Source organism: Acidovorax sp. ST3, assembly GCF_003231145.1.
In the GTDB taxonomy this organism is placed as follows: Bacteria; Pseudomonadota; Gammaproteobacteria; order Burkholderiales; family Burkholderiaceae_C; genus Acidovorax.
In genome coordinates this window covers 1-456396 of the sequence record NZ_QKVP01000002.1, presented here as the reverse complement: position 1 = coordinate 456396, position 456396 = coordinate 1, and the positions used below count along the sequence as shown (strand labels likewise).

General features: G+C 64.7%; 399 protein-coding genes and 2 tRNA genes. 236 read left to right on the top strand and 165 right to left on the bottom strand.

What is annotated here, in order from left to right; translation table 11 throughout:
• Positions 1-154: 154 nt before the first annotated feature.
• Positions 155-1054 carry a DMT family transporter gene (locus DNK89_RS06985; protein WP_110959483.1) on the top strand — a complete coding sequence of 300 codons (900 nt, stop codon included), beginning with the start codon at positions 155-157 and terminating at the stop codon, positions 1052-1054.
• Between the two features lie 56 nt (positions 1055-1110).
• On the opposite strand, the gene DNK89_RS06980 is transcribed toward DNK89_RS06985, so the two are convergent.
• Positions 1111-2151: a M48 family metalloprotease gene (locus DNK89_RS06980; RefSeq protein WP_110959482.1), complete on the bottom strand. Its 1041-nt coding sequence runs from the start codon at positions 2149-2151 to the stop codon at positions 1111-1113.
• 12 nt (positions 2152-2163) lie between these two features.
• Positions 2164-2739 carry an SH3 domain-containing protein gene (locus DNK89_RS06975; RefSeq protein ID WP_255575862.1) on the bottom strand — a complete coding sequence of 192 codons (576 nt, stop codon included), beginning with the start codon at positions 2737-2739 and terminating at the stop codon, positions 2164-2166.
• A 114-nt stretch (positions 2740-2853) separates the two neighbouring features.
• Here DNK89_RS06975 and DNK89_RS06970 point away from each other — a divergent pair, with 114 nt between their 5' ends.
• The 3 genes from DNK89_RS06970 (at position 2854) to DNK89_RS06960 (ending at position 7616) form a co-directional block, all read left to right on the top strand.
• Positions 2854-3684 (top strand): SDR family oxidoreductase, encoded by an 831-nt coding sequence (locus DNK89_RS06970; protein WP_110959480.1) that lies wholly within the window; start codon positions 2854-2856, stop codon positions 3682-3684.
• A 150-nt stretch (positions 3685-3834) separates the two neighbouring features.
• Entirely contained in the window at positions 3835-4950 is a 1116-nt protein-coding gene (locus tag DNK89_RS06965) for a TRAP transporter substrate-binding protein (protein WP_238990715.1), read from the top strand.
• Positions 4947-7616, top strand: a complete 2670-nt coding sequence (locus tag DNK89_RS06960) for an EAL domain-containing protein (RefSeq protein ID WP_110959478.1) — start codon at positions 4947-4949, stop codon at positions 7614-7616. Before DNK89_RS06965 ends, DNK89_RS06960 begins: the two co-directional genes overlap by 4 nt.
• 103 nt (positions 7617-7719) lie before the next feature.
• Here the strand turns inward: DNK89_RS06960 and DNK89_RS06955 are convergent, their stop codons facing one another.
• A complete protein-coding gene (locus DNK89_RS06955) occupies positions 7720-8619 on the bottom strand; it encodes a DMT family transporter (protein ID WP_110959477.1) in 900 nt (299 codons plus the stop codon).
• Between the two features lie 159 nt (positions 8620-8778).
• Between DNK89_RS06955 and DNK89_RS06950 the strand changes: the two genes are divergently transcribed.
• Entirely contained in the window at positions 8779-9762 is a 984-nt protein-coding gene (locus DNK89_RS06950) for a quinone oxidoreductase (protein ID WP_110959476.1), read from the top strand.
• Positions 9759-10592, top strand: coding sequence for a DUF4743 domain-containing protein (locus tag DNK89_RS06945; protein ID WP_110959475.1), 834 nt, complete (start codon positions 9759-9761; stop codon positions 10590-10592). Before DNK89_RS06950 ends, DNK89_RS06945 begins: the two co-directional genes overlap by 4 nt.
• Here DNK89_RS06945 and DNK89_RS06940 read toward each other — a convergent pair.
• Positions 10546-11640 carry an SDR family oxidoreductase gene (locus tag DNK89_RS06940; protein WP_110959474.1) on the bottom strand — a complete coding sequence of 365 codons (1095 nt, stop codon included), beginning with the start codon at positions 11638-11640 and terminating at the stop codon, positions 10546-10548. The genes DNK89_RS06945 and DNK89_RS06940 overlap by 47 nt on opposite strands.
• A 97-nt stretch (positions 11641-11737) precedes the next feature.
• On the opposite strand from DNK89_RS06940, the gene DNK89_RS06935 reads away from it, so the two are divergent.
• Positions 11738-12670, top strand: a complete 933-nt coding sequence (locus DNK89_RS06935; RefSeq protein ID WP_110959473.1) for a LysR family transcriptional regulator — start codon at positions 11738-11740, stop codon at positions 12668-12670.
• An 81-nt stretch (positions 12671-12751) separates the two neighbouring features.
• Here DNK89_RS06935 and DNK89_RS06930 read toward each other — a convergent pair whose 3' ends face one another.
• Positions 12752-13675, bottom strand: a complete 924-nt coding sequence (locus tag DNK89_RS06930; protein WP_110959472.1) for a LysR family transcriptional regulator — start codon at positions 13673-13675, stop codon at positions 12752-12754.
• Between the two features lie 129 nt (positions 13676-13804).
• Between DNK89_RS06930 and DNK89_RS06925 the strand changes: the two genes are divergently transcribed.
• Entirely contained in the window at positions 13805-14785 is a 981-nt protein-coding gene (locus DNK89_RS06925) for a bile acid:sodium symporter family protein (protein WP_110959471.1), read from the top strand.
• Positions 14786-14854: 69 nt separating this feature from the next.
• Here the strand turns inward: DNK89_RS06925 and DNK89_RS06920 are convergent, their stop codons facing one another.
• From DNK89_RS06920 to DNK89_RS06905, 4 genes are all read right to left on the bottom strand, one after another.
• On the bottom strand, positions 14855-16510 hold the full coding sequence (locus DNK89_RS06920) for a Na/Pi cotransporter family protein (RefSeq protein WP_015013072.1): 1656 nt from the start codon (positions 16508-16510) through the stop codon (positions 14855-14857).
• Between the two features lie 229 nt (positions 16511-16739).
• Positions 16740-17243: a signal peptidase II gene (lspA, locus tag DNK89_RS06915; RefSeq protein WP_110959470.1), complete on the bottom strand. Its 504-nt coding sequence runs from the start codon at positions 17241-17243 to the stop codon at positions 16740-16742.
• Positions 17243-20128 carry an isoleucine--tRNA ligase gene (gene ileS, locus DNK89_RS06910; protein WP_110959469.1) on the bottom strand — a complete coding sequence of 962 codons (2886 nt, stop codon included), beginning with the start codon at positions 20126-20128 and terminating at the stop codon, positions 17243-17245. The genes lspA and ileS overlap by 1 nt, the downstream gene beginning before the upstream one ends.
• 113 nt (positions 20129-20241) lie before the next feature.
• Positions 20242-21291, bottom strand: coding sequence for a bifunctional riboflavin kinase/FAD synthetase (locus tag DNK89_RS06905; protein WP_110959468.1), 1050 nt, complete (start codon positions 21289-21291; stop codon positions 20242-20244).
• A 255-nt stretch (positions 21292-21546) separates the two neighbouring features.
• On the opposite strand from DNK89_RS06905, the gene DNK89_RS06900 reads away from it, so the two are divergent.
• The gene (locus tag DNK89_RS06900) at positions 21547-22104 is read left to right on the top strand and encodes an HNH endonuclease (RefSeq protein ID WP_015013076.1); all 558 of its coding nucleotides are present in this window, start codon (positions 21547-21549) and stop codon (positions 22102-22104) included.
• Between the two features lie 154 nt (positions 22105-22258).
• Here the strand turns inward: DNK89_RS06900 and DNK89_RS06895 are convergent, their stop codons facing one another.
• The 4 genes from DNK89_RS06895 to DNK89_RS06880 all read right to left on the bottom strand — a co-directional run bounded on the left by DNK89_RS06895 (position 22259) and on the right by DNK89_RS06880 (position 26810).
• Positions 22259-23653, bottom strand: coding sequence for an alpha/beta fold hydrolase (locus DNK89_RS06895; RefSeq protein ID WP_110959467.1), 1395 nt, complete (start codon positions 23651-23653; stop codon positions 22259-22261).
• Positions 23654-23741: 88 nt separating this feature from the next.
• Positions 23742-24857 (bottom strand): acyl-CoA dehydrogenase family protein, encoded by a 1116-nt coding sequence (locus tag DNK89_RS06890; protein WP_110959466.1) that lies wholly within the window; start codon positions 24855-24857, stop codon positions 23742-23744.
• Between the two features lie 24 nt (positions 24858-24881).
• On the bottom strand, positions 24882-26063 hold the full coding sequence (locus tag DNK89_RS06885; protein ID WP_015013079.1) for an acyl-CoA dehydrogenase family protein: 1182 nt from the start codon (positions 26061-26063) through the stop codon (positions 24882-24884).
• 45 nt (positions 26064-26108) lie between these two features.
• Positions 26109-26810 carry a YceH family protein gene (locus DNK89_RS06880; RefSeq protein ID WP_110959465.1) on the bottom strand — a complete coding sequence of 234 codons (702 nt, stop codon included), beginning with the start codon at positions 26808-26810 and terminating at the stop codon, positions 26109-26111.
• Positions 26811-26834: 24 nt separating this feature from the next.
• On the opposite strand from DNK89_RS06880, the gene purN reads away from it, so the two are divergent.
• Positions 26835-27416, top strand: a complete 582-nt coding sequence (gene purN / locus DNK89_RS06875) for a phosphoribosylglycinamide formyltransferase (RefSeq protein ID WP_110959464.1) — start codon at positions 26835-26837, stop codon at positions 27414-27416.
• A 90-nt stretch (positions 27417-27506) separates the two neighbouring features.
• Here the strand turns inward: purN and DNK89_RS06870 are convergent, their stop codons facing one another.
• A complete protein-coding gene (locus DNK89_RS06870; RefSeq protein WP_060984761.1) occupies positions 27507-27761 on the bottom strand; it encodes a DUF1653 domain-containing protein in 255 nt (84 codons plus the stop codon).
• A gap of 66 nt (positions 27762-27827) precedes the next feature.
• Here DNK89_RS06870 and DNK89_RS06865 point away from each other — a divergent pair, with 66 nt between their 5' ends.
• From DNK89_RS06865 to DNK89_RS06855, 3 genes are all read left to right on the top strand, one after another.
• A complete protein-coding gene (locus DNK89_RS06865; protein ID WP_110959463.1) occupies positions 27828-29681 on the top strand; it encodes a M48 family metalloprotease in 1854 nt (617 codons plus the stop codon).
• A 103-nt stretch (positions 29682-29784) separates the two neighbouring features.
• Positions 29785-31059, top strand: coding sequence for an RsmB/NOP family class I SAM-dependent RNA methyltransferase (locus tag DNK89_RS06860; RefSeq protein ID WP_110959462.1), 1275 nt, complete (start codon positions 29785-29787; stop codon positions 31057-31059).
• Positions 31060-31190: 131 nt separating this feature from the next.
• Positions 31191-32405 (top strand): fatty acid desaturase, encoded by a 1215-nt coding sequence (locus DNK89_RS06855; RefSeq protein ID WP_110959461.1) that lies wholly within the window; start codon positions 31191-31193, stop codon positions 32403-32405.
• 234 nt (positions 32406-32639) lie between these two features.
• Here the strand turns inward: DNK89_RS06855 and rpmG are convergent, their stop codons facing one another.
• The 3 genes from rpmG to trxB all read right to left on the bottom strand — a co-directional run bounded on the left by rpmG (position 32640) and on the right by trxB (position 34278).
• Positions 32640-32810: a 50S ribosomal protein L33 gene (rpmG, locus tag DNK89_RS06850; RefSeq protein ID WP_005797189.1), complete on the bottom strand. Its 171-nt coding sequence runs from the start codon at positions 32808-32810 to the stop codon at positions 32640-32642.
• A gap of 11 nt (positions 32811-32821) precedes the next feature.
• A complete protein-coding gene (gene rpmB / locus DNK89_RS06845) occupies positions 32822-33055 on the bottom strand; it encodes a 50S ribosomal protein L28 (RefSeq protein ID WP_015013086.1) in 234 nt (77 codons plus the stop codon).
• A gap of 269 nt (positions 33056-33324) precedes the next feature.
• On the bottom strand, positions 33325-34278 hold the full coding sequence (trxB, locus tag DNK89_RS06835; RefSeq protein WP_015013087.1) for a thioredoxin-disulfide reductase: 954 nt from the start codon (positions 34276-34278) through the stop codon (positions 33325-33327).
• A gap of 186 nt (positions 34279-34464) precedes the next feature.
• On the opposite strand from trxB, the gene DNK89_RS06830 reads away from it, so the two are divergent.
• The 11 genes from DNK89_RS06830 (at position 34465) to DNK89_RS06780 (ending at position 46034) form a co-directional block, all read left to right on the top strand.
• The gene (locus DNK89_RS06830; RefSeq protein WP_015013088.1) at positions 34465-35142 is read left to right on the top strand and encodes a Crp/Fnr family transcriptional regulator; all 678 of its coding nucleotides are present in this window, start codon (positions 34465-34467) and stop codon (positions 35140-35142) included.
• Positions 35143-35215: 73 nt separating this feature from the next.
• Entirely contained in the window at positions 35216-37552 is a 2337-nt protein-coding gene (locus tag DNK89_RS24955; RefSeq protein WP_060986905.1) for a DNA translocase FtsK, read from the top strand.
• A gap of 44 nt (positions 37553-37596) precedes the next feature.
• Complete coding sequence (lolA, locus tag DNK89_RS06820; protein WP_060986904.1) at positions 37597-38229, top strand: outer membrane lipoprotein chaperone LolA; 633 nt, start codon at positions 37597-37599, stop codon at positions 38227-38229.
• Positions 38230-38323: 94 nt separating this feature from the next.
• Entirely contained in the window at positions 38324-39679 is a 1356-nt protein-coding gene (locus DNK89_RS06815) for a replication-associated recombination protein A (protein ID WP_110959459.1), read from the top strand.
• 360 nt (positions 39680-40039) lie between these two features.
• Entirely contained in the window at positions 40040-40969 is a 930-nt protein-coding gene (locus DNK89_RS06810) for a branched-chain amino acid ABC transporter permease (RefSeq protein WP_015013095.1), read from the top strand.
• A 13-nt stretch (positions 40970-40982) separates the two neighbouring features.
• Positions 40983-42059, top strand: a complete 1077-nt coding sequence (locus DNK89_RS06805) for an ABC transporter ATP-binding protein (RefSeq protein ID WP_015013096.1) — start codon at positions 40983-40985, stop codon at positions 42057-42059.
• A 25-nt stretch (positions 42060-42084) separates the two neighbouring features.
• Positions 42085-42867 (top strand): ABC transporter ATP-binding protein, encoded by a 783-nt coding sequence (locus DNK89_RS06800; protein ID WP_015013097.1) that lies wholly within the window; start codon positions 42085-42087, stop codon positions 42865-42867.
• Between the two features lie 2 nt (positions 42868-42869).
• Entirely contained in the window at positions 42870-43598 is a 729-nt protein-coding gene (locus tag DNK89_RS06795; protein ID WP_015013098.1) for an ABC transporter ATP-binding protein, read from the top strand.
• A gap of 208 nt (positions 43599-43806) precedes the next feature.
• Positions 43807-44169 carry a DMT family protein gene (locus tag DNK89_RS06790; protein WP_015013099.1) on the top strand — a complete coding sequence of 121 codons (363 nt, stop codon included), beginning with the start codon at positions 43807-43809 and terminating at the stop codon, positions 44167-44169.
• 187 nt (positions 44170-44356) lie between these two features.
• Positions 44357-45004: a DUF47 domain-containing protein gene (locus DNK89_RS06785; protein WP_015013100.1), complete on the top strand. Its 648-nt coding sequence runs from the start codon at positions 44357-44359 to the stop codon at positions 45002-45004.
• Positions 45005-45023: 19 nt separating this feature from the next.
• On the top strand, positions 45024-46034 hold the full coding sequence (locus DNK89_RS06780; protein WP_056747483.1) for an inorganic phosphate transporter: 1011 nt from the start codon (positions 45024-45026) through the stop codon (positions 46032-46034).
• 127 nt (positions 46035-46161) lie between these two features.
• On the opposite strand, the gene DNK89_RS06775 is transcribed toward DNK89_RS06780, so the two are convergent.
• Positions 46162-46608 carry a TM2 domain-containing protein gene (locus DNK89_RS06775; RefSeq protein ID WP_110959458.1) on the bottom strand — a complete coding sequence of 149 codons (447 nt, stop codon included), beginning with the start codon at positions 46606-46608 and terminating at the stop codon, positions 46162-46164.
• 14 nt (positions 46609-46622) lie between these two features.
• The gene (locus tag DNK89_RS06770; RefSeq protein ID WP_015013103.1) at positions 46623-47144 is read right to left on the bottom strand and encodes a GNAT family N-acetyltransferase; all 522 of its coding nucleotides are present in this window, start codon (positions 47142-47144) and stop codon (positions 46623-46625) included.
• A 144-nt stretch (positions 47145-47288) separates the two neighbouring features.
• Here DNK89_RS06770 and rpsP point away from each other — a divergent pair, with 144 nt between their 5' ends.
• The 6 genes from rpsP (at position 47289) to DNK89_RS06740 (ending at position 51347) form a co-directional block, all read left to right on the top strand.
• A complete protein-coding gene (gene rpsP / locus DNK89_RS06765; RefSeq protein WP_015013104.1) occupies positions 47289-47540 on the top strand; it encodes a 30S ribosomal protein S16 in 252 nt (83 codons plus the stop codon).
• 74 nt (positions 47541-47614) lie between these two features.
• Positions 47615-48187 (top strand): ribosome maturation factor RimM, encoded by a 573-nt coding sequence (gene rimM / locus DNK89_RS06760; protein WP_015013105.1) that lies wholly within the window; start codon positions 47615-47617, stop codon positions 48185-48187.
• A 29-nt stretch (positions 48188-48216) separates the two neighbouring features.
• Entirely contained in the window at positions 48217-48975 is a 759-nt protein-coding gene (gene trmD, locus DNK89_RS06755; RefSeq protein WP_110959457.1) for a tRNA (guanosine(37)-N1)-methyltransferase TrmD, read from the top strand.
• A 128-nt stretch (positions 48976-49103) separates the two neighbouring features.
• A complete protein-coding gene (gene rplS, locus DNK89_RS06750) occupies positions 49104-49487 on the top strand; it encodes a 50S ribosomal protein L19 (RefSeq protein WP_060986900.1) in 384 nt (127 codons plus the stop codon).
• Between the two features lie 96 nt (positions 49488-49583).
• Entirely contained in the window at positions 49584-50303 is a 720-nt protein-coding gene (locus tag DNK89_RS06745) for a CoA pyrophosphatase (protein ID WP_238990714.1), read from the top strand.
• A 57-nt stretch (positions 50304-50360) separates the two neighbouring features.
• Positions 50361-51347: a CobD/CbiB family protein gene (locus DNK89_RS06740; RefSeq protein ID WP_015013109.1), complete on the top strand. Its 987-nt coding sequence runs from the start codon at positions 50361-50363 to the stop codon at positions 51345-51347.
• Positions 51348-51396: 49 nt separating this feature from the next.
• On the opposite strand, the gene rsgA is transcribed toward DNK89_RS06740, so the two are convergent.
• Genes rsgA through DNK89_RS06725 form a run of 3 tightly spaced genes read right to left on the bottom strand, consistent with a single transcriptional unit; the run spans position 51397 to position 53996 of the window.
• On the bottom strand, positions 51397-52341 hold the full coding sequence (gene rsgA / locus DNK89_RS06735; protein ID WP_110959456.1) for a ribosome small subunit-dependent GTPase A: 945 nt from the start codon (positions 52339-52341) through the stop codon (positions 51397-51399).
• Between the two features lie 12 nt (positions 52342-52353).
• The gene (locus DNK89_RS06730) at positions 52354-52692 is read right to left on the bottom strand and encodes a 4a-hydroxytetrahydrobiopterin dehydratase (protein WP_060986897.1); all 339 of its coding nucleotides are present in this window, start codon (positions 52690-52692) and stop codon (positions 52354-52356) included.
• A complete protein-coding gene (locus DNK89_RS06725; protein WP_110959831.1) occupies positions 52689-53996 on the bottom strand; it encodes a M48 family metallopeptidase in 1308 nt (435 codons plus the stop codon). The genes DNK89_RS06730 and DNK89_RS06725 overlap by 4 nt, the downstream gene beginning before the upstream one ends.
• A 37-nt stretch (positions 53997-54033) precedes the next feature.
• Between DNK89_RS06725 and orn the strand changes: the two genes are divergently transcribed.
• The 3 genes from orn to DNK89_RS06710 all read left to right on the top strand — a co-directional run bounded on the left by orn (position 54034) and on the right by DNK89_RS06710 (position 58510).
• The gene (gene orn, locus DNK89_RS06720; RefSeq protein WP_043566178.1) at positions 54034-54627 is read left to right on the top strand and encodes an oligoribonuclease; all 594 of its coding nucleotides are present in this window, start codon (positions 54034-54036) and stop codon (positions 54625-54627) included.
• Between the two features lie 388 nt (positions 54628-55015).
• Positions 55016-56887 (top strand): DEAD/DEAH box helicase, encoded by a 1872-nt coding sequence (locus tag DNK89_RS06715; protein WP_110959455.1) that lies wholly within the window; start codon positions 55016-55018, stop codon positions 56885-56887.
• A 150-nt stretch (positions 56888-57037) separates the two neighbouring features.
• On the top strand, positions 57038-58510 hold the full coding sequence (locus DNK89_RS06710; protein ID WP_203422216.1) for a GGDEF domain-containing protein: 1473 nt from the start codon (positions 57038-57040) through the stop codon (positions 58508-58510).
• Positions 58511-58522: 12 nt separating this feature from the next.
• Here DNK89_RS06710 and DNK89_RS06705 read toward each other — a convergent pair whose 3' ends face one another.
• From DNK89_RS06705 to DNK89_RS06660, 11 genes are all read right to left on the bottom strand, one after another.
• Positions 58523-59755: a multidrug effflux MFS transporter gene (locus DNK89_RS06705; protein WP_110959453.1), complete on the bottom strand. Its 1233-nt coding sequence runs from the start codon at positions 59753-59755 to the stop codon at positions 58523-58525.
• 171 nt (positions 59756-59926) lie between these two features.
• Entirely contained in the window at positions 59927-61504 is a 1578-nt protein-coding gene (gene bcsG, locus DNK89_RS06700; protein WP_110959452.1) for a cellulose biosynthesis protein BcsG, read from the bottom strand.
• Positions 61501-63696: a UDP-forming cellulose synthase catalytic subunit gene (gene bcsA / locus DNK89_RS06695; RefSeq protein ID WP_370220871.1), complete on the bottom strand. Its 2196-nt coding sequence runs from the start codon at positions 63694-63696 to the stop codon at positions 61501-61503. Before bcsA ends, bcsG begins: the two co-directional genes overlap by 4 nt.
• Positions 63697-64007: 311 nt before the next feature.
• Positions 64008-64799 carry a cellulose biosynthesis protein BcsQ gene (gene bcsQ, locus DNK89_RS06690; protein ID WP_110959450.1) on the bottom strand — a complete coding sequence of 264 codons (792 nt, stop codon included), beginning with the start codon at positions 64797-64799 and terminating at the stop codon, positions 64008-64010.
• Between the two features lie 13 nt (positions 64800-64812).
• Positions 64813-64998 carry a hypothetical protein gene (locus tag DNK89_RS24180; protein ID WP_153064247.1) on the bottom strand — a complete coding sequence of 62 codons (186 nt, stop codon included), beginning with the start codon at positions 64996-64998 and terminating at the stop codon, positions 64813-64815.
• Entirely contained in the window at positions 64995-66815 is a 1821-nt protein-coding gene (locus tag DNK89_RS06685; protein ID WP_110959449.1) for a BcsE family c-di-GMP-binding protein, read from the bottom strand. The genes DNK89_RS24180 and DNK89_RS06685 overlap by 4 nt, the downstream gene beginning before the upstream one ends.
• A gap of 1 nt (position 66816) precedes the next feature.
• Entirely contained in the window at positions 66817-70734 is a 3918-nt protein-coding gene (locus DNK89_RS06680) for a cellulose synthase subunit BcsC-related outer membrane protein (protein ID WP_110959448.1), read from the bottom strand.
• Positions 70731-71885, bottom strand: a complete 1155-nt coding sequence (gene bcsZ / locus DNK89_RS06675) for a cellulose synthase complex periplasmic endoglucanase BcsZ (protein WP_110959447.1) — start codon at positions 71883-71885, stop codon at positions 70731-70733. Before bcsZ ends, DNK89_RS06680 begins: the two co-directional genes overlap by 4 nt.
• On the bottom strand, positions 71878-74256 hold the full coding sequence (bcsB, locus tag DNK89_RS06670; RefSeq protein ID WP_238990713.1) for a cellulose biosynthesis cyclic di-GMP-binding regulatory protein BcsB: 2379 nt from the start codon (positions 74254-74256) through the stop codon (positions 71878-71880). Before bcsB ends, bcsZ begins: the two co-directional genes overlap by 8 nt.
• Before the next feature lie 495 nt (positions 74257-74751).
• A tRNA-Lys gene (locus DNK89_RS06665) sits at positions 74752-74827 on the bottom strand.
• A gap of 83 nt (positions 74828-74910) precedes the next feature.
• Positions 74911-75795, bottom strand: coding sequence for an NAD(P)-dependent oxidoreductase (locus DNK89_RS06660; protein WP_110959829.1), 885 nt, complete (start codon positions 75793-75795; stop codon positions 74911-74913).
• 210 nt (positions 75796-76005) lie between these two features.
• Between DNK89_RS06660 and DNK89_RS06655 the strand changes: the two genes are divergently transcribed.
• Positions 76006-76887, top strand: coding sequence for an alpha/beta hydrolase (locus tag DNK89_RS06655; protein WP_110959446.1), 882 nt, complete (start codon positions 76006-76008; stop codon positions 76885-76887).
• Positions 76888-76933: 46 nt separating this feature from the next.
• Here the strand turns inward: DNK89_RS06655 and DNK89_RS06650 are convergent, their stop codons facing one another.
• Positions 76934-77911 (bottom strand): GMP reductase, encoded by a 978-nt coding sequence (locus DNK89_RS06650; protein WP_015013119.1) that lies wholly within the window; start codon positions 77909-77911, stop codon positions 76934-76936.
• Between the two features lie 204 nt (positions 77912-78115).
• Positions 78116-78841: a hypothetical protein gene (locus tag DNK89_RS06645; RefSeq protein ID WP_110959445.1), complete on the bottom strand. Its 726-nt coding sequence runs from the start codon at positions 78839-78841 to the stop codon at positions 78116-78118.
• Between the two features lie 43 nt (positions 78842-78884).
• On the opposite strand from DNK89_RS06645, the gene DNK89_RS06640 reads away from it, so the two are divergent.
• A complete protein-coding gene (locus tag DNK89_RS06640) occupies positions 78885-81359 on the top strand; it encodes a UvrD-helicase domain-containing protein (protein ID WP_110959828.1) in 2475 nt (824 codons plus the stop codon).
• Between the two features lie 166 nt (positions 81360-81525).
• On the opposite strand, the gene DNK89_RS06635 is transcribed toward DNK89_RS06640, so the two are convergent.
• From DNK89_RS06635 to DNK89_RS06615, 5 genes are all read right to left on the bottom strand, one after another.
• Entirely contained in the window at positions 81526-83478 is a 1953-nt protein-coding gene (locus DNK89_RS06635) for a PhoX family phosphatase (RefSeq protein WP_110959444.1), read from the bottom strand.
• A gap of 260 nt (positions 83479-83738) precedes the next feature.
• The gene (locus DNK89_RS06630; RefSeq protein ID WP_110959443.1) at positions 83739-84530 is read right to left on the bottom strand and encodes a FecR domain-containing protein; all 792 of its coding nucleotides are present in this window, start codon (positions 84528-84530) and stop codon (positions 83739-83741) included.
• Positions 84478-85332, bottom strand: coding sequence for a BPSS1780 family membrane protein (locus DNK89_RS06625; protein WP_110959442.1), 855 nt, complete (start codon positions 85330-85332; stop codon positions 84478-84480). Before DNK89_RS06625 ends, DNK89_RS06630 begins: the two co-directional genes overlap by 53 nt.
• A gap of 167 nt (positions 85333-85499) precedes the next feature.
• On the bottom strand, positions 85500-86453 hold the full coding sequence (locus DNK89_RS06620; RefSeq protein ID WP_110959441.1) for a homoserine kinase: 954 nt from the start codon (positions 86451-86453) through the stop codon (positions 85500-85502).
• A gap of 107 nt (positions 86454-86560) precedes the next feature.
• Positions 86561-86923: a hypothetical protein gene (locus DNK89_RS06615; RefSeq protein ID WP_110959440.1), complete on the bottom strand. Its 363-nt coding sequence runs from the start codon at positions 86921-86923 to the stop codon at positions 86561-86563.
• Positions 86924-86987: 64 nt separating this feature from the next.
• Between DNK89_RS06615 and polA the strand changes: the two genes are divergently transcribed.
• From polA to DNK89_RS06590, 5 genes are all read left to right on the top strand, one after another.
• Positions 86988-89786: a DNA polymerase I gene (polA, locus tag DNK89_RS06610; RefSeq protein WP_110959439.1), complete on the top strand. Its 2799-nt coding sequence runs from the start codon at positions 86988-86990 to the stop codon at positions 89784-89786.
• A 52-nt stretch (positions 89787-89838) separates the two neighbouring features.
• Positions 89839-90315, top strand: a complete 477-nt coding sequence (locus DNK89_RS06605) for a polymorphic toxin-type HINT domain-containing protein (protein ID WP_161958924.1) — start codon at positions 89839-89841, stop codon at positions 90313-90315.
• Positions 90316-90481: 166 nt separating this feature from the next.
• Positions 90482-91387, top strand: coding sequence for a glutathione-dependent disulfide-bond oxidoreductase (yghU, locus tag DNK89_RS06600; protein ID WP_110959437.1), 906 nt, complete (start codon positions 90482-90484; stop codon positions 91385-91387).
• 22 nt (positions 91388-91409) lie between these two features.
• The gene (locus DNK89_RS06595) at positions 91410-92042 is read left to right on the top strand and encodes a glutathione S-transferase family protein (RefSeq protein WP_110959436.1); all 633 of its coding nucleotides are present in this window, start codon (positions 91410-91412) and stop codon (positions 92040-92042) included.
• Between the two features lie 97 nt (positions 92043-92139).
• Positions 92140-93069 carry a LysR family transcriptional regulator gene (locus DNK89_RS06590; protein ID WP_110959435.1) on the top strand — a complete coding sequence of 310 codons (930 nt, stop codon included), beginning with the start codon at positions 92140-92142 and terminating at the stop codon, positions 93067-93069.
• 55 nt (positions 93070-93124) lie between these two features.
• Here the strand turns inward: DNK89_RS06590 and DNK89_RS06585 are convergent, their stop codons facing one another.
• Entirely contained in the window at positions 93125-94339 is a 1215-nt protein-coding gene (locus DNK89_RS06585) for a D-amino acid dehydrogenase (protein ID WP_203422215.1), read from the bottom strand.
• 359 nt (positions 94340-94698) lie between these two features.
• On the opposite strand from DNK89_RS06585, the gene DNK89_RS06580 reads away from it, so the two are divergent.
• The 3 genes from DNK89_RS06580 to DNK89_RS06570 all read left to right on the top strand — a co-directional run bounded on the left by DNK89_RS06580 (position 94699) and on the right by DNK89_RS06570 (position 97521).
• Entirely contained in the window at positions 94699-95589 is an 891-nt protein-coding gene (locus DNK89_RS06580; RefSeq protein WP_110959433.1) for an amino acid ABC transporter substrate-binding protein, read from the top strand.
• An 11-nt stretch (positions 95590-95600) separates the two neighbouring features.
• A complete protein-coding gene (locus tag DNK89_RS06575) occupies positions 95601-96413 on the top strand; it encodes an aspartate/glutamate racemase family protein (protein WP_110959827.1) in 813 nt (270 codons plus the stop codon).
• Between the two features lie 115 nt (positions 96414-96528).
• Complete coding sequence (locus tag DNK89_RS06570; protein WP_110959432.1) at positions 96529-97521, top strand: amino acid ABC transporter substrate-binding protein; 993 nt, start codon at positions 96529-96531, stop codon at positions 97519-97521.
• Positions 97522-97542: 21 nt separating this feature from the next.
• Here DNK89_RS06570 and DNK89_RS06565 read toward each other — a convergent pair whose 3' ends face one another.
• Positions 97543-98433: an NAD-dependent epimerase/dehydratase family protein gene (locus DNK89_RS06565; protein ID WP_110959431.1), complete on the bottom strand. Its 891-nt coding sequence runs from the start codon at positions 98431-98433 to the stop codon at positions 97543-97545.
• Between the two features lie 94 nt (positions 98434-98527).
• Positions 98528-100918: a GGDEF domain-containing protein gene (locus DNK89_RS06560; protein ID WP_110959430.1), complete on the bottom strand. Its 2391-nt coding sequence runs from the start codon at positions 100916-100918 to the stop codon at positions 98528-98530.
• 259 nt (positions 100919-101177) lie between these two features.
• On the opposite strand from DNK89_RS06560, the gene DNK89_RS06555 reads away from it, so the two are divergent.
• From DNK89_RS06555 to arsA, 3 genes are all read left to right on the top strand, one after another.
• On the top strand, positions 101178-102074 hold the full coding sequence (locus DNK89_RS06555) for a dienelactone hydrolase family protein (protein WP_015013138.1): 897 nt from the start codon (positions 101178-101180) through the stop codon (positions 102072-102074).
• A gap of 132 nt (positions 102075-102206) precedes the next feature.
• Positions 102207-103049 (top strand): ZIP family metal transporter, encoded by an 843-nt coding sequence (locus DNK89_RS06550; RefSeq protein ID WP_110959429.1) that lies wholly within the window; start codon positions 102207-102209, stop codon positions 103047-103049.
• 66 nt (positions 103050-103115) lie between these two features.
• Positions 103116-104948: an arsenical pump-driving ATPase gene (gene arsA / locus DNK89_RS06545; RefSeq protein WP_110959428.1), complete on the top strand. Its 1833-nt coding sequence runs from the start codon at positions 103116-103118 to the stop codon at positions 104946-104948.
• Positions 104949-105048: 100 nt separating this feature from the next.
• On the opposite strand, the gene DNK89_RS06540 is transcribed toward arsA, so the two are convergent.
• The gene (locus tag DNK89_RS06540) at positions 105049-105798 is read right to left on the bottom strand and encodes a LytTR family DNA-binding domain-containing protein (RefSeq protein ID WP_015013141.1); all 750 of its coding nucleotides are present in this window, start codon (positions 105796-105798) and stop codon (positions 105049-105051) included.
• The gene (locus DNK89_RS06535) at positions 105779-107035 is read right to left on the bottom strand and encodes a sensor histidine kinase (RefSeq protein WP_110959427.1); all 1257 of its coding nucleotides are present in this window, start codon (positions 107033-107035) and stop codon (positions 105779-105781) included. The genes DNK89_RS06540 and DNK89_RS06535 overlap by 20 nt, the downstream gene beginning before the upstream one ends.
• A gap of 52 nt (positions 107036-107087) precedes the next feature.
• On the opposite strand from DNK89_RS06535, the gene argH reads away from it, so the two are divergent.
• From argH to DNK89_RS06520, 3 genes are all read left to right on the top strand, one after another.
• Positions 107088-108557, top strand: a complete 1470-nt coding sequence (argH, locus tag DNK89_RS06530) for an argininosuccinate lyase (protein WP_015013143.1) — start codon at positions 107088-107090, stop codon at positions 108555-108557.
• Positions 108558-108598: 41 nt separating this feature from the next.
• Positions 108599-109588, top strand: coding sequence for a Bug family tripartite tricarboxylate transporter substrate binding protein (locus tag DNK89_RS06525; protein ID WP_110959426.1), 990 nt, complete (start codon positions 108599-108601; stop codon positions 109586-109588).
• Between the two features lie 200 nt (positions 109589-109788).
• A complete protein-coding gene (locus DNK89_RS06520) occupies positions 109789-111246 on the top strand; it encodes a diguanylate cyclase domain-containing protein (protein WP_110959425.1) in 1458 nt (485 codons plus the stop codon).
• 119 nt (positions 111247-111365) lie between these two features.
• Here DNK89_RS06520 and DNK89_RS06515 read toward each other — a convergent pair whose 3' ends face one another.
• Together DNK89_RS06515 and DNK89_RS06510 are read right to left on the bottom strand one after the other, a co-directional pair.
• Positions 111366-111974: a hypothetical protein gene (locus DNK89_RS06515; protein ID WP_015013146.1), complete on the bottom strand. Its 609-nt coding sequence runs from the start codon at positions 111972-111974 to the stop codon at positions 111366-111368.
• Positions 111975-112019: 45 nt separating this feature from the next.
• Complete coding sequence (locus DNK89_RS06510; RefSeq protein ID WP_110959424.1) at positions 112020-114137, bottom strand: catalase; 2118 nt, start codon at positions 114135-114137, stop codon at positions 112020-112022.
• A 221-nt stretch (positions 114138-114358) separates the two neighbouring features.
• Between DNK89_RS06510 and DNK89_RS06505 the strand changes: the two genes are divergently transcribed.
• The 6 genes from DNK89_RS06505 to DNK89_RS06480 all read left to right on the top strand — a co-directional run bounded on the left by DNK89_RS06505 (position 114359) and on the right by DNK89_RS06480 (position 127817).
• Complete coding sequence (locus DNK89_RS06505) at positions 114359-120343, top strand: MG2 domain-containing protein (RefSeq protein ID WP_110959423.1); 5985 nt, start codon at positions 114359-114361, stop codon at positions 120341-120343.
• Between the two features lie 79 nt (positions 120344-120422).
• On the top strand, positions 120423-120791 hold the full coding sequence (locus DNK89_RS06500; protein ID WP_015013149.1) for a hypothetical protein: 369 nt from the start codon (positions 120423-120425) through the stop codon (positions 120789-120791).
• Positions 120792-120846: 55 nt separating this feature from the next.
• Positions 120847-121716 carry a methylglyoxal synthase gene (locus tag DNK89_RS06495; RefSeq protein WP_110959422.1) on the top strand — a complete coding sequence of 290 codons (870 nt, stop codon included), beginning with the start codon at positions 120847-120849 and terminating at the stop codon, positions 121714-121716.
• 57 nt (positions 121717-121773) lie between these two features.
• Positions 121774-124149 (top strand): penicillin-binding protein 1C, encoded by a 2376-nt coding sequence (gene pbpC / locus DNK89_RS06490; protein WP_370220869.1) that lies wholly within the window; start codon positions 121774-121776, stop codon positions 124147-124149.
• An 84-nt stretch (positions 124150-124233) separates the two neighbouring features.
• Positions 124234-126522, top strand: coding sequence for a diguanylate cyclase domain-containing protein (locus DNK89_RS06485; RefSeq protein WP_110959421.1), 2289 nt, complete (start codon positions 124234-124236; stop codon positions 126520-126522).
• A gap of 128 nt (positions 126523-126650) precedes the next feature.
• The gene (locus DNK89_RS06480; protein ID WP_060986680.1) at positions 126651-127817 is read left to right on the top strand and encodes an alpha-hydroxy acid oxidase; all 1167 of its coding nucleotides are present in this window, start codon (positions 126651-126653) and stop codon (positions 127815-127817) included.
• A gap of 15 nt (positions 127818-127832) precedes the next feature.
• Here the strand turns inward: DNK89_RS06480 and DNK89_RS06475 are convergent, their stop codons facing one another.
• Positions 127833-128204, bottom strand: a complete 372-nt coding sequence (locus DNK89_RS06475; protein ID WP_238990712.1) for a cytochrome c family protein — start codon at positions 128202-128204, stop codon at positions 127833-127835.
• Positions 128205-128467: 263 nt separating this feature from the next.
• On the opposite strand from DNK89_RS06475, the gene DNK89_RS06470 reads away from it, so the two are divergent.
• The 9 genes from DNK89_RS06470 (at position 128468) to DNK89_RS06430 (ending at position 136732) form a co-directional block, all read left to right on the top strand.
• Complete coding sequence (locus tag DNK89_RS06470; protein ID WP_110959824.1) at positions 128468-129043, top strand: RNA polymerase sigma factor; 576 nt, start codon at positions 128468-128470, stop codon at positions 129041-129043.
• 10 nt (positions 129044-129053) lie between these two features.
• A complete protein-coding gene (locus tag DNK89_RS06465; protein WP_110959420.1) occupies positions 129054-129857 on the top strand; it encodes an anti-sigma factor domain-containing protein in 804 nt (267 codons plus the stop codon).
• A 150-nt stretch (positions 129858-130007) separates the two neighbouring features.
• The gene (locus DNK89_RS06460) at positions 130008-131561 is read left to right on the top strand and encodes a DUF4331 domain-containing protein (protein ID WP_110959419.1); all 1554 of its coding nucleotides are present in this window, start codon (positions 130008-130010) and stop codon (positions 131559-131561) included.
• A 17-nt stretch (positions 131562-131578) separates the two neighbouring features.
• The gene (locus DNK89_RS06455) at positions 131579-131830 is read left to right on the top strand and encodes a hypothetical protein (RefSeq protein WP_110959418.1); all 252 of its coding nucleotides are present in this window, start codon (positions 131579-131581) and stop codon (positions 131828-131830) included.
• Between the two features lie 96 nt (positions 131831-131926).
• On the top strand, positions 131927-133069 hold the full coding sequence (locus tag DNK89_RS24365; RefSeq protein ID WP_161958923.1) for a hypothetical protein: 1143 nt from the start codon (positions 131927-131929) through the stop codon (positions 133067-133069).
• 8 nt (positions 133070-133077) lie between these two features.
• Positions 133078-134397: a HupE/UreJ family protein gene (locus DNK89_RS06445; protein ID WP_161958922.1), complete on the top strand. Its 1320-nt coding sequence runs from the start codon at positions 133078-133080 to the stop codon at positions 134395-134397.
• A gap of 146 nt (positions 134398-134543) precedes the next feature.
• On the top strand, positions 134544-135476 hold the full coding sequence (locus tag DNK89_RS06440) for a DUF3034 family protein (RefSeq protein ID WP_110959415.1): 933 nt from the start codon (positions 134544-134546) through the stop codon (positions 135474-135476).
• 10 nt (positions 135477-135486) lie between these two features.
• Positions 135487-135963 (top strand): group 1 truncated hemoglobin, encoded by a 477-nt coding sequence (locus tag DNK89_RS06435; RefSeq protein WP_110959414.1) that lies wholly within the window; start codon positions 135487-135489, stop codon positions 135961-135963.
• A 79-nt stretch (positions 135964-136042) separates the two neighbouring features.
• Positions 136043-136732 carry a plastocyanin gene (locus DNK89_RS06430; protein WP_110959413.1) on the top strand — a complete coding sequence of 230 codons (690 nt, stop codon included), beginning with the start codon at positions 136043-136045 and terminating at the stop codon, positions 136730-136732.
• Positions 136733-136885: 153 nt separating this feature from the next.
• Here DNK89_RS06430 and DNK89_RS06425 read toward each other — a convergent pair whose 3' ends face one another.
• The 8 genes from DNK89_RS06425 to DNK89_RS06390 all read right to left on the bottom strand — a co-directional run bounded on the left by DNK89_RS06425 (position 136886) and on the right by DNK89_RS06390 (position 144850).
• Positions 136886-137869, bottom strand: a complete 984-nt coding sequence (locus DNK89_RS06425) for a c-type cytochrome (protein WP_110959412.1) — start codon at positions 137867-137869, stop codon at positions 136886-136888.
• Positions 137870-138084: 215 nt separating this feature from the next.
• The gene (locus tag DNK89_RS06420; protein ID WP_110959411.1) at positions 138085-139155 is read right to left on the bottom strand and encodes an ABC transporter substrate-binding protein; all 1071 of its coding nucleotides are present in this window, start codon (positions 139153-139155) and stop codon (positions 138085-138087) included.
• Between the two features lie 50 nt (positions 139156-139205).
• Positions 139206-140366 (bottom strand): FAD-binding oxidoreductase, encoded by a 1161-nt coding sequence (locus tag DNK89_RS06415; protein ID WP_110959410.1) that lies wholly within the window; start codon positions 140364-140366, stop codon positions 139206-139208.
• Positions 140363-141763, bottom strand: coding sequence for an NAD(P)/FAD-dependent oxidoreductase (locus DNK89_RS06410; RefSeq protein ID WP_110959409.1), 1401 nt, complete (start codon positions 141761-141763; stop codon positions 140363-140365). Before DNK89_RS06410 ends, DNK89_RS06415 begins: the two co-directional genes overlap by 4 nt.
• Entirely contained in the window at positions 141760-142056 is a 297-nt protein-coding gene (locus DNK89_RS06405; protein WP_238990711.1) for a (2Fe-2S)-binding protein, read from the bottom strand. Before DNK89_RS06405 ends, DNK89_RS06410 begins: the two co-directional genes overlap by 4 nt.
• Before the next feature lie 15 nt (positions 142057-142071).
• Positions 142072-142866, bottom strand: a complete 795-nt coding sequence (locus DNK89_RS06400) for an ABC transporter permease (protein ID WP_110959407.1) — start codon at positions 142864-142866, stop codon at positions 142072-142074.
• 5 nt (positions 142867-142871) lie between these two features.
• Positions 142872-143744, bottom strand: coding sequence for an ABC transporter permease (locus DNK89_RS06395; protein WP_110959406.1), 873 nt, complete (start codon positions 143742-143744; stop codon positions 142872-142874).
• Entirely contained in the window at positions 143741-144850 is a 1110-nt protein-coding gene (locus tag DNK89_RS06390) for an ABC transporter ATP-binding protein (protein WP_110959405.1), read from the bottom strand. Before DNK89_RS06390 ends, DNK89_RS06395 begins: the two co-directional genes overlap by 4 nt.
• A gap of 285 nt (positions 144851-145135) precedes the next feature.
• On the opposite strand from DNK89_RS06390, the gene DNK89_RS06385 reads away from it, so the two are divergent.
• Positions 145136-145990: an IclR family transcriptional regulator gene (locus DNK89_RS06385; RefSeq protein WP_110959404.1), complete on the top strand. Its 855-nt coding sequence runs from the start codon at positions 145136-145138 to the stop codon at positions 145988-145990.
• Between the two features lie 17 nt (positions 145991-146007).
• Here the strand turns inward: DNK89_RS06385 and DNK89_RS06380 are convergent, their stop codons facing one another.
• A complete protein-coding gene (locus DNK89_RS06380) occupies positions 146008-146697 on the bottom strand; it encodes a DUF4336 domain-containing protein (RefSeq protein WP_110959823.1) in 690 nt (229 codons plus the stop codon).
• Positions 146698-147017: 320 nt separating this feature from the next.
• Here DNK89_RS06380 and DNK89_RS06375 point away from each other — a divergent pair, with 320 nt between their 5' ends.
• Positions 147018-147437 carry an ankyrin repeat domain-containing protein gene (locus DNK89_RS06375; RefSeq protein WP_110959403.1) on the top strand — a complete coding sequence of 140 codons (420 nt, stop codon included), beginning with the start codon at positions 147018-147020 and terminating at the stop codon, positions 147435-147437.
• A gap of 108 nt (positions 147438-147545) precedes the next feature.
• On the opposite strand, the gene DNK89_RS06370 is transcribed toward DNK89_RS06375, so the two are convergent.
• On the bottom strand, positions 147546-148457 hold the full coding sequence (locus DNK89_RS06370) for a LysR family transcriptional regulator (RefSeq protein WP_203422214.1): 912 nt from the start codon (positions 148455-148457) through the stop codon (positions 147546-147548).
• A gap of 256 nt (positions 148458-148713) precedes the next feature.
• Between DNK89_RS06370 and DNK89_RS06365 the strand changes: the two genes are divergently transcribed.
• From DNK89_RS06365 to DNK89_RS06345, 5 genes are all read left to right on the top strand, one after another.
• On the top strand, positions 148714-150261 hold the full coding sequence (locus DNK89_RS06365; RefSeq protein WP_110959402.1) for an aldehyde dehydrogenase family protein: 1548 nt from the start codon (positions 148714-148716) through the stop codon (positions 150259-150261).
• A 23-nt stretch (positions 150262-150284) separates the two neighbouring features.
• Entirely contained in the window at positions 150285-151481 is a 1197-nt protein-coding gene (locus DNK89_RS06360) for an FAD-binding oxidoreductase (RefSeq protein ID WP_110959401.1), read from the top strand.
• A gap of 76 nt (positions 151482-151557) precedes the next feature.
• Positions 151558-152475, top strand: coding sequence for an amino acid ABC transporter substrate-binding protein (locus DNK89_RS06355; protein WP_110959400.1), 918 nt, complete (start codon positions 151558-151560; stop codon positions 152473-152475).
• Positions 152472-153698 carry a pyridoxal phosphate-dependent aminotransferase gene (locus DNK89_RS06350; RefSeq protein WP_110959399.1) on the top strand — a complete coding sequence of 409 codons (1227 nt, stop codon included), beginning with the start codon at positions 152472-152474 and terminating at the stop codon, positions 153696-153698. Before DNK89_RS06355 ends, DNK89_RS06350 begins: the two co-directional genes overlap by 4 nt.
• Before the next feature lie 27 nt (positions 153699-153725).
• Positions 153726-155411 (top strand): thiamine pyrophosphate-binding protein, encoded by a 1686-nt coding sequence (locus DNK89_RS06345; protein ID WP_110959398.1) that lies wholly within the window; start codon positions 153726-153728, stop codon positions 155409-155411.
• Positions 155412-155450: 39 nt separating this feature from the next.
• On the opposite strand, the gene DNK89_RS06340 is transcribed toward DNK89_RS06345, so the two are convergent.
• Positions 155451-156332, bottom strand: a complete 882-nt coding sequence (locus DNK89_RS06340) for a LysR family transcriptional regulator (protein WP_110959397.1) — start codon at positions 156330-156332, stop codon at positions 155451-155453.
• Between the two features lie 135 nt (positions 156333-156467).
• Between DNK89_RS06340 and DNK89_RS06335 the strand changes: the two genes are divergently transcribed.
• The 4 genes from DNK89_RS06335 (at position 156468) to DNK89_RS06320 (ending at position 160869) form a co-directional block, all read left to right on the top strand.
• Entirely contained in the window at positions 156468-157415 is a 948-nt protein-coding gene (locus tag DNK89_RS06335) for a DMT family transporter (RefSeq protein WP_110959396.1), read from the top strand.
• A gap of 135 nt (positions 157416-157550) precedes the next feature.
• Positions 157551-158768, top strand: a complete 1218-nt coding sequence (locus DNK89_RS06330) for a DNA polymerase IV (protein WP_203422229.1) — start codon at positions 157551-157553, stop codon at positions 158766-158768.
• A gap of 181 nt (positions 158769-158949) precedes the next feature.
• On the top strand, positions 158950-160509 hold the full coding sequence (locus DNK89_RS06325) for a PAS domain-containing methyl-accepting chemotaxis protein (protein ID WP_110959395.1): 1560 nt from the start codon (positions 158950-158952) through the stop codon (positions 160507-160509).
• A gap of 93 nt (positions 160510-160602) precedes the next feature.
• Positions 160603-160869, top strand: coding sequence for a hypothetical protein (locus DNK89_RS06320; RefSeq protein ID WP_056061307.1), 267 nt, complete (start codon positions 160603-160605; stop codon positions 160867-160869).
• A 32-nt stretch (positions 160870-160901) separates the two neighbouring features.
• Here DNK89_RS06320 and queF read toward each other — a convergent pair whose 3' ends face one another.
• From queF to DNK89_RS06300, 4 genes are all read right to left on the bottom strand, one after another.
• Positions 160902-161747 (bottom strand): NADPH-dependent 7-cyano-7-deazaguanine reductase QueF, encoded by an 846-nt coding sequence (gene queF, locus DNK89_RS06315; protein WP_110959394.1) that lies wholly within the window; start codon positions 161745-161747, stop codon positions 160902-160904.
• Positions 161748-161844: 97 nt separating this feature from the next.
• The gene (locus DNK89_RS06310; protein WP_110959393.1) at positions 161845-162756 is read right to left on the bottom strand and encodes a 2OG-Fe(II) oxygenase; all 912 of its coding nucleotides are present in this window, start codon (positions 162754-162756) and stop codon (positions 161845-161847) included.
• A 37-nt stretch (positions 162757-162793) separates the two neighbouring features.
• Positions 162794-163579, bottom strand: coding sequence for a peroxide stress protein YaaA (gene yaaA / locus DNK89_RS06305; protein WP_110959392.1), 786 nt, complete (start codon positions 163577-163579; stop codon positions 162794-162796).
• A 241-nt stretch (positions 163580-163820) separates the two neighbouring features.
• On the bottom strand, positions 163821-166955 hold the full coding sequence (locus DNK89_RS06300) for an Rne/Rng family ribonuclease (protein ID WP_110959391.1): 3135 nt from the start codon (positions 166953-166955) through the stop codon (positions 163821-163823).
• 599 nt (positions 166956-167554) lie between these two features.
• Between DNK89_RS06300 and DNK89_RS06295 the strand changes: the two genes are divergently transcribed.
• The 4 genes from DNK89_RS06295 to DNK89_RS06280 all read left to right on the top strand — a co-directional run bounded on the left by DNK89_RS06295 (position 167555) and on the right by DNK89_RS06280 (position 170803).
• Positions 167555-168556, top strand: a complete 1002-nt coding sequence (locus DNK89_RS06295; RefSeq protein WP_110959390.1) for an RluA family pseudouridine synthase — start codon at positions 167555-167557, stop codon at positions 168554-168556.
• Positions 168557-168585: 29 nt separating this feature from the next.
• Positions 168586-169260 (top strand): HAD family hydrolase, encoded by a 675-nt coding sequence (locus tag DNK89_RS06290; RefSeq protein WP_110959389.1) that lies wholly within the window; start codon positions 168586-168588, stop codon positions 169258-169260.
• A 26-nt stretch (positions 169261-169286) separates the two neighbouring features.
• Entirely contained in the window at positions 169287-169664 is a 378-nt protein-coding gene (locus DNK89_RS06285) for a Rieske 2Fe-2S domain-containing protein (protein WP_110959388.1), read from the top strand.
• Between the two features lie 92 nt (positions 169665-169756).
• On the top strand, positions 169757-170803 hold the full coding sequence (locus DNK89_RS06280; protein ID WP_110959387.1) for a S49 family peptidase: 1047 nt from the start codon (positions 169757-169759) through the stop codon (positions 170801-170803).
• Positions 170804-171070: 267 nt separating this feature from the next.
• On the opposite strand, the gene DNK89_RS06275 is transcribed toward DNK89_RS06280, so the two are convergent.
• Both DNK89_RS06275 and DNK89_RS06270 read right to left on the bottom strand, forming a co-directional pair.
• A complete protein-coding gene (locus DNK89_RS06275) occupies positions 171071-171847 on the bottom strand; it encodes an SAM-dependent methyltransferase (RefSeq protein WP_110959820.1) in 777 nt (258 codons plus the stop codon).
• On the bottom strand, positions 171844-172443 hold the full coding sequence (locus DNK89_RS06270) for a Maf family nucleotide pyrophosphatase (protein WP_110959386.1): 600 nt from the start codon (positions 172441-172443) through the stop codon (positions 171844-171846). Before DNK89_RS06270 ends, DNK89_RS06275 begins: the two co-directional genes overlap by 4 nt.
• 25 nt (positions 172444-172468) lie before the next feature.
• Between DNK89_RS06270 and DNK89_RS06265 the strand changes: the two genes are divergently transcribed.
• From DNK89_RS06265 to nagZ, 21 genes are all read left to right on the top strand, one after another.
• Positions 172469-173017: a DUF177 domain-containing protein gene (locus tag DNK89_RS06265; RefSeq protein ID WP_043565232.1), complete on the top strand. Its 549-nt coding sequence runs from the start codon at positions 172469-172471 to the stop codon at positions 173015-173017.
• 111 nt (positions 173018-173128) lie between these two features.
• The gene (gene rpmF / locus DNK89_RS06260) at positions 173129-173311 is read left to right on the top strand and encodes a 50S ribosomal protein L32 (protein WP_005794249.1); all 183 of its coding nucleotides are present in this window, start codon (positions 173129-173131) and stop codon (positions 173309-173311) included.
• Positions 173312-173418: 107 nt separating this feature from the next.
• Positions 173419-174471, top strand: coding sequence for a phosphate acyltransferase PlsX (gene plsX, locus DNK89_RS06255; RefSeq protein ID WP_110959385.1), 1053 nt, complete (start codon positions 173419-173421; stop codon positions 174469-174471).
• Positions 174471-175448, top strand: a complete 978-nt coding sequence (locus DNK89_RS06250) for a beta-ketoacyl-ACP synthase III (protein WP_110959384.1) — start codon at positions 174471-174473, stop codon at positions 175446-175448. The genes plsX and DNK89_RS06250 overlap by 1 nt, the downstream gene beginning before the upstream one ends.
• A gap of 59 nt (positions 175449-175507) precedes the next feature.
• Positions 175508-176458 carry an ACP S-malonyltransferase gene (gene fabD, locus DNK89_RS06245; protein WP_110959383.1) on the top strand — a complete coding sequence of 317 codons (951 nt, stop codon included), beginning with the start codon at positions 175508-175510 and terminating at the stop codon, positions 176456-176458.
• Positions 176455-177204 (top strand): 3-oxoacyl-ACP reductase FabG, encoded by a 750-nt coding sequence (fabG, locus tag DNK89_RS06240; protein WP_015013189.1) that lies wholly within the window; start codon positions 176455-176457, stop codon positions 177202-177204. The genes fabD and fabG overlap by 4 nt, the downstream gene beginning before the upstream one ends.
• A 103-nt stretch (positions 177205-177307) precedes the next feature.
• Positions 177308-177547: an acyl carrier protein gene (gene acpP / locus DNK89_RS06235; RefSeq protein WP_003058049.1), complete on the top strand. Its 240-nt coding sequence runs from the start codon at positions 177308-177310 to the stop codon at positions 177545-177547.
• A 48-nt stretch (positions 177548-177595) separates the two neighbouring features.
• Positions 177596-178840, top strand: a complete 1245-nt coding sequence (fabF, locus tag DNK89_RS06230; protein WP_110959382.1) for a beta-ketoacyl-ACP synthase II — start codon at positions 177596-177598, stop codon at positions 178838-178840.
• Positions 178841-179487: 647 nt separating this feature from the next.
• Positions 179488-180114: an RNA polymerase sigma factor RpoE gene (gene rpoE / locus DNK89_RS06220; protein ID WP_110959380.1), complete on the top strand. Its 627-nt coding sequence runs from the start codon at positions 179488-179490 to the stop codon at positions 180112-180114.
• A 9-nt stretch (positions 180115-180123) separates the two neighbouring features.
• The gene (locus DNK89_RS06215; RefSeq protein WP_110959379.1) at positions 180124-180783 is read left to right on the top strand and encodes a sigma-E factor negative regulatory protein; all 660 of its coding nucleotides are present in this window, start codon (positions 180124-180126) and stop codon (positions 180781-180783) included.
• A 36-nt stretch (positions 180784-180819) separates the two neighbouring features.
• On the top strand, positions 180820-181872 hold the full coding sequence (locus DNK89_RS06210) for a MucB/RseB C-terminal domain-containing protein (protein WP_110959378.1): 1053 nt from the start codon (positions 180820-180822) through the stop codon (positions 181870-181872).
• A gap of 165 nt (positions 181873-182037) precedes the next feature.
• Complete coding sequence (locus tag DNK89_RS06205) at positions 182038-183507, top strand: DegQ family serine endoprotease (RefSeq protein WP_110959377.1); 1470 nt, start codon at positions 182038-182040, stop codon at positions 183505-183507.
• 510 nt (positions 183508-184017) lie between these two features.
• The gene (gene lepA / locus DNK89_RS06200) at positions 184018-185826 is read left to right on the top strand and encodes a translation elongation factor 4 (protein WP_110959376.1); all 1809 of its coding nucleotides are present in this window, start codon (positions 184018-184020) and stop codon (positions 185824-185826) included.
• Positions 185826-186800 (top strand): signal peptidase I, encoded by a 975-nt coding sequence (gene lepB / locus DNK89_RS06195; RefSeq protein WP_110959375.1) that lies wholly within the window; start codon positions 185826-185828, stop codon positions 186798-186800. The genes lepA and lepB overlap by 1 nt, the downstream gene beginning before the upstream one ends.
• A 37-nt stretch (positions 186801-186837) precedes the next feature.
• Positions 186838-187200: a DUF4845 domain-containing protein gene (locus DNK89_RS06190; RefSeq protein ID WP_110959374.1), complete on the top strand. Its 363-nt coding sequence runs from the start codon at positions 186838-186840 to the stop codon at positions 187198-187200.
• Positions 187201-187884 carry a ribonuclease III gene (gene rnc / locus DNK89_RS06185; RefSeq protein WP_110959373.1) on the top strand — a complete coding sequence of 228 codons (684 nt, stop codon included), beginning with the start codon at positions 187201-187203 and terminating at the stop codon, positions 187882-187884.
• The gene (gene era / locus DNK89_RS06180; RefSeq protein WP_110959372.1) at positions 187881-188885 is read left to right on the top strand and encodes a GTPase Era; all 1005 of its coding nucleotides are present in this window, start codon (positions 187881-187883) and stop codon (positions 188883-188885) included. The genes rnc and era overlap by 4 nt, the downstream gene beginning before the upstream one ends.
• Positions 188886-188977: 92 nt before the next feature.
• The gene (gene recO / locus DNK89_RS06175; protein ID WP_110959371.1) at positions 188978-189742 is read left to right on the top strand and encodes a DNA repair protein RecO; all 765 of its coding nucleotides are present in this window, start codon (positions 188978-188980) and stop codon (positions 189740-189742) included.
• Positions 189739-190521: a pyridoxine 5'-phosphate synthase gene (locus tag DNK89_RS06170; RefSeq protein ID WP_110959370.1), complete on the top strand. Its 783-nt coding sequence runs from the start codon at positions 189739-189741 to the stop codon at positions 190519-190521. The genes recO and DNK89_RS06170 overlap by 4 nt, the downstream gene beginning before the upstream one ends.
• Before the next feature lie 58 nt (positions 190522-190579).
• Positions 190580-190987, top strand: coding sequence for a holo-ACP synthase (gene acpS, locus DNK89_RS06165; RefSeq protein WP_110959369.1), 408 nt, complete (start codon positions 190580-190582; stop codon positions 190985-190987).
• Positions 190988-191050: 63 nt separating this feature from the next.
• Positions 191051-192142, top strand: coding sequence for a beta-N-acetylhexosaminidase (gene nagZ, locus DNK89_RS06160; RefSeq protein WP_110959368.1), 1092 nt, complete (start codon positions 191051-191053; stop codon positions 192140-192142).
• A gap of 60 nt (positions 192143-192202) precedes the next feature.
• Here the strand turns inward: nagZ and DNK89_RS06155 are convergent, their stop codons facing one another.
• The 3 genes from DNK89_RS06155 to lysS all read right to left on the bottom strand — a co-directional run bounded on the left by DNK89_RS06155 (position 192203) and on the right by lysS (position 195576).
• Complete coding sequence (locus DNK89_RS06155) at positions 192203-192871, bottom strand: mechanosensitive ion channel family protein (protein WP_110959819.1); 669 nt, start codon at positions 192869-192871, stop codon at positions 192203-192205.
• Between the two features lie 62 nt (positions 192872-192933).
• Positions 192934-193968, bottom strand: a complete 1035-nt coding sequence (locus DNK89_RS06150) for a diguanylate cyclase domain-containing protein (RefSeq protein WP_015013206.1) — start codon at positions 193966-193968, stop codon at positions 192934-192936.
• Between the two features lie 63 nt (positions 193969-194031).
• Positions 194032-195576: a lysine--tRNA ligase gene (lysS, locus tag DNK89_RS06145; protein ID WP_110959367.1), complete on the bottom strand. Its 1545-nt coding sequence runs from the start codon at positions 195574-195576 to the stop codon at positions 194032-194034.
• A gap of 120 nt (positions 195577-195696) precedes the next feature.
• Between lysS and DNK89_RS06140 the strand changes: the two genes are divergently transcribed.
• From DNK89_RS06140 to DNK89_RS06070, 15 genes are all read left to right on the top strand, one after another.
• Complete coding sequence (locus DNK89_RS06140) at positions 195697-197223, top strand: lipid II flippase MurJ (RefSeq protein ID WP_110959366.1); 1527 nt, start codon at positions 195697-195699, stop codon at positions 197221-197223.
• A 13-nt stretch (positions 197224-197236) separates the two neighbouring features.
• Entirely contained in the window at positions 197237-198070 is an 834-nt protein-coding gene (locus tag DNK89_RS06135) for an aldolase/citrate lyase family protein (protein ID WP_110959365.1), read from the top strand.
• An 8-nt stretch (positions 198071-198078) separates the two neighbouring features.
• A complete protein-coding gene (locus tag DNK89_RS06130; RefSeq protein ID WP_110959364.1) occupies positions 198079-198621 on the top strand; it encodes a sugar transferase in 543 nt (180 codons plus the stop codon).
• A 3-nt stretch (positions 198622-198624) separates the two neighbouring features.
• Positions 198625-200415: an asparagine synthase (glutamine-hydrolyzing) gene (asnB, locus tag DNK89_RS06125; protein ID WP_110959363.1), complete on the top strand. Its 1791-nt coding sequence runs from the start codon at positions 198625-198627 to the stop codon at positions 200413-200415.
• On the top strand, positions 200412-201650 hold the full coding sequence (locus DNK89_RS06120) for a UDP-glycosyltransferase (protein ID WP_110959362.1): 1239 nt from the start codon (positions 200412-200414) through the stop codon (positions 201648-201650). Before asnB ends, DNK89_RS06120 begins: the two co-directional genes overlap by 4 nt.
• A gap of 28 nt (positions 201651-201678) precedes the next feature.
• Positions 201679-202683 carry a UDP-N-acetylglucosamine 4,6-dehydratase (inverting) gene (pseB, locus tag DNK89_RS06115; protein WP_110959361.1) on the top strand — a complete coding sequence of 335 codons (1005 nt, stop codon included), beginning with the start codon at positions 201679-201681 and terminating at the stop codon, positions 202681-202683.
• 2 nt (positions 202684-202685) lie between these two features.
• A complete protein-coding gene (pseC, locus tag DNK89_RS06110) occupies positions 202686-203846 on the top strand; it encodes a UDP-4-amino-4,6-dideoxy-N-acetyl-beta-L-altrosamine transaminase (protein ID WP_110959360.1) in 1161 nt (386 codons plus the stop codon).
• Positions 203843-204706 carry an aldo/keto reductase gene (locus DNK89_RS06105; protein WP_110959359.1) on the top strand — a complete coding sequence of 288 codons (864 nt, stop codon included), beginning with the start codon at positions 203843-203845 and terminating at the stop codon, positions 204704-204706. Before pseC ends, DNK89_RS06105 begins: the two co-directional genes overlap by 4 nt.
• Complete coding sequence (locus DNK89_RS06100; protein WP_255575854.1) at positions 204703-206736, top strand: aminotransferase class III-fold pyridoxal phosphate-dependent enzyme; 2034 nt, start codon at positions 204703-204705, stop codon at positions 206734-206736. The genes DNK89_RS06105 and DNK89_RS06100 overlap by 4 nt, the downstream gene beginning before the upstream one ends.
• A 30-nt stretch (positions 206737-206766) precedes the next feature.
• The gene (locus DNK89_RS06095; RefSeq protein ID WP_110959357.1) at positions 206767-207459 is read left to right on the top strand and encodes a class I SAM-dependent methyltransferase; all 693 of its coding nucleotides are present in this window, start codon (positions 206767-206769) and stop codon (positions 207457-207459) included.
• Positions 207460-207522: 63 nt separating this feature from the next.
• Positions 207523-209058, top strand: a complete 1536-nt coding sequence (gene pseG, locus DNK89_RS06090; RefSeq protein ID WP_153064246.1) for a UDP-2,4-diacetamido-2,4,6-trideoxy-beta-L-altropyranose hydrolase — start codon at positions 207523-207525, stop codon at positions 209056-209058.
• The gene (locus tag DNK89_RS06085; RefSeq protein WP_203422213.1) at positions 209055-209759 is read left to right on the top strand and encodes a hypothetical protein; all 705 of its coding nucleotides are present in this window, start codon (positions 209055-209057) and stop codon (positions 209757-209759) included. The genes pseG and DNK89_RS06085 overlap by 4 nt, the downstream gene beginning before the upstream one ends.
• Positions 209756-210451, top strand: coding sequence for a PIG-L deacetylase family protein (locus DNK89_RS06080; protein ID WP_203422212.1), 696 nt, complete (start codon positions 209756-209758; stop codon positions 210449-210451). The genes DNK89_RS06085 and DNK89_RS06080 overlap by 4 nt, the downstream gene beginning before the upstream one ends.
• 37 nt (positions 210452-210488) lie before the next feature.
• Positions 210489-211547, top strand: a complete 1059-nt coding sequence (gene pseI / locus DNK89_RS06075; RefSeq protein ID WP_110959354.1) for a pseudaminic acid synthase — start codon at positions 210489-210491, stop codon at positions 211545-211547.
• A complete protein-coding gene (locus tag DNK89_RS06070; RefSeq protein ID WP_110959817.1) occupies positions 211544-213352 on the top strand; it encodes a nucleoside-diphosphate sugar epimerase/dehydratase in 1809 nt (602 codons plus the stop codon). The genes pseI and DNK89_RS06070 overlap by 4 nt, the downstream gene beginning before the upstream one ends.
• Before the next feature lie 33 nt (positions 213353-213385).
• Here DNK89_RS06070 and DNK89_RS06065 read toward each other — a convergent pair whose 3' ends face one another.
• Positions 213386-214021: an LON peptidase substrate-binding domain-containing protein gene (locus DNK89_RS06065; protein ID WP_110959816.1), complete on the bottom strand. Its 636-nt coding sequence runs from the start codon at positions 214019-214021 to the stop codon at positions 213386-213388.
• Between the two features lie 79 nt (positions 214022-214100).
• Between DNK89_RS06065 and DNK89_RS06060 the strand changes: the two genes are divergently transcribed.
• Complete coding sequence (locus tag DNK89_RS06060; protein WP_015013228.1) at positions 214101-214652, top strand: YggT family protein; 552 nt, start codon at positions 214101-214103, stop codon at positions 214650-214652.
• 114 nt (positions 214653-214766) lie between these two features.
• On the opposite strand, the gene accD is transcribed toward DNK89_RS06060, so the two are convergent.
• From accD to DNK89_RS05995, 13 genes are all read right to left on the bottom strand, one after another.
• Positions 214767-215639, bottom strand: a complete 873-nt coding sequence (gene accD / locus DNK89_RS06055; protein ID WP_015013229.1) for an acetyl-CoA carboxylase, carboxyltransferase subunit beta — start codon at positions 215637-215639, stop codon at positions 214767-214769.
• A gap of 115 nt (positions 215640-215754) precedes the next feature.
• Positions 215755-216564, bottom strand: a complete 810-nt coding sequence (trpA, locus tag DNK89_RS06050) for a tryptophan synthase subunit alpha (RefSeq protein ID WP_015013230.1) — start codon at positions 216562-216564, stop codon at positions 215755-215757.
• The gene (gene trpB, locus DNK89_RS06045; protein WP_110959353.1) at positions 216565-217848 is read right to left on the bottom strand and encodes a tryptophan synthase subunit beta; all 1284 of its coding nucleotides are present in this window, start codon (positions 217846-217848) and stop codon (positions 216565-216567) included.
• Positions 217826-218626 (bottom strand): phosphoribosylanthranilate isomerase, encoded by an 801-nt coding sequence (locus DNK89_RS06040; protein WP_110959352.1) that lies wholly within the window; start codon positions 218624-218626, stop codon positions 217826-217828. The genes trpB and DNK89_RS06040 overlap by 23 nt, the downstream gene beginning before the upstream one ends.
• On the bottom strand, positions 218623-219444 hold the full coding sequence (truA, locus tag DNK89_RS06035) for a tRNA pseudouridine(38-40) synthase TruA (protein ID WP_110959351.1): 822 nt from the start codon (positions 219442-219444) through the stop codon (positions 218623-218625). Before truA ends, DNK89_RS06040 begins: the two co-directional genes overlap by 4 nt.
• Positions 219445-219497: 53 nt before the next feature.
• On the bottom strand, positions 219498-222113 hold the full coding sequence (locus DNK89_RS06030) for a FimV/HubP family polar landmark protein (RefSeq protein WP_203422211.1): 2616 nt from the start codon (positions 222111-222113) through the stop codon (positions 219498-219500).
• 287 nt (positions 222114-222400) lie between these two features.
• The gene (gene asd / locus DNK89_RS06025) at positions 222401-223531 is read right to left on the bottom strand and encodes an aspartate-semialdehyde dehydrogenase (protein ID WP_110959350.1); all 1131 of its coding nucleotides are present in this window, start codon (positions 223529-223531) and stop codon (positions 222401-222403) included.
• Positions 223532-223932: 401 nt separating this feature from the next.
• The gene (gene leuB / locus DNK89_RS06020; RefSeq protein ID WP_110959349.1) at positions 223933-225006 is read right to left on the bottom strand and encodes a 3-isopropylmalate dehydrogenase; all 1074 of its coding nucleotides are present in this window, start codon (positions 225004-225006) and stop codon (positions 223933-223935) included.
• A 76-nt stretch (positions 225007-225082) separates the two neighbouring features.
• Positions 225083-225733, bottom strand: a complete 651-nt coding sequence (gene leuD / locus DNK89_RS06015) for a 3-isopropylmalate dehydratase small subunit (protein WP_015013237.1) — start codon at positions 225731-225733, stop codon at positions 225083-225085.
• Between the two features lie 11 nt (positions 225734-225744).
• Positions 225745-225870, bottom strand: a complete 126-nt coding sequence (locus DNK89_RS06010; protein WP_015013238.1) for an entericidin A/B family lipoprotein — start codon at positions 225868-225870, stop codon at positions 225745-225747.
• Positions 225871-225882: 12 nt separating this feature from the next.
• Complete coding sequence (gene leuC / locus DNK89_RS06005) at positions 225883-227304, bottom strand: 3-isopropylmalate dehydratase large subunit (protein WP_015013239.1); 1422 nt, start codon at positions 227302-227304, stop codon at positions 225883-225885.
• Between the two features lie 28 nt (positions 227305-227332).
• On the bottom strand, positions 227333-228310 hold the full coding sequence (locus tag DNK89_RS06000; protein ID WP_110959348.1) for a LysR family transcriptional regulator: 978 nt from the start codon (positions 228308-228310) through the stop codon (positions 227333-227335).
• Positions 228311-228446: 136 nt separating this feature from the next.
• On the bottom strand, positions 228447-229811 hold the full coding sequence (locus tag DNK89_RS05995) for an MBL fold metallo-hydrolase RNA specificity domain-containing protein (RefSeq protein WP_110959347.1): 1365 nt from the start codon (positions 229809-229811) through the stop codon (positions 228447-228449).
• Positions 229812-230172: 361 nt separating this feature from the next.
• Between DNK89_RS05995 and DNK89_RS05990 the strand changes: the two genes are divergently transcribed.
• The gene (locus DNK89_RS05990; protein WP_238990709.1) at positions 230173-230991 is read left to right on the top strand and encodes a lytic transglycosylase domain-containing protein; all 819 of its coding nucleotides are present in this window, start codon (positions 230173-230175) and stop codon (positions 230989-230991) included.
• 35 nt (positions 230992-231026) lie between these two features.
• Here DNK89_RS05990 and dnaJ read toward each other — a convergent pair whose 3' ends face one another.
• The 3 genes from dnaJ to grpE form a co-directional block, all read right to left on the bottom strand.
• Positions 231027-232169, bottom strand: a complete 1143-nt coding sequence (dnaJ, locus tag DNK89_RS05985) for a molecular chaperone DnaJ (RefSeq protein WP_015013242.1) — start codon at positions 232167-232169, stop codon at positions 231027-231029.
• Positions 232170-232252: 83 nt separating this feature from the next.
• Positions 232253-234202 carry a molecular chaperone DnaK gene (gene dnaK, locus DNK89_RS05980; RefSeq protein ID WP_110959345.1) on the bottom strand — a complete coding sequence of 650 codons (1950 nt, stop codon included), beginning with the start codon at positions 234200-234202 and terminating at the stop codon, positions 232253-232255.
• A 93-nt stretch (positions 234203-234295) separates the two neighbouring features.
• Entirely contained in the window at positions 234296-234847 is a 552-nt protein-coding gene (gene grpE / locus DNK89_RS05975; RefSeq protein WP_015013244.1) for a nucleotide exchange factor GrpE, read from the bottom strand.
• 308 nt (positions 234848-235155) lie between these two features.
• On the opposite strand from grpE, the gene rpsF reads away from it, so the two are divergent.
• The 5 genes from rpsF to dnaB all read left to right on the top strand — a co-directional run bounded on the left by rpsF (position 235156) and on the right by dnaB (position 238186).
• The gene (gene rpsF / locus DNK89_RS05970) at positions 235156-235533 is read left to right on the top strand and encodes a 30S ribosomal protein S6 (RefSeq protein ID WP_015013245.1); all 378 of its coding nucleotides are present in this window, start codon (positions 235156-235158) and stop codon (positions 235531-235533) included.
• Between the two features lie 18 nt (positions 235534-235551).
• Positions 235552-235842 carry a primosomal replication protein N gene (gene priB / locus DNK89_RS05965; RefSeq protein ID WP_110959344.1) on the top strand — a complete coding sequence of 97 codons (291 nt, stop codon included), beginning with the start codon at positions 235552-235554 and terminating at the stop codon, positions 235840-235842.
• A 17-nt stretch (positions 235843-235859) separates the two neighbouring features.
• The gene (rpsR, locus tag DNK89_RS05960; protein WP_005795932.1) at positions 235860-236141 is read left to right on the top strand and encodes a 30S ribosomal protein S18; all 282 of its coding nucleotides are present in this window, start codon (positions 235860-235862) and stop codon (positions 236139-236141) included.
• A gap of 12 nt (positions 236142-236153) precedes the next feature.
• Entirely contained in the window at positions 236154-236606 is a 453-nt protein-coding gene (gene rplI, locus DNK89_RS05955) for a 50S ribosomal protein L9 (RefSeq protein WP_015013247.1), read from the top strand.
• 167 nt (positions 236607-236773) lie between these two features.
• Positions 236774-238186 carry a replicative DNA helicase gene (dnaB, locus tag DNK89_RS05950; RefSeq protein ID WP_043565250.1) on the top strand — a complete coding sequence of 471 codons (1413 nt, stop codon included), beginning with the start codon at positions 236774-236776 and terminating at the stop codon, positions 238184-238186.
• Positions 238187-238306: 120 nt separating this feature from the next.
• Here the strand turns inward: dnaB and DNK89_RS05945 are convergent, their stop codons facing one another.
• From DNK89_RS05945 to DNK89_RS05930, 4 genes are all read right to left on the bottom strand, one after another.
• Complete coding sequence (locus DNK89_RS05945; RefSeq protein ID WP_110959343.1) at positions 238307-238696, bottom strand: hypothetical protein; 390 nt, start codon at positions 238694-238696, stop codon at positions 238307-238309.
• A gap of 1 nt (position 238697) precedes the next feature.
• Positions 238698-240458, bottom strand: coding sequence for a PhoH family protein (locus tag DNK89_RS05940; RefSeq protein WP_110959342.1), 1761 nt, complete (start codon positions 240456-240458; stop codon positions 238698-238700).
• A gap of 238 nt (positions 240459-240696) precedes the next feature.
• Entirely contained in the window at positions 240697-241182 is a 486-nt protein-coding gene (locus DNK89_RS05935; RefSeq protein WP_015013251.1) for a peroxiredoxin, read from the bottom strand.
• Positions 241183-241408: 226 nt separating this feature from the next.
• Positions 241409-241780: an Mth938-like domain-containing protein gene (locus DNK89_RS05930; RefSeq protein ID WP_110959341.1), complete on the bottom strand. Its 372-nt coding sequence runs from the start codon at positions 241778-241780 to the stop codon at positions 241409-241411.
• 148 nt (positions 241781-241928) lie between these two features.
• Here DNK89_RS05930 and DNK89_RS05925 point away from each other — a divergent pair, with 148 nt between their 5' ends.
• The 8 genes from DNK89_RS05925 to moaD all read left to right on the top strand — a co-directional run bounded on the left by DNK89_RS05925 (position 241929) and on the right by moaD (position 249683).
• Positions 241929-243176 carry a pyridoxal phosphate-dependent aminotransferase gene (locus tag DNK89_RS05925; RefSeq protein WP_110959340.1) on the top strand — a complete coding sequence of 416 codons (1248 nt, stop codon included), beginning with the start codon at positions 241929-241931 and terminating at the stop codon, positions 243174-243176.
• Between the two features lie 37 nt (positions 243177-243213).
• On the top strand, positions 243214-244242 hold the full coding sequence (locus DNK89_RS05920) for a DUF1176 domain-containing protein (protein WP_110959339.1): 1029 nt from the start codon (positions 243214-243216) through the stop codon (positions 244240-244242).
• Positions 244243-244314: 72 nt separating this feature from the next.
• Entirely contained in the window at positions 244315-245649 is a 1335-nt protein-coding gene (locus DNK89_RS05915; protein WP_060987058.1) for a homoserine dehydrogenase, read from the top strand.
• Between the two features lie 35 nt (positions 245650-245684).
• Positions 245685-245999 carry a response regulator gene (locus tag DNK89_RS05910; protein WP_110959338.1) on the top strand — a complete coding sequence of 105 codons (315 nt, stop codon included), beginning with the start codon at positions 245685-245687 and terminating at the stop codon, positions 245997-245999.
• Positions 246000-246038: 39 nt separating this feature from the next.
• Positions 246039-247469, top strand: coding sequence for a threonine synthase (gene thrC, locus DNK89_RS05905; RefSeq protein WP_015013257.1), 1431 nt, complete (start codon positions 246039-246041; stop codon positions 247467-247469).
• A gap of 158 nt (positions 247470-247627) precedes the next feature.
• Positions 247628-248197, top strand: a complete 570-nt coding sequence (gene mobB / locus DNK89_RS05900; RefSeq protein WP_110959337.1) for a molybdopterin-guanine dinucleotide biosynthesis protein B — start codon at positions 247628-247630, stop codon at positions 248195-248197.
• Positions 248182-249435, top strand: coding sequence for a gephyrin-like molybdotransferase Glp (gene glp, locus DNK89_RS05895; protein ID WP_110959336.1), 1254 nt, complete (start codon positions 248182-248184; stop codon positions 249433-249435). Before mobB ends, glp begins: the two co-directional genes overlap by 16 nt.
• Positions 249432-249683, top strand: coding sequence for a molybdopterin converting factor subunit 1 (gene moaD, locus DNK89_RS05890; RefSeq protein WP_110959335.1), 252 nt, complete (start codon positions 249432-249434; stop codon positions 249681-249683). Before glp ends, moaD begins: the two co-directional genes overlap by 4 nt.
• Here moaD and dapA (DNK89_RS05885) read toward each other — a convergent pair.
• The 3 genes from dapA (DNK89_RS05885) to DNK89_RS05875 all read right to left on the bottom strand — a co-directional run bounded on the left by dapA (DNK89_RS05885) (position 249670) and on the right by DNK89_RS05875 (position 251446).
• Positions 249670-250557 (bottom strand): 4-hydroxy-tetrahydrodipicolinate synthase, encoded by an 888-nt coding sequence (gene dapA / locus DNK89_RS05885; protein WP_110959334.1) that lies wholly within the window; start codon positions 250555-250557, stop codon positions 249670-249672. The two genes, moaD and dapA (DNK89_RS05885), sit on opposite strands and share 14 nt — an antisense overlap.
• A gap of 270 nt (positions 250558-250827) precedes the next feature.
• A complete protein-coding gene (locus tag DNK89_RS05880; protein ID WP_110959333.1) occupies positions 250828-251187 on the bottom strand; it encodes a hypothetical protein in 360 nt (119 codons plus the stop codon).
• 4 nt (positions 251188-251191) lie between these two features.
• The gene (locus DNK89_RS05875) at positions 251192-251446 is read right to left on the bottom strand and encodes a hypothetical protein (protein ID WP_015013263.1); all 255 of its coding nucleotides are present in this window, start codon (positions 251444-251446) and stop codon (positions 251192-251194) included.
• A gap of 87 nt (positions 251447-251533) precedes the next feature.
• Between DNK89_RS05875 and DNK89_RS05870 the strand changes: the two genes are divergently transcribed.
• Together DNK89_RS05870 and DNK89_RS05865 are read left to right on the top strand one after the other, a co-directional pair.
• Entirely contained in the window at positions 251534-251764 is a 231-nt protein-coding gene (locus DNK89_RS05870; RefSeq protein WP_015013264.1) for a hypothetical protein, read from the top strand.
• A 48-nt stretch (positions 251765-251812) separates the two neighbouring features.
• Positions 251813-252289 carry a molybdenum cofactor biosynthesis protein MoaE gene (locus DNK89_RS05865; protein WP_110959332.1) on the top strand — a complete coding sequence of 159 codons (477 nt, stop codon included), beginning with the start codon at positions 251813-251815 and terminating at the stop codon, positions 252287-252289.
• A gap of 91 nt (positions 252290-252380) precedes the next feature.
• On the opposite strand, the gene DNK89_RS24495 is transcribed toward DNK89_RS05865, so the two are convergent.
• The gene (locus tag DNK89_RS24495) at positions 252381-252683 is read right to left on the bottom strand and encodes a hypothetical protein (protein ID WP_153064245.1); all 303 of its coding nucleotides are present in this window, start codon (positions 252681-252683) and stop codon (positions 252381-252383) included.
• A gap of 356 nt (positions 252684-253039) precedes the next feature.
• Here DNK89_RS24495 and rpsO point away from each other — a divergent pair, with 356 nt between their 5' ends.
• The 22 genes from rpsO (at position 253040) to DNK89_RS05750 (ending at position 273754) form a co-directional block, all read left to right on the top strand.
• Positions 253040-253306, top strand: a complete 267-nt coding sequence (rpsO, locus tag DNK89_RS05855; protein ID WP_110959330.1) for a 30S ribosomal protein S15 — start codon at positions 253040-253042, stop codon at positions 253304-253306.
• A gap of 207 nt (positions 253307-253513) precedes the next feature.
• The gene (gene pnp, locus DNK89_RS05850; RefSeq protein WP_110959329.1) at positions 253514-255757 is read left to right on the top strand and encodes a polyribonucleotide nucleotidyltransferase; all 2244 of its coding nucleotides are present in this window, start codon (positions 253514-253516) and stop codon (positions 255755-255757) included.
• 95 nt (positions 255758-255852) lie between these two features.
• A complete protein-coding gene (locus DNK89_RS05845) occupies positions 255853-256839 on the top strand; it encodes an NAD(P)H-quinone oxidoreductase (RefSeq protein ID WP_110959328.1) in 987 nt (328 codons plus the stop codon).
• A 2-nt stretch (positions 256840-256841) separates the two neighbouring features.
• The gene (gene tpiA / locus DNK89_RS05840) at positions 256842-257591 is read left to right on the top strand and encodes a triose-phosphate isomerase (protein ID WP_110959327.1); all 750 of its coding nucleotides are present in this window, start codon (positions 256842-256844) and stop codon (positions 257589-257591) included.
• 42 nt (positions 257592-257633) lie between these two features.
• On the top strand, positions 257634-257999 hold the full coding sequence (secG, locus tag DNK89_RS05835) for a preprotein translocase subunit SecG (protein WP_110959326.1): 366 nt from the start codon (positions 257634-257636) through the stop codon (positions 257997-257999).
• A gap of 115 nt (positions 258000-258114) precedes the next feature.
• Positions 258115-258199, top strand: a tRNA-Leu gene (locus DNK89_RS05830).
• A 73-nt stretch (positions 258200-258272) separates the two neighbouring features.
• Positions 258273-258632, top strand: a complete 360-nt coding sequence (locus DNK89_RS05825) for an NADH-quinone oxidoreductase subunit A (protein ID WP_056061547.1) — start codon at positions 258273-258275, stop codon at positions 258630-258632.
• A gap of 24 nt (positions 258633-258656) precedes the next feature.
• The gene (locus DNK89_RS05820) at positions 258657-259136 is read left to right on the top strand and encodes an NADH-quinone oxidoreductase subunit B family protein (protein WP_007849129.1); all 480 of its coding nucleotides are present in this window, start codon (positions 258657-258659) and stop codon (positions 259134-259136) included.
• 10 nt (positions 259137-259146) lie between these two features.
• Positions 259147-259755: an NADH-quinone oxidoreductase subunit C gene (locus DNK89_RS05815; protein WP_060987079.1), complete on the top strand. Its 609-nt coding sequence runs from the start codon at positions 259147-259149 to the stop codon at positions 259753-259755.
• Between the two features lie 27 nt (positions 259756-259782).
• Positions 259783-261036, top strand: coding sequence for an NADH-quinone oxidoreductase subunit D (locus DNK89_RS05810; protein ID WP_110959325.1), 1254 nt, complete (start codon positions 259783-259785; stop codon positions 261034-261036).
• The gene (gene nuoE, locus DNK89_RS05805; RefSeq protein ID WP_056061558.1) at positions 261033-261521 is read left to right on the top strand and encodes an NADH-quinone oxidoreductase subunit NuoE; all 489 of its coding nucleotides are present in this window, start codon (positions 261033-261035) and stop codon (positions 261519-261521) included. Before DNK89_RS05810 ends, nuoE begins: the two co-directional genes overlap by 4 nt.
• The gene (gene nuoF, locus DNK89_RS05800) at positions 261521-262876 is read left to right on the top strand and encodes an NADH-quinone oxidoreductase subunit NuoF (RefSeq protein ID WP_110959324.1); all 1356 of its coding nucleotides are present in this window, start codon (positions 261521-261523) and stop codon (positions 262874-262876) included. The genes nuoE and nuoF overlap by 1 nt, the downstream gene beginning before the upstream one ends.
• 14 nt (positions 262877-262890) lie before the next feature.
• Complete coding sequence (gene nuoG / locus DNK89_RS05795; RefSeq protein WP_110959323.1) at positions 262891-265023, top strand: NADH-quinone oxidoreductase subunit NuoG; 2133 nt, start codon at positions 262891-262893, stop codon at positions 265021-265023.
• Entirely contained in the window at positions 265020-266102 is a 1083-nt protein-coding gene (nuoH, locus tag DNK89_RS05790; protein WP_015013277.1) for an NADH-quinone oxidoreductase subunit NuoH, read from the top strand. The genes nuoG and nuoH overlap by 4 nt, the downstream gene beginning before the upstream one ends.
• Before the next feature lie 12 nt (positions 266103-266114).
• Positions 266115-266627, top strand: a complete 513-nt coding sequence (nuoI, locus tag DNK89_RS05785; RefSeq protein ID WP_010463942.1) for an NADH-quinone oxidoreductase subunit NuoI — start codon at positions 266115-266117, stop codon at positions 266625-266627.
• A 50-nt stretch (positions 266628-266677) separates the two neighbouring features.
• On the top strand, positions 266678-267346 hold the full coding sequence (locus DNK89_RS05780; RefSeq protein ID WP_110959322.1) for an NADH-quinone oxidoreductase subunit J: 669 nt from the start codon (positions 266678-266680) through the stop codon (positions 267344-267346).
• The gene (gene nuoK / locus DNK89_RS05775; RefSeq protein ID WP_005793248.1) at positions 267343-267651 is read left to right on the top strand and encodes an NADH-quinone oxidoreductase subunit NuoK; all 309 of its coding nucleotides are present in this window, start codon (positions 267343-267345) and stop codon (positions 267649-267651) included. Before DNK89_RS05780 ends, nuoK begins: the two co-directional genes overlap by 4 nt.
• Before the next feature lie 31 nt (positions 267652-267682).
• Complete coding sequence (gene nuoL, locus DNK89_RS05770; protein WP_015013279.1) at positions 267683-269716, top strand: NADH-quinone oxidoreductase subunit L; 2034 nt, start codon at positions 267683-267685, stop codon at positions 269714-269716.
• A 13-nt stretch (positions 269717-269729) separates the two neighbouring features.
• On the top strand, positions 269730-271205 hold the full coding sequence (locus DNK89_RS05765; RefSeq protein WP_015013280.1) for an NADH-quinone oxidoreductase subunit M: 1476 nt from the start codon (positions 269730-269732) through the stop codon (positions 271203-271205).
• 29 nt (positions 271206-271234) lie between these two features.
• The gene (gene nuoN, locus DNK89_RS05760; protein WP_015013281.1) at positions 271235-272728 is read left to right on the top strand and encodes an NADH-quinone oxidoreductase subunit NuoN; all 1494 of its coding nucleotides are present in this window, start codon (positions 271235-271237) and stop codon (positions 272726-272728) included.
• A gap of 73 nt (positions 272729-272801) precedes the next feature.
• Positions 272802-273107: a DUF2818 family protein gene (locus tag DNK89_RS05755; RefSeq protein ID WP_015013282.1), complete on the top strand. Its 306-nt coding sequence runs from the start codon at positions 272802-272804 to the stop codon at positions 273105-273107.
• Positions 273108-273265: 158 nt separating this feature from the next.
• Entirely contained in the window at positions 273266-273754 is a 489-nt protein-coding gene (locus tag DNK89_RS05750; RefSeq protein WP_015013283.1) for a DUF1178 family protein, read from the top strand.
• A gap of 49 nt (positions 273755-273803) precedes the next feature.
• On the opposite strand, the gene DNK89_RS05745 is transcribed toward DNK89_RS05750, so the two are convergent.
• Positions 273804-275639, bottom strand: a complete 1836-nt coding sequence (locus DNK89_RS05745) for an ABC transporter transmembrane domain-containing protein (protein ID WP_110959321.1) — start codon at positions 275637-275639, stop codon at positions 273804-273806.
• Positions 275640-276017: 378 nt separating this feature from the next.
• On the opposite strand from DNK89_RS05745, the gene DNK89_RS05740 reads away from it, so the two are divergent.
• From DNK89_RS05740 to DNK89_RS05720, 5 genes are all read left to right on the top strand, one after another.
• Entirely contained in the window at positions 276018-276788 is a 771-nt protein-coding gene (locus tag DNK89_RS05740; protein ID WP_015013285.1) for an ABC transporter ATP-binding protein, read from the top strand.
• Positions 276788-277501: an ABC transporter ATP-binding protein gene (locus tag DNK89_RS05735; protein ID WP_110959320.1), complete on the top strand. Its 714-nt coding sequence runs from the start codon at positions 276788-276790 to the stop codon at positions 277499-277501. The genes DNK89_RS05740 and DNK89_RS05735 overlap by 1 nt, the downstream gene beginning before the upstream one ends.
• 59 nt (positions 277502-277560) lie before the next feature.
• A complete protein-coding gene (locus tag DNK89_RS05730) occupies positions 277561-278757 on the top strand; it encodes an ABC transporter substrate-binding protein (protein ID WP_110959319.1) in 1197 nt (398 codons plus the stop codon).
• A 98-nt stretch (positions 278758-278855) separates the two neighbouring features.
• Complete coding sequence (locus DNK89_RS05725) at positions 278856-279740, top strand: branched-chain amino acid ABC transporter permease (protein WP_015013288.1); 885 nt, start codon at positions 278856-278858, stop codon at positions 279738-279740.
• Between the two features lie 12 nt (positions 279741-279752).
• Entirely contained in the window at positions 279753-280754 is a 1002-nt protein-coding gene (locus DNK89_RS05720; RefSeq protein WP_015013289.1) for a branched-chain amino acid ABC transporter permease, read from the top strand.
• Positions 280755-280810: 56 nt separating this feature from the next.
• Here the strand turns inward: DNK89_RS05720 and DNK89_RS05715 are convergent, their stop codons facing one another.
• From DNK89_RS05715 to DNK89_RS05700, 4 genes are all read right to left on the bottom strand, one after another.
• Positions 280811-281959, bottom strand: a complete 1149-nt coding sequence (locus DNK89_RS05715) for a lipocalin-like domain-containing protein (protein ID WP_370220865.1) — start codon at positions 281957-281959, stop codon at positions 280811-280813.
• Positions 281960-281979: 20 nt separating this feature from the next.
• Entirely contained in the window at positions 281980-283035 is a 1056-nt protein-coding gene (locus DNK89_RS05710) for a PLP-dependent cysteine synthase family protein (protein WP_110959318.1), read from the bottom strand.
• Between the two features lie 96 nt (positions 283036-283131).
• Positions 283132-284208 carry a hypothetical protein gene (locus DNK89_RS05705; RefSeq protein ID WP_110959317.1) on the bottom strand — a complete coding sequence of 359 codons (1077 nt, stop codon included), beginning with the start codon at positions 284206-284208 and terminating at the stop codon, positions 283132-283134.
• A 98-nt stretch (positions 284209-284306) separates the two neighbouring features.
• The gene (locus tag DNK89_RS05700; RefSeq protein ID WP_110959813.1) at positions 284307-286994 is read right to left on the bottom strand and encodes an FtsX-like permease family protein; all 2688 of its coding nucleotides are present in this window, start codon (positions 286992-286994) and stop codon (positions 284307-284309) included.
• Positions 286995-287164: 170 nt separating this feature from the next.
• On the opposite strand from DNK89_RS05700, the gene DNK89_RS05695 reads away from it, so the two are divergent.
• The gene (locus DNK89_RS05695) at positions 287165-287593 is read left to right on the top strand and encodes an Hsp20/alpha crystallin family protein (protein ID WP_110959316.1); all 429 of its coding nucleotides are present in this window, start codon (positions 287165-287167) and stop codon (positions 287591-287593) included.
• A gap of 151 nt (positions 287594-287744) precedes the next feature.
• Here the strand turns inward: DNK89_RS05695 and DNK89_RS05690 are convergent, their stop codons facing one another.
• The 3 genes from DNK89_RS05690 to DNK89_RS05680 are packed head-to-tail and all read right to left on the bottom strand — an operon-like array spanning position 287745 to position 290621.
• A complete protein-coding gene (locus tag DNK89_RS05690) occupies positions 287745-288395 on the bottom strand; it encodes an ABC transporter ATP-binding protein (protein ID WP_110959315.1) in 651 nt (216 codons plus the stop codon).
• Positions 288392-289393 (bottom strand): tRNA (adenosine(37)-N6)-dimethylallyltransferase MiaA, encoded by a 1002-nt coding sequence (gene miaA, locus DNK89_RS05685; RefSeq protein WP_110959314.1) that lies wholly within the window; start codon positions 289391-289393, stop codon positions 288392-288394. Before miaA ends, DNK89_RS05690 begins: the two co-directional genes overlap by 4 nt.
• Positions 289380-290621 (bottom strand): multidrug effflux MFS transporter, encoded by a 1242-nt coding sequence (locus DNK89_RS05680; protein ID WP_110959313.1) that lies wholly within the window; start codon positions 290619-290621, stop codon positions 289380-289382. The genes miaA and DNK89_RS05680 overlap by 14 nt, the downstream gene beginning before the upstream one ends.
• Positions 290622-290856: 235 nt before the next feature.
• Here DNK89_RS05680 and DNK89_RS05675 point away from each other — a divergent pair, with 235 nt between their 5' ends.
• Positions 290857-292239: a serine hydrolase gene (locus tag DNK89_RS05675; protein WP_110959312.1), complete on the top strand. Its 1383-nt coding sequence runs from the start codon at positions 290857-290859 to the stop codon at positions 292237-292239.
• A 51-nt stretch (positions 292240-292290) separates the two neighbouring features.
• On the opposite strand, the gene DNK89_RS05670 is transcribed toward DNK89_RS05675, so the two are convergent.
• From DNK89_RS05670 to gdhA, 4 genes are all read right to left on the bottom strand, one after another.
• Positions 292291-293124, bottom strand: coding sequence for an alpha/beta hydrolase (locus DNK89_RS05670; RefSeq protein WP_110959311.1), 834 nt, complete (start codon positions 293122-293124; stop codon positions 292291-292293).
• A gap of 69 nt (positions 293125-293193) precedes the next feature.
• Positions 293194-295593: a GspE/PulE family protein gene (locus DNK89_RS05665; RefSeq protein ID WP_153064244.1), complete on the bottom strand. Its 2400-nt coding sequence runs from the start codon at positions 295591-295593 to the stop codon at positions 293194-293196.
• 14 nt (positions 295594-295607) lie between these two features.
• Entirely contained in the window at positions 295608-296741 is a 1134-nt protein-coding gene (locus tag DNK89_RS05660) for a PilT/PilU family type 4a pilus ATPase (RefSeq protein WP_110959309.1), read from the bottom strand.
• A gap of 131 nt (positions 296742-296872) precedes the next feature.
• Complete coding sequence (gene gdhA / locus DNK89_RS05655) at positions 296873-298216, bottom strand: NADP-specific glutamate dehydrogenase (RefSeq protein WP_110959308.1); 1344 nt, start codon at positions 298214-298216, stop codon at positions 296873-296875.
• Positions 298217-298490: 274 nt separating this feature from the next.
• Here gdhA and DNK89_RS05650 point away from each other — a divergent pair, with 274 nt between their 5' ends.
• Positions 298491-299654, top strand: coding sequence for a glycerophosphodiester phosphodiesterase (locus tag DNK89_RS05650; protein ID WP_110959307.1), 1164 nt, complete (start codon positions 298491-298493; stop codon positions 299652-299654).
• A 93-nt stretch (positions 299655-299747) separates the two neighbouring features.
• On the opposite strand, the gene DNK89_RS05645 is transcribed toward DNK89_RS05650, so the two are convergent.
• Together DNK89_RS05645 and mutL are read right to left on the bottom strand one after the other, a co-directional pair.
• Positions 299748-300431: a hypothetical protein gene (locus DNK89_RS05645; RefSeq protein ID WP_110959306.1), complete on the bottom strand. Its 684-nt coding sequence runs from the start codon at positions 300429-300431 to the stop codon at positions 299748-299750.
• A 66-nt stretch (positions 300432-300497) separates the two neighbouring features.
• On the bottom strand, positions 300498-302594 hold the full coding sequence (gene mutL / locus DNK89_RS05640) for a DNA mismatch repair endonuclease MutL (protein WP_110959305.1): 2097 nt from the start codon (positions 302592-302594) through the stop codon (positions 300498-300500).
• Between the two features lie 107 nt (positions 302595-302701).
• Here mutL and DNK89_RS05635 point away from each other — a divergent pair, with 107 nt between their 5' ends.
• On the top strand, positions 302702-303349 hold the full coding sequence (locus tag DNK89_RS05635) for a DedA family protein (RefSeq protein ID WP_110959304.1): 648 nt from the start codon (positions 302702-302704) through the stop codon (positions 303347-303349).
• Between the two features lie 120 nt (positions 303350-303469).
• Here the strand turns inward: DNK89_RS05635 and DNK89_RS05630 are convergent, their stop codons facing one another.
• Positions 303470-303709, bottom strand: coding sequence for a glycine zipper 2TM domain-containing protein (locus DNK89_RS05630; protein ID WP_015013308.1), 240 nt, complete (start codon positions 303707-303709; stop codon positions 303470-303472).
• A 232-nt stretch (positions 303710-303941) separates the two neighbouring features.
• Here DNK89_RS05630 and DNK89_RS05625 point away from each other — a divergent pair, with 232 nt between their 5' ends.
• Positions 303942-305522, top strand: coding sequence for a methyl-accepting chemotaxis protein (locus tag DNK89_RS05625; protein WP_110959303.1), 1581 nt, complete (start codon positions 303942-303944; stop codon positions 305520-305522).
• Positions 305523-305542: 20 nt separating this feature from the next.
• Here the strand turns inward: DNK89_RS05625 and DNK89_RS05620 are convergent, their stop codons facing one another.
• The 3 genes from DNK89_RS05620 to tsaE all read right to left on the bottom strand — a co-directional run bounded on the left by DNK89_RS05620 (position 305543) and on the right by tsaE (position 308020).
• Positions 305543-305884, bottom strand: a complete 342-nt coding sequence (locus DNK89_RS05620) for a cupin domain-containing protein (RefSeq protein ID WP_110959302.1) — start codon at positions 305882-305884, stop codon at positions 305543-305545.
• Positions 305885-306004: 120 nt separating this feature from the next.
• On the bottom strand, positions 306005-307471 hold the full coding sequence (locus tag DNK89_RS05615; protein ID WP_203422210.1) for an N-acetylmuramoyl-L-alanine amidase: 1467 nt from the start codon (positions 307469-307471) through the stop codon (positions 306005-306007).
• Positions 307472-307477: 6 nt separating this feature from the next.
• A complete protein-coding gene (gene tsaE / locus DNK89_RS05610; RefSeq protein WP_110959301.1) occupies positions 307478-308020 on the bottom strand; it encodes a tRNA (adenosine(37)-N6)-threonylcarbamoyltransferase complex ATPase subunit type 1 TsaE in 543 nt (180 codons plus the stop codon).
• Positions 308021-308032: 12 nt separating this feature from the next.
• Between tsaE and queG the strand changes: the two genes are divergently transcribed.
• A complete protein-coding gene (queG, locus tag DNK89_RS05605) occupies positions 308033-309082 on the top strand; it encodes a tRNA epoxyqueuosine(34) reductase QueG (protein ID WP_110959300.1) in 1050 nt (349 codons plus the stop codon).
• 90 nt (positions 309083-309172) lie between these two features.
• Here the strand turns inward: queG and DNK89_RS05600 are convergent, their stop codons facing one another.
• On the bottom strand, positions 309173-309820 hold the full coding sequence (locus DNK89_RS05600; RefSeq protein WP_110959299.1) for a GDSL-type esterase/lipase family protein: 648 nt from the start codon (positions 309818-309820) through the stop codon (positions 309173-309175).
• The gene (locus tag DNK89_RS05595; RefSeq protein WP_110959298.1) at positions 309817-310722 is read right to left on the bottom strand and encodes an AEC family transporter; all 906 of its coding nucleotides are present in this window, start codon (positions 310720-310722) and stop codon (positions 309817-309819) included. Before DNK89_RS05595 ends, DNK89_RS05600 begins: the two co-directional genes overlap by 4 nt.
• Before the next feature lie 186 nt (positions 310723-310908).
• Between DNK89_RS05595 and DNK89_RS05590 the strand changes: the two genes are divergently transcribed.
• The 3 genes from DNK89_RS05590 (at position 310909) to DNK89_RS05580 (ending at position 313884) form a co-directional block, all read left to right on the top strand.
• Positions 310909-311874: a tripartite tricarboxylate transporter substrate binding protein BugE gene (locus DNK89_RS05590; protein ID WP_056640033.1), complete on the top strand. Its 966-nt coding sequence runs from the start codon at positions 310909-310911 to the stop codon at positions 311872-311874.
• Positions 311875-311963: 89 nt separating this feature from the next.
• Positions 311964-312863 carry a site-specific tyrosine recombinase XerD gene (gene xerD, locus DNK89_RS05585; RefSeq protein ID WP_110959811.1) on the top strand — a complete coding sequence of 300 codons (900 nt, stop codon included), beginning with the start codon at positions 311964-311966 and terminating at the stop codon, positions 312861-312863.
• A 58-nt stretch (positions 312864-312921) separates the two neighbouring features.
• A complete protein-coding gene (locus tag DNK89_RS05580; protein WP_110959297.1) occupies positions 312922-313884 on the top strand; it encodes a tripartite tricarboxylate transporter substrate binding protein in 963 nt (320 codons plus the stop codon).
• An 84-nt stretch (positions 313885-313968) separates the two neighbouring features.
• Here the strand turns inward: DNK89_RS05580 and DNK89_RS05575 are convergent, their stop codons facing one another.
• The 3 genes from DNK89_RS05575 to DNK89_RS05565 all read right to left on the bottom strand — a co-directional run bounded on the left by DNK89_RS05575 (position 313969) and on the right by DNK89_RS05565 (position 317541).
• Positions 313969-315249, bottom strand: coding sequence for an EAL and HDOD domain-containing protein (locus DNK89_RS05575; protein ID WP_110959296.1), 1281 nt, complete (start codon positions 315247-315249; stop codon positions 313969-313971).
• Positions 315250-315350: 101 nt separating this feature from the next.
• The gene (locus DNK89_RS05570) at positions 315351-316616 is read right to left on the bottom strand and encodes an EAL and HDOD domain-containing protein (protein ID WP_110959295.1); all 1266 of its coding nucleotides are present in this window, start codon (positions 316614-316616) and stop codon (positions 315351-315353) included.
• Between the two features lie 121 nt (positions 316617-316737).
• Positions 316738-317541 (bottom strand): ferritin-like domain-containing protein, encoded by an 804-nt coding sequence (locus DNK89_RS05565; protein ID WP_110959294.1) that lies wholly within the window; start codon positions 317539-317541, stop codon positions 316738-316740.
• Between the two features lie 113 nt (positions 317542-317654).
• Here DNK89_RS05565 and DNK89_RS05560 point away from each other — a divergent pair, with 113 nt between their 5' ends.
• The 3 genes from DNK89_RS05560 to DNK89_RS05550 all read left to right on the top strand — a co-directional run bounded on the left by DNK89_RS05560 (position 317655) and on the right by DNK89_RS05550 (position 319910).
• Entirely contained in the window at positions 317655-318179 is a 525-nt protein-coding gene (locus DNK89_RS05560; protein ID WP_110959293.1) for a gamma carbonic anhydrase family protein, read from the top strand.
• A 47-nt stretch (positions 318180-318226) separates the two neighbouring features.
• Entirely contained in the window at positions 318227-319219 is a 993-nt protein-coding gene (locus DNK89_RS05555) for an Hsp33 family molecular chaperone HslO (protein ID WP_110959292.1), read from the top strand.
• 220 nt (positions 319220-319439) lie between these two features.
• On the top strand, positions 319440-319910 hold the full coding sequence (locus tag DNK89_RS05550) for a CZB domain-containing protein (protein WP_110959291.1): 471 nt from the start codon (positions 319440-319442) through the stop codon (positions 319908-319910).
• On the opposite strand, the gene DNK89_RS05545 is transcribed toward DNK89_RS05550, so the two are convergent.
• The 6 genes from DNK89_RS05545 to DNK89_RS05520 form a co-directional block, all read right to left on the bottom strand.
• Positions 319891-320409: a hypothetical protein gene (locus tag DNK89_RS05545; protein ID WP_153064243.1), complete on the bottom strand. Its 519-nt coding sequence runs from the start codon at positions 320407-320409 to the stop codon at positions 319891-319893. The genes DNK89_RS05550 and DNK89_RS05545 overlap by 20 nt on opposite strands.
• A 125-nt stretch (positions 320410-320534) precedes the next feature.
• On the bottom strand, positions 320535-320813 hold the full coding sequence (locus DNK89_RS05540) for a septum formation initiator family protein (protein ID WP_015013327.1): 279 nt from the start codon (positions 320811-320813) through the stop codon (positions 320535-320537).
• A gap of 110 nt (positions 320814-320923) precedes the next feature.
• Complete coding sequence (gene eno, locus DNK89_RS05535) at positions 320924-322210, bottom strand: phosphopyruvate hydratase (protein WP_110959289.1); 1287 nt, start codon at positions 322208-322210, stop codon at positions 320924-320926.
• A 102-nt stretch (positions 322211-322312) separates the two neighbouring features.
• On the bottom strand, positions 322313-322603 hold the full coding sequence (locus DNK89_RS05530; protein ID WP_056640013.1) for a DUF1330 domain-containing protein: 291 nt from the start codon (positions 322601-322603) through the stop codon (positions 322313-322315).
• 3 nt (positions 322604-322606) lie between these two features.
• Positions 322607-323464, bottom strand: coding sequence for a 3-deoxy-8-phosphooctulonate synthase (gene kdsA / locus DNK89_RS05525; RefSeq protein ID WP_110959288.1), 858 nt, complete (start codon positions 323462-323464; stop codon positions 322607-322609).
• Between the two features lie 12 nt (positions 323465-323476).
• Entirely contained in the window at positions 323477-325135 is a 1659-nt protein-coding gene (locus tag DNK89_RS05520) for a CTP synthase (RefSeq protein ID WP_110959287.1), read from the bottom strand.
• Between the two features lie 250 nt (positions 325136-325385).
• Here DNK89_RS05520 and coaBC point away from each other — a divergent pair, with 250 nt between their 5' ends.
• The 4 genes from coaBC (at position 325386) to DNK89_RS05500 (ending at position 328291) form a co-directional block, all read left to right on the top strand.
• Positions 325386-326609, top strand: coding sequence for a bifunctional phosphopantothenoylcysteine decarboxylase/phosphopantothenate--cysteine ligase CoaBC (gene coaBC / locus DNK89_RS05515; RefSeq protein WP_110959286.1), 1224 nt, complete (start codon positions 325386-325388; stop codon positions 326607-326609).
• A gap of 24 nt (positions 326610-326633) precedes the next feature.
• Positions 326634-327131, top strand: coding sequence for a hypothetical protein (locus DNK89_RS24705; RefSeq protein ID WP_238990708.1), 498 nt, complete (start codon positions 326634-326636; stop codon positions 327129-327131).
• The gene (gene dut / locus DNK89_RS05505) at positions 327128-327574 is read left to right on the top strand and encodes a dUTP diphosphatase (RefSeq protein ID WP_110959285.1); all 447 of its coding nucleotides are present in this window, start codon (positions 327128-327130) and stop codon (positions 327572-327574) included. The genes DNK89_RS24705 and dut overlap by 4 nt, the downstream gene beginning before the upstream one ends.
• A 216-nt stretch (positions 327575-327790) precedes the next feature.
• Positions 327791-328291 carry a glycine zipper 2TM domain-containing protein gene (locus tag DNK89_RS05500; RefSeq protein WP_015013335.1) on the top strand — a complete coding sequence of 167 codons (501 nt, stop codon included), beginning with the start codon at positions 327791-327793 and terminating at the stop codon, positions 328289-328291.
• 81 nt (positions 328292-328372) lie between these two features.
• Here the strand turns inward: DNK89_RS05500 and DNK89_RS05495 are convergent, their stop codons facing one another.
• Positions 328373-328897 (bottom strand): peptidylprolyl isomerase, encoded by a 525-nt coding sequence (locus DNK89_RS05495; protein WP_015013336.1) that lies wholly within the window; start codon positions 328895-328897, stop codon positions 328373-328375.
• A gap of 54 nt (positions 328898-328951) precedes the next feature.
• Here DNK89_RS05495 and DNK89_RS05490 point away from each other — a divergent pair, with 54 nt between their 5' ends.
• From DNK89_RS05490 to DNK89_RS05480, 3 genes are all read left to right on the top strand, one after another.
• Complete coding sequence (locus DNK89_RS05490; protein WP_110959284.1) at positions 328952-330082, top strand: cupin domain-containing protein; 1131 nt, start codon at positions 328952-328954, stop codon at positions 330080-330082.
• A gap of 14 nt (positions 330083-330096) precedes the next feature.
• The gene (locus DNK89_RS05485) at positions 330097-330618 is read left to right on the top strand and encodes a hypothetical protein (protein ID WP_110959283.1); all 522 of its coding nucleotides are present in this window, start codon (positions 330097-330099) and stop codon (positions 330616-330618) included.
• A 251-nt stretch (positions 330619-330869) separates the two neighbouring features.
• A complete protein-coding gene (locus DNK89_RS05480; RefSeq protein WP_110959282.1) occupies positions 330870-331157 on the top strand; it encodes a hypothetical protein in 288 nt (95 codons plus the stop codon).
• A 100-nt stretch (positions 331158-331257) separates the two neighbouring features.
• On the opposite strand, the gene DNK89_RS05475 is transcribed toward DNK89_RS05480, so the two are convergent.
• The 6 genes from DNK89_RS05475 to DNK89_RS05455 all read right to left on the bottom strand — a co-directional run bounded on the left by DNK89_RS05475 (position 331258) and on the right by DNK89_RS05455 (position 336285).
• Entirely contained in the window at positions 331258-332064 is an 807-nt protein-coding gene (locus DNK89_RS05475) for an MBL fold metallo-hydrolase (protein WP_110959281.1), read from the bottom strand.
• A gap of 110 nt (positions 332065-332174) precedes the next feature.
• Positions 332175-333272, bottom strand: coding sequence for an outer membrane protein assembly factor BamC (gene bamC, locus DNK89_RS05470; protein ID WP_110959280.1), 1098 nt, complete (start codon positions 333270-333272; stop codon positions 332175-332177).
• Positions 333273-333319: 47 nt separating this feature from the next.
• The gene (gene dapA, locus DNK89_RS05465; protein ID WP_110959279.1) at positions 333320-334216 is read right to left on the bottom strand and encodes a 4-hydroxy-tetrahydrodipicolinate synthase; all 897 of its coding nucleotides are present in this window, start codon (positions 334214-334216) and stop codon (positions 333320-333322) included.
• A gap of 30 nt (positions 334217-334246) precedes the next feature.
• Positions 334247-334801: a bifunctional 2-polyprenyl-6-hydroxyphenol methylase/3-demethylubiquinol 3-O-methyltransferase UbiG gene (locus tag DNK89_RS05460; protein ID WP_110959278.1), complete on the bottom strand. Its 555-nt coding sequence runs from the start codon at positions 334799-334801 to the stop codon at positions 334247-334249.
• Positions 334802-334891: 90 nt separating this feature from the next.
• Positions 334892-335047, bottom strand: coding sequence for a hypothetical protein (locus DNK89_RS24545; RefSeq protein WP_203422208.1), 156 nt, complete (start codon positions 335045-335047; stop codon positions 334892-334894).
• Between the two features lie 20 nt (positions 335048-335067).
• On the bottom strand, positions 335068-336285 hold the full coding sequence (locus tag DNK89_RS05455; protein ID WP_110959277.1) for an MFS transporter: 1218 nt from the start codon (positions 336283-336285) through the stop codon (positions 335068-335070).
• A 130-nt stretch (positions 336286-336415) separates the two neighbouring features.
• On the opposite strand from DNK89_RS05455, the gene DNK89_RS05450 reads away from it, so the two are divergent.
• The 4 genes from DNK89_RS05450 to DNK89_RS05435 all read left to right on the top strand — a co-directional run bounded on the left by DNK89_RS05450 (position 336416) and on the right by DNK89_RS05435 (position 343751).
• Complete coding sequence (locus DNK89_RS05450; RefSeq protein WP_110959276.1) at positions 336416-338398, top strand: DNA topoisomerase IV subunit B; 1983 nt, start codon at positions 336416-336418, stop codon at positions 338396-338398.
• A 33-nt stretch (positions 338399-338431) separates the two neighbouring features.
• Entirely contained in the window at positions 338432-339286 is an 855-nt protein-coding gene (locus DNK89_RS05445; protein WP_110959275.1) for a lytic transglycosylase domain-containing protein, read from the top strand.
• 10 nt (positions 339287-339296) lie between these two features.
• Positions 339297-341654, top strand: a complete 2358-nt coding sequence (parC, locus tag DNK89_RS05440; protein ID WP_110959274.1) for a DNA topoisomerase IV subunit A — start codon at positions 339297-339299, stop codon at positions 341652-341654.
• A gap of 294 nt (positions 341655-341948) precedes the next feature.
• A complete protein-coding gene (locus tag DNK89_RS05435; protein ID WP_110959273.1) occupies positions 341949-343751 on the top strand; it encodes a methyl-accepting chemotaxis protein in 1803 nt (600 codons plus the stop codon).
• Positions 343752-343903: 152 nt separating this feature from the next.
• Here the strand turns inward: DNK89_RS05435 and DNK89_RS05430 are convergent, their stop codons facing one another.
• Positions 343904-344362 (bottom strand): RidA family protein, encoded by a 459-nt coding sequence (locus DNK89_RS05430; RefSeq protein WP_110959272.1) that lies wholly within the window; start codon positions 344360-344362, stop codon positions 343904-343906.
• Between the two features lie 136 nt (positions 344363-344498).
• Between DNK89_RS05430 and DNK89_RS05425 the strand changes: the two genes are divergently transcribed.
• The 3 genes from DNK89_RS05425 (at position 344499) to DNK89_RS05415 (ending at position 349627) form a co-directional block, all read left to right on the top strand.
• Positions 344499-347066: a DNA internalization-related competence protein ComEC/Rec2 gene (locus DNK89_RS05425; RefSeq protein ID WP_110959271.1), complete on the top strand. Its 2568-nt coding sequence runs from the start codon at positions 344499-344501 to the stop codon at positions 347064-347066.
• Between the two features lie 85 nt (positions 347067-347151).
• Positions 347152-348666 carry a circularly permuted type 2 ATP-grasp protein gene (locus DNK89_RS05420; protein ID WP_110959270.1) on the top strand — a complete coding sequence of 505 codons (1515 nt, stop codon included), beginning with the start codon at positions 347152-347154 and terminating at the stop codon, positions 348664-348666.
• 1 nt (position 348667) lies between these two features.
• Complete coding sequence (locus DNK89_RS05415; protein ID WP_110959269.1) at positions 348668-349627, top strand: alpha-E domain-containing protein; 960 nt, start codon at positions 348668-348670, stop codon at positions 349625-349627.
• Positions 349628-349661: 34 nt separating this feature from the next.
• Here DNK89_RS05415 and DNK89_RS05410 read toward each other — a convergent pair whose 3' ends face one another.
• Together DNK89_RS05410 and DNK89_RS05405 are read right to left on the bottom strand one after the other, a co-directional pair.
• Positions 349662-349943: a VF530 family DNA-binding protein gene (locus tag DNK89_RS05410; protein ID WP_110959809.1), complete on the bottom strand. Its 282-nt coding sequence runs from the start codon at positions 349941-349943 to the stop codon at positions 349662-349664.
• A 159-nt stretch (positions 349944-350102) separates the two neighbouring features.
• Entirely contained in the window at positions 350103-351020 is a 918-nt protein-coding gene (locus tag DNK89_RS05405; RefSeq protein WP_110959268.1) for a LysR family transcriptional regulator, read from the bottom strand.
• 192 nt (positions 351021-351212) lie between these two features.
• On the opposite strand from DNK89_RS05405, the gene DNK89_RS05400 reads away from it, so the two are divergent.
• The 4 genes from DNK89_RS05400 to DNK89_RS05385 all read left to right on the top strand — a co-directional run bounded on the left by DNK89_RS05400 (position 351213) and on the right by DNK89_RS05385 (position 358693).
• Complete coding sequence (locus tag DNK89_RS05400; protein WP_203422207.1) at positions 351213-352094, top strand: alpha/beta hydrolase; 882 nt, start codon at positions 351213-351215, stop codon at positions 352092-352094.
• A 471-nt stretch (positions 352095-352565) separates the two neighbouring features.
• A complete protein-coding gene (locus DNK89_RS05395; RefSeq protein WP_110959267.1) occupies positions 352566-353828 on the top strand; it encodes an efflux RND transporter periplasmic adaptor subunit in 1263 nt (420 codons plus the stop codon).
• Between the two features lie 34 nt (positions 353829-353862).
• A complete protein-coding gene (locus DNK89_RS05390; RefSeq protein WP_110959266.1) occupies positions 353863-357096 on the top strand; it encodes an efflux RND transporter permease subunit in 3234 nt (1077 codons plus the stop codon).
• 100 nt (positions 357097-357196) lie between these two features.
• Positions 357197-358693, top strand: a complete 1497-nt coding sequence (locus DNK89_RS05385; protein ID WP_110959265.1) for an efflux transporter outer membrane subunit — start codon at positions 357197-357199, stop codon at positions 358691-358693.
• A gap of 893 nt (positions 358694-359586) precedes the next feature.
• Here the strand turns inward: DNK89_RS05385 and DNK89_RS05380 are convergent.
• Complete coding sequence (locus tag DNK89_RS05380) at positions 359587-360759, bottom strand: pyridoxal phosphate-dependent aminotransferase (RefSeq protein WP_110959264.1); 1173 nt, start codon at positions 360757-360759, stop codon at positions 359587-359589.
• Between the two features lie 88 nt (positions 360760-360847).
• Between DNK89_RS05380 and DNK89_RS05375 the strand changes: the two genes are divergently transcribed.
• Positions 360848-362284 (top strand): NAD-dependent succinate-semialdehyde dehydrogenase, encoded by a 1437-nt coding sequence (locus DNK89_RS05375; protein ID WP_110959263.1) that lies wholly within the window; start codon positions 360848-360850, stop codon positions 362282-362284.
• A 186-nt stretch (positions 362285-362470) separates the two neighbouring features.
• Positions 362471-363244: a hypothetical protein gene (locus DNK89_RS05370; RefSeq protein ID WP_110959262.1), complete on the top strand. Its 774-nt coding sequence runs from the start codon at positions 362471-362473 to the stop codon at positions 363242-363244.
• Between the two features lie 25 nt (positions 363245-363269).
• Here the strand turns inward: DNK89_RS05370 and DNK89_RS05365 are convergent, their stop codons facing one another.
• The 6 genes from DNK89_RS05365 to DNK89_RS05340 all read right to left on the bottom strand — a co-directional run bounded on the left by DNK89_RS05365 (position 363270) and on the right by DNK89_RS05340 (position 370416).
• Positions 363270-363992, bottom strand: a complete 723-nt coding sequence (locus tag DNK89_RS05365) for a formylglycine-generating enzyme family protein (RefSeq protein ID WP_015013362.1) — start codon at positions 363990-363992, stop codon at positions 363270-363272.
• A gap of 287 nt (positions 363993-364279) precedes the next feature.
• Entirely contained in the window at positions 364280-365248 is a 969-nt protein-coding gene (locus DNK89_RS05360) for a porin (protein ID WP_015013363.1), read from the bottom strand.
• Positions 365249-365703: 455 nt separating this feature from the next.
• The gene (locus DNK89_RS05355) at positions 365704-367893 is read right to left on the bottom strand and encodes a TonB-dependent siderophore receptor (protein ID WP_110959261.1); all 2190 of its coding nucleotides are present in this window, start codon (positions 367891-367893) and stop codon (positions 365704-365706) included.
• A gap of 87 nt (positions 367894-367980) precedes the next feature.
• The gene (locus DNK89_RS05350; protein ID WP_110959260.1) at positions 367981-368736 is read right to left on the bottom strand and encodes a TonB-dependent receptor; all 756 of its coding nucleotides are present in this window, start codon (positions 368734-368736) and stop codon (positions 367981-367983) included.
• A 256-nt stretch (positions 368737-368992) separates the two neighbouring features.
• The gene (locus DNK89_RS05345; RefSeq protein WP_110959259.1) at positions 368993-369217 is read right to left on the bottom strand and encodes a hypothetical protein; all 225 of its coding nucleotides are present in this window, start codon (positions 369215-369217) and stop codon (positions 368993-368995) included.
• Positions 369214-370416, bottom strand: coding sequence for a PepSY domain-containing protein (locus DNK89_RS05340; protein ID WP_110959258.1), 1203 nt, complete (start codon positions 370414-370416; stop codon positions 369214-369216). Before DNK89_RS05340 ends, DNK89_RS05345 begins: the two co-directional genes overlap by 4 nt.
• Before the next feature lie 433 nt (positions 370417-370849).
• On the opposite strand from DNK89_RS05340, the gene DNK89_RS05335 reads away from it, so the two are divergent.
• Positions 370850-371653 (top strand): hypothetical protein, encoded by an 804-nt coding sequence (locus tag DNK89_RS05335; protein WP_153064242.1) that lies wholly within the window; start codon positions 370850-370852, stop codon positions 371651-371653.
• Positions 371654-371821: 168 nt separating this feature from the next.
• Here the strand turns inward: DNK89_RS05335 and DNK89_RS05330 are convergent, their stop codons facing one another.
• The 5 genes from DNK89_RS05330 to bfr form a co-directional block, all read right to left on the bottom strand.
• Positions 371822-374008 (bottom strand): TonB-dependent siderophore receptor, encoded by a 2187-nt coding sequence (locus tag DNK89_RS05330; RefSeq protein WP_110959256.1) that lies wholly within the window; start codon positions 374006-374008, stop codon positions 371822-371824.
• 176 nt (positions 374009-374184) lie between these two features.
• Positions 374185-374517, bottom strand: coding sequence for a DUF3325 domain-containing protein (locus DNK89_RS05325; protein WP_110959255.1), 333 nt, complete (start codon positions 374515-374517; stop codon positions 374185-374187).
• Positions 374518-374522: 5 nt separating this feature from the next.
• Positions 374523-376355 (bottom strand): PepSY-associated TM helix domain-containing protein, encoded by a 1833-nt coding sequence (locus DNK89_RS05320; RefSeq protein WP_110959254.1) that lies wholly within the window; start codon positions 376353-376355, stop codon positions 374523-374525.
• Positions 376352-376660 carry a DUF3649 domain-containing protein gene (locus DNK89_RS05315; protein WP_110959253.1) on the bottom strand — a complete coding sequence of 103 codons (309 nt, stop codon included), beginning with the start codon at positions 376658-376660 and terminating at the stop codon, positions 376352-376354. The genes DNK89_RS05320 and DNK89_RS05315 overlap by 4 nt, the downstream gene beginning before the upstream one ends.
• 443 nt (positions 376661-377103) lie before the next feature.
• Complete coding sequence (bfr, locus tag DNK89_RS05310) at positions 377104-377580, bottom strand: bacterioferritin (protein ID WP_015013372.1); 477 nt, start codon at positions 377578-377580, stop codon at positions 377104-377106.
• Positions 377581-377864: 284 nt separating this feature from the next.
• Here bfr and ahpC point away from each other — a divergent pair, with 284 nt between their 5' ends.
• From ahpC to DNK89_RS05270, 7 genes are all read left to right on the top strand, one after another.
• A complete protein-coding gene (ahpC, locus tag DNK89_RS05305) occupies positions 377865-378440 on the top strand; it encodes an alkyl hydroperoxide reductase subunit C (RefSeq protein WP_056061816.1) in 576 nt (191 codons plus the stop codon).
• A gap of 421 nt (positions 378441-378861) precedes the next feature.
• Positions 378862-380475, top strand: coding sequence for an alkyl hydroperoxide reductase subunit F (gene ahpF / locus DNK89_RS05300; protein ID WP_110959252.1), 1614 nt, complete (start codon positions 378862-378864; stop codon positions 380473-380475).
• 681 nt (positions 380476-381156) lie between these two features.
• Positions 381157-382434, top strand: a complete 1278-nt coding sequence (locus DNK89_RS05290; RefSeq protein ID WP_110959250.1) for a TolC family protein — start codon at positions 381157-381159, stop codon at positions 382432-382434.
• Positions 382435-382469: 35 nt separating this feature from the next.
• Positions 382470-383042, top strand: a complete 573-nt coding sequence (locus DNK89_RS05285; RefSeq protein WP_110959249.1) for a hypothetical protein — start codon at positions 382470-382472, stop codon at positions 383040-383042.
• Positions 383039-384160 (top strand): efflux RND transporter periplasmic adaptor subunit, encoded by a 1122-nt coding sequence (locus DNK89_RS05280; RefSeq protein ID WP_110959248.1) that lies wholly within the window; start codon positions 383039-383041, stop codon positions 384158-384160. The genes DNK89_RS05285 and DNK89_RS05280 overlap by 4 nt, the downstream gene beginning before the upstream one ends.
• A 12-nt stretch (positions 384161-384172) precedes the next feature.
• The gene (locus DNK89_RS05275; RefSeq protein ID WP_110959247.1) at positions 384173-387292 is read left to right on the top strand and encodes an efflux RND transporter permease subunit; all 3120 of its coding nucleotides are present in this window, start codon (positions 384173-384175) and stop codon (positions 387290-387292) included.
• Positions 387293-387352: 60 nt separating this feature from the next.
• Entirely contained in the window at positions 387353-387751 is a 399-nt protein-coding gene (locus tag DNK89_RS05270) for a hypothetical protein (RefSeq protein ID WP_110959246.1), read from the top strand.
• A gap of 234 nt (positions 387752-387985) precedes the next feature.
• Here the strand turns inward: DNK89_RS05270 and DNK89_RS05265 are convergent, their stop codons facing one another.
• Positions 387986-388807: a pyruvate, water dikinase regulatory protein gene (locus tag DNK89_RS05265; protein ID WP_110959245.1), complete on the bottom strand. Its 822-nt coding sequence runs from the start codon at positions 388805-388807 to the stop codon at positions 387986-387988.
• 264 nt (positions 388808-389071) lie between these two features.
• Between DNK89_RS05265 and ppsA the strand changes: the two genes are divergently transcribed.
• From ppsA to DNK89_RS05245, 4 genes are all read left to right on the top strand, one after another.
• Complete coding sequence (gene ppsA, locus DNK89_RS05260; RefSeq protein WP_110959244.1) at positions 389072-391462, top strand: phosphoenolpyruvate synthase; 2391 nt, start codon at positions 389072-389074, stop codon at positions 391460-391462.
• Between the two features lie 76 nt (positions 391463-391538).
• The gene (locus DNK89_RS05255; RefSeq protein WP_060986362.1) at positions 391539-391883 is read left to right on the top strand and encodes a DUF4212 domain-containing protein; all 345 of its coding nucleotides are present in this window, start codon (positions 391539-391541) and stop codon (positions 391881-391883) included.
• The gene (locus DNK89_RS05250) at positions 391876-393972 is read left to right on the top strand and encodes a VC_2705 family sodium/solute symporter (protein ID WP_110959243.1); all 2097 of its coding nucleotides are present in this window, start codon (positions 391876-391878) and stop codon (positions 393970-393972) included. The genes DNK89_RS05255 and DNK89_RS05250 overlap by 8 nt, the downstream gene beginning before the upstream one ends.
• A gap of 124 nt (positions 393973-394096) precedes the next feature.
• Positions 394097-394612, top strand: coding sequence for a hypothetical protein (locus tag DNK89_RS05245; RefSeq protein WP_110959242.1), 516 nt, complete (start codon positions 394097-394099; stop codon positions 394610-394612).
• 143 nt (positions 394613-394755) lie between these two features.
• On the opposite strand, the gene DNK89_RS05240 is transcribed toward DNK89_RS05245, so the two are convergent.
• The 3 genes from DNK89_RS05240 to DNK89_RS05230 all read right to left on the bottom strand — a co-directional run bounded on the left by DNK89_RS05240 (position 394756) and on the right by DNK89_RS05230 (position 396687).
• On the bottom strand, positions 394756-395115 hold the full coding sequence (locus DNK89_RS05240) for an FKBP-type peptidyl-prolyl cis-trans isomerase (RefSeq protein ID WP_056061897.1): 360 nt from the start codon (positions 395113-395115) through the stop codon (positions 394756-394758).
• A 155-nt stretch (positions 395116-395270) separates the two neighbouring features.
• On the bottom strand, positions 395271-395579 hold the full coding sequence (locus DNK89_RS05235; protein WP_015013381.1) for a helix-turn-helix domain-containing protein: 309 nt from the start codon (positions 395577-395579) through the stop codon (positions 395271-395273).
• A 205-nt stretch (positions 395580-395784) separates the two neighbouring features.
• Positions 395785-396687, bottom strand: a complete 903-nt coding sequence (locus DNK89_RS05230; RefSeq protein ID WP_110959241.1) for a LysR family transcriptional regulator — start codon at positions 396685-396687, stop codon at positions 395785-395787.
• 119 nt (positions 396688-396806) lie between these two features.
• On the opposite strand from DNK89_RS05230, the gene DNK89_RS05225 reads away from it, so the two are divergent.
• The 3 genes from DNK89_RS05225 (at position 396807) to DNK89_RS05215 (ending at position 400138) form a co-directional block, all read left to right on the top strand.
• Entirely contained in the window at positions 396807-397784 is a 978-nt protein-coding gene (locus DNK89_RS05225; protein WP_203422206.1) for a hydroxymethylglutaryl-CoA lyase, read from the top strand.
• 23 nt (positions 397785-397807) lie between these two features.
• On the top strand, positions 397808-399022 hold the full coding sequence (locus DNK89_RS05220) for a CaiB/BaiF CoA-transferase family protein (RefSeq protein WP_060983772.1): 1215 nt from the start codon (positions 397808-397810) through the stop codon (positions 399020-399022).
• Between the two features lie 78 nt (positions 399023-399100).
• Positions 399101-400138 (top strand): tripartite tricarboxylate transporter substrate binding protein, encoded by a 1038-nt coding sequence (locus DNK89_RS05215; RefSeq protein WP_238990707.1) that lies wholly within the window; start codon positions 399101-399103, stop codon positions 400136-400138.
• Positions 400139-400341: 203 nt separating this feature from the next.
• Here the strand turns inward: DNK89_RS05215 and DNK89_RS05210 are convergent, their stop codons facing one another.
• The 4 genes from DNK89_RS05210 to dnaG all read right to left on the bottom strand — a co-directional run bounded on the left by DNK89_RS05210 (position 400342) and on the right by dnaG (position 408060).
• Positions 400342-401916 carry a methyl-accepting chemotaxis protein gene (locus DNK89_RS05210; protein WP_110959240.1) on the bottom strand — a complete coding sequence of 525 codons (1575 nt, stop codon included), beginning with the start codon at positions 401914-401916 and terminating at the stop codon, positions 400342-400344.
• Between the two features lie 49 nt (positions 401917-401965).
• Positions 401966-402994: a tripartite tricarboxylate transporter substrate binding protein gene (locus DNK89_RS05205; protein ID WP_110959239.1), complete on the bottom strand. Its 1029-nt coding sequence runs from the start codon at positions 402992-402994 to the stop codon at positions 401966-401968.
• 348 nt (positions 402995-403342) lie between these two features.
• Positions 403343-405721: an RNA polymerase sigma factor RpoD gene (gene rpoD / locus DNK89_RS05200; RefSeq protein ID WP_015013388.1), complete on the bottom strand. Its 2379-nt coding sequence runs from the start codon at positions 405719-405721 to the stop codon at positions 403343-403345.
• 266 nt (positions 405722-405987) lie between these two features.
• Positions 405988-408060, bottom strand: a complete 2073-nt coding sequence (gene dnaG, locus DNK89_RS05195; protein WP_110959238.1) for a DNA primase — start codon at positions 408058-408060, stop codon at positions 405988-405990.
• A 58-nt stretch (positions 408061-408118) separates the two neighbouring features.
• Here dnaG and DNK89_RS05190 point away from each other — a divergent pair, with 58 nt between their 5' ends.
• The 3 genes from DNK89_RS05190 to DNK89_RS05180 all read left to right on the top strand — a co-directional run bounded on the left by DNK89_RS05190 (position 408119) and on the right by DNK89_RS05180 (position 412645).
• On the top strand, positions 408119-409225 hold the full coding sequence (locus DNK89_RS05190; protein WP_238990706.1) for a PotD/PotF family extracellular solute-binding protein: 1107 nt from the start codon (positions 408119-408121) through the stop codon (positions 409223-409225).
• A 3-nt stretch (positions 409226-409228) separates the two neighbouring features.
• Complete coding sequence (locus DNK89_RS05185; RefSeq protein ID WP_238990705.1) at positions 409229-410896, top strand: GGDEF domain-containing protein; 1668 nt, start codon at positions 409229-409231, stop codon at positions 410894-410896.
• 102 nt (positions 410897-410998) lie between these two features.
• Positions 410999-412645, top strand: coding sequence for an acyl-CoA synthetase (locus tag DNK89_RS05180; protein ID WP_110959237.1), 1647 nt, complete (start codon positions 410999-411001; stop codon positions 412643-412645).
• Positions 412646-412809: 164 nt separating this feature from the next.
• Here the strand turns inward: DNK89_RS05180 and DNK89_RS05175 are convergent, their stop codons facing one another.
• On the bottom strand, positions 412810-413703 hold the full coding sequence (locus DNK89_RS05175) for an AraC family transcriptional regulator (RefSeq protein ID WP_110959236.1): 894 nt from the start codon (positions 413701-413703) through the stop codon (positions 412810-412812).
• A gap of 151 nt (positions 413704-413854) precedes the next feature.
• On the opposite strand from DNK89_RS05175, the gene DNK89_RS05170 reads away from it, so the two are divergent.
• From DNK89_RS05170 to DNK89_RS05155, 4 genes are all read left to right on the top strand, one after another.
• Entirely contained in the window at positions 413855-414400 is a 546-nt protein-coding gene (locus DNK89_RS05170; RefSeq protein WP_110959803.1) for a carboxymuconolactone decarboxylase family protein, read from the top strand.
• A 220-nt stretch (positions 414401-414620) separates the two neighbouring features.
• Positions 414621-415250: a pyridoxamine 5'-phosphate oxidase family protein gene (locus DNK89_RS05165; RefSeq protein WP_110959235.1), complete on the top strand. Its 630-nt coding sequence runs from the start codon at positions 414621-414623 to the stop codon at positions 415248-415250.
• Positions 415251-415434: 184 nt separating this feature from the next.
• Positions 415435-416190 (top strand): sulfite exporter TauE/SafE family protein, encoded by a 756-nt coding sequence (locus tag DNK89_RS05160; protein ID WP_110959234.1) that lies wholly within the window; start codon positions 415435-415437, stop codon positions 416188-416190.
• A gap of 86 nt (positions 416191-416276) precedes the next feature.
• On the top strand, positions 416277-418226 hold the full coding sequence (locus tag DNK89_RS05155) for a diguanylate cyclase domain-containing protein (protein ID WP_110959233.1): 1950 nt from the start codon (positions 416277-416279) through the stop codon (positions 418224-418226).
• Positions 418227-418325: 99 nt separating this feature from the next.
• On the opposite strand, the gene DNK89_RS05150 is transcribed toward DNK89_RS05155, so the two are convergent.
• The 11 genes from DNK89_RS05150 to DNK89_RS05105 form a co-directional block, all read right to left on the bottom strand.
• Entirely contained in the window at positions 418326-420299 is a 1974-nt protein-coding gene (locus DNK89_RS05150; protein WP_110959232.1) for an alkyl/aryl-sulfatase, read from the bottom strand.
• A gap of 139 nt (positions 420300-420438) precedes the next feature.
• Positions 420439-421431, bottom strand: a complete 993-nt coding sequence (locus tag DNK89_RS05145) for a tripartite tricarboxylate transporter substrate binding protein (protein ID WP_110959231.1) — start codon at positions 421429-421431, stop codon at positions 420439-420441.
• A 62-nt stretch (positions 421432-421493) separates the two neighbouring features.
• Entirely contained in the window at positions 421494-422720 is a 1227-nt protein-coding gene (locus tag DNK89_RS05140; protein WP_110959230.1) for an acyl-CoA dehydrogenase family protein, read from the bottom strand.
• Positions 422721-422904: 184 nt separating this feature from the next.
• Positions 422905-424515: an AMP-binding protein gene (locus tag DNK89_RS05135; protein WP_110959229.1), complete on the bottom strand. Its 1611-nt coding sequence runs from the start codon at positions 424513-424515 to the stop codon at positions 422905-422907.
• Positions 424516-424674: 159 nt separating this feature from the next.
• Complete coding sequence (locus DNK89_RS05130) at positions 424675-425289, bottom strand: hypothetical protein (RefSeq protein WP_238990704.1); 615 nt, start codon at positions 425287-425289, stop codon at positions 424675-424677.
• Positions 425252-425413, bottom strand: a complete 162-nt coding sequence (locus DNK89_RS24540; protein ID WP_203422205.1) for a hypothetical protein — start codon at positions 425411-425413, stop codon at positions 425252-425254. Before DNK89_RS24540 ends, DNK89_RS05130 begins: the two co-directional genes overlap by 38 nt.
• A complete protein-coding gene (locus tag DNK89_RS05125) occupies positions 425410-426417 on the bottom strand; it encodes a LysR substrate-binding domain-containing protein (RefSeq protein WP_110959228.1) in 1008 nt (335 codons plus the stop codon). Before DNK89_RS05125 ends, DNK89_RS24540 begins: the two co-directional genes overlap by 4 nt.
• 102 nt (positions 426418-426519) lie before the next feature.
• Complete coding sequence (locus DNK89_RS05120) at positions 426520-428367, bottom strand: gamma-glutamyltransferase family protein (RefSeq protein WP_203422204.1); 1848 nt, start codon at positions 428365-428367, stop codon at positions 426520-426522.
• Between the two features lie 264 nt (positions 428368-428631).
• On the bottom strand, positions 428632-430215 hold the full coding sequence (locus tag DNK89_RS05115) for an alkaline phosphatase (protein ID WP_110959227.1): 1584 nt from the start codon (positions 430213-430215) through the stop codon (positions 428632-428634).
• A 45-nt stretch (positions 430216-430260) separates the two neighbouring features.
• Positions 430261-431796, bottom strand: coding sequence for a diguanylate cyclase (locus DNK89_RS05110; protein WP_110959226.1), 1536 nt, complete (start codon positions 431794-431796; stop codon positions 430261-430263).
• Positions 431797-431956: 160 nt separating this feature from the next.
• The gene (locus DNK89_RS05105; protein ID WP_015013403.1) at positions 431957-432931 is read right to left on the bottom strand and encodes an NADPH:quinone oxidoreductase family protein; all 975 of its coding nucleotides are present in this window, start codon (positions 432929-432931) and stop codon (positions 431957-431959) included.
• A 184-nt stretch (positions 432932-433115) separates the two neighbouring features.
• On the opposite strand from DNK89_RS05105, the gene surE reads away from it, so the two are divergent.
• The 23 genes from surE to DNK89_RS04990 all read left to right on the top strand — a co-directional run bounded on the left by surE (position 433116) and on the right by DNK89_RS04990 (position 455956).
• Positions 433116-433904 (top strand): 5'/3'-nucleotidase SurE, encoded by a 789-nt coding sequence (gene surE / locus DNK89_RS05100; protein ID WP_110959225.1) that lies wholly within the window; start codon positions 433116-433118, stop codon positions 433902-433904.
• Entirely contained in the window at positions 433904-434686 is a 783-nt protein-coding gene (locus DNK89_RS05095; RefSeq protein ID WP_110959224.1) for a protein-L-isoaspartate(D-aspartate) O-methyltransferase, read from the top strand. The genes surE and DNK89_RS05095 overlap by 1 nt, the downstream gene beginning before the upstream one ends.
• 12 nt (positions 434687-434698) lie before the next feature.
• Entirely contained in the window at positions 434699-435628 is a 930-nt protein-coding gene (locus DNK89_RS05090) for a peptidoglycan DD-metalloendopeptidase family protein (RefSeq protein WP_110959223.1), read from the top strand.
• Between the two features lie 5 nt (positions 435629-435633).
• Positions 435634-436674 (top strand): RluA family pseudouridine synthase, encoded by a 1041-nt coding sequence (locus DNK89_RS05085; protein ID WP_110959222.1) that lies wholly within the window; start codon positions 435634-435636, stop codon positions 436672-436674.
• 147 nt (positions 436675-436821) lie between these two features.
• Positions 436822-437571: an SMC-Scp complex subunit ScpB gene (scpB, locus tag DNK89_RS05080; RefSeq protein WP_110959221.1), complete on the top strand. Its 750-nt coding sequence runs from the start codon at positions 436822-436824 to the stop codon at positions 437569-437571.
• Positions 437571-439133, top strand: coding sequence for a pseudouridine synthase (locus DNK89_RS05075; RefSeq protein WP_110959220.1), 1563 nt, complete (start codon positions 437571-437573; stop codon positions 439131-439133). Before scpB ends, DNK89_RS05075 begins: the two co-directional genes overlap by 1 nt.
• An 83-nt stretch (positions 439134-439216) precedes the next feature.
• Positions 439217-439642 carry a nucleoside-diphosphate kinase gene (gene ndk / locus DNK89_RS05070; RefSeq protein WP_015013410.1) on the top strand — a complete coding sequence of 142 codons (426 nt, stop codon included), beginning with the start codon at positions 439217-439219 and terminating at the stop codon, positions 439640-439642.
• Between the two features lie 90 nt (positions 439643-439732).
• Positions 439733-440845 carry a 23S rRNA (adenine(2503)-C(2))-methyltransferase RlmN gene (gene rlmN / locus DNK89_RS05065; RefSeq protein WP_110959219.1) on the top strand — a complete coding sequence of 371 codons (1113 nt, stop codon included), beginning with the start codon at positions 439733-439735 and terminating at the stop codon, positions 440843-440845.
• Positions 440846-440879: 34 nt separating this feature from the next.
• Positions 440880-441713, top strand: coding sequence for a type IV pilus biogenesis/stability protein PilW (gene pilW, locus DNK89_RS05060; RefSeq protein WP_110959218.1), 834 nt, complete (start codon positions 440880-440882; stop codon positions 441711-441713).
• A gap of 31 nt (positions 441714-441744) precedes the next feature.
• The gene (locus DNK89_RS05055) at positions 441745-442647 is read left to right on the top strand and encodes a RodZ domain-containing protein (protein ID WP_238990703.1); all 903 of its coding nucleotides are present in this window, start codon (positions 441745-441747) and stop codon (positions 442645-442647) included.
• A complete protein-coding gene (ispG, locus tag DNK89_RS05050) occupies positions 442647-443927 on the top strand; it encodes a flavodoxin-dependent (E)-4-hydroxy-3-methylbut-2-enyl-diphosphate synthase (protein WP_060986458.1) in 1281 nt (426 codons plus the stop codon). Before DNK89_RS05055 ends, ispG begins: the two co-directional genes overlap by 1 nt.
• Before the next feature lie 154 nt (positions 443928-444081).
• A complete protein-coding gene (gene hisS, locus DNK89_RS05045) occupies positions 444082-445344 on the top strand; it encodes a histidine--tRNA ligase (protein WP_238990729.1) in 1263 nt (420 codons plus the stop codon).
• A gap of 14 nt (positions 445345-445358) precedes the next feature.
• A complete protein-coding gene (locus tag DNK89_RS05040; RefSeq protein WP_110959215.1) occupies positions 445359-446051 on the top strand; it encodes a tetratricopeptide repeat protein in 693 nt (230 codons plus the stop codon).
• Between the two features lie 2 nt (positions 446052-446053).
• A complete protein-coding gene (gene bamB / locus DNK89_RS05035; RefSeq protein WP_110959214.1) occupies positions 446054-447217 on the top strand; it encodes an outer membrane protein assembly factor BamB in 1164 nt (387 codons plus the stop codon).
• Between the two features lie 13 nt (positions 447218-447230).
• Positions 447231-448574: a ribosome biogenesis GTPase Der gene (gene der / locus DNK89_RS05030; protein WP_110959213.1), complete on the top strand. Its 1344-nt coding sequence runs from the start codon at positions 447231-447233 to the stop codon at positions 448572-448574.
• A 105-nt stretch (positions 448575-448679) separates the two neighbouring features.
• A complete protein-coding gene (gene hfq, locus DNK89_RS05025) occupies positions 448680-448934 on the top strand; it encodes an RNA chaperone Hfq (RefSeq protein WP_015013419.1) in 255 nt (84 codons plus the stop codon).
• A gap of 93 nt (positions 448935-449027) precedes the next feature.
• Positions 449028-450179: a GTPase HflX gene (hflX, locus tag DNK89_RS05020; protein ID WP_110959212.1), complete on the top strand. Its 1152-nt coding sequence runs from the start codon at positions 449028-449030 to the stop codon at positions 450177-450179.
• Positions 450180-450232: 53 nt separating this feature from the next.
• Positions 450233-451606, top strand: coding sequence for an FtsH protease activity modulator HflK (gene hflK / locus DNK89_RS05015; RefSeq protein ID WP_110959211.1), 1374 nt, complete (start codon positions 450233-450235; stop codon positions 451604-451606).
• Positions 451607-451615: 9 nt separating this feature from the next.
• On the top strand, positions 451616-452524 hold the full coding sequence (gene hflC, locus DNK89_RS05010) for a protease modulator HflC (protein WP_060986464.1): 909 nt from the start codon (positions 451616-451618) through the stop codon (positions 452522-452524).
• 26 nt (positions 452525-452550) lie between these two features.
• Positions 452551-452733 carry a DUF2065 family protein gene (locus tag DNK89_RS05005; protein ID WP_110959210.1) on the top strand — a complete coding sequence of 61 codons (183 nt, stop codon included), beginning with the start codon at positions 452551-452553 and terminating at the stop codon, positions 452731-452733.
• Positions 452734-452823: 90 nt separating this feature from the next.
• Entirely contained in the window at positions 452824-453972 is a 1149-nt protein-coding gene (locus tag DNK89_RS05000; protein WP_110959209.1) for an ATP phosphoribosyltransferase regulatory subunit, read from the top strand.
• Between the two features lie 27 nt (positions 453973-453999).
• The gene (locus DNK89_RS04995) at positions 454000-455376 is read left to right on the top strand and encodes an adenylosuccinate synthase (RefSeq protein WP_110959208.1); all 1377 of its coding nucleotides are present in this window, start codon (positions 454000-454002) and stop codon (positions 455374-455376) included.
• A 55-nt stretch (positions 455377-455431) separates the two neighbouring features.
• Positions 455432-455956, top strand: coding sequence for a phosphoribosyltransferase (locus DNK89_RS04990; RefSeq protein WP_110959207.1), 525 nt, complete (start codon positions 455432-455434; stop codon positions 455954-455956).
• Positions 455957-456122: 166 nt separating this feature from the next.
• On the opposite strand, the gene DNK89_RS24535 is transcribed toward DNK89_RS04990, so the two are convergent.
• Positions 456123-456396, bottom strand: a 274-nt coding sequence (locus DNK89_RS24535) for a hypothetical protein (RefSeq protein WP_203422203.1), incomplete at its 5' end; no start/stop codon positions are given.

Genomic DNA, 456396 nt, shown 5'->3' with positions numbered 1-456396 from the left:
ACTCGTTGAACCCGTGCGCCATCGCTGATCAAGGGGGCGCCCGCACAGAGGTTCGATGGCCTGCTGCCGCCGCATCGTGTCACACTGGGCGCCACTTTCTGACGCCTTTTGGTCGGCAGACCATCCAACGGGCGATTCGCACCCCTGCATATCCGTGACCACTGAAAAGAAGAGCATTGCGACCGGCCTGGTGCTGGCATTCCTGGGTTCCATCGCGTTCAGCGGCAAGGCCATCATCGTCAAGCTGGCCTACCGCCATGGGGTGGATGCGGTCACGCTCATCATGTACCGCATGCTGTTTGCACTGCCCATCTTTGCCGTGATGGCGTGGTGGGCGAGTCGGGGCAAGCCACCGCTTACCCGCAAGGACTGGCTGGGCGTGCTGGGCCTCGGGGTCACGGGCTACTACCTGGCAAGTTTTCTTGACTTTGCCGGGCTGGCCTACATCAGTGCCAGCCTGGAGCGGCTGATCCTGTACCTCAACCCCACCCTGGTCGTGCTACTGGGCTGGGCGCTGTATGGGCGCGGCATCCGCTGGGCCCAGGCCGCCGGCATGCTGGTGAGCTACAGCGGCGTGGTGCTGGTCTTCGGGCACGAGGCCAACCTGCAGGGCGCCAATGCTGCCTGGGGCACGTTGCTGGTGTTCCTGAGCGCAGTCAGTTACGCCATCTACCTGGTCTACAGCGGCGAGATGGTGCAGCGCCTCGGTTCGCTGCGACTGGTGGGGCTGGCGACCACGGTGGCGTGCCTGTGCTGTCTGCTGCAGTTTGTGGTGCTGCGCCCGTTGAGTGCTGCGGTGGTAGCCCCGGAGGTGATCTGGTTGTCGGTGCTCAACGCAACCCTGTGCACGGCCGCGCCCGTGCTGATGGTGATGATGGCCATAGAGCGCATTGGCGCGGGCATGGCCGCGCAGACGGGCATGGTGGGCCCGTTGTCCACCATCCTCATGGGCGTGTGGATTCTGGGGGAACCCTTCACAGCGTGGGTGGCAGCGGGGACGGTGCTGGTGATGACGGGCATTTTCATTTTCACCCGCATGGCGCGCAGGCCCTGACAGACCCCATCTGGCAGCCCTCTCGGGCCCTAGTACAGGGGCGGCCTTGCTTGTCTTTACGACGTCTTCTTCTTGGGGGCTGCCTTGCGGGCGGGTGCCTCGGCAGGTGCTGCGGGTGATGGCACCGCTGCGGCGGCGGGTGCAGCCTTGGGGCTCATGCGCTGGGCCACCGTCACGGGGGCCGAGCCGGTGAAACCATCGAGATTCTTGCCCATGGCCAGCTCCAGCTGCTCCAGGCGCGCCTGTGCTGGTGGGTGCGTGGCCAGTGCCAGCGTGAAGGCCGGGTTGTCTGGCGTTGCGGTGCGCAGCTGCTGCAGCACCGACACCAGTCCGTAGGGGTCGAAACCTGCACGGGTGGCCAGGGCCACGCCGGTGCGGTCTGCATCGTACTCGTCGGTCTGGTCCAAGCCGCGCGCATACAGATTGCGTCCCAGGGCCAGGAACTGCGAGGCCACCACGCTGCCCACGGCGTTGGTCTTGATCTGGGAGGCCACCAACTGCGTCAGCATGCCGGACTGGGCCGTCTTGCGGATCGCCAGCAGGTGGTGCTTGGCGGTGACATGGGTGATTTCGTGGGCCAGGATGCCCGCGAGTTCGGCCTCGTCGGCACAACGGTCAATCAGCCCCTTGGTCACAAACACATAACCCCCCGGGGCTGCAAAGGCGTTGTAGCCGGGGTCGTCCAGCACGACAAAAGTCCAGGGCAGGTTGGGGCGGGGGGATTGCAGGCTGATCCAGCGTCCCAACTGGTTCACGTAACGTTGCAGCGCCATGTCGGGATGCAAGGGCTTGCTGCCCAGCAGCACGGCCGACAGCTGCCGGCCGATCTCGATCTCGCGGGGCTCGTCAATGCTCTCGACCGAACGGGTGAGCATGCTGATGAGGTCATCCCCCTGGCCCGCGGGCGCGCCCCCGCCGGTGATGGCGCCCAGGAGGCCGCCACCCGTGTTGCTGGTAGTGCTGCCACCGCCACCGAGGGCGTTGAGCAGGTTCATGACTCCCTGGCTCTGCCCCTGGCTGGGCAGCAGGGTCAGGGCCAGGGCGGTGCAGGCCGTCGCGATCAGCCGGATGCGGGGAAGGGAATGGGGCAGGCGCATGGCAGCTCTCGCTCAGTTGGGGCTGAAATTGGGGTCGGACGGATTGTTGGACGAGCCTGTCGCTCCCGATCCGCCGCTGGAGGAGGGCCGGGGTGGTTCGGCCAATGGCGCTACATTGCGCGGCTGCAGCGACGCATTGCTGGCGAACTGGCGGGCCTGGTCGGCATTCACGCGCAGTCCCTCGGCCTGGGTCACCGCCGCAGGGTTGGGTTGCGCCTTGGCGATGTCTTCAGCGCCCAGGCCCCGGATACCCACGGTGGATGTGGCGGTCGTGGTACTGCCGCTGTTGTTGCCAAACAGGCTTCCCAAACCGCGAATTCCGCTGGTGGCGGCATTTCCACTGGTGGGCGCTGTTCCGGACTGGGGGCCCAGGTCAAACATGTGAACCCAGCCTGTGGCGCCTTGGGGGGTACTGACCTTGGTCCAGGGGCCCTTGCGCTCGCTGGTTCGCGTGACCACCGCATTGGCTTCCAGGGGTGCCACGCTGGCACCGCTTTCTGCGGGACTGTCCCTCAGCTGGGTCGCGCGTTTGACGACGGCTGCCTCCTGCGCGTGTGCTGGGGCAGCCAACAAGGGCAGTACGGCCATCGCGGCCGATGCCAGCCAAGAGGCCAGGGCTCTGCAGTGCAGCCGAATCATTTTGTATCTCTCCACTTATGATTTGTTGTGGCTGCGGCTCGCAGCGTGAAACCGGAGATTGTTATGGATTTGGGTATTGCAGGCAAATGGGCGCTGGTGTGTGGCGCGAGCAAGGGGTTGGGTTATGGCTGCGCGCAGGCTTTAGTGCGTGAGGGGGTGAATGTGGTCATCAACGCCCGCAATGCAGAGGCGCTGAACCAGGCTGCTACCCGTTTGATAGCTGAAGGCGCAGCTGCAACGGGCGTCAGCAGCCAGAAGGGCGCAAGCCCGCAGGTGCTGGCCGTGGCGGCCGACATCACCACCCCTGAGGGGCGTGCGGCAGTGTTCTCGGTGGCCGGAGGACCTGGTCGTGACTTCGACATCGTGATCACCAACGCAGGGGGGCCGCCCACCGGCGATTTCCGCGACTGGAACCGCGATGCCTGGATCAAGGCCGTGGACGCCAACATGCTCACCCCCATCGAACTGATTCAGGCCACCGTGGATGGCATGGCTGCGCGTGGGTTTGGCCGCATCGTCAACATCACCTCCAGCGCCGTGAAGGCACCCATCGACATCCTGGGCCTCTCCAACGGCGCACGCAGTGGTCTCACGGGGTTTGTGGCGGGCGTGTCGCGCAGCAAGGTCGCAGCGAGCGGGGTGACCATCAACAATCTGTTGCCCGGCAAGTTCGATACCGACCGCTTGGCCGCCACCGTCAACGCGGCTGCCAGCAAGGCGGGCAAGAGCGTTCAGGAAGTGCGCTCTGCCCAGCAGGCACAGATTCCGGCCGGGCGCTACGGCACGGCGGAAGAGTTCGGTGCCATCTGCGCCTTCCTGTGCAGTGTGCAAGCGGGCTACATGACGGGGCAGAACGTGCTGGCCGACGGCGGGGCCTATCCCGGCACGTTCTGAGGTGGTTCGGGCCCGGCGTGGTCTGCGGGCTGACCCGCCGCAGAGGTTCTGCAGAACGGGAGGCAGTCGTGGTGTTTTGCCGACAGCTTTACCGGAGCGCTGAATAATTGGTGGAATACTGCGGGCCAGCGCCCGCTATCGCCCGACGCCATGCATCTTGCCCACACATCCATCCTGCCGCGCCTGAAACGCCACTGCACCGTGCTGTGCCTGGCGCTGGGTGTGGCGGGGGCTGTGCAGGCTGCGGGCGCCGCCAGCACGCCCGGTGCAAACAGCGCTGCGACGGCACCCTATCGGCTGCGCATCGTGGGCGGGCTGGCGGGCATCAGCCAGTACACCCGGCAGGAAGAGCCTTTCTGGACCAAAGAGCTGTCACGCCTGAGCGCCGGACGTTTCCAGGCCGAGATCGTGCCCTTTGACCGTGCCGGTGTGCCCGGGGCCGAGATGCTGCGGCTGTTGCAGCTGGGGGTGGTCCCATTCGGCACCACCCTGATGAGCTCCTTCACGGCGCAATACCCCGAATACACCGCGCCCGACCTGGCGGGGCTGAACCCCGACATTGCCACGCTCAAGACAACGCTGGCGGCTTTCCGTCCTTACCTCGAAAAGGCGCTGCGCGAACAGCATGGTGTCGAGGCGCTCGCCATCTACGTGTATCCGGCGCAGGTGGTGTTCTGCAAAAAGCCGCTGCGTACCTTGTCTGAGCTGACCGGCCGCCGTGTGCGTGTGTCGTCGGCCAGCCAGGCTGATTTTGTGGGGGCCTTGGGCGGGGTGCCGGTGCTGACCAGTTTTTCGCAGATCGTGCCCAGCCTGACGGCCGGCAATACCGAATGCGCCATCACCGGCACCATGTCCGGCAACATCCTGGGCCTGCCCTCCATCACCACCCATGTGCACACCCTGCCGGTCACCTGGGGGCTGGCGGTGTTTGGGGCCAACCAGGCCGCCTGGGCGGCCTTGCCGGCCGATTTGCGCACCTTGCTCCAACGGGAGCTGCCCCGCCTGGAGGCCGCCATCTGGGCTGAGTCCGAGCGCGAAACTGCGGATGGACTGGCCTGCAACCGGGGGGCACCCACCTGCAGCGCTGGCACCAAGGGCAGCATGGTGGTGGTGCCGGTATCGCCCCAGGATGAGCGCAGCCGCCAGGAGATCCTCGAATCCACCGTTTTGCCGCGCTGGGTGCAGCGTTGCGGCGCCCGCTGTGCGCAGGTCTGGAACCAGACCATCGGGCCGGCGCGTGGCCTGCAGGCAGCGCCTGCGAAATGACAGAGTCCGCAGCCCCCTCCCGCATCAGGGCCTACGTCTGGGCGGGCGCCGCAGTGTTTGTGGCGGCCGTGGTGGCGGTGGCTGGCACCCTGGCGTGGAACGCCCGCCAGGCCGCGCTGGCCGACAGCGAGGCCCAGGCCACGCGTTTTGTGGCCGGCGCAGAGGCCGCACTCAACCGCTCCCTGCTCGCCGTGGACGTGCTGCTGGCCAGCATGGACGAATTGCTGGGCCTGTCCAACGCCATGCCCAAGTGGCTGGACCCCGACACGGCCAGCCAGCGGCTGCGCGGATCGGCGCGGCAGAACCTCATGGTGCGGTACGTGGCGGTGCTCGACGGCAGCGGCAAGGCGTTGGCGTCGTCCGACCCTGCGGGTGCCAGCCTGTCGGTGCAACTGCCGGCTGGTTTTCTGGAGAGCGTGCTGGAGCAACCGGTATCCACCCTGATGGTCAGCGCGCCGGTGGTGAGCTTTGCCAGTTCCGAGAAGGTGCTGTACTTCGCACGCCATCTCCGCATGGCCGACAGCTCTCGGGTGGTGGCTGTGGCCGAACTGCCGGTGTCGGCCCTGAGCTCAGTGCTGGTGCAGGGCGTGGACATCAGTGGCTTGCAGGTCACGCTGGAGCGGGCCACCGGGCAGCTGCTGCTGAGCGTACCCAACCGCGAAGACGTGACCGCACCCACCCTCGCGCCCCCCATTGGCGATCTGGCCGATCAGGGCCTGGCTTGGCAAGCCCCGGCGCGACTGACGGGCGAGCCCTCGCTGGTGGTGTTCCGGCCCATCCTTTACCAGGACCTGCGCATTGCGGCCAGCATTCCGCTGGACGCGGCGCTTGCCGGCTGGCGCGAACAGCGCGATGCCATTGCGCTGACCACCGCGCTGTTCATTGCCATGATCTTTGCGGCCGGGGTGCTGGCGTTGCGGTATGTGGACCGCATGTCCCAGGCCCGCCTGACCATCGCGCAGTCCAAGGCCACACTGGACCAGGCGCTGGAGTCCATGGTCAGCGGATTTTTGCTGCTGGACAGCCAGCAGCGCGTGGTGCAGTGGAACCGCCAGCTCGAAACCATCCTCCCGTGGCTGCAGGGCGTGATCACGCCCCTCATGCCGTTCCGCGCGGTGCTGGAGGCCACGGTGGAACACCATGTGCCCCGCCTGTCTGACGAGGAGCGCAAGCGGTGGGTGAGCCAGCGCCTGGAGCGGCAAAAGCACCAGCCCGAGCCACGCGAGCAGTCGTACGCCAACGGCAGCACCATCCAGATCACCGAACGCGCCACGCCCGATGGGGGCCTCGTCATCAGCTATCACGACGTGACCGCGCTGCGCAAGGCCAGCACCGAGATCGAGAGCCTGGCCTTCTACGACCCGCTGACCAACCTCCCCAACCGCCGGCTGCTGATGGACCGCATGCAGCAGGCCATTGCTGCCAGCGTGCGCAGCGGCCAGTACGGCGCCCTGCTGTTCCTGGACTTGGACCATTTCAAGACCCTGAACGACACGCGGGGCCATGAGGTGGGCGACATGCTGCTGCGCCAGGTGGCCCAGCGCCTGAAGACTTGCGTGCGACGCGAGGACACGGTCGCACGGCTTGGGGGCGACGAATTTGTGGTCATGCTCAGCGACCTGTCGGTCCACCGCGACGAGGCCGCCGCCCAGGCGCGCCGTGTGGGCGAGAAGATCTTGCGCAAGCTCAACGTACCGTACACGCTGGGCGGCAACGCGCACCACAGCACGCCCAGCATTGGCGCCACGCTGATGGGCGGTACCCTGCAATCGTCGGTGGACCTCCTCAAGGAGGCCGACATTGCGATGTACCAGGTCAAATCGCAAGGGCGCAACGCCCTGTGCTTTTTTGACCCGCAGATGCAGATCGTCATCAGCATGCGCGCGCAGCTGGAGGCCGACCTGCAGATGGCCCTGACGGCGCGGCAGTTTGTGCTGCACTACCAGCCGCAGTTCCACCTGGACGGCCGCATGGTGGGGGCCGAGGCCCTGATCCGCTGGCAGCACCCGGAGCGAGGGCTGGTGGCCCCGGGCGAATTCATTGGTGTGGCCGAAGATAGCGAACTCATCGTGCCCATGGGGCACTGGGTGCTGCGCACGGCCTGCGAGCAGCTGGCGGCCTGGCAGGGGGACGAGCGGTACCGTCACCTGCAGGTGTCGGTCAACGTGAGCGCGCGGCAGTTCCGGCAGCGCGACTTTGTGGCCCGCGTGGTGGAGGTGCTGCGCGAGACAGGCGCCCGGCCGCACCTGCTCAAACTCGAACTCACCGAATCGCTGGTGCTGGACAACGTGGACGACACCATTGCCAAGATCGGCATGCTCAAGACCAAGGGCGTGCGCTTTTCTGTGGATGACTTTGGCACCGGCTATTCATCGCTGGCGTACCTCACGCGGCTGCCGCTGGACCAGCTCAAGATCGACCAGTCTTTTGTCCGCAACCTGGGGGTGCGGCACACCGACGATGTGATCGTGCAGACCATCCTGGGCATGGCAAGCAACCTGGAGCTGGACGTGATCGCCGAAGGGGTGGAAACCGAGGCTCAGAAGGACTTCCTGGCCCGGCACGGGTGTGTGTACTTCCAGGGCTATCTGTTGGGGCGGCCTACCCCGGTGGCCGACCTGGAGGCGTTGATCGAGTCCGCCGCCACGGTCACTGCTCCGGGTTGATCGGCTCAGTCTCAGGGAACTAGCGCTTTTTGCTACTTTTTGTGTAGCGCTTCAGGCAATCAATACGTGAGCTGCCGGCAGTTTGGATCGAAAATTGCGTCCTTCAGCGCCGTGACGACACCACGATGCCGCCCACAATCAGCGCAAACGCCACGCCGTGAAAGGCCTTGGGCGTGTCGCCCAGAAACGCCGCCGACAGCACCCCGGCAAACAGGGGCGTGAGGTTGATGAAAAACCCGGCGGCTGCAGGCCCGGCGCGTTGCACGCCCACCCCCCAGCAGCGGTAGGCCAGCACCGCAGGCCCCACAGCTATGAAGGCCAGGGCGGCAATCAGCGGCCAGCCCCATTCGATATGCGTGCGCCCGCTGGCCCATTCGGCCCCCGCAAAGCTGCCCGACCAGGCCAGCCCAAACACCATCTGTGCCATCAAGAACGCGGCCCAGTCGCCCCGGATGCTGGTGGGCTCGCTGGTGCGTGACAGCAGCCAGCTGTAGAACGCCCACGAGATGGTTGCCAGCAGCATGAACAAATCGCCCGGCACCAGGCGGAAGGCCAGCAGCTGCGACCACTCGCCCCGGCTCAGCACCAGCAGCACACCACACACCGACAGCAGCGCGCCCAGCACCTGGCGCCGCGTGACGGCCGCGCCGAAGAACAGCGCGCCCACAGCCAGCATCCACACCGGCATGCTCGACCCCACCAGCGTCACATTGATGGGCGTGGAGGTCTGCAGCGCCATGTACTGCAGCGCGTTGTAGGCCCCGATGCCCAGCAGGCCCAGCAGCGCGTAGCGGCGCCAGTGCGGCCACAGCGGGCTGTCGGCGCGCAGCACGCCGTGGGCCAGGGGCAGCAGGATGGCAAAGGCCAGCACCCAGCGGATGAAGTTCAGGGTGATGGGGGGAATCAGTTCGTGGACCAGCCGCCCTACCACCGCGTTGCCGGCCCACAGCAGGGGCGGGATCACCAGCAGCACGGCCGTGCCGGGTGTGATTTTTTGAGTCATGGGGCTGCACTGTAACGGTGCAAGCAGGGCCCTGCTGCGGCGGGGCCTCATGTCCCCAAGGCAAATTGGTGCGGGCCATGCCCCCGGCACGGTCGTGAGATTCATGGCAGGATGGCCGCCGTTGTCAGCACCCCACCCCTTTTGAGGAGATTGATTGCCATGAGCCTTGCCGTACAGATCCGCCAGCACGGTGGTCCCGAAGAACTCCACATCGTTGACGTTCCCGTGGGCGAGCCCGGCCCCGGCGAAATCCGAATCCGCCACCACGCCATCGGCCTGAACTTCATCGACGTCTACCACCGCACGGGCCTGTACCCGCTGAACATGCCCGCCACCATCGGCATGGAAGGTGCCGGTGTGATTGAGGCCGTGGGCGAGGGCGTCACGCACCTGAAGGTGGGCGACCGCGCCGCTTACGCCAGCAACCCCCCCGGCGCCTACTGCGAAGTGCGCGTGATGCCCGCCAAATGCGTGTGCAAGCTGCCCGACGCGATCAGCTTCGAGACCGGCGCGGCCATGATGCTCAAGGGCCTCACGGCGCAATACCTGCTCAAGAAAACCCGGCCTGTGGAAGGCCTGCAGCCCGGCGACCATGTGCTGTTCCATGCTGCCGCAGGTGGCGTGGGGCTGATCGCATGCCAGTGGGCCAAGGCGCTCGGCCTGCAGCTCATCGGCACGGCGGGGTCCGATGCCAAGTGCCAGCTGGCGCTGGCCAACGGCGCGGCGCACGCCATCAACTACAGCACCGAGGACTTTGCGGCGCGCGTCAAGGAGATCACCGGCGGCAAGGGCGTGAAGGTGGTGTACGACTCGGTGGGCAAGGACACCTGGGACAAGTCGCTCGAATGCCTGCGCCCCTTCGGCTTGATGGCCAGCTTCGGCAACGCGTCCGGCCCGGTGGCACCGTTTGCGCCGGGCAGCCTGGGCGCCAAAGGCTCGCTGTACGTCACGCGCCAGACGCTGTTCACCCACATCGCCTCGCGCGAGGCCACGCAAGCCATGGCGGACGACCTGTTTGCCGTGGTTGCCAGTGGGCAGGTCAAGATCCACATCGACCAGCGCTACCCGCTGGCCGACGTGCAGCAGGCCCACCGTGACCTGGAAGCACGCAAGACCACCGGCTGTACCATCCTCACGCTGTGAGCGCGGCTGCACAGGCGCCCACGTTCGATCAGTGGCTGGCAGGGGCACGCCAGGCGGCGCAGCAGCCCCCGGCCCTGCCGCGCCAGCCGCTGGTGGTGGCGGGGCAGGTAGTGGGCTCGGTGGCGCCGGGTTTTTTCAGTCAAATCAGCCTGCAGCGCTTGATGGATAAGCGCTACCAGCTATCAGAAGCAGAGCATTCTCAGGGCCTTGCTTGGCATTTGCAGGCACCGCCCACCGACACCACCGATGCCCTCAACACCCTGGCCGCCGCGCTGCGCGATGCGGGCCAGTGTGGCCCGTGGCGCGACGAGCAGCTGGCAGTGACCAACCTGGCCGGCGAGGTCATCGGCACCGTGGAGCGCGGGGCGGTGCGCGTGCTGGGCGTGGCCACCCGTGCCGTGCATCTGGTGGGCCTGGCGCCCGACGGGCGCATGTGGGTGCAAAAGCGCTCCCTGACCAAACCCAACAACCCCGGGCTGTGGGACACGCTGATGGGCGGCATGGTCTCGGCGGCCGACTCGCTGCCGCAGGCCCTGGCCCGCGAAACTTGGGAAGAGGCCGGTTTGCGGGTCGAGGCATTGGCCGACGTGGCGCACGGGGGGCAGGTGCTGTTCAGCCGCCCCAGTCGCGAGGGCGGGGGCGCGGGCTTCATGGTCGAACGTATCGATTGGTTCCGCGCGCAGGTGCCCCAGGGCATGGAGCCCGACAACCAGGACGGTGAGGTCGAGCGTTTTGACCTGCTGCCTCTGGAGGTGGTCCGCGAGCGGGTCGCCCAAGGGGCGTTCACGCTGGAAGCCGGGCTGGTGATTGCGGGGTTTCTGGGGGTGTAGTTGCCCGTGCAGCGTGAGGGCTGCCGCTGTGGCTGGCGCTGGAGGGCAGGCAGCCCAGGCCCTGCAAGGCGGCCTGCACTGCGTCGTCCAGCGGGGTGTGGGGCTCCTCGCCCAGCACCGTCCGCAGCCGGTCGTTGGCCATGCGCACGGGCTGCTGCCACAGGTAGCGCATCTCGCGCATCTCCCGCAAGGTGGTTACGAACGGCGAGGCCAGCGTGACCAGCCACCAGGGAAACGCCTGCACGCGCGGCGCTTGGCCGCCCTGCGCCACCACTGCACGGCCAATGGCGGCCGCCATCTGCGTGCCGTCGGCATCCCAATGCCCGGCCAGGTGAAAGTGGGCAAACGCGGGCAGCTCGGCGCGCCGCTCCAGCAGCAGCACCATGGCGCGCGCCACGTCGGGCAGGTACGACCACTGGTGCCCGATGCCGGGTGCGCCTGGCTGCTTCACCGTGGTCACCGGTCGTCCTGGCTGGACCAGGCCCTGCGCAAACCAGCTGTTGCCCGCCTGCGGCCCGAAGAAGTCGCCCGCGCGCACGATGATCACGCGGCATGTCTCCTCCAGCGGGTGCGGCACGGTGGCTTGCTGCAGGCGACGCTCCAGCTCCACCCGCAGGGCGCCTTTGCGTGTGCGGGGGTGCTGAGGGGCGTCTTCGTGCAGCACCGGGAAGGCGTCCGGCCCGTAGTTGTAGACGGTGCCCGGCAGCACCACCGTGGCCCCGTGTGCGCGGGCCGCTGCAATCGTGTTGTCGATCATCGGCAGCACCAGCTCGTTCCAGCGTCGGTAGCCGGGCGGGTTGACCGCGTGCACGATCACCTGGCAGCCCGTGGAAGCAGCCATCACATCGGCGCGGATCATCGCGTCGCCCCGAACCCAGGTGAACCCGTCGCGCTGCTCTCTGGCCTGCGCTGCATTGCGGTGCATTGCCACCACCTCCCACCCCCGGTCACGCAGCTGGCGCGCCACCTCGCCGCCAATGCCGCCGGTGGCGCCCAGAACCAGTACCTTGGGGCGGCTGCCGATGGGGTTGTTGGGGTTGTTGCTCATCGCGATGCTCCTTCAAAAACTATGGATGGAGGCAGTGTCTGCGCCCCAGCAATTCAATGGAATTGCTGAAAATGAGTGGGTGGCTATACATTTATGTATGGATCAACCGAATCGCCATGACATTGGCTGGGAGCTGTACCGCTCGTACCTCGGCGTGCTGCGGGAGGGCTCCCTGTCGGGCGCCGCGCGGGCGCTGGGCGTGACACAGCCCACCGTGGGCCGCCACATTGCTGCGCTGGAGCAGGCCCTGGGGCTGGTGCTTTTCACCCGGTCGCAGCAGGGCCTGTTGCCCACCGAGGCCGCGCTGGCCCTGCGCAGCTACGCGGAAGCCATGGGCCACTCTGCGGCAGCCCTGGTGCGCGCGGCGGACAGCCAGGGCGACGGCGTGCGCGGCACGGTGCGCGTGAGCGCCAGCGAGGTGATGGGGGTCGAGGTGCTGCCGCCCCTCCTGGCACAGTTGCAGGCCGAGCACCCCGCATTGACGGTGGAGCTGATGCTGAGCAACCGCGTGCACGACCTGCTGCAGCGCGAGGCCGACATCGCCATCCGCATGACCGAACCCCGGCAGGACGCGCTCATCGCCCGCCGCGTGGGCACCATCCCGCTGGGGCTTTACGCCCATCCGAGCTACATCGCCGCCCATGGCACGCCCGCCACCCTGGCGGAGCTGGCGCACCACCGCCTGATTGGCTTCGATGCCGAAACCCCGTTTCTGCGCGCGGCGCAAAAGGCCCTGCCCGCGTGGCGGCGAGACCGGTTTGCCGTGCGCAGCGACAGCGACGTGGCGCAGCTCGCCTTCATCCGCGCTGGCGCCGGCATAGGCATCTGCCAGGACGCATTGGCCCGCCGCAGCGCCCCCGCGCTGGTGCGGGTGCTGCCGCAGCAGCTCCAATACGGGCTGGAGACCTGGGTGGTGATGCACGAGGACCTGCGCACCAGCCCGCGCTGCAAGCACACGTTCGATGCGCTGGTGGTGGGGCTGGAGCGGTACCTTGTCGAAGGACTGGGCAGCGACGCATCGGCCGATTAGTCCGCTGAATCGGAATGGGGGGGAAGGCTGCGATCTATTGGGCAGCTGAAGATGCCCATGGAGGTACGTTAGGGGCTTCTTTCAACGGCCTTTGCTGCCAAGAGCCGGCACGCCATTGCGCTGCACAGCCACCGCCTTCACCAGATCCCACGCCGCTTGCGCCACAGGCGAGAGCGCGCGGTGCTTCCGGTGCACCAGCATGATCTCCCGGTCCACGCGCGGCACCAGGGGGCGTACCGCCAGCCGTGCCAGGCCTTCGGGCGGCAGGGCCAAGGTGGGGATCACCGAGATGCCCAGGCCTGCGTCCAGCATGCGAAAGATGGTGGTGGGGTGGCCAACCTCCTGGGCCACCGTGCAGGCCACACCATGCTCGGCCAGGGCGCGGTCGATCAGGCGGCGGCTACCGGAGTCGTGGTCCAGCAGCACCAGTGCTTCGCCCTGCAGGTCGGTCCAGCGCACCTGGCGTTTGTCCGCCAGCCGGTGGCTGGGTGGGCAGGCCAGGCAGAAGGGTTCGGTCAGGATGGTCTCGCAGTGAAGCGCTTCGCGCTCGCTGGGGTCGATGACCACGCCAAAGTCCACCTCGCCCGAAAGCACGCTGGCCAGCACCGCGCTCTGGATGCGGTCCAGCAGCACCAGCTCCAGCCCGGGCAGGGTGCGCTGGCATTCGGCGATGCAGTCGGGCATGAGGTTGGCCGACAGCGTGGGGCTGCTCGCCACGCGCACGCGTCCGCGTCGCTCGGTGGCCATTTCCCGCACGTCCAGCAGCGTGTTCTCCAGCTCTTCCAGCACGCGGGGTAAGCGGGCCGACAGGCGCTGGCCCGCGTCCGTCAGCGTCACCTCGCGCGTGGTGCGGTTGAGCAGCTTCAGACCCAGCTGGGCTTCCAGCTCGGTGATGCAGCGGCTCACGGCCGGTTGGGTGAGGCCCACCGCATCGCCGGTGCGGCTGAAGTTGCGGGTGGCGGCCACCGACTGAAACACGTGCAGCTGGCGCAGGGTGATATTCATGCGCTCGAATCATAAATCCATCAGAGAAATCCATTTCTCTTTGGAATCGGGCTGCGGTCCAATGCGTGTCTTCGGGGTTTGTGTGCCCCACGTTTCTGCATTTTTTGCGCTGCCGCTGCGCTGTCACCCATGGCCCGTTCCCGCTTCCTTCCTGACAACTTCACCCTGGCCTTGCTGGGCACCGTCACCCTTGCCAGCGTGTTGCCCGCGTCGGGCGTAGCGGCCCAGGCGCTGGAGGGCATCACCGTGGCGGCCGTGGCGCTGCTGTTCTTCTTGCACGGGGCCAAGCTCTCGCGCGATGCCATCGTGGCGGGGCTCTCGCACTGGCGGCTGCACCTAGTGGTGGTGGGCACCACGTTTGTGCTGTTCCCGCTGCTGGGCTGGGCGCTGCGGCCCGTGCTGCTGCCGCTGGTCACGCCTGGGCTTTACACCGGCATCCTGTACCTGTGCGTGCTGCCCGCCACGGTGCAGTCGGCCATCGCGTTCACGGCCATGGCGCGCGGCAACATGCCGGCGGCCATCTGCAGCGCGTCGGCATCGACCCTGCTGGGCATCGTGATCACGCCGCTGCTGGTGGGGCTGCTGCTGCCCGAGGCACAGCAGCAGGCGGGCGCCGCCCAGCACGACACGCTGGCCAACATCGGCCGCATCACCTTGCAGTTGCTGGTGCCCTTTGTGGCGGGCCACCTGCTGCGTCCGTGGATTGGCGGTTTTGTGCAGCGCCGGGCGGCAGCGCTCAAGCTGGTGGACCAGGGCTCCATCCTGCTGGTGGTGTTCACCGCCTTCAGCGCAGCGGTGGTCGAGGGGCTGTGGCGGCAGTTGCCTGCGTCTGCGTTGCTGGGCCTGGTGGTGGCGTGCGCCGTGCTGCTGACACTGGCGCTGGTGACCACTACCTGGGTCGCGCGGCGCATGGGGTTCTCCAAGGAGGACGAAATCACGCTGGTGTTCTGCGGCTCCAAGAAGAGCCTGGCCAGCGGCGTGCCCATGGCCAAGGTGCTGTTTGCATCGCATGCGGTGGGCGCCATCGTGTTGCCCATCATGGTGTTCCACCAGATGCAGCTGATGGTGTGTGCGGTGCTGGCGCAGCGCTATGCGCGGCGCAGTGCGTAGGCAACCAGGCTGCTATCTTTTGTATAGCTGCAGGCGCATGAAGAACATGCGCCTGCGGCCCAAAAGGCTTCAACTCTGCTCGTTGAGCGTGCGCAGGCGGCTGGGCGCCAGGGCACCGGCCGATTCCAGGATGGGGTAGGCCACCGAGCACAGCAGCGAGTTGATGCGCTTGAGTTCGCTGATCAGGTCGATGTGCAGTGAGCTGGTCTCGATGCTCTGCACCGTGTTGTCGGACAGGCGTGCGAGGTGGGTGGCCGAATAGGCGTGTTCCAGGTCGCGGAACCGGGCTTTTTCTTCCAGCAGCTTTTGTGCGTCGCGCACGCTGCCGTTCAAGAACACGCTCATTGCCAGCCGCAGGTTGTCGATCAGGCGGGCGTGCAGCTCATTGATCTCTTCCATGCCCGCCTCGGAGAACTGACGGCCCTTCTTGATCTTCTTGTCCTCGATGTCGATCAGCACGCGCTCGATGATGTCGCCGATCTGCTCCATGTTGATGGTGAAGCTGATGATGTCGGCCCAGCGGCGGCCCTCGCGCTCGTCCAGGGCCTCGCGCGAGATCTTGGTCATGTAGTACTTGATGGCCGAGTACAGGCCGTCCACCTCGTCATCGAGCTTGCGCAGGTCTTCTGCCAATTGCAGGTCGTCCGTGCGGATCACTTTGTGCAGGCCCAGCAGCATCGATTCGACCACGTCGGCCTGGTGCAGGGCTTCGCGTGCCGCGCACGAGATGGCGAGGGACGGCGTGGCCAGGGCGGAGGGGTCCAGATGCTGGGGGCGGGTGCCTGCAGCAGCCTGTGCCTTTTCCACCGGCAGCAGGCGCTGCACGGCCCGCGCCACCGTACCTGTCAGGCCAATGCAGACGATGCCCACCACGATGTTGAAGGCCAGGTGGAACAGCACCACCAGGGCGGCGGTTTCGGGCACGTAGGGCCGCACATGCTGCAGCCACAGGCCGGTGAGCGGCGTCATGATGAGCACGCCGATGATCTTGAAGAACAGGTTGCCCAGGGGCACCTGGCGTGTCTGCACGTTGGACTTCATGGTGGTCAACACGGCGAGCACGCCGCTGCCCAGGTTGGCGCCCAGCACCAGTCCCAGCGCCACATCGGCCGGAATACCGCCCGAGCCTGCCAGCGCCGCCGTGAGCAGCACGGTGGCAAGGCTGGAATACGCCACGATGGCCAGAATGGCACCGGTAAAGATCTCCAGCAGCAAATCGCTGGTGAGCGCTCCCAGCAGCGTGCGCACGGTGGGCGACTGGGTGAGCACCGTGGTCGATTCGGTGATGAGGCGCAGCGCCAGTAGCATCAGCCCCAGGCCGATCAACACGCGGCCCACGCGGCCCACGGCGGTGTCCTTGCGCGAGATGAACAGCACCACGCCCACAAAGATGAACAGGGGCGACAGCCAAGAAAGGTCCATGGAGAACACCACGGCCATCACGCTGGTGCCCACGTCGGCGCCCAGCATCACGGCCAGCGCCGCAGGCAAGCCCACCAGGCCCTGGCCCACAAAGGACGACACGATGAGTGCGGTGGCGGTGCTGGACTGCACCACGGCCGTCACGCCAATGCCGGACAGCACGGCAGTAAACCGGCTGCTGACGCTGTGCGCAATCAGCTGGCGCAGGTTGGCGCCGAACACGCGCAGGATGCCGGTGCGCACCAGATGGGTGCCCCAGATCAGCAGCGCCACGGCTGCCAGGAGATTGAGGAGATGCTTCATGAAAACCGTTGTTTCTTCTTCTTGTGATGGGCGCAAACCCTGCAATGACCAGACCCAGAGGCCAATGCAAGAAGCGCGCGCACCGGTCTGTCATAAAACTGACACATAAGCATACTCCTGATTCCATAGCGCCGGAGCAGATGCCCATGTCGGCGCTGGGTGCGTTGCTCCGCACAAACAGCACGGCCCGCATGCAGCGGGCCGTTCAGGGGGTAAAGCCAGTGGGGCCTCAGCGCTCGCGCCGTACCCGCAGCAGCTCGTCCAGGATCAGGCAGGCCGCACCCACGGTAATGGCCGAGTCGGCCAGATTGAACGACGGGAAGTACCAGCCCGCATAGTGGAACTGCAAGAAGTCCACCACATAGCCGTGCATGAGCCGGTCCACCACGTTGCCCACTGCGCCACCCAGAATGCTGGACAGCGCAAAGCTGAACAGCTTCTGGCCCGGGTGCGCGCGCAGCTGCCACACGATGAAGATCGTGGCCGCCACGCCGATACCGGTGAACAGCCAGCGCTGCCAGCCGCCCGCGTCCGACAAGAACGAGAACGCTGCGCCGGTGTTGTGCGCGCGCACGATGTTGAAGAAGCTGGTGATGAACGTGGAGTCGCCCAGCTGGTAGTGGTTGAGGATCAGCGTCTTGGTGATCTGGTCGGCGCCCATCAGCAACACCGCCCATGCCAGCCAGGGCCACATGCCCACGCCGGTACGACCGGCTTGTGTAGAGCGCGCCATCACGCGTGTGCCCGGCTTTCGCCGTCGCCATACAGGTTGCTGGTGCAGCGGCCGCAGATGGTGGGATGGGCGGCGTCGCTGCCCACATCACTGCGGTAGTGCCAGCAGCGTTCGCATTTGGTATCAGAACTGGGCTTGACGCTGATCTGTAAAGCGCTACCAGCTACCAAATCGATAGCGGATGTGATGAACACGAATTTCAGGTCATCGCCCAGGCTGGCCAGCAGCGCATGGTCCTCGGGCGCAGCCGTCAGCGTGACCGTCGCCTGCAGCGAGGAGCCCACCTGGCCCGCAGCGCGCAGGGCCTCGATCTCCTTGTTCACCGCATCGCGAATCTCGCGGATGCGCGACCACTTGGCCAGCAGGCCCTCGTCGGCACCGGCACCCACGCCCGCCACGTTGCCGTAGGTCTCCAGGAAGATGGAGTCGGAGCTGCCGAACACCTTCCAGGCCTCTTCCGCCGTGAACGAGAGGAATGGCGCCATCCAGCGCAGCATGGCGTGCGTGATGTTGTAGAGCGCTGTCTGCGCACTGCGGCGCGCCAGGCTCTTGGGCGCCGTGGTGTACAGGCGGTCCTTGAGCACGTCCAGGTAGAAGCCGCCCAGGTCTTCAGAGCAGTACAGCTGCAGCTTGGCCACTACCGGGTGGAACTCGTAAACCTTGTAGTGGGCCAGCACCTCGGCCTGGAACTCGGACGCGCGGGTGAGTGCGTAGCGGTCGATCTCCAGCATCTGCTCGAACGGCACGGCGTCCTTGGCCGGGTCAAAGTCGCTCACGTTGGCCAACAAAAAGCGCAGCGTGTTGCGAATGCGGCGGTAGGCATCCACCACACGCGCCAGGATCTTCTCGTCGCCCGCAATGTCGCCGGAGTAGTCGCTCGCGGCCACCCACAGGCGGATGATTTCAGCGCCCAGCTTCTTGTTGATCTCTTGCGGGTCGATGCCGTTGCCCAGCGACTTGCTCATCTTGCGGCCCTGGCTGTCCACGGTAAAGCCGTGGGTCAGCAGGCCGCGGTACGGCGCACGGCCTTCCAGCGCCGAGGCCAGCAGCAGCGAGCTGTGGAACCAGCCGCGATGCTGGTCATGGCCTTCGAGGTACAGGTCGGCCTCGGGGCCCGTGTCGTGGTGCACCTCGGGGTGCGTGCCGCGCAGCACGTGGCTGAAGGTGGAGCCGGAGTCGAACCACACTTCCAGGATGTCGGTGCTCTTGGTGTAATGCGGCGCGTCTTCAGCGCCCAGGATTTCTTCGGTCGTCACACGGCTCCAGGCCTCGATGCCACCCTTTTCGACGATGTCGGCCGCCTGGTCCATGATTTCCATGGTGCGCGGGTGCAGTTCGCCCGAATCCTTGTGCAGGAAGAACGGGATGGGCACGCCCCAGCTGCGCTGGCGCGAGATGCACCAGTCGGGCCGGCCGGCGATCATGTCGTGCAGGCGGGCTTTGCCGTTCTCGGGGTAGAAGCTGGTGTGCTCGATCGCATCGAGCGCGATCTGGCGCAGCGTCTTGGCGGGCTTCATGCCTGCTTTAGTGAACACGCCTTCGCCTTCGTCCATGCGGATGAACCACTGGGCAGCCGCGCGGTAGATCACGGGCGTCTTGTGGCGCCAGCAGTGCGGGTAGCTGTGCGTGATGTCCTTGGTGGTCATCAGGCGGCCCGCGTTGCGCAGGGCCTCGATGATGACGGGCACTGCCTTCCAGATGTGCTGGCCGCCAAACAGCGGGAAGTCGGCCGCGTAGGTGCCGTTACCCTGCACGGGGTTCAGGATCTCGTCGAGCGCCATGCCATGCGCGCGGCAGGAGTTGAAGTCTTCCAGGCCATAGGCGGGCGACGAGTGCACGATACCCGTGCCGTCATCGGCCGTGGCGTAGTCGGCCAGGTACACGGGCGACAGGCGGCGGTAGCCGAAGCTGCCGTCTTCGCTGGCCACGTCGTACAGGGGGTGTTCAAACTCCAGCCCGCCCAGGTTCTTGCCCAGGGTGGTGGCCAGCACGCTGCCGGTGACGCCGTAGCGCTCTAGGCACGAGGCCACCAGCGGCTCGGCCACGAGCAGGATGCGTTCACCCGCGTCCACCAGCGCGTAGGTGATTTCGGGGTTCAGGTTCAGCGCCTGGTTGGCGGGGATGGTCCAGGCGGTGGTGGTCCAGATGACCACGAAGGCGTCCTTGGTCAGTGCAGGCAGACCAAAGGCGGCCGCCAGCTTGGCCGGGTCGTGCGACTTGAAGGCCACATCCAGCGTGGTGCTCTTCTTGTCCTGGTACTCGATCTCGAACTCGGCCAGCGAACTGCCGCAGTCAAAGCACCAGTACACGGGCTTGAGGCCCCGGTATACAAAGCCGCGCTCCATCACGCGCTTGAACGCGCGGATTTCACCCGCCTCGTTGGCGGGATTCATGGTCTTGTAGGGGTTGTCCCATTCGCCCAGCACGCCCAGGCGCTTGAAGTCCACCATCTGCTGCGCGATCTGCTCCGTGGCAAACGCGCGGCTCTTGGCCTGCATGTCGTCGCGGCTCAGGTTGCGGCCGTGTTTCTTCTCGATGGCGTTTTCGATCGGCAGGCCGTGGCAGTCCCAGCCTGGCACGTACAGCGCGTCAAAGCCTTCGAGCTGGCGCGCCTTGGTGATCATGTCCTTGAGGATCTTGTTCACCGCATGGCCCATGTGGATCTGGCCGTTGGCGTAAGGCGGGCCATCGTGCAGGATGAACTTGGGCGCGCCCCGGCGGGCGTCGCGCAGGCGCTTGTAGATGCCCTTGTCTTCCCAGTCCTTCACCCAACCCGGCTCGCGCTTGGGCAGGTCGCCGCGCATGGGGAAGGGGGTGTCGGGCAGGTTCAGGGTGCCGCGGTAATCCGGAGCAGTGGAGGTGGGCGTGCTGGCGTTGTCGGACATGAGGGAGCCTTAAAACGGGGCATTCCGGGGCAGGCCCGGAGCAATGCGGGGAAACAGGGAGCGAAACGCGAGAGGTGTCGGGCCTGCAGGGCAGGCGCTGCGCAGGCAGCCCCCTAAATTCGGTCGCGCGTGGTCTGACGCCGGGTCTCGGTGTGATTGGGGGCGTGGGCCGATGCAAAGTAGGCGCGCGCATCCGCACAGTCTTTGGCAATGCCCGCTGTCAGGGCGTCCAGACCGTCGTACTTCAGCTCGTCGTGCAGTTTGTGCAGCAGTTCCACGCGCACGATTTTACCGTACGCCCCTTCGGCACCCAGTTCGGCGGGCCAGTGCAGGCAATGGGTTTCGAGCAGCACGCGGCCGCCGTTCACGTCATTGGGGTCCAGCGAGGGGCGCACACCCAGGTTGGCCACACCCGGCAAGGGCTCGCCCGCGAGACCATGCACCAGCACGGCAAAGATGCCGCTGGCGGCGGGTTTCCAGTGCGCAAACCGCAGGTTGAGGGTGCGAAAGCCGTCGCCCGCGCCTTCCGCCGTGGCGCCCAGCTCGCGCCCCAGCTTGCGGCCATGCACCACATGGCCGCTGATGGTGTAGGGCCGCCCCAGCAAGCGCGCTGCTGCCTCCATGTCGCCTGCGGCTAGCGCCTGGCGCACGGCGGAGCTGGACACGCGCAGCCCATGCACCTCGTAGCTGTTCATGCGAGCCACGTCAAAACCTTGGGCTTGCCCGGCGGTGTCCAGCATGGCGTAGTCGCCCGCGCGCTGGCGGCCGAAGCGGAAATCGTCACCCACCAACACATAGCGTGCACCCAGACCGCGCACCAGCACTTCATCGATGAAAGCGTCGGGCGACTGGGCGGCCAGCCGCGCGTCAAACGGCAGCACCACAGTCTGCTGCACTCCGCAGCGGGCCAGCTCGGTGAGCTTGTCGCGCAAGGTGCCTATGCGGGCTGGGGCCAGCTCCGGCTTGTGGTGGGCCCCGGCAAAGTAGTCGCGCGGGTGGGGCTCGAAGGTGAGCACGCAGCTTTCCACGCCCCGGTGGGCCGCCTCGCTGTTCAGCAGGGCCAGCATGGCCTGATGCCCCCGGTGCACGCCATCGAAGTTGCCGATGGTCAGTGCACAGGCATCGGCAATACCCGGGTGGTGGAATCCGCGAAAGATCTTCATCGGTTTGTTATCTTTTTGATAGCGCCATGCGCAGGTCCATCAAGCGCAGGACGCCAATTTGTCACAAAAAGAGTATATTGTGACCCACGGCTGGCCCCGCGCAGGGCTGCCCGCGAGACATCTGCGTTCAGAATCCTTTCGGACTTGCGCAAATCGGGATGCAACAACCGCCTTTACGTTGGGGCGAGCCACTTGCCAGAGTCCTGTATTGCGGAAGTCATGTCCTTGTGTACTTTGTGTTCCAGGAGGCGTGTTTTGAAGGTCTTGAAGCTCTCAGCCCAAGGGCTGCCCCAATCGTGGATTTCACTCGAACAGGCGGTGATTCATTACGCCGCCGGGGAAGTGCGCTGGGAGTCCGGCGGCCAGATTGCCCGGTTCCGGGGCGGGTACAACGCCATATCGGGTGAGCAATCGGTGATCGCCATCAACAGCATCATCGGCACCAAGGGCGTGCCCAGCATCAACCCGTTCGAGCTCAAGCCCAGCCTGACCAACAGCAAGCTCTTTGCCCGCGACCGCAATGTGTGCGCCTACTGCGGTGGGCGTTTTCACGAAGAGGACCTCACGCGCGAGCACATCGTGCCGTTCGCGCGCAACGGCCAGGACCACTGGATGAACGTGGTCACGGCCTGCCGCCCCTGCAACCACCGCAAGGGGCCGCGCACCCCGGAGCAGGCGCACATGCCGCTGCTGTACGCGCCCTATGTGCCCAGCCTGTGGGAGGACTTCATCCTGCGCAATCGGCGCATCCTGGCCGATCAGATGGAATTCCTCATGGCCCATGTCCCCAAGTCTTCACGGCTGTTGGCTTAGTTGGGGGAGTGGCCAATACGACCCTTCTGGCGTCGTTGCTCCGTCTTGCCGTACTAGGCGTACTGTCTGCGACGGAGCGCCTAGCAATAAGGGCCGTCTTGACCCCTCTTGGGGGGGCTGAGAAGAATGTGGATACTGCCCAGCGCCCTGTCCTTCAATACGTCAATTCCAAAAACACCAGGTGGCCGCTGGCCGCAGGCCAAGTCTGGCCCACCAAGCGCTCGCCATTGAACTCTGCCGCAATAGCGCGCACGCCGCCCGCAGGCTTGACCTTGGCAGATGCAACACCGGCCCCAGCGGGCACCCCGGCCGGCACTGCGCCGTCCAGCAGCATCTTGTCGCGCGCCGGATCCAGGTAGCCGCGCGGGCGGGTCATGGTCACGACGCTGTCGGCGCCCTTGTCCGCATCGGCCATGCGCTCTGCGCGCAGGTGGATGAGGTCGCTGCTGCGCGGGAAACCGCTGCGGTAGATGTGGGTGGTCGCATAGCCCGGTGCGGTGATCACGAACTCGATGGGTGCGCCGGGTGCAACCGCCAGCGGACCCCATTGACCATCAGCCCCCACCGTTTTGCGCAGCAAAGGGTTGCCTTTGCGGGCGCCGGTGGCAGGGTCGGTGGCGTACACCTCCAGCTGTGCGCCCGCCAGCGGCAGGTTGTTGCTGAAGTTGCCGGTTTTGGGGTCGGCGGAATCCACGCCCAGGCCCGTGATCTTGCCGTTCAGCACCACAGATTTTTCTGCAGCGATCTCGGTGCGTGTTGGTGCCTTGCCGGTGATGAAGCGGTAGGTGGCTTCAAACGCTGCGGGGGAGTACGACGTCTCGCGGTGGTCGATGCGCGGAATCACCACGTTGGTGGCGCCCTTGAGTTCGGGGCCTGCGGCGGTCACGTTGGTGGCCGTACCTTTCTGGCCGATCCACAGGCCGTCGGGCTGGGCGAACTTGTCGTTGTTGTCCGAGCGGATGGTCATCCATTTCACCGGGCCGCTCACTTCGTCGCCCGCTGCGTTCTTGGGGGCGTTCAGTGCTTTGAGGAAGGGACCGGTGCCGGAAAATTCGTTGCCTTCACGGAACCCCGGGATCGCCCACACGCCGTGGTTGGGGGTGCCGCCCAGGATGGCGTGGCTCACGGTCTTGTCGCCGCCGCCGTTGTAGATGTAGTTGCGGATGGCGTTGCCGCCGCGTGAGTTGCCCACCAACACGACCTGGCGGGCGCCCGTGGTCTTGAGCACCTTGTCCACTTCGGCCTTCAGGTAGGCCATGTGCTCTGCGGCCGATGTGCGGCCTGCCTGGGGCTTGGCGTCCTCATCGCGCGACAGCGGGTAGGGCACGTCGATGGCGTGCAGGCGCTCGCGGGGCCAGCCGTTCGATTCGAACCGCCACACGGTGGTTTGCCACAGCGCAGCGGTGTCGCCGTTGCCGTGCACAAAGACGATGGGCGGTGCCTCGGCCGGGCTGGGGCTTTGGGTGGCGCAGCCAGCCAGGGCGAGGGTGGTCGCCGCAGCGGTGGCCAGCAGGAGAGATCGGCGTTGCAGCCAGAGTATGTTGTTCATGAAGCTGTCTCCAGAAAGAAAAAATGCCCGTGGACCAGTGAATCCACGAGCATCGTTGATGGCTGTGACGCGCCTGCGTCAGTGACCGTCAGGCAAACACGCCTGCGGTGTCTTGCATGCGGGCGGACACTTCACCCAGGTGGTGCAGCGTGTCGCCAAAGGTCACTTCCAGCTGCGTGAGCTTCTTGAAGTAGTGGCTCACGATGTATTCGTCCGTCACGCCGATACCACCGTGCAGCTGCACAGCCTGCTGGCCCACAAAGCGCATCGACTGGCCCAGCTGCACCTTGGCGCGGGCCATGGCGGCGCGGCGTTCTTCGGCAGGGGCGCCGAGCTTGAGGCTTGCGTAGTAGCTCATCGAGCGGGCCAGCTCCAGCTGCATCTTCATGTCGGCCACGCGGTGGCGCAGCGCCTGGAAGCTGGAGATGAACACGCCGAACTGCTTGCGCTGGTTCATGTATTCGACGGTGATGGCCACGGTCTTGTCCATCACGCCCACGGCTTCGGCGCAGGCGGCGGCGATGCCGGTGTCCACGGCCAGTTCCAGCGCAGCTAGGCCGTCGGTGGTGATGAGCGTGGCGGGGGCGTTGGCCAGGTGCACCTCGGCGGCGCGGCTGCCGTCTTGCGTGACGTAACCCTGCGTGGTCACGCCGCTCGCAGTGCGTTCGACCAGGAAGAGGGCGATCTTTCCGTCCAACTGCGCAGGCACGATGAAGGCGTCCGCCTTGTCACCCGCAGGCACTACGCTTTTGATAGCTGTTACCGCATATCCTGATTGCGCTTTAGCTGCTTTTGCTTCGCAAACATCCAGGCGGTAGCGCGCCTTGCGCTCCTGTTGGGCCAGCACCACCAGGGCTTCGCCACTGGCCACGCGGGGCAGCCAGGGTCCTTGCACTTCGGCGGGTGCGTAGTGCGACAGCACGCTGCTGGCGATGAAGGCCTGGGCGATGGGCTCCAGCACAATGCCACGGCCCAGTTCCTCGGCCACTACCATCGCGTCGATGGCTCCCTGGCCCATGCCGTCGTGCGCTTCGGGCACGGTGAGGGCCGTGAGGCCCAGCTCGGCCAGTTCGTTCCAGGCGGTGCGGTCAAAACCGCCGACGGCCACGGCAGCGCGGCGGCGCTCGAACGTGTAGCCCTTATCCACCCACTTGCGCACGGCGTCGCGCAGTTGTTCCTGGTCGTCAGAAAAATCGAAATCCATGTTCTTGTCTCCTGGAACTTGGGATCAGCCGAGGACGGTCTGAGCCACGATGTTGCGCTGCACTTCGTTGGAACCACCGTAAATGGTGGTCTTGCGCAGGTTGAAGTAGGTGGATGCCAGCGGTGCGTTGGCGGTGACGCCGCCGGGGAAGTTGCCCTGCCAGCCGGCTTCCATGGCCTCTTCGATGAAGGGCATGGCAAAGGGGCCTGCGGCCAGCATCATCAGCTCGGCATAGCGCTGCTGGATCTCGCTGCCCTTGATCTTGAGCAGGCCCGCGATGTCCAGCGAGTTCTTGCCCGACTTCTCGGCCGACAGTACGCGCAGCACCAGCATTTCCAGCGCCACGATGTCGACTTCGAGCAGGGCGATCTGGTCGCGGAAGCGCAGGTCGTCCCACACGCCTTCGGTCTTGGCGATGCGCTTGAGGCGCTCCAGCTCGCGCTTGCTGCGGTTCACGTCGGCGATGTTGGTGCGCTCGTGGCTCAGCAGGTGCTTGGCGTAGGTCCAGCCCTTGTTCTCTTCACCGATCAGGTTCTCGGCGGGCACTTCGACGTTGTCGAAGAACACTTCGTTCACTTCGCACTCGCCATCGAGCAGCTTGATGGGGCGCACGGTCACGCCCTTGGACTTCATGTCCACCAGCAGGAAGGATATGCCGGTCTGGGGCTTGCCCTCGGTGCTGGTGCGCACAAGGTTGAACATCCAGTCGCCGTGCTGGCCCAGGGTGGTCCAGGTCTTCTGGCCGTTGACGATGTACTTGTCGCCCACGCGCTCGGCGCGGGTCTTGACGCTGGCTAGGTCCGAGCCCGAACCGGGTTCGCTGTAACCCTGACTCCACCAGACTTCGCCGCTGGCGATGCCGGGCAAGAAGCGCTTTTGCTGCTCGGCATTGCCAAACGCCATGATCACCGGGGCCACCATCACCGGGCCGAACGGCACGATGCGTGGCGCGCCCGCCAGGGCGCATTCCTCTTCAAACAGGTGCTTTTGCACGGCTGTCCAGCCGGGGCCGCCGAACTCCTTGGGCCAGCCAAAGCCCAGCCAGCCCTTTTTTCCCAGGATCTTGGCCCAGCCCTGCATGTCTTCGCGGGTCAGGCGCAGGGCGTTGTGCACCTTGTGCGAAATTTCCTTGGGCAGGTTGGCGTGAACCCAGGCGCGAATCTCTTCGCGAAACGCCTGTTCTTCGGGGGTAAATGCGAGATCCATCGGTTTGTCTCCAAGTGATCCGCATTTGTAGCACGGTCGTTCGTTTTATTCCTGTCCGGGTGGCGACATTGGACTGAACTCAGGGGAAATGCCCAGCTTGGCGCACAGCCGCTGCACGGTGTTGCGCAGGCTTGCCACCTCAGCCTCCAGGGCGTCCACGCGGGTCTGCAGTGCGGTCGAAGGGCTGGCGCCCGCGCCGCCTGAGGGGGCCGGGCTGGCGGAGGTATCCACCGGCCCGCACAGCAGGTGCGCCCAGCGCTGCTCGCGGGCGCCGGGCGCGCGGGGCAGCTGCACGACCAGCGGGCCGCCTTTTTCGGCGCTGCGCTCCTGCAGCTCGTCCAGAAACGCCTCGACCGAGGAGATGTCCGCAAACCGGTACCAGCGCTCGGCGTTGATGCGCAACTCGCCGGCGGTCTGCGGGCCGCGCAGCATGAGCAGGCCCAGCAGCACGGCTGATTGCTCGGGCACACCCACGCCGCGTTGAAAGTTGTGCTCCCAGCGCGTGGTGCGGTTGCCGCTGCTCTCAAACGCCAGCGTCAGCAGCTTGAGCGAATCCAGCGCCTCCTGCGCCTCGGCGTCGCTCAGGGTCATCACCGGGTCACGGCTGGTTTTCTGGTTGCAGCCGGTGACCAGGCCGTTGAGCGACATGGGGTAGCTGTCGGGCACGGTGCGCGCCTTCTCCATCAGGGTGGCCAGCACGCGGGCTTCGTTGGGGGTGAGGGGGCGGGTTGCAGGATCAAAAGGCATGGCTGGGATAATCCGGGGCAATTTATGAAGAACATCGTCATTCTGATCTCTGGCGGCGGCTCCAACATGTCCACCATCGTCCGGACTGCTCAGCAGGAGCACTGGGAGCAGCGCTACGGCGCCCGCGTGGCGGCCGTCATCAGCAACAAACCGGATGCTGCGGGGCTCGTGTTTGCGCGGGAGCAGGGCATCGCGACGGAGGTACTGGACCACAAGGCCTTTGCCAGCCGCGAGGCGTTCGATGCCGAGCTGGCCGCAACCATCGACCGACACCAGCCAGCGCTGGTGGTGCTGGCAGGGTTCATGCGCATCCTGACGCCCGCATTTGTGGCGCACTACGCGGGGCGGCTCATCAACATCCACCCCTCGCTGCTGCCCGCCTTTACCGGGCTGCACACGCACCAGCGCGCCATCGATGCAGGCTGCAAATTTGCCGGGGTGACCGTTCACCAGGTGACGGCAGAGCTGGATGTGGGGCCCATCCTGGACCAGGCCGTGGTGCCAGTGCTGCCGGGTGACACCGCCGAGACGCTGGCTGCCCGGGTGCTGACCCAGGAGCATGTGATCTACCCGCGCGCCGTACGGGCGCTGATTCAGACGCTGTAGCTAACACCCGGCTGCAGCGATCTAGTTGCTATTGAAAATATAGCGTAAAGCGCTTTTCGGACGGGCGCTGAAACCGCTTTAGGGTGCCAACTATACGGGCGCCGTCCCCTCTGCGCATTTCTGGAAGCGGGGCTGCAGCACCCCGTCGATCAGTACCAACTCCTCAAACATGGCGGCGGGCCGCACCCACAAGCCACGCTGGCCGTACAGCGCGCGGTACAGCGTCATGGGTTCCAGCGTTTCGCTGTGGCGCACGGTGTCGATCACTTCATAGAGCATGCCCTTGTAGTGGCGGTACAGGCCGGGTGGCGTGCGGATGAGTTCGGGCAGGTCGTCGTCGGTCATGGTGCTGCGGTGGCGTGAGTGGTTAGGATGGCGGCTGAAAAAAATCAACCAGAGTGAGGGAAGTCCGTGGACCAGGCAGATTTTGTGCACATGGTGCGCATGAGCGAGCATGCCAGCGCCGACAACAGCCGTGCGTACCGCCGCAGTGTGGCTGCGTTTGCGGCGTTGGGTTATGCCTGGGTGCTGGGGTGTCTGGCGCTCGCTGTGGGTATTTTGTTGTGGGTGGTGCCCCAGTTGCTCCATGGGCGCTTTCGGTTGGCGATGGTTTGGGCCTTGCTGGGGGCCGGAGGTCTGCTGTGGGTCAGCCTGCGTGCGCTGTGGGTGCGGTTTGATGCGCCGGAGGGGGTGGAAATTACTGCGCTGGACGCGCCCGACCTGTTTGAAGCGCTGGCGCGCATCCGCCGCAAGATCAAGGGCCCGCCCATTCACAAGGTCACGTTGACCGACGAGTTCAATGCCAGCATCCAGCAGTTGCCGCGTTACGGCCTGCTGGGTGGGGCGGTCAACCACCTGAGCATTGGCTTGCCCCTGCTGATGGCGCTGGACCGGCCACGTTTTCTGGCGGTGCTGGCGCACGAGTACGGCCATCTGCGGGGTGACCACGGCCGCTTTGCTGCATGGATCTACCGCACCCGCCTGTCGTGGATGCGCCTGAACCACAGCCTGGCCGACGATGAGGGGCCGGTGGCTGCTGCCACGCAGCTGTTCATGCGCTGGTACTTTCCGCGGTTTTCAGCGAAGACCTTTGCACTGGCCCGCCAGGACGAATACGAGGCCGACCGCATCGCTGGCAAGCTACTGGGCCGCGAAGTGACCGCTGCGGCCTTGGCCGAGATCGAGATCCGGGGTGCCTGGCTGCAGGCGGAGTTCTGGGGCAACCACTGGTGTGCAGCGGCGGGCAACCCGTTGCCGGTGGGTCCCTACCGCAGCATGCGCCGCGCCTTGGCCAAAGCCCCTGATGCCGCCTTTGCCAATGACGCCCTGCGCCAGGCGCTCAAGCGTCTGAGCAATCTGGACGACACCCACCCCAGCCTGCGCGACCGCATCGAGGCACTGGACGCCACGCCCACCCTGCCGGAATGGTCGCGCGGCAACGCGCTGGCCCTGCTGGGTCCGGATGCCAAACGCTGGGTGGCGCATTTCGACAAGCAATGGTGCCGCGACAACGCCAGCGAATGGAAGCAGCACCACGCCTGGCTGGGGCGCGTGCGCGCACGCGCCGATGCCCTGGGTGCATCGACGGCACAGAGCAGCGCCGCCGACCTGGTGGAACTGGCCCGCCTGAAGCGCCATCTGGACCCGCATGCCGATGTCCGTTCCCTGTACGAGCTGGCCCTGCAGCGCAGCCCCGAATACCCTGCCGCGCTGCGCGGGCTGGTGCCCTGCCTGGCAGAGGAGGATCGGGAGGGCAAGCTGCAGCTGCTGCACCGCCTGTGGGAAACAGGCAGCAGCGACCGCTACTGGGCTGCACGCACGGCATTGGCCGAACTGGAGACCCCACGCCTGGGGCTGGACCACGATGCGGCCGCTTTCAAGCAATGGCGCAAGCGGCTGGAGCGCGCGCAAGAATCCGAAGAGCGGGCCTGGGAAGAGCTGTCGGGCACCTCGTTCTTCAGCCAGATCGTGCGGCATGACCTCAGCTCGTTCGAGCTGGCGGAGCTGCAGTCCGAGCTGGCCCGCTGCGCACCGCTGGCGCGCTGCTGGCTGGTGCGCAAGAACCTGCGCGAATACCCCCAGCGCAGGGCCTACCTGGTGTTTGTCGAGTTGCCGGGCATGGACGATGAAAGCCGCTACCACCTGTGCCGCGCGCTGGAGCGCAACCTGAGCCTGCCGGGCCCCGCGCTGGTGCTGTGGGCGGGTGAGTCGCCGACACTGCAGCAGATCGAGCGCTCGGCGTTCGAGCCGATCTATAGCAGCTGACGACCTGGCCGCGCGTGGAGCGGCTTGCTCGTGGACTTGCGGCTGTCGCTCTGGGCGGGTAGGGGGATACCGATAGCGCGGCGGGGAATGGGACAATCGCAGGATGCATCCCAAAGTTTTTCTCGACGCCTGCGCCGAACTGGTCAGGCTCACCCTCACGTTTGAACACCCCGCCGACGCGGTGGTGTCACGATTCTTCCGCGACAACCGGGGCCTGGGGCCGCGCGAGCGCGCTACGCTGGCGGAAACGGTCTACACCGTGCTGCGCAAAAAGCTGCTGTTTGACCACATGGCCCCCTCGGGCTCGGGGCCCAAGGAGCGCCGGCTGGCCATCCTTGGGTTTCATGGTCCGCGTGATTTCCTCAAGAGCGCCCTGACCGAGCAGGAAAAAAAATGGCTCGACCAGTGCGATGCGGTCACGGTGGACGACCTGATGGAGCGCCATCGCCACAACCTGCCCGAATGGCTGGTTAAACCCCTCAAGGACCAATTGGGCGACGGCTTCTGGCCGCTGGTGGAAAGCCTGGCGCAGAGCGCACCGCTGGATCTGCGTGTCAACGCACTCAAGGACAAGCGCGCCGACGTGCAAAAGGAGCTGGCCAAAGCGGGCATCAAGGCGCATCCCACGCCGTATTCACCCTGGGGCCTGCGCATTGATGACAAGCCTGCGCTGACCAAGCTGGACGCCTTCACACGCGGCGCCATCGAGGTGCAAGATGAAGGCTCGCAGCTACTGGCTCTGCTGCTGGATGCCAAGCGCGGGGAGATGGTGGTGGATTTTTGTGCCGGGGCCGGGGGCAAAACCCTGGCCATTGGCGCCAGCATGCGCAATACCGGGCGGTTGTATGCGTTTGACGTGTCGGGCCACCGGCTGGATGCGCTGAAACCCCGCCTGGCCCGCAGCGGCCTGTCGAACGTGCACCCCGCCGCCATCGCCCATGAGCGCGATGACCGTGTCAAACGCCTGGCCGGCAAGATCGACCGCGTGCTGGTGGACGCGCCCTGTTCGGGGCTGGGCACCTTGCGACGCAACCCGGACCTCAAATGGCGCCAGTCGCCCAAGGCCGTCGAAGAACTGGTGGCCAAGCAGACGTCCATCCTGGACAGCGCGGCCCGCCTGCTCAAGCCGGGCGGCCGCTTGGTGTACGCCACTTGCAGCATCCTGCCGCAAGAAAACGAGGCCATTGCCGAGGCGTTCAGTGCCGCCCATCCGGACTTCCAGTTGTTGGACGCCAGCGAGCTGCTGGAGCAACTCAAGGTCGAAGGCGCCAAGGGTTTGTGCAGTGGCGGTGCATCGGGCAGTAGTTATTTGCGCCTGTGGCCCCATCTGCACCAGACTGACGGATTCTTTGCGGCCATCTGGGCCAAGAAGGACTGAAATGCTGGGTGTAGGGCTCTAAACCAGCGTAAACACGCTGGATTTCCCTGACCCTTTCAGAGGCAGGCCCTCTAAAATGAAATAGCTGCTTCGTTGGTGAGCAGGTTCTCTGTAGTAAGGTTTTTGTGAATATGCTGTTACCCGACTGGGCTGTACTGAACGCCGCCATTGACTGGCTTGGAAATGGGTTGTGGAACCTGGCCTGGTGGCAGATCGTGTTGTACACCCTCGCCACGACCCACATCACCATCGCAGCGGTCACGATCTTTCTGCACCGCGCCCAGGCCCACCGCGCGCTGGACCTGCATGCCATTCCTTCGCATTTCTTCCGCTTCTGGCTGTGGATTGGGACCGGCATGGTCACCAAGGAATGGGTGGCCATCCACCGCAAGCACCACGCCAAATGCGAAACCGTGGACGACCCGCACAGCCCCCAGACCCGTGGGCTGGACACCGTGATGTGGCGCGGCGCCGAGCTGTACCGCGCCGAGTCCAAGAACATGGAAACGATCAAGAAGTTCGGTCACGGCACGCCCGATGACTGGATGGAGCGCAATGTTTACACCCGCTACGGCTGGCAAGGCGTGGGCCTGATGCTCATTCTGGACCTGGCCCTGTTCGGCGCCCTGGGCGCGGCAGTGTGGGCGGTGCAGATGCTCTGGATTCCGTTCTGGGCCGCCGGTGTGGTCAATGGCGTGGGTCACTACTGGGGCTACCGCAACTTTGAGGCGCAGGACGCCAGCACCAATTTGTCCCCCTGGGGCATCATCATCGGTGGCGAGGAGCTGCACAACAACCACCACACATACCCCACGTCGGCCAAGTTCTCGGTCAAGCCCTATGAGTTCGACATTGGCTGGGTGTACATCAGCCTCATGAAGAAAATCGGCTGGGCCACGGTGAAGAAGGTGCCGCCCAAGCTGCAACTGGGCGATGTGAAGCCCGTGGCCGACGAAAAGACGCTGGAAGCCTTGATCGCCAACCGCTACGAAGTGATGGCTGGCTATGCGCGCGGCGTGCGGCAGGCTTGCAGGGACGAGATTGCCGCGCTGCAGGCGCGTCAGGCCGATGTGTCGGTGCTCAAGGCGGCCAAGCGCTGGCTGCACCGCGATGCCGAGAAGGTGCCAGCGGGCGCCTTGCCGCAGCTGGCGCAGGCCCGTGCGGCATCTCCGACGCTCGACAAGATGGTGACCATGCGCGAAGAGCTGCGTCAGCTGTGGTTGAACACCTCCCACTCCCGCGAGCAGCTGACTGCTGACCTGCAAGCCTGGTGCCGCCGAGCGGAAGAAAGCGGTGTGGCGGCCCTGCGCGAGTTCTCCATCCGCCTGCGCGCTGCGCGTGCCTGACCAGATGTTCTCAGGACGTTGAGGGGCTGGCTACAGGTCCGGGCACCTCAGACGCACCTCCCATCAAACCGCTGTAAGGCCTTGTGCCTGCAGCGGTTTTTTGTTGGCTTCAGCGGAGAAGGAAGGGGCGCGGCGGGGATGCCGCCAGGCTGTACGCAAACACCTGCATGCCCATGAAAAAAGCCGCCGGGCTGGACGCCGGGCGGCTTTTGGGAACACCAGAAAGAGGCTGAATTACTTCAGCTTCATTTCCTTGTATTCCACGTGCTTGCGAGCCTTGGGATCAAACTTCATGATCGCCATCTTCTCGGGCATGGTCTTCTTGTTCTTGGTGGTGGTGTAGAAGTGGCCGGTACCCGCAGTGGATTCCAGCTTGATCTTGTCGCGTCCGCCTTTGCTTGCCATGGTGCTACTCCTTAAGCCTGGCCACGGGCACGCAGGTCTGCGAGCACCGAGTCGATACCGTTCTTGTCGATCAAACGCAGGGCTGCGCTCGAAACACGCAGGCGCACCCAACGGTTTTCGCTCTCAACCCAGAAACGGCGGTATTGCAGGTTCGGCAGGAACCGGCGCTTGGTTTTGTTGTTGGCGTGGGAAACGTTGTTCCCAGTCATGGGCTTCTTGCCCGTTACGTCGCAGACGCGTGCCATGAGGACACTCCGATACTGTATTAACGGCCGTTCGCTGAGCCCTGGGCGGTGGATTTGCCCAGGTTGGCTTGCGGCCTCACCTCGCCAGAAAGGGTGGCGGTAACCCGATTCGCCGGTTTCGGATGACCGCAAAAAACGGGCCGAATTCAGCAAAGCCACAAATTATAGCCTGCAGCCCGATTTTTGTCGACGGGCCGCCCCAAGACAAAAAAGCCCCCTTGGGGGGCAGCGACCCGCGCAGCGGCGGAGCGTGGGGGTCTTGCTCGTCATCAAGCTTCTTGTTCAAGGAAGCGCTGCGCGTCCAGCGCGGCCATGCAGCCCGTGCCCGCGCTGGTGATGGCCTGGCGGTACACGTGGTCCTGCACGTCGCCGGCGGCAAACACGCCGGGCACGCTGGTCTGCGTGGCAAAACCCTTGAGCCCGCCCTGGGTGATGATGTAGCCGTTTTCCATCTCCAGCTGGCCCTGGAAGATTTCGGTGTTGGGCGCATGGCCGATGGCGATGAAGCAGCCCTGCAGCTTGATGTCTTGCGTGCTGCCGTCCTGGGTGCTCTTGATGCGGATGCCTGTCACGCCCGTGTTGTCGCCCAGCACCTCGTCCAGGGTGTGGAACAGCTTGAGCTCGATCTTGCCCGCGGCGACCTTCTCGTGGAGCTTGTCCACCAGGATGGGCTCGGCCTTGAACTTGTCGCGGCGGTGCACCAGGGTGACCTTACGGGCGATGTTGGACAGGTACAGCGCTTCCTCCACGGCGGTATTGCCGCCACCCACCACGCACACGTCCTGGTCGCGGTAGAAGAAACCGTCGCAGGTGGCGCAGCCGGACACGCCCTTGCCCATGAAGGCCTCTTCCGACGGCAGGCCCAGGTATTTGGCCGATGCGCCGGTGGCCAGGATGAGTGCATCACAGGTGTAGGTGCCGCTGTCGCCCGTCAGGGTGAAGGGGCGCTTGCTGAAATCGACCTTGTTGATGTGGTCGAAGATGATCTGGGTCTTGAAGCGCTCCGCGTGCTCCAGAAAGCGCTGCATCAGGTCCGGCCCCTGCACGCCGTGCACGTCGGCGGGCCAGTTGTCCACCTCGGTCGTGGTCATCAGCTGGCCACCCTGGGCCATGCCGGTGATCAGCACCGGGTTCAGGTTGGCGCGCGCTGCATAAACGGCTGCGGTGTAGCCCGCAGGGCCAGAGCCCAGGATCAGAACTTTCGCGTGTTGGGTGGTGGACATGGTAAAAGCCTGTGTTTTGCGCCCGCTACATGGGGCGCTGTTGGGAAAGCTGGGGGTCGAGCCGCCGAGTATCAACCGGCGTCCGCTCGCACGAGTGGCCCCGTTTTCAATCACCGCGATTGTAAGAACCCATTGATAACCCGTTGCGGCTCCGGTTGGGTCGCACCCCTGAAAGGAGATGTTTGCATGTCCACGATGTTGTCCAACCTCGACCTGCTGCGCCGGGTGCCCTTGTTTTCGCTGCTGACGGTGGCGCAGGCGGAGGTGATCAGCGGCGCGGTGATCAAGCGCCGCTTCAAGCGGGGCGAAGCGCTGGTGGAGCAGGGGCAAAAGTCCAATGCCTTGTTCATCCTGCTCACCGGCCGCGCCCGGGTCATGACCTCGGACAGCCGGGGGCGCGAGGTGATTCTGGCCACGCTGGCCCAGGGCGACTACCTGGGCGAGATGAGCATCATCGACAACGAACCCCATTCGGCCACCGTGCGTGCCGAAGTGCAGACCGACGTGCTGATGCTGGGGCGTGCAGAGTTTGCGCGCTGCCTGACGGAAAACGCCTCCATGTCGCTGGTGGTGATGCGCGGGCTGGTCAAGCGCTTGCGCCATGCCGATCGCAAGATTGAGTCACTCGCGTTACTGGATGTGTACGGCCGGGTCGCCCACGCCTTGCTGGACTTTGCGGTCGCCGATGCGCAAGGGCAGTTGCTGATCAAGGAAAAAATCTCGCGCCAGGACCTGGCCAAGATGGTGGGCGCGTCCCGCGAGATGGTGAGCCGGGTGATGAAAGACCTGGAGGAGCGTGGCTTCATTGAAGCGTTGCCCAATGGGGCCACCTTGCTCAAGGACCGGCTGAACGCCTTGGGCTGAAAGTGGGGTGGCAGACCCTGCGCCGGGTGCTGCGCCCGGCGCAATGCATGCGGTAAGCTCACCCCGCACGTTTATGACCTATTCCCTCAATACCCTGAATGCATCGGCGGCAGCCAAGTCGCCGCCCCGCACGGGCGCTGCCCGTTTTGGCCACGAAATCGCCCTGGTGGTGGGCTTGCTGGCCCTGGTTTTCTGGCTGCTGGCGCTCGTCAGCTATTCGGCGCAGGATGCGGCCTGGTCCACCTCCGGCGCCCGCGATGTGCGCTCTGTGGCCAACTGGGCGGGACGTTTTGGTGCCTGGCTGGCCGATGGCAGCTACTTTGCGCTGGGCTTTTCGGTGTGGTGGTGCGTGGCGGCCGGTGTGCGCGCCTGGCTGTCGTCACTGGCGCGCTGGATGCGCGGGGGCGAAGTGGTGGCAGGCGCCGCCAGCCCTTTGGTGCGCCGGGCCACGTTCTGGGGGGGGCTGGTGGTGCTGATGTGCTCCAGCACGGCGCTGGAGTGGTCGCGGCTGTACCGGTTTGAAACCTTCCTGCCTGGTCACGCTGGGGGCGTGCTGGGTTATGTAGTGGGGCCAGCCAGTGTGAAGTGGCTGGGTTTCACAGGCTCTGGGTTGCTGGCCATTGTGCTGGCGGTGGCGGGCGCAGCGCTGGTGTTCCGCTTCTCGTGGGGCCATGTGGCAGAGTTTCTGGGTGGGCGCATTGATGCACTGGTGCAGTCTCGCCTGGCCAAACGCGAGGTGGCCAAGGACGTCGCCGTGGGCCGCAAGGCCGCCCGCGAGCGCGAGGTGGTGGTGCTCGAAGAGCGCACCGAAAGCGAAGTGCACCACCCTGAACCCGTGCAGATCATCGAGCCGGTGCTGGTCGATGTGCCGCAAAGCACCCGCGTGGTGAAGGAGCGCCAGAAGCCCCTGTTCACCGATATGCCCGACAGCAAGCTCCCGTTGGTGGATTTGCTCGACAGCCCACAGCAGCGCCAGGAGACCGTGGCGCCCGAGACGCTGGAGATGACCAGCCGCCTCATCGAGAAAAAGCTCAAGGACTTTGGCGTGGAAGTGCGCGTGGTGGCCGCCATGCCCGGCCCGGTGATCACGCGCTACGAGATCGAGCCCGCCACGGGCGTCAAGGGTTCGCAGATCGTAGGCCTGGCCAAGGACCTGGCTCGCTCGCTCAGCCTGGTGTCTATCCGTGTGATCGAGACCATTCCGGGCAAGAACTACATGGCGCTGGAGCTGCCCAACGCCAAGCGCCAGTCCATCCGCCTGTCTGAGATCCTGGGTTCGCAGGTCTACCACGAGGCCAAGAGCATGCTCACCATGGGCCTGGGCAAGGACATCGTGGGCAACCCGGTGGTGGCTGATCTGGCCAAGATGCCGCACGTGCTGGTGGCCGGTACCACGGGCTCGGGCAAATCGGTGGGGATCAACGCCATGATCCTCTCGCTGCTGTACAAGGCCGAGGCGCGCGACGTGCGCCTGTTGATGATCGACCCCAAGATGCTGGAAATGTCGGTCTACGAAGGCATTCCGCACCTGCTGGCGCCCGTGGTCACTGACATGAAGCAGGCGGCGCACGGCCTGAACTGGTGTGTGGCCGAGATGGAGCGCCGCTACAAGCTCATGTCCAAGCTGGGTGTGCGCAATCTGGCGGGCTACAACACCAAGATTGACGAGGCCAAGGCGCGCGAGGAGTTCATCTACAACCCTTTCAGCCTCACGCCCGAAGAGCCCGAGCCGCTGCAGCGCCTGCCACACATTGTGGTCATCATCGACGAGCTGGCCGACCTGATGATGGTGGTGGGCAAGAAGATCGAAGAACTCATCGCCCGCTTGGCGCAGAAGGCGCGTGCCGCGGGCATCCACCTGATCCTGGCCACCCAGCGCCCCAGCGTGGACGTGATCACCGGCCTGATCAAGGCCAACATTCCCACCCGCATTGCGTTCTCGGTGGGGTCCAAAATTGACAGCCGCACCATCCTCGACCAGATGGGCGCCGAGGCTCTGCTGGGCATGGGCGACATGCTCTACATGGCCAGCGGCACGGGCCTGCCGATCCGCGTGCATGGCGCTTTTGTGTCAGACGAAGAAGTACACCGTGTCGTCAGTTACCTCAAGGAACAAGGGGAGCCGGACTACATAGAAGGCGTGCTCGAAGGCGGAACTGTGGATGGCGAGGGCGATCTGTCAGGGGAAGGCGGCGGTGGTGAAGGCGGCGAAAAGGACCCCATGTACGACCAGGCCGTCGAAGTGGTGCTCAAGGACCGTAAGGCGAGCATCTCGTACGTGCAGCGCAAGCTGCGCATTGGTTACAACCGCTCGGCGCGGCTGCTGGAAGACATGGAAAAAGCCGGTCTGGTCAGTGCCCTCACGGCCAGCGGCCAGCGTGAAGTGCTGGTGCCCAACCGCAGCGAGTGACCGGCTGGACCGCAAGGCCGGTCACCACCCCACAGGAGTTCGTGTTGAAAAAGATCGCTACTGCAATTTTGATAGCTGCTGCGGCAAGCGTGGCTAGCGCTGACGGGCTGAAAAGCCTGGAATCCTTCATGAAGGGCACGCAGACGGGCAAGGCCGACTTCACGCAGACCGTGACCTCGCCGCCCAAGGACGGCCAGGCTGCGCGCACCAAGACGTCGAGTGGCAGCTTCGAGTTTCAGCGCCCCGGGCGCTTCAAGTTCGTCTACAAGAAGCCTTTTGAGCAGACCATCGTGGCCGACGGGCAGACGTTGTGGCTGTATGACGTGGACCTGAACCAGGTCACGCAGCGCTCACAGTCGCAAGCGCTGGGCAGCACCCCTGCCGCGCTGTTGGCATCGGCGCCCGACCTGTCGGCGCTGAAGGCCGATTTCACGCTGGAGGCCGCCCCCGACGCCGATGGTTTGCAGTGGGTGCTGGCCAGCCCCAAGACCAAGGACGGTCAGCTCAAGAGCGTGCGCGTGGGCTTTGCGGGCGAGCAACTGGCGGCGCTCGACATTCTGGACAGCTTTGGCCAGCGCTCGCTGATCCGCTTCAACGGCATGCAGGCCAATGCAGCCTTGCCCGCCAGCACCTTCCAGTTCAAGCCTCCGGCAGGGGCTGATGTGGTGAAGCAATAGATTGCTCCTAAAAATGTAGCTGCCGGCGCATGATTTGTAGGCGCTAGAGGCCTATCTGGCTTGAAAATCAGCCTACTGTAGACAGGACACGACCATGGCAGCACGCAGTGCCTCCGCCCCTTCTTCGGCGCACCCATCCAGCCACCAGCCCCTGGCCGAGCGCCTGCGGCCCCGCACGCTGGGTGAGGTGATCGGCCAGCAGCATGTGCTGGGCCCGGGCATGCCGCTGCGGCTGGCGTTTGAGTCGGGCCGTCCGCACAGCTGCATCCTGTGGGGCCCGCCGGGCGTGGGCAAGACCACCATTGCGCGGCTCATGGCCGACGCGTTTGATGCGCAGTTCATCAGCATCAGCGCCGTGCTGGGCGGGGTCAAGGACATCCGCGAGGCGGTAGAGCAGGCCCAGGCCGCGCGCGACGGGCTCATGCAGCAGCGCACCATTGTGTTTGTCGATGAAGTGCACCGCTTCAACAAAAGCCAACAGGACGCCTTCCTGCCGCATGTAGAAAGCGGCCTGTTTACCTTCATCGGTGCCACCACCGAGAACCCTTCGTTTGAGGTCAACTCCGCGTTGCTGTCGCGCGCGGCAGTCTATGTGCTGCAGCCCTTGTCCGAAGAGGATTTGAAGCGAATTGTGGCCCTGGCGCAGGCAGAACAAGCGCTGCCAGCTATTGAAAGCGTAGCAATCGACCGCCTGGTGGCCTACGCCGATGGCGACGCGCGCCGCTTGCTCAACACGCTGGAGACGCTGGCCATGGCGGCCGCGCAGGAGAAGCTCACCGAGATCACCGACGCGTGGCTGCTCAAGGTGCTGGGCGAGCGCATGCGCCGCTACGACAAGGGCGGCGAGCAGTTCTACGACACCATCAGCGCGCTGCACAAGTCGGTGCGCGGCTCCGACCCCGATGCCGCGCTGTACTGGCTGGTGCGCATGCTGGACGGCGGCGCCGACCCGCGCTACATGGCGCGCCGCCTGGTGCGCATGGCGGCCGAAGACATTGGCCTGGCCGACCCACGCGCGCTGCGCCTGGCGCTGGACGCGAGCGAGGTGTACGAACGCCTGGGCAGCCCCGAGGGCGAGCTGGCGCTGGCCGAATGCGTGGTCTATCTGGCCGTCGCCCCCAAGTCCAACGCCGTTTACAAGGCCTACAACGCGGCCCGTGCCTGGGTCAAGCAGGACGGCACACGCCCGGTGCCCATGCACCTGCGCAATGCGCCCACCCAATTGATGAAAGAGCTGGACTACGGCAAGGGCTACCGCTACGCCCATGACGAAGAGGGCGGCTTTGCAGCAGGCGAAAACTACCTGCCCGAAGGCATGGCCGAGCCCGGCTTTTACCAGCCCGTGGAGCGGGGGCTGGAGATCAAGATCGCCCAGAAGATGCGGGATTTGCGCGAGCGCAATGTCGCCGCCGCCCACCCGGACGTGCAGGCGCCAGACACCGGCGTCTGATCGCGGGGCCGGCCTCTAGACCGCCAGGGAGTGGGGCGGTCCCTTTTCAGCCGAAGCTGCATCCTTAAAAACCGCGTTATGCCGATTCGGCATGATCAAGGTAATAAGTTTGCACATCAATTATCTTGCGTGCATCAAAAATGCTTATGCAGTGCGTGGCGCGCTGATGTGACCAAAACCCGAGGGAAAACCCCGCCCGGCTTGGATTGGGGCGGTTGTGACTACTCGCTACAATCCCGTCCACAAACCCGCACAGCTGCATTCCTGGCGGGTTTTTTGCTAGATGGCAGTCGGGCCCACAAGGCTGTACCGATTCCGGTGCCAAAGCGGTGGGTACGTCACAAACGAAGGACTTCTCTTATGGACATTTTGCTGCAACAGATCATCAACGGTCTGGTACTCGGCAGCATGTACGCCTTGATAGCCTTGGGCTACACGATGGTGTACGGCATTATTCAACTCATCAATTTCGCCCACGGCGAGGTGCTCATGATCGGCGCCCTCACCAGCTGGAGCTGTATTGGAATGATGCAGGCCGCCATGCCGGGCGCGCCGGGCTGGACCATCCTGCTGCTGGCCACCATCATCGCGTGCGTGGTGGCTGCCACCCTCAACTACACCATCGAGAAGATTGCGTACAAGCCGCTGCGCAACAGCCCGCGCCTCGCACCCCTGATCACTGCCATCGGCATGTCGATCCTGCTGCAGACGCTGGCGATGATCATCTGGAAGCCCAACTACAAGCCGTATCCCACGCTGCTGCCCAGCACGCCGTTCCAGGTGGGTGGCGCCTTCATCACCCCCACGCAGATCCTGATCCTGGGTGTGACGGCGGTGGCCCTGGCTTCGCTGGTCTATCTGGTCAACCACACCAACCTGGGTCGCGCCATGCGCGCCACGGCGGAGAACCCCCGCGTGGCATCCCTGATGGGCGTGAAGCCGGACATGGTGATCTCGGCCACCTTCATCATCGGCGCCGTGCTGGCGGCCATCGCCGGCATGATGTACGCGTCCAACTACGGCACGGCACAACACACCATGGGCTTCCTGCCCGGTCTCAAGGCCTTCACGGCGGCGGTGTTTGGCGGTATCGGCAACCTGGCCGGTGCGGTGGTGGGCGGCATTCTGCTGGGCCTCATCGAAGCCATCGGCTCGGGCTACATCGGCACGCTCACGGGCGGTTTGCTGGGCAGCCACTACACCGACATCTTTGCGTTCATCGTGCTCATCATCATCCTGACGCTGCGCCCCTCGGGCCTGCTGGGTGAGCGTGTGGCCGATCGCGCCTGAGGAGCCTCACACCATGAAGAACACCAAAACCAACTGGATCATCGGCGCCGTGGCGCTGCTGGTGCTGCCGCTGATCCTGCAATCCTTCGGCAACGCCTGGGTGCGCATTGCGGACCTGGCCCTGCTGTATGTGCTGCTGGCCCTGGGCCTGAACATCGTGGTGGGCTATGCTGGCCTGCTGGACCTGGGCTACGTGGCGTTCTACGCCGTGGGTGCCTACCTGTTTGCCTTGATGGCGTCGCCGCACCTTGCGGACAACTTTGCGGCGTTTGCTGCCATGTTCCCCAACGGGTTGCACACCTCGCTGTGGATCGTGATACCGGTAGCGGCGTTGTTAGCGGCGTTCTTTGGGGCCATGCTGGGGGCGCCCACGCTCAAGCTGCGCGGTGACTACCTGGCCATCGTGACGCTGGGCTTTGGCGAAATCATCCGCATCTTCCTGAACAACCTGGACCACCCCGTCAACCTGACCAACGGCCCCAAGGGCCTGGGTCAGATCGACTCGGTCAAGATCTTCGGTCTGGACCTGGGCAAGCGCCTGGAGCTGTTCGGCTTCGACATCAACTCCGTCACGCTGTACTACTACCTTTTCCTGGTGCTGGTGGTGGTTTCCATCGTCATCTGCTACCGCCTGCAGGACTCGCGCATTGGCCGCGCCTGGATGGCCATCCGTGAAGACGAAATCGCCGCCAAGGCCATGGGCATCAACACCCGCAACATGAAGCTGCTGGCCTTCGGTATGGGCGCTTCGTTCGGCGGCGTGTCGGGTGCGATGTTCGGTGCGTTCCAGGGCTTCGTGTCGCCCGAGTCCTTCAGCCTGATGGAGTCGGTCATGATCGTCGCCATGGTGGTGCTGGGCGGTATCGGCCACATCCCCGGCGTGATCCTGGGTGCCGTGCTGCTGTCGGCCCTGCCCGAAGTGCTGCGCTACGTGGCCGGCCCGCTGCAGGCCATGACGGACGGACGCCTGGACTCCGCCATCCTGCGCCAGTTGCTGATTGCCCTGGCGATGATCATCATCATGCTGATGCGCCCCCGTGGCCTGTGGCCGTCGCCTGAGCACGGCAAGAGCCTGACGCAGAAGACCTGAAGAAGAACACCACCGAAAGTTAGCAATGACAGAGAAATCCAATGAAGTGGTGCTGAAGGTCGCCGGTATCTCCAAGCGCTTCGGCGGCCTGCAGGCCCTGTCCGACGTGGGCATCACCATCCAGCGCGGCCAGGTGTATGGCCTGATCGGCCCCAACGGCGCGGGCAAGACCACGTTCTTCAACGTGATCACTGGCCTGTACACCCCCGACGCCGGGACGTTCGAGCTGGCCGGCAAGCCCTACGAGCCCACGGCCGTGCACGAAGTGGCCAAGGCCGGTATCGCCCGCACCTTCCAGAACATTCGCCTGTTTGCCGAAATGACGGCGCTCGAGAACGTGATGGTAGGCCGCCACATCCGTACCAAGTCCGGCCTGCTGGGCGCGGTGCTGCGCACCAAGGGCTTCAAGGAAGAAGAAGCCGCGATTGCCAAGCGTGCCCAGGAACTGCTGGATTACGTGGGCATCGGCAAGTTTGCCGACTACAAGGCGCGTACCCTGAGCTACGGCGACCAGCGCCGCCTGGAAATTGCACGCGCGCTGGCCACCGACCCGCAGCTCATCGCGCTGGACGAACCCGCCGCCGGCATGAACGCCACCGAGAAGGTGCAGCTGCGCGAGCTGATCGACCGCATCCGCAACGACAACCGCACCATCCTGCTCATCGAGCACGACGTGAAGCTGGTGATGGGCCTGTGCGACCGTGTGACGGTGCTCGACTACGGCAAGCAGATTGCCGAGGGCAACCCTGCCGAAGTGCAGAAGAACGAAAAAGTGATTGAGGCCTATCTGGGCACCGGAGGACATTGAGAATGGCCGAAAAATCCAACAAGGTACTGCTGCAGGTCAAGGGCCTGAAGGTCGCCTACGGCGGTATCCAGGCCGTGAAGGGCGTGGACTTTGAAGTGCGCGAAGGCGAGCTGGTCTCGCTGATCGGCTCCAACGGCGCCGGCAAGACCACCACCATGAAGGCCATCACCGGCACGCTGGCGATGAACGATGGCGACATCGAGTACCTGGGCGAAAGCATCAAGGGCAAGGGCGCCTGGGACCTGGTGAAAAAGGGCCTGGTCATGGTGCCGGAAGGCCGCGGCGTGTTCGCGCGCATGACCATCACCGAAAACCTGCAGATGGGCGCCTACACACGCTCCGACAAAGCGGGCATCCTGGCCGACATCGAGAAGATGTTCACCATCTTCCCGCGCCTGCGCGAGCGCAAGGACCAGCTGGCCGGCACCATGTCGGGCGGCGAACAGCAGATGCTGGCCATGGGCCGTGCGCTGATGAGCCAGCCCAAGGTGTTGCTGCTGGACGAGCCCTCGATGGGCCTGTCGCCCATCATGGTGGACAAGATCTTCGAGGTGGTGCGCGATGTGTACGCCCTGGGCGTGACCATCGTGCTGGTGGAGCAGAACGCCAGCCGCGCGCTGGCGATTGCCGACCGTGGCTACGTGATGGAGTCGGGCCTGATCACCATGACCGGCCCCGGCCAGCAACTGCTGAACGACCCCAAGGTGCGCGCCGCCTACTTGGGCGAATAAGCCGCTGCAGCACGCGCACCGCCCTGTCGGTGCCGCTGTCTCCGAAAGGCACTCCAGTGGAGTGCCTTTTTTGCGCCTGCTGCCGGGTGCAGTTGAGCGAATGTTGCTATTAAATGAATAGCTGTCAAGGCATGTAACACCGGCGCGATCGGCTGATTTTGTTCATAATCGATCGATCTGTTCACTCTCTCAGCCCTGACGCCTCACCATGAACGCGCTCCAGTCCCTGCCCATCTCGCTGCAAACGGTGCTGCTGCTCACTGCCAGCAACATCTTCATGACCTTTGCCTGGTATGGGCACCTCAAGAATCTGGCCTCCTCGCCGTGGTACGTTGCGGCCCTCGTCAGTTGGGGCATCGCGCTGTTCGAGTACCTGTTGCAGGTGCCAGCCAACCGCATCGGCTTCACCCAGTTCAACGTGGGGCAGCTCAAGATCATGCAGGAGGTCATCACGCTGGGCGTTTTTGTGCCGTTCGCCGTGTTCTACATGGGTCAACCCCTGAAATGGGACTACCTCTGGGCGGGGCTGTGTCTGGTGGGCGCGGTGTATTTCATCTTCCGGGGCGCCTGACTGCGGACGGCCGGGGCGGGCGTCGCCCCGCCGCCCGTGGCCGTGCGCGCAGGGCGGCATGACCGCATGAGGCAGCGGCATCAACCCCCTGCAGGGCGCACGGTTAAACTCGCCGGGTCACGAAAGCGTCATGGTTTTGTCATGGCGCAGCCTTTTCTCACCATTCGTTCCCGATCCAGGAGTCTCCATGCTGTTTGCCAAGCTGTTGCCACGCGAAGGCAATTTTTTCGAAATGTTCAACCAGCATGCGGACCGCATCGTCGAGGCGGCCCGGGCCTTCTCGCAACTGGTGGCCAACTACAGCGACCCGCACCTGCGCGACAAATACAACCAGGACGTGGACAACGCCGAGCGTGCTGCCGACCGCGTGACGCACGAGGTGAACAAGGCCATCCACAAGACCTTCATCACCCCCATCGACCGTGAGCAGATCCACACGCTGATCAACACCATGGACGACGTGGCCGACCTGATCCAGGACTCGGCCGAGACCATGGCGCTGTACGACGTGCGCCACATGACGGAAGAAATCACCCGCCTCACGGACCTGAGCCTCAAGTGCTGCGAGCGCCTGCGCGATGCCGTCAAGCTGCTGGAGAAGATCGCCGACCCGGCCGTGGCCGAGGCTGCGCTCAAGACCTGCGAGGAGATCGACAAGCTCGAATCCGACGCGGACCGCGTGATGCGCAGCGCCATGAGCAAGCTGTTCCGCGAGGAGCCCGATGTGCGCGAGGTGATCAAGCTCAAGGCCATCTACGAGCTGCTGGAGACCATCACCGACAAGTGCGAGGACGTGGCCAACTGCATCGAGGGCATCGTCCTCGAAAACTCCTGAACCCCGCAGGCTGACCAGTATGGAAACCGTACAGACGGCCCTCTGGGTTGTGGTTCTGCTTGTGGCCCTGGCGATCCTGTTCGACTTCATGAACGGGTTCCACGACGCGGCTAATTCGATCGCTACGGTGGTCTCCACCGGCGTGCTCAAACCGGCGCAGGCGGTGCTGTTTGCCGCCTTCTTCAACTTTGTGGCGATCTTCGTCTTTCACCTCAGCGTGGCGGCGACGGTGGGCAAGGGCATTGTGCAGCCGGGCATTGTGGATACGCACGTGGTGTTTGGCGCCCTGGTGGGCGCGATCACCTGGAACGTGATCACCTGGTACTACGGCATTCCCAGCAGCTCCTCGCACGCCCTCATCGGTGGCATCGTGGGTGCGGTAATTGCCAAAGCTGGTGCGGGGGCGCTGATCTCGGCAGGCATCCTCAAGACCGTGGCGTTCATCTTCGTGTCGCCACTGCTGGGTTTTGCGCTGGGTTCGCTCATGATGGTGGCGGTGGCCTGGATCTTCCGGCGCACGCGCCCCAGCAAGGTGGACAAATGGTTCCGCCGGCTGCAGCTGGTGTCTGCCGGCGCCTACAGCTTGGGGCACGGCGGCAATGATGCGCAAAAGACCATCGGCATCATCTGGCTGCTGCTGATTGCCACGGGGTACTCGTCGGCGTCTGATGCCTCGCCCCCCACCTGGGCCATCATCAGCTGCTACGTGGCCATTGGCCTCGGGACCATGTTTGGCGGCTGGCGCATTGTGAAGACCATGGGCCAGAAGATCACCAAGCTCAAGCCGGTGGGCGGCTTCTGTGCCGAAACGGGCGGGGCGCTGACCTTGTTCCTGGCCACCACGCTGGGCATTCCGGTCTCCACCACGCACACCATCACGGGCGCCATCGTCGGTGTCGGCTCCACCCAGCGTGCCAGCGCCGTGCGCTGGGGCGTGGCGGGCAACATCATCTGGGCGTGGATATTGACCATTCCCGCCAGTGCGTTTGTGGCCGCCGTCGCCTACTGGATCAGCCTGCAGCTGTTCTGATGGGCGATATGCCCAGGTGCTTCTGATTGCTATTAAATAGATAGCTTTCAGGGCAAGCAGCACTAGCGCAAAAGCCCCATTGAATGCGAATTCAATGGGGCTTTTTGTTTGGGTGCCTGTCGGCAGATCACTGAGAGATCTTGCGCGCTTCCTCGATCTGGTATTCAAAGTACCGCTGAAAACTGAACGCCAGGCTGGCCATCAGCACCGTGGTGCCAATCAGCAGCGACACCACGATGGCGCCCACGGTGATCCATTGCGTCCTGCCCGGCGCGGCGTCGGGTACGGCACTGGGGTTGTAGCGCGCATTCCAGGCCTCGGGGGTCATCAGTGCGTACAGGATGGCACGGAGCGCGCAGGCGGCAATCGTGAAGCCCAGCAGCGGAATCAGTACCCAACTGGAGTGGTCATCCTGGCCGAGTTGCTGCACGCGCTGGATGCCATAGATGCCCAGCGCCGTGGGAATGGGCAGCAGCCAGCCGAGCATGTCGGACAGGCCATGCAGATAGAAGCGGTGCAGGCCCAGCGGCCCGCCCACAAAGGCGAGCCAGGCCGCCACGGTCTTGTTTTTCATGGGAGCGGCGTGCGTTATTCGGGGGAGGTGGTGTCGCCCGCGCCCAGGGTCTTTTCCATGAGCACGATGTCGCGCCAGGCGCCAAACTTCCAGCCCACCGAGCGCATGATGCCCACATCGGTAAAGCCCAGTGCCCGGTGCACGCCGATGGAGCCCGCGTTGGCCGAGTCGCCAATCACCGCCAGCAGCTTGCGCACGCCCACGGCCTCGGCCTGCACGGCCAGCTCGGCCAGCAGCTTGCGGCCCAGGCCCATGCCACGGGCGCTGTCGGCCACGTAGATCGAGTCCTCGGCCGAGAAACGGTAGGCCGGACGGGGCTTGAACCAGTTGGCATAGGCAAAGCCCAGCACCTGTCCATCCTGCTCGGCCACCAGCCAGGGCAGCCCGCGCGCCAGCACGTCAGCGCGGCGGCCTGCCATGTCGGCTTCGGAGGGGGGATCGATCTCGAACGTGCCCGTGCCGTGGAGCACATGGTGTTGATAAATGGCGGTAATGGCGGGGATATCGCTGTCGGTGCTGGGGCGGATGGTGGACATTGGAACAAATAGATATAATCGCGGGCTTTGCAGCGTGTCGCTGGCCGGGTGGCCATGTCGCGTGTCTCAAGCGTTGCGAATATGGTTGCGAACACTGTGGCTTACGGCAAATGTTGCCGGAGTTCACCACCCGAAGGATAAATCATGGTCGTCATTCGACTCTCCCGCGGCGGCTCCAAGGGCCGTCCTTTCTTCAACATCGTCGTTGCTGACAAGCGCGTGCGCCGTGACGGCCGCTTCATCGAGCGCATCGGCTTCTACAACCCCACCGCCAAGGAATCCGAAGAAGGCCTGCGCATCGTGCAAGACCGTCTGGCTTACTGGGTGGGCGTGGGCGCCCAGTCCTCCCCCACGGTGGACCGCCTGATCAAGCAAGCCGCCAAGAAGGCTGCTTAAAGCTCCCCGAAAAGGGCGGGTTCCGTCGGCTGGTCTGGCGGAACCCGCCCTTTTCTCATTCTGGATTCACTGCCATGGCCACCACACCGCTGACCCTCGAACCCGCAGAACTGCCTGCTGACGCCGTTGAAGTAGGGCGCATTGCAGATGCCTGGGGCGTCAAGGGCTGGTTCAAGGTGCTGCCGCACAGCAGCAATCCCGAGGCACTTTTTTCGTCCAAACGCTGGTACCTGCAGCCGTCCGAGCGTGGGGCCAAGACCTTCAACGGTACCGTGCTGCTGCCCATCCGCCAGGCCAAGGACCATTCGGACTCCGTGGTGGCCTGGGCGCAGGGCATTGACGACCGCAACGGCGCAGAGGCGTTGCGGGGCGCACGGATTTTTGTGCCGCGTTCCAGTTTTCCATCCACTTCGGATGACGAGTATTACTGGGTCGATCTGATCGGCCTGTCGGTATTCAACCGCGAAGGCGTGGCGCTGGGCCAGGTGCGCGAGCTGATGTCCACCGGACCCCAGACCGTGCTGGTACTGGCTTACGAGCAGGATGGCAAGGCGCAGGAGCGCATGATCCCGTTTGTCTCGGCCTTTGTGGACAAGGTGGACCTGGCCGAGAAGCGCATCACCGTCGACTGGCAGCCCGACTACTGACAGGTGCTCCCCGAGCCGCGCCGCGCACCATGCGCTTTGACATCATCACCCTTTTCCCTGAGCTGTTTGCCCCCTTTCTGGCAAGCGGCGTGACCCGACGCGCCTATGCCAGCGGCCAGGTCGATGTGCGTCTGTGGAACCCCCGGGACTACGCCGACGGCAACTACCGCCGGGTGGATGACCGACCGTTTGGCGGCGGCCCGGGCATGGTGATGATGGCCGAACCCCTGGCGCGCTGCCTCGCGGCCATCCGGGCAGAGCGGGGTGAGCCCGAGGAGGCTCAGGCGCCGCTGGTGCTTTTCTCTCCCATCGGCGAGTCGTTGAACCACGCCGCTGTGGAGCGCTGGTCTGCCAGCGAGGGGGCGGTGTTGCTGTGTGGCCGCTACGAAGGCATTGACCAGCGGTTCATCGATGCGCATGTGACTGTGCAGATGAGCCTGGGCGACTTCGTGCTCTCGGGGGGCGAGATTGCCGCCATGGCCTTGCTGGACGCCGTGGCGCGCTTGCAGCCTGGCGTGCTCAATGACGAGGGCAGCCACCAGCTCGACAGTTTCAATCCCGCGCTGGACGGCTTGCTGGACTGCCCACACTACACGCGGCCGGAAGAGTGGGCAGGGCAGCAGGTGCCTCCCGCCCTTCTGTCGGGACACCACGCGCAGATCGAGCGCTGGCGGCGCGACCAGCGCTTGGCCATCACGGCCCGCCACCGGCCCGATCTCATCGACGCCGCGCGCCAGGCAGGGCGTTTGGCACCCGCCGATGAGGCGGTATTGGCCAAGCTCGGCTGAATTGCTATAATCAAAGGCTTTTCGATCCTCTGGCCGGCCGTTTTGTCCGGGAGTTCTCCCGCAAAACACTGAGACGTCAATCCCGACGCAGCCATTTTTGGCGCGGACAAGATCACTAGGAAACTCACATGAACCTGATCCAGACCCTGGAAGCGGAAGAAATCGCCCGCTTGAACAAGTCCATCCCCGAATTCGCCCCTGGTGACACCGTCATCGTGAGCGTGAACGTGGTGGAAGGTAACCGCAAGCGCGTGCAGGCTTACGAAGGTGTGGTGATTGCCAAGCGCAATCGCGGCCTGAACAGCGGCTTCACCGTGCGCAAGATCTCCAGCGGTGAAGGCGTGGAACGTACGTTCCAGACCTACAGCCCGCTGATCGCCAGCATTGAAGTCAAGCGCCGTGGTGACGTGCGCCGTGCCAAGCTGTACTACCTGCGTGATCGCAGCGGTAAGTCGGCACGTATCAAGGAAAAGCTGCCTTCGCGCGTCAAGGCTGCTGCCACCGCCGCTTAATCCAAGCAAGGCGAGGGCCTGTCCTGACAAGCCGCTACAGCGTCAGCCTGTAGCGGCTTTTTGTTTTTTGTCTGTCGACAACCTGTTCCGCTAGTTGTGAACCCTCCTTCTCCTCCCGCCGTCTCATCGGTCATCGCGCCTCTGTCGAGCCTGCCCGACTTTGACCCCCGCATGGTGCCGGTGGTCGGGGTGGATGCGCACCTGCCTGCCGTGCCCCTGGCGGCGCAGACGCCCGATGCACTGCGTGCGCGTTTTGCGCAGCCGCCCCAGTGGGAGCCGGAGGTGGTGCTGGAAAAGAAGTTCATGAATCGCGAGCCAGCCCATGCGTCCGTGTTGCTGGCCATCGTGTTGCGCGAGCAACCCATGGTGCTGCTGACGGAGCGCACTGCACATCTGTCCACCCATTCCGGGCAGGTCGCCTTTCCGGGGGGGCGCGCCGATCCGGAAGACGCCAGCCCGGCCGACACCGCCTTGCGCGAAGCACAGGAAGAGGTGGGGCTCGACCGTGCGTTTGTCGAGGTGCTGGGAACCTTGCCCACCTATGTGACCGGCTCATCGTTCATCATCACCCCCGTGGTCGCTCTGGTGCAGCCGGATTGCGTGCTGCAGCCCAACCCGTATGAAGTGGCCGACCTGTTCGAGGTGCCCCTGGCCTTCTTGCTGGACCCGGCCCATCACCGTCGCCACGTGTTTGATCGCGATGGCGTGCACCGCGAGTGGTTCTCCATGCCCTACGAGCAGGGTGGCAAAACCCATTTCATCTGGGGTGCCACGGCGGGCATGCTGCGTAATTTCTACCGCTTCATGCAGGCCTGAAGCTGCCGTGCGCGCAATGGGGTGCACCAGGGCGAAGCGCCAGTATCATTGCCCTCCATGAGTTTCTTCGCCATCCTGTTCGCTCTGCTGATCGAGCAGGCACGTCCCCTGGCCCGCAGCAATCCCATCCATGCGGGGCTGCGTGCGTGGGCGCTGTCCGTGAGCCGCAATTTCGACGCGGGCAAATCGCACCACGGCTGGGTGGCGTGGAGCCTCGCAGTGCTTGTTCCTGCACTGGTCACGCTGGCCATCCACTGGCTGCTGTTGTGGGGGCTGGGCTGGCCGTTTGCAGTGCTCTGGAGTGTGGCGGTGCTGTATGTCACGCTGGGCTTTCGGCAGTTCAGCCACCACTTCACTGGCATCCGCGATGCGCTGGAGGAGGGGGACGAAGATGCGGCCCGCGAGCGCCTCGCGCACTGGCAGCAGGTCGATGTGGGCGCGCTGCCGCGCAGCGAGATCGTGCGCCATGTGATTGAGTATTCGGTGCTGGCCGCCCACCGGCACGTGTTTGGCGTGCTGGCCTGGTTCTCGGTGCTGGCCGCGCTGGGGCTGGGGCCAACGGGAGCGGTGCTGTATCGCCTGGCTGAATTTGTCTCCCGCTACTGGCACTACAAGCAGCGTACCGGTGCACTGCCAGCCAGCGAATCCCTGCAGCAGGCCTCGGCACAGGCCTGGACCGCCATCGATTGGTTGCCAGCGCGGCTCACGGCGCTGAGTTTTGCGGTGGTGGGCAGCTTTGAAGAAGCGATTGAAGGTTGGCGTTTTCACGCACAGCGGTTTCCGAACGACAACGATGGTGTGGTGCTTGCTGCGACAGCGGGGGCCATCAATGTGCGCCTGGGCGGTGAGGCGCTGAAGGCGCGCACCGAGCTGCATGCTCCGCAGGGCCTGGAGATCGATGCCGACATGGGCGACAGCGACTCCACCCCTGGCCGCGAGCCCGAAGTGGGCCACCTGCGCAGTGTGGTCGGCCTGGTGTGGCGCTCGGTGGTTGTCTGGATGCTGTTGCTGGCATTGCTCACGCTGGCGCGTTTGCTGGGCTAGCGGGTTCAGGCCTGGGAGCGCTGCGTTGAGTAGCGCTTCGGGGGTGGCATCAATAGCGGGTGTGGCTCAGCTCTTCAAATAGATCGCTATATATTTTGTAGCGAGAAGGGCTTATTCTACCAGCGCTTGGGCCATTTTTTACGGCATCCAGCACGCCGCAGCCCGGCTCGTGCAGGTGGGTGCAGTTGTAGAACTTGCAGGCCGTCGCGTGTTCGGCGATGTCGGGCATACAGGCGGCCAGCTGCATGGGGGCGATATGGTGGAGCCCGAATTCCTGGAACCCCGGCGAGTCGATCAGTGCCGTGGTGCGTGCCGCATCCATCCAGTACCAGTGGGTGCTGGTGGTGGTGTGTTTGCCCGAGTTCAGCGCCTGCGAGATTTCGCCGGTCAGCACAGAAGCGCCGGGCACCAGCAGGTTGATCAGCGTGCTCTTTCCGGATCCCGACGGGCCCAGCACCAGCGTGGTCTTGCCTTGCAGGTGTTCCATCAGCAGTGCGCGGTCCACGTCGCTGGACAGCGCCAGAGACAGCGGCAGCACCCCGTAGTGTTTGCCTGCGCCCATGTGCCGGTAGGGCAGCAGGCGCTCCCATGCGCGGGCAAAGGGTTCGACCAGATCACTCTTGTTGAGGGCGATGATGGGTTTGATGCCTTCGGCTTCGGCCGCAATCAGTGCGCGTGCCAACTGGCTTTCCGAGAACACCGGCTCTGCTGCAATCAGGATGAGCACCTGGTCCAGGTTGGCGGCAAACGACTTGGTGCGGATCTCGTCCTGGCGGTAAAAGAGGTTGCGCCGCTCCTTGACCTTTTCGATGGTGCCTTCTTCGCCTTGGCCAGGCGGCGGTGCCTGCCACAGCACATGGTCGCCCACCACCGCCTGATTCTTTTTGCCGCGGGGGTGGCAGATGCGGCGCGCGCCGTCCGGGGTCTCGACCATGCAGTGGCGCCCATGGCTGGCCACCACGGTACCTTCCATGAGGGCGCTGCGCTCAGCCATGGTGGGCCTGTGTCACAGCGCGACCAGCGCGTCGAACTGTGTGGCGCACTCGAAGTCGGTGCTGGAGATGCCGTGCACGTCGTGCGTGTTCAGCCGTACCACGCAGCGGTTGTAATGCACCGACAGGTCGGGGTGGTGGTCTTGCGCGTTGGCAATGAACGCCAGCGCGTTCACGAACGAGATGGTCTCGTAGTAATTGGCAAAGTGGTAGGTCTTTTCGATGGCGACGTTGGCGCCGTCGCCGCTGAGGCTCCAGCCTTCCAGCTTGGCCAGGTTTGCTACGACTTCTGTAGCTGTCAGGGCACGGCGGGTCAGCGTAGACCAGTCTTTTTTCTTCAACATCGTAGTCATGGATGAGCAGGGGTTTGCATGCGCGCCAGCCGTTCGGTGGCCGGTGGATGCGAGTAATAAAACTTCACGTACACCGGATCGGGTGTGAGCGTGGAGGCGTTGTCTTCGTACAGCTTGAGCAGGGCCGACGACAGATCGGCGCCGCTGGCTTGGGCCACGGCATACGCATCCGCCTGGAACTCGTGGCGGCGCGATTGCTGTGAGAACAGCGGCGAGATGAAAAATGTGAAGACCGGGACGACCAGCATGAACAGCAGCAACGCCAGCGCGTCATTGGGGGCTGCTGCCGCGGCCGGGTCTAGCGAGATATTGGGGCGCACGCCCAGCCCGGTGTAGAACCAGACCTGGGTGGAGAGCCAGCCCAGCAGTGCAAAGCCGGCCAGACTCAGCGCAAACATCATCGCGACGCGCTGGACGATGTGGCGGTGCTTGAAGTGGCCCAGCTCATGGGCCAGGACGGCTTCGACCTCGCCGGGGGCCAGCTGGCGCAGCAGGGTGTCATAGAACACCACGCGCTTGGCGGCACCAAAGCCCGTGAAGTAGGCGTTGGCGTGGGCGCTGCGGCGGCTGCCGTCCATCACAAACAGGCCCTTGGCCGAGAAGCCGCAGCGCTGCATGAGTGCCGTCACGCGGGCTTTGAGCGATTCATCTTCGAGTGGCTGGAACTTGTTGAACAGCGGTGCGATGAAGGTGGGGTAGATCACCATCAGCAGCAGGTTGAAACCCATCCAGAAGCACCAGGCCCACAGCCACCACAGCGGGCCTGCAGCGCCCATCAGCCAGAGGATCAGTGCGGCAATCGGCAGCCCGATGATGGCGCCCACCAGCAGGCCCTTGAGGGCATCCGCCAGCCACAGGCGCCAAGTCATTTTGTTGAAGCCAAACCGTTCTTCCACCACGAAGGTCTGGTACAGCGACAGGGGCAGGTCGATCAGTCCGCTGATGGCAGCAAAGGCCACCAGCAATGCCATCTGTTGCCACATGCCGCCACCCAGCGCGCCAAGCAGCGCCTGGTTCAGTGCATCCAGGCCGCCCAGCAAGGTCCAGCCCAGCAGCACTGCCGCGCCCAGCGCCATCTCCAGCATGCCCAGGCGGGCTTTGGTGATGGTGTAGTCAGCCGCCTTCTGGTGTGCGGCCAGCGCGATGCGTTCGGCAAACGGGGCGGGAACTGCAGTGCGGTGGCGGGTGACATGCCGGACCTGGCGTGTCGCCAGCCAGAACTTGAGGGCCAGGCCCAGCAGCAGCGCGGCGGCAAAGGCCAGGGTGAGCAGCAAAGAGGGAGAAATGTCGTCAGAGGTTGGCATGTGCGGCGAGTTTAGGCCATCGGCGACAATGCGCGCCATGTCAGAAGCCAACAACCCCACCCCTGCCACGCTTGCCAAATCCGACCAGAACCTGGTCTGGCTGGACTGTGAAATGACCGGCCTGGAGCCCGACACCGACCGCCTGCTGGAGATTGCTGTGGTCGTGACCGGCCCGAGCCTCGAACCCCGCGTTGAAGGCCCCGTGTTTGCCATTCACCAGTCGGACGAATTGCTGAACAAGATGGATGCCTGGAACAAGGGAACGCACGGCCGCAGTGGCCTGATCGACAAGGTGAAGGCGTCCACGGTGACGGAGGAGGAAGCGGAGCAGAAGATCCTCGCCTTCCTGGCCCAGTACGTGCCCAAGGGCACTGCGCCCATGTGCGGCAACAGCATTGGCCAGGACCGGCGTTTCCTGGTGCGCTACATGCCCAAGCTCGAAAAGTTCTTTCACTACCGCAACGTGGATGTGAGCACGCTCAAGGAACTGGCCAAGCGCTGGAAGCCCGAGGCCTACACCAGCTTCAAGAAGGCGCAAAAACACACGGCGCTGGCGGATGTGCATGAGTCCATCGACGAACTTGCACACTACCGCCAGCACCTGTTGGCGGTGGAGGTGAAAGCGCCTTGAGTTGCCAACCCTCCTCCGGTGCGAGGAGGCGCAAGAATCCCTCGAGGCGCCGATCTCAACGGGCTTGCTTCGCTTGGGGCGAGGATCGAATTCTTCGTATTCGGAAGCCTCCTCTAGCGAGGCACAGGGACGGGGGTTGCGGGGAAACCCTTAACCGTGCGATAATCTATAGCTGCGCAGGAAATCCTCGCAGTTTGTGCATCTCCCCTCACACACCGGGCTTGCCAGCCGACTGTCTTCGACAGTGCAGGACTAGCGAACAACGCCCACCCGCACCGGCCTCTACCGAGAGAGCCAACGCAGGTTTCGTTTGATGGTTGATGTTTTTTAACCATTGACGAAGCCCCTCGCAGGCGCTGCCTGCGATCGTCTTCGTGAGAGAAAAATCATGACCGACACCTCTTTGGTGCAGGGCGAATTCGCGCCTGCCGATACTTCCTTTGCTGCCGACGTTTCCGTGCAGTCTTCCCCTCTGGACGCCGTGATCGCATCTGCCATTGAGGCCGATGCCGCTGTGACCGCCGAACCCAACGGTTTTGTGGAGCTGGGCCTGGCGCCTGAACTCGTTCAGGCGGTGGCTGACCTGGGCTACACGCAGCCCACGGGCGTTCAGCTCAAGGCCATTCCCCTGGCCATGGGAAGCGGCAACGACTCCACCAAGTTCATCGACCTGATGGTTTCCAGCCAGACCGGCTCGGGCAAGACAGCTGCATTCCTGTTGCCCGTGCTGCACACCCTGATCAAGCAGCAGGCCGCCGCCGAAGCCGAAGAACGCGCCGCTTTCGAGCGCGCTGTTGCAGAGGCTGCCGCACGTGGCGAACCTGCCCCCAAGCGCGCCAAGCGCAAGGACCCCACCAGCTCGCGCAACTTCAAGGCAGCGACCCCTGGCGCGCTGATTCTGTGCCCCACGCGTGAACTGGCGCAGCAAGTTGCGCACGACGCGATCGACCTGGTCAAGCATTGCCGCGGCCTGCGCGTGGCCAACGTCGTTGGTGGCATGCCTTACCAACTGCAGATTGCCAAGTTGCAGAACGCCAACCTCGTGGTGGCAACCCCTGGCCGCCTGCTGGACCTGCAGCGCTCGATGCAGATCAAGCTCGACAAGGTGCAGTTCCTGGTGGTGGACGAAGCCGACCGCATGCTCGATCTGGGCTTCTCGGACGACTTGGCAGAACTGAACCAGCTGACCAGCCAGCGTAAGCAGACCATGATGTTCAGCGCGACTTTTGCCCCGCGCATTCAGCAACTGGCCATGCGTGTGATGCACGACGGTGGTTCGTCGGTGCAAAAGGTGACCATCGATTCTCCGCAAGAGAAGCACGCCAACATCAAGCAGGTGCTGTACTGGGCTGACAACGCCCAGCACAAGCGCAAGATGCTCGACCACTGGTTGCGTGACACCACGATCAATCAGGCTATCGTCTTTGCCAGCACCCAAGTGGAGTGCGATGGTCTGGCCAACGACCTGCAGCAAGACGGTTTCTCCGCCGTGGCGCTGCATGGCGCCCTGAGCCAGGGCCTGCGCAACCGCCGCCTGATGGCGCTGCGCGCGGGTCAGGTGCAGATCCTGGTGGCGACCGATGTGGCTGCCCGTGGCATCGACGTGCCCACCATTACCCACGTGTTCAACTTCGGCCTGCCCATGAAGGCTGAGGATTACACCCACCGCATCGGCCGTACTGGCCGTGCGGGCCGCGATGGCTTGGCCGTCACGTTTGCCGAGTTCCGCGATCGCCGCAAGATCTACGACATTGAGTCGTACAGCCGCCAGCAGTTCAAGGCCGAAGTGATTCCGGGCATGGAGCCTTCTCAGCGCGCCCCGCAGGCGCCTCGCGGTGGGGACTTTGGTGGTGGCCGTGGCCGCTCGTATGACAACCGCGACAACCCATCGCGTGGCCGTTTCGGTGGTCCCGCACGCGGTGGCAACGACCGTGGTGGTTTCGGTGGTGGCTTTGGCGGCGGTTTTGCCGGCCGTGACAATCGCGGCACACCTGCCCGTGGTGAAGGCAGCGGTTTTGCAGGCCGCGACGATCGCGGCGGTGATCGTGGTTTTGCCCCACGCCGTGACAGCGAGGGTTATGGTCGCAAGCCTGGTTTTGGCGACACAGGCCGTGGTGGCTTTGCTCCCCGTAGCGATGCGGGTGCACCGCGCGGTGATTTCGCACCCCGCAAGCCCGCGTTTGCCAAGCCTGCGGGTGGTGGCGGCAAGCCTTTCGTGGCCCACGACGCCCGCAAGCGTCCAGCTCGCCCGGCTCGCTGAGCGTTGAGGGTTATTGGCGCTAGTTAGCTAGTGCCGCTCCTGTTGCAAAGGCTGGTACCGCAAGGTGCCGGCCTTTTTTCATGGTGGCGGCCCGGTGTGTCGCAGAGGCGGCGGGCGGCTCGTCAATAATGGCCTCCGGAGGAATCTGCTGTGTCGTCTTCTTTATCTTCGGGTGCGGACTTTGAGCACATGTTCGGGCTGGCGCCGGTGTCACTCTGGCTGGAGGACTACAGCGCGCTCAAGCAGCTTTTTGATCAGTGGCGTGCCGAAGGCGTGACCGACATCCGCCAGTTCCTGGCCCAGGACCCGGCCCGCCTGAGGGCTTGCAGTGCCGCCCTCAAAGTGCTCAAGGTGAATCAGCGCACGCTGGATCTGTTTGCCGCCGAGAGCCAGCAGGTCCTGGAAGCCAACCTGGACAAGGTGTTTCGGGACGACATGCACGACGCGGTGGCGCATGAGCTGTCGCAGTTGTGGGATGGGCAACTGGAGTTTTCCAACCAGACCGTGAACTACGCGCTCGACGGTCGACGGCTGGATGTGCAGATCCGTGCGCGCATCCTGCCCGGCTACGAGGACAACTGGAGTCGTGTGTTGGTGTCACTGGAGGATGTGACGGCCACCGTGCGCGCAGGGGCGGAGCTGCGCCGCAGCGAGCGCTACGCTCGCGACCTGTTCGAACATTCGCCCGTGTCCTTGTGGGTGGAGGACTTCAGCGCGGTCAAGAGCCTGCTTGATGGTGTGCGTGCGCAGGGCATCGACGATTTCAAGACATTCATTCGGGTGCATCCCGAGTTCGTGACACGCTGCATGCACGAAATCCGGGTGATTGACGTGAACCAGCAGACCCTGCGCATGTTCGGCGCAGAGAGCAAGGAGATGCTGCTGAACAACATTGGCAGGGTGTTTCGCGGGGAGATGCACGAGTCCTTTGCGGAGCAGTTGCTGGACCTGTGGGAGGGCAAGACCTTCCAGCAGCGCGAAGTGGTCAACTACGCACTGTCTGGCGATGCGGTGCATATCCACATGCAATTCTCGGTGCTGGCCGATCACATGAGCGACTGGGGGCTGGTGCTCCTGTCGCTGGTGGACATCACGGCGCGCAAGAAGGCTGAGGCCTATCTGGAGTACCTGGGCAAGCACGATGTACTCACGCAGTTGCGCAACCGCGCCTTTTACGCCGAGGAACTCAACCGCCTGACCCGCAAGGGCCCTTGGCCTTTGTCCATCATCGCCATCGACCTCAATGGGCTTAAGGTGGTGAACGACGAGCAGGGCCATGCGGCGGGAGACTCCATGCTGCGCCGCGTTGGCGAGGTCTTGGCCAAGGCTGTGGATGCACCGGCCTGTGCAGCACGCATTGGCGGCGACGAGTTCACGGTGTTGTTGCCCGGTACGGATGAGCGCGGAGCCATGGCCCTGCAGGAACGCATCTTGTCGATGCTCGAACTCAACAACCAGTTCTACCCTGGCCAGCACCTCAGCCTGGCCATGGGAATCGCCTGTTGCCAGTCGGGCGATGCGGTGGAGGCTGCAATCCACCGTGCAGACCAGGCGATGTACGCGGAAAAGAACCGCTACTACCAGCAAAAGAACGTGGACCGGCGGCAGTCTGGCAGTCCTTGATCCGCAGCTGGATCAGAGGTGGACCGGGGTGCGGCCGATCTCGGGCCAGCGATGGTGCAGAAAGATCCACGACAGCATGCCAATGCACAACATCAGCAGCGATGACAGTGCCAGCAAAACCGTGGAATGCATCACCAGCGGCGCAATGAGGCCCGCCACCAGCCCATTGGCCGTTGAACCGACAAACGCCTGCATGGACGAGGCCATGCCTCGCCGCTCGGGGTAGAGGTCCAGCACCAGCAGCGTCACCACGGGCACCATCAGCGCCCAGCCAAAAGAAAAGATCGCAATGGGTGCGAGTGCCCACCAGGCGTGGGCGGTGAACAGGAGATTGGCGCCCAGGTTCAACACGGCCACCGAAAACATGATGACGAACCCGTGGCGGATCTGGCGCTTGGGCGGAATGCGTCCCGCCAGCCTTCCGCTGAGCCATGCACCGCCCATGATCCCTGAAATGGTGAGCACAAAAAACCAGAAAAACTGTGTCGGTGCCAGCGACAGGTGCTCCCCCAGAAACGCGGGGGCCGACAGCACGTACAGGAACATGCCATTGAAGGGAACGCCGCTGGCCAGTGCCAGCAGCACGAAGCGTGCACTGGTGCCCAGCTGCATGTAGCCCCGCATCAGGTGGCGCACATGAAAGGGCTGGCGCTGCTCCACATGGAGGGTCTCTGGCAGCAGCCGGAAGTTGGCAATCCACAGGGCAATGCCTACCAGAGTCAGGAACCAGAAAATGCTGTGCCAACTCGCATGGACAAACAGCCAACCACCAATGATGGGAGCAATCGCCGGAGCCACCCCAAAGTAGATGGTCACCTGGCTCATGACCTTCTGGGCCTGTGCCGGGGGAAACATGTCGCGGATCACCGCACGCGAGACCACGATGCCTGCTCCCGTGGACAAACCTTGCAGCGCGCGGAAAAAGACCAGTTGCCCAATCGTTTGTGACAGGGCGCATCCGGCGGAGGCGAGCGTGAACACGGCAATGCCCCACAAGATCACGGGCCTGCGCCCGAAGCTGTCCGCCAGCGCGCCATGGAACAGGCTCATGAATGCAAAGCCGAAAAGGTAGGCCGACAGCGTCTGCTGCATCTCCACCGGCGTGGCTCCCAGCGCCGCGGCGATGCCTGAGAACGCGGGGATGTAGGTGTCGATGGAGAAAGGCCCGAGCATGCCCAGCACAGCCAGCAGGATCGCGAGCGCCCAGCGGGGTGCTTTCCAGAGCAGATGGGCTTGAGGATTCATGGATGGAGACCGATGGAGTTGCAGACGCGCGGAAGGACATCACACCGCCGTGCCATTGCGGGATGGCGCGGAGGGCGGATGGATTATGCGGGACGCACTTGGGCGTCTGTGAAAGAGGGGCACCGTCGCGCAACCCCCTGGTCACGCCCCTTCGGCTTCAAGCCAACGCCTTCAGTAGTTGTAGGGAACCCATTCGCCGTTCCCCGAGCGCATCAGGTACTTGCCTTCCATGTCGCGCATCACGATCACATCGGCGTTCTCTGAAACAAACGGGGTAGTGACCGGTGTCGCGAGCCGCTCTGCCAGAGGGCGTGCGGAGTTGGCGTAAGGGTTGTCGCGAATCAGATCGCCCAGCAAGGTGTACAAGCCCAGATAGCTCATCGGCTGGTTCACGACAAGGGGACCGGGAGGAGGGGATGCGTCTGATACCTTCATGCCCACCAGCTTCACCGCAGCCGGGACAAGGGTGATGCGGGGGCCGGGAATCTCCCGCATGCCCGACATCTGGATCTTGTCTCCGCGCAGCGACGCCCCATGCTCGGGAACCAGCATCACGACAACGGGGCGTCCAGATGACTCCAGCTCAGAGATGAACTTGTCGAAGTCGGCGAGCAGTTGCACCAGGCGGGGCTTGAACGTCTCCAGGCTGTTGCGTGAAGCCATGCCCGGTACGCGATTGCCATCGTGCAGCGAGATGGTGTTGTAGTACAGCGCTACCGGTCCGGTACTGCGGTCAGTGCTGCGCTTCTTCCACCACTGCGCCAGCAGGGCATGGTCGTTGTAGATGGGCGAGCCATCAAAATTCTGCATGTGGACGGGTGCCCCCTGGTTGGATTGCAGCTTGCCCCCAAGACCTCCGCGTTGCTCCAGCGCATGCGCAAACTCTTCATACACCCCGTCGTGGTTGAGCAGCGCGGCGGTCTGGTAGCCCACTTTCTCCAGGTTGGGGAACACATAACACTGCGGATCGATGCCCTCGTACAGCTTGGTGTGCGGTGTTTGTCCGCAGGTGCCGTGCAATACCCGCAGCGAGGCCGGCCCGCTGTAGCTGGCGGCACTGTTGAAGTTCGTGAACAGCACATCAAAGCGCTTGAGGAACGGGTTGTCGCGCTGTCCTACAAAGTCCATGTCGTCCCATGAGAGGGAACAGACGTGCAGCAAGATGATGTCGAACGCGGGTGGTCCGTTGGGCGCGGTGAACTGAACGCGCCGCTGGCTTTCGCTGGCATAAAAGCGTTGCAGCAGGGCGTCTGGTGACGTGTCCTGACTGTCGTTGGGCGCAGCAGCCGAATTCGATCCATTGGCTGCAGCCATGGTGGTTTGGGATGTGGCTGCCTGCTCCTGCAAGGCCGCGACCACCGGCACGCTCAACAACGCCAGCAATGCAAAGGTTCCTGCACGCACCCTCCGGGCCAGTGCCGAATAAAGCACGATACCGGCCAATCCCACCAGCAGCATTTCAGGGTTGAACACCCGCTGGGCGAGTTCCAGCCAGTAGTCTGCGCTGAAACCGCTCAGCGCTTTGAGCTGTGACAGCACGCGCGCCGGGCTGGGGAGGTATGAGTCGGCATACAGCAATGCGATGGCTGCCGGTATGGCGATGGCCGTGCGTGCACGTCGCCACCCGTTGTGCGCAATGGGGGGCAGCATGGACGCCCACAACAGCAGGTTCAGCCACCAGTTCAGGCCGATGTAGCCACCAAAGTACAAACCTACTTTGGCAAGGAAAATCAGGTGCCAGAAGCTCATGCCGACAGCCTTTCTTGCCCGCGCTGCTTGCGAAGGGGCCATCGGCTGCGTGCCGATTCCACCAGCGAAGCCCAGAACTTACGGTAGCCCAGAACACCCAGCTGCGCGATTTCCTGCAGGCCATGCAAAGGCCGGTCGGTATCGTGGCTGTCGTTCCATTGCGTCCAGGTGTCGGGGCGGGCAAAGGTGCACTGCACCAGGTCGATTTGTTGTTCGCGCGTCATGGGGTCAAACTGAAAACCGGTGGCGCTCTGGCCCCTGTGCAGCATCACCGTGGCGGGAAAGACGCATTCCGAATCGTTGCGCCACAGTCCTACCTGCACCTTGTCTCCTACGGCCAGCGGTATGCCTTCAGGCAACTGCAGGCCCACACCGGTCATGGAAAAGTCGATACAAACGGCCCGTAGCACTGTCCCATCGTCCAGGTATAAGGTCGCAGGCAATCGCGTGGCCACGCGGTGCATGCGCCGCACCTGGCGGGCCTCGGACGCCACACCCAATGCAGCACCTAGCATGAGGATGCTGTAGACCGTCCACAGCAGGTTGAGGAGCACGGTGGCGGTTTCCTCGGTGTTCCAGAAGAACAGGCGCAACAGGCCCATGCCAAAGGCCGCAAAGTTAAGCAGAACCAGGATGGTGTAAGGGCGGGAGATCACCCAGTCGAAATACGGCTCATCCACCAGCCCGCCCTTGGCTGTCACGTTGAACTTACCCAAGCGCGGGTTGATCAACGCCACCGTGGTGGGCAGGGCCACATACCAGGCCAACACCGTCTCGTAGACCTCCGCCCAGAAGGTGTGCCGGTGCTCGCCTTGCACATGCGCATTGGCAATGTTGGACTGCAGGATGTACGGCAGCACGTACAGCGCAATCATGATGGCGCCCGCATTGATGATGTGCCATTCAAAGAACAGGAAGGCCATGGGCGCGGTGAGGAACACCAGCCGTGGCAGCCCGAAGAAGAAGTGCACCATGGCATTGGCATAGCAGATGCGCTGCCACAGCGTGAGGCCCTTGCCCAGGAAGGGGTTGTCCACGCGGAAGATTTGCGCCATGCCGCGCGCCCAGCGGATGCGTTGGCCCACGTGTGCCGACAGGCTTTCCGTGGCCAGACCGGCGGCCTGCGTCTCGTTGATGTAAGCCGTGGTGTAACCGCGCCGGTGCAGCTTGAGGGCGGTGTGCGCATCCTCGGTCACTGTTTCCACGGCGATGCCGCCCACTTCCAGCAAAGGTCCGCGCCGAATCACCGCGCAGGAGCCGCAGAAGAACGTGGCGTTCCAGAAGTCATTGCCATCCTGGATCAGTCCGTAGAACAACGCACCCTCGTTGGGTACACGGCGGAAGGTGCCCAGGTTGCGCTCAAACGGGTCGGGCGAGAAGAAGTGGTGCGGCGTTTGCAGCATGGCGCACTTCGGGTCGCGCTGGAACCAGCCCACGGCCGTGGTCAGAAAAGAGCGTGTGGGGATGTGGTCGCAATCGAAAATGGCGATCAGCTCACCATCGGTTTTGCCCAGTGCATGATTCAGGTTACCGGCCTTGGCGTGATTGTTGTCGGGCCGCACGATATAGCCAACGCCCATGGATTCGGCGAATGCAAGGAATTCCTCGCGCCGTCCGTCGTCCAGGATGAAGACCTTGACCTTGTCTTGGGGCCAGTCCAGCGCCATCGAGGCGAGCACCGTGGTGCGCACGACGCTCAACGGCTCGTTGTAGGTGGGGATATACACATCCACGGTGGGCCAAGACGCGGGCGTACCTTGCAGTTCCGCCGGACGGCGGTGCAGGGGCCAGGCCGTCTGTATGAAGCCCAGTACCACCACCAGCCAGGTGTAGGCCTCTGCCGCCAGCAGGCCATAGCCCAGGAAGGACTCGATGACCGAGTCGAATTCAATCGACGAAGTCAGGCGCCACCAGGCGTAGCGCCCCATGGCCAGCAGGCTGATGGCTGCAAGCGCCAGCGATGGATAGCGGCCTGGCAGGCGCCGGAGCACCAGGGAAAGCCCCCAGCAGAGCAGCATGAACAACAGTTGCCCAAACCAGTTGAATGGGGTGGTCATAACGACCAGACCGGTAACCGCCCCAATCGCCAGGATCACCCAGCGCAGACCCGGAATCTCCAAGGCCGGTGTGAGCCACTGGTCTGCCAGCCGCATGCCCTTGCCCACGTTGACGTGGGTGGCCAGGCGGTCCATGGCCCGCAGGAAAAGCCGGATCGGCCAGAAAAGCAGATTCAGTGCGAGTGCCACCCCCCTCCAGAGCCAGCGCATCGCCCAGCCGAGGCCTGCCCATAGACCCCGCACTGGACGCAGCAACCAAGGGCGTAAAGCGCGCTGCGGCGAGGGCGGCAGCACAAAGCAGCGCCACAGCCACATCCACCAGGGAGCACCAGGCTCAATCTCCAACCAGACTCGGAGCCATCCCAGCACTTGGTGGGCAGGTGCTTGTACACCCGTTCGCTCAGGGGACGGCGTGGGCGTCGTGATGCTGCAAGGGGGTTGATCCGTCATGGTGCCGCCACTTCCGTCGCGGGCGAAGGCTGCGCCTGCACGGGAGACACTGCCGACAGCCAATGGAAAATGCCCTGGAGATCGTGTGCCGACTGTGCATGGGGGGCCACGCTGTTCACGGACTGCGATGCCGCCAGCGCACGCGAGAGGTTCTCGTCTTCGTGCACCGTGTACGGTAGTAACTGGCTTCCCCACTGCTGGCGCAGAGTGGTGAGTGCTTCCCGGTGTGAGGCGCGGCGCGGGTCGAAACGTGTGACTGCGATGCCCTGCGCGTTGGGTGCTGCCGGCGATGCCTGCAGCATGGCGCGCACGGTGTCCATGCTGGCACATCCGCGTGCAGACGCTTCCATGGCCACCAACACTGCATCCGCGCAGCGCAGCGCTGCCTGGGCCAGTGGCGAAGGCCATTGCGGTGTATCCAGCAGCACCGTGCAATCCTCCGGGATATCGAGCAGTGCCAACTGGTCTTGCAGCCACTGCGGGTTGGCCGCCAGCAGTTGGTGGAGTGTGGTGATGGTGTCCGGCGCCGCCGGGCCAAAGGGGAGAACGCCGACGCCGTCGGTGTTGTCAAAGCTGCCATCCGCCCACCATGAGCCCGTGGCCGCAAGTGCTGCCCACCCCTGGCTGGCGGGATGTGGCATCCCCAGGTGCATGCCCAGCAGATTCTGAGAACAGAGTTCTATGGCCAAGGTGGACTGACCTTGCCGGGCACCCAACGATGCCAGGTGTGCAACCAGGGTGGTACGCCCGGACCCGCCGAGGTGCGAAACGACAGCAATCACGCGCATGCAAACTCTTTGTTCATGGGGTCTTGTTCACCCCGTCTTGCGGAGGAACAGGGGATTCTTTGGGCAGAAGGCCAGGGCGGTAGGGCTGCACACAGCGCAGCGGCTGGCGTGCTTGCAGCACTTGGCGCAGCAGCCTGGCACAGGGCCAGGCCAGCAAGGCGCCCAGCAGCACGTAAACGAGCATCCACGCATTGCTCATGCTGAAGCCCTCCCGAGTGCACGTGGCACGGCGCGCCGTCCGATGGGGTGCGGTCGCACTTGCGGGCTCGCCGCAACTCGCGGCTGGGCGCTGGGTTGCGGGTCTTCCATAGGGTTGTGCTGGGGCAATGCCGGCGTTGCCTTCGGCGCCTGCGCCTTGGGTGTAGCGGAACTGTTCACAAGGACGGCCGCCGGTGGAGCGCTTGCGTCGGCCAACAGGGCGCTGTAGTCAGGCACCCCTTTGCGCAGGGTCTCCTGCAATTGGTCGGTCATGGCGCGTATGCCGGACTCGGAGCAGTCTGTGGCCTGTGAGGTGAACAACTGGGTCAGTGGCAGCGCAAACACACGCTGCAGGGCCAGCTCCACATCGGGCTCCCGGCAGGCAAAAAGGAACACGTAGATTGCTTCGTGGTCGGCAGTGAACAGATCTCCATCGCGGGAGGTGTGGCAGGCACGCAAGGCGTCGATGTGCGGCATCTGGTCCAGCATGTTCAGCCGCACCATGCTGTGCGACAGACCGATGCCATGGGTGCGGTCCAGCATCCCCCGTACCAGCGTACAAAACCGTGCCGGGGCCTGGTAACCCCGCTCGCGCGGCGGCATGAAGCTGTCGAGCGCCTGCGCGTAGTCGGGGTGTACTTTGCGGGTGTGGCTCTGGGCATTCATGTCCTGCAGCAGTTGCAGCAGGCGCGAGAACCCCACCTCTTTGTAGACCACCACGCTGGCGCCCAGTTGGAGCAGGGCCTGTTCGCTGTGGGTGCGCAACTTGCCCAGGTTCTCGCGCACCACGATCTTGAGCGTGGGGGGGCGCGTGAGACGCAAGTGGTGTACCAGGCGTGCGCGGGACTCGAAATCGCTCGCAGAGCCCGCATCGATCAGCACCGTGGATGCCACGCAGGTGGCGGCAGCCACTTCGATGTCCTCCAGCCCGTCGAAGATACGCCAGTGGCCGGGGATACCGCGCTGCCCCTCCACCGATGCCCGAGTGGCCAGCACACTCCATTGGTCGGCCGCAGTGACCAGTTCGGGTGTGGCACCCTGGGTGCGCGTGCCATCGGCAGCCAGCCGGTGGGTGCTCGCGTCCTGCACCAGGCCAAAACCGGTCTGAAAGAGCGCCCCGGTGTCCGAACTCCAGCGGTCCAGGCTCAGGCGCCAGCGGTCTGCGTCGGCATGCAACGTGGCAATGTGCATGGACATCTGACACAGGTTGCGTAGCGTTGGTAAAAGGGCGGTGGCATCCAGTGGTGGGGTGAATCCGAGCACCACAGGGCGAGGCCGTTGGCGGCACAGTGTGCTGAGCTGGTCACTGACCCGGGCGAGTTGCGCCATGTTGAGCCCAGACAGCAGGTTTTGTGCGTCGTACAGATAGAGCGCGTGCTGTGGTGGCAGGCCGGTGCGTTCAAGCTCCTGAAGCAACGCACTGAGGCCATTGCGCTGGACTTGCGCGTGCAATCCCGGTGAAAGTGTCCACAGCCTCAGCCGACCCGTCTGGTAGGCGGCTTGTACTGCCGGGCGCTCCAGCAATTCATCCAACCACTGCGTGCCGGATGCGACCAGCCCCAAAGGGCCTGCTGCCAGGGCGTCTTCAATGAGTGCTGGGAACCATGCCGTAGCGCTGCGGCTGTCGGCGGCAATGAGGGATACGGGCACATGGGCTGGCAGTTGGCCGATGCCGTCAGGCAGCCCTGCAATGCCGATGTTGGTCGGTCGCAGCGCGTTGCCGGCTACACCCTTGGAAGGCCAAAGGCGTGGGGCGAGCGAACGCAGCACACCGCTGGCGGGTGGGCTCTTGCGTGGGGATGAAGCGGCAGAGGACATGTCAGAAGCTGGAATAGGTCTGCACCGGACGGGGGCGGTTGTCCAGCGGAGCGTTCCCGGGCTCAAAGCGGTAGCGGCCGTACACCATGAAATTGGTGGGCGCGTAGTAGGCCGAACGATCCAGCTCCAACTGTGCACCCAGTGCGAGGTGGGGGGTGACCTGGTACTCCAGTGCGCCCCTGAATGAGCGACCGAAACCCGAGCCCGAACTGCCCGCATACACCGGAACGCCACCATCGGCCGCCAGCCGGGCACGCGCCAGGGACTGCAGGAGTGCGCTCTGCGGAAAATAGTCGCTGTCGCCACTGCTACTGCGCGAGACGGACACAGACCCGCGCGCGAGCCACGTGAGTGCGCCACGGCGTCCGCTCCACTCCAGTGGCAGGGCGACTGACACGTAGTTGCGCGGGCTGTAGTAGCCCCCGTGCCCGAAGCTGTACTCGGACAGGTCTTTGCCATAGCGCCAGGCCGACACGGCAACCCCGAGGTTGACCACCCCGTCCGCGTGACGCCATACGTCGCGGTCCAGGGCCCATCGCAGTTGCATGCGGGTGTTGGTCGCTACGTTCTTGCCGGTGAGCGCGGCCAGGCTCAGGCTCAGCGAAGTGCTGTAGGGCCCCATGTCGGTAGAGACGCGGCCTGCAGCGCCCGTGGCCACCACGCCGCCCCATACCTGCCCTGTGATGGGGTCGCGCGCCCCTGCGTATGACAGCAGGCTGCCGGTGATGGGGCGCCGATACGCTTCGAGCTTGTAGCTGTAGCGGCCGATATCGCCAGTCTTGGACAGGCCTCCTACGACATTTGTCACCGGAAAACCCACCCCGGTGGTTCCGATATCCCACTGGATGTCGTCGCCAACGTAGCCGAAACCCAGGTTGGTGCCCTGGCCGCGTTGGCGTCGCTCGGTGGCAAAGGGCGACCCGGGCGGTAGCGCCGCCACCTGCCCGTAGGTGAGCAGGTCCGGACCGTCAGCGGGAAGATCGCCCGCATCCAGCTGCACCCGATCCACATGCAGGAAGTAGTGCCCGTCATAGCCACGCGGCATCCACGCCACTACCGGTCGCTCCCAGCCGTGCAGGCTGGAGATGCCGTCGGTGGAGCGCTTGCTCAGTGCCTGATGTCCCGCTTCGATCCGCGGCTGACGCCGTGCCTCGATGGCGTCGATCTCGCCCTGAATCTTGGCAACCACGGCCGGGTCGGCGGGGAGGGACAGTGTGTAACTCTGCTGGAGAGCCAATGGGCGGTCGGAATCAACCGGCACCGGGGTCTGGCTGTCTGGGGCCGTTGCAGTCGGAGGGGTGTCCTTTCCGCGCGTCTCCAGCATGAGCGCACTGCGGAAGAACACCATGGCCTGCACGTAGTTGCGGTTGGCCCGCTCCAGGCGCGCTGCATGCAGCAGCACGTCACTGTCTTGCGGAAAACGGTCCAGTAAACGGGTCGCCAATGCCCGCGCTTCGTCCATGCGGCCAATGCGTTGCCAGATGCGCAGCAGTGCCAGTTGCTGTCCCACATCGCTCGGAGGTATACGGTCCTTCAGCCAGTCGGCCTCATTGGCCGCAGCCCGCCGGTCTCCGGTGTCGTGCAGTCGTGACAGGGTGTCCGCCAGCGCCATGCGAACAGACAGATCATCCGGTTGTGCGGATGCCAGAGGCTTGAGCAACTGGGCGGCATCGGCATATTCGGCCGCAGCCATGAACAACCGGGCCTGGGCCAGGCTGCGTTGGCGTGGTGTGGAGAGTGTGTCCAGCAGCGGTGTCGCCTGGCGTGCCAGGCGCGAGGCTTCGTTGGTACGTCCGGCCTGCCGCTGCTTCTCGACAAGCCGCTCCTGGTGCGCTGCATACAGCGCTACCAGCCGGTCTTCCTGCTCCGCGCTCCAGCCCTTGGCTTGCAGCATACGAGGCAATTGCTCGGCCAGGCCGGCATCGTCCTCCGCCCGGTTGAGCAGCTGTGCGTAGTCCAGCTGCGTGTCTGGCGCCAGCGTGGGAACACGCGCTGCCAGGCGATGAAAGACTGCCACGCCCCGCGCCGGCTGCGCACGGCGAAACCAGGCATTGGCAACGCTGTAGAGCAGGTCTGCCTCATTGCCTGCTGTCCGTTCCGCTTGCTGTAGCAATGCCTCGACTTCAGCTGCCGGCAGGGGCTTCAGGGCCTGCGTGACGAGCGACTTGACCTGGGAGCGCCGCATCAGCGCGCGCATGGCGTCTGTCTGATCGGTGGAGGGTATCTGCTGCATGTCTGCAAGGGCAGCGGTGTCATCGTCCAAGGCCGAACGTATCAGGGCGCGGGCATACAACATCTCGGCACTGACAGTGCCGGACGGAATACGTGCCACGCCCTCATCCATGGCGTGCAGTGCTTCCTGGGGGCGGCCCAGGCGCAAGTAAACACGTGCGAGGCGGTGCCGTAACCACGCATCGTCAGGGGTCAGTACCACGGCCGACTCCAGCGCACGCAGTGCGGGGCCCAGGCGCTGGGCCTGCAGGTCGTCCTCTGCCTGGGCCACCAGCACATCCGCCTGGGCACTGGCGAGTTTTTCGGCGAGTGTGGTGTCACGTGCAGCGGCCTCTGCCAGCAGGGACTGCGCTTTGGTCACCCGCCCGGTGCGGGCATAGAGACTTGCCAGGCCTTTGATGGCGGAAGTGCTGTTGGGCTCCTGTTGGAGGGCCTGTTGGTAGAAATTCTCTGCCAGCGCATGGTCACCCTGCAGGTCACGAATGCTCGCCAGGGTGGTCAATGCGTCAGCACTTTGGGGCTGCATCTGCAGTGCGCGTTCGGCCAAGCTGGCAGCGGTGACGAGTTCGTTCTGCTCGACAGCTCGGTCGGCCTGTCGCAGCAGTCCCCAGAATCTGGCGGTGGTCTGCAAGTCCTTCCAGCGGCCCTGGCGTGTGAGCGCATAGGCTTGGCTGAAGAGGTCCTGCGCCTGGGCGTGCTGGCCCTGGCGCAGGCGGATCAACCCCAAGTTCCCCAGGCTCTCTCCGTCCTGTGGGCGTAAAGCCAGCGTCGCCTGGATCTGCTCTTCCGCCAACTCCATATCGCCCTGGTCCAGTGCCGTGCGCGCTGCCTGCCGGGCGATGTTGGCCGGGTCGCGGGCCGCCCGCTCTGCGCGTTCGACCGCCTGTTGCATGGCGGCCAGTCGTTCCACCATGGCGCTGTCAGCCGGGTAGCGCTGCAGAAAGGCGCGCACGCGGGGCAGGTTGGCGGGTGTGTTGGCCAGCCGGTCCAGGGCGCGGCGCCAAAGGTCTTGCAGTTGCTGGGCATTGGTATCGGGCTGCTTTGCCAGGGCCTCGATCTCCTGCACCACGGCCGTTGGGTTGCTACCCTGGTACATGCGCAGCTCCAGCTGTGCCAGCCGGTAGCGGGACTCCCCGGTCTGCTGGTACAGCTTGGCCAGCTGGCGCTGGGATTCGGTGCTCTGCCTGGCGGTGGAGCCCATGATTTGGTGGTACTCCAACGCCAGTCCGCCGAGCGTGGGCGGGCCTTGCGGGAAAAGCTCGCGCGCCAGGTCGGCGGCCTCGGCCTTGCGGCCTGCGCGTGCCATCAGGCGCATCTGGGCGAGTTTTTCGCGGTCGGGGCCATACACGCGCACCAGGGTTTCCAGTTCCTGGGTCAGCACATGGTTGGGGTGGCGGGCACGCAAGGTGGCCAGAGCGCGCTGGGCCTCGTCGGTTTTCTTTTCGCGCAGAGCCAGGTCGCCCAGCGTTGCCAGCCCCTCAGGAGAGTTCGGGTCCATGGCCAGCAGTTTGTCCACCAGCTGGCGGGCCATGTCCGGCCGGTTCTTGCTGGCCCACAGGCGGGCGCCGCTGAGCAGCTCCGCTTCGATAGCGGGTGGGGTGCTGGCATGCACGCCGTGCTGCCCAGGCAGGCAGGCGGCGGCAAGCAGGGTCAGTGAGGGTAGCCAGCGGCGCGTACGGCGTTTCACGGTTTCCACCGCACAGTGAGTTGGCCGTTGGCGGTGAAGCGATAGTGCCCCTCCATCGCGCCGAGCCCAAACAGGCCGAGGACCTGCTCGTAGTAGGCTGTGGGACGCAAGGGGCGGGCCTCCAGGCGCATGCGCTGCGATTGCAGGGCTCGATCATCCCCCACCGCCCGCAAAAACGGCAGGACTGCCGCCGAGAACCCGGACGGAGCGGGCCCCGAAGCCTGCGCCGTCAGGATATCGATGGACTCCGGCGGGTATCCCTGCTCGCGCACAAAGCGGGCCATGGGCTGTAGGGTCTCCAGCAGGGCCTTGCGCCCAGGGGCGTTGGCGTGCAGTGTGCCCGCCCACAGATAGACGCGGATGGCGTTGTAGCTGCCCTGGCCTTTTTCCTTGCCCTTTTCGTCCACCAGAAAGCCCTGCTTGGCGTCGTACACGGTCCAGTCCGGCGTGAAGCCCTTGGGCGACGCGCCCTGGATGACCTTGAGCGAACTGTCCACCAGTTGCTTCCATTCGGGTTGCGGGTCCACTTCTGCCAGCCAGTGCATCAGGTACATGGGCATGTAGCTGGGGTTCAGGCGCCAGCGCCCGTTCCCCTGCGTAAAGCCTTGGGGGGCTGGCAGAAGGGTCAGTCCCAGGCCGGGCAGTTGCGCGGTTTCTTCACGCAGGATGCGGGCTGCCAGCAAGGCCGAGAGTGCCCGGTAGCTGCGCACATTCCACAGGCGGCCAGCTTCGCCCAGTGCGTAGGCAATCCAGAGGTCGGCATCAGAAGCGGCGTTGCTGTCGATGACCCCCCAGGAGCCATCGGGACGTTTGCCCCACAGCCAGGCCGGGAGGCGGGCGGTCATATCGCCTTCGCACAGGTTGTTTTCCGTCCAGCGCAGCAGCTTGTCGAAGGCGGTGCGGTCGTTGGCCACCAGGGCAAAAAACAAGGCATAAGCCTGTCCCTCGGAGTAGGTCTGTCCTCCCCCCGCATCGTCCGAGATGACGCGGCCGCCTTCGTTGATGAACTGGGCCTTGAAGGCCTCCCAGGCGGGCCATCCGGGGCGTTCTGCTGCGGATTGGGGTTGCGCGGGAAGGCTTGGCAGCCAGGACAGCAGCGCGGCACCGCCGCCAGCCTGCAGGGCCGTGCGCCGACGGAGGGAATCAGTCATGCTGGGAGGCCAGTCGGCGGCGCGCCATGGTGCGCAAGGCGCCATAAACGATGAAGGTCAGCAGAAGGCCGGTCGCGATGCCCGCCAGCGCCAGCAGCAGGGGGTGGCTGTGCAGATGGAACCACAGGCGCTGCCACCACGGCAGGTCGCCCACGTAGTACACCGGCTTGATGCGGAAGCTTTCGATGGCGTCGCCGCGCAGCAGGCCCAGATCGCCGCGCAGGCTCTTGATCTTGCCCGCGTCGTTCAGGCTCTGGCTCAGCAGTCCCATGGCTTCCTTGTCCGTGGCAGTGAGGGCCACCACACTGCGCCCGCTGTGCAAAGGCGATTCAAAGCCGGTGACGGCGGCCAGCGGCCCTGTGCCTTGCAACACGGCTTGCCCGCCGGACGCGGAGAGGCGGTGTTCGGACTCCAGGTTGAACAGTTCAATGAATGATCCCAGGGCCCGCTCCAGGGGCTGGACGGACCGTGCCCCGGCGGCCAGCAGCGCTGGCAGATGGTTCTTCCATTGCTCCAGCAAACCATCGGCGTCAGCCTGCGACACGATCAGGATGTCTGTGTCGCCAGCCTTGTTGGCATCTGCGGCGCGCAGCAGCTGAAAGCGGGTACCGGGATAGCCGGTCGATGCACTCATGCGGCCCACGGAGGTCAGGAAGACCTCGATGTCTGCGGTGCTGGGCTGGTTGGGAAGGATGATGGAGGTCTGGGCCAGGTCCGGCACCCGGGTGAACGGGAAACCGCTGTTGGCATAGGCCGCCAGATTGGGCATGGCCAGGTAGTGGCGAAAACCCGTGAGGTCGATGGTGGACTGTGGATCGATGGCCGCAAACAGTTCGGTCGGTGGCGCGGACTTGCAGCGGCCCAGGTCGTTGGGCGGGATCTGGAACGCGAACTGCAGCTGGTTGTCGCCACCGATCATGAAAGCCGGAATCTTCAGGTCCGAACGGTTCTGGGCGTTCCCGTCGTCGAACAAGGGCAGCATCACCGTGTTCTTGCCGCTGGTGCGGTCGTCTCGCGACTGCAGCGGATAGGACTGGATGAACTGGTTGTTGATGGAGATGTTCAGGCTGCCATGGTCCGAGACGCTGCTGGGGGTGTAGCGGTAGGCGAGGTCCAGCGGCACGCCCTTGGCGTTCCAGGTGAACAGGTCTGGGGCCATGCGGGTGTAGATGTTCACCGTGTCATTGAGCACCGTGCCGCGCAGTTGAAGATCCGAAGGACTGCCCACCAGCTCGGCCAGCTTCACGGGCCGCTGGGTGGTGATCCAGCGGGGGGCGTCATAGGGCTTGGTCAGTGCGGGATAGTCCAGCGACTTCACGGCAATGGTCTGCCCGGACAAAACCGCTTTCCCCAGGGCCAGGGCGTCGGCCGCCATCTGCAGCTGGGCGTCGTCCTTGCCCAGCACCAGCAGCAATTTGGCACCTGGCACTTCGGGGTGGTTGACTACCGAAATCGTGGGTTCGGTCACGGGTGCCATGTCCTGCAGGAAGGCGGGACGTTGGCTGTTGGTTGCCAGCACCACGGCGTGCGAGCGGGGGAGCTGGTTTTCCAGCACCGGGAACTGGTTGCCTCGGTAGCCTGCGAGCATACCGATCCAGCTGGCGATGGAGCCAGACGCCTTGAGCGTGCCGGTGCTGGGTTGGTTGCCGAACACAAACGGCAGCTTGACGGGGCGGTTGTCCCGGGGGTCGAAGAACGGTGCCGGCAGCAGCGCGAGGTCGTTGCGCAGAGGGATCTGCCGCAGCGAAAGCTCCAGTTGGCTGTCGTTGCTGATGGTGGCCCACAGGCTGGAATGGGTGGGCGTTTCACATTCCATCGTGTAGTGGCCGATGAACTGAAAGCGGAACCGGTTGTAGTCCGTGAAATAGCGGGGGTCGATGTTCAACTCGACCGTCTGTGGTGTGCCCAGACGCTCCTTGTCCAGCACCACTGTCTGCAAGGTTTCGTCGTTGAGCATCAGCTTGAGATGCGACAGCGAAGGAATCAGCGCGGGTGACAGCGTGAAGGTCAGGCGCAGCTTGGCAGCTTCGACGATTTCGTCGCGCCGTACACCCACCCCCACGCTGGCTTCGCTCTCCACGCCGCGCAAGGCGATGGGGCGCCCCACGCCCAGCTCCTTGAGGCTGACCTTCCACTGCCGCGCAGGCAACGCCGCGTTGGGGGCAGCCGGGCTTGCCCCGCTCGTGTTGTCAGTAGCCTGCGCTGCGCGGTCTGCCTCGCGTTCCTGGCGGGCCATCGCCTTCTCCTTGGTCGCGGCGTTGCGGGCCTTGCTGGTCTGGGCCTTGGCTTCAGGGGTGGGGGCGGAGATCAGCCCGGCAGTAATCAGCGCAATAAAGAGGGGGAGTGCGCGGGTAACGGAGGTGGATTTCACAGTGTTCTTTTTGCTGGCTCGTACTTGGTAAAGGGGACGCGTTGGACCCATGCTGGGGCGGTGTCACTTGTATGACAAAGTGTATCGAGGAGGCAGTGCATGGCGGCTTCGCAAGACAGTTGTTTGCAATTGCGGGGCCAATAGCGTTGCTGCTTCACAGCAGCAAATACGCGAAGAAGGGTTGCCTGGATTCATGGTTCGAAAAAACGGTGCGCGACTGCTGCACTGTTCGGGGCCCGTGACATGGTGTTGTATGTCCATGGCCAGCGAACAGCAAGAAGCTCACGCGGTGGTTCTTGCAAAGACACATCCGTTGCCGCCCGTGGAGGGCGGACACCGGGGCCGTAGGCCCCAGGCGGCCAGACGATGATGCTGCCGGCGGATGACTCCTGACCCTGGAGGGCCGGGCTGCCGCCGGCGGGGAAGCAATCGGTCTGAAAACAAAAAAGCCTGCTACTTATGGGTAGCAGGCTTTTTGTGCCTTGCGGCTTGATTTGGTGGGTCCTGAGTGACTCGAACACTCGACCTACGGATTAAGAGTCCGCTGCTCTACCAACTGAGCTAAGAACCCAAATCTTTAAAATTTGTCTGCATCGCTGCAGAGCCTCGAATTATGCACTAGTTTTTGCGACCTTTGCAACTCGTGCCCAAAAATTATTGCATCGCATTGCGGCTGGCCAGTTCCACAAAGAGGCCGCTGTGGTCCAGCTCGCCCAGGCCGTGGTCCACGCCCTCGGCATACAGCGCCTCAAATAGGGCCGTGATGGGGGCATCGAAGCCGGTCTCTCGGGCAGTGGCCAACGCATTGCGCATGTCCTTCAACTGAACGGCCATGCGGCCCCTGGGGGCAAAGTCGCGTTCCACCATGCGCTGGCCATGCAGCTGCAGGATGCGGCTGTCGGCAAAACCACCGCTGATGGCTTCGCGGACCTTGGCCATGTCGGCGCCTCCCTTGGCGGCAAACAGCAGGGCTTCGGCCACGGCGCCGATGGTGATGCCCACAATCATCTGGTTGGCCAGCTTGGCCAGCTGACCCGCACCGTGCGGCCCAACATGGGTGGAGCGGCCCAGGCAGGCGAATACGGGCTGGGCGCGCGCAAAGTCCTCGGGGCGGCCCCCGGCCATGATGGCCAAGGTGCCGGCCTCGGCGCCGACGGTGCCTCCGGATACCGGTGCGTCCAGATGGGCCACGCCCAGCTCGCCCAGGCGGGCCGCATGGTCGCGCGCCTCGCTGGGCTGGATGGAGGCCATGTCGATGAAAAGAGCGCCCGGGCGCATGGCCTGGGCTGTGCCTTGCTCAAACAGGACCTTGCCAACGACCGGGCCGTTTTCGAGCAAGCTGATGGCCACGTCGGCGTCCTTGACGGCATCGGCAGGGCTGCTGTGCACGGTGACACCCCATTGCGTCAGCGGTTCTGCCTTGGCGCCGGTGCGGTTCCATGCATGTACCTGGTGGCCTGCTTCGCTGAGGCGTCGGGCCATGGGCAACCCCATCATGCCAATGCCAAGAACGGCGATACGAAGCGGAGTGGTAGTCATGGCGTTGTTCTTCTTGGGAAAGGAGTTCAAGAGCGTCTCTGTTGCCATCATGTGCCTTTTTGGCGCTGCAGCCTGTCACGGAGCTTGCAGCGCACAGCGATTGGCCAGATGATTCTGCAGCGCCAGCGCCGTTCCTGCGTCTGCCGAGCCTGTGGGCCGGGCCGCGGGATGGCACCGAAGGCCGCCCACACAAACCGGAGACTCTTGCCCATGACCTTGCCCCTGTACGACCCTGCCTGGCTGGAGCGCATGTACAACAACCGCGCCCTGGTCCCCGACCACATGGACTACTTTGAGCGCTGGGCCCGGGACTCCGCCCAGGTGCGCGCCAACATTCCCTGTGCGCTTGATGTCGCGTATGGAACCGGTGTGGGTGAGAACCTGGACGTGTTCCCCTCCGCCCGCACCACCGGTGGACCGGTGCCGGTGCTGGTGTTCATTCACGGAGGCTACTGGCGGTCGCTCGACAAATCCGACCACTCGTTCATCGCGCCGCCCTTCACCCAGGCCGGGTTTTGTGTGGTGGTGGTGAACTACGCGCTGTGCCCGGGCACCCCCGATGCGCCGGTGAACATTCCCCACATTGCGCGGCAGATGGAAAAGGCGCTGGGCTGGGTGTGGCGCCAGATCGCCGCCCATGGTGGCGACCCTCGGCGGATCACCGTGGCGGGGCACTCGGCGGGCGGGCAACTGGCGGCCCTGCTGCTCACCAGCGTGTGGCCCCTGATCGGCAAGGGCTTGCCCGATGGCCTGGTGCGCAATGCGCTGTCGATCTCGGGGGTGCACGACCTGGAGCCCATCATGCACACGCCCATGTACCAGTCGGTGTTGCACCTGACTGAGCAGCAGGTGCTGCAGTGCAGCCCCGCACGTTTGCTGGAGCCGCCCACGGGCACGTTGTATTGCGCCGTGGGGGGCGATGAAAGCCCCGAATTCCTGCGCCAGAACCAGCTCATGCAGGACGCCTGGGGCAGCCATTTTGTGCCCCGCAGTGTGGCCTTGCCGGGGTTGAACCACTTCAGCATCGTCGATGCCCTGGCCAAACCGGGGCATGACCTGCACCACATGGCGCAGAACCTGCTGCGGGCCTGAGAAAAGGTTCTCACAACCGGGCGTCGGATCGCGCCCTGTGGGTGGGTTACATCAGCAGGTGCTCGCCTGCGTTGTCGCCGCCCAGGATCACGTAGTTGACCTTGCGCACATCCATCAGCTTGGTGCCACCCGCATAGCTGATGGAGCTTTGCACGTCCTGTTCCATCTCGATGAGTGTTTCGGCCAGTTTGCCCTTGATGGGCTCCAGGATGCGCTTGCCTTCGACGTGCTTGTATTCGCCCTTGTTGAAATCGCTGGCCGAGCCGTAGTACTCCTTGAACAGCGCGCCGTCCACTTCCACCGTTTTGCCCGGTGATTCCTCATGGCCGGCAAACAGCGAGCCAATCATCACCATGCTGGCGCCAAAGCGGATGCTCTTGGCAATGTCGCCATGGCTGCGGATGCCGCCGTCGGCAATGATGGGCTTGGTGGCCACGCGGGCACACCACTTCAGCGCGCTCAGCTGCCAGCCGCCCGTGCCAAAACCTGTCTTGAGCTTGGTGATGCACACCTTGCCCGGGCCCACGCCGACCTTGGTGGCGTCGGCGCCCCAGTTTTCCAGGTCGATGATGGCTTCGGGTGTGGCCACATTGCCGGCAATCACAAACGACTGCGGCAGGTGTTTTTTCAGGTAGCCGATCATGTTCTTCACGCTGTCGGCATGGCCGTGGGCGATGTCGATGGTGATGTACTCGGGCGTGATGCCCTGTGCCACCAGCTGGTCCACCGTGGCGTAGTCGGGTTGCTTCACGCCCAGCGAGATCGACGCATAGCAGCCCTTGGCATGCATGTCTTTGACGAACTGGACGTTGTCCAGGTCAAAGCGGTGCATGACGTAGAAATAGCCGTTCTGTGCCATCCAGGTGCAGATGGTTTCGTCCACCACGGTCTTCATGTTGGCCGGCACCACCGGCAGGCGGAAGCGGCGGCCGCCCAGCTCCACGCTGGCGTCGCATTCCGAGCGGCTTTCCACGCGGCACTTGCGGGGCAGCAGCAGGATGTTGTCGTAGTCGAAGATTTCCATGAGATTCCAAGCTCCATAAAGGGACGCCGCCAAACTATTTCGACGGCGGTGGGCGCTTGGCTGTCAGACCGGCTTTGCGGGAGTGAACGTGACAGTCACTCCGAACCCTGCTGAGCGCAGGCACAAAAAACCGGGCGTCAAGAAACTTGGGCCCGGTGATTGATTCTACCCGCCTGACAAATGGCCGTCATAACGGCCCCGGTATTACCTGCATACGGATTGCGCAGCCGCCACGATCTGGCCCGACGCATCCTGTACCCAGCCGACCAGGTGCAGCCGTTCGGCCCGCGCGCCTTCGGGAATGCGCATGGACCGGGTCTCCATCCAGGCCCACGGTTTGCCTGGGGTGCGAGCTTGCCGCTGGGCGGGGAGCCACTCGCCCTCGAACGCGTTGCGCACGACATGGCGGGGCACCACCGTGCCGTCCGTGCCGGCGGCGATGGCTTCCACCAGCAGCAGGTGAAAGGCAAAGGGGGCTGCGGCCACCTTGCGCTGTGGCTTCGCAGCGGAAGGCGCGAAGTTGATGCCCACACCCACATAGTCGTTGAACGCCACCCCGTGGGCCACGCGCAGCCGCCCATGTGCGTCCGCATCGACCGGGCTGACGTGTACGTCGGTGAGGGAGGGGGGCTTGCGCCCCAGGGCTTGCAGGCGGGACAGGGCGTCGGTGGTGGCCGCCGCCGACAAGGGGGCATCGTCGCCCGCCGCGCTTGGCGCGATCCAGTCCAGCACCACGGCGCCTGCCTTGGCCGATGGCGCCGGGGTGGCTGCATCACCCCAGCAGGCCTCGCAGTCGGCACTGATGAAGCGCTCGAAGAGCGCCACGGGCTTGGGCGCGCCGTCGCTGCTGCAATGGGTCTGGGCCAGCGCCTGCGGGGCATGCGCCAGTGCCAGCGACAGGCTGGCCAAGGTGAGGGCAATGTTTTTCATGGTGCGGGGCAGCGTGGGGCGGGGTGCTTTCTACAATGGCCGGATGTTCCCACAAGACCCGTTTTCGGGTGCGCCAGACGCCCTGGTGCCCCCACACTCCGGTGCGCCGTCGGCCGCATCCCCCCTTCTCGCCCATCTGAACGACGAGCAACTGGCTGCGGTGACCTTGCCCGCCGGCCATGCGCTCATCCTGGCGGGGGCCGGGTCGGGCAAGACCCGTGTGCTGACCACCCGCATCGCTTGGCTGCTGCAAAACGGCTATGCCACGCCCGGCGGCATTCTGGCCGTCACGTTTACCAACAAGGCCGCCAAGGAGATGGTGGCTCGCCTGTCTGCCATGTTGCCGGTGAACGTGCGTGGCATGTGGATTGGCACCTTCCACGGCCTGTGCAACCGGCTGCTGCGCGCGCATCACAAGGCAGCGGGGCTGCCGCAGTCGTTCCAGATCCTGGATACGCAAGACCAGCTCTCGGCCATCAAGCGCCTGTGCAAGCAGCACAACGTGGACGAGGAGCGCTTTCCTCCCAAGCAGCTGTCGTACTTCATCGCCAGCTGCAAGGAAGAGGGCATGCGTCCCGGCGACGTGCCCACGCACGACAGCGACGCCCGCAAGAAGGTCGAGGTCTACCAGCTGTACGAAGAGCAATGCCAGCGCGAAGGCGTGGTGGACTTCGGCGAGCTGATGCTGCGGTCTTACGAGCTGCTGCGCGACAACGACCCGATCCGCGAGCACTACCAGCGCCGGTTCCAGCACATACTGGTCGATGAGTTCCAGGACACCAACAAGCTGCAGTACGCCTGGCTCAAGCAACTGGCGGGCAACGACGTGGGCGGGCGCTATGAAGCGCGCGGTAGCGTGATAGCCGTGGGCGACGACGACCAGAGCATCTACGCCTTCCGTGGCGCCCGCGTGGGCAACATGACCGACTTTGTGCGCGAGTTTGATGTGCAACGCCAGATCAAGCTGGAGCAGAACTACCGCAGCTACAGCAACATCCTCGACTCGGCCAACCACCTCATCAGCCACAACAGCCGCCGCCTGGGCAAGAACCTGCGCACCACGCAGGGCGCGGGCGAGCCGGTGCGGGTGTACGAGGCCAGCTCTGACCTGGCCGAGGCGCAATGGATGGTCGATGAAATCAAGCAGCTGGTGCGCAACGACGGCTTTGAGCGCAAGGAGATTGCCGTGCTCTACCGCAGCAACGCGCAAAGCCGGGTCATCGAATCGGCCCTGTTCAATGCCAGCGTGCCCTACCGCGTGTACGGCGGTCTGCGCTTTTTTGAGCGTGCCGAAATCAAGCACGCGCTGGCGTATTTGCGCCTCTTGGAGAACCCGCACGACGACACCAGCTTCACGCGTGTCGTCAACTTCCCGCCGCGTGGCATTGGCGCGCGCAGCATCGAGGTGCTGCAAGATGCCGCCCGCGCCGCAGGCTGCTCGCTGCACGACGCGGTGAGCGCTGTGCCCGGCAAGGCGGGCGCCAACCTGGGCGCGTTTGTCGCCATGGTCGATGTGCTGCGCGAGCAGACGCAGGGCCTGAACCTGCGCGGCATCATCGAGCAGATGCTCGAATCCACGGGGCTGGTCGAGCATTTCCGCACCGAAAAGGAAGGCGCCGACCGCATCGAGAACCTGGAAGAACTGGTCAACGCCGCCGAGAGCTTTGTCACGCAAGAGGGCTTTGGCCGCGACGCGGTGGCGCTGCCGCTGGATGAGCACGGCACGCCGCTGACCCAAAGCGTGCAAAGCCCTGTGAGCCAAGGGCTGGACCCCAACGCGCCGTTGCTCGACGAGCCTTTGAAACCCGCCGTGCCCGGCATCGTGGACGCCGACACCGGCGAAACCCTCTCGCCCCTGGCCGCCTTCCTGACCCACGCCGCGCTGGAGGCGGGCGACAACCAGGCCCAGGCTGGGCAAGACGCGGTGCAGCTCATGACCGTGCACGCCAGCAAGGGGCTGGAGTTTGACTGCGTGTTCATCGGCGGCATGGAAGAGGGCCTGTTCCCCCACGAGAACTCGGCCAGCGACCGCGACGGCCTGGAGGAGGAGCGCCGCCTGATGTACGTGGCCATTACCCGCGCCCGCAAGCGGCTGTACCTCAGCCACTCGCAGACGCGCATGCTGCACGGGCAGACGCGCTACAACATCAAGAGCCGGTTTTTTGACGAGCTGCCCGAAGCGGCCCTCAAGTGGATCACGCCCAAGCAGCAGGGCTTTGGCTCGTATGCGCCCAGTTTTGCTACTAATTCAGGAGCTGGTGGCGCATATGGATCTAGCGCTAGAGGCCAATTTGGCTTCAAGTCTGAGACATTTGCCAGCCCCCCAGTGCCTGCGCAGAAGGCTGCGCCATCGCACGGCCTGCGCGTGGGCATTGCCGTGTTTCACACCAAGTTTGGCGAGGGCAAGGTGCTGGCCATTGAAGGCACCGGCGACGACGCGCGTGCGCAGGTCAACTTTCCGCGCCACGGCACCAAGTGGCTGGCGCTGTCGGTGGCCAAGCTGACGGTGGTCGAGTAGCAGGTTTTGAGCAAAATCGCCTGGCAGCGCTAGTACCTTATGCCTGGATAGCTATCGTATATATAGCAATTCAGAGCCGCCAATGACAACGGGGCCCTCGGGCCCCGTTGGTTTTTGAAGCGGGCCGCAACGGGTGCAGCCCTGTTGGCCCTCAGCTCAGGCTGGTTCAGGCCTGGTTCAGGCTGGGCTGCTTGGCCGCCGCCGTCAGGTAGCCCACGGCCGCGCCGTTCTTGTTTTTGTAGTTGGCCTTGATCATCGGGTCCAACGTGTCCTTGACCACGCTGTGGATGCTGCCCCAGTCACCGGGGTGCTGGAAGTTGCTCATGATGTATGTCCAGCCATTGATCTCGTCCACGGCGTGCAGGCCGGTGGACTCGCCGCCTGCTGGGATCGACATCACGCGCGACAGCTGCTTGGTGTCCACGTTGTAGGCCCACAGGAAGTTGTTGACGTGCTGGCTGCTGTCCTCGCCGATGAACAGCGTGCGCATCTTTTCGGAGAACTTGAGGTTGTCCGGGTTGGCGATGTTGTTGGGGTTGGCGGTGTTGCCCAGGGCGTCGGCGGTGATGTCTTCACCGGCCAGCAGCACCTTAGTGTCCACGGGCATCCATTCGCTGTTGATGTTGCCGCCAGCGGTGTCTTTCTGACCGCCACGCAGGTTCAGGGCGAAAACGCCACCAGCCACCAGTTGCTTGGGTACCGAGATGCCGTTGCCCGGCACGTTGGCGGCGTTGCCTGCCACCATGGACGACTGGATGTTCTGCAGTGCAGAGTAGGCAATCTTGTCCTTGGCGTTGACCGTGGTGCCTTCCATCTTGGTGAAGCCCAGGCTGGCGCCCAGGTAGGCGGCGTAGCGGTGGGTTTCCAGGAAGGCGGCGGCCTTTTCCATGCCGGGGTTCAGCTTGATCCACTCGGTCTTGCCGTTGGCCACGATCTTGGTGTAGCTGGCGTCGGCCGGGTCGGTGGTCTTCACGGTCATGATGTCCGTGGGCTTGAGCGTGTTGGCCAGGTTCTCGATCTCGGCGCTGGTGGCCGAGCCCATCTTGATCCAGGTGAGGGGCGCTGCCGTGCCGACCTTGGGGTCGATGGAGAAGCCGCTGCCCACCTTGGCCACGTACAGCGTGCCGGACGACAGGTCTTTTTCCTTGTCGGCCACGAACACGAAGTAGCCGCTATTGGTGGCGTCGTCGCCCATCAGCGCCGTGCGGTTGTCAGGCATCACCTGCACCAGCTCGTGCGAGATGCGGCCCATGCAGAAATGCTTCTTGATGCTGGCGGTGCCGTCGGGGTTCACCGTCACTTCGGGCATGTGGCCGTAGTGGTAGGGGTTGGCCTTGGTTTCGTCGCCATACAGGTTCTTGCTGTAGGCCTTGAACATGGCGTTGCTGGCAATGCTGAACGCATCGGGCTCGTACTCTTCGCTCGACAGGTGGGTGCCCCAGGGCGACAGGCTGGCGCCGCAGGTGATCCACAGGCCGTGCACCTTGGAGGTGTCCACGTTGTGGTACTTCACCAGGCTCAGCTTGCCGGCGGTCTGGTCCTGGTCCAACGTCAGCACGGCGATGGGCGAGGGCAGCTTGCCGTACATGTCGGTCTTGCCGTCTTGCGCCCAGGTGGTGTATTCAAACTGCACCACGGCAAACACGGCCTTGCCCTTGAGGCCGGTCACGGTGGGGTTGGCCACGGTCAGCAGCGAGGTGCCGTCGGGCGAGTCCGAGAAGTACTGGCGCTCCTTGCCAGCCACCGTAGCGTCGATGATGGGCTTGTTGTTGATGTCGTAGTAGCCACCCGACAGGATGGTGCCACCCTTGCCGTCGGACACCATGTCGCCCGTCACGAAGAACGGCTGGTAAGCCAGCTGGTACGAGCGCACCGAGTCGTCGCTGAGCTTGATGTTGAGCGTGGAGCCCACGGTGGTGGTGGCCATGGCAGCGGCGTTGGCCAGGGTGGGGGCTGCCATCGACGTGAAGCTGGCCGACACAAAGCTGGGCGAGGCGGAGTCGCTGCCACCGCAGGCGGTCAGCAGGGCGGCCGAGGCGCTGGCGCTGAGTGGCAGCATGGGAACGCCGGCCAGCAGTTGCAGGGCCTTGCGGCGGGTGGGCATCGTCGGTTGGGTCATTTTCGGGGTGTTTCCAAGTGGGTATGCGAACGGGCATGCCACGCCCTGATCCGACCAGGAGCCTTGTTGGAAAGGCGTGTGGAACGGGTGGCATGGAGTCCAGCCCGCGATCCTAGGAACGCCCCGTGACAGTGGTTTGACGTTTGTGTGACGGTTTGACGCAGTGCTCGGCGCACTGCGTAACGGCACCCCCAGGCACGCCGCGCAGCCATTGCGGCGAGCGCTGCGGCTCAGCGCGGCAAAGTACCGCTGAGCAGCGTTCAGTCCCGGGAGCCGGGCGGGCCGTAGGAGTTGCCAGTTCCGTAGTTGTTGGCCGGTGCGGCCGCGCCACCGCTGCCATCCTTGATGCCCTTGCGGCCTGACACCTGCCACGCGGTGCGCTGGTTGACCAGCCCCGCCAAGAACTCCATCTCTTCGTCCGTGTGATTGATGGCACCGGCCGGAGTCAGCAGCCGGCCATTGCGGGGTGCGGGCTCGGCCCAGAACGACTGGTGGTAGATGGACTGGCTCACCAGGCGCTCGCCGCCTGCCGTCAGCTCCACCGTGCCATAACAGTTGCAAAGGTAGCCGCGCTGGTCCTGGTCGGCAAACACCTCGGCGTACACGCCGGTGCCGCGGATGCCTGCGGTAGCCGTGGGCAGCGCAATCTGCCGGTCGGGGCCGCGCCCCCATACCGTCGCCACTGCACCGCTGAGCAGGCGCAGCAGCTTGACGGCGGTGGGTGTGTCGCTCTCCATCGCCATGCGCGAGTTCTGCCGCACCATGAAGGCGCTGTCGCCCACCGAGAACACCAGGCTGGCGCCCGGCCCGGTCTCGATGCGGTCGTTGGCGGTGATGGTGTGCTGCGCCGTCAGGGGCTCGCCATTGCGCAGCACCTCGCCGCGCACTTCCACGATATTGCTGCGCGCCTGCGCATGGGCGGCAGCCCAGCCACCGCCTGCCACCCACAGCGCGGCGGCCTGCACCACGCTGCGGCGCTGGAACCAGACCAGCTCGTCGTCAGAGCGGCCCTGCAGGTGGTGCGTCAGGGGGGCTGGGGGGCGGGGTGTCATGGGGCGCCTCTTCTTGCTGGGGGGTGTAGGGGGGCTCGAAGCAGTCGCGGAAGGTGAAGACCACCGAGGTGAAGAACATGGCCGCCATCATCATGGCAGCGCCCACCATGATGCCACCGGCCATCGATCCCGCAAGCCCCGCCACGGCCAGCAGGGCCGACACGATGCTGACCACCAGCCCGCTCAGCAGAAACACACCCAGCCAGCCCAGCCCGTAGACCAGGAACGCACTAAAGTTGCGCACGCAGGCCACGATGGAGAAGAACAGCGCCTTGACCGGCGGCACGCCATGCCAGTGCACGAGGCCCGGTGCATGCCAGAACAGCAGCGACAGGGGCAGGTACAGCAGCATCGACAGCCACATGGCGCGCTGGAAGTCCGGGTTCTCGGCAATCTCCCGGGTCATGGGCGCGCCACCCAGGTAAACCTGCGCAAACTGGCCGCCGTCCAGCAGGGCCGACAGGCCCATGATGCCGAGAAAAGCCACCGCATACAGCACACCCAGTGTGAGCATGTCGCGCAGCCGCTCGCGCCCGGTGCGAAAGGCCACCAGCAGCACCGTGGGCATCGGAAACCGCCCTTGCGATGCCTGTGCCGCGGCCACCATCATGGCCAGCGTGGCCGACGGCAGCAGTGCCAGCGCAATGGCCGGACCCACCAGCGGGATCATGGTGGCCAGCGACATGGCCGCCATGGTCATGAAGAACAGCGCAGCCAGCGCCATGGGCTGCCGCCAGAACGCCCGAACGCCGAGCTTGACCCAGGCCATGCCGGTGCGTGCGGGAACGATATGGAGTTTCATGAATACGTTGGAAAGGAGGAGAGGCCCGCACCGCCGACTGCGCCCCAACGCCCATGGGGCGCGCCGAGCGGCATCGGATGTCGAGGGGGCGAATAAGGTCGAATTTACCCCACTGCCCCAAACCAGTGGCGGGGTCAGGGGTTAGAGGCTGCCCGCCTGTGGTGGGATCAGCCCGCGCGTACGGGCAGGGCCAGGCGCCCGCGCAGCACGCGCTCGAAGTGCGTGGGGTCGTGGGGTTTGAGCATCGAGGCCTCGCGCGGCAGGTAGAAGTCCCACAGGCGCGAGATCCAGAACCGCAGCGCCCCTGCGCGCAACATGGCGGGCAGCAACTCGCGCTCGGCGGCTGTCAGCGGGCGCACGGCCTGGTACGCGTCGAGCATGCGCGTGGCGCGCTCGGCGTCGTGCGTGCCGGTGGACAGGTCGATGCACCAGTCGTTCAGGCACACGGCCAGGTCAAACAGCCAGGTGTCCACCCCTGCAAAGTAGAAGTCGAAGAAGCCTGTCAGCTCTTCACCCTCGAACATCACGTTGTCGCGGAACAGGTCGGCATGCACGGGCCCGCGCGGCAGGGCGGCATAGGCGGAGCTGGCGGCCACATGGTTCTGGTAGGCCAGCTCGGACCGCAGCAGTGCAGCCTGCGCAGCGTCAATGTGGGGCAGCACCACCGGCACCGTCTCGTTCCACCAGGGCAGCCCACGCAGGTTGGGCTGGTGGCGGTCAAAGTCGCGGCCCGCCAGGTGCATGCGGGCCAGCATGGTGCCCACGGCAGCGCAGTGCACGCCCTGTGGGGCCAGCTGGCTCTTGCCGCGCAGCTTGTTGACCACGGCGGCGGGCTTGCCGCACACGGTGTGCAGGATGTCGCCGTTCTTGTCGGCACGCGGGTCGGGCACGGGCACGCCGCCGTGCGCCAGATGCTTCATCAGGTACAGGTAGAACGGCAACTGCTCGGCCGTGAGGCGCTCGAACAGCGTCAGCACGAACTCGCCCTGGTCGCTGGTCAGAAAGTAGTTGGTGTTCTCGATGCCGCCCTCAATGCCGCGCAGCTCCACCAGCTCGCCCAGTTGCAAACGGCGCAGCAACTCGCGCGCCTCGGGATTGGAGACTTCGGTAAAAACGGCCATCGCTCAGGGGGTCGAAGAAATGAGAAAGAGGAAGGGGCGGGACAACGGGCGGCAAGCAGGGGCTCAACCGGTGGCAGCGCAGTGCCTGCGCGCCACCCAGCAGCCCCTCAGAACTTGAACACGTTCCAGACGCGGGGCGCCGTGGTGGTCTCGGCGCCATTGTTGCCGCCAGAGCGGCTGCGTGCGCCGTCAGGCGACTGCACTTCGTAGGCGGGCAGGTTGCCGGTTTTGGGCTGCACCGAGATGTTCTGGGTTTGCCCGCCCACCCGCAGTTCATCCACACGGCTGCCTGCGTCTTCGATCTGGATGCGCTCCGTGCGCTGGTTGGTGCGGCCGGATAGGGGCTCGGGGTCGGGCAGCGCCTCGCGCTGGGCGCCCGCAGCGGCGGGTGCAGGGGATGGAGACGGGGTTTGGGCCAGGGCATTGCCGCAGGCCATGCCCAGCAGCAGGAGAAGGTGAACAGCGCGCATCGGGCGATTGTAGAGCGCCGCCCGGCAGGCATTGTCATGGGGCGTGGACGTGCACAATTGCCGGATGAGCAACAAAAAGACCCTGGTGCTGGTGGACGGCTCCAGCTACCTGTACCGCGCCTTCCACGCCATGCCCGACCTGCGGGCCGTGCCGGGCGACCCCGCCAGCCCTGCCACAGGCGCCATTCGCGGCATGATCAACATGATGCAGGCCCTGCGCAAAGAGGTGACTGCCGACTACGCCGTGTGCGTGTTCGACGCCAGCGGCCCAACCTTCCGCGACGCGCTGTACACCGAATACAAGGCCACGCGCTCACCCATGCCCGACGACCTGCGCAGCCAGATCGAGCCCATCCACGAGGTGGTGGACCTGCTGGGCTGGAAGGTGGTGGCTGTGCCCGGCGTGGAGGCCGACGACGTGATCGCCACTCTGGCCCACGTGGCAGCCGCGCAGGGCATGGAGGTCATCGTGTCCAGCGGCGACAAGGATTTGAGTCAACTGGTCAACGAGCACATCACCATCATCGACACCATGAGCGGCAAGCGCCGCGATGTGGCGGGCGTGACGGCCGAGTTTGGCGTGCCACCCGCGCTGATGGTGGACTACCAGGCCCTGGTGGGCGACACCGTGGACAACGTGCCCGGCGTGACCAAGGTGGGCCCCAAGACCGCCGCCAAGTGGCTGGAAGAATATGGCTCGCTCGACAACCTGATCGCCAACGCCGACGCCATCAAGGGCGTGGCAGGCAACAACCTGCGCGAGGCCATTGCCAGCGGCCAGCTGGCCTTGAGCCGCCAGCTCGTCACCATGAAGACCGACTGCGCGCTGGCCGACTACATCCCCGGCCTGCCCGCGTTTGACGACATCACGCTGGACGCACCGGACACCGCTGGCCTGCTGCCCTTTTACGAACAATACGGCTTCAAGGGCCTGGCCGCCGCCATCAAGGGTGCATCGGCTCCAGCGGCTACAGCCCCCACCGTCGCCATGCCCGGCCAAAGCGGTGACCTGTTTGCCGATCACTCCGCCAGCACCGTGGCCGAAGAAGCCCAGCACCGCACGGTGGTGTACGACACCATCCTCAACTGGGCCGACCTTGACCAGTGGCTGGAGCGCCTGCACAAAGCCCCGCTCACGGCCATCGACACCGAAACCGATTCGCTCGACGAAATGCGCGCGCAAATCGTCGGCATCTCTTTCAGCGTGCAGCCCGGCGAAGCCGCCTACATCCCCCTGCGGCATGAAGGCCCCGATGCGCCCGCGCAGTTGCCGCTGGATGAAGTGCTCGCCCGCCTCAAACCCTGGCTGGAAGACCCCAAACACCCCAAGCTGGGCCAGCACATCAAGTACGACCGCCATGTGTTTGCCAACCACGGCATTGAGGTGCAGGGCTACGCGCACGACACCATGCTGCAAAGCTACGTGCTCGAAGTGCACAAGCCCCACAACCTGACCAGCCTGGCCGAGCGCCACACCGGCCGCAAAGGCATCACCTACGAAGACCTGTGCGGCAAGGGCGCGCACCAGATTCCGTTTGCGCAAGTGCCGGTGGACAAGGCCGCTGCCTATTCGTGCGAAGACTCCGACCAGACCCTGGACGTGCACAACGCCCTGTGGCCCCTGCTGCAGGCGGATGACAAACTGCGCTTCATCTACGAGCTGGAGATCGCGAGCAGCGAGGCCCTGTACCGCATCGAACGCAACGGCGTGCTCATCGACGCGCCCACACTGGCCAACCAGAGCCACGAGCTGGGCCAGCGCATCTTGCAGCTTGAAACCGAGGCGTATGAGATCGCAGGCCAGCCCTTCAACCTGAGCAGCCCCAAGCAGCTGGGCGAAATCTTCTTCGACAAGCTGGGCATGCCCGTGGTCAAGAAAACCGCCACCGGCGCGCGCAGCACCGACGAAGAGGTGCTCGAAAAACTGGCCGAAGACTACCCCCTGCCCGCCAAGCTGCTGGAGCACCGCAGCCTCGTCAAGCTCAAAGGCACCTACACCGACAAGCTCGCCCAGCTGGCCCTGCCACGCACCGGCCGTGTGCACACGCACTACGCGCAGGCCGTGGCCGTCACAGGCCGCTTGTCCAGCAACGACCCCAACCTGCAGAACATCCCCATCCGCACGCCCGAAGGCCGCCGCGTGCGCGAGGCTTTCGTAGCCCCCGCAGGCCGGGTGATTGCGAGTGCCGACTATTCGCAGATCGAGCTGCGCATCATGGCCCACCTGAGTGGCGACCACTCGCTGCTGCACGCCTTCCACGCCGGGCTGGACGTGCACCGCGCCACCGCTGCCGAAGTTTTTGGGGTGGAGGTCGATCAGGTCACCAGCGAGCAACGCCGCTACGCCAAGGTCATCAACTTTGGCCTTATCTACGGCATGAGCAGCTTTGGCCTGGCCAAGAATTTAGGCATTGAGACCAAAGCTGCGGCCGCCTACATCGACAAATACTTCCAGCGCTACCCCGGCGTGAAGCAGTACATGGACGACACCAAGGCCGCCGCCAAATCCATGGGCTACGTCGAAACCGTGTTTGGCCGCCGCCTGTACCTGCCGGAAATCAACTCCCCCAACGGCCCCCGCCGCGCCGGGGCCGAGCGCGCTGCCATCAACGCCCCTATGCAAGGTACGGCGGCCGATCTGATCAAGCTGGCCATGGTGGCGGTTCAGAAGGAGCTGGACGCCCACAAGCCGGACATCCAAATGATCATGCAGGTGCACGACGAACTGGTGTTCGAGCTGCCTGAGGGCGAGGTGGACTGGCTCAAGACCCACATCCCGCGCCTGATGGCGGACGTGGCGGCGCTGAAGGTGCCGCTACTGGCGGAGGTGGGAGTGGGGGCTAATTGGGATAAGGCGCATTGAGCCCACCCCTGCTCAAGCTCTGCAAGTTAATTTAATGAGAGTGAGACCTGATATGAGCGACCCTGATTTTGGATTTGCCGCTGGAACCTTGGTCCGTACGAAGGAAGGCTCCAAACCGATCGAAGATGTGAAAGTGGGTGAGTGGGTTCTGACATTTCCCGATATGCAGACACCCCCAAGCCACAAAAGGGAGGAAAGCGAGTACATCTTCGCAAAGGTAGCGGAAGTCTGGCGTATTCCGGAAAGTTCTCTATCGAGGTTGCTGATTGATCACTTGGCCAATAACCAGCGTGATGAAATTTTTGCGACGCCCAACCAACCCATCTATTTGGCGAACCATGGTTGGGCAAAGTTACAAAGCCTGAGGGCTACAAGCACGTTGGAGAACTATTACTTCGGGAATTTGCTGGTGGCCAGGAACTACGCCGACGCGAAGCCTGGGGTTGCCTATAACCTGTCGCTGGACAAGCATCACACGTTTTACGTCGGTGTTCATGGCGTTTGGGCGCACTCGTGCAGCATCGACTGACCCGCTTTCCCTTGTTGATTGAGAGGTTTCCCCTCTCAAGCCAGACTTAGGCAGCGTAGTCGGCGGACTGCCCGCCATTGCAGGAGCCCCGGCGCGACTTCTTTTGCTCTCGCCGTCCGGCAACCGCAAGTCAATCGCCCCTTCTAACTTCATTTGGGAGTCCTTGATGTCTGAACCTACCTCCTACACCCCCCCCGCCATCTGGCAATGGAACAAAGCAAACGGCGGTCAGTTCGCCAGCATCAACCGGCCCATTGCCGGTGCTACGCATGACAAGGAACTGCCCGTAGGTCGCCACCCGCTGCAGCTCTATTCGTTGGGTACGCCCAATGGCGTAAAAGTCACTGTCATGCTGGAAGAGCTGCTGGCGCTGGGCCACAGCGGGGCGGAGTACGACGCGTGGCTGATTCGTATCAACGAGGGGGAGCAGTTTGGCAGTGGGTTCGTGTCTGTGAACCCCAACTCCAAAATCCCCGCGCTGCTGGACCGCACCGACCCCGCCAACCCGGTGCGCGTGTTCGAGTCCGGCGCCATCCTGATGTACCTGGCCGAGAAGTTCGGTAGCGCCTTCTTGCCCAAGGAGGGCGCGGCGCGGGCGGAGTGCCTGTCGTGGTTGTTCTGGCAGATGGGCAGTGCGCCGTTTGTGGGCGGCGGGTTTGGGCATTTTTATGCCTACGCGCCGGTCAAGATCGAGTACGCGATTGACCGCTATGCCATGGAGGCCAAGCGCCAGTTGGATGTGCTGAACCAGCGCCTGGCCGTGACCGAGTACGTGGCGGGCGATGAGTACACGGTGGCAGACATTGCGATCTGGCCCTGGTATGGCTTGCTGGTGAAAGGGCAGGCCTACAACGCCGGCGAGTTTTTGCAGGTGCATGAATACACGCATGTAGTGCGCTGGGCCGAACAGGTGGCCAAGCGCCCTGCAGTGCAGCGGGGGCGCAAGGTGAACCGCGTGCAGGGCGACCCGGCCAGCCAGTTGCGCGAGCGGCATGACGCGAGCGACTTTGACACGAAGACGCAGGACAAGATCGAGGCTGCGGCAGCAGCAGATTCTTCACCCGCACGCTGATTGTTTTTTTCAAGGCGTCTCCATGATCACCCTATACGACTGCTCCACCGCCCCCAGCCCGCGCCGTGTGCGCATCCTGCTGGCAGAAAAGGGCGTGGCCCACGACACCGTGCAGGTGGATTTGCGCAATGGCGAGCAACTGGGCGATGCCTACCGCCAGATCAACCCACAGTGCACGGTGCCTGCGCTGCGCGCGGAAGACGGTTTGCTGTTGACCGACAACGCGGCGATCACGGCGTATGTGGAGGCGCGCTACCCGCAGCCCGCACTGCTGGGCGAGACGCCTGCAGAAAAGGCCGAGATTGCGAGCTGGAACTGGCGCATGGAGTTCGAGGGCCTGCAGGCCATTGCCGAGGCGCTGCGCAACAGCGCGCCCGCCATGGCCAACCGGGCATTGCCCGGCGCGGTGGATTACCCGCAAATCCCGGCCCTGGCTGAGCGTGGACTGATGCGTGTGGGGCAGTTCTTTCAGCTGCTCAACGAGCGCCTCGCGGACCGCGAATTCATTGCCACCGACCGCTTCAGCGTGGCCGACATCACGGCGGTGGTGGCGGTGGACTTTGCGCGGGTGGTCAAGCACAAGCCGGGCGAGCAGCACCCGCACTTGCTGCGCTGGCGTGCGGCCATGGCGCTGCGGCCGTCGATGTCGCTTTAGCTGCAAGCGCGTGCGAGGCGCGCGGTTTGAGTGCGCGATTTCGCAATGGGTACATGCAAGGATTGCGCTTGCGGCCCATTCCTTGCATCGTCAGCATATGCGCCTTCGCCACATAGAAGTCTTCAACGCCGTCATGCTCACCGGCAGCGTGAGCGCGGCGGCCCGCCTCATCAACGTCACGCAGCCTGCGGTCAGCCGCATCCTGGCGCATGCCGAATTGCAGCTGGGCTTTCCGCTGTTTCACCGGCTCAAGGGCAAGCTGGTGCCCACCACCGAGGCGCAGACGTTGTACCCGCACATCGAGCGCCTGTTCACCCAGTTGGATGATGTGCAGCGCCTGGCCAACAGCCTCAAAAGCGATCGGCGCGAAGGGGAGCTACACATCCTGAGCGTGCTGGCGTTGAGCTACGAGGTGCTGCCGCGCGCATTGCGGTTCTTCAGGCAAAAGCACCCGGATGTGCAGGTCACCATCGATGCGCTGCACTCGCCCCAGATCGTCTCGGCCCTGGTGCTGCAGGAGGCAGATGTGGGTTTTGTGTTCAGTGCCATCGCCCACCCCGCGCTCACGCAGGAGCATCTGGCCGATGGGCGCATGGTGTGTGTGGCGCCCAAGGGCATGCTGGGTGCTGAGCTGGTGATGGCCGGGGTGGTGCATCTGGCCGACCTGGCAGACACGCCCGTGGTGCGGCTGGATGTGCGCGACCCCATCGGTACGGTGGTCAACCACGCGTGCCGCGAGGCGGGTGTGGGCCTGCAGACAGCGTTCACGGTGCAGACCTACCATGCGGCGCTGGCACTGGCACACCATGGTCACGCGGTGGCGCTGGTGGATGCCTGCACGGCGGCATCGGCCGACCGCAGCAAGGTGGATGTGCTGGCGCTCGCGCCGCGCATTGCCGTACCCATCAAGTCGCTGCGCACCGTGAACCGGCCCAGCTCACTGCTGGCCAGTGCCATGACGCAATGCATGCGCCAGGCGGTGGCTGAGACGCTGGAAGCGGTGGGTCTGCAGCCCGAGGTGGAATGAACGGGCCGCCTGCCTAGGCGGGTGGTGCCTTGTGCGGCTGCAGAACGTGGGAGAGTCAGGTGGGTACCAGCAGCTCGGCCACCTGTGCGGCCGTGCCAAACGCCAGTGTGAACCCCAAAGACCCATGGCCCGTGTTCAGCAAAAGGTTGTCGGGCCCGTCCGCCCTCCGGCCCACCACCGGCAGCCCGGTGGGCGTGGCCGGGCGCATGCCGGTCCAGGCATGCAGCTCCCCGCCTTGATTGCAGTGAGGGAAGACGGCGCGTGTGGCGTCGCGCAGGCTCTGGATGCGCGCGGCAGGTATGCGGGCATCGTGCCCAACCAGTTCTGCCATGCCCGCCACCCGCAGGCGCTGGCCGATGCGCGCAAACACCACCTTGCGTGCAGCGTCGGTCACATTGACGCGAGGCGCTGCCGATGGTGCGGGGCTGGTATCGAGTGTGATGCTGTAGCCCTTGAGGGGGTACACGGGCAGGCGAAAGCCTAGCGTCTGCGCCACCTCCTGGCTGCGGCTGCCCAGGGCCAGCACAAACTGCTGCGCCTCGATGGCGCCTGCACTGGTCTGCACCGCAGCAATGCGGGTGCCCTGGCGTACAAAGCCCTGGACCGTGGCACCCAGTACAAAGCGCGCCCCTCGTGCGGCCAGCACGGCCTGCAAGCCTTGGCAGACCTGGAGGCAGTCGGCCGCGCATTCGCTGGGGGTGTAGATGGCTCCGGCAATGCGCGGCTGGTAGTGCTGCAGTGCGGGCTCGATCTCCACGCAGCGCTGGGCTGACACCGCCTGTTGTTCGCAGCCCCACTGGCGCTGCAGGTCCATCTGGCGTTGCGCAGCGGCCAGGCCGGTGGGGGTGTCGTACAGCACCAGCTTGCCGGTGCGGGAGAAGTCGCAGTCCAGAGCTTCTGCCCGCAGCATGGCCTCGAAGTGGTGGCGGCTCAGGGCGGCCAGCGCCAGCAGCTGCGCGGTGCTGCGTTCAGAGGTGGGTCGGTTGCAGGCGCGCAGAAACTCCAGCCCCCAGCGCCATTGGTGGGTGTCCCACTGCAGGCGCAGCTTGAGCGGTGAGCTGGGCGAAAGTAGCAGCCGGGGCAGCTGCCGCCAGATGCTGGCGTCTGCCAGGGGCTGCACATAGCTATAGCTCAGCTGCGCGCCATTGCCACCGCTGGCGCCCGTGCCGGGCTGCGCCTGGTCGATGACGGTGACCTGCAGGCCGCGCTGTTGAAGTTCATACGCCGTGGCCAGGCCGACGATGCCTGCGCCCAATACACATACCTGCATCGGAGAGAGTGAAACGGTTGGAGGAGATGCCAACGAATGTAGGGGGCGATGCACCTGCTGAACAATGCCAAAGCAGTGCCTTGCCATGCCGGGAAGTTATGCGCATGTCCGCGCCGGGCGCATTCAGTCAGGCACGTGGAGGAGGCGCTTGGGCTGCCGACGCCATGGTTCAAAAATGAGGGCGCGGCGGTCCACGATGGTGCATGGATGTGCACCGAAACAGAGCCATAACTTTTCATCATGGTGGGCCCGTGCAAATGAATTGTTCAAGACTGCCGCAAATTTTTACAGTGCCCCTGCGTCCTGTTTTCTCGTCTGTCCGACTGTCTGTTCACCTGATTTTTTGCAAAGGGATTCCCATGAAGCTCTCCGCTGTCACCGCTGCTGTCCTCGTGGTCGCCGGTGTGCTGGCCAGTACCGTGGCCAGTGCCGACACCCTCAAGAAGATTGCCGACACCGGCAAGATCACACTGGCCTACCGCGAGTCGTCCGTGCCCTTCAGCTACCTGGCGGGCCCGGGCAACCCGGTGGGCATGTCGGTGGACATCTCCAACGCTGTCGTCGATGCGGTGAAGAAGCGCCTGAACAACCCCGCCATCAAGGTGGAGCTGCAGGCCGTGACTTCGCAAAACCGCATTCCGCTGCTGACCAACGGCACCGTGGACCTGGAGTGCGGATCGACCACCAACAACACAGCCCGCGGCAAGGATGTGCAATTTGCCATCAACTATTTCTACACCGGCACCCGGCTGCTGACCAAGAAGGCTTCGGGCGTCAAGAACTACGCCGACCTCGCCAAGAAAAAAGTGGCCAGCACCTCGGGCACCACCAACGCGCAGGTGATCCGCAAGTACAACCGCGACAACAACCTGGACATGGACATCGTGCTGGGCAAGGACCACGAGGACTCGCTGCTGCTGGTGGACACCGGCCGTGCAGAGGCCTTTGCCATGGACGACATCCTGCTGTTTGGATTGATGGGCAACACGCGCAACCCGGCCGACTGGGTGGTGGTGGGCGACTCGCTGCAGGTGGAGCCCTATGCGTGCATGCTGCGCAAGGACGACCCGCAGTTCCAGGCGCTGGTCAACGGCGTGATCGGCGGGATGATGAAGTCGGGCGAGTTCGACAAGCTCTACACCAAGTGGTTCATGTCGCCCGTGCCCCCGCGCGGCCAGAACCTCAACCTGCCCATGAGCAAGGAACTGCGCGACAACCTGGTGGCCCAGAGCGACAAGCCTGCGCTGTGATGAGCGTGAGCATGTTGCTGTCCACCCCACACCTCCAGACCCCGCAGGTGGTGGGCATTCTGGGCGGCATGGGGCCTGCTGCAGGTGCTGACTTTGTGCGCCTGTTCGTGCAGGCCTGCACCGACCGCATGGCGGCGCTGGGCATCCCCGTGCACGATCAGGCTTACCCTGAGCATTGGCTGGCACAGGTGCCCATCCCCGACCGCACTGCCGCCCTGCACGACACGCGGCCCGGTGCCCACCAGCCTGCGGACCCGATGCTGCAGGCCACGGGCCGTTTGGCGGCGCTGGGCGCGCGCGTGGTGGCCATTGCCTGCAACACGGCCCATGCCTGGCATGGCCTGCTGCAGCAGCGCTTTCCGCAGTTGGTGGTGCTGCATGGGGTGCAGGAAGTGGCGGCCGACCTGGCGCTGCGCAAGGTGCACGGCGTGGGCCTGCTCGCCACGCAAGGCGCGTACGAGGCGGGCTTGTACCAGCGCGAACTGGAGCACCGCGACATCGACTGCTTTGTGCCCGAACCGCGCGAACGTGACCAGCTGATGCAGGGCATCTATGACGGCGTGAAGGCCGGCAACTACGCACTGGCCCGCCAGCGGTTTGAGGCGGTGTCGCTGGTGTTGCAACAGCGCTATGGGATCTCCACGCTCATCATGGGTTGCACCGAGATTCCGCTGGCACTGTCGGAGCATTCCCGGCTCGAGGGGCTGACGCTGGTCAACCCGTCTCTGGTGCTGGCGGCCGCCTTGGCGCGGCATGCGTACGGGTCCATGGGCGCGGGAGTCTCCCCCACCGCTGCGTCCTCCACCCCACGGGCGTTGGTGTAGCGGCTTCGCGCCGTTGCGCTGCAGACCGGTAGCGCCGCCGCGCCTGCCGGGCCTGATGCAAAGGGCAAAGGCCACTTCGACGGCGGCAGTTATCCAGATTGATGAGAGGTAAGCCATGGGCTTTGGAGCAACCCTACCGAGACGGGGACTGGTGTGTGCCCTGATCGCCTGTGCCATGGGGCCCATGGCGGGCGCCATGGCGCAGAGCAGTGGTGCGGCAGCTAGCCCATCGTTACTGCCCAAGGCAGGCGCGTCTGCCACCGTCGCTGTGCTCTCTGCCCTGCCGCCGGGCCGTACGCTGCAGCGGATCCAGGCCTCCGGGGTGGTGGTCATCGGCCACCGCGAGTCCTCTTTGCCCATGTCTTACGTGGCCAACGGGGTGCCCATGGGCTACAGCGTGGATGTGTGCCTGCAGATTGCGCAGGCCATCGGGCGCCATCTGCAGCGGCGGGATTTGCGGGTGGACTACCGGCAGGTCACGTCGGGCAACCGCTTTGAGGCCATCGAGCGCGGCGAGGTGGCCCTGGAATGCGGCTCCACCACCAACACGGCCGCGCGCAGGCAGCGGGTGGCTTTCACCATTGCGCACTTCATTGCGTCATCACGCATCGTGGTGCAGAGCCAGCGCCCCTTCGAGCGTATCGAAGACCTCGACGTCAAGACCGTGGCTTCGACGGTGGGCACCACCAACATCGATTCGCTGGCGCGCGAGGCTGCCAACAAATCAGTGCGCCTGCGGATCGAGCCCGCCCGTGACCATGCCGAGGGCTTTGGCTGGGTGGTGGATGGCAGGGTGGACGGCTTTGCGATGGACGATGTGCTGCTCTATGGCCTGCGTGCCAGCCATGCCCGCCCGCAGGATCTGAAGGTGATTGGCAAGCCCATGACCATCGAGCCCTATGCGGTGGCGTTCGAGCGCAACGACCCTGCGCTCAAGGCCGTGGTCGATGCGGAGCTGCGGCGGCTCATCCAGACGCGGGAGCTGCACCGCCTGTACGACAAGTGGTTCACCCAGCCCATTCCGCCCCACGGCATCAATCTGGGCATGCGCATGTCGCACCTGCTGGTGGATTCGCTGCGGTATCCGTCGGACTTCGTGCCCCAGTGACGAGGGCACAGACGGTGCGCGTCAGCGCCAGGCGGTCGCCACCAGCTGGCTGTAATGCACTGCCTTGCGGCCCAGCAGCTGCTCGAACACCGCAGGGTTGCCCACGTTGTCGCTGCCCAGCATGGTGAGGGTTTCGGTGCACCAGGGCACGCTGGGCACTGCGTCGCCGAGGCGAGCGCTCAGCTGGGTGAGCGGGTCGGGCAGGCGCAGCACATGGGCTTTGCCATGGCCCAGTTGCTGGCGCAGGCTGGCAATGAAGTCGCCCATGGTCAGGGCCTCCGGCCCAGCGCACTCGACAATGCCCTGCGTGGAGATGGCGGGCCCCAGCAGTGCAACGATGGCGGCGGCCAGATCGTGCACCGACACGGGCTGCACCCGCGCTGTGAGCATGGGGCCGGGGAACAGCGCCACTGGCAGGCGCGCCAGGTTCATGAACAGCGCACTGCTATCGCCGCCTTTGCCAAACACCACACTGGGGCGCAGGATGGCGGGGTGCAATGCACCTTGTTTGGCCAGCGCCAGTAGGTGCGTGTCTGCCGCGCGCTTGGTGGTGGCATAGCGGGTGGCACTGCCCTCAATGCCCAGGGCCGAGACATGCACCACGCGCCGCACACCCGCCTGGGCGCAGGCATCAAACAGCGCGACGGGCGTGTGCTGGTGCACGGCGTCGATGGGGCGCGCACGGCTGTCGCGCAGCACCCCCACGGCGTTGACCACGGCATCGATGCCCGCCAGGCGCGGCAGCCAGGCCTGGGCCGAGGTGTCGCGCGCAAAGTCCATGGGCACCTGCAAGGCGCCGGGTGACCGGTGCCGGGGTGATACGCCGCCGTGCACCTGGTGTCCTGCGCGGGTGAGTGCGGCAGCCACGGTGCGGCCCACAAAACCGGTGGAGCCGGTGAGCAAAATGTTCATCAGCGTTGTCCTGCAAAGAAGGTGAAGCGTGCAAAAAAACGAAGGCCCGGCGCGGACCTGCTCAGGCCGTCGCTACCCCCCGCAGGCAACACGGTCACTGCGGAGGCGTGAAGACCTCGAAGCGGTTGCGCCCCCCGTACTTGGCGCGGTACAGGGCTGCGTCGGCCGCGTGCACGAGTGTGTCAGAACTGGTGCCGGGGCGTGGCACCAGGCTAGCAATGCCCATGCTCGCCGTGATGTAGGGCGCCGTGGGAGAGCGGGGGTGGGCCAGGGCCGCCTCGCGCAGGCTGGCCATGCAGCGCTCAGCCACCGTCACTGCCTCGGGCAGGGGCACATCGGGCAGCAGCAGCACAAACTCCTCGCCGCCGTAGCGCGCGGCCACCTCGTCGGCCCGGCGGATGGTGCCCTGCAGCAGCTGCGCCACGCGGCGCAGGCATTCGTCACCGGCCAGATGGCCGTAGTGGTCGTTGTAGAGCTTGAAGTGGTCGATGTCGATCAGGATCACGGCCAGCGGCAGCTGGTGCCGCCCGCAGCGCATCCATTCGGTGGCCAGCCGCTCGTCAAAGCGCCGGCGGTTGCCAATGCCCGTCACGCCGTCGGTGGTGGACAGCAGGGCCAGCTTGGCGTTGGCGGCGGCCAGTTCCTGTTCCTTGCGCACCAGCTGGGTGACGTCGGTGCGCACACCGGCGATGCCGCCCTGGGGGGTGCGCCGCTCGTCGGCCTGCAGCCAGCGGCCCTCGGGCAGGCGCTGCAGCACGGCATGGTTGGCCGCACGGTGGTCGGCCATGCGCTGGGCGAGCCAGGCTTCTTCGTTGCCAACGGCATCAGGGTACTGGCCGCGCTCCGCGCCGTAGCGCGCGATCTGCTCAAACGTGCTGCCGGGCACGATCATGGGGGCCGATATGGGGTACAGGCGCCGGTACTGGGCGTTGCACACCACCAGCTTGTCTTCTGCATCGAACAGGGCAAACCCCTCGGGCAGCGACTCCACGGCGTCCTGCAGCAGCTGACGCGCCTGCTGAGCTGCCTGTTGGGCGGCCTCCAGGGCCTGGCGTTGCTCGATGAGGTTGGTGATGTCCAGCCGCACGGCCACCACGTAGTTCTCGGGGGTGCGGGTTTCGTAGATGTTGATCCAGCGGCCGTCGCTCAGGCGCTGCACCAGGGTGGACGTGCTGCTGCCATGCTCCGACAGGCGCTCTGCGATCCAGGCCTCTTCGCGTCCCTTGGCCGAAGGGATCAGGCCCCGCGAGACCGAATAGCGCAGGATGTCCACAAACCCCTTGCCCAGGTGCTCGGCATAGTCGATGTAGGGGTACATGCGGGACAGCTGTTGGTTGTAGAGCACCAGCCGGTCCTGCTCGTCGAAGATCTCGATGCCCACGGGCAGTGCCTCCACCGCGCGCTCCAGCAGCTGGCGCATGCGTTGGCTTTCCTGGCGGGCGGTCTCGACCTTCTGGCGCTGTTCGATCAGGTCGCTGATGTCCAGGCGCACGCACACCGTCATGCCGGACGGGGTGCGGCATTCGTGCATGTGCATCCACGTGCCGTTGGGGTAGTGGCGCACCTCGGGGCCGGGCCGATGGCCCCGGATGGCCAGCTCGTGGGCCAGCCACAGTTCTTCCTGGCCCTTGGCTTCCTCGGGGATGCCGTAGCGCAGACCTTCGCGCAGCAGTTCTTCGTAGGTCTTGCCCAGGGACTCCGCCACGGGCAGGTGCGGACGCAGGCGGGCCATCTGGTCATTGCAAAGCACCAGCCGGTCTTGTTCGTCGTAGATGTCCAGCCCGGCGGGCATGGCATTGACGGCTTCGCGCAGACTGCGCTCGGCACGTTCGGCGTCGTGCAGGGCCTGCTTGAGTGCGCGCTCTTTGTGCACCGCGTCCGTGATGTCGGCGCGCAGCACCACCATGCCGCCCCCCTCTTGCAGGCGCTCGGTGATGAGCATCCAGCGGTCGCCCTCGACCTCCTGCACCTCGGGCTGGCCGGGGGCGCGGTGGCGGGCCATGCGGTCGGCCAGCCAGGCGTTGGTGTCCTGCCGTGCGGCCACGATATGGCCGGACTCGGCCGCCCGGCGCAGCACATCTTCAAAGCGGGTGCCGTACTCCACGGCCATGGTGGTGCCGGGGCAGACTTCCCGGTACCGGGGATTGCACAGCACCAGGCGGTCGTCGGCGTCGTAGATGGCCAGGCCGTCGGGCAGGATGTCGAGCGTGGCGCAGAGCTGGTTGGTGGCCCGCTGCGCGGCGTCCTGGGCGGCCCTGGCGGTGGCATGCATCGCCACCAGCCGCAGGCTGAGCCACCAGCACAGCACGGCGCTGGCCACCAGCCCCAGCCCGGCGCCCACGCTGGCCAGGCGCATGGCGGGGTCCATGCTCTGGCGGGCCAGGGCCCAGGTCAGCAGCCCCAGGCCCCCGGCGCCACAAATCCCGGCCACCAGCCGGACCAGCAGCTGTCCGCGCAGGGGGAGGGGGGTGGGGTGAGGGGGCATGCGCTGGGGCCGTTGCGATGGTCTGCGGAAAGTGGTCGGGCGGGTCGGAGGGAGAAAAAATCAACAATAAAGGGGCGGGCGAGCAGACGTCCTGGTGGAGGCAGTCCGTGGACGCAGGCCCCTGACGACGGTGCTCGCAGAAAGTCTAGCAGCGCTCCCCGTTTTCCGGTATCCGAAAATGCGGAGGCGGTGCAAACCCCATAGACTCCGGGGCTGGCACTTTTCACCCCTTGCCCATCCCTTCTTTTGGAGAAAACCGATGTTCAATGACGACCTCCATGCCGACGCCCAGGCGCTGTTGCCCGGCCGCACCACCGAAGCGGGCGCCACGCGCCGCACTGCGCTGCAGGCGGCGCTGGGCCTGGGTTATGCGGCCGCAGCGGCGCCCATCATGGCGCAGACGGCCATTGCCACGCCGGCAGACGGCCTGACGGTGGGGGAGGTGAGCTTCACGGTCAACGGTTTCAAGGTGCCCGCCTACCGCGCGGCGCCCGCAGGCAAGACCGGCCTGCCCGTGGTGCTGGTGATCCAGGAGATTTTTGGTGTGCACGAGTACATCGCCGACACTTGCCGCCGTTTTGCCAAGGCGGGTTACCTGGCCATTGCGCCCCAGCTGTACGCGCGCCAGGGCGACGCCTCTGCCTACACCGACATCGCCAAGCTGATGGCCGAAGTGGTGTCCAAGGTGCCCGATGCCCAGGTGATGGCCGACCTGGATGGCGCCGTGGCCTGGGCCACCGCCAACGGGGGCGATGGCGCCCGGGTGGGGATCACCGGCTTTTGCTGGGGCGGCCGCATCACCTGGCTGTATGCCGCCCACGGCCCCGTCAAGGCTGGCGTGGCGTGGTACGGACGGCTGGTGGGCCAGGCCAGCGAACTCACCCCCAAGCACCCTGTAGACCTGGCGCCTATTCTCAAGGCGCCGGTGCTCGGCCTGTATGGTGAAAAAGACACCGGCATCCCCCTTGACACGGTTGATAAGATGAAAGCGGCCTTGTCCAGCGGCTCGCCGCAGGCCAAGGCATCGGAATTTGTGGTGTACCCCGATGCACCGCATGCCTTCCATGCCGACTACCGCGCCAGCTACCGCAAGGAAGCGGCCGAAGACGGTTGGAAGCGTGCGCTGGCCTGGTTCAAGACGCACGGTGTGGTTTGATGCACAAACCCCCGGCCCACCAGGCCACCCGCAGCCGCCCCATACCCGGGGCGGCTTTTTTCATCTTGCATCGGGCGTGCAGAATTTGAAAAAACATAAGCTCCAAGGCTTACAAATAAAGCGCAACAAGCTATGACTTTGGTAGCAATCATTCTGGCCACACTGGCCGCTGGTATCGGCAGCGTGTGGCTGGCCGCCTTGCTCATGCGGCTGGGCCTGGGCGGGCGGGGCGACAGCGTGGGCCCGCAGCACCTGCTCAGCCTTGCGGCGGGTGCCTTGCTGGCCACGGCCTTCATGCACCTGTTGCCCGAGGCGTTCGAGAGCCAGGCGGGCGCCCATGACCTGTTTGCCACCCTGCTGGTGGGTGTGGTGTTCTTCTTCCTGCTCGACAAGGCCGAACTGTGGCACCACGGGCACGAGCACAGCCATGCAGAAACCGCAGCGCACGGCCACGCCCCGCACAACCACGGTCACGCGCATGACCACAGCCATGGCCATGCCCACCACCATCACCACGGCCCCCGTTCGGGCGGCTGGGCGGTGCTGACGGGCGACAGCGTGCATTGTTTTGGCGACGGCATCCTGATCGCGTCCGCCTTCATGGCCGACATCCGCCTGGGCGTGATCGCCGCCGTGTCCGTGCTGGCGCACGAGGTGCCGCACCACATGGGCGACCTGGTGGTGCTGCGCCAGACCAGTCCCAACCGCCGCATGGCACTGGTGAAGGTGTCGCTGGCGGGGGCCGTGACGGCGCTGGGCGGGGTGGTGGGCTACTTCCTGGTCGGGCAGTTGCAAGACTTTTTGCCGTACTTCCTGGCCGTGGCGTCGAGCAGTTTTGTGTACGTGGCGCTGGCCGACCTGATCCCCCAACTGCAAAAACGCCTGACCGCGCGCGAAACCGTGTTGCAGATTGCCTGGCTGATTGCCGGCATGGCCGTGGTCACGCTGGTGAGCGGGGCGGCACACGCGCATTGATGCGCAGGGAGGGGGCGCCTTGACTTTGCTCAAGGCTGTACCCGGCGGTTGTGCCATGCTGGACGCATGACCGCTCCACACGCCAGCACCATCTCCCTGGGCCTGCTCGCCCAGCCCACGCGTTTTCTGTTCTTCACGGGCAAGGGCGGGGTGGGCAAGACCTCGCTGTCCACCGCAACGGCCATTTCCCTGGCGGATGCCGGGCGGCAGGTGCTGCTGGTCAGCACCGACGCAGCCTCCAATCTGGATGAAATGCTGGGCGTGCCGCTGTCCAACCAGCCGGTAGCCGTGCCCGGCGTGCCGGGGCTGCACATGCTCAACATTGACCCCGACACGGCGGCCGAAGCCTACCGCCAGCGCGTGCTGGCGCAGCTGGAGGCCACGGCCACCAGCGACGAGCGCGCCACCGTGCGCGAGCAACTTTCCGGCGCCTGCACTACCGAGATCGCAGCGTTCGACGAATTTGCAGCCTTGCTGGCCAGCGAGGGCGATGCGGTGGGCCACCGGTTCGACCATGTGGTGTTTGACACCGCACCCACCGGCCACACCCTGCGTCTGCTGAGCCTGCCCAAGGCCTGGACCGGATTTTTGGCGGGCAACGACCGGGGGGCGTCGTGCCTGGGCCCGCACTCGGGCCTCAAGATGCAGGAGGCGCGCTTCAACGCGGCCCTGACCGCGCTGAGCGACCCGGCGCTGACCACCGTGGTGCTGGTCACCCGCCCCGACCCCCGCCCCATGCAGGAGGCCGCGCGCACCGCGCTGGAGCTGCGCGCCCTGGGCCTGGCCCACCAGCGCCTGGCCATCAACGGCGTGTTCCATGCCAGTCAGCCGGGACAGGACGCGGTGGCCGACGCCATCGAGGCCCTGGGCCGTCAGGCCCTGGACCAGATGCCAGACGCCCTGGCGCAACTGCCGCGCGACGAGGTGCCGCTGCGCGCCTTTGACACGGTGGGCCTGCCCGCGCTGCGGGCCTTGCTGGGCGGTGGCGACGTGCCTTCCAGTCCGCACAGCGCCACCGCAGCAGCGCCCTTGCAGGCCGAGCCGCTCGCAGCCCTGGCCGACGCGCTGGCCGCCAAGGGCCACGGCCTGATCATGGTGATGGGCAAGGGCGGCGTGGGCAAAACCACCATTGCTGCCGCACTGGCCGTGGGGCTGGTGCAGCGTGGGCACAGCGTGCACCTCACCACTACCGACCCGGCCGCCCATGTGCAAAGTCAGCTCGATGGCAGCCTGCCGGGGCTGAAGGTGGGGCGCATCGACCCCCATGCTGAAACCCAGGCCTACATCGACAAGATCATGGCCACGCGGGGCAAGGCGCTGGACGACGCGGGCCGCGCCCTGCTGCTGGAAGACCTGCAGTCACCCTGCACCGAAGAGGTGGCCGTGTTCCACGCCTTCAGCCGCGTGGTGAACGAGGCCCGCAGCGCCTTTGTGGTGCTGGACACGGCGCCCACTGGCCACAGCCTGCTGCTGATGGACGCCACCGGCGCCTACCACCGGCAGATGACGCAGCAGTACGAAGGCAGTGCGAACGCCAAACACATCATCACGCCGCTGATGCGCCTGCAGGACGCCGACATGACCCACGTGGTCATCGTCACGCTGCCCGAGGTCACCCCCGTGAGCCAGGCCGCTGCGCTGCAAGACGACCTGCGCCGCGCCCGCATCGAGCCCTGGGCCTGGGTCATCAACAAAAGCGTGGCGGCCACGGGCACCAGCGACCCGCTGCTGCAGGCCCGGCTGGCGGGCGAGCAGCAGCAGGCCGCGCGCATTGCCAGCGGCCTGGCGCAGCGTACCTACGTGCTGCCCTGGCTGGCGACCCCGCCGGTGGGGGTGGATGCGTTAGGGCGGCTGGTGGCTGCGCCTTCTGCCGTTGCAGGGAATTTGCTATCTCATTGATAGCTGCTTGGGTATATGGAACTAGAGCTAGCGGCCAAAATGGCTCAACAATATCCGTAGGGGTGTTCCAAGGCCCCCATAGGCCTGTGCAGCCCCGCGGCTAGCGCGCCAGTTCCTCGCGCACGGCCGCCACCTGCCGCCGCGACACCGCCAGCAGTTCGGTTGATCCCTGCAGCCGCACGGCCCAGCCTTCGCCCTCTTCGGGGTCGTAGTGCTTTTCCAGCGCGCGCACGGCACGGCGTGCGACGAGTGCGTTGCGGTGGATGCGCAGAAAGCGCGGCGCAAACTTGGTTTCCAGCTCGCTCAGCGAGCCGTCCATGATGTAGCTGCGGGTGGTGGTGCGCACGGTCACGTACTTCTGCTCGGCCTTGAAGTACAGCACCTCGGCCAGGGGCAGGCGTTCGGTGCGGCCCCGGTCCTGGATCAGCAAGGTTTCGCCCTCGGGCAGGCTGGGCACGGCGCTGGGCCCTGCCGGGCGACTGGTGCGTTGCACCTTCGCCAGGGCCTGCTGCAGCCGCTCGCGGCGCACGGGTTTGGTGAGGTAGTCCACGGCGTCCAGCTCGAACGCGCTCACCGCGTGGTCCGCATGGGCCGTCACAAACACCACAGCCGGCGGCTGGGGAAGGGCCTGCAGCGCATGCGCCAGCGCCAGGCCGTCCTGCCCCGGCATGTGGATGTCCAGCAGCACCAGGTCATATGCACGCCCCCCGGTGGGGCCCAGCAGCGCCATGGTCTCGGCGGCGTTGGAGGCCTCGGCCACCGTGCAGCGCTGGATGTCCGAGCAGTCGGACAGCAGGGTGCGCAAGCGGCTGCGCGCCAGGGCTTCGTCGTCAACGATCAGGATGTTCATGGGGTTTGGAGGGGGTAGGTTCGGTGGGCGCGACCACGCCACGGCGGGAGCTGCCGCGTGGGTCGCCACGCCCGCGTGGGGCCTTGCGCTGGCGGGAGGTGGGCTGGGGCGCGGGGTCGGCAGCGGGCAGGGTGATGCGTACCTGGTACAGCCCGTCCTGCACGCCGGCGGTGAACTCGCCCTGCACGTCGTGCAGCAAGGCCAGCCGCGCGCGCACATTGGCCAGCGCGATGCCGTGGCCCCGGGTGCTGGGCTCATCGTGCCTGCCGGGTTTGCCTTCCTTGGGGGGCAGGGTGTTGGTGATGCGCACCACCACGCGGTTGCCGCGCAGCTCGGTCAACACGCGCAGCTTGCCGCCCCGGGCGCTGGGCTCCACGCCGTGCTTGACGGCGTTTTCTACCAGCGGCTGCAGCAGCAGCGGGGGCAGGCGCGCGCTGTCGGTGCGCGGGTCCAGGTTCCACTGCACCTGCAGGCGGTTGCCAAAACGCACCTGCTCAATGCCCAGGTAGCGCCGCGCAAGGGTGATCTCCTCGGCCAGCGTGGTGGATTCGCCCTGCTCGATGAGGGCCACGCGGAACAGGTCCGACAGGTCTTCGAGCAGCGACTCGGCCTTGGCTGGCTCCTCACGCACCAGCGCAATGGCGCTGTTGAGGGTGTTGAACAAAAAATGCGGGCGGATGCGCGACTGCAGCTCCGTCAGGCGCGCCGTGGTGGCGGCCGGGGTGCGGCCCCGGGCACGCAGCACCAGCGCGGCCACCAGCATGGCTGCCAGCAATGCGCCGGTGGCAGCGCTAGCCAGCCAGGGCGGCGATGCCGACAGGCCCACCAGCGCCAGCATGGCGCAGGCATAGGCACCCGCCACGGCGCCCAGCAGCACCCCGGCGGCATATTGCTGCGCGGTGGACAGCCGCTGCAGCACCGTCTTGAGGCTGCACGCCGTGACCAGCCACACCAGCGTGGCCGGCAGCGCGCCGCCGGTCAGCAGCGCCAGGCTGGCCAGCCATGCGGACGGGCTGCTGGCGCCGTACATGGCGCCCACGCCCACCACCACCTCCACAAACAGCACGGCCCGCAGCACCACACCGACCTGGCAGGCATCGAACACCAGGGCCCGCCCGCGTGGCGGCTGCCCGCCCGGGCCGGCGCCTGCAGCCGCCCGCACGCTGCGCACGGGCCTGTGTGGCAGGGCGGAATCCGGCGGCGGGGGCTGGGTCGATAAAATTTGGGTGTTTTGCATTGCGGCATCCGGGCAGTCCGGGTGTCTGAACCACCGGATTATTGCCCTCCTTATGTCCAAAGCCCAAGCCACCAGCGCCGACTCTGCGCCGTCCCACAACCAGCTCGACACCAAGGCACAGGCCTGGTCGGCGCTGTTTTCCGAGCCCATGAGCGACCTGGTCAAGCGCTACACCTCCAGCGTGTTCTTCGACAAGCGCCTGTGGCAGGCCGACATTGCAGGCAGCCTGGCGCACGCCGAAATGCTGGCCGCGCAAGGCATCATCAGCCCCGAAGACCATGCCTCCATCCAGCGTGGCATGGCGCAGATCAAAGAGGAGATCGAGTCCGGCGCCTTTGAGTGGAAGCTGGACCTGGAAGACGTGCACCTGAACATTGAAGCCCGCCTCACCCAGCTGGTGGGCGACGCGGGCAAGCGCCTGCACACCGGCCGCAGCCGCAACGACCAGGTGGCCACCGACGTGCGCCTGTGGCTGCGCGGCGAGATCGATCTGATCGGCGACCTGCTGAAAGAGCTGCAGGTGTCGCTGGTGGATGTGGCCGAGCAGAATGTCGAGGTGATCCTGCCCGGCTTCACCCACCTGCAGGTGGCCCAGCCTGTGAGCTTTGGCCACCACATGCTGGCCTATGTGGAAATGTTCAAGCGCGACGCCGAGCGCATGGCCGACGTGCGCCGCCGCACCAATGTGCTGCCGCTGGGCAGCGCGGCGCTGGCCGGCACCACCTACCCGCTGGACCGCGAGCGCGTCGCCAAAACCCTCGGGATGGACGGCGTTTGCCAGAACAGCCTGGACGCCGTGAGCGACCGCGACTTCGCCATCGAATTCACCGCCGCCGCCAGCCTGTGCATGGTGCACGTAAGCCGCCTGTCCGAAGAGCTCATCATCTGGATGAGCCAGAACTTCGGCTTCATCAAGATCGCCGATCGTTTTACGACTGGCTCGTCCATCATGCCGCAGAAGAAAAACCCCGACGTGCCTGAACTCGCACGCGGCAAGACTGGCCGCGTGGTGGGCCACCTCATGGGCTTGATCACCCTGATGAAGGGCCAGCCCCTGGCCTACAACAAGGACAACCAGGAAGACAAAGAACCGCTGTTCGACACCGTGGACACGCTCAAGGACACGCTGCGTATCTTCGCCGAGATGGTCGGCGGCCAGTTGAACCCCGCCACGGGCAAGAAAGAGGGCGGCATCACCGTCAACGCCCAGGCCATGGAGCAGGCCGCGCTCAAGGGCTACGCCACCGCCACCGACCTGGCCGACTACCTGGTCAAAAAGGGCTTGCCCTTCCGCGACGCGCACGAAACCGTGGCCCATGCCGTCAAGGCTGCGACCTCGCACGCGTGTGACCTGTCAGAGCTGCCCCTGAACGTGCTGCAGGGCTTCCACCCCGCCATCGAGAAGGATGTGTACGAGTGCCTGAGCCTGCGCGGCTCGCTCAACGCCCGCAACACGCTGGGCGGCACCGCACCCGCGCAAGTGCGTGCCCAGCTGGCCCGCCACCGCGCCCGCCTGGCTTGATCTTTGCACGGTCGCTTGACCTTCTACCCTGGAGCTTTTTCATGACAACTTCTCGCCGTAGCCTGCTGTCTCGCCTTGTGCGCACCAGTGCTTTTGTGGGGGCCGCACTGGCCGTGGGCCTGGCGTCTGCCCAGCAGGCCAAGCCCATTCGCCTGCTCGTGGGCTTTCCGCCCGGCGGTGGCACGGACGCCATTGCGCGCACTCTTTCCGAGAAGCTCAAGGACGAGCTGGGCCAGCCCGTGGTGGTGGAAAACCGCCCCGGCGCGGGCGGCCAGATTGCCGCGCAGACCCTCAAGGCCTCGGCGCCCGATGGCACCACGCTGTTCCTAACGCATGACCACACCATTTCCATCCTGCCCCAGGTGGTGAAGAACCCCGGCTACGAACCCGCGCGCGACTTTGTGGCGGTGGGCGGTTTTGCCACGTTTGTGAACGCGTTTGCGGTGTCAGGCGGCACGCCGGCCAAGTCCTTCACCGAGTACGTGGGCTGGGTCAAGGCCTCGGGCGGCGGCAAGGGGGCCGTGGGCATTCCGGCCCCGGCGTCCACGCCGGAGTTCCTGGTCAAGCTGATCGGGCAGAAGTACCAGCTGGACTTGGTGTCCGCACCCTACCGGGGCAGCGCCCCCATGATGGCCGACATGCTGGGCAACCAGATCAGCGCGGGCGTGGCCTCGGTGCAGGACTTCATGGAAAACCACAAGGCTGGCAAGGTGCGTGTGGTGGGCGTGCTGGGCACCAAGCGCCAGGCCTCCATGCCCGACGTGCCCACGTTCGACGAGATGGGTCTCAAAGGCTTTGAAGACCTGCCGTACTACGGCATCTACGCCCCCACCGGCACGCCGCAAAAGTTCATCACCGACTTTTCGAACGCGCTGGCCAAGGTCGTGGCCCAGCCCGATGTGCGAGAACACCTCACGGCAATGGGCCTCACGGTGGGCTACATGTCGCCCCAGCAGCTGGCCACGCGCGAAAAGGCCTACACCGAAGCCTGGACGCGCATCATCAAGACCAGCGGGTTTGTAGCGCAGTAAGGGCTGTCCAGCGGGCGGCGGGTCATACACCTGACCCCGCCCCGATTCGCAGCGCCGGCGGTGCGGCCCCTGAGGGGCCGATGTGAAGTCCTTGCACTGACCGGACTGGATGCCATCCCAGCGGCCTGCGTCTGCGCATTCGGTGCTGGCTGGGCTGCGCAGACCATGGCACCATCCGGCACCCACCCCGGACCTTCTTCATGCCCACCAGCCGCCTTCCTTCGAACTGGATCCATCACCGGTACCTGCCCCTCGCGGTGGGTGTGTGCAGCAGCACACTGGCCGCCTTGCTGGCCTGGGTGGTCATCGACATCTCCCACACCAAGGCGCGTGCCGAGATTGCTGCGCAGGCGCAAAGCCATCTGCTGCAGATCCGCGACCGCCTGGACCGGCAATTGCAAAGCACGCTGTCGGTGCCTGAAACGGTGTCGGCCTTCATTGCTGCACAAGGCAGCATGTCGCCCGACATCTTTGCCACCGTGGTGGGCCGTCTGCTGGAGCACCAGCGCAATATCCGCAACCTGGCCCTGGCGCCCGACAACGTCATCAGCGACGTGTACCCGCGCGTGGGCAACGAGCGGGCGATTGGCCTGCGGTACCTGGACAACCCGCAGCAGCGTGGCGCGGTGGAGCGCGCCATCCAGACCCGCCGCACGGTCGTTGCGGGCCCCATTCCTCTGGTGCAAGGGGGGCTGGGCATCATCAGCCGCACGCCGGTGTTTCTGGCGCATCCGCCGGGGCGCGCACCGGTGGGCGGGCCCCGTTACTGGGGCATCGTGTCGCTCACCGTCAATGCCGACACCCTGTTCGCCGATGTGGGCCTGAACTCTGATCAGATGGGCTTTCAGGTGGCGGCACGTGGCCTGGACGCGATGGGCGCGCAGGGCGCGGTGTTCATCGGCCGCCCCCAGTTGTTCGACGAGGAGCCCGCCACGCTCGATGTGCCTTTGCCGGGTGGCGGCAGCTGGATTCTGGGCGCGGTCCCTACCGGCGGCTGGGGAGCGGCAGGCCGCGCACCCGTGCTGGTGGTGATGCTGGCCTATGCGTTTGCGCTGGTGCTGGGGCTGTTGAGCGCGCGGCTGGTGCGCGCCCACCAGCAGGTATTGGCCCTGGCCAGCCATGACCGCCTGACAGGCTTGCCCAACCGGCGCCTGTTTGAAGACCGCTTGTCGCAGGCGGTGCTGACGGCCTACCGCGACCACCGTGCTGGCGCGTTGCTGCTGGTGGATCTGGATGGCTTCAAGGCCGTGAACGACAGTCTGGGGCATGGCAGTGGCGACCAGGTGCTGGTGCGTGTGGCGCAGCGTCTGGCCGGACTGGCGCGCGCCAATGACACCGCCGCCCGCCTGGGTGGCGACGAATTTGCCCTGGTGCTGAACGCCGTGGCGTCCCCCGAGGCCGCCATGGAAATGGCCCAGAAGGTGCTGGCAGCGCTGGTGGCACCCATCGGACTGGACAGTGGCCAACACGTGCTGACCGGTGCGAGCATTGGGGTGGCGTTGTTCCAGGGCCCTGCGGTGGAGTCGATGCCGGCGCTCATGGACCGGGCGGACCGGGCGCTGTACACCAGCAAGCGCAGCGGCAAAGGGCTGGCGATACTGGCCGAAGCCCCGGGAGTTGCCGAGCCGCCGCCGGAGACCTCCACGCCATCGGCGTGAGAGGCGGGTTTTGCCGATATCCAACAAAAATAGCTGCAGGCGCTAGTACATCAAGCGCTTGCAGCTATATTTTTAGGAGTCCAGCCTGTCGCAAGGTTGCCGTTCAGTCCGCAACCTGGTCACAGCATGGCCGTGCGCTGCTGCTCGGCGCGCGATGCGCCGATGGCGGTCTCCACGTTCTTGACCTCTTCGGGCGGGGGCAGCACGGCGGGCATGCCCAGGGCCTGAATGGCCAGTTCGCGGCACCAGCCCTTGGTGTGGTACAGGTGGTGGTCCTCGTCTTTTTCCACCGCCTTGTGGGCCACCTTGAGGGTGTGGCCCACATCGCCCGTGGCCACCTTGGCCACCTGGCCCAGCAGCTCCCAGTTGGCGTGGTCCTTGGTTTCGGCGTGCACCACACATTCGCAGGCCACCAGCTGTGCGGCCTCTGGCGTGCCCGACTTTTTGGCCAGCTGCATCGCCTGGACCAGGGAGGTGCCAATGTGCTTGACCACAGCCCGCGTGGGCGACTGCGCATCGGGGTCCAGGCCCAGCGCATCGCAGATGCCGCGCACCACGTTCTGGTGCGCCAGCGTTTCTTCCAGGTAGCCTTCCCATTCCTTCTTCAGGTCGGGGTTGATGGCGCAGGTGATGGCGGTGCGGTACACCTGTTCGCCGCCGAGTTCGGTCTCCATCATCTGCAGGACGAGGTCGTCGAGTTGATGGCTGTCGTAGTGGCTTTTGGGCATGGTGACTCCTTGGGTGGTGGGTGAACAAAAAAGAGGGCGATGCGGTCAGGCCAGGGTGCGGACTTGGGGCTCGCGGTCCCACTGGCGGGTCTGGGCGGCGGCGATGAAGCCCTGCACATCGGCCGGGTCCACCACGCCCGCATCGGGCTCGATGCCACCGGCCTGCAGGATGGCCCGGGTGCCCTTGCAGGCGGCAATGGCCTTGAGGTGGCCGAACGCGTCGCGGAACCAGTCCACGGCCGCCGCCTCCTTGGCCAGCTGTGCGCCCATGTCGGGCGACAGGATGGAGGCCACGGCGTCAAACACCGCCGACGGGGTGCCCGCCAGCTGGCCGTCGGCGGGCAGCAGCGTGCCGTCTTTCAGTACCGCGCCGCCCACCTTGGGCGCGACGATCTTCACGGTGGCGCCCACCTTCTCCAGCGCCTTGCGCAGGTTGGCCACCGAGGTGCCGTTGGAGCCGTCGGCCACCAGAATGCCGATGCACCGGCCCTGCAGCGTGGGCTTCATGCGGTCGATGATGCGCAGCGCGGGCGACAGGGGCAGGTCCTGCACCGGCTCGGTGGTGGCGGGGGCGGGCGGCAGGGTTTGCAGACCCAGGCCGTCGGCCACCCGCTGGGCCAGGTCAGCATCCACATGCAGCAGATGGCCCACCACCGCTTCGCGCACATGGGGTGTGCCCACCTTGGACAGCTCGAACACCAGCGCCGACGCCATGTGCGCCTGCTCCAGCGGGCTCTGGCTGCGGTAGAACATGCGCGCCTGGCTGTAGTGGTCGGCAAAGCTCTCGGGGCGTACGCGGCCCTTCACCCCGTCGTCGACCTGGGCCACATGGCGAAAGCCTTGCGCCAGCGACGCGCGGGGCGTGTCGCCTTGCAGGCTGCTGGGCTCGTAGTTGACGCGGCCCTTGGGCACCTGCATCTGCATGTGGCCGTCGCGCTGCAGGTTGTGGAACGGGCACTTGGGCGCGTTGATGGGGATCTGCGCAAAGTTGGGACCGCCCAGGCGCGACAGCTGCGTATCCAGGTACGAGAACAGGCGGCCCTGCAGCAGCGGGTCGTTGCTGAAGTCGATGCCCGGCGGCACATTGGCGGGGCAGAACGCCACCTGCTCGGTCTCAGCAAAAAAGTTGTCGGGCCAGCGGTTGAGCACCATGCGGCCGACGGGCTGCAGCGGCACCAGTTCTTCGGGGATGAGCTTGGTCGGGTCCAGGTGGTCAAAGGGAAAGCGCTGGGCGTCCTCCTCGGTGAACAGCTGCACCGACAGCTCCCACTCGGGGAAGTCGCCCGCCTCGATGGACTCGAACAGGTCGCGCCGATGGAAGTCGTTGTCGGCCGATTGCAGCTTGACCGCCTCGTCCCACACGGTGGACTGGATGCCCAGCTTGGGCCGCCAGTGGAACTTCACAAACGTGCTCTCGCCCGCTGCATTCAGCAGGCGGAAGCTGTGCACGCCAAAGCCTTCCATCATGCGCAGGCTGCGCGGGATGGTGCGGTCGCTCATGGTCCACATGATCATATGCATGCTTTCGGGCATCAGCGAGACAAAGTCCCAGAAGGTGTCGTGCGCGCTGGCAGCCTGCGGAAAGCCCCGGTCGGGCTCCATCTTCACGGCGTGCACCAGGTCCGGGAACTTCATCGCGTCCTGAATGAAGAACACGGGGATGTTGTTGCCCACCAGGTCCCAGTTGCCTTCGGGCGTGTAGAACTTGACGGCAAAGCCGCGCACGTCGCGCGGTGTGTCCACCGAGCCCGCGCCACCGGCCACGGTGGAAAAACGGGTGAACACGGGGGTCTGCACCCCTAGCTCGGTCAGCACCTTGGCGGTGGTGTACTTTTTGAGCGAGTGCGTGAGTTCAAAGAAGCCATGGGCTGCCGTGCCCCGGGCGTGCACGATGCGCTCGGGAATGCGTTCATGGTCAAAGTGGGTGATCTTCTCGCGCAGGATGAAGTCTTCCAGCAGCGCCGGGCCGCGCGGCCCTGCGCGCAGCGAGTTCTGGTTGTCGGCGACCGGAATGCCCTGCTGCGTGGTCAGTACCGGGTGCTTGCCGCCAGCCTGTTGCTGCAGTTCGCCCGCATTGCCGCGAAAGTTGTCGGACTGGGTGGAAGAGGGCAGGGCAGACGGCGATTTGTGGTCCGCGCTGCGCGAGGTAGGGGGTCGTGCCATGGGCGCTCCTGAGGGTGCGTGGGGTAAAACGAAGCCGTCATCTTTGGGCGCTGAGCAGGGACGGCGGGTAGGACATGGCCCCATCGGCACGTCGTCATGCACAGGAGATACCCATGGGCCCGCTCGATACGTAAGTGCTTGCAACACACACCCGCGCGACATGGCACTTTGTTACGCTTGCCGGTTCCTTCGGAGGGGATAGCGTGAACGCAAAAAAATGGATGTTGGCGGCCAGCCTGTCTCTGGTGGCCTGGGGGGCGCAGGCCCTGCAGATCACCAGCTTCTCGCCCCAGGGCGAGGTGGCGCGCGTGCGCCAGGTGGTGGCCAAGTTCGATAGCGCTGCGGTCAATTTCGGCGACCCCAAGGCGCCCGCGCCGCTGAGCCTGAGCTGCAGCGACGCCAGCGTCACCAAGGGCACGGGCCGCTGGACCGGCGAGCGCGAGTGGGTGTTTGACTTCGAGCGCGACCTGCCGCCGGGCGTGCGATGCACCGCCAGCGTCAAGCCAGGCTTCAAATCGGCCGCTGGCGCAGAGCTGACGGGCGCCAAGAGCTATCAGTTCAATAGCGGCGGGCCGTTTGTGCAGAACCTTCGCCCCAGCACCTACGAGCAGATCGACGAGGAGCAGTTCTTTGTGCTGTTCCTCAACGGCGCTGCCACCACGGCCAGCGTGCAGGCCAACGTGTGGTGCACGGCCGAAGGCGTGGGCGAGCGCATCCCCGTGCGCCTGATCGAAGGAGCCCAGCGCGCCGAGATCCTCAAGGGCCTGGGTCTGGAGAAAGACGCCGCACGCGACCCCTTGTCGTTTGCCACACTGGCCTGCAACCGCCGGTTCACCTCGGGCTCGCGCATGCAGATCGTGTTCGGCAAGGGCGTGGCAACGCCCAGCGGCGTGGCCAATACGGTGGAAAAGCGCTTCGACTTCAAGGTGCGCGAGCCGTTCTCGGCCGAGTTCAACTGCGAGCGTGAAAACGCCCAGGCGGCTTGCCTGCCCATCCGGCCGATGATGCTGTCGTTCAATGCGCCTGTGCCGCGCAAGCTGGCCGCAGCCATTCGCCTCCAGTCCGCCAAGGAAACCCTCAAGCCCCAGATCGACGGCGGCGCAGAAGGCGCCCAGGCCGATGCCCTGGTCAACAGCCTGCAGTTCAACGCGCCGCTGGCCGAGAACACGGCCTTCACCATCGAGCTGCCCAAGGACTTCAAGGACGCCTCGGGCCGCCCGTTGCGCAATGCGGACAACTTCCCGCTCAAGGTGTCTACCGGTGGCATGCCGCCGCTGGCCAAGTTTGCGGCGGCGCCGTTTGGCATCGTGGAGCGTTTTGCCGAAGGCCCCGCATCGGACAACCCGCCTGCGCTGCTGCCCGTGACGCTGCGCAACGTGGAGGCTGCCCTGCGCGTGCAGGGCCTGCAAGCAGGTGTTGCGACAGCCACCGCACCGGCGGGCAAGGTGAGCACGCTCAAGCCCCGCACCGACGCGGACATCATTGCCTGGTTCCGCAAGGTGCAGCGCTATGACAGTTACGTGGTCAACCGCAAGCAGGCGCGCCAGGACGTGACCGGCCCCCTGCCCAAGGTGCTGGATGACGACAAGGAATACGTGCAGTCGCGCATGCTGTCGCTGCTGGCCGGCAAGGGCGGCGTCAAGACGCTGGACCTGCCCAAGCCATCGAGCAACGACCCGCGCCCGTTCGAGGTGGTGGGCATTCCGCTCACACCCGGCTTCCATGTGGTGGAGATCGCGTCGCAAAAGCTCGGCGCCTCGCTGCTGGACGACCGCCATGGCGAAGGCCGTACGATGTATGTGCGCACCTCGGCGCTGGTGACCAACCTGGGGGTGCATTTCAAGCTCGGCCGCGAAAACGCCATGGCCTGGGTCACCACGCTGGACAAGGGCCAGCCCGTGCAGGGCGCCACAGTGCGCGTGTCGGACTGCCGGGGCAACGAACTGGCGCAGGCCGTGACCGACGCACAGGGTATTGCCCGTGTGGAGGGCCTCTCGTCCGAACCGCCCGGCTGCAATTCCAATTCTGAGGACGAGGTCGGCCAGTCGTACTTTGTGAGCGCCCGCCTCAAGGGGGTGGATGGCGTGGAAGACATGGCCTTCACCTGGAGCGACTGGCAGCGCGGCATCGAGCCCTGGCGCTTCAATGTGCCCACCAGCCGGTCTCCATCTCCGGACGAGCGCGCCCACACGATCTTTGACCGCACGCTGTTCCGCGCAGGCGAAACCGTGTCGATGAAACACCTGCTGCGTGCCGAAACACGCCAGGGCTTTGCCCTGCCGGGGTCGCGTCCTGACACCCTCGTTATCACCCACCTGGGCAGCGGGCAGCAGTTCACCCAGCCCCTGGTGTGGCGTGGCACGGCCACGGGGGGGCTCAGCGCGCAAAGCACCTTTGCCATTCCGCCCGCCGCCAAGCTGGGCGTGTACCAGGTCGAGTTCGCGGGCAATGGCACGATGAACGGCAACATCGCGTCGGGCTCGTTCCGGGTGGAGGAGTTCCGCCTGCCTGTGCTGGAGGGGCGCATTGCCCCGGTCGATAAAAAGGCGCTGGTGCGCGTACGCTCGGTGCCCACCGATGTGCAGATCAACTACGTGGCCGGTGGCGGCGCGGCCAACCTTCCGGTGCGCGTGTCGGCCCTGGTGCGCGGCAAGTCCCTGGAGTTCAGCGACTACGACACCTTCCGCTTCAGCCCGCCGCGCAAGCGCGAGCAGAGCAATGCCAACAGCGACGACGAAGAAACCTCCGCCAGCCAGGACGCGCGCGTGATTGCCGACAAGCTGCCCCTCACGCTGGACAAGAACGGTGCGGGCAAGGTCACCATCGACAACGTGCCCCAGGCGCGCCAGCCGCAGGAGCTGCTGCTGGAGGCCACCTATGCCGACCCCAATGGCGAGGTGCAGACCCTGCGCAGCACGCAGACGCTGTGGCCTGCCGGTGTGGTCGCGGGCATCAAGACCGAGGGATGGGTGTCTGCGCGCCAGAAGATTCGCTTCCAGGCGCTGGCGCTGCAGCACAACGGCAAGCCGGCGGCCGACACCTCGCTGCAGGTGCAGGCGGTGGCACGCATCACCACCACCACGCGCAAACGCATGGTGGGCGGCTTCTACAGCTACGACAACCAGACCGAAACCAAGGACCTGGGCACGCTGTGCACCGGCAAGAGCGACGCGCGCGGCCTGCTGCTGTGCGAGGCCAAGCTCGACGAGGCGGGCGAGGTGGAGCTGGTGGCCACGGCCACCGACAAGGACGGCAACACCAGCGTGGCCGCGTCGTCGGTATGGGTGACGCGCCAGGGCGAGCTGTGGTTTGGCGGCGAAGACCACGACCGCATCGACCTGCTGGCCGAGAAGAAGAGCTACCAGCCCGGCGAGACCGCCAAGTTCCAGGTGCGCATGCCGTTCCGCTTTGCCACGGCCCTGGTGGCCGTGGAGCGCGAGGGCATCATCGACACGCAGGTGGTGCAGCTCAACGGCCAGGACCCCACGGTAAGCCTGAAGGTGCAGCCCGACTGGGGCCCCAACGTGTACGTGAGCGTGCTGGCCCTGCGCGGCCGCCTGCGCGAGGTGCCGTGGTACAGCTTCTTCACCTGGGGCTTCAAGGCGCCGCGCGAGTGGTGGAACTCGTTCTGGTACGAAGGCAAGGAATACCAGGCACCCACGGCGCTGGTGGACTTGTCCAAGCCCGCCTACCGCCTGGGCGTGGCCGAAATCCGCGTGGGCACGCAGGCCCACCAGATCGATGTGAAGGTGCAGGCCGACAAGGAGAGCTATGCCGTGCGCGGCAAGGCACAGGTCACCATCACCGCCACGCTGCCGGGCGGCAAGCCCGCCGCCAATGCCGAAGTGGCCCTGGCCGCTGTGGACCAGGCCCTGCTGGAGCTGATGCCCAACAACAGCTGGAACCTGCTCGAAGCCATGCTGCAGCGCCGCAGCTGGGGCGTGGAGACATCGACCGCGCAGATGGAAATCATCGGCCGGCGCCACTACGGCAAGAAGGCTGTGCCCGCTGGCGGCGGTGGGGGCAAGTCGCCCACGCGCGAGCTGCTGGACACCCTGCTGCTGTGGGAGCCCGCGCTCAAACTCGACGCCAACGGCCAGGCCAAGGTGACCGTGCCGCTCAACGACGCACTGACCACCTTCAAGATCGTGGCAGTGGCCGATTCCTCCACGGGGCTGTTTGGCACCGGCAGCACCAGCATCCGCGCCACGCAGGACCTGCAGATCATCAGCGGCCTGCCGCCGCTGGTGCGTGAGGACGACCAGTTCCGCGCGCAGATCACGCTGCGCAACACCACCAAGGCCGCCATGAAGGTCGAGGTGGCGCCGCGCGCCACGCTGCTGGAGCTGAAGCCGCAGACCATCGACATCCCGGCCGGAGAGGCACGTGAGGTGGCCTGGGACGTGACCGCCCCCGCGCAGCTGGCGCAAACGCGCGCCGAGGCCATCCTGTGGGAGATCGAAGCCAAGGACCAGGTCAGCGGCGCCCGCGACGCCCTCAAGGCCCGCCAGCGCATCGTGCAGGCGGTGCCGCTCACGGTGCAGCAGGCCACGCTGGTGCAGGTGGACGGTAGCTACAACCTCGACGTGAACCCCCCTGCCGACGCATTGCCCGGCCGGGGAGGCCTCAAGATGTCGCTGCAGCCCAAGCTGGCCGAAGGCCTGCCCGGCGTGCGCGACTGGTGGGCCCGCTACCCGTTTGCCTGCCTGGAGCAAAAGACCAGCAAGGCCGTGGGCCTGCGCGACGGCGCGCTGTGGCAGACCGTGGTGGCGCAGTTGCCCACGTACCTCGACAGCGATGGCCTGGCCAATTACTTCCCGCCGCGCGACGGCGATGCCAACCGGGGCAGCGACACCCTCACGGCCTATGTGCTGGCCGCCACGCACGAGGCCGCCAGCATCAACCCCGCGTTTGCCCTGCCCGACGAAGCCCGCGCGCCCATGGAGCGTGGCCTGATCGCGTTTGTGGAAGGCCGCATCCAGCGCAACTTCTGGAGCCCGCGCAAGGACCTGGACATGCGCAAGGTGGCCGCGCTCGAAGCGCTGTCGCGCTACGGCAAGGCCCAGGGCCGCATGGTGAGCAGCATCACCATCGCGCCCAACCAGTGGCCTACCCACACGGTGATCGACTGGGTGAATGTGCTCAAGCGCGTGGCCGATGTGCCCGAGCGCGACAAGCGCCTGGCCGAGGCGATGCAGATCCTGCGCGGCCGCCTGTCGTTCCAGGGCACCAAGCTCATCTTCAGCAACGAGCAGGACGACTACTGGTGGTGGCTGATGCAGAACGGCGACGTGAACACCGCCCGCCTGATGCTGGCCGTGATGGACGACCCGGCCTGGAAGGACGACATGGGCCGTCTGGCCAACGGCTTCATCAGCCGCCAGCAGGCGGGCGCCTGGCACACCACCACGGCCAACCTGTGGGGCGGCCTGGCGCTGGAAAAATTCAGCGCCAAGTTCGAGGCCACACCGGTGTCTGGCACCACCAAGGCCAGCATGGGGGGCAACACCGCCAGCGTGGACTGGAGCAAGGTCGATCGCGTGAAGGCATCTGACGCCACTGGCGCTCCCAACCAGATCACTTGGTTTGGCGCGCCCGCATCGCCCGGCAACCTGAAGAACAACGGTATGTTCCTGCCATGGTCTAGTGCAGCAGGCAAGGCGGGCGGCAAGGAGCAGCTGGCCGTTACGCACCAAGGCCCGGGCAAGCCCTGGCTCACGCTGCAGTCGGTGGCGGCCATTGATCTTAAAGCGCCGTTCGCGGGAGGCTATGCGATCAAGAAGACCATCACCCCGGTGGAGCAGGCCAACAAGTCGCTGCCCGCCGGCCAGTACACACGCGGCGACGTGCTGCGCGTGACGCTGGAGGTCAACGCCACAGCCGACATGACCTGGGTGGCCATCACCGACCCCATCCCCGGCGGCGCCACCATTTTGGGCAGCGGCCTGGGCCGCGACTCCGAGATCGCCACGCAGGGCGAAAAGAAGACCGGCGCGGGCTGGCCCGCGTTCGAGGAGCGCAGCTTCGAGTCCTTCCGCAGCTACTACGAGTACCTGCCCAAGGGCACCGTCAAGATGGAGTACACCGTGCGCCTGAACAACGCGGGCGACTTTGCGCTGCCGCCGAGCCGCGTCGAGGCCATGTATGCGCCCGAGATGTTTGGTGAACTGCCCAACGCACGGGTGAAGGTGCAGGTGGCCAAATAAGCTGCGACGCTCCAACGCCACTCTGTCATAACGCCGCCATGCAACGCCTTGCCCATCGTCCACCCCAGGCCTTCATGCCATGAGCCTCAGCGTCTTTCTGGAGCTGCGGTTCTGGCTGCTGGTGGGGTTCTCGCTGGTGCTGCCGGTGGGCATCTATGCGCTGCTGCTGGTCACCCGGTCGATCTCGCGCTGGGCGGTGCTGGGGTTTGGGGTGGCGCTGGTGCTCATTGCGGGCGTGGATGTGTACCTGTTGCAGTCCATCGCCGCGCAGGCCAAGAGCACGCCGTCGCTGGCCGACGATGCGTGGTTCAGTTCCGAGCTGACGATTGCGCTGTACCTGCTGCCAGTGGTGTTCGGCGGCATCGGCGTCAATCTGATCTCGCACGTGCTGCTGCGCCACCTGACCGAGGCCGAGGGGCGGTTTGACCGTGAGCACTCCGATCGCTGAGCCGTGAGGGGCTTACGATGCTCCGATCCCTTCGTTTTCAGAAAGTCAACCCGCCATGATCCTGGGTCTCGCTGCCAACCGCCTGCACCACCACACCGAAGACGCGGCGCTCTTTTCCCTGTTGCGCGCCTGCGAGGCGGGCATCCGGGAACTGCAGCTGGGGCTGCACGCCGTGGGTCGCACGCACGATGCCATCGTCGCTGCGGGCATGCTGCAGGGGTACCGCCCGCTGGTGCGCTATCCCTACGGGCGCGACGGTGGGCTGATGAAAGTGGTGGCAGAGGTGGTGGGCATGGGGGAAGGGCGCACGCTCGATGGCGCGATTTACCTTACCGACCCCGTGGACCCTTCTTCCATCTTCCCCGAGGCGCTGGCCCTCAAGCGGCAGTGCGTGATCCATGGCAAGCCGTTTCTCTCCACCGTGGCCAGCGCACGCGACTGGATCGAAATGGAGCGCATCCACGCCGGGCTGGCGCCCGACCCACAGGCCGACCGGTTTCATGACCATGGCAACCAGACGCTGGCGCTGATTGCGCACGACGCGTGCAAACAGGCCATGCTCGACTTCGCGGATCGCAACTTTGATGTGCTGTCGCAGTTTCGCCACCGGGTGGCCACCGGCACCACGGGCCAGCGACTGAACGCCCTGGCGTGGAGCAAAGGCTGGCCCGAGGGACAGCCCTGGGTGCAGCGCTTTAACAGCGGGCCGCTGGGTGGCGACGCGCAGATTGCCGACCTGGTGCTGGAGCGCCGTTGCCACCGGGCTGTTTTCTTTGAGGACCCGCATGTGGCGCGCCAGCACGAGGCCGACATCCAGCTGCTGGAGCGTGCCGTGACCACCGCCACGCACGATGCGGTGTGTGTCACCGTGCCGGCCGTGGCGCAGCGCTGGTGCGACGCCGTGCGCCTGCGCGCGGCGCGCTGATGGCGCTTTTTTTATCTCTGCGCGTTTGTGTTCCTTCCGTTCGCTTCCTTCTTCACCTTGCGCCTGCGAACGCAGGCCGCTGCGCTGGTGCTGGCGGCCTGCGCCTCGGGCGCCTGGGCCATCCCCACGTTTGACGAGGTGCGCGCGGACTTCAAGCCCTCGGACACCCTGATCCTCTCGCGCGAAGGCGAGGTGCTGCAGCGCTTGCGCACCGACGCCACCGTGCGGCGTGGCCAGTGGGTGCCACTGGCCGATGTGTCGCCCGCGCTGCGCCAGGCGCTGGTGCTGAGCGAGGACAAGCGCTTTTTTGAACACAGCGGCGTGGACTGGCGTGCTGCGTCGGCCGCCGCCTGGGGCAACCTGTGGAACCAGCGCACACGCGGGGCCAGCACCATCACCATGCAGCTCGCAGGCCTGCTCGACGGTGACTGGCGCCAGGGCCCGGGCGGGCGCACGGTGGCGCAAAAGCTGGGCCAGACCGTGGCCGCCCAGGTGCTGGACCGGCGCTGGCGCAAGGACCAGATCTTGGAGGCGTACCTCAACCTCGTACCGTTCCGCAGCGAGCTGGTGGGCATCGACGCCCTGAGCCGCACCCTGTTTGACAAGGCGGCCCACGGTCTGGACGACCGCGAAGCCGCAGTGGCAGCGGCCCTGGTGCGCGCGCCCAACGCACGGCCCGCACTGGTTGCGCAGCGGGCCTGCGGCGTGCTGCGCGACATGCAGCAGCGCCCCTCCACCCCCACCTTGCCTGCTGCACCAGCGGCGCGCGTGGACTGCGATGCGCTGGACCTGTTCACCACGGCCGCATTGCAACGCCGCGCGTTCGATGCGAGCGAGGGTGTGGCGCCACACTTTGCGCGTTACCTGCTGCGCCAGCGGGACAAGGACAGCGCCGTGCCCGAGCGGGTGACCAGCACCCTGCGCGCACCGTTGCAGCGTTTTGCCATGCAGAGCCTGCAGCAGCACCTGCGCGAGCTGCGCGGGCGCCATGTGGAAGACGGCGCGGTGCTGGTGCTGGACAACGCCACGGGCGCGGTGCTGGCCTGGGTCGGTTCGTCCGGCCAGCTCAGCCAGGCCAGCGAGGTCGATGGCGTGTTGGCGCTGCGCCAGCCAGGCTCCACGCTCAAGCCTTTTCTGTATGCCCAGGCGATTGCAGAGCGGCGGCTCACAGCGGCCTCGCTGGTGGAGGACTCGCCCGCGCAGATCACCACGGCGGGGGGGCTCTACATCCCGCAGAACTATGACCGCCAGTTCAAGGGCTGGGTGTCGGTGCGTACGGCGCTGGCGGCGTCGCTCAACGTGCCGGCGGTGCGCACGTTGGTCATGGTCACGCCCGACGCGTTCCACCGGCAGCTTGGTGCCATGGGTTTGCCACTGCGCGAAAGTGGCGACTACTTTGGCTATAGCCTGGCACTGGGCAGCCCCGAGGTGCCGTTGCTGCACCTGACCAATGCCTTCCGCACGCTCGCCAACGGCGGGCGGGCGAGTCCTGTTGCAGGCACCTTCGCCAACGCCGGTCGGGCCAGTCCTGTTGCAACCACGCTCACCAACGGCGGGCGACAGGGCAGCGTAGCCCCGGCCGATGCCAAGCCCCGCTTCACGCCCGCCATTGATCCACGCGCCGCGTTCATCGTGGGTGACATCCTGTCCGACGGCAATGCGCGCGCACGCACCTTCGGCACCGACAGTGTGCTGGCCACCCGCTTCTGGACGGCGGTTAAAACCGGCACCAGCAAGGACATGCGCGACAACTGGGCGGTGGGTTGGTCGGAGCGCTACACCGTGGGCGTGTGGGTGGGCAATGCCAGCGGAGCAGCCATGCACGAGGTCAGCGGCACCAGCGGCGCGGCACCTATCTGGGCGGCGGTGATGGGGTTTCTGCACGCCCGCGAGCCCAGTCGCGCGCCCAAGGCCCCTCAGGGACTGGTGCGCACGGCCGTGCGGTTCGGCCCGGGGCCGTCTTCGGGCGCGGGGGCGCCCCAGCCGCTGGAGGCCGCACGCGACGAGTGGTTTGTTCCCGGCACGCAGCAGCCGTTGTTTGCTATCGATTCGATAGCTGGAGAGGCATATGGCACTGGCGCATCTGGCCAAAAATCCTCCAAAAATACCGCCCGTACCCCTGCAGAGCCTGCATCGGCTTCTGCCGCCGCCCCGGCGCGCATCACTGCCCCTGCATCCGGCACGGTGATCGCGCTGGACCCGGACATTCCGCCCGCGCGCCAGCGCCTGCAGTTCACCGCCACGCGCGATGCAGTGCAGTGGTGGATGGACGGCAAACCGCTGGGCCGTGGGGCCCGGGTGCCCTGGCTGCCCTGGCCGGGCCGGCATGTGGTGCAGATCACCGACGCCCAAGGCACGGTACTGGACGAGGTGTGGCTGGAGGTGCGCGGTGCCGGTGTGGTGGCCGCACCCACCCGGGCAGGTGCGCATTGACGCCGCCAATCCCGAGGAATACGGTGTGCCTTGGTGCTAAGTCTCAGCTAAGGCGGCTGTTTAAAATAGTTACAAACTATCCCTATGCCATCGCTCCGCCAGTTTTTCTCTCACCGCCTGATCTGGCTGGCCTTGCTGGTGGCTCTGGGCATTGGTGCGTTGTTTGCGCGCACCATCTGGACTATTCGCAATGACGAGTGGAGCTACGCAGAGCAGACCAACGCCAACCTGGCCCGCACCCTGGAGCAAGGCTTAGCATGGTCGCTCGATTCGTTTGACAAATCTCTGGAAGGCGTGGCCCGCGAGGTGGCACGCCCCGAGGTCTGGGCCTTACCCCCCGACATGCGCGCGCGGGTGGTGTTCGACAACTCGCTGCGCGCGCGTGGCGCGGGCGATGTGCTGGTGCTGGACGCGCAGGGCAACGTCATCCTGGACTCAGGCTCCCTGGTGCCCCGCAAGGCCCATTTTGCTGACCGTGACTACTTTCTGGCGTTCCGCGAGCAAGGCCAGCAGGGGCTGTTCTTCGGCAAGCCCGTGCCTTCGCGGGTGACGGGCCTCAACATCCTGCCCATCTCGCGCGGCTACTACAACGCAGACGGCAGTTTTGCCGGTGTGGTGGTCGGCGCCATCCGCCTGAGCTATTTCAATGAACTGTTTGGCTCGCTGAACCTGGGGCCCAACAGCGGCATCAACATGTTCCGGCGAGACGGAGTAGTGATCTCCCGGTTTCCCTATGGCGATGCTGACGTGGGCAAGACCATTGCGGGCACTCCCAACCTGCTGCGCTTTCAGGCGGAGGGCTCGGGGTCGTTTGTGGGCACGGCCGCGCTTGATGGCGTGGAGCGGCTGTACTCCTTCCGGCCCGTGGGCAACTATCCGCTGATCCTGAACGTCGCCCAGTCCACCGACACCATCCTGGCCAAGTGGCGAAGCAGCGCTTGGGTGCTCGGCGGCTTTGCCGTGCTGCTGATGCTGGGCTGCCTGGGGCTGGCCCTGCTTTTTGTGCGTGAGCTGGTGTTGCGCCAGCAGGTGTCGGCGCGCCTGACCGAGGCCGAGCACGACCTGCGCACCACCCTCGACAACGTGCCCTCGATGATTGCCTACTGGGATGCCGGTATGCACAACCGCTTTGCCAACCGCGCAGCGCTGGAGGAGTTTGGCACCTACCCGGCACCGGTGCGGGGCCGCCACATCAGCGAGCTGCTGAGCGAGGCCCGCTATGCGGCCAGCAAGCCCTACTACGACCTGGCGCTGTCGGGTGCGCCGCAACGGTTTGAACGCACGGACGAGGGCCCCCAGGGCCTGCCGCGCCACAGCATCGTGTCTTACCTGCCGGACACCGACGCGCGCGGCGTGGTCACCGGGCTCTTTGTGCAAGTGACGGACATCACTGAGCGCAAGCGCATGGAGAACGAGCTGTTCGACGAGAAAGAGCGCGTACGCCTCACGCTGCAATCCATCGGTGATGCCGTGGTCTGCTCGGACGCCAGGGGCATGGTGACCTACCTCAACCCCGTGGCCGAACGCCTCACTGGCTGGCAGGCGTTTGATGCGGCCGGGCACAACGTGGACGAGGTGGTGAGCCTGCGCAGCCCCGACAACGACGAGCCCTTGCCCAACACGCTGCGCACCGCGATACACCAGGGTGCTGCCACAGACCCCGTGCGGGGCGTGCTGGTGCACCGCACCAGCGGCCAGCGCTTCCAGGTGGAAGAGACGGCCAGCGCCATCACGGACCGCCATGGTGCGGTGACCGGTGCGGTGGCCGTGCTGCGCGACGTGACCGAGGCTGTGGCCATGGCCGAGCGCATGGCCCACCTGGCCCAGTACGACGCGCTGACCGACCTGCCCAACCGTGTGCTGCTGCAGGACCGTGCCCAGCTGGCGATGGCGCAGGCGCGGCGCGAAGGCAAGTCGCTGGCGGTGATGTACCTGGACCTGGACGGTTTCAAGGAGGTCAACGACCGCCTGGGCCATGACGTGGGCGACATCCTGCTGGTGCAGTTTGCCCAGCGCCTGCAGGCGGCCGTGCGCGCGTCCGACACCGTGTGCCGGCAAGGGGGCGACGAGTTTGTGGTGTTGTTGCCGGGGCTGGACGGGGTGGAGCCCGCCTGCCTGGTGGCGCGCAAGATTCTGGCGGCCTGCGACGCTGCGTTTGAGCTGGCCGGGCAGCCGGTGCGGGTGGGTGTGAGCGGCGGCATTGCACTGTTCCCGCAGCATGGCAGTACGTTCGACGAGCTGTCGCGCCATGCCGACGGAGCCATGTACGCGGCCAAGCGTGGTGGCCGCATGCGCTTCATGCTGTACCGGGGGCCCGACGCCGAGCCCGAGGTGGTGTTGCCAGAGCCGGATCTGGCAGCCACGGCCCAGTAGCGGGCGCGCAAGGCGGGGCGACTTGGCACCCCGCTGGAAATTTGTTGCAAGCCGTCGAAAAAATTTTGATGGCTGCCTGCCGCACCACCGCCTACCATTTGGCGCATTTCCCATACCGGAGAGCCTGCGTGCCCAACCTGTCCAAAATCACTTGCATCGAAGACCTGCGTGTCATTGCCCAGCGCCGCGTGCCGCGCATGTTCTATGACTACGCCGATTCGGGCTCGTACACCGAGGGCACCTACCGCGCCAACGAAAGCGACTTCCAGCGCATCAAGCTGCGCCAGCGCGTGGCCGTGAACATGGAAGGCCGCACCACCCGCACCACCATGGTGGGTCAGGATGTGGCCATGCCCGTGGCCATTGCGCCCACGGGCCTCACCGGCATGCAGCATGCCGACGGCGAGATTCTGGGCGCCAAGGCGGCCAAGGCGTTTGGCATTCCGTTCACGCTCTCGACCATGAGCATCTGCTCCATCGAGGACATTGCCGAACACACGGGCCGCCACCCGTTCTGGTTCCAGGTCTATGTGATGCGCGACCGCGACTTCATCAACCGCCTGATCGACCGCGCCAAGGCGGCCAACTGCTCGGCGCTGCAACTCACGCTGGACCTGCAGATCCTGGGCCAGCGCCACAAGGACATCAAGAACGGCCTCTCGGCCCCCCCCAAGCCCACCATCGCCAACCTCATCAACCTGGCCACCAAACCGCGCTGGTGCCTGGGCATGCTGGGCACCAAACGCCGCAGCTTCGGCAACATCGTGGGCCACGCCAAAGGGGTGGGCGATTTGTCGTCGCTGTCTTCGTGGACGGCCGAGCAGTTCGACCCGCAGCTCAACTGGGGCGATGTGGAGTGGATCAAAAAGCGCTGGGGCGGCAAGCTGATCCTGAAGGGCATCATGGACGCCGAGGACGCGCGCCTGGCCGTGAACAGCGGCGCCGATGCGCTCATTGTCAGCAACCACGGCGGTCGCCAGCTCGATGGCGCGCCGTCCTCCATCGCGGCGCTACCCGGCATTGCCGCTGCGGCCGGCAAGGACATCGAAGTGTGGATGGACGGCGGCATCCGCAGCGGGCAGGACGTGCTCAAGGCCCGTGCCTTGGGTGCGCAGGGCACGCTGATCGGCCGCAGCTTTTTGTATGGCCTGGGTGCCTACGGCGAGGCGGGCGTCACGCGGGCCCTGCAGATCATCCAGAAAGAGCTGGACATCACCATGGCGTTCTGCGGCCACACCAACATCAACAACGTGGATTCTTCGATCCTGCTGCCTGGCACGTATCCCACGGCCTGAGCGGTTGAATGCGCTCTATCTTGCTGCTGGTGCGGCTGTCGGCAGGCGTTTGAGCGTGGCCAGATAGGCCACCACGTCCTCGCGGTCCTGTGCATCGTCAAGGTGGTAGTCCATGCCCTGGCCGGGTATCAGCGCCTCGGGGTCCGTCAGCCAGGCCTTGAGCGTGGCCCGCGTCCACAGGATCTTGCTGGCGCGCAAGGCCGGCGAGTAGTCAAAGTCCTTCAGGGCGCCAGCGCGGCGCCCCACCACGCCCCGGTGTGCCGGGCCGTCTCCGTGCTGGTCCGGGCTGTGGCAACTGCTGCAATGCGCTGCGTACAGCGCAGCACCACGCTCCACCGACTGGGCCATGGCAGCGCCGTGGCCCGCCCAGAACAGGGCGGCTGCCATGGCAACACAATGAACAGGGGACCGTGGACAGGGCAGGGGCATGGCGGTAGCGAAAAGGTGAGTCAGCGTGGGGGCGAGAGCCGTCTGGGCCCTTGCAATACGGCTGATTTCGCCCCGTGGATTCAGCCGCTTCGCGGTTTCCTCTGATGGGCATCGTTCCCGGTGTGTGCCCTGTCCACATCCAAAACGCCGGCTGTGGCGTATTCACCTACAGCAAAGCCCCACAGGCCCAGCCCACCCAACCAATCCCAGAGAATGGGCGCATGAGCACCCTCCACCCAGACAGCGAACTGATGGACCTCCTAGACCGTATTGCCGCGCAGGACGACGTCGCGCTGAAAAGACTGTACGAGCGCACCTCGTCGCAGCTTTTTGGCCTGGCCCTGCGCATCGTCCGCAACCGCGATGCGGCGGAGGATGTGTTGCAGGAGGCGTTTTTGACCATCTGGCGCGGTGCCGGCAGCTACCGCGCATCGCTGAGCCCGCCGATGGCCTGGATGGGGCTCATCGTACGCAGCCGGGCGCTGGACGCCCTGCGCAAGCGCACCACCGACCGGGCCGACCTGATGAACGAGCTGGATGACGCCATGGCGCAGACGCTGGAGGGCGATGCCCCCAACCCCATGGACGCTGCCGATGCCAGCGAGCAGGCGTTTGCGCTGCACCACTGCCTGGGCAAGCTGGACCACAAACAGCGCGAGGTGGTGAGCCTGGCCTACCTGCGCGACCAGAGCCACGGCGAGCTGGCCGAGCAGCTCAAGCTGCCGCTGGGCACCGTCAAGACCTGGATTCGCCGGGGGCTGGAGCAACTGCGTGCCTGCATGGCGCGCTACGCCTGAGGTCGTCGCCATGAACATCACCCAACACCCTGATTTGCTCGACCGCCTCGCCGCCAGCTACGCACTGGGCACGCTGCGCGGTGGCGCCCGCCGCCGTTTTGAAGCCCTGGCGCGCGAACACGCCACTGTGCGCGCTGCCGCGCTGGTATGGCAGACCCGCTGGTCGGGCCTGACCGAGCTGCAACCGCAGGTGGCGCCGTCGCCCGCCGTCTGGACGCGCATCGACAACCTGGTGCGGGCTGGCCAGCTGGAGCAGGCCATGCGGGCCGCCCGGCAGGCCGCCCCCGCACACACACCCGCGCCAGCCTCCGGCGGCTGGTGGCGCAACCTGCTGGTGTGGCGCGGTGCGGCAGCTGCGGGCGCCATCGCCACGCTGGCGGCTGTGGTGGTGGGCGTGCAGGTCAATGGAGGCCTGCGTGCCACCACGGGCGCGCAGATCGCCGCACTGCAGCAACAACTGCAGGCCACGCCCCAGATCCAGTACGTGGCGGTGTTGGCCGATGACAAGGCCGACGCGTCGATGCTGGTGACGTTCGACCCCAAGAACAACCAGCTCGTGCTGCAGCGCGTGGGAGGTTTCCAGGAGGGGACGGACAAGTCCTTGCAACTGTGGGCGCTGCCGCCCGCTGGTGGCCCGCGCTCATTGGGCGTGCTGGGGCAGGACAAGCTGCTCAAGCTGGTGGCCCAGGAGGGCGATGTGAAAGAAGTCCCCACCCTGGCCATCAGTCTGGAGCCCAAGGGGGGGGTGCCCAGCGCCACAGGCCCGACTGGGCCGGTGCTGTTCAAGGGCGCTCTGATCCGCAAGGCCACCTGACACACGGGTTTCAGGCAGTTGCGTACAGGTCTGGAAGAACCGGTGGCGAAAGAAAAGAATAGTTGCCACTGTTGAATCCACGGGTTTCTCTTCGTCGTATTCAAGGGTGGGGTGCTTGGCACCCCACCATCCACCTACGAGGAGATCCCCATGCCATTGAAAAAAATCAGTCTGGCCGTGCTGGCTGTTCTGGCTGCCAGCGCAGCCGGCGTCAGTCTGGCGTCCAGCCACCGCGAGGCGCCGTTCATCACGACCCAGCCCAAGGTTGACGGCAGCGACTTCTACCTGTTCAACAGCTACGAACCGGGTCGAGCGGGTTTTGTCACCATGATCGCCAACTACCTGCCGCTGCAGGATGCCTATGGCGGCCCCAACTACTTCAGCCTGGACTCGAATGCGCTGTACGAGATCCATATCGACAACAACGGCGACGCAGCGGAGGACATCACCTTTCAGTTCCGCTTCAAGAACACGCTGAACAATGGTGGCAACGGCATCACGCTCGATATCGGCCCTGACGGTGCCCGCAAGAAGGTGGCCATTCCGCTGCGCAACGCCGGTGGCATCAGCGGCGCAGCGGGCGACCCGCTGGCCTACCGCGAAGAGTACGAGATGTTCATCGTGCGCGGTGACCGCCGTACCGGCAAGCGCGAGCAGATCACCATGGCCGGTGGGGGCACCACCTTTACCAAGCCCATCGACTACATCGGTGAAAAATCGCTGGGCAATGCGGCCGCCTACGACGCCTACGCCGGCAAGTATGTGTATGGCATCAACATCCCCGGCTGCTCCACCCCCGGCAAGGTGTTTGTGGGCCAGCGGCAGGACCCGTTCCCGGTGTCGTTGGGCACCATCTTTGATCTGGTGAATGCACCTGCCGCCGTCATCACCAGCGAGTCGAATGCTGCGGCCTTCGGCGCGGGCCAGATTGCCAACAAGAACGTGACGTCGCTCGCGGTGGAAGTGCCCACCAATTGCCTCACGGCGGCATCGGGCGAGAAGGTCATTGGCGGCTGGACCACTGCCAGCCTGCGCCAGGCCCGCTTGCTCAATGGCAAGCCAGACTCGGGCCTGCAGGCCAGCGAGAAGGCCGGTGGCGCATGGACGCAGGTCTCGCGCCTGGGCATGCCGCTGGTCAACGAGGTGGTGATTGGCCTCAAGGACAAGGACAAGTTCAACGCATCCAAGCCCAAGGATGATGCGGCCAACTTTGCGGACTACGTGACGCACCCCACGCTGCCCGCGCTGGTCGAGACGCTGTTTGGCGCCAAGGCCCCCACGAATTTCCCGCGCACCGACCTGATGACGGCCTTCCTCACGGGGCTGCCCACCGTCAATCGCCCCGGCAACGTCACCGGCCTGGGTGCTGGAGGCCCCCTGGCCGAAATGCTGCGCTTGAACACGGGCATTGCCGCCACGGCTGCGGCTGCGCAGAACTCGCTGGGGGTGGTGGCAGGGGATGCGGCCGGCTTCCCGAACGGCCGCCGCTTGGGCGACGACGTGGTGGACGTATCGCTGCGCGTGGCCATGGGTGCGCTGTGCACGGTGACGGGTGCCACGGACACGCTCAAGGTGGGCTGCAAGCCGGGTGATGCCCCGGCAGGAGGGGTAGCGTTTGTGGACGGCTCGCGCACCAAGGCGACGGACTACCGTACGGCGTTTCCGTATGTGAATCCACCGCTGCCTGGTGCCAAGAACTTCTGATCCGAAGGAGCCACACCATGCAAAAGAACCTTCGGATTCAGCACCTGGCCCTTACTTCGGTGGCGGCATTGGCTATCACCGGTTGCGGCGGGGGCGGTAGCGGCGACAACACGGCAGACCCTGGCAATGGGGGCCCGGTGATGGTGAATGCGTTCGCGTATGTGCAGCCCATTGTGGCCAGCGGCGCGTCGGACACCGCCGAGCCTCAAGCGGTGGACCAGCTGGTGCTGTCCAGCACCGAGACTGAAGAGCCCGATTCGCGGCTCTGACCCTTGCGCGATGTCTTGGCTGCGCCCCGAAGGGGTGTGGCCAGGGCGTGCGTGGGTGATTGTGTCTCTTTCGATATCCGCTGTTGTCACGAGCCCATGAAGAAACCTAATCACTGTGTGTGCGTGGCCTTGTGCCTGGTGCTATGGGCGGGCACGGCCCTGGCGGCCTTGCCGCAGGACTTGCCACCTGGCCTCGATGCCGATGTGGTCGAGCGTCTGCCCGAGCGTGTGAGCGCAGCCCCCGCCACGCCCCAGGCCGCTGCCGCCACGGCCCGGCGCTGGATCACGCTGTCACGCGAGACGGCGGACCCGCGTTACCTGGGCCGGGCACAGGCGGCCCTGGCACGCTGGTGGGGCCAGGCAGACGCCCCGGCCGATCTGCTGGTGTTGCAGGCCACCGTAGAGCAAGGGCGCCATGAATTTTCAGCCGCGCGCGCCACGCTGGAGCGCGCCTTGCAAACCAACCCCGCACAGGTGCAAGGCTGGCTCACGCTGGCCACGCTGGAGCGTGTGGCCGCGCGCTATGAGGCCGCCGAGGCCGCCTGCCGCAACGTAGCCCGCCACGGTGCTGCGCTGTACGCCACCGCCTGCCTGCTCGAAACCCGTTCACTGCAAGGCCAGCACGATGCCGCACGCAATGGCTTCACCGCCCTGCGACAGCAGGTGGCGGGGAATGCCGCCCAGCGGGCCTGGATCGGGTCGCTGCTGGCCGAGAGCGAAGAGCGCGCAGGGCGCGATGACGCTGCCGACGCGGCCTACCGCCGCAGCCTGGCCGATGCCCCCGACGGCTACACCGCGCTGGCCTATGCCGACCAGCTGTTGCGCCGCAATCGTGCGAGCGCCGCGCTGGAGGTGCTCCGGCACCAGCCCGACAGCGACTCCGTGCTGCTGCGGCGCGCGCAGGCCCTGCGGCTGATGGGGGACGCCGCGTGGCAGCCCCTGGTGCGCGACCTGGAAGCCCGTTTTGCCGCTATCGCGGCGCGCGGAGAGGGGCTGGACGCCCACGCCCGGGAGCGTGCCTTGATGGCGCTGTGGTTGCAGGGGCAGCCCGCCGCCGCATGGAAGGCGGCCGGCACCAACCTTGCCCTCCAAAAAGAGCCGCTCGACTGGTGGCTTGCACTGCAGACCTCTGAGCAGTCGGGCGATGCTGCTGCCCACCAGGCCGTGCGGCAGGCCCTGCAGCAAGCAGGACTGCACGACCTGCGCCTGGCGCGCTGGCAGACCCGGGGAGCCCAATGATGCGCTGCATGCACTGGTTAACAGGCCTCCTGCGCCCACACGGGCGTTCCCTGCGGGCCATGGTGGCTGTCGCGTTGGCTGCCGCAGCACTTGCGCCCAGCGCCTGGGCCCACAAGGCCAGCGACGCCTATCTGCGGGTGACGGATGCGCTGGCACCCCAGGGCACTGCAGGGGCGGGCGCATCGATAGGCCTTGTGCTGTCGGTGGCCTTGAAGGATGTGGATGCCGCGCTGGAGCAGCTCGATGCCGATGGCGACCGCCAGCTCACATGGGGCGAGGTGCGACAGTCCGTGCCCGCCATCGTCCAGTGGGTGGGCCAGGGCATGTTGTGGCAGTGCGACGGCACGGCGACGGTGCCTGCCTGGCGCTTTGAAGCGTTGGAGCAGCGCACCGATGGGCGTTACGCGCGGCTGGCTGCCACGCTGCCCTGTGCGCCAGCCCAGGCGGTCACCCTGCGCTACGGCCTGCTGCAGGGCATCGACCCCACACACCGCCTGCTGGTGGGCGGCGCGTTGAGCGGCCAGACGCTGGCAGCCGTGCTGGCCCCTGACGGGCGCTCCGGCACCGACCTGCGCTCTGCGGGCAGCCGCGCAGGACAAGCGGGGGCAGACGGTGCGGAAGGGGCTCAAGGTGCGGACGCAACAGAGCCCGGCGCCCCACGCGGCGGGTTGGCCACGCTGCTGCACTTTGTGACCGAGGGGGTGCACCACATCCTGTCTGGCTACGACCACCTGGCCTTTTTGCTGGCACTGTTGCTGCCCATCTCCCTGGCGCGGCCACAGCCCCGCCACCGCGATCTGCCATTGCACACGGAGTCCGGCACAACACCGATCGCTGAAACCCTGGCCTCCGGCACCAGGGGCCGCTTCGCCGGGATCAAGGCGCTCCTGCTCACGGTGACCTGTTTCACCGTGGGCCATTCCATCACGCTGGCACTGGCAGGCCTGGGCTGGGTCACCGTGTCGGGCAACTGGGTGGAGCCCGCCATTGCTATCAGCATCGGCGTCTCGGCGTTGATGAACCTGTTTCCCGTCCAAGGCCTGCGCAGTAGCTGGCTTGCTCTGGGCTTTGGTCTGGTGCACGGGCTGGGTTTTTCCGGGGTGCTGGTCGAAGCGGGCGTGGCGGGCGCTTCGCTGTTGTGGGCCCTGGCGGGGTTCAACCTGGGGGTCGAAGTGGGCCAACTGATGGTGGTCGCCCTGTGGTGCGCGGTCTCGGTGGCATTGGCGCGCAGGGCGTGGTACCGCTCGGTGGTGGTGCGTGGGGGCTCCGTCGCGTTGCTGGTGCTGTCGCTGTACTGGACCGTGCAGCGCCTTGCCTTCGCTGGCTGACGAGAACGGGGGCCAGTCCGTCGTGGGGGCCAGACCCTGATCAGGCGCTAAAGACCCTTTGCGGTACTCTGGATTCACATCTGGACGCCGCCCGTGTGCGTAATGACGCTGTCGTAGCAATTATTTACAAACACGAGGAGCGCCCCATGAAGAGTCCCCTTTCCATCGCCGTGCTGGCTGGCGTTGCACTGACCTGCAGTGCGGTCCAGGCCGATACCGGCAAGCTGCTGCTCACCGGTGGTGTCAGCACCATCGCCGGATCGGCGGGCGGCGGGCTGACCCCCTGGGCAGTGATTGGCAGCAACGCCACCGAGGGCGAAGTGGGTGTCAGCGCCTATGCCACCCGCGCGGCCACGCAGGACTACAGCCTGAACGGCTATGGCGTGGCCCTGGGCCTGCACGACCGCCTGGAGCTGTCGCTGGCGCGGCAGGACTTTGATGCCTCGCCCGCCATCGCGCTCAACGGCATTGCGCCGTTTGGCGTGACGCCGGGCCAGCACATCAAGATGGACGTGCTGGGCATCAAGCTCAAGGTGGCGGGCGATGCTGTGCTCAACAGCGACAGCTGGATGCCGCAGATTGCGGTGGGGCTGGAACACAAGCAGGTGCACCCGGGCTCCATCGGCTCGGTGCTGGACTTTCTGGGCACCAAAACCAGCGGCACCGATGTGTACGTGAGCGCCACCAAGCTGCTGCTGGCGCAAAGCGTGCTGGTCAACGGCACGCTGCGCTACACCAACGCCAACCAGAACGGCCTGCTGGGCTTTGGCTCGGCTGCGCCCGGCAAGAACAGCCGCAGCCTGCAGCCCGAGTTCTCGGTGGCGTACCTGATCAACAAGAACCTGGCGGTGGGTGCCGAATACCGCTTCAAGCCCAACAATCTGCAGGCCCTGGGTGCGGCGGCCGGCCTGGGCGCCGCCCTGCGCGAGGACGACTGGAAAGACATCTTCGTGGCCTGGGCGCCCAGCAAGAACGTGTCGCTCACGCTCGCCTATGTGGACCTGGGCCGCATCGTCCCCGGCATCACCAACAACCGCCGCCAGACCGGCTATTACCTGTCGGCCCAAGTCGCCTTCTGAGGACATTGTCATGACGCACTCCAAAACCCTCATCGCCCTGGCCGTCTCCCTCGGCGGCTTGCTTGCTGCCCCGGCCTTTGCGCAGACCGCCGCGGCTCCGGTAGCCACGACTGCTGCCCCAGCAGCCCCTGCAGGCCTGTACCAGGCCCTGGGCGAAAAGCCCGGCATCACCCGCCTGGTGGACGATTTTGTGAACCGCGTGGTCAAGGACCCGCGCATTGGCGACCACTTCAAGGACACCAAACCGGCCGCGCTCAAGGAGAGCCTGACCGACCAGTTCTGCCAGTTGAGCGGCGGCCCTTGCAAATATGAAGGCGCTGACATGAAATCGGCCCATGCCGACATGGACATCAACAAGGCCCATTTCAACGCCCTGGTGGAGGTGCTGCAAAGCGCCATGGACGCCCAGGGCATACCGTTCGCTCAACAGAACCGCCTGCTGGCGTTGTTGGCGCCCATGCACCGCGATGTGATCACCAAACATTAAGATGATGAAAAATGCTATTCTTTTAATAGCTGCCAGCGCAATATTCACTAGCGCTTGGGCCGGAAATGTCCAAATCCAGGTGCTGGACCGCGACGGCAAGCCCGTGCCCGACGCCGTGGTGGTGGTGTACCCCAGCGCCACCACTGGCGCGGCCCCCAGCCTGCTGCAGCCCAGTCCCACCATCGAGCAGGAGCGCATGCGGTTTGTGCCTGCCGTCACGGTGGTCATGCCGGGCTCCACCGTGCGGTTCACTAACCAGGACCGCTGGGATCACCATGTACGCGGCAACCCCACGGGGGCGTCCGCCGCGGCAGCACCGGCTGCGGCCAGTTCCAACTTCGAGCTGCGCCTGGCGGGCAAGGCCGATGGCAAGCCTGCCAACTTTGCCGATGTGAAGCTGGATACGTCCGGCGTGGTGCTGCTGGGCTGCCATCTGCATGGCTCCATGCGCGGCCATGTGTTTGTGACCGATTCGGCCTGGACGCTCAAGACCGACAGCGACGGCATCGCCCGTTTTGCCAGCGTGCCCGATGGTGCCGCGCAAGTGCGCGTGTGGCATGCCGAACAACTGGTGGACCTGCCGCGCAAGGCGCTGAATGTGGTGCCCGGCCCGGTGCTGGATACCGTGCAGCTCAGCGTGGTGCCCCGCGTGCGGCGTGCGCCCCCGGCTGTGCCCGGAGGCCCCGGCAATACCCCGGGCGGACCCATGGGGTCTTACAGCCTGGCTCCTGTTTCGGCTCACCCAGCCCATCAGCACCCCGGCAGCTGACCCGCCACACCAGCGGGTGGTCCACCGGGGGCGGGTCAGCAGGGCAGTCATTTATGAATGGGCGGAGTGCTTCGCCCTTTCTTTGTCTGAGCCTTTGGACAGGTTCTTATTCTTATGGGCCGCCCTGCTGCAGGGCTCCCTGAGGTTCCAAGATCAGCCAGGCAGCTTGAGTCCGCCCGGCCCGGAGGGCACAGTGTTGGCGCTGCTCTTCTGGCTGCCGACCGTGGTGCTGCCCACCTCCTGCTTCACGCTGCCCGGAGGCGCGTTCAGGTACAGGTACAGCGCCTGCGCATCCACGTCGCTCAACTGACCCAGCGACTCGAAGGGCATGACCTGGATGGGCGTGCCGTCCGGGCGCTTGCCGGTGCGCAGCATGGACACAAAACTGGCAGCGTTGGGATAGCGGGCCAGGGCGGTGCCCGCGCTGTGTGTGCCGGGACGGATGTCCGCAGCTGCAGGCCAGTCGGGTGGGGCACCCGGGATCTTGCCGCCCGACAGGTCGGCACCATGGCAGCCGATGCACATGTTGGCCACGTACTGGCCGTTGGCCAGCGTCACACCAGCAGCGGTGGGGCGCGAGGGTGCCAACTGGTGGTCGATGCGCGAGGCCGCGTCAGGAATCGCACCCAGCCCATACAACACCCAGGCAGGGTGCGGAAGATCGATCACGGCCTGCGCGCCTTCCTTGGGCGGGAACTGGCGTACGTAGGAGACCAGGGCGTTCAGGTCTTCGTTGGTGAAGCGGTTGTAGTCCTCGCTGGGCATGACCAGCACTGGGCGGCCGTTGGGCTTGACGCCATGGCGGATCACGCTGTTCCAGTCCTCGGGCTGGTAGCGTGCCACCACGCCAGCGGGCGTGATGTTGGGCCCCACGATGCGCGTGCCCTTGCCATCGTTGACGAACTCGCGGCCCGTGCCCTGTGCGCCGTGGCAGTCAGTGCATCCGCGTGATGCATACAGATAGCGCCCGCGCTCGATGGTCTGCGCATCGGTGGTGTAGGCCACGGGGCGGGGTTTGATGTCGATGTAGCGGTTGCGCTTTTGCTCGGCCAGGTACAGGCCGCTGGCGGCGGTGGCGACAACGATCACGCCCAGCAGCAGCGCGCTGCCCGCGGTCCATTTGATCCAGCGTTTCATGGTGGTATCCCTCTTCTTCGAATGTGGGCGGACTGGCTGAAAGGATCAGCGTGTCCAGGCGCCGGATTCTGAAGTCGAAGAAGCGGTTTGTGGCACCCCACCACCGCAGGGTATGGCGGGGCCGGTGACATTTGTCACAAACGGCCCGCCGGTGTGAGCAGGTGTAGCCCGCTCACACGTTCGCCACGTTCTTTCAACGCTCTTTCAACGTCCTGTCAGCGCTCGATGGTTTTGTTCCAGCGTGCATTCCACGCGGGGCGGTTCGCGTTCACGCTGTCCCAGTCCAGGGTCACGGCGTTTTTCATCCACTGGCTGATCTGTGCCACTTGCGCCGCGCCTTCACCCACGGCTGGGGCCTTGGGGTTGGTAGGGATCTGCGCGCCAAACTGCAGCACGTTGGCCTGGGCCAGCGGGCTCAGCAGAAACTCGGCCAGCTTTTGGGCCAGCTCGGGCTCGCTGTTCTTGGCAATCACGCACTGGCCGGTCATCAGCACCACCGAGCCCTCCTTGGGTTGCGCGTATTCCACCGGAATGCCCTTGGCCTTCAGGGCCGCCACACTGGTCGGCGTGAGCGGGAAGATCGCGGCTTCACCCGTCTGCACCATCTCTGAAATCTTGGCCGAGCTGGGGATGTACTCCAGCACGTTCGGGCCGATGGTCTTGGCCCAGTTGGTAAAGCCTGGCTCCACGTTCTTGTCGTTGCCGCCCTGGATGCGGTTGAACATCAAGAAGCCGTGCAGCCCGAACGACGACGACGGCATGGACTGGAACACCACCTTGCCCTTGTACTTGGGGTCGGCAAAGTCCATCCACGACGTGGGCGCGGCCCAGCCCTTTTCGGCAAACATCTTGGTGTTGTAGGCAATGCCCGTCATGCCCAGGCTCACGCCGCTGGCCAGGTCGTCCTTGAAGCGGGCGGCGGGGTACAGGTCGTTCAGGTTCTGGTTGGGCTTTTGCTTTTCGCACAGGCCCATGCCCATGGCGCGCACCATGATGCCGTCGTCCAGAAACATCACATGCATCTGCGGCTTGTCCTTGTTGGCCTGCGCCTTGGCCAGGATGTCCGAGGACGTGCCGGGCACCACCACCACCTTCACGCCGTGCAGCTTTTCAAATGCCGGGAACACGTACTGCGTGTACGCCTTCTCCATGGTGCCGCCGTTCATGCCGATGTACAGCGTCTTGGTCTGCGCGGTGGCGGTGCCTGCGGCGGCCATGGTGGCCAGTGCGGCGGCCGCCACAAGGGCGCGGCGGGTGCGGCTGGCAAAGCGGGGGGAGAAGGTCATGGTGGTTTCCTTTCTGGTGGGGGAGTGGGGACAGGTCGGTGGCAAACGGGTCACTGGGCAGCCGCAGTGCTGGCCACTTCAGCCACTGCTTTGGGAACAAATCGTTCAATTGCAAACGCATCAATCGGCGTGGTGCTGCGGCCATCGCGCGCCAGCTCGGCCAGCACCTCGCCCACGCCGGGGCCGATCTGAAAGCCCGCACCGGCAAAGCCAAAGCCGTGGATCAGGCCGGGCGTGGTACTGCTTGGGCCCAGCACGGGCTGGCGGTCGGGCAGGTAGCCCTCGGTGCCGCTCCAGGTGCGGATGAAGTGCGCGTTTTTCAGCGCGGGCAGCAGCTCCACGGCCTGCACGGCCAGCGTGGCGATGGCGCTGCGCTCTGAGCGGGCGCGGTCGGCATCCAGTGCCACGCCCGATCCGCCGCCCAGCACCAGGTTGCCGCGGGCCACCTGGCGGCAGTAGATGCCGCCGCCTTCCACGCCCAGGCTCCAGTGCATGAAAAAGGGCAGGGGCTCGGTCACGGCCATGGCCGGGTGGCCTGAGTGGATGGGCACGGCCTCGCCAAACTGCGCGGCCAGCGCACCGGCCCAGGCGCCTGCGCAATTGATGAGCACGGGCGCACGCACGGCCAGGGCGGTGCCAGAGCGCACGGTGAAGAGCTTGCCGTCGTGCTCCACCGAGGTCATCGGTGTGCGTTCCAAAATCTGCGCACCCGCACGCCGCGCAGCCAGGGCAAAGGCGGGTGACACCAGACGCGGGTTGGCCTGACCGTCATCGGGGCACAGCGAGCCGCCCACGGCGCGCCCGCCCAGCCACGGGCAGCGCTCGCGCAGCGTGGTGCCAGAGATGAGCTGTATGCCCAGATCAAAGTCGCGGCTCAGGTCGGCGTAGGCCTCCAGCGCGGCCATGTCGGCCTCGCTGCGGCCAATCTTGAAGTGCCCGCTGCGTTGGTACTCGCCATCGGTGCCAATCAGCGCGCGCAGGTCGGCCCACACTTGGTGGGCGCGCTGCGCCAGCGGCAGTTGGCTCACGGGGCGGCCCTGGCGGCGCACACCACCGTAGTTCACGCCGCTGGAGCGGGAGCCGCACAGGTCGCGCTCCAGCAGCACCACGCTCACGCCCTTGCGGCGCAGCGCCAGCGCGGTGGATGCGCCCATGATGCCGCCGCCCACGATGGCGACGTCGGTGTCGATGGTTCGGGTGGTTGTGCTCATTCGGTGGCCTCCGCCCGGGTCTGCAGGTGGATGGGAATGGGCTTGATCGGTGCCTGCCCGCGCAGCCGTCCCACCGCATCAATCGGCTTGCCGGTGGCCTGGGCCAGGATTTCTGCCGCCGCCACACCGCACATGCGCCCCTGGCAGCGGCCCATGCCTACGCGGGTCAGGGCCTTCAGGCGGTTCATCTCGTCGGCGCCCGCATCGCGTGCACAGGCGCGCAGCTCGCCGGCCGTGATGTTCTCGCAGCGGCACACCACCAGCGCATCGGGTGCGTGGGCCGCCCAGTCGGCGGGGAAGGGGAAGGCGCGCTCCAGCCCTTGGCGGAACGGCATCAGATTCGTGAGCTTGCGTTCCAGCTCCGCGGCGCGTGCTGCATCCACCTTCACGCCATGGTCGGCCAGCAGCGCCAGTGCAGCGCGCTCGCCCGCCCATTCCGCCGCATCCGCACCCGTGATGCCCGCGCCATCGCCCGCCAAGTACACGCCTGCCACGCTGGTGCGGCCTGCGCTGTCGCGCTCGGGCAGGTGGGCGCGGTGCATCGGGGCCCAGGCAAAGCGGCAACCCAGCAGGTCGGCCAGTTGGGTCTCGGACCGCAGGGCGTAGCCAAAGCCCACGGCATCGCAGGGCACGGTGTGCTCGGTGTTCCCATCGCTCCACACCACGGCGTTCACCCGCATATCGCCCTCTATGCTGCCTTCCACGCGCACCGGCCGCACGCCGGTGTGCACGGCCACGCCCTGCGCACGCAGCCAAGCCACGTAGTACAGGCCCTTGCCCAGCACGGCGGGCTGGGTGAGCATGCCGGGCAGGGCGGCCAGCTGGTCGGCAAAGCGGGCGGTGTCCAGGACTGCCGCTACCTTGGTGCCCGCCTTGGCATATTGGTACGCCACCAGGTACAGCAGTGGCCCGGTGCCCATCAGCACCACGTTGCTGCCGATGGTGCAGCCCTGGAACTTGAGCGCCACCTGTGCGCCACCCAGCGTGTACACGCCGGGCAGCATCCATCCGGGCATTGGCAATATGCGGTCGGTGGCGCCGCTAGCGACGATGAGCTGCTGGTAGGGCACCGTGCGCGTGGTCTGCGTGGGGCCGTGCAGCACATCGAGCAGGCCGCCCTGGGCGTTCCACACCAGGCTGTTGGGTTGGTAGTCGATCTGCGCCTGCAGGCTGTCGAAAGTGCTGTGCAACGCGGTGGCGCGTGATGCCTCGGTGCCGTACAGCGTTTGTGCGCTGCGGGCAAAGTGGGCAGGCGGACGACGGTAGATCTGGCCGCCGCTGCGCGCGGCCTCGTCGATCACCACGGGCCGCACGCCATGCGCCACCAGGGTTTGCGCGGCGCGGATGCCCGCAGGGCCTGCGCCCACGATCACGGGTTGCAAGGTGGGGGCGGTCATGCGGGTGCTCCGGTGGTCAGCTGCATGCCTGCCTGGATGAAGGTGGCGCAAGACCGCAGCCGTTCGCCCGTGGCGGTTTGCACCCAGCAGTCCTGGCACGCACCCATCAGGCAAAAGCCTGCGCGGGGTTCGTGGCTGAACTCATTGCGGCGCAGCTGGGCACGGTGGGTGAGGATGGCCGTGAGCACCGTGTCGCCTTCGAGTGCGGCGGCGGGTTCGCCATCGAGCGTGAACGGCACAGGGGCGCGGTCTTTTTCGGCCACGCGGTGGAGTAGGGCTGTGTTCACAGTCATGGAATTCGTGCCCATTTATTTGCGCCCTACGAGCACACGGTCCAGACCGTACACGCGGTCAAGAATCACCATCGCGCAAGCCGTCAGACCCACCATCAGCGCCGACACCGCCGCCATCAGCGGGTCAATCGATTCGGTGGCGTACATGTACATGCGCACTGGCAGCGTCACCGTGCTGGGCGAGGTGACAAAGATCGACATGGTCACTTCGTCAAAGCTGTTGATGAAGGCCAGCATCCATCCACCGGTGACGCCCGGCAGGATCATCGGCAGCGTGATGCGCGTGAATACGGTGGCCTGGCTGGCGCCCAGCGACAGGGCGGCATGCTCGGCACTGCGGTCGAAACCCACGAGGGCAGCCACCACCAGCCGCAGCGTGTAGGGCGTGACGATGAGCGCATGCGCAAACACCAGCCAACCAAAGCTGCCTGTGCCGCCGATCAGCGCAAACAGGCGCAGCAGGGCTACACCCAGCACCAGGTGCGGAATGATCAGTGGCGACAGGAACAAGCCATTCAAAAAGCCCCGCCCGGGGAAGTCGTAGCGTGTGATGGCAATGCCCGCAGGCACGGCCAGCACCGTGGCCAGCGTGGCAGAGGCCAGCGCCAGCCACAGGCTGTTCCAGAACGACTGCATAAAGTCCGGGTGCTCGAACACCGCCTTGAACCAGCGCAGCGAAAGCTCGGTGGTGGGCAGCGTCAGCGTGTTGTGCGGCGTGAACGCCACGATGCACACCACCAGCAAGGGGGCGAGCATGAAGGTGATGACCAGCGCGTTGAACGCGAGGGCGAGAGGGCCGTTCTTTTGCATCGTGCTCACCCGAGAGATTTCTTGTAGCGGCCTTCAACCAGCCGGTTGTAGCTCAGCATGACCACGAGGTTGGCCACCAGCAGCGTCAGCGCAATCGCGGCGCCCAGGGGCCAGTTCAGCTCGTGTAGGTACTCGTCGTACACCACCGTGGCCACCATCTTCAGCCGCCGCCCACCCAGCAGGCCGGGAATGGCGAACGAGCTGGCCGCCAGGCCAAACACGATCAGGCTGCCTGACAAGATGCCTGGCAGCACCTGCGGCAACACAATGCGCCGCAGTGTGGTGAAGGGCGTGGCTTGCAGCGACAGGGCGGCGTTTTCCACACCGGGGTCCAGCTTCTGCAGCGAAGTCCACACGGGGATCACCATGAAAGGCAGCATCACATGCACCAGGGCGATGACCACCGCGATCTCGGTGTAGAGCATCTTCACCGGGCCGATGCCGATGAGCTGCAGCGCGCCATTCACCAGCCCCTCGGGGCCCAGCAACATGCTCCAGCCAAAGGCGCGCACCACCACCGACACCAGCAGCGGCGCCAGCACCACCAGCAGCAAGATGGAGCGCCACGGGTTGCCCATGCGGCTCAGGATGTAGGCCTCGGGCGCTCCAACGACCACGCAGATCAGCGTGACCAGGCCCGCGATCCAGAACGTGCGCCAAAAAATGGAGTAGTAGTACGAATCGGTGAACACATGGGCGTAGTGCTCCAGCGTGAACTCGCCCGCCTTCACCCCCGTGGTCGGGTCGAACGCGTTGAACGACAGCACGGCGGTGAGTGCCAACGGCACCAGCAACAACACCGTGAACAACAGCAGCGCCGGGCCGGACAGCCACCAGGGCGCGGCCTTTTTGTGCAGCAAGGTGGTGGCCAGGCTCATGGCGCCACCTCGGCGGCAGCGTCTTCGGCTTCCAGCTCAGCCAGTGCGGTTTCATCGGCGGGCAGCAGTCGCATGCAGTGGTCGGGCCAGTCCACGCCTGTGCGCTCGCCCTCGGACAGCGCGGCGCGGCCGTCATTGGGTGCCAGCACCATCAGATCGCCCACGGGGGTACCCACGCGGTACAGCCACTGGCTGCCCAAGAAGAAACGCTCGCAAACCTGCCCCTCCATTCGGCCCTGCACGGCCGGCACCAGTTGTACTTTTTCAGGCCGCACGCTCAGCAGCACGGCCGCGCCGGGGCGGTAGCGGGCACCGTCCACCTCCATCGTCAGGGCGCCCACCTTCACCTGCGTGCGCGTGCCGCTCGCGTGCGCGACCTGTCCCGGCAGCAGGTTGGCCTTGCCCACAAAGGTGGAGATGAAGCGTGTGCGCGGGTGCTCGTATACGCGGTGCGGGTGGTCGATTTGTGTGGCGCGGCCTGCTTCCATCACCACCACGCGGTCGCTGATGGACATGGCCTCGCTCTGGTCGTGCGTGACCATGATGGTGGTTGTGCCCACCTTGCGCTGGATTTGCCGAAGCTCAAACTGCATCTCCTCGCGCAGCTTGGCGTCGAGGTTGGACAGGGGCTCGTCCAGCAGCAGCACGGGCGGCTCGATCACCAGCGCACGGGCCAGGGCCACGCGCTGGCGCTGGCCGCCCGACAGCTCGCGGGGGTAGCGCGTGGCGTGCTTTTCCAGGTGCACCAGGGCCAGCGCTTGGGCCACGCGCTCGGCGCGCTCGGCCTTGGGCACCTTGCGCATCTCCAGCCCAAAGCTCACGTTGGCCGCCACCGTCATGTGGGGGAAGAGCGCATAGCTCTGGAACACGATGCCCAGCCCGCGCGTGTTGGCCTTGGCGTGGGTGATGTCCTTGCCGTCCAGCTCAATGCGCCCGCTGGTCACGGCCTCGAACCCCGCCACCATCTGCAGCGTTGTCGTCTTGCCGCAGCCCGAGGGGCCCAGCAGCGACACAAATTCACCCTTTTGCACCGTGAGGTTCATGGCCTGCACCGCGCAGGTGCTGCCATAGAACTTGGTCACATCCGTGAGCTTGAGAAACGACATGGCGAAAGCCTTTCCGGTGGTGGCGCCGCACGGGTTGCCTGAGGGCGGTGCGTGCCACCTGCTGTGGAGTTGCAGGGATGGGCTGCGGGCCTTTGGGGTGTTTGCACCGGGGTGGTGCAAGCGTCACACAAAGAATGGAACAGCCGCTTGATTCGGTGGAATCTATTGCAATAAACAAACCAGAATGCTTCGGGTATTCCATTAATCAGAATTTTTATTGAATTTATTCCGTTGAATGAAATATGATGCCTTCAGTTTGTTCAACGAATTCCACAGGAGCGAGGTATGGAAGCCGCATCCACCGCCACCGGCGGCGTACCGCGGGTGTTTGCCGTCATCCGGGCCCTGTCGGCCGTGCAGGCCGAGGGCGGGCGAGTCACCCAATTGGCGCGTGCCGTGGGCCTCACGCAGGCCACCACGCACCGTTTGCTGCAATCGCTGGTGGCAGAGGGCATGGTCGAGCAGGACGAGCGCAGCAAGCTCTACCGCCTGAGCATGGATTTCTTCGCCTTGGCGGCGAAGGCTGGCAACCCCGGCGACCTGCGCAGCCTGTGCCGCCCCGCGCTGCTGCGCCTGTGCGCCAGCCTGGGTGACAGCATCTTTTTATTGGTGCGCAGCGGGTTTGACGCCGTGTGCCTGGACCGCAGCGAGGGCCCGTTCCCCATCCGCTCGTTCACCGGCGACATCGGCGGCCGCGTGGCCCTGGGTGTGGGGCAGGGCGCGCTGGCCATCCTGGCGTTTTTGCCCGAGGCTGAGCGTGAAGAGGTCATCCGCTTCAACCTGTCGCGCGTGCGGGAGTACGGCGTGTTTGACGAGGTCTACCTGCGCACCGAAATCGAGCGCGTGCGCCAGCTGGGCTATGCGGGGCGCAATACCGGCTTGCTCGAAGGCATGGCCGGCGTGGCCGTGCCTATCCTGGACCGCGAGGGGCGCGCAGTGGCAGCGCTGAGCGTGGGCACCATTTCTGCGCGGCTCAATGACGACCGGCTGCCCACGGTGGTGGAGCTGCTCAAGCGCGAAGCCTTGGCGGTGGGGCCCAAGATCAATCCGTTTGATGTGACGCTGCGGCGGCCAGCACAAAGCCTGTCGAGCGTGCGCCCCGATCAGGCCATTCAGCCTGCGGGACAGGAGCAGAAATAGGCGGCTGTTGGGTGTGGTCAGCAGAGCACAGCGAATGCTGTTGTGACCTGTGCGTGGGCGTGGTCGTCCAGCACCTGGTTGTGGGCCGTCACGACCCGCTCAAAGGGCCAGCGCAGCACGCGCTCTGCACTGCGGGCTGCGGCACCACGGTCACGCACCAGCGCGCGCACCGTGAGCGGAACCGCCAGTTGGCGCCGCACCCCGGTCAGCGTGGCATAGGCGCGCGTGGACCAAGGCAGGTCCCCCGCCATCCACTGCAGAAGGTCTGTCACGATGAGCGTGGCCGAAGGGCGGTGGAACCATACCGACTCATTGCCTGCAGGAATGCCTTCAAAAGCCAGGTGCTCCAGGTCTGGAAGCCATTCGTGCACATCGCCTGAGGGCAGATCGTTCAGCCTGGCTGCCAGGTCTGGCCGCTTCTGAGCCAGGCCCTTGGGGCCATACACCCTGGCGTTCGGGAAGGTCTGGGCGCAAGGCGCCAGAAACAGGTGGTGCATCTTGTTCGGTGCCACGATGAAAGCCACCGTGCCAAGTGCCTGCAGCTGCTCCAGCAGGGCACTCCCTGGGGGCATTGGAATCGGTGAGTGGACGAGAAGCTGCTCTCCTGGCAGCCGCACCACAGTCATGCGGGTGGTGATGGGAAGTCCGTTGGCCTTGAAGGCGTGGGTGGCGTGCCAGAGATGGGTGTCGAGGGATTCAAGTTGCATGGCGCCGGAGGATGCCCTGGCGCTGGGGGCAGCGTCTTGAACGAATTCGACATGGAACAGAATCTTGCCGCGTGGTTGGACGCTTTGGAGCACATCAATTTCCAAAGCAGATAAGGGCCACGTACCTGCTTCTTCGAACGCTATAGTTCGCTGGGTTGAAATTCCGGGGTGCCATGGGATCTTGGCCTTCGCCATTCGCGCAACGCTTCACATCTGCAAACCCAGGTCGTCAGTCATTTCCAGGGGGTATCGATGTCCAGCGTCTTCAGAACGGCACCTTTCATCCTCGATGGTTCTGCAATGCAAGTGACGGAGAGGCAATGACGCGCAAAAGTCCGAAGAAGAACGAACGCTCTGGCGTGGATCGCATGGGGCGAACCGAACTTCACTACGCGGCTCTGGAGGCTGACCTGTTGAAGGTGAAAGAACTTCTGTTGGCCAGCGCGGACCCCAATGCGTCGGATGACAATGGCTTGACCCCCTTGCACTTCGCTGCGCAGTCCAACAGCTGCGCCGTCACAGAGGCCTTGATACTGGCGGGAGCGAGCGTGGACTCTGTTGATGCCAATGGAAATACACCTCTTTCAGATGCTGTTTTCCATGCAGACGGCAGCGGCGATTTGATCAAGTTGTTGCTTCGCTCTGGGGCTGACAGAAACAAGGAGAACAACTACGGTATCTCTCCTTTGGAGCTGGCGAAGTCGATTGACAATTTTGACCTGGTGCAGTTTTTTCACTAGCGTTCAGGCATCGTCAGGCACTTGGGTCAACCTGGGGCCGCGCATGCTGCCTGCCTACTTCCTCAAGCGCCTGAGCACGGGTGCCCTTCTGCGTCAGCGGTGAGCGTTTCACCCCTGCCTCTGCCCTGCGCACTCCCCTACCAGCCAGTCCCTGAACGCCTTCACCAGCGGCGTCTGTGCCCGCGCCTCGGGGTACACCAGGTAGTACGCATCGGTGCTCGTCAGCACCTGGTCTGACAGCTCCACCAGGCTGCCTGCCGCCAGCTCCTGCTCGATCAAGAAGCGCGGCAGCAGCGCCGCGCCCAGGTGCGATACGGCGGCTTGCGCAATCATGGCGAAGTGCTCCGACTGGGGGCCGCGCAGGGCCAGGGCGGTGGGGGCGCCAACCAGCTCAAACCATTCGGCCCATTGGGTGGGGCGGGTGCTTTGCTGCAGCAGCACCACACGCGTCAGGTCCTGTGGGGTGCGGATGTGGTGGCGGTCGCGGTAGGTGGGGCTGCACACGGGCACGGTTTCTTCGTGCATCAGGTATTCGCACACGGCGCCCGCCCAGTGCGGCGTGCCGAAGTGAATGGCAGCGTCGAACGGCGTGCCCGCAAAGTCAAACGGCTCGGTGCGGGCCGAGAAGTTGACCATAGCCTCGGGGTGCAGCGCCATGAAGCCGCCCAGGCGCGGGATGAGCCAGCGCGTGCCCAGCGTGGGCAATACGGCCAGGTTGAGCAGGCCGTCGGTGCTGGAGAACGCCATGGCTTTTTGTGTGCTGGCCGACAGCTGCTGCAGCACGTTTTGCACATCGGCCGCATAGACGCGGCCCGCGTCGGTGAGCACCACACGCTGGCGCACGCGGTGGAAGAGGGCGGTGCCGATCTGTTCTTCCAGCTGGCGGATCTGGCGCGACACCGCGCTTTGGGTGAGGTGCAGCTCCTCGGCCGCACGCGACACGCTTTGGTGGCGTGCTGCCGCCTCAAAGGCCAGCAGGTCGGCGGTGGAGGGCAGGAAGGCGCGGCGCAGCAGGGTCATGGTGGCAAATGGGGGCAATCATGCGCAGGGGGAATGAGCGGCTCTGTCTCGTTGTGCATGGTTTTGGGGCGTAGCGCTACTACATCAAGCGTCGGCCGCTCTGCAATTTTCAGGCACTTCATGCTGATTTGTGATCAAGTAGTTCCATTTTTTTGCTATCCAGCACGGCGCGATTGGCGGATATTGGCGCATTCATTGCGTGTGTTCTTCCACGCTGTTGCCATCTCTCTGTCTCCATTCACCTTTGCGAGCCGCCATGTCTGCCACCCCTGCCGCCACCCCTGTTGTCACACCGCTCTTGTCTGAAGTCGATCAACTGCTGCAACGCCTGGGCGTGCCCCGCGCTGCCTACACCGGCGGCACGCTGGCGGCGCGTTCGCCCATCACGGGCGAGGTGCTGGCCCAGGTGCCACAGCAAAGCGCGGCCGACGCCACGGCCGCCATCGGCCGCGCGCATGCGGCCTTTTTGGCGTGGCGCAATGTGCCCGCACCGCGCCGGGGCGAGCTGGTGCGCCTGCTGGGCGAAGAGCTGCGCGCCGCCAAGGCCGACCTGGGCCTGCTGGTGACCATCGAGGCGGGCAAGATCCCGTCCGAAGGCCTGGGCGAGGTGCAGGAGATGATCGACATCTGCGACTTTGCCGTGGGCCTGTCGCGCCAGCTGTACGGCCTGACGATTGCCACCGAGCGCCCCGGCCACCGCATGATGGAAACCTGGCACCCGCTGGGCGTGTGTGGCGTGATCTCGGCCTTCAACTTCCCCGTGGCTGTGTGGTCGTGGAACGCCGCGCTGGCGCTGGTGTGCGGTGACTCGGTGGTGTGGAAGCCTTCGGAAAAGACCCCGCTCACTGCCCTGGCCACGCACGCGATTGCCCAGCGTGCCATTGCACGCTTTGGCGCCGATGCCCCCGAAGGCCTCCTGGAGTTGATCGTGGGCCAGCGCGACATCGGCGAGGTGCTGGTGGATGACGCCCGCGTGCCCGTGCTGTCGGCCACAGGCTCCACCGCCATGGGCCGCGCCGTGGGCCCGCGCCTGGCAGCGCGGTTTGCGCGCGGCATTCTGGAACTGGGCGGCAACAACGCGGCCATCGTGGCGCCCACGGCCGACCTGAACCTGGCCCTGCGTGGCATTGCGTTTGCCGCCATGGGCACGGCGGGCCAGCGCTGCACCACGCTGCGCCGCCTGTTCGTGCACGAAAGCATTTACGACCAGCTGGTGCCCCAGCTGGCCAAGGTGTACGCCAATGTGCAGGTGGGCGACCCGCGCACCGCTGGCACGCTGGTGGGCCCGCTGATCGACCGCATGGCCTTTGACGGCATGCAAAAGGCACTGGAGCAAAGCCGCGCGCTGGGCGCCACGGTGCACGGCGGTGGCCGTGTGGAAGGCGTGGGCGGTGCGGACGCGTACTACGTGCGCCCTGCGCTGGTGGAGCTGCAAAAGCACGAAGGCCCCGCGCTGCACGAAACCTTTGCGCCCATCCTGTACGTGGTGCGTTACAGCAGCATCGACGACGCCATTGCCATGAACAACGCCGTGGGCGCGGGCCTGTCGTCGTCCATCTTCACGCTCAATGTGCGCGAGGCGGAACAGTTCATGTCGGCCGCCGGTTCGGACTGTGGCATCGCCAATGTCAACATCGGCCCCAGCGGCGCCGAGATTGGCGGCGCGTTTGGCGGCGAGAAGGAAACCGGCGGTGGCCGCGAGGCGGGCTCGGACAGCTGGAAGGCCTACATGCGCCGGGCGACGAACACCATCAACTACTCCACCGCTTTGCCGCTGGCGCAGGGCGTGACGTTTGACCTGTAAGCCACGCGCTGCTGGCACCGTTCATGTTGACCGCTAAGGCCTCACACCCCATCGTCATCATTGGCGGTGGCGTCATTGGCAGCGCGATTGCGTACTTCCTCACCTTGCAGCAACCGGGCTGCGAGGTGGTGGTGGTCGAGCGCGACCCGACCTACGCGCGTGCATCGTCCGCGCTGTCGGCCAGCTCGATCCGCCAGCAGTTTTCTACCGACATCAACATCCAGATCTCGGCGTTTGGCATCGGCTTCTTGCGCAACGTCGGCACGCTGTTGGCGTGCCATGGCGATGTGCCCGACATTGGTCTGCACGAAGGCGGCTATCTGTACCTGGCCACGAAGGCAGGCGAGGCCACGCTGCGCGAAAACCATGCACTGCAGAAGCAGCATGGCGCCGATGTCGCGCTGCTGAGTCCGCAGCAACTGGCCGAGCGCTTTCCGTGGCTGGCGTTGCAGGATGTGGTGTTGGGCTCGCTGGGCCTGTCGGGCGAAGGTTGGTTTGATGGCTACCTGCTGCTGACGGCGCTGCGCAAAAAGGCGCAGAGCCAGGGCGTGCGCTATGTGGCCGATGAGGCCGTGGGCCTGGATATGGAGGCCAGCGACGGCGTGCAGCATGTGAACGCAGTGCGCCTACAAAGCGGTGGCGTGCAGCGGTGTCGCTACGCCGTGAATGCCGGTGGCCCGTGGGCGGCTGCCATTGCGGGCTGGGCGGGCATTGATTTGCCCGTGGTGGGCAAGCGCCGCACGGTGTTCAACCTGACCAGCCCCGCCGCACTGCCGGGCTGCCCGCTGCTCATCGACACCAGCGGCATCTGGCTACGGCCTGAGGGCAAAGGCTTCATCTGCGGCTTTGCGCCCGACGCGGACAACGACGCCGACTTTGCCCCGCTGGAGCCCGAGTACGCGGCGTTCGAGGATCACATCTGGCCCACGTTGGCCGAGCGCATCCCCGGCTTTGAAGCACTGCGCATGCAGGGCGCCTGGGCGGGCTACTACGAGATGAACACCTTCGATCACAACGCCATCGTGGGCCTGCACCCGGCGTGCGACAACCTGGTGTTTGCCAACGGCTTTTCGGGCCACGGCCTGCAGCAGTGCCCTGCCGTGGGCCGGGGCGTGGCCGAGCTGTTGCTCACGGGCAGCTACCAAAGCCTGGACCTGTCGCCGCTGTCCATCGAACGCATTGCGCGCAATGCGCCGCTGCTCGAAAAGAACGTGATCTGAGCGTCATCCCAGCCGCCCGATTTCTCTCTCACTAATTCCTCAACCTGCCAACCACAAAACACACGGAGACAACGACATGGCAATTTTCCGCAAGACCTTCACTGCGCTCGCCGCAGGCCTGGCTCTGGCCTGTGTGGCCACGGCCCCCGCGTTGGCGCAGACGGTCACCCAGCCCACGCTGGAGAAGATCAAGGCCAGCGGCAAGGTGGTGCTGGGCGTGCGCGAAACCTCGCCGCCCATGGCCTACGCGCTGGGCGCGAATGAAAAATACGTGGGCTACCACGTCGAGCTGTGCGAACGCGTGCTGAAAGAAATCGCGCCCGACGCCAAGCTCGAATACATGGCGGTGACGGCGCAGAACACGCTGCCCCTGGTGCAAAACGGCACGCTCGACATTGGCTGCGGTCCCACCACCAACAACACCGCGCGCCAGCAGCAAGTGGCCTTTGCGGTGACCACCTATGTGAGCGAAGTGCGCATGGCGGTGCGCAAGGATTCGGACCTGAAGTCCATCAGCCAGCTCGCAGGCCGCACCATTGCGGCATCCACCGGCACCACCGCCGTGCAGCTGCTGCGCAAGCAAGAGCGCGCGCTGGGTGGCGCCCCCATCAAGACCGTGCTGGGCAAGGACCACCACGAGAGCTTCTTGCTGCTGGAGACCGGCCGCGCCGATGCCTTTGTGCTCGACGACAACCTGCTGGCCGGGATGATTGCCAACTCCAAAGACCCCTCGGCCTACCGCATCGTGGGCGAGCCGCTGGGCGCCGAGCCCATTGCGCTGCTGTTCCGCAAGGACGACCCGACCTTCAAGGTCGCCGTGGATGGCGTGCTCACCAAGCTGATGGCCAGCGGTGAGATGGAAAAGATCTACACCAAGTGGTTTGTGAACCCCATTCCGCCCAAGAACATGAGCCTGAACCTGCCGCTGGGCACCACGCTGCGCCAGCTGTTTGCCACCCCCAACGACAAGCCCCTGGAGACTTACCAGCAATGAACGCTCCCATCCCCGCCACGGCCTTCCGCGCGGCCGACCGCCTGGGCGCCATCGGCGTCTCCGAAATCGTGCGCCTGACGCAAGAGGCCAACCAGCTCAAGCGCCAGGGCCAGCCCGTGATCGTGCTGGGCCTGGGCGAGCCCGATTTCGACACGCCCGCCCACATCCTGGAGGCCGCGCAAAAAGCCATGGCGCGGGGGGAGACGCATTACACGGTGCTGGATGGCACGGCCGAACTCAAGGCCGCCATCCAGCACAAGTTCAAGCATGACAACGGGCTGGACTTTGCGCTCAACGAAATCACCGCCGGTGCAGGCGCCAAACAGATCCTCTACAACGCGCTGATGGCGTCGGTGAACCCGGGTGACGAGGTGATCCTGCCCGCGCCGTACTGGACGTCGTACGCCGACATGGTGCTGATTGCGGGCGGTGTACCGGTGGTCGTGCCCTGCACCGAAGCCAACGGTTTTCGCATCACGCCCGAGCAGCTGGAGGCGGCCATCACGCCGCGCACGCGCTGGGTGTTCATCAACTCGCCCTCCAACCCCAGCGGCGCGGCCTACAGCGCCGAGCAGTTGCGGCCGGTGCTGGAAGTGGTGGAGCGCCACCCGCAGGTGTGGCTGCTGGCGGACGACATCTACGAACACATCCTGTATGAAGGCCGCGCGTTTGCCACGCCCGCCGTTGTGCTGCCCTCGCTGCGCGAGCGCACGCTGACGGTGAACGGTGTCTCCAAGTCGTATGCCATGACGGGCTGGCGCCTGGGCTACGGCGCAGGTCCCAAGGCGCTGATTGCGGCGATGGCTGTGGTGCAGAGCCAGGCCACGTCGTGCCCGTCGTCCATCAGCCAGGCGGCGGCTGTGGCGGCGCTCACGGGGCCGCAAGACGTGGTGCGCGAGCGCTGCCAAGCGTTCCAGGACCGGCGCGATCTGGTCGTGGCCGCACTCAATGCCTCGCCCGGCCTGCGTTGCCGTGTGCCCGAGGGCGCGTTCTACACCTTTGCCAGCTGCGAAGGCGTGCTGGGGCGCACCACGCCCGGAGGCATGTTGCTGCGCACCGATGCCGACTTTTGCGCCTACCTGCTGCGCGAGCACCATGTCGCGGTGGTGCCCGGTGGGGTGCTGGGGCTGGCGCCATACTTTCGCATCTCTTACGCCGCCTCTACCGCTGATTTGCAAGAAGCCTGCGCTCGCATCCAGCGCGCCTGCCAGGCCCTGTTCTGATTTTTTTCTGATCTAGTCACTGAAGACATGAATACCTCGTCCCCCACCCCCCGCACCGGCGGCCAGATCCTGGTGCAGCAGCTCATCACCCATGGTGTGAAGCAGCTCTTTTGCGTGCCCGGCGAAAGCTATCTGGCCGTGCTCGATGCGCTGCATGACGCTGATATTGGCGTGACCGTGTGCCGCCAGGAGGGCGGTGCGGCCATGATGGCCGAGGCGCAGGGCAAGCTCACGGGCCAGCCCGGCATCTGTTTTGTGACACGTGGGCCGGGTGCTACCAATGCCTCGGCCGGCGTGCACATTGCGCACCAGGATTCCACGCCCATGATCCTGTTTGTGGGCCAGGTGGCCCGCAACGCCATGGGGCGTGAGGCGTTTCAGGAGCTGGACTACAGCGCCGTGTTTGGCACCATGGCCAAGTGGGTGGTGCAGATTGATGACCCGGCCCGTGTGCCCGAGCTGATTTCGCGCGCCTTCCACGTTGCCACCTCAGGCCGCCCCGGCCCCGTGGTGGTGGCGCTGCCCGAAGACATGCTGACCGAAGCCGCCACGGTGGCCGATGCGCTGCCCTACCAGGTGACGGAGACCCACCCCGGCGCCGCGCAGATGGCCGAGCTGGCCCAGCGCCTGCAAGCCTCCCAAAGCCCCGTGGCCATCCTGGGCGGCAGCCGCTGGTCTGAGCAGGCGGTGCGGGAGTTCACGGCCTTTGCCGAAGCGTGGTCCATCCCTGTGTACTGCTCGTTCCGCCGCCAGATGCTGTTCCCGGCCACGCACGCCTGCTACGGCGGCGACCTGGGCCTGGGCGTCAACCCCAAGCTGCTGGCGCGCATCAAGGCGTCGGACCTGGTGCTGGTGGTGGGCGGTCGCTTGTCGGAGGTGCCATCGCAAGGCTACGAGTTGTTCAACATCCCAACGCCCGCGCAGCCCCTGGTGCATGTGCATGCCGATGCGGACGAACTGGGCAAGCTGTATCGCCCCACCCAGGCCATCCACGCCACGCCACAGGCTTTCACAGCTGCGTTGAATTCTGTGCGACCCACGGCGGCAGTGCCCTGGAAGGCGCACGCTGAAGCGGCCCATGCCGAGTACCTGGCTTGGAGCGACACGGCGCCCATCCGCATCCCTGGCAACCTGCAAATGGGCCAGGTGATGCAGCACCTCAAGGAAGTGCTGCCCGCCGACACCATCTTCTGCAACGGTGCAGGCAACTTTGCCACGTGGATTCACCGCTTCTGGCCCTTCACCACCTACGCGAGCCAACTCGCGCCCACCAGCGGGTCGATGGGCTACGGTCTGCCCGCAGGCGTGGGCGGCAAGCGCCTTTGGCCGCAGCGCGAGGTGGTGATCTTTGCGGGCGACGGCGACTTTTTGATGCACGGCCAGGAGTTTGCGACCGCCGTGCAATACGGCCTGCCCATCATCGTGGTGCTGCTGGACAACGCCATGTACGGCACCATCCGCATGCACCAGGAGCGCGAGTATCCTGGCCGCATCAGCGCCACGCAGCTCAAGAACCCTGACTTCAAGGCCTACGCCCAGGCCTTTGGCGGCCATGGTGAACGCGTGGAGCGCACCGAAGACTTCGCCCCCGCGCTGGCCCGGGCCCGCGCCAGTGGCATGCCCAGCGTGCTGCACTGCCTGATCGACCCCGAGGCGATCACGCCCACCGGCACGCTGCAGGGCATTCGCAGTGCAGCACTCTCCAAGAAGTAGGCTCCCGTTTCGTACTTAGGCCCTTAGGCCCTTAGGCGTTCAGCTGGTTACGCGGGCGCCGCCTGATTGCCTCAGGGTCTGCACCAGCAGGCTCTGCAGGCTGTCCACCGCTTTGGAGCCGCGCGATGCGCGGCTGCGGTACACGGCCACTTCCATAGGCCCCAGCGGCCCCAGGCCGTGTTCGGTGCCGAGCACCTGCAGCTGCGGCGGCACGCTGCAGTGGGTGAGGGCGGCCACGGCCAGGCCGCTTTCCACCGCTGCAATTTGCCCGGCCAGGCTGGAGCTGTGATAGACCACCTTGTAGCGGCGCCCCTGCTGCGCCAGCGCGTGGATGGCGCCGCGCCGCGCCAGGCTGGCCGATTCGTACACCGCAATCGGCAGCGGGTCACGCCTCCACAACTCGAACTGCGCCGACCCCACCCACACCATGGGCTCATGGAACAGCAGCGTGCCCCGGCGTGCGTGGTCGCGCGAGATCAGGGCCAGGTCCAGGTCGCCATTGGCCACACGCGGGATGAGTGCGGTGGACTGCTCGCAGTCCAGCTCAATCTCCACCGCACTGTGACGGGGCGCAAAGCGCTTGAGCACAGGCGTGAGGTAGCGCGCTGCGTAGTCATCCGGCACCCCCAGCCGCACCCGGCCTGTGAGGGTGTCGCCGTTCAGTGCGTCGTGCGCTTCTGCGTGCAGTTCCAGAATGCGGCGCGCATAGCCCAGCAGGGTTTCACCCTCGGGCGTGAGGTGCTGCTTGCGGGCATCGCGCTCCAGCAGTCGGTGGCCTACGGCGTCTTCCAGCTTCTTGAGCTGCATGCTGACCGCCGACTGCGACCGGTGCACCTCGGCCGCCGCGCCGGAGAGCGAGCCTGCATCCACCGCCGCCACCAGGCATTGAAGCCAGTCGAGTTGCAAGTCGCGGTAGCTCATGGATTGCCCCTGTGGTGATGTATTCGAAAATCGAATGATTGATGCGTAAATTATGCGCTTTCGATTGCAGCGGCTGGCGGCCACACTGCGGGCATGCAGCAGTCGTCCTCTACCGTTTCAGGCACATCCGTCCCCGTGGTTCCCGCGTCCGCCTTCCCTGCGGGCAGCGAGCGTGGGCTGTCGTCTGCCCACCGGCTGGATGGCTGGATCGCTTTTTTGCTGGGCAACGCGCTGCTGGGCTCCATCGGCGTGTTCGTGCACGAGGCGCAGGCGGCGCCGTTGACGGTGACCTGGTTCCGCTGCGCTTTTGGTCTCGTGGGGCTCACGTTATGGATGGCCTGGCGCCACCGGTCATGGTCGGGACTGTGGCGGGGGCTCTGGGTGGGCTGGGCGGCTTTGCCGTGGGTGTTGCTGCTCAGCGGGCTGATGCTGGCGAGCTGGTGGCTGTTTTTCACGGCGATCCAGCAGGTGCCCACCGGGGTGGCGGTGGTGCTGTTCCATGTGCAGCCCCTGTGGGTGTTGCTGCTGGGGGCCTGGTGGCTCAAAGAAGCCGTGCCCCGGCAGCGCGTGGTGTCCGTGCTGGTCGCGATGGTGGGGCTGGTGCTGGCCACGGGCGTGGCCGGGGGGCTGACCTCCTCCGGCGCCGGGCATGCGTCTGGCTACTGGGTGGGCGTGGGGCTCTGCCTGGTCGGTGCGCTGTGCACAGCCACCGTCACCGTGGTTGCCAAGCGCCTGGGGGCGCTGCCGGTGGGCGCGCTGGCGTGGTGGCAATGCGCGCTGGGTGCCGCCGTGCTGTGGGTGGCCCCCGTGGGCCAAGGCTGGCCCGCCTGGGGCGCCCCATGGGCATGGTTGGCCGGGCTGGGGCTGATCCACACGGGCCTGGCATACACCCTGATGTACGCAGGCATGGCCCGGCTGGCCACGGCCCGGGTGGCGGTGCTGCAGTTTGCCTACCCGACGGTCGCCATCGTGGTGGACTGGGTGTACTTTCAGCACACCTTGGACGCTTGGCAGATGGCAGGTGTGGTGCTATTGCTGGGGGCCATCGCGGCAGGGGAGCGTAGCGCGCGGCGCAATCGCTAATGCACCGCCTGCGCAGGGATGGCGCCGCCCCGCACAATATCGGGTGTGACCGCCACCGAGTTCGATTCTTCTGAGACCCACCCCCCCGCGCAGGCTGCCTCTTCCGGCAAGCGGCGCCGCATCGCGCACCTGGACATGGACGCTTTTTTTGCGTCCGTCGAGCTGCTGCGCTACCCGCAGCTCAAAGGCCTGCCCGTGGTGATAGGGGGCGGGCGGCGCAAGGTGGACGAGCTGCTGCTGCGCGGCCCGGACGGCACCGCAGAGCGCGAGCGGCGCTTCATCCCGGTGGAGGACTTTCCGCTGCTCAAGGACTATGTGGGCCGGGGCGTGATCACCACAGCCACCTACCCGGCGCGGCAGTTTGGCGTGGGCTCGGCCATGGGCATGATGAAAGCGGCCAAGCTGTGCCCGCAGGCCATCGTTCTGCCGGTGGATTTTGATGAGGTGCGACGCTTTTCGCGCCTGTTCAAAAGCACCATCACCGAGATCGCGCCGGTGATGCAGGACCGGGGCGTGGACGAGGTCTACATCGACTTCACCGACGTGCCGGGAGGCCAGCGCGAAGGCGGGCGGGTGCTTGCGCGGCTCATCCAGAAAAGCATCTTTGAACGGACCGGGCTGACCTGCTCGATTGGCGTGGCGCCCAACCGGCTGTTGGCCAAGATGGCCAGCGAGTTCAACAAGCCCAACGGCATCTCCATCGTTTACGAGGAAGACCTGCAGAGCAAGATCTGGCCCCTGAACGTGCGCAAGATCAACGGCATTGGCCCCAAGGCTGGCGAGAAGCTGGCGCGCCTAGGCATCGAGACCATCGGGCAGCTGGCCGCGCAGGATGAGCAATGGCTGATGGGCCATTTTGGCAAGTCCACTGGCGCATGGATGCACCGCGTGGCCTGGGGCCGCGACGACAGCCCGGTGGTGACCGAGAGCGAGCCCGTGAGCATGAGCCGCGAGACCACCTTTGACCGCGACCTGCATGCGGTGCGCGACCGGGCCGAGCTGGGCGCGATCTTTACCGACCTGTGCATGCGCGTGGCCGAGGACCTGCAGCGCAAGGGCTATGTGGCGCGCACCATCGGCATCAAGCTGCGCTACGACGACTTCAAGATTGCGACGCGCGACCACACCGCCCACAGCTACACGGCCGACGGGGCCACCATCCGGCAGCTGGCCGGGCAGTGCCTCAAGCGCGTGCCGCTGGACAAGCGCCTGCGGCTGCTGGGCGTACGTGCCAGCACGCTGGTGCGGCGCGGCGAGGAGCCTGAGCCCGATCCGCAGACCCGTGCGGCAGCCGCGAGCAGCCGGCGCAGGCCGCAGGCGGGTGTGGACAGGGACACGGGGCAGCTCTTTTAATGCCACAGGAGGGGGCTGGGCGCGCCTTGGGAGGGTTGTGCAAGCTACCCCTCATTCGGCACCTTTTTGGTGCAAATCGGAGGAGTGAGCAGTTAGACTTGATTCGTATCAAGCGGTTACACGAACGTCTAACAAAACACCGCGCTGCCTGCCCCTGCCGCAGGCCTTCCAGGAGCCTCGAATGCGCATCAACCTGCCAGTGACCCAGCAGAATTTTGACTACCCCGGTGATGAGCTGCTGGTGTCCAGCACCAACACCAAGGGCGAGATCACGCACTGCAACCCGGCGTTTGTGCGCGTCAGTGGCTACAGCTACGACGAACTCATCGGCCAGCCGCACAACATCATTCGCCACCCGGACATGCCGCCCGAGGCCTACAAGGACATGTGGCGCACCATTGGCCGGGGCGAGCCCTGGACGGGGCTGGTGAAAAACCGGCGCAAGAACGGCGACCACTACTGGGTGCGCGCCAATGTCACTCCCATCATGGAAGGCGGCAAGCCACGCGCCTACATGTCGGTGCGCACCAAGCCCAGCGCGGCAGAAATTTCTGCCGCTGAAGCCCTGTATGCCCAGATGCGCAGCGAGGCGGCATCGGGCGCGAGCAGCTTTTACCTGAACTCGGGCAACGTGCGCTATCGCGGGGTGCGCGGCTGGCAGCAGCGCCTGGCGCAGATGGCCTTGCTGCCCCGCATGGCGCTGTTGCTGGCGGTGATGGTGCTGCTGGCCTTGTTGCCCGACGTGATGGGCCTGCAAGGCACCACCGCCTGGGTGGCCCGCCTGGCGCTGCTGGTGCTGGGGGCGGGGTGGACGCTGTGGCGCTTTCAGGCCACCGTGCTGCAAGGGGTGCACGACGCCACCCGCTTCGCATCCGACATCTCGGCCTGCAACCTCGCCACGTCGGTGGGCACGGACTACCCCCAACCCCTGGGCGCGCTGATGCAGCGTTTGCAGCAGACCCAGGTCAATCTGCGCGCCGTGGTGGGCGACGTGCGCACCGAGGTGCGCAACTTCATCGAATCGGCCGACGAAATCGCGCGCGGCGGCATGGACCTGTCGGCCCGTACCGAGTCGCAGGCCAGCAGCCTGGAAGAAACCGCCGCGGCCATGGAACAACTGGCCAGTACGGTGCTGCAGACGTCGGAGACAGCCGCCAAGGTGTCGCACGAGAGCGCACAGAGCAGCGACATCGCCACGCGCGGTGGCCAAGCGGTGCAGGAGGTGGGCGCGGCCATGCAGCAGATGAAGCTGTCGTCCACCAAGATCAGCGAGATCGTGGGCGTGATCGAGGGCATTGCCTTCCAGACCAATCTGCTGGCGCTCAACGCCGCGGTGGAAGCCGCGCGGGCTGGCGAGCAGGGCCGGGGCTTTGCGGTGGTGGCTGGCGAGGTGCGGGCACTGGCGCAACGCAGTGCCAGCTCGGCCAAGGAGATCAGCGGCCTGATCGGCGTCACGGTGAACCAGATCGCCAGCGGCGCGCAGCAGATGGACCATGCCGGCACCACCATCGAAGGCGTGGTCCATGCGGTGGAACGCGTGAGCACGCTGGTCCAGCAGATCAGCAGCGCCACCAAGGAGCAGTCGCAGGGCATTGCCCAGGTCAACGAGGCCGTGACCCAGCTTGACACCGTGACGCAGCAGAACGCCGCGCTGGTGGAGGAATCTGCCGCCGCCGCCCAGGGTCTCAAGGAGAGTGCGGTGTCGCTGGGCCGCTCGGTGGACGTGTTCCGGCTGGGGTGAGCGGCACCGCAAGGAGCCGCCCGCAGCCATTCGTACCTTGACGAATTCTTACTCGTAACTTACAGTGATTTTCCCGTTTTCCGGGAGATCACCATGACCCTCGACGAGCTGCAGCGCATCAAGCAGTGGCATGTGGCACACAAGGCCGACCACCCGCTCGAATACCACCTGTGGGACCTGGTGCTGACGGTCTGGATGCTGGGCTGGGTGGGCTGGTTTCCCATCTGCGCTTTTGGCGAGCCCTGCGCCGCGCCGGTCTGCCTGATCGGCATTTTTGTCCCCAGCCTGTACGTTGCCTGGCGCACCCGCGCGCACCTGCGCCACACCCTGCGGTGCGACTGGATTGACGCGCGCAACTGATGAAGGCGGTCGGTTGACGGGGATGGTCAGGCCTACTGCCGCGCCGTTCGCACGTTGCGCGGCAGGGCTTGCGGGTGACTGGTGCGCAGGGGGTTGATGTCCAGCCCGCCCCGGCGCGTGTAGCGCGCGTACACCGTGAGCTTGATGGGTTTGCAGCGCGTCCACACGTCCATGAAGATGCGCTCCACGCACTGCTCGTGGAATTCGTTGTGGTTGCGAAAGCTCACTAGGTACTGCAGCAGGCCTTCCTGGTTGATCTGCGGGCCGCTGTAGCTGATCTGCACGCTGCCCCAGTCGGGCTGGCCGGTCACCAGGCAGTTGCTCTTCAGCAGGTTGCTGGTGAGGGTCTCGGTCACGGGCGCTTCGTTGAATGTGGCCGTCAGCAGGTCGGGCGCGGGTTGGTAGCGCGTGCATTCCACGTCCAGCCGGTCCAGGCTCAGGCCGTCCAGCTCGTGCACGGGCTCCTGGTCAAACAGCTCGGGTGCGATGAGCTTCACGCCCACGGTGGCGGGGTGCTCGGCGCCGCGCCACACGGCCTCGCTGATGTCGGCGCGGATGCGGGCCTGCACCTCGGCCGCATCGGCAAAACGTGTGTTGTTGAAGCTGTTGAGGTACAGCTTGAACGACTTGCTCTCAACGATGTTGGGCGTCTCGCACGGCACGGTGATGTGCGCCAAAGCCACCTGCGGTTTGCCACGCTGGTTCAGCCACGACAGCTCGAACGCCGTCCACAGGTCGGCCCCGAAGAAGGGTGCCGCGCCGGTGATGCCGATCTCGGCCCGCTTGCCCGCGCGCGGGATGGGGAACAGCAGCGACGCGTCGTACTGGTCGATATAGGCCGAGGCCTTGCCAAGCTGGGACTGTTCTGGCGTGTTCATGGCCTGGTCTTTCGGGTGTATGGGTTCCAAGGGGGACGTGTTTTGCTACTGTTTTTGTAGCTTCTGGCGCATATTCGACTAGCGCATACCGGCGTTTTTACTGAAATTCCCGCTCGCGCAGCCATTTGGTGGCGATCCATTTGTCCCCTGCGATCACGGGGGCGCCGCCATGCAGGGTGCGGGTGGACGGGTGCGGGCGCTCGTAGCTGAAGAACACCGCGTTGCCACGCTGCGGCGCGACCTCCAGGTGCACGTCGGGGAAGGTGGTGCCGCCGCCCTTTTCGGGCGTGTTGAGGTACATCACCAGCGTGCCCACACGCTGGCCGCCGCGCTTGATGATGCTGGGCGTGCCGGGCTCGGCGGGGTCGAAGTAGTCGTAGTGGGGTTTGTATTCGGCGCCGGGGCGGTAATGCAGCACCTGCAGGCCTTCGCCGTTTTCGATGGGCCACTGGAGCAGGCGCGCGATGCGCTCTTCGATGCGCTGGATCAACGGGCTTTGGCCGCGCTGGAAGAACATGCCGTCGCTGGTGCGGTCGGCGTTGATCTCTTCGCCGCCGGTCTTTGTGGCCACGGTGAGCGAGCGTGCCATGCGGGGCTCTGCGGCGGCGATCAGGGCATCACACTCCTCCGGCGACAGCAGGTTGCCAAACACCACGATGCGCGGCTGCGCCATGGCCAGCAGCACATTCACGGTGCGGTCTCCGCAGTCCACCTGGGCGGGGGATTCATCCAGCCGGGGCTCGGGCACCGGCACGGCCGAGGGCAGGCCCTGCTGCACGGCCAGGTCGTTCAGGTGCTCCTGCAGCGTGATCTCCAGCGCGTCGGCGGCCACGTCCTCGTCCCAGCCTGCGTCGCGCATGGATTGCAGCACCACAGGCGCGGCGTAGCCCGCCTGCGCCTGCTCAATGATCCAGCGGCGCAGCTCGGGCGTGATGGCCTGCCGCGCTGCGCTGGGGCGCTGGGTGCTGGTGGTCGTGCCGTCCGGGTGCTGGTCAGAACGCAATGTCATGGCGGTCCTTCAACAAGAAAGAGCAGGGGAGGAGTGTTTATAAGGCCGGCGGGGCCTTGCGCCGGAAGACCAGGCGCTCGGGCGTGGAGGAGGCCGGGGCAAAGGCATAGCCGTCCAGATCAAATCCTTCGAGCTGGTGGGGTGTGGCAAGGCGGTGGGTGATGGCATAGCGCGCCATCAGGCCGCGTGCGCGCTTGGCAAAGAAGCTAATGATCTTGTAGTTGCCGCCCTTCCAGTCCTCGAACACGCATTCGATCACGCGCGCCTTGAGCACCTTGCGGTCCACGGCCTTGAAGTATTCCTGCGACGCCAGGTTGACCACCACCGGCGTGGTGTCGGCGCGCAGCCGGGTGTTGAGGTGCTCGGCAATCTGGCGGCCCCAGAACTGGTAGAGGTTGCTGCCCGCGTCGGTGGCCAGGCGTGTGCCCATCTCCAGGCGGTAAGGCTGCATGCGGTCCAGCGGCCGCAGCACGCCATACAGGCCACTGAGAATGGCGACATGGTTCTGGGCCCAGTCCAGGTCGTCAGCGCTCAGGCTGCGGGCCTGCAGCCCCTCGTACACGTCACCATTGAAGGCCAGCACCGCCTGGCGCGAGTTGTGGGCTGTGAAGCGGGGGCGCCAGGCCTGGTATCGCGCCACGTTCAGGGCCGCGAGCGTGTCGCTCAACTCCATCAGCGACGCAATCTGCTGCGGCGACTGCTCGCGCAGCACGTCGATGAGGGCCGTAGACTGCGGCACAAACTGTGGCGTGGTGTGGGGCAGGCCTTCGGGAACGGGCGTGTCGTAGTCGAGCGATTTGGCGGGAGACAGCAGGAACAGCATGGGGCGAGGGGTCCGTGGAGCTCGGTTGTGTGGCGTGGGGCGTGGCCTGGACGGTGCGGGCAGTGGGCTGCACTGCGGCACCAGCGACCCGAAATGGTACCTGCTGACAGGCTGCCTCCGGCCGCTTGCGGGTATTGGCGCCAAGGGCCGTGCACACTCAGCGGCCCCAAAAAAAAGAAGGCGGCCTGAGCCGCCTTCTGGGTGATGGCTACAGCCCTGGGGCGGCAGCCATTGCAGCGTGTCAGGCTGCGGGGGGCTGCTCAAATGGCAGCGCCATGGCAGACAGGTCGCGGCGGGTTTCTACCAGCACCAGCGGGCCTTCGTCCAGCACCACTGCTGGGGGGCGCTCGCGGGGCACGCGGATGGGCTTGGGCTCGGCAGCGATGGCGGCCTGCACGGCCGCAATCTTGTCCGCGTCCGAGTTCACCCACTGCAGGCCCGATGCGGCAGCCACTTGTTGCAGTTCATCGATGGGCAGCGTGAACGCTTGGACGCGCGGCAGGCCCTTGGCAGGCGCTGCTGCAGGCGCCGGTGCGGCAGCGGCCGGAGCGGGTGCCGCGACCGGAGCCGGTGCGGCCATGGGGGTGGCAGCGGGTGCTGCAACAGGCGCTGGAACAGCCACAGGTTCGGTAGCCGCTGCGACTGGCGCTGCGGCCACAGGGGCTGTCACCGGTGCCACAGGCTCTGCGGCGGGCGTATTGTTGCTGAAGTAGCTGCGGCGTGGCGCTTCATCCTGTGCCGAGGCGGGCTCGGCCAGGGTGGGGTCGAAGTCCAGCATGGCGGGTGCAGCGGCTTCGGCGTTGCCATTGGCGTCGCGTGGGCCACGCTCGCCACGCTCGCCACGTTCGCCACGTTCGCGGCGGTCACGGCCGTAGCGGTCGCGGGAGCGGCGCTCGCGGCGTTGCTCTTCGCTGGCGCCATTGCCATTGCCGTTGGCGGGTGCGTCATTGCCACTCAGGTCCAGGTCTGGCAACGAGGCCAGGGGCGCGGTGTCGGCAAAGTCGCCAGCAGCGGCTGGGGCTGCTGCCTCCTGGGCCTCACCCGCGCGGGGAGCGCGTTCACCACGCTCGCCACGGTTGCCACCGCGATCACCGCGATCACCGCGTTCGCGGCGCGGGCCGCGTTCGCCACGGGGTTGCTGGGCGGGTTGGCCTTCTGCACCACCGGTGTTGCCAGCGTTGGGGCCTTCCACCTGAGCGGTTGCGGCGTTGGTGTTGTCACCGTTCGTGCCAGCGTTCAGGTTGCGCGGCTCGCTGTCGCGGCGGCCACGGCCTCCTTCACGGCCTTCGCCGCGTCCGTTGCGGCCACCGTCACGGCCTTCGCCCTCGGTGCGGCGCTCTGCGTCGCGGGGTGCGCGGCCTTCGGCCGAGCGTTCACCACGGCGGCCACGGCTTTCGCCGGTGCTGCCTTCGCGGTTGCCGTCACGTGGGGCGCCTTCGCGCTGACCGTCGCGGTTGCCGTCGCGGCCACCACGGCGGCCACGGCTTTCACCGTTGCGGCCTTCGCGGCGGGGTTCGCCACGGCCAGTGGTTTCAGCCGCGGCCGGTGCGGCGGCTGGCGCAGCCGTTGCCACTGGGGCGGGTGCTGCGGGGGCGCTGCCAAAGCCGAACAGGCTCTTGAGCCAGGCGAAGAAGCCTTGCTCCTGCGGCGCGGGGGCAACAGGCGCCGGAGCTGCCACGGGGGCAGGTGCAGGGGCTGCATGGGCTGCGGGGCGCTGGCCGCCACGGGGTGGGCGCGCCGCGCCTTCGGGGCGGGGCTCGGCCACGGGGGCGGGGGCATCAGGCAGCACGCCCTTGATCACCGGGGTCTGCTTGTTGGTGGGCTCCTGCGAGCGGCGTGTGACAGACGTTGGGTCTTCCACTTCTTCGGCGAGCTTGTAGCTGGCTTCGATGTGGTCCAAGCGTGGGTCGTCGTGCTTCAGGCGTTCCAGGCGGTAGTTGGGGGTTTCCAACGTCTTGTTGGGCACCATCAGCACGGCCACGCGCTGCTTGAGTTCGATCTTGGCGATCTCGGTGCGCTTTTCGTTCAGCAGGAACGAGGCCACTTCCACCGGCACCTGGCAGTGCACGGCGGCGGTGTTGTCCTTCATCGATTCTTCTTGAATGATGCGCAGGATCTGCAGCGCCGACGATTCGGTGTCGCGGATATGGCCCGAGCCGCCGCAGCGGGGGCAGGGGATGGACGAGCCTTCTGACAGCGCGGGCTTCAGGCGCTGGCGGCTCATTTCCATGAGGCCGAACTTGCTGATGGTGCCGAACTGCACGCGGGCGCGGTCCTGGCGCAGCGCATCGCGCAGGCGGTTCTCGACCTCACGGCGGTTCTTCGACTCTTCCATGTCGATGAAGTCGATCACGATCAAGCCGCCCAGGTCGCGCAGGCGCATCTGGCGGGCCACTTCGTCGGCGGCTTCCAGGTTGGTGCGGGTGGCGGTTTCCTCGATGTCGCCGCCCTTGATGGCACGGGCCGAGTTCACGTCCACGGACACCAATGCTTCGGTGTGGTCGATCACGATGGCGCCGCCCGAGGGCAGGCTCACGGTGCGGGCGTAGGCCGACTCGATCTGGTGCTCGATCTGGAAGCGGCTGAACAAGGCGGCGTCGTCGCGGTAGCGCTTCACGCGAGCGGCATGCTCGGGCATGACGTGCGCCATGAACTGCTGCGCCTGTTCGTAGATGTCGTCGGTATCGATGAGGATGTCACCGATGTCGTTGTTGAAGTAGTCGCGGATGGCGCGGATGACGAGCGACGATTCCTGGTAGATCAGGAAGGCGCCCTTGCCGCCCTTGGCGGCGCCGTCGATGGCGTTCCAGAGCTTGAGCAGGTAGTTCAGGTCCCACTGCAGTTCGGGCGCGGTGCGGCCGATGCCAGCGGTGCGCGCGATGATCGACATGCCGTTGGGGTACTCCAGCTGGTCCATCGCCTCCTTGAGTTCGGCACGGTCCTCGCCCTCGATGCGGCGCGACACGCCACCACCCCGGGGGTTGTTGGGCATCAGCACCACGTAGCGGCCGGCCAGGCTGATGAAGGTGGTCAGGGCTGCGCCCTTGTTGCCGCGCTCTTCCTTTTCGACCTGGACCAGCAGCTCCTGGCCTTCCTTGATGACTTCGTTGATGCGCGCCTGGCTGGGCGACACGCCGGGGGCGAAGTACTGACGCGAGATTTCCTTGAACGGCAGGAAGCCGTGGCGGTCTTCGCCGTAATCGACAAAGCAGGCTTCCAGCGAGGGCTCGACGCGCGTGACGACGGCCTTGTAGATGTTGCCCTTGCGCTGCTCGCGCCCTTCAATCTCGATTTCGTAGTCGAGGAGCTTTTGTCCGTCGACGATGGCCAGGCGCCGTTCTTCGGGCTGCGTGGCGTTGATGAGCATCCGCTTCATGATGCGATTCCTTCAGTGTGTTGCGGACAGCAGCGGTGCAGACATCCCTCTCAGCGGGGAAAGCTGCGCGGGCTGCCGCCCACAGTTCCAAACCATTAACAACAAGCTCTACAGGAGCTGTGAATGCCTGGACTGACGCATCGAAACGAAGGGAATTGCCGGGAATGCCAATGATCTGCCGCGCTCTAGCGCAGCATCGTGAGGCAGGGGCGCGTGGATGGGGGCGAGTGGTAGGAGCGCAGTTTTGCTAGCAAAAAAGTAGCTGATTGCGCTTGCTGGCTGGGCGCTAGAGCCGAATAGGAGCGTGCAGCCGGGGGCATCAGCCACCGCCACAAGGTCACCATCCAGCTCATCAACAACCACATGCTCGCTTTGATCCGCTGGCAGGCTGCGCCCGGGTAGGGAACATCTGCCAGCTTGGGGGATTCCGTATCAGTGTTTCAATCTGTCAGCCCGCCGCACGGCATGCGGGCCACCACAGGCATCTGGCCTGCAATCTGCGCGCACGACGCCCGCTGGCATCGACCTGCCTGCGTGAGGGGCAAGGGCTGTGTGGACTAAACTCCAGACAAATCAACCACTTACATAACAACGCGCAGGTGAAACACATTATAGGGGCCAAACCGCCCGCAGCTTCTGCGGGGCTTCCCGCAGCCCGCCTGGTGGAAGTGGATGCTGACTCCGCCGGCCAGCGGCTCGATAACTTTTTGATACGCCACCTGAAAGGTGTGCCAAAAACGCACGTCTATCGCATCATCCGCAGCGGCGAGGTGCGCATCAACAAAGGCCGCGTGAGCGCCGACACCCGCGTCGAGGCGGGTGACATCGTGCGCCTGCCACCTGTCCGGATTTCAGACAAGGTCGCCGAAAAGGCCGAGCGCCCGGCGCCCGCACGCGAATTTCCCATCCTGCTGGAAGACGAGCACCTGATCGCCATCGACAAACCGGCCGGTGTGGCGGTGCACGGCGGCAGCGGTGTGAGCTTCGGCGTGATCGAGCAACTGCGCCAGGCGCGCCCGGCCTCCAAATTCCTGGAGCTGGTGCACCGGCTGGACCGCGAAACCTCGGGCATCCTGCTCGTGGCCAAGAAGCGGTCAGCACTCACTCACCTGCAGGACCAGTTCCGGGAGCGCGAGACGGGCAAAACCTATCTGGCGCTGGTCACGGGCATCTGGCCGGCCAACAAGAAGGTCATCGACCTGCCGCTGCACAAATATTTGCAGGCCGACGGCGAACGCCGCGTGCGCGTGACCTCGGCCGACGACCCGGACGGCATGCGCTCCATCACCCTGGTCAAGGTGCGCAGCACGGCAGCCGCCCGGCCGGAGCAGGGCTTGCCCGCGATGTCGCTGCTGGAGGTGACCATCAAGACCGGCCGCACCCACCAGATCCGCGTGCACCTGGCCAGCCAGGGGCACGCCATTGTGGGCGACGACAAATACGGCGATTTCGACCTCAACAAACGCCTGCAGAAGCAGGGGATGAAGCGCATGTTTCTGCACGCTTGGCGGTTACAGTTCAACCACCCCGCCTCGGGCGAGCGTGTGCAGCTGAACGCCGAGCTGCCCCCCGAGCTGGCCGATTTTGTGCCCACCGCCTGACGATCCTGCGCGAAAAACCCCCTGCTTCCATGTCCGCCAAAAACCTCCGTCCGCGCCGTTTCGACCTCATCGCCTTTGACTGGGACGGCACGCTGTTCGACTCCACCGCCATCATCGTGCGCTGCATTCAGGCGGCGGTGCGCGATGTGGGCGGCACCGTGCCCACCGACAAGGAGGCCGCCTACGTGATTGGCATGGGCCTGATGCAGGCGCTGGCCCATGCCGCGCCCGATGTGCCGCCCGCTAAGTACATTGAGCTGGGCAACCGCTACCGCTTTCACTACCTCCAGCACCAGGACGACCTGAGCCTGTTCGACGGCGTGCTGCCTCTGCTGAACGATCTGCGCGAGCGCGGCCACCTGCTGGCTGTGGCCACTGGCAAAAGCCGGCGCGGGCTGGACGAGGCGCTGCACACGGTTCAACTCAAGGGCGTGTTCGATGGCTCTCGCACCGCCGACCAGACCGCTGGCAAGCCCCACCCGCTGATGCTGCAGGAGCTGATGGCCGAATTTGACGTGGCGCCCGAGCGCCTTTTGATGATCGGCGACACCACGCACGACCTGCAGATGGCAGTCAACGCCGGCTGTGCGAGTGTGGGGGTGAGCTATGGCGCCCATGAGCCTCACGCCTTCCATGCGCTCAAGCCGCTGGCGGTGGTCCATTCGGTGCGTGAGCTGCACGACTGGCTGCTGAACAACGCCTGACGCTGGGCCGTGAAGTGGAGCAAGCCATGAACACGTCGCCCGAGCAGTCCTTCGCTTTGTGCAACAGCGCCGACCTCGTCGATGGGGGGCGGGCCGTGCCGTTTGATGTCGTGTACGCGGGCCAGACCTGCAGGGCCTTTGCAATCCGCTACCAGGGCCTGCCGCACGCCTACCTCAACCGCTGCACCCATGTGGCAATGGAGATGGACTACCAACCTGACCGCTTTTTTGACGACACGGGCCACTGGCTGTTGTGCGCGACCCACGGCGCGGCTTATTTGCCCCACACCGGCCAGTGCGCGGGCGGACCCTGCCGGGGTGGACTGGTGAAAATTGCCCTGTCGGAGAGGGATGGCGTGGTGCGCTGGCATACTGCCTACAACCTGCAGCCCGTAGAGTTCTAGAAAATCCAGATGAATTACCCTGATGTGCTGTCGCCTGGTCCCATCCGGCGCGGCGCGCGGGCTGCAGCGGTGCAGTTCCCAGGACGCATGACATGACAGACCCCCAACAGCCCGGTTCGTCGGGCTTTGACCCCAAAACCAATTCCGCGCCCGATCTGTGGGCGCAAGCAGCTACAAATTCAGGAGCACCTGTGAGCGACTCATCGCGTGAACCCGGCTGGGAACGTGCCACGCTGGAAAAGCTGGCCTTTGCCGCCCTCAATGAGCAACGCAGCGCCCGCCGCTGGAAGATCTTTTTCCGCCTGGCCTGGCTGGCCCTGTTCGCGGCGATTGCGTTTGCCGCGCTGCGCCAGGCGTCGCCCAGCACCAGCACCAGCACGCCGCACACGGCGGTGGTGGATATCAAGGGTGAAATCGCCAGCGGCGCCGAGGCCAGTGCCGAGTTTGTGGTGGCCGCCATGCGCAGCGCGCTGGAAGACGAGGGCTCGCAGGCCTTGGTGCTGCTGATCAACTCGCCGGGCGGCAGCCCCGTGCAGGCCGGGATCATCAACGACGAGATCGTGCGCCTGAAGGCCAAGCACAAGAAACCGATCTACGCCGTGGTGGAAGAAACCTGCGCCTCGGCCGCCTACTACATCGCTGCCGCTGCCGACGACATCTACGTGGACAAGGCCAGCATCGTGGGCAGCATCGGCGTGCTGATGGATGGCTTCGGCTTCACTGGCACCATGGAAAAGCTGGGCGTGGAACGCCGCCTGCTCACCGCCGGTGAAAACAAAGGCTTTCTCGACCCCTTCAGCCCGCAGACCGAAAAGCAGCGCGCCTACGCGCAGACCATGCTCGACCAGATCCACCAGCAATTCATTGCCGTGGTGAAGGCTGGCCGGGGCGACCGCCTCAAGACCACGCCCGACACCTTCAGCGGCTTGTTCTGGACAGGCCAGCAGGCCGTGGAAATGGGCCTGGCCGACAAGCTGGGCAACCTGGACTATGTGGCGCGCGAAGTGGTCAAGGCCGAAGACATCGTCGACTACACCCGCCGTGACAACGTGGCCGAGCGCCTGGCCAAGCGCTTTGGCGCTGCCGTGGGCATGGGCGCGGTCAAATCGCTGGCTGTATCGGGGCCGCAGCTGCGCTGACATTCGCCTGGAAGTCAGCCGGGGAGCTTGATCATCCACAAGCCCTTGAATTGACTGGAGATGTGTATTCAAAGCCCCGGCAGAGGTTTCTGTCGGGGCTTTTTTTGTAGGCCCAGGTTGTGTGCTGTACCTCGGAGCCTGTGCGAGGCCGTTGTGCAGCGTTTTGAGGTGTTTTCGGGCGAATGCGCTAGTGCAATATGCCTGAAATGCTCCTGAATATGTAGCATTTTAGGCGCTACGCGTGTCCTGTGCCGCCTCCTGCCTGTTTCAGCGTCCCAGCGCAAACACTACGGGCGTGCGGTTGTCCGGTGGCGCGGGCTGCTGCTTCCACTGGCGCACCAGCTGGCTTTGCACCCGCGCATCGGGCAGGGTCAGGCCGCTGGCCAGCGCCAGCCGGGTGTGCGGCTGCAGCGTCTGCACCAGGGCCTGCCACAGGGCAGGGTTGCGGTACGGGGTCTCGATGAACAGCTGGGTCTGGCCTGTGCGCAGCGCCAAGCCCTCCAGCTCCTTGATGCGCTGTGTGCGCTCTTGCCCGTCTTGCGGCAGGTAGCCGACAAAGGCGAAGTTTTGCCCGTTGAGGCCGCTGGCCGCAAGCGCCAGCAGCAGCGACACCGGCCCGACCAGTGGCACCACGCGCAGGCCCAGGTCGTGCGCAGCCCGCACCACCGATGAGCCGGGGTCGGCCACGGCGGGCATGCCCGCTTCGCTGACGAGGCCGATATCGTGCCCGTTCAGTGCTGCAGCCAGCAGCGGGCGGGCATCGAACGGGGCCGAGCCCTTGTCGCCGTGGTCGCCTTTCTTGTGTACTTCGCGCGGCAACTCGGTGATCTGCTGTTGCTGCAGAGACAGGGCCAGGGGGTACAGCGCGTCAATCCGCTTGAGGTACGCCCGTGTGCTTTTGGCGTTCTCGCACACCCAGTGGGTCAGGCGGGCAGCTGTTTGCAGGGTGGCAGAGGGCAGGGCGTCCTGCAGCGGGGCCTGGGTGTCGCAGCCAAAGTCCAGGGGGGCAGGCACAAGATACAGCGTGCCGAATTTGACGCTCATGGCAGCACCAGCCCTGCTGCGCGCAGCATGCGGCATGTGCGGATCAGTGGCAGCCCGATAAGCGCCGTGGGGTCATCGCTGTGGATGGCGTCCAGCAGTGCTATGCCCAGGCCTTCGCTCTTGGCGCTGCCTGCGCAGTCGTAGGGTTGTTCGGCGCGCAGGTAGCGTTCGATTTCCTCGTCAGACAGGTCGCGGAACTTCACCTCCACGGGGGCGAGGTCCACCTGCTCAAAGCCGGTGGCGGCGCACACCACGGCCAGCGCGGTCTGGAACACCACCGTCTGGCCGCGCATCTGACGCAACTGCTGCACGGCGCGCTCGTGCTGGCCCGGTTTGCCCAACGGCTCCCCGGCCAGGTCGGCCACCTGGTCGGACCCGATCACCACCGCTTCGGGGTGCTGCCGTGCCACGGCTTGTGCTTTGGCCAGCGCCAGGCGCAAGGCCAGGGCGCGGGGCGCTTCGCCGGGCAGGGGGGTCTCATCGACATGGGGTGCGGTCACTTCGAAAGGCAGGTTCAGCCGTTCCAGCAATTCGCGCCGGTAGCGCGAGGTCGAGCCCAATACCAGAGGGCGTTGCGAGGAGGGGGATTGATGCATGCGCCGATTCTCTTACACTGCCGCCATGACCAAGGAATTCTCCGCACAGCGCCTCGACGTGAAAGCCTTTGCACAGGCGGGCGGTCGGCTGGCGGGCCACGACTCGCTGTTGAAGTACGAACGCCTGGCGCAAGAGGCCAAAGGCCTGCACCCGGACCTGTTGGTGGACTGGGAGGCGACCGGTGAAATACGCACTGCGCTGGGCGGAATGGGGCAGGTCTGGTTGCACATCAAGGTACGCGCCAGCTTCCCTATGGAGTGCCAGCGCTGCCTGACGCCGGTGGATGTCCCGCTGGAGGTGGATCGGGAGTTTCGCTTCGTGGCCGATGAAGCCACGGCCGAGGCCCTGGACGATGAGAGCGAAGAAGACCTGCTGGCCCTGAGTCGCGAGTTTGATTTGCACGAACTCATCGAAGACGAATTGCTGATGGCCTTGCCCGTGGTGCCCAAACATGACGAGTGCCCGACCTCGGTGCCTCTGGCGTCTTCCGACGACGATTTTGAAGAAGCCAATGCCGAAAAACCCAACCCGTTCGCTGCCTTGGCCGCTTTGCGCAAGGACGCCAAAGACTGATTGGCGGGTCCAAAAAGCATTTGGGTTATAATCGTGGGCTTCACGCGAACCCCATCGTGTCTTTTTGGGCTGATCGCGTTTTTACCAACCTATTCCAGATCAGGAGCCATCATGGCCGTTCAGCAAAACAAAAAGTCCCCTTCCAAGCGCGGTATGCACCGCTCGCACAATGCCCTGAATGTGCCAGGCATTGCCGTGGAACCCACTACCGGTGAAACGCACCTGCGTCACCACATCAGCCCCAACGGTTTCTACCGTGGCCGTCAGGTGCTGAAGAACAAGTCTGAAGCCTGACCTTCACTCCATCCAAAGGCCCGTTGCTACACACCCTGTAGCGCGGGCCTTTGTTTTGACCGTCGTATTCATTTCTCGGCCCCTTGGGCCGACCGGACAAGTCGCCCATGATCACACTGGCTGTTGACTGCATGGGGGGCGACCACGGCCCCCGCGTCACGCTCGCGGCGTGCCGCCAGTTTCTCGACCACCACCCGGATGCCCGCCTGCTGCTAGTTGGCCTGGCGGACAGCCTGCAATCGTTTTCCCACGACCGAGCCACCATCGTTCCCGCTACCGAAGTGGTGGCCATGGACGATCCGGTGGAGGTGGCTTTGCGCAAGAAGAAGGACTCTTCGATGCGGGTTGCCATCCTGCAGGTCAAGGACGGCGCTGCATCGGCGGCGGTGTCTGCCGGTAATACCGGGGCCCTGATGGCCATTGCCCGGTACCTTCTCAAGACGCTGGACGGTATCGACCGGCCCGCTATCGCCACCCAGATGCCCAACGCCACGGGAGGCGCCACCACGGTGCTGGACCTGGGTGCCAATGTGGATTGCTCGGCAGAGCATCTGCTTCAGTTTGCCGTGATGGGCTCTGCTCTGGTGTCGGTTCTTCAAGAGGGTGGTGAGCCCACGGTGGGCCTGCTGAACATTGGTGAAGAAGTCATCAAGGGCAGTGAAGTAATCAAAAAAGCTGGTGAATTGCTGCGATCTGCGGCCAATTCCGGCGACTTGAACTTCTATGGCAATGTTGAGGGTAACGATATCTTCAAGGGTACGGTGGATATCGTGGTCTGTGACGGTTTCGTGGGCAATGTGGCCCTCAAGGCCAGCGAAGGTGTGGCCTCGATGATCATCGGGGCGCTCAAAACCGAGTTTTCGCGCAACATTTTTACCAAAATGGCTGCCATCGTCGCTTATCCGATCCTAAAAGCGTTGATGAAGCGCATGGATTACCGTCGTTACAACGGTGCGGCGCTGCTGGGCCTGCGCGGGCTGGTGTTCAAGAGCCACGGATCGGCAGACGCCATGGCTTTCGAGCAGGCGTTGAACCGGGCGTATGATGCAGCCCGCAACAACCTGCTCGACCGTGTCCGGACCCGGATTGCGCACGCGGCGCCCCTGCTGGCGCCTGCAGATGCCCAGCCCCAGCCTGGCGTTGCGGCGACCGCACAATAATGAGACGTTATTCCCGCATTACCGGCACCGGCAGCTATCTGCCCCCACGCCGGTTGACCAACGCCGATCTGGTCGCAGAACTGGGCCAGCGCGGCATCGAAACCTCGGATGAATGGATTGTGGAGCGCACCGGCATTCGGGCGCGCCACTTTGCCGCGCCGGATGTCACCGCCAGCGACCTCGGTCTGGAGGCTGCGCGCAACGCCTTGCAGGCCGCCAATCTGCAGCCCACTGACATTGATCTGATCATCGTGGCCACGTCCACGCCAGACATGGTGTTCCCGTCGGTCGCCTGTATTTTGCAGAACAAGCTGGGCGCCAATGGTTGCCCTGCTTTCGATGTGCAGGCGGTCTGCAGCGGGTTTGTTTATGCCCTGTCGGTTGCGGACTCCATGATCCAGACCGGTGCGGCCAACCGCGCCCTGGTGATTGGCGCCGAAGTTTTCAGCCGCATTCTGGACTTCAACGACCGCACTACCTGTGTGTTGTTCGGGGATGGCGCGGGCGCTGTGGTGCTGGAGGCCTCTGACACACCGGGCATCCTGTCGAGCGACTTGCACGCCGACGGCAAGCATGTGGATATTTTGTGTGTGCCCGGCAATGTGTCTGGCGGCAAGGTGCTTGGCGACCCGGTCCTCAAGATGGACGGGCAGGCGGTCTTCAAGCTGGCAGTCGGTGTGCTGGAGAAAGCGGCCCACGCGGCCTTGGCCAAGGCCGGGCTGACTGAGGCCGATATCGACTGGCTGATCCCGCACCAGGCCAACATCCGCATCATGCAGGGCACTGCCCGCAAACTGAAGATGTCCATGGACAAGGTGGTGGTCACGGTGGACCAGCACGGCAATACCTCGGCGGCGTCCATTCCTCTGGCTCTGGACCACGCGGTGCGTGCCGGTCAGGTCAAGAAAGGCGAAACCCTGCTGCTCGAAGGCGTGGGTGGCGGCTTCACCTGGGGTGCAGTACTCCTGAAGTTGTAGCTGCTAGCGCAATAGGTACTAGCGCTACCGGCCAGTTTCATCATATTTCTGGATTTTTCATGAAGTCTTTTGCATTTGTCTTTCCAGGGCAAGGCTCGCAATCGGTGGGTATGCTGGATGGTTGGGGTGACCACCCGGTGGTGGCTCAGACCCTGAAGGAAGCCTCGGATGCCCTGGGCGAAGATGTTGGCCTGCTGATCAAGGAAGGCCCCAAGGAAGCGTTGGCTCTCACCACCAACACCCAGCCGGTGATGCTGGTCGCGGGTGTGGCGGCATGGCGGGTGTGGCGTGCAGAAGGTGGCGCAGCCCCAGTGGCTGTGGCCGGGCATTCGCTGGGTGAATACTCCGCCCTGGTGGCGGCTGGTGTGCTGACGCTGGCGCAGGCGGCTCCGCTCGTGCGGTTGCGCGCAGCGGCCATGCAAGAGGCGGTGCCCGTCGGCACCGGTGCCATGGCCGCCATCCTGGGCATGGAGGCTTCCAAGGTCATCGCCGGTTGCGCCGAGGCATTGGCCTCGTTCGGCCCGGGCACGGCCGAAGTGGTGGAGGCTGTCAATTTCAACGACCCGATCCAGACCGTGATCGCTGGTACCAAGGCGGCGGTGGACAGGGCCTGCGAAGTGCTTAAGGCGGCGGGCGCCAAGCGTGCATTGCCCCTGCCGGTGTCGGCGCCTTTCCACTCCAGCCTGATGAAGCCGGCCGCTGAAAAGCTGCGTGTGGCGCTGGCAGACGTTGCCTTGGCTGCCCCCCAGATTCCGGTGGTCAATAACGTGGACGTGGCGGTGCAGCAGGACGCTGACGCCATTCGCGAAGCGCTCTATCGCCAGGCCTTCGGCCCCGTGCGCTGGGTGGAATGCGTGCAGGCGCTCAAGGCGCGCGGTGTGACGCACATCATTGAATGTGGCCCCGGCAAGGTGCTGGCAGGCCTCACCAAACGCATCGACCCCGAACTGGTCGGTGCCGCATTGTTTGACTCGGCCACGCTGGCCGAAACCCGGGAGTTGTTGGAATGACGGAATCGACCCAGACAGCGGCGCAAGTGGCGCTGGTGACCGGCGCATCGCGCGGCATTGGCGCGGCCATTGCCTTGGAATTGGCGGTGCGCGGCTACCAGGTGGTGGGCACGGCCACCACGGATGAAGGCGCTGCGCGCATCAGCCAGGCGCTGTCGGCTTACCCTGGCTGCCGGGGTGCCAACCTGAACGTGAACGATGTGGCTGCGGTCGAGGCCTTGATGGATGGCATCGTCAAGCAGCAGGGTGGTCTGCATGTGCTGGTGAACAACGCCGGTATCACGCGCGACACCCTGGCCATGCGCATGAAGGACGATGACTGGGATGCGGTGCTGGACACCAATCTCAAGGCCGTATTCCGCACAAGCCGTGCCGCTATTCGCCCGATGATGAAGCAGCGCTTTGGGCGCATCATCAGCATCACCAGCGTGGTGGGTGCGTCGGGCAATCCGGGGCAGGCCAACTATGCTGCGGCCAAGGCGGGTGTGGCGGGTATGACGCGTGCACTGGCCCGTGAGCTGGGCAGCCGCAACATCACCGTGAACTGCGTGGCACCCGGTTTCATCGAGACTGACATGACCTCCGTGCTGCCCGAAGACCAGCAAAAAGCGCTCAATGCTCAGATCCCGCTGGGTCACATGGGCAAGCCTGCGGACATCGCACACGCGGTGGCCTATCTGGCTTCGCGGGAGGCTGGCTACGTGACGGGGCAGGAGTTGCACGTCAATGGCGGCATGTACATGTAATTAAGACAAGTTAACGCCGGTTCATCCGGACGGCGGGTCGTTTAGGGGCTTCTCCTTAAGCGGCTAGAATCGCGGATTCATTCACAACCCCCAGAGGGAAACCATGAGCGATATCGAAGCACGCGTCAAAAAAATCATTGCCGAACAACTCGGTGTGGAAGAGTCCCAAGTCACCAATGAAAAGGCCTTCGTGGCAGACCTCGGTGCCGACTCGCTCGACACGGTGGAACTGGTGATGGCTCTGGAAGACGAATTCGGCATCGAGATCCCGGACGAAGACGCCGAGAAGATCACCACGGTGCAAAACGCCATCGACTACGCCAACACCCACCAGAAGGCCTGAGCGGCGCCCTGCGCCTGACTCAAGCGATCAGCAGAAGGTTTTATACGCATGAGCCGTCGTCGCGTTGTCGTGACCGGCCTGGGTTGCGTCAGCCCCGTGGGTAACACGGTGGCCGATTCCTGGGCCAACCTCCTTGCCGGCCAATCCGGCATTGACCTCATCACCAAGTTCGACGCGTCGAACTTCGCCTGCAAGATTGCGGGAGAGGTCAAAGGTCTTGACCTGGAGTCGTACATCAGCGCCAAGGACGCGCGCGCGATGGACACCTTCATCCACTACGGCATTGCTGCTGCGGCGCAGGCCGTGCAGGACGCAGGGCTTCCCACAGGGGAAGCGCTCAGTGAGGAGTTCGCCACACGCATTGCCTGCGTGATCGGCTCCGGCATTGGCGGCCTACCGCTGATCGAAGACACCCACGCCGAACTGGTCAGCCGTGGACCCCGGCGTATTACCCCATTTTTTGTCCCTGCGTCCATCATCAACATGGTGGCAGGGCACGTGTCCATGCGTTTTGGCTTCAAGGGCCCCAACCTTGCCGTGGTGACTGCCTGCACAACGGGCTTGCACTGCATTGGCGAGGCGGGACGCATGATCGAATACGGCGATGCCGACGTGGTTGTGGCCGGCGGGACCGAATCCACGGTTTCCCCGCTGGGCATTGGCGGGTTTGCCGCCATGCGCGCACTGTCCACCCGCAACGACGATCCCAAGACGGCATCCCGCCCATGGGACAAGGATCGCGACGGTTTTGTGCTTGGCGAGGGCGCTGGCGTGATGGTGTTGGAAGAGTACGAGCACGCCAAGGCCCGAGGTGCCAAGATTTACGCCGAACTCAGCGGCTTTGGCATGAGCGCAGATGCCGGGCACATGACTGCTCCCAACATGGACGGGCCTCGGCGCGCCATGCTCAGTGCGCTGCGCAATGCCGGGGTCAATGTGGATCAGGTGGACTATCTCAATGCCCACGGCACGTCCACCCCCTTGGGCGACATCAACGAAACCAACGCGATCAAGGCGGCCTTGGGCGACCATGCCTACAAGACCGTGGTGAGCTCCACCAAATCCATGACGGGCCACTTGCTTGGTGGTGCGGGCGGTATTGAGAGCGTGTTCACCGTGCTCGCCCTGCACGAACAAAAAGTGCCGCCCACCATCAACCTGTTCAACCAGGACCCGGAATGCGATCTGGACTACTGTGCCAACACGGCGCGGGACATGAAGATCGACGTGGCCGTGAAGAACAACTTCGGTTTTGGTGGTACCAACGGAACGCTGGTGTTCAAACGCGTCTGATTGGGCGCAGACATCACGGATTCGGTTGCAACAAGCATTGCCCGTCCGCTTGCGACCGTCCTCCCAAAGGAGCGTGGCGTCGTTTATGGCGCTGGCAGGCATTTGGTCTGTGGGCCTGAGCAGGTAGTCTTGTGACACTGCCCTCAAGGCGTACTCCTTCCGTTCAATATCCGCTGCGGCGCAGCAGGGTGCTGGGTGCAGTGCTATTGGCTCTTTTGTTCACCGGGGCCGGGGTCGTGGCTGCTTGGGTGAGCTCTGGGGTGCGTGATGCAGTTGTATCGGCTGCTGTGGCCCTCGGACTCTGGCTGTCGGCAGCAGCAGGTGCAGCTCATTTTTGGCGGAGCCAACCGCGCGGAGTGCTGCAATTCGATGGTCAAGCCTGGACGCTGGGCCAAACGGCAAAGTCCTGTAGCGGGCCACTGGCGCTTTCCGTGGCTCCCGAGGTCTTGCTGGATCTGCAGGCGCACCTGTGGGTGCGCGTCGCGCCTATAGGGCATTCATCCCAGTGGTTATGGCTGGAGCGCTCCAGCCAGCCTGAACGCTGGATGGACTTGCGCCGTGCGGTATATTCGCGCGCCAGATCGGGCGTTGACAACGCTGACGAAACCGCCCGGCAAGCTGTTGCAGGGCGTGAATCCTGAGTATCCATGACTGTAATTCCGCCTTCCCCCTCCGAAGACAGCGATCTCCAACTGGTGGAGCGCACGGTAGCGGGCGACCAGCGCGCCTATGAATTGCTGGTCATCAAGTACCAGCGTCGCATCGAGCGACTTATCGGACGTATGGTGCGCGACGCGGACTTGGTCCAGGACATTGCCCAGGAAACCTTCATTCGCGCCTATCGGGCGCTACACCAGTTCCGTGGCGACGCCCAGTTCTACACCTGGCTGTACCGGATTGCCGTCAACACTGCCAAAAAGGCGCTGATGGACATGAAGCGCAACCCGGTCATTTCTGAAAATGCCTTCCGGGGTTCCGAGGATGACGATGAAACTTCCCGCCTTGGACACGAACTAACCAGCGACGAAACCCCCGAAACTGTCCTTGCGGCCCAAGAAATAGCGCAGGTCGTGAACGCAGCCATGGAGGCCTTGCCTGACGATCTGCGCCAAGCGGTCACGCTGCGAGAGATTGAGGGGCTCAGTTACGAAGAAATTGCAACCGCAATGGGATGTCCCATAGGTACGGTGCGGTCTCGAATTTTTCGGGCGCGCGAAGCCATTTCGGCCAAAGTGCGTCCCTTGCTCGAAAACCAGTCGGGCAAACGGTGGTGAGGTGATCGAATGAACAAGGCAGAAACAGGTATCCATACCCCGGCAGAACTTGACTTGCGCGAAGTGCGAGGCGAGCAGTTGTCGGCGCTGGCAGACGGTCAGCTCCATGGTGACGAGTTCGCCGCTGCGTTGGCCTGGGCGGCGGAAGATGAAGGACGAGACACCTGGGGGGTGTATCACCTTGTGGGCGATGTGTTGCGCTCCTCTGACTTGGCCCGGCCTGTTAATCCGGCATTTCTATCCCGTTTGCGCGACGAGCTTGCCAAGGAAGCGCCGCCACAGCGCCCTCAGGCTCCGGTTGAACTGGACCCACTCGACCATGTAGCAGTTCACTTGCCGGAGGCGGCCAATGCTTCGGTGTTCCGTTGGAAGATGGTGGCGGGCTTTGCGTCGCTGGCCGCCGTGGCTGCCATCGGCTGGGCCTCGTTCTCCCAACTCCAGGGGGCCGGCGGGCCGGGGGCGCAACTGGCCGCATCCTCCCCCGAGCGCGCGACGGCGCAAGGCGCGCCTGTGGTTGCCGTTGCAGACGCAGACGGTCAGCAAGTGATGATCCGGGACCCCCGTTTGGACGAGTTGCTGGCCGCCCACAAGCAGTTCGGCAGTACATCGGCCCTGCAGATGCCGGCGGGCTTTTTGCGCAACGCGACGTTTGAGACCCCTGGCCGCTGAACCGTGGATGGTAATTTCTGGCGCTGAGATCGTGTGATGAGCCCCTCTGGAGTAGTGAAAATCTTTGGAATTTCTCGGGTTCGATGGTTTGGCTCGCTGATCGCTGCGGCACTTTGCGGACTGAGGGTGCTTACTGCGGCGGCGGCTCCCGCCGAATCAGCTGTCAGTGCACCGGCTGAGCGCGATATGGCGCAGTGGATTGAGCGCATGCACAGCGCGCCCTGCAGCCGCGCTTATGCCGGTACGTTCGTGGTGTTGTCAGCCAACGGCGCCATGTCCAGCTCACGCATCTGGCATGCATGCGACGGCCAGCAGCAGCTGGAGCGGGTGGAGTCGCTCAGTGGTACGCCGCGCACGGTTTATCGTCGCAATGATGAAGTTCGCACCTTTTTGCCCCAGGTGCGCGTCGTTCGGTCAGACCGTCGTGATACGTCCGGGCTCTTTCCGCGCGTACCTGTCGTCAGCGGAACGTCGATTGCCCAGTTTTACACACCCCGCCTGCTGGGCCAGGAGCGGGTGGCGGGCTTCATGTCGGATGTGGTTTCGTTTCAGCCCGCGGACACTCTGCGCTTTGGTTATCGGCTCTGGAGCGAGCGGGAGACCGGGCTGGTGGTGAAGCTGCAGACGCTGGCGGCGGACGGTCGGGTGCTGGAGCAGGCGGCTTTTTCCGAACTGGACCTCAACGCGCCGGTGAAGGTGGAGCAGCTGTCGCGTCTGATGGATGCGACCTCGGGGTACAAGGTGGTCGCACCTTCCGTCGTCAAGACCACGGCCAAGGCCGAAGGTTGGACCTTGCGCCAGTCGGTGGCGGGTTTTGTGCCTGTCAGTTGCCATCGCAGGGCGGTATCCGACGCGCCAGACGCCCTCAATGTATTGCAGTGCCTTTACTCCGATGGGTTGGCTTCGGTCTCGCTTTTCGTTGAGCCGTTTGACCCCCAGCGCCATCCTGCGCAGCCCCAGGTTTCCAGCATGGGAGCTACCCAGTTGCTGGCCCAACGCGGGCCGTCAGACATGTGGCTGACTGCGGTGGGCGAGGTGCCACTTCAGACGCTGCGCCTCTTTGTCGGCCAACTGGAGCGCCTGCGCTGACAGGTGCAGCGGGACCGAAGCGGTGTGCCCATCGCTCGCGGACCTGTAGATCGTCGTGGGGTCATGGTGGGGGGCCACGCGTCCCGGGAACCATTTGGCGTCACACTCTTCACAGTCACACACAATTCGTGAACAGCATTCGCCAAGAATCAAGAAAGGTCGAAGATGCCGAAGTTTGATGGAAGTATGTTGCGTTCGGTGGCAGTGGCATGCCTGATGGGTGGTTTAGCCACTATGTCGTTAGCGCCCCATGCGGCGTTGGCACAGCCTGCGCCACTGGTTCGAGGCTTGCCTGATTTCACCGATCTGGTGGATCAGGTGGGGCCTTCGGTGGTCAACATCCGCACTGTCGAGAAAGTGTCCAGTCGCTCCAATGCCAACGGCATGGACGAAGAGATGCTCGAATTCTTCCGCCGGTTTGGTGTTCCAATCCCCAACGTCCCGCGGCAGCAGCGGCCCCAGCGCCCCCAGCAGGAGGAAGAGGCTCAGCCACGCGGTGTGGGGTCGGGTTTTATCTTGACCTCCGACGGGTTCGTGATGACCAACGCGCACGTGGTCGATGGTGCCGATGAAGTCATCGTGACCTTGACCGACAAGCGCGAGTTCAAGGCGCGTATCGTGGGCGCCGACAAACGCACCGATGTAGCGGTGGTGAAGATCGAGGCGTCCGGACTGCCTGCGGTCAAGGTGGGCGACGTGAGCCGGCTCCGCGTGGGTGAATGGGTGATGGCGATTGGCTCACCCTTTGGGCTGGAGAACACGGTGACGGCAGGCATCGTCAGCGCCAAGCAGCGGGACACGGGCGACTACCTCCCCTTCATTCAGACAGATGTGGCCATCAACCCCGGAAACTCTGGCGGACCGCTGATCAACATGCGGGGGGAGGTGGTCGGCATCAACAGCCAGATCTATTCCCGCTCGGGGGGGTTCATGGGGATCTCGTTCGCTATTCCCATGGATGAAGCCATCCGCGTGAGTGACCAACTGCGCGCGTCGGGCCGTGTGACGCGTGGCCGCATCGGCGTGCAGATCGGGCCAGTCACCAAGGACGTCGCCGAATCGATTGGTCTGGGCAAGGCGCAAGGAGCCTTGGTAACGGGGGTGGAGGCTGGATCGCCTGCCGACAAGGCCGGCGTGGAGGCCGGCGACATCATCACGCGGTTTGATGGCAAGCCGATTGAGAAAGTGGCAGACCTGCCGCGCTTGGTTGGTAACACCAAGCCGGGTAACCGCAGCTCCGTCACGGTGTTCCGTCGCGGTGCCTCGCGTGATCTGGCGATCACCATTGCGGAGATCGAGCCAGACAAGCCAGCGACCAAAGTGGCTGAGCGCGAAGAGAAGCCCAAGGCCTCAGCCGCTGCGCAGCAGATGGGTTTGTCTGTGACCGACCTGACGGATGCCCAGAAGAAAGAGCTCAAGCTCAAGGGCGGTGTGGTGGTGGCTGCCGCTACGGATGCTGCCGCACGCGCGGGCCTGCGCGAAGGGGACATTATTTTGTCGGTGGCCAACACGGAAGTCTCGGGCGTGAAGGAGTTCGAGTCTGTGTTGTCCAAGGCCGACAAGAGCAAGCCTATCAATGTGCTCTATCGCCGCGGCGAGTGGGCGCAGTACGCGCTGATTCGTCCTAGCAAGTGAGCGGGGCAGAGGCCTGAGGGAATAGCTCCGCCCGGGGCGATTCCCTACTCAGAATGGGGGACTTTGCTGTGATCGCTGAATTTTTGACAGATCGATCACGGGCGCCGCTATGAGTCAAGATGTTAGCTTTTGCTAACTTTTTATAGGGCCATCAACCACTTTCGATAGAATAGAGCCTTGCGTTCAACGCTTATCTGCATATCGACCGGCTCTGTGTTCACGATGTGGGATATTTTTGTGCAATGCACAGTTGATCCACAGCTCGCCCACAAGTTGTTCAGCGTTGTTTGTGTGTGGACTGTGCATAAACTGTGTATAAAATCCCTGTTGCACCATGGCAACTTCCCTCAGATACCGGAGGATGGGCTTTTTCGGTTGGCCTTTTTGCCTACAATGAAGCTCCAACTATCGCAGTTGCCAATGATTGTTGGTTCAGGGCGCGTCGCCACTCGACGCGCCCTTTTTTCTTGTGCGCGCTGTTTTAATTCAATCACTTGACGCTTTCCGTTGATGAATCACATCAGAAATTTTTCCATCATTGCGCATATCGACCATGGCAAGTCGACGCTGGCCGACCGCTTGATCCAGCGGTGTGGAGGTCTTGCAGACCGTGAGATGGAGGCCCAGGTCCTGGACTCGATGGACATCGAAAAAGAGCGTGGGATAACCATCAAGGCGCAGACCGCTGCGCTGCATTACAAGGCGCGCGATGGGCAGGTCTACAACCTCAATCTGATCGACACACCGGGCCATGTGGACTTCTCGTACGAGGTCAGCCGTTCGTTGTCTGCGTGCGAGGGCGCACTGCTGGTCGTGGATGCATCGCAAGGGGTGGAGGCACAGACGGTGGCCAACTGCTACACAGCGCTGGATCTCGGTGTCGAAGTGCTGCCCGTGCTCAACAAGATGGACCTGCCACAGGCCGACCCCGACAACGCAAAGGCCGAGATTGAGGATGTCATCGGCATCGATGCCACGGATGCCATCCCATGCTCGGCCAAGACGGGCATGGGCATCGATGAAATCCTGGAGCTGATCGTCGCGAAGGTGCCAGCACCTCGTGGCAATCCCGATGCCCCATTGCGTGCGATGATCATTGACAGCTGGTTCGACCCATACGTCGGCGTGGTGATGCTGGTGCGCGTGGTGGATGGTCGCCTGCTCAAAGGCGAGCGCATCAAGATGATGGCATCGGGTGCGGCCTACAACGCTGACAACCTGGGTGTGTTCACGCCCGCCAACTCACCGCGCGACGCCCTCAATGCGGGCGAGGTGGGCTACATCATCGCGGGCATCAAGGAGCTGAAGGCCGCCAAGGTGGGCGATACCATCACGCTGGAAAAAAAGCTACCCAACAACCTGGGCCCGGCCGATCAGGCACTCCCCGGCTTCAAGGAAATCCAGCCCCAGGTGTTCGCCGGTCTCTACCCGACCGAAGCCAGCGAATACGACCAGCTGCGCGACGCGCTGGAAAAGCTCCAGCTCAATGACGCCTCGCTGCACTTTGAGCCCGAGGTGTCGCAAGCGTTGGGTTTCGGCTTCCGCTGCGGCTTCCTGGGCCTCTTGCACATGGAGATCGTTCAGGAACGTCTGGAGCGCGAGTTCGACCAGGACCTGATCACCACCGCGCCCAGCGTGGTGTACGAGGTGGTCAAGGGTGACGGCGAAGTCATCATGGTGGAGAACCCCTCCAAGATGCCGGAGCAGGGTCGTATCCAGGAGATCCGCGAGCCCATCGTCACGGTGCATCTGTACATGCCGCAGGAATACGTGGGCCCTGTGATGACGCTGGCCAACCAGAAGCGTGGCGTGCAACTCAACATGGCCTACCACGGCCGGCAGGTCATGCTGACCTACGAGCTGCCGCTGGGCGAGATCGTGCTGGACTTCTTCGACAAGCTCAAGTCCGTGTCGCGCGGCTACGCCTCCATGGACTACGAGTTCAAGGAGTACCGCGCCTCCGACGTGGTGAAGGTGGACATCCTGCTCAATGGTGAAAAGGTCGACGCGCTGTCCATCATCGTCCACCGCAGCCAGTCGGCCTACCGTGGCCGCGCGGTGGCGGCCAAGATGCGCGAGATCATCAGCCGCCAGATGTTCGATGTGGCGATTCAGGCCGCCATCGGCGCCAACATTATCGCCCGCGAGACCATCAAGGCGTTGCGCAAGAACGTGCTGGCCAAGTGCTATGGGGGCGACATTACCCGCAAGCGCAAGCTGCTGGAGAAGCAGAAAGCAGGCAAGAAGCGCATGAAACAGATTGGATCGGTCGAGGTGCCCCAGGAGGCATTTTTGGCCATTTTGCAGGTGGAAGACTGATGCAGTTCATGCAAATTTTGACGTCGCTGGTGCTGGCGGCCTTTGTGGGTTACATCGGTGCCTGGTACACCGGGGCGATCGAGGGCAACTTTGCGCTGCTCCTGTTCCTTGCGACGGTCGTCACCGGTGTTTACTGGCTGGCGGAGCGCATTTATTTCCTGCCTCGGCGGCGGCGTGCAGCCCAGGCCATTGAGGATGCGGCCGCCGAGCGGCGCGCTGAACTGGATCGCATGGGGATCCAGAAGGTGGACGTGGATGTGCAGGAAGCCAAGGGGCGCATCCTCATGCAGCCCTGGTGGCTGGATTGGACGGCGGGCTTGTTCCCCGTGATTGCGGCCGTTTTCTTTTTGCGTTCGTTTCTGTTCGAGCCCTTCAAGATCCCGTCGGGCTCCATGATCCCGACGCTGCTGGTCGGTGATCTGATTCTGGTGAACAAATTCACATACGGTATCCGGCTGCCCGTCATTAACACACGGCTGACGGAAGGCACCCGGCCCGTGCGCGGTGATGTGCTGGTATTTCGCTATCCACCACAGCCCAGCATGGACTACATCAAGCGGGTGGTGGGTGTGCCGGGCGACGAGGTGGCTTACATCAACAAGCGCCTCACCATCAATGGCAAAGCGGTGGATACAAAAGCCTTGCCCGACTTCTTTGAAGAAGACTCCATGCGGTACTTCAAGCAGTTCGAAGAGCAACTGGGTGATCAGCCGCACCGGTTGTTGAACAACCCCGATGTGCCCGCTTTTGTACAAGGCGCCAGCAATTTTGCCTATCGTGAAAACTGCCGCTACAGTGTGGAAGGTGTCACTTGCAAGGTGCCGGAGGGGCACTACTTCATGATGGGTGACAACCGCGACAACTCATTGGATTCCCGTTACTGGGGGTTCGTGCCCGAGGGCAACATTGTGGGTAAGGCCTTTTTTGTCTGGATGAATTTCGGTAATCTCAAGCGCATCGGCTCGTTCCATTGAGGACGAGGGATTGCCAACAACATTGAGGGGATCATTGATGAAGACACATCGCACTGCAAGCCGATCGAGTCAGCGTGGACTGTCATTTTTTGGATTGGTTTTTATTGGTGTCATTGCTGTAGCGGTCTTCGCTATTGGGGGGCAATCGGTGCCAATCTTTTTGGAATACACCTCTGCGAAGAAGGCCATTGAGAAGGCCAAGGTGGAGACTACGGTGCCCGGTGTGCGCGCTGCATTTGACCGCGCGGCAGCGATTGACGACATCACATCCATCAAAGGCTCTGACCTCGAAGTAACGAAGCGCGGTGACAAGGTCGTGGTTTCGTTCAAATACTCGCGCGAGATTCCCCTGGCGGGGCCAGCCTATCTGGTCTACCGCTTTGATGCGCAGACCAACTAGGTGCAGGCCGGTCTTATAGCGCTGCAGGGGCGCCTGCAGCATGTTTTTTCTGATCCCTCGCTGCTCCAGCGTGCCACCACGCACCGCAGTTTCTCGGCCGACCACAACGAGCGGCTGGAATTTTTGGGCGATTCCGTCTTGAACTTGGCAGTGGCCAGTCTGCTGTATCAGCGACTGTCAGCTTTGCCGGAGGGTGATCTCTCGCGCGTTCGGGCCAATTTGGTCAAGCAAGACACGCTTCACCAACTGGCTGTGCGGCTCAAAGTGTCCGAGGTGTTGCGTCTGGGCGAGGGCGAGGCCAAGTCGGGCGGGCAGCAGCGGCCCTCCATCCTTGCGGACGCATTGGAAGCCTTGATCGGTGCGGTGTATCTGGACGCTGGCTATGCCAGCGCAGAAGCCCTGGTGCACCGCCTTTTCCAGGGCGTAGAGATCAATCCGCAGATGCAGGCAGCGTCCAAGGACGCGAAAACCGCGTTGCAGGAGTGGCTCCAGGGCCGCAAAATGAAGCTGCCGCAGTACAAGGTGGTGGCGACGGTGGGAGCGGCCCACCGCCAGACCTTCGACGTCGAGTGCGACATTCCCGAACTGGGCCTGACCGAGCGTGGCATCGGCGGGTCCCGCAGGGCGGGCGAACAAGCCGCTGCTGCGGCCATGCTGGCCACATTGAAAGCAAAGAATTTATGAATGACGCTACCAAAGATGTAGCTACTGACGACGGTGCTGAGGGCGCCCCGGTGCAAAACGATCTGGACGCCATGCTGGCTGCTGCGGGCGCGCCTGCTGCAGTGCCTGGCCAGCGCTGCGGCGTGATCGCCATTGTGGGCAAGCCCAACGTGGGCAAGTCCACCCTGCTCAACGCCCTCGTGGGGCAGAAGATCAGCATCACCTCGCGCAAGGCGCAGACCACTCGCCACCGCATCACGGGCATTCGTACGCTGGAGCAGACGCAGTTCATTTTTGTGGACACCCCGGGCTTCCAGACCCGGCACGCCACCGCCCTCAACAAGTCGCTCAACAAGACCGTGATGGGCGCGATTGGGGACGTGGACCTGATCCTCTTCGTGGTCGAGGCTGGCAATTTCACCCTGGCCGACGCCAAGGTGCTGTCGCTGTTCAAGCCCGGCATTCCCACGCTGCTGGTGGCCAACAAGCTGGACATGGTGCATCGCCGTGCCGAGCTGGCGCCTTGGCTCAAGAGCATGCAGGAGCGCCATCCGTTCGCCGAATTTGTGCCGATGTCGGCCAAGAACAAGGGTGACATCGAGCGCTTGTTTGGCATCTGCGCCAAATACCTGCCCGAGCAGCCTTGGTGGTACGGCGAGGATGAGCTGACCGACCGCAGCGAGAAGTTTCTGGCCTCCGAAACCGTGCGCGAAAAGCTGTTCCGCTTTACGGGCGATGAGCTGCCCTACACCTCGACCGTGGTCATCGACAAATTTGACGAGGAAAAGAGCAAGCAGCACAAGCGCTTGGTCAAGATCGCCGCCACCATCGTGGTGGAGCGCGAGAACCACAAGATGATGGTCATCGGCGACAAGGGCGAGCGCCTCAAGCGCATTGGCACCGAGGCCCGCCAAGAGCTGGAAAAGCTCATGGACGCCAAGGTGTTCCTGGAGCTGTGGGTCAAGGTCCGCTCCGGCTGGGCCGATGACGAAGCCCGGGTGCGCTCCTTCGGCTACGAGTGAATCCCGAACGCTAACGCTCCCTTCCTGCTGCTCGCGCACACCGCAGCAGGCGTCACAGGCGATCCTTTCCCTCCCTCCATCCCCGCAGCACCGTGGCCGTAGCCAAGCGCGTTTCCGATGAGCCTGCGTTCGTGCTGCACAGCTACGACTGGAGCGAGTCCAGCCTGATCCTGGAGGTCTTCTGCCGCCAGCAAGGGCGAACTGCTCTGGTGGCCAAAGGGGCCAAGAAGCCCAGCTCCAACTTCCGCCCGGTGCTGCTGCCGCTGCAGCCCTTGCTGGTGACCTACACGCTCACAGGGGATGGTCATGCGGATATTCACACGCTCAAGGGCGCGGAATGGGTAGGCGGGCATGTGATGCCCACGGGGGATGCTCTGCTGTCGGGCATGTACCTCAACGAACTGCTGCTGCGCCTGCTGGCGCGTGCAGACCCGCACCCAGCCTTGTTTGATGCCTATGCAGGCGTGGTCCGCGTGCTGGCCAGCGAACATGGCGATGCGCTGGAGGCGGTGCTGCGCAGTTTCGAGCTGCTGCTTCTGCGCGAGATTGGCCTCTTGCCCGGCCTGGATGTGCAGACCATGACCTTCGACCCCCTGGAACCCAACGCCCGCTACACGCTGGTGCCCGAGGGTGGCCTGCGCGCTGCGTCCGCCGCCGACCGTGCAGGCCTGACCGGCAGCCAATGGCAGGCCCTGCAGCGTGGCCTGGATGATGTGGCCAGCTATACCGCCACCTTGCGGGCGTGTGCCCCCGTGGCAACCGAACTCAAGCCGCAGCTGCGTGCCCTGCTGCAATACCATTGCGGGAGCCCGACGCTGCGCACCCGCCAGCTCATGATCGATTTGCAGGCCCTATGAACCCATCCTCATGTTCCCCCCGGCGCACCGCCTTGTCCGTCAACGTCAACAAGGTGGCCCTGCTGCGCAACACGCGCCATCTGGGCATTCCCAGCGTCACTCGCGCGGCCGAGCTGTGCCTGAAGGCAGGGGCCCAGGGCATCACCGTGCACCCACGGCCCGACGAACGCCATATCCGCAGCCAGGACGTGTTTGAGCTGGCAACGCTGATGAAGGCCTGGCCCGACCGCGAGTACAACATCGAGGGCAACCCTTCGCAGAACCTGATGGACTTCATCCGGCAGGTGCGCCCCCACCAGGCCACCTTTGTCCCCGACAGCGAGGACCAGTTCACCAGCGACCACGGCTGGAGCTTTCCGCAAGATGCCGAGCGTCTGGCGCCTCTGGTGGCCGAATGCAAGGCGCTGGGCGTGCGCGTGAGTCTCTTCATGGACCCGGTGCCCGAGCAGATGGCCGCCGCGAAGGCGGTAGGCGCTGACCGGGTGGAGCTGTACACCGAGCCCTATGCAGCCGCCTGGGGCTCGCCGCAGCATGCAGTGGAGCTGAAACGCTACGCTGCAGCCGCCCAGGCGGCGCTGGATGCAGGCTTGGGCGTGAATGCGGGCCATGACCTCAATCGGGACAACCTGGCGACCTTTGTGCGCGAAGTGCCGGGCGTGCTCGAAGTCTCCATTGGCCATGCGCTGATCGCCGATGCGCTGGAGCTGGGCTATACGGCCACCGTACAGGCCTACCTGGACTGCGTTGCCCAGGGGGTTGTGGGTGCTGGAAACTCCTGATTTGATAGCTGTAGAGGCATATTGCACTAGCGCTTGCAGCCATTTTGATTGAAATTTCATGATTTACGGCATCGGTACCGACATCTGCGACGTGCGCCGCATCGCGGCCAGCTTGGCCCGCCATGGCGACCGGTTTGCAGAAAAGGTGTTGGCCGAGGGCGAACTGGCTACTTGGCGTGAACGCAGCGCGCGCTGGCCCGACCGGGGCTTGCGCTACCTGGCCACCCGGTTCTCCGCCAAGGAGGCTTTCAGCAAGGCGATTGGCCTGGGCATGCGCATGCCCATGACCTGGCGCCATTGCGAGGTCGCCAAGCTACGCAGCGGCCAGCCCGTCATCGTGCTGCACGGTGCGCTCAAGGAGTGGTTTGAGGCCCAGGGCCTGCAGGCGCACCTGAGCGTGACTGACGAGACCGACTACGCCGCCAGCTTCTGTGTGGTGGAGAAAATTCAAACCCAATCACCTTGAAGCGCTGGATTGATATGCGCTGATAGCTATCCATTGAGTAGCAATTGCCCTTTGAAACCTTCCATGACTGAACACGCACCTCTGATCCTCGACGTCGCTGGTACCACCCTCAGCGCAGATGACCGCCGTCGCCTGGCGCACCCGCTCACGGGTGGCGTCATCCTGTTTGCCCGCAACTGGGAAAACCGCGCGCAGCTGCTGCAGCTCACCAGCAGCATCAAGGCCGTGCGCGACGACCTGCTGATCTGTGTGGACCACGAAGGCGGCCGCGTGCAGCGCTTTCGCACCGATGGCTTCACCCACCTGCCGCCCATGCGCGCGCTGGGCGAGATGTGGATGGACGATGGCAAGGGCGCCAAGGCCGTGACTGGCAGCGGCGCCCTGCGCGCCACCAACGCAGCCACGGCGGCGGGCTATGTGTTGGGGGCGGAGCTGCGCGCCTGCGGCGTGGACTTCAGCTTCACACCGGTGCTGGACCTGGACTGGGGCGAAAGTGGCGTGATCGGCGACCGCTCCTTCCACCGCGACCCTCGCGTAGTGGCGCTGCTCGCCAAGAGCCTCATGCACGGTCTGCTGCAGGCCGGCATGGCCAACTGCGGCAAACACTTTCCGGGCCACGGTTTCGTCAAGGCCGATTCACACACCGAAGTGCCGGTGGACAAACGCAGCTTGAAGGCCATCCTGGCCGACGACGCGGCGCCGTACCCCTGGCTCAGCAGCACGCTCACCAGCGTGATGCCGGCCCACGTGATCTATCCCAAGGTCGACAGCCGCCCCGCCGGTTTTTCGCAGCGCTGGCTGCAAGACATCCTGCGCCGCCAGATGTGCTTTGACGGCGCCATCTTCAGCGACGACCTCAGCATGGAAGGGGCCCGCCGACTGGACGGCCAGGTGGTCAGCTACACCGATGCCGCGGTGGCGGCGCTGGAGGCAGGTTGTGACCTGGTGCTGTTGTGCAACCAGAGCGTGGGCGATGGCAAGGCGGTGGACGAGCTCATCAATGGCCTGGAAAAGGCCCAGCAGCAAGGCCGCTGGCAGCCCAGTGTGGACAGCGAATCCCGCCGCTTGGCGCTGCTGCCCGAAACCCTGCCGCAGGCCTGGGATGAACTGATGTACCAGCCCGCTTACCTGCAGGCGCTGGACCTGTTGCCCTGACCTGGTTGGTAATGAGGCGTTGGGTGCGGCGCCGTCCCGCGCGGCGCTGCCCCTTCACCGCTAGGGCGTGTTGAAAGGCCCTGGCGTCACCGGCGTCGGTGCGGCCGAGGAGGCGTTGGCTACCGCATCCGCGGCGGTAGCCGGTGGCGTGGGTGGGGCAGGGGGCGGTGGCACCCCCTGAAACCGGCGCACCACGCGCTGGAACACCAGCGCATTCGGAATCTGCAACCAAGCCACGTGGCCGGATGTTGCGCCGTGGTCTTCCAGTGTGGTGTAGAGCAGGTTGATGTCCACCACCCGTCCCTTGGCGCCCGGCTTTTCTGCAGTGTCCAGCACCTCGATGTAGTCGCCAATCTTGAAGGGCCGCACCGTGAAGATCAGCAGCGCGCAAAACAGGTTGGACAGCACGCTCCAGGCCGCGAAGAACGCCACCGCCCCCACCGTGGCAAACCCGGTGAATGCAGTCCAGAGCACCGTGGCGGACACCCCCATGCGCTCCAGCACCAGCAGCAGCGCGCTGGCAATGATGATCCACCGGATGAGGCCGTTGATGGGCACCACCAGTTCATTGGGCAGCTGGTAGTGCGCACTGGCGCGGCGTACCAGGCGGCGCAGCGTGCGCTGCAGCAACCAGGCTGCGAACAGGATCAGCAGGATTTGCGAACCGGGGATGATGACTTCGAGCCAGTCCTGCATCCACTCAGGCAGTCGGGTTTTCAGAACTTGCATGCGGGAGACGGCGGTACGGGCGTTGCGTTCGGTCGCGTCAAACGAGAAAAAGTGGAAGAAACTCAATGGCGTAATTGCTCCAGGGTGTCCATCTGCATTTCAAAACTGAAGAAGCGGTTGCGGCCCTGCGCCTTGGCGGCATACAGCGCCTGGTCTGCCCGCATGATCATGCTCTCGGCGTTGGTGCTGTCGTCGGGCACGCAGGTGGTGATGCCGCCTGACAGGGTCAGCGTGTCGCCCAGCGGGGAGCCCGCGTGTGCAATGGCGCGCACCTTGAGCAACTGCCCCAGCGCGCGCGCAAACGTCATCGCGCCGGAGCGGGGCGTGTTGGGCAGGATGAGGGCGAATTCCTCGCCGCCATAGCGCGAGGCCACGTCCCGGGGGCGCACGCAGACTTCGCGCAGCAGGCGGCCCACTTCCTTCAGGCAGGCGTCGCCTTGCACGTGGCCGCTGGCATCGTTGAACAGCTTGAAGTGGTCCAGATCGCAGAGCATCAGCGTGAGCGGCGTTCCGTCGCGTCGTGCGGCCAGGATCTCGTTGTGCAGGATGCGGTCAAACCCGCGGCGGTTGACGAGGCCGGTGAGGGCATCGATTTCCACCATCTCATTGAGCCGCTGGTTGGCAGCATGCAGCTCGGCAGACATCGACACCAGCCGTCGGCGCATGTCCAGCAGGCGCCGCATGGCACGCAGCTTGGCCATCAGCACGATGGGTTTGACGGGTTTGACGAGGTAGTCGTCGCCGCCCACCTCGATGCCGCGCCACACGTCCAGTTCGTTGTCCAGGCCCGACAGAAAGATGATGGGTGTCCAGTCGCCGGCCTCGCTCTCGCGCATCTGCTGCGCCACCCAGTAGCCGTCCTGGCCTGGCAGCTTGATGTCCAGCAGCACCAAGTCGGGTCGATGCGTTTTGAACAGATGCAGCGCGGCCTGGCCTTCAGGCGCTTCGAAGATGTCGGACACACCCGCCCGCCGCAGTTCGGCCACCAGCGCCGCGCGCACGGAGCCCTGGTCCTCGACCACCAGCACCGAAAAAGCATTGCCCGAGGGCAGGGGCTCGTTGGCAGGGTAGGGGGCGTTGCTGGAGCTGAAGGGCACGGTATGTCTCCTTGGTGCCGGGGGCGAGGACGGTCAAGACCGCCCCCAGGGCAAATCCAGGCCTCAGGACTCGCGGCGCAGCGCAGGGAACAGGATCACGTCGCGAATGCTGGGGCTGTCTGTCAGCAGCATCATGAGGCGGTCAATGCCGATGCCGCAACCCCCCGTCGGTGGCATGCCGTATTCCAGTGCGCGCACGAAGTCGTGGTCGTAGAACATGGCCTCGTCGTCGCCGCTGTCCTTGGCCGCCACCTGGGCGTGGAAGCGCGCGGCCTGGTCTTCGGCGTCGTTCAGCTCGCTGAAGCCGTTACCGAACTCGCGGCCCGTGATGTACAGCTCAAAGCGCTCGGTCACCTCGGGGCGGTTGTCGTTCGCACGCGCCAGCGGCGAGATCTCGGTCGGGTGCTCCATGATGAAGGTGGGCTGCCACAGCTTGTCTTCCACCGTTTCTTCAAAGTACAGCACTTGCAGGCTGGCCAGAGTTCGGGTGGAGAGCTTGTCCTTCTCTTCCGTCATTCCCAGCTTCTTGAGCGCGCTGATGAGCCATGCTGCATCGTCCACATGGGCGCCGGCTTCGGTGTACTGGAAGATGGCTTCGCGGATGGTCAGGCGGGCAAACGGCTGGGACAGGTCCACAGCGCGGCCCTGGTACGTCATCTGCAGAGAGCCAGTGGCCTTGAGCGCCACTTCACGGATCAGCGTTTCGGTGAAGTCCATCAGGTCCAGGTAGTTCCAGTACGCCGCGTAGAACTCCATCATGGTGAACTCGGGGTTGTGGCGCACCGAGATACCTTCGTTGCGGTAGCTGCGGTTGATCTCGAACACCCGTTCGAAGCCGCCCACGATCAGACGCTTGAGGTACAGCTCGGGCGCAATGCGCAGGTACATCTCCTGCTCCAGCGCGTTGTGGTGCGTGACAAACGGCTTGGCATTGGCGCCGCCCGGAATGGGGTGCAGCATGGGCGTCTCGACTTCGAGGAAGCCATGGCTCACCATGAACTCGCGCAAGCCGCTCACAGCCTTGCTCCGGGCCACGAAGCGCTTGCGAGCCTGCTCGTCGGTGATCAGGTCCACATAGCGCTGGCGGTATTTCTGCTCCTGGTCGGCCATGCCGTGGAACTTGTCCGGCAGCGGTCGCAGGCTCTTGGTCAGCAGGCGCAGGCTGGTCACCTTGACCGACAGCTCGCCGGTCTTTGTCTTCATCAGCGTGCCCTCGGCGCCCAGTATGTCGCCCAGGTCCCAGTGCTTGAACGCAGCGTACAGATCTTCGCCCACGGCGTCGCGGGTCACATACAGCTGGATGCGGCCACCTACCTCGCCCAGCGAGCCGTCCTGGATCGTGGCAAAGCTGGCCTTGCCCATCACGCGCTTGAGCATCATGCGGCCAGCCACGGAGACGCTGACGGGTGCTGCCTCCAACGTTTCGTTTGCAGTCTCGCCATGCTCCAGGTGCAACTGCGCCGCTTTGTGGGCAGGCTTGAAGTTGTTGGGGAAGGCCACGCCGCCACCATTGGCTTGCACTTCGCGCAAGGCGCGGAGCTTTTCGCGGCGCTCGGCGATGAGCTGGTTGTCGTCCTGGGAGGGGAGTGTTGTGTTGTTGTCAGACATGGAGGGCCGCCCGCAGATGGAGGCGTTCAGAGGCGTTGTTTCGGACCAAAACCCGTGATTTTAGTTTTTTGGCCGCGCCGTGTGGAGTTTGCGCCCGTCAGACCCCGGATAATTTGCTGCATGTTCCTTAAAGCTGGCCTGCTTTCGCTGTTGCTGCTGCTCGCCAGCCGTGTGTTGGGTGTGGTACGCGAAACCGCACTGGCTGCCGCTTTTGGCAACTCCGGCATGGCTGATGTGGTCATCGTCATGGTGACCCTGCCAGATTGGCTTGCTGGTGTGCTGGTCAGTGGCGCTTTGGCCTATGTTTTGTTGCCGCATTGGGCTAGAGAGTCGCCAGCGCAGCAGAATGCTACTCAAAAGCGTTTGGCTAAATATCTGCTGTGGGGAAGCACTCTGGTAGCAAGCGTGATGGTGGCGTCGCCCGGTTTCTTGGGGGCTCTGCTGGTACCGGGGGGATCTCCTTCTCTCCAGGGCTCACTCAATCAGGCTGTGGTTTGGAGCGCCATTGCTTTGCCAGCCGCGGTTTTGGCGGGCCTTTGGGCAACGCGGCTCCAGCATGAGCGGGATTTTCTGGGTTTGTACAGCGCAAACTTGGTAGTGAATGGCGTGCTGATCGCGGCGTTGTACTTCTGGAGTGTGCGTGGATCAGTGACGGGCTATGGGGCGGTGCCCACCTTGGGCATTTTTCTGTTGGTCGCTGTTTTTTTGAGGCTGTTGTGGCAGGGGTGGCGTACGAGGCCGCTCTACCAACGCAGCGGACTCGCGGTTTCCTCTCCTGCAGTGTCTGACCCACTGCCCGGCTGGCGCATTTGGATGTGGGCGATTTTGGGTGCTGGTCTACCGCAGACGCTTCCCTTTTTGGCCCGGACATTTGCCTCTGGCGCGGGGGAGGGAGCTCTGGCTACCTTCAACTACGCGTGGAAACTGGTGGAGTTGCCATTGGTTCTGGCTATCCAATTGGTCGCGTCGCTGGCTTTTCCTGCTATCGCCCATGCTCATGGAAGGCGCGCGGGCACGAATAACTCGCAAGGGGCGGCGATGACTGCGGCCGTTGGTGGTGCCCTGGTTCTGGCTTGGACGCTGGCCTGTGCTGCCGCGGCTGCGTTGTTGGTTGGAGCGCCCGCTATTGCCAGTTTGCTTTTCGGCTGGGGGCGGATGCAAGCCTCTGCGTTGGGGCAAATTGCAGCCTGGGGTAGTGTGGGTGCTTGGGGTTTGCTTCCGCAGGCTCTATTGGCGGTGGCGCTGACAGTTCTGGCCACCTTAGGGCGCATGCGTTTTGCTGTCTTCGCCTATGCGTTTGCCCTCGCTGTAGTACTCGTTGTTGGGGTCATGGGAAACAGAAATGGACATCAGCTGATGTGGGCATTGAATGCAGGTTTTCTTGTTGCCGCGTGCGTGGCATGGGGTGCATTGGGCATCTCCGCCATACGACGTTGGGTGCCGCTGAAGACGTTGTTGGCGCCATTTGTCGTGTTGGTGGCCTTGGCTTCCATGTCCCGATGGCTTGATCTTGGTGGTGCCTTGCCTGCAGAGGTTTCCATGTCTAAACAGATCCAAGCGCTTTTCGCATGTGTGGTGGCTGCTCTTATTGTTATAGCGTCTGCGTGGTTCGCAGGTCCCGGATTGCGTCAAGCCCTAAGGTCATAATCGGGTTGCAACCATGATGGATTTCCTGCAGATCACTAACGACCCCGATATGGCACGCCGTTGCGATGCGTTGCCCGGCATGCGCTTGTTCGTCGATCTGGAGGTGCATGGCAAAGCCGCACGCCAAGCTGGGCGGAACACTTTCATCAGCACACACCAGCCCCAGGATGTGGGCCGTGTCAAGGCCGAGTTGCGGCGGTCGCAGCTCATGGTCCGGGTGAATCCACTGCACGAAGGTACGGCGGCAGAATTGGACACCGTGCTGAAGCAAGGTGCCGACTCTGTGATGCTGCCTATGTTTCAGACTCCCGGGGAGTTGCGTGCCTTTAGCCACATGGTGGCAGGTCGGGTGCCGGTGGTTGCGTTGCTAGAGACGGCTGGCGCGCTGCATTCCCTGGATGCATGGGTCGATACACCTGGCCTGTCTGAAGTGTTTGTGGGACTGAATGATTTGCATCTGTCGTTAGGCTGTGCATTCATGTTTGAGCCCTTGGCGTCGGGGCTGGTGGACAGAGTGTCAGCGAGGGTTCATTCTCAGGGCTTGCGCTTTGGTTTTGGCGGAATCGCTAGGTTGAATGAAGGGCTGGTGCCTGGGCGCGATGTGCTGGCTGAGCATGTGCGTCTTGGGTCGGCGGCAGTGATCTTGTCACGCACGTTCAACCACCCCAGCGAGCAAAACGCTGCAGCGCATGGCTTTGATGATGAGGTCGCGGCATTGAGGCAGGCGGAGGGGGATCTTTCTAAGCGTACGTCCCAGCAGGTGGAATCTGACCGATCGCGCATCAGAGGTCTGATCGAATCGGTTGCGGCTTCCATGGTACGCCGCTCCGCGGAAGGCATGGCGTGAAGCGAGGCATGGATATCGTGCTGTCCTTAGCGGCGCTGCTGGTACTTGCGCCAGTGCTCTTAGGCGCGGCTGTCGCGATTGCTTTGGAAACTGGGTTCCCGGTTCTTTTCCGGCAGACTCGTGTAGGTCTGAATGGGCGCGAGTTTTCAATGTATAAGTTCCGCAGCATGGTGAAGAATGCCTCGCAATTGGGCCCCTACTTCACCACTGACAACGACCCGCGTATCACTCGTGTGGGCCGCTTCATTCGTCGCACCAGCATCGACGAGCTGCCTCAAATCGTCAACGTGCTGAAGGGTGATATGAGCTTGGTTGGTCCGCGCCCCGATGTGCCGGTGCAGCGAAGTCTCTATGCAGAAGCCGATTGGGTGCGGCGCTGCAGCGTGCGTCCCGGCATCACGGGGCTTGCTCAAGCTTTGTACCGGTCCGATTCGACCGGAGTCCAACGACTGGAAGCCGACCTTCGCTATGCGCGTGAAGCTTCTCTGTGGTTGGATCTGAAAATCTGCTGGTGGACGCTTCGGCGTTTGGGCGGACAGGGAGCGAACTGAATCATGTGTGGCATCTTCGGCTACTGGGATCGCAAACAACAGCCGTTGGACGATGAAGTGCTTCACCGCATGGCGCAAGCTTTGTTGCATCGCGGGCCGGATGACGAGGGCATCCATCATCAGCCCCACCGCGGTGTGGGCATTGGTAACCGGCGCTTGTCCATCATCGATTTGGGCGGCGGTCACCAGCCCTTTGTCAGCGACGACGGCCTGATTGCTGTGGTACAAAACGGCGAAATTTTCAACCATGTAGAGCTGGCTGCCGAGCTGCGAGCGCAGGGCGTGCGCCTGCGCTCGCAGTCTGACACCGAGGTTATCCTGCGCCTGTACGAGCGCGAAGGTATCGCCTGCTTGCGCCGACTGACCGGGATGTTCGCCATCGCCATCGACGATGCGCGCGAAGATGCGCTGTATCTCGCGCGCGACCGCATCGGCGTCAAGCCCCTGTTTGTGCACGACGACGACCAGCGGCTGCTGTTCGGCTCCGAGCCCAAGGCCCTGTGGCCCGCGCTGGGTGGCCGCAAGCCGGGCATGGACTTGGAAGCAATCCACCACTACCTGACGTTCAACTATATCCCCGCGCCCTGGACGGCTTACGAAGGCGTGCGCCATGTCATGCCCGGCACCTGGCACCAATACACGCGGGGCCGCCATGTGCAGACGCAGCGCTGGTGGAGCCTGGCAGACCAGCGCGAGCAAGACTTTACATTTGGCGATTGGGCCGAAGAGTTCATGACCTTGCTTGACGACGCCACCCGCATCCGGCTGCGCGCCGACGTGCCGTTTGGCGCCTTCCTCTCGGGCGGGGTTGATTCGAGCACCATCGTCGGCATGATGGCGCGCCATGTCGATCAGCCGGTCAAGACCTTCTGCATCGGCTTTGAAGACCCGCGCTACGACGAGTCGGCCTTTGCTCTGCAGGCCGCCCAGCGTTTTGGTTGTGACCATACGACGGAAGTTGCCGAACTGAACATGCTGGCGCGTTGGCCGAAAGTGCTGCACCACCTCGACCAGCCCCACGGTGATGCCTCCTTTATGCCCATGCTGCGCGTGAGCGAGTTGGCGGCAAAACAAGTCAAGGTGGTGTTGACCGGCGACGGCGGCGACGAACTGTTTGCTGGCTACGACAAATACGCCCAGTTCTTCGCCCGACCCGATGCGATGACTTTGCCGCAGGCGGTGTTCGAACGCAGCTACGTCGAAAGCATCTCGCTCTTCAGCCCTGAGGCCAAGGCCGCGCTATACCAGCCCGAAGTGCGCGCGCAGCTTGCCGGCATCGACAGCTTTACCGCCGCGGCCCAACCCTGGTCCGCCGAGGCACGGCATTTCGACCGCATCAACCAGGCGCTGTACCTGGACATGCAACTGCTGCTGAGCGGCAACAATCTCGTCAAGCCCGATCGCATGGGCATGGCCGTGGGCATTGAAGCGCGCACGCCCTTCCTCGACTGGCGCATGATGGAGTTCGCCTTCCGCTCGCGCGGTGCGACCAAGCTATCGGTCCAGGGCGACAAGAAGCACTGGTTCAAGCGCGCGGCCGTTCCGCTGATCGGCGAGGACCTAGCCTACCGAAAGAAGCAGATGTTCACTGTGCCCATCGGCGAATGGTTCAAAGGTGAGCTGCACGGCTGGTTGCGCCAGACGTTGAACGGCAGCGAGGTGATCGCGCAGCTGTTCGAGTCGGCAGTGGTATCCCACATGCTGGACCAGCACCGCGATGGCAGCGGCAACTTCACTCGCGAATTGCGCGCGCTGGCCGCCATAGCGCTGTGGCACCAGGAGGCGTTTGCATGAGCCGGGCACCACGGGTCCTGTTCGTCAGCTACGGCGGTGGCCACATCAGCATGGTCCTGCCGGTAATACGGGAGCTGGAAGCGCTGCTGCCCGGCGTGCAATGCACGCTACTGGCCCTGACCACCGGGCACCTCAAAGCTCAGGCGGCGCGTCCGGACACGCTGGGTTACCGGAACTTCCTGCACCTGGTTGATGCCGACGCGGCTCGCGCCTGGGGCGAACGCCTGAGCGAAGGCAACACCAGCCCTGACGTGCCGCGCGACGAGACCATCGCCTACCTGGGCATCAACTACCTGGACCTGATCGCTCAGCACGGCGAGACGGGCGCTGCGGACCTTTACGGCGAGCAAGGCCGTTACGGCTTCCGGCCCCTGCACTTCATGCGCGCGGTGATGGATGCCCTGCAACCTGACGCAGTGGTCGCCACCAACTCGCCGCGCAGCGAACGCGCCGCGCTCGACGTGGCCGGTGAGCGCGGCCTGCCCAACATCGGCATGGTAGACATGTTCGGCCTGGATAGCGACACCTATGTACTGCACCAGCCCAAACCGGCCTTGACCTGCGTGATTTCTGAAGGCGTGCGTCAGCGGTTGATAGCCCACGGCTTTCCGGCCGAGGGTGTGGCTGTCACTGGCAACCCTGCCTTTGATGGTCTGTCTAGCAGAGTCAACGCAGAGAAGGCACAGACCTTTATTGAATGTCAAGGTTGGCAAGGATTGACCCCGATCCTGTGGACAGGACACCTTGAGCCGACCGACGCATCCGATCCGATGTTCGCAGGACCACGGCTGGGCCTTAAGGTCGAACAGGCGTTGCGCGACCTGATCAGAGTCCGAAACGACTTGGCCCTGATCGTTCGATACCATCCCAACGAGTGGCATCATTTCCAGCGCATTCCCGAACAGCCCCGGGTTCATTTCAGCAAACCCTCCGAAGAGCCGATTCATCCTCTTATATTGGCATCACGCGCCGTGGTCGTGCAGAACTCCACAGTCGGCTTGGAGTCCGCCATCGCAGGTCGATCTGTTGTTTCGCTGGAGTTTGCAGACACGGTCAAAAACTCATTCAGCATGGCAAAAATGGGTGTTTCTGTCCCATGTCACCAGTTACCGGATTTGCTGTCTATCCTGAATCAAGTGCTTTCCTGGCCCGAGGCGCATGCCAAGGAATATGTCAGTGATGGGCGAGCGGCTTTTCGTGTGGCAAACCTTGTTCTGAACTCCTTGTTCGACTGATTCCGTCGTCTCTTAACCCTTCGTGCAAATGCTTTCTCACAAATCCATCCTCATCACCGGTGGCACAGGTTCTTTCGGCAAGGCGTTTGTTCATACTGTTCTTCAGCGCTATCCCGACATTCGTCGTCTGGTTGTGTTCAGCAGAGACGAACTCAAACAATTCGAAATGGCTCAGGCGTTTCCAGACACTCAGTATCCGGCCATTCGGTACTTCATTGGCGACGTGAGAGATGGGGAGCGGCTCCGCCGAGCTATGGAGGGCATTGAGGTGGTGATTCATGCGGCAGCTCTGAAGCAGGTCCCTGCGGCAGAGTACAACCCCTTCGAATGCATCAAAACCAATGTTCTCGGGGCGCAAAACGTGATTGAGGCATGCCTGGACACCGATGTCCGTCGGGTTGTAGCACTGTCAACAGACAAAGCCGCCGCACCGATCAATTTGTATGGAGCAACCAAACTCTGCTCGGACAAACTGTTCACAGCAGCCAACAATATCAAAGGCAATCGTGATCTGCACTTCAGTGTCGTTCGCTACGGCAACGTCATGGGCAGCAGAGGATCCGTCATCCCCTTTTTCTTGGAACGGCGCAAGACCGGTGTTCTGCCAATCACCGATCCCGCCATGACGCGCTTCAACATCAGCCTCCAAGAGGGCGTGGACATGGTGTTGTGGGCGCTGGAGAACGCCTTGGGGGGGGAAATTTTTGTCCCGAAGATTCCCAGCTACCGAGTTGTCGATGTTGCTCGCGCCATTGGACCGGAATGCGAGCTTTCGGTCGTGGGGATTCGACCCGGCGAGAAAATTCACGAAGAGATGATCACTGGTAGCGACAGCTTCAACACAGTAGATCTGGGACGTTACTTTGCCATTCTTCCATCTGCCGGCAACCACTCGGTCGAACAGTACTGTGCGCTCACGGGCGGCCGGCCTGTCGCGCCCGGCTATGCCTACGACAGTGGCAGCAACCCCGATTTCCTGTCGGTTGAGCAACTCAGGCAGCTCATCGCAGATCAGGTGCTTACGACCAACTGACCATGATTCCCTACGGCAAACAGGATATCTCACAAAGTGACATCGACGCGGTTGTCGCGGTGCTGCAATCGGACTTTCTCACCCAGGGCCCCATGGTTCCCCGCTTCGAGCAAGTCGTCGCGGGGTATTGCGGTGTCAGCCATGCAGTGGCGGTCAATAGCGCCACTTCTGCACTGCACATTGCCTGCTTGGCTCTCGGACTAGGCCCAGGAGACTGGCTTTGGACCTCGCCGATCACCTTTGTGGCTTCAGCCAACTGTGGGTTGTATTGCGGGGCCCAAGTCGATTTCGTCGACATCACCCCGGAAACGCTCAACATGTGCCCAGTCGCCCTGGAGCGCAAACTGCTGGAAGCAGAGCGATCCGGACGGTTACCCAAAGTCGTGATCCCTGTTCATCTGCGGGGCCTGTCTTGCGACATGCAAGCGATACACACGCTGGCCCAGAGATTCGGCTTCAAGGTCATTGAAGACGCTTCGCACGCGATTGGCGGAAAGTACCTTGGCGATCCTGTGGGAAATTGCCGCTACAGCGACGTCACGGTGTTTAGCTTCCATCCGGTGAAAATCATCACATCAGCAGAAGGTGGCATGGCGACCACCAACAATCCGGAGTTGGCCCAGCGCATGGCGATTCTGCGCAGTCACGGCATCACGCGTGAGCCTGCGCAGATGACCCAGGCTCCCGACGGCCCTTGGTACTACCAGCAGATTGATCTGGGTTTCAACTATCGGATGACCGAGTTGCAAGCAGCATTGGGCCTGAGTCAGATGGAAAGACTGGACGCCTACGTAGCACGCCGACATGAACGGGCTCGGCGATATGACTCGCTGCTACACAAGCTTCCCATCACAGTGCCGGCGCAATCGACCGACGCTCACTCCGCTCTTCACCTGTATGTCGTACGTCTGGACTTGGACCGGGTGAGCCGGTCTCACGAAGATGTATTCAACAACATGAGGCAGCAAGGCATTGGCGTCAACCTTCACTACATTCCTGTGCATACCCAGCCTTGGTATGCCCGCATGGGGTTTGAACCGGAGCAGTTTCCTGAAGCCATGGCTTATTACCGTCAGGCCATCACTTTGCCGCTTTATCCGGCGCTGACTGACCAAGATCAAATTGCAGTCGTCGCAGCGCTTGAGCAAGCGGTCACCACATGAAAATCGCACTGGGGACGGCCCAGTTCGGATTGAACTATGGCATCGCCAACATGCAGGGCCAACTGACCCGGGATAAAGGTGAACGGGTCATCGCACTCGCGCTCAGTCATGGAATCAACACCTTGGATACCGCCATTGCCTACGGGGAGAGCGAGTGTTTACTCGGTGACATCGGAGTTGGCGAATGGAAAGTGGTGACGAAACTACCCCCCATTCCGGGCGGCTGCACCGATGTTGATGCTTGGGTGCACTCGGAAGTTCAGGGCTCTCTGAGCAGATTGGGCATTGGTCGCCTGCATGGCTTGCTGTTGCATCGCCCGTCACAGTTATTCGAGCAACATGGCCCTCAATTGTTCGCCAGCATGCAGCAACTGGTTGCTGATGGCCTGGTGCAGAAAGTCGGCATCTCGATTTATGACCCAGCGGAACTAGGCCCGATTTTGGGGCGATGGCACTTTGATCTGGTTCAAGCGCCATTCAATGTTTTGGACCGTCGGCTGTTGCAGTCCGGCTGGGCCAGTCGGCTGAAAGATCGTGGCGTGGAGTTACACACCCGCTCTACTTTTTTGCAAGGCCTGTTGCTGATGCCACCTGCCTTGCGCCCCGTCTGGTTCAGACAATGGGATGCCCTATGGTCATTGTGGGACCGTTGGCTGAACGATTGCGGGCTTTCTCCTGTGCAGGCATGCCTTCGCACAGCCCTCGCAGTCCCAGAAATTGACCACATCGTCCTGGGTGTCGACAACGAGGATCATTTGCGTGAGATCCTTGAAGCGGCCAACGGCCCCCCCCCCGGGCCCGCAGCCCCGCACACCGACGATTTGAATTTGCTGAATCCTGCCAACTGGACATTGTCGTGAAACCAAGAGTTGTTGCCATCGTTCAGGCCCGCATGGGCTCTACCCGGTTACCTAACAAAGTCATGAGGACCATGGGCAGCAAGCCCATGATCGAGTTGTTGCTGTCCCGGCTTGCACGTGCACAAGAGATTGATCAAATCGTTCTGGCGACCTCGACGCATCCCGCAAACGAACCCTTAGTCGATTGTGTGCAGCGCCTGGGCTACCCTGTTGTGCGAGGCAGCGAAGACGATGTGTTGGAGCGTTTCGTTCTAGCGGCAAAGGAGCAGGCGGCCGACGTGGTCATTCGCATCACAGGAGACTGTCCTCTGGTCGATCCGGGGCTGGTGGACCTGGCCGTCCAGCACTTCTTCGCCTCAGCGGTGGACTACCTTTCCAACACGACAACGCCAACCTATCCTGACGGCCTGGATATAGAAGTTTTTACTTTTCGATCGCTCAAACAGGCCAGCGACGAAACGCAGAAGCCGTTTGACAGGGAACATGTCACCCCATACCTGCGGACATCGGGCCGTTTTCTGGTCGGCAGCATGCGGCATGACGAAGACCTTTCCCAGCTTCGTTGGACTGTAGACGAGCCTGCTGACTTTGAAGTGGTTGAACAAGTGTTCCGCTACTTCGCTCCACGGCTGGACTTCACCTGGCATGAGGTGTTGGATTTGCAGCGACAGCACCCCGAATGGTTCTCACCAAACCAACATCTGATTCGGAACGAAGGAGCCACCATGAGCACTGGACAAAAACTGTGGAAGCGCGCCAAGCAAGTCATTCCCGGTGGGAATATGTTGCTGTCAAAGCGGGCAGAAATGTTTCTGCCCGAACAATGGCCGGCCTATTTCAGCAAGGCAAAAGGTTGCACGGTTTGGGACATGGATGGTCGAGCCTACACAGACATGTCGATCATGGGCATCGGCACGAACATCCTGGGCTATGGACACCCAGAGGTAGATGCTGCCGTGCAACAGACTGTGGCAGCAGGCAATATGTCAACGTTTAACTGCCCCGAAGAGGTGTACCTGGCGGAAAAGCTGGTTGAACTGCATCCGTGGGCGGATATGGCACGACTGGCTCGCAGCGGAGGAGAGGCCAACGCAGTCGCCATCCGGATCGCCCGTGCAGCCTCCGGCAAGGATAAGGTTGCGGTTTGCGGCTACCACGGCTGGCACGATTGGTATCTCTCAGCCAACCTGGGCGATGACGAAAACCTTGCCGGGCACCTGTTGCCAGGGCTGGAGCCCAATGGCGTTCCACAAAACCTACGGGGCACCGTCTTCCCATTCAACTACAACAATTACGCCGAACTGGTCGCACTGTTGGATGCGCACGCTATTGGCGTGATCAAAATGGAAGTGGTCCGTAACCGGGGTCCAGAAGACAACTTTTTGCAGAAAGTTCGACAGCTGGCCACTGACCGCGGCATTGTGCTGATATTTGATGAGTGCACCTCAGGCTTCAGGCAGACGCTGGGGGGGGTACACAAACTGTACGGCGTGGAGCCAGACATGGCCATGTTTGGCAAAGCGTTAGGCAACGGCTATGCAATTACTGCCATCATTGGTCGCAGGGAAGTCATGGAAGCAGCTCAATCGACCTTCATCAGCAGCACCTTTTGGACAGAACGCATCGGCCCGTCAGCGGCCCTCAAGACGTTGGAAGTCATGGAGCGGATGCAGTCCTGGGAAACAATCACACGTACAGGTCTGAAAATTCGAGAAGGGTGGCAGTCCTTGGCCGACAAACACAGTCTTGAAATTGAGCACTGGGGCCTGCCTGCCTTGACTGGCTTCACATTCCGTAGCCACCAAGCCTTGGCTTATAAGACTCTGATCACCCAAGAGATGCTGTCCAAGGGATACCTTGCGGGCAACAGTGTTTATGTGTGCACAGAGCACACGCCGGAAATCCTGCAGGGGTTTTTCGATGCCCTGGATCCGGTATTCGGATTGATTAAAGCGTGCGAGAACGGACGGGACGTAGTCTCCTTGCTCAAAGGTCCCGTTTGCCATGGCGGCTTCAAGCGCTTGAACTGAGTACGCGCCGCACACAACCCAAGTCTACGAATGAGCTCACAGGACGACATCTTCAAGAATGGCGAAGCTGACCAGTGGTTCGCCAGAAACAGGGGGGCCATGGATCGTCTGTCGGATTCGGATCATGTTCTATCTCACGACATCCAACTGCTCAGCGGTTGGCTCCAACCTGCTCGAAACGATATCCACAATATCCTCGAAATAGGTTGCTGCAATGGCCAAAAGCTGCAGGCGCTTTGCCGGGAGCTGGATGCATCGGGCGCGGGGGTCGACCCTTCCAGTCAGGCGGTCGAGGATGGAAACATGCGCATGCAAGGCGTGCCCGCGCACCTCAGATGTGGCACCGCAGACGCGCTGCCTTTCGACTCTGGCCGTTTTGATCTGGTCTATTTCGGTTTTTGCCTCTATCTGATGGACCGCCGGACCTTACTGCAGGCCTTGTCGGAAGCAGACCGGGTGTTGAGGAGCGGGGGGTTTCTCGCCATCACCGATTTTGATCCTGGCGTCATGCACAAAAGGACATATACCCATCGTGAAGGCATCTTCTCTTACAAGCAGGATTACTCAAAGTTTTTCACAGAGAGCGGTTTGTATTATTTGGTCTCGAAAGCAGCCTTTTCCCACCGACAGGCATTTTTTGATCCGGTTGCAGATGAACGGGTTTCAATGGTGTTGCTTTACAAAGAGATCGACGCCTACCCACTGAGAGCAACAGCATTCTGAACGCAGCGCCCCGGCGATGCGTTGCTGACGGGGCATGCAATCCACTCGCTTTGTCTGACTTGAGTGACATCAAACACCATGGTTATGCGCGTAGCGATTCGTGTCGATGCTTCTGCCGCAATCGGTACTGGTCACATCAAACGCTGCCTGTCACTGGCGCAGGCACTGAGCGAATCCGGTGCTGAGATCCGGTTCGTCTGTCGGCACATCGACACTGTTGCAGCACGGTTGATGAATATGGGCGTGCACGCCGAGCACTGGCTGCCTGCACCCGCAGAGGCGCTCACTCCCCAGCCCGATGCCCCACCACACGCCGCCTGGGCCGGTGTGCCACAAGCACAGGACGCGACCGAGACCACACTAGCCCTGTCGAAATGGTGCCCTGACTGGGTGGTGGTGGACCACTACGCCTTCGACGCCCGTTGGCATCGCGCGGTGCGCGATGCGCTGGGCTGCCGCCTGCTGGTCGTTGATGACACGGCCGACCGCGCGCTCGACGCCGATGCCCTGTTGGACCACAACTGGGCGCCCGATCATCGCGCGAAGTACGCAGGACGGCTGACGCGTGAACCACGGTGGTTTTGCGGACCGCGGTTTGCGCTTCTGTCGGCGGCCTACCGGCACGCGCCCCGCTACTGCTTTCATGATCCGGTACGCAGTGCTGGGGTCTTCATGGGGGGGACCGACCCAGGCGGCATTTCAGGTCGTGCGCTGGCGGCCTGCCGAAGCGCCGGATTCAGCGGACTGGTGGAAGTGGTGTCCACGTCGGCCAACCCGCAACTGCCCGCGTTGCGCGAAGCCTGTGCCCGGGATGGTCGGGCGGCGTTGACACTTGACCACCCCAACCTCGCTACCTTCTTCGCCCGCCACGACCTGCAAATTGGTGCCGGAGGTGGCGCTGCCTGGGAGCGCTGCTGCATCGGCGCTCCAAGTGTGGTGGTGGCATTCGCGGACAATCAGAATGCTGTTGTCAAGGCTCTGGGCTCCTTGGGCGCTGCTGTTGGGTCTAGCCCAGACGCCCTACACCTCTCAAACAGCGTTCGGGCGCTGATTGAAAAACCAGAACTACGCAGAAATATGGCCGCATTGAGTCGTGAACTTGTCGACGGCTATGGGACCCTTCGTGTAGCGATTGCACTGCTTGGCTCGAAAGTGCTGCTGACACCGGCGAAACAATCTGATGCAAAGATAGCTTTTCCTTGGCGCAATTCTGCGATAACCAGGCGCTTCTTTCGTGACCCAAGGACGTTGACCCTGATAGAGCATATGGCTTGGTGGTGCCAGACCCTGTCAAGAGCGGATCGAAACCTCCTGATAGCGCGGCTAGGGCGTGTCAAGGTTGGTGTTTTGCGGTTAGATTGGGACGCAGAACGCCAACAAGCGGAGGTCTCTATCTACCTCGATCCAAATTACGCTGGATTGGGGCTGGGTAAACAAATGCTACGCGAATTAAGCCTTTGGGTACAAGTTTCAGCTTCCAACCCGAAGCGCCTTGTCGCCGAGATCCACCCGGATAACCTTGCCTCTAGGCGTGCCTTTGAGTCCGCTGGGTACCGCCGCTTGGATGATCAACATTGGTGTTTGGAACTCGCTATATGACAACCACCATTCCACGGATCGTTATTGCAGCGGCACATGGACGGTACGACGAACTCGAAAAAGCCTTGTTTGGACTTAACCGGTACGAGGTTTTGCGTGTGCGTAGCCGAGATGAGCTGACGGTTGAGCGTCTCGAAGCATTCGGCGCCGACTATGTCTTTTTCCCGCACTGGTCGTGGAGGATTCCAGCTTCGGTCTTTGAGCGTTTCGAATGCGTAATCTTCCACATGACCGATGTTCCATTTGGGAGAGGTGGATCACCACTGCAGAATCTGGTGGTCCGTGGCATCGAGAGCACCGTACTCACGGCGCTCAGATGTTCGCAAGAGATGGATGCAGGACCTGTCTACCTGAAACTTCCGCTATCAACTTTGGGCACAGCGGAAGAGGTTTTCATCCGAGCGTCTTTCCTCATGCTCCCGATGATGATCCGCATTGTTGACGAGCGCATAGAACCTCACGCGCAATCTGGTGAACCCACATTTTTCCAGAGGCGTACGCCCGAGCAGGGGAATTTGCAGTCGCTGAAATCTCTGACGGACCTTCACGACTTCATACGCATGCTGGATGCCGACGGCTATCCCCATGCTTTTTTGGATGTCGGAGTATTCCGGCTACGCTTCAGGCGGTCGTCCTTAAGCCCGAACTCAGTTAAGGCCGACGTCGTATTCACATACCTGAACCAAGAGGATCAAAATTGAAACAAAAATGTGCCTTGGTTGTTGCCGCCCATCCCGATGACGAAGTATTGGGTTGTGCAGGGACTGTCGCAGAAATGTGTGCCCAAGGCTGGGAAGTCCACCATCTGATACTTGCAGAGGGCGCAGCGAGTAGATTGCTTACGGCGGGCGAGCGGGTCTGTGTAAGTAATGAGATTTCTGCCTTGCAGCAATCGGCAAAGAAAGCCGCCAACGCATTGGGAGTGAGAAGCGTGGAATTTGGTGATTTCCCCGACAACAGGATGGATGGCGTCAATTTATTAGACATCGTCAAGCGCATCGAGTCGACCATTGAGTCCGTGCGCCCAATTCGGGTCTATACCCACCAAGCTTGGGATGTCAACGTTGACCATCGCATAGTTCATGAAGCAGTAGCTGCAGCCACACGTCCCACACCGGGTCATCCTGTAAAGCAATTGCTGTATTTCGAAGTCCCGTCGAGCACCGAATGGCGCACATCGGGAGCCCCAATGGCGTTTTACCCAAACTACTTCGTTGATATCTCAAAGAGACTTGATATCAAGCGCAATGCACTGGAGGCGTATGCCTCAGAAATGCGAACATTTCCACATCCTCGCTCCGTACAGGCGGTGATGCACCTCGCAGCGTGGCGCGGCTCAACGGTTGGCGTAGCTGCCGCAGAAGCATTTCAGGTCGGTCGATGGATCGAATGACCCGTTCAAATTGAACAACAACTTTCTTTCATCGCCGATGAAAATACTTGACCGCACCATCGGACCCGGCCACCGCCCCTACCTGATCGCCGAGATGTCTGGCAACCACAACCAGTCGCTCGAACGCGCGCTGTCTATTGTGGATGCGGCGGCCGCTCACGGCGCGGACGCCATCAAGCTGCAGACCTACACGGCCGATACCATGACGCTGAACCTGCGCATGCCAGGCTTCGTGATCGATGACCCCAAGAGCCTGTGGGCCGGCCGTCAGCTTTACGAGCTCTACCAGGAGGCCCACACTCCGTGGGAATGGCACGCGCCCATCATGGAACGTGCGGCACAGCACGGCATGCACTGCTTCAGCACCCCCTTCGATTTCAGCTCAGTGGACTTTCTTGAATCGCTGAACGTGCCGGCTTACAAGATTGCCTCGTTCGAGAACACCGACCTACCGCTGATCCGCCGTGTGGCAGCCACCGGCAAGCCCCTGATCATGTCCACTGGTATGGCCACGGCGGCCGAAATCGATGAAGCAGTTCGCGCCGCCCGCGAAGCCGGTTGCCGCGACTTGGTGCTGCTCAAGTGCACCAGCACCTACCCGGCCACGGCGGAAAACACCAATATCTCCACCATCCCGCACATGCGCACGCTGTTCGGCTGCGAGGTCGGCTTGTCGGACCACACCATGGGCTGCGGCGTGTCGGTGGCCGCCACCGCGCTGGGCGCGACGGTGATCGAAAAACACTTCACCCTGCGCCGCGTCGATGGCGGGGTGGATTCGAGCTTTTCGATGGAACCGCACGAGCTGCGCCAGCTGCGCGAGGAAACCGAACGCGCCATGCATGCGGTCGGCCAGGTCAGCTACGGCCCGACCGCCGCCGAGATGAAATCACTCGCCTTTCGCCGCTCTCTCTACATCGCGCAAGACCTTAAGGCCGGCGATGTACTTACGAGCGAGAACCTGCGCTGTGTGCGCCCCGGCTTTGGCCTTCCACCCAAACATCTGGACAGCCTGCTGGGCCAGCGCATTGGCCGCGACGTAGTGGCCGGCACGCCTATGGCATGGTCGCTGCTCCGCCCAGTGAGCTCGGCATGATCGGCGCACTCACGCGCTGGCTGCAGCTACCACTGGATCTGTTGTTGGTCGCTACCGCCTGGTGGCTGGCGTTCTGGTTTCGATTCAACCTAGACACGCCCGACGATTTCCAGATCATGATGCTGGAGACCCTCACTGTGCCCATGCTGGCTTATTGCTTGAGCCTGCTCGGCTGGGGTGTATACCGCCATATTTGGCGCTATACCAGCTTGGCCGAGCTGAATCGCCTAGTTTACGGAGTCGTTTTCGCTGGTCTTCTCTCGACTGCAGCGGTGTTGATGCAGCGCGTCGAATCGTTTCCGCGCTCTGTGCTGCTGCTGCATCCCATGCTTGCGCTGCTATTGCTCGGGGCTGCGAGAATGGGGGCCCGACTGTTGTTGACCAGACGAGAACATGCAGCACCCACAGGCAAGCCGTTGTTGCTAGTAGGCTCGGTTCAGGATGCGGCTGCAGCTTTGCCCGCCTTGCGAAGCGCGCGTTTGTGGTCGCCGGTGGGTATCGTCAGCCCCGTTGCCAGTGAAAAAGGCCGCAACCTGCAGGGACTGAGCGTGCTCGGAGGCTTGGCCGAGATTCGCCATATTGCCGAACGCACCAAGGCGGCTGCAGCTCTCGTGGTCTTAGCCGCAGGGTCTGATGCGAGGCGCGAGGCGCTTATGAGGGCTAGCGAAGTGAGCCTTCCCCTTCTCACTATGCCTCGAGCAGACGAATGGCTGCGTTCGGAAGATGGGCAACCGAGACGTGTAGAGCTGGAGGACTTGTTGGGTAGGGTGCCGGTCGCGCTAGACGAAAAGGGGCTATCCGAGCTGATCGCCGGAGAGAGTGTTTTGATTACGGGTGCTGGCGGTTCGATTGGATCGGAGTTATGCCGCCAGATTGCGCGCTTTGGCGTTGCGCGGCTTGTCTGCGTTGACGTGTCTGAATACGCTATTTATCAGCTGGAGCAAGAGTTACGAAAAGCTCATCCCCAGATGCAGGGGCTTTACTACACGGGCAATGTCCGAGAATATGAGCGATTGCTTGCCGTTGCGCAGCACCATCGACCCAAGGTGATATTTCATGCCGCTGCCTATAAGCATGTTCCCTTGATGGAATCTTTAAACGAAGTCGAAGCCCTGCGCACCAATGTGTTGGGAACACTGAATGCCGCCCGTGTCGCTGGCGCCGTCGGAGCTACCCGCTTTGTGCTCATATCCACGGACAAAGCGGTCAATCCGACGAATGTTATGGGTGCAAGCAAACGATTGGCTGAACTGGTCATGCAATCGGTGGCTGCGGAGTACGGCGGCACACGCTTCATGGCTGTACGCTTTGGAAACGTGTTGGGCTCCAGTGGCTCGGTAGTTCCTTTGTTCTCTGCGCAGATTGCGCGTGGCGGCCCGGTGACAGTTACGCATCCAGACATCGTCCGGTACTTTATGACGATTCCTGAAGCATCCCAACTGGTTTTGCAGGCTGGTTTGATGGGGCGTTCGGGACAGATTTTTGTGTTGGATATGGGTGAGCCGGTCAAAATTCTTGATTTGGCGAAGATTTTGATACGGTTATCTGGCAAGAGTGAACAGGAAGTTCCTATAGTTTTCACGGGGCTCAGACCAGGCGAGAAGCTCTACGAAGAACTTCTGGCCAATGGGGAAACCACTCTTCCGACACCCCACCCCAAACTGCACGTGGCAAAAACGAACGCATCAGGTCATCTGAATCCGGACGATGTCCGCAAAGATATCGAGGGTTTAGGGAGTGACCCAGCAGCGTCATCGCTACGCGTTTGGTTACAGAGCTTGGTCCCAGAATATTTAGTACGTTGATTCAGCAGTGGCATTCGTCTCTTGCGTTTCGGGCTATTGCGCTATCCCCGTCCGCTCCAACACATCCCCCACCAACTCCAGACGCACCAGCGGGTTGTCCAGCTCCATCAACCGCTGTTTCAGCTCGAGGGGGACAGGCAGCAATTCGCACCACCGGTTGGCTACCCAGCCGCAATCATCCAGTTGCGCTGGGGTAGGCGTTACCAAGTGGGGCATGCCCGGGTCGCGTACCTGGAGAGTGTTTAAAACCTGCGCCAATGCCGTTGACGCCTTTTTGAGGTCCTCTGGGACCGGTACGGTCAGATCCCGTTCGATATGGCCTACGTCTGCTGTCCACAAACCGTGTGGCAAGTGGCGGCGCTGGGTGATCCGAAAACGCTGGCTACCACGGCATAGCACAGTGATCAGTCCAGGCTGTGGTGTTTCCAGTTGCTCGATGACGGCGAGGGTGCCGATGTCGTTGAAGCGTTCCTCCGGTGCGCCAGCTTGGCGTACTTCCTGTCCCTGGGTGAGAGAGACGACGCCAAATGGTGCGCCTGCTTGGTGGCACTTGCGCACCATGTCCAGGTAGCGCACCTCAAACACCCGCAGCGCCAGCACCCCGTCCGGGAACAGAACGGAGCCCAGGGGGAAAAGCGGCAGGGACGACAAGGTGAGGGGTGGGGTCATGGGCGCGCGGGTGCCTTGGCCCGCTATCATCCCATGACACTGTCGGCTTTTGCTGCGCACCACTGCTTTTGTCTCATCCATGCTCTATCAGATCGCCTCTTTCCTGCTTGATGTTGTTGGCGGCTTGCTGACCGGGGCCTGCCTCTTGCGGCTGTACATGCAGTGGCAGCGGGTGCCGTTTTCCAACCCCGTTGGTGGGTTGGTGTTTGCATTGACCGACTGGCTGATCATGCCGCTGCGCCGGGTGATACCACCGGCGGGGCGTTGGGATGTGTCCAGCCTGGTGGCAGCGATGCTCGTGCAACTGGTGCAGTACGCGTTGTTGACGTTGCTGCTGGGAGCTGGCTCGGCGTGGGCATGGTTGCCCTGGCTGGCCTTGTTCGGTCTGCTGCGCGTGGCGGTCTCGGGGCTGATCGGCCTGCTGATCGTCTATGCGGTCCTGTCCTGGATACAAGGCGGTCGTTCGCCTCTGGCCGATGTGATTGCACGGCTGTGCGAGCCCGTGTTGCGACCATTTCGCCGGGTGATTCCGCTGATGGGCGGCTTTGATCTGTCACCCTTGGTGGCGCTGGTGGTGCTGCAGGTCGCGATGATCGTTTTGGGCCATTTGCAGGCCAGTGTGATGCGTTGAGGCACCAAAACGGCCCGATGCGCGAGGCGCATATGCCTTAATTGCTATTGAAAATATAGCGTTGATGGTGGGAGATAGGCCCGGCCCAGTTCCTTCCCAGGGACTGGGTGTTATTCACATCACCGCGTCGGCGGGCAGTCGTTGCAGCATGGCCAGGCTGCTGGCGACGGTGTTGCGCAGCTCGCGGCGGTCGCAGATGAAGTCCACGGCGCCCTTGGTCTGCAGGAATTCGGCACGCTGAAAGCCCTCAGGCAGGGTCACGCGCACGGTGGATTCGATCACTCGGGGGCCGGCAAAGCCGATCAAGGCCTTGGGCTCGGCAATCACGATGTCGCCCACGAAGGCAAAGCCGGCGCTCACGCCGCCCATGGTCGGGTCGGTCAGCACGCTAATGTAGGGCAGGCCCTTCTTGGCCAAGCGGGTGAGGGCCGCGTTGGTCTTGGCCATCTGCATGAGAGACAGCAGGCCTTCCTGCATGCGCGCACCGCCGGTGGCGGTGAAGCAGATAAAGGGCACCTTCTGCTCGATGGCGGTTTCCACGCCGCGCACAAAGCGCTCGCCCACCACGGACCCCATGGAGCCGCCCATGAAGTCGAACTCGAAGCAGGCGGCGACCACGTTGATGCTCTTGACCGCGCCGCCCATGACGATGAGAGCGTCAGTCTCGCCAGTGTTCTCCAGGGCTTCCTTCAGGCGCTCGGGGTACTTGCGGCTGTCCTTGAACTTGAGGGCATCCACAGGCAGCACTTCCTGGCCGATTTCGTAGCGGCCTTCGGCGTCCAGAAAGGCGTCCAGGCGGGCGCGCGCGCCAATGCGGTGGTGGTGGCTGCAATGGGGGCAGACATTCTGGTTGTGTTCCAGATCCGCCTTGTAGAGCACCGTTTCGCAGCTCGGGCACTTGATCCAGAGGCCTTCGGGCACCTGGCGGCGCTCGGTGGGGTCGGTTTGCTGGATTTTGGCGGGCAGAAGTTTTTCGAGCCAGGACATGGTGTTCTCCTCTTCAGTGGCGCGACTTGCTACAAAGCCCGTAGGCGTTTGCGGGGCAGGCCGGGTGTGAATCTGTCGGCGCACCCCGCAGGATGCGCCGGGCTGCATTATGCGACTAGGCGTCCAGGGCCTTGCGGATGCCGCGCAGGAAGTCGATGGTCAGGGGCACCACCTTGGCGTGCTCCTGGTCTTCAATCAACTGGATGATGCGGCTGCCGATGACCACGGCATCGGCCACCTTGCCGATGGCCTGGGCGGTGGCGGCGTCGCGGATGCCGAAGCCCACACCCACCGGGATGGTCACGTGCTGGCGAATACGGGGCAGCATCTGCTCCACGGCCGCCGTGTCCAGCGCGCCTGAGCCGGTCACGCCCTTGAGCGATACGTAATACACATAGCCGCTGGCCACACGCGCCACCTGGGCCATGCGCTCATTCGTGCTGGTGGGGGCCAGCAGGAAGATCAGGTCCATGCCGTGCGCGCGCAGGCTGGCGGCAAAGGCTTCGCATTCTTCGGGCGGGTAGTCCACGATGAGCACGCCGTCCACGCCCGCAGCGGCAGAGTCGCGCACAAACGCGCCATCACCGTGCTTCTGGTCGTAGCGTTCCACAGGGTTGGCATAGCCCATCAACACCACTGGCGTGGTGCTGTTGCGCTTGCGGAACTCACGCACATGGTCGAGCACCTGCACCATGCCAATGCCCAGGCTGAGGGCTTTTTCACCCGCCTTCTGGATCACCGGGCCATCGGCCATGGGGTCGGAAAAGGGCACGCCCAGCTCGATCACGTCGGCACCGGCCTCGACCATGCCGTGCATGAGCGCGGGGGTGATGTCGGCGAACGGGAAACCGGCGGTCACATAAGGAATCAGCGCCTTGCGGCCCTGGGCTTGCAGGGCAGAAAAGGTGGATGCGATACGGCTCATTTATTTCACCAACTTGATGGGTTGCTCGCCGCCCTTGACGGACTGCCCCTGGCAGCTGGGTCGGCAGTAAAAGTCGGCGCCACTGAGATCGGCCACAGTACCAATGTCCTTGTCGCCCCGGCCCGAGAGGTTGACCAGGATCGACTGGTCTGGGCGCATGGTTTTGGCCAGCTTCATGGCGTAGGCCACGGCGTGACTGGATTCGAGTGCGGGGATGATGCCCTCGGTGCGGCACAGGTAGTGGAAGGCGTCCAGCGCTTCCTGGTCGGTGATGCCGACGTATTCGGCGCGGCCGATTTCCTGCAACCAGGCGTGCTCCGGGCCCACGCCGGGGTAGTCCAGGCCAGCGCTGATGCTATGGGTTTCGGTGATCTGGCCGTTGTCATCCTGCAGGATGAAGGTGCGGTTGCCGTGCAGCACGCCCGCGCTGCCCTTTTGCAGCGATGCCGAGTGTTTGCCCGACTCCAAGCCTTCGCCCGCAGCTTCCACGCCGATGAGGCGCGTTTTCTCGAAAGGGATGTAAGGGTGGAAGATGCCCATGGCATTGCTGCCACCACCGACACAGGCGATCACAGCATCGGGTTGCTGGCCCAGCACCTTTTGCTCGGCCAGCATGGCAGGCATCTGCTCGATGCATTCCTTGCCGATCACGCTCTGGAAGTCGCGCACCATCATGGGGTAGGGGTGCGGGCCTGCCACCGTGCCGATGATGTAGAAGGTGTTGTCCACATTCGCCACCCAGTCGCGCATGGCGTCGTTCAGGGCGTCTTTCAGGGTCTTGCTGCCGGACTCCACGGGCACCACGGTGGCGCCCAGCAGTTTCATGCGGTACACGTTGGGGCTTTGGCGCTTCACGTCTTCGGCACCCATGTACACCACGCATTCCAGGCCGTAGCGGGCGCAGATGGTTGCCGTGGCCACGCCGTGCTGGCCCGCGCCGGTTTCTGCAATCACACGGGGCTTGCCCATGCGCTTGGCCAGCATGGCCTGGCCGATCACATTGTTGATCTTGTGTGCGCCGGTGTGGTTCAGATCTTCGCGCTTGAGGTAAATCTGCGCGCCGCCCATTTCGCGGCTGGTGCGCGCCGCATGGTAGATGGGAGAGGGACGGCCAACGAAGTGCTTGAGTTCGTACTGGAACTCGGCCAGAAACTCCGGGTCGTTCTGGTAGCGGGCGTAAGCCTCGCGCAGTTCCTGGATGGCGTGGGTCAGGGTTTCGCTGACAAAACTGCCCCCATAGGGGCCAAAGTGCCCGGAGGCGTCAGGTTGCTGATAGGAGCTCATGGGGATTCTTTGCAAGTTGTGCATCGGCCGCACGCACGGCGGCTACGAAGCGTTGAATTTTTTCGGCGTCCTTGATGCCCTTGATGGGCTTGCCATCAGGGCCATCGGCTTCAACGCCAGAGCTGACATCCACCGCCAGCGAGAGACCTCGCGGGCGGACTTGCAAAATGCCATCGGTCACGTTTGCAGGCGTGAGTCCACCAGACAAAACGAGGTGAGAGCTGACGCTTGGTGGAAGGAGTGACCAATTGAATGCCTTGCCGCCGCCGCCATAGCCGTCGACATGGGCGTCGAGCAGGATGGCTTGGGCGTGGGAGTAATCGTGGGCGTATTTTACGAGGTCAAACTGCGCCGCTCCATCGCCAAGGGGAATTCGGGCGGCTCGCAGGTAGGGGCGTGCCCCGTGGTGGGTGGCGGCTAGGCAGTCCTGCGGCGTTTCATCACCATGAAATTGCACTGTAGCGCCAGCAATCATTGTGCTGGCTGCTATCACATTAGGAGTGGATTCGTTCACGAACAGCAGCACGGGTGTGACAAACGGCGGCAGGCGCCGGGCCAACTGCGCGGCCCGCTGAGGGGTGACCGCCCGTGGGCTGGGGGCGTAGAGCACAAAGCCCACCGCATCGGCGCCCGCAGCCACGGCTGCATCCACGTCTTCCTCGCGGGTCAACCCACAGATCTTGATGCGGGTGCGTACGTTGGCAGATGCCTGGAAAGGGGCGTGGAGGCGTTGACTGGCAGCTGGGGGGGTTGTGGTCGGTGGGGTGGCCTGGTTCATGGAAGCCAATCATACGCAGCCGTGCGCTGGGGCAGGCCCCAGGCTGCGTCGTAGACGGGCCCTTGAAAGTACAGCCCGTCTGGCGAAAACGTCGGCGCAGCCACCTTGCGGGATCGGGCTGCCAGCACCTCGGCCATCCATTCGGGAGGCTGCGTGCCCTGGCCGATGGCGATCAGGCAGCCCATGATGTTGCGGATCATGTGGTGCAAGAAGGCGTTGGCTTCAAATTCAAAACGCCAGTAACAGGGGCTCCAGCCCAGCTCTGGGTGCGGTGCACTCGCGCCCCGTCGCACGATGTCGATGCGATGCAAGGTTTTGACGGGGGTCTTGGCCTGGCAGGCGGACGCGCGGAACGAGGTGAAGTCATGCTCGCCGATCAGGTAGTCGGCTGCCTGCCGCATGGCGCCATGGTCCAGCGGGTGAAACACCCAGCCCACCCGACCGGCATCTACGCTGGGCCGTACCGGCGACTGCAGCAACACGTAGGCATACCGCCGTGCCACCGCACTGGCTCGTGCATGGAATTGTTCAGGCACAGTCTGAGCCCACTGAACCGCAATGTCAGGCGGCAGGAAGGTGTTGGTGCCCCGCACCCAAGACGCAGCAGGGCGGTTGAGGGGGGTATCAAAGTGCACGACCTGCATCAGCCCGTGCACACCGGCATCCGTGCGGCCTGCGCAGAGCGTACTGACCGGATGTGTAGCAAAGCGGCCCAGGGCCGCTTCGAGTTTGTCCTGCACGGTGTTGCCAGAAAGCTGGCTTTGCCAGCCGTTGTAGGCTTGGCCGTTGTAGCTGACGCCCAGCGCCACCCGGGTCATGGGGGGGGCTGGGGAAGTGCTGGGTGCTAGATCAGCGGATGGGCCGGTCGGCATCAGCCCAGTTCAGCCAGCATGCGCTGCGCACGGGTCTTGAGGGCACCGCTGGACTCTGCCACCACTTCTTCAATCAGCGTGCGCGCACCATCCGTGTCACCGATGGCGTTGAACTCCTCGGCCAGTGCCAGCTTGGTGGCCAGAGGGTCGTCTTGTGCTGCGGCCGATCCGTCGTCGGCAAATTCTGGCGCCGGGGCAGCGGGTGCTTTGGCGGCAGGCGCTGCCATGGGCTTGGAGGGGGCGTTCAGGTCCAGAGACAGGTCGCCCAGGTCAAACTCCATCGGGCCGGAGTCCTGTGGCTCGCCGCTCAGAGGCATAGGACCCGACGGAGCCATGCTCAGGTCGTCACCGCTGGGGAAGTCCAGATTGGCCACGGGCGGGGGCGCCATCATGGGGCTGGGTGCAGTTTCCTGGCTGTTCCACGAGGCGCTAGGTTCTTCGGGGATGCTGGGCAAGTCCAGTTCGGGGCGCAGCGTTTGTGGTTCGCTGGCTTCGCTGCGGTTGTTGGCTGCAGTCGCCGCTGCGGCGGCCGCTGCAAACCCACCGGCTGCTGCTGGCGGCGCATCCGTCAGCGCGTCATCGGGCAGGTCCAGATCCAGATCGAGGTCCAGGTCCGGTGGCAAGGCTGCAGCAGGGCTGCCTGCGCCCGTGAATGTGCTGGGGAAGCCGCCCGGTGGCACCGAGGGTGATTCATCTTCGGCCATGCCGGGGCGGCCGCCGGGTTGGTACAGGCGGTTTTCGGGTTCCAGGTCACGCCCGAGTTCAGCAATCCGGTTCCAGTCAGGCCCTTCGCCTTGGGTCAGCTTGAACACTTCACCCGCGACAGCCTCCAGGGCTTTGCGGTCCTGGCGCTTGGCGTAGATTTCGCCCAGTTTGACGTGCACCGAGACGCGGCCGGGGTTGTGGCGCACGGCCTCTTTCAGGATTTCTTCGGCCTGGAGATCGCGGCCGTAGGCCAGATACACATCGGCTTCTGCCACAGGGTCTACGTCACCGCCTGCATCCAGCTGGCTGGGAGAGTAGGCCATGGACGAGCCCGTGGTCATGTCGCTGTTGGCCGTGTCTACGCGCTGGCCGCCGCTGGCACCAAAGAACGAGTCGGGCTGAATGCGGCTTTCGAGGAAGGAGCTGTCCACCCCGCCGTTCTGGCGACGGCGCTGGACCAGGCGGTAGGCGCCAAACCCGAGCAGACCCGCGACCAGGATGCCGCCGCCGACGGGCAGCAGCGGGTCGTCCATGAGGGTGGACAAGAAGCCGGGCTCTTCCACAGGCGCGGGGGCAGGCTTGGGAGTAGGCGCTGGCTTGGGTGCAGGTGTGGGGGCGGAAGCCTCTGCGGCGGAAGCCGAGGCAGCCGCTTCTGCTGCCACTGGGGTGTCTGCCGGCGTGCTGGCTGCTGCCTCGGGAGCAGAAGCGGGGGCTGCAGGTGCAGCGGGCGCGGTCGGTGTGGCCGGCACGGCTGGGGTCTGCACTGCCACCCCTGCTGGCGCGCTGGCGGCACCTGCGGCGGCCGGCGCGGCACTGCTGCCGGCAGCTGCGGACGCAGCGCTCAGCTTGTTCAGATCGGTAATGTTCTTGGACAACTCCGCCATCCGCGTGGCGGCTTCGCTGGCCTGTTTGTCCTTGGCGACTTGCTCTTCGGCCGCCTTTTGGCCTTTGACGGAGCCTTTGGACAGAGTGAGCTTGTCAGGTGCCGCTGTCGCGGGCTTTTTGTCTTCGACGCGCGTCTGGACGCTGCCGGAGGCAGAGCGCTGGGCCGCTGCCACTTCGGTCGAAGGGGCTGCCCCCGCCAGCTTGCGGCGGAAGTCATTGAAGTCCCGAGCCTGGGCTGCCAAAATCTGTCGTGCTTCAGGGGCGGGGGTGGATTGTGCTACGGCCTGGTCAGGCATCTGCAGCACGGCGCCAGCCCTCAGGCGGTTGACGTTACCTTGAATGAATGCATCCGGGTTGGCGCGCATCATGGCGACCAGCATCTGGTCGAGCGACACGCCAGCAGGCTTGTACGCGTTGGCAAGGCGGCCTGCGGTGTCGCCTGCCTGCACTGTCACACCGTCTGCCGGTGCGGGGCGGGGCGCGGCTGCGCGCGGCGCGGCCGGAGCTGCCGCAGGCTCGCTGGCGCGGGCCGTTGCTGCTGGGCGGGTTGCTGGCACCTGGGGTGCAGCAGGTGCAGAAATCTGGGGTGCCGCTGTGACCGCAGGCGCTGTGCGGCGCATGCTGGGCGGATCGAACAGCATGGTATAGCTGCGAACGATGCGGCCCGATCCCCAGTTGGCATCCAGCACCAAGTCCAGGAAGGGTTCATTCACGGGCCGGTCGCTGGACAAGCGCAACACGGCGGTGCCGTCAGCGCGGCGCTGCAGCTGGATCTGCAGGTTGTTCATGGTCTGCGTGTATTCCATGCCCTGGGCACGGAAGACTTCGGGGGCTGCCGTTGTGGCTCGCAGCGAGTCAGCTTCTGCGGGGGTGATTTGTGGCAGGTCGATTTCAGCGCGCAGGGGTTCGCCCAGGGCAGACTGCACGGTGATGCGGCCCAGTGCCAGCGCAGACGCGTCGCTGGTGTAGAAGCCAGCGCAAGCCACGGCCGCGGCCGCCAGGACAGAAAATTTCCAACGATGCATGTTTGCCAACAACTGATGAGGATTTTGTGCGGCTCGGACGAGCGGTGCTTTTTTTGTCATGGTCTGGTCCCGCCCCGGCGCGTGAAAATATGTAAAAAGCACCATAGCATCAATGTTTTGCACTGACAAGCTGAGGTGGCTCCGAAGCTTTGAGAGGGGTCCCGGCGCCCCAAATTGGGGCGTGCAGTTGTTGCCAATTGCCAACGCCGCGTAACCGAGTGTGTCGAAGGTCCAGGCACAAAAAAGCGCGCGCAATGGGGATTGCGCGCGCTTTTTGCAGCGGGTTATCAGGCGTTGAGCAAGATGCGCAGCATGCGGCGCAGGGGCTCTGCGGCGCCCCACAACAACTGATCGCCAATCGTGAAGGCGCCCACGTATTCAGGGCCCATGGCCAGCTTGCGGATGCGGCCCACGGGGATGGTCATAGTGCCGGTCACTGCCACGGGGGTCAGGTCCTTGATCGTGGCTTCGCGGGTGTTGGGTACCACCTTCACCCATTCGTTGTCGGCGGCGATCATGGCTTCGAGGTCGGCCACGGGCACATCCTTCTTGAGCTTGAAGGTCAGCGCCTGGCTGTGGCAACGCATGGCACCCACACGCACGCAGAAGCCGTCCACGGGAATGGCTGCAGAGCCAAAGCCCTCGCCCAGGCCCAAAATCTTGTTGGTCTCGGCCATGCCCTTCCACTCTTCCTTGGACTGGCCGTTGCCCAGATCCTTGTCGATCCAGGGGATCAGCGAGCCGCCCAGGGGCACGCCGAAGTTGGCGGTTTCGGCGCCGGTCAGGGCGCGCTGCTTGGCAATGACCTTGCGGTCGATTTCCAGGATGGCGCTCTTGGGGTCGTCGAGCAGGGCCTTCACCTCGGCGTTCAGCGTGCCGTATTGCGTGAGCAGTTCGCGCATGTGCTGCGCGCCGCCGCCGGACGCGGCCTGGTAGGTCTGGGTGCTCATCCACTCGACCAGACCGGCCTTGTAAAGTGCACCCACGCCCATCAGCATGCAACTCACGGTGCAGTTGCCGCCCACCCAGTTCTTGCCACCGTTGGCCAGCGCGTCCTTTATGACGGGCATGTTCACGGGGTCGAGGATGATGACCGCGTCCTTTTCCATGCGCAGGGTGGAGGCGGCGTCGATCCAGTGGCCGTTCCAGCCCGCAGCGCGCAGCTTGGGGAAGACTTCGGTGGTGTAGTCGCCGCCTTGCGCGGTGATGATGATGTCGCAGCGCTTGAGGGCGTCGATGTTGAAGGCGTCTTGCAGGGTGGTTTCGTTCTTGGCCTGCGCAGGGGCCTTGCCGCCGGCGTTGGAGGTGGAGAAGAACAATGGCTCAATCAGGTCGAAGTCTTTTTCCTCGACCATGCGGTCCATCAACACCGAGCCGACCATGCCGCGCCAGCCGACCAAACCTACCAACTTGCTCATTTCAACGCCCCTTTCAGATTAAGAAACAGTGCCAGACCAGACTGTTTGCCCCGGCTCGTCTGGCCGGGAGAGGGCGCACGACGGTACCGGAGCTGGATCAGCCCTTAATAATGGTCGTGGTTTTGGTGGTGATTGCGCGCACAGCCACGCCTGCCAGGGCGGCAGTAGCGGTGTTCAGGGCGAACGGGCGGGCGGCAAACATGGGGGTGATTGTAATGGATCGCGGCTTGCACGGGGCTTGCAGCGTTGCGCGAATGCCATGAAGCGCTGTGCAACGCCCCCTAAAGGGCTGGGTGGATCTGCGAGCCGGTGCCTGCCCATGAAAAAGGCGACCACAGAGGGTCGCCTTGGATGGATGCCGCTTGCCGCCGCTACGAGCAGCTCGTGGGGGCTGGCGCGGTTTACGCTTGCAGCGCCTTCACCACGGCGTCGCCCATCTGCGCTGTGCCGACCCTGGTGGTGCCTTCGCTGTAGATGTCGGGGGTGCGCAGGCCTTGGGCCAGCACCTTTTGTACGGCCGCTTCGATGCGCTGGGCGGCGGCTTCCTGGTTCAGGCTGAAGCGCAGCATCATCGCGGCGGAGAGGATGGTGGCCAGCGGGTTGGCCACGCCCTTGCCGGCGATGTCAGGGGCGCTGCCGTGGCTGGGCTCGTACAGGCCCTGGTTGCTGCTGTTCAGGCTGGCCGAGGGCAGCATGCCGATGGAGCCGGTGAGCATGGAGGCTTCGTCGCTCAAGATGTCGCCAAACATGTTGCCGGTCACCACCACGTCGAACGCCTTGGGGGCCTTGACCAGTTGCATGGCCGCGTTGTCCACGTACATGTGCTGCAGTTCGACGTCGGGGTACTGCTGGCCCACTTCGGTCATCACGTCCTTCCAGAACTGGAAGGTTTCCAGCACGTTGGCCTTGTCCACGCTGGTGACCTTCTTGTTGCGCTTGCGGGCGGCCTGGAAGGCGACATGGGCGATGCGCTCGATCTCGGGGCGCGAGTAGCGCATGGTGTCGAACGCTTCTTCGGCGCCAGGGAAGTGGCCATCCACTGCCGTGCGGCGGCCACGGGGTTGACCGAAGTAGATGTCGCCCGTCAGCTCGCGGATGATGAGGATGTCCAGGCCCGCGATCAGCTCGGGCTTGAGGCTCGATGCGCCCACCAGTTGCTCGTAGCAAATCGCGGGACGGAAATTGGCGAACAGGCCCAGGTTCTTGCGCAGGCCCAGGATGGCTTGCTCGGGTCGCAGAGGGCGGTCGAGCTTGTCGTATTTCCAGTCGCCCACGGCGCCGAACAGGATGGCGTCGGCTTCCTTGGCGAGCTTGAGGGTGGATTCGGGTAGCGGGTGGCCGTGGGCCTCGTAGGCGGCGCCGCCGACCAGTGCCGATTCCATCTCGAACTTCAGGTCGAGTGCGTTGAGGACCTTGACGGCCTCGGCCACGATTTCGGTACCGATGCCGTCACCCGGCAGAACTGCGATTTTCATTGGTTTTGCTTTGTTTTTGATAGCTGTCAGCGCATATGGATGTAGCGCTTGCAGCCAATTGGGCTGAATATTGGGGTTACGACACCATGGTGTGTGCCAGCCAGGGCTTGGTGGCCAGGCGCTGGGCTTCAAAGGCCTTGATCTTGTCCGACTGGCGCAGGGTCAGGCCGATGTCGTCAAAACCGTTGAGCAGGCAGTACTTGCGGAAGGCCTGCACCTCGAACGGGATTTCCTCGCCCTGGGGGCGCACGATGACCTGGCGCTCCAGGTCGATGGTGAGCTGGTAGCCCGGGAAGGCCGCCACTTCGTCGAACAGCTGGGCGACGGTGGCCTCAGGCAGCACGATGGGCAGCAGGCCGTTTTTGAAGCAGTTGTTGAAGAAGATGTCGGCAAAGCTGGGCGCGATCACGGCGCGAAAGCCGAACTGGTCCAGCGCCCAGGGCGCGTGTTCGCGGCTGGAGCCGCAGCCAAAGTTCTTGCGCGCGATCAGGATGCTGGCGCCTTTGTAACGTGGCTGGTTCAGCACAAAGTCGGGGTTGGGCTTGCGCTGGCTTTCGGGGATGCCCGGCTCGCCCTTGTCCAGGTAGCGCCATTCGTCAAACAGGTTGGGGCCAAAGCCCGTCTTCTTGATCGACTTGAGGAACTGCTTGGGAATGATGGCGTCGGTATCGACGTTCTCGCGGTCCATGGGAGCCACGAGGCCTTTGTGGAGGGTGAATTTCTGCATGTCAGGGGGCCTTATTTGGCTGCGCGCTCGATGGCCGATCCGGCCTTGCCGATGTCCTGGCCCACACCCTTGACGGTGTTGCAACCGGCCAGCAGGAACGTGAGGGTCAAAGCGATGAGGGTAGCGGTGGTTTTCATGGCAAAGCTCCTTCAGGCAAATTGGCGGATGTCTACGAAATGCCCGTGCACGGCAGCAGCAGCTGCCATGGCGGGGCTCACGAGATGGGTACGGCCCCCAGCGCCCTGGCGGCCTTCAAAGTTGCGGTTGCTGGTCGATGCGCAACGCTCGCCGGGCTCCAGGCGGTCGGCGTTCATGGCCAGGCACATGCTGCAGCCGGGCTCGCGCCATTCAAAGCCTGCGGCCTTGAAAATCTGGTCCAGGCCCTCGCGCTCGGCCTGTTCCTTGACCAGGCCCGAGCCGGGTACCACCATGGCCAGCTTCACATTGCTGGCCACCTTGCGGCCCAGGTTCTTCACCACGGCCGCGGCTTCGCGCATGTCTTCGATGCGGCTGTTGGTGCAGCTGCCGATGAACACCTTGTCGATGGTGATGTCGTTGATCGGTTTGCCGGGCGTGAGGCCCATGTAGGTCAAGGCGCGCTCGATGGCGCCACGTTTGTTGGCGTCCTTTTCCTTGTCAGGGTCCGGCACGCGGGCGTCCACGCCCAGCACCATCTCGGGGCTGGTGCCCCAGGTGACTTGGGGCACGATCTCGGCCGCGTCGAGCTTGACGACGGTGTCGAACTTTGCGTCGGGGTCAGAGTGCAGCGTCTTCCAGTACGCCACGGCCTGGTCCCACTCCACGCCCGTGGGCGACAGGGGGCGGCCCTTGACGTATTCAATGGTCTTGTCATCCACCGCCACCAGGCCGGCGCGGGCACCGGCCTCGATGGCCATGTTGCACACGGTCATGCGGCCTTCCATGCTCATGGCGCGGAAGACAGAGCCTGCAAATTCAATGGTGTAGCCCGTGCCGCCGGCGGTGCCGATCTTGCCGATGATGGCCAGCACCACGTCCTTGGGCGTCACGCCCTTGGCCAGCGTGCCGTCCACCTGCACCAGCATGTTCTTGGCCTTCTTTGCCAGCAGGGTCTGGGTGGCCATCACGTGCTCGACCTCAGAGGTGCCGATGCCGTGCGCCAGTGCGCCAAACGCGCCGTGTGTGCTGGTGTGGCTGTCGCCGCAGACCACGGTCATGCCGGGCAGGGTGGCGCCGTTTTCGGGGCCGATCACGTGCACGATGCCTTGGCGCTTGTGCATGAAGGGGAAGAACGCTGCCGGCGTGATCTGCGCGATGTTGTCGTTCAGCGTGGTGATCTGTTCCTTGCTGATCGGATCGGTGATGCCGTCGTAGCCGTTCTCCCAGCCCGTGGTGGGCGTGTTGTGGTCGGCAGTGGCCACGATGGAGCTCATGCGCCAGACCTTGCGGCCCGCCTCGCGCAGGCCTTCAAACGCCTGGGGGCTGGTCACTTCGTGCACCAGATGGCGGTCGATGTAGAGGATGGAGGTGCCGTCCTCTTCGGTGTGGACAACATGCTCGTCCCAGATCTTGTCGTACAGGGTGCGTCCCATGGCGTGGCTTTCTTTCTGCTTTCGGGCTTCAGGTGGGGGATTGGATTTTAGTGTCGGGGGCTGTTGGCGCCGAGGGTGGCTCCGGCCGCGGTGCCAGGTGTTCCACCAGCAATCGGGCTGTGACGGGCAGGGCGTCAAAGTCGCGGGCCACCACACGCAGTTCGCGGTGCGCCCAGGCATCGGTCAGCGGGATGGCCTGCAGGTTGCCCACGCCGCGCATCAGTGCAAACGCCCGATCGGGCAGCAGGCCCACGCCCAGGCCGTTGTCGATCATGCGGCACATGGCATCGAGCCCCGTGACCTGGATGCGTTGGCGCAGCGGGCGCCCGGCAGCGGCTGCGGCTGCGCGCATGGCCAGGCTGATGCTGCTGTTGGCGTGCAAGCCCACGATGTCCCAGTCCAGGACTTCTTCAAAATTAATAGCATCCAGCGCAGACAATTCATGCGCTCGGGGCACAACCAGCACCAGATTGTCAGCGCGGTAGGGGCGGGATTGCAGCGCCAGGGCACCGCCACTGTTCGCCATGCCGACGTTGCAAATGCCCAGGTCGGCGGCGCCTTCTTGCACCGCGTGCAGCACGTCGCTGGAGAGATGCTCCTGCAGATCGATCTTGATCTGGCTGTGCTCGCGCGCGAAGGCGCCCAGGTCTTCTGGTAGAAACTGGAAGATGGCCGAAATGTTGGCGTGCATGCGGACATGGCCGCGCACGCCGTCGGCGTATTCGCTCAGCTCGCCCTGCATGCGCTCCAGGCCGAACAGCACGGTGCGCGCATGGTGCAGGAGGCTCTCGCCAGCGGGCGTGAGCGTCACGCCCCGGCTGTGGCGGTAGAGCAGGGCCGTGTCCACGGCCGTTTCCAGATCCGACAGGCGCTTGCTCACGGCCGACGCCGCGATGAATTCGCGCTCGGCCGCACGGCCGATACTGCCGAGCTCGCACACAGCCACAAACAATTGCAGCGAGGTGAGGTCAATACGGCGCGCAAAACTGCGCTCGGAGCTTTTCATGGGGTTTTGACTTCTCAAAAAGAGAAGGTTTCATATTTTCTCCCCATTGTTGATAGTTTGTCATCGCGATACGCGATGGCCGCGATGCCGTTCTGCGCTAGAACTGCTCTCCTGGCGCACAGAACGACACCGAGGCTCAGGCCGCGCAGGTGCTGCCGTGTTCGGGCACCGAGGCCCGCCAACGCAGTTCGTGCTCAATGCGCTGGCGCAACCGGTCGGCAGCATCCATTTCGCCATGCACCACATACACCTGGTCGGGCGCGTGGCCCATGCTGCGCAGCCAGGCGATGAGCTGGTTGCCGTCCGCATGGGCCGATGCGGAAGACAGCTTGACCACTTCGGCTCGAACAGCCACGTCCTGGCCGTGGATGCGGATGTTTTTCTCGCCCTCGGCCAGGCGGGCGCCGCGCGTGCCCGGCGCCTGGTGCCCGGTCAGGATGATCATGTTGCGGTGGTCGCCCGCGTGCAGCGCCAAGTGGTGCAGTACGCGGCCCCCGGTGGCCATGCCGCTGGCCGACAGAATGACCATGGGCCCATGCAGCCGGGCCAAGCCTTTGGATTGTTCCGTCGTCTGGACCATGGTGGCGCCATGTTCCAGCGCCTGCACTTCGCGCCCGCTCAGGCGGTGTTCCTGCATGTGGTGCTGGAACAGCCCCGTGGTGCTCACAGCCATGGGGCTGTCCAGGAACACTTTGAGCGATGCGGGTACCACGCCCTGTGCCTTCAGCAACCCGATGGCGTGCAGCACGACCTGTGCGCGGCCCACGGCGAACACGGGCACCACGGCGATACCCCCGCGTGCAGCCAGGCGCTGCAGGGCGGGGCCCAGTTCGTCGAGCAGGCCCTCAGGCGGGTGCTCGCGGTCGCCGTAGGTGGATTCGATGAGCACCGTGTCCGCCTGTGGCGAGGCGTCTGGTGGGTTCATCAGCAAGTCGTCCGGCCGACCCAGGTCGCCGGAGAACAGGATGCGCCTGCCTCCCACCTCCAGCAGCACGCTGGCCGCCCCCAGGATGTGGCCCGCAGGCGAAAAGGTCACGCGCCAGCCGGGCAAGGGCTCGAAGGCTTTGTGGAACGGATGGATCTGGAACTGCTTGAGGCAGTGCAGTGCATCCAGCCGGGTATACAGGGGCAGGGCGGGGCTGTGGCTGCTGAGCTGGTGGCGGTTGAGGAAGGCGGCGTCTTCTTCCTGCAGGTGCCCGCTGTCAGGCAGCAGGATGGTGCACAGGTCGCGCGTGCCCGGCGTGCAATGGATGGCGTGGGTATAGCCGTCGCGCGCCAGCAAGGGCAGGTAGCCGCTGTGGTCCAGGTGGGCGTGGGTCAGCAACACGGCGTCGATCTGGTGTGGCGTGACAGGCAGGGGCTGCCAGTTGCGCAGGCGCAGTTGCTTGTAGCCCTGGAAAAGACCGCAATCGACCAGCAGGCTTTTGCCGTTGTAGTGCACCAGGTACTTGGAACCGGTGACAGTGCCGGAGCCGCCCAGGAAGGTGATGTTGACGTTCATGCCGATGCCTCTTGTTCCTTGTGTAACGGAATGCGGCCCCAGAGCCGCCGTGCGGGCTTTCATGCTACTGCGCAGGTGGTCCGGGGGGCGGCGGCTAGCGGGCGGATTCTTGCCTCAGATCAAGAAAATCCCGCTGGCAATGTTTTTCTGTTGCAGATCCTTTGGCGGTACTACAGTGGGGAGCCCAACTCCTGATGCCCCGTTTGGCGGGACCTTCATCCAAAAAGGTTGAGGTATGGAACCCAGATTTTCCTGTCACGCACATGGCGCCTTGTTGGCAGCGGTTTTGCTGTCCTGTGGAGCGGGCGCGCGAGCGCAGGCCCCGGATGAACCGCCAGAGTGGGCTGATGAGGCGCCCGTTTTGTCGCGCTGGCTGGAAGAGGGCTACGCGGCCGAAGCGCGTCGCCAGCCGCACCGCGCAGCGCAGCGGTACTGCGAAGCGGCGCGCTATGGCAGCGTGGAGGCGCAATACCGATTGGGCCGCCTGCTGATGCAGGGGCGCGATGTAGTGCCTGATCCGGTGGCCGCCGCCACTTTGCTGGCTTTGGCCGCGCAGCGTGGGCACGAAAAGGCGCGCAGCTTGGCCGAAGGCCTTGTGCCAGGCGACCGTCTGCCGGACTGCTTGACCACGGGCGAGGCGCCTCGGCTGGGGGTGCGCGATTCTGCCCAGGAGGTCGTACCCCACGATGTGGTGGACCGCTACGTCAGCAACCTGCCCGACGACAAGCGCCGCCATGCTGAGCTGGTGCAGCGGCTAGCCCCCCGCTTCGAAGTGGACCCGCGACTGGCGCTGGCCATCGTGCGGTCGGAGTCCAACTTCCAGGCCCGGGCGCTGTCGTCCAAGAATGCGCAGGGGCTGATGCAACTGATCCCCGAGACCGCAGAGCGCTTTGGCGTGCGCGACGTGTGGAACCCTGAGCAGAACGTGCGTGGCGGGCTGACCTACCTGCGGTGGCTGCTGGACCGTTTTGGGGGGGATGTGGCGCTGGCCTCGGCCGCCTACAACGCGGGCGAAAAAGCAGTGGAGCGCCATGGCGGCGTGCCGCCCTACGGCGAGACGCGCGAGTACGTGCGCCGCATTCTGGGCTTCTACCGCGCGCCTCTGCACGAGCGGCCTGGCAAGGCCACAGGGTTGGCTCTGCCGCCTGCAACACGCATGAAAAAACCGCCCGGGCCGTGAGGCCGAGGGCGGTTTGAAAGGGGCGCAGCGCGGGATCAGCTGAAGAAGTTCTTCAAGCGATCCGTCCAGCTCTCGCCACTGGGCGAATGGCGTGCGCCGCCCTTCTTGAGGGAGTCTTCCAGCTCGCGCAGCAGCTTGCGCTGGTGCTCGGTAAGCTTCACCGGCGTCTCGACCGCGATGTGGCAGTACAGGTCGCCGGGGTAGCTGGCGCGCACACCCTTGATGCCCTTGCCGCGCAGGCGGAACTGCTTGCCGGCCTGGGTGCCTTCGGGGATGTCGATCGCGGCCTTGCCGGCGAGCGTGGGCACCTCGATCTCGCCGCCGAGCGCCGCCGTAATGAAGCTCACGGGCACCTGGCAGTGCAGGTCGTCACCGTCCCGCTCGAAGATGTCGTGCTTTTTCAGGCGGATCTCGATGTAAAGGTCACCTGGCGGGCCGCCGTTGGTGCCCGGTTCGCCGTTGCCCGTGCTGCGGATGCGCATGCCATCGTCGATACCGGCCGGGATCTTCACTTCCAGCGTTTTTTGCTTCTTGAGCTTGCCCTGGCCGTGGCAGGTCGTGCAGGGCTCAGGAATGATCTTGCCCGTGCCGCGGCAGTGGGGGCAGGTCTGCTGCACGCTGAAGAAGCCCTGGCGCATCTGCACCGTGCCTGCGCCCTGGCAGGTGCCGCAGGTCTTCGCGCTGGTGCCAGGCTTGGCGCCGCTGCCATGGCAGGTGTCGCAGGTGTCCCAGGAGGGGATGCGGATCTGTGCATCCTTGCCGCGCGCGGCTTCTTCCAGTGTGATCTCCATGGCGTAGCTGAGGTCGGAGCCTCGGTACACCTGGCGTCCGCCGGCGCCCCGGCCACGGCCTTGCTGGCCGAACATGTCGCCGAAGATGTCGCCAAACGCCTCGGCAAAACCGCCGAACCCTTCGGCCCCTGCACCGCCGGGGCCGCGCATGTTGGGGTCCACACCGGCGTGGCCGTACTGGTCGTAGGCGGCCCGCTTTTGCGGGTCGGAGAGCATCTCGTAGGCCTCTTTGGCTTCCTTGAATTTCTCTTCGGCAGGCTTGGCGGCATCACCCTGGTTGCGGTCAGGGTGATGCTTCATCGCCAGCTTGCGATAGGCCTTCTTGATTTCTTCGTCCGAGGCGTTTTTCGGAACGCCCAGGATTTCGTAAAAGTCTCGTTTGGACATAGTGATTCAGAACCCAGTTGGAACAGGAACGCCGCGCAGCCCCTCAGAGCAATGCGCGGCGGCTCGGGTCAACGGGGGCTCGTTCAGCCCTTCTTGACTTCCTTCACCTCGGCATCGACGACGTTGTCGTCATCGGCGGGCTTGTTGGCTGCACCAGCCGATGCACCTGCGGCGTCTGCACCACCAGCCGCCTGGGCGGCTTGCGCTGCCTGCGATTCGGCGTACATCTTCTCGCCCAGCTTCTGGCTGGCGGCCATCAGCGCGGTCGTCTTTTCGTCGATAGCAGCCTTGTCTTCACCCTTCAGGGCTTCTTCCAGGGCCTTCACGGCGGCGGTGATGGCGTCCTTTTCGCCGGCTTCGAGCTTGTCGCCATGCTCGGCGAGGCTCTTGTTCACGCTGTGTACGGCAGCTTCACCCTGGTTGCGGGCCTGCACCAGCTCCAGCTTCTTCTTGTCGTCCGCGGCGTTCAGCTCGGCGTCCTTCACCATCTTCTGAATTTCTTCTTCCGACAGGCCCGAGTTGGCCTTGATGGTGATCTTGTTTTCCTTGCCGGTGCCCTTGTCCTTGGCGCCCACGTGCAAGATGCCGTTGGCGTCGATGTCGAACGACACTTCGATCTGTGGAACACCACGGGCTGCCGGTGGAATACCTTCCAGATTGAATTCGCCCAGCAGCTTGTTGCCCGAAGCCATTTCGCGCTCACCCTGGTAGACCTTGATGGTCACGGCAGGCTGGTTGTCGTCGGCCGTCGAGAAGGTCTGTGCGAACTTCGTCGGGATGGTCGTGTTCTTGGTGATCATCTTGGTCATCACACCGCCCAGGGTTTCGATACCCAGCGACAGGGGGGTCACGTCCAGCAGCAGCACGTCCTTGCGGTCGCCCGACAGCACCTGGCCTTGAATGGCGGCGCCCACGGCCACGGCTTCGTCAGGGTTCACGTCCTTGCGGGGGTCCTTGCCGAAGAACTCCTTGACCTTCTCTTGCACCTTGGGCATACGGGTCATGCCGCCGACCAGGATCACGTCATGGATGTCGGACACGGACACGCCAGCGTCCTTGATGGCCATGCGGCAAGGAGCGATGGTGCGCTCGATCAACTCTTCCACCAGGGCTTCCAGCTTGGCGCGGGTCAGCTTGATGTTCAGGTGCTTGGGGCCCGAAGCGTCTGCCGTGATGTAGGGCAGGTTGATGTCGGTGGAGGCTGAGTTGGACAGCTCGATCTTGGCCTTTTCAGCAGCTTCCTTCAGGCGTTGCAGGGCCAGGACGTCCTTGGAGAGGTCCACGCCTTGCTCTTTCTTGAACTCGCTGATGATGTAGTCAATGATGCGTTGGTCGAAGTCTTCGCCGCCCAGGAAGGTGTCGCCGTTGGTCGACAGCACTTCGAACTGCTTTTCGCCGTCCACGTCGGCGATTTCGATGATGGACACGTCGAACGTACCGCCACCCAGGTCATACACAGCAATCTTGCGGTCGCCCTTTTCCTGCTTGTCCAGGCCGAAGGCCAGGGCCGCAGCGGTGGGTTCGTTGATGATGCGCTTGACGTCCAGGCCTGCAATGCGGCCGGCGTCCTTGGTGGCCTGACGCTGAGCGTCGTTGAAGTACGCGGGCACAGTGATCACGGCCTCGGTCACGGGCTCGCCCAGATAGTCCTCGGCGGTCTTCTTCATCTTGCGCAGGATGTCGGCCGACACTTGCTGGGCCGACAGCTTCTTGCCGCGCACTTCCACCCAGGCGTCACCGTTGTCGGCGGCCACGATGGAGTAGGGCATCAGGTCGATGTCCTTTTGCACTTCCTTTTCGGTGAACTTGCGGCCGATCAGGCGCTTGATCGCGAACAGCGTGTTCTTGGGGTTGGTCACGGCCTGGCGCTTGGCGGATGCGCCGACGAGGATCTCGCCGTCTTCCTGGTAAGCCACGATGGACGGCGTGGTGCGCGCACCTTCGCTGTTTTCGATCACGCGGGTGGTGTTGCCCTCCATGATGGAGACGCAGCTGTTGGTGGTGCCCAGGTCAATGCCGATGATTTTTCCCATGATTTTTCTCCGAATGCTTGAATGTGTGGATGGCTAGTAACTTGTGGATAACTTGGTGGGGTTCAAGTCTTCCGGGGCGATTTTTTGCGGCTTTTATTTGGGGGCCGCCACGGTGACCAGGGCGGGGCGCAGCACGCGCTCTGCGATCACATAGCCCTTTTGCAGCACGGCGACCACCGTGTTGGCTTCTTGTTCTGCGGGCACCACGCTGATGGCCTGGTGCTGGTGGGGGTCGAACTTGGCGCCTGCAGCGGGGTTGATGGCCACCACCTTGTTGCGCTCGAGGGCCGAAGTCAGCTGGCGCAGCGTGGCGTCGGCGCCTTCACGCAGCTGCTGGGGGGTGGCTTCCTTGATGGCCAGTGCGGCATCCAGGCTGTCGGCCACGGGCAGCAGGCTCTCGGCAAAACTCTCGATGCCGAATTTGCGGGCCTTGGACACTTCCTCTTCAGCGCGACGGCGGGCGTTCTCCGCCTCGGCCTTGGCACGCAGGAACTGGTCGGCCAGATCGGCGCTCTTGGCCTTCAGCTCGGCCAGCTCGCCCTGCAGGCGAGCCAGCTCATCGGAGGCGTGGGCAGCCATGGCGGCTTCGACTTCTTCGGGGGCGGGGGCGCTCTGGGCGGGGTTGGTTTGGCTGTGGTCTGACATGTCAGTAGGTGAAGAGGTAAAAAAACGGTACGCGCGGCATCTGGGGGCTCGCCGGGCAATATCAAGGTCTGCGCCAGGGATTTGTCGTTGTGACGACCCGGACTGGTGCAAGTGAGTTATGGGGCATGTCGGCCCAACCGCCGTTTTTGCAAGGGCCGGATCTCCCAGGGCTGAACAAATGGGATGTGGGCGATGCGGTGGTGGAGGTGCTGAGTGTACAAGCGCGAGCGGTCGGGTTATAATCGCAGGCTTTCCCTTGCCACACCACTTCTAGACGCGGTGGGTGGTCTCACCCAAAAGGAGTCTGCATGCGTCATTACGAAATCATTTTGTTGATCCATCCGGATCAAAGCGAACAAGTGCCAGCCATGCTGGAGCGCTACAAGGGCATGATCACCGCTGGCGGTGGCAAGGTGCACCGCGTGGAAGACTGGGGCCGCCGTCAACTGGCGTACCTGATCAACAAGCTGGCCAAGGCCCACTACCTGTGCGTAAACATCGAAGCCGACCAGGCTGTGATGGCTGAACTGGAGCACGCCTTCAAGTTCAACGACGCCGTGCTGCGCCACCTGACCGTGCAAAAGAAGAAGGCCGAAACTGGTCCTTCCTCCATGATGAAGACCGTGGAGCGCGAAGAAGCCCGCAAGGCCAGCCAAGCTGAATACGCAGCGGCCGGCGAGCGCTGATCCTCTTCTCTCTTTGGAGTGGAGAACCGCGTCGTCTTGACCGCCTGTATCGCAGAGGCTGAACCCCTGCGATACACGCCTGCCGGATTGCCTGCCATCTCGCTGCGCCTCGAACACGAGTCCCAGCAAACCGAGGCAGGCCACCCCCGCGAAGTCAAGGCTGCCATGAAGGCCACCGCGTTTGGAGCGATGGCCGAGCGACTGGCAAGGCAGAACATCGGAAGTCTCTGGACTTTCTCTGGATTTCTGGCCACGCCGCGCAACGGCAAGAACGCAGTGCTGCACATCCAGGATATTCAACAAAATTAATTTTCAAGGGGTCCGCAATGGCCACGTTCAAGAAGTTCAACAAAGACAAGCGCCCAAAGCGCAACACACAGTCCCTGCTGTTCAAGCGCAAGCGCTTCTGCCGCTTCACGGTGACCGGTGTTGAAGAAATCGACTACAAGGATGTCGACACGCTGCGTGATTTCATCGCCGAAAACGGCAAGATCATCCCCGCACGCCTGACCGGCACGCGCGCCATCTTCCAGCGTCAGCTGAACACTGCCATCAAGCGCGCCCGCTTCCTGGCCCTGGTGCCTTACAGCGACCAGCACAAGATCTAAGGAGCACAACCCATGCAAATCATTCTGCTCGACAAGGTTGTGAACCTCGGCAACCTCGGTGAAATCGTCAAGGTCAAAGACGGCTACGCCCGCAACTTTCTGATCCCCGCTGGCCGCGCCCGCCGCGCCACCGAAGCCGCCAAGGCAGAGTTCGAAGCCAAGCGCGCTGAACTCGAAAAGGCTGCTGCCGCCAAGCTGGCAGAAGCCCAAGCCCAAGGCGAAAAACTGGCCGGTACCACCGTCAAGCTGACCCAAAAGGCTGGCGTGGATGGCCGTCTGTTTGGTTCCGTGACCAACCATGACATCGCCGAAGAGCTGAACAAGCAAGGCTACAAGGTTGCCAAGTCGCAAATCCGCCTGCCCAACGGCCCGATCAAGGTCGTGAGCGACAGCGCTGTGAGCGTGGCTCTGCACACCGACGTGGTGGTGGAAGTCAACGTGTCGGTCTACGGCGAAACCGCCTGATCGTCCGTTCGGACTTTTCGACAAAGCCGCCTTCGGGCGGCTTTTGTTTTTGTGTGACCGTGGTTTGTACACGGTTGCCCACGGGTTACCCCCGTCTTATCCACAGACTTGTGCCATGACGACACGCCGCGTGGGCGATAGCATGCCGGGTTAGCTCCGAGGATTCCATGTCTGCCGTTTTCCCACCCCTTGATGATGGATTCACGCCCGTGCCGGACCGTGAGATTGCCCAGTTGCGTGTGCCGCCGCACTCCATCGAGGCGGAGTCCAGCGTGCTGGGGGGGCTGCTGCTGGACAACAACGCCTGGGACCGTGTGGGCGACTTGCTGGTGGAGAGCCATTTCTATCGCCATGAACACCAGATGATCTACACCGCCATCGGCGCGCTGATCAATGCCAGCAAGCCAGCCGATGTGATCACGGTGTTCGAGCACCTGCAGAACCAGGGCAAGGCACAGGAGATGGGGGGGCTCGCCTACCTCAACAACCTAGCGCAGTACGTGCCCAGCGCCAGCAACATCCGGCGCTATGCAGAGATCGTTCGCGAGCGTGCCATCCTGCGCAAACTGGTCACGGCCAGCGATGAAATCTCCACCAATGCCTTCAACCCGCAAGGCAAGACCGTGGAGCGCATTCTGGACGAGGCCGAGGCCAAGATCTTTGCCATTGGCGAAGAGGGATCGCGGACCAAACAGGGCTTCCAGTCGCTCGACACGCTGGTGATCGACCTGCTCGACAAGGTTCAGGAGATGGCCGACAACCCGGTGGACGTGACCGGCATTCCCACCGGCTTTGCTGACCTGGACCGCATGACCTCGGGGCTACAGGCGGGTGACATGATCGTGCTGGCGGCGCGCCCCTCCATGGGCAAGACCTCGTTTGCGGTGAACATTGCCGAGCATGTGGCGCTGAACGAAGGCCTGCCCGTCGCCATCTTCTCCATGGAAATGGGGGCCGCACAGCTCGCGGTGCGTATCGTGGGCTCCATCGGCCGCGTGAACCAGGGGCATTTGCGTACCGGCCAGCTCACCGACGACGAGTGGCCGCGCCTGACTGAGGCCATCGAGAAGCTGCGTACGGTGTCGCTGCACATCGATGAAACCCCCGGGCTCACGCCCAGCGAGCTGCGCGCCAATGCGCGGCGCCTGGCGCGCCAGTGCGGCAAGCTGGGCTTGATCGTCGTGGACTATTTGCAGCTCATGAGCGGCTCGGGCGCAGGCAGTGCCGACAACCGGGCGACCGAGCTGGGCGAAATCTCCCGGGGCCTCAAGATGCTGGCCAAGGAGCTGCAGTGCCCGGTGATTGCACTGTCGCAGCTCAACCGTTCGGTGGAGCAGCGCACCGACAAGCGCCCCATGATGTCCGACCTGCGCGAATCCGGCGCCATCGAGCAGGACGCGGACATCATCATGTTCATCTACCGCGACGACTACTACAACAAGGACTCCAAGGAGCCCAACGTGGCCGAGGTCATCATCGGCAAACAGCGTAATGGCCCTACGGGTACGGTAAAGCTGTTCTTCCAGAAGAACCAGACGCGCTTTGAGAACCTGGCGATGGGTTCGGGCGACGATTTCTAGCAAAATAGCTGCTAGCGCATGATTCATGTGCGCTAGCAGCTATAGAATTTATAGCAACTGAGGGCGGACGCTATGTAGTCCAGCGTCTGTGGCTCCAGTCGCGCAGTATGCACATTGGCACTACTGCCGCAGCACCCACACCAGCAACCCCGTGCATGCCGCGGCCAGGATGCCTGTGGCTACTGTGAGCCGTTGCTGGCGCTGCCGTAGCACCTCCACCGCTCGCACTACCTGGGCATTCTGTTCGGCCAGCGACTGGATCAGCACGGCCGACTCTTGCTGCTCCAACTCCAACTGCGCCACCCGGTCGCGCAGATGCTGGAGCTGCAAGGCGACCGGCATGGCGGGTTCGCCACCTGCCCCGGCTTCCAGTGCGCCCGCTGCAGCGTCGGCATTCCCTTTCTGTATGGTGCCCAGCAGCTTTTTGGCAGCCTGCAGGATCTGGGGCGTTGCCTCGATGACGTCGCCCCAGGGCACCAGCTTCAGTGCGGCAACCCAGCCTGCAGCCAACTCAGAGCACCTCGCTGGCGAAGTCCGCCAGTCGTGAGCGTTCGCCCCGCGCCAGCGTGATGTGGCCGCTGTGTGGCCAGCCCTTGAAGCGGTCTACCGCGTACGTCAGGCCGGACGAGCCTTCGGTCAGGTACGGCGTGTCGATCTGCGCCAGGTTACCCATGCAGATGATCTTGGTGCCGGGGCCAGCGCGGGTGATGAGCGTCTTCATCTGCTTGGGCGTCAGGTTCTGCGCCTCATCGATGATCACGTACTTGTTCAGGAAGGTGCGTCCGCGCATGAAGTTCATGCTCTTGATCTTGATGCGGCTGCGGATCAGCTCGTTGGTGGCCGCACGGCCCCACTCGCCGGCGTTGCCTCCGTCGCCCTTGGCCAGAAACTCCAGGTTGTCGTCCAGCGCGCCCATCCAGGGGCCCATCTTTTCTTCCTCGGTGCCGGGCAAAAAGCCGATGTCCTCGCCCACGCTCACCGTGGCACGGGTCATGATGATCTCGGTGTAGCGGCGGTCGTCCAGCACCTGTGTCAGCCCGGCGGCCAGGGCCAGCAGGGTCTTGCCGGTGCCAGCGGTACCGGTCAGCGTCACGAAGTCGATCTCGGGGTCCATGAGCAGGTTCATGGCGTAGTTCTGCTCGCGGTTGCGGGTGGTTACGCCCCACACCGCGTTTTTGGCAGAGCCATAGTCCTTGAGCGTTTGTAGCACCGCCGTCTTTTCGCGGATTTCGCTCACACGCGCGAACAGGCTGGGCTCGCCGGGCGCCTCGAAGTACACGAACTGATTGATCATCAGCTGCGGCACGATGGGTCCGCCAATGCGGTAGTAGGTGTGGGCGCCGCTCTGCCAGCTTTCCACGTTCTTGCCGCTCTTGGTCCAGAAGTCCGGTGGCAGGGCCAGCACGCCGGCGTACAGCAGGTCGCCGTCTTCCAGTGTCTTGTCGTTCTGGTAGTCCTCGGCGTTCAGGCCCAGGGCGCGCGCCTTGACGCGCATGTTGATGTCCTTGGACACCAGCACGACCTCGCGCGGGGCATGCAGCTTGCGCAGCGCTTCCACCACGCCCAGGATCTGGTTGTCGGCCTTGCCCGGCGGCAGGCTGGTGGGCAGGCTGTAGTCCAGCGGCACGGTCTGGAAGAACAGGTGGCCGCCTGCGGCACGCTGGCCGGTGGAGTCGAGCTTGAGGCCCTTGGCCATGTCGGCGCCCTGTGCGGCAGCCAGCGCGTCCAGGGTGCGGCTGGCCTGGCGGCCATTACGGGCGACTTCGGTCATGCCCTTCTTGTGGCCGTCCAGTTCTTCCAGCACGATCATCGGCAGGAAGATGTCGTGCTCTTCAAAGCGGAACAGGCTGGTCGGGTCGTGCAGCAGCACATTCGTGTCCAACACGAAGAGCTTGGTCGGCCCTTGTGGCGCAGATTTGCGGGCGCGGGTGGTGGTTGCGGGGGCTGGTGCGGCGCTGGGGGTAGCGGCCGCTGCGGCGCTGGTGCCCCGTGCCTTGCGAGCCCCTGTGCTGCGAGCCACGGGAGCGGTGACGGGTTCGGTTGTGCGGGCGCGGGTCTCGACCTGGACCAGAGGTGCGGTATCGGGCACTGCCAGCGCAGAGGCCACGCTGTCTGCCTTGCGCCCGGTGCGGGCCGGGGTTGCTGCAGTGCGCAGGGGCGCGGCCACCGGTTCGTTGGCGGAGGTGGTCGCTACGCGAGGGCGGGCCGTGACTTCAAAGGCTTCTGGCGCGAGGAGTGCAGCGCGCCGGCTGGGGGCGGGGGGCAGGGGCATGGTGGCAGGGCCTCGGTCGGTAAAGGGGTAACGGATGGGTCAGAAAGCAAAAAGCCGCCTGGAGGCCAAGGCGGCTTTTTGGGTGAGGGCTAGCGGTGCAGTAACCAGGGGCATTGATCCATTATGCCCACTCCATGTGTCTTGCCGAGGCAAATCGGGCGGTGTGTCGCGTGGATGCTCCAATGACCCCCGATGGAATGCAATAGCGCAATCGAACCCTGTGCAATCCGTGCTGGGCTCAGGCGGCCTTCTTCAGGGCCTTGAGGGATTTGACGGTCTTGAGGACTTCGTCCACATGGCCAGGCACCTTGAGGCCGCGCCATTCCTGCACCAGCAGGCCGTCAGGGCCAATCAGGAAGGTGCTGCGCTCAATGCCCTTGACCTTCTTGCCGTACATGATCTTGTTCTTGACCACGCCGAACATGTGGCACATCTTCTCTTCGGTGTCGGCGATCAGCTCGAAGGGCAGTTCCAGCTTTTCCTTGAAGTCGTCGTGCGACTTCATGTTGTCACGCGAGACACCAAACACAGCGGCACCTGCCTTCACGAAATCCTTGTACTTGTCGCGAAACTGCATGGCCTCCGTGGTGCAGCCCGGCGTGTTGTCCTTGGGATAGAAGTAGAGAACCAGAATTTGGCCAAGGTGGGAGGTGTTGGAGACCTTGATACCACCGGTTGCGTTGGCTTCAAATTCGGGGAGGGGTTTGTTGACAACGATCGCCATATCACTTCAATCTCTCAGGATGTAGTCGTTGGTAAGCCGGGGGAGTGGGTGTGTTATTGCTCTTAGTGGTGCCCCCGACCGCAACCCGTAATTTTACCCTGAAATCGGTTCCCGGCCAAATGTAAGACAGTGTGTCCGGCGCGGGTCGGCGGGTACTTCGGTACGCCTGTGCATAGGTTGTCAGCTCGCCCGCTGCAGGCCCTGGGGCCGGCAATCCGCCCTGCGCTCAGACTTCAAGGATCAGCGCGGCGACCACATTGCGTCCTTCGCTCGCCAGGATGTTGTAGGTGCGGCAGGCTGCTTGGGTGTCCATGGTTTCCAGCCCGAGCCGCTGTGCGATCAGGGGGGCGAGCCAGGCGGGCGGTGGAAAGCGGTTGCGCAGGCCGCTGCCAAAAATCACAAGCTCCGTCTCCAGTCCGGCCAGCTGGGCGAAATGCTCCGGGGTCAGGTCCTCAAAGCGGGCGCAGGGCCAGGGCTGGCGCAGGCCCCCAGAGCCGATGATGACGCTGTGGGTGATCTTGTCGGCGTCGATGCCGATCCAGCCGGGGCCGTAGCCGCTGATGGTCTGTGCGTTGGAGCGGTCGGGCTGGAATTTCATGTCGGGAATGGGTGAGCCCGGGGGGCTGCGGGGCTGACAGCGGCGCCTGCCGCCGGGGGATGGCAACGGTTCTGTGGTCAAATTATAGGTTTCGCCTGAGGGCACCGGCCCCGGCGGCCTCCTGACCCCACCGCACTACTGTCAGCGCATGAAAACCGTCCAAAAATCCGCCAAGCTTGCCAATGTTTGCTACGACATCCGGGGCCCGATCATGGACGCGGCCAAGCAGATGGAGGAGGACGGACACAAGATCATCAAGCTCAACATCGGCAATCTGGCCGTGTTTGGCTTTGATGCCCCCGAAGAAATCCAGCAGGACATGATCCGCAACCTGCCCAACTCGGCGGGCTATTCGGACAGCAAGGGCATCTTCGCAGCCCGCAAGGCCGTGATGCATGAGACCCAGAAGCAGGGCATCAAGGGCGTGGCGCTGGACGACATCTACCTGGGCAATGGCGCCAGCGAACTGATCGTGATGGCCACCAATGCGTTGCTGGACACGGGCGACGAATTGCTGCTGCCGTCGCCGGATTACCCGTTGTGGACCGCTGCGGCGAGCCTGTCGGGCGGCACCCCGGTGCACTACCTGTGTGACGAAGCCAATGGATGGATGCCCGACTTGGACGACATCTGCTCCAAGATCACGCCGCGCACCAAAGGCATCGTGGTCATTAACCCCAACAACCCCACGGGGGCCCTGTACTCGGTCGAGCTGCTCAAGGGCATCGTGGGCATCGCCCGCGAACATGGCCTGGTGATCTTTGCGGACGAGGTGTATGACAAGGTGCTGTACGACGGCGCCAAGCACACGGCCATTGGCTCGCTGAGCGAGGATGTGCTCACACTCACCTTCAACTCGCTGTCCAAGAGCTACCGGTCCTGCGGTTACCGCGCTGGCTGGCTGGTGGTGTCGGGCGACAAGAAGCCTGCCAAGGACTACATCGAGGGTCTGAACATGCTCTCCAACATGCGCCTGTGCGCCAACGTGCCCGGCCAGTGGGCCGTGCAGACGGCGCTGGGGGGTTACCAGAGCATCAACGAACTGGTGTGCGAAGGCGGCCGCCTGCGCAAGCAGCGTGACCTGGCGTATGAGCTGATCACGGCCATTCCCGGTGTGACCTGTGTGAAGCCGCAGGCCGCGCTCTACATGTTCCCGCGCCTCGACCCGGCGGTGTATCCCATCGAGGACGACCAGCAGTTCTTCCTGGAGCTGCTGCAGGAAACCAAGGTCATGCTGGTGCAGGGCACGGGGTTCAACTGGCCCGCGCCCGACCATTTCCGCATCGTGTTCCTGCCGCATGAAGACGACTTGCGCGATGCCATTGGCCGCGTGGCGCGCTTCCTGGAGCAATACCGAAAGCGCAAGCAGACCACTGCGGCAGCGGTCGCGGCCTGATCTGTCGCGTTGCACAGACAACTAGGCGATACGCTCCATGCGCAGCCCCTCCGCTCTAGACCTGGCCCGGCATGTTGCCGCGTGCGTGCTGGTGGCGGCGGGCTTGCTCGGTGCCGTGCACGCTGCCGACAAGGGCAAGGAGCCCGTGAGCTTCCAGCACAAGGACTGGGCCTTGCAGTGCGACAACACCCGCACTTGCAGGGCCGTGGGGTACCAGTCGGAGGGTGGAGAGTCAGAGCCGGTCTCCATGCGCCTGACCCGCGTGGCAGGGCCTGACGCACCGGTGCTGGTGGACCTGCAGGTGTCCACCGAGAAGGCCTCTCCAGCGTCGCTGCACCTCAAGGTGGGCGCACTCTCGTTGCCGGGGCTCAAGGGCGACACCCCCAGCGTGCCTGCGGCCCAGGTGCCTCGCCTGCTGCAGGAGCTGCTCAAGAATGAAGAGGCTACGGTGGCCGCTGGCAAGGACCGTTGGGTGCTGTCGCTGGCGGGTGTCACCGCGGTTCTGCTCAAGATGGACGAGGCCCAGGGCCGGGTGGGCACACCGGGCGCCCTGGTACGCAAGGGCACGAAGCCAGAGGCTTCCGTGCTGCCCCCTTTGCCAGCTCCCGTGATCAAGGCGGTGACCCCGCTGCCTGCGCGCAAGGGCGATGCCGCGCTGGCTAAGCCGCTGGTGGCTGCGCTGGACCGCGCAAGTACTGAGGGCCAGTGCAATGGCGACGATGCGTTCAACCCCGCCAACGTGCAGGTCTACCGGCTCACGGATCGCAAGGTGCTGCTGTCCGTGCCCTGCGGCATGGGGGCCTACAACTTCAGCAGCCTGCTATGGGTCGCCAACGACCGCCCGCCCTACAAGCCAGAGCCCTTGCAGGACGTGGACGGCGATTTCGATCCCGCCTCGGGCATGGTGCATTCGGCGATGAAGGGCCGTGGCATTGGCGACTGCTGGTGGGTGCGTGAGTGGCAGTTCGACGGCCAGGGTTTTGTGCTGCGCAGCGAGTCTGGCGATGGCATGTGCCGTGGTTTTGCGGGCGGCGCCTGGCAGCTGCCGACCTATGTCACCCGTTGACGGATCTGCTGCTCGACACCTCGCCCCATACATCCTTCCCGAATCATTGTTTTTCTTTCTCTTCCCATTGCTATGAAACCCATCCAAGTAGGCCTTCTGGGCATCGGTACCGTCGGCAGCGGCGTGTTCAACGTGCTCGCACGCAACCAGGACGAAATCAGCCGCCGTGCTGGCCGTGGCATCGAGATCACCATGGTGGCCGATCTGGACGTGGCGCGCGCCAAGGCCGTGGTGGGTGACGGCATCCAGGTCGTCAACGACGCCCGCGCCATCATCGCCAACCCCGACATCGACATCGTGATCGAACTGATCGGCGGCTACGGCATCGCCCGCGCCCTGGTGCTCGAAGCCATCGCGGCGGGCAAGCATGTGGTCACTGCCAACAAGGCGCTGCTGGCCGTGCACGGCACCGAGATTTTTGCGGCCGCATCGGCCAAGGGCGTGATGGTCGCCTTCGAGGCCGCTGTGGCCGGTGGCATCCCTATCATCAAGGCGCTGCGGGAAGGCCTCACGGCCAACCGCATCCAGTGGATCGCCGGCATCATCAACGGCACCACCAACTTCATCCTGTCCGAGATGCGCAGCAAGGGCCTGGACTTTGATGTGGTGCTCAAGGAAGCCCAACGCCTGGGCTACGCCGAGGCCGACCCGACCTTTGACATCGAAGGCGTGGACGCCGCGCACAAGGCCACTATCATGTCGGCCATCGCCTTCGGCATCCCCGTGCAGTTTGACAAGGCCTACGTGGAAGGTATCACCAAGCTCTCCGCTGCCGACATCAAGTACGCCGAGCAGCTGGGTTATCGCATCAAGCTGCTGGGCATCACCAAGCGGGCCGAAAAGGGCATCGAGCTGCGCGTGCACCCGAGCCTCGTGCCCTCCAAGCGCCTGATCGCCAACGTCGAAGGCGCGATGAACGCCGTGGTGGTGCAAGGCGATGCTGTGGGCACCACCCTGTACTACGGCAAGGGCGCGGGCTCCGAGCCCACCGCCAGCGCCGTGATTGCCGACCTGGTGGACATTGCCCGTCTGCACACGGCCGACCCCGAACACCGCGTGCCCCACCTGGCCTTCCAGGCCAACACGCTACAAGGTGCCATGGACCAACTGCCCGTGCTGCCGATGAGCGAAGTGGTCACCAGCTACTACCTGCGCCTGCGCGTGGCCGATCAGGCCGGTGTACTCGCCAAGGTCACGGGTCTGCTGGCCGAAGCGGGTGTGAGCATCGATGCCGTGCTGCAGCGCGAGGCGGACGAAGTGGGAGGCGAGGGCTCGACCCAGACCGACCTGATCATCCTGACCCACGACACCCGCGAAGGCACGATGGATGCCGTCATTGCACAAATGCAGGCACTGCCTACCGTGCTGGCGCCCATCACGCGCATCCGCAAGGAAGAGCTCAACTGATGATGGACCACGCCGCGCCATGATGCTGCCCCGCCATGCCCACGCTGGTTACCGCCCTCACGCTGTCGGCGCTTCTCAAGATGGCGCATGTCGATCTGCCGCGCTGGCATCTGGCGTTCTGGTTCGGCCTGCTGGTCGCACTGGCCCTGTTCGGGTCCATGCCGCGCACGCAGGCCGTCCTCAACGGGGCGGGCAGCTTTCTGGCCGCGTGGCTCTACTTTGTGCTGCTGGAGCGCACCGACAACCGCCAGGACCGGGCACTGCACTGGCTCATCCTGATCGGCGGGTTCTTCCTGCTGATCGCCTCGCGTCTCTACATTGACATCCGTGTGTACGGCATCAGCTTTTAGCCAGTTCACCCCATTCACCGATACCGACGGGAACCCCTCATGAAGTACCTCAGCACCCGCGGCCATGCAGACCGCAAGCAGTTTTGCGACATCCTCCTCGAAGGCCTGGCGCCCGATGGTGGCCTGTACCTGCCCGAGCATTACCCGCAGGTGGATGACGCCATGCTTACGCGCTTGCGCAAGGCCTACCACGAGCAAGGCTATGCAGAGCTGGCGTTCCAGATCCTGTCGCTCTACATCGACGACATCCCTGCTGCCGACCTGAAGGCCCTGTGCGCCAAGACGTACACCGCCGAAGTGTTCGGCACGGGTGAGATCGTGCCCCTGCGCCACCTGGAAAACAGCCTGTGGCTCGAAGCCCTGTCCAACGGCCCCACACTGGCCTTCAAGGACATGGCCATGCAGTTGCTGGGCAATCTGTTCGAGTACGAGCTGGGCCGCCGTGGCGAGCAGCTCAACATCCTGGGCGCCACCAGCGGCGACACCGGCAGCGCGGCCGAATACGCCATGCGTGGCAAGGCGGGCGTGCGTGTGTTCATGACCAGCCCGCACGGTCGCATGAGCGCCTTCCAGCAGGCGCAAATGTTCAGCCTGCAGGACGAGAACATCCACAACATCGCCATCGAAGGCGTGTTCGACGATTGCCAGGACATCGTCAAGGCCGTCTCCAACGACCACGCCTTCAAGCACAAGTACAAGATCGGCACGGTCAACTCCATCAATTGGGCGCGCCTGCTGGCACAGGTGGTGTACTACTTTGCGGGCTACATCCAGGCTACGGAAACCAACGACCAGAAGGTCAGCTTCACGGTGCCCTCGGGCAACTTCGGCAACGTGTGCGCAGGCCATGTGGCGCGCATGATGGGCCTGCCCATCGCCAAGCTGGTGGTGGCCACCAACGAGAACGATGTGCTCGACGAGTTCTTCCGCACCGGCGTGTACCGCGTGCGTGGCAGCGCGGACACGCACGAAACGTCGAGCCCGTCCATGGACATCAGCAAGGCCAGCAACTTCGAGCGCTTTGTGTTCGACCTGCTGGGCCGCGACGGCGCGCGCACCAAGGCTTTGTTTGGCGATGCCCTGTCCAAGGACGGTCGGTTTGATCTGAGCCAGGACCCGTGTTTTGCCGATGCCGCTGCCAAGTACGGCTTTGAAAGCGGCAAGAGCACCCATGCCGACCGCCTGGCCACCATCCGCGACAACTACCAGCGCCATGGAGTGACCATCGACACCCACACCGCCGACGGGGTGAAGGTGGCCCTGGAGCACCATCAGGACCCGAACGTGCCGATGATCGTGTTGGAGACGGCGCTGCCCATCAAGTTCGCCGAAACCATCGTCGAAGCCCTGGGCCATGCGCCCGAGCGGCCCGCCAAGTTTGCCGGCATCGAAGACCTGCCCAAGCGGGTGCAGGTGATGCCCGCCGATGTGGACTTGGTCAAGGCCTACATCGAGCGCCATTGCGCGTGAGCCGGGCGGGGTGAAGGCTCACCCGGGCGGTCCGGTGGCAGGCGTCGGTAGGCGCTTTGCGCGTCAGGGTGAGCCGGGTTTGTGATCAAAATCGCCCCAAGCGCCAGTCAGATATGCGCTGCAAGCTATAAATAGCATAGCTAATCAAGGAGCAGTGGATGAAGGTTGTCGGTTTTGCCGGGTTCTCCGGCAGTGGCAAGACCACGCTGGTCGAGCAGTTGATCCCCGCACTGCGGCTGCGGGGGCTGCGCGTATCGGTGGTCAAGCATGCCCACCACAGTTTTGATGTGGACCACCCGGGCAAGGACACCTACCGCCACCGTGAGGCGGGGGCTTTCGAGGTGGTCGCGGCATCGGACAAGCGCCTGATGCTGGTGCGTGAGTTCGAGCAGCCCGCCACGCTCAGCGTGCACCACCTGCTGGCCGAGCTGTACCAGGGCGTGGACTGGGTGCTGGTGGAGGGCTTCAAGGACAGCGACCTGCTCAAGATCGAGGTCTGGCGCGCGCCCGAGCCCGGGCAACTGGCCAAACCCGTGCGCTACCCGGAAGATGACTTTGTGGTGGCCGTGGCCACCGATGCGCCCGAGAGCCTGCCGGTGCTCACGCAACTGCCGCTGCTGGACCTCAACGCGCCCGACAAGGTGGTGGACTGGCTTATCCAGTACGAACACCGCTTTGAATACAACTGGGAACTGCACGGGGGGCTGCTGCCATGCGCCCCGCAATGAAGCCCCTCAAGCCGCTGGACGAGGCGCTGGCGGATCTGTTGGCGCAAGCCCAGCCGCTGCCTGGCACCGACACGGTCACCACCTTTGACGCCGACGGCCGCGTGCTGGCGCAGAGCTGCGTGTCGGCCTTGCAAGTGCCCCCGCAGGACAACAGCTCGATGGACGGCTATGCCGTGCGTTGCGCTGATGTGGCGGCGGCCGGTGTGGTGTTGCCCGTGTCGCAGCGCATTCCTGCGGGCAGTGCGGGTGACCCGCTGCTGCCGGGCACGGCGGCGCGCATCTTCACGGGCGCGCCGGTGCCTGCAGGCGCCGATGCCATCCTGATGCAGGAGGACTGCGAGGCCCTTGGGGCGGCCGATGGACTGGGTTCGGTGCGGATCAACGCTGTGCCCCAAGCGGGCCAGTGGATTCGCAGTGCGGGCGAGGACATCACCCGGGGGGCGGCGGTGCTGTCAGCGGGCACGCGCCTCACTCCAGCCGAACTGGGGTTGGCGGCCAGCATTGGCCTGCACCAGCTGCAGGTGGCGCGCCGCCCGCGCGTGGCACTGTTCTCCACGGGCGATGAGCTGGTCATGCCCGGCGAGGTGCCGCCCGAGCAGATGCGCCCCGGCGCTATCTACAACAGCAACCGGTTTTTTCTGCGCGCCATGCTGTTGCGCCTGGGCTGCGAGGTCACCGACTTTGGCATCGTGCCCGACCGGCGCGACGCCACCATCGACGCCCTGCGCCAGGCCAGCAGCGCGCACGACCTGATCCTGACCAGCGGCGGCGTGAGCGTGGGAGAGGAAGACCACATCAAGCCAGCGGTAGAGACTCTGGGCACGCTGGACTTGTGGCAGATCGCCATGAAGCCCGGCAAGCCGTTTGCCTACGGCCAGATCCCGCGAGAAGGCGGTGCCGCCCACTTCATGGGCCTGCCCGGCAACCCGGTGTCGAGCTTTCTCACCTTTGCGCTGCTGGTGCGGCCCTTTGTGCTGCGGCTGCAGGGCGTGCAGGACGTGGCGCCGCAAGCCGTGGCAGTCCGCGCCGATTTCCCTTGGCCCAAGGCCGACAAACGCCGCGAGTTTCTGCGCGTGCGGCTCAACGCGGCGGGCGGGTTGGACCTGTTCAGCAACCAGAGCTCGGGCGTGCTGACCTCGGCGGCTTGGGGCGACGGCGTGGTGGACAACCCGGCGGGCCAGACGATTGCGCCGGGCGACACCTTGCAATTCATCGCGTTTTCGGAGTTGCTGGGATGAAGATCACTGTGCGCTACTTCGCATCGATCCGCGAAGCCATTGGGCAAGGCAGTGAGGCGGTCGAAACCGCCGCCACCACGCTCGGCGCCCTGCGCGACGAACTCATCTCTCGCGGTGGTGCCCACGCCAGCAGCCTGGCGCGGGGCCGCGCCGTGCGCATGGCGCTCAACCAGACCTTGAGCGACGAGTCCGCTACCCTGGCCGATGGGGCCGAGGTGGCGTTTTTCCCCCCGGTTACCGGGGGCTGAGCCCGGGCAGGGCCTGCAGGCGCTGCTCCAGCGCGGCGGAGGCCGCTGTCATTGGAGCGCGCAGCTCATTGCGCATCCAGCCCGCGTGGGCCAGCACGGCCTTCAGCGGCGCCGGGTTGGGTTCTGCAAAGCACACCTCCACCCAGGGCAACAGGGCCTGCCACACCCTGCGGGCCTCCAGCAGATCACCCGCGCGCAGCAACTCCATCAAGGCCACAAAACGCGGTGCCTGCCAGTGCGCGCTGGCGGCGATCGCGCCGTGGCCGCCCAGGGCCAGGGTGGTGAACATCTGCGCATCTTCGCCCGCCAGCACGGCCAGGCGCCCGTCCGCGATCAGTGCCTGGGTCTTGGCAGCATTGCCGCCGCAGTCCTTGATGGCGCAGATGCGCGGGTGTTCGGCCAGTGCCAGCAGGGTGTCGGTGGCCAGCGTGGCGCCTGTGCGGTAGGGTATGTCGTAGATGACCAGCGGCGCGGCGCTGGCGTCGGCAAGGGCGCGGAACCACAGCAGCAACCCGTCTTGCGATGGGCGGATGTAGTGCGGTGCCGGTACCAGCAGGCCTGCCAAGGGGTATTGCGCCAGGGCCTGCACCCATTCCTGCGTCTGGCCCAGGTGGTAGCCCGACAGGCCCATCACCACGGGCAGGCCTTGTGAGGCGTCCAGCACCGTCTCCAGCACGGCCAACTGCTCTGCCTTGTCGAGCGCTGCGGCTTCGCCGGTGGACCCGCAGGCCACAAAACCCGCAATGCCCTGGCCGGCCAGCTTCCTTGTCATACGGGCGAGGGAGGGGTGGTCCATAGCGCCGTCATGGAACGGGGTGACCAGGGGAATCCAGAGACCCTGGAATGGGGTGGGGGAGGCAGAGACTGCAGGCATGCGAAGCGTCCTTTCAAGGTTCGACCAAGGGAAGAACCGTCACAGGTGCGCGAGTCGCCAGGAGCCAAAAAAAGGGAGATTTTTGCCAACAGGTTCCGTCGCTCATCCGGGACGGAACCACACAGCTCCGGTCAGATGAGCTGGGGTTTTTTGGCTTTGACCACGCACTGCAACGCCACCGCGGGTGCGGAGGTCACGGGAAAGAGTGCGTGCGTGGGCATGGGGCGCAGTATAGCCAGGCCTTTGCAAGGGGGCATGGACCCGGACCCATCAGCGTGAGGGCAGTCCCGGCGGCGCGTCGTCCACCGGCGTGGGTGGAGGGGCTTGCAGCAACGGGCATTGCCACACCAGCAGCTCGGCCAGCCGGGTGACGATCCACGTTGCCTCGGGCACCGACACGCCAGATTCCGCCGTGCACAGTCCTGCATGGATGCGCTGCAGGATCTCGGTCTCGGACGGCGCCTGCACGTGGTACAGCGTCTGTGCGTGCTCCACCAGGTGGCCCGCCAGGTCTTCGCACAGCTCGTAGCGGGTGCGCACGGCGTCCGCCTTTTCGGTCAGGCGACCCCGTGCGTCGGTGTACACCGCCATGAAGGACGGGGGCACGAGGATCTGGTTGTCGTCGTCCATGGGCTCAGTCGGGGGTAAAGAGCCGCTCGAACTTGGCCTGGTCGGATGCCAGCTCGAAAGTCACGACCTGGCCCATTTTCATGTCCGACAGGCGGCACGCGCCGAATAGCGTGGTTTTGCCCGCCAGTTCCATCACATCGAGGTCAATGATGGCGTAAGGGTGGGGCACGAAGACCTGGTGCTCGAACACATCGCGGACGGCATTGCGCGGGGATGGATAGAGCTTGTAGAGGTCGGTCTCAATCGTTTGTGTGGCCATGGGCGGGGGAGGGCTAGAAGATCGCGCACCCGATCGCATGCGGGTACAGTGCGGGCGAATCGTACAGACAAATGTTTTTACCAAGTTATGGCACGCAACAAAAGTGAATGGCCCGCCAAGGTACTGGCGCTGGTCCGGGGCGGCAACCTGCCTGCCGCCGTCGCACAGATCAAGGTGGCGCCCAGCGTGGGCGACATCACGCGCCTGCAAGCATTGCTGGCCCAGTTGCCCTCGTCGCCCGCACTGGTGCAGCTGAACAAGGTGGTGGAAGAGGAGCGAGCCCTGCTGGCTGCGCCACGGCTGCATCGCTCGCCTTGATGCGCCTTTCTGGCCGAACTTCCTACGCCCCTGCTGAGAGCTATTGCCATGACCGTACCCCGTGTTTCCATCCAGACTGAGGACTTTGACCTGTCCGTTGAAATCGCCACCCTGCGCCGCGAGAACAAGGGGGTGGGCGCTGTGTGCAGCTTTGTGGGCACCGTGCGTGACCGCAACGATGGCGACCCGGTGTCGTCCATGGAGCTGGAGCACTATTCCGGCATGACCGAAAGATCCATTGAGGCCATGGTGGACGAGGCCTTTCGGCGCTTCGATATTTTTGGTGCCCGCGTGATACATCGCGTCGGTCTGCTGCATCCCCTGGACCAAATCGTGCTGGTCGCGGTGACCAGCGCCCACCGGGGCCAGAGTTTTCAGGCCTGCGAGTTTTTGATGGACTACCTCAAGACCCAGGCCCCTTTCTGGAAAAAGGAACAGACCCCCCAGGGCGCCCGCTGGGTGGATGCGCGGGTGAGTGACGATGCTGCGCTCGCGCGCTGGGGCATCACGGCGGCCAACGCCTGAACCAGCAGCGACCGGTGCGCAGCGCCTGCGCCGTACCAGGGCGTCTCAGCGATGCGGTGGGCCTGTGCCTCTGCTGGCGTGGTGCGTGGAGTCAGGGTTTGCTGGTGTATCCCAGGCAGGCACCTGCATTGGCGCGCCCCTTGCATTCCCGGTACAGCCGGCGGTCACGGTCCGAGCGGCTTTCCTCGGATGAGCTTCGCTCCTGTTTCACCTTGGTGGACTTCTTTTTCTTGCTCACTTCGCCATGAGCGCCTTGAGCCGCGTTCTTGGTCGTGGCGTGGCTGGCCTCGGGATGCAGCCCGAGGCACAGGACCAGCATGCACAAAAGCAGGGGAGCGGTCGCCTTGCGCAGAGCCAAGTGGGCAGAGGGATGGAGAGCCGGGGTGAATGGCATGTTGAATCGTCCGGGAGTGAAGTGTTGAAATGCCGGGGCGTAGCTGATCCACGAGCGATCATAAGGGTGGCTTGGACTGGAATGCGCCGGGGTGGCCCTACGCCACCGACGCCGGAGCTGCGGCGTATCCTTGGCGCTACACAGGCGGTCCAGGGCGGCAACAGGCCTTTGGTTCTGATCGGGTGACATCGACCTGAGCGTGTGCCGAGAGGCCGGCCAGAAGTGAATTCAGGGCCTCGGGTTATAATCCGCAAGTTTTGCATGGTGCAAGACGCACGCTTGCGGCCGTTCCAGCTGCTGGCGCAAGTAAAAACCATGGCTTTCCGCTTGCGGCAAGCCACATTCAAGGAAAAAACATGATTGCATCCTCCGTCAAGGCCGAAGTCGTCAAGGCGAACGCCCGTGCTGCCAACGACACTGGTAGCCCAGAAGTGCAAGTGGCTCTGCTGACCGCTCGCATCAACGAACTGACCCCTCACTTCAAGACACACGCCAAGGACCACCATGGTCGCCGTGGCCTGCTGCGCATGGTGAGCCGTCGTCGCAAGCTGCTGGATTACCTGAAGGCCAAGGACGCTGACCGTTACACCGCGCTGATCGCCAAGTTGGGTCTGCGCAAGTAATTTTCATTGCATGCCAAAACGCCTGGGTTAGTCCGCTAGCTCAGGCGTTTTTTACTTCGGAGCCGCAAAACAGAGCGAAGCTGTGTCATTCCAATGAAGTTGTTGCCGCTGCATTGTGCAGCACTTCCCTGGAATGGCATCGTGTTCTGAATTGCTCTCCAAGCCAATCTGGTAGGGAACTACCAGCTATTAAAACAGGAGCTGAACATGAGCATTTTTAACAAAGTCACCAAGACCTTCCAATGGGGCGACAAGACCGTCATCATGGAAACGGGCGAGATCGCCCGCCAGGCCTCCGGCGCCGTGCTGGTGAACATTGACGACACCGTGGTGCTGGCCACCGTGGTGGCTTCCAAGTCCGCCAAGCCCGGTCAGGATTTTTTCCCGCTGACGGTGGACTACATCGAGAAGACGTATGCCGCTGGCAAGATCCCCGGCAGCTTCTTCAAGCGCGAAGCCAAGCCCAGCGAACACGAAACCCTGACCAGCCGCCTGATCGACCGTCCGATCCGCCCGCTGTTCCCCGAAGGTTTCTTCAATGAAGTGCATGTGGTGGTCCACACGATCTCGTTGAACCCCGAAGTGGACGCTGACATCGCAGCCCTGATCGCTACCAGCGCAGCCCTGGCCATCTCTGGCATTCCGTTCAACGGCCCCATCGGTGCCGCCCGCGTGGGTTACGTCAACGGCGAATACGTGCTGAACCCCGGCCAGACTGCGCGCAAGAACTCGCAGATGGACTTGGTGGTGGCGGGCACCGAAGCCGCTGTGCTGATGGTGGAGTCCGAAGCCCAGCAGCTGTCCGAAGAAATCATGCTGGGCGCTGTGGTGTTCGGTCACGAGCAAGGCAACGTGGCCATCAACGCCATCCACGAACTGGTGCGCGACGCGGGCAAGCCCGTGTGGCAATGGGAAGCGCCTGCCAAGGACGAAGCCCTGATCGCCAAGGTGGTCGCACTGGCCGACGACAAGCTGCGCGCTGCTTACCAGATCCGCAACAAGCAAGCCCGTACCCAGGCCTGCCGTGAAGCCTATGCGGCTGTGATGGCTGGCCTCAAGGCCGACGGCGTGGAGTTCGACTCGGTCAAGGTCGAAGGCATGCTGTTCGACATCGAAGCAGGCATCGTGCGCAGCCAGATCCTGGCTGGTGAACCCCGCATCGACGGCCGCGATACGCGCACCGTGCGCCCTATCGAAATCCGCAACAGCGTGCTGCCCCGCGCCCACGGCTCGGCCCTGTTCACGCGTGGCGAAACCCAGGCGCTGGTCGTGACCACGCTGGGTACCGAGCGTGATGCACAGCGCATTGATGCACTGGCTGGCGAGTACGAAGACCGCTTCATGATGCACTACAACATGCCTCCCTTCGCCACCGGCGAAGTGGGCCGCATGGGCTCGACCAAGCGCCGCGAAATCGGCCACGGCCGTCTGGCCAAGCGTGCTCTGGTGGCTGTGCTGCCGACCAAAGAAGAGTTCCCCTACACCATGCGTGTGGTGTCGGAAATCACCGAGTCCAACGGTTCCTCGTCGATGGCTTCGGTCTGCGGCGGCTGCCTGTCGCTGATGGACGCCGGCGTGCCCATGAAGGCGCACGTGGCGGGTATCGCCATGGGTCTGATCAAGGACGCCAACCGTTTCGCCGTGCTGACCGACATCCTGGGTGACGAAGATCACCTGGGCGACATGGACTTCAAGGTGGCGGGTACCACGGGCGGTATCACGGCCCTGCAGATGGACATCAAGATCCAGGGCATCACCAAGGAAATCATGCAGGTGGCACTGGCCCAGGCCAAGGAAGCGCGCATGCACATCCTGGGCAAGATGCAAGAAGCCATGGGTGAAGCCAAGACCGAAGTGTCGAACTTCGCGCCCAAGCTGTACACCATGAAGATCAACCCCGAGAAGATCCGTGACGTGATCGGTAAGGGCGGTGCTGTGATCCGTGCGTTGACCGAAGAAACCGGCTGCCAGATCAACATCGAGGAAGACGGCACCATCACCATCGCCGCCACTGACGCTGCCAAGGCTGACGAAGCCAAGCGTCGCATCGAGCAGATCACGGCCGAGGTCGAGATCGGCAAGATCTACGAAGGCCCTGTGACCAAGATCCTGGACTTCGGCGCACTGATCAACCTGCTGCCCGGCAAGGACGGTCTGCTGCATATCAGCCAGATCGCCCACGAACGCGTCGAGAAGGTGTCCGACTACCTGACCGAAGGCCAGATCGTGAAGGTCAAGGTCATGGAAACCGACGAGAAGGGCCGCATCAAGCTGTCCATGAAGGTGCTGGCCGACCGTCCCGCGGGCGGCAGCGACCGTCCTGCGCCCGCAGAGCGTGGCGACCGCGAACCCCGCCGCGACCACGGCCGTGACGGTGGACGCCATCCCGCTGAGCAGCAACAGCAGCAGTCCCTGCCAGCAGATGGTGCGTCTGCCCAGGTGAACGGTTAAATTGTTGATATGCTATTGATTTGGTAGCTGCCAGCGCATGTAATTCATGCGCTAGCGGCCCAAATCATTCCAATCCATATCCGGTAAACCCCGTTATGCAAGCTGTCGAGATCACATCCTTTGGTGGGCCTGAGGTGCTGCGTCTGGGTGAGCGTCCTGTGCCCGTGGCGGGTGCGGGCGAGTTGCTGATCCGCGTGGCGGCCAGCGGCATCAACCGCCCCGACGTGTTGCAGCGACTGGGTCACTATGCGCCGCCCCCAGGCACCTCGGACCTTCCGGGGCTGGAGGTCGCGGGGGTGGTTGAGTCGGGCGATGCTTCGGCGATGGCAGAGGCGGGCATTCGTGTGGGTGACCGCGTTTGCGCCTTGGTGGCAGGTGGCGGTTATGCCCAGTGGTGCGTCGCACCGGTGGTGCAGTGCCTGCCGGTGCCTGAGGGTTTCAGTGACGTGGAGGCCTCCTCGCTTCCGGAGACGTTCTTCACGGTGTGGAGCAATGTCTTTGACCGTGCGCGTTTGCAGGCGGGGGAAACCTTGCTGGTGCAGGGCGGCACGAGCGGCATTGGCGTGACCGCCATTCAGCTCGCCCGTGCGTTCGGTGCCACCGTGATCGCCACGGCGGGCAGCGATGACAAGTGTGCGGCTTGCCTTTCACTGGGTGCACACCACGCTATCAACTACAAGTCCCAGGACTTTGTGGCCGAGGCGAAGCGAATCACCGAAGCGCGTGGTGTTGACGTGGTGCTCGATATGGTGGCGGGTGACTATGTTGCCCGCGAAGTCGAATGCCTGGCCGAGGATGGCCGGATCGTCATCATCGCCGTGCAAGGGGGCGTGCAGAGCGGCTTCAATGCGGGACTGGTGCTGCGCAAGCGTCTCACCATCACGGGGTCTACATTGCGTCCGCGTCCCGTGGCGTTCAAGGGTGCAATTGCACGCTCGCTGCGCGAGCATGTCTGGCCCTTGCTGGCAGCGGGCAAGGTCCGTCCGGTCATTCATAGCACGTTTGCCGCAGCAGACGCCGCACAAGCCCATGCGCTGATGGAGTCCAACCAGCACATCGGCAAGATTGTTTTGACGTGGTAATCATGAACAACAAGAAAAAACTCATCGCCGGCAACTGGAAGATGAACGGCGGTCTGGCCGCCAACGAGGCTTTGTTGAAGGCTTTGATTGCGGGCACCGCAGAGGTGGCTTGTGATGTCGCTGTTGCAGTGCCTGCGCCCTATCTGGCGCAGGTGCAGGCATTGACGGCCGGCACTGCCATTGCGGTGGCGGCGCAGGATGTGTCTGCGCACGAGTCGGGCGCCTACACCGGTGAAGTATCCGTGGCCATGCTGAAGGATTTTGGTGTGCGCTATGCGCTGGTGGGGCACTCCGAGCGCCGCCAGCACCATGGCGAAACCGATGCCATCGTGGCGGAGAAAGCCCAGCGCGCACTGGCGGCTGGTGTGACACCGGTCGTCTGCGTGGGCGAAACTCTGCAAGAGCGTGAGGCGGGCATGACTGAAGCGGTGGTCAAGCGCCAACTCGCCGCAGTGATCCATCTGAACGGCCATTGCATCAGCGAGATCGTGGTGGCTTACGAGCCTGTTTGGGCCATCGGTACGGGGCGCACTGCGTCGCCAGAGCAGGCACAAGCCGTGCATGCGGTGCTGCGCACCCAGTTGGCGGCTGCGAGCGAGCATGCGGACCGCATCCGCTTGCTTTACGGCGGCAGCATGAACGCGGCCAACGCGGCCCAACTACTGGCCCAGCCCGATATCGACGGCGGCCTGGTCGGCGGTGCCTCGTTGAAGGCGCCCGACTTTCTACAAATCATTGCGGCGGCCCGTTGAGGCGGTTGCGAGGCAAACAATTCAATCAGGAGTGAACAGAGAATGAACGTGATCGTGAATGTGATTCTGGCGGTGCAGATGTTGGCGGCCTTGGCCATGATTGGCCTGATCCTGATCCAGCATGGCAAGGGGGCTGACATGGGGGCCGCCTTCGGTAGCGGCAGCTCGGGCAGCCTCTTCGGCGCCAGCGGCAGCGCCAACTTCCTGTCCCGCACGACGGCCGTGCTGGCGGCCGTTTTCTTTGTCTCGACACTGGCATTGGCCTATTTTGGCAATGCGCGTCCTGCCAGCTCGGGCAGCGTTCTGGAAACGCCTGCGGCTGCCGTGCCCGCCAGCGCGTCGGCCTCTGAGGCACCTGCGGCACCAACGACTCCCGCCTCTGGCGCGGCGCAGATCCCGACCAAATAATTGAACTGAATTTCGGCCCTCAGGGCCGAAGCAGGGTTTTTCCGGAGTAGAATTCTGGATTGTCTGGAAAGCCAAAAGCCGCAAGGTTCCTCATGCCATCCAGATGCAAAAATCAGCCGTCGTGGTGAAATTGGTAGACACGCTATCTTGAGGGGGTAGTGGCGAAAGCTGTGCGAGTTCGAGTCTCGCCGACGGCACCAAAACAAAGGCCTGCCTGCATGACCCGGCTTGGGTCCTGACGGGCAAGGCCACAGCGGTGAGCACATCCTCAAGATGAACCTCGATCAGTACCTCCCCGTCCTTTTGTTCATCTTGGTCGGCATCGCCGTAGGCGTTGTCCCCCTTGTACTCGGCTACATACTGGGCCCCAACCGCCCAGATGCCGCAAAGAACTCCCCCTACGAATGTGGCTTTGAAGCCTTCGAGGATGCGCGCATGAAATTCGATGTGCGCTACTACCTCGTGGCCATTCTCTTCATTCTGTTCGACCTGGAAATCGCATTCCTTTTCCCTTGGGCGGTCACGCTGCACGAGGTGGGTGTTGCCGGTTTCGTGGCGGTCGTCATTTTCCTGGCCATCCTGGTCGTGGGCTTTGCCTACGAGTGGAAAAAGGGTGCCCTGGATTGGGAATGAGCGGACTTCAACAAGGACAATGCAATGATTGAAGGCGTGATGAAGGAAGGCTTCATCACCACGAGTTACGACTCCGTGGTGAACTGGGCCAAGACCGGTTCCCTGTGGCCGATGACGTTTGGTCTGGCCTGCTGTGCTGTCGAGATGATGCACGCGGCAGCGGCCCGGTATGACATCGGCCGTTTTGGTGCGGAAGTGTTCCGTGCCAGCCCCCGTCAGTCCGATCTGATGATCGTGGCAGGCACGCTGTGCAACAAGATGGCTCCGGCTTTGCGCAAGGTCTACGACCAGATGTCCGAGCCCCGTTGGGTTCTGTCGATGGGTTCGTGTGCCAATGGTGGTGGCTACTACCACTACAGCTACTCGGTGGTGCGTGGTTGTGACCGCATCGTGCCCGTGGATGTCTACGTGCCCGGCTGCCCTCCGACCGCAGAAGCCCTGATTTACGGGATCATTCAGTTGCAGCAGAAGATCCGCCGCACCAACACCATTGCTCGCGTCTGAAGGGTTGATGATGACAGCTGTTGCCATTCGGCCTGAGAAGCTCAAGGACAATATCGCTGCGGCTCTGGGTGCCAAAGTGCGCCAGATTTCGGTGGCCCTGGATGAGGTGACCGTGGTGGTCGCCGCTGCAGACTATCTGGACGCCATGCGCCTGCTGCGCGACTCCGAAGGTTGCCGTTTTGAGCAGCTGATCGATTTGTGTGGTGTGGACTATTCCGCGTACGGGGATGCTGTTCATGAAGGCGCCCGCTACTGTGTGGTGTCGCACCTGTTGTCGGTCAGCCTCAACCAGCGCGTGCGCGTGAAGGTGTTCTGCCAGGACGATGACTTCCCGGTCGTTCCCTCGGTGGCTGAGTTGTGGAACTCCGCCAATTGGTACGAACGCGAAGCGTTTGACCTGTTTGGCATCGTTTTCGACGGCCATAACGACCTGCGCCGCATTCTCACGGACTACGGCTTTATCGGGCACCCCTTCCGCAAGGATTTCCCGTTGTCGGGTCATGTCGAAATGCGCTACGACGCCGACCAGCGCCGCGTGGTGTACGAACCCGTGTCCATCGAGCCGCGCGAAATCACGCCGCGCATCATCCGCGAAGACAAGTACGGAGGCCTGCACTGAGCCGCCCCGCGTCTCATGTGATTCATCATGGCTGAAATCAAGAACTATTCCCTGAACTTTGGTCCGCAGCACCCTGCGGCGCACGGTGTGTTGCGCCTGGTGCTGGAGCTGGATGGCGAGGTCGTGCAACGCGCTGATCCGCACATCGGTCTGCTGCACCGTGCCACCGAAAAGCTGGCCGAGCACAAGACCTACATCCAGTCGCTGCCTTACATGGACCGGCTGGACTACGTGTCGATGATGTGCAACGAGCACGCCTACTGTCTGGCAATTGAAAAATTGCTGGGCCTGGAAGTGCCGGTGCGCGCGCAGTACATCCGCGTGATGTTCTCCGAAATCACGCGCCTGCTGAACCACCTGATGTGGCTCGGTTCGCACGGTAACGACTGTGGCAGCTCCACGATCCTGATCTACACTTTCCGCGAGCGTGAAGACCTGTTCGACATGTACGAAGCGGTTTCTGGTGCGCGCATGCATGCAGCGTATTTCCGCCCCGGCGGCGTATACCGCGATCTGCCCGACAGCATGCCGCAGTACAAGGTCAGCAAGATCAAGAACGCCAAGGCACTGGAGGCTTTGAACCAAAATCGCCAGGGTTCTTTGCTGGACTTCATCGACGATTTCACGCAGCGGTTCCCCGGCTGCGTGGACGAGTACGAAACGCTGCTCACCGACAACCGCATCTGGAAGCAGCGCACCGTAGGCATCGGCGTGGTGCCGCCTGAGCGGGCGTTGAATCTGGGCATGACTGGCCCCATGCTTCGCGGCTCCGGCATTGCCTGGGACCTGCGCAAGACCCAGCCGTACGATGCATACGACCGCGTCGACTTCGACGTGCCAGTGGGCAAGACCGGCGACTGCTACGACCGCTATCTGGTGCGTGTGCAGGAAATGCGCGAGTCCAATCGCATCATCAAGCAATGCGTGGACTGGCTCAAGGCCAATCCCGGCCCGGTGATCACCGACAACCACAAGGTTGCCGCGCCTGCGCGTGAATCCATGAAATCGAACATGGAAGAGCTGATCCACCATTTCAAGCTCTTCACGGAAGGCTTCCACGTCCCCGAAGGCGAGGCTTACGCGGCTGTGGAGCACCCCAAGGGCGAGTTCGGTATCTACCTGGTGAGCGATGGTGCCAACAAGCCTTACCGCCTCAAGATCCGGGCACCGGGTTTTGCGCATCTGGCCACGCTCGACGAAATGTCGCGTGGCCACATGATCGCGGATGCCGTCGCCATCATTGGCACCATGGATATCGTGTTCGGAGAGATTGACCGATGATTACCGAAGCGACCAAGGCGCGGTTTGCGCGCGAAGTGGCCAAGTACCCCGCAGACCAGAAGCAGTCTGCGGTGATGGCGTGCTTGTCCATCGTTCAGCAGGAGCAAGGCTACGTCAGCGCCGAGAGCGAGGCGGTGATCGCTGACTATCTGGGCATGGCACAAATCGCCGTGCACGAAGTCACGACCTTCTACAACATGTACAACCAGCAACCGGTGGGCAAGTACAAGCTCAACGTGTGCACCAATCTGCCTTGCCAGTTGCGCGACGGGCAGAAGGCGCTGCATCACCTGGAAAAGAAGCTGGGTGTGTCGATGGGTGAGACCACGCCTGATGGCCTGTTCACCCTGCAGCAGTGCGAATGCCTGGGTGCTTGCGCCGATGCTCCTGTGATGCTGGTGAACGATCGCACGATGTGCAGCTTCATGGACAACGACAAGCTCGATCAGCTCGTTGACGGCCTGCGCGCCGCGGAGGGCCAGTGATGACCACGGCAGCCCAAATACTCTCCCAGTTCCAGGCCACAGGTGTTCAGACCTGTTTCCACGACCGCCACATCAACCCCCAGATCTATGCGGGCCTGAATGGCAGCAACTGGAGCATCAAGGACTACGAAGCGCGTGGCGGCTATCAGGCGCTGCGTCGCATCCTGGGCAAGGACGGTAACGAGGGCCTGACGCAAGATCAGGTCATTGCCACTGTCAAGGAATCCGGTCTGCGTGGCCGCGGCGGCGCGGGCTTCCCTACGGGCCTGAAGTGGAGCTTCATGCCCCGCTCGTTCCCCGGCCAGAAATATCTGGTGTGCAATTCCGACGAGGGCGAGCCTGGTACCTGCAAGGACCGTGACATCCTGCAGTTCAACCCGCACATCGTCATCGAAGGCATGATCATCGCTGCCTATGCGATGGGCATCTCTGTCGGCTACAACTACATCCACGGCGAGATCTTCCAAACCTACGAACGGTTTGAAGCCGCGCTGGAAGAAGCAAGGGCAGCGGGTTACCTGGGTGACAACATCCTGGGCAGCAGTTTCAGTTTTCAGCTGCATGCGGCCCATGGTTTCGGTGCCTACATTTGCGGTGAAGAAACTGCATTGCTCGAATCGCTGGAAGGCAAAAAAGGGCAACCCCGTTTCAAGCCACCGTTTCCCGCCAGCTTTGGCCTGTATGGCAAGCCCACCACGATCAACAACACGGAAACCTTTGCGGCCGTGCCATGGATCATCCGCAATGGCGGGGCGGCTTACCTGGAGTGCGGCAAGCCCAACAACGGCGGCACCAAGATTTTCTCGGTGTCTGGCGACGTCGAAAAGCCCGGCAACTATGAGGTGCCCCTGGGTACGCCGTTTGCCAAGCTGCTGGAACTGGCCGGTGGTGTGCGCAAAGGTCGTCAGCTCAAGGCGGTGATTCCTGGCGGTTCGTCAGCCCCTGTCCTGCCGGCATCTGTCATCATGGAATGCACGATGGACTATGACTCCATCGCCAAGGCTGGCTCCATGCTGGGCTCGGGTGCCGTGATCGTCATGGACGACTCCCGGAGCATGGTCGAGAGCCTGCTGCGTCTGTCGTATTTCTATTCGCACGAATCCTGCGGCCAATGCACGCCTTGCCGTGAAGGCACTGGCTGGATGTGGCGCGTGATCGATCGCATCCAGCATGGCCAGGGCCGCGAGGGCGACCTGGATCTGCTCAATTCCGTGGCAGACAACATCCAGGGCCGCACCATCTGTGCGCTGGGTGATGCCGCAGCCATGCCTGTGCGCGCCATGATCAAACACTTCCGTCCCGAGTTTGAGGCACTGATCCGGAACAAGGCTCCACAAGCCGCGACTTCCGTCTGATCGCGAGAGAACATATGGTTGAAATTGAACTGGACGGTCAGAAGGTGGAAGTCGCCGAAGGCTGCATGGTGATGCATGCGGCTGAAAAGGCGGGCACTTACATTCCGCATTTCTGCTACCACAAGAAGCTTTCGATCGCCGCCAATTGCCGTATGTGCCTGGTGGACGTGGAAAAAGCGCCCAAGCCCATGCCTGCCTGCGCCACACCGGTCACGCAGGGCATGATCGTGCGCACCAAGAGCGACAAGGCCATCAAGGCCCAGCAGTCGGTCATGGAGTTTTTGCTCATCAACCACCCCCTGGACTGCCCTATCTGCGACCAGGGTGGCGAGTGCCAGCTGCAGGATTTGGCGGTGGGCTACGGTGGTTCTTCCTCGCGTTACGAGGAAGAAAAGCGTGTGGTGTTCCACAAGGACGTCGGGCCGCTGATCTCCATGGAAGAGATGAGCCGCTGTATCCACTGCACCCGCTGCGTGCGCTTCGGCCAGGAAGTGGCGGGCGTGATGGAGCTCGGCATGATCCATCGTGGCGAACATTCTGAAATCACCACGGTCATCGGCGACACGGTGGACTCCGAGTTGTCGGGCAACATGATTGACATCTGTCCCGTGGGTGCATTGACCAGCAAGCCCTTCCGCTACAGCGCCCGCACCTGGGAGCTGTCGCGCCGCCGCTCGGTGAGTCCACATGACTCCACTGGTGCCAACCTGATTGTCCAAGTCAAGAACCACAAGGTCATGCGCGTGGTCCCGTTTGAAAACGAGGCCGTCAACGAATGCTGGATTGCCGACCGTGATCGTTTCTCCTACGAAGCGCTCAACGGTGATGACCGCCTGACCCAGCCCATGCTCAAGCAGGGCGGTGTATGGAAGGAAGTGGACTGGCAGACTGCGTTGGAATACGTGGCCAACGGTCTCAAGAACATCAAGAACGATCACGGCGCCGCCAGCATTGGTGCGCTGGTGAGCCCTCACAGCACGGTGGAAGAGCTGTACCTGGCCAGCGCCCTGGTGCGTGGCCTTGGCAGCGACAACATCGACTATCGCCTGCGCAACGCCGAGTTCGCTGCGCCTGAAGGTATTCGCTGGCTCGGTACGTCCATCGCTTCGTTGTCCACACTGCAGCGCGTGCTGGTGGTGGGCTCCAACCTGCGCAAGGACCATCCGCTGTTTGCGCAGCGCATCCGCCAGGCGGCCCGCCATGGCTGCCAAGTCAATGCCATCGCTTCGGTCACCCATGACTGGGCCATGCCAGTGCAGACATTTGTGGAGCAGGGGGCTGGCCAATGGGTAGAGATGCTCGGAGGCATTGCTTCCGCCATCGCCCAGGAAAAAAGTATTGCTGCTCCGCAAGGTGCCAGTGCAGCCAACGAGGCTGCCCAGGCCATCGCCCGCTCGCTGCTGGGTGGCGAGCGCAAGGCTGTGCTGCTGGGCAATGCGGCGGTGCACCATGCGCAAGCCACCCAATTGTTGGCATGGGCCAACTGGATTGCCGAGAACACCGGCGCGACAGTGGGTTACCTGACAGAAGCCGCCAATACCGTGGGCGCGCAGTTTGCGGGCGCTCACCCTGTCAACGGTGGTCTGAATGCGGCTCAAATGCTCTCCGGTGGTTTGAAGGCTGCGGTGTTGCTGAACACTGAGCCCGTCCATGATTCTGCGGCGGGTGCTCAGGCTGCAACTGCCCTCGCTGGTGCAGAAATGGTGGTCACGTTGAGCCCCTTCAAGGCCAACATGGAGTTCAGTGACGTTTTGTTGCCAATTGCTCCGTTCACCGAGACCTCGGGCAGCTTTGTCAACGCTGAAGGGCGCATACAGAGTTTCCATGCCGTGGTTCGCCCGCTGGGCGATACCCGTCCGGCATGGAAGGTTCTGCGCGTGCTGGCCAATCTGCTGGGCGTTCCAGGTTTCGACTTCGAAACCTCCCAGGACGTGCTGGCCCGTGCCACGAATGCCCCTGCAGGTACCGTCATGCAAGTCCCCGCTGAACAGCTGTCGAATGCTGTGAAGGCGGTGCCCGCTGCGACGGCTACAGCTGGTGAGCCGGTCGTGGCTTCCATCTATCAACTGGACGGCCTGGTGCGCCGTTCCACGTCGCTGCAGCTCACTGCCGACGCACGCATGGCACGTGAAGGAGTGGCCGCATGATCGACGCGATCTACAACGCGGGCCTGAACCTGCTCTCCTTTGGGTGGTGGACCGGCATTGTCTGGCCAGTGCTCTGGATCCTGATCAAGATCGTCTGCATCCTGGCGCCGCTCATGGGTGCCGTGGCTTACCTCACGTTGTGGGAGCGTAAGCTGCTGGGCTTCATGCAGGTGCGCCATGGCCCCAACCGCGTGGGACCCATGGGGTTGCTGCAGCCCATTGCGGATGCGCTGAAGCTGCTGACCAAGGAAATCATCCAGCCCACGGCGGCCAGTAAGGGCCTGTTTGTCCTGGGGCCTGTCATGGCCATCATGCCGGCCTTGGCTGCCTGGGTAGCGATTCCCTTCGGTCCCGATGTGGCCCTGGCTAATGTGAATGCCGGCCTGCTGTTGGTGATGGCTATCACGTCCATCGAAGTCTATGGCGTGATCATTGCCGGCTGGGCCTCCAACTCCAAGTACGCCTTCTTGGGTGCACTGCGGGCCTCGGCCCAGATGGTGAGCTACGAAATCGCAATGGGCTTCTGTTTCCTGGTCGTGATCATGGTCTCGGGCAGCATGAACCTGACGGAAATCGTGCTGGGGCAGGGCAGAGGCATGGCTGCAGACAAGGGCCTGACTTTCCTGTCCTGGAATTGGCTGCCCTTGCTGCCGATCTTCCTCGTGTACCTGATCTCTGGCGTGGCAGAAACCAATCGCCACCCCTTCGACGTGGTGGAAGGCGAGGCAGAGATCGTGGCTGGCCACATGGTCGAGTACTCGGGTATGGGTTTCGCGATCTTCTTCCTGGCCGAATACGCCAGCATGTGGCTCGTGTCCATTCTGGCGGCGTTGATGTTCCTGGGTGGCTGGTTGCCTCCGATTGACAGCGCTCTGTTCAACTGGGTGCCAGGCTGGATCTGGCTGGGTCTCAAGACCTTCCTCGTGGTGTCCATGTTCATCTGGATCCGGGCTACCTTCCCACGGTTCCGGTATGACCAGATCATGCGTCTGGGCTGGAAGATTTTCATTCCGGTCACGCTGGTGTACTTGTTGATTGTTGGCGGGTGGTTGCTCTCGCCTTGGAATATCTGGAAATAAGCGGGGACACAAATGACTGCTGTTGCTGCTGCTGCACCTTTTTCGTTCAAGGATTTCTTCAAGAGCTTCATGCTCGTGGAGTTGCTCAAGGGGATGGCCCTGACTGGCCGCTATGCATTTCGCCGCAAGGTGACCGTGCAGTTCCCTGAAGAGAAGACGCCTTTGTCGCCACGTTTTCGTGGACTGCATGCGCTGCGCCGTTATGACAATGGCGAAGAGCGTTGCATCGCTTGCAAGCTGTGCGAAGCCGTATGCCCAGCGATGGCCATCACCATCGAATCGGATGTGCGTGCTGATGGTTCGCGCCGCACCACGCGCTATGACATCGATCTGACGAAGTGCATTTTCTGCGGCTTCTGCGAAGAGAGCTGCCCGGTCGATTCGATCGTCGAAACACACATCTTTGAGTACCACGGCGAAAAGCGTGGTGACCTGTATTTCACGAAGGACATGCTCTTGGCCGTGGGCGACCGGTACGAAGGTGAAATTGCGGCAGCCAAGGCTGCAGACGCCAAGTACCGCTGAGCGGTGCGGGGTTCAGCCTCTTTGCCAGACTTTCTATAAAGACCCGATTCATGGACGCCAAGACTGGTTTCTTCTATCTCTTCTCGGTGGTGCTGCTGTTCGCGGCCTTCCGGGTGATCACTGCGCGCAACCCCGTGCACGCGGTGCTGTATCTCATCCTTGCGTTTTCGCAGGCGGCGGCTGTCTGGCTGTTGCTCAAGGCCGAGTTCCTGGCGATTGCACTCGTGCTGGTGTACCTGGGAGCGGTCATGGTGCTCTTCTTGTTCGTGGTGATGATGCTGGACATTCACATCGATACCGTGCGCAAGGGGTTCTGGAAACACTTTCCACTGGCGGCTCTCATCGGTGCGGTCATCGCGCTGGAAATGGCGGCGGTGCTGATGGGTGGATTCCGTGGCATGGAAGAGCCCAAGGCCGTAGCTGCGGTGGTCGATGCCGCTGGCCATGTGGTCCCTTACTCCAATACCAAGGCGCTGGGCAAGCTGCTGTACACCCAGTATCTGTACCCCGTTGAGATCGCTGCTGTCATTTTGCTGGTGGCCATGGTTGCGGCCATCGCTTTGACCCTGCGTCAGCGCAAGGACAGCAAGGCCATCAATCCTTCCACGCAGATTCGTGTGCGTGCAGCCGATCGTCTGGCTGTGGTCAAGGTGGCCGCTACTCAAAGGCCTGCGGCGGAAGAGCCTGCTCAAGCTGCTGTCGAGGAGAAAAAAGCATGACATTGACTCTGGGCCACTTTTTGTCGCTGGGCGCCATGCTGTTTGCGCTCGCTGTGATCGGCATCTTCCTGAACCGCAAGAACCTGATCGTGCTGCTGATGGCGATCGAGCTCATGCTGCTGGCCGTGAACATGAACTTCGTGGCGTTCTCCCACTACCTGGGAGACATGCACGGCCAGGTGTTTGTGTTCTTTATCCTGACGGTGGCAGCCGCCGAATCGGCGATCGGCCTGGCCATCCTGGTGCTGCTGTTCCGCAACAAATCCAGTATCAACGCGGAAGACCTCAACACCCTCAAGGGTTGACGGGTCACGAGTATTCCCAAGGTTCTCAAGAATGAGTCAAACCCTCTCTGCTTCAACGCTCCTGGCTGTGCCTTTGGCACCGCTGGCGGGCGCCGTGCTGGCCGGCATCTTCGGTACGACCTTCGGTGGTAACTGGATCGGTCGTCGTCTGAGTCACACCCTGACCATCCTCGGCGTACTGGTTGCGTTCATCCTGTCGGCCATGACGCTCAAGAGCGTTGCGCTCGACGGTGCCCGCTTCAATGAAACCCTGTACACCTGGATGGTGGTGGGCGGCCTGAAGATGGAAGTGGGCTTCCTGATCGACAGCCTCACCGCGATGATGATGGTGGTCGTGACCTTCGTGTCGTTGATGGTTCACATCTACACCATCGGCTACATGGAAGAGGACGAGGGCTACAACCGCTTCTTTGCCTACATCTCTCTGTTCACGTTCTCCATGCTCATGCTGGTCATGAGCAACAACCTGCTGCAGTTGTTCTTCGGCTGGGAGGCCGTGGGCTTGGTGTCCTACCTGCTGATTGGCTTCTGGTTCAACAAGCCTACAGCCATCTTCGCCAACATGAAGGCGTTTCTGGTCAACCGCGTGGGTGACTTCGGCTTCATTCTGGGCATTGGCCTGATTGCTGCCTACACCGGCACGTTGAACTATGGCGAAATCTTCGCCAAGGCCGGTGATCTGGGCGCACTGTCTTTCCCCGGCACCAGCTGGATGCTTGTCACGGTGATCTGCATCTGCCTGTTCATCGGTGCGATGGGCAAGTCGGCCCAGTTTCCGCTGCACGTCTGGCTGCCCGATTCGATGGAGGGCCCGACCCCCATTTCGGCACTGATTCACGCGGCCACCATGGTGACCGCCGGTATCTTCATGGTGTCGCGCATGTCGCCGCTGTTCGAGCTGTCAGACACAGCGTTGAACTTCATCCTGGTGATCGGTGCCATCACCGCATTGTTCATGGGTTTCCTCGGCATCATCCAGAACGACATCAAGCGTGTGGTGGCGTACTCCACGCTGTCCCAACTGGGTTACATGACGGTGGCCTTGGGCGCTTCGGCCTACTCGGTGGCGGTGTTCCACCTGATGACCCACGCGTTCTTCAAGGCGTTGTTGTTCCTCGGGGCTGGCTCGGTCATCATGGGCATGCACCACAACCAGGACATTCGCTGGATGGGCGGCGTACGCAAGTACATGCCCATCACTTGGATCACCTCGCTGCTGGGCTCGCTGGCCCTGATCGGCACCCCGTTGTTCTCGGGTTTCTACTCTAAGGACAGCATCATTGAGGCGGTGCACTTCAGCCATTTGCCAGGTGCGGGCTTCGCACACTTCGCTGTGCTGGCAGGGGTGTTCATTACGGCGTTCTACTCGTTCCGGATGTACTTCCTGGTCTTCCATGGCAAGGAGCGTTACGACCAGAACCCGGATGCCCACCACGACGATCACCATGGCCATGATGACCACCACGGTCATGATGCCAAGCCACACGAGTCGCCTTGGGTAGTGACAGTCCCCTTGGTGCTGCTGGCGATCCCGTCGGTGGTGGTGGGCTTCCTGTTCATCCAGCCGATGCTGTTCGGTGACTTCTTCAAGGATGTCATTTTTGTGGATGCGGCCAAGCACCCGTCCATGGCACATATCGCTGAACATTTCCACAGCGCATGGGAGATGGCTCTGCACGGTTTGAAGACGGCTCCGTTCTGGCTTGCTTTGGCGGGTGTGGCCACCTCGTATTACATGTACATGGTCAACCCCGCAGTGCCTGCGGCACTCAAGCGCTTCTTCGAGTCGATCAAGGTCTACCAGCTGCTGGAAAACAAATACGGCATGGACTGGATCAACGAGAACATCCTGGCCCGTGGTGCCCGTGCACTGGGCGTGGGTCTCTGGAAGGGCGGAGATCAGGCGGTGATCGATGGCGCCTTGGTCAATGGCTCTTGGAAGTTGGTGCGCTGGGTGGCCGGTGCCGTGCGTTGGGTGCAGTCGGGCTTCATCTACCACTATGCGCTGGTCATGATCCTGGGTGTTTTTGTGCTCATGACGTATTTCGTCTGGCTCAACAAGTAGGAGAAGAATAAAAATGGGTCTGTTGAGTCTTGCAATCTGGACACCGATTGCGTTTGGTGCGCTGTTGCTCGCCATCGGGCGCGACGAACATGCGCGGGCAGTGCGGTGGTTGGCGCTGGTGGGAGCCTTGATTGGGTTCCTGGTCACGCTGCCTCTGTACGATGGCTTCAAGCTGGGTACGGCAGCCATGCAGTTCGTGGAGAAGGCCGACTGGATCGAGCGCTTCAACATCCACTACCACCTCGGGGTGGACGGCATCTCCTTCTGGTTCGTGCCGCTGACAGCATTCATCACCGTCATCGTGGTGATTGCTTCCTGGGAGTCCATCACCGAGCGCGTGAACCAGTACATGGGTGCTTTCCTGATCCTCTCGGGGCTCATGATCGGTGTCTTCAGTGCACTCGACGGCATCCTGTTCTACGTGTTCTTCGAAGCGACGCTGATCCCGATGTACCTGATCATCGGTATCTGGGGCGGCCCCAACAAGATCTACGCGGCGTTCAAGTTCTTCCTGTACACGCTGCTCGGCTCGCTGCTGATGCTGATCGCGCTGATCTACCTGTACAACCAGTCGGGTGGCAGCTTTGACATTGCCACCTGGCACCAGTTGCCATTGAGCGGCCGTGCGCAGACCCTGCTGTTCTTTGCCTTCTTTGCCGCCTTCGCTGTGAAGGTGCCCATGTGGCCAGTTCACACCTGGCTGCCCGACGTGCACGTGGAGGCGCCTACCGGTGGCTCCGCAGTGCTGGCCGCCATCATGCTGAAGCTGGGTGCCTACGGTTTCCTGCGGTTTTCTCTGCCGATCGCTCCTGACGCTGCACGCCAGTGGGCATGGCTGATGATTGCCTTGTCGCTGATCGCCGTGATCTACGTGGGTCTGGTGGCCATGGTCCAGAAGGACATGAAGAAGCTGGTGGCCTACTCGTCGGTGGCGCACATGGGCTTTGTGACCCTGGGCTTTTTCATCTTCAATGACCTGGGTGTCTCTGGCGGTATCGTTCAGATGATTGCGCACGGTTTTGTGTCCGGCGCCATGTTCCTGTCCATCGGCGTGCTTTATGACCGCGTTCACTCGCGTGAGATTGCCGCCTATGGTGGCGTGGTCAACACCATGCCCAATTTCACGGCGTTTGCTTTACTGTTTGCCATGGCCAACTGCGGCCTGCCGGGCACGGCCGGTTTTGTGGGCGAATGGATGGTGATCCTGGGTGCTGTCAAGGCCAATTTCTGGATCGGTCTGGCCGCTGCCACGGCACTGATTTTCGGTGCTGCCTACACCCTGTGGATGTTTAAGCGTGTGTACCTGGGCCCCGTGGGCAATGACAACGTCAAGGGCTTGACGGACATCGACAGCCGCGAGTTCCTGGTGCTGGCTGTTCTGGGCATCGCGGTGCTGGCCATGGGCCTCTACCCCCGTCCGTTCACCGATGTGATGGACACCTCGGTGGCAGAACTGCTCAAGCATGTCGCGCAGACCAAGCTGAACTGAACAGACCAGACTGAACTGAGAGATTCGAGATGATTGACAACATCAGCTGGCTAGCGATTTACCCCGAAATTGTGCTGTTGACCATGGCCTGCGTGATTGCGCTGGTCGATCTGGGTGTCCACAGCCCTCGCCGCACCAGCACCTACGTGCTGACCATGCTCACGCTGGCCGTGGTGGCTGCCCTGCAGGGCATGTACGCCAGCAGCGGTAACACCTTCTATGGTTTTGGCAACATGGTGGTGAGCGACGCCATGGGCAACTGGCTCAAGTGCTTTGCCACCGTGGCCATGATGGTCACCCTGGTGTACGGCCGCCCTTACGCTGCGGACCGCGACATGCTGCGTGGGGGTGAACTGTTCACGCTGTCCATGTTCGCCTTGCTCGGCATGTTCATCATGATCTCGGGCAACAACTTCCTGGTGATCTACCTGGGCCTTGAGCTGCTGACACTGTCGAGCTATGCCTTGGTGGCATTGCGCCGTGACAACGCCACGGCCACGGAAGCAGCCATGAAGTATTTTGTGCTGGGCGCCATGGCCAGTGGCTTCCTGCTCTATGGCTTATCCATGGTGTACGGTGCCACGGGCTCGCTGGACATCGGCCAGGTGTTCAAGGCAGTCAACTCCGGTCAGATCAAGCACCAGGTGCTGGTGTTCGGTCTGGTGTTTGTGGTGGCCGGTCTGGCGTTCAAGCTGGGCGTGGTGCCCTTCCACATGTGGATTCCCGATGTGTACCAGGGCGCGCCCACGGCCGTGACGCTGATGATTGGCGGCGCGCCCAAGCTGGCTGCCTTTGCCATCACCATCCGTTTGCTGGTGGATGGCCTGCTGCCCCTGGCCATCGACTGGCAGCAGATGCTGGCTGTGCTGGCGATTGGTTCGTTGCTGGTGGGGAACCTGGCAGCCATTGCGCAGACCAACCTCAAGCGCATGCTGGCGTACTCCACCATCTCCCAGATGGGCTTTGTGCTGCTGGGCCTGATGTCTGGGGTCATCAACGGCAATGTGGACGCCACAGCGGTGGAGAACGCCTACAGTGCCTCGATGTTCTACGTCATCACGTATGTGCTGACCACGCTCGCAGCGTTTGGCGTGATTCTGCTGCTGGCCCGCGAAGGTTTCGAGAGCGAAGAAATCTCCGATTTCGCAGGCCTCAACCAGCGGAGTCCCCTGTACGCTGGTGTGATGGCAGTCTGCCTTTTCTCCATGGCGGGTATTCCTCCCTTGGTGGGCTTCTACGCGAAGTTGGCGGTTCTGCAGGCCCTGGTGGCCTCGGGTCAGACAATTTACATGGCGATGGCCGTGTTCGCCGTGATCATGTCGCTGATCGGTGCCTTCTACTACCTGCGTGTAGTGAAGGTGATGTATTTCGATGCACCGCTCACAGCGACCAATGTGTCTGCCCCGGTGGATGTGCGCGTGGTGCTGACCATCAACGGCGCTCTGGTGCTGGTGCTGGGCTTGCTGCCAGGTGGCTTGATGGCCCTGTGTGCAGACGCCGTGGTGCGCGCACTGGCGACCTGATCGGGAGAGCAGGCGCCCGCACTGCGCGGGCAACTGTTCATCCGTCGAACCTCTCTCCTCGATCAGTTTTTCTGTGTCACTCACCGGATCGGTCTGGCTCGTGATTGTGGCGGCGTTGATCGCCGCCAACCTGCCGTTCATCAACCAGCGGTGGTTGGTGGTGGGGCCTGCAGCGGCTCACGGCAAGCCCTTGGTCGGACGGTTGGCTGAACTGATCCTGTTGTATTTTTTGGTGGGCGGTCTGGCCTTGCTGCTGGAGCGGCGTGCAGGCCAGATTGCACCCCAGGGATGGGAGTTCTACGCCATCACCGGCACCATGTTTCTGACGCTGGCCTTTCCCGGCTTCGTCTACCGGTATCTGCTGCGTCGCCACGGGTGATGGCCCTGGCTGGATCGTGTTGAAGCGTCGGGGCTTCCGCGACCTTTGCTGTACCGGTTTCGCAGATCGCGCGCAGCACTCTTGTATGTAACCCTGCACCTTGGTGTGCCCGGTTTACTCGATCTCTTGATGGTGCGGACCGGCGTACGATGCATCTTATGAAGGTACTGGATCTCCAATGTCAGCACGGCCATGTCTTTGAAGGCTGGTTTGGTTCTGAAGATGACTTTCAGAGCCAAAAGCAGCGCGGCCTGGTGCAGTGCCCTTTGTGCGCGGACATCCGCATTGACAAGCGTCTGAGCGCGCCGCGCCTGAATCTGGGTGCCCGCGAGCCCACTGCGGCCCCAGTGACTCCTTCCGGTGCATCGTCCGTTTCACACGCTGCTTCCGATACACCGGTCGAGGGATCGACGCTCCCACCCGCGCTACAGGCAGCCTGGCTGCAGCTGGCCCGCAAAGTCATTGCGAATACGGAGGATGTAGGCCCCCGTTTTGCCGACGAAGCCCGGCGCATGCACCACGGCGAGATCCAGGAGCGTGCCATCCGTGGTCAGGCCACCGCGCAAGAGGCATTGCAGCTCCTGGACGAGGGCATTGCCGTCATGCCGTTGCCCCTGCCAGCGGCAGCCAAGGAAACCTTGCAGTAGCCCTGTGCGGGTATTCTGGGTGTGGATGCCCTGCCGAGAGGCGCCGCGATCAGCTGGTGAACTGCAGCGCCGCGAGGCGCGCATACACCCCACCTTGCGCCATCAGCGCGCTGTGGGTGCCTTGCTCCACGATCTGACCGTGGTCCAGCACCACGATGCGGTCTGCATTTTGCACGGTGGCCAGGCGATGGGCGATCACCAGAGTGGTTCTTCTGCCCGTGTGGCGCTGCATGGCTGTGTCCAGCGCTGCCTGCACCATGCGCTCGCTCTCTGCGTCCAGCGCGCTGGTGGCCTCGTCCAGCAGTAGCAACGGCGGGTTTTTGAGCATGGCGCGGGCGATGGCGATGCGCTGGCGTTGGCCGCCCGAAAGGCGCACCCCCCGCTCGCCCAGAAACGTGTGATAGCCCTCGGGCAGGGCCATGATGAAGTCATGCGCAAAGGCCGCTTTGGTGGCTGCCATGACCTCTTCGTCCGAAGCATCCGGACGGCCATAGCGGATGTTATCCATGGCCGACGCAGAGAAGATCACGGCATCCTGGGGCACGGTGCCCGTATGGGCGCGCAGCGTGTCCAGCGTCAGGTCCCGGATGTCTACGCCATTCAGCAAGATGCGTCCCGCCGTAGCGCCTGGCTTGCCGGTTTGCCCGTTTCCATCCACGTCGTAAAAGCGCTGCAGCAACTGAAACACCGTGGTTTTTCCGGCGCCGCTGGCACCCACCAGCGCCACCGTCTCGCCGGGCGCCAGGTTCAGTGAGAAGTTTTGCAGCGCTGGCTGGTCCGGGCGCGACGGGTAGTGAAACTGCACGTTGTCAAATTGCACCTCCAGCCCCTGATCCGAAGTGGGCAGCCGTTGGGGTGTTCCGGGGTTCGCCACGGGGGACTGGCTGGACAGCAGCTCCATCAGGCGCTCTGTGGCGCCCGCCGCACGCAGCAGGTCCCCGTAGACCTCGCCCAGCACGGCCACGGCGCTGGCCAGCAGAATGACATACACCACGGTCTGGCCCAGGTGGCCCGCGCTCATCTGTCCGGCCAGCACAGCCTCTGTGCCCCGGTACAGCCCCCACAGAAGCAGCGCTGCGTTCGCAATGATGATGAAAGCCACGAGCAAGGCGCGTGCCTTGGTGCGCTTGACCGCCGTGCGAAATGCGTCTTCGGTGGCCCGCGCAAACCGGGTGGCCTCGCGGGGCTCGGCGGTATAGCTCTGCACCACCGGGATGGCGTTGAGCACTTCGGCAGCGATGGCGCTGGAGTCCGCCACGCGGTCCTGGCTGTCGCGTGACAGCCGGCGTACCTTGCGCCCAATCCACATGGTGGGCAGCACGACCAGCACCACGGCCAGCAAGACCACCGACATCACATAGGGATTCGTCCACACCAGCATGACGAGGGCCCCCAGGCCCAGCACGGCATTGCGCAGCCCCATCGACAGCGACGAGCCGACCACGGTCTGCACCAGCGTGGTGTCTGACGTCAGCCGCGACAGCACCTCGCCGGTCTGGGTGGTCTCAAAGAACTGGGGGCTTTGCTGCAGCACATGGCTGTAGACGGCGTTGCGCAGGTCGGCGGTGACGCGCTCCCCCAGCCAGCTCACCATATAAAAGCGCGCGGCTGAAAACCCACCCAGCGCCACAGCCACGGCAAACAGCTCTTCAAAATGCCCACGAAGGGCCATGGCCTGCGCTCCCCGGTCACCCGTCGCAGAAACTAGGCCGCCATCGATGAGATTGCGCAACGCCATGGGAAACGCCAGGGTGGCCAATGCCGCCAGCACCAGGAACACCAGCGACAGCGCAATGCGCGCACGATACGGGCGCAAAAAGGGCAGCAGTCCCGTGAGCGAGCGGGGGGCGCCACGGGCGGGCGTGGAGGAGGGGAGGGAGGGCATCGTGGCAGTGTAGGCGGCGCAGCCGGGCGCTGCAGAAGGGGCGCGGTCTAGCCCCTCTATGACTGTAGTTGGTGCCCACCGCGGTAAATACCAAGGCCTGTCAGCAAAAAGTCAGTGAGGGGCGCGGCGCTGCACCACCACCAGTTGCGAGCTTCTGAACCTGCCACAGCGCCAGATTGAGCACTGGCGCGCTGCCCAAGCGCGCCACTCCCAAGCGCCATGCGCCCTCAGGGCGGGTACGTAGGCATTTATACATAGGCATTAGTCCCAGTATCTACCGCAGGGTAGGGGGACATACGATGCGTTGCGATCCAACCTCCCCGGAGACCTTGTTGCAAGGCTCCTCATTTCAGCACCTTACGGAGCGGCCAAGGCGCAATGAGCGACGTCATTCTTGAAACCAACAGCCTGACCAAAGAGTTCAAGGGCTTCACCGCCGTCAGTGACGTGAACCTGGCCGTTCGGCGCGGGTCCATCCACGCGCTGATCGGCCCCAACGGTGCAGGCAAGACCACGTGCTTCAACCTGCTCACCAAGTTTCTGGAGCCGACTTCGGGTGTCATCCGCTTCAACGGGCACGACATCACGCGGGAGCAGCCCGCGCAGATCGCACGCCGCGGCGTGATCCGTTCGTTCCAGATTTCGGCGGTGTTCCCGCACCTCACACTCATCGAGAACGTGCGCCTGGGCCTGCAGCGCAAGCTGGGCACGTCGTTCCACTTCTGGCGCAGCGAGCGCACCCTGCGGCAGCTGGACGACCGTGCCATGCAACTGCTGACCGAGGTGGGGCTGGAAGACCTGGCCGATGAAGTGACCGTGAACCTGCCCTACGGCCGCAAGCGCGCGCTGGAGATCGCCACCACGCTGTCCATGGAGCCCGAGCTGATGCTGCTGGACGAGCCCACCCAGGGCATGGGCCACGAAGACGTGGACCGCGTCACGCAGCTCATCAAGAAGGTTTCTGCCGGCCGCACCATCCTGATGGTGGAGCACAACATGAAGGTGGTCTCCACCATTGCCGACCGCATCACGGTGCTGCAGCGCGGCGCCGTGCTGGCCGAAGGGCCCTACGCAGAAGTTTCCAACAACCCCCAAGTCATGGAAGCCTACATGGGCACGACCGACGGCCAACTGCAGGGAGCGCACTGATGGCTGGCGTTCCTGCACTCGAAATCAAGAACCTCGAAGCCTGGTACGGCGAGTCGCATGTGCTGCATGGCGTGGACATCGTCGTCCAGCCGGGCGAGGTGGTCACGCTGCTGGGCCGCAACGGCGCAGGCCGCACCACCACCATGCGCGCCATCATGGGCCTGACCGGCGCACGCAAGGGCTCGGTCAAGATCAACGGCGTGGAAACCGTGAGCATGCCCACGCACCGCATTGCGCACCTGGGCGTGGGCTATTGCCCCGAAGAGCGGGGCATCTTCTCCAGCCTGTCGTGCGAAGAAAACCTGCTGCTGCCCCCCGCGCTCAAGACCAAGACCCCGGGCATGTCGGTGCAAGAGATCTACGCCATGTTCCCCAACCTGGCCGAGCGCAAGAACAGCCAGGGCACGCGCCTCTCGGGGGGCGAGCAGCAGATGTTGGCCGTGGCCCGCATCCTGCGCACTGGCGCCAATCTGCTGCTGCTCGATGAAATCTCCGAAGGCCTAGCGCCCGTCATCGTGCAGGCCCTCGCCCGCATGATCACCATGCTGCGCCAGAAGGGCTACACCGTGGTCATGGTCGAGCAGAACTTCCGCTTTGCCGCGCCCCTGGCCGACCGCTTCTACGTGATGGAGCACGGCCGCATCGTGGAGAAGTTCGGCGCCGCCGAGCTGGAGGCCAAGATGCCCGTGCTCAACGAACTGCTGGGCGTCTGAGCCACGCCCACATCCTTTCCCCACCGTTTTCTTCCACCACACCCACAGGAGACAAATCCATGAAGAAACAACTCAAAGTGCTGGCACTGATGCTGGGCGTCGCAGGTCTGGCCACGTCGGCCGTGCACGCGCAGGACAAGGTCAAGATCGGCTTCATCACCGACATGTCCAGCCTGTACGCCGACGTGGAAGGCAAGAACGGTGCGGTCGCCATCCAGATGGCGATTGACGATTTCGGAGGCAAGGTGCTGGGCCAGCCGATCGAGCTGATCTCTGCGGACCACCAGAACAAGGCCGACATCGCAGCCTCCAAGGCGCGCGAATGGATCGACACCCAGGGTGTGACGATGGTCTTCGGCGGCACCAACTCCGGTACCGCACTGGCCACGGCCAAGGTGGCAGCCGAGAAGAAGCGCGTCTACATCAACAACGGCGCTGCCACCTCGGCCCTGACCAACGAGCAGTGCTCGCCCTACACCGTGCACTATGCGTACGACACCGTGGCACTGGCCAAGGGCACGGGCTCGGCCATTGTGGACGGTGGTGGCAAGAGCTGGTACTTCCTGACGGCAGACTACGCCTTCGGCCATGCGCTCGAAGCCGACACCACCGCCGTGGTCAAGGCCAAGGGCGGCAACGTGGTGGGTGCTGTGCGCCACCCGCTGAACGCTTCCGACTTCTCGTCCTTCCTGCTGCAGGCACAGAACTCCAAGGCGCAAATCCTGGGCCTGGCCAATGCAGGTGGTGACACCATCAACTCCATCAAGGCTGCCAAAGAGTTCGGCATCGGCAAGAGCATGAAGCTCGCCGGCCTGCTGATCTTCATCTCCGACGTGCACAGTCTGGGCCTGCGCAACACCGAAGGCCTGCAGTTCACCACCAGCTGGTACTGGGACCTGAACGACGAGACCCGCAAGTTCTCGGCCCGCTTCTTCGAGAAGACCAAGCGCATGCCGACCGAAATCCAGGCGGCTGACTACTCGGCCACCATGAACTACCTCAAGGCCGTGGAAGCCGCCAAGTCGGTGGACGCCGACAAGGTCATGACCACATGGCGCGGCATGAAGATGAACGACTTCTTCGGCTCGGGCCAGCTGCGCGCCGACGGCCGTTATGTGCACGACATGTACCTGATGGAAGTGAAAAAGCCTGCAGAGTCCACCAAGCCCTGGGACTACTACAAGCTGATCAAGAAGCTGCCTGGTGACTCCGTGTTCACCACCAAGGCCGAGAGCAAGTGCCCGCTCTGGAAGTAAACCCCTGAGAGGGCTCACGCCGGCCTGGCTGTCCCTGCGGGGCGCCGGGCCCGGTGTGGTCCTCTGACCTGAACTCTCTCCACCTGCTGCTGCCTCCCATGGAAATCTTTGGTGTCTCACTGCCCGGCCTGTTGAGCCAGCTCCTTCTGGGGCTGGTCAACGGATCGTTCTACGCAATCCTCAGCCTGGGGCTGGCTGTGATCTTTGGCCTGCTCAACGTCATCAACTTTGCGCACGGCGCACTGTTCATGACCGGGGCGTTGCTGACCTGGATGGCCATGAATTACTTTGGCATCAACTACTGGTTGATGCTGGTGCTGGCACCGCTGGTGGTGGGCCTGTTCGGTGTGCTGATCGAGCGCCTGCTGCTGCGCTGGATCTACAAGCTCGACCATCTGTACGGCCTGCTGCTCACGCTGGGCCTGACCCTGCTGATCGAAGGCGTGTTCCGCTCCATCTATGGCGTGTCGGGCCTGGGCTACGACACCCCCGAACTGCTGGAAGGCGCGACCAACCTCGGCTTCATGATCATGCCCAACTACCGCGCGTGGGTGGTCGTGGCCTCGGTGGTGGTGTGTATCGGCACCTGGTACGTGATCGAAAAAACCAAACTCGGCGCCTATCTGCGGGCCGGTACCGAAAACCCGCGCCTAGTGGAAGCCTTCGGCATCAACGTGCCGGTGATGGTGACACTGACCTACGCCTTTGGTGCTGCCCTGGCCGCCTTCGCGGGGGTGCTGGCTGCTCCCGTGTACCAGGTCACGCCGCTCATGGGGCAGAACCTCATCATCGTGGTGTTTGCCGTGGTGGTGATTGGCGGCATGGGCTCCATCATGGGCTCCATCCTCACCGGGCTGGGCCTGGGGGTCATCGAAGGCTTCACCAAGGTGTTCTACCCCGAGGCGTCTTCCACCGTGGTGTTCGTCATCATGGTCATCGTTCTCCTCATTCGCCCCGCCGGCCTGTTCGGCAAAGAAAAATAAGGGGCTGCCAGCATGAATTCCAAGAACACTGCCACCATTGGTTACGGCCTGCTGTTGCTGGCCCTCATTGCCGCGCCTTTTCTAGGTGCGTATCCAGTCTTTGTGATGAAGCTCATGTGCTTTGCACTGTTTGCTTCAGCGTTCAACCTGCTGCTTGGGTACACCGGTCTGCTGTCTTTCGGCCATGCAGCCTTCCTTGGTGGCGCTGCCTACGTGGCCGGCCACGCCATCAAGGTGTGGGGCCTGACGCCTGAAGTGGGCCTGCTGCTGGGCACCGCCGGGGGCGCGCTGCTGGGCTTGCTGTTTGGCTGGCTGGCCATTCGCCGCCAGGGCATCTACTTCTCCATGATCACGCTGGCGTTGGCGCAGATGCTGTTCTTCGCCTGCCTGCAAGCCCCCTTCACGGGCGGTGAGGACGGCCTGCAAGGCGTGCCGCGCGGCAAGCTGTTTGGCGTGATCGATCTCAAGAGTGACTTGGTCATGTACTACGTGGCGCTGGTCATCGTGGTCGCTGCGTTCCTGCTGATCGTGCGCACCATCCACTCGCCGTTTGGCCAGGTGCTCAAGGGCATCAAGGAGAACGAGCCCCGCGCCATCTCGCTGGGCTACGACACGCACCGCTTCAAGCTGCTCGCTTTTGTGCTGTCGGCCGCCCTCGCAGGTCTCGCCGGCGCGCTCAAAACGCTGGTGCTGGGCTTTGCCACGCTGTCGGACGTGCACTGGACGGCCTCGGGCCAGGTCATCTTGATGACGCTGGTGGGTGGCCTGGGCACGCTGTCGGGCCCGCTCATCGGCTCGGCTGTGGTGGTGCTGCTGGAGAACAAGATTGGCGAGTTTGGCAACCTGCTGGCCGCACTGACCAGCGTGGAATGGTTCAAGACCCTGGGCGAGTCGGTCACCATGGTCACGGGCCTGATCTTCGTGATCTGCGTGCTGGCTTTCCGCCGCGGCATCATGGGCGAGATCATCGCCTGGCTGGCACAACGCCGCGCAGGCAACTCTGCCAAGCATTGACGAAGTGACACCGCCCGATCTGGCGGTATCTTTCTGGCATCAAGCCGCTGCAGCCTTCACAGGCGCAGCGGCTTTGCATATCCGGTCATCTCCAGGTAACCCCTGCCCACGGGCTGGCCTGTGGCACCCATCAGGTCCGACAGCCCTTCCCAGTAGATCGCACCCGTCGATCCGCTACTGTCCAGCTCCTGGCTGTCCAGCAGCGCATTCACTGCAAAGGTGCCTGCGGGCGTTTGCACCTGCCATTGCACCGGGTAGCGCGCGCCACTGCGCGGGCTGGTCCACCACCGCAAGGGGGTGAACGCCACAGACTGCGCCCCAAACACCTGCACCGGCTGCCCGGGGGGGCGCCACGATCCACCCGCCCACAACGCGGTGCCGTCAGCCCGCCGCAGGCGGAAGGCTGTCAACGCGCTGCCGTTGTGCAGGTTCATGCCAATCCAATCCCACCCCTGGGCGTCTGGGTGTAGGAGTGCCTCGCTCCACTCGTGGTCCATCCAGGCGCGGCCGGTGTCGGGCGTCACCGCCATGCGCTTGCTGCCCACCTGCAACGTGCCGCTGACGGCGAGCTGGGGCTGGCTGTAGTAGTAGCTGGCCTGCTCGGCGTCCGGCCCCTTGCGGGACAGCCCTTGCTGCCCCTGCAGCAGCACGGGCTGGGTGCTGTCAAACACCAGGTCCAGCCCAAACTCGCTGCCCACGATGTGGGTGGTGTAGCGGCTGGCCGCAAAGTCCAGCTTTCCGTGTGAGGTGTCGCTGCGTTCCAGCGTCCAGTCCTGCAGACGGATGCGGGTGTCGGCCTCACTGGCCTGCGCCATCCCAAAACCTACACGCGCAATCCGCTGGTCATGCACCAGCCGCTGGCCTCGCACATCGGTGATGGCAGCGTGCGCAAACAGCAGGTGTTTGGCCGCAAAGGCCGACTGCAACTGCTGCGTGCCATCCACCCGCGAGCGGAAGAACGTGATCTGAAAACCCCAGGGTTGCCCCTGCGCCTGCACATGGCCGGTGATGTACCACCACTCGGTGCGCAGCTCCGGGTGACTGCCGTGATCGCGCGGAAAGACCAGCGCGCGTGCCGGCAAGGCATGCGCGGCAGGGGGCAGCCACTCTGCAGCCCCCACGGCCGCCATGCCCCAGGGCATCTGCTGGGCCAGCCACTGCCGGCGCGTGACCATGGGGCCGGGGGGCAAAGCAGAAGAGGGCATGGTGCAGTGCTTGGCTGGCATCAGCCGATCAGGCCATCCACCTTCTGCTGCGCAGCCGAGCAATCGCCAAACGTGCGGTCCACCCATGCCGTGTCGAAATACGTGGGCAGATACCGCTCGCCCGCATCACACAGCAGCGACAGGATGGAGCCGCGCTCGCCCCGCTCACGCATCTCGCTGGCCAGTGTGAGCATGGCCACAAAGTTGGTGCCCGTGGACGGGCCTACGCGCCGCCCCAGCAACTGCGACAGCGCGCGCATGGCGGCAATGGATTCGCAGTCCGCCACATCCACCATGCGGTCCACCAGCGTGCGGATGAAGCTGGGCTCCACACGCGGGCGGCCAATGCCTTCAATGCGCGATCCTGGCGCCGTCAACTGGGCATTGCCTGTGCGGTGGTAGGCGCTGAACACCGACCCCGCCGGGTCAGCCACACACACCTGCGTGGCATGGCGCTGGTAGCGCACATAGCGGCCAATGGTGGCGCTGGTGCCGCCCGTGCCCGCGCCCACCACAATCCAGCGCGGCACAGGGTGCGGTTCGCGCGCCATCTGCGTGAACATGCTCTCGGCAATGTTGTTGTTACCCCGCCAGTCGGTCGCGCGCTCGGCATACGTGAACTGGTCCATGTAGTGGCCGCCCGATTCTTCGGCAATCGCACGGGCTGCGTCGTACACCGCGCCCGCGCTGTCCACAAAGTGGCAACGCCCGCCATGAAACTCGATCTGCGCAATCTTCTCGGGCGACGTGCTGCGCGGCATCACCGCCACAAACGGCAGCCCCAGCAGCCGGGCAAAGTAGGCTTCGCTCACCGCCGTGGAGCCGCTGGACGACTCGACGATGGTCGAGCCTTCATGCACCCAGCCATTGCACAGCGCATACAAAAACAGCGACCGCGCCAGCCGGTGCTTCAGGCTGCCCGTGGGGTGGGTGGATTCGTCCTTGAGGTACAGGTCAATGCCATGCGCGGCAAATGCGGGCAGGCGCAGCGGGATGAGGTGGGTGTCGGCGCTGCGCTGGTAGTCGGCTTCGATGCGGGCTATGGCTTCGTGGAGCCAGGGGGAGGGGAGGGTCATGGGGGCGCTTGTGTGTAGTCACACAATGGTTTCTGCTGCAAGCCAAGAACAGCCGACAGTCAAAAGAGAACATTGACAACCGAGGATGTTTAAAAGCTATGTTCCTCGAATACTCTTGATGAGATTCGCAAGCTGTTCCGCACCATCAAATGTCGAAGGAATACCTTCGTTCTCTGGAACTAGGCTGCTAAAAACGACTGCTTCAAACTTTGCGAGAGTGCTCGGATCATCCTTTTTTATTTTCGCTGAATACTCGGCATAGCTCTGAATAAATTGGCACAACGCTATGCGGAGGTCAAGCTGAAGTACTTGGGCCTTTACGGATCTGAACTGGCCTAAGACTACGCGAAAGAAGTAAACCAGCAAGACTTCGATAGTCAAGATAGTAGGGAGCGTGTAGAGAAGCAGTCCTTTTTTCGATTCGATGATTTCCATGTGCGCAAGTACATATCCAATTTGGGCTGCGGGTGGAACGACCATCACCAAAGCAAGTGCCATCAATGACCAAAATGCGATTCTGCGCTCGGTGACCTTCGCCGTTGCCAACTGGCGGAATCCATCCACAAGTCCAACAAAGTTGTAGGAAGACGTTAGTCCTTTTAAACCCTCGCTGAGGGAGTTAACGTGGGCTCGTCTCTGATCCAGTTCTGAGTCCCAATCTTCCTTGAGCTTAGTCGCCGCTTCCACGGTCTGAGAAAACTTACGGAACTCAGCAATAGCAGGATCATTCAGCAGTTTTTTTGCGATTTGCACCGGCATCGCGTATCTTGCGAAAGTAATTTGGTGCCTATCGTTTCCCTTGAACATCTCAAGGTTCTCGTCGACAAAGTTCCCGATCCGCCGGATTTCGAAGCTAGGTTCGGCCGGCTGCGTGAACTCCAGCTCACACAAGAATCGATAGGCTGCAGTGAAGTCGGAAGTGACCGCTTCTCCTTTCTTGTCATGTGGTAGGTCGGGGAAGTCACGTACGGCGCGCATGAAACTATCGCCGATCCACTCAATGTTGACTGCGCAGTACTCGTCAAACTTTGCGGCGTTGGAGATCATCAATTCAATGATCTGTAGTAGCAACTTGGCAATCTGAGGTGCTTCAGAGAGAGATGCATAGCTTCGCAGCGTTCTGGAATAGTGTCGCAGTGCTTCCAGATTCTCTGGCGTGGAGAAGAAGAGCATTCGAGAGTGTCTCGTCGTAGTGGCTCTGCTGACTATATCGTTCAGATCCGGCAGCTTGAGAGTGCTTGCATATAGGGACGTTTAACGGTTTGGCTTACCTACCAATCCTCCTTAACCGCCATCACTGCATCTCTCCCCGCCGCAGCCCGCCCCGCCAGCCACGCGGTGACCGTACCAGACACGACCACCGCAGCACACAACCCCAGCAACCTCCCCCCCGGCACCGCCAAATCCATCGTCCAGTGAAAACTCTGCGGGTTGACCACGTGCACCAGCACCACGGAAACAGCCAGCCCCAGCAGCACGCCCGCCGCCGCACCCACGGCCGTCCACGCAGCACCTTCGCTGGCCACCACGGTCAGAATCTGCCGCCGCGTGAGGCCCAGGTGGGCGAGCAGGCCGAATTCCTTGCGCCGCGCCAGCACCTGGGCGCTGAAGCTGGCGGCCACGCCAAAGAGGCCGATGCCGATGGCGACGGCTTGCAGCCAGTAGGTGACAGCAAAGCTGCGGTCGAAGATGCGCAGCGAGCGCTCGCGGATGGTGGCGGCGGAGCTGAACTCCACCAGGGCCTCGCCGCTGTCACTAGTTGCTGCTCCCGCTGCAATGGAGGGTTGGCGGCCGGCTTGCGTTGCAGCGAGCGCGCGGATGGACGCCTGCAGGGCCGACACATCGGTGCCATCGCTGGGCCACAGGGCCAGGTCGCTAGTGCGGGTGTCGCCGGTCAGGCGCAGCCACACGGCGCGGTCCATTACCACGGCGCCGGTTTGCCGGGCATAGTCGCGCCAGATGCCTGCTATGTAAAAGATAGCTGCTGGCGCATGATTCTCTAGCGCTTGGGCGCTAAAAGCCTTGGAAAGTGCAGGCCACTCCATGCCGGGGCGCAGGCCGTACAGGTCCACCACGGCCTCGCTGATGTACACGCCGGTGCGGCCGGGGGGCACGGGCAGGGCCTCGCCCACCAGGGGCAGAGTCTGCGCTGGCTCATCGCCCAAGGGGCGACTCAGCACCGTGAGCGAGGGCAGAGTGGGGGACAGCTGCAGCGGGCTGGCGCGCAGGGGCTGCACGCGGTTCAGCCCCGGCAACTGGGCCACCGCTTCTGCAAAGCCCGCAGGTAGCAACGCGGCCTCCCCGCCGCCCGCACCGATGGCCGAGCGCACGTACAGCGGCGATGGCAGCACCGCGTCCAGCCACTGCGTGACCGAGCCGCGAAAGCTGGACACCATCACCGTCAGCGCCACGGCCAAGCTGAGGGATGCGACCACGCCGCCCACCGCGATGGCCGCGCTGCCGCGCATGCGCCGCGCGCGCTCCAGCGCCAGCAGTGGCAGCGCATGGCGTGCGGCCAAGGGCTGCAGCCAGGCCAGCAAGCGGGCCATGCCCCAGGGCAGCAGGGCAATGCCCCCCACCAACAGCAGTGCAATGGCTACGTAAGCGGCCAGTGGAATGCCAAATACGGGTGGAGCGCTAGTGAGCAGTGCCCCGGCAGCTATCAAAACGATACCGACGGTGCCTTTGTCCGCCTGGCTGGCTGCGGCGCCAAGGCCCTTCAGGGTCTGGGCCGGGGGCAGGGTCTGCGCGGCGCGTGCAGGCCACCAGCCACCCGCCAAGGCAGCCGCCACGCCCAGTGCGCCGTACACCAGCGCGGCGGGGGCGCTCCATTGCAGCGCAGGCCGTACGCCCGCAAAGTAGCCGCCGCCCAGGTCGCCGCCCAGCAGTTGCAGCGCCGTGGCTGCCAGCGCGGTGCCCAGGGCCATGCCCAGCACGCTGCCCAGCAGGCCCAAGGCTGCCGACTCCGCCAGCACCAGCGCCAGCCGCTGGCGCGGTGTGGCGCCAAGAACGGCCAGCAACGCAAACTGCGGCCCGCGCTGCGCCACGCTGAGGGCCAGCACCGAGAACACCAGAAACGCCCCGGTGAACAGCGCCACCAGCGCCAGCACCGTCAGGTTGACCCGGTAGGCGCGCGACAGGTTGCTGATGCGCTGGGTGGCATCGCCGGGCTGCGCCAGCACCAGGTTGGCGGGCCAGCCGGGCTGCGCGCGCAGTGCGGCCTCCCACGCGGCGCGGTCGGTGCCGGGCTGCAGTTGCAGGTCGATGCGGGTGAGTGCGCCTGCGCGCCCAAACAGGTCTTGCGCGGCGCCAATGTCCATCACGGCCAGCGGCGCACCGCCGGCGGTCAAGGTGCCTGCCACCTGCACGGTGAGTGCCGGTTGCAAGCCCACCTGCAGCGTGAGGCGGGGCAGGGGCGACGATGCAGAGGGTGCAGCGGCAGGCAGCCCCAGTGCCTGCAGCGCCGCCGTGTTGAGGAACACCGTGGCGGGGGCGAAGAGGGCGAACCGGTCGGCGCTGTCCCAGGGGCGTGGCACCAGCGCCGGGGCCATGGTGGGTAGCAGCAGTGCATCGGCGCCGAGCACGCGGATGGGAGTGGGAGTGCGAGGTGACGGGTCCTGGGCGCCCGCTGCATTCGCGCCCGCTGTGGTGGCTGCCTGCGCCACGGCCGACAGCTCCAGCAGCGGGCTGGCGCGGGCCACCTGTGGGTCGGTGGCCAGGCGTTCGTACAGAGCCTCGGACAGACTGCCCTGCATGGCGCGCAGCTCCAGGTCGGGCTGGCCGTTGACGGCGCGAACGGCCTGCGAGAACTCGTCCAGCGCCGATGCATTGATCACATGCACCGCAAACGCCAGCGCCACACCCAGCATCACAGCCGCCACCGCTGCGGCGCTGCGCCAGGGGTGGTGGCGCAGGTCTTGCCAAGAGAAGGTGCGGAGCAGGGCGAGCATGGGCTGCATTGTGGCCGCAGGGGACTGGTGCAGCAGCGTTTGATGCATATCAACCTTGCGTTTTGCACCCTCTTGAAGTGCTGAAAGGCTGCGCCTATCTTGGCATCAGGGTCTGCCCTCCTGCGCAGGCCCGGTTGTTTGTACCAACGCCTTTCAACCCCTTTTCAGGAGCCAAAACCATGAACTCTCTTGTGACCCGCGGCAGTCTGTTTGACGATTTCTTCAAGGACATTGCCCCCGGCTTTTACGTGCGTCCGCTGCATGGCGACAACCTGCCTTCGCCCAGCCAGATCAAGGTGGATGTGAAGGAAACCGAAAGCGGCTACACGGTGCAGGCCGAAGTGCCCGGCGTGGCCAAGGAGGACATCCATGTCTCGCTCGAAGGTAATGTGGTGAGCCTGCGCGCCGAGGTGCGTCAGCACGATGAAAAGCGCGAAGGCGAAAAGGTGCTGCGCAGCGAGCGCTACTTTGGCGCCGTGGCCCGCAGCTTCCAGCTGCCGGCCGATGTGGACGCCGCGCAGGCCAAGGCCAAGTACGACAACGGCGTGCTGACGCTGACTCTGCCCAAGAAGGTGAACAAGGCAGCGCAGCGGCTGAACATCGAGTGAGCGCGGCTCACACAACCCTTCTGGCGTTGTTGCTGCGTCTTGTCGTACTACACGTACTGCCTGCGACGCAGCGCCTAGCCAGAACCGCTGCGCTGGGTTGTGTGATCCGCTCCACGCGTCCGCAGCCGCTTTGGCTGCAATGGGGCGCTACCTAGGTCGCGATACCGCTGGCAGTGAGCCGCAGCACCCGGTCGGCCCGCGCCGCAGCAGCGTCGGAATGGGTGACCAGCACCAACGATGCGCCGTGCTCGCGTGTCTGCGCCAGCAGCAGGTCCATCACGCGCGTGGCGGTGGTGGGGTCGAGGTTGCCGGTGGGCTCGTCGGCCAGCAGCAGGGCGGGGCGGTGCACCAGCGCGCGGGCGATGGCCACACGCTGCAGCTGCCCGCCGCTGAGCTGCTGAGGCAGCCGTGCGCCCAGACCTTCCAGGCCCACGGCGGCCAGCATGTGCTGCACCCGGGCCGCGTCGGTTTGGCCCAGCAGCATCAGCGGCAGTGCCACATTCTGTGCCACGTCCAGGTGCGGCAGCACGTGGAAGGCCTGGAACACAAAGCCCACCTGCGCGCGGCGCCACAGGGCGCGGGCGGTGTCGTCCAGCTGGCTCAGGTCGGTGGTGCCATGGGTGATGCTGCCGGTGTCCCAGGTATCGAGGCCTGCCAGGCAGTTGAGCAGCGTGGACTTGCCCACGCCCGAGTCGCCCACGATGGCGACAAACTCGCCCGGCGCCACGGCGAACTGCACGTTGGCAAACACCGGCGCGCTGCCGTAGTGCTTGCCCAGGTTCTGCACACGCAGCAGCGTCATGGCGTGCGCTGCTCCAGGCGCTGCAGCACGGCCTGCACCAGGTGGGCCACGGCGTGGGGATGGTCGCACGCGACGACGTGGCGCTGCGGCATGCTGCGCAGCCAGGTGATCTGGCGCTTGGCCAGCTGGCGCGTGGCGGCAATGCCGCGCTCTCGCAGGAAGGCGATGTTCAGCGGCGTGCCAGCGGGGCGGCTGGCCTGGAAGTCGAGTTCTTCCCACACCTGCCGGTAGCCCACGCAGCGCATCGAGGGCAGGTCGGGGTGCAGGTCGCCGCGTGCGCGCAGGGCCGTGACCTCGTCAATGAAGCCACCGGCCAGCATGGCGTCAAAACGCTGCGCGATGCGCTCGTGCAGCCAGGCCCGGTTGTCGGGTTCCAAGGAAAAAAGGGCGCTGGCGCCGGTGTTGTTTGTGTTATCTGCTACTTTTTTGATAGTGTGAAAGCTCGACAGCGGCTGGCCCGAGACATGCCACACCTCCAGCGCGCGCTGGATGCGCTGGCTGTCGCCGGGGGCCAGGCGTGCGGCCGTCACCCGGTCTACGCGCGCCAGCTCGGCATGCAGGGCGGGCCAGCCCTGCTCGGCCGCCTGGGCTTCGATCCTGGCGCGCACGTCGGGGTCGGCGGCAGGCATGTCGTCGATGCCATCAAACAGCGCCTTGAAGTACAGCATGGTGCCACCCACCAGCAGCGGCAATGCGCCACGCGCGCGGATCTCGGCGATGAGCCGGGTGGCGTCTTGCACAAACTCGGCGGCGCTGTAGGCCTGCAGCGGGTCGCGTATGTCGATGAGGTGGTGGGGTACGGCGGCGCGCTCGTCGGGCGAGGGTTTGGCGGTGCCGATGTCCATGCCCCGGTACACCAGGGCCGAGTCCACGCTGATGATCTCGACCGGCCGGCCCTGCTTGCCCAGCACGGCAGCCAGCGCCAGCGCACCGGCCGTCTTGCCCGATGCAGTGGGGCCCGCCAGGGCGATGGTGGGGAGGGTGTCAGGCGTGCTCACGGGGCGCTCCAAACTTCTGCACCAGGGTCCACGAGATCACGGCCAGTGCCACCGACCAGAACCAGATGCCATTGACCAGCGGCCACACCGTGCCATCAAGCCGCATCCCCAGCCAGCCGCCAATGGCAAACGCCGCCAGCATCATCATGAAACCGTTCAATGCCGATGCCACGCCGGCCGCCTTGGGGAAGGGCCCCACCGCGCCGCTTTGCCCGCAGGGCTGGTGAATGCCATGCCCCACCATGAACAGGTAGAACGGCAGCGTCAGCGCCCAGGGCTGGTGCCAGCCCATCCAGGCCACCAGCGCCATCAGCGTGCCGCCCCCGGCGCTCAACGCCCCGGCAATGGCGACGGTGCGCTGCAAGCCAAAGCGTGCCAGCAGCGCGCGGCACACAAAGGTGCCCCCAAAGTAGGCCACGCAGGCCGAGGCCATGACCCAGCCATACATAGTGCGCGTGAGGCCCAGCACATCGATGTAGACGAACGAGGACGACGCCAGAAACGTGAACAGGCCGCCGTAGGTGGCGGTGGTCTGCAGCGAAAACGCCCAGAAGGTGGGGTTGCGCAGCACATGCAGCCAGGTGCCCACCAGTGCGCGGGGCTGCAGGGCCTGCGGGTTGCGGTGGGACAGGGTCTCGGGCAATCGCAAGGCCACCAGCGCCACTGTGACCACTGCGTACACCGTGAGCGCCAGCAACGCTGCGCGCCAGCCCAGCCATTCGCTCAGCAGGCCCCCCATGGGGGCGCAGATGCAGGCCACGATGCCCAGCCCCGTGAGCGCCTTGGACATGGCGCGCGCGCCCTCCAGCGGGGTGTAGAGGTCGCGAACGATGGCACGCGCGCACATCACCACGGCGCCCATGGCTGCCCCCTGAGCGATGCGCCACAGAATCAGCAGACCCATGGTGGGCGCAAAGGCGCTGCCCAGCGAGGCCACGGTGTAGATGGTCAGGCCCGCCAGCAGGATAGGGCGGCGGCCGAAGCGGTCAGACAGCGGGCCCCACACCATTTGCGAGCAACCGAACGCCAGCAACAGCCCGCTGAGCGTGAGCTGCGCGGCCGCCATGGGGGCGCCCAGGCTGCGGGTGAGCGCGGGCAGGGCGGGCAGATACAGGTCGGTGGTGACGGGCTGGATGGAAAGCAGCAGGGCCAGCACCAGAATGGCCAGGCCGGGATGGATCGAGACAGGGGCGGCCGCAGACGCTGCGGTGGCGGAGGGGGCAGACATATCTGTCTGAGCGTACCAGAAGGGGTGGGCGCGCCACTGGCAGGTTGATTGTCGTGGGCCCGTGAGAACTTGCGCAGATTTGTGTATGACAAAGGTCGCACCGGTGACATCCTGGCGAGTGCGGGGCGAAGCACCATGGCGGCGCGGTGGCTGGCGGACCGACTGGCCCTGGACTCTGTTCTGAGGGGTGCCGCGCCAAGATGCCGCACAAACCAACATAACGAGGAGACAAGACATGCACAAGATTCACAGCGCCTCCTTGGCGTACCCCCATTCCTCCATGCGTTCTGCGTCGCCCCGGCGTTCTGGCACAGCCGCTGCAACGCTGTGGCAAACCGCCTGCGCCGTGGCGGTGTTGGGTGTGGCCTTGTCGGCCCCAGCCCAGGCGCAGGCCCCGGCATTGCCTGCGCCCGAGACCGTGACGCTGGACAAGCTGGGCTACATGAGCACCTTCCCGCCCGAGGGGGCGCAGCGGGTGGACCTGAGCAACTCGTACAAATACCCGCAGCTGCGCTGGGCTGTGCAGCACCTGCGCGAGCTGCAGCCCACGCGCAACATCCGCCGGGGCAGTGCTGCGCCCTCGGCCCTGCTGGCCGACCCGCGACCACTGGGCGCTGTGGCATTCGATGACGACAAGGGCCAGCCCATCACGGTGGACCAATGGTTCACCCGCACCTACACCGATGCCCTGGTGGTGATGCACAAGGGCCGCGTGGTGTACGAGCGCTACGACAACCAGATGAAGCCCTACACGCCGCATCTGCTGTTCTCGGTCACCAAATCGTTCACCGGGCTCATGGCGGCGCAGTTGGTGCACGAGGGCAAGATTGACCCCGAGGCGCTGGTGACCAAGTACGTTCCGGAGCTGGCAGAGTCGGCCTGGGGTGACATGAAGGTGCGCGATGTGATGGACATGACGGGCGCCGTGCGCTTCCGCGAGGTCTACACCGACCCGACGACCGAAATCTTTGGCTACAGCTGGTCCAGCGGCCTGCTGCCCCGTCCGCCAGGCTACCAGGGGCCGACCAATGTGTACGACTTCCTCAAGACGCTCAAGAAGGAAGGCGAACACGGCGCCGGTTTTGTGTACCGCACCGTGCATTCAGAGGTGCTGGGCTGGATCGTGTCGCGCGCCACGGGCAAGCACTGGGCGGAGCTGATGACCGACAACATCTGGCAAAAGCTGGGCACTGAGGAAGATGCGCATGTGATGGTGGACAGCGTGGGCACGCCGCTGCAGGGCGCGGGCCTCAACGCCACGGCGCGCGACCTGGCGCGGTTTGGCGAGATGCTGCGCCTGGGCGGCAGCTTCAACGGCCAGAAGATTTTTGACAAGTCCGTGATCGACGACACCGCCAAGGGCGGTGACCGCGAGAAGTTCAAGATGGGTGGCATGGCCTTTCGGCCCGGCTACAGCTACCGCAACCAGTGGTGGGTGCTGCACAACGCCGACGGCGCCTACGAGGCCGCTGGCATCCACGGCCAGTTCATCCATGTGAACCCTGCCGCCGAGATGGTGGTGGTCAAGCTGTCGTCGCACCCTGTGGCGGGGGCCGGCTTTACCCACCCGCTCACCCTGAAGGCCTGGGCGGCGCTGGCGCAGGCGGTGCGCCGGTGACACCGCGCAGTTGGGATGTCGCGGCCGAAAGGTCGAGGCGAGCCGCTGCGTCTACTTCAGGTGAAACAGCGAGGCCACGGCCTCGCGGTACTGCCGTTGTCCCACAGAGTTGGTGTTGTGGTGTGAGCCGCCTTCCACCAGCACAAACTGCTTGGGCTCCCGTGCTGCCTCGTACAGCTGGCGGCCCAGTGCGGGGCGGATCAGGCTGTCGTCGCTGCCATGCACCACCAGCAGCGGCGAGCCGATGTCGGCCACCTTGCGGATGGACTCAAACCGCTGGGTGATGAGGGGCGACACGGGCAGCCAGCCCCACTTGAAGGTGCTGACCACGTCGGGGATGCTGGTGAAAGTGCCTTCGACGATGGTGCCCTTTTCATCCGGCACCTGGCGTGCCAGGTCGATGGCGATGGCGCCGCCCAGCGAGTGGCCGAAGATGTAGCGTGGCTTGTCCGGGTGCTGCTCAGCCAGCCAGTTCCAGGCGGCGCGGGCGTCCTCGGCGGCAGTGGCTTCGGACGGCAGGCCTGCGCTGCTGCGCCCAAAGCCCCGGTAGTCGATGGCCAGCACCGAAAAGCCCAGCTCCTGCATGCGCCGGATGCGGCCCGACGAACCTGCCACGTTCCAGCGCGCGCCGTGCAGATACAGCAGCACGGGTGCGCTGGCCTTCGTGTGGGGCAACCACAGCCCGTGCAGGCGCTCGGCCTTGCCGCTGGCGTCGGAGGTGAATTCGATCCACACGTCCTGCATGCCTTCGGTGGACGGCGCGCCGCCCCAGCTGCGGTCGCTGGGCTGGAAGATCCATTCGCGCTGTTTGGCGTCGAGGGTGGCGCAACCCACGCTCACGGCCACTGCCAGCGCCAGGGATGCAAGGAGAGGGATTCGTTTCATCGTCCGACAGATTCTGGTTCCGATGCAAAAGTTCGGTGAGGACGAATGGTATTGGGAAGCGCCTGTGACTCAGGAGCAGGCTCCGCGCACGCTGCGCTGGTCGGTCACGCCCTCCAGCACCTTGAGCAACCCGTACTGCAGCAGCCGCAGCATGCCCTGCGCGGTGGCGGCCTCAAACAGCTGGTCCACTGGCGCACGGGTCTGGATCAGCTTCTTGATGCTTGGCGAGGCGGCCATGAGCTCGTAGATGCCCACGCGGCCTTTGTAGCCCGTGTGGTCGCAATGGCTGCACCCTTGGGCACGGTACAGCACCCAGTCCGATGCCCCTGCGGGGACAAAGCGGCTGCGCCAGGGCGCCAGCAGGCTCTCGGGCGCCAGGCCGGTGCCGGCCGCGTAGTCCGTAGCGATCTGCTGCAGCTCGTCGGCGTCCGGGGTGTAGGGCTGCTTGCAGTCGGGGCACAGGCGGCGCGCCAGTCGCTGGCTCAGCACCCCCACCAGCGCGTCGGCAAAGTTGAAAGGGTCCAGCCCCATGTCCAGCATGCGGATCACGCTCTCGGGCGCGCTGTTGGTGTGCAGGGTGGACATCACCATGTGGCCGGTCAGCGAGGCCTCGATGGCGATGTGGGCGGTTTCACTGTCGCGCATTTCGCCCACCATGATGACGTCGGGGTCGGCCCGCAAAAAGGCGCGCATGGCGGTGGCAAACGTGAGCCCGATGCGCGGGTGCATCTGGATCTGGCGCAGGCCATGGTGCGTGATCTCGATGGGGTCTTCGGCCGTCCAGATCTTGGTGTCCGGGTGGTTCACCTCGGCCAGCAGCGAGTGCAGGGTGGTGGTCTTGCCCGACCCGGTGGGCCCACACACCAGGATCAGGCCATAGCTGCGGTGCACCATCTGCTGCAGTTGTTCGACCAGGGCGCCATCCATGCCCAGCTTGGCCAGCGGGATGGGTTTGGACGATGCCAGGAGCCGCATCACGATGTCTTCGAGCCCGTTGGTGGTTGGCAGCACGGCCACGCGCAGCTCCAGCTTGGTGTGGCCAAAGCGCGAGAAGTCGATCTTTCCGTCCTGCGGCAGCCGGTGCTCGGAGATGTCCAGGTTGGCCATGATCTTGATGCGCGACAGCAGCGCCGCGCGCAGCACGAACGGGATGCGCATGTATTCGGTCAAATCGCCGTCCACGCGCAGCCGGATCAGCGTGGGCTGCTCCTCGGGGTAGGCCTCGATGTGGATGTCCGACGCGCCCCGTGCCTGGGCGTCCAGGATGGTCTTGTTCACCAGCCGCACCACCAGGCTGTCGTTGTCGGACACCTGCCGCTGCAGGTCTGGGTGGCCCGGCGATGTGTCGCTGGCCGTGAGCCGCTGGGACAGTTGCCGCAGCTCTTCCTCGATCGACAGATCGGTGCGGTCCATGCCCACCTTGGAGTATTCCACCGTGATGCGCGCCGCCAGTTCGTCCGGGTTGGCGATGACGGGCACTACCTGCTTCTGGGCCGAGAACCGCAGCTCGTCCAGGTAGTCGGCATCCACCGGGCTTTCCACCGCCACCACCAGGCTCTTGTCGCTGACCAGCAGGGGCAGCACCTGGTGCTCTACCGCGTATTCCTTGGGCACCAGGCGCAGCACCTCGGGCTGCACCACAAAGCCGTCCAGCGCCACCATCGGAATGCTGAACTGCTGCGCCACCACCTCGGTCAGCTGGGCCCGGCTCAGCGCGCCCATCTCCACCAGGATGTTGCCCAGCAGGTGCTTGTTGCCCCGCTGCATCAGCGTGAGGGCATCCCGCATCTGGTCGTTGCTCACCAGTCCTTGGTTGATGAGGAGGTCACCCAGCCGCACTGGCACAAAACTGCCGATCTGGGTGATCTGGCCGGCCAGCTGCGCCGGGCTGCGAATGGGTTCGCCGTTGGCTGAGGGGCCTTGCCGCCGTCGCTCCTGCTCAGTGAGGGCCAGTTGCACCGTGTCGGCGCTGACCAGGTTCGACTGGATCAGGTGCTGGCCCAGCAGGCCCCCCACCTGGTAGCTGCGCAGTGCCGTGGTGGGGATGAATATTCGCACGCAGTGCACCGCATCGGTGGTCAGATAGAAGAACAGGCCCTGGCGGGTTTTGACAAAGCCCTTGGTCTCGCCGCGCAGGTTTTCACCGTCGATGAATTGCACGGTGAAGGGGCGCGATGTGGTGTTGACTTCGTGTCCCCCGGCGGATTGGTAACGCGCCGTCAGGTCGGTATCGGCCGCCAGCGGAATGGGCGGCATCAGCTGGATGCTCTTGATGGCCGCAAACGGCAGTGCCACCGCTGCTGTGCCCTCTGGCGGCATCAGCACCGCGCGTTGTGCCTGCGGATCAAACTGCTCCAGCACACCGTGGCGGGTGTCCCCGCCCGTTGTGAAGACGATGGCGTCTGCCGGTGTGACGACATCTGCCGGCCGCGCGTCGCGAAAGAACGGCGGAAACGGCCAATGCTGCATGCGCGCGCTGCCCGTCACGACAGCCGCGAGGCCGACTGCATGGGCGAGGAGGTGTCGATGGAAAGGTCCCCCGCATCCTGCGTGGTCACGCCCGCCGCCAGGCGCACGCGCAGCGCCAGGTCGGTGCGCGAGTCGGCGTTGTGCAGCGCCTCGTCCAGCGAGATGCGGCCGTCGGTGTAGAGCTGGTACAGCGCCTGGTCAAAGGTGCACATACCGATCTCGGTGCTGTGGCCCATGGCCTCCTTGATGCCCGAGAACTCGCCCTTGGCGATCAGGTCGGCGATGTAAGGCGAATTGAGCATCACCTCCACCGCAGGCACCAGCTTTTCGTGCAGGCCGGGGATCAGGCGCTGCGAGATCACACCGGCCAGGTTCAGGCTCAGGTCCACCAGCAGCTGGTGGTGGGCATCTTCGGGGAAGAAGTTGATGACCCGCTCCATGGCCTGGTTGGCGTTGTTGGCGTGCAGCGTGGACAGGCACAGATGGCCGGTCTCGGCATAGGCAATCGCCTGCTTCATGGTGTTGCGGTCGCGGATTTCGCCGATCATGATCACGTCCGGCGCCTCACGCAGCGCGTTCTTGAGGGCCTCTTCGTAGGATTGCGTGTCAATGCCCACCTCACGCTGGTCCACCACCGAGCGCTTGTGCGCGTGCAGGAACTCCAGCGGGTCCTCGATGGTGAGGATGTGGCCCGTCACGTTCTCGTTGCGGTAGTTGATCATCGACGCCAGCGTGGTCGATTTGCCTGAACCCGTGGCACCCGTCACCAGCACCAGGCCGCGCTTGCGCAGCACCAGCTTTTCCAGCACCGGGGGCAGGCCCAGCGCGGCCAGCGGCGGGATCTTGTTCTTGATGTAGCGCACCACCATGCCGGTTTCGCCGCGCTGCACAAAAACGTTCACGCGGAAGCGCCCCAGGTTCTCGGCCGAGATCGACAGGTTCATCTCCTGCTTGGCCTCGAACTCGCCGATCTGCTTTTCGTTCATGACCGAGTAGGCCAGTTGCTTGACCTGGCCGGGCAGCAAGGCGGGCATCTTCAACGGGTGTGTGACCCCTTCGATCTTGAGATTGACCGGCGCGCCGACACTGAAAAAGAGGTCCGAGCCTCCCTTTTCGACCATGACGTTCAAGAAGCTGAAGATTTCCATGCCGGACTCCCAAAAGTGTGCGTATTTGTTTCCAGGTGCAGCATAGCCTGCACTGCGCCGCGGGCCAAAAACAAAGGGGCCGAAGCCCCAGTGATTTGCTGTGCGAACAGGCTCTGAGGCCCTGCTGGGGCCTACACCACGCCCTGCGCCAGCATGGCGTCGGCCACCTTCACAAAGCCGGCGATGTTGGCACCGTCGATATAGCTCACGCTGCCGTCGGCACGCTTGCCATATTGCAGGCAGGCCGCGTGGATGCCCTGCATGATCTGCAGCAGGCGGGCGTCCACCTCTTCGCGCGGCCAGGACAGACGGGCCGAGTTCTGGCTCATCTCCAGGCCCGATGTGGCTACGCCACCCGCATTGCTGGCCTTGCCGGGGGCGTAGAGCACGCCAGCGGCCTCAAACGCCTTGGCGGCTTCGATGGTCGAGGGCATGTTGGCGCCCTCGGCCACGCAGACCACGCCGTTCTGGATGAGCGTTTTCGCGTCGTTCTCGTCCAGCTCGTTTTGCGTGGCACAGGGCAGGGCCACGTCCACCTTCACGTGCCAGGGGCGAACACCGGCCTCGAACTTCACGCCCGTGCGGGCGGCGTAATCGCTCACGCGGCCGTACAGGTGGTTCTTGACGTCCATGAGGATGGCGAGCTTTTCAGGCGTAAAGCCCTCTTCGTCAACGATGGTGCCGCTAGAGTCCGACACCGTGATGACCTTGGCACCCAGTTGCATGGCCTTCTCAACGGCGTATTGGGCCACGTTGCCCGAGCCCGACACCGACACGCGCAGGCCATCGAACGAGCGGCCCCGGGTCTTGAGCATCTCTTGTGCGAAGTACACGGTGCCATAGCCCGTGGCTTCAGGGCGGATCAGCGAGCCGCCGAACGACAGGCCCTTGCCAGTGAACACGCTGGCCGCGTTGTTGGCCAGCTTTTTGTACATGCCCGCCATGAAACCCACCTCGCGGCCGCCCACGCCGATGTCGCCAGCGGGCACATCGGTGTCCGGACCCACATGGCGGTACAGCTCGGTCACAAAGGCCTGGCAAAAGCGCATGACTTCGGCAGGGCTCTTGCCCTTGGGGTCGAAGTCGGAGCCGCCCTTGCCACCGCCCATGGGCAGCGTGGTCAGTGCGTTCTTGAAGGTCTGCTCAAACGCCAGGAACTTGAGCACCGACAGGTTGACGGACGGGTGAAAGCGCAGGCCGCCCTTGTAGGGGCCAATGGCCATGCTGTGCTGGATGCGGTAGCCGCGGTTGACCTGCACGGTGCCATGGTCATCCACCCAGGACACACGGAACATCACGACGCGCTCGGGCTCCACCAGCCGCTCCAGCAGGCCGTGCTCGGCATAGCGGGGGTGCTGCGCGATGAACGGCCACAGGCTTTCCATCACTTCGGTGACAGCTTGCAGGAATTCCGGCTGGCCGGGATTGCGGAGCGCCACGTGGGAAAGGAAGCTCTCGGCGGTCGCGTGTTTCATGGTTCAAAGGGCTTTCAGCAGTAAAGGGTCAACAAGTCGAAGGCAGTCATGCACCGGTTTGGCGCACCGCAACATCGAATTATGTCCAAAAGTTATACGTTCATGCCGATGTCTATGCACAATGGTGGGGAATGTGGCCGGGATATTTGCCACATGTTGGTGCGTTTGGCGGGTGGTTCGGCCGTCATCCGTTGGTCAAGCCAACGTCATGGCCTTGTCACATGCCGACGCCACAGTTCGGCGGTTCTACCAACAACATAGCGAGGAGAAGAGCATGCACATCACTGGTGTGAAATGGGGCGCGCTGGCCATGGTGGCCACGCTGGCAGCCTGCGGCGGCAGCGACAACTATCCGTACCCCACCCTGAACGGCGACAAGCCCCTGGTCATCGGCCACCGGGGCACGGCGGGCTACCGGCCCGACCACACGCTGGAAGGCTACAAGCTGGCCATCGACATGGGCGCCGACTTCATCGAGCCCGATCTGGTGGCCACCAAGGATGGTGTGCTGGTCGCCCGCCACGAGCCCAACATCACCGGCACCACCGATGTCTCCACCCGCCCCGAATTCGCCAGCCGCAAGACCAAGAAAGTGGTGGACGGCGTAGAGGAAGAAGGCTGGTTTGTCACCGACTTCACCCTGGCCGAACTCAAGACCCTGCGCGCCATCCAGCCCCTTTCCGACCGCGACCAGTCGTACAACGGCAAGTTCCAGATCCCCACCTTTGAAGAAGTGCTGGACCTGGCCAAGACCGAAGGCGCCAAGGCGGGCCGCACCGTGGGCGTGTACCCCGAGACCAAGCACCCCACCTACCACGTCAAGCAAGGCCTGCCGTTGGAAGACCGCCTGCTGGCCATCCTGGCCAAGTACGGCTACACCTCCAAGAGCTCACCCGTCATCATCCAGTCGTTCGAAGTCTCCAACCTCAAGTACCTGCGCACCAAGACCCAGGTGCGCCTGGTGCAGCTGGTGGACGCAGACGATGTGAACCCCGATGGCACCATGTCGCTGGTGGCCCCGTACGACAAGCCCTATGACTTTGCCGTGGCCGGTGACTCGCGCACCTTCGCCAGCCTGCTGACCCCCGCGGGCCTCAAGGAAGTCAAGACCTATGCCGACGGCATTGGCCCCTGGAAGCCCTACCTGATCCCCTCCAAGCAAGTGGATGCCAACAAGGACGGCAAGCCCGACGACCTGAATGGCGACGGCAAGATCGACGAACGCGACCGCGTGATGATGGCGCCCACCGACGTGGTGAAGAACGCACACGCTGAAGGCCTGTTCGTGCACGCCTACACCTTCCGCAACGAAGCCAAGCGCCTGGCCTCGGACTTCAAGGGCGACCCCAAGGCCGAGTACAAGCTGTTCTACAACCTGGGTGTGGACGGCGTGTTCAGCGACTTTGCCGATACGGCCAAGGCAGCGCGGGACAACTGAAAGAGGTCACTGCACGCTACTAAGTAGCGTTCTGCGCACCCGTCAAAAAGCCCGCTTCGGCGGGCTTTTTTCATGCGGCGGTGTGGTGCGGGGTCAGAACCCCAGCGCAAACCCCACGCTGAGCAAGGTGCGCCCCTGCTGGCGGCCAATGGTGGCGTCGAGCTGCCTGCCGGGCGCCCACTCCCACCGGGCGCCGGTCTGGAACGTGGGGGCGCTGTGCTGGGTGCCAAAGGCTTCCAGGTGCGGGGTGATGGCACCCCAGCTGCGTTCCACCGAGGCGCCCCAGGTGGCGCGCCAGGACTGGCCGCGCTCGCGCTGGCTGCCAAGGTTGGCATTGACCACGCCCCAGGTCGCGGCGCAGGTGCCGATGAGATTGAGCGCGACCACGCTGCCTGCGCTCTGCCCGGCACCTTGGCGTCGGTGCACGACGCCAGCGCTGCTGCCTGCATTGCAGCCTTGTTCTTGCGCGGGGCTCCACAGCCACTTGGCCTGCAGGCCTTGCAGGGTATGGCGCTCGTTGCGGTCACGCGCCAACACGGCGCCCAGCTCCAGTCCGGCGATGGGGGTGAAGGCAGGGGCCATGGACACCGTGCCGGGCTGGCCGCGCTGGCCCTCCCACCACACTTCGACGTGGCCCTGGCCCACCTCGTCCACGCCCGCATCGTCCACGGACAGGGGGCGCCCGGCGTGGGCGGGCCAGGCCAGGCACAGGGCGGTGGTGGCCGCCAGCAGGTTCAGGGCGGGTGTAGGGGCGGTGGTGCTGCAACGAGGGGTCATGGAGGGCGATGGCAATGGCTGGAGGAGAGGGCTCTGGCTATGTCGCGGGCGAGGCGATGCCCGCCGCTACCGTCCACGCAGGAACAATGCGTCCAGCTCCTTCATGCTCAGCTGCCGCCATGTGGGGCGGCCATGGTTGCACTGATCGGAGCGGTCGGTGGTTTCCATCTGGCGCAGCAAGGCGTTCATCTCATCGATGGTGAGCTTGCGGTTGGCCCGCACGGCGCCGTGGCAGGCCATGGTGCCCAGGATTTCATTGCGGGCGCGCTGCACCACGGTGGTGGCGTCGTGTGCGGCCAGTTCGGCCAGCACGCTGCGGGCCAGCTCCACCGGGTCGCCCTGCGCCAACGTGGTGGGCACGGCGCGCACGGCCAGGGTCTTGGGGGAGAAGGGCACCACCTCCAGTCCCAGCGTGGCCAGCACCTCGGCCGACTCTTCGGCCGTGGCGACTTCCTGTGGCGTGGCGGCGAAGGTGGCAGGGATCAGCAAGGGCTGGCTCGCGATGCGCGCGCCGCTGTCCACCTGGGCCTTCAGGCGCTCGTAGACGATGCGCTCGTGGGCGGCATGCATGTCCACCACCACCATGCCCTGGGCGTTTTCGGCCAGGATGTACACACCGTGCAACTGCGCCACGGCCTTGCCCAGGGGCCAGGCGGTTTCCTGGCCATCGCGGCCCACGGGCCAGGCCGTGGCCGGGTTGCTGGCAAGGGGAGCGGTCGTGGATGCTGCAGAGGGCGCAGCTACCTCTGCAGGCTGCGCGCCGTCCCACCCCGTGGCAGAAGCGCCAGGAGCATTGGGCGTGGTGGGCGCTGTGACTGTTGCGTTCGCACTCGCCTGGGCCGAAGGCACCCACAGTCCCCCCACCGCAGCGTCAGACGCTGGCTCTGCCATCGGGCTGGCAGAGGGGGCATTGCGCGGCGCCCACAAGGCCGCCAGATCTTCCACACGGTGGCCCCGTTCTTCAAATTTGATAGCAGCCTGGGCATTCCACACCGGCGCTTGAGGCGTCTGGGGCTTGAAATGCTCCCCATCACCCGCTGTGGAGGGGTTGGGCGCCGCCGCAGCCGCTGCCAGTGCGGCGGCCCGGGGCGCAGCCAGCGCGTTTTCCACCGCATGGCGCACGGCCTGGTGCACCTCGCGGCTGTCACGAAAGCGCACCTCGATCTTGGTGGGGTGCACGTTCACGTCCACACGCGCCGGGTCAATCTCCACATACAGCGCGTAGATGGGCTGCTTGTGGCCGTGCAGCACGTCTTCGTAGGCGCTGCGGGCAGCGTGGGTGAGGACCTTGTCGCGCACAAAGCGGCCGTTGACGTAGCAGTACTGGTGGTCAGGCCGCGAGCGGGCGGCGTCGGGCAGCCCTGCGCGGCCGGTGACGGTGACAGGCCCCACGCGGTGCTGCACAGCAACCGACTGGGTCACAAAGTCCTCGCCCAGCACGTCCGAAAGGCGGCGTGCCAGCGCGTCATGGGCGTCCTGTACATCGCTCTGGCCGGGCACGAAGGTGGCGCGCCACTGCTCCACCAGCTTGCCCTCGTGCCAGATGGCAAAGCCCACATCGGGCCGCGCCAGCGCGTGGCGGCGCACCGATTCAATGCAGTGCGCCAGCTCGGTGGCGTCGGTCTTCAAGAACTTGCGGCGCGCGGGGGTGGAGAAGAACAGTTCCTTCACCTCCACCGTGGTGCCGGTGCTGCGTGCGGCGGGGCGCAGCTCGCCGCTGCGTGCGTCCAGCAAGAAGGCGCTGGCCTGGGCCGCCGGGCGCGAGAGCAGGGCCATCTCCGATACCGACGCAATCGCCGCTAGCGCCTCGCCCCGAAAGCCCATGGTGGCCACGGTCTCCAGGTCGTTCAGGTTGGTGATCTTGCTGGTGGCGTGGCGGCGCAGGGCCACGGGCAGCTCTTCTTGCGGAATGCCACCGCCATCGTCTTCCACCGTGATCAGCCGCACCCCGCCTGCCGACAGGCGCACAGTGATTTGCGTGGCGCCCGCGTCCAGCGCGTTGTCTACCAGCTCACGCACCACCGAGGCCGGGCGCTCCACCACCTCGCCAGCTGCAATCTGGCTGATCAGCTCATCGGGCAGATCGCGGATGGGGCGGCGCGCGGGGGGCGTGGGGCCGGAGGCGGGCTGCGCCGCTGAGAGGGAGGAGGTGGTGTCGTTCACCCGGGGGATTTTAGGGCGGGGGCTGTGCAGGGGTATCGGCCTGGGGCGGGGCGTGATGGGGATAATGCGCCCACCTTTTTTCCGCGCCGCGCTGGGCCTGCCTCTTCATGGAACTTGTCACTTTTCTCATCGACTTCATCCTGCACGTGGACAAGTACCTGGAGGCGTTTGTGCAGGCCTATGGCATGTGGGTGTATGCGCTGCTGTTCGCCATCGTGTTCGTCGAAACGGGGCTGGTGGTAATGCCGTTCCTGCCGGGCGACTCGCTGCTGTTCATCGTGGGCGCGCTGTGCGGTGCGGGCCTGATGAACTTTCCGCTGGCGTGCGCGGTGCTGCTGGCGGCGGCCATTTTGGGCGACCAGTGCAACTATTCGATTGGCCGCTACTTTGGGCCCAAGGTGTTCCAGTGGGAGGATTCGCGCTGGTTCAACCGCCGGGCGTTCAACCAGGCGCATGAGTTTTACGAGCGCTATGGCGGCATCACCATCGTGATTGCGCGCTTCATGCCCTTCATCCGCACGTTTGCACCCTTTGTGGCGGGCGTCGCTGAAATGAACCGTGCCAAGTTCACCGCGTACAACGTGGGTGGTGCGCTGCTGTGGGTGCTGGGCATTGCCACGGCGGGGTACTTCTTCGGGAACTTTGCGTGGGTCAAGGAGAACCTGGACAAGATCATCTGGGCAATGATTTTTGTGCCGGGCCTGATCGCCATCTTTGGCGCGTGGCGCGCAGGGCGTCAGGCGCGTACGGTCTGAAGATCGACCATCTGCTACCAAAAAAAGAGCGGCAGGCGCATGTGGATCATGCTCCTGCCGCTTTTTTGATGCCCAAACAGGTGCTGAGCATCCAGCGGGGGCGCTCAGCGCCCCGCAAATTTAACGGCGGTAGGGGCGACGCTGGTCGCGGTCTTCACCCACTTCATGGCCGATGAGGGCGCCGGCTGCGGCACCGCCGATGGTGCCCACGGGGCCGCCGAAGATGGCGTTACCGGCAACGCCGCCGACCACGGCGCCGACGCCAGTGCCCACTTGGGCGTTGGTGGGGTTGGATGCACAACCACCCAGTGCCAGGGCCGCGGTGCAAGTGGTCGCGAGAAGAATGTGACGGATTTTCATGGCGAGATTCCTTGATGGTTGTGGAGTCAGGCCGTGGTCCCCTTCCGCAGTGGCGGCTGAAGCTCGACCTGTGCCTCTACTGTGGCTCGTGATGCTTTTTGTCGGTGTAGGCAGGCAAGGGCGGTGGCTGTAGGACAGGCTCTTAGGGTTTCCCTGCGCTTGGCGCTGTTGCCAACCGCGTTGCGCAGGCAGATCATTTCCTGGGCGTACAAAACTTACACAAGGACACGCGATGACCCAGCACATCCAGCACGCCGGCCGGGGGGCCGTAGGCGCTCAGTTGACGGTGGCGCAGCAGATCGGTTTGATCGTGGGGGTGGCGGTGCTGGCGCTGGTGGTGGTGCTGGTGCTCAGCCTTGTGCGGGTGCAGCATCTGGGGGCCACGGTGGACCATCTCGCATCAGAGCAGGTGGAGCGGCTGCAACTGGCGCTGCGCTGGCGCAGCAACATCGCCGTCAATTCCACGCGCGTGTTCTCCATCGCCCAGACCGAGGGCGATGACCTGCAAAACTACTTCAAGGACACGATGGCGGCCACCACGGCCGACACCAGCAAGGTGCAAAAGCGCTACACCGAGCTGGAAAACAGCCCTGAGGGCCTGCGCATCCAGGAAGAGCTGGCCACCATCCGCAAGTCGTACCTGGAGACGCGCGACAAGTCGCTGGAGCTGAAAAAGGCGGGCGACATGGCCCAGGCGCGCGCTTATGCGCTGGGCACGTTTGCTCCCGTGCTGGACAAGTACAACGCCATTGCCGACAAGATGGTCGATTACCAGGTGCGCCGCTCGGCCGAGCAGGCGGCCGAGGCGGCTGAACTCATCCAGTCCTACCGCATGACGGTGCTGGTGGCCGGCGTGGCGGGGCTCGCGCTGCTGGTGGTGCTGTCGTGGGTGGTGGTGCAGCGTATTCGCCGCTCGCTGGGAGCGGTGAGCGCAGTGGCGCAGCGCATTGGCGAGGGCGACCTGTCCCAGCCCATCGAGGTGCAGGGGCGTGGCGAGGTGGCCGAGATGATGCGGGCCATGCAGGGCATGCAGACCTCGCTGGTGCGCATTGTGGGTGATGTGCGGCACAGCAGCGACAGCATTGCCACGGGCTCCAGCGAGATCGCCATGGGCAATGCCGACCTGAGTCAGCGCACGGAAGAGCAGGCCAGCAACCTGGAGGAAACGGCCGCCTCCATGGAGCAGATCACCAGCACCGTGAAGAACAATGCCGACACCGCGCGCAGGGCCGCGACGCTGGCTGGCTCGGCATCACAGGCGGCGGTCAAGGGTGGCGAGGTGGTGGGACAGGTGGTGACCACCATGCAGGACATCTCGGCCGCGTCCCGAAAGATCACCGACATCATCAGCGTGATCGACGGCATTGCGTTCCAGACCAACATCCTGGCACTGAACGCGGCGGTGGAGGCTGCCCGCGCCGGCGAACAGGGCCGGGGCTTTGCCGTGGTGGCCAGCGAGGTGCGCAGCCTGGCCCAGCGCAGCGCCGAAGCCGCCAAGGAGATCAAGGCCCTGATCGGCGCTAGTGTGGAAAAGGTGGAGAACGGCACCCAGCTGGTGAGCAACGCCGGGCAGAGCATGGAAGACATCGTCGCCCAGGTGCAGCGGGTGAGCGACCTGATTGGCGAAATCTCCAGCGCCACGGGCGAGCAGACCATCGGCATCAGTCAGGTGGGCGAGGCGGTGATGCAGCTCGACCAGGTCACCCAGCAGAACGCTGCCTTGGTGGAGCAGAGCGCGGCGGCGGCCGATAGCCTCAAGCACCAGGCGGCGCGGTTGTCAGAGATCGTGAGCGTGTTCCGGCTGGGGCGCTGACCGCCTGGGCGGGCTGGGGCTCAAGCCGTTGGGGCAGGCTTGAGGCACATCGTCACCAGCAGGGACGCAGGCTCCACCGCCTTGAGCGAATGCAGCGCGCGCGGTGCCAGGTGCACAAAGTCGCCGGGGTGCAACTGCTGCACGCCCTGGTCGCTGGCAAACTCCACCAAGCCCTCGATGCACAACACGGTGGCCTCGCCGGGTGTCTGGTGCTCTTTCATGGATTTGCCCACCGGCAGGACCACCCGCATGACTTCGAGCTGGCCGGCTTTGAGGATGGCGGTGGTGACGGTGTCGGCCAAACGCGCCCCCAGGGGGCGCACGCTGACGATCTGGCCAGATTGGGCGTGGGGCAGGGCCATGGCAGTTCTCCTTGCTGGCCTGGGCGCGGTGCGCGCCCGGCCGATGCAGGCTACTGTGCCTGCAGTTGGCAGTGCGCGCAAGGTGGTCTGGCTGCCCCGCGCGCCCTGTCCTTGACCTGCCTACACCGACCGGCTGCGCGCCAGCGGCGGGTTCTTGGCGAAGTAGCGCGTGATACCGCGCATCAGCGCATCGGCCAACTGCTCCTGGTAGGCGCTGCTGCGCAGGCGCTTTTCTTCTTCGGGGTTGCTGATGAAGGCGGTTTCGACCAGCACGCTGGGGATGTCGGGCGCCTTGAGCACGGCAAAGCCTGCCTGCTCCACGCGCGGCTTGTGCAGCTTGCCCACATTGCCGATCTCGCCCAGCAGCACGGTGCCGAGCTTGAGGCTGTCGTTGATCTGCGCGGTGGTGCTCATGTCCAGCAGCGCGCGCTGCACATGCTGGTCCTTGGACTGCACGTTGATGCCGCCCACCAGGTCGGCCTGGTTTTCCTTGTTGGCCAGCCAGCGGGCGGCAGTGCTGGAGGCGCCGCCCTGGCTCAGCGCAAACACGCTGGCGCCGCGGGCGGCAGGGGTGGTGAACGCGTCGGCGTGGATGCTCACAAACAGGTCGGCCTGCACGCGCCGGGCCTTCTGCACGCGGGTGCCCAGGGGTACAAAGTAGTCCCCGTCGCGTGTGAGGTAGGCCCGCATGGGATTGCCGCCAATGGTGGTGGCGTTGATGCGGTCGCGCAGCAGGTGGGCCACGCGCAGCACCACGTCTTTTTCACGCGTGCCGGAGGGGCCGATGGCGCCGGGGTCTTCGCCGCCATGGCCGGGGTCGAGTGCCACGATGATGATGCGGTCGGTCTCGGTGGCTGTGGCGCGGTTGCCGGGGCGCGATGGCGCTGCGGGGGCTGCCCCGGGTGCAGGCGCCGCCGCCACTGCTGGTGGCGGGGCGGGCGGCTGTGCACCTGTGCTGCCGGTGGTGGGGCCATTGGCGCGCTGCGCGATCAGGTCGCCCAGCGGGTCGTGCTCGGCAGCCGGTGCGGGCGCGCGGGCGGTGGCAGGGGCGCTGGCAGGCGAGGGGGCAGACGCAGCAGCGGGGCCGTTGGCATCGCGCAGGCGCTCGGCAATCAGGGCCTCCAGCGGGTCCACGGGCGCTGCGGGGTACAGGTCAAACACCAGCCGGTGGCGGTAGGCGGCCACAGGCGGCAGGGTGAACACCTGCGGCATGGCGGGCTGCTTGAGGTCCACCACCAGGCGCACCACGCCGGGTGCGTTCTGGCCCACGCGGATGCCCGCGATGTTGGGATCGTCGGGCTTGACCTTGGCCACCAGTTCACGCAACTCGGGGCTCAGGTCGATGCCTTCAATGTCCACCGCCAGGCGCGGCGGCGAGGTCACGAAAAACTGCTTGGCCACCAGCGCGCCATCGGACTCGATGGTGACGCGCGAATACTCAGGGGCAGGCCACACGCGCACGGCCACGATGGTGGCGCCGCGCGCAATCTGCTGTGTGCCCAGCAGCAGTACCAGGCTGCTGGCGCGCAACACGGCGCGGCGCGTGGGCAGGGGGGCTTGGCGGGCAGTCAAGGTGGGTTCGTTCACGGCGTCTCAGAGAGCTTGCAGCAGGCTGCGCCCGGTGGCGGTGGGGGCATGCAGCGTGACCTTCCTTTCGGTGTCGTCCGTTGCTTCAATGTGAATAGCAAGGTCTGCAAGCGGGGTAAGCGCTGCAGCCTTTTCCGGCCATTCTGCCACCTTGAGACCGGGGTTGGCAAAAATGTCCCTGAAACCGGCGTCTTCCCACTCGCGCGGATCGTCAAAACGGTAGAAGTCGAAGTGCCAGATTGACAGACCCGGGGCCTCGTGGGGCTCCACCACGGCATAGGTGGGGCTCTTGATACGGCCTTGCACACCCAGGGCGCGCAGCAGGTGGCGCACCAGGGTGGTCTTGCCCGCACCCAGGTCGCCGTGCAGGGTCACGAAGGCGTTGGCCAGCAGGGGTTGTGCGGCCAGGCGCTGGGCAAAGGCGGCGGTGTCTTCCTCGCCATGCCAGATGAATTGGCGCGTGGGTTCGGCAGAAGTGTCGCCGGGGGGGGCGCCAGGGGCATCGCTGCCGCTTTCTACAATCTGGCCGGTATGTGGTGCAACAGTCAACTCGTTCCTCAAATGCAGGAGTGGGCCCGCGAGCTGGGATTTTCCCAAATCGGCGTGGCGGGGGTGGACTTGTCTGCGGCCGAGCCGGGTCTTGCGGCCTGGCTGGCGCAGGGCTTCCATGGTGACATGCATTACATGGCATCCCACGGCATGAAGCGCGCGCGACCGGCCGAACTGGTGCCCGGCACCGTGAGCGTGATCACGGCGCGCATGGATTATTTGCCGCGCGACACGGCCAGGGATGCGCCCGGGGGCTGGCAGGTGGCCGAACTCTCACGCCTTCAGCGCCCGCACGAGGGCATCGTCTCCGTCTACGCCCGGGGCCGGGACTACCACAAGGTGCTGCGAGCCCGCCTGCAAAAGCTCAGCGACCGCATCGCCGAGGCCATCGGCCCGTTTGGCCACCGCGTGTTCACCGACTCCGCGCCGGTGCTGGAGGCTGAGCTGGCCGCGCGCAGCGGCCAGGGCTGGCGCGGCAAGCACACGCTGGTGCTCAACCGCGAGGCGGGGTCCATGTTCTTCCTGGGGGAGATCTATGTGGACATGGCGCTGCCCCAGAGCGAGCCCGTCACCCCGCACTGCGGCAGCTGCAGCGCGTGCATCGACATCTGCCCCACACAGGCCATCGTCGCGCCGCACCGCGTTGACGCGCGGCGCTGCATCTCGTACCTCACCATCGAACACGCCGGGCCCATCCCTGTGGAGCTACGCCCGCTGATGGGCAACCGCATCTATGGCTGCGACGACTGCCAGCTGATTTGCCCCTGGAACAAGTTTGCGCAGGTGAGCCGCCTGCCCGATTTTGACGAGCGCAAGGGCCTGTCGGGCCAGCAGCTGGTGCACCTGTTTGCGTGGGACGAAGCCACCTTTTTGCGCATGACCGAGGGCGGCCCCATTCGCCGCATTGGCCATGAACGCTGGCTGCGCAACGTGGCGGTGGCGTTGGGCAATGCGCTGCGCGCCACCGGCGACGAGGCCTTGCGCACGGCGCTGCAGTCACGCGCTGACGACGCCAGTGCGCTGGTGCGCGAGCATGTGGCCTGGGCGCTGGAGGCGGGTTGAGGGCGTTTTTGAAAGAAATCGCCTGGTAGCGCTAGTGCAACATGCCTAAGTAGCTATCAAAATAGGAGTGATAACCGTTGCGCCGGGTCCTTACTGCGCCAGCAGCCCCGTCTTCCGCAAGGTGCCCACCAGTCCCTGGACAAACTCCGCATACCCTGCGGCGTTGGCGTGGATCTGGTCCGACCGCAACCGCTCTTGCGCGAGCACGCTAGACCAGCCCTTGGCATGCAGCGGGATCTTCAGCTCCTCGGCAATCTCTTCGTACAGCGGGTGGTCGCTCAGGCGGCCGGCAGCGGCCATGAGCGACAGCTCCGGCACAGCCACCAGCAGCACCTGGGCGCCGCTGGCCCGTGCCTCGGTGCAGATGCGCAGGATGTTGGTGCGCGCGGTGGCAGCACTCTGGCGCCGCAAAAAGTCATTGCCGCCAATGCCCACGATGACCAGCGCGGGCTGGTGCTGTTGCAACAGGCCCGGCAGGCGCGCAAGCGCCTGGGCCGAGGTGTCGCCCGACACACCGCCGTTGACCACCTTCCAGCCCGTCAGGCGCGCCAGTTCGGCGGGGTAGGCGGTGTCGGCCGAGGCTCCCACGCCCGATGTGAGCGAGTCGCCCAGCGCCAGCACCGTGGCGCCCGGCGGCACCGCCTGGGCACGCGGCGGTTTGCGGCCACACGCGACCATGCTCAAGGTAGCGACCAGACTGGCGCCCAGCAGCCGCCTGCGGTTCAGACCCCGGCTCATCGCAGCACCCCCAGCGCAAACGGCAGGCTCACGATGCCCAACAAGGTGGACAGCGTGACCAGCCCCGCCACATACGGCCCGTTGTAGCCCATGCGCGCCGCCAGCACATAGCAGGTCGATGCCGTGGGCAGCGCGGCAAAGGCCAGCAGCACGGTCGTCTGGACGGCATCGAGCCCGAACATGCGGGCCATGCCAAACGCCACCAGCGGTTGCACCAGGTGGCGGATGGCCAGCACCGACACGCTCAGCGTCTTGCCCCGTGTGAGCAGGCCAAACTGCAGCCCCGCCCCGGCCGCCATCAGGCCCAGTGCCAGTGATGCGGAGCTGATGCGAGTGACCGTGGGCACCGCCCATTCGGGGATCTGAAAGCCCAGCAGGTTGGCTGCCAGGCCCGAGGCGGTGGCAATGATCAGCGGGTTGCGCAACAGCTCACGCGCAAAGCTGTGCTGCCCGTGCCGGGCCATGGGCCACACGGCCGCCACGTTGAACAGCGGCACACACACACCGATCAGCACGGCAATCATCAACAGGCCCTGCGTGCCCGCCAGCCGCTCGGCAATGGCCAGGCCAATGAAGGAGTTGAAGCGGAACGCCACCTGCGCGCTGGCCGCGTGGTCGCGCACGTCGATGTGCTTGCCCACCCAGGGCCAGTGCGGCAGGCTGTAGGCCAGTGCGATGCCGATCACGCCCGACAACATGCCTGCGCCGATCAAGCCCGACGCCGCGCCGATATCCATCGGGCTTTTGACGATGGACTGGAACAGCAGCACCGGGAACAGCAGGTAATACACCAGGCTCTCCACCGGCTGCCAGACCGAGCGGTTCAGGGCGGTGTACCGGCAGATCAGGTAGCCCAGGAAGATGAGTGAAAAATCGGGGAGCAGGAGTTGGGCGTAGTTCACGCACCGAGAATACTTGATGCATGGCAAGCCGGTCGGGGGCTCCCAGCAGGTTGAATGGGGCTGGGAGGTTGCCCACCCGCGCCCATTTTTAGGGTTAGCCCTTATGTGGAATCCGCAGGGCGGTTTGGCGGGTGTTGCGCATACCATCGGCGCTGTTTGTTGTTACCCCGCACGAAGGAGATTTCCATGCATCGTCGTCAATGGCTTGCGCTGACCGTACTGGCTGCCGCAGCTGGATCGGCTGCCGCACAAGGCTACCCCAACAAGGTGATCCGACTGGTTGTGCCCTTTGCACCCGGTGGCACCACCGACATCATTGCGCGCGTGATCGCCGAGCCCCTGGGCCGCGTGCTTGGCCAAAGCGTGATCGTGGACAACAAGGCCGGTGGCGGCGGCATTGTGGGTGCGGCCGAACTCGCCCGCGCCACGGCCGACGGCTACACGCTGGGCGTGGCCACCGTGTCCACCACCGCAGCCAACCCCGCCATCAACCCCAAGACGCCGTACAACCCGTTGACGGACTTCTCGCCCATCATCAACATTGCGGCCACGCCCAACATCATTGCGGTGAACCCGAGCTTCCCGGCCAAGGACTACAAGTCGTTCGTGGCCGAACTGAAGAAGTCGCCCGGCAAGTATTCGTACTCGTCGTCCGGCACGGGCGGCATCGGCCATCTGCAGATGGAGCTGTACAAGAACCTCTCGGGCACCTTTGTGACCCACATCCCCTACCGTGGTGCGGGCCCGGCCCTGAACGACACCGTGGCCGGCCAGGTGCCCATGATTTTTGACAACCTGCCCTCGGCGCTGCCCTTCATCAAGGAAAACCGCCTGGTGCCCATCGTTGTTGCAGCGCCCCAGCGCGTAGCGGCCCTGCCCAATGTGCCCACCTTCAAGGAACTGGGCCTGGAGCCGGTGAACCGCATGGCCTACTACGGCATCGTGGGCCCCAAGGGTCTGCCCAAGGATGTGGTGGACAAGATCAACGCCGGTGTGCGCAAGGCCCTGGAAGACCCGGCCGTGAAGAAGCGCATCGAAGACACGGGCTCACTCGTGATCGGCAACACGCCCGAGCAGTTTGCCGAGCAGATCAAGGCCGAGTTCGCGGTCTACAAGGATGTGGTCGTCAAGCAGAAGCTGACGCTGGAATAAAACCCACCGCTTCCGTCCCCAGCCGCCTTCGGGCGGCTTTTTTTGTGCCCGTGGCGCTGAATGCACGCGATGCGTGCTATGGTTTTTGGATGCTTGCTCCCAGTCTGAATGCCATCGACACCTTTGTGGACGCCCTGTGGCTGGAGGACGGCCTGTCGCGCAACACGCTGGCCGCCTACCGGCGCGACCTGACGCTGTACGCGCAATGGCTGGCCGACCAGCAGCCCGCGCTGGCGCTGGACGACACGGCCGAACACCACCTGCAGGCCTACTTTGCCGCGCGCCACGCGCAGACGCGCGCCACCTCGGCCAACCGGCGCCTTACGGTGTTGCGCCGTTACTTTCACTGGGCGCTGCGCGAGCGGCGTATCACCACCGACCCCACGGTGCGGCTGCAGGCCGCACGCCAGCCGCTGCGTGTGCCCAAGACCCTGTCGCAGGCGCAGGTGGAGGCGCTGCTGAACGCGCCCGACCTGGGCAACCCCCTGGGCCTGCGCGACCGCACCATGCTGGAGCTGATGTACGCCAGCGGCCTGCGCGTGACCGAGCTGGTCACGCTTAAGACCTACCAGGTCGGCCTGAACGAAGGCGTGCTGCGCGTGATGGGCAAGGGCAGCAAGGAGCGCCTGGTGCCGTTTGGCGAAGAGGCGCGGGCGTGGCTGCTGCGCTATCTGAACGAGGCCCGTGGTGCCATCCTGGGTGGGCAGCAGACGGACGACCTGTTCGTCACCCAGCGCGGCAGCGGCATGACGCGTGTGATGTTCTGGGTCATTGTCAAAAAGTGGGCGCAGGTGGCGGGCATCACCGTGCCGCTGTCGCCCCACACGCTGCGCCACGCGTTTGCCACGCACCTGCTCAACCATGGCGCCGACCTGCGCGTGGTGCAGCTGCTGCTGGGCCATGCGGATATCTCCACCACCACCATCTACACCCACGTGGCGCGCGAGCGGCTCAAGTCCTTGCACGCGCAGCACCATCCGAGGGGGTAGCGCGGGCGACGGTCTCTTTTTCGTTTTCTTTTGATCTCCATTGACAAGAAAGTCCTGCATGAAGCAACTGATCATCGGCGCCTGTCTGGCGGGCGCCACCGCGCTGGCTCTGGCGCAGACCTGGCCCACGGCCAAACCCATCCGCATCATCGTGGCCTACCCGGCGGGGGGCGTGAGCGACAACATCGCCCGCGCGCTGGCCGACAAGCTGGCTGCGCAGCTGGGCACCCCCGTGGTCATTGAGAACAAGGCGGGCGCCAGCGGCAGCCTGGGCGTGGACGCGGTGGCCAAGGCGGCGCCCGATGGCTACACGCTGGGTTTTGCGGCGGTCAGCCCTCTGGCGCTCAACCCACACCTGGGCAAGTCTCCCTTCGATCCGCAAAAGGACATTGCGCCGGTGGTCAGCGTGATGTATTCGCCCGTGCTGCTCCTGGGCACGCCCGCGAGCCGGGCGACCGACTTCAAGGACCTGATCGCGCGTGCGCGGGCCCAGCCCGGCACGGTGCGCTGGGCCACGTCGGGGCAGGCGTCGCTGGGGCACATCATGCTGGAGCAGATCCAGTCGGTGGCGCAGGTGCAGATCACGCACATCCCCTACAAGGGCGGCGGCCAGCAGATGAATGACGCGCTGGGCGGGCAGTTTGAGGTGCTATCGACCAACGCCGGCCCGGCGGTGCTGCAGCACATTCAGGCGGGCAAGCTCAAGCCGCTGGCGGTGGGGGCTCCGGCGCGGCTGGATTCGCTGCCCCAGGTGCCCACGCTGGCCGAATTGGGTCAGCCAGCAGCCAACCTCTCTTCGTTGTTCGGCCTCTATGCCCCGGCGCAGACGCCCAAGACGGTCATCACGCGCATCAACACCGAGGTGAACAAGGCGCTGGCGCTGCCTGACATCCGCGCCAAGCTCGATGCCACCGACAACGTGCCCACAGGCGGCACCACGGCCGAGTTCGCGCGCCAGATCGCGCTGGAGTCCGAGAACAACGCGCGCATCATCCGCGCGGCGGGCATCCAAGGCAACTGACCGTGTGCAGGGGTTGAAGCCCCAGAAACGCCACAGGCCCTGTCGAAGCAGGGCCTGTGGCTTTTTGGAGGGGGAAGAACGGGACTATTCTTCGTTCAGGCTCTCGGCCCAGGTCAGCGCCTGCAGGTGGGCCCAGTTCACCTGGCGGTTGGACAGGTGCAGCGCATCGGCGTTTTTGGCAAAAGCCACCTCGTCGCCGCTTTCGCAGGCCTTGGTCAGCTCCAGGAACGGGGCAAACACGCCGGTGCCGCGCAGCAGGGCGTCCATCACCGGTTCGGGCAGGGCCACGGACTCCAGCGCCTTTTCGAGCGGCACGCCCAGCATGGTGTCCAGCAGCGAGAACACGCCCACCACGAAGGCGTTGTCGCACTCTTCAGGCGGCAGCAGCTCGGCGGCCAGCAGCTCCATCAGGCGGCCGCGCACCACGGCAGTCTGGCCCACGGCCGGTGGCGCACCACCCGCCCGCGAGGTGGTCATCAAGAGGGCTGCCCAGCGGAACAGCTTTTTCAGCCCCAAGATCATCACCGCATGGCGGAACGAGGTGATCTCGCACGACAGGCCAAAACCCGACGAGTTGATGAAGCGCAGCAGGTTGAAAGACAGGGTGGGGTCTTTCTTGAGCAGGTCTTCGATCTCGGCCGTGCTGGCCTGTTTGCGCACCAGGTTGATGAGCTGAATGATGGTCGCCTGCGAAGGGCGGATGGTGGTAGCCTTGACCAGCGAGGGGTGGGCGAACCAGTAGCCCTGGAACAGCTTGACGCCCAGGTCACGCATCAGCTCGTATTGCGCCGCCGTTTCGACCTTTTCGGCCACCAGCGTGGCCTTGCTGTGGGTGGTGGCAAATTTGACCAGGGGAGCTGCCAACTCGGGCTTAAAGGCCTGCATGTCCAGCTTGATGAAGGCCGCCAGGGGCAGCCAGCTGGTGTAGGCGCGCTTGAGGGCCTGCTGGTCAAACGCCAGGCGAAAGCCGCGTGTGCGCAATGCTTCCAGGGTGGGCAGGCGGCCTTCGATTTCTTCGGGGGTGGCGCCGTCGGGCAGGGGCGGGACTTCCAGCACCACCTTTTCGGGGTGGATCAGCTCCAGGTGGCCGCCCGAGAGGCTGTCGTGCGTGCAGTTGATGAACACCGTCTTCTTGCCCACCAGGGCCTCGGTGCCCGCATAGGACAGGGCGTTGAACAGCAGGGCTGCATCGCTGGCGGCGGTGTGCGAGTCAGACGCGGTGGAACGGTCGAACAGCTCGTAGCCATAGACCGCGCGGCTTTCGTCCACGATGGCCTGGCGCGCAATGATGGCAAGGTTCTCGTCCACGGGATCGACCGCAGGCGCTGCGGCGTCCGGGGTGTCTTGTTCGGGTGTGCTCGACATGGGGTCCACTGAAATGAAAGGCTGGCGATCATTCTAGACCGCCAGGCGTTGGCAGAGAACCAAAGTATGACCAGGGGCCGCCAGCGTGGCGGCAGCGCCCGTCAGTCGCCGATGTGGTCGGCCCAGGCCAGTGCCTGCAGGTGGGCAAAGTTGATCTGCTGACTGGTCAGGTGCAGCAGGCCGGCCGTTCGGTCGAACACGGCATCGTCGCTGGATTCGCAGGCCTCGGCCAAGGTCAGCAGATCGCCCAGGAAGCCCTCACGCCGCAGCAGTGCAGCGGCCACGGGCTCGGGCACATTGAGCAGGCCGATGGCGGATTCCATGGGCATGGACAGCATCACGTCCAGCAGCGAGAAGATGCCCACCACAAATGCCTGGTCAGCCTCCTCGGGCGGCAGGGTCTCCAGCGCCAGCAGCTCCATCAGGCGCCCGCGCACCACGGCGGTGTGGCCCACCGACGAAGGCGTGCCGTTGTTGCGTGAGGCGGTCAGCAGCAGCGCGGCCCAGCGGAACAGCTTTTTCAAGCCCATGAGCATCACGGCCTGGCGGAACGAGGTGATCTCGCGCGAGAGGCCAAACCCGGCCGAATTGATGAGGCGCATCAGGTTGAAGGCCAGGCCCGCATCCTTCTTGAGCACTTCCTCAATCTCGTCCGTGCTGGCCTGTTTGCGCACCTGGTTGATCAGCTCAATGATGCTGGCCTGCGAAGGCGTGAGCAGCTTGGTCTCGACAAGGGCCGGGCGGGCGAACCAGTAGCCCTGGAACAACTGCACGCCCTGGCTGGACACCATGTCGTATTGCTGGGCGGTTTCGACCTTCTCGGCGATCAGCTCGGCCTTGCTGTGGCGGCCTGCGTAGCTGATCAGCACGGCCAGCTGGTCGGGCGCCAGCACCGACAGGTCCAGCTTGATGTAGTCCGCCAGCGGCAGCCAGGGCGCATACGCCGACTGCAGCACCGTGTGGTTGAAGGCCAGGTGAAAGCCCCGGTCGCGCAGCTCGGTCAGGATGGGCAGGCGCGTGGCGACCTCTTCGGCGGCCGCATGGCCCAGGGGCGGAATCTCCAGCACCACCTTGTCCGGGTCCACCAGCTCCAGGTGGCCGCCCGACAGGCTTTCGTGGGTGCAGTTGACGAAGATCAGCTTCTTGCCCACCAGCTCCTCGGTGCCGGCATGCGACAGGGCGGTGAACACCAGGATCACGTCGGTCGCGGCCGTGTGGGCGGCGCCGCTGCGCGAGCGGTTGAACAGCTCGTAGCCCACCACCACTTGCTGCGCGTTCACGATGGCTTGCCGCGCAATCATGGCGACCGACGATGAGTTGCCAGGTGGTGGCGCGGGCGGAGTGCCGGGGGTGAAAGCTTGGGTCATGGGTGTGGGCTGTGTGTTCTTGAAATAGGGAGCGCGGGCCCGCTGAGGGCATCGCCGGGAATTGTAGGAGTCATCGTATTCCCCTCAGGTTGTCCGCAGGCTCTATGCCAGGGTGTGCGGGTCAGGCTTGCTGCAGCCAGCGCAGCTCGGCGTCGCTGAACCCGGCGCTGCGTCGCGCGGACTCATTGAACGGAGGCTTCAGACGGGGCGCTTCGTACTTCTGTACCAGCGTGCCGTACAGGGTTTCCGGGTTCTCACCAGCGCGCTCGCACAGCCAGCGGTACCAGTGGTTGCCGATGGCCACATGGCCCACCTCGTCGTGCAGGATCACGTCCAGGATGGCAACGGCGGCCAGGGCATCGGGTGTGCCCACCTGGCGCAGTTTGGCCTGGATCTGCGGCGTGGCATCCAGCCCCCGGGCTTCCAGCGTGCGGGGCACCAGGGCCATGCGCGCCAGCACGTCGTGCCGGGTTTTCTCGCACATGGTCCACAGCCCCTGGTGAGCCGGAAAGTCGCCATAGTCGTGGCCCTGGCTGCGCAGGTGATCGCGCAGCAGCCTGAAGTGTTTGGCCTCTTCGGCCGCCACGCGCATCCAGTCCAGGTAGTAATCGCGCGGCATGCCATCAAAGCGCCACACGGCATCCAGCGCCAAGTTGATGGCGTTGAACTCGATGTGGGCGATGGCGTGGATGAGAATGGCGCGGCCCTCGGGAGTGGCGGGCGAGCGGCGGGCCACCTGGGTGTGGCGCAGCAACTCGGGGCGTTCGGGACGACCGGGCAGGGCGTCTGGATCGGTGGGGGCCGCGGGGGCGGTTTCTGCTATCGAAAGCGTAGCTGCTTGGGCAAACAGTTCTAGCGCTGCAGCCGCTTTTTGTTCGGGGTCTGCCAGGCACAAGACCTGCAGTGCACGGTGGCGAAGCTCCATCCTTACAATTCTAGGCCTTGCCATCGGCACCAAGGCTTGCGCTTTGTAACGATTGGCGACCTCTCAGGGCGCGCCATGGCGTGCCGCTTCTTTGGTTTCTGCGGAGTGGGTGCATGGCAATTTACGAACTCGACGGTGTGGCTCCCCAAGTGGCAGCGTCGGCCTGGGTGGCCGACAGCGCACAGGTGATGGGCAATGTGGTGCTGGGCAAAGACGCCAGCGTGTGGTTTGGCACTGTGGTGCGCGGCGACACCGAGAGCATCACCATTGGCGCGGGCTCCAACATCCAGGACGCGAGCGTGCTGCACGCCGACTTCGGCAAGCCCCTGGTCGTGGGCGAGCGCGTGACGGTGGGCCACCAGGTCATGCTGCACGGCTGCACCATCGGCGACGAATCGCTGATCGGCATTGGCGCCGTGGTGCTCAATGGCGCCAAGATTGGCAAGAACTGCCTGGTGGGCGCGGGCGCGCTGGTCACCGAGGGCAAGGAGTTTCCCGATGGCTCCATGATCATCGGCAGCCCCGCCAAGGCGGTGCGTGAACTCACCCCCGAGCAGATCGAAGGCCTGCGCCAGAGCGCCCAACACTACATTGACAATGCGCGCCGCTTCCAACACGGCCTGCGCAAGATTGGCTGAGCGGGCATCGTCCCCGCCTGCCACCTCATTTTTCCTGGAATCCCTGCGTGTCTGAACTCCACAAGTTTCTTTTCGATGGTCTGCCGGTGCGCGGCATGATCGTGCGCCTGACCGATGCCTGGACCGAGATCCTGAAGCGCCGGGCTGGCAACACCGCCACCGGCGCCTACCCCGCGCCGGTGAGCGAGTTGCTGGGCGAGATGGCCGCCGCCGGTGTGCTCATGCAGTCCAACATCAAGTTCAACGGTGCGCTGGTGCTGCAGGTGTTTGGGGACGGCCCGGTCAAGCTGGCCGTGGCCGAAGTGCAGTCGGACCTGAGCCTGCGCGCCACCGCTACGGTGAACGGCGAGGTGCTGCCGGACGCAAAGCTGAGCCAGATGGTCAATGTGGGCGGCGGTGGCCGCTGCGCCATCACGCTCGACCCCAAGGACCGCCACCCGGGCCAGCAGCCGTACCAGGGTGTGGTGCCGTTGCATGGCGACCACCACGAAAAGCTGGAGCGCCTGTCGGACGTGCTGCAGCACTACATGCTGCAGTCCGAGCAGCTCGACACCATTCTGGTGCTGGGCGCCAACGACCAGGTGGCGGCAGGCCTCTTGATCCAGCGCATGCCCATCAAGGGCGAGGGCAACCTGGCCGCGGGCCTCTCGCACCGCGAGAACGAAGACCAGATCGGCCACAACGAGGACTACAACCGCATTGCGCACCTGGCCTCCAGCCTGACCCGTGAGGAACTGCTGACGCTGGACGTGGACACCATCCTGCGCCGCCTGTTCTGGGAAGAAAAGCTGCTGCGCTTTGAACCCCAGCAGGGCGCCAGCGGCCCACGTTTTGCCTGCACCTGCAGCCGCGAGCGCGTGAGCAACATGCTGCGCAACCTGGGCGCTGAAGAGGCTGAGAGCATCCTGGCTGAGCGCGATGACATCGAGGTGGGTTGCGAGTTTTGCGGGCAGCAATACCGCTTTGATGCGGTGGATGCGGCGCAGATTTTTGTCTCGCAAGGCGCTGCGCAGCCCCCGGGGCCGACTGGCATCCAGTAACGTTCAGCCGTTGCTTGCTTGCTTGCTTGCGGGCGCGGCGGTTGGCTGACCATCGTTGACAATCGCCCCCGCCATCCACGCCTAAGATTCCTGGGTCCCTACTCAACAGTGCTGCAGCAGTGCATGTTGTGGCGGGGACCGAAGCATACGGCCGGACCGCAAGGCCTGTGTGCGTTCAAGCGATCAGTTCCGGTCGCGCAGGAAATGAACGAGGGGTGTCATGCAGTTTCTTCGCCGTGTTCTGGGGAGCCACCGGGCCAGCTCGGCTGCGCCTCCGCTGGCGCTGTACGACAGTGCAGCGGCACCAGACTCGCGGCGTGCTGACACCCTGCTCGCCGCGCTGGACATCGACGCAGCCATCAACGCCCACGAGCGGTGGAAAGACCGGCTGATGGACTACCTGGAGGGCCGCACCACCGTCGGGCTGGACCCGGCCCAGGTGCGCCGCGCTGACCAGAGCGCGCTGGGCCGCTGGTTGCATGGCGTGGGCGGCGAGTTGCTGGGCGACCAGCCTGCCTATCCGCTGCTGGTGGCGCGCTACCAATACTTTCATGAGCAGGCTGCCACCCTGGTGGAACTGGCCCAGCAGGGCGAATGGGACCGGGCCGTGCAGGTGCTCAATGGCGGTTACCGCTACGGCTCCAGCCAGGTGGTGTTGCTTCTGAAGGAGCTCAAGCGCGGTCTGGCGTAACGGCTGGTGGCGGTGTCGTATCCCGCTGCTCGACCAGTGCGGTGAACAGCCGATGCTCACAAATGGGGTCGCTGCACTTCTCGCAGTTCCAGGCGCGCAACCGGGCCGTTCTGGGCGCATTTTCAGTGCCTAATGCGGCTCTTGCGCTAGTGGAATATGCCTGAGGCGCTACTTTTTGTATAGCAATGAGGGCGTTGCGAGTGCGTTGCTCGCCGGTGCCGTACACCACGCGGTAGGGTATGGATGCAGCCGCCAGGGCGGTGCGCAGCTGGGCATCACGGGCTTCCTGCGCGGCCCGTTCGTCGGCAGGGCAGGGCTGGTCGAGACCCATCAGCAGGGTCAGTGCCACCGCCTCAGATGCCGCCTGCGGAGTGGTCGGGGTGTGGGTCAGGTGCGGGTGGTGCAGGGCGATATGCACCTTGCCGGGAGTGATCTGCTGCTGCAGCGCCTGAGCCAACGCCTCTACGCCCGTGTGGGGGGCGCCCAGCAAGGCAATCAAGGGAGTGGGTGTATAGGGCTGCCGCACGGCAATGAGTGAAGCGCAGGCCTTGGTCAATGTCTGCGTGGTGAGAGGGGTCGGCGCGGGGCAGTAGTCCATGCAGCAACGGGGCCCCGCAACGCAGGTCAGCGGGGCGTGAACTGCACGTACACCTCGTTGGGCTTGACCATGCCCAGCTCGCTGCGCGCTTTTTCTTCCACCATGTCCAGGCCTTCCTTGAGGTCGTGCACCTCCGAGGTCAGCCGCGCATTCACCTGGCGGGCCTGCTCATTGGCCGCCTTTTGCACATCAATCTGCCGTTGCATCGCATTGACGCGCGGCACGCTGCCCCGCCCCAACCAGAGCTGGGCGTGCAGCGCTGCCAGCAAGGCCAGCAGGATGACGGGGACGATGCGGGAGACCAACGGTCAACCTTTACTGTTGCAACTATGTTTCGCCGCCGGGCCGCCCCAAGGCGAAACGCGGCCCCCTTGGGGGGCAGGGAGCCACACGCAGTGGACGACCGTGGGGGCCATTACTTCAGGTTATAGAACGCAGCGCGACCGGGGTACTGTGCGATGTCGCCCAGGTCTTCTTCAATGCGCAGCAGCTGGTTGTACTTGGCGATGCGGTCCGAGCGGCTCAGCGAACCGGTCTTGATCTGGCCGGCGTTGGTGCCCACCGAGATGTCGGCAATGGTGCTGTCTTCGGTTTCGCCCGAGCGGTGCGAGATCACGGCGGTGTAGCCAGCGCGCTTGGCCATTTCGATGGCAGCAAACGTTTCGGTCAGAGTGCCGATCTGGTTGATCTTGATGAGGATCGAGTTGGCGATGCGCTTGTCGATGCCTTCCTTCAGGATCTTGGTGTTGGTCACGAACAGGTCGTCGCCCACCAGCTGCACCTTGTCGCCCAGGCGTTCGGTCAGATGCTTCCAGCCGTCCCAGTCGCCTTCGTGCATGCCGTCTTCGATGCTGATGATCGGGTACTTGTCCACCCAGGCCGCCAGCATGTCCGTCCACTGCTGGGCGGTGAGCTTGAGGCCGCCTTCGCCTTCCAGCACGTAGTGACCGTCCTTGTAGAACTCGCTCGCGGCGCAGTCCAGGCCCAGGGCGATCTGCTCGCCTGCCGTGTAGCCAGCAGCTTCAATGGCTTGCAGGATCAGGCGGATGGCGGCTTCGTGGTTTTCCACGCTGGGGGCAAAGCCGCCCTCGTCGCCCACGGCAGTGCTGATGCCTTTGTCGTGCAGGATCTTCTTGAGCGCGTGGAACACCTCGGCACCCCAGCGCACGGCTTCGCGGAACGTGGGTGCGCCCACGGGGATGATCATGAACTCCTGCAGGTCCAGGCTGTTGTTGGCGTGCGCGCCGCCGTTGATCACGTTCATCATGGGCACGGGCAGTTGCACGCTGCCCATGCCGCCCAGGTAGCGGTACAGAGGCAGGCCAGATTCTTCGGCGGCCGCGCGGGCCACGGCCATCGACACGGCCAGCATGGCGTTGGCGCCCAGGCGGCTCTTGTTCTCGGTGCCATCCAAGTCGATCAAGGTCTTGTCCAGGAACGCCTGCTCGGATGCATCCAGGCCCAGCACGGCTTCGCTGATCTCGGTGTTGATGTATTCCACGGCCTTGAGCACGCCCTTGCCCAGGTAACGGCTCTTGTCGCCGTCGCGCATTTCAATGGCTTCGCGGCTGCCCGTGGAGGCGCCCGACGGCACAGCGGCCCGGCCCATCACGCCCGATTCGAGCAACACGTCGCATTCGACGGTGGGGTTGCCGCGGCTGTCCAGAATCTCGCGACCGACGATGTCAACGATGGCACTCATGGTTTTCCTTTTTGCAGAAGTTTTAAATCAAATCAGTCCCTAGCGCACGATGTGTAAGCGCTAGCAGCTATCAATGAGGGAGCAATGTTTGCGGGTGCGCGCTCAGACGCCTTCGACGCACACCATGCGCATGATGGCTGCACCTTCGCGGGCGGCCTTGGCTTTCTGGTACTCGGGCGTGTCGTAGAAAGCGCGCGCGGCTTCGAAGCTCGGGAATTTCAGCAGCACGGTGCGGCCGGGGTTCCAGTCGCCTTCCAGCACTTCCACCTTGCCGCCGCGAATGCACACCTCGGCGCCATGCGCCTGCATGGCCAGCGTGCTCCACTTTTTGTACTCTTCGTACTGCTCAGGGTTGGTGACGGTGACGGATGCGATGACGTAACCACTGCTCATGTCTCAAGCTCCAAAGTTGTTTTCGAGGAATCCGTTTTTCTTGGTGACGTCGTCGAGCGCCACCAAGGTCTCCAGCAGCGCCTTCATGTGCTTGAGCGGCACGGCGTTGGGGCCGTCCGACCAGGCTTCGGCAGGGCGTGGGTGGGTTTCCATGAACAGGCCTGCCACACCCGCAGCCACGCCCGCGCGGGCCAGCACGGGCACCATGTCGCGTGCGCCGCCGCTCACGGCGCCCAGCCCGCCAGGCTTTTGCACCGAGTGGGTCACGTCAAACACCACGGGTGCGCCGGAGTTGCGCATCTCGGCCAGGCTGGTCATGTCGGCCACGAGGTTGTTGTAGCCAAAGCTCACGCCGCGCTCGCAGGCCAGGAAGCGGTCTTCCGACAGGCCTACTTCGGCCGCTGCAGACCGGGCCTTGTCGATCACATTCTTCATGTCCCAGGGCGCAAGGAACTGGCCCTTCTTGATGTTGACCGGCTTGCCGCTTTGCGCCACGGCGCGGATGAAATCCGTCTGGCGGCACAGGAAGGCGGGCGTCTGCAGCACATCGACCACGCTGGCCACCTCGGCCACATGCGAGGTGTCGTGCACATCGGTCAGGATGGGCAACTGCAGCTGGCGGCGTACTTCGTCCAGGATCTTCAGGCCCGCTTCCAGCCCCACACCACGCTTGCTGGTGCCGGAGGAGCGGTTGGCCTTGTCGAACGAGCCTTTGTAGATCAGCGGAATGCCCAGCGGTGCACAGGCTTCCTTGAGCTGGCCCGCGACGTCGAGCGACATCTCCAGGCCTTCGATGGAGCAGGTGCCCGCGATCAAAAAGAAACGCTGGTCCAGGCCGACATTGAATCCGCACAGCTGCATGGTGAGGTCCCCTTAGGCTTTTTTCGCCGCTTGCTGGTGTTCCACGGCCGCCTTGATGAAGGCGTTGAACAGCGGGTGGCCGTTCCAGGGCGTGGACTTGAACTCGGGGTGGAACTGCACGCCGATGAACCAGGGGTGGACGTTTTGCGGCAGCTCCACGATCTCGGTGAGCTGCTCGCGCTGCGTCAGTGCCGAGATCACGAGGCCCGCCTTGCGCAGCTGGTCCAGGTAGTTCACGTTGGCTTCGTAGCGGTGGCGGTGGCGCTCGGTCACCACGTCGCCGTAGATGCTGTGCGCCAGCGTGTCCTTGGCCACGTCCGAGCTTTGCGCGCCCAAGCGCATGGTGCCGCCCAGGTCGGAGTTCTCGTCGCGGGTCTTGATGGTGCCATCGGCATCCTTCCACTCGGTGATCAGGGCGATCACGGGGTGGGGCGTGGTGGGGTCGAACTCGGTGCTGTTGGCGTTGGCCAGGCCGGCCACATGGCGGGCGTACTCGATGGTGGCCACCTGCATGCCCAGGCAGATGCCCAGGTAGGGCACCTTGCGCTCGCGCGCAAACTGGGCCGTGGCGATCTTGCCTTCCACACCACGCTGGCCAAAGCCGCCGGGCACCAGGATGGCGTCGTACTTGGCGAGCTTGGCGACTGCGTCGGCGCTGTCGATGGTCTCGGAATCGACATGGTCGATCTTCACGCGCACATGGTTGCGCATGCCGGCGTGGCGCAGGGCCTCGTTGACCGATTTGTAGCTGTCCGACAGGTCCACGTACTTGCCGACCATGGCGATGGTGACTTCGCCTTGGGGGTGCTCGGTCTCATACACCAGGTCGTCCCAGCGCTTGAGGCTGGTGGGCGGGGTGTTCAGGCGCAGCTTGTCGCAGATCAGGCCGTCGAGGCCCTGTTCGTGCAGCATGCGGGGCACCTTGTAGATGGTGTCCACGTCCCACATGCTGATCACGCCCCATTCGGGCACGTTGGTGAACAGCGAGATCTTGGCGCGTTCTTCCTCTGGGATGCGGCGGTCGGCGCGGCACAGCAGGGCGTCGGCCTGGATGCCGATCTCGCGCAGCTTTTGCACGGTGTGTTGGGTGGGCTTGGTCTTGAGCTCGCCCGCTGCCGCAATCCAGGGCAGGTAGGTCAGGTGCACAAAAGCCGCGTTGTTCGGGCCCATGCGCAGGCTCATCTGGCGCACCGCTTCAAGGAACGGCAGCGATTCGATGTCGCCCACGGTGCCGCCGATTTCGACGATGGCCACATCCACGGCATCGGGCGTGCCGATGCCGGCGCCGCGCTTGATGAACTCCTGGATCTCGTTGGTGACGTGGGGAATGACCTGCACGGTCTTGCCCAGGTAGTCGCCGCGGCGCTCCTTCTCCAGCACGGACTGGTAAATCTTGCCCGTGGTGAAGTTGTTGGTTTTCTTCATGCGCGTTTCGATGAAACGCTCGTAGTGGCCCAGATCCAGGTCGGTTTCTGCGCCGTCATCGGTCACGAACACCTCGCCGTGCTGGAACGGCGACATGGTGCCCGGGTCTACGTTGATGTAGGGGTCAAGCTTGATGAGGGTGACTTTGAGTCCCCGCGATTCGAGGATCGCGGCAAGGGAGGCTGAGGCGATTCCCTTACCGAGGGAAGACACCACACCGCCGGTGACGAAGACAAATTTGGTCATGTCTGAAGGGAGCCTCTCGGAACCTGTAGCGACGCAAGCATCTACGGACTCGTGCGGTCTGCGGCGTTGCAAATCCGCGCAATGGCTGGGCCATTGCTGTGGTTTGCGCCTAGCAGCCCATCCCGATCCGCAGCGCTTGCCGGCGCCACAGGTTTCGAGAGGCCCCCTGGTGGTGGGAAATTGGGATTATAGATGGCACCCCGGCGACACCCCCGGGGGCAGGGTCACCCCCGTCTGCTAAATTCGCCCCATGAATGAGCTTGCTGGCAAACACATTGTTCTGGGTCTGAGTGGGGGCGTGGCTTGCTACAAGGCAGCCGATCTGTGCCGCCAGCTCATCAAGGAGGGCGCCACCGTGCAGGTGGTGATGACCGAGGCGGCCGAGCAGTTCATCACCCCGGTCACCATGCAGGCCCTGTCAGGCCGCACGGTGTATGGCTCGCAATGGGATGCCCGCGAGCCCAACAATATGCCCCACATCAATCTGAGCCGCGAGGCGGATGCGATCCTGATCGCGCCCTGCAGTGCAGACTTCATCGCGCGCCTGGTGCAGGGGCGTGCGGACGAGTTGCTCAGCCTGCTGTGTCTGGCGCGCCCCGCGCAGCGCGTGCCTTTGCTGCTGGCCCCTGCCATGAACCGCGAAATGTGGGCCCATCCCGCCACGCAACGCAATCTGGCGCAGGTGGGGCAGGACGGTGCCGTGGTGCTGGGCGTGGGCAATGGCGACCAGGCCTGTGGCGAGACGGGTGACGGCCGTATGCTGGAGCCGCTGGAGTTGCTGGACGAGCTGATCGCTTTTTTCACGCCCAAGACCCTTGCAGGCCGGTCGGTGCTCGTCACGGCGGGGCCCACGTTTGAAGCCATCGATCCGGTGCGTGGCATCACCAACCTGTCGAGCGGAAAGATGGGCTTCGCCGTGGCCCGTGCGGCGCGCGAGGCAGGTGCCGATGTCACGCTGGTCGCCGGGCCTGTGCATGTGCCCACGCCACGCGGTGTGCGGCGCGTCAATGTGCAATCTGCCCAGGAAATGCTGGCGGCCGTGCAGCGGCATGTGCAGGCCGCCTCGGTGTTTGTTGCTACGGCTGCGGTGGCCGACTGGCGCCCGGCCCACGCGTCTGACCAGAAGATCAAAAAAGACGGCTCGGGTCAGTCCCCATCGCTGGAGTTTGTCGAGAACCCCGACATTCTGGCCACCATCGCCAAGTCGCCCCATGCGCTGGAAGGCGACCTTTTCTGCGTGGGTTTTGCCGCCGAAAGCCATGACCTGCTGGCCCATGCCACAGCCAAAAGGGCGCGAAAGGGCGTTCCCTTGCTGGTCGGCAATATCGGCCCCGCCACCTTTGGGCAGGACGACAACGCGCTGTTGCTGGTGGACGCGCAGGGCCACCGTGAGCTGCCCCGCGCGTCCAAACGGGTGCTGGCGCAGCAGCTCATTGCCGAGATCGCCGCGCGTTTGCCACCGCTGCCTTCTTGACGACCACCACCCTGCGGAGGTGTGATGACAACTGGTGCTACCAAACCTGATTGGGACACGCCGCCCGATGGCGATTTTGCGGCCTATGTGGAGCGCCTGACCGCACAGAAACCCCTGCAGAAAGCCCCGGTGACGCAGGCTCCTGCTGCCGCTGCTGCCGCTGTCGGCAGAGCAGCCCGGGCGCCCAACGCCGGTGCACAAGCCCAGGCTCTGCCGCCCGATCTGCTGCAGGCGATGCGACCGCTGGCCGGTGTATTGCGCACGGTGCGTGCGGTGTTGCTCGTGATGGTGGTGTTGCACGGCATCGCCCTTTTCCTGCTCGGTCAGGGCTCTTTGCCCGGTCTGGTGGTCATGGGCGTGGTGTGGTGGGGGCTGGGCTGGCTGATGCAATCGGCAGCGCAGCTTGGGGGCGCCCAGGCCTCGGGAGTGAATGCAGCGACGCAAGCCTTACAGGATCGCTTGCGACAAGTGGTGCAGCAGCGCAGTGGTACAGGATTAGGAACAGGAAAGAAAAAACCGTGAAGATTGACGTGAAGATTCTCGACCCGCGCATGGTGGACCAATTGCCGACCTATGCCACGCCCGGTAGCGCGGGGCTGGACCTGCGTGCCTGCCTGGATGCGCCGCTGACCCTGCAGCCCAACGCCTGGCAACTGGTACCCACCGGCATTGCGATCTACCTGCAAGACCCAGGCTATGCCGCGCTGATCTTGCCGCGCTCGGGCCTGGGCCACAAACATGGCATCGTGCTCGGCAACCTGGTGGGGTTGATCGACAGCGACTACCAGGGGCAGCTCATGGTGAGCGCCTGGAACCGCAGCAACGTGGCTTTCACTCTGGAGCCCATGGAGCGGTTGGCCCAGCTGGTGATTGTTCCGGTGGTGCAGGCCCAGTTCAACGTCGTCACCGAGTTCGCAGCCACACAGCGGGGTGAGGGCGGGTACGGCTCCACGGGCAAGTCCTAACGCGCACCAGCTGTTGGCGTGGCGCCCCCGGGGTAGCGTAGCTGGTTTGTAAGAATCCGCTTACGTTTCGATGGGTCTGTTACCGACCTATCGATGGCCCCTGTGTCTACGCTACGGCATCCTCGGGCGTTGTTTCAATCTGCACATGGGCATTGAGCTGGGATCCTTCTGGATTCTTTTGCCAATGCGTAGTCCGACAACTTCAGGAGATTGAACATGCAATTCCACCGTCCTCTCGCCCTCGTGGGCACCGTGGTTCTGGCTGCTTCGCTGGCCGCTTGCGGCCACAGCCGCCCCGCCCCCGCGCCGCAGTATTCCGGCGGCTATTCCAGTGGGTACCAGACGGCTCCTGCCTATCCGCAGCAACAAGCGGGCACAGAATATGGCCGCGTTTCCAACATTGAGGTCCTGCAAGGACGCAGCCAAGGCCAGACCACTGGCACGGGTGCCGTTCTGGGCGCCGTGGTGGGTGGGGTGCTGGGCAACCAGGTGGGCAAGGGCACGGGCCGCGCCGCAGCCACTGCGGTGGGCGTGCTGGGTGGTGCAGTGGCTGGCAACGCCATCGAAGGCCGCAACAACCAGGAATACGTGCAGGGATACCGGCTGTCTGTGCAGCTGGACCAAGGTGGCTACCGCGTGTACGACGTGAGCAGCCCGGGTGACCTGCGCATCGGTGACCGCGTGCGTCTGTACAACGGCCAGATCTCGCGCATGTGATCTGATCGACACCACAAAAAACGGGCGCCCCGATTTGATTCGGGGCGCCCGTTGTGCTTTTTGAACCGGTTCTTAGGGGGCTCAGTGCAGCAACGAGCTGCCTGGAGCCTGGGGCTGAATGCGGAAGAAGCCGGTTCCTGCGGTGCCGCGTCCAATCTCCTCTTCGGTGGCCTCGCGCACGGCCTCCACGGTCAGTTGCAGGCGCAGCGCGATGCCCGCCAGCGGGTGGTTGCCGTCGAGCACGATGTGGTCGGGGTAGATCTCGGCCACGGTGTACAGGGCGGTGCGGGGGGCATCGGGGTTGCAGCCTTCGGGCAGCGCCATGCCGTCAAAGGTCATGCCTTCTTCGATCTCGGCGGGGAAAAGGGCGCGTGGCTCCAAGAACAGCAATTGGTCATTGAAGTCACCGAAGGCGTCCTCGGGTTCGAGGTGCAGCGCCAGCTTGGCGCCCGGGCCATGGCCTTGCAAGGCCTCTTCGATGCGGGGCAGGAGATCATCACCGCCCACCAAAAACTCCACAGGTTCGTCGAGCACGTCCAGCTCTTCGCCCAGGGTGTCTTTCAGGGTCCAGGTCAGTGCGACCACACATTGTTGGGTAATTTCCATAGGAGAATTGTCGCAGTTTGACCAACGGCCCCGCAAAGGGGCAAGACTTTCCTCATGGACATTCAGCAACCCCTGGCGCTGCTCGGCGGCCTCACTCCCGCGCAATTCATGCGCCGCCACTGGCAGAAGAAGCCCTTGCTGGTGCGCCAGGCGATCCCGCAGTTTGCACCGCCGGTGCTGCGGACCGAGCTGTTTGCGCTGGCTGCCCAAGAGGGCGTGGAGTCGCGTTTGGTGCAACTGGTCAAGGGCGTTTGGAAGCTGCGCCACGGGCCCTTCAGCCGCCGAGCACTGCCTGCGTTGCAGCAGCCCGACTGGACGCTGCTCGTGCAGGGCGTCGATCTGCACAACGACGCGGTGCATGCGCTGATGCAACAGTTTCGTTTTGTGCCCGAGGCGCGGCTGGACGATCTCATGATCAGCTACGCCAGCAACGGCGGTGGCGTAGGGCCTCATTTCGACAGTTACGACGTCTTTTTGCTGCAGGCGCACGGCAAGCGGCGCTGGCGCATCGGGCGCCAGAAGGATCTGTCGCTGCGCGACGGCATTCCCTTGAAGATATTGGCCGAGTTTGAGCCCGAAGAAGAGTTTGTGCTGGAGCCGGGCGACATGCTGTATCTGCCTCCGCGCTATGCCCACGACGGGATTGCCGAAGGCGAGTGCATGACGTATTCCATCGGTTTTCGCGCGCCAGCCCGCGCCGAGCTGGCGCAAGAGCTGCTGGTGCGTCTGGCGGAAGATGCCGGGGAGGACGATCATCCGTTGCTCTACCGCGATGCAGGGCAGGACGCGGTGGCGCAGCCAGCGCACATTCCCGCCGGGCTACAGGACTTTGCGCGCGAAGCCCTGTCGCGTGCGCTGGCCCAGCCCCTGGTGCTGGAGCGCGCGTTGGGCGAGTACCTCACCGAGCCCAAACCCAGCGTGTGGTTTGAGCCGGGCGACACCCGGGTGATGCTGGAAGGGGTGCGGCTGGACCGCAAGAGCCGCATGATGTACGACGCACACCACATCTTCATCAACGGTGAAAGCTACCGTGCGGCAGGGCGTGACGCCACGCTGATGCGGCGCCTAGCGGATGAGCGCCGGCTGTCGGCACGGGATCTGGCCCGGGCCAGCGACGATGCGCTGGAACTGCTTTCGTCGTGGTGTGATGCGGGCTGGGCCCATGTCTGGGCCGGTGGAGAATGACCAGGAGCCAGGTGATGACCGACACAGCCACCCCCTCTGCCGAGCCTTTGCGCGACTTGCCCAGCGGGCGATTCAGCGGGCGCGAGACGTTTCAGCAACTGGTGCGCGACGCCATTGCCACGGCGGCGAGGGATGGCTGGCAGGAAATTTTCATCAGCGATGCCAACTTCCACGACTGGCCCCTGGGCGAGCGTGCGGTGGTCGAGGCCTTGCAGGACTGGGCCCGCAGCGGCCGGCGCTTCACCATGCTGGCTTGCAGTTATGACGACGTGATCCGCCGCCATGCCCGCTTTGTGCGCTGGCGCGGCACCTGGGACCACATCATCACCTGTCGCCGCAGCCCGGCGGCCGACCCGCTGGACCTGCCCAGTGCGTTGTGGTCGCCGCAATGGGTGCTGCACCGGCTTGATCCCGAGCGCTGCGTGGGGGTGACTGGCAGCGAGGCCGATCGCCGGGTGCTGCTGCATGAGACTCTCAACGAGTGGGTGCGCAGCAAGAGCGCGCCTGGATTCCCCTCCACCACGCTGGGGTTGTAGCTTTTGCCCCATTTTGGGGAACGCCCGTTGGCATGGCGCCACGCGGTGGTCGCGCCCGCCGGGATACTGCGCAAAGTCAAGCTGGCGTAAAGCTTTCGTCAGTGTTAGTCAGTATTGACTAAATACCAATATAATCTGCGGCTGTGCCCAAAAAGGTGCAACCAAGTGCATTGTGCCAATGCGTGCATGGGCTCAGGAAGCCTGACGCCGTGGCTTTTCAAGATTCTGTCTGTCCAAATAGGAAAATCGAAATGAAGAACTCTCTCGTTCTGGCCGCCCTGATCGCTGCTGCTGCACTCGCCGCTTGTGGCAAGAAGGAAGAACCCGCTCCAGCACCCGCACCCGCTCCTGTGGAAGCTCCCGCCGCAGCACCTGCTCCCGCCGCCGAGCCAGCAGCTCCTGCCGCTTCCGACGCTGCTGCTCCTGCTGCCGCTGCACCTGCTGCTGACGCTGCTGCTCCTGCTCCTGCCGCTGACGCTGCCAAGGCTGCTGCTGACGCTGCTGCCACCGCCGCTACCGGCGCTTCCGCGGCCAAGTAAATCGCTGCAGGCTCTGGGCTGACCCCAAGGTCGGCCTGTGCCACGGCCCCGCACCGCAAGGTCCGGGGCTTTTTTTATGCCCTTCGCCAGGGTGAGGCAGTTAAGGGCGCACGGTTCGGCCATCAGAGGGGTTCACGTCGAACCATTGCGTCCCCTCGGTGGGGCTGGCGACCTGGATATCCTCATCCGCCCACCCCAGCGCGGCGGCCAGTGACTGGCGGGCAAGGGCGGGGAGGTTGTTCTGCGCACTCAGGTGCGCCGCCACCACGCGCTGCAGGCCGTCATGCTGCACCGCGCGCAGGATCTCTGCGGTTGCTGTGTTGGCCAGGTGGCCGTACAGCCCGCCAACGCGGCGTTTCAGGAACGGCGGGTAGCGAGAGGCCGCCAGCATGTCGGGATCGTGATTGGCCTCGATCATCAGGGCGTGGCATCCCTGCAGTTGCTGCAGCACATGGGGACTGGCATGGCCCAGATCGGTCAGGATGCCCAGGTGTGCGGCGCCGTCGGAGCAGCGCAGCTGCAGAGGCTCGCGGGCATCGTGCGGCACGGTGAACGGGCGGGCTTCAAACGCGCCCATGTCGATTGCTTCCATGTCGTGCGCTACCCGCAGCAAGCCGTCCAGGTCTGGCGCGCCCAGGGCCGCGTATGTGCCTTCACTCATCCACACGGGAATGCGAAAACGCAGCGCCAGGGTCTGGGCACAGCCGATGTGATCGGAGTGTTCGTGGGTAATGAAGAGGGCGTCCAGGTCTTCCACCTGCAACTGCGCCTGTGCCAAGCGGGCCTGCAATTGCCGGATGCCGAGCCCGCAATCGATCAAGAGGCGGCGCACCTGGCTGCCACTGCGGCCTTCGACCACCGTGGCATTGCCGGTGCTGCCGCTGCCCAGGTTCTTGAATCGAAGCATGGCGGGGCGAAAGAATGGGTTTGTGGCAGTCCAAAAAACCAGAGCCACCGTCCACCCGAAGGCGGAGGGGGCTCCAGAGGTGTGGGTGGCGGCCTTTCGGCCTGCGCCGCTTATTTCAGATCGTCAGCAATCACGCGCACGATGCGCTCGGCATTGGCCGAGGTTTCGGGGGCGCCGGCTTCGTTGAGCACAGACACGGTGGTTGCTTCACCCTGGCTGCGCACCACGATGCGGTACTTGAGCGGAGGGGTTGCGGAAGTGGAGCTGAACAGCTTGCTGAAGAAGCCTGGCTCTTTCTTCTCGGTGTCCGGCGCCACGTAGCGCACGAAGTACGTGCCTTCATTGCGGTTGCGGTCTTCCACCGTGAAGCCGGTGCGGTCCAGCGCCAGGCCCACACGGCGCCATGCGCGGTCAAAACCTTCGTCCAGTTGCACCACCGGCACATTGTTCACCGTGGCCATGCGGGCAGCCTGGGCGCGCGGTGCGGGGGCTGCGGCGACAGCCTTGGACTGCTCCTGGCTCACGCCCAGCTTAACCATCAGGCGGCGCAGGAATTCGGTTTCGAGTTCCGGGTCGGAGGGGCGAGGTTGCCAGACGGTGCTGTCCTTGGTGACGTTGCCATAGACCTCGACCATCCCGCGGTGGGTGATGTAGATCTCGGTGCCGCCATTGGCATTGCGCTCCAGACGTGTGCGGAACTTGTCCCGCTCGCCGGTGGAGTACAGGGACTCCATCAGCTTGCCGATGGTGGAACGGATGAAATCCTGCGGCAGCTTGGCGCGGTTCTCGGCCCAGTCGGTTTCCATGATGCCGACATTGGCCTCTGACTGGGCTAGCGTGAAGCCACTTTCCAGCCAGAAGTCGCGCACGGGCTCCCACAGCTTGTCAGCGGGGCGGTTGACCACCAGCCAGCGCTGGTTGCCATCGCGCTCGATGCGCACGTCGCCCAGCTGCAGGGCCGCGGCGTTGGCGTTGCCCGATGGCTGCGCGGCCTGGCCGGCCTGCATGGCGGCGGCTGACACCGAGCCACCCGGCATGGCGTAGCGCGAGTCACGCGACAGCTGGGTGAGGTCCGGCGGGACTTCCAGCGACGAGCCCTTCGCGGCGCTCTTGTAGTCGATCTTGTCGCCTTCCAGAATGCTGGTGGAGCAGGCGGACAGGGCCATGGCGAGGGCCAGCAGGCTGAGGCGGGTGGTAGCAGCTTTCACGCGGAAATCCTTGGGAAGTGTCTCTGAGAGCGGGCGCAAAGCCCGAATTAGATCAGGCCGCTGGTGCGCAGTGCCGACTCGACCACAGTCTCGTTGCTGCTGGTCAGGGGCGTCATGGGCAGGCGCATGGTGCCGCCACACAGGCCCATGCGGGCCATGGCCCACTTGACCGGGATGGGATTGGCTTCGACGAACAGGTTCTTGTGCACGGGCATCAGCTGGAACTGGATTTCCATGGCCCGGCGCGCGTCGCCCGCCAGGGCGGCCACACACAGCTCGTGCATCAGGCGCGGGGCCACGTTGGCCGTCACGCTGATGTTGCCGTGGCCACCGCACAGCATCAGGGCCACGGCGGTCGGGTCGTCGCCCGAGTACACGCCAAAGCCTTTGGGAACGTCGCGGATGAGCCACTGGGCGCGCTCAATGTTGCCGGTGGCTTCCTTGATGCCAATGATGCCGGGCACCTGGGCCAGGCGCAGCACGGTGTCGTGCTGCATATCGGCCACCGAGCGGCCGGGCACGTTGTACAGCACGATGGGCAGGTCGCCCGTGGCCTCGGCAATGGCCTTGAAGTGCTGGTACTGGCCCTCTTGGGTGGGCTTGTTGTAGTAGGGCACCACCTGCAGCTGGCTGTCAGCCCCCACGCCGCGCGCGAACTTGGCCAGTTCGATGGCCTCGGCGGTGGAGTTGGCGCCGCAGCCGGCCATGATGGGCACGCGCTTGGCGGCCTGTTCCACGGCCACGCGGATGATTTCGCAGTGTTCTTCCACGTTCACCGTGGGGGACTCGCCCGTGGTGCCCACCACGCCGATGCAATCGGTGCCTTCGGCGATGTGCCAGTCGATCAGTTTGCGCAAGGTGGGGTAGTCCACGCTACCGTCCTCATGCATGGGGGTGACGAGGGCGACGATGCTGCCGGTGAGTGGCACGGAAGAAGAAGTCATGTCCGCAGTGGTAAACGGTAAAAGGGCATTCTAACTAGCCCCGATGGGCAAAAGATGTCGTGAGGGTCCGCCCGCCTGCGGGAGTTCCCGTACGGCCGTGATGCGTTGCACGAAACGCGCAGGTTCGTCGATGAAGCCGTCTTCATAACCTACCACGCGCAATTCCTTGCACACGTGCAGCAGCTCGCCGGGCGTCAGCAGAAACTCAGGCCGGGCGGGGCGCCCCACGGTTTCGTTGCCCTGGGCAAAGGTTTCATAGATCAGCACCCCGCCCGGCGCCACGCTGGCCACGATGGTGGGCAGCAAGGGGCGCCACAGGTAGTTGGTGACGACCACGCCACCAAACTGGCGGCCTGCAAAAGGCCAGGGGCCGTTTTCGATGTCGGCTTGCACCAGCTCGCCCAGCCCTTCGCAGGCGGCCAGCGCCTCGGCCGACCTGTCCACGCCGACCACCGTGTGCCCCTGTCCACGCAGATAGCGCAGGTGGCGCCCTGCGCCGCAGGCAACGTCCAGCACGGTGCTTTTGGGGGCGATCAGGTGGCTCCAGCGCCGCACCCATTCCGAAGGGGCCTCTGTACCGTGCATACCGTGCATGAGACTATAAAAATAATAGCTGCCTGCGCATGATCCACTAGCGCTTGCGGCCAAAAACGCTTGAAAATGTTGCGGAGCAGGTCAAAAACACGCCCACATCTGGTCGGCCAGCATCACCATGAATTCGGGCACGGTGTAAAAGCCAAACACCACCAGGCACAGCAACACGGCCACGGCGCCGCCCAGCCAGCGCAGGGCGCGCGGCGTGGTTTTGCGGGGCGGGGTGGTGTGGCTCATGCAGGGAGAAGGCCAAAAGGTCAGGCGGGTTGTGGGCTGCTGCGCGAGATCGGGCTTTCCTTGACCGGCAAGTTCACCAGCCCGGCAAAAATACCCAGGCCAATCGCGATGTACCAGACGATATCGTAGCTGCCGGTGGCGTCATACAGATAGCCGCCCAGCCAGACGCCCAGGAAGCTGCCGATCTGGTGGCTGAAGAACACAAAGCCGCCCAGCATCGACAAATGCTGCACGCCAAAGATCTGCGCGATGGTGGCATTGGTGGGGGGCACGGTGGACAGCCACAGCGCGCCCATCACCGCCGAGAACACGTACACCGACAGCGGCGACAGCGGCACCAGCAGGAAGATGCTGATTGCCACCGCGCGGGCAAAGTAGATGAAGGCAAGGATGTGGCGCTTGGGCATGCGCTGGCCCAGCGTGCCCGCGATGTAAGTGCCGAACACGTTGAACAGCCCGATCAGCGCCAGCGCATAGCTGGCCACCTGGGGCGACAGGCCGTGGTCCTTGAGGTAGCTGGGCATGTGCACACCAATGAACACCACCTGAAAGCCGCACACAAAGTAGCCCGCCATCAGCAGGTTGAAGCTGGGGTAGCTGAAGGCCTCCCCCAGCGCCTGCGCAATGGTCTGGTCGCGCTTGACCGGGGCCGTGCCCTTGAAGCCCGGCTCTCGCAGGCCAAAGGCCAGCGGCACGATCAGCAGCACCGCCATCGACAACGCCAGCAGCGCCTGCTGCCAGCCCAGGCCCGCGATGAGCCAGCCTTCCACCGGCACCATCAGAAACTGCCCGAACGAGCCCGCTGCCGCCGCCACGCCCATGGCCCACGAGCGCTTTTCGGGCGCAATCTGCCGCCCCAGCACGCCGTAAATCACTGCATAGGTGGTGCCCGCCTGGGCCGCGCCAATCAGCACGCCCGCCGTCAGTGCAAATACCGTGGGCGTGGGCGACAGGGCCATGCCTGCCAGGCCCAAGGCATACAACACCGCACCACCCAGCAGGACGCGGAAGGCCCCAAACCGGTCGGCCGCCATGCCCGCAAATATCCCGATCAGGCCCCAGGACAGGTTCTGGATGGCGATGGCCAGGGCGAACGACTGGCGCGTCCAGCCCATCTCCTGGGTGATGGGAAGCAGCCACAGCCCGAACCCGTGGCGGGTGCCCATGGACAGGGTCACGATGGCCGCGCCGCAGGCCAGCACCTGGAACATGGATAGTTTGGGAGGATTCATGTGCATGCGCAGGAATGTAGCCAGATTGTGTGAAACGCGCTGATACACCCGCGACCAATACAGTTGCCGTCAGGGTCGCGGGAAGACTGTCTTTTTATCCAGCCCCAGGGCGGTGGCCGCACTACAATCCGCCGCTATGTCTGCCAAACCGTCTTCTGCTTCCGCCAGCGAATATTCCGAAGGTTCGATCCGCGTGCTCAAGGGCCTGGAGCCCGTCAAGCAGCGCCCGGGCATGTACACCCGCACCGACAACCCCTTGCACATCATCCAGGAGGTGCTGGACAACGCCGCCGACGAGGCCCTGGCCGGCCACGGCAAGAAGATCCGCGTCACCCTGCACGCCGACGGCTCGGTCAGTGTGGAAGACGACGGCCGGGGCATCCCCTTCGGCATGCACCCGGAAGAAAACGCGCCGGTGATCGAGCTGGTCTTCACCCGCCTGCACGCGGGCGGCAAGTTCGACAAGGGCAAAGGCGGGGCTTACAGCTTCTCGGGCGGCCTGCATGGCGTGGGCGTGTCGGTCACCAACGCCCTGGCTACCCGGCTGGAGGCCACCAGCTATCGCGAGGGCAAGGTGGCGCGGCTGGTGTTTGCGGCTGGTGATGTGATCGAGCCCCTGGTGGCCCGGCCGCTGGAGGCGGGCGAGCGCAAGCAGGGCACCTCGGTGCGCGTGTGGCCCGACGCCAAGTATTTCGAATCCAGCGCCCTGCCCATGGGCGAGCTGACCCACCTGCTGCGCAGCAAGGCCGTGCTCATGCCCGGCGTAACGGTGCAGCTGGTCAACGAGAAAACCCGCGACACGCAAACGTGGCAGTACAAAGGCGGCCTGCGCGACTACCTGATGCAGACGCTGAACGGCGATCCGGTGATCCCGCTGTTCGAGGGCGAGGGTTTTGCCGACCGCAACAACGAAAGTTTTGCCGAAGGCGAGGGCGCCGCCTGGGCCGTGGCCTTCACCGAAGACGGTCAGCCCATGCGCGAGAGCTACGTCAACCTGATTCCCACCAGCGCGGGCGGCACGCACGAAAGCGGCCTGCGCGACGGCCTGTTCAACGCCGTCAAGAGCTTCATCGAACTGCACAGTCTGTTGCCCAAGGGCGTGAAGCTGCTGCCCGAGGACGTGTTTGCGCGCGCCAGCTACGTGCTGTCGGCCAAGGTGCTGGACCCGCAGTTCCAGGGCCAGATCAAGGAGCGCCTGAATTCGCGCGACGCGGTGCGCCTGGTCAGCGGTTTTGTGCGTCCGGCGCTGGAGCTGTGGCTCAACCAGCACGTCGAATACGGCAAGAAGCTCGCTGAGCTGGCCATCAAGGCCGCGCAGACGCGCCAGAAGGCGGGCCAGAAGGTTGAAAAGCGCAAGGGCTCGGGCGTGGCCGTGCTGCCCGGCAAGCTCACCGACTGCGAAAGCCGTGACACCGCGCACAACGAAGTGTTCCTGGTCGAGGGCGATTCGGCCGGCGGCAGTGCCAAGATGGGCCGCGACAAGGAAAGCCAGGCCATCTTGCCGCTGCGCGGCAAGGTGCTCAACACCTGGGAGGTGGAGCGCGACCGCCTGTTTGCCAACAACGAAATCCACGACATCTCGGTAGCCATTGGCGTGGACCCGCACGGCCCCAACGACACCCCCGACCTGAGCGGCCTGCGCTATGGCAAGGTCTGCATCCTGTCCGACGCGGACGTGGACGGCTCGCACATCCAGGTGCTGCTGCTCACGCTGTTCTTCCGCCACTTTCCCAAGCTCATCGAGGCGGGCCACATCTATGTGGCGCGCCCGCCGCTGTTCCGTGTGGACGTGCCCGCGCGTGGCAAGAAGCCTGCGGCCAAGATGTACGCGCTGGACGATGGCGAGTTGGCCGCCATCCTGGAAAAGGCCGAAAAGGACGGCGTGCCGCGCGAGAAGTGCCAGATCAGCCGCTTCAAGGGCCTGGGCGAGATGAACGCCGAGCAGCTGTGGGAAACCACGCTCAACCCCGACACCCGCCGTCTGCTGCCCGTGCAGCTGGGCGACATGGACTTTGCCGCCACCGAGGGGCTGATTACCAAGCTCATGGGCAAGGGCGAAGCCGCCGCGCGCCGCGAGCTGATGGAGCTGCATGGCGATGCGGTCGAGGTCGATATCTGAAGAGCAGCGTCATACGCGCCCGAGCCGCCTGCCATGACCTCATTTCGCCAAATCGGCCGCTTGCGCTGGTATGTGTTGGGTTGTTTGCTCTGCTTTTTGCAACAAACGGCCCGTGCAGACCTGTGGGCGCATGTGGACGAGCGTGGCGTGACGCACTTTGCGGCGGAGCAGGTCGATGCGCGCTACCAGCTGTTTTTTCGTGGCAACGACTTTGACTCGACCCGGGATACGCCCGTCAATGCCTCGCCCATGCCCTACGCGCTGCCTGCAGCGGGCGCGCGCCTGCTGGCGTTTTTCGACATTGCGCCCGACTACAAGCGCGTCAAGCACCACCTGCGCGCTGCGTCCACCCAGCATGGCGTGGACTATGAGCTGCTGCAGGCAGTGATCGCCACCGAGTCCGGCTTTGACGCCGCCGCCGTATCGCCCAAGGGCGCCGTGGGCCTGATGCAGGTGATGCCCGCTACGGCCAGCCGCTTTGGCGTGAGTGCGGACAAGAAGCGCACGGTGGAGCAAAAACTGGCCGACCCTGCTGTGAACGTACCCACCGGCACCCGATACCTGCGCTACCTGCTGGACCTGTTCCCCGGCCGCATGGACCTGGCCGTGGCCGCCTACAACGCGGGCGAAGGCGCCGTGCAAAAGGCGGGCAACCAGGTGCCAGCTTTCAAGGAAACCCAGAACTACGTGCGCACCGTGCTGGGCCTGTACGCCCAGCTCAAGCCGCCAGCGCCCGTGTTGACACAGCGCGCCCTGCCGGGCCGTGTGCGCATGGAGCTGTCGGGCGGCGCGCAGAACCGGGGCAACCTGCCGCCCACCCAGGTGGCACAGACCCGCAACGCGCCGCAGACCGCGTTTGAACCCTTACCGACGATTCCGAACGAATGAGCGCTAACGAATGAGCGACCAACCCACTCTTGATTTCACCACCGCAGGCGATGACGGGGGCGACTCCCTGGGCCTGGCGGGCTACGCCCAGCGCGCCTACCTGGAATACGCGCTGTCGGTCGTCAAGGGCCGTGCGCTGCCCGATGTGTGCGACGGCCTCAAGCCCGTGCAGCGACGCATCTTGTATTCGATGGACCGCATGGGGCTGGGCTACAGCGGCCCCACGCGCAATACGGCCGCCAAGCCCGTCAAGAGCGCCCGCGTGGTGGGCGATGTGCTGGGCCGCTTCCACCCGCACGGTGACCAGTCGGCCTACGACGCACTGGTCCGCATGGCGCAGGACTTTGCGCAGCGCTACCCCCTTATCGACGGCCAAGGCAACTTCGGCAGCCGCGACGGTGATGGCGCTGCGGCCATGCGGTACACGGAAGCCCGCCTGTCGCGCATCACCAGTCTGCTGCTCGACGAAATCGACGAAGGCACGGTCGATTTCATGCCCAACTACGACGGCAGCACCGAAGAACCCCGCCAGCTGCCCGCCCGCCTGCCGTTTGCGCTGCTCAACGGCGCCAGCGGTATTGCCGTGGGCTTGGCCACCGAGATCCCCAGCCACAATCTGCGCGAGATTGCCGATGCGTGTGTGGCGCTCATCAAGACGCCATCGCTCAGCCAGGACGAGCTGCTGGCCATCGTGCCCGGCCCGGACTACCCCGGCGGCGGCCAGATCATCAGCAGCCCCGGCGACATTGCCGACGCCTACCGCACGGGCCGAGGCAGCCTGAAGGTGCGCGCACGCTGGAAGATCGAGGACATGGCGCGCGGCCAGTGGCAGCTGGTGGTCAACGAACTGCCGCCCGGCGTGAGCACCCAGCGCGTGCTGGAAGAGATCGAAGAAATCACCAACCCCAAGGTCAAGGCGGGCAAGAAGGCGCTGAGCCAGGACCAGACCCAGCTCAAGGCCAGCATGCTGGCCGTGCTGGACGTGGTGCGCGACGAGTCGAGCAAAGACGCGCCCGTGCGCCTGGTGTTTGAGCCCAAGACAGGCAAGACCCCGCAACAAGAGCTGATCACCGCGCTGCTGGCCCACACCAGCCTGGAGACCTCGGCGCCTATCAACCTCACCATGGTGGGGCTCGATGGCAAGCCGGTGCAGAAGTCGCTGCGCCAGATGCTGGAAGAGTGGATCGCCTTCCGCCAGACCACGATCACGCGGCGCACGCAGCACCGCCTGGACAAGGTGCTGGACCGCATACATATCTACGAAGGTCGGCAGATTGTGTTGCTCAATATTGACGAGGTGATTTCCATCATCCGTCACGCCGAGGAGCCCAAGGCCGCGCTGATTGCGCGCTTCAACCTCAGCGACCGGCAGGCCGAGGACATTCTCGAAATCCGCTTGCGCCAGCTCGCGCGGCTGGAAGCCATCAAGATCGAGCAGGAGCTGAAAGAACTGCGCGAAAGCCAGGGCAAGCTGGAAGACATCCTGAACAACCCCGGCTCGCTGCGCCGCACCATGGTCAAGGAGATCGAGGCCGACGCCAAGACCTTTGCCGACGCACGCCGCACGCTCATCCAGGCCGAGAAAAAGGCTGTGGCCGAAGTGAAGGTGGTGGACGAGCCCGTCACCGTGGTCGTCTCGCAAAAAGGCTGGGTGCGCGCCCGCACCGGCCACGGCCACGAGGCCGCCAGCTTTGCCTTCAAGGCGGGCGACGGGCTGTACGGCACGTTTGAATGCCGCACGGTCGATACCCTGCTGGCCTTTGGCAGCAATGGCCGCGTGTATTCGGTGGCCGTGTCGCTGCTGCCGGGCGCGCGGGGAGACGGCCAGCCGGTGACCACGCTGATTGAGCTGGAAGCCGGCACGCAGTTGCTGCACTACTTTGCGGGGCCTGCCAACGCCACGCTGCTGCTGTCCAACTCGGGCGGCTACGGCTTTCTGGCAGCGGTGGAGAACATGGTCTCGCGCCAGAAGGGCGGCAAGGCCTTCATCACCCTGGGCGAGGGCGAAACCGTGTGCGTGCCTTCGCACGCCGCAGGCGGCACAGGCAGCAAGCCGGTGGTGCCCGCCACGCATGTGGCTTGCGCCTCCACCGGCGGGCGCATCCTCACGTTCGAGATCACCGAGCTGAAAACCATGGCCAACGGCGGCCGTGGCCTGATGCTGATCGACCTGGAAGACAAGGACCAGCTCGCAGGCGCGGCCGCCTATACGCGCAGCATCCGCCTCGATGGCATCGGCCGGGGCGGCAAGCAGCGCGACGAAACGCTGGAGATCCGCAGCCTGAACAACGCCCGCGCCGCGCGCGGCCGCAAGGGCAAGGCAGCGGACCTGGGCTTCAAGCCCCAGGCGGTGACGCGGGTCGAGTAACAGCGGCTCGCACAAGGCTTCTGGCGTTCTTTGCCGCGCCCTGCGGCCATGTCCCTGCTGCAGCATTGTCTCTGGCGCAGCGCTCGGCCGCGGCCATCTCACTGCGTTTTTTCGCCGCTCCAAGCGTCGTCACGGCCGCTGGAGCGGGATGCGCGAAACGCGTTTGACGCACCCTGCGCCTTTGGCTGCGCGCCCAGTGGCGCTTGGGGATGACCCTCATGCGGCCGCTCCTGGTTTGTGCAATTGTCGGAAAGCGAGCAACATCTCGTGACAAACACACTCCAGGAGACCTCCATGCCCAAACAACTGAGGATGGCCCACAAGCTGTGGCTGGCTGTGATTCTGATCGTGGTCATGCTGGTCGCCGTGGTGGGGTTTGCGGCCTACCGTTCGGCCAAAGTGCAAGCCCAGGCCGATGCCGTGAGCAAGGAGATGGAGGCGCGGGTGCAGGCCGCCCTGCGCTGGTCGGGGTTGACCGAAACCAATGCCGCGCGCACCCAGGCGCTGATCGTGAGCAACGACCCGGCGGTGGAGGCCGAGTTCAAGGACGTCATTGCGGCCACTTCGGCCCAGATCAGCGAGGTGCAGAAGTCGCTCGAATCCATGGCCCTGTCCGACGCTGACAAGGCCCAGATGAACAAGATCGCGGCCGCCCGCAAGGCCATGATCGACCTGCGTGGCGAGGCCCGCAAGCTCAAGGGCGACGGCCAGCAAGATCAGGCCGTGACGCTGATCAATCAGAAGTACAACCCGTCCGTGGTGGCCTACCTCACGGCACTGCGCGAGTTCGTGGCCCAGCAGCAGAAGAACGCCGCAGACACGCAGGCAGCCATGGCGGCCGAGCGCATGCTCACCGTCAAGATCGCGGCGGTGGCCGTGGCCCTCCTTCTGCTCGCCATCATCGTGGGGGCGTATTACCTGATCGGCAGCATCCAGCGGCCGCTGGCGCAGGCCCATGGCCTGGCCGAGCGCATTGCAGGCGGCGACCTGAGCCAGCAAGAGTCCGTCACGCGCGGCGACGAGTTTGGCGACCTGCTGCGCTCGCTCTATGCCATGAGCAACGCCCTGGGGCGCATGGTGCACCAAGTGCGCCAGAGTACGGACAGCATTGCCATTGCCAGCGCCGAGATCGCGACCGGCAACCAGGATCTGTCGGCCCGCACCGAACAAACCTCCAGCAACCTGCAGGAAACTGCCGCCGCGATGGAGGAGTTCACCAGCACCATCCAGCAGAGTGCGGGCAGCGCCCAGCAAGCCAGCAGCCTGGCGGCGGGGGCCACTGGCGTGGCACGCCGGGGCGGCGAGGTGGTGACCCAGGTGGTGGCCACCATGGAGGACATCAACCACAGCAGCAAGAAGATCGCGGACATCATCGGTGTCATCGACGGCATTGCGTTCCAGACCAACATCCTGGCGCTGAACGCGGCCGTGGAAGCCGCGCGGGCTGGCGAGCAGGGGCGTGGCTTTGCCGTGGTGGCCAGCGAGGTGCGCAGCCTCGCGCAGCGCAGTGCCGAGGCGGCCAAGGAGATCAAGCAGCTCATCAGCGCGTCGGTCGAGAAGGTGGAGACCGGCTCGCGATTGGTGTCTGACGCGGGCACGACCATGACCGACATCGTGCAGTCGGTGCAGCGCGTGACCGACATGATCGGCGAGATCACCGCCGCATCGTCCGAGCAGAGCGCGGGGGTGTCGCAGGTCAACAAGGCGATCAGCAACCTGGATCAGATGACCCAGCAGAACGCCGCGTTGGTGGAGGAAAGCGCTGCGGCAGCGCAGAGCCTGCGCGAGCAGGCCGACCATCTGGCGCGCGAGGTGTCCATGTTCAAGGTGAACGCCGCCAGCTACGGCCCAGCCCAGGCCGCCATCGGTGCGGCGCGCGGCGCCGCCAAGGTCACCGCCAGCCTGTCTCCAGCCCGCGCAACTCCAGCGCCCGCCGCTGGCGGTACTGCAGCTTCAGCGGCCCGCATCGGCACCACCAACACTTCTGCTGCGCTGGCCAAGGCACCTACTCCCTCATGGGTCGCCAAGACGGGGAGTCAGAAAAACGCGAAGCAGGGCGCTGCGGCGGGAGCCGAGGAGGATTGGGAGTCCTTCTGACGGGTGCTGGGATCGCTCCGGCTCCGAGTCAGCGTGCACGTCGCCTTTTGCACACCATGTTGGCGGGACTTGCGGGTGGCAGGCAACTGAAAACTGGCAACAAAAAAGCCCTTGGCAGCGATGCCAAGGGCTTTTTGCTGGAGGGCTGAAGGTCAGGCCAGTTCAGCGATCAGTTCGATCTCCACGCACGCGCCCATGGGGATCTGGGCCACGCCAAAGGCGCTGCGGGCATGCACGCCCTTTTCGCCAAACACCTGGCCCAGCAGTTCGCTGGCGCCGTTGGTCACCAGGTGCTGCTCGGTGAAATCGCCGGTGGAGTTCACCAGGCTCATCACCTTGACGATGCGCTTGACCCGGTTCAGGTCGCCACCGCAGGCGGCTTGCAGCGTGCCCATCAGGTCGATGGCGACGGCGCGTGCTGCCTGCTTGCCTTCTTCGGTGCCGATGTCGCGCCCGAACTGTGCGGCCCAGGGCTTGCCGTCCTTGCGGGCGATGTGGCCGCTCAGAAACACCAGGTTGCCGGTCTGCACATAGGGCATGTAGGCGGCGGCGGGCACCGACACCGGGGGCAGGGTGATGTTGAGTTCTTTCAGCTTGTCGTAAACGCTCATGGTGGTCCTCGTTAGGAAGTGCGGGTGGATAGACGAGGGCAGCCTGGTGCGCAGGCCGCCGAGCGCGGTAAGTGTTACACAGCACCTCGCCCCCGCGCCGATGGGGCAGCCCCTGGCGGCGCATTAGCATCAGTGCATGTCCACCATAAGCGCCCCTAATGCCGCGCCGCTGTCCGCCACAGGCCAGGGGGTGGAGGGGCCGTTGCCCCCGCGTCCGTGGCTGCTGCCCGCTGTATTGCTGGGCATGGTGGCCGGGGCGGCGCTGCAACTGCAGCAGCCCGCGCTGTGGTCTGCGGCGGCCTACGGGTGGTTGTTGACGGCTGGCCTGCTGCTGGGCGGTGGTGCGGTGGCTGCCGCGCGGCGGAACCCCGGGCTGCGCCGGGCTCGCAGTGTGATCGCCATGTCGCCCTGGCTGATGTTGCTGGCGGGGGCGCTGGCCATGGTTGGTGGCACCGGCCTGCGGGCCGTGGCCTACCAGGCCCAGGCGTTGCCTGCCGCACTGGAGGGCAAGGACCTGCGCATCACCGGCGTGGTGGCTGCCATGCCGCAGGTCAACGAGGCAGGCACCCGCTGGCGCATGGCGGTGGAGGCTGCAACGCTGCATGGCTCACCCGTGGCCATGCCTCCGCAGATCGACGTGGCCTGGTATGGCGGCGCCTTTGGCGGTGGGGGCGAGGTGCTGGACCTGCAACGCCAGCCCGCGCCTGTGCGGGCTGGCGAGCGGTGGCAGATTACCGTGCGCCTGAAGGCGCCCCACGGCCTGCGCAACCCGCACGGCTTTGACTACGAACTCTGGATGTGGGAGCAGGGCGTGCAGGCCTCAGGCTATGTGCGCGCCGGTCCTAAGGATGAGCCACCGGTGCGTGTGGCCGCCACTTGGCAGTACTCGGTGGAGCAGCTGCGCCAGCGCGTGCGGGACTCCATCCTGGAGCGCCTGGTGTTTGGGCAAGATGGGTCGGGCGATGACAACGCCGACGCGGCTCGCGCGCGCACTGCAGGCGTGGTGGCGGCACTGGTCACAGGCGACCAGCGCGCCATCGACCGCGCGGACTGGGATGTGTTCCGCGCCACCGGGGTGGCCCACCTCATGAGCATTTCGGGCCTGCACATCACGCTGTTTGCCTGGCTGGCCGCGTTGGTGGTGAGGGCGCTGTGGCGGCGCTCGCCCCGGCTGAGCCTCGCGGTGCCAGCGCAGTCTGCAGCGCTGGTGTCGGGCGTGCTGCTGGCCACGGCGTACGCGCTGTTCAGCGGCTGGGGCGTGCCCGCACAGCGCACCGTGACCATGTTGGCCATCGTGGGGCTGCTGCAGCTGAGCGGGCGCCGCTGGCCCTGGCCGCAGGTGTGGCTGCTGGCCTGCGGGTCCGTGGTGTTGCTGGACCCGTGGGCATTGGCTCAGGCGGGCTTCTGGCTCAGTTTTGTGGCGGTGGGCGTGCTGTTTGCTGCTAATACGATAGCTGTTGAGGCAAGCGGTACTAGCGCTACAGGCCATTTTTATGCATTGGTGAGTGAGCAATGGGTGGTCACGCTCGCGCTCACGCCCCTGGGCTTGCTGCTGTTTGGGCAGGTGTCGTTGGTGGGTTTTGTAGCCAACCTGGTGGCCATCCCCTGGGTCACGCTGGTAGTCACGCCGCTCGCGCTGGGTGGCGTGCTGTGGGCGCCGTTGTGGAGCGCGGCAGCCCTCAGCCTGCAGCCGTTCACCGCATTGCTGCAGTGGCTGGCGCAGTGGCCCTGGGCCGCCGTGTTTTTGCCGGCAGCGCCGCTCTGGGCGGGCGTGGCGGCGGTGGCCGGGGGTGCGCTGTTGGCTATGCGCCTGCCTTTGCGCCTGCGTTTGCTGGCGCTGCCCTTGCTGCTGCCGGTGCTGTGGTGGCAGCCCGCGCGGCCCGCAGCGGGGCAATTTGATCTGCTGGCCGCCGACATTGGCCAGGGCAATGCCGTGCTCGTGCGCACGGCCGCGCACACCCTGCTGTACGACGCCGGGCCGCGTTTCAGCCGCGAGAGCGACGCAGGCCACCGCGTGCTGGTGCCGCTGCTGCGGGCGCTGGGCGAGCAGGTGGATGTGCTCATGCTCAGCCACCGCGATGCCGACCACACGGGCGGCGCAGCGGCCGTGCTGGCCCAGCAGCCCCGCGCCGAACTCACCGGCTCCATCGAAGCTGAGCACGCCCTGCAGCGCCTGCGCCCCAGCCGCCCCTGTCTGGCGGGCCAGCGCTGGGAATGGGACGGCGTGGCGTTCGAGGTGCTGCACCCTCTGCCTGGTGACGACGCCCGAGGGGCGGCCAAGCCACCGCGCCCCAATGCGCTCAGCTGCGTGCTGCGCATTTCCGCCGCAGGCACCGAGGGCGCGTCGGCCTTGCTGGTGGGCGACATTGAGGCACCGCAGGAGCAGGCCCTGCTGGCGCGTGGCGCACCGGTGCGGGCCGATGTGCTGCTGGTGCCCCACCATGGCAGCAAGACCTCGTCGTCGTCGGCTTTTCTGGAGGCCGTCCAGCCGCGCACCGCTTTGGTGCAAGCCGGGTATCGCAACCGCTTTGGCCATCCGGCGCCGGATGTGCTGCAGCGCTACCGCGCGCGCCAGATTGTGGTGGTGGAGTCGTCGCGCTGCGGGGCGGCCCGGTGGTCCTCGTCACAGCCTGGCCAGGTGGCCTGCGAACGCGACACCGGCGAGCACTACTGGCAGCACCGCATGGTGCCACGGGACGGCTGAATCGGGGCCCATGGCGCAGCGCCGCCAGGGGTGTTGTGCGGGGGCGGGCTCACAACTTGCTATCCTGACTGCAGGAGGCCCGTTCATGCAGAAATTTGACGAGATGTACGCCATGCTGCCGTTTGATGGCAGCGACGTGCGGGAACACTACAAGCGCTACGCGCAATGGTTGAGCAAACAGCCCCCTGACGTGATGCAGGCCCGCAGGGCCGAAGCCGAGATGATCTTCCGGCGCGTGGGCATCACCTTTGCCGTGTACGGCGCCAAGGACGAGGGCGGTGCGGGCAACGAGCGGTTGATTCCGTTTGACCTGATCCCCCGCATCATCCCCGCCCACGAGTGGGCCAGCATGCAGCAGGGGCTGGTGCAGCGCGTCACGGCGCTCAACCGCTTCATCCACGACGTGTACCACGGCCAGGACATCATCCGCGCCGGCATCGTGCCCGCCGACCTCATCCTGAATAACGCGCAGTACCGCCCCGAGATGGCCGGCGTGCATGTGCCGCAAGACATCTACGCACACATTGCCGGCATCGACATCGTGCGCGCCCCCGATGCCCAGGGCAACGGCGAGTACTACGTGCTCGAAGACAACCTGCGCGTACCCAGCGGCGTGAGCTACATGCTCGAAAACCGCAAGATGATGATGCGACTGTTCCCCGAGCTTTTCAGCCTGCACAAGGTGGCGCCCGTGGCGCATTACCCCGACATGCTGCTCGAAACCCTGCGCGCCAGCGCCCCGGCCACGGCCGACGAGCCCACGGTGGTGGTGCTTACGCCCGGCATGCACAACAGTGCGTACTTCGAGCACGCCTTCCTCGCGCAGCAGATGGGCGTGGAGCTGGTCGAGGGGCAGGACTTGGTCGTCAAGGACAAGTTCGTCTACATGCGCACCACGCGCGGCCTGCAGCGGGTGGACGTGATCTACCGCCGCGTGGACGACGACTTCCTCGACCCGCAGGTGTTCCGCCCCAATTCCACCCTGGGCTGCTATGGCCTCATGGAGGCCTACCGCGCGGGCAACGTGGGCATCTGCAACGCCGTGGGTACGGGCGTGGCGGACGACAAATCGGTCTACCCCTATGTGCCCGAGATGATCCGCTTCTACCTGGGCGAAGAGCCCATCCTGAAAAACGTGCCCACCTGGATGTGCCGCAAGCCGGACGACCTGCAGCATGTGCTTGCCAACCTCAAGGACCTGGTGGTGAAGGAAGTGCATGGTGCAGGCGGTTACGGCATGCTCATCGGCCCGGCCGCCACGCAGGCCGAGATCGAAGACTTCCGCCGTGCGCTGATCGCCAACCCCTCGGGCTATATCGCGCAACCCACGCTCAGCCTCTCCAGCTGCCCCACGTATGTGGAAAGCGGCATTGCCCCGCGCCACATCGACCTGCGCCCCTTCGTGCTCAGCGGCCGCGAGGTGCAGATGGTGGCAGGCGGGCTCACGCGCGTCGCGCTGGAGGAGGGATCGCTGGTGGTGAATTCGTCGCAAGGTGGTGGCACCAAGGACACCTGGGTGCTGGGCGAGGGCCGTAGCACCTCGCCCATGACACAGTCGCAGACTCTGGGCGGCATGACCCAAACGCAAGGAGGGTTCTGAGATGCTGAGCCGCACCGCCGACCATTTGTTCTGGATGTCGCGATATACAGAGCGGGCAGAGAACACCGCGCGCATGCTCAATGTGAGCTATGAAATGTCCCTGCTGCCGCAGTCCGCCGACGCAGCGCAGGCGGGCTGGGAAGGCCTGCTGTCCATCAGCGAACTGATCCCGGCCTACACCGCCAAGCACGGCGAAGTCACGCCCGCCAACGTGCTCGAATTCATGGTGCGCGACGGCAACAATCCGTCGTCCATCCTGTCGTGCCTGCGTGCTGCGCGCGAGAACGCGCGGGCCGTGCGCGGGGCGCTCACCACCGAGGTGTGGGAGACGCAGAACCAGACCTGGCTGGAGTTGCACCGGCAGCTGGAAGGCGGCGCCTTCGAGCGCGACCCGGGCCAGTTCTTTGAGTGGGTGAAGTACCGCTCGCACCTGTCGCGCGGTGTGGTGCTGGGCACCATGCTGCAGGACGAGGCGTTTCACTTTTTGCGCATGGGCACTTTCCTGGAGCGGGCGGACAACACCGCGCGTCTGCTGGATGTGAAGTTCCACGCTGTGAAGAACGACTTCTTCGGCCGCCCCAGCGACCGTAACCAGGAGAGCGACTTCTATCACTGGAGCGCCATCCTGCGCAGCGTGTCGGCGTTCGAGGTGTACCGCAAGGTCTACCGCGACGTGATCACGCCCGGCCGCGTGGCCGACCTGCTGATCCTGAGCCGCGACATGCCGCGCTCATTGCACGCGTGCCTGCGCGAGGTGGTGGACAACCTGGCCGTGCTGGCCAACGGTCAGTCTGCCGAGACCAGCCGCAGGGCAGGGCGATTGCTGGCCGACCTGCAGTACGGCCGCATCGACGAGATCCTGGCGACGGGCCTGCACGCGTTCCTCACGCAGTTCCTGGACCGGGTGAACGACCTGGGCGGCGGGATCAGCCGCGATTTTCTGGTGGCGTCCGGCGACTGAGACAGCCCAGAAAGGGGGCGGCGCGGGGGCTGGGTCAGTCCTGCGCGTTGCGCCGCTGGTCGCGCAGCATGAAGAGGTAAAGGCTTTCCACCTTTTCGCGCGCCCACGGCGTCTTGCGCAGGAACTTGAGGCTGGAACCCACGCTGGGGTCGATCTGGAAGCAGCGGATGGGAATCTGTCGCCCCAGTTCATCCCAGCCAAAGTAATCGGCCAGGCCCACGACCATAGCTTCGAGTGTCACGCCGTGCAGGGGATTGCGCGGCTGGGCGGGCTTGCTGGCTGGAGGGGCGGGTGGCGGGGTCTCGGGGGTGCTCATGGTGCCAAGCATACAGACTGAGCACGTGTCCACGATCTGAAGGTGGCCCCGTCGTGTGCCCCAGGCAGGAAACCCAGCGGTGCCACTGCAGAGCTGGCCCTGCCAGGCCACGGTTCGCGTCACCCTCAGAGGGGCGACGCAAAGCGGCTCAAAGTGAGGTCAGGCTTTGCGTTGCAGATGGTCTTCCCGCTGAAAAAGCTCGGCCGCCCAGTCTACAAAGGCGCGCACCTTGGCGCTCAGGTGGCGGTTGGGGGGGTACACCACGTATACGGGCAGCAAGGGCTGGGTCCAGTCGGGCAGCAGTTGCACCAGGGCTCCGCTGTCCAGGTAGCGCTGGGCTTGCCAGCTGGTGATCTGGCCAATGCCCAGGCCCGCCACGATGGAGGTGACGTAGGCATTGGCTTCGTTCACGCTCAGCTGGTAGGGGCCGGTGATGTCGATGGACTCATCCCCCCGGCGAAACTCCAGCGGGTAGTGCCGCCCGCTTTGGGGCGAGAAGTAGATGACGCTGGCGTGTTTCTCCTCGATCTCCAGCGGGTGCGTGGGGGTGCCCTTGCGCTCCAGGTAGTCGGGTGCGGCGACGGTGATGAACTCCAGGTTGCCGATGCGGCGCGCCACCAGCGACTGGTCGCTCAGCTCGCCCCCCCGGATCACGCAGTCCACGTTGTCGCCGATCAGGTCCACCGTGCGGTCGCTCACGCCCAGGTCCACCTGGATGTCCGGGTAGCGGGCGTGGAACTCCGCCAGGTGCGGAATGATGAGCAACTGCGCCACTGACGTGCCCACGTCGATGCGCAGCCGCCCGCGCGGGTTGGCGCGCGCGTTGGTCATGCTGGCCTCGATGTCGTCCAGGTCGGTCAGCAGACGCACGGTGCGGTCGTAGTAGGCCGCGCCGTCGGGCGTCACGGTCACGCGGCGCGTGGTGCGGTTGAGCAGCTTCACGCGCAGCCGCTCCTCCAGCGCCTGCACATGCTTGGTCACCGTGGCTTTGGGCAGGTTCAGCGAATCCGCTGCCCGGGTAAACGTGCCGGCCTCCACCACCCGCACGAATATGCGCATGGCCTGAATCTGGTCCATGGCTTCTCCTTGAGTCTTCAGCACCCAGATTGGGTGCTGAGGAATTCTCACACGGGCACCCTGGTTTGATTGTTGAGCTTTTGGAAACAGTGCGGTGGTGTTTGACCTGTTTATCAGAAAAGCCCAAGCCACTACATTTCATCCATCGTCAACCGATCCTCCACCTCATCACCTACCTACTGGGTACCTGCCATGCAGCCCGACCACCCGTCCTCGTCCTCTTTGCCCACGCAGCCCGCTGCGGCGCCTGCCAAGGCGTCTGGTGCGGCTTCGTCCGTCTGCACTGATTCCACCATTGAGGTGGCCCAGGGTCAGGACGTGGCGGTGCGCATGTACGGCCGCAAGAAGACCGGCCACACGTCGCCGGTGGTCGTGCACTTCCATGGCGGGGCCTTCATGTCGGGCGACCTGGACAACGGCTGCACCGTGGCCTCGCTGCTAGAGAGTGCCGGGGCGGTGGTGGTGTCGGTCGCGTATCCGCTCACGCCCTTTCCGCAGCCGGTGGACACGGGCTACGGGGTGCTCAAGTGGGTGCACAAGCACCGCACCAAGCTTGGCGGGCAGGGCGCTGCCGTGTACCTGGCGGGCGAAGAAGCCGGGGGCAACCTGGCGGCGGCTGTGGCGCTGATGGCACGCGACCAGTCGCACCCTCCGCTGGCCGGGCAGATTCTGCTGTCGCCCATGCTGGACCCCTGCGTGGGCACCGCGTCGCTGCGCGAGGCCACGGGCGATTCCACGGGCTGCAAGTGGACCGAGGGCTGGCGCAACTTTCTGCGCTGCCCGCGCGATGCCGAGCACCCCTATGCCGTGCCAGCCGGTGCACAGCGCCTTGCGGGGCTGCCGCCCACATTGATCCTGGTGGGCGACACCGACCCCATGCACGACGAGGCGCTGGCCTATGCGGCCCGGCTGGAGGCCGCCGGCCTGCAGGTCACCCGCCATGTGTTCTCCAAGAACCCGCAATGGCCCGATGCCCTGCTGCAGACTGGCCCGCACGAATGTCCGTGTGCGGCGGGGGCGCAAGAGCAGTTCCGGCAGTTCTTTGCCGCCACGCGAAGTCCGGTGCCGTCCTGACGACGGCCCCTGACACCTTCTCACACCCCTGACTGCTGCTGACCTCCACCCCGGTGGAGGCGGAGAAACGCGGGCTCTGCGCGAGCCCCACTCCCTTTTTGCACCTTGATTTCCGGCCTGGCGTGCCGGAGGGGAAGCGCTTGCCTGGCGTTACCCGCTCCGCACGTCCTGCGGCCCACGTTAGCCATTCAAACAACACGGAGGAAAGAACACACCATGCATGCATTCCTGACCACACCGGCCTGGGGCGACTGTCACAGCGCACCCGGCCGCACCGTCTTTTGACGATTCCCTGCAGGCCGCCCTGGTGTTTGTCGCCGGGGTATTGACCTTTCCACCGTGTCATTGCCGAGACTGCATCCCGCCCCCTTTGCATTGACCCCTGCCTAGCGCAGCCCACAGGCGCCAGCGCACGGCAGACCCATTTCACAGCGTGCTTCACAAGGGCACACCTACTGATCGAAAGTGACCATGAACTTCCCATCCTTCTCCAAGTTCTCCCAGCGCCGCCCCCTGGGTCTGGCCACCCTTGCCACGGCCTTGACGGCCACCGTGGCGGCTGCCGTTCTGGTGTTCCAGGCGCCCGTGGCGCAGGCAGATAGCGCCCCCGCCGCACCGCCCGCTATGCCGGTGTCGGTAGCCGCCGTGCTGCAAAAAGACATCGCCCTGTGGGACGAGTTCTCTGGCCGACTCGAAGCCGTGCAGCGCGTGGATGTACGCCCCCGTGTCTCGGGTGCTGTGCAGGCCGTGCACTTCCGCGAAGGCTCGCTGGTCAAGCAGGGCGACCTGCTGGTGACCGTGGACCCGGCCCCCTACGCCGCCGAGGTGGACCGCGCCGAAGCCCAGGTGGTGGCCGCGCAGGCCCGCCTGTCGTACACCCGCAGCGAGCTGGAGCGTGCCACCCGCCTGCTGGACGAAAAAGCCATTGCCCAGCGCGAGTATGACGAACGCCTGAACGCCCAGCGCGAGGCCGATGCCAACCTGCGTGCGGCCCAGGCTGCGCTGCAGACCGCCAAGCTGAACCTCTCGTACACCCAGGTGCGCGCCCCCGTGGCCGGCCGTGTGGGCCGCATCGAAGTCACCGTGGGCAACCTGGTGGCGGCCGGTGCGGGCGCCCCGGTGCTAACCACGCTGGTGTCCGTGAGCCCGATCTATGCGAGCTTCGATACCGACGAGCAGATCGTGGTGAAGGCGCTGGCAGACCTGCAAAGCGGCTCCAAAGGCCACAGCGCCCGCCAGCTCATCGAGCGCATCCCCGTGCAGATGGGCACGGGCACCGCGGGTAGCACGCCCCATGTGGGCAAATTGCAGCTCATCGACAACCAGGTCGATGCCAAGAGCGGCACCGTGCGCGTGCGCGCCGTGTTCGACAACGAAGACGGCTCGCTGATCCCCGGACAGTTCGCCCGCATCCGCATGGGCCAGGCCCGCAACACGCAGGCGCTGCTGATCAACGAGCGTGCCGTGGGCACCGACCAGAACAAGAAGTTCGTGATGGTGGTGGGCGAGGGCAACAAGGCCGAGTACCGCGAGGTCACCCTGGGCGCGCCGATTGACGGCCTGCGCGTGGTCACCTCGGGCCTCAAGGCGGGCGAAAACATCGTCGTCGCCGGCCTGCAACGCGTGCGCCCCGGTGCCGTGGTCGCACCCCAGCCTGTGCCCATGACCGCCAAGGCCGAGATTGCGGGTGATCGCAAGGAAGCCAAGAACAACAGCAAGTCGCCCGCCGCCTGAGCGTGCGAACCAGCGACGCAAGGAATTTGCATCCATGAATCTGTCCCGCTTTTTCATCGACCGCCCCATCTTCGCCGGGGTGCTGTCGGTGCTCATCTTCCTCGGGGGGCTCATCGCATTGCGCGGTCTGCCCATCTCCGAATACCCTGAAGTCGCACCGCCCTCCGTGGTGGTGCGCGCCCATTACCCGGGCGCCAACCCCAAGGTGATCGCCGAGACCGTGGCCACGCCGCTGGAGGAATCCATCAACGGTGTGGAAGGCATGCTCTACATGGGCAGCCAGGCCACCACCGACGGCGTGATGACGCTCACGGTGACCTTTGCCCTGGGCACCGACCCTGACAAGGCCCAGCAGCTGGTGCAGAACCGCGTCTCGCAGGCCGAGCCGCGCCTGCCCGAGGAAGTGCGCCGCCTTGGCGTCACCACCGTCAAGAGCGCGCCGGACCTGACCATGGTGGTCCACCTGGTCTCGCCCAACAACCGCTACGACATCGACTACCTGCGCAACTACGCCGTGCTCAACGTGAAGGATCGCCTCGCGCGCATCCAGGGCGTGGGCCAGGTGCAGATCTTCGGCGGCGGCGACTACTCCATGCGTGTGTGGCTCGACCCGCAAAAGGTCGCGCAGCGCGGCCTCTCGGCCAGCGATGTGGTCACGGCCATCCGTGGCCAGAACGTGCAGGCCGCCGCCGGCGTGGTGGGCGCATCGCCCGGCCTTCCCGGCGTGGACCTGCAGCTGTCCATCAACGCCCAGGGCCGCCTGCAGACCGAAGAAGAGTTCGGCGACATCATCGTCAAGACCGGTGCCGATGGCGCCGTGACGCGCCTGCGCGACATCGCCCGCCTGGAGCTGGGCGCGGCCGACTACTCGCTGCGCTCGCTGCTCAACAACGACCCTGCCGTGGGCATGGGCGTGTTCCAGGCGCCGGGCTCTAACGCGCTGGACATCTCGTCCAACGTGCGCAAGACCATGGACGAGATCCAGAAGAACATGCCCGAAGGCGTGGAGTACCGCATTGCGTACGACCCCACACAGTTCGTGCGTGCCTCGATCCAGTCGGTCATCCACACGCTGCTCGAAGCCATCGCCCTCGTGGTGCTGGTGGTGATTTTGTTCCTGCAGACCTGGCGCGCCTCCATCATCCCGCTGCTGGCCGTGCCGGTGTCGGTCGTGGGTACGTTTGCCGTGCTGCACCTGCTGGGCTTTTCGATCAATGCGCTTTCGCTCTTCGGCCTGGTGCTGGCCATCGGCATCGTGGTGGACGACGCCATCGTGGTGGTGGAGAACGTGGAGCGCAACATCGAGGCGGGCCTGACCCCGCGCGAGGCCACCTACCGCGCCATGCGTGAAGTGTCCGGCCCCATCATCGCCATTGCGCTGGTGCTGGTGGCGGTGTTCGTGCCACTGGCCTTCATCAGCGGGCTCACGGGCCAGTTCTACCGCCAGTTCGCGGTGACTATCGCGATCTCCACCGTGATCTCGGCCATCAACTCGCTGACCCTGTCGCCCGCGCTGAGCGCGCTGCTGCTCAAGGGCCACGACGAGCCCAAGGACGCGCTCACGCGCGGCATGGACAAGGTGTTTGGTGGCTTGTTCCGTGGCTTCAACCGCCTGTTCCATCGTGGCTCCGAGGCGTACAGCGGCGGCGTCAAGCGCGTCATCGGCCGCAAGGCGTTGATGTTCGTGATCTACCTCGCGCTGGTGGGTGCCACCATGGGCCTGTTCAAGATCGTGCCCGGCGGCTTTGTGCCCGCGCAGGACAAGCAGTACCTGATCGGCTTTGCGCAGCTGCCGGATGGCGCCACGCTGGACCGCACCGAGAACGTGATCCGCCGCATGGGCGAGATCATGAAGGAGAACCCGAACGTCGAGGATGCGATTGCCTTCCCCGGCCTGTCGATCAACGGCTTCACCAACAGCTCCAACTCTGGCATCGTGTTCGCCACGCTCAAGCCTTTTGCCGAGCGCACCCGCGCTGACCAGAGCGGCGGCGCCGTGGCGGGCCAGCTGAACCAGGCGTTCGGCAGCATCCAGGACGCGTTCATCGCCATGTTCCCGCCACCCCCAGTGGCGGGCCTGGGCACCACGGGCGGCTTCAAGCTGCAGATCGAAGACCGCGCATCGCTGGGCTACGAAGCCATGGACAATGCGGTGAAGGCCTTCATGGGCAAGGCCTACCAGACGCCCGAGCTGGCGGGCCTGTTCACCAGCTGGCAGGTCAACGTGCCGCAGCTGTACGCCAACATCGACCGCACCAAGGCGCGCCAGCTGGGCGTGCCCGTGACGGACATCTTCGACACGCTGCAGATCTACCTGGGCAGCCTCTACGCCAACGACTTCAACCAGTTTGGCCGTACCTACAGCGTGCGTGTGCAGGCCGATGCCGCCTACCGTGCGCGGGCCGAGGACGTGGGCCTGCTGAAGGTGCGCTCTGCCACCGGCGAGATGGTGCCGCTGTCGGCGCTGATGAAGATGGAGCCGAGCTTCGGCCCTGAGCGCGCCATGCGCTACAACGGCTACCTGGCGGCGGACGTGAATGGCGGCCCCGCGCCCGGCTATTCATCGGGCCAGGCGCAGGCAGCCATCGAGCGCATCGCCAAGGAGACGCTGCCCCAGGGCATCACGTTTGAATGGACCGAGCTGACCTACCAGGAGATCCTGGCCGGTAACTCCGCCGTGCTGGTGTTCCCGCTGGCCATCCTGCTGGTGTTCCTGGTGCTGGCCGCGCAGTACGAAAGCCTGACGCTGCCCATCGCCATCATCCTGATCGTGCCCATGGGCATCCTGGCGGCCATGACCGGCGTGTGGCTGAGCAACGGCGACAACAACGTGTTCACGCAGATCGGGCTCATCGTGCTGGTGGGGCTGTCGGCCAAGAACGCGATCCTGATCGTGGAGTTTGCGCGCGAGCTGGAGTTTGCCGGGCGCACCCCCGTGCAGGCCGCCATCGAGGCCAGCCGCCTGCGGCTGCGCCCCATCCTGATGACCTCGCTGGCCTTCGTGATGGGCGTGCTGCCCCTGGTGCTGTCCACCGGCGCGGGCGCTGAGATGCGCAGCGCCATGGGCGTGGCGGTGTTCGCCGGGATGATCGGGGTGACGGCCTTCGGCCTGTTCCTCACGCCCGTGTTCTATGTGCTGCTGCGCAAGCTGGCGGGTAATCGCCCGCTGGTGGAGCATGGCGCGCATGTGGCGCCTATCTCGCAGGCGCCCCACGGTGGTGGCATGGGTCAGCCGGTGCTGGCTGCGCCCCGCAAGGAGCACGAATGATGCCCACGACCACAACGACCTTTGTGGCCCTGAATGCTCGCTCCACGATGTCTACGCTGCCGGGTGCAGCGGGTGCATTGGCTGGGGCAGGAGAACAACCATGACCGATTTGTTATTGAAGAAAAACTCCACCGATGGAGCCCTCGCAGTGCGCAAGCGCAGCCTGCTGGCGCCCCTGGCCGCCGCCCTGGTGCTGGCCGGTTGCATGACCCAGCCCGTGGCCCCCGCGCCGCATGCGGGCGTGCCTGTGCCCGCCAGCTTCACGGCGGGGGGCGATGCACTGCCCACCGCCCCCTGGACGGTGGCCGCCCCCGCCGAGGCGCAGCCGCGCGGCGAGTGGTGGTTGGGCTTTCAAGACCCGGTGCTGGCCGATCTGGTGCAGCGCGCGGGCACGGCCAACACCAGCATCCAGCAGGCCGCAGCGCGGCTGGCCGAGGCGCGCACGCTGCTGCGCTCTGCCGACGCCGCGCGCTCGGTGCAAGTGGGCGCATCGGCCGGTGTAACGCGCCAGGCGGGCGCTGCCACCACCGGCAGCGCAGCACCCGCCACGCTGGGTACGGCGGGGCTCAATGCCTCGTACGAGCTGGACCTGTTCGGCCGCCTCTCGCAAACCAGCGACGCCGCGCGGCTGGACGCCGACGCGCGCGAAGCCCTGCTGCAAAGCACGCGCCTCATGGTGCAGGCTGACGTGGCGCAAACCTATCTGCAGCTGCGCGCCGTGCAAGCCGAGCAGGTGCTGGTGCAAGAGAGCCTGGCCGCGTACCAGGACACGCTGCGCCTCACGCAGCGCCGCCTGCAGGCAGGCGACGTGGCCGAGCTGGACGTGGCCCGTGTGCAAGCCGAGGTGGCCGCTACCGAGTCCGATGCCCTGGCCCTGCAGCGCCAGCAGGCCTTGCTGACCAACGCGCTGGCCGTGCTGGCGGGCGAGGTGGCCAGCGGCTTTGTGCTGCCGCCCGCCACGGGCGATGCCGCGTTACCGGTGATTCCCCCCGGCGTGCCCGGCACGGTGCTGGCGCGCCGACCCGATGTGTCGGCTGCACAAACTGCCGTGCTGGCCGCGCAAGCCCGCGTGGGCGTGGCGCAGAAGGCGTGGTTCCCGGCGGTCACGCTCACCGGCAATGCGGGGCATGCGTCGCCCGAGCTGGGCGATCTGTTCAAGTGGTCCGCCCGTGCCTGGGGCGTGAGCGCGCTGCTGTCGCTGCCGATCTTTGACGGCGGCCAGCGCGATGCGCAGATCGAGGGCGCCAAGGCCCGCCTGGAGGCCGCGCTGGCGGACCACCGGGGGCAGGTGCTGAACGCGTTTCGTGACGTGGAGGATCAGCTGACCTCGCTGCGCCTGCTGTCCGGCCAGGCCGAGGCGCAGGGGCGGGCGGTGACGGCCGCGCGGCGGGCCACGCAGTTGTCGGATGTGCGGTATCGCAATGGGCTGGTGAGCCAGTTGGAGTTGCTGGACGCGCGGCGCAGCGAGTTGCGCAATCGGCGGCAGGAGCTGCAGGTGCGGACGGCGCAGTATGTGGCGACGGTGGGGTTGATTCGGGCGCTTGGGGGAGGGTGGGGGGATCAGCCTGCGGTGAAGATGGCTGTTGTGTCGCAGTAGTTTTTGGATGATTTTGGCTGCTGGTGCTCATCTATAAAACGCTAGCAGCTATCGTTTTTATAGTCCCTTGTTCTAGCGAATCCGTTCTGTCTGAGCTTCTCGAAGCTTTGGCGTGCTAGTTCCACACGCATGCTTGTGTCGAGGGCGGAGGCCGGGAGTCGCCCCGGCGGGCGAGGTACTTTTCTTTGCTTCGCCAAAGAAAAGTACCCAAAAGAAAGGCGACCCCCAGTCTGCGACCCCTTCGCGTGGCGAAGGGGCAAACCTGCGTCGTGTCGGTTGCGGGGTGCGCCGTGGAACTCGCTTTGCGCTGCGCGCGCCGCTCGGACAGCCACGGCGAGTCAGAGTACGAAGCATGGGCGCTTCGACGCCCATGCTCACCCCGCAACCGCCCCGCCGCAGGCGCAGCCAGCAGGGGTGGGGCAGCCGAACAGCCAACATCTATTCGGGCCATTGCTGCGCTCGGCTTGGCCCGCGCAGCGCGTGGCGCTTGCGCCCGCGAGGATTGGCCGAGCGAAGCAAAGGCCTGTGTGGCTGTTCTGCCCCCCTTGCCCCTCTGGATGCGCCGAGGAGCGCAGAGTTTGGCGGATCAGGGCTCGCGATTGTCTGAGCGAAGTGAAACGGAGCGAGTTCGAGCGAGACCCCGCCAAACCCGAGCACCGCAGGTTGCCCCGGAGCGGAGCGCAGGGGACGCAGACAGTGGGGTCGCCCTTTCTTTGGTTCCTTTCTTTCGGCGACGCGAAAGAAAGGGACTCGCATGCCGGGCGACTCCCGGCCTCCGCCCTCAATCCAGGCATGCGGCCAGCTCAGCGCCCCCAAGAAAACACTACAAAATCAATAGCTACCAGCGATTATCCCACTGGCGCTTGCGGCCAAAAAAGCTCAAAAACCTCAGCTCACCCCTTCAACCACCCCCTCAACCTCCCCACCCCTTCTTCCAGCCTCCCCACATCCCGACTCGCAAAACACCACCGCAACCACCCCGACGCCTCCCCCCCAAACGCACTGCCCGGCGCCAACCCCAACCCCGCCTCCCGCACCAGCCGCTTGGCCAGCGTCAGACAGTCGTCATGCCCGTCGATGCGGAAAAACGCATACATCCCCCCACGCGGCGTAGCTACCGACACCCCCGGCACATCGGCCAGCAGCGGCACCAGCGTGTCCCGGCAGTTGCGCAGATGGTTCACCAGCGCAGGTGTCACCTCATCCGTGCGCTGCAGCGCCACCGTCGCCCCGCGCTGCACAAACACCGGCGCGCACGAGGTGTTGAACTCGATCAGCTTGCCGACCGCATGCGTCAGCGACGGCGGCAGCACCAGCCAGCCCAGGCGCCAGCCGGTCATCAGAAAACTCTTGGAAAAGCTGTGTGTCACGATCAGCCGGTCCTCGGGCTCGGCCACGTCCAGAAAGCTGGGTGCCGCGCCATTGGCCGTGTCGCCCGCGTAATACAGGCGCTCGTACACCTCGTCCGCCAGAATCCACGTGCCCGTGCGGCGGCAGTGCGCCAGGATGGTGGCTTGTTCCTCGCGCGTCAGCGTCCAGCCTGTGGGGTTGTTGGGCGCGTTGACGACCAAGAGGCGCGTGCCGGGCGTGATGGCACCGAGCAGCGCATCCATGTCCAGCCGCCACGCGCCGTGCGCGTCGGCCACCAGGGGCATGGTGCGCACCTGTGCGCCCAGAATGCGCGGCTGCGCCACCAGGTTGGGCCACACGGGCGTCACCAGCACCACCTCGTCACCCGCGTCCACCAGCGCCTGCACGGCCACCATCAGGCCGTTCACGCCGCCCGATGTGACTGCGATGCGGTCAAACCACGCATCGGTGTGCTGCTGCGGGTGCAGGCCGTGCATGTAGCCCGCAATGGCGTGGCGCAGCTCGGGTAGGCCCAGGTTGTGGGCGTAAAAGGTTTCGCCCTTTTGCAGCGACGCAATGGCCGCGTCGCGGATGAAATCGGGCGTCACCTCGTCGCTCTCGCCAAACCAGAACTTCAGCACGTCGCTGCGCCCCAGGCCTTCGTTGGCCACTTCGCGGATGCGCGACTCTTCGAGGCTTTGGACTACTTCTCGCATGCAATCTCCTTGAAATACACAGCCATCATCGCAGGCGTATAGTCGTTTTTTTGATTTTTTCACCACATTGGCTGACCAACCAACGCTCATGACCTATCCCAACACTCAGCTCTTCATCGCAGGCCAGTGGCAAGACGCCGCCGAAGGCAAGACCCTTGCCGTGTTCAACCCCGCCACGGGCAAAGAAATCGGCCGTGTGGCCCATGCCACCAAGGTGGACCTGGACCGCGCGCTGGACGCCGCACAAAAGGGCTTTGAAGTCTGGCGCGACATGCCTGCTGCCGAGCGCGCCAAGACCATGCGCCGCGCCGCTGCACTGATGCGCGAGCGCGCCGAGGCCATCGCCGCCATCATGGTGCAAGAGCAGGGCAAGCCCCTGGCCGAAGCCAAGGTCGAGACCATGGCGTCCGCCGACATCATCGAATGGTTTGCCGACGAGTCGCTGCGTGTGTACGGCCGCATCGTGCCGTCGCGCAACCTCAAGGCCACGCAGATGGTGCTGAAGGACCCGGTGGGCCCCGTGGCTGCGTTCACGCCGTGGAACTTCCCCATCAACCAGGTGGTGCGCAAACTGGCCGCCGCGCTGGGCGCCGGCTGCTCCATCCTGGTCAAGGCACCCGAAGAAACCCCCGCCAGCCCCGCCGAGCTGATCCGCGCGTTTGCCGATGCCGGCGTGCCCGCAGGCACCGTGGGCCTGGTCTATGGCGACCCGGCGGAAATCTCCAACTACCTGATTCCGCACCCCATCATCCGCAAGGTCACGTTCACGGGTTCCACGCCCGTGGGCAAGCAGCTGGCCGCGCTGGCGGGCAAGCACATGAAGCGCGTGACGATGGAACTGGGCGGCCACGCACCGGTCATCGTCGCGGAAGACGCCGACCTGGAGCTGGCCATCAAGATCGGCAGCGGCGCCAAGTTCCGCAATGCGGGCCAGGTCTGCATCTCGCCCACGCGCTACCTGGTGCACGAAAGCATCCGCGCCGACTTTGCCGCCGCGTTCGCCAAATATGCCCAGGGCCTGAAGGTCGGCGACGGCCTCACGGCTGGCACGCAGATGGGCCCGCTGGCCAATCCGCGCCGCATCACCGCCATGGCCGACTTGCTGGCCGATGCGGTGCAGCAGGGCGCCAAGGTGCTGACCGGCGGCGAGCGCATCGGCAACGAAGGCAACTTCTTCCAGCCCACCGTGCTGAACGACGTGCCCCTGTCGGCCCGCATCGTGAACGAAGAGCCCTTTGGCCCCGTGGCCGCGATTCGCGGGTTTGAGAAGATTGAAGACGCCATAGCCGAAGCCAACCGCCTGCCGTTTGGCCTGGCGGGTTATGCGTTCACCTCGTCGCTGAAGAACGCGCACCTGCTGGCCCAGCGCCTGGAAGTGGGCATGCTCTGGATCAACCAGGCCGCCGCCCCTGCGGCCGAGCTGCCCTTTGGCGGCCTGAAGGATTCGGGCTATGGCTCCGAGGGTGGCCCCGAGGCCATCGAGGCGCACCTGAACACGCGCCTGGTGTCGATCATGAACGTATGAGGGTGACCATCGCGCTTTTGAGCAGGTTCTGAGCGCGTTGATCACAGGCCCCCGGTGCCATGGGCATCGGGGGCCTTTTTGCTTTTGGAAGATTGCACGGGGCGGCACAATGGCGGGGCGTTGAAGACCTGCGGCCACCAAAGGTGGCAGCTACCCACCGTCCCCCATTTCAGGAGTGCCCTGCCCATGCTGCCCCGGCCATGCCTAGCCCTCATCGTTGCGCTGGCCTGCGTGCCCCTTGCCTGGGCGGGCGAGGAGAAGGAGAGCTCCAGCCAGCGTCCCGGGCTGTTCTTTGCCTGGCTGTCGCCTGACGATGGCCCGGTGTGGGCACACTTTGAGAACCCAGCGCACCTGCAGCAACTGGTGCGGCACTGCAATGCCGGTACGCCGGTATTTGCGATGCAATCAGGCACCCGATTCCAGTGCAAGGCAGAACTGCCGCCGAAGTCTGCCGGGCAGGAAGAACCCTACGCCGCAGCCCTGACCGTGCAGGGGCCCAGGCCCCGGACAGACAACCCGCAGTACCGGCTCTTCGCCCTCACGCCGCCGCGCACGCCCCAGTGGCTGGTTGCCAAACCCGACGCCGAGCAGCTTGGCGCACTGCAGTCGTTCGTGCAGTCGGACGACCGCCGGTTTGGCGCGCTGCGCCGCCAGCTCCAATGGGGTGCTGCACGCACGATTCAGCAGCCCCAGGGCGCACGCACCACCGTGGTGGTGCCTGGCAGGGTGGTGCGCGACCCGGACGCTTTTTACGGAGCCCAGCGGCACCATGTTTTTGTGCGTGGCAGTAGCGGCTATGCCTACATGGGCGAGGTGCCCGGCAAGCCCGACAGCTACGTGGACATCGACGGCAACGACCTGCCGGGCCTTGTGGTGTCTGAGGGGTGTGACGGCTGGTGCGTATCGCTGTGGGGCCTTACGGGCGGGTTGCGGCAGGTAGCGAGGTTCGGCGGGCACTGAGTTCGCACCCGCACAGTACGGGTTCTCAGCGCTGTTTCACCGGGTCGTACACGCAGCGAAAGCCGATGTACACCGCATAGAAGTCCGCAGGCTTCCAGGCCTCGACATCCGCGCGCATTTGCGAGGCGGGATACCACCAGGATCCGCCCATCGTGCGCCGCTCGTCGCCACGCGCATCGGCCGCCCATTCCCACACATTGGCGCCCATGTCGTGCAGGCCGTTCACTCCGGCCACAGTGGCGTTGACGGGCGCGGCGCGGGGCCAGGGGTCGGGGTCGCTGGTGTTGGCGCCCTGCGGGCTGTGGCCCGTGGTCCAGGGGTAGGTGGTGCCACGCACCCAGGGCGTGGGTGGTTGGCTGCGCAGCTCGGTAAAGCCGGCGGTGCGCCACTCGGCGGCGGTGGGCAGGCGGCCGCCGGCCCATTGGCAGTACGCCTGGGCCTCGGTGTGGGTGAGGTGCACGGCGGGCAACTGGTCGGTGTCGGGCGGTGAGCCGTCGGGGCGCTGCCAGGTCCAGCCCGCGCGGCGCTGCCAGCCGCCCACGTATTCAAAACCGCCGCCTTCGCGCTCGGCACGGGTGGTGGTGCCGGTGGCCCGCGCGTAGCGCGCAAACTGGGCGATGGTGACTTCGGTCTTGTCGATGCGCAGGCCGTGCAGGTCGTCCAGCACCACGGGCGCTGGGGTCTGGGCAGATGCGGCCAGGGCCCAGAACGCCAGGGTGGCGATGACTGCGTGGCGCGGTGTTGGCATGGTCCTGTGCTCCCCGTTTCACAGCCAGGCAGCCATTGCCGGGCCTGTGTGGCGCAGAGTATCGGCCGCTGCAAAAGCCTGTGGGCGGGGCTGGGTTTGCAGTGGCTGAACGGCCCTGTGGGGGGCGCCGGGTTGGGTGGTCGGCGCCGCGTCCGCCCAAGGGCTGTGTGCCTTTTCCAACCGGTAGCAGGCATAAAAAACCCCGCACTCCCAAAAAAAAGGAGTGCGGGGTAATTGGCTGTGTGTCTGCCCTCCCACCAGTCAGGGCAGCAGCGTGTGGGGCGCTATCAGAAGTTGTGGCGCACGCCCACGGCGAAGGAGCTGAAGTCGTTACCCGGAGCCGACACGCCGTAGGTGGCAGCCTGGCTGTTGTTGATGCGGGTGTAGTACGTGTAGATCTTGGTGCGCTTGCTCAGGTTGTAGTTGTAGCCCAGTGTGTACTGGGTGGCGGCGCTGTTGGACACGTTGGAGTAGTTGCCAGCACGGCCCACGTTCACGTGGAACTCGGACACACCCATGATGTAGGCGGCCGACAGGCGCAGGTTGGTGCGGTTGCCGCCGTTGGCGATGAACACGTTCTTGTCGCGTTGCACGTAGGCGCCCATCACGAAAGGACCGGTGGAGTACGAAGCGCGCACTGCGAACTGGTTCTGGTCGCCCAGCTTGGAGTAACCAGCGCCCAGGCCCAGCTTGCCGATTTCGTAGTTGGCAGCCAGGTCCAGGCTGTTCTTGCCGCCGGTGCCGCTGGGCTGCTCGTGCTGGGCCCAGCCGGCTTCGAACGTTGCGCCGCCCAGGCTGGGGGTGCGGTAAGCGATCTTGTTCACGTCACGGGCGGGGTAGGCGTACAGGGCGTCAGCCGACGAGCCGGTGTCGTGGTTGTGGTTGCTGATGAAGTCGGCCGTGGCGTAGTACGACTCGGACGTGAAGTTGCCCAGGCGCACCATGCCGAACCCGCCGGACAGGTTCACTTCGCTCTGGCGGGCAAAAATGCCGCGCGAGTCGGAAGCGCCGGAGCTGGAGTCAAAGCCGCTTTCCAGCTGGAAGCCAGCCATCAGGCCGCCGCCCAGGTCTTCCTGGCCCTTGAAGCCGAAGCGGGAGGAGTTGTTGAACAGACCGGTCTTGGAGACATCGCCGTCTTTTTGGTGTTCGAAGGTCGTGTTGACCCGGCCGTACAGGGTGACGCTGCTCTGTGCAAAGGCAGCAGACGTACCCACCAGGGCCAGCGCGGCGAGGGCGCAGCGGTTCAATGTTTTCATTCGCGAGGTTCCTTAAATCAAATTTTGTTTGACGACAAATAATCACCGGCCAAAAACGCACAGGGGTGATGCCTTCGGGCCGCCGCAACAAGCAAGTTTGATGCCTGTGGTGATGTGATCGTTGCACTTTGCAACGGAGGGGGATGCTACTGGCCGCCGTGATTGGCCGCCAGCGGGGTAAACACCTTTTTGTCATCCAAATGTCGTTGCGGCGCAACATGGTTCTGGTAAGGCGTGCCAGAACCCAACTTCGGGTGGAGCCCGGCGCCCCTTTGAGTCCCTTGGAGCCCCTTGGAAGGTCGCGAATGTGGTGCAAGCCCCGCGCGGGCTGGCACCGGTGTGGCACTGCGTACAGGCCACTGCCGCCGTGCGGGCCCTGCACGGCAGCGTGTGGCGTGGCGGCGATCCCTTGACTATCCCTTGTGGGATCGCCAACCGGCGCCTAGAACCGGGACCTAGAACCGGTACGTCGAGGTCAGCGTGTAGGTGCGCGCCTGTCCGTAAAAGCAGTCGCCGCGTGCCAGGCATTGGGTGATGTGCACCTTGTCAGTCAGGTTCACCACGTTGAAGGCCACGCGCCAGTCGCCCGCGTCGTAGGCCACCATGGCATCGGCCAGGGTGGCCGCCGGGGTGGTGATGGCGCTGGTGCCCGTCCACTGTGAGCCGGTGTAGCGCACGCCCGCGCCCACCACCCAGCCGCCACGCCCCTGCGCTGCAAAGCGGTGGCTCAGCCAGGCCGATGCGGTGTGCCGGGGCACGCCGGCCACGGCCTGGCCCTGGTCGCCCGCGTTGCTGCGGCTGATCTGGGCGTCGGTGAAGGCGTAGGCCAGGGTGAAGTCCCACTGGCGCGCCAGGCTGGCCTGCACTTCGGCCTCGAAGCCGTTGACCTTCACTTCGCCGATCTGCAGGCTGTTGAGCGGGTTGCTGGGGTCGGTGGTCTTGCGGTTCTTTTCGCGCAGGGTGTACATAGCGGCAAACGCGCTGATGCCCTGGCCCGGCGGCTGCCACTTCACACCCGCCTCCCACTGTTCACCGCGCTGGGGCTTGTAAGGGGTGCCGTATGCGTCAAGCCCGCCCAGAGGCTGGAACGATTCGGAATAGCCCACATACGGTGCCCAGCCGCCGTCCATCTGGTACGTCACGCCCGCGCGTTTGGTCCAGGCCTTGTCGTCCACGGCAGCGGCGGGGCGGCCCTCGGTATCGGTCTGGGCGCTGTCATGGCGCAGGCCCAGCGTGGCCGTCCAGCGGCCCCATTGGATCTGGTCTTGCGCGTAGAAGCCCAGCTGCTTTTGCACCACGCTGGGCTGGCGCACCAGCTGTGCCGCCGTGGGCGGCGTGAAGTTGCCGTACACCGGGTTGTACACGTCGATGGACGACGCCACTGCGCGCCAGGCCTGCTGGCCGGTGTGGTTGCGCTGCACGTCCAGGCCGGCCAGCAGTGTGTGTGCGGTGCTGCCCGCCTGCAGCTTGCCTTCGAGCTGCGTGTCGATGAGCAGCATGCGGCCGGTGTTGAGGTTCCACACCGCGTCGCGTACCAGCGTGCGGTTGTCGCTGTTGAACACCGGGCGCGCAGGGCGGCCCGTGGCGGCGTTGGCGGTGAAGCTGGTGTAGATGGTGCGATAGTCCACCTCACTCACGGTGCGCCGCAGGTTCTGGCGCACCGTCCAGTCGCTGTTCAGGCGGTGACTGAACAGGTAGCCCCACGAATTGTTGCGGGTGTCGTACGCGTCCCAGCCCGGCTCGCTGATGAAGGTGTTGCGCGGAATCTGGCCGTACTGGCTGGGCAGCTGCGTGCCTTGCCACGGGAAGAATCCGATGAGCGAGCCGCTTTGGTCCTTCTGGTGCAGCGCCTGCAGCGTGAGCGACGTGTCTGCATTGGGCTTCCAGGTGAGCGATGGCGCAAACACCACGCGGTTGTCGTCCACATGGTCCACCTGCGTGCCGCTGTCGCGGCCCACGGCTACCAGGCGATAGAGCCACTGGCCGTCCTGGTCGAGCGCGCCCGTCAGGTCGGCCGCGATCTGCTTGCGTAAGTTGTTGCCCAGTTGCACCTGCACCTCGCGCAGGGTGTCGGCCTGCGGGCGCTTGCTGGTGAGGTTGAGCACGCCGCCCACGCTGCCCTGGCCGTACAGCACGGAGGTGGGGCCGCGCAGAAACTCCACGCGCTCCAGCGTGTAGGGGTCTGGCCGGCTGGTGTTATAGGTGCCATAGGTGCGCAGCAGGCCGTCCTGGTATTGCGAGACATCGCCACTGCGTGCCTTGAAGCTGTCCACGCGGCTGTCAAAGTAGTTGGACACCGCGCCTGCGGTGTACGCCGTCACCTGCCGCAGCGTCTGCACGCCCTGCGCCTCCATCTGGTCGCGGGTGACCACGCTGATGGCTTGCGGGGTTTCGATCAGTGGCGTGTCGGTCTTGGTGGCGCTGAGCGCACGCTGGGCCACAAAGCCGGTGACAGGGGCCGTCGGGTTCTCTTGCTCCGCGCCCGAAGACACGGTGACCGGGGCGAGTGTGGCCTCGGCAGTGGGCGACGGGACGGTGGTGGTCTGCGCGTGGGCAGCGGCACTGCACAGCACCAACAAGGCGGCCTGTGCGACGGCGGTGCGCGGCGTACGGCATGCGCGCGAACGGGATGGAAAAGGAGGCATGGTTTGCTATAAGTTCAATAGCTGCTTGGGCATGTTCGACTAGCGCAAGCGGCCGGTTTTGCTTGAATTGCTTGAAATGGGCGCTGATCAGCGACCAGCGGGTGCGGGTGTGGCCGCTGGCGGCAACGACGGCGAGGGCATGCCCTCGGCCAGCACGAAGCTCAGCGTCGTCACGTAGCTGGCTTCGCCGTACGGCACGCCGTGCGCCTCGCCCGGCGTCTTGTCGCTGTGCTTTACCTCGGCCACGTACTGGCCCTTCCAGGGGGTGACAAACGTCACCGTGCCGTCTTCACCCGCCTCGGCCTCGCGCGCCCAGCCCGAGGGTGCAGCCAACTGCACCTTGGCCTTGGGCAAGGGGGCGCCCTGGTAGACCACCTTCAGCTCACCGGGCTTACCGGTGGGCACCAGGTCCAGCGCTGCGGTGGGGGTCACGGGCTTGGCCAGGCTGGCCACCCAGCGGGCGGCGGGCTGCCAGTACATCGCGGGCAGGTTGCGCTTGCTGCGGTCGATCACGGGGTAGGTAGGCGTTGCAAACAGCGTGTCTGGGGTGCCGGTGGTGGCGTAGACGAAGGCATCCTTGCCCAGTTGGCCGTCCACGCGCTGCGCCGGGGCGCCGGTGCGTTGTTGTTCCAGCAGGGGCACGCCCTTGAACTGGTCGAGCCGGCCAGGCGATGTCTCGCGCAGGTTGTCGTTGAACTCGCCAAAGTGCAGGCGCGCTTGGCCCCCGGCGTTCTCCAGCCACACCTGGTGGGCGTGGGCAGGGGCCAGGGCAGATACGCCGGCAATGGCCAGCACGGCAGCCAGCCAAGGGCGTGGGGAGGTGGGAACGCAAGACATGGACATGGATATTTCCTCTCTTTGGTTTGGGATTCCGGAGCGCTGCTCCAAACGCAGCGCGCAGCCCGCTGCACCACCGCAAGGGTGGGTGCAGTGAAGCTCACTTTTTGATAGCTGCCTGCGCTTGATGGATGAGCGCTGGGTGGCTTTTTGATCTGAACGTTGCAGCGCCCGGCTCACACCGGGCGACAGCGCAGACGGGGGCCATGAGCACCGCTTCAGCGGCCGTCATGAGGGCGTCATGTCGGCCGCCAGTAACCGCTTACCGCTCCACGCCTGAGCGCGGGCTCTGCGCTGGGGGCGTCGGCCTTGGTGCGCGCGGCCGGCCGTACCAGCCCATCACCGCGACGGGGATGCCCAGCCCCACCCACGACCACCAGTCGCCCCAGGTGTCGGACACCAGTGCGGTGATCAAGCCGGTGGTGGTGAGCACACCCATCACGATGGGCCCGCCCCACAGGGTCCAGAAAGGGCGGCGCTTTTTCATGCGGTGCCCTCGGTGGTGCGCGCGGCGCCCGATGCGGGCAAAGCGCTGCCTGCAAAACCGCCCGTGGCGCTGCCTGCGGTGGGTGTTGCGGGGCTTGCGGCCTGCACGCCCTTGCGCAGCCACAGATACAGCCCGCTGCCCAGCACCACGATGGTGGCAATGTCGAGCAGCGCCCACAGGATCTTCATCGGCATGCCGCCGTAGTCGCCAAAGTGCAGCGGCTGCGACACCAGCAGCGCGGTCAGGTACCACGGCAGCTGGGGCGACGCGGTGACCTGCGCGGTGCGCGCATCCACCAGCACCGGCTGGAGCAGCCTGGAGGTGAGCGGCTCATTGCCGCGCAGGAAGAACGTGTTGTGGTGCGGGCTGGAAAACGCCGTGCCCGGGAACGCAATGAACGACAGCTTGGTGCCTGGCGCCTGGGCCTGCGCTGCCTCCAGCGCCTGCTGCAGCGGCCCGCGCTCGGCCACGGGCACGATGGGCTGGCCCTCATACGGCTTGAGCAGCACAGAGAGCTGGTCGTGCTGCCAGTACTTGATGAGCAGGTCGGCCCACGTATTGATCATGCCCGTGCCGCCCACGACAAACGCCCACACCAGGGTGACGATGCCCAGCAGGTTGTGCAGGTCGAGCCACTTCACCCGCGTGGACCGATCGCGCCGCACCTCGCCAAACGCCAGCTTGCGCATGAACGGCGCATACAACACTACCCCGGTGACGATGGCCACCAGCAGCAGCAAGCCCATGAAGCCCAGAAACAGCTTGCCCGGCAGCCCTGCGAACAGGTCCACGTGCAGCTTGAACATCACGTACATGAAGCCCTCGTCAAACCGGGGCTGCGCCAGCACCTGCGCCGTGCGCGCGTCCACCGCCACCGAGCGGAAGTCATCGGTGGGCGCCGGGGTGGGCGTGAGCGTGACGAACCACACGTTGTCATCGTCCTCGGCGTGTGATGCGAACTGCACCACCCGGTCCGGGTGCAGCGCTTTTGCCGTGGCCAGCACCTGGTCGAGGCTGGCGCGCGGCGTGTTGGCGGGCATGGCGGGCGCCTCGACCTCGGTGCCGAGTAGGTGGCCAATTTCGTGGTGAAAGATCAGCGGCAGGCCTGTGATGCACAGCAGCAGCATGAAGACGGTGCACACCAGGCTGGACCACTTGTGGGTCCAGCTCCAGCGGCGCAGGGCGGTGGGGCTCAGCATGGCGTGGGGGCGGTGTGGCAAGGGCCGTCGGGCAGTCGCACCACCGCCAGCGCCGCCCCAGGCACAGGGCGCGCTGTCGCAACAGAAAGGGCGAACAAGTGATTCATCAAGCCAGACGACCCGGAAACATCGGAAGACGGTGGGTGCTGGCTGCAGCCGGGAGGCCTGTGAAAAGGGCTCCCGGCAAGGGCTATGGCTGGCGGAAACCCAATTTTACATTGCAAATGGGAATTGTTTGTATTCGTGATGGTGTGTGGGGGTAAGGATGTTGCGAAATCGCTGCGGCCTGCTCCCGATCGGACACTGTGAAGGAGGGAAGCATTGCGCACGCGGGGGGTGGGGCGCAGGGCGGGGTGGGCGCCTGCAGGCTATAGTGCCGTCGCCCCAGCGTGCTGGTTTTGCAGACATTCACACCCGCGTTTGCGACCCTTGCATGGGCTTCATTCCCCCGGCTGCGAGCCGCTTTCAGGAGAGTTCCGTGTCCACGATATTCGGCGCCGTTCAGCCCGTTGCGCACGCATCTGCGAGAGGCGTGGGGGCTTTGTACCGGACGGCCTTGCCATGGCTCGCTGTGGTGGCCATTTTGTGCACAGGCAACGTGCGCGCCACAGACGAAAGCACCTCTGCGGGGCAAAAGGCACGGCTTGCAATACCCCCCGAGTTTCGGCATCCCGATTTTGTCTGGACCACTGCAGAAGGCGACTTGAACGGCGATGGCATCCCCGACCTGGCCCTGTTGCTGACAAAGCACAAAGGAGAAGGCCAGCGAGAGGAGCGGTTGCTTGTCCTGACCGGGAGGGCGGATGGCAGCTATCAGGTGCTCTCAACGTCCGGCGAGTTCTGCCACCCCAGCAAGTTCTACAACCTGGACATCAAGAACCATTCATTGTTCGTTCAAGCGGTCTACTACGCAGACGCCGCCCGGTTCTCGGGCTTCACGCTGCAGTTCCGCTACAACGCCAAGATCAAAGACCTGGAACACATCGGCGAGCAGCAGGACGACGAAGACTATTCCAGCAATGCCTCCCACCGCGTGAGCCTCAACTACCTTACCAACGCCACCATTGATTCGCGGCGTGCTGGCAAGAAGTACAAGGAGGCCCGAGGCCGGATCGTTGGTGGTCCGGGTGTGCTTCCTTTGAATGGGTTCGTCTGCGAAGGCTATGGCATGACGGGGTCATCGGTCTACCTGGATGAAAGCTTCAAGGTGCACAAGATGGGCGTGACACCTCCGTGATGCCCAGCGGGTTCGCCGCAAGAGCCCGCAGTGGGGGTTGATGACAGCCACGCCCTGTTCCAGCACGCGGTTGCGGCCGATGGAGCACCGGTTTTGGGCATCCGGCGGAAGAGGCCACATTCCTTTGAAACTGGGGCCCTTGGCTCACTTCCGCCGTTCACTTGGGCCTCAGAACCGCGTCCGCAACGTCACCTGCACCGCACGCGGCGAGCCGGGCAGGATCAGGTTGTCGTTGCTCCCGTGGGCCGACACGTAGTACTTGCGGTTGGCCAGGTTCTTGATGTTCACATCCACATCCCACTGGCCCAGCAAGTACTGCAGGGCGGCGTCCACCGTGGTGTAGCCGGGCAGGGTGACCAGGTTGGTCAGCGAGGTGAAGCGCGCGCCCACGTGGTTCACGCCGCCGCCCACGCGCAGGCCGTGGCCCAGGTCCTTCATGGCCCAGAGGAAGGCGGAGTTGCGAGGCGTGAGCGCGGGCACCTTGCCCTGGGCCGCGATGGCAGCGGTGGGTAACTGGGTGGAGGTGGTGGTGGCCAGTGATTTCGTCATGCGGCCGTCCAGCCAGGCGTAGCCTGCGCTCACGTCCCAGCGGCCGGGCAGGCGGCCGTTGGCGGTCAGTTCCAGCCCGTTGGTGCGCTGGGTGCCCACGTTGATCTGGCGCGAGGGGTTGGTCGGGTCGGTGTTCTTGATGTTGGTGCGCTCCAGGTTGAAGAGCGCGCCGGTCACGTTCATGCGGCCATCGAGCAGGTCGAGCTTAACGCCGATTTCCTTGTTCTCGGTGATCTCGGGCTCGGCGCCGGTGGTGTTGGCGGCGAGCGCAAAGGTCTCGGCCGAGGGCTGGAACGACTTGCTGTACGACACGTAGTACGACACGGTATCGCTGGGCTGCCACACCAGGCCCGCGCGGGGGCTGAACTTCTTGTCGGTGCGCGACAGTGTGCTCAGCTTGCGGTCGAACGTGGTTTCTTGCCCGAACACGTCGTAGCGTGCGCCCACCAGCGCCTTCCATTGGGGCGCGAGCGTGATCTGGTTTTGCCAGTACAGCGCGGCGGTGTCCTGCGTAGTGTGGCTGGGGATGGCGCTGTCGGCGTTGTAGCTGGCGGCCGGGATGGCCGGGGCGGGGCGGTTGCCGGGGTTGAGAATGGGCACGCGGTCCGCGCCGCCCGAGACGGACTCGGCGCGCTTCTTCTGCTGGCCCAGTTCCACGCCCATCAGCCACTCTTGCTTGAAGCCGCCGAGCTGGTTGCGCCAAGTCACATCCGTCTGGTTGAAGAAGCCTTTTTCGTCGCGCAGGATGAACGAGCGCGTGCGGCCCACGGTCATGTCCACGGGGTTGGTGGTGCCGCCGGGCAGGGTGTTGTAGCGGTCCAGCGTGTAGTCGTACAGGCGCGTGACGTTGCGCACCGACCAGTCGTCGTTGAAACGGTGGTTGAGTGTGGCCGCGAACGACTGCATGGTGCTGGTGGTGGTGTCGTCCTGCGCCGCGTTGCTGGAGCCGTAGTAGGTGCTGGCGGGCACATTGACTGGGCGACCATTCAGCGCGGGGATACCGAAGTCCGTGAGGCGCTTGTCGCGTGCGTTGGTGTACTGCAGCAGCAGGTCGGTCTGCGCGGCGAGCTTGAGCGCGAGCGAGGGCGCGAAGTTGTGGCGCTTGACGAATTGCTGATCGCGGTAGCTGCCGGAGTCTTCTACGGCGGCATTGATGCGTAAGGCTGCGGTGTCGCTGATGCCCACGTTCACGTCGGCCGTGGCGCGGCGGTAGTCGAAATTGCCCAGGCCCAGCGATGCCTCGCCGGTGGTCTCGCCAAACTTGGGTTTCTGGGTCACGCGGTTGATGAGCCCACCCGATGACCCGCGTCCGTACAGCACCGCGGCCGGGCCCTTGAGCACTTCCACGCGCTCGATGTCGGCCAGGTCGCGGAAGTACAGCGCGTCGTCGCGCACGCCGTCCACAAACTGGTCGGCAATGGCGGTGAAGCCGCGTATCACCACCTGGTCGCGTTGGCCGTCGCCATGGCTCATGGCCACGCCGGGCACGTTGCGCAGCGCGTCTTCCATCGAGCGCGCGCCCTGGTCGCGCAGGAGCTGTTCGGGCACCACGTTCACGGCCTGGGGCACGTCACGCAGCGGCGCGCTGCCCTTGGTGGCCGATGTGCTGGCGGCGGGCGAATAGCCGTCATCGTCGCTGGTGGATTGCACGGTGACCTCGCCCAGTGTCTGGGTGGGGGCGGCTGGCGCTGGGGTTTGCGCCAGCGCGGTGCCGCAGAAGGCGGCCAGCATCGCTGCAACCAGCGGGTGCAGGGCCTGGGGGTGGCGGAAGGAACGGTGGAGTGAGCGGTGTTGAGATGCGTGCATGGGTTGTCCTTGGTGTGTGCGCAACGCGGTGGAAAACGGCTCCGCAGGCACCGGGCCTGGCGCGGGCCTTTGGGGCCGTCGCTGGGAGGGGTGCGGAGAGCGGGAGAAAAGGAAGCTGAGCAGGGCGGTGGATCAGAAGGAGCGACGAGCCCGCAGGGCCGCTGCATCCCTCGCCTTTACCCCCCCCAGGCCCAGGCGCCGAGGCCGGCCACCAGGGCCGTCCCTGCCAGCAGCGGTGTGCGCCGGGGCTGCCAGGTCACGGCGGCCGTCACGGCCACAGCGGCCACTGACAGGGCCACCGTCCATGCGGTCACGCCCAGCGAGGCAGGCACACCATCGGCGGGGTGTGCGGCCAGCCACAGCGACAGCAACAGCAGCAGCCATCCGGTCCTGCGCAGCTGTTGCAGACGGCGGGCCGCACCTTCGCGGCCTGTAGCGTCTTCGTGGTGGCGGTCCATGCCCAGCGCAATGGCCGACCAGGCCGCAAAACACAGCAGAAAAGCGGACATGGTGCTCAGGCCCCCGACGTTGAAACAGACACATCGGGCGCAGCGGGCAAGGCTGCCGCTGGGGCCGCGCGGGGCGCCTTGGCCGCTGTGGTGGTGCCCCGGAGCAAACGGCCCGGGCGCAGGCGCCACGACAGCCAGCCCAGCAGCAGCCCGGTGGCCACGAAGGCCAGGTCCATGCTGGCCCACACCCACTCGCCTGCAGGCAGCGTGATGCCGAGGTGGGTGCGGGTGGTCAGGGCATTGATGACCGGCAGCAGCGCCCACACCAGCCCCGCAGCGCCCAGCGGCACCGACCAGCCCACGCGGCTGGGCCGCACCACGGCGCAGGCCAGCGCCCACAGCAAGGTCAGGCCCCAGGCGCTGAAGAACCAGGCCAGCTCCACATCGGCCCGGCCCTCCAAGTTCAGCGGGACCAGGCGGTTGGAGGCGATGTACACGCCACAGGCCAGCGGTAGGCCCGCCAGCGTGGCGATGTTGATGGCCGCCACCAGGCGCTCGCCAAATGGCGCCTTGGGTATTGCGGTATCGGCTGCGTTGGCAGCCCCTTTGCGGCTGGCCTGCATCTGCGACTTGGCGCTGCGCTTGACCGACCACAGCACCATGCCGGTCGCAATCATCAGGCTGCCCAGCAGCCCAAATCCAAACAGCGCCCAGCGCATGCCCACATCGGCAAACCGCGCCATGTGCAGGCCATACAGCACGCCGTAGGTCTTGACGGCGGGGCCGGCGGCGTCGGCCTGGTCCAGCCACTGGCCGGTGGTGGCGTCAAACAGCAGGCGCGGCGGGCGGTACTGCAGGCGGTCGCCCTCGTGGCGGGTGACTTCGACCACCGCGCGGCCCTTGGCGTCGCGGCGTGCCTGCACGCTGCCAATGCGCCCGCCGTCCCAGCGGGTGCGGGCCTCGGCCAGGATGGGCGGCAGGGCGATGGCGGGCAGGGGCTCCACCTTGTCGCCGGGGCCGCGCCGGGGGCGGCTTTCGGCCTTCTCGCCCTGCAGGTCGGCAAAGTACGCGTTGGAGTCCACGCCTTTCTCACCCTGGTAGGCCGTGGCAATGCCCGCAGGCATGTACAGCGTGTGGAAGATCATCAGCCCGCTGAAGGTGATCATCAGATAGAAAGGCAGCACCAGCACGCCGGTGACGTTGTGCGCGTCCAGCCAGGCGCGCTGCCCGCCCTTGGTGGGGCGGAAGGTGAAGAAGTCCTTGAAGATGCGGCGGTGCGTGATCACGCCCGAGATCAGCGCCACAAACATCATCATGGTGGCCACGCCCACCACCCAGCGGCCTTCACGCGTCCAGCGGCCCTTTTGCGCGGTGCGCAACTCGAAGTGAAAGCGGTAGAAGAAGTCGCCGCCCATGGTCTGGCGGGTGTCGATGGCCTCGCCGGTCTGCGGGTGCATGCGCAACGTTTCGAAGCGGCCGTTGCCCGTGTCGCGCCACAGGACGTTGACGGCAGGGTCGCGGTCGTCGGGCAGGTGCATGATCCACTGCGTGACTTTGGGCACCTTGCGCACCAGCGCGTCCAGGGCCCTCTGCGCCGTTTGCGCCACCTGGGGGGGGGCGGCCTCCACCGGCTGCAGGCCATGCATCTCGGGCCGCATCCATAGGTTGAACTCGTTCTTGAAGAACGACAGCGTGCCGGTGAGGAAGATCGCAAACAGCAGCCAGCCCAGGATCAGCCCCGCCCAGGTGTGCAGCCACGACATGGCCTGGCGAACGCCCTCGCGGTCGTTGGGCGCCTTGGGCGCCTTGGGTGGTTTGGCTTTGCGGGCTTGTTCAGAAGCGGTGCTTGCAGATGCCCGATCGACTGGCGGGCATGCAGGGGCCGTAATGCGGGTCATGCGGCGGCCCTCATCCATTGAGGTGCCGTGGCGCATGCGCCCAGCACCATTGCGGGCAGCAGCGTGCCGCCCCACGCACCCCAGGTAGTGCGCGCATAAAAAGCCCAGCCTGCGGCCATGGCGTACACCACCCACGACAACATGGTGGCCGTGAGCACGGCTTCCACCCGTGGCATGCACTGCGCTAGCAGCAGCGACAGCGCCGCGGTGAAACCTGCGGCCAGCGCATAGCCTCCCCCCACTGCGGCTACGGCACGCGAGGTGATGGCCAGCCGGTAGCGTCCATCGACGCGAGTGGTCTTCATGGCTGCCAGACCATCGGCGCAGCGACTGGGCGATCAGGGGGTGACAGCGCCTCCAAGGGGTGGAGGCGGGCAGGGCTGCGCAGCATGGGCAAGGGCTCCAGTCGTTGGATGGGTAAACAAACCAAACGCTGGCTGTTGCCGGTGATGCGGGTCACCGGCTGGCTGGCTTCCAGGTGAAGTCATCGCCCTGCGGGAGCAGGCGCTTGTCTGCTCATGCGCACTGCAACGCGAGTCAGTGCGCAGGATGCGGCAGGGGATGATCGGCCACTATTTTAATGTGGTTGAAAATCATTCGCATTAACTAATAAAAAATTGCGAGATTTGATGTGCAGTTGCAACAGAGTGTGCGCAGTTCGCGGCAGCGCAGGCGAAAAAAACGGGCCGAGGCCCGTTGGGAGGTCAGAGGGGGCCCATGTCGGGGTACCCCTTAGTCACTCATTGGCTCACTCGATCTCGCCCATCTGCGACTGCAGGTAATTTTGCAGGCCCACTTTGCCGATCAGGTCGATCTGGGTTTCGAGGAAGTCGATGTGCTCTTCAGTGTCGTCCAGGATCTTTTGCAAGAGGTCGCGCGATACATAGTCACGCACGCTTTCGCAGTGGGCAATGCCCTCCTTGATGGTGGCTTGGGCGCCCTGCTCGGCGCGCAGGTCGCAGGCCAGGATCTCCGGCACGTCTTCGCCCACTTGGATCTTGGCCAGGTCCTGCAGGTTGGGCAGGCCGTCCAGCGTGAAGATGCGGTCCATCAGCCAGTCGGCATGTTTCATCTCGCCGATGGATTCCGAATACTCCTTCTTGGCCAACTTATCGAAGCCCCAGTGCTTGAGCATGCGGTAGTGCAGAAAGTACTGGTTGATGGCCGTGAGTTCGTTCTTGAGCTGGGCCTGCAGATGGCCAATGACCTGTGCGTCACCTTTCATGGGGACTCCTTGTAATGTGTGAATTCGGCGCTGATTGTCGTGACCCGCATCAAGCAGCGCAAGGCAAGCCCCTGCTATGGCGTGCGGGCTGCGTGTGATGCTGAGAGGCGTTCGCGTTCACAGGCTGTGTTCCCCGTGGCCCATCAGGGTTGTCATGGGGAGGCCACAGTGGGCGTTGTATAGTAATTAGCAATTGATTCAATGCAATCAATTAATTGGATTGATGGCTTGGAATTGCCTAAACTTCAGTCCTGTTCAGTCAACCAACCACTAAGGAAACAGCAATGTCCCTGATCAATACGCAAGTTCAGCCCTTCAAGACCACCGCCTTCGTCAACCGTGGCGGTAAGGGTGAATTCATCGAAGTGACCGAGCAGTCCCTCAAGGGCAAGTGGTCCGTGCTGATCTTCATGCCCGCAGCGTTCACCTTCAACTGCCCCACCGAAATCGAAGACGCTGCCGACAACTACGCTGAGTTCCAGAAGGCCGGTGCCGAGGTCTACATCGTGACGACCGATACCCACTTCTCGCACAAGGTTTGGCACGAAACCTCCGACGCCGTCGGCAAGGCCAAGTTCCCCCTGGTCGGCGACCCAACGCACCAGCTGACCAACGCCTTCGGCGTGCACATCCCTGAAGAAGGCCTGGCTCTGCGCGGCACGTTCGTGATCAACCCCGATGGCGTGATCAAGACGATGGAAATCCACTCCAACGAAATCGCCCGCGACGTGTCGGAAACCCTGCGCAAGCTGAAGGCTGCCCAGTTCACCGCCGCCAACCCTGGCCAAGTCTGCCCCGCCAAGTGGAAGGAAGGCGCCAAGACCCTGACGCCTTCGCTGGACCTGGTCGGCAAGATCTAATCCACGGCTCCCCCAAAGCCGGACAGCGTCATGGCGCCATCGCGCCATGCCGTCCGGCTTTTTTACGCCCGGACGTTGACGAGCAGGCTTGAACTGCAGCCCTTTTGGCATCAACCTTAGAACCTGTTCAAGATCTTTTCGGGGATCGCATTGGAGTGCAATCGGGATGAGTGGATGCTTCGGATGCGCCGCATGGGCACGTGCCCATGCAAGCAGCCGGGGCGTCCAATCGCCCGATTTCACGCCAACCCTGCGGGCAAGGGCCTTGCCGGGCGGTCTGCGGCGTTGCAGCGCTTGTGGATAGCTAGGCTATCCACTGCGCACCGCGCCTTGCATCCCATCCCGACAAGGTACTTGTGCGACCCCGAAAAGATCTTGAACAGGTTCTTACACCACAACTCGAATTTCAAAGGACACCACCATGCTCGACGAACAACTCAAGACCCAACTCGCCGCCTACCTGGAGCGCGTGCAGCAGCCGTTTGAGCTGGTGGCTTCCCTGGACGACAGCGAGACTGCGCGCGACATGCGCGAGCTGCTGACGACTATCCAATCCCTGCGCAGCGACCAAATCACCCTGCGCACCGACGGCAACGATGCGCGCAAGCCATCTTTCAGCCTGCAGCGCGTGGGCGCCACCAACAGCCTGCGCTTTGCAGGCCTGCCCCTGGGCCATGAATTCACCTCCCTGGTGCTCGCCCTGCTGTGGACGGGCGGCCACCCGCCCAAGGTCGAGCAGGACGTGATCGATTCCATCAAGGCCCTGGACGGCGACTTCAACTTCGAGGTCTACATGAGCCTGACCTGCCACAACTGCCCGGACGTGGTGCAGGCACTGTCGCTCATGGCCGTCGTCAACCCGAAGATCAAGACCACCGTCATCGAAGGCGGCGCCTTCCAGCAGGAAGTGACCGAGCGCGAAATCATGGCCGTGCCCATGGTGTTCCTCAATGGCCAGGTGTTCGGCTCCGGCCGCATGACCATCGAAGAAATCGTTGCCAAGCTCGACACCGGCTCTGCCGCCCGCGAAGCCGCCAAGCTCAGCGCCAAGGACCCGTACGACGTGCTCATCGTCGGCGGTGGCCCCGCAGGTGCCGCAGCCGCCGTGTACGCCGCCCGCAAGGGCATCCGCACCGGCGTGGCTGCTGAGCGCTTTGGCGGCCAGGTGAATGACACGCTGGCCATTGAGAACTACATCTCGGTGCTGGAAACCGACGGCCCCAAGTTCGCCGCCGCGCTTGAAGCCCACACCCGTGCCTATGGCGTGGACATCATGAACCTGCAGCGCGCCGACAAGCTCATCCCCGCTGCGCAGCCCGGCGGCCTGATCGAAGTGCAGCTGGCCAACGGCGGCTCGCTCAAGGCCAAGACGGTGATCCTGTCCACCGGCGCCCGCTGGCGCAATGTGAACGTGCCCGGCGAGGCCGAGTACAAGAACAAGGGTGTGGCCTACTGCCCGCACTGCGACGGGCCGCTGTTCAAGGGCAAGCGCGTGTCGGTCATCGGCGGCGGCAACAGTGGTGTCGAAGCCGCGATTGACCTCGCTGGCGTCGTGGCCCACGTCACGCTCATCGAATTTGCCGACCAGCTCAAGGCCGACGCCGTGCTGGTGAACAAGCTCAAGAGCCTGCCCAACGTGACCATCCACACCAACGCGCAGACCACCGAAATCACCGGTGCTGACGGCAAGGTGAACGGCGTCAAGTACAAGGACCGTGCCACGAACGTGGAGCACACCGTGCAGCTCGAAGGCGTGTTCGTGCAGATCGGCCTGGTGCCCAACACCGAATGGCTCAAGGGTACGGTGGAGCTGTCGCGCTTCGGCGAAATCATTGTCGATGCCCACGGCCGCACCAACATCCCCGGCGTGTTTGCGGCGGGCGACTGCACCACGGTGCCGTTCAAGCAGATCGTGATTGCAGCGGGCGAGGGCTCCAAGGCAGCGCTGAGCGCGTTCGATCACCTGATCCGCATGCCCGTGGTGGCTGAAGGCGCCAAGGCGCAGGCTGCGCAGCCCGAGGCAGTTGCTACTTGATGCCGCAGGGGGCAAGGGAGCGGATGTTGCCCTCGTCCCCGCAGGTGGTGCGGCCTGTAGGCCTTCCATCCTCCAAAGTCCTTTGAATCGGTCCGGGCGATTCGCTGTGTTTGTAGGGGTTCTACAAACGTCCCTAGAATCCGGCCGTCCATGTGCCGCTTGCTGTTGATCTTCCTGTTGGTGTTCATGCCGCTCCAGTCCATCTGGGCGGCTGCTTCGCCTTATTGCGGGCACGAAGCCGCACCGCAAGCCTCGCACTTTGGCCACCACGTACACGATCACGTGGCCGACGAATCCCCTGTCCATCCCGCCAAGACGTCCACTGCCACCCCGGCGGACATGGACTGTCACGCCTGCCATGGCGCGGGTAGCGGTCTCGCGCACAGTCTGGGTGACCATGCCATCGTGGTGACTGCCGCCCGCCCGCCGGCCCAAGCGGCACCAGCCTGGCCTCCAGCTCCCCTTTCGCGCCCTGAACGCCCCAACTGGCCTGTCCTCGCCTGAGCGGCGAGGCGGGGGCTCTGGGCTGTCCCGTTTTCATTTGGATGTGGATCGAGACCTGCCTTGCGGGGCGGTCGCGACGCGCGCGCTGACGCCTGCGTGCGCACTTGATCGTTTCTGACCACCATCGCGCCTCGCCGATTTCAACCTGTGGCCCTCCGGCCATTGCAGAGGAATCGGATGCAATCAACAAAACAACGACAACACAAGCCCATCGCCGCGCTGGTGGTGATGGGGCTGGGCTGGGCACTGCTGGGCAGTGCTGCACAGGCCCAGACTTCTAACCCCCGCACAGGGCCCCTCACGCTCCAGGCCCTGTTTGACCAGGCCTGGCAACGCCAGCCTGAGGCGCAGTCTGTCGCCTTGCGGCGCGAGGCCGCGCGGGCAACACGCAGCGCGGCAGCGGCCTGGACGGCCGAGCCGGTTGCGCTGGAGCTGTCCACCAAAACCGACCGCCCCGGCAGCAACCAGGGCAGCCGCGAAGCCGAAGTGGGCCTGGCCCTGCCACTGTGGCTACCCGGCGAGCGCGCCCGCAAGGCAGCCTTGGCCGACGCTGAACTGCAGGCGCTGAACAGCCGCCAGCGTGCCGCGCAGCTGCAACTGGCCGCCACCGTGCGCGAAGCCTGGTGGGCCGCGCAGCGCGCGCAGACCGACTGGGCGTTGGCGCAAGACCGGCTGAACAACGCCCAGCGCTTGGCCGCCGATGTGGCGCGCCGCGTGCGTGCGGGAGATTTGTCGCGTGCCGATCAGGCCCAAGCAGACGGCGTCGTGGCCCAGGCCGAAGCCGCCCTGGCCGAGGCCCAGGGCGCACGCGACGCCGCCCAGGCCGCATTGGCCGCCTGGGGCGTGCAGGCCGAGCCCGGCTTGGCGCTGGCCGACGCCGCAGAGCCCGAGCCCCCCGTGCCCGACGCCACCACGGCCGCTGCCCAGCACCCCGCCGCAGCCGACTGGCAGGATCAGGCCGAGGTGGCCCGCCGCGCCGCCGACCTGGCCGCCGTGCAGACCCGCGCCAACCCTGAGCTGACGGTGGCTGCCACCCGGGCGCGCGAGCAGGCGGGGGACCGCTACCAGCAGACCTTCACCGTGGGCCTGCGCGTGCCCCTGGGCGGGGGCGACCGGGCGCAGGCCAAGCAGGCCGCCGCCCGTGCCGAAGCCTTGGCCGCAGAAGTACGCGCTGCTGCCGAGCGCGACCGGCTGGCCGCCGACATCGCTGCCGCTGTGGCCCGCGTGAAGGCCACGCAGGCCCAGCGCGATGCGCTGGCACGCAACGCAGCGCTGGCGCAGGGCACACGCGGCTTTATCGACAAGGCCTTCCGCCTGGGCGAAGCCGATGGCCCCACGCGCCTGCGTGTGGAGCTGGAAGCCGCCCAGGCCGAACGCCAACTCGCCCGCGCCCGCATCGACGCCGCCTCTGCCATCTCCACCCTGCGCCAAGCCCTGGGCCTGCTGCCGCAATGACGCCCTTGGGGCTCTCACCACTTTTGAAGATCACTATGAAACTCTCTTCCACTTTCTCTACCCTGGGATTGGCCCTGTTGCTGGGCCTGTTACCGGCCACCGCATTGGCGGGCCCAGGCCACGACCATGGCGAAGCCCCCGCTGCCGCAGCGGGCACGGCCCTGCCGCGCTTTGCCGCCACCTCCGACCTGTTTGAGCTGGTGGGCGTGCTTGACGGACAAAAAATCGCGCTCTACCTAGACCACGCGGGCGACAACAGCCCCGTGAAAGACGCCCGGCTGGAGTTGGACATTGCTGGCACCAACGTGCCCGTCACCCGCGTGGCTGAGGGCGAGTTCCAGGCCACCCTGGCCGCCCCGCTGGCCGAGGGCGTGAGCCCCGTCACCGCCACCGTGGCCGCAGGCACTGACTCTGATCTGCTCGCAGGCGAGATCGACCTGCACCCCGCCGCCCACACCGATGCCGCCCCCTCGGGGCTGGCGCGCCGCACTACGCTGATGGCAGGCGCCGCAGCCGCTGTGCTGCTGGCGCTGGCTGCCGCATGGCGCCTGCGCCGGGGCCGCGTTGCCCGCATGGGCAACACCCAGCGCGTGGGAGGTGCCGCATGAAGCGCTTCCACCCCATGCCCTCTTTGCTGGCCCTGCTCATGGCTGCCGCGCTCAGCGCCCCTGTGCCTGCTTCGGCAGGCCCAGGCCACGACCATGGTGACGCACCGCCCGCACCCACCGGCAACGGCCCCAGCCGCCAGCCCGATGGCAGCGTGTTTCTGCCCAAACCCGCGCAGCGCCAACTGGGCGTGCGCACTCTGGTGGCAGCCACGGGGCAACACGCCAAGGCTTTTGAACTGGCAGGCACCGTGGTGATGGACCCCAACGCGGGTGGCAAAGTGCAGGCCGTGTTGGCCGGGCGGCTGGAGGCCGGGCCCAAGGGCCTGCCCGGCGTGGGCCAGGCCGTGCGCAAGGGCGAGGTGCTGGCCTATGTGGTGCCCTCGGCGGGCGCTATTGAGCGGTCCAACCAACTGGCCCAGCAGGCCGAGCTGCGTGCCGCCCGCGACCTGGCCGCACGGCGCGTAGCGCGCCTGACCGAGCTGGCCGACACCGTGCCGCGCAAGGACATCGAGGCCGCCGAGAGCGAGCTGCACAGCCTCACCCAGCGCCTGGGCGCCGTGGGCGCGGGCCTGGCCACGCGCGATGCGCTGGTGGCCCCGGTGTCGGGCGTCATCGCTTCGGCCAACGCCGTGGCGGGCCAGGTGGTGGATGCGCGTGAGCTGGTGTTTGAGGTGGTAGACCCAGCGCGCCTGCGCATCGAGGCGCTGGCCTACGACCCGGTCCAGGCCCAGGGCGTGGCCGGTGCCACGCTGGCCGTGGGCGGGCAGCGCGTGCCGCTGCGCTTTGTGGGTGCGGCGCGTAGCCTGCGCGACCAGGCGCAGCCGCTGCAGTTTGCGGGCGACTCCGCCGCGCTGGGCACCTTGGCCTTGGGCCAGCCGGTGCGCGTGTTCGTGCAGTCCACCGACAAGGTCGATGGCGTGCAGGTGCCCGCCGCTGCGTTGCTGCGCAACCCCGCCAACCAGACCATCGTGTGGGTCAAGGAGTCGCCTGAGCGCTTTGCGCCACGGGTCGTCACGGCGGTGCCGCTGGATGGCACCTCGGTGGCCGTGACCTCGGGCCTGCAGCCCGGCGACCGCGTGGCTACGCAGGGCGCCACGCTCATCAACCAGGTCCGCTAAGGAGCCACCGCAATGTTCAAGTGGCTTCTAGAAAACAGCCTGGCCCACCGGCTGCTGGTGCTCATCGCCGCCGCCGTGCTCATGGTCTACGGCGCCTTCACGCTCTCGCGCACGCCGGTGGACGTGTTTCCCGACCTCAACAAACCCACCGTCACCCTCATGACCGAGGCGGGCGGCATGGCCGCCGAAGAGGTGGAGCAGCTCATCACCTTCCCGCTGGAGACCACGATGAACGGCTTGCCCGGCGTGGAGAGCGTGCGCTCCACCTCCAGCGCGGGCCTGTCGTTCATCTACGTCACCTTTGACTGGAGCACCGACATCTACCGCGCGCGCCAGATGGTGTCGGAACGCCTGTCGTCCATGGAAGAGGGCCTGCCCAGCGGCATCACGCCGCGCATGGGGCCCATCAGCTCCATCATGGGCGAGATCATGCAGGTGGCCATCCCCATCGACGCGGGCAAGACCACGCCCATGGCCGTGCGCGAATATGCCGACTGGGTGCTGCGCCCGCGCCTCATGGCCATCCCTGGCGTGGCGCAGGTCATCCCCATCGGTGGCGAAGTGCGCCAGTTCCAGGTGCTGCCGGACACGGCACGCATGGCAGCGCTGGGCATCACGCACGACCAGCTCACCGGCGCGCTCAAGGGATTTGCGGCCAATACCTCGGGCGGGTTTTTGGAGCTGGGCGGGCGCGAATACCTCATCCGCCACCTGGGCCGCACCTCGCGGCTCGAAGACCTGCAGAACCTGGCCCTCACCGCCAAAAACGGCCAGAGTGTGCTGCTGCGACAGGTGGCCGATGCCACCTTTGCCGCCGCCACCAAGCGCGGCGACGCAGGCTTTGAAGGGCAGGGCGCCGTCATCCTGGGCATCCAGAAGCAACCCACGGCCGACACCATCGGCCTCACGCGCAGCATCGAGGCCGCGCTGGTGGATCTGAAGAACTCGCTGCCCGCAGGCATGGAGGCGCCACGCGTCACCTTCCGCCAGGCAAGCTTCATCGAGGCGTCGGTCACCACGCTGCAGGGCAAGCTCATGGGCGCCTCGGTGTTTGTGGCGGTAATCCTGTTCGTGTTCCTCGGCACGCTCAGGCCCACGGTGATTGCGCTCACGGCCATCCCGGTGTCCATCTTCATCACCGCGCTGGTGTTCAAGTACTTCGGCCTGTCGATCAACACCATGACGCTGGGCGGCCTGGCCATTGCCATCGGCGGCCTGGTGGACGACGCCGTGGTCGATGTAGAAAACGTGCTGCGCCGCCTGAAGGTGGACCGCGCCAAGCACCCGAACCACCGCCTGCACCCCATCGAGGTGGTCAAGCTCGCGTCGATGGAAGTGCGCTCGGGCATCCTGTATGCCACGGCCATCATCGTGCTGGTGTTCTTGCCGCTGTTTGCGCTGCCGGGCATCGAGGGGCGGCTGTTTGTGCCGCTGGGCATTGCGTTCATCGTGTCCACGCTGGCATCGCTGCTGGTGTCGGTCACGGTCACGCCGGTGCTGGCCTTTTACCTGCTGCCGCGCATGAAGAACCTCGACCACGGCGACACCCGCGTGGTGGCCTGGCTCAAGGCGCGATACCGCAACGGGCTTGCGGCCGTGCTGGCGCGCCCACGCACCGCCCTGGCTGTGAGCGCGGCGGCGGTGGCGCTGTCGGCAGCGGCGGTGCCGTTTTTCCCCACCACCTTCTTGCCGCCGTTCAACGAAGGCACGCTGCTTATCGGCATGCGGCTCAACCCCGGCGTCACGCTGGCCGAATCGAGTGCGCTGGCCCGCCAGGCCGAGGTGCTGGTGCGCCAGGTGCCCGAGGTCACGCACGTGGGCCGACGCAGCGGCCGCGCCGAGCTGGACGAACATGCCGAAGGCGTGCACGTGAGTGAGCTGGACGTGGGCCTGCTGCCCGCAGCAGAACTCAAGCGCAGCATGGCCGAGGTGCAGGCCGACATCCGCAGCCGCCTCGCGCACCTGCCTGCCGCCATCGCCATCGGCCAGCCCATCTCGCACCGCATCGACCACATGCTGTCGGGCGTGCGCTCGCAGATCGCCATCAAGCTGTTTGGCGACGACCTGGACACCCTGCGCGGCCAGGCCGAAGCCCTGCGCGCACGGCTGGCGGGTATCCCCGGCCTGGCCGACCTGGAGGTAGAAAAGCAGGTGCTGGCCCCGCAGATCGCCGTGCGCGTTGACTACGCCGCTGCCGTCCAAATGGGCGTGCCCGCCCCCCAGGTGCTGGCCGCGCTGCAAACGCTGGTCGAAGGAGAAAAAGTCGCCCAGGTGGTGGAGGGCAGCCGCCGCTTTGCGCTGGTGGTGCGCCTGCCCGACAGCGCACGCTCCATCGACGGCCTGGCGCGCGTGCTGATCGACACGCCCCGTGGCCCCGTGCCCCTGTCGCGCCTGGCCACCATCGAAGAGGGCGACGGCCCCAACCAGATCAGCCGCGACGACGGCAAGCGCCGCATCGTGCTCTCGGCCAACGCGCAGGGCAGGGCGCTGTCCGACGTGGTGGCCGACATCCGCCAAGCCGTGGCTGAAACGCGCCTGCCCGAGGGCTACTTCATCACCCTGGGCGGCCAGTTCCAGGCGCAGGAAGAAGCCAGCCGCCTGGTGGGCCTGCTGGCCATCGTCTCGCTGGTGCTGATGTTTGTGGTGCTGTACACCCGCTACCGCTCGGCCACGCTGTCGGCGCTCATCATGGCCAACATCCCGCTGGCACTGGTGGGCGCGGTGCTGGGGCTCTGGGTGTCGGGCCAGCCGCTGTCGGTGGCGGCGCTGATCGGCTTCATCACGCTGGCGGGCATCTCGGTGCGCAACGGCATTTTGAAGGTGAGCCACTACCTCAACCTGATGCGCGTGGAAGGCGAACGCTTTGACACCGCCATGATCGTGCGCGGCTCGCTGGAGCGCCTGAGCCCCGTGCTGATGACCGCCCTGGTCACAGCGTTTGCCCTGGCCCCGCTGCTGCTGGAGGCCGAACGCCCCGGCACCGAAATCCTGCACCCGGTGGCCGTGGTCATCTTCAGCGGCCTCATCAGCTCCACGCTGCTCGACACCTTCCTCACCCCAGCAATGTTCTGGCTGTTTGGCCGCAAGGATGCCGAACGCCTGCTGGACGACAAGAACGCCGAGGCGTTCTGAGCTTTGCTTTTTTCTTCGTGTGTTCGTTTGATTTTTCATTCACCCTTTGAAAAGACTCTCATGAAAACCATCCGCCAACTTTTCGCCGCCCTGGCCCTCGCCGCTTTGACCACCACCGCCGCCCACGCTGCTGGCGACCACGGCGCAGGCCACGACCACAAGCCCCAACACGGCGGCATCGTGGCCGAGGCCAACGACATGGACTACGAACTTGTAGCCCAGCCCGATACCCTCACCCTGTACCTGCGCGACCACGGCAAACCCGCCAAGACCGAGGGCGTGAGCGCCAAGCTCACCCTGCTCAACGGCACCGAAAAATCCGAGGCCGTGCTGGCGCCTGCGGGAGAAGGCAAGCTCGAAACCAAAGGCGCCTTCAAGGTGGCGGCTGGCACCAAGGTGGTGGCGCTGGTCACGCTGCCGGGCAAGAAGGCGGCGAACGTGCGGTTTGCGGTGAAGTAGGGCGGCGTGTGAATGGGGCTGTGGCCCCTTGGATTGCCTGCCTCCGCTGCGACTTGTAGAGCCTGCTGTTCGGCGTTGCAGCGGAGTTTTACGCCAAACCGGGCGCAAGCGCTAGTGCATCATGCGCCTGTAGCTATAAATTTGATAGTTGTAGCAGCATCGATGGAAGCGTGAGCGCTGAGCCGAGGGGAATCACAGGCGCTGTGCTGAACCTGGCTGCAGTGCGCGCCAGGATCAATACACCAGCCGCTCCGGCCGCACTTCCTGCAGGATGGTGGTCGCAATCTCTTCGATGGACTTGGTAGTGGTGGACAGCCACCGGATGCCCGCGCGGCGCATCATGGCCTCGGCCTCGGCCACCTCGGCGCGGCAGTTTTCAATGCTTGCGTATTTGGAGTTGGGGCGGCGCTCGGAACGGATCTCGGCCAGGCGGTCGGGGCTGATGGTCAGGCCGAAGATCTTGCTGCGAAATGGCACCAGGGCAGGGGGCAGCTGGCGGCGCTCGAAGTCTTCGGGAATCAGTGGGTAGTTGGCCGCTTTCAGGCCGCATTGCATGGCCAGGTAGAGGCTGGTGGGGGTTTTGCCGCTGCGGCTCACGCCCACCAGGATCACGTCGGCACCGGCCAGGTCGCGGTTGCTCTGGCCGTCGTCGTGGGCCAGGCTGAAGTTGATGGCTTCGATGCGGTCGGTGTATTCCTTGCTGCGGCTCACGTCACTGAAGCGCCCCACGCGGTGGTGCGACTTGATGCCCAGCTCTTGCTCCAGCGGGTGCACAAAGGTGCCAAACATGTCCAGCAGCATGCCCTTGCAGCCGTCCTGGATCACTTTAAGCACCTCCATGTTGACCAGGGTGGTGAAGACGATGGGCTTTTTGCCCTCCACCTCGGCGGTGTGGTTGATTTGCCGCACCGCCTGGTGGGCCTTGTCCACGGTGTCGATGAAGGGCAGGCGCACATGGCGCGGCTTCATCTCGAACTGGGCCAGGATGGCGTTGCCGAAGGTTTCGGCGGTGATGCCGGTGCCGTCAGAGACAAAAAATACGGTGCGCGAGTGCATGGAGCCCCTTTTTTTGGATGCGGCTTACGCCAGCGGGGTGGACACCACAAAGAAGCGGCGATTCCCCGTTTTGCGTCAGTCGCGTGAAAGCGTCAGCCCGTTGCCAGAAGCTCGGGCCTACAATTGTCACAATTATCCAATTCTCACCATGCACCGCGTCGGCCCACAACCACAACGACAAAGCCTCAGGCCGTGCATGGCCGCCTGCCAGGAGCCATCCAGGGCCCGGCACGCAGACCCGGTTTCAACTTCTGGAGCTTTCCCATGTCTGCACTTTTCAGCCCGACCGCCCTGGTCGTACCGTTTGAAAACCTGAGAATGACCGATGTCGAGGCCGTTGGCGGTAAAAACGCCAGCCTCGGCGAGATGATCTCCCAGCTGCCGCAGGGCGTGCGCGTGCCCACCGGGTTCGCCACCACCGCCCACGCGTTCCGTGAATTCCTGGCCTACGACGGCCTGGCCGACCGAATCAGCGCCAAGCTCAAGAGCCTGGACACCGAAGACGTGCGCGCCCTCGCGCAGGTCGGCGCCGAAATCCGCGCCATGGTCGAGGCACAGCCCTTCCCGGCCGACCTGCAAAAGGCCATCGCGGACGAATTTGCCAAGCTGAGCGCTGGCAACCCCGCTGCCTCGTTTGCCGTGCGCTCGTCCGCCACGGCCGAGGATTTGCCCGACGCATCGTTTGCCGGCCAGCAGGAAACCTTCCTTAACGTGGTGGGCATCGACGAAGTCATGCACAAGATGAAGGAAGTGTTCGCGTCGCTGTACAACGACCGCGCCATCTCCTACCGCGTGCACAAGGGTTTCGAGCACGATGTGGTGGCCCTGTCCGCTGGCGTGCAGCGCATGGTGCGCTCCGACCTCGGCGCTGCGGGTGTGATGTTCACCATCGACACCGAATCCGGCTTTGAAGACGTGGTGTTCATCACCAGCAGCTACGGCCTGGGCGAGACGGTGGTGCAGGGCGCCGTGAACCCCGACGAGTTCTACGTGCACAAGCCCATGCTCCAAGCGGGCAAGAAGGCGCTGATCCGCCGCAACCTGGGCAGCAAGCTGATCCAGATGGTGTTCTCCACGCCCGAGGAAAAGGCCGCCAGCGGCAAGCTGGTCAAGACCATTGATGTGCCCACCGAACAGCGCAACCGCTACTCGCTGACCGACGCCGATGTGGAGCAACTGGCCCGCTACGCGCTGGTGATCGAGCAGCACTATGGCCGCCCCATGGACATCGAGTGGGGCAAGGACGGCACCGACGGCCAACTCTACATCCTGCAGGCCCGCCCCGAGACGGTGAAGAGCCAGGCCAAGGGCCAGGCCGAGCTGCGCTACAAGCTCAAGGGCCATGGCACCGTGCTGGCCGAGGGCCGCGCCATTGGCCAGAAGATCGGCACCGGCCCCGTTCGCTTGGTGCACAACATTTCCGAGATGGACAAGGTCCAGCCCGGCGACGTGTTGGTGACGGACATGACCGACCCCAACTGGGAGCCCGTGATGAAGCGCGCCAGCGCCATCGTCACCAACCGGGGCGGCCGCACCTGCCACGCCGCCATCATTGCGCGCGAGCTGGGCATCCCGGCCGTGGTGGGATGTGGCGACGCGACAGAGCGACTGAAAGACGGCACGCTGGTCACCGTGAGCTGCTCTGAGGGCGACACGGGCAAGATCTACGACGGCCTGCTCGAAACCGAAGTCACAGAAGTGCAGCGCGGCGAGATGCCCCCCATCAAGACCAAGATCATGATGAACGTGGGCAACCCCCAGCTGGCGTTTGACTTTGCCCAGTTGCCCAATGCGGGCGTGGGCCTGGCCCGCCTGGAGTTCATCATCAACAACAACATTGGTGTGCACCCCAAGGCGATCCTGGACTACCCCCAGATCGACGCCGACCTGAAGAAGGCCGTGGAATCCGTGGCCCGTGGCCATGCGTCGCCCCGTGCGTTCTATGTAGACAAGGTCGCTGAAGGCGTGGCCACCATCGCCGCCGCCTTCTGGCCCAAGCCCGTCATTGTGCGCCTGTCGGATTTCAAGTCCAACGAATACCGCAAGCTGATCGGCGGCAGCCGCTACGAGCCCGAGGAAGAAAACCCGATGCTGGGCTTCCGTGGCGCCGCCCGCTACATCAGCGAAGACTTCGGCGAAGCCTTTGCGATGGAATGCGAAGCGCTCAAGCGCGTGCGCAACGACATGGGCCTGACCAACGTGCAGGTGATGGTGCCGTTTGTGCGCACGCTGGGCCAGGCCGAGCGCGTGACCAAGCTGCTCGCATCGCATGGCCTGCAGCGTGGCAAGGACGACCTCAAGGTCATCATGATGTGCGAAGTGCCCAGCAACGCCATCCTGGCCGAGCGCTTCCTGGAGTTCTTCGACGGCTTCTCCATCGGCTCCAACGATCTGACCCAGCTGACCCTGGGCCTGGACCGCGACTCGGGCCTGGAGCTGCTGGCACAGGACTTTGACGAGCGCGACCCGGCTGTGGAGGCACTGATCCACCAGGCCATCAAGGCCTGCCTGGCCCAGGGCAAGTACATCGGCATCTGCGGCCAGGGCCCCAGCGACCACCCCGACTTTGCACAGTGGCTGGCCAAGGAAGGCATCTCGTCGATCTCGCTCAACCCCGACAGCGTGATTGCCACCTGGCAGCAACTGGCAGGCTGACGCACCGACCGGGCTGCCCTGTGCACCACGTGCCCACTGCACCACCCGCCATCGCGTCCGTGATGCCGCGCCCGTGATGCCGTTGCAGCAGCCCGCCAACCGCCCCGCCGACGCCGAGATGGCGGGGCCGTTTCCCCCCGATTTGCACGACGTGCGCCACCTGTGGCTCAAGGCAGGTTTGCTCCTGCTCTGGGCCCTGGTGTCGTTTGGTGCCACCTACTTCGCCCGCGACCTGCAGGTGCTGGTGGTGGGGGGCTGGCCCCTGGGCTACTGGATTGCGGCGCAGGGTGCGGTGCTGGTGTTCATCGCGATCGTGGTCGCCTACGGCTGGGCCATGAACCACTTTGAGCGGCAGGACCAGCAGCAGCGCGAGGCGCTGGAGCGTTCCGCCCCGGCCGCAGAAGACCGCGCCCATGGCTGAGCGCAAGCCGGGCAGTGCTGAGGCGGACCGCGCCTATCTGTGGCGGTTGCACCGCATCCTGGCGCTGTACGTGGCGGGCGTACTGGGTTTTCTGGCCCTGATGACCTGGGCCGAGCACCAGGGGCTGTCGCGCCACTGGATCGGCCCGATTTTTCTGTTCCTCACCGTGATGGTGTACGCCGGCATCGGCGTGTACGGCCGCACGACCGACCCCGAGGACTACTACGTGGCGGGGCGGCGCATTCCGCCCATGTACAACGGCATGGCCACGGCGGCCGACTGGATGAGTGCGGCGTCCTTCATCAGCCTGTCGGGCGCGCTGTACTTGCAGGGCTTTTCGGGCACGCCCGGGCAGGCCGGTGGTTTGGCCTATCTGCTGGGGTGGACAGGGGGCTTCTGCCTCGTCGCCATGCTGATTGCGCCGCACCTGCGGGCCATGGGGCTGTACACCATTCCCGATTTTTTCCATGTGCGTTTTGGCGGGCGCTGGCCGCGTGTGATTGCAGCGCTGGCGGCCGTGTTGTGCTCGTTCACTTACGTGGTGGCGCAGATCTATGGCGTGGGGCTGATTGCGTCGCGCCTCACCGGCGTGCAGTTCGAAATCGGCATCATGCTCGGCCTGGGCGGGGTGCTGCTGTGCTCGTTCCTGGGTGGCATGCGGGCCATCACCTGGACGCAGGTGGCGCAGTACGTGGTGCTGCTGCTGGCGTTCATGATTCCGGTGTCGTGGCTGGCGTACAAGCAATTGGGCAACCCGCTGGCGCCGCTGGTGTATGGCGCGCAGATCAGCAAGATTGCCGACCTGGAAGCGCAGTTGCTTGACTCCCCGGCCGAGCACCAGGTGGTGCAGGCCTACCTGCAGCGCGCCAAAGACTTCGAAGCGCGATTGCAGGATGTGGAGGCGGCCCTGGAGCGCGAGCGCGAAAAGGGTCGTGAGCGCATCCGGGCCCTGCGTGCGCAGAACGCGGATGTGGGCCTCATCGTCTCTGCCAGCCGCGAGTTGGCCGCGCTGCCGCGCGATGCGGCTTCGGCCCGCGAGCGCTGGACCCGCGAGATGCGCGAGAACTACGAGCGTGCACGCCCCCTCGGCGGGCTGCCGCCCCACAGCCAGGCCTATGCGGGTGACCCCCACGGCACCCCAGAGGAGCAACGCGACTATGAACTCACGCGCCGTAATTTTCTGGCGCTGATGTTCTGCCTGATGGTGGGCACCGCCGGGTTGCCCCACCTGCTAACCCGGTACTACACCTCGCCCACAGTGTCGGCGGCGCGCGCGTCGGTGGGCTGGTCGCTGTTTTTCATTGCACTGCTGTACCTCAGTGCTCCCGCACTGGCCGTGCTGGTGAAGTTCGAGGTGATGCAGAACCTGGTGGGCAGCAGCTTTGAGGCCCTGCCAAACTGGATGGCCCAGTGGGCGCGGGTGGACAGCTCGCTGCTGTCGGTGGAAGACGTGAACGGCGATGGCCTGATCCAGTTTGGCGAGATCCGCCTCGGGGCCGACCTCATCATGCTGGCCACGCCCGAGCTGGGTGGGCTGCCCTATGTGGTGTCGGGCCTGGTGGCGGCGGGGGGGTTGGCAGCGGCGTTGTCCACGGCCGACGGCTTGCTGCTCACCATCAGCAATGCGCTGGTGCGCGACCTGTATTTTCAGGACACGCGCCGCCAGGCGTCGCCCGAGCAGCGGGTGATCTTGACCAAGTTCACGCTGCTGGCCGTGGCCTTGTCGGCTGCGTTTGTGGCGGCGCTTAAGCCGTCCGAAATTTTGCCCATGGTGTCTGCCTCGTTCTCGCTGGCGGCATCGGCCTTTGTGCCGGTGATGGTGCTGGGCATCTTCTGGCGGGGCACCACGCGGCAAGGCGCGGTGGCCGGCATGCTGGGCGGACTGGCCATCACGGTGTACTACATGCTGTCGCATGTGCCAGCCATGCAGGTGCTGCCGCGCTGGCTACTGGCCGACGGGTTGTGGTTCGGCATCCAGCCCATCTCGGCGGGGGTGTTTGGTGTGCCGTGTGGCCTGCTTGTGACCCTGGTGGTCAGCTGGATCACCCGGCCTGCACCGCCGCTGCCCCGCATCCGCTCGGAGATGTGAGGGGTGGGCACGGCGCGGGGGTTATGTGTAAACCCCGATTTGCAGAGGTGCCAAAACATGGGATTCTGGTTTGTGGGTGATAGCCTTGCGGCCTTCCCCACCCTTGCTCACAACTAGGAGACTCATGGTTCTCGTCAAAACCCCCGCAGGCCAGGAAGCACTCAAGGACCGCCACGGCAGCCTGAGTTCACGCCAGCGCTCGGCCTTCATTCTCTTTGACGGCAAGCGCACCACGGGGGAGATTTTGGCGGCCACGGCGGCCATGGGCATCACGCAGGACGACGTGCAGGCCATGATCGCTCAGGGGCTGCTGGCACCGGTGGGTGGGCAGATGCCTACGGCAGCGGCAAGCCCGGTGGCCGGCCCCGCCGCCCCTGCGTTGGCAGAGGCTCCCGCCACCGATCTGGGCACGGTGGCGTCGCCGGTTGAGGGCTCGGGACGCTCTCCCATGGAACGCTACAAGGCGGCCTATCCCATCGCCACCGAGCTGACGGCAGGCCTGGGGCTGCGTGGATTTCGCTTGAATCTGGCGGTAGAAGGTGCTGGCAGCTTTGAAGACCTGGCCGCCCTGGCCCCCAAGATCCGCGAGGCGGTGGGTGACGCCAAGTTCGAGCGGCTGGACAAGGCGCTGTTTGATTGAGGCTCTGGGATTTTGGCGCGTTCTGGCTGGATAGGAGCGTGGGGAATCAAACTCCGCAGACCGTTCGCCAGACAGGCGAGCATGAAAAAAGCGGCCCGAGGGCCGCTTTGGTTTTGCCGATGCAGACCGGGAGAGGGCTGAGATCAGCGGCCCACCTTCAGCAGTTCCACGTCGAATTTGAGCGTGGCGTTCGGGGGGATCACGCCACCCGCACCACGGGCGCCGTAGCCCAGGGCGGCAGGGATGATCAGCGTGCGCTGGCCGCCGATCTTCATGCCTTGCACGCCTTCGTCCCAGCCCTTGATGACCATGCCGGCGCCCAGTGCAAATTCAAAGGGGTCGTTGCGGTCGCGGCTGGAGTCGAACTTGGCGCCTTGTTCGCCGTTGTTGTACAGCCAGCCTGTGTAGTGCACCGACACGTTCTGGCCCTTGGTGGCTTCGGCGCCTTCGCCCACGGTGGTGTCTTCGTATTGCAGGCCGGATGCGGTGGTGGTCAGTGCCATGGGAATTCCTTGGTTGCTATTAAAAATATAGCTTCAGGCGCATGTATTGATTGCGCTTGAAGCTATTTTGACCCCCATTTTAACGAAAGCCCCGCGCGGAGGTCCGGCGGGGCTATTCCCTGCGGGGCAGGGCAAACGGGGGAGGGGGAGAGGGCTCAGGCCTTCTTGGCGCGGCCTGCGACCCAGCGGGTGGCAAAGGCCTGCACGTCCGACAGGCGCTTGAGCAGGTCAGCGCCCGAGGGGGTGACGGTGTAGCCGTCGCTGCCATGGTCCACAAAACCGGCTTCGCGCAGCTCTTTGATGCGGGTGTTCAGCGTGTTGGGGGTGATGCCACCCACGCTGTCCTGCAGCAGGCGGAACGTCTGGGGGTGGCCGTCCTTCAGGGCCCACAGCACGCGCAGCGCATAGCGGCATTCAAGTTTCTCGAAAAGCTGGTTGATGGAAGCATTTTCTTTGGAGCTCATGGACGCTTCTCCTCGCGCAAGTGTTGGATCTGGATTCAGTGCGGGCGGCCGTCAACCGGGCCCGCTGATGCGCTGAGACTATAGCGCGGAACCCATTTTGCTACAAGTTTAGTAGCTCAGAACGCACAGCACACATGCGCTAGTGGCGAAAAATACAATGTTGCGTATCAAACTGTTGCGACAGGGCCACGGTTTTTGGCCCTGGTCAGGCACGCCCCAGCCCCGCCAGATGCCCCACCAGCAACTGGGCCGCAGGGGGCAGCCACTGGGCGCTGCGGTAGCAGATGGCGAAGCGCCGCTGGGCCCAGGGGTCACTCAAAGGCACGATGCGCACCGGCGCCAGCTGGGCAAACGGCTGGGCCACTTCGCGCGGCACCACGCTGATGGCGAGGTTGGCGCGCACCACCCGCAGGGCGGCGTCAAAGTTGGACACCAGCACGCGGTGGGCCAGCATTTTCCCTTCCACGGCAGCGGCGCGCGCCAGCAGCACCTGCACTGCGCTCAGCGCGGGCATGCTGACGAATTCATGCTCCAGCACATCGGCAAAGCGTACGCTTTGCAGCTGGGCCACGGGGTGCGACTCGTGCGCCACCACGGCCAGGTGGTCGCTGCGGTAGGCGCTGGTTTCCAGGCCCGACAGGTCGGCTGCGTCCCAGCAGATGCCGATGGACGCGCTGCCGTCGCGCACGCCTTGCACCACGTCCGGGCTCACGCGTTCTTCCAGGCTGATCTGGATATTGCGGTGTGCGGGGTCTTGCAAGAAGGCCGCCACGTCGTCGGCCAGCGACTCGGCCATGACCGAGGCCGTGACCAGCATGCGCACATGGCCGCGCGTGCCGGTGGCGTAGGCCGCCATGTCGCGCTCGATCTGCCCCACGCTGGCCAGCATGGTGCGGGCGTGCTCCAGCAGCGTTTCGCCCGCCGGGGTGGGCACCACGCCCCGGCGCTTGCGCAGCAGCAGCGGCGTGCCCACGGTGTCTTCCAGCTGCGCCAGCCGCTTGCTGATGGCCGAACCCACGATGGACTCCTGCTCGGCCACGCGCGCAATGCTGCGCTGCTCGCACACGGCGGCAAACAGGCGCAGGGTCTGCAAGTCCAGGTCGCGCATGGCAAACCTCCAAGTGTTGTGATGTTCCGTTTGGGAATGTTATGGCTTCCGAGATGTATTTTCTGATTCATTCGGGAATTTTTAGAATCTTGCCCAGACCCACCCCAAAGAGACATCCCGTGCACACCTCCCCGATCCCGTCCGACCTGCAGCCCCTGGTGGCCCGCGCCATCGTCCGCGAAGTGGGTCTGCGCGACGGCCTGCAAAGCATTGCCACGGTGGTGTCCACCGCGCACAAGATCGAATGGCTCAACGCAGCCTACGCCGCCGGCCAGCGCGAGATCGAGGTGGGCTCCTTCGTGCCCGCCCGTCTGTTGCCCCAGCTGGCCGACACGGCCGAGGTGCTGGCCCATGCCAAAGCGCTGCCCGGCCTGGTGGCCTCGGTGCTGGTGCCCAATTTCAAGGGCGCCGAGCGCGCTCTGGACTGTGGTGCCGACCTGATGGTGGTGCCTTTGTCTGCCAGCCACGCCCACAGCCTGGCCAACCTGCGCAAGACGCCCGACGAGGTGGTGGCCGAGGTGGCGCGCATCCGTGCGCTGCGCGACAGCAGCGGCCGCTGCACCTTGATCGAAGGTGGCGTGGGCACGGCCTTTGGCTGCACCCTGCAGGGCGAGGTGGCCGAGAGCGAAGTGCTGCGCCTGATGCAGGCGCTGCTCGACGCAGGCGCCGACCACGTAAGCCTGGCCGACACCGTGGGTTTTGCCGACCCGGCCTCGGTCGCCCGTTTGTTTGAAAAAGCCCGGGCCCTGGTGGGCGACCGCCTGGCCTGCGCGCACTTCCACGACACGCGCGGCATGGGTCTGGCCAATGTGTATGCCGCCTGGCAGGCAGGCATCACCCGCTTTGACGCCTGTCTGGCGGGTATCGGCGGCTGCCCGCACGCGCCGGGCGCCAGCGGCAATGTCACCACCGAAGACCTGGTGTTCATGCTGGAGCGCATGGGCGTTGCCACGGGCATCGACGTGGCCGCGCTGCTCGAACTGCGCCAGCGTGTGGCCGGATGGTTGGCGGGCGAGACCCTGCATGGCACGCTGTGGCAGGCCGGGCTGCCGCAGAATGCCGCACCCGCCGCGCTGTGCGAAGCCACAACGGCCTGAAACCTTTTCTGAATGCTCTGAACATGCACGACACATCCGCCACCCCCTCGTCCCCCCGCCTGCCGCTGGAAGGCCTGCGCGTGGTGGAGTTCACCCACATGGTCATGGGCCCCACCTGCGGCATGGTGCTGGCCGACCTGGGGGCCGAGGTCATCAAGGTCGAGCCCGTGGATGGCGACCGCACGCGCCACCTGCTGGGCGCAGGCGCCGGTTTCTTCCCCATGTTCAACCGCAACAAGAAGAGCATTGCGCTCGACCTGCGCAGCCCCGAGGGCTTGGCGGTGGCGCGCAAGCTGGCCGCATCGGCCGACGTGGTGGCGCAGAACTTCAAGCCCGGTGTGATGACGAAATACGGCCTGGACTACGCCGCGCTGAGCCAGGTCAACCCGCGCCTTATCTACGTCAACCACACGGGCTTTTTGCCCGGCCCGTACGAGCACCGCACGGCGCTCGACGAGGTGGTGCAGATGATGGGCGGCCTGGCCTACATGACCGGACGCCCCGGCGACCCGCTGCGCGCGGGCAGCAGCGTGAACGACATCATGGGCGGCATGTTTGGCGCGATTGGCGCGATGGCGGCGCTGATGCAGCGCGGCATCACCGGGCGGGGGCAGGAGGTGGACTCGGCGCTGTTCGAGAACAACGTGTTCCTGGTCGGCCAGCACATGATGCAGTACGCCGTCACGGGCAAACCGGCCGCGCCCATGCCCGACCGCATCTCGTCCTGGGCCGTGTACGACGTGTTCAGCGTGAAGGACGGCGGGCAGATCTTTTTGGCCGCCGTGAGCGATGCGCAGTGGCAGACCTTCTGCGACGCCATGGGCTACGCCGACCTGAAGGCCGATACCGGCCTGGCCACCAACAACGACCGCGTGCGCGCCCGCCCCACGCTGATGCCTGTGCTGCGCGAGCGCCTGGCGCAGCACACGGCCGACGAACTGGCGGCCATCTTTGAGCGCCACGGCCTGCCGTTTGCGCCCATCCGCCGTCCCGAAGAACTGTTTGACGACCCGCACCTGCAGGCCACCGGTGGCCTCGCCGACATCACGCTGCCCGACGGCGAGCGCGCCGGGCAGACCGCGCAGATCACGCTGATGCCGTTGCGCATGGATGGCCAGCGTCTGGATGTGCGCTGCGACCCGCCGCGCCTGGGCCAGCACACGGCCGAGCTGCTGCAGGGCCTGGGCTACACCGCCGATGAAGTGGCCGCACTGCAGGCCAGCGGGGCCATTGCCTGATTTTTCCTTGACGACCGGTGCTCCTCACGCGGCGCAGACCGCAGGCCCCGGATTCCAACCCCACTACCGGAGACAACCGTGCCCCAGCCCACCCCTGCTTTTGACATTCATCGCATCGCGCCTGCCCCGTACGGCCTGCCCACGCGTCGCCAGGCCCTGGCCACCGGCGCAGCCGCGCTGGCGGCTGCGGCCTGGGGCCTGCCGCGCGTGGCCCGTGCCCAGGGCGACGGCAAGCCGCTGCGCGTGATCCTGCCGCTGTCGGCGGGCTCGGGGGCTGACGGCGCCATCCGCGCCATCAGCACCAGCCTGGCCAAGGCACTGGGCCAGCCCATCGTCATCGAGAACCTGCCGGGCGCGGGCGGCATCACCGGCACCACGCAGATCGTGCGCGCGCCCAAGGACGGCTCGGTGATCGGCGTGGTGTCCAACAACCACGTGGTCAATCCCAGCGTGTACAAGAACATCCCGTTCGACTCGCTGGCCGACATCACACCCATCACCATCCTGGGCGCCACGCCGTTTGTGCTGGTGGCGCACCCTGCGGTGTCTGCCAAGACGGTGCAGGAGCTGATCGCGCAGGCCAAGTCCAAACCCGGCGTGCTCAACTACGGCTCGTCGGGCAACGGCACCATCCTGCACCTGGGCGGGGCCATGTTCGTGGACCAAGCCAAGCTGGACATCAAGCACATCCCCTACCGCGGCATGGGCCCGCTGATGAACGACATCCTCGGCGGGCAGGTGCAGCTGGGTGTGGTGGCGGTGGCACCGGCGGCCGCGCACATCAAGGCGGGCGCATTGCGCGCCCTGGGCGTGACCACGGCCACCCGCGTGGCGGCATTGCCCGGCGTGCCCACCATCGCCGAGCAAGGGCTGCCGGGCTATGAGCTGGACGGGTGGATTGCCCCGGTGGCGCCCGCAGGCTTGCCCAAGGCCGAGCTGGCGCGGCTGTACAACGGCTTCAAGGCCGCCATGGAGATGCCCGAGGCGCGCGACGCGCTGATTGCGCAGGGCTACGAGATCAAGCTCACGCCGCCCGAGCCGGCCGCCGCCTTCTTCCGCAGCGAAGCAGCGCGCATGGCGCAGGTGGTGAAGAACGCCAACGTGAAGATCGACTGACGCAGTGCAGAGAGAGGCCGCCTGCGGCGTGTTTTTGCAGGGCGTCGGGCCGGTTTTGAGGGTTTTGAGGCGCATGCGCTAGTGCAATATGCCTGAGTAGCTATTGTATTGATAGCAATTGCATGGGTGCCGAGGCCCTGCGCCCCCAGGGTTGCGGCGCCATCGCAGAGCCGCGTGAGGGGCAACTGCCTTGCGGCCCCGCATCAGGCGCGCGGCGCGGGCAGTACAGGGTGGGCGTGGCGCAGGCGGAACACCTCCACGGCCTGCACCAGTTGCTGCGCTTGCCCGCTCAGGCTGCCTGCGGCGGCGGCGCTTTCTTCGACCAGGGCGGCGTTCTGCTGCGTCGCCTCGTCCATGCGCACGATGGCCTGCGTCACGCGCAGCATGTCGCTGGTCTGCGCAGCGCTGGCCTGGCTGATCTCTTCCATCAGCGCGCTCACGCCCTGGATGGACGACACCACCTCGGCCATGGTGGTGCCTGCATTGCGCGCCAGGTCAGAGCCGGCCTGCACGCGCTCCACACTGGTCTGGATGAGCTGCTTGATCTCGCGCGCGGCGCTGGCGCTGCGGGTGGCGAGGTTGCGCACCTCGCTGGCCACCACGGCAAAGCCCCGGCCTTGTTCGCCCGCGCGTGCGGCTTCGACGGCGGCGTTGAGCGCGAGGATGTTGGTCTGGAACGCGATGCCGTCGATGACGCCAATGATGTCGGCAATGCGGCGCGAGCTGTCCTGGATGCCCTGCACCACCTCCACCATCTGCGTGACCACATCGCCCCCCCGCTGCGCCACGGTGGCCCCATTGCGCGCCAGTTCGTTCGCGCGCTGGGCGTTGGAGGCGTTCTGCTGCACGGTGGACTGCAGCTGCTGCATGGACGAGGTGGTCTCGTCCAGCGACGAGGCCTGCTCTTCGGTGCGATGGCTCAGGTCGGCGTTGCCCTGGGCGATTTCAGCGCTGGCGCTGGCCACGCCTTCGGCATTGCTGCGCACACCGGAGACCACGTTTTCGAGGTTGTCCTGCATGGCGCGCAGGGCCTCCAGCAGGCGCGCAGGCTCATCCTTGCCCTCGACCTCGATGTGGGTGGTCAGGTCGCCCGCCGCCACCTTGTGCGCCACCGACACCGCCACACCCAACGGGCGCACCACCGACCGCGTCAGCAGCCAGCCCGCGCAGGCCCCCAGCGCCGTGACCAGTGCAAGGGCGACCAGACTGCTGAACAGTGCGCGCCGTGCGTCTTGCGCGGCCTCCTGGGCGATGGCCGCGCTGCTGGCGGCCACCTGCTGGCTCAGCTCGGTGAGCAGCTTGGCGGGGCCTTGGTCGATGTCGGCCACGTCCGCATCGCCGGCCGACGGCACAAAGCCGAGCGACTGGAACACTTCAAAGCCTTTGCGGTAGCCCTGCGCCATCTGCGCGTGGGCCTGGGTGAACTTTTGCAGCGCGGCCTTTTCCTGCGCGTCGGTCAGCTGGGGCTCCAGCGCCTTGGCGGCATCGGCTACCCGCTTTTCACTGGCCTGGAACGCGTTCCAGTGCAGCTCGCGCTTGCGCGAGTCTTCGCCCCGCAGCAGGGTGTTCTTCCACTCCAGCACCTGGGTCTTGAACTCGCTTTCCATGCGGCTCACGGCGCGCTCCTGCGCCACGCGCTGCTGCACCGTGGTGTCGTAGGTGCCCAGCGTTCGGTACAGGGCGGCGATGCCGAACAGCGCGGCCCCTAGCAGCAGGGCCAGCACCAGGCCCAGGGCCGTGGCCATGCGTGCGCCGATGGAGTAGTGGGACATTTTCATCAGAGGCTCCAAAGGTTCTGCAGCGGGCCCGGAGGGCCTGGCGGTGAGATCAGGCCTTCAGCTTGAGCAAATAGACCATCACGCGGGCGGTGGTGAGGTCCAGTTCCATGAACTCTGCCAAATCCTTGCCGGTGAGCCAAGAGGGTTCCCACCGGTTCTGCTTGAGCGTGCGCAGCCAGGATTCGTGGTGGGTGGCGGCCTCGACAGCGGCCAGCATCTCTGCCGCGCGCGCGGCGGGCACGCCCTTGCCGGTGAACACGCCCCGCCAGTTCGCCATCACGGCGTCCAGCCCTTGTTCGCGGAAAGAAGGCAGGCCAAAGACGCTGCGGCGCGACGACACGCCCACCGCGCGCAGCTTGCCGCTGGCAATCGCATCGTTGAACTCGCTGTAGCCCGACAGGCCCAGCGCCGCGTTGCCCGACAGCACGGCCTCGACCACCTCGGCACCACCGGGGAAGGGCTTGTAGACCAGGCCTTCGGGGTTGGCCTTGGCCGCACGCGCCAGCACGCCCGCGTAGATGTGGTCCACGCCACCGGCCGAGCCACCGGCAATCGGCACGGCCTTGAGGTCGGCACGCATTGCATCGGCCAGGTCCTTCGTGGTCTTGATGGGCGAATTGGCGGCGACGGCCGCCACCAGGTAGTCGCTGGTGAGTCGCGCCAGGGGCTGAATGTGGGTCATGTCCACCGCAGGCTTTTGCAGCGCCACGGCGCCCACCATCACCATGCCGCCCATCAGCAGCGTGTTGGGGTCGTTGCTGTACTTTTCGGCGTACTTGGCCAGACCAATGGTCCCGCCCTTGCCACCGATGTTTTCGTACTCCACCTGGTCCGCAGCGCCCGCAGCGACCATGGCGGCGCCCAGGGCGCGGCCTGTCTGGTCCCAGCCGCCACCGGCATTGGCCGGGATCACGATGCGCACGGTGCCCGCCAGCTTGGCTGCCTTGGCGGCTGCGGGGGCAGGGCGGGCTGCCCCGGCAGCGCTCTGCGCCCAGGCGGAAGGGCCAAGCGTGGTCCAGGCCAGGGCGGTAGCGACGGATTGGGCGATGGCCCGGCGGCGGTCGATGGCTGCAGACATGGAAAGTCCTTTGACAAGTCGGGAGGCAGGAAGGGCGTAGGGAATCAGATATTCACGCCACTGCAGGAGCGCCCTGAGTGTGTCGTTTGCGCGTTGCCACGCCGAGGCAACGCCGTCAGCCGGTGGGGCATGCGCAGGGAAGGGATCTGCACACCACCACCTGGGCTGCGCGCAATGGTCGCCAGCCAAGCTGTCAGTCTGCTGTCGTTGGCATCAGGGTAAACGCGGGGTTTGGGGCGCCCTCCAGAGCGGTCGAGCGGATCTGTGCACCATGAAAAACGCCCTGCGCCGCAGGTGCGGGGCAGGGCGTTGGAGCCAGTAGAGGCTGGGTTGCGAGGCTTACGGCGCTTACAGCGAGTCGATGAAGCTGCGCAGCTTGTCCGAGCGGCTGGGGTGCTTGAGCTTGCGCAGCGCCTTGGCTTCTATTTGGCGGATGCGCTCGCGGGTCACGTCGAACTGCTTGCCCACTTCTTCCAGGGTGTGGTCGCTGGTCATCTCGATACCGAAGCGCATGCGCAGCACCTTGGCTTCGCGCGGCGTGAGGCCGTCGAGAATGTCCTTGACCACGTCGCGCAAGCCGGCCTGCATGGCGGCTTCGATGGGGGCGGTGTTGGCACCGTCCTCGATGAAGTCGCCCAGGTGGCTGTCGTCGTCGTCGCCGATCGGCGTTTCCATGGAGATCGGCTCTTTGGCGATCTTCATGATCTTGCGGATCTTGTCCTCGGGGATCTCCATCTTGGCCGCCAGGATGGACGCATCGGGCTCGAAACCAAACTCTTGCAAGTGCTGGCGGCTGATGCGGTTCATCTTGTTGATCGTCTCGATCATGTGCACCGGAATACGGATGGTGCGCGCCTGGTCGGCGATCGAGCGGGTGATGGCCTGGCGAATCCACCAGGTGGCATACGTCGAGAACTTGTAGCCCCGGCGGTATTCGAACTTGTCCACCGCCTTCATCAGGCCGATGTTGCCTTCCTGGATCAAGTCAAGGAACTGCAGGCCACGGTTGGTGTACTTCTTGGCAATCGAGATCACGAGGCGCAGGTTGGCCTCGATCATTTCCTTCTTGGCATCGCGCGACGTGGCTTCACCTTCGTTCATGCGCTTGTTGATGCCTTTGAGCTCGGCCAGTGGCACCACGACGCGCGACTGCAGGTCGATCAGCTTTTGCTGCAGATCCTGGATGGGCGGGATGTTGCGCGCCATCACGGCCGACCAGGGCTTGCCAGCGGCGGCCTGCTTCTCGACCCACTGCAGGTTCAGCAGGTTGGGCGGGAAGTCCTTGATGAACGTCTCCTGGGGCATGCCGCACTTGTCCACGATGATGCGGCGCAGCTCGCGTTCCTTCTTGCGCACATCGTCCACCTGGCCGCGCACCATGTCGCAGAGCTTCTCGATGGTCTTGGCGGTGAAGCGGATGGTCATCAGCTCGGCCGACAAGGCCTGCTGGGCCTTGATGTAGGCAGGCGTACCGTAGCCTTCCTTGTCGTACACCTTGTGCACTTTTTCAAACAGCTCGCGCAGCTTGTCAAAGCGCTCCAGCGCCTGCTTCTTGAGTTCTTCGAGCTTCTTGGTCAGCGCCTTGCTGCCGCCCTTGCCGTCGTCGTCGTCGGCTTCGTCGAATTCGTCGAAGTCTTCTTCGGCCACATAGTCGTCGGCCTCATTGGGGTTGGAGAAGCCGTCCACGATGGTCGAGATGACGACCTTGCCTTCGCGGATTTCCTCACCCATGTTGAGGATCTCGGCGATGGTGGCAGGCGATGCGCTGATCGCTTCCATCATGGCCATCAGACCGCCTTCGATGCGCTTGGCGATTTCGATTTCGCCTTCGCGGGTCAGCAGCTCCACCGTGCCCATTTCGCGCATGTACATGCGGACCGGGTCGGTGGTGCGGCCGAATTCCGAGTCCACGGTGGACAGCGCGGCTTCGGCAGCTTCTTCGGCTTCTTCTTCGGTGGCACCTGCGGGAGCGTTGTCCGTGATGATCAGCGCTTCGGCGTCAGGCGTCTGCTCGTACACCGCCACGCCCAGGTCGTTCAGCGTAGTGATGACGGCTTCGAGGGTTTCGGCATCGACCAGCTTGTCGGGCAAGTGGTCGTTGATTTCCACGTGCGTGAGGTAGCCGCGTGTCTTGCCCAGCTTGATCAGGGCCTTCAGGCGCTGGCGGCGCTTTTGCATGTCTTCTTCGGACAGGACGGTTTCGTCCAGGCCGAATTCCTTCATCAAGGCGCGTTCCTTGGCCTTGCTGATCTTCATGCGCAGGGGCTTGACCTTCTCGACCGTGGCGGCGGCCTCAGGGGTCTCTTCGATCTCGCCTTCGAGGTCGGCTTCGATGTCCGACAGGTCGGTGTCGTCCACGCTCTCATCGCCACCGGCGGCTGCCTTGGGCTTGCGGCCGCGCTTGGCGGGGGCTTTGGCTTCGGCGGCACCAGCGGCCTTGGCGGGGCGGCCAGGCTTTTTCTTGGGCGCTTCTTCGTCGTCCGCAGCTGCGGCGACGGCCTTGGCGCGGGCAGGTTTTTTCTTCAGCAACTCATCGGCAGCTTTGATCAGCTCGGCGGTACTTTTCACGGGCACAGTTTTCACTTTCTTGGCGACCGGGGCGGGCGCAGCGGCAGCGGCCTTTTTGGGGGCCGCCTTGGCCGGCGCTTTGGCCGCGGTTTTGGAGACAGCCTTTGCGGCAGTGCCTGAGGCAGACTTGGGCGACTTCGCGGACTTTTGAGCGGGCATGGAGCAACCTCAGAATCAAAAACGGACACAAAGAAAACGCAAGCGCCTCAGATCCCGGCGCGGGTGGCAACGCAAAGCAACAGGGGCTTTGCGCTTGAGGGGGAGCCCTCAGCGGCAAGATGTCTGGGCGATCATTTGGTGTGCAGTCCTTGCGATAAGTGGGCCCATCAGCGCATAGGTGCGCGTTTGTCACGGTGGCCCGGCTCGGAGGTGCTGCTGTCGCTCTTGCCAATAACTAACCTTATATTATACCGCCCGCACCCGATTCAAGTGGTTTTTGGCGCTATTTGCTCCAGCTCCTTGCGCTTTTCTGCCAGCGCCCGGTAGCGCTCCAGGGCAGACGGGTCTTGGGCCACCTGCAGCACCAGCACTTTTTGCTGCTCCTTGATGTCTTCGATCTGCATGCGGGTGAGCAGGTCGCGCAGCTCCAGCCGCAATTCGTGCAGTTCGCCCTCGGTCTGCGCGTGCGAGCCGGTCATCACCTTCACGGCCAGCTCTTCGCACTCGTGGTCGCGCAGGCTCTCGCGCAGCACGGCCCAGGCCAGGGGGCCGTGTTCGTGGAACTGCGCCTCCAGCCACGCGAACAGCGGCCCATGGGCGCCCGGCTGGGCCGCCAGTATGGTGTGGTCGTCGTGCGTCAGCTCTTCCAGAAACGCCATGTGCGACAGCAGCAACCGCGCGGCGTGGTCGGCGCGGCTCATGGCCGGCGTGCGGGGCAGGCGGGGCTGGGGCGGCCAGGGGGCGTCCTTGTCGCGCTTTTTCCAGCCGCCGCCGCTTTTCCAGTCGCCCCCCTTGCGGAATGGCGGCTTGCTGCCGCCATAGCCGCTTGGGCCACTGTGACCGTTTTGGCCCCCGTAACCGCCCTGGTGGCTGTAGCTGCCGTATCCGGGGTCATAGGCCGGGCCCGCCGATTCGGTGTGGGGCTGCCAGCCATCGGCGTCGGGCGGGGCGTCCCAGCTGGGGGCGTCATCTGCCGTGGGGCGGGGCTGTTGGCGCTGCGGGGGCGCGTGGTGCGCGGCGCGCACGCCGTCGCGGGCGGCGGCCTGGCCCCACAGGTCCGACAGGTCGCGGGCATTGAGCTGGGTCAGTTCGGCCAGCTCGCCCAGCAGCTGGCGCTTGAGCACGCCATCGGGCAGCGCCGTCCACAGTGGGCGTGCGTTACTGGCCATGTGGGCGCGGCCCTCGGCGGTGGCCAGGTCGCATCCTTCGCTGGCCGCTTCCACCAGAAACCGGCTCAGCGGCGTCGCTTGCTCGACATGGCGCGCGAACGCATCCGTACCGTGCTCGCGGATGAAACTGTCCGGGTCGTGCTCGGCGGGGAGGAACAGAAACTTGATGCTGCGCGTGTCGGTCGCATGGGGCAGGGCGCCGTCCAGCGCCTTGCGGGCCGCACGCCGTCCGGCGCTGTCGCCGTCAAAGCTGAACACCACCGCGTCGGTAAACCGCAGCAGCTTTTGCACGTGCTCGGGCGTACATGCCGTGCCCAGCGTGGCCACCGCGTTCGGAAAGCCCAACTGCGCCAGCGCCACCACGTCCATGTAGCCCTCGGTGACCAGCGCATATCCGGCCTCGCGGATGGGCGTGCGGGCCTCGAACAGGCCGTACAGCTCGCGCCCCTTGTGGAACACCGGGGTTTCGGGGGAGTTGAGGTACTTGGGCTTGTCGTCGCCCAGCACCCGGCCGCCAAAGCCGATGTATTCACCTTTGACGTTGCGGATGGGGAACATCACCCGGTCGCGGAACCGGTCGTAGCGCTTGCCGCCATCTTCGTCGTTGACGATGACCAGACCGCTTTCCTCCAGCAGCGGGTCGTCGTAGCTCGGGAACACGCTGGCCAGGCTGCGCCAGCCCTCGGGTGCGTAGCCCAGGCCGTAGCGCTTGGCCACCGCGCCCGATACGCCCCGGCCCTTGAAGTAGCCAATGGCGCGCTGCGATTCGCGCAGGTGGCGGCGGTAGGCGTCGGCGGCTTTTTCCAGCACCTCGTTCAACGTGGCCTGCTTTTGGCGCGCGGCGGCGGCACGTTCCTTTTCTTGCGGGGAGATGTCGTCGTCGGGCACCTGCAGGCCCACGCTCTGGGCCAGGTCCTGCACGGCCTCGACAAACCCCATGCCCGCGTGATCCATCAGAAAGCTGATGGCGTTGCCGTTCTTGCCGCAGCCAAAGCAGTGATAGAACTGCTTGGCGGGGCTGACGCTGAAAGACGGCGACTTTTCCCCGTGAAACGGGCACAGTCCCATGAAGTTGGCGCCGCCTTTTTTCAGCTGGACGTAGCGCCCCACGATGTCCACCACGTCCACACGGGTGAGCAGTTCCTGAATGAAAGACTGAGGGATCGTCACGCGCCCTATTGTCCGCGTAAACTCTTTGTAACCAGTTATTGCTGGAAAGGCTTTTGGCATGGGGTTCGCGGCACGGGGGCGGGCGTGGTGGGGTGGGGCGCTGCACAGGTGGTGCGCCAGCCTGCCCGCCTGTCTGCTGGCCCTGGCGGGGCTCGCGCTGCTACTGCCGGGGGCTGCACGGGCCGAGGCGGTGCTGCGGGTGCTGGCCTGGCCGGGGTATGCCGACCCGGACTTTGTGGCGGTGTTTGAGAAGCGCCATGGGGTCAAGGTCGAGATCACCACCGTGGCGTCGGACGATGTCTTGCGCGCCAAGATGGAGAGCACCGAGGGGCCGGGGTTTGACCTGGTGGCTGCCAATACGGCCGAAATTGCGCGGCTGATCTTGCATGACAAGCTGGCACCGTTGCCGCTGGGCAACATCCGCAACACTGCGGGGCAGCTGCCCCGGTTTCGCCAGCTGCACACCATCTCGGGCATTGGCTGGCGGGGCGAGGTCTATGCCATGCCCTTCACCTACTCCGAGATGGGGCTGGTGTACGACCGCCAGCAGTTCAGTACGCCCCCGCAGTCGATCGCCGTGCTGTGGGACCCGCGCTGGCAGGGCAAGGTGCTGGCGTTTGACGGCAGCAGCCACGGTTTTTCGCTGGCCGCCATGCGCCGGGGTCTGCCGCCGTTTCGCATCGAACCCGACCGCTTCAGCCCCTTGGCCAAGGACCTGGTCGCACTGCGGCGCAACGTGCGGTCGTTCTACAGCCTGCCGGAGGAGTCGGTGGAGCTGTTTCGCAAGCACAAGGTGGCGGTGATGCATGCCAACTACGGCCAGCAGCAGCTCAAGCAACTGCGCGATGCGGGGCTGGACGTGGGCTATGTGGTGCCCAAGGAGGGCGCGCTGGCCTGGCTGGACTGCTGGGCCATCACCCGCCGCTCCACCCAGGTGGCGCTGGCTGCCGAGTGGATCAACTACATGCTCGACCCGGCCGTGAGCCGCGAGTTCACGCGGCGCCAAGGGCTGGCCAACACCCTGGACGAGCCACCAGCGCTGGCGGGCGATGTGCCCGGGGGGACCATGGGCCCCATCGTGTGGCTGGAGCCGGTGGAAGACGAAGCCCTGCGCGCCCGCCTGTGGCAACGCATCGTGTCGGGCGACCGACCCAACCGGTTCTGACCGATGGCACGCGTGAAATGGAGCATCGCGCTGAGGTTGGGGGCCTTGCTGGCCTCGTTCAGCGTGTTCGCGGCCATTCTGGCGGGCTATTACACCTTTGACTCGAGCCGCGAACGCCTGCAGGGGCGGGCCGAGCGCTCGCTGCTGGCCACCACGCAAGTGCTGGCGCGCCACATGCAGGCGGGTTTTGGCACGGTGGCGCGCGACACGGCCTTTCTGGCCGACGCCGCAGCCGTCGAACAAGACCAGGGGCGGCTGGCCGACCTGTTCAAGGCCAACCTGCAGGCCCATCCCGCGTATTTGCAGATCCGCTACATCAGCGCCAGCGACTACGGGCTGGAGCTGGTGCGCATCGACCGCCAGGGCGACAAGCTGGTGCGCGTGCCTGATGACCAGCTGCAGGAGAAGTCGCACTTTCCGTTCGTGTTCGAGGCCCTCAGCCTGCCCGATGGCGAGGTGTACGTGTCCGAGTTCGGCATCAACCACGAAGACGCCGCGCAGGAGGCGGCCTTGCCCGTGTTCAACGTGGCGTCGCCCGTGGTGCAGGCGGGCCAGCTGCGGGGCGTGGTGGTGGTGCGGGTGGCGGCGGCGCCGTTCCTGCACAACTTCAATGCCGCGCTGCCCACCCCCTACGGGTTTTATCTGAGCAACCGCTGGGGCGACTTTTTAGTGCACCCGGACGCCACGCAGACCTTCGGCTTTGACCGGGGGCAGCGCATCCTGATCCAGGAGTCGTTCCCGCAGGTGGCCGCGCTGGTCGATGGCCGCGCCGAAGAGGCGGTGCTGAGCCAGCCCGGCACCGACGACGAAGAGGCGCGTGTGTTCGCCTTTGTGCGCATGCCCTTTGGTAACGCGGAAGAGGGGCGCTTCATGGTGGTGGGGCTCTCGCAGCCGCTGGCCGTGGTGCAGGGCGAGGTGCTGGACCTGGGGCGCAGCATCCTCAAGATCCTGCTGGTGCTCAGCGTGGTGGGCGTGGCCCTGGCGGCCGGGGTGTCGCGCCTGGTGACCCAGCCGCTGCAGGCCATGGTGAAGGCGGCGCAGGCGTTTTCGCGAGGGGAATCCCACGGCGCGCTGCCGGTGCACCGGGGCGACGAGGTGGGCGAGCTGGCCCGTAGCTTCCAGGACATGGAGCGGCAGATCAGCCGCCAGCTGGCCGAGCTGAACCTGAGCCGCGACGCCATGGCCCACCTGGCGCACCACGACGCGCTCACCGGCCTGCCCAACCGCCGCATGTTCGAGCAGCGTCTGGGCCAGGTGCTGGAGCTGTCGCGCCGCAGCGGCCGCAGCTGCGCCCTGCTGTTTGTGGACCTGGACGACTTCAAGGCCATCAACGACACGCGCGGCCACGCCGTGGGCGACCTGGTACTGCAGGCCGTGGCCCGTACCATCGTCGGCGCTGTGCGGCAGGTGGACACCGTCGCCCGACTGGCCGGGGACGAGTTCACGGTGCTGTGCGAAAACGTGGATTCCGAAGAGGCTGCGCTGCAGATCGTGACCAAGCTGCAGCATGCGTTCGAGCCGCCGCTAGACATTGACGGCGAGCCGCTGGCTGTGCGCGCCAGCATCGGCCTGAGCCTGTTTCCCCGCGACGCGCAGGATGCGCGCACACTCATGGCCAGTGCCGACGCGGCCATGTACCGCATCAAGCAAGGCCACAAGCGCAGGTTGTGAGGCTGCGCGCTGCTACCCACCTTGCCCACGCGCCGGCCCGTGTTGCTTTCGTGTCAGCCTGCGGCGCTAGGCTGTGTGTAGTTCACCTTCTTGCACCGACCCATGACCTCCATCTTTGACCAGCACCTGCCCCGCAACGAAGCCAACTTTGCCGCCCTGTCGCCCCTGTCGTTCATCGAACGCACGGCCGAGGTCTACCCCGAACGTCTGGCCATCGTGCACGGCGCGCTGCGCCAGACCTGGGCCCAGACCTACGCGCGCTGCCGCCAGCTGGCCAGCGCACTGACCCAGGCGGGCATCGGCAAGAACGACACCGTGGCCGTGATGCTGCCCAACACGCCCCCGATGGTGGAGGCGCACTTTGGCGTGCCCATGGCGGGCGCCGTGCTCAACACCCTCAACACCCGGCTGGACCCGGAGGCCATCGCCTTCATGCTGGACCACGGCGAGGCCAAGGCCGTGATCGTGGACCCGGAATTCAGCGGCACCATGGCCAAAGCGCTGGCCCTGCGCACCGCCACCACGTCCATCCGCGTGATCGAGGTGCAGGACGCCCTCTACGGCCCCGCCGTGCAAAGCCTGGGCGGCACCGACTACGAAGCCTTTGTGGCCAGCGGCGACGCGGCCTTTGTCTGGAGCCTGCCCGCCGACGAGTGGGATGCGATTGCGCTGAACTACACCAGCGGCACCACCGGCAACCCCAAGGGCGTGGTCTACCACCACCGGGGGGCCGCCACCAACGCCATCAGCAACGTGCTGGAGTGGGACATGCCCAAGCACGCGGTGTACCTGTGGACGCTGCCCATGTTCCACTGCAACGGCTGGTGCTTTCCGTGGACCATCGCAGCGCGTGCGGGCGTCAACGTGTGCCTGCGCCGCGTGGACGCGCAGGCCATCTTCGACGCCATCCGCCACCACGGCGTTACGCACTACTGCGGCGCGCCCATCGTGCACGGCCTGCTGGTCAACGCGCCAGACGCGATGAAGGCGGGCGTACCCGCAGGCGTCAAGGCCATGGTGGCAGGCGCTGCGCCACCGGCCTCGATGATCGAAGGCATGGAAAAGATGGGCTTCGATTTGACCCATGTGTACGGCCTGACCGAGGTGTACGGCCCCGCCACCGTGTGCGCCAAGCACGAGGCCTGGGACTCGCTCGACATTGGCGAGCGCGCCCGCCTCAACGCCCGCCAGGGCGTGCGCTACCACCTGGAGCGCGACGTGCGCGTGCTCGACCCCGAGACCATGCTGCCCGTGCCGCAGGACGGCGAAACCATGGGCGAGATCATGTTCAAGGGCAACATCGCCATGAAGGGCTACCTGAAGAACCCCAAAGCCACCGACGAAGCCTTTGCGGGCGGCTGGTTCCACAGCGGCGACCTGGCGGTGCAGTACCCCGACGGCTACATCAAGATCAAGGACCGCAGCAAGGACATCATCATCTCGGGTGGCGAGAACATCTCGTCCATCGAGGTGGAAGACGTGCTCTACCGCCACCCCGACGTGTTAGCCGCCGCGGTGGTGGCCAAGCCCGACCCCAAGTGGGGCGAGACGCCTTGCGCCTTTGTCGAGCTGAAGGCCGGCGCGCAGACCACGCCCGAAGACATCGTTGCGCACTGCAAGAAGCACCTGGCGGGCTTCAAGGTGCCGCGCGCCGTGGTGTTTGGCGAGCTGCCCAAGACCAGCACCGGCAAGATCCAGAAGTTCGAGCTGCGCAAGCAGGCCGGGTCGGCAGCGGCCATCAACGTCTGAGGGGGCGTGACGCGCCTCGTGGAGGGGGCGCGCGCGGTGGATGGCTATTTGCTATGTAATTTATAGCTGCTTGCGCATATTCCACTAGCGCATCCACCGCTTTTGGCTTGAAAACCAGTGCCCGGGGCTCCTGGGCGCCCCGGCGGCGCTGCCAGGGCCGCGTGTCAGCGCCCTTCGTCCACCGCCTCGCGCCAGTCCCGCGCTGACATCCCCAGCTTTTGCGCAAACACGCGCGACAGAGCCGAGGGGTTGGAATAGCCCAGTTCGTGGGCGATGGATTTGAGCGACCGGCCCGCACGCAGGTGCGCCTGCGCCAGCGTCAGCCGCCAGTGCGCCAGGTAGTCGGCGGGCGTGTCCCCCACCACCGCCTTGAAGCGCGCGGCAAACGCGCTGCGCGACATGCCCGCCTGATGCGCCATCTGCGCCAGGCTCCACAGCTCGCCGGGTGCCTCGTGCAGGGCCGTGAGGGTGCGCGACAGTTGCGGGTCGGCCAGGCCCGTCAGCAGGCCCGGCGGCATCTGCGCCTGCAGCGGGTGGTCCAGCAGCCAGCGCAGCAACTGCAGCAGCACCACTTCAAACAGCCGGTCGGCCAGCACGCGGTGGCCGCAGCGCAGGCGGTCGGTTTCGGCAAACAGCAAGTCCAGTGACTGCTCCAGCCCGTCCACCGCGCCCAGCGGCAGCACCACCAGCGGGGGCAGGGCGCGGGCCAGCGGGTGGCTGGCACCACCGTCAAAGTCCAGCGCGGCGCAGGTGAAGTCCGAGCCCTCGGTGGGCGCGTTGTGAAAAAAGTGCTCCAGCGGCCGGGCATAGAACAACAGGCTGGGCTCGCACACCTGAAGCCGCTCGGGCGGGCCCGCCTGGGGCTGGTGCGTAACCACCATCTCGCCCCGGCGCAGCACATGCAAAAAGCCCCGGCCCGGCGCCGCCGCAAAGTGCGTCACGCCGCACAGCGGCCCGTTGTGGAACAGGTGCGCCCGCACCCGAAACCGCTCCAGCAGCGGCGACAACCGGTCGAGCGGGGTGGAAGCCTGCGCGGGTATGGTGACGGGTTTTGGCATGGTTTTGGATGATTTGGTATGAATTATGGATTTTATGTGCCAAATGGTACGCGTTGGCACCGGACACTGCAGGGGTGCCGAGAACAGGCACAAGTTCTCAATCACCTTCATGACCTTCAAGGAACACACCATGTCCGCTACTTCTTCCTCCATCGCCCGCGTCCCCCTCGTTGACCGTACCGCCGCCACCGGCACTGTGCGCGCCGTGCTCGACCAGGTCCACGGTGCCTTTGGCGCCACGCCCAATATGTTCCGCGCCGTGGCCAATTCGCCCGCCGCGCTGCAAAGCATGTGGGGCGCGTTTGGTGCGTTGGGCGGCGGCGTGATCGGCGCTGCCATGGGTGAGCAGATCGCCGTGGCCGTGGCCAACCGCAATGCCTGCGACTACTGCCTGGCCGCCCACACGGCCCTCGGCCGCAAGGCGGGCGTGAGTGGCGAGGCCCTGGCCGCCGCGCAGGCGGGGGAGTCAGCCGACCCGCGCACTGCCGCCGTCCTGCGCTTTGTGCTGCAGCTGGTCAACGAACGCGGCCAGGTCGATGCGGCCGATGTGCAGGCCCTGCGCGACCAGGGCGTGAACGACGAGCAGATCGTCGAGATCGTGGCCCATGTGGCGCTCAACCTGTTCACGAACTATGTGAATGTGGCACTGGGCGTGCCGGTGGATTTCCCCGGCGTCAAGCTGCGCCCGGCGCGTTAAAGGGCGTAGCGGCGCGTGTCTGGCCCGCAGGCCGGATGCGCGCCGCTTCTGGTGCCGCTGCTCGCTCGGTCCTGCGGCGGCGCAATCGCAGTCAGTTATTCGCGACGATGATGCGTGCGTTTTCCGCACGCATCACCGGCGGCAAAGTCGTTTGTCAGCCCGGCAGGCCTGCTGCACCATGGCCGCTCCCTTGCCACCCCACCCGAAGGAAGCCGCCCCCATGAACCCCGCCCACGACGAGCACGCCATCGACACCCTGCCACGCCTGGAGGCCCTGCTGGGCCCGCTGAGCGATGCCTCCGTCCACAAAGAGCTGCCGTATGTGCACCCCGCCTACCGCGCCATGATCGCGGCGTCGCCCTTTGCCGTGCTGGCCACCACCGGCCCCGGCGGGCTGGACGCCTCGCCGCGCGGCGACCCGGTCGGCTTTGTGCAACTGCTGGACGATAAGACCCTGCTGCTGCCTGAGCGCCGTGGCAACAACCGTGCCGACAGCCTGCGCAACATCGTGGCCGACCCGCGCGTGGCGCTGCTGTTCCTCATCCCCGGCGTGGGCGAGACGCTGCGCGTCAACGGCCATGCCCGCATCAGCGTCGCGCCCGACCTGCTGGCGCGGTTTGTGGTCAACGGCCAGCCCCCCAAATGCGTGATCGTGGTGGATGTGCAGGCGGTGTACTTCCAGTGCGCCCGCGCCATCCAGCGCTCGCGCCTGTGGGATGTCGTGCCGCCCGGCACCCCACGCCCCGTGCCCACCCCGGGCGCCATCCTGGCGTCCATCACGCAAGGTGCGTTTGACGGTGTGACCTACGACCGCGAACTGCCAGCGCGCCAGCAGGCCACGTTGTATTGAACGGGCGCTGCGACTCGCCGCCACAGCGTTGCCCCTGCTGCCAGCGCACACAATGGCGGCTGGATGCGCAGGGCTCGCGCTTCATGGACTCACGGGCCGAACGCGCAGATGCGTGAGGAGCGTGGAGCTCCGTGGGGCGTGAAGCAAGCCCCCGCGCACGTTCACACCCAGTGAGGGGGGAGACATGGATTCCGTGCTGTTGATCGTGGCCCTGGGTGCAGTGGCCGCCGGGTTTGTGCAGGGCCTGTCGGGCTTTGGTTTTGGCATGGTGGCCATGTCGTTCTGGGCCTGGACGCTGGAGCCCCGCCTGGCCGCGCTGCTGGCCGTGTGCGGCGCGCTCACCGGCCAGCTGGTGGCGGCGGCCACGGTGCGCCGGGGGTTTGACCGGGTGCGCCTGCTGCCCTTTGTGCTGGGTGGCCTGGTGGGCATCCCCATTGGCGTGGCCGTATTGCCCCGGCTGGACATGGACGCGTTCAAGGTCATCCTGGGCACGCTGCTGGTGCTGTGGTGCCCGTTGATGCTGATGGCCAAGAATCTGCCCCGCATCACGCGAGGCGGCCGCGTGGCCGATGCGCTGGTGGGCATGGCCGGCGGCGTGATGGGCGGGCTGGGCGGCTTCACCGGCGTGCTGCCCACCCTGTGGTGCACACTGCGCGGGCTGGACAAGGACGTGCAGCGCGCCATCATCCAGAACTTCAACCTGGCCATGCTGCTGGTGACCTTCATCACCTACCTGGCCACCGGCCTGGTCATCCGCGAGGCGCTGCCGCTGCTGGCCATCGTGGTGCCCGCCATGCTGGTGCCGGTGCTGCTGGGCGCGCGGCTGTACCACGGCATCAGCGACGCACGGTTCCGGCAGATCGTGCTGGGCATGTTGACCCTGTCGGGCGTGGCGATGCTGGTGGCCAGCCTGCCCAATGTGCTGGCGCGGCTGGGCTAGGTTCTCCCGCTGAATTTGCAGGAGCGCCCGCCGGTGGCCATCCTGTTGTCGACTTGTCGCACATGCCCCGCTACATTGGGAGGGGCATGCACCAAAAAGATGACACCACGCGGCCGCCGGACGCGGACGACCGTCTTGGGGCCGGGGCCTCGCGCCGCCGCTATCGCCTGGCCACGCCGCTGAGCTTGGCGATAGCGCTGGGCTGCATGGTGGCCATCGCGGGCTTCTGGCTGGTCACACTGCAGCGCGTGGCGTTCGAGCGCGAGCAAGCTGTGGCCTCGGCCATGCAGTCCAACGCCAACTTGGCGATTGCCTTCGAGCAGCAGGTGTTCCGCACCCTCAAGGCGGCCGAGCAGGTCGCCGCCTTTGTGCGCGAGCAGTACCTGCAGCAGGGCACCGACATCGACCTGCGTGACTGGGTGGAGCGGGGGGTGATCCGCGAGCCCATGTTCACCATCATCAGCGTGGTCAACGGCCAGGGCGACATCGTCAGCAGCAGCCAGGAGACCGGGGCCGTCAACTACAGCGACCGCGCCTTTTTCAAGGCGCTGCGTGCCAGTGATCGCGATGACCTGTTTGTGAGCGAGCCTGTGTTGGGCCGTGTGTCAGGGCAGTGGCGCATTCCGATGGCGCTGCGCATCGTGAGCGAGGGAGGCCGCTTTGGTGGTGTGGTGGTGATGTCGGTGGACCCGACGAACTTCACCGACTTTTACCGCCAGGCCGACCTGGGCGCACAGGGGCTGCTGGAGCTGACAGGGCTGGACGGCGTGGTGCGCGGCCGCAAGGCCGGGGGCCAAATCAGCTTTGGCGCCGATGCGCGGGGGCTGCCCTGGTTTCAGCAACGCGCGCAGGACCCCGAAGGCGAACTGATCGATGACGCAGGCGCGGTGGACGGTGTGCCGCGCATCCTCAGCTACCGCAGCATGGCGGGGTACCCGCTGATGGTGACGGTGGGCTCGGCCTCCGACGAGGTGCTGGCGCCGGTGATGCAGCGACGTATTGAATATCTGGCCCTGGCGGCGGGTGCCAGTGTGGCGCTGCTGTGTTTTGGCGCACTGCTCATTGTGGTGCTGGCGCGCCAGCGGGCCGTGGCCGATGCACTGGCGTCGAGCGAGGGCCTGTTCCGCGCCACCTTCCACCAGGCGGCCACCGGCATCGCCCACATCACGCCCGAAGGCCGTATCCTGCGTGCCAACGACAAGTTCTGCCGCATGCTGGGCTATTCGCTGGAGGAGCTGCGCCAGCGCGACCTGTTTGCGCTGAGCGACGAGGGCGAGCGTGAAGCCCTGCGCCGCTTTCTGGCGCGGCGCCTGGTGGCGCACTCGCCCGTGTTCTCCCCCGAGATGGAAAAGGCCTACCGGCGCAAGGACGGCGGCCTGTTGTGGGTGTACGAAGCGCTGGGCCTCGTCAAGGACGCCCAGGGTCACCCGGACTTTCTGGTGGTGGTGACGCAGGACATCAGCGCGCGCAAGGAGCTGGAGATGCGCCTGTCGCACGATGTGCTGCACGACGCGCTCACGGGCCTGTCCAACCGCGTGATGTTCCACGACCGCCTGGCGCGTGTGCTCGAAACGGCCCGGCGCCACGGGCGGCACGCTGCTGTGCTCTATGTGGACCTGGACGGGTTCAAGTCCGTCAACGACCAGTGGGGCCATGCAGCGGGCGACCTGCTGCTGCAGCAGGTGGCACGGCGGCTGGAAGACTGCGTGCGCGCCGAAGACACCGTGGCGCGCCTGGGCGGCGACGAGTTCGGCATCGTGCTGGCCACCATCGAACGGGCAGACCATTGCGAGGTCGTGGCCAGCAAGGTGCTGTTGGCGATGGAGCAGCCGTTTTTGCTGGAAGGGGCTGTCGCCCACATCTCGGCCAGTGTGGGCGCGGCGCTTTACCCGCGCCATGGCGCCGACGCCGATGCGCTGCTGGCCCAGGCCGATGCTGCAATGTATGCGGCTAAGCAGGCGGGCAAGAACCGCTTCAACATCGACACTGTGTTGAGCCCGCTGGCTGATGGGGGTGTTGCAGGTCCGCCGGGCTGATGAGCAGCCAGCCATCGAGGGATGGCTCTGGTGTTTTGCTCCCCATTGGGGAGCGTTGAGCGTTTTATATATTGGCGCTAGCGGCCTGTTTCATTCAAATCACCGCGTCATGATCGGAAAATCACGCACCGGCTTGTCCAGCATGCCCATCAGCTGCCGCAGGGCCTGCCCATCGCCTTCCATGCGCAGCGCGCCAGAGCCGGCCAGCTCCTGCGGTGTGGCCTGGCCGTTCATCAGGCGCAGGAAGGCGGGTTTGGTGAGCAACAGCGTGGCGTCTGCGGGCCAGGGCGGTGTGCCCGGGCGGTGGTGCAGCACCGCGTTCTCAATCCACAGACCATGGTTTTCTTCGGTGTCGGTAAAGCGCAGTGCCACGGCCAGGCGCACGCCGTCCGCGCGCGGGCCGTTGAGCGAGGCGGCCATGGCATCGAGGAACTGCGGGATGGGTGTCTGCATCAGCATGTCGGCCACCGCAGCGCGCGGGCCTGAAGCGTTGCGCTGTGCAGTGCCATACCGCAGTTCCTGCGCGCCGGTCAGGTAGAAGTTGCGCCAGGGCGCGGATTCAGCGGCGTAGCCCATCTGCTCAAAGCTGCGCGCCATGAGGTCCCGCGCGGCAGCGTGGGCGCCATTGGCCAGCAGCACATGGCGCAATAGCTCGGCCGCCCAGCGGTAGTCGCCCGCGTCAAATGCTTGGCGCGCGGCCGCCACCGCAGCATCCACGCCGCCCGCCAGGGCCACGTAGCGGCGCGCGGCCTCCACAGGCGGCAGGGGGTCGAGCGTGGCGGGGTGCGCGTCGAACCAGCCCAGGTAGAACTGCGCCACCGCGCGCACGTTGTGCTTGACGGTGCCGTAGTACCCGCGCGATGCCCACTGCGCTGCCAGCGTAGAGGGCAGTTGCACGGCCTCGGCGATCTCGCCGGGCGTTAGCCCGGCGTTCAGCAGGCGCACCGTCTGGTCATGCAGGTAGCGGTAGGTGTCCCGTTGCGTGGTCAAGAAGGTGTCGATGCGCTCGCGGCCCCACACGGGCCAGCCGTGCTGCAGGAAGACCACATCCGCACGACTGGCATGCGCAATGGCGCTGTCGATGTAGCGCGACCACGCCAGCGCATCGCGCACCTTGGCGCCGCGCAGGGTGTAGAGGTTGTGCAGCGTCTGCGAGACCAGCTCTGCCGCACCGAACGCGCGCAGGTCGGGCAGCTCGAACACCATCTCGGCCGGGGCTTCGGAGCCTGGTACGTTGTGAAACACGAAGCGCACGCCATCAATGTCGAGCGCCTGTGTGGGCTGGTCGACGAGCACCGTGGGCGGCAGGATGCCGATGCGCCCGACCGCCACGGCCATGCCCAGGCCGTTGTCCACCACGCCACGCGCATCGCGTGGCAACTGGCTGCCATACATGAAGCCCGCTCGGCGCGACATGGCGGGGCCGAGCAGCACGTTCTCGCTGGTGGCCTCCTCCATGAAGCCCGCGGGCGCCACGATGGGCACGCTGCGTGCCTTGGCGTCCTGCGCGGTCAGCACGCCCAATGCGCCGCCGAAGTGGTCCACATGGCTGTGCGTGAACACCAGGCCCGAGACCGGCTGTGCGCCCAGGTGCTGGCGCGCGAAGGCGAGGGCGGCGGCCGCCGTCTCTTGCGTGGTGAGCGGGTCCACCACGATCCAGCCCGTGCGGCCTTGTATGAGCGTGAGGTTGGCCAGGTCGAACCCGCGCAGCTGCCAGATGCCATCGCGCACCTGGTACAGGCCGGGTGTCTGGTTCAGGCGCGCCTGGCGCCACAGGCTGGGGTGGACGGTGGGCGGCGCCTCGCCCTGCGCAAACCGCAGCGCGTCGAAGTCCCACACCACCTGGCCCTGGGCGTTGCGCACCTGGCCGCTGGGTGTGGCGATCAGGCCCCGGCGAGCGTCCTCGAAGCTGGCGGACGCATTCACGTCCAGCGTGCCCAGGGATGCGGTCTGGCGCGCACGCGTAGCGGCGGTTGCGTCCTGCCGGACGTCGGTCACCTGGGCAAATGCTGCAGGTACCAGGCCGACTACGAGTGGCAAGGCCAGTGCTGCAAGCAGCGGGATGTTTCGCATAGGGGGAAATCTTTTTGAGATAAAAAGGCCTGAAGCGCACAATTTATATTCGCTGGCAGCTATCAAAATTGAAGTAATGCGTTGCCTGTCCTGGACGGGTAGGGCCCGTGCGCGCGGGCCCGGTCACCCGTTCGCGCCGTCACATCGGCTCCAGCCTGATGCGTTTCATCATGGCTTCGGTGAAGCCGATTTCCTTGCCGAAGGCCCGTGTGAAGGTCTCGCCGTCTTGCGGGTTGACCATCCCGCCTTGCTCTTCGAGCGCGCTCACCACGGCGGGCTGGCGCAGGGCGGCCTCGAACGCGGCACGCACGCGGGATACGACGGCATCGGGCGTGCCGGTGGGCACGGAGACGCCGCCCCAGGAGGTTAGCTCCACCCCGGGCAGGCCAGCCTCGGCCAGCGTGGGCACACTGGGCAGCTTGGGGTTGCGCGCGGGCCCGGTCACAGCCAGTGCGCGCAGCTTGCCCGCCATGATGTTCGAGTAAGCAACGGCAGTGATGGGCGCGCCAAATGCCACCTGCTGGCCGAGCACCGCATTGACGATTTCCGACGCACCCTTGTACGGCACATGTGTGGCTTGGGCCTGGCTGACGCTGAGCATCATCTCCACTCCCAGGTGCGAGGGCGTGCCGACCCCGCCCGAGGCGTAGTCGAGCTTGCCGGGCTGCGCACGCATGCGCGCCAGCAGGTCGGCCAGGCTGCGGATGTCGCTTTGCGCGTGGACGATGACCACCGTGTCCGAACTGGTGAGTCCGATCACATGGCGAAAGTCCTTGAGGACGTCGTAGCCCGGTTGTTTGTACATGCGCATACTGGCCGCCATGGGCGACCCGGCGTAGACCCAGGTGTAGCCGTCGGGCGCCGCCTTTGCCGCCTGACGCGCGCCCAGGTTCCCGCCTGCGCCGCCCTTGTTTTCGATGACCACGGGCTGGCCCAGCTCCTTCGACACGGCCTCGGCCACGATGCGGGCAGTGGTGTCAGGGCCCGTGCCGGCGAGGTAGGGCACCACCCACTTGATGGGGCGTGCGGGCCACGGCTCGGCGGCCATGGCGGATGTACTGGCCAGCAGTGGCAGCAGGCTCGCAGCAAGCAGTATGCGGCGACGCAACGGGAGGATGGGTTGATGGGTCATGTCTTGTCTCCTTGTCATTTTCTGTGAGGGTTGTTGTGGCGCGCTGTGGGCGGCGCAGCCGCTCAGGGTGATGCCATGAGTTCTTTCGCGATGGTGTTGCGCTGGATTTCGCTGGTGCCGGTGAGCACGCGGTACATGCGCAGCATGCGGAACAGGAACTCCACGCGCCGACCTTGCACGATGCCCTCGCCGCCATGGATCTGCACCGCGCGGTCGGCGATGCGAAAGGCGGCCTCCGAGCAGAACAGTTTGGCCATGGACGACTCCGCACGCGGCTCGGCGCCTGCATCAATCGCGCGGGCCGTGGCCAGCATCAGCCCGCGTGCTGCGGCCCAGTCGGTCGCCATGTCCGCCAGCATGTGCTGGATGGCCTGGAACTGCCCGATGGCGCGGCCGAACTGGTGGCGCTGCTGCGCGTAGTCGCGCGCATCGCGCAGGGCCACCTGCGCCAGGCCCAGCATGGCCGGGCAGTGCAGCAGACGGTTCACGCTGATGCGGCCCAGCGCCAACGCCAGGCCGCGCCCGGCCTCACCGATCAGATTGGCGGCGGGCACGCGCGTACCCTCCAGCACGATGTTGCCCGTGCTCGTCTGGCCGGCCATGGTCTTGTAGCCCGACTCCACGCGCACGCCGGGCGCATGCAGGTCCACAAAGAACGCCGTGACCTCGCGCTTTTTCGGGTCGGGGTCGTCGTGTGTGGCGGTGGACGCCATCAGCACTGCGTAGTCGGCAAACGGCGAGCCCGAGATGAAGCGCTTGGTGCCCGTGATGACGTAGTTGTCGCCATCGCGCACGGCGCGCGTCTGCACGTTGCCGGCGTCCGAGCCGGCTTCAGCCTCGGTCAGCGCGAAGCAGATAGCCACCTCGGCATGCGCCACCGGCAGGATGAACTGCTGCATCTGGTGCGGCGTGGCCATGCGCGCCAGCGCGCCCACGCGTGGCGGGCCACTCAACTCGCCGAATACATGGGGGGCGAACGGCGAGCCGCTGGCGTAGATGGCTTCCTTGACCAGCACATGGTCCAGCGTGGACAGGCCCAGGCCGCCCATCTTCTGCGGCAGCGTCATGCCGTAAAAGCCCAGCGCATGCGAACGCTTCCATACCAGCTGCAGCAAGGCCTTGTCGGGCGCATGCTCGTGGTCGATGCCATGCTCGCGCGCCAGCGCCGCCAGCTCGCCGTACAGAAACTCGTTGATGCGCGCAATCAGCTCGGCCGCCTGGGGCGAGCCTTCAAAAGGCATGCTGGGAAACAGCGGCGCGGGAAGGGCGGATGTGATGTCATTGTTCATGTCTGGATTCCTTGTCGTTGGCTGTGACAGCGGGCTCTGGAAACTGGCGCAGGCCCAGGCGAGAGACGCCGAGCAAGGGCAGCCCCGCCGCGAGGGCGTCGTCCTCCTTCCCGCAGCGCGCAGCGATGCAAGAGAAGGGGGAAGGGGGAAGGGGGAAGGCTCGCAGCGCCTCAGGGGGATGTACCTAGTTCACCATCCGCCCACGCCCTTCCCAGTACGGGGCCTGCACGGCACGGCGCATCACCTTGCCGTTGGGGTTCTTGGGCAGGGTGGTGACGAATTCGATGCGCCGGGGCCGCTTGAAACCGCCCAGGTGCTGGGCGCAGAACGCGTCGATCGCAGCGGTGGTGTCGGCACCGGCCGCACGGCCGGGCTTGAGCACCACGTGCGCGGCCACGGCCTCGCCCCACTTGTCATCGGGCACGGCAAATACGCAGGCATCGGCAATGGCGTCGTGCTGGTACAGCACGGCCTCGACCTCCGACGGGTACACGTTGAACCCGCCGCTGATCACCATGTCCTTCTTGCGGTCCACGATGTAGACATAGCCCTCATCGTCCATGCGCGCCAGGTCGCCCGTGTGGTAGGCACCGTCCTTCAGCACCTCGGCCGTCAGCTCGGGCGCGCGCCAGTAGCCCGCAAAGATGTCGTCGCCGCGCACCACGATCTCGCCGATCTCGCCGGTGGCCACGGGCTGGCCGTCGTCGCCCAGGATCTGCACATCGCATTCCAGAAACGGGCGCCCGCACGAGGCCAGCCGCTCGGGCCGCGCCGCGCGGGCAAACAGGTGGTCCTCCACCGACAGGCCGCACACGCCCGAGGTTGTCTCGCCCGCGCCATAGCCTTGCTGCAGGATGGGGCCGAACACGTCCATGGCCTGCAGGATGCGCGCGGGCGCCATGGGGGCGGCGCCGTAGCCCAGGCGCAGCAGGTCGGGCAGGGGGCGGTACTGGCCCTCCAGCTCGGCCAGCAGCATGTTGATCATGGTGGGCACCATGAAGGTGTGGGTCACGCGGTCGGCCCGCATGTCGGCGATGAAGCGCGGGGGCTCGAAGCCGTTGAACAGGCGGATCGTGACCCCCTGGCACAGCGCCGGCACCATCTGCATGCCCGATGCGTGGGTGATCGGGCCTACCAGCCCCAGGATGTGGCCGGGCTGCTGCCCGTCCGAGCGGGTGAGGAACTTGCGCAGCTGCGCAAGGCGGTTGCCGAAGGTCTGCATGGCCGCCTTGAGCACGCCGGACGAGCCCGAGGTGTAGTGCAGCACGGCGACTTCGTCCTCGAACACGGCCACCGGGGTGAACGTGTCGCTGGCCCGGGCCATTGCCGATTCATACCCTGCGGGGCCCGCATCGTCGGTCAGCAGCAGCTGGGGCATGGCGTCGGGCATGCTTTGCGCCACGTGCGGGCGGATGGTCTCGGCGCGTTCGGTGGTGGTTACGATCAGCGCCGCGCCGCTGTTGGCGGCAATGGCGCCGACCTCGGTGGGCGAGAGCCGGGAGTTGAACGGCGCCTTGATCAGCCCGGCCTTGTAGCAGGCGATCTCGATCTCGACCACCTCGACACAGTTGGGCAGGTAGATGCCCACGCGGTCACCGCGCTGCAGGCCCAGGCCCAACAAGGCGTTGGCCAGGCGGTTCGAGCGCTGCTCCAGATCGGCATAAGTGATGCTGCGCGCAAGGCTCTTGACCGCCATGCGGCGGGCATGGGCACGGGCGCTGCGCGCAACAAGGGCGCCCACGTTGGCGACGGGGCGGCGATGGGAGCAGCTGTGGGGGGGCGGGGTGGTGGTGATGGTCGTCTCCTGGAGTGCAACCCCCTGTGTGGCGGGGGCTTGGCCGGACTGTTCCAGAAGACAGGGGTATCAGGGAAATACGGATTGCTGATCGATAGTCATCAATTGAATTGATGGTTGGCACGCAGGCAGGTTGTCGACGCGCTCCGGGAGCTTCTTTCAGAGCTCACTGGCGTCCTTGCCCTCACCGCGCTTGACGACCCATCGAACAGTGGGCCGGGGGGCGGGAACGCGCTGGGCATAGACCTCCAGATCGCCGCGCGTCCATGCCGCGTAGCTGCCGCTGGGGTCGTTGGCGGCCGCTTCGGGGCCATAACTGCCGCGCCCGAACTGGAGCAGTTCTCCATAGGCAGCAGCGCCGCCGTCTGCCAGTTCGCTGGCATCCGCAACGAACTCCACCCGCCGTAGTTCGCGACCCGCAAAAAAGAAGGTCTGCGCCCCTTCCAGACCTGCGACGACGACCGGGGCCAGACGCCATTGGCCGACCAGCCCGCCGGACAGACGTTGTGGCCGTGGCACGTGCGCGATGCCAGGCAAGGCTTGGCGCAAGGCGTCTACGCCCATGCCAAGTTCAACGCCGTCCGGAAGCAGCTGGACGGGCGCGTACCCTGCTGAAGGGTTTTGCAAGCGCACGGAGGCGGGGGTGGGCAGGGTGGTTTGCGCCTGCACGAACGCTGTGCAGGTGGCCAGTGCCAAAACGGCGCCCTGGCAAAGGCGCCGCATACGGTGGTTCGGGTCAAGCGGCATGGTTTGGAGGTAGCCGGTGGAACTCATCTTCGGATTTCTTGATGGTGTGGTCGAGCCGATCCGCTGCCGGCAGGGCCGTGCCATAGCGCTGGGGTGAGGGTTTGAGGGTTGGGCCTTCTTGGTCGTACAGGTGCACGCCGGGCTGGATCATGGAGGTGTTGCAGTTTGGACGATCTCCGCGTCCCATCGGCCCGTGAGCACCAGGCGTTGGGCCACAGCGGCCAGTGCCTGCAACACCGCTTGCATTACGGCGTCAGTGCCGGAGTCCCGGTCGCGCTCCGGGGAGGTTGCCAGGGTGTAGGTGCGGATCATCTCCGGGTTGATCACCCGCGCCACCAGCCAATCGGACCCCAAGGAGGGCGTGTCGCTCAAGGCGCAGGCGGGGGTGAAGGTAAAGCCTGCGCCGCAGGCGTAGAGCGAGCGGATCACGCGGGCCGAGTCGTGCTCATGCGCAACGTTCAACGCCGTACCGCGCCGCGTCGCCGCGTCTTCCACCTGCTGGCGGATGGAGAACCGGCGTGATTGCAATACCAGCGGTTGCGCGGCTGCGGCGGCAAAGTCGATGTCAGGGCGCGTGGCTGGCGTCGGTGCTTGCCCGTACGCGGGCGGAGGCTGAAGCAGCGCTCGCACCGAGCCGCTGGAGTCCTGCCCGCAGAAGTACATGGATTCCCGGGCGAAGGGTTGGCACACCAGGCCTTCGGCCTGGTGCGTGTCCACCAGGATCCCGATCTCCGCTCGCCGATCCAGCATGGCCTTTTTGACCATCAGGCTGAGGTCATCGAGCACAAAAACGCGAATGCGCGGGTGGGTGTCTTTCAGGTGCGCGAGCAACGGACCCATGAGCAGGGACGCCAGCAGAAAAGGCAGGGCGATCGTGATCGAGCCCTCCGGCCCCTGCGGCAGACGCTGAATGCGTTCGCGCATTGCAGACGCGTCGCTCAGCAGGCGCCTAGCATCCTGGTACAGCTGCACCCCGGCCTGTGTTGGGGTGACGCCGATGTGCGAGCGCTCCAGCAATTGCGCGCCCAGCTCTGACTCCAGCTTCTTGATCTGGGCGGTGAGTGCCGGCTGGGCTATGTACAGGCTGCCAGCCGCCCGCGAGAGGCTGCCGGCCTCGACCACGGCGATGAAGTAGCGCAGGCTTCGGAGATCCATGGGGCAAGAATGTAGCCGGGTCTGTCCTTGGCGCACGCCATGCCCGCCCAGGCGGCAACGCCCTCGGCGTGTAGCCCCTTTGTACGCCGAGCAGGGCGGCCTTTAGTCGCCCATCACCACACCCTCACGCCGTGGGTCCGCGCCCCCCATCCACAGCTTCTTGCCATGAGCCTGGCCGCGCGTGATGGCTTGCAGGCCGCTGGTCATATTCATCTCACGCACCTCGGCGCCCCGGGCGCGCAGGGCTTCGACCGTGGCGGGCGGGAAGCGCTTTTCTTCCAGCAGCGTGGGGCCGTTCATCGAGCCGAAGTTGGGCAGGTTGATGGCCTGCTGGGGCATCAGGCCCCAGTTGAGCACGCCATACAGCGTCTTGGCCGTGTAGTGGATGATGGCCGCGCCGCCAGGGCTGCCGCCGCTCATCAGCAGCTCGCCCGTGGCCTTGTCGAACACCAGCGTGGGCGACATGGAGGAGCGGGGGCGCTTGCCGGGCTGCACGCGGTTGGCAATGGGCTGGCCTTGCGCGTCGGTGGGGGCAAAGCTGAAGTCGGTGAGTTCGTTGTTCAGCAGGAAGCCCTTCACCATTTGCCGCGCACCGAACTGGTCTTCGATGGTGGTGGTCATGGCCACCGCGTTGCCAAAGGCATCGACGATGCTGATGTGGCTGGTGCCGTACTCGGGCTGGTCGGGCATGGGTGCAAAGCCCGTCTTGACAGCGCCGGGGTTGCCGGGCTGGGCGACCTTCATGCTCTGCGTGCCGATGAGCTTGGCGCGGTCGGCCAGGTAGGCGGGCGCGAGCAGGCTGGTCCAGCTGCCGGCGGGGGGCTGCACAAAGTCGGGGTCGGCCACGTACTGGGCGCGGTCGGCAAAGGCCAGGCGGGCGGCCTCGGTGTAGAGGTGCAGCCAGTCCGCGCTGGGCAGGCCGTCCTGCAGGGGCTTGGCGGCGGCGTCGGTGTTCTTCAGGATGCCCAGGATCTGCCCGATGGCGATGGCCCCGGAGCTGGGTGGCGGAAAGCCGCACACACGGTAGTCCTTGCTGGCCACCTGGTAGTCGTGGCACAGCGCATCGCGCTTCTTGGGCTGGTAGCCAGCCAGGTCGGCCAGGCTGAGCTTGCCGGGGTTGGTGGGGTGTTTTTGCACCTTGTCGACGATGGCCTGGGCGATCTCGCCTTCGTGCAGGGCCTTGCTGCCTTCGGCGGCGATGCGGCGCAGCACGGCGGCCAGCTCGGGGTTGCGCAGGTTCACGCCCACATCGCGTGCGTCGCCATCGGCCTTGTAGAAGTAGGCGGCGGCCACTGGGTCCTTCTTGAGGTGGGCGTCGGCCTTGACCAGGGTGTTGAGCCGCGCGCTGACCTTGAAGCCGCCTTCGGCCAAGGTGATGGCGGGCTGGAACAGCGTGGCCCAGGGCAGCTTGCCGTGCTGCTTGTGCGCCATCTCCAGCATGCGCACGGTGCCGGGCACGCCCACCGAGCGGCCGCCCACCACGCCATCGTAGAACGGCACGGGTTTGCCGTCGGCGCCCAGGAAGAGTTTTTCATCGGCAGCAGCGGGCGCGGTCTCGCGGCCGTCGTAGGCCTCTACCACCTTGCCGTTGCTGTGCAGCAGAAAGGCGCCGCCACCGATGCCGCTGGACTGGGGCTCCACCAGCGTCAGCACCATCTGCACGGCGATGGCCGCGTCGACGGCCGAGCCGCCAGCCTTGAGGATCTGGTAGCCCGCGTCGGTGGCCAGCGGGTTAGCAGCGGCCACGGCGAACTTCTCGGTGGCCCAGCCCGGCTTTTCGGTGTAGCCGGACGAGCCCTCGGGCTGGGGGGGCACGGTGTAGGCGAACTGGGAGGGAGCGCTGGCGCAGCCCGCCAGGGCCACCAGGGTGGCAAGGGCCGCAGGGGCCAGCAGGTTGTGACTGAACGGGCGGCGCAGGGGCGGCGTGGCAGGCAGGGCAGTGGGGGACATGCGGGTCTCCTGTGGGTGCAAGCAGCGAAGCGGCCATGGTAAGGGGCCTTGCTGCAGCCTGCGAGGGCGTGCCAGGGGCTGCTGGAGGGGTTTGCGCAGCGATTGAAGGTATTTTGTGGTGGTAGCGCTAGTGCAATATGCCTGAGCAGCTATCAAAAAGATAGTTGTTACCGACCGTCAGCGGCTGTTCTCTGGTCATCTCTGAGCCCTGGTGCGGCGTAGTGACAAGGGGCCCCCGGGCCTGGAGGCTTGCGCCACGCCCTCTCAGGCCGCCTGGGGCCCCGCGCGGCCGTCTTCCACCACAAACCGGGCGAGCGTGAATGCGCCGCTGTCAGCGCGCAACGGGTCGTCCACCACGCGCAGCGTGGTGGCCCAGCGCGCGGGGGTGATGTCGGTCAGGCCGTAGCCGCGCTGGTCGCAGCGTGCCAGTAGCACATGCGGGTTGTGGCGGACGATGGCGTCCACCTTGGCCTGTGTGGTGCCCGACCGCGAACTGATGGACGTGCCACAGAACTCGCTGGCCACCACGGCCGAGTCGGCGCGTGCCGCGTCGGCATGCACGCGGCAGACGTAGTTCTGGTGGATGTCTCCGCCCAGCAGCACCGTGTTGCGCGGCGTGTGCCGGGCCACCGATTGCAGCAGGCGCTGGCGTGCAGCGGGGTAGCCGTCCCAGGCGTCGGTGGGCACAGTGCCAGAGGGGTAGTGGCGCGGCGAGAACAGCGTCTGCTGTGCGATCACGCTCCAGAGCGTGGCCTGTGCGCTCGCTGCATCAGCGGCCAAGCCTGCGTCCAGCCAGCGCTCTTGCGCGCTGCCCAGCAGGCTGCGCTCTGGCTGGGCCAGCTCGGCGCAGTCGGCGGGGCGCACAGCGGGTGCACTGCTGGCGTCGGGCGTGCGGCAGGCCTGCCAGCTGCGGTACTGGCGGCTGTCGAGCAGGTGGATGTGCGCCAGCCGGCCCCAGCGCAGGCGGCGGTAGATTTGCAGCGCATCCCAGCGGGCGTCGAGTACGGGGCGCTGGAGGCTGGCCGCGCGCAAGGGCATGTTCTCGTAGAACGCCTGCCACGCCGCGCTGCGCTGGGCCAGAAAGGCGGCGCTGCCCGCAGCCTCGCCGCGGCCTGCATCGGCGGCGTAGTCGTTTTGCACCTCATGGTCGTCCCACGTCACGGCCCAGGGGCAGGTGGCATGGGCCAGCTGCAAGGCGGGGTCGCTTTTGTGCAGGGCGTAGCGGTCGCGGTAGTCGGCCAGCGTGGTGGCGTGGCGCAGGCTGTGGGTGCGCGCCAGGTCGGTGGTTGTTTTGGGGGTGGCGTATTCGTAGATGTAGTCGCCCAGGAACAGCACCAGGTCCGGCTGGTCGGCGGCCAGATGGCGCCAGGCCGCATAGTGCCCATGCTCCCAGCGCTGGCACGAGGCGAACGCCACCCGCAGCGCCCCGGGCAGGTCGCCCGCCGCAGGCGCGGTGCGCGTGCGGCCCGTAGGGCTTACTGCGTCGCCCAGCATGAAGCGGTAGTGGTACCAGCGCGCGGGTAGCAGGCCTTGCAGCTCCACATGCACGCTGTGGCCCAGCGCGGGCTGCGCGGGGGACTCGCCCTTTTGCACGATCTGGGCAAAGCCTGCGTCTTGCGCCACCTCCCACCGTACGGTGTGGGCCGCCAACATCTGCGCAGGGTCGGTCAGCAAGAGCCGCGTCCACAGCACCACGCCATCAGGTGCCGGGTCGCCGCTGGCGATGCCCAGTGCGAAAGGGTTGTTTTGCAGCGCGGGTGGGGCGCTCCAGGCCCAGCGGGGGAGGGTGGTAGCAGTCGCAGCCAAGGCCGCGTGCTGCAGAAATGTCCGTCTTTGCTGTGCAGTCATGGCTTGTGCGATGCGGGAGGCGTGTGGCGCCTCAGAGGGAGCTGCTCAAGCCGCCATCACCCGGTTCTTGCCCGAGCGCTTGGCGAGATACATCGCCTGGTCGGCCCGCACGATGGCGTCGGTGGCGCTCTCGCTGTCACTCAACTGGGCCACGCCCGCGCTGAAGGTGATAAGCACCTTCTCGGTGCCTTGCAAGAAGAAGCGCGTGGTCAGCTCGCGCTGCAAGCGGGTCATGGCCGCAACGCCGGCTTCGACCGTGGTGTCGGGCAGCACGATCACGAACTCTTCGCCGCCATAGCGGGCCAACAGGTCCTGCGGCCGCATGACTTCGCGCGTGACCTGTGCCAAGTGCACCAGGGCTGCGTCGCCCCCGGCATGGCCCAGCCGGTCGTTGATGGTCTTGAAGTTGTCCACGTCCAGCAGTGCCAGGCACAGTGACGAGCCCAGGCGGCGGGCGCGGGCGATCTCGCGTTCCACCGCCTCGTCCAGGCCCTTGCGGTTGAGGCTGCCGGTCAGCGGGTCGTGGCGCGCCTGGGCGCTGGCGCGGTCCAGCTCTTCCTGCAGTTTGGCGACCTCGGCGCGCTTGGCCTCGGTGCGCTCGCGCAGGTCTTGCAGTTCGTCGTGCGTCACGCGGCTGTCCAGCGCCATGGCGCGGGTGGCGCTCATCACCTCCTGCAGCACCGGCGCGATCTCCTGCAGGGTGCTGGCCTTGCCGATCAGGTCGGCGCAACGCTCCATGGTGCCCTGGTAGCTGGTGCTGGATGCGGTGATGCGCGCCAGCCGCTCGATGAAGGTGGCCAGCATTTCCTTCATCTGCTCTTGCGCCTCCAGCGACCGGGCCTTGGCTTCGGTCTGCTTGAAGATCACGTCCTTGAGCCGGCGCTGCACATCATCCAGCCGACGCAGCGTCAGCGGTGGGGTCGAGGCACTCATCAGCGCCTCGGCCTGGCCCTGCAGCCAGCGGTCGTCCACGCTGAGCACGGCGATGTTCTCGAAGATCATGTGCAGCAGCTCCAGCAGGCTCGCGCGGATGGAGGCTTGTTCTTCGGTGGCAAACGACAGGCGGTAGCTGAAGTTGCCGAGCATGAGCTGCGCGGTGGTCACCAGCGGGGCGGGCTCGCGCAGAAAGGTGATGAGCTGCTGGGCCATGTCGATGACGCGGGGGTCGTCGTCGCCCAGTGCGGGCAGGGTGTTGTCGATCAGGCGGGCCAGGGCCTCGGCAAACTCGGTGGGCAGTTCGCCCAGCGCGGTGGGGGCATCTGCCACCTCGATGGGTTTGGACGCCGTGGCCGGGTGCAGCCCCAGGTTGGCATAACCCACCATCACGCTTTGCAGCGACGTCCAGTCCTTGGTGATGATGGCGCGTTCGAACTGTCCCAGCAGGCGCTTTTGCGCGGGTGTCTGGCCGGGCAGCACCCGCTGGATGCTGCTCAGCGGCCCTTCCGGGAACGGCTGCGGGCTGCGGATGCCCGCTATTTCATCGTAGATCGCGAGGTAGTTGTCTGGCGTGGGGGCCAGTCGGCGTGCGGCCAGTTGTTTGAGCGTCTCGCGCGCGATCTCGGAAGGTGGTCGGTCGGCCATGGAGGGGCACCAGTGTCAGGGGGGCTGGAATGCGCAAGTGTGACACAGGCAAGGCCTGGCAGGGGCTGGCATACCGCGCCACACGGGTATGCCAGCCGGGAACGTGGCGGCGGCCTTGCGGCAGGGCCTGCCGTACGTTCCGAGGCGGCGCGGCCAGCCGTCAGTTCACCATGACCAGCTTGCCCATCACGCCGCGTGAGCCCATGTGGGCGTAGGCGGCGGGCAGTTCGGCCATGGGCATGGTGCGGTCGATCACGGGCTTGATCTTGCCCTGGGCGTACCACTGGGCCAGCTCGCCCATCATGGCGGCGTTGGCCTTGGGTTCGCGCTTGGAAAACTCGCCCCAGAACACGCCCACGATGGAGGCCCCCTTGAGCAGCGCCAGGTTGAACGGCAGGGCCGGAATGGGGCCGGACGCAAACCCCACCACCAGGTAGCGGCCGCGCCATGCGATGGAGCGGAAGGCGGGCTCGGCAAAGTCGCCGCCCACCGGGTCATAGATCACATCGGGGCCCTTGCCGTCCGTCAGGGTCTTGATGGCCTCGCGCAGGTTGTCCTTGCTGTAGTTGATGGTCGCGTCGGCCCCGATGGAGGTGCACAGCGCGCATTTTTCGTCGCTGGAGGCCGCAGCGATCACGCGTGCGCCCATGGCCTTGGCGATCTGGATGGCCGCCGTGCCCACGCCGCCGGCGGCGCCAAGCACCAGCACGGTCTCACCCGCCTTGAGCTGGGCGCGGTCCACCAGTGCGTGGTGCGACGTGGCGTAGATCATGATGAATGCGGCCGCATCGACATGCGAAAAGCCATCTGGCAGGGGCATGCAGAGGGCGGCCGGGGCGACGGTGTGGGTGCCGAATCCACCGGTGCCCGACAGGCAGGCCACGTTCTGGCCGACCTTGAGGTGCGTGACGCCTTCGCCCACAGCGGCCACCACGCCCGCGTATTCCGAGCCGGGCACAAAGGGCAGCGGCGGCTTCATCTGGTACTTGTTCTGCACGATGAGCAGGTCGGGGAAGTTCAGGCTGGCGGCCTTGATCTCGATGAGCACCTCGCCCGCCTTGGGGGTGGGGGTGGGCAGCTCCGTCCAGGTGAGCGCTTCGACGCCGGTGGGGTTGGTGCAAAGCCAGGCATGCATGGGGAAGTCTCCTGTCGGTCGGTCTTGTCAATGATGGCCCGCATGATAGGTGGGGCGCCGGTGTGCTGGATGTCCCACGAGCGACGGGCGCCAGGGGTGCCGTCGGCGCAATGTGGTCAACGTGCGTCCGTCGGCGATGCAGCAGTCCGGCCACCTACAATCCGTTGCAACCGCTACCCAGACCATGAAGATCCTGATATCCAATGACGACGGCTTCCAGGCCCCCGGCATCGTGGCGCTGCATGATGCGCTCAAGACCCTCGACGGGGTCGAGGTGGAGGTCGTTGCGCCAGAGCACAACAACAGTGCCAAATCCAACGCGCTGACGCTGCATTCCCCGCTGTACGTGCACAAGGCAGCCAACGGCTTTCGCTACGTGAATGGCACCCCGGCAGATTGCGTGCACATTGCGCTGACCGGCCTGCTGGGCTACCGGCCCGATCTGGTGGTGTCGGGCATCAATAACGGTGCCAACATGGGCGACGACACCATCTATTCCGGCACGGTGGGGGCGGCCATGGAGGGATATCTCTTCGGCATTCCGGCCATTGCGTTCTCCCAGGTGGACAAGGGCTGGGCCGAGCTGGAGGCCGCTGCGGCCAAGGCGCGTGAGCTGGTGGCGCAGATGCGTGCGCAGCAGCTGGTCAACGAAACCCCCTGGTTGCTCAACGTGAACATCCCCAACATGCCGCTGGAGGCCTTGCGCCCCGCCAAGCTGTGCCGCCTGGGGCGCCGCCATGCGGCAGAACGGGTCATCGTGCAGGAAAGCCCCCGGGGCGAAGCCATGTACTGGATCGGCGGTGCCGGTGCGGCCAAGGACGATGCCGAAGGCACGGACTTTCACGCTACGGCGCAGGGCCATGTGTCCATCACGCCCCTCAAGGTGGACCTGACCGATCACGACAACCTCGGCTACTGGGCGCAGGCCGCTGCCCGGTTGGCGACAGGGGCGGCTGCCGCCCCTGGGGCGTGATGCAGCGCCGCCCAGGGTTCCCGGCCAAGCTGCCGGTGCCGGGCAACGCCGCTGCGGGCAAGCCGGTGACGGCGCCTCCGTCTGTTGCTCTGCGCAAGCCGGCCGTCGCCCCGGCGCCCGCCGGGGTGGGGCTGGACTCGTCGGCTGTGCGTGCCCGCATGGTGCAAAAACTGGCGGCGGGCGGCATCACATTGCCCCCCGTGCTGCAGGCCATGGGCGCGGTGGAGCGTCACCGGTTTGTGGACAGTGCACTGGTCAACCAGGCCTATGAAGACACCAGCCTGCCGATAGGCTTGGGCCAGACCATCTCCAAGCCCAGCGTGGTGGCGCGCATGTGCGAGCTGCTGCTGGGTGCCGAGAGTGCACGCCATGGCGGGCTGGGCCGTGTGCTGGAGATTGGCACGGGCTGCGGCTACCAGGCGGCCGTGCTGAGCCTGCTGGCCCGCGAGGTGTACACACTGGAGCGCCTGCGCGGCCTGCACGACAAGGCGCGCGACAACCTGCGGCCGTTCCGCCTGGCCAATGTGCATCTGCTGTTTGGTGACGGCATGCTTGGCTATGCCAAAGGTGCTCCGTACGCGGCCATTATCGCGGCGGCCGGCGGCGATGCCGTGCCCCTGGCGTGGTGCGACCAGCTGGCCGTGGGGGGCCGTCTGGTAGCGCCCATGGCGCTGTCGGGTGGGCAGCAGATGTTGCTGGTGATCGACAAAACCCCGCACGGATTGAAACAAAACGTGCTCGAGCCCGTGCATTTTGTCCCCCTAAAATCGGGGATTGCGTAAAGGGAATTGCTTATGTTCGTATCGCGTGGTCTTGTGGTGGGTTTTACCGTGGCAATGGCGGGTCTGGTGCTCTCCGGCTGTGGCACCCGCATGAACAAGGCTCCTGTGGAAGATCGGGGCACCTCTTCGTCGACTTCCGCTCCCGCCCCCGCAGCCCAGCCCGGCGTGGTGGTGGCCACCCCCATCAAGCCACTGCCAGGCGCAGAAAACGCTGGCAAGCCTGGTTACTACACGGTCAAGCCTGGGGATACCCTGATTCGCATTGGCCTGGAGTCCGGGCAAAGCTGGAAAGACATCGCCCGCTGGAACAATCTGGAGAATGCCAACCTGATCGAAGTCGGTCAGGTGCTGCGTGTACTGCCACCTTCTGCAGCCCCTGCGGCTGTGGCGGCTTCCGAAAATGGCGTGGTGACACGCCCGGTCACGTCTTCTTCCGTCGCGCCTGCCAGCACGCCCGCTGCGGCGCCTGCATCGGCCGCCAGCGGCGTCAAGCCCGCAGCCCCCGCTGCATCGGGCACAGTGGTGGCGGTAGCACCCGCTACACCAGCACCTGCAGCAGCGCCTGCGGGTGAGGACGAGCTGGCATTCATCTGGCCTGCGTCGGGTTCGCTGATTGCCGGCTTTGACGAAGCGCGCAACAAGGGCTTTGACATTGCCGGCAAGGCGGGCGACCCGGTGCTGGCGGCGGCGGATGGCCGTGTGGTGTATGCAGGTGCAGGCCTGCGCGGCTACGGCAACCTGATCATCCTGAAGCACAACAACACCTTCCTGACCGCCTACGCACACAACCAAACACTGCTGGTCAAGGAAGATCAGGCGGTGCGCAAGGGTCAGAAGATCGCTGAAATGGGTAACACCGACGCCGACCGCGTCAAGCTGCACTTTGAAATCCGCCGGCAGGGCAAGCCGGTCGATCCCACGCGCTATCTGCCCTCCCGTTGAGTCCGATGGCGGATCACTCGCCGGGCGGTGGTCCGGATGCTCCTGAGACGACTGGGCAGGAGGGCGACTCCCTCCTGTTGGCCGATGAGTCGGAAGCCCTGGCTGACGCGGATAGTGAGCTGCGCTCCTTGCAGATGGGGCCTGGCCAGCACGCAGAGCGGCTGGATCGCGCGCTGGTGGAACTGGTTCCTGAGTTCTCCCGCAGCTATCTGCAGCAATTGCTGGCCCAGGGGCTGGTCAGCCTGAATGGCAGGCCCGCTCTCAAAGCGGCCGCGCGGGTCAAGGCCGGCGACCAGGTGGTGCTGGAAATGCGGCCCACGCTCCAGAGCCAGGCCTTCCGGCCCGAGCCCATGGCGATTGATGTGGTGTACGAAGACGAGCACCTGCTGGTGGTGAACAAGCCCGCAGGTTTGGTTGTGCACCCCGCGCCTGGCAACTGGAGTGGCACGCTGCTCAATGGACTGCTGGCCCGGGACGACAAAGCCTTGCGGGTCCCCCGTGCGGGCATCGTGCACCGTCTGGACAAGGACACCAGCGGCCTCATGGTGGTGGCCCGGGACCGCCCGTGCATGGACGCCCTGGTGGCGTTGATTGCCGAGCGCAACGTCAAACGCCAGTACGTGGCCATGGCACATGGAGCCTGGACGGGAGCCCCAACCCGCTCGGTAGACGCACCCATCGGGCGAGACCCTCGCAATCGTCTGCGCATGGCGGTGGTGGACTTGGCGGTGCACCCGGGCAAAACCGCTCGGACGGATTTCCTGTGCCTTGAAGGCGGTGAGCGAGGGTGCTGGGTGCAATGCACCTTGCACACCGGGCGCACACACCAGATCCGTGTGCACATGGCGTCTTTGCGTCATCCCTTGGTGGGCGATGCCTTGTATGGCGGTGCGCCCGTCGGAGCCTTGCAACGCCAGGCCCTGCACGCCTACCGTTTGGCTTTTGCGCATCCTGTGACAGGGGAACCTCTGGAGTTCCGTGCCTCCGTCCCAGACGATATGCGCCAGGCGCTGTCAGAATGGGGTCTCGGCTACAATGCGCCGTGAATGGCCGTGACGGCCCCAGCCCGCAGCCGGAATCCCGCCGGGCTCTACCAACGCACCGGCGCCATTGCGCGATGCACCAATGACTGCCCCTGCTGTTGATGTGACACCCGTTGCAACGCGTGGCACTTTTCCAGGAATCGCTGAACCATGAACACGGTGGATGCCAAGAGGGTCCTCGAAACTGCGCTGATCTGCGCGCAGCAACCCGTGCCTGTGCGCGAGCTGCGGGTGCTGTTCAATGATGCGCTGGGGTCCGACACCCTCAAGGTGCTGCTGCAGGAATTGCAGCTTGATTGGGCGCAACGCGGCGTGGAGCTGGTACAGGTAGCGACGGGGTGGCGATTTCAGAGTCGCCCCGAAATGCGAGAGTATCTGGACCGGCTGCACCCCGAAAAGCCTCCACGCTACACCCGTGCCACCATGGAAACCTTGGCCATCATTGCCTACCGGCAACCGGTCACGCGCGGGGATATTGAAGACATTCGCGGTGTGACGGTCAACAGCCTGATCATCAAGCAGCTGGAAGATCGGGGTTGGGTGGAGGTCATCGGCCACCGCGAAACGGTGGGGCGTCCGGCGCTGTTTGCCACCACCCGTCAGTTTCTGGACGATATGGGCTTGCAGTCCCTGGACCAACTGCCGGTGCTCGACGACCCGACAGGCAACGCCAATGTGCTGGAAGCCATGGCCGCTGTGACCCAGGAAGCCATGGATGTCGAACCCGATCTGCTGGCGGCTTTGCCTCAAGATGCTGGTGTGCAGCCGTCTGTGGAGGTTGCCGAGGTGGTGCCGGATGCGGGCGCCGTCCGGCCCGTGGATGATTTTTTTCAGGATGTGGAGACGGATCTCCATGACGACGATGTGGATGCCCCGGGTGGTATCCAGGGAAATACTTGATGAACGACTCGACTTCCGAAAAGCCGGCAGATCTGCCCGGGTTGAATACCGCCGACGCGGAGCCTGTTGCCAAGAAGCCGGCCGCCAAGCGGGCTCCCCGCAAAAAGGCGGTGGCTGCCCCTGCTGAGGTGGCGGCGCCTGAGGCCGCGACTGCTGCGCAGGTGGGTGCACCAGACCCTGTGGTCGAAGCCCCCGCGCCTGAGGCTGCAGCGGTTGAGGCACCGGCAGTCGCTTCGGAGTCGCCCGCTGCGGATGCGACAGCGGTCGTGGGTGACGGCAGTTCGGAGCAACGGGAGCGTGGTCCTCGGGGAGAGCGCCGCGAGCGGCCTCCTCGCTCTGAAGGTGCGGGGCGTAACAAGCGCAAGGCCGCGCCCGTCGTGGAGGGCTACCAGTTCGAAGACGTGGTGTCCGGTCGTTTTGACGAAGAGGACGCGTCTGCAGATGCAGTACCGCCAAAGCGGGTGCTGCTGCCGCAGGTTGAAACCCCCAAATTGCACAAGGTGTTGGCCCAGGCGGGTCTGGGTTCGCGCCTTGAAATGGAACAGCTGATTCTGGAGGGGCGGATTTCGGTCAATAACGAGCCCGCTCACATTGGCCAGCGCATCCAGTTTGGTGATCAGGTCAAGGTCAACGGCAAGCCGATCCGCTATCGCATCGACCCACCCCCAGCGCGTGTGATCGCTTACCACAAGCCGGTGGGTGAAGTCGTGACCCATGACGATCCTCAAAACCGACCCACCGTATTTCGCAAACTGCCCCGGCTCATGCAGGGCAAGTGGCAGTCGGTTGGGCGTCTGGATCTGAACACCGAAGGTCTCCTGCTGTTTACCAGCTCGGGGGAGTTGGCCAACAAGCTGATGCACCCCCGCTTCGGGCTGGAGCGTGAGTACGCCGTTCGGGTGCTGGGTGCTTTGAGCAATGAGGAGAAGCAAAAGCTGCTGGACGGTGTGCGCTTGGACGACGGCATGGCATCTTTCGGCTCCATCGAAGACGGCGGTGGCGAAGGGTCGAACTGCTGGTATCGGGTCACCATCTCCGAAGGCCGCAACCGTGAAGTGCGTCGCATGCTGGAATCGGTGGGTCATGCGGTCAGCCGCCTGATCCGCATTCGCTATGGAGCCATGGTGCTTCCGCGCGGTCTCAAGCGCGGAGCCTGGCTGGAACTCGACGAGAGTGATATCCGCGCCTTGGTGCAGGCCGCGGGCGCTGGCCGCCCCGAGTCGGTGGAGGGGCGTCCGGAAGGTGCGGCTGGTGGTGCGCGCAATGGCAGGTCGCGCAACCGGGGGCGTGGCGGCCCACGGGGTGATGGTTCGCGCCGCGACATTCCCCAATCGGCGGCCCCTGGCGGCCCCCGTGGTCAAAAGCCGCGCCGGGATGGTGGTCCAGGTCCGGCCCGTGGCAACAATGCGGCAGGCGGAGATCGCCAACGGGGAGGCGCAGCCCAGCCTGATCCGATGAAGACCTCGGTGGGTTACATCGGTATGGACAGCCTTTCACGGCACCGCCAGGACAAACGCCGCCCGGGTGGCGGTGGCCCTCGGCGTGGCGGAGGAGGGCGCTGAGCGCCACTCCCGTCACACTCCCCGGTTAGAATCGAGGGCTTTGTCCGGTGGACAAACGAATCACAGCAACAAAGGAAATCAACATGGCAATCGAACGCACTCTCTCCATCATCAAGCCTGACGCAGTCGCCAAGAACGTCATCGGCCAGATCTACGCCCGTTTTGAAGCCGCTGGCCTCAAGATCGTGGCGGCCCGCATGGCCCACCTGTCGCGCCTGGAAGCCGAACAGTTCTACGCAGTGCACAAGGAGCGTCCTTTCTTCAAGGACCTGGTGGACTTCATGATCTCCGGCCCTGTGATGATCCAGGCCCTGGAAGGCGAGAATGCCATCCTGAAGAACCGTGAGCTCATGGGCGCAACGGACCCCAAGAAGGCTGAAGCCGGCACCATCCGCGCCGACTTCGCGGACAGCATCGATGCCAACGCAGTGCACGGCTCCGACGCCGCTGAAACCGCACAAGCCGAAGTGGCATTTTTCTTTCCCGGCCTGAACATCTACTCGCGCTGAGATGTTGACACTCCCCATGTCCGCACCCGCTTCGGTGGGAATTCCGTGCCATGGGGGTAGCTGTGCCTGGTCTACGGTGGGTTCGGCACCATGAGTACGAATCTGCTGGAATTCGATCTGGACGGCTTGGCCGCGTTTTGTGAACGGCTGGGGGAAAAGCGCTTTCGCGCCACCCAGCTGTTCCGCTGGATACACCAGCGCGGGGCCAGTGATTTTGAAGCCATGAGTGACTTGGCCAAGGCCTTGCGCGACAAGCTCAAAGGCTGTGCTCGGGTCGAGGCGCTTCCTGTTATCTCTGAGCACGTGTCTTCCGATGGCACGGTCAAGTGGCTGTTTGATGTCGGTGATGGCAATGCGGTGGAAGCCGTGTTCATCCCCGAGGATGATCGCGGGACGCTCTGTGTGTCATCCCAGGCTGGCTGCGCCGTCGGTTGCCGTTTCTGCTCGACGGGTCATCAAGGTTTCAGTCGCAATCTGACGACGGGTGAGATTGTCGCCCAGCTGTGGTTTGCCGAGCATTCCCTGCGCAAGCGCCTGCAGACCGAGGAGCGTGTGATCTCCAACGTGGTCATGATGGGGATGGGAGAGCCGCTACAGAACTATTCGGCACTGGTCCCTGCGCTCAAGGTCATGCTGGATGACCACGGCTATGGCTTGTCACGCCGCCGCGTGACGGTGTCCACGTCGGGCGTGGTGCCCATGATGGACCGTCTTTCGCAAGATTGCCCTGTGGCGCTGGCTGTTTCACTGCATGCGCCCAACGACCCATTGCGCGACAACCTGGTGCCGCTCAATCGCAAGTATCCGATCAGCGAGTTGCTGGATGCTTGTAACCGCTACTTGCAGCATGCGCCCCGCGATTTCATCACCCTCGAATACTGCATGCTCGATGGCGTCAACGATCAAGTGGAGCACGCGCGCCAATTGATCGAGTTGGTCAAGCGCACTGGTATTCGCTGCAAGTTCAATCTGATTCCTTTTAATCCGTTTCCCGCATCAGGGCTGTTGCGGTCTCCGCACAATCAGGTGCAAGCCTTTGCAAAGATGCTGAGCGACGCGGGCATCATCACCACCGTGCGCAAGACGCGAGGGGATGACATCGACGCGGCATGCGGTCAATTGGCGGGCGACGTCAAAGATCGCACCCGCGCCGCAGAGCGCATGGCAAAGCAGCGCACAATCGTGCTCAAACCGGTGACTTGATCAGGCTAGTTGGCAAACTTCAAGGAGGCTCTACATGGCGGGAATGGTTGGACGCTGGCGGCAGATTGGCCGCTGGACACTCACGGCATGCAGTGCGGTGGTTTGCATTTGGGCGCTTCAGGGGTGTGCAACCAACACTTCGCCCGCAGTCAGCGACGCTGACGCCGGTCTGGTAACACCGTCCGATGAGCCAGAGTCGCGGCGCCGCGCGCGCATTCGGCTGGAGTTGGCTTCCAACTATTTCGAACTGGGGCAGACAGCGGTGGCTTTGGATGAGGTCAAGCAGTCTCTGTCCGCAGACCCTTCTTATGCTGATGCTTTCAACCTGCGTGGTCTGATTTACATGCGTTTGAATGACTATCCGCAGGCGGAAGACAGTTTTCGCCGCGCTTTGTCCCTGCGCGCAAACGACGCCAACATACTGCACAACTATGGCTGGCTGATGTGCCAACAGCAAAAGTATGCAGAGGCTGACGCATATTTTTCGCGTGCCATAGCCAACCCCGCTTACGCAGCGCGTGGCAAAACCTGGATGGCGCGTGGCCTTTGCCAGTCGGGGGCAGGACAGTTCCCTGAAGCGGAACAGTCTCTTCTGAAGGCTTATGAATTTGATGCGGCGAATCCGGTGGTCGGTTACCACCTGGCTGCGCTTTTGTTGCGTCGCAATGAGCTTTCTCGTGCGCAGTTTTACATCCGACGGCTCAATAACAGTGATTTTGCGAACTCCGAATCCTTGTGGTTGGGCATCAAGGTGGAGCGGGCTTTGGGCGACGTCGTGGCAATGAGGCAACTGGCGACTCAGTTGCGCAAGCGTTTCCCAGATTCCCGGGAGTTGAGTGCATACGAACGCGGGGCTTTCAATGAGTGAGGTGGTGGAGAGTGGAATGACGGCGGGCGGTTTGCTCAAGGAAGCCCGGCAGGCGGCCGGCATGCACATCGCGGCCTTGGCTGTGGCGCTGAAGGTGCCCGTGAGTAAATTGGAGGCGCTGGAGGCAGACAACTACGCGGTGTTGCCTGATACCGTCTTTGTGCGAGCCCTGGCGTCGAGTGTGTGTCGCACCCTCAAGATAGACGCGGCGCCGATTCTGTCGTTGTTGCCCCAGAGTCAGAGCCCCCGGTTGTCTGTGGACAGCGCCGGCATCAATGCGCCTGTGAAGGGAAGTGCTGGCAAGTCGTCCGCATCTTCTTCCGCATCGTTTGCGGGCTCGGGTTCTGGCTCGCGCTCCATGGTTTTGGTGGTCCTGGCACTTCTGGTGGGGGCGGTCGTCCTGTTTTATGTCCCGCGGCATTCCGCCCCTAGTGATACGGCCGATCCTGCGCCGGTCGCGGTGCCGGATGCTTTGCCCGCAAACACTTCCGAGCCTGCGCCTCCTGTATTGGCTGCGCCATCGGCGACAGAGCGCCCCGCTGATTCATCTGCTTCTGCGGCGCCCGCGGCTGCGGTGGCAGCTTCATCGCCCGTGCCCGCTACCCCTTCCGTTGCAGTATCTCCTGCGCCTGCTGCAGCGGCCAGTGGCGCCACGACGAGTAACGCATCTGCTGCTGATGGCGCGGTAGATGCCGCCTCCGGCCCGCTGGTATTGCGTGCGCGTAGTGCGTCGTGGGTGCAGGTCCGCGATGCCAATGGAGCCCTGGCGCTGCAACGCAACCTGGCAGCTGGAGAGACGGTGTCGGTGTCAGCGCCCACACCTTTGGCGGTGATCGTGGGACGCGCGGACGCCACCGAGGTGACTGTGCGTGGAAAGCCGTTTGATCTGACGGCTGTTGCCCGTGAAAACGTAGCGCGTTTTGAGGTGAAGTAGTGCAAAACTCCCCGCTTGATTTTGGGCCGATAGCAATTGCTTCGCCCTTGCCGCGGCGCTCGCGTCAGGCCAAGGTTGTCTGGGGTTCACGTGTGGTGACGGTGGGCGGGGACGCCCCCGTGCGCGTGCAGTCCATGACCAACACCGATACCGTCGATGCCATCGGAACGGCCATTCAGGTCAAGGAACTCGCCCAGGCGGGTTCGGAGTTTGTCCGCATCACGGTCAATACCCCCGAGGCGGCTGCGGCGGTGCCCTACATCCGCGAACAACTGGATCGTATGGGTGAAAGTGTTCCGTTGGTTGGTGATTTCCACTACAACGGCCACCGCCTGCTCACCGAGTTTCCCGACTGTGCCCAAGCCTTGTCCAAGTATCGGATCAACCCTGGCAATGTGGGCAAGGGTGACAAGCGCGACAAGCAGTTTGGCCAGATGATCGAAGCAGCCATGCGATGGAACAAGGCGGTGCGCATTGGTGTCAACTGGGGCAGTCTCGACCAGGAACTGTTGGCCGAGCTGATGGATACGAACAGCCGCCGCAGTACCCCCTGGGAGGCTCGTCAGGTCATGTACGAGGCCCTCATCACATCGGCCATTGAATCTGCGCGTCGTGCGGAGGCCATGGGGATGGACGGCAACCAGATCATCTTGTCTTGCAAAGTCAGCGGAGTGCAGGATCTGATTTCGGTGTACCGCGAGTTGGCGCGCCGTTGCGACTACGCCTTGCACCTGGGCCTGACGGAAGCGGGTATGGGTACCAAGGGAACGGTCGCTTCGGCGGCCGCTTTGTCCGTGCTGCTGCAAGAGGGTATTGGCGACACGATTCGTGTGTCGTTGACACCCCAACCCGGTGAGGCGCGTACCCAGGAAGTGGTTGTGGCATCCGAAATCTTGCAGGCCTTGGGGATGCGGGTTTTTGTGCCCAGCGTCACGGCTTGTCCTGGATGTGGCCGTACCACCAGCACCACTTTTCAGGACCTGGCCAAGCAGATTGACGATTTCCTGCGGGCACAAATGCCTGTGTGGCGTGTGCGTTATCCGGGCGTGGAGACGTTGCGGGTGGCGGTCATGGGTTGCATCGTCAACGGCCCGGGTGAAAGCAAGCACGCGGACATCGGTATCAGCCTTCCAGGCACGGGAGAGGCGCCAGCCGCACCGGTCTTTATCGACGGGGAAAAGGCAATGACCCTGCGTGGCGACGACATTGCCAATGAATTTCATCGCATCGTGGAGCAGTACATCGAAAAGCGCTTTGGCGCTGGAGTCGCTGCTGCTTGAACGATGGCGCTGCCATGGCCTGTCCTGGAATGTATTCAGGGACAGGGCCAGAGCAGTTTTGGTCAGTTTCTGCAAGATATAGAAAAGAAGCGCTGTGAGCAACGAAAAAAGCACCCCCTCGTCCAAGCCGGAGAAGCTGGTGGCGGTGAAGGGCATGAACGACATCCTGCCGCCAGAATCCGCCCGCTGGGAATGGTTGGAGGCCAAGGTGCGCGACCTGATGGCGCGCTATGCCTACCGCAATATTCGGACTCCGATTGTCGAGCCCACGCCGCTGTTCGTGCGGGGACTGGGCGAGGTCACCGATATTGTGGAGAAGGAGATGTACTCGTTTGAGGATCGCCTCAACGGAGAGCAACTCACCCTTCGCCCCGAAGCGACGGCCGGTGTGGTGCGCGCCGTCGCGGAGCACTCCATGCTGTACGACGGTGGCAAGCGGCTTTATTACATGGGCCCCATGTTTCGTCATGAGCGCCCCCAACGAGGACGCTACCGCCAGTTTCACCAGATCGGCGCCGAGGCACTGGGTTTTCCCGGCGCCGAGGTGGACGCAGAACTGATTCTGCTGGCCTGTGCACTGTGGCGCGATCTGGGCCTGCAGAATGTGCGCCTCGAACTCAACAGCTTGGGGCAGCCGGACGAGCGCAAGGCACACCGAGCAGCCTTGATTGCGTATCTGGAAAAGCACATCGATCTTTTAGACGAAGAAGCACGCCGACGGCTGCACAGCAATCCGCTGCGCATCCTGGATACCAAGAATCCAGCAATGCAGTCAGTGGTGGAGGCCGCTCCCCGGTTGATTGACTTCCTGGGCGAAGAGTCTTTGGCCCACTTCAATGCGGTCAAGGCCATTCTCGACGCCAATGGCGTGGCCTGGAAGGTGAACCCCCGTCTGGTGCGCGGCATGGACTATTACAACCTCACCGTGTTTGAGTTTGTGACTGATCAGTTGGGCTCGCAGGGCACGATCTGCGGTGGAGGTCGCTACGACTATTTGATCGAACAGATCGGCGGCAAGGCAGCGCCCGCAGTGGGTTGGGCGCTGGGGGTGGAGCGCGTTCTGGAACTGCTCAAGGAGCAGCAAAGTGCCCCCCCCTCTTTGGCTCCTGATGTTTATGCCATTGTTCCCTCGACGGCCGTGTTGCCCCGGGCGGTGACCACCGCCGAGCAATTGCGTCGACACGGTATTCGCGTCCAAATGCATGCGGCGCCTTCATTGGATGGCATGGGCAGTATGAAGTCGCAGTTCAAGAAGGCTGATGCCAGTGGCGCCGCGTACGCCCTGGTGTTTGGTGATGATGAGCTGTCTCGTGGCATGGTGACCGTCAAAGCCTTGCGAGATGGCGCAGGCGAGCAGACAGAGCGCCCGCTGGAATCAGTTGCCCAATGGGCGGCCACCCTACAATCCACCTGCTAAACCAATCACATTCCATGGCAAATCATCTCGACCTTGAAGAACAAGAGCAGTTAGACCAGCTCAAACATTTTTGGAATACCTGGGGCACTTTGATCAGCTCTGTGGTCATCGTCGTTGCGGGCGGAGCGGCTGCATGGAACGGTTATCAGTATTGGCAAACCCGTCAGGCCACGCAGGCCGCCGCTTTGTTTGATGCGGTGGATGTGGCAGCACGGTCTGCAGACAATGCCCGCATGGAGCAGGCTTTTGCTGATTTGAAGACCAAATATGCAGGGACCGTGCAGGCCGGACAAGCGGGTCTGACGCTTGCCAAGGCCATGCAAGGGGCTGGTAACGCCGATGGTGCCAAAGAAGCGCTCGCTTGGGTCGCAGAGCAATCTTCTGACGAAGGCCTCAAGGCTTTGGCCAAACTGCGGCTGGCAGGTGTGCTGATGGATCAGAAGAATTACGACGAAGCTCTTAAGCAACTGTCTGGCAGTTTTCCGCCCGAGTTCTCATCCGTTGTGGCAGATCGCAAAGGTGATGTGCTGGCACTCCAGGAAAAGCGCCCTGAAGCGATTGCCGAATACACCAAGGCATATAAGGGGTTCGAAGACAGTGTGGAATACCGCCGCCTCGTGGAAATCAAGCTCAACGCGCTGGGGGTCACGCTGCAAGGTGTGACTGTGGCCACTGCGGCAACCGCAACCCCTGCAGAGTCCAAATAACCATGACATCGCCTATCAACACAAGGTCTGGGCACCTGTTTTTCGTTCGGGGGCTGTTGGCGGCATTGGTGGCCACCACGTTGGCTGGTTGCTCTTTGTGGAGTGCCGACAAGGCAAAGCCGGTGCCTGCGGACCTTGGCGCCAATGTGGCTGTCCTGGGGGTGAGGCAGGCGTGGACGGCGCGCGTCGGTAGCGTGGCGGGCTTGCCTCTTGAGCCCCATGTTGCTGGAAATGTCGTGACGGTGGCGTCCGCGGATGGTGCTGTGGCAGCCTTGGATGCGCGCACGGGGGGAGACATCTGGCGTGTTGCGCTGGCCGAGCCCTTATCGGCAGCTGTGGGCAGTGACGGCAAATTTGCGGCGGTGGTATCGCGCAACAACGCACTCATCGTGATGGATGGTGGCCGTGAGCGTTGGCGTGAGACGCTTGCCGCACAGGTCTTCACTCCCCCCTTGGTCGCAGGCGGTCGTGTGTTTGTGCTGTCGGCAGATCGATCAGTGTCTGCCTTCGATCTTGCCACGGGCCGTCGTCTGTGGGCGCAGCAGCGCCCAGGAGAACCGTTGATACTGCGTCAAGCTGGCGTATTGCTTGCGGTAGGCGACACCCTGGTGGTGGGCTTGTCGGGCCGCTTGGTCGGATTGAATCCTGACAACGGCAGTGTGAGGTGGGAAGCGCCCATCGCCAGCCCGCGTGGCACGAACGATGTGGAGCGCTTGGTGGAATTGGTGGGGCGCACCAGCCGTGTGGGTGAAACCGTGTGCGCTCGGTCTTTCCAGGCCGCTGTCGGATGTGTCAACACGGCCCGGGGGACGACGCTCTGGACGCAGCCCGCCAGCGGGTCCGAAGGCATTCATGGCGATGCGGACGCCATTTTTGGTTCGGAAAGCAATGGGACGCTTGTCGCTTGGCGCCGTGCGGATGGCTCGCGCCTGTGGAGTATCGACCGACTCAAGTACCGCAAACTCACGACACCGCTGCTTTTGGGGCGCTCGGTTGTCGTCGGTGACGATGTCGGCTTGGTGCATCTGCTGTCTCGCATCGATGGCTCCCCCCTGAACCGACTGGCAACAGATGGTTCAGCCATTGCGGCTGCCCCGGTGGTGGCGGCAGATACGCTGGTGGTGGTTACCCGCAACGGCGGCATATACGGATTCCGTCCAGATTGATCGGTCTTATTCAATGAAGCCAGTAATCGCCCTCGTGGGGCGTCCGAATGTCGGTAAGTCCACGCTTTTCAATCGCCTGACCAAGTCGCGAGACGCCATCGTCGCCGACTTTGCGGGACTTACGCGTGACCGACACTACGGGAACGGCAAGCAAGGAAAACACGAGTACATCGTCATCGATACAGGGGGCTTTGAGCCCGATGCCTCCAGCGGCATCTACCGCGAGATGGCCAAGCAAACCCAGCAGGCGGTCGCCGAGGCGGACGTGGTGATTTTTGTGGTGGATGCCCGTGCGGGTGTCTCGGCGCAAGACCACGACATTGCCAATTACTTGCGTCGCTTGGGCAAGCCCTGCGTGCTTGTCGCGAACAAAGCGGAGGGCATGCTCCAGGGCGTCCAACTGGCGGAGTTTTATGAGTTGGGGCTGGGCGAGGTTTATCCGGTGTCCGCGGCCCATGGGCAAGGCATACGCAGTTTGGTGGACATTGCACTGGAGCCGCTCAATCTGCCCGAGCCAGACGATTCGGATGCGACGTTGGACAAGAGCGTGATCAAGCTCGCCGTGGCGGGACGTCCCAATGTGGGCAAGTCCACCCTCATCAACACATGGCTTGGTGAAGAGCGACTGGTGGCATTTGACATGCCCGGTACGACTCGCGATGCCATTACTGTACCTTTTGAGCGCAACGGTCAGCGCTTTGAACTGGTAGACACCGCAGGATTGCGCCGCAAGGGTAAGGTGTTTGAGGCCATCGAGAAATTCTCGGTGGTGAAAACGCTCCAGGCCATCGAGTCTGCCCACGTGGTGCTGCTGCTGCTCGACGCCACCCAGGGTGTGACAGACCAGGATGCCCATATCGCGGGTTACATCTTGGAGAGCGGTCGTGCCGTGGTTCTCGCGGTGAATAAATGGGATGCCGTGGATGACTACCAGCGGCAGCTCCTGGAGCGTTCCATTGAGACGCGACTCGCGTTTCTGAAGTTTGCCTCGCTGCACTTCATTTCGGCGAAGAAGCGTCAGGGGCTGGGCCCTCTTTGGACGTCGATTGCCCAGGCCCACCGGGCTGCCACCTGCAAAATGTCCACGCCGGTGCTCACCCGCCTGCTGCTGGAGGCCGTTCAGTTCCAGAGCCCCAAGCGGGCTGGGATGTTCCGGCCCAAAATGCGATATGCGCACCAGGGGGGCATGAACCCGCCTGTGATCGTGATCCATGGCAACTCCTTGGAGCATGTGACGGATGCCTACAAGCGATTCCTGGAAGGGCGCTTCCGCAAGGAGTTCGATCTTGTGGGGACTCCTCTGCGCATTGAGATGAAAACCTCCCACAACCCATTTGTGGACAAAGACGAGGCCTGATTGCAAAGGCTCCTTAGTCGAGGGGCCATGCATGTTGAAGCTGGGGTAGGCGTCTGGCTGTGGTAAGGTGATGGTTTACAACAACACTTGAACACGGAGAATATCGTGAGCAATAAAGGCCAGCTTTTGCAAGACCCCTTCCTCAACGCATTGCGTCGGGAGCATGTTCCAGTGTCCATCTATTTGGTCAACGGGATCAAGCTGCAGGGGCAAATCGAGTCTTTCGATCAGTATGTGGTGTTGCTGCGCAATACAGTGACACAGATGGTCTACAAGCACGCGATTTCTACGATCGTCCCAGGTCGAGCCGTCAATTTTTCTACTTCAGAAACCCCTGATGCTGACAGCAGCAACTCTTAAGTTGTTGTTTAGCGGCGGAACTCGCTTGTTGAGCGAGGCAAAGCGAAAAGAGGGTGGTGGGCTTTGAGTTCGGCTTCCGTATCCTCGTCCACCATGACTCCGGTGTTGCTGGTGGGGGTGGACTTCGGCCTCCCCCATTTCGATGCTGAGTTGGAAGAACTGGGGCTGCTCGCCCAAACCGCTGGTATGCAGCCAGTCGCGCGCATTACGTGCAAGCGCAAAGCACCAGATGCAGCGCTGTTCATTGGCAGTGGCAAAGCGGATGAAATTCGCACTTTGGCACACATGCATGGAGCGGTCGAGGTGCTTTTTGACCAGTCTCTGAGCCCTGCGCAGCAGCGGAACCTGGAGCGCCATATTGAGCTGCCAGTGAATGACCGCACGTTGCTCATTCTGGAAATCTTTGCACAGCGGGCGCGCAGCCATGAGGGCAAGCTTCAGGTGGAGCTTGCCAAGCTGCAGTATGTGAGTACGCGCCTGGTGCGTCGCTGGTCTCACTTGGAGCGCCAAACCGGCGGTATCGGTGCCCGTGGTGGCGCTGGTGAGAAGCAGATCGAACTGGATCGGCGCATGATTGGCGATGCGATCAAGCGCACCAGAGAGCGCTTGGTCAAGGTCAAACGCCAGCGGTCTACACAGCGGCGCCAACGCGAAAGACGCGATACCTTCAATATTTCACTCGTTGGATACACCAACGCGGGCAAATCAACTCTTTTCAATGCTTTGGTGAAGGCCAGGGCGTACGCAGCGGATCAACTTTTCGCGACGCTGGACACCACGACGCGGCAGTTGTACCTCGCAGATGCGGCGCGATCCGTTTCGTTGTCCGACACGGTGGGCTTCATTCGGGATCTTCCCCACGGGCTGGTCGATGCGTTCCAGGCGACGCTGCAGGAGGCGGTCGACGCAGATTTGCTGCTTCACGTGGTGGATGCTTCCAACCCGGATTTTCCGGAGCAGATGGCGCAGGTGGAGCGGGTGTTGCAGGAAATTGGTGCCTCGGACATCCCTCAGATACTGGTCTTCAACAAGCTTGATGCTTTGCCTGAAGAGCGACGTCCGCCTGTGTTGGTGGACCAATACGAAGTGGGGGGGCAGTTGTTGCCCCGACTGTTTGTCAGTGCTCGATCTGGCGAGGGGCTGGATGAGTTGCGCCGTGCCTTGGCGGCCAGGTTGATGGCTGCGCAGGAGGTTCTGGATATGACCCCAGTAGACACCCTTGAATTGCCGGATGCTTTGTCCTGATTGGGCACAATGCACCACCGGATGATGCCATCAGAGAACCAGAGATTTTGCGCATGAATTTTCATAATCGCACCCTACGTTGGGCTTCATTGCCAGACCGTATTCGGGGCATGTTCAATCTGAACGATCCACGTTGGGGTCGCGGTGATGACAAGTCCGATGACAGCGGTGTGCGTCCTGAGGATCGGCCTGCAGCGCCACCGGGCGGCCCAAGGGGCGGCGAGCAACGGCCGGGCAACGGCCAGCAGCCACCGGATCTTGATGAGCTCTGGCGTGATCTTAATCGCAAGCTTGGTAGCCTGTTTGGCGGGAAAAACGGCTCGGGTCGCGGTCCCGGTGGAGGTGCGGGTGGCGGCTTTCAGCCAGATATGAAAAGCGCAGGTGTCGGTGTCGGTCTGATTGCCGGTATCGCCTTTGTGATCTGGATGGGCACCGGCTTCTTTATCGTGCAGGAAGGTCAGCAAGCCGTCATTACCCAGTTCGGAAAGTACAAGAGCACCGTGGGCGCTGGTTTCAATTGGCGCCTGCCTTATCCGATTGAGCGCCATGAACTTGTTTTTGTGACGCAGATCCGCTCTGCCGATGTGGGACGTGACACGGTCATCAAAAGCACCGGCTTGAGAGAGTCCGCGATGCTGACTGAAGACGAGAACATCGTCGAGATCAAGTTTGCCGTTCAGTATCGTTTGAGCGATGCTCGGGCTTGGTTGTTTGAAAGCAAGAACCCTTCGGACGCCGTGGTCCAGGCCGCTGAAACGGCTGTTCGTGAGGTTGTAGGCAAGATGCGCATGGACACGGCGCTGGCGGAGGAGCGTGATCAGATAGCGCCGCGCGTTCGCACCCTCATGCAGACGATCCTGGACCGGTACAAGGTCGGTGTCGAGGTGGTCGGCATCAATTTGCAGCAGGGCGGGGTGCGGCCGCCTGAGCAGGTGCAGTCATCGTTTGATGATGTACTCAAAGCAGGGCAGGAGCGCGAGCGCGCCAAGAACGAAGCCCAGGCTTATGCGAACGACGTGATCCCGCGTGCTGTGGGCTCTGCCTCACGTCTGAATGAAGAGGCGGCGGCGTACAAGGCAAGGATTGTTGCGCAGGCGCAGGGTGACGCACAGCGGTTTGCGTCGATTCTGGCGGAGTACCAGAAAGCACCTCAAGTAACCCGTGATCGCATGTATCTGGAAACGATACAGCAGATTTATGGCAACGTGACCAAGGTGCTGGTCGAGTCGCGTCAAGGTTCCAATTTGCTGTACTTGCCCCTGGACAAGATCATGCAAGGGGTTGCGAGCGGCTCGGGGGCGCTGGATGCGCCTGCCGCGACCAGTCCGTCTCCGGCGGTGTCGTCCCCGGCGACACCTGCACCCACCTTTTCGAATGATTCTCGGGCGCGCGATACCAGCCGTACCCGGGAACGTGAATCCCGCTAGGAGCAGTTCGTGAACAGAGTCGGTTTTATTGCATCTACTCTTCTGGTGGTGCTTGCTCTCATGAGCTCCATGCTTTTCGTGGTGGATCAGCGTCAGTTTGGCGTGTTGTATGCGCTGGGCCAGATCAAGGAAGTGATCACGGAGCCAGGCCTCAACTTCAAGCTGCCTCCACCGTTCCAAAACGTCACCTACATCGACAAGCGTCTTTTGACCTTGGACAGTACGGACACGGAGCCCATGCTGACGGCCGAAAAGCAGCGCGTGGTGATCGACTGGTATGTGCGTTGGCGTATTTCCGAGCCCACCGAGTACATCCGCAACGTGGGACTGGATGAGACGGCAGGTGCCATGCAACTGAATCGTGTCGTGCGCAATGCTTTTCAGGAAGAAATCAACAAGCGTACCGTGAAGGAATTGCTCTCACTCAAGCGCGAAGCTTTGATGGCCGATGTCAAGCGCGAGGTTCTGGAGACTGTTCGTGGCTCTAAACCCTGGGGGGTGGATGTGGTGGACGTTCGCATCACCCGTGTGGACTATGTGGAAGCTATCACCGAGTCGGTATACCGGCGGATGGAGGCAGAACGTAAGCGTGTTGCCAATGAGCTGCGTTCCACAGGGGCGGCCGAGGGCGAAAAGATACGGGCCGACGCGGATCGCCAGCGAGAGATCACGATTGCCAACGCGTATCGGGATGCTCAGAAACTGAAGGGTGAGGGCGATGCCGAAGCCGCTCGCATCTATGCAGAAGCCTTTGGGAAGGATCCCCAATTCGCGCAGTTCTATCGCAGCTTGGAAGCCTACAAGGGCAGCTTCAACAAGAAAAGTGACGTGATGGTGCTGGACCCGTCGTCTTCAGATTTCTTCAAAGTTTTTCGTGGATCGGTTCCCGCATCGGCGCCTGCGGCACCTCGCAAGTAAAAAAGCGCAATGGCCGTGAAAGGCGAATGATGTGGGATAGTCTTTGGACGGCCTTTGCCTTGGTGCTGGTGATTGAGGGCTTTTTGCCTTTTCTGTCCCCCCAGATCTGGAAACGCACGGTGCTCCAGATCGCGCAATTGCAAGATGGTCAAATACGCTTTTTTGCGTTGTTGGCCTTGGGTGCGGGCGTCCTGATGCTTTGTTTCTAACGGCTGTCACACTGTGCGGGCAGGAGATTCTTTGGGGAGTCTCGTCGCGTCCCGGTAGAATCGCGGTTTTAACAGCCTCCCCTTTTCTCCATGTCTGCTTGGGTCCTTCCGGATCACATTGCCGATGTCTTGCCGTCTGAAGCTCGGCACATCGAAGAATTGCGTCGCGGGCTGCTCGATACAGCCCGTTGTTATGGTTACGAGCTGGTCATGCCCCCGCTGCTGGAGCATCTGGAGTCTCTTCTCACCGGTACTGGGGAGGCACTGGATCTGCAGACCTTCAAGCTGGTCGACCAGCTGTCCGGTCGCTCCATGGGTTTACGGGCCGATACGACGCCCCAGGTGGCTCGTATTGACGCACATTTGCTTAATCGCAAAGGAGTGACGCGTCTCTGCTATTGCGGTCCCGTGTTGCATACGCGTCCCGACCGCCCCCATGCCACCCGGGAGCCTCTGCAGTTTGGTGCCGAGATCTATGGGCATGCAGGGGTAGAGGCGGACCTCGAAGCGCTTCAGTTGGCCAGGGAGTGTCTGCGAGTTGCCAATGTACGCAATACCACGGTGGACCTTGCGGATGTACGTATCGTCCGCAATCTGCTCGCTGGTGTGAGCGTCAGCCCGCAATTGCTCAGCGGAATTCACTCGGCCTTGGCTGCCAAAGATGCGGGTGAGTTGTCGGTTCTGACTCGTGGCTTTCCGGGCGAATCTCGACAGGGCCTTCTCGCCCTGGTTCATTTGTACGGTGACTCTGCCGTCTTGGTTGAGGCAGAAAAAGCACTCAAGCGCATTGATGGTATGCCTGAAGTGCTATCAAATTTGAAGTGGCTGGCCTCCCGCCTTGAAGGGGCGTCTGTCACTTTTGATTTGGCTGATTTGCGTGGGTACGCCTATTACAGCGGTGCGCGCTTTGCTATCTACGCCCCAGGCGCCAGCGATGCATTGGTGCGCGGCGGTCGATACGATGAGGTCGGTGCAGTCTTTGGTCGGAATCGCCCTGCGGCTGGATTCAGTCTGGATATCAAGCAAGTCGTTGGTGTCGTGCCGCCCCGTGCCTTGAAGGCTGCGATTCGTGCCCCTTGGGGTGAGGCTGCAGATGTGAATGCGGCTATTGCGGAGCTTCGGACTGCCGGTGAAACGGTCGTGTGTGTTTTGCCTGGGCACGAGAGCGAGGTGGATGAGTTCCACTGCGATCGTGAACTGGTTCAGGTTGCTGGCCGTTGGGTCGTGCAGGCTGTTTGAGCAATTGTCATTTGAATTGGGTTTGAGATGAAAGCAACCAAAGGTCGCAACGTAGTGGTGGTCGGTACCCAGTGGGGCGACGAAGGCAAAGGCAAGTTGGTCGATTGGCTGACGGAAAGCGCTCAAGGCGTAGTGCGCTTCCAGGGGGGGCACAACGCTGGCCACACATTGGTGATCAATGGCGTCAAGACGGCTCTGCATTTGATCCCCAGCGGCATCATGCGTCCAGGGGTCAAGTGTTACATCGGCAACGGCGTGGTGCTGTCCGCAGCAAAGTTGTTCGAAGAAATTGAGGGCCTGGAGAAAGCCGGTGTCGAGGTGCGTTCGCGCTTGCGGATCAGTGAGGCGTGCCCGCTGATCCTGCCCTTTCACGCTGCCATCGATGTGGCGCGCGAGGCGGCCAGGGAGCAGGGCGGAACAGAGAAGATCGGTACAACCGGTCGTGGCATCGGTCCGGCATACGAAGACAAGATCGCGCGTCGTGCACTGCGCGTACAGGACTTGAAGTACCCAGAGCGTTTTGCAGCCAAGTTGCGTGAATTGCTGGACCTGCACAACCACGTGCTGACCACGTACCTGGGGTCCGCAAAGTTCGTGTTTGGCGATGCGCTCAAGCCTTACATCCAGGATGGCAAGGTGCAGTTTGATGTGGTTTATGCCGAGGCCATGCGTCATGCGGAACTGCTCAAGCCCATGATGGCTGATGTGTCGCGCGAATTGAACGAGGCCAACCAGGCTGGCGCCAATCTGCTATTCGAGGGTGCCCAAGGCACGCTGCTGGATGTGGACCATGGCACATACCCTTACGTCACCTCCAGCAACTGCGTGGCTGGCAATGCAGCTGCAGGTTCTGGTGTGGGGCCTGGCATGCTGCATTACATCCTTGGCATCACCAAGGCTTATTGCACGCGTGTGGGCGGCGGTCCTTTCCCTACCGAGTTGGATTGGGAAGTTCCTGGCACCCCTGGTTATCATATGAGCACGGTCGGTGCCGAGAAGGGCGTGACAACAGGGCGCAGCCGCCGTTGCGGCTGGTTTGATGCCGCGTTGCTGAAGCGCAGTGCGCAGGTCAATGGCCTCACAGGTCTGTGTATCACGAAGCTGGATGTGCTGGACGGGCTGACCGAGTTGTTGCTGTGCACGGGTTATGAACTCGATGGAGAGCGCATTGATCTGCTGCCCATGGGCGCCGAAGACATCGCCCGATGCACACCCATCTATGAAACGTTGCCAGGCTGGAGTGATTCCACGGTTGGAGTGACCGACTACGACAAGTTGCCCGCAAGCGCGCGCCGCTATCTGGAACGTATCGAAGAGGTGACAGGCGTTCCGATCGACATGATCTCAACCAGTCCTGATCGCGACCATACGATCATGATGCGTCACCCTTATGTCGCCGTGTGATCGACAGACTTGTCTTGCTGCTATCAATTAAACGCCCACTATCCAGGAGTCACCCATGTTGACCGAAGACGGAAAACATCTCTATGTCAGCTATGACGAGTACCACAGCCTCATCGAAAAACTGGCGCTGAAGGTGTATCAGTCGGGTTGGGAATTCGACACGATTCTGTGTCTTGCTCGTGGTGGGCTGCGACCAGGTGACATTCTGAGCCGGATCTTTGACAAGCCACTGGCCATCATGTCAACGAGTTCCTATCGCGCAGAGGCCGGCACGGTGCAGGGGCATCTGGATATTGCACGTTTCATCACAACGCCCAAGGGTGAAATTGCAGGACGTGTGCTGTTGGTGGATGACTTGGCTGACTCTGGGCACACCCTGCACGCTGTGATCAACATGCTTAAAACCAACTACGCGCCCATTACTGAGCTCCGCAGCGCGGTGATCTGGACCAAGGGGCTGTCGACGTTTTCGCCAGACTACTCCGTCGAGTTCCTTCCGAGCAATCCCTGGATCCACCAGCCCTTCGAAGGTTACGACAGCCTGAGTCCTGAGAAGCTCCTGGAAAAGTGGCGTGTTTGATTTTTCTTGCAAGCCAGCCGAACCGTGCTATAGTCGAGGGCTTCGCTGCTGAGGCCTGACTGCAAAAGCGGTCAGGTTCTGTGGGTGGGTTGTGCTGGTGCTTCGGTGCTGCTGCAGATGGCTCGGAAGGTTTGCGAAGAAAGTTTGGTTTTGTGTTCTGAGTGGGTTAAAAACCGGTATAGAATACAAGGCTTCGCTCGGTGGAGGTGGTTGCTGCAAGTTGCAGGAGTTGCCAAGATGGAGCGAAGAAAAACGAAAGTTTTGACAGTTCTTCAAAAACTGTGCTAGAATTCAAGGCTTCGCTGATCGCAGTGAGGTTTGCAAAATAGAGAAGATTTTGGTCTGATTTGTTTTGCGGGGTCTTTAAAAATATACAGCCGATAAGCGTGGGCGTTTGATGGCGAGTGCCAAGTTCTTTGGAACTAGTGCTTAGCACTACA

What these genes read in the sequence shown, in the direction of transcription:
- DNK89_RS06980 (WP_110959482.1), bottom strand. Translation starts at nt 2,151, where the DNA reads ATGCGCCTGCCCCATTCCCTTCCCCGCATCCGGCTGATCGCGACGGCC.
- DNK89_RS06975 (WP_255575862.1), bottom strand. Translation starts at nt 2,739, where the DNA reads ATGGCCGTACTGCCCTTGTTGGCTGCCCCAGCACACGCGCAGGAGGCA.
- DNK89_RS06970 (WP_110959480.1), top strand. Translation starts at nt 2,854, where the DNA reads ATGGATTTGGGTATTGCAGGCAAATGGGCGCTGGTGTGTGGCGCGAGC.
- DNK89_RS06965 (WP_238990715.1), top strand. Translation starts at nt 3,835, where the DNA reads ATGCATCTTGCCCACACATCCATCCTGCCGCGCCTGAAACGCCACTGC.
- DNK89_RS06960 (WP_110959478.1), top strand. Translation starts at nt 4,947, where the DNA reads ATGACAGAGTCCGCAGCCCCCTCCCGCATCAGGGCCTACGTCTGGGCG.
- DNK89_RS06955 (WP_110959477.1), bottom strand. Translation starts at nt 8,619, where the DNA reads ATGACTCAAAAAATCACACCCGGCACGGCCGTGCTGCTGGTGATCCCG.
- DNK89_RS06950 (WP_110959476.1), top strand. Translation starts at nt 8,779, where the DNA reads ATGAGCCTTGCCGTACAGATCCGCCAGCACGGTGGTCCCGAAGAACTC.
- DNK89_RS06940 (WP_110959474.1), bottom strand. Translation starts at nt 11,640, where the DNA reads ATGAGCAACAACCCCAACAACCCCATCGGCAGCCGCCCCAAGGTACTG.
- DNK89_RS06935 (WP_110959473.1), top strand. Translation starts at nt 11,738, where the DNA reads ATGGATCAACCGAATCGCCATGACATTGGCTGGGAGCTGTACCGCTCG.
- DNK89_RS06930 (WP_110959472.1), bottom strand. Translation starts at nt 13,675, where the DNA reads ATGAATATCACCCTGCGCCAGCTGCACGTGTTTCAGTCGGTGGCCGCC.
- DNK89_RS06925 (WP_110959471.1), top strand. Translation starts at nt 13,805, where the DNA reads ATGGCCCGTTCCCGCTTCCTTCCTGACAACTTCACCCTGGCCTTGCTG.
- DNK89_RS06920 (WP_015013072.1), bottom strand. Translation starts at nt 16,510, where the DNA reads ATGAAGCATCTCCTCAATCTCCTGGCAGCCGTGGCGCTGCTGATCTGG.
- lspA (WP_110959470.1), bottom strand. Translation starts at nt 17,243, where the DNA reads ATGGCGCGCTCTACACAAGCCGGTCGTACCGGCGTGGGCATGTGGCCC.
- ileS (WP_110959469.1), bottom strand. Translation starts at nt 20,128, where the DNA reads ATGTCCGACAACGCCAGCACGCCCACCTCCACTGCTCCGGATTACCGC.
- DNK89_RS06905 (WP_110959468.1), bottom strand. Translation starts at nt 21,291, where the DNA reads ATGAAGATCTTTCGCGGATTCCACCACCCGGGTATTGCCGATGCCTGT.
- DNK89_RS06895 (WP_110959467.1), bottom strand. Translation starts at nt 23,653, where the DNA reads ATGAACAACATACTCTGGCTGCAACGCCGATCTCTCCTGCTGGCCACC.
- DNK89_RS06890 (WP_110959466.1), bottom strand. Translation starts at nt 24,857, where the DNA reads ATGGATTTCGATTTTTCTGACGACCAGGAACAACTGCGCGACGCCGTG.
- DNK89_RS06885 (WP_015013079.1), bottom strand. Translation starts at nt 26,063, where the DNA reads ATGGATCTCGCATTTACCCCCGAAGAACAGGCGTTTCGCGAAGAGATT.
- DNK89_RS06880 (WP_110959465.1), bottom strand. Translation starts at nt 26,810, where the DNA reads ATGCCTTTTGATCCTGCAACCCGCCCCCTCACCCCCAACGAAGCCCGC.
- purN (WP_110959464.1), top strand. Translation starts at nt 26,835, where the DNA reads ATGAAGAACATCGTCATTCTGATCTCTGGCGGCGGCTCCAACATGTCC.
- DNK89_RS06870 (WP_060984761.1), bottom strand. Translation starts at nt 27,761, where the DNA reads ATGACCGACGACGACCTGCCCGAACTCATCCGCACGCCACCCGGCCTG.
- DNK89_RS06860 (WP_110959462.1), top strand. Translation starts at nt 29,785, where the DNA reads ATGCATCCCAAAGTTTTTCTCGACGCCTGCGCCGAACTGGTCAGGCTC.
- DNK89_RS06855 (WP_110959461.1), top strand. Translation starts at nt 31,191, where the DNA reads ATGCTGTTACCCGACTGGGCTGTACTGAACGCCGCCATTGACTGGCTT.
- rpmG (WP_005797189.1), bottom strand. Translation starts at nt 32,810, where the DNA reads ATGGCAAGCAAAGGCGGACGCGACAAGATCAAGCTGGAATCCACTGCG.
- rpmB (WP_015013086.1), bottom strand. Translation starts at nt 33,055, where the DNA reads ATGGCACGCGTCTGCGACGTAACGGGCAAGAAGCCCATGACTGGGAAC.
- trxB (WP_015013087.1), bottom strand. Translation starts at nt 34,278, where the DNA reads ATGTCCACCACCCAACACGCGAAAGTTCTGATCCTGGGCTCTGGCCCT.
- DNK89_RS06830 (WP_015013088.1), top strand. Translation starts at nt 34,465, where the DNA reads ATGTCCACGATGTTGTCCAACCTCGACCTGCTGCGCCGGGTGCCCTTG.
- DNK89_RS24955 (WP_060986905.1), top strand. Translation starts at nt 35,216, where the DNA reads ATGACCTATTCCCTCAATACCCTGAATGCATCGGCGGCAGCCAAGTCG.
- DNK89_RS06815 (WP_110959459.1), top strand. Translation starts at nt 38,324, where the DNA reads ATGGCAGCACGCAGTGCCTCCGCCCCTTCTTCGGCGCACCCATCCAGC.
- DNK89_RS06810 (WP_015013095.1), top strand. Translation starts at nt 40,040, where the DNA reads ATGGACATTTTGCTGCAACAGATCATCAACGGTCTGGTACTCGGCAGC.
- DNK89_RS06805 (WP_015013096.1), top strand. Translation starts at nt 40,983, where the DNA reads ATGAAGAACACCAAAACCAACTGGATCATCGGCGCCGTGGCGCTGCTG.
- DNK89_RS06800 (WP_015013097.1), top strand. Translation starts at nt 42,085, where the DNA reads ATGACAGAGAAATCCAATGAAGTGGTGCTGAAGGTCGCCGGTATCTCC.
- DNK89_RS06795 (WP_015013098.1), top strand. Translation starts at nt 42,870, where the DNA reads ATGGCCGAAAAATCCAACAAGGTACTGCTGCAGGTCAAGGGCCTGAAG.
- DNK89_RS06790 (WP_015013099.1), top strand. Translation starts at nt 43,807, where the DNA reads ATGAACGCGCTCCAGTCCCTGCCCATCTCGCTGCAAACGGTGCTGCTG.
- DNK89_RS06785 (WP_015013100.1), top strand. Translation starts at nt 44,357, where the DNA reads ATGCTGTTTGCCAAGCTGTTGCCACGCGAAGGCAATTTTTTCGAAATG.
- DNK89_RS06780 (WP_056747483.1), top strand. Translation starts at nt 45,024, where the DNA reads ATGGAAACCGTACAGACGGCCCTCTGGGTTGTGGTTCTGCTTGTGGCC.
- DNK89_RS06775 (WP_110959458.1), bottom strand. Translation starts at nt 46,608, where the DNA reads ATGAAAAACAAGACCGTGGCGGCCTGGCTCGCCTTTGTGGGCGGGCCG.
- DNK89_RS06770 (WP_015013103.1), bottom strand. Translation starts at nt 47,144, where the DNA reads ATGTCCACCATCCGCCCCAGCACCGACAGCGATATCCCCGCCATTACC.
- rpsP (WP_015013104.1), top strand. Translation starts at nt 47,289, where the DNA reads ATGGTCGTCATTCGACTCTCCCGCGGCGGCTCCAAGGGCCGTCCTTTC.
- rimM (WP_015013105.1), top strand. Translation starts at nt 47,615, where the DNA reads ATGGCCACCACACCGCTGACCCTCGAACCCGCAGAACTGCCTGCTGAC.
- trmD (WP_110959457.1), top strand. Translation starts at nt 48,217, where the DNA reads ATGCGCTTTGACATCATCACCCTTTTCCCTGAGCTGTTTGCCCCCTTT.
- rplS (WP_060986900.1), top strand. Translation starts at nt 49,104, where the DNA reads ATGAACCTGATCCAGACCCTGGAAGCGGAAGAAATCGCCCGCTTGAAC.
- DNK89_RS06740 (WP_015013109.1), top strand. Translation starts at nt 50,361, where the DNA reads ATGAGTTTCTTCGCCATCCTGTTCGCTCTGCTGATCGAGCAGGCACGT.
- rsgA (WP_110959456.1), bottom strand. Translation starts at nt 52,341, where the DNA reads ATGGCTGAGCGCAGCGCCCTCATGGAAGGTACCGTGGTGGCCAGCCAT.
- DNK89_RS06730 (WP_060986897.1), bottom strand. Translation starts at nt 52,692, where the DNA reads ATGACTACGATGTTGAAGAAAAAAGACTGGTCTACGCTGACCCGCCGT.
- DNK89_RS06725 (WP_110959831.1), bottom strand. Translation starts at nt 53,996, where the DNA reads ATGCCAACCTCTGACGACATTTCTCCCTCTTTGCTGCTCACCCTGGCC.
- orn (WP_043566178.1), top strand. Translation starts at nt 54,034, where the DNA reads ATGTCAGAAGCCAACAACCCCACCCCTGCCACGCTTGCCAAATCCGAC.
- DNK89_RS06715 (WP_110959455.1), top strand. Translation starts at nt 55,016, where the DNA reads ATGACCGACACCTCTTTGGTGCAGGGCGAATTCGCGCCTGCCGATACT.
- DNK89_RS06705 (WP_110959453.1), bottom strand. Translation starts at nt 59,755, where the DNA reads ATGAATCCTCAAGCCCATCTGCTCTGGAAAGCACCCCGCTGGGCGCTC.
- bcsG (WP_110959452.1), bottom strand. Translation starts at nt 61,504, where the DNA reads ATGAGCTTCTGGCACCTGATTTTCCTTGCCAAAGTAGGTTTGTACTTT.
- bcsA (WP_370220871.1), bottom strand. Translation starts at nt 63,696, where the DNA reads ATGGACCGCCTGGCCACCCACGTCAACGTGGGCAAGGGCATGCGGCTG.
- bcsQ (WP_110959450.1), bottom strand. Translation starts at nt 64,799, where the DNA reads ATGCGCGTGATTGCTGTCGTTTCGCACCTCGGCGGGTCCGGGCGTACC.
- DNK89_RS24180 (WP_153064247.1), bottom strand. Translation starts at nt 64,998, where the DNA reads ATGAGCAATGCGTGGATGCTCGTTTACGTGCTGCTGGGCGCCTTGCTG.
- DNK89_RS06685 (WP_110959449.1), bottom strand. Translation starts at nt 66,815, where the DNA reads ATGTCCTCTGCCGCTTCATCCCCACGCAAGAGCCCACCCGCCAGCGGT.
- bcsZ (WP_110959447.1), bottom strand. Translation starts at nt 71,885, where the DNA reads ATGACTGATTCCCTCCGTCGGCGCACGGCCCTGCAGGCTGGCGGCGGT.
- DNK89_RS06660 (WP_110959829.1), bottom strand. Translation starts at nt 75,795, where the DNA reads ATGACTACCACTCCGCTTCGTATCGCCGTTCTTGGCATTGGCATGATG.
- DNK89_RS06655 (WP_110959446.1), top strand. Translation starts at nt 76,006, where the DNA reads ATGACCTTGCCCCTGTACGACCCTGCCTGGCTGGAGCGCATGTACAAC.
- DNK89_RS06650 (WP_015013119.1), bottom strand. Translation starts at nt 77,911, where the DNA reads ATGGAAATCTTCGACTACGACAACATCCTGCTGCTGCCCCGCAAGTGC.
- DNK89_RS06645 (WP_110959445.1), bottom strand. Translation starts at nt 78,841, where the DNA reads ATGAAAAACATTGCCCTCACCTTGGCCAGCCTGTCGCTGGCACTGGCG.
- DNK89_RS06640 (WP_110959828.1), top strand. Translation starts at nt 78,885, where the DNA reads ATGTTCCCACAAGACCCGTTTTCGGGTGCGCCAGACGCCCTGGTGCCC.
- DNK89_RS06635 (WP_110959444.1), bottom strand. Translation starts at nt 83,478, where the DNA reads ATGACCCAACCGACGATGCCCACCCGCCGCAAGGCCCTGCAACTGCTG.
- DNK89_RS06630 (WP_110959443.1), bottom strand. Translation starts at nt 84,530, where the DNA reads ATGACACCCCGCCCCCCAGCCCCCCTGACGCACCACCTGCAGGGCCGC.
- DNK89_RS06625 (WP_110959442.1), bottom strand. Translation starts at nt 85,332, where the DNA reads ATGAAACTCCATATCGTTCCCGCACGCACCGGCATGGCCTGGGTCAAG.
- DNK89_RS06620 (WP_110959441.1), bottom strand. Translation starts at nt 86,453, where the DNA reads ATGGCCGTTTTTACCGAAGTCTCCAATCCCGAGGCGCGCGAGTTGCTG.
- DNK89_RS06615 (WP_110959440.1), bottom strand. Translation starts at nt 86,923, where the DNA reads ATGCGCGCTGTTCACCTTCTCCTGCTGCTGGGCATGGCCTGCGGCAAT.
- polA (WP_110959439.1), top strand. Translation starts at nt 86,988, where the DNA reads ATGAGCAACAAAAAGACCCTGGTGCTGGTGGACGGCTCCAGCTACCTG.
- DNK89_RS06605 (WP_161958924.1), top strand. Translation starts at nt 89,839, where the DNA reads ATGAGCGACCCTGATTTTGGATTTGCCGCTGGAACCTTGGTCCGTACG.
- yghU (WP_110959437.1), top strand. Translation starts at nt 90,482, where the DNA reads ATGTCTGAACCTACCTCCTACACCCCCCCCGCCATCTGGCAATGGAAC.
- DNK89_RS06595 (WP_110959436.1), top strand. Translation starts at nt 91,410, where the DNA reads ATGATCACCCTATACGACTGCTCCACCGCCCCCAGCCCGCGCCGTGTG.
- DNK89_RS06590 (WP_110959435.1), top strand. Translation starts at nt 92,140, where the DNA reads ATGCGCCTTCGCCACATAGAAGTCTTCAACGCCGTCATGCTCACCGGC.
- DNK89_RS06585 (WP_203422215.1), bottom strand. Translation starts at nt 94,339, where the DNA reads ATGCAGGTATGTGTATTGGGCGCAGGCATCGTCGGCCTGGCCACGGCG.
- DNK89_RS06580 (WP_110959433.1), top strand. Translation starts at nt 94,699, where the DNA reads ATGAAGCTCTCCGCTGTCACCGCTGCTGTCCTCGTGGTCGCCGGTGTG.
- DNK89_RS06575 (WP_110959827.1), top strand. Translation starts at nt 95,601, where the DNA reads ATGTTGCTGTCCACCCCACACCTCCAGACCCCGCAGGTGGTGGGCATT.
- DNK89_RS06570 (WP_110959432.1), top strand. Translation starts at nt 96,529, where the DNA reads ATGGGCTTTGGAGCAACCCTACCGAGACGGGGACTGGTGTGTGCCCTG.
- DNK89_RS06565 (WP_110959431.1), bottom strand. Translation starts at nt 98,433, where the DNA reads ATGAACATTTTGCTCACCGGCTCCACCGGTTTTGTGGGCCGCACCGTG.
- DNK89_RS06560 (WP_110959430.1), bottom strand. Translation starts at nt 100,918, where the DNA reads ATGCCCCCTCACCCCACCCCCCTCCCCCTGCGCGGACAGCTGCTGGTC.
- DNK89_RS06555 (WP_015013138.1), top strand. Translation starts at nt 101,178, where the DNA reads ATGTTCAATGACGACCTCCATGCCGACGCCCAGGCGCTGTTGCCCGGC.
- DNK89_RS06550 (WP_110959429.1), top strand. Translation starts at nt 102,207, where the DNA reads ATGACTTTGGTAGCAATCATTCTGGCCACACTGGCCGCTGGTATCGGC.
- arsA (WP_110959428.1), top strand. Translation starts at nt 103,116, where the DNA reads ATGACCGCTCCACACGCCAGCACCATCTCCCTGGGCCTGCTCGCCCAG.
- DNK89_RS06540 (WP_015013141.1), bottom strand. Translation starts at nt 105,798, where the DNA reads ATGAACATCCTGATCGTTGACGACGAAGCCCTGGCGCGCAGCCGCTTG.
- DNK89_RS06535 (WP_110959427.1), bottom strand. Translation starts at nt 107,035, where the DNA reads ATGCAAAACACCCAAATTTTATCGACCCAGCCCCCGCCGCCGGATTCC.
- argH (WP_015013143.1), top strand. Translation starts at nt 107,088, where the DNA reads ATGTCCAAAGCCCAAGCCACCAGCGCCGACTCTGCGCCGTCCCACAAC.
- DNK89_RS06525 (WP_110959426.1), top strand. Translation starts at nt 108,599, where the DNA reads ATGACAACTTCTCGCCGTAGCCTGCTGTCTCGCCTTGTGCGCACCAGT.
- DNK89_RS06520 (WP_110959425.1), top strand. Translation starts at nt 109,789, where the DNA reads ATGCCCACCAGCCGCCTTCCTTCGAACTGGATCCATCACCGGTACCTG.
- DNK89_RS06515 (WP_015013146.1), bottom strand. Translation starts at nt 111,974, where the DNA reads ATGCCCAAAAGCCACTACGACAGCCATCAACTCGACGACCTCGTCCTG.
- DNK89_RS06510 (WP_110959424.1), bottom strand. Translation starts at nt 114,137, where the DNA reads ATGGCACGACCCCCTACCTCGCGCAGCGCGGACCACAAATCGCCGTCT.
- DNK89_RS06505 (WP_110959423.1), top strand. Translation starts at nt 114,359, where the DNA reads ATGTTGGCGGCCAGCCTGTCTCTGGTGGCCTGGGGGGCGCAGGCCCTG.
- DNK89_RS06500 (WP_015013149.1), top strand. Translation starts at nt 120,423, where the DNA reads ATGAGCCTCAGCGTCTTTCTGGAGCTGCGGTTCTGGCTGCTGGTGGGG.
- DNK89_RS06495 (WP_110959422.1), top strand. Translation starts at nt 120,847, where the DNA reads ATGATCCTGGGTCTCGCTGCCAACCGCCTGCACCACCACACCGAAGAC.
- DNK89_RS06485 (WP_110959421.1), top strand. Translation starts at nt 124,234, where the DNA reads ATGCCATCGCTCCGCCAGTTTTTCTCTCACCGCCTGATCTGGCTGGCC.
- DNK89_RS06475 (WP_238990712.1), bottom strand. Translation starts at nt 128,204, where the DNA reads ATGGCAGCCGCCCTGTTCTGGGCGGGCCACGGCGCTGCCATGGCCCAG.
- DNK89_RS06470 (WP_110959824.1), top strand. Translation starts at nt 128,468, where the DNA reads ATGAGCACCCTCCACCCAGACAGCGAACTGATGGACCTCCTAGACCGT.
- DNK89_RS06465 (WP_110959420.1), top strand. Translation starts at nt 129,054, where the DNA reads ATGAACATCACCCAACACCCTGATTTGCTCGACCGCCTCGCCGCCAGC.
- DNK89_RS06460 (WP_110959419.1), top strand. Translation starts at nt 130,008, where the DNA reads ATGCCATTGAAAAAAATCAGTCTGGCCGTGCTGGCTGTTCTGGCTGCC.
- DNK89_RS06455 (WP_110959418.1), top strand. Translation starts at nt 131,579, where the DNA reads ATGCAAAAGAACCTTCGGATTCAGCACCTGGCCCTTACTTCGGTGGCG.
- DNK89_RS24365 (WP_161958923.1), top strand. Translation starts at nt 131,927, where the DNA reads ATGAAGAAACCTAATCACTGTGTGTGCGTGGCCTTGTGCCTGGTGCTA.
- DNK89_RS06445 (WP_161958922.1), top strand. Translation starts at nt 133,078, where the DNA reads ATGCACTGGTTAACAGGCCTCCTGCGCCCACACGGGCGTTCCCTGCGG.
- DNK89_RS06440 (WP_110959415.1), top strand. Translation starts at nt 134,544, where the DNA reads ATGAAGAGTCCCCTTTCCATCGCCGTGCTGGCTGGCGTTGCACTGACC.
- DNK89_RS06435 (WP_110959414.1), top strand. Translation starts at nt 135,487, where the DNA reads ATGACGCACTCCAAAACCCTCATCGCCCTGGCCGTCTCCCTCGGCGGC.
- DNK89_RS06425 (WP_110959412.1), bottom strand. Translation starts at nt 137,869, where the DNA reads ATGAAACGCTGGATCAAATGGACCGCGGGCAGCGCGCTGCTGCTGGGC.
- DNK89_RS06420 (WP_110959411.1), bottom strand. Translation starts at nt 139,155, where the DNA reads ATGACCTTCTCCCCCCGCTTTGCCAGCCGCACCCGCCGCGCCCTTGTG.
- DNK89_RS06415 (WP_110959410.1), bottom strand. Translation starts at nt 140,366, where the DNA reads ATGAGCACAACCACCCGAACCATCGACACCGACGTCGCCATCGTGGGC.
- DNK89_RS06410 (WP_110959409.1), bottom strand. Translation starts at nt 141,763, where the DNA reads ATGACCGCCCCCACCTTGCAACCCGTGATCGTGGGCGCAGGCCCTGCG.
- DNK89_RS06405 (WP_238990711.1), bottom strand. Translation starts at nt 142,056, where the DNA reads ATGACTGTGAACACAGCCCTACTCCACCGCGTGGCCGAAAAAGACCGC.
- DNK89_RS06400 (WP_110959407.1), bottom strand. Translation starts at nt 142,866, where the DNA reads ATGCAAAAGAACGGCCCTCTCGCCCTCGCGTTCAACGCGCTGGTCATC.
- DNK89_RS06395 (WP_110959406.1), bottom strand. Translation starts at nt 143,744, where the DNA reads ATGAGCCTGGCCACCACCTTGCTGCACAAAAAGGCCGCGCCCTGGTGG.
- DNK89_RS06390 (WP_110959405.1), bottom strand. Translation starts at nt 144,850, where the DNA reads ATGTCGTTTCTCAAGCTCACGGATGTGACCAAGTTCTATGGCAGCACC.
- DNK89_RS06385 (WP_110959404.1), top strand. Translation starts at nt 145,136, where the DNA reads ATGGAAGCCGCATCCACCGCCACCGGCGGCGTACCGCGGGTGTTTGCC.
- DNK89_RS06380 (WP_110959823.1), bottom strand. Translation starts at nt 146,697, where the DNA reads ATGCAACTTGAATCCCTCGACACCCATCTCTGGCACGCCACCCACGCC.
- DNK89_RS06375 (WP_110959403.1), top strand. Translation starts at nt 147,018, where the DNA reads ATGACGCGCAAAAGTCCGAAGAAGAACGAACGCTCTGGCGTGGATCGC.
- DNK89_RS06370 (WP_203422214.1), bottom strand. Translation starts at nt 148,457, where the DNA reads ATGACCCTGCTGCGCCGCGCCTTCCTGCCCTCCACCGCCGACCTGCTG.
- DNK89_RS06365 (WP_110959402.1), top strand. Translation starts at nt 148,714, where the DNA reads ATGTCTGCCACCCCTGCCGCCACCCCTGTTGTCACACCGCTCTTGTCT.
- DNK89_RS06360 (WP_110959401.1), top strand. Translation starts at nt 150,285, where the DNA reads ATGTTGACCGCTAAGGCCTCACACCCCATCGTCATCATTGGCGGTGGC.
- DNK89_RS06355 (WP_110959400.1), top strand. Translation starts at nt 151,558, where the DNA reads ATGGCAATTTTCCGCAAGACCTTCACTGCGCTCGCCGCAGGCCTGGCT.
- DNK89_RS06350 (WP_110959399.1), top strand. Translation starts at nt 152,472, where the DNA reads ATGAACGCTCCCATCCCCGCCACGGCCTTCCGCGCGGCCGACCGCCTG.
- DNK89_RS06345 (WP_110959398.1), top strand. Translation starts at nt 153,726, where the DNA reads ATGAATACCTCGTCCCCCACCCCCCGCACCGGCGGCCAGATCCTGGTG.
- DNK89_RS06340 (WP_110959397.1), bottom strand. Translation starts at nt 156,332, where the DNA reads ATGAGCTACCGCGACTTGCAACTCGACTGGCTTCAATGCCTGGTGGCG.
- DNK89_RS06330 (WP_203422229.1), top strand. Translation starts at nt 157,551, where the DNA reads ATGGACGCTTTTTTTGCGTCCGTCGAGCTGCTGCGCTACCCGCAGCTC.
- DNK89_RS06325 (WP_110959395.1), top strand. Translation starts at nt 158,950, where the DNA reads ATGCGCATCAACCTGCCAGTGACCCAGCAGAATTTTGACTACCCCGGT.
- DNK89_RS06320 (WP_056061307.1), top strand. Translation starts at nt 160,603, where the DNA reads ATGACCCTCGACGAGCTGCAGCGCATCAAGCAGTGGCATGTGGCACAC.
- queF (WP_110959394.1), bottom strand. Translation starts at nt 161,747, where the DNA reads ATGAACACGCCAGAACAGTCCCAGCTTGGCAAGGCCTCGGCCTATATC.
- DNK89_RS06310 (WP_110959393.1), bottom strand. Translation starts at nt 162,756, where the DNA reads ATGACATTGCGTTCTGACCAGCACCCGGACGGCACGACCACCAGCACC.
- yaaA (WP_110959392.1), bottom strand. Translation starts at nt 163,579, where the DNA reads ATGCTGTTCCTGCTGTCTCCCGCCAAATCGCTCGACTACGACACGCCC.
- DNK89_RS06300 (WP_110959391.1), bottom strand. Translation starts at nt 166,955, where the DNA reads ATGAAGCGGATGCTCATCAACGCCACGCAGCCCGAAGAACGGCGCCTG.
- DNK89_RS06290 (WP_110959389.1), top strand. Translation starts at nt 168,586, where the DNA reads ATGTCCGCCAAAAACCTCCGTCCGCGCCGTTTCGACCTCATCGCCTTT.
- DNK89_RS06285 (WP_110959388.1), top strand. Translation starts at nt 169,287, where the DNA reads ATGAACACGTCGCCCGAGCAGTCCTTCGCTTTGTGCAACAGCGCCGAC.
- DNK89_RS06280 (WP_110959387.1), top strand. Translation starts at nt 169,757, where the DNA reads ATGACAGACCCCCAACAGCCCGGTTCGTCGGGCTTTGACCCCAAAACC.
- DNK89_RS06275 (WP_110959820.1), bottom strand. Translation starts at nt 171,847, where the DNA reads ATGAGCGTCAAATTCGGCACGCTGTATCTTGTGCCTGCCCCCCTGGAC.
- DNK89_RS06270 (WP_110959386.1), bottom strand. Translation starts at nt 172,443, where the DNA reads ATGCATCAATCCCCCTCCTCGCAACGCCCTCTGGTATTGGGCTCGACC.
- DNK89_RS06265 (WP_043565232.1), top strand. Translation starts at nt 172,469, where the DNA reads ATGACCAAGGAATTCTCCGCACAGCGCCTCGACGTGAAAGCCTTTGCA.
- rpmF (WP_005794249.1), top strand. Translation starts at nt 173,129, where the DNA reads ATGGCCGTTCAGCAAAACAAAAAGTCCCCTTCCAAGCGCGGTATGCAC.
- plsX (WP_110959385.1), top strand. Translation starts at nt 173,419, where the DNA reads ATGATCACACTGGCTGTTGACTGCATGGGGGGCGACCACGGCCCCCGC.
- DNK89_RS06250 (WP_110959384.1), top strand. Translation starts at nt 174,471, where the DNA reads ATGAGACGTTATTCCCGCATTACCGGCACCGGCAGCTATCTGCCCCCA.
- fabD (WP_110959383.1), top strand. Translation starts at nt 175,508, where the DNA reads ATGAAGTCTTTTGCATTTGTCTTTCCAGGGCAAGGCTCGCAATCGGTG.
- fabG (WP_015013189.1), top strand. Translation starts at nt 176,455, where the DNA reads ATGACGGAATCGACCCAGACAGCGGCGCAAGTGGCGCTGGTGACCGGC.
- acpP (WP_003058049.1), top strand. Translation starts at nt 177,308, where the DNA reads ATGAGCGATATCGAAGCACGCGTCAAAAAAATCATTGCCGAACAACTC.
- fabF (WP_110959382.1), top strand. Translation starts at nt 177,596, where the DNA reads ATGAGCCGTCGTCGCGTTGTCGTGACCGGCCTGGGTTGCGTCAGCCCC.
- rpoE (WP_110959380.1), top strand. Translation starts at nt 179,488, where the DNA reads ATGACTGTAATTCCGCCTTCCCCCTCCGAAGACAGCGATCTCCAACTG.
- DNK89_RS06215 (WP_110959379.1), top strand. Translation starts at nt 180,124, where the DNA reads ATGAACAAGGCAGAAACAGGTATCCATACCCCGGCAGAACTTGACTTG.
- DNK89_RS06210 (WP_110959378.1), top strand. Translation starts at nt 180,820, where the DNA reads ATGAGCCCCTCTGGAGTAGTGAAAATCTTTGGAATTTCTCGGGTTCGA.
- DNK89_RS06205 (WP_110959377.1), top strand. Translation starts at nt 182,038, where the DNA reads ATGCCGAAGTTTGATGGAAGTATGTTGCGTTCGGTGGCAGTGGCATGC.
- lepA (WP_110959376.1), top strand. Translation starts at nt 184,018, where the DNA reads ATGAATCACATCAGAAATTTTTCCATCATTGCGCATATCGACCATGGC.
- lepB (WP_110959375.1), top strand. Translation starts at nt 185,826, where the DNA reads ATGCAGTTCATGCAAATTTTGACGTCGCTGGTGCTGGCGGCCTTTGTG.
- DNK89_RS06190 (WP_110959374.1), top strand. Translation starts at nt 186,838, where the DNA reads ATGAAGACACATCGCACTGCAAGCCGATCGAGTCAGCGTGGACTGTCA.
- era (WP_110959372.1), top strand. Translation starts at nt 187,881, where the DNA reads ATGAATGACGCTACCAAAGATGTAGCTACTGACGACGGTGCTGAGGGC.
- DNK89_RS06170 (WP_110959370.1), top strand. Translation starts at nt 189,739, where the DNA reads ATGAACCCATCCTCATGTTCCCCCCGGCGCACCGCCTTGTCCGTCAAC.
- acpS (WP_110959369.1), top strand. Translation starts at nt 190,580, where the DNA reads ATGATTTACGGCATCGGTACCGACATCTGCGACGTGCGCCGCATCGCG.
- nagZ (WP_110959368.1), top strand. Translation starts at nt 191,051, where the DNA reads ATGACTGAACACGCACCTCTGATCCTCGACGTCGCTGGTACCACCCTC.
- DNK89_RS06155 (WP_110959819.1), bottom strand. Translation starts at nt 192,871, where the DNA reads ATGCAAGTTCTGAAAACCCGACTGCCTGAGTGGATGCAGGACTGGCTC.
- lysS (WP_110959367.1), bottom strand. Translation starts at nt 195,576, where the DNA reads ATGTCTGACAACAACACAACACTCCCCTCCCAGGACGACAACCAGCTC.
- DNK89_RS06140 (WP_110959366.1), top strand. Translation starts at nt 195,697, where the DNA reads ATGTTCCTTAAAGCTGGCCTGCTTTCGCTGTTGCTGCTGCTCGCCAGC.
- DNK89_RS06135 (WP_110959365.1), top strand. Translation starts at nt 197,237, where the DNA reads ATGATGGATTTCCTGCAGATCACTAACGACCCCGATATGGCACGCCGT.
- DNK89_RS06130 (WP_110959364.1), top strand. Translation starts at nt 198,079, where the DNA reads ATGGATATCGTGCTGTCCTTAGCGGCGCTGCTGGTACTTGCGCCAGTG.
- asnB (WP_110959363.1), top strand. Translation starts at nt 198,625, where the DNA reads ATGTGTGGCATCTTCGGCTACTGGGATCGCAAACAACAGCCGTTGGAC.
- DNK89_RS06120 (WP_110959362.1), top strand. Translation starts at nt 200,412, where the DNA reads ATGAGCCGGGCACCACGGGTCCTGTTCGTCAGCTACGGCGGTGGCCAC.
- pseB (WP_110959361.1), top strand. Translation starts at nt 201,679, where the DNA reads ATGCTTTCTCACAAATCCATCCTCATCACCGGTGGCACAGGTTCTTTC.
- pseC (WP_110959360.1), top strand. Translation starts at nt 202,686, where the DNA reads ATGATTCCCTACGGCAAACAGGATATCTCACAAAGTGACATCGACGCG.
- DNK89_RS06105 (WP_110959359.1), top strand. Translation starts at nt 203,843, where the DNA reads ATGAAAATCGCACTGGGGACGGCCCAGTTCGGATTGAACTATGGCATC.
- DNK89_RS06095 (WP_110959357.1), top strand. Translation starts at nt 206,767, where the DNA reads ATGAGCTCACAGGACGACATCTTCAAGAATGGCGAAGCTGACCAGTGG.
- DNK89_RS06085 (WP_203422213.1), top strand. Translation starts at nt 209,055, where the DNA reads ATGACAACCACCATTCCACGGATCGTTATTGCAGCGGCACATGGACGG.
- pseI (WP_110959354.1), top strand. Translation starts at nt 210,489, where the DNA reads ATGAAAATACTTGACCGCACCATCGGACCCGGCCACCGCCCCTACCTG.
- DNK89_RS06070 (WP_110959817.1), top strand. Translation starts at nt 211,544, where the DNA reads ATGATCGGCGCACTCACGCGCTGGCTGCAGCTACCACTGGATCTGTTG.
- DNK89_RS06065 (WP_110959816.1), bottom strand. Translation starts at nt 214,021, where the DNA reads ATGACCCCACCCCTCACCTTGTCGTCCCTGCCGCTTTTCCCCCTGGGC.
- DNK89_RS06060 (WP_015013228.1), top strand. Translation starts at nt 214,101, where the DNA reads ATGCTCTATCAGATCGCCTCTTTCCTGCTTGATGTTGTTGGCGGCTTG.
- accD (WP_015013229.1), bottom strand. Translation starts at nt 215,639, where the DNA reads ATGTCCTGGCTCGAAAAACTTCTGCCCGCCAAAATCCAGCAAACCGAC.
- trpA (WP_015013230.1), bottom strand. Translation starts at nt 216,564, where the DNA reads ATGAGCCGTATCGCATCCACCTTTTCTGCCCTGCAAGCCCAGGGCCGC.
- trpB (WP_110959353.1), bottom strand. Translation starts at nt 217,848, where the DNA reads ATGAGCTCCTATCAGCAACCTGACGCCTCCGGGCACTTTGGCCCCTAT.
- DNK89_RS06040 (WP_110959352.1), bottom strand. Translation starts at nt 218,626, where the DNA reads ATGAACCAGGCCACCCCACCGACCACAACCCCCCCAGCTGCCAGTCAA.
- truA (WP_110959351.1), bottom strand. Translation starts at nt 219,444, where the DNA reads ATGACCCGGGTGGCGCTGGGCGTCAGCTACAACGGCCAAGCCTACAAC.
- DNK89_RS06030 (WP_203422211.1), bottom strand. Translation starts at nt 222,113, where the DNA reads ATGCATCGTTGGAAATTTTCTGTCCTGGCGGCCGCGGCCGTGGCTTGC.
- asd (WP_110959350.1), bottom strand. Translation starts at nt 223,531, where the DNA reads ATGAGCAAGTTGGTAGGTTTGGTCGGCTGGCGCGGCATGGTCGGCTCG.
- leuB (WP_110959349.1), bottom strand. Translation starts at nt 225,006, where the DNA reads ATGAAAATCGCAGTTCTGCCGGGTGACGGCATCGGTACCGAAATCGTG.
- leuD (WP_015013237.1), bottom strand. Translation starts at nt 225,733, where the DNA reads ATGCAGAAATTCACCCTCCACAAAGGCCTCGTGGCTCCCATGGACCGC.
- DNK89_RS06010 (WP_015013238.1), bottom strand. Translation starts at nt 225,870, where the DNA reads ATGAAAACCACCGCTACCCTCATCGCTTTGACCCTCACGTTCCTGCTG.
- leuC (WP_015013239.1), bottom strand. Translation starts at nt 227,304, where the DNA reads ATGGGACGCACCCTGTACGACAAGATCTGGGACGAGCATGTTGTCCAC.
- DNK89_RS06000 (WP_110959348.1), bottom strand. Translation starts at nt 228,310, where the DNA reads ATGAAAAGCTCCGAGCGCAGTTTTGCGCGCCGTATTGACCTCACCTCG.
- DNK89_RS05995 (WP_110959347.1), bottom strand. Translation starts at nt 229,811, where the DNA reads ATGAACGTCAACATCACCTTCCTGGGCGGCTCCGGCACTGTCACCGGT.
- dnaJ (WP_015013242.1), bottom strand. Translation starts at nt 232,169, where the DNA reads ATGTCCAAACGAGACTTTTACGAAATCCTGGGCGTTCCGAAAAACGCC.
- dnaK (WP_110959345.1), bottom strand. Translation starts at nt 234,202, where the DNA reads ATGGGAAAAATCATCGGCATTGACCTGGGCACCACCAACAGCTGCGTC.
- grpE (WP_015013244.1), bottom strand. Translation starts at nt 234,847, where the DNA reads ATGTCAGACCACAGCCAAACCAACCCCGCCCAGAGCGCCCCCGCCCCC.
- rpsF (WP_015013245.1), top strand. Translation starts at nt 235,156, where the DNA reads ATGCGTCATTACGAAATCATTTTGTTGATCCATCCGGATCAAAGCGAA.
- rpsR (WP_005795932.1), top strand. Translation starts at nt 235,860, where the DNA reads ATGGCCACGTTCAAGAAGTTCAACAAAGACAAGCGCCCAAAGCGCAAC.
- rplI (WP_015013247.1), top strand. Translation starts at nt 236,154, where the DNA reads ATGCAAATCATTCTGCTCGACAAGGTTGTGAACCTCGGCAACCTCGGT.
- dnaB (WP_043565250.1), top strand. Translation starts at nt 236,774, where the DNA reads ATGTCTGCCGTTTTCCCACCCCTTGATGATGGATTCACGCCCGTGCCG.
- DNK89_RS05940 (WP_110959342.1), bottom strand. Translation starts at nt 240,458, where the DNA reads ATGCCCCTGCCCCCCGCCCCCAGCCGGCGCGCTGCACTCCTCGCGCCA.
- DNK89_RS05935 (WP_015013251.1), bottom strand. Translation starts at nt 241,182, where the DNA reads ATGGCGATCGTTGTCAACAAACCCCTCCCCGAATTTGAAGCCAACGCA.
- DNK89_RS05930 (WP_110959341.1), bottom strand. Translation starts at nt 241,780, where the DNA reads ATGAAATTCCAGCCCGACCGCTCCAACGCACAGACCATCAGCGGCTAC.
- DNK89_RS05925 (WP_110959340.1), top strand. Translation starts at nt 241,929, where the DNA reads ATGAAAACCGTCCAAAAATCCGCCAAGCTTGCCAATGTTTGCTACGAC.
- DNK89_RS05920 (WP_110959339.1), top strand. Translation starts at nt 243,214, where the DNA reads ATGCGCAGCCCCTCCGCTCTAGACCTGGCCCGGCATGTTGCCGCGTGC.
- DNK89_RS05915 (WP_060987058.1), top strand. Translation starts at nt 244,315, where the DNA reads ATGAAACCCATCCAAGTAGGCCTTCTGGGCATCGGTACCGTCGGCAGC.
- DNK89_RS05910 (WP_110959338.1), top strand. Translation starts at nt 245,685, where the DNA reads ATGCCCACGCTGGTTACCGCCCTCACGCTGTCGGCGCTTCTCAAGATG.
- thrC (WP_015013257.1), top strand. Translation starts at nt 246,039, where the DNA reads ATGAAGTACCTCAGCACCCGCGGCCATGCAGACCGCAAGCAGTTTTGC.
- mobB (WP_110959337.1), top strand. Translation starts at nt 247,628, where the DNA reads ATGAAGGTTGTCGGTTTTGCCGGGTTCTCCGGCAGTGGCAAGACCACG.
- glp (WP_110959336.1), top strand. Translation starts at nt 248,182, where the DNA reads ATGCGCCCCGCAATGAAGCCCCTCAAGCCGCTGGACGAGGCGCTGGCG.
- moaD (WP_110959335.1), top strand. Translation starts at nt 249,432, where the DNA reads ATGAAGATCACTGTGCGCTACTTCGCATCGATCCGCGAAGCCATTGGG.
- dapA (WP_110959334.1), bottom strand. Translation starts at nt 250,557, where the DNA reads ATGCCTGCAGTCTCTGCCTCCCCCACCCCATTCCAGGGTCTCTGGATT.
- DNK89_RS05880 (WP_110959333.1), bottom strand. Translation starts at nt 251,187, where the DNA reads ATGGACGACGACAACCAGATCCTCGTGCCCCCGTCCTTCATGGCGGTG.
- DNK89_RS05875 (WP_015013263.1), bottom strand. Translation starts at nt 251,446, where the DNA reads ATGGCCACACAAACGATTGAGACCGACCTCTACAAGCTCTATCCATCC.
- DNK89_RS05870 (WP_015013264.1), top strand. Translation starts at nt 251,534, where the DNA reads ATGGCACGCAACAAAAGTGAATGGCCCGCCAAGGTACTGGCGCTGGTC.
- DNK89_RS05865 (WP_110959332.1), top strand. Translation starts at nt 251,813, where the DNA reads ATGACCGTACCCCGTGTTTCCATCCAGACTGAGGACTTTGACCTGTCC.
- DNK89_RS24495 (WP_153064245.1), bottom strand. Translation starts at nt 252,683, where the DNA reads ATGCCATTCACCCCGGCTCTCCATCCCTCTGCCCACTTGGCTCTGCGC.
- rpsO (WP_110959330.1), top strand. Translation starts at nt 253,040, where the DNA reads ATGATTGCATCCTCCGTCAAGGCCGAAGTCGTCAAGGCGAACGCCCGT.
- pnp (WP_110959329.1), top strand. Translation starts at nt 253,514, where the DNA reads ATGAGCATTTTTAACAAAGTCACCAAGACCTTCCAATGGGGCGACAAG.
- DNK89_RS05845 (WP_110959328.1), top strand. Translation starts at nt 255,853, where the DNA reads ATGCAAGCTGTCGAGATCACATCCTTTGGTGGGCCTGAGGTGCTGCGT.
- tpiA (WP_110959327.1), top strand. Translation starts at nt 256,842, where the DNA reads ATGAACAACAAGAAAAAACTCATCGCCGGCAACTGGAAGATGAACGGC.
- secG (WP_110959326.1), top strand. Translation starts at nt 257,634, where the DNA reads ATGAACGTGATCGTGAATGTGATTCTGGCGGTGCAGATGTTGGCGGCC.
- DNK89_RS05825 (WP_056061547.1), top strand. Translation starts at nt 258,273, where the DNA reads ATGAACCTCGATCAGTACCTCCCCGTCCTTTTGTTCATCTTGGTCGGC.
- DNK89_RS05820 (WP_007849129.1), top strand. Translation starts at nt 258,657, where the DNA reads ATGATTGAAGGCGTGATGAAGGAAGGCTTCATCACCACGAGTTACGAC.
- DNK89_RS05815 (WP_060987079.1), top strand. Translation starts at nt 259,147, where the DNA reads ATGACAGCTGTTGCCATTCGGCCTGAGAAGCTCAAGGACAATATCGCT.
- DNK89_RS05810 (WP_110959325.1), top strand. Translation starts at nt 259,783, where the DNA reads ATGGCTGAAATCAAGAACTATTCCCTGAACTTTGGTCCGCAGCACCCT.
- nuoE (WP_056061558.1), top strand. Translation starts at nt 261,033, where the DNA reads ATGATTACCGAAGCGACCAAGGCGCGGTTTGCGCGCGAAGTGGCCAAG.
- nuoF (WP_110959324.1), top strand. Translation starts at nt 261,521, where the DNA reads ATGACCACGGCAGCCCAAATACTCTCCCAGTTCCAGGCCACAGGTGTT.
- nuoG (WP_110959323.1), top strand. Translation starts at nt 262,891, where the DNA reads ATGGTTGAAATTGAACTGGACGGTCAGAAGGTGGAAGTCGCCGAAGGC.
- nuoH (WP_015013277.1), top strand. Translation starts at nt 265,020, where the DNA reads ATGATCGACGCGATCTACAACGCGGGCCTGAACCTGCTCTCCTTTGGG.
- nuoI (WP_010463942.1), top strand. Translation starts at nt 266,115, where the DNA reads ATGACTGCTGTTGCTGCTGCTGCACCTTTTTCGTTCAAGGATTTCTTC.
- DNK89_RS05780 (WP_110959322.1), top strand. Translation starts at nt 266,678, where the DNA reads ATGGACGCCAAGACTGGTTTCTTCTATCTCTTCTCGGTGGTGCTGCTG.
- nuoK (WP_005793248.1), top strand. Translation starts at nt 267,343, where the DNA reads ATGACATTGACTCTGGGCCACTTTTTGTCGCTGGGCGCCATGCTGTTT.
- nuoL (WP_015013279.1), top strand. Translation starts at nt 267,683, where the DNA reads ATGAGTCAAACCCTCTCTGCTTCAACGCTCCTGGCTGTGCCTTTGGCA.
- DNK89_RS05765 (WP_015013280.1), top strand. Translation starts at nt 269,730, where the DNA reads ATGGGTCTGTTGAGTCTTGCAATCTGGACACCGATTGCGTTTGGTGCG.
- nuoN (WP_015013281.1), top strand. Translation starts at nt 271,235, where the DNA reads ATGATTGACAACATCAGCTGGCTAGCGATTTACCCCGAAATTGTGCTG.
- DNK89_RS05750 (WP_015013283.1), top strand. Translation starts at nt 273,266, where the DNA reads ATGAAGGTACTGGATCTCCAATGTCAGCACGGCCATGTCTTTGAAGGC.
- DNK89_RS05745 (WP_110959321.1), bottom strand. Translation starts at nt 275,639, where the DNA reads ATGCCCTCCCTCCCCTCCTCCACGCCCGCCCGTGGCGCCCCCCGCTCG.
- DNK89_RS05740 (WP_015013285.1), top strand. Translation starts at nt 276,018, where the DNA reads ATGAGCGACGTCATTCTTGAAACCAACAGCCTGACCAAAGAGTTCAAG.
- DNK89_RS05735 (WP_110959320.1), top strand. Translation starts at nt 276,788, where the DNA reads ATGGCTGGCGTTCCTGCACTCGAAATCAAGAACCTCGAAGCCTGGTAC.
- DNK89_RS05730 (WP_110959319.1), top strand. Translation starts at nt 277,561, where the DNA reads ATGAAGAAACAACTCAAAGTGCTGGCACTGATGCTGGGCGTCGCAGGT.
- DNK89_RS05725 (WP_015013288.1), top strand. Translation starts at nt 278,856, where the DNA reads ATGGAAATCTTTGGTGTCTCACTGCCCGGCCTGTTGAGCCAGCTCCTT.
- DNK89_RS05720 (WP_015013289.1), top strand. Translation starts at nt 279,753, where the DNA reads ATGAATTCCAAGAACACTGCCACCATTGGTTACGGCCTGCTGTTGCTG.
- DNK89_RS05715 (WP_370220865.1), bottom strand. Translation starts at nt 281,959, where the DNA reads ATGCCCTCTTCTGCTTTGCCCCCCGGCCCCATGGTCACGCGCCGGCAG.
- DNK89_RS05710 (WP_110959318.1), bottom strand. Translation starts at nt 283,035, where the DNA reads ATGACCCTCCCCTCCCCCTGGCTCCACGAAGCCATAGCCCGCATCGAA.
- DNK89_RS05705 (WP_110959317.1), bottom strand. Translation starts at nt 284,208, where the DNA reads ATGCTCTTCTTCTCCACGCCAGAGAATCTGGAAGCACTGCGACACTAT.
- DNK89_RS05700 (WP_110959813.1), bottom strand. Translation starts at nt 286,994, where the DNA reads ATGCAGCCCATGCTCGCCCTGCTCCGCACCTTCTCTTGGCAAGACCTG.
- DNK89_RS05695 (WP_110959316.1), top strand. Translation starts at nt 287,165, where the DNA reads ATGAACTCTCTTGTGACCCGCGGCAGTCTGTTTGACGATTTCTTCAAG.
- DNK89_RS05690 (WP_110959315.1), bottom strand. Translation starts at nt 288,395, where the DNA reads ATGACGCTGCTGCGTGTGCAGAACCTGGGCAAGCACTACGGCAGCGCG.
- DNK89_RS05680 (WP_110959313.1), bottom strand. Translation starts at nt 290,621, where the DNA reads ATGTCTGCCCCCTCCGCCACCGCAGCGTCTGCGGCCGCCCCTGTCTCG.
- DNK89_RS05675 (WP_110959312.1), top strand. Translation starts at nt 290,857, where the DNA reads ATGCACAAGATTCACAGCGCCTCCTTGGCGTACCCCCATTCCTCCATG.
- DNK89_RS05670 (WP_110959311.1), bottom strand. Translation starts at nt 293,124, where the DNA reads ATGAAACGAATCCCTCTCCTTGCATCCCTGGCGCTGGCAGTGGCCGTG.
- DNK89_RS05665 (WP_153064244.1), bottom strand. Translation starts at nt 295,593, where the DNA reads ATGCAGCATTGGCCGTTTCCGCCGTTCTTTCGCGACGCGCGGCCGGCA.
- DNK89_RS05660 (WP_110959309.1), bottom strand. Translation starts at nt 296,741, where the DNA reads ATGGAAATCTTCAGCTTCTTGAACGTCATGGTCGAAAAGGGAGGCTCG.
- gdhA (WP_110959308.1), bottom strand. Translation starts at nt 298,216, where the DNA reads ATGAAACACGCGACCGCCGAGAGCTTCCTTTCCCACGTGGCGCTCCGC.
- DNK89_RS05650 (WP_110959307.1), top strand. Translation starts at nt 298,491, where the DNA reads ATGCACATCACTGGTGTGAAATGGGGCGCGCTGGCCATGGTGGCCACG.
- DNK89_RS05645 (WP_110959306.1), bottom strand. Translation starts at nt 300,431, where the DNA reads ATGACCCCTCGTTGCAGCACCACCGCCCCTACACCCGCCCTGAACCTG.
- DNK89_RS05635 (WP_110959304.1), top strand. Translation starts at nt 302,702, where the DNA reads ATGGAACTTGTCACTTTTCTCATCGACTTCATCCTGCACGTGGACAAG.
- DNK89_RS05630 (WP_015013308.1), bottom strand. Translation starts at nt 303,709, where the DNA reads ATGAAAATCCGTCACATTCTTCTCGCGACCACTTGCACCGCGGCCCTG.
- DNK89_RS05625 (WP_110959303.1), top strand. Translation starts at nt 303,942, where the DNA reads ATGACCCAGCACATCCAGCACGCCGGCCGGGGGGCCGTAGGCGCTCAG.
- DNK89_RS05620 (WP_110959302.1), bottom strand. Translation starts at nt 305,884, where the DNA reads ATGGCCCTGCCCCACGCCCAATCTGGCCAGATCGTCAGCGTGCGCCCC.
- queG (WP_110959300.1), top strand. Translation starts at nt 308,033, where the DNA reads ATGCAGGAGTGGGCCCGCGAGCTGGGATTTTCCCAAATCGGCGTGGCG.
- DNK89_RS05600 (WP_110959299.1), bottom strand. Translation starts at nt 309,820, where the DNA reads ATGAGCCGGGGTCTGAACCGCAGGCGGCTGCTGGGCGCCAGTCTGGTC.
- DNK89_RS05590 (WP_056640033.1), top strand. Translation starts at nt 310,909, where the DNA reads ATGCATCGTCGTCAATGGCTTGCGCTGACCGTACTGGCTGCCGCAGCT.
- xerD (WP_110959811.1), top strand. Translation starts at nt 311,964, where the DNA reads ATGCTTGCTCCCAGTCTGAATGCCATCGACACCTTTGTGGACGCCCTG.
- DNK89_RS05580 (WP_110959297.1), top strand. Translation starts at nt 312,922, where the DNA reads ATGAAGCAACTGATCATCGGCGCCTGTCTGGCGGGCGCCACCGCGCTG.
- DNK89_RS05575 (WP_110959296.1), bottom strand. Translation starts at nt 315,249, where the DNA reads ATGTCGAGCACACCCGAACAAGACACCCCGGACGCCGCAGCGCCTGCG.
- DNK89_RS05570 (WP_110959295.1), bottom strand. Translation starts at nt 316,616, where the DNA reads ATGACCCAAGCTTTCACCCCCGGCACTCCGCCCGCGCCACCACCTGGC.
- DNK89_RS05565 (WP_110959294.1), bottom strand. Translation starts at nt 317,541, where the DNA reads ATGGAGCTTCGCCACCGTGCACTGCAGGTCTTGTGCCTGGCAGACCCC.
- DNK89_RS05560 (WP_110959293.1), top strand. Translation starts at nt 317,655, where the DNA reads ATGGCAATTTACGAACTCGACGGTGTGGCTCCCCAAGTGGCAGCGTCG.
- DNK89_RS05550 (WP_110959291.1), top strand. Translation starts at nt 319,440, where the DNA reads ATGCAGTTTCTTCGCCGTGTTCTGGGGAGCCACCGGGCCAGCTCGGCT.
- eno (WP_110959289.1), bottom strand. Translation starts at nt 322,210, where the DNA reads ATGAGTGCCATCGTTGACATCGTCGGTCGCGAGATTCTGGACAGCCGC.
- DNK89_RS05530 (WP_056640013.1), bottom strand. Translation starts at nt 322,603, where the DNA reads ATGAGCAGTGGTTACGTCATCGCATCCGTCACCGTCACCAACCCTGAG.
- kdsA (WP_110959288.1), bottom strand. Translation starts at nt 323,464, where the DNA reads ATGCAGCTGTGCGGATTCAATGTCGGCCTGGACCAGCGTTTCTTTTTG.
- DNK89_RS05520 (WP_110959287.1), bottom strand. Translation starts at nt 325,135, where the DNA reads ATGACCAAATTTGTCTTCGTCACCGGCGGTGTGGTGTCTTCCCTCGGT.
- coaBC (WP_110959286.1), top strand. Translation starts at nt 325,386, where the DNA reads ATGAATGAGCTTGCTGGCAAACACATTGTTCTGGGTCTGAGTGGGGGC.
- DNK89_RS24705 (WP_238990708.1), top strand. Translation starts at nt 326,634, where the DNA reads ATGACAACTGGTGCTACCAAACCTGATTGGGACACGCCGCCCGATGGC.
- DNK89_RS05500 (WP_015013335.1), top strand. Translation starts at nt 327,791, where the DNA reads ATGCAATTCCACCGTCCTCTCGCCCTCGTGGGCACCGTGGTTCTGGCT.
- DNK89_RS05495 (WP_015013336.1), bottom strand. Translation starts at nt 328,897, where the DNA reads ATGGAAATTACCCAACAATGTGTGGTCGCACTGACCTGGACCCTGAAA.
- DNK89_RS05490 (WP_110959284.1), top strand. Translation starts at nt 328,952, where the DNA reads ATGGACATTCAGCAACCCCTGGCGCTGCTCGGCGGCCTCACTCCCGCG.
- DNK89_RS05485 (WP_110959283.1), top strand. Translation starts at nt 330,097, where the DNA reads ATGACCGACACAGCCACCCCCTCTGCCGAGCCTTTGCGCGACTTGCCC.
- DNK89_RS05480 (WP_110959282.1), top strand. Translation starts at nt 330,870, where the DNA reads ATGAAGAACTCTCTCGTTCTGGCCGCCCTGATCGCTGCTGCTGCACTC.
- DNK89_RS05475 (WP_110959281.1), bottom strand. Translation starts at nt 332,064, where the DNA reads ATGCTTCGATTCAAGAACCTGGGCAGCGGCAGCACCGGCAATGCCACG.
- dapA (WP_110959279.1), bottom strand. Translation starts at nt 334,216, where the DNA reads ATGACTTCTTCTTCCGTGCCACTCACCGGCAGCATCGTCGCCCTCGTC.
- DNK89_RS05460 (WP_110959278.1), bottom strand. Translation starts at nt 334,801, where the DNA reads ATGCACGGTACAGAGGCCCCTTCGGAATGGGTGCGGCGCTGGAGCCAC.
- DNK89_RS24545 (WP_203422208.1), bottom strand. Translation starts at nt 335,047, where the DNA reads ATGAGCCACACCACCCCGCCCCGCAAAACCACGCCGCGCGCCCTGCGC.
- DNK89_RS05455 (WP_110959277.1), bottom strand. Translation starts at nt 336,285, where the DNA reads ATGCACATGAATCCTCCCAAACTATCCATGTTCCAGGTGCTGGCCTGC.
- DNK89_RS05450 (WP_110959276.1), top strand. Translation starts at nt 336,416, where the DNA reads ATGTCTGCCAAACCGTCTTCTGCTTCCGCCAGCGAATATTCCGAAGGT.
- DNK89_RS05445 (WP_110959275.1), top strand. Translation starts at nt 338,432, where the DNA reads ATGACCTCATTTCGCCAAATCGGCCGCTTGCGCTGGTATGTGTTGGGT.
- parC (WP_110959274.1), top strand. Translation starts at nt 339,297, where the DNA reads ATGAGCGACCAACCCACTCTTGATTTCACCACCGCAGGCGATGACGGG.
- DNK89_RS05435 (WP_110959273.1), top strand. Translation starts at nt 341,949, where the DNA reads ATGCCCAAACAACTGAGGATGGCCCACAAGCTGTGGCTGGCTGTGATT.
- DNK89_RS05430 (WP_110959272.1), bottom strand. Translation starts at nt 344,362, where the DNA reads ATGAGCGTTTACGACAAGCTGAAAGAACTCAACATCACCCTGCCCCCG.
- DNK89_RS05425 (WP_110959271.1), top strand. Translation starts at nt 344,499, where the DNA reads ATGTCCACCATAAGCGCCCCTAATGCCGCGCCGCTGTCCGCCACAGGC.
- DNK89_RS05420 (WP_110959270.1), top strand. Translation starts at nt 347,152, where the DNA reads ATGCAGAAATTTGACGAGATGTACGCCATGCTGCCGTTTGATGGCAGC.
- DNK89_RS05415 (WP_110959269.1), top strand. Translation starts at nt 348,668, where the DNA reads ATGCTGAGCCGCACCGCCGACCATTTGTTCTGGATGTCGCGATATACA.
- DNK89_RS05410 (WP_110959809.1), bottom strand. Translation starts at nt 349,943, where the DNA reads ATGAGCACCCCCGAGACCCCGCCACCCGCCCCTCCAGCCAGCAAGCCC.
- DNK89_RS05405 (WP_110959268.1), bottom strand. Translation starts at nt 351,020, where the DNA reads ATGGACCAGATTCAGGCCATGCGCATATTCGTGCGGGTGGTGGAGGCC.
- DNK89_RS05400 (WP_203422207.1), top strand. Translation starts at nt 351,213, where the DNA reads ATGCAGCCCGACCACCCGTCCTCGTCCTCTTTGCCCACGCAGCCCGCT.
- DNK89_RS05395 (WP_110959267.1), top strand. Translation starts at nt 352,566, where the DNA reads ATGAACTTCCCATCCTTCTCCAAGTTCTCCCAGCGCCGCCCCCTGGGT.
- DNK89_RS05390 (WP_110959266.1), top strand. Translation starts at nt 353,863, where the DNA reads ATGAATCTGTCCCGCTTTTTCATCGACCGCCCCATCTTCGCCGGGGTG.
- DNK89_RS05385 (WP_110959265.1), top strand. Translation starts at nt 357,197, where the DNA reads ATGACCGATTTGTTATTGAAGAAAAACTCCACCGATGGAGCCCTCGCA.
- DNK89_RS05380 (WP_110959264.1), bottom strand. Translation starts at nt 360,759, where the DNA reads ATGCGAGAAGTAGTCCAAAGCCTCGAAGAGTCGCGCATCCGCGAAGTG.
- DNK89_RS05375 (WP_110959263.1), top strand. Translation starts at nt 360,848, where the DNA reads ATGACCTATCCCAACACTCAGCTCTTCATCGCAGGCCAGTGGCAAGAC.
- DNK89_RS05370 (WP_110959262.1), top strand. Translation starts at nt 362,471, where the DNA reads ATGCTGCCCCGGCCATGCCTAGCCCTCATCGTTGCGCTGGCCTGCGTG.
- DNK89_RS05365 (WP_015013362.1), bottom strand. Translation starts at nt 363,992, where the DNA reads ATGCCAACACCGCGCCACGCAGTCATCGCCACCCTGGCGTTCTGGGCC.
- DNK89_RS05360 (WP_015013363.1), bottom strand. Translation starts at nt 365,248, where the DNA reads ATGAAAACATTGAACCGCTGCGCCCTCGCCGCGCTGGCCCTGGTGGGT.
- DNK89_RS05355 (WP_110959261.1), bottom strand. Translation starts at nt 367,893, where the DNA reads ATGCCTCCTTTTCCATCCCGTTCGCGCGCATGCCGTACGCCGCGCACC.
- DNK89_RS05350 (WP_110959260.1), bottom strand. Translation starts at nt 368,736, where the DNA reads ATGTCCATGTCTTGCGTTCCCACCTCCCCACGCCCTTGGCTGGCTGCC.
- DNK89_RS05345 (WP_110959259.1), bottom strand. Translation starts at nt 369,217, where the DNA reads ATGAAAAAGCGCCGCCCTTTCTGGACCCTGTGGGGCGGGCCCATCGTG.
- DNK89_RS05340 (WP_110959258.1), bottom strand. Translation starts at nt 370,416, where the DNA reads ATGCTGAGCCCCACCGCCCTGCGCCGCTGGAGCTGGACCCACAAGTGG.
- DNK89_RS05335 (WP_153064242.1), top strand. Translation starts at nt 370,850, where the DNA reads ATGGGCTTCATTCCCCCGGCTGCGAGCCGCTTTCAGGAGAGTTCCGTG.
- DNK89_RS05330 (WP_110959256.1), bottom strand. Translation starts at nt 374,008, where the DNA reads ATGCACGCATCTCAACACCGCTCACTCCACCGTTCCTTCCGCCACCCC.
- DNK89_RS05325 (WP_110959255.1), bottom strand. Translation starts at nt 374,517, where the DNA reads ATGTCCGCTTTTCTGCTGTGTTTTGCGGCCTGGTCGGCCATTGCGCTG.
- DNK89_RS05320 (WP_110959254.1), bottom strand. Translation starts at nt 376,355, where the DNA reads ATGACCCGCATTACGGCCCCTGCATGCCCGCCAGTCGATCGGGCATCT.
- DNK89_RS05315 (WP_110959253.1), bottom strand. Translation starts at nt 376,660, where the DNA reads ATGAAGACCACTCGCGTCGATGGACGCTACCGGCTGGCCATCACCTCG.
- bfr (WP_015013372.1), bottom strand. Translation starts at nt 377,580, where the DNA reads ATGAAAGGTGACGCACAGGTCATTGGCCATCTGCAGGCCCAGCTCAAG.
- ahpC (WP_056061816.1), top strand. Translation starts at nt 377,865, where the DNA reads ATGTCCCTGATCAATACGCAAGTTCAGCCCTTCAAGACCACCGCCTTC.
- ahpF (WP_110959252.1), top strand. Translation starts at nt 378,862, where the DNA reads ATGCTCGACGAACAACTCAAGACCCAACTCGCCGCCTACCTGGAGCGC.
- DNK89_RS05290 (WP_110959250.1), top strand. Translation starts at nt 381,157, where the DNA reads ATGCAATCAACAAAACAACGACAACACAAGCCCATCGCCGCGCTGGTG.
- DNK89_RS05285 (WP_110959249.1), top strand. Translation starts at nt 382,470, where the DNA reads ATGAAACTCTCTTCCACTTTCTCTACCCTGGGATTGGCCCTGTTGCTG.
- DNK89_RS05280 (WP_110959248.1), top strand. Translation starts at nt 383,039, where the DNA reads ATGAAGCGCTTCCACCCCATGCCCTCTTTGCTGGCCCTGCTCATGGCT.
- DNK89_RS05275 (WP_110959247.1), top strand. Translation starts at nt 384,173, where the DNA reads ATGTTCAAGTGGCTTCTAGAAAACAGCCTGGCCCACCGGCTGCTGGTG.
- DNK89_RS05270 (WP_110959246.1), top strand. Translation starts at nt 387,353, where the DNA reads ATGAAAACCATCCGCCAACTTTTCGCCGCCCTGGCCCTCGCCGCTTTG.
- DNK89_RS05265 (WP_110959245.1), bottom strand. Translation starts at nt 388,807, where the DNA reads ATGCACTCGCGCACCGTATTTTTTGTCTCTGACGGCACCGGCATCACC.
- ppsA (WP_110959244.1), top strand. Translation starts at nt 389,072, where the DNA reads ATGTCTGCACTTTTCAGCCCGACCGCCCTGGTCGTACCGTTTGAAAAC.
- DNK89_RS05255 (WP_060986362.1), top strand. Translation starts at nt 391,539, where the DNA reads ATGCCGTTGCAGCAGCCCGCCAACCGCCCCGCCGACGCCGAGATGGCG.
- DNK89_RS05250 (WP_110959243.1), top strand. Translation starts at nt 391,876, where the DNA reads ATGGCTGAGCGCAAGCCGGGCAGTGCTGAGGCGGACCGCGCCTATCTG.
- DNK89_RS05245 (WP_110959242.1), top strand. Translation starts at nt 394,097, where the DNA reads ATGGTTCTCGTCAAAACCCCCGCAGGCCAGGAAGCACTCAAGGACCGC.
- DNK89_RS05240 (WP_056061897.1), bottom strand. Translation starts at nt 395,115, where the DNA reads ATGGCACTGACCACCACCGCATCCGGCCTGCAATACGAAGACACCACC.
- DNK89_RS05235 (WP_015013381.1), bottom strand. Translation starts at nt 395,579, where the DNA reads ATGAGCTCCAAAGAAAATGCTTCCATCAACCAGCTTTTCGAGAAACTT.
- DNK89_RS05230 (WP_110959241.1), bottom strand. Translation starts at nt 396,687, where the DNA reads ATGCGCGACCTGGACTTGCAGACCCTGCGCCTGTTTGCCGCCGTGTGC.
- DNK89_RS05220 (WP_060983772.1), top strand. Translation starts at nt 397,808, where the DNA reads ATGCACGACACATCCGCCACCCCCTCGTCCCCCCGCCTGCCGCTGGAA.
- DNK89_RS05210 (WP_110959240.1), bottom strand. Translation starts at nt 401,916, where the DNA reads ATGAAAATGTCCCACTACTCCATCGGCGCACGCATGGCCACGGCCCTG.
- DNK89_RS05205 (WP_110959239.1), bottom strand. Translation starts at nt 402,994, where the DNA reads ATGTCTGCAGCCATCGACCGCCGCCGGGCCATCGCCCAATCCGTCGCT.
- rpoD (WP_015013388.1), bottom strand. Translation starts at nt 405,721, where the DNA reads ATGCCCGCTCAAAAGTCCGCGAAGTCGCCCAAGTCTGCCTCAGGCACT.
- DNK89_RS05190 (WP_238990706.1), top strand. Translation starts at nt 408,119, where the DNA reads ATGGGGTTCGCGGCACGGGGGCGGGCGTGGTGGGGTGGGGCGCTGCAC.
- DNK89_RS05185 (WP_238990705.1), top strand. Translation starts at nt 409,229, where the DNA reads ATGGCACGCGTGAAATGGAGCATCGCGCTGAGGTTGGGGGCCTTGCTG.
- DNK89_RS05180 (WP_110959237.1), top strand. Translation starts at nt 410,999, where the DNA reads ATGACCTCCATCTTTGACCAGCACCTGCCCCGCAACGAAGCCAACTTT.
- DNK89_RS05175 (WP_110959236.1), bottom strand. Translation starts at nt 413,703, where the DNA reads ATGCCAAAACCCGTCACCATACCCGCGCAGGCTTCCACCCCGCTCGAC.
- DNK89_RS05165 (WP_110959235.1), top strand. Translation starts at nt 414,621, where the DNA reads ATGAACCCCGCCCACGACGAGCACGCCATCGACACCCTGCCACGCCTG.
- DNK89_RS05160 (WP_110959234.1), top strand. Translation starts at nt 415,435, where the DNA reads ATGGATTCCGTGCTGTTGATCGTGGCCCTGGGTGCAGTGGCCGCCGGG.
- DNK89_RS05155 (WP_110959233.1), top strand. Translation starts at nt 416,277, where the DNA reads ATGCACCAAAAAGATGACACCACGCGGCCGCCGGACGCGGACGACCGT.
- DNK89_RS05150 (WP_110959232.1), bottom strand. Translation starts at nt 420,299, where the DNA reads ATGCGAAACATCCCGCTGCTTGCAGCACTGGCCTTGCCACTCGTAGTC.
- DNK89_RS05145 (WP_110959231.1), bottom strand. Translation starts at nt 421,431, where the DNA reads ATGACCCATCAACCCATCCTCCCGTTGCGTCGCCGCATACTGCTTGCT.
- DNK89_RS05140 (WP_110959230.1), bottom strand. Translation starts at nt 422,720, where the DNA reads ATGAACAATGACATCACATCCGCCCTTCCCGCGCCGCTGTTTCCCAGC.
- DNK89_RS05130 (WP_238990704.1), bottom strand. Translation starts at nt 425,289, where the DNA reads ATGAGTTCCACCGGCTACCTCCAAACCATGCCGCTTGACCCGAACCAC.
- DNK89_RS24540 (WP_203422205.1), bottom strand. Translation starts at nt 425,413, where the DNA reads ATGATCCAGCCCGGCGTGCACCTGTACGACCAAGAAGGCCCAACCCTC.
- DNK89_RS05125 (WP_110959228.1), bottom strand. Translation starts at nt 426,417, where the DNA reads ATGGATCTCCGAAGCCTGCGCTACTTCATCGCCGTGGTCGAGGCCGGC.
- DNK89_RS05120 (WP_203422204.1), bottom strand. Translation starts at nt 428,367, where the DNA reads ATGTCCCCCACTGCCCTGCCTGCCACGCCGCCCCTGCGCCGCCCGTTC.
- DNK89_RS05115 (WP_110959227.1), bottom strand. Translation starts at nt 430,215, where the DNA reads ATGACTGCACAGCAAAGACGGACATTTCTGCAGCACGCGGCCTTGGCT.
- DNK89_RS05110 (WP_110959226.1), bottom strand. Translation starts at nt 431,796, where the DNA reads ATGGCCGACCGACCACCTTCCGAGATCGCGCGCGAGACGCTCAAACAA.
- DNK89_RS05105 (WP_015013403.1), bottom strand. Translation starts at nt 432,931, where the DNA reads ATGCATGCCTGGCTTTGCACCAACCCCACCGGCGTCGAAGCGCTCACC.
- surE (WP_110959225.1), top strand. Translation starts at nt 433,116, where the DNA reads ATGAAGATCCTGATATCCAATGACGACGGCTTCCAGGCCCCCGGCATC.
- DNK89_RS05095 (WP_110959224.1), top strand. Translation starts at nt 433,904, where the DNA reads ATGCAGCGCCGCCCAGGGTTCCCGGCCAAGCTGCCGGTGCCGGGCAAC.
- DNK89_RS05090 (WP_110959223.1), top strand. Translation starts at nt 434,699, where the DNA reads ATGTTCGTATCGCGTGGTCTTGTGGTGGGTTTTACCGTGGCAATGGCG.
- DNK89_RS05085 (WP_110959222.1), top strand. Translation starts at nt 435,634, where the DNA reads ATGGCGGATCACTCGCCGGGCGGTGGTCCGGATGCTCCTGAGACGACT.
- scpB (WP_110959221.1), top strand. Translation starts at nt 436,822, where the DNA reads ATGAACACGGTGGATGCCAAGAGGGTCCTCGAAACTGCGCTGATCTGC.
- DNK89_RS05075 (WP_110959220.1), top strand. Translation starts at nt 437,571, where the DNA reads ATGAACGACTCGACTTCCGAAAAGCCGGCAGATCTGCCCGGGTTGAAT.
- ndk (WP_015013410.1), top strand. Translation starts at nt 439,217, where the DNA reads ATGGCAATCGAACGCACTCTCTCCATCATCAAGCCTGACGCAGTCGCC.
- rlmN (WP_110959219.1), top strand. Translation starts at nt 439,733, where the DNA reads ATGAGTACGAATCTGCTGGAATTCGATCTGGACGGCTTGGCCGCGTTT.
- pilW (WP_110959218.1), top strand. Translation starts at nt 440,880, where the DNA reads ATGGCGGGAATGGTTGGACGCTGGCGGCAGATTGGCCGCTGGACACTC.
- hisS (WP_238990729.1), top strand. Translation starts at nt 444,082, where the DNA reads ATGAACGACATCCTGCCGCCAGAATCCGCCCGCTGGGAATGGTTGGAG.
- DNK89_RS05040 (WP_110959215.1), top strand. Translation starts at nt 445,359, where the DNA reads ATGGCAAATCATCTCGACCTTGAAGAACAAGAGCAGTTAGACCAGCTC.
- bamB (WP_110959214.1), top strand. Translation starts at nt 446,054, where the DNA reads ATGACATCGCCTATCAACACAAGGTCTGGGCACCTGTTTTTCGTTCGG.
- der (WP_110959213.1), top strand. Translation starts at nt 447,231, where the DNA reads ATGAAGCCAGTAATCGCCCTCGTGGGGCGTCCGAATGTCGGTAAGTCC.
- hflX (WP_110959212.1), top strand. Translation starts at nt 449,028, where the DNA reads ATGACTCCGGTGTTGCTGGTGGGGGTGGACTTCGGCCTCCCCCATTTC.
- hflK (WP_110959211.1), top strand. Translation starts at nt 450,233, where the DNA reads ATGAATTTTCATAATCGCACCCTACGTTGGGCTTCATTGCCAGACCGT.
- DNK89_RS05005 (WP_110959210.1), top strand. Translation starts at nt 452,551, where the DNA reads ATGATGTGGGATAGTCTTTGGACGGCCTTTGCCTTGGTGCTGGTGATT.
- DNK89_RS05000 (WP_110959209.1), top strand. Translation starts at nt 452,824, where the DNA reads ATGTCTGCTTGGGTCCTTCCGGATCACATTGCCGATGTCTTGCCGTCT.
- DNK89_RS04995 (WP_110959208.1), top strand. Translation starts at nt 454,000, where the DNA reads ATGAAAGCAACCAAAGGTCGCAACGTAGTGGTGGTCGGTACCCAGTGG.
- DNK89_RS04990 (WP_110959207.1), top strand. Translation starts at nt 455,432, where the DNA reads ATGTTGACCGAAGACGGAAAACATCTCTATGTCAGCTATGACGAGTAC.